The organism is Streptomyces sp. NPDC014864, from assembly GCF_043081525.1.
In the GTDB taxonomy this organism is placed as follows: domain Bacteria; phylum Actinomycetota; class Actinomycetes; order Streptomycetales; family Streptomycetaceae; genus Streptomyces.
This window is the reverse complement of the sequence record NZ_JBIBWT010000002.1, coordinates 1-452147: the sequence shown is the minus strand read 5'-3', so window position 1 is coordinate 452147 and position 452147 is coordinate 1. Positions and strand designations below refer to the sequence as shown.

The 452147-nt window shown below is 73.0% G+C and carries 413 protein-coding genes, 1 tRNA gene and 15 pseudogenes (1 of these 429 running past the window's edge); 230 read left to right on the top strand and 199 right to left on the bottom strand.

Annotated features, from left to right (window positions below; all coding sequences use genetic code 11):
• Positions 1–819 carry the 3' portion of an alpha/beta hydrolase family protein gene (locus ACF1A5_RS06035; protein ID WP_392191603.1) on the top strand. The gene continues 117 nt to the left of window position 1, outside the view, so only the last 819 of its 936 coding nucleotides appear in the window; its start codon lies beyond the left edge, outside the window; its stop codon occupies positions 817–819.
• A gap of 734 nt (positions 820–1553) precedes the next feature.
• On the opposite strand, the gene ACF1A5_RS06030 is transcribed toward ACF1A5_RS06035, so the two are convergent.
• The 6 genes from ACF1A5_RS06030 to ACF1A5_RS06005 all read right to left on the bottom strand — a co-directional run bounded on the left by ACF1A5_RS06030 (position 1554) and on the right by ACF1A5_RS06005 (position 6252).
• Positions 1554–3020 (bottom strand): membrane-associated oxidoreductase, encoded by a 1467-nt coding sequence (locus ACF1A5_RS06030; protein WP_392191602.1) that lies wholly within the window; start codon positions 3018–3020, stop codon positions 1554–1556.
• Positions 3021–3221: 201 nt separating this feature from the next.
• Positions 3222–3674, bottom strand: coding sequence for a transposase (locus tag ACF1A5_RS06025; protein ID WP_392191691.1), 453 nt, complete (start codon positions 3672–3674; stop codon positions 3222–3224).
• A 259-nt stretch (positions 3675–3933) separates the two neighbouring features.
• A complete protein-coding gene (locus tag ACF1A5_RS06020) occupies positions 3934–4416 on the bottom strand; it encodes a winged helix-turn-helix domain-containing protein (RefSeq protein WP_392191601.1) in 483 nt (160 codons plus the stop codon).
• A 154-nt stretch (positions 4417–4570) separates the two neighbouring features.
• On the bottom strand, positions 4571–4948 hold the full coding sequence (locus tag ACF1A5_RS06015) for a fic family toxin-antitoxin system, toxin component (protein WP_392191600.1): 378 nt from the start codon (positions 4946–4948) through the stop codon (positions 4571–4573).
• Positions 4948–5187 carry a hypothetical protein gene (locus ACF1A5_RS06010; RefSeq protein WP_392191599.1) on the bottom strand — a complete coding sequence of 80 codons (240 nt, stop codon included), beginning with the start codon at positions 5185–5187 and terminating at the stop codon, positions 4948–4950. The genes ACF1A5_RS06015 and ACF1A5_RS06010 overlap by 1 nt, the downstream gene beginning before the upstream one ends.
• A gap of 696 nt (positions 5188–5883) precedes the next feature.
• Positions 5884–6252: a VOC family protein gene (locus ACF1A5_RS06005; protein WP_392191598.1), complete on the bottom strand. Its 369-nt coding sequence runs from the start codon at positions 6250–6252 to the stop codon at positions 5884–5886.
• A 546-nt stretch (positions 6253–6798) separates the two neighbouring features.
• Here ACF1A5_RS06005 and ACF1A5_RS06000 point away from each other — a divergent pair.
• Positions 6799–6888 (top strand): annotated as a pseudogene (locus ACF1A5_RS06000) (IS5/IS1182 family transposase); the annotation flags it as partial.
• Positions 6889–7172: 284 nt separating this feature from the next.
• On the opposite strand, the gene ACF1A5_RS05995 reads toward ACF1A5_RS06000, so the two are convergent.
• From ACF1A5_RS05995 to ACF1A5_RS05940, 12 genes are all read right to left on the bottom strand, one after another.
• The gene (locus ACF1A5_RS05995; RefSeq protein WP_392191597.1) at positions 7173–7565 is read right to left on the bottom strand and encodes a DUF2267 domain-containing protein; all 393 of its coding nucleotides are present in this window, start codon (positions 7563–7565) and stop codon (positions 7173–7175) included.
• A 716-nt stretch (positions 7566–8281) separates the two neighbouring features.
• Positions 8282–8782: an Hsp20/alpha crystallin family protein gene (locus ACF1A5_RS05990; protein ID WP_392191596.1), complete on the bottom strand. Its 501-nt coding sequence runs from the start codon at positions 8780–8782 to the stop codon at positions 8282–8284.
• A 48-nt stretch (positions 8783–8830) separates the two neighbouring features.
• Complete coding sequence (locus ACF1A5_RS05985; RefSeq protein ID WP_392191595.1) at positions 8831–10645, bottom strand: FAD-dependent oxidoreductase; 1815 nt, start codon at positions 10643–10645, stop codon at positions 8831–8833.
• Complete coding sequence (locus ACF1A5_RS05980) at positions 10645–10908, bottom strand: UBP-type zinc finger domain-containing protein (protein ID WP_392191594.1); 264 nt, start codon at positions 10906–10908, stop codon at positions 10645–10647. The genes ACF1A5_RS05985 and ACF1A5_RS05980 overlap by 1 nt, the downstream gene beginning before the upstream one ends.
• Before the next feature lie 5 nt (positions 10909–10913).
• Positions 10914–11360 (bottom strand): thioredoxin, encoded by a 447-nt coding sequence (trxA, locus tag ACF1A5_RS05975; RefSeq protein ID WP_392191593.1) that lies wholly within the window; start codon positions 11358–11360, stop codon positions 10914–10916.
• Positions 11357–13996, bottom strand: coding sequence for an ATP-dependent chaperone ClpB (clpB, locus tag ACF1A5_RS05970; RefSeq protein ID WP_392191592.1), 2640 nt, complete (start codon positions 13994–13996; stop codon positions 11357–11359). Before clpB ends, trxA begins: the two co-directional genes overlap by 4 nt.
• Positions 13987–14361: a chaperone modulator CbpM gene (locus ACF1A5_RS05965; RefSeq protein ID WP_361002237.1), complete on the bottom strand. Its 375-nt coding sequence runs from the start codon at positions 14359–14361 to the stop codon at positions 13987–13989. Before ACF1A5_RS05965 ends, clpB begins: the two co-directional genes overlap by 10 nt.
• The gene (locus tag ACF1A5_RS05960) at positions 14354–15295 is read right to left on the bottom strand and encodes a DnaJ C-terminal domain-containing protein (RefSeq protein ID WP_392191591.1); all 942 of its coding nucleotides are present in this window, start codon (positions 15293–15295) and stop codon (positions 14354–14356) included. Before ACF1A5_RS05960 ends, ACF1A5_RS05965 begins: the two co-directional genes overlap by 8 nt.
• A 6-nt stretch (positions 15296–15301) precedes the next feature.
• The gene (locus ACF1A5_RS05955) at positions 15302–15886 is read right to left on the bottom strand and encodes a nucleotide exchange factor GrpE (RefSeq protein ID WP_392191590.1); all 585 of its coding nucleotides are present in this window, start codon (positions 15884–15886) and stop codon (positions 15302–15304) included.
• Between the two features lie 10 nt (positions 15887–15896).
• Entirely contained in the window at positions 15897–17801 is a 1905-nt protein-coding gene (gene dnaK, locus ACF1A5_RS05950) for a molecular chaperone DnaK (protein ID WP_392191589.1), read from the bottom strand.
• Positions 17802–17882: 81 nt separating this feature from the next.
• Positions 17883–18410, bottom strand: coding sequence for a general stress protein (locus tag ACF1A5_RS05945; protein ID WP_392191588.1), 528 nt, complete (start codon positions 18408–18410; stop codon positions 17883–17885).
• 244 nt (positions 18411–18654) lie between these two features.
• On the bottom strand, positions 18655–19152 hold the full coding sequence (locus ACF1A5_RS05940) for a type 1 glutamine amidotransferase domain-containing protein (RefSeq protein ID WP_392191690.1): 498 nt from the start codon (positions 19150–19152) through the stop codon (positions 18655–18657).
• Positions 19153–19346: 194 nt separating this feature from the next.
• Here ACF1A5_RS05940 and ACF1A5_RS05935 point away from each other — a divergent pair, with 194 nt between their 5' ends.
• Together ACF1A5_RS05935 and ACF1A5_RS05930 are read left to right on the top strand one after the other, a co-directional pair.
• Complete coding sequence (locus ACF1A5_RS05935; protein ID WP_392191587.1) at positions 19347–20009, top strand: SDR family oxidoreductase; 663 nt, start codon at positions 19347–19349, stop codon at positions 20007–20009.
• A 32-nt stretch (positions 20010–20041) separates the two neighbouring features.
• On the top strand, positions 20042–20611 hold the full coding sequence (locus ACF1A5_RS05930; RefSeq protein ID WP_392191696.1) for a hypothetical protein: 570 nt from the start codon (positions 20042–20044) through the stop codon (positions 20609–20611).
• 57 nt (positions 20612–20668) lie between these two features.
• Here the strand turns inward: ACF1A5_RS05930 and ACF1A5_RS05925 are convergent, their stop codons facing one another.
• The 5 genes from ACF1A5_RS05925 to ACF1A5_RS05905 all read right to left on the bottom strand — a co-directional run bounded on the left by ACF1A5_RS05925 (position 20669) and on the right by ACF1A5_RS05905 (position 25804).
• A complete protein-coding gene (locus tag ACF1A5_RS05925; RefSeq protein ID WP_392191586.1) occupies positions 20669–21064 on the bottom strand; it encodes a hypothetical protein in 396 nt (131 codons plus the stop codon).
• 1 nt (position 21065) lies between these two features.
• Positions 21066–21725 carry a hypothetical protein gene (locus tag ACF1A5_RS05920; protein WP_392191585.1) on the bottom strand — a complete coding sequence of 220 codons (660 nt, stop codon included), beginning with the start codon at positions 21723–21725 and terminating at the stop codon, positions 21066–21068.
• A gap of 28 nt (positions 21726–21753) precedes the next feature.
• A complete protein-coding gene (locus ACF1A5_RS05915; protein WP_392191584.1) occupies positions 21754–22347 on the bottom strand; it encodes an aromatic acid exporter family protein in 594 nt (197 codons plus the stop codon).
• A gap of 15 nt (positions 22348–22362) precedes the next feature.
• Entirely contained in the window at positions 22363–24297 is a 1935-nt protein-coding gene (locus ACF1A5_RS05910; protein WP_392191583.1) for an MFS transporter, read from the bottom strand.
• An 874-nt stretch (positions 24298–25171) separates the two neighbouring features.
• The gene (locus ACF1A5_RS05905) at positions 25172–25804 is read right to left on the bottom strand and encodes an MBL fold metallo-hydrolase (RefSeq protein ID WP_392191582.1); all 633 of its coding nucleotides are present in this window, start codon (positions 25802–25804) and stop codon (positions 25172–25174) included.
• Positions 25805–26088: 284 nt separating this feature from the next.
• On the opposite strand from ACF1A5_RS05905, the gene ACF1A5_RS05900 reads away from it, so the two are divergent.
• The gene (locus ACF1A5_RS05900) at positions 26089–26244 is read left to right on the top strand and encodes a hypothetical protein (protein WP_392191581.1); all 156 of its coding nucleotides are present in this window, start codon (positions 26089–26091) and stop codon (positions 26242–26244) included.
• A 683-nt stretch (positions 26245–26927) separates the two neighbouring features.
• Positions 26928–28940, top strand: coding sequence for an erythromycin esterase family protein (locus tag ACF1A5_RS05895; protein ID WP_392191580.1), 2013 nt, complete (start codon positions 26928–26930; stop codon positions 28938–28940).
• 14 nt (positions 28941–28954) lie between these two features.
• Here ACF1A5_RS05895 and ACF1A5_RS05890 read toward each other — a convergent pair whose 3' ends face one another.
• Positions 28955–29206 carry a hypothetical protein gene (locus tag ACF1A5_RS05890; protein ID WP_392191579.1) on the bottom strand — a complete coding sequence of 84 codons (252 nt, stop codon included), beginning with the start codon at positions 29204–29206 and terminating at the stop codon, positions 28955–28957.
• Between the two features lie 1007 nt (positions 29207–30213).
• On the opposite strand from ACF1A5_RS05890, the gene ACF1A5_RS05885 reads away from it, so the two are divergent.
• Together ACF1A5_RS05885 and ACF1A5_RS05880 are read left to right on the top strand one after the other, a co-directional pair.
• On the top strand, positions 30214–30429 hold the full coding sequence (locus tag ACF1A5_RS05885) for a hypothetical protein (protein ID WP_392191578.1): 216 nt from the start codon (positions 30214–30216) through the stop codon (positions 30427–30429).
• 17 nt (positions 30430–30446) lie between these two features.
• The gene (locus ACF1A5_RS05880; RefSeq protein ID WP_392191577.1) at positions 30447–31145 is read left to right on the top strand and encodes an HAD family hydrolase; all 699 of its coding nucleotides are present in this window, start codon (positions 30447–30449) and stop codon (positions 31143–31145) included.
• Between the two features lie 62 nt (positions 31146–31207).
• Here ACF1A5_RS05880 and ACF1A5_RS05875 read toward each other — a convergent pair whose 3' ends face one another.
• From ACF1A5_RS05875 to ACF1A5_RS05865, 3 genes are all read right to left on the bottom strand, one after another.
• Complete coding sequence (locus tag ACF1A5_RS05875; RefSeq protein ID WP_392191576.1) at positions 31208–31771, bottom strand: hypothetical protein; 564 nt, start codon at positions 31769–31771, stop codon at positions 31208–31210.
• Between the two features lie 106 nt (positions 31772–31877).
• Positions 31878–32363: an Hsp20/alpha crystallin family protein gene (locus ACF1A5_RS05870; RefSeq protein WP_392191575.1), complete on the bottom strand. Its 486-nt coding sequence runs from the start codon at positions 32361–32363 to the stop codon at positions 31878–31880.
• Between the two features lie 161 nt (positions 32364–32524).
• Positions 32525–32734 (bottom strand): hypothetical protein, encoded by a 210-nt coding sequence (locus ACF1A5_RS05865; protein ID WP_392191574.1) that lies wholly within the window; start codon positions 32732–32734, stop codon positions 32525–32527.
• Between the two features lie 246 nt (positions 32735–32980).
• Between ACF1A5_RS05865 and ACF1A5_RS05860 the strand changes: the two genes are divergently transcribed.
• The 3 genes from ACF1A5_RS05860 to ACF1A5_RS05850 all read left to right on the top strand — a co-directional run bounded on the left by ACF1A5_RS05860 (position 32981) and on the right by ACF1A5_RS05850 (position 36748).
• A complete protein-coding gene (locus ACF1A5_RS05860) occupies positions 32981–33202 on the top strand; it encodes a hypothetical protein (RefSeq protein ID WP_392191573.1) in 222 nt (73 codons plus the stop codon).
• A 104-nt stretch (positions 33203–33306) separates the two neighbouring features.
• Entirely contained in the window at positions 33307–33669 is a 363-nt protein-coding gene (locus ACF1A5_RS05855) for a DUF2267 domain-containing protein (RefSeq protein ID WP_392191572.1), read from the top strand.
• Positions 33670–34966: 1297 nt separating this feature from the next.
• The gene (locus ACF1A5_RS05850) at positions 34967–36748 is read left to right on the top strand and encodes a PucR family transcriptional regulator (protein WP_392191571.1); all 1782 of its coding nucleotides are present in this window, start codon (positions 34967–34969) and stop codon (positions 36746–36748) included.
• A gap of 30 nt (positions 36749–36778) precedes the next feature.
• Here ACF1A5_RS05850 and ACF1A5_RS05845 read toward each other — a convergent pair whose 3' ends face one another.
• Entirely contained in the window at positions 36779–36919 is a 141-nt protein-coding gene (locus ACF1A5_RS05845) for a hypothetical protein (RefSeq protein ID WP_392191570.1), read from the bottom strand.
• Between the two features lie 399 nt (positions 36920–37318).
• Entirely contained in the window at positions 37319–38743 is a 1425-nt protein-coding gene (locus tag ACF1A5_RS05840; RefSeq protein WP_392191569.1) for an NAD-dependent succinate-semialdehyde dehydrogenase, read from the bottom strand.
• A 362-nt stretch (positions 38744–39105) separates the two neighbouring features.
• Here ACF1A5_RS05840 and ACF1A5_RS05835 point away from each other — a divergent pair, with 362 nt between their 5' ends.
• Together ACF1A5_RS05835 and ACF1A5_RS05830 are read left to right on the top strand one after the other, a co-directional pair.
• Positions 39106–39474, top strand: coding sequence for a DUF2267 domain-containing protein (locus tag ACF1A5_RS05835; RefSeq protein WP_392191568.1), 369 nt, complete (start codon positions 39106–39108; stop codon positions 39472–39474).
• A gap of 155 nt (positions 39475–39629) precedes the next feature.
• Positions 39630–40778, top strand: a complete 1149-nt coding sequence (locus tag ACF1A5_RS05830; protein ID WP_392191567.1) for a hypothetical protein — start codon at positions 39630–39632, stop codon at positions 40776–40778.
• A 22-nt stretch (positions 40779–40800) separates the two neighbouring features.
• Here ACF1A5_RS05830 and ACF1A5_RS05825 read toward each other — a convergent pair whose 3' ends face one another.
• The gene (locus ACF1A5_RS05825) at positions 40801–41700 is read right to left on the bottom strand and encodes a LysR family transcriptional regulator (RefSeq protein ID WP_392191566.1); all 900 of its coding nucleotides are present in this window, start codon (positions 41698–41700) and stop codon (positions 40801–40803) included.
• Positions 41701–41966: 266 nt separating this feature from the next.
• Between ACF1A5_RS05825 and ACF1A5_RS05820 the strand changes: the two genes are divergently transcribed.
• The 3 genes from ACF1A5_RS05820 to ACF1A5_RS05810 all read left to right on the top strand — a co-directional run bounded on the left by ACF1A5_RS05820 (position 41967) and on the right by ACF1A5_RS05810 (position 44726).
• The gene (locus ACF1A5_RS05820; RefSeq protein ID WP_392191565.1) at positions 41967–43154 is read left to right on the top strand and encodes an MFS transporter; all 1188 of its coding nucleotides are present in this window, start codon (positions 41967–41969) and stop codon (positions 43152–43154) included.
• Positions 43155–43255: 101 nt separating this feature from the next.
• Positions 43256–44101 carry an aldo/keto reductase gene (locus tag ACF1A5_RS05815; protein WP_392191564.1) on the top strand — a complete coding sequence of 282 codons (846 nt, stop codon included), beginning with the start codon at positions 43256–43258 and terminating at the stop codon, positions 44099–44101.
• Between the two features lie 13 nt (positions 44102–44114).
• On the top strand, positions 44115–44726 hold the full coding sequence (locus ACF1A5_RS05810; RefSeq protein WP_392191563.1) for an NADPH-dependent FMN reductase: 612 nt from the start codon (positions 44115–44117) through the stop codon (positions 44724–44726).
• Positions 44727–44737: 11 nt separating this feature from the next.
• Here ACF1A5_RS05810 and ACF1A5_RS05805 read toward each other — a convergent pair whose 3' ends face one another.
• The 3 genes and pseudogenes from ACF1A5_RS05805 to ACF1A5_RS05795 form a co-directional block, all read right to left on the bottom strand.
• Positions 44738–45823, bottom strand: coding sequence for an LLM class oxidoreductase (locus tag ACF1A5_RS05805; RefSeq protein WP_392191562.1), 1086 nt, complete (start codon positions 45821–45823; stop codon positions 44738–44740).
• Between the two features lie 43 nt (positions 45824–45866).
• A pseudogene (locus tag ACF1A5_RS05800) lies at positions 45867–46223 on the bottom strand (glycogen debranching N-terminal domain-containing protein); the annotation flags it as partial.
• Between the two features lie 8 nt (positions 46224–46231).
• The gene (locus tag ACF1A5_RS05795) at positions 46232–46609 is read right to left on the bottom strand and encodes a DUF2267 domain-containing protein (protein WP_392191561.1); all 378 of its coding nucleotides are present in this window, start codon (positions 46607–46609) and stop codon (positions 46232–46234) included.
• Between the two features lie 378 nt (positions 46610–46987).
• Between ACF1A5_RS05795 and ACF1A5_RS05790 the strand changes: the two genes are divergently transcribed.
• From ACF1A5_RS05790 to ACF1A5_RS05780, 3 genes are all read left to right on the top strand, one after another.
• Positions 46988–47179, top strand: coding sequence for a hypothetical protein (locus tag ACF1A5_RS05790; protein ID WP_392191560.1), 192 nt, complete (start codon positions 46988–46990; stop codon positions 47177–47179).
• A gap of 362 nt (positions 47180–47541) precedes the next feature.
• The gene (locus ACF1A5_RS05785) at positions 47542–47991 is read left to right on the top strand and encodes a DUF1931 family protein (RefSeq protein ID WP_392191559.1); all 450 of its coding nucleotides are present in this window, start codon (positions 47542–47544) and stop codon (positions 47989–47991) included.
• Between the two features lie 321 nt (positions 47992–48312).
• Complete coding sequence (locus ACF1A5_RS05780; RefSeq protein WP_392191558.1) at positions 48313–48879, top strand: type 1 glutamine amidotransferase domain-containing protein; 567 nt, start codon at positions 48313–48315, stop codon at positions 48877–48879.
• A gap of 306 nt (positions 48880–49185) precedes the next feature.
• Here ACF1A5_RS05780 and uvrA read toward each other — a convergent pair whose 3' ends face one another.
• Positions 49186–51654, bottom strand: a complete 2469-nt coding sequence (gene uvrA, locus ACF1A5_RS05775; RefSeq protein ID WP_392191557.1) for an excinuclease ABC subunit UvrA — start codon at positions 51652–51654, stop codon at positions 49186–49188.
• Between the two features lie 257 nt (positions 51655–51911).
• On the opposite strand from uvrA, the gene ACF1A5_RS05770 reads away from it, so the two are divergent.
• The 3 genes from ACF1A5_RS05770 (at position 51912) to ACF1A5_RS05760 (ending at position 55858) form a co-directional block, all read left to right on the top strand.
• The gene (locus ACF1A5_RS05770) at positions 51912–53045 is read left to right on the top strand and encodes a hypothetical protein (protein ID WP_392191556.1); all 1134 of its coding nucleotides are present in this window, start codon (positions 51912–51914) and stop codon (positions 53043–53045) included.
• A gap of 473 nt (positions 53046–53518) precedes the next feature.
• On the top strand, positions 53519–54493 hold the full coding sequence (locus ACF1A5_RS05765; protein ID WP_392191555.1) for a tyrosine-type recombinase/integrase: 975 nt from the start codon (positions 53519–53521) through the stop codon (positions 54491–54493).
• 144 nt (positions 54494–54637) lie between these two features.
• A complete protein-coding gene (locus ACF1A5_RS05760; RefSeq protein ID WP_392191554.1) occupies positions 54638–55858 on the top strand; it encodes an MFS transporter in 1221 nt (406 codons plus the stop codon).
• Between the two features lie 55 nt (positions 55859–55913).
• Here the strand turns inward: ACF1A5_RS05760 and ACF1A5_RS05755 are convergent, their stop codons facing one another.
• Complete coding sequence (locus tag ACF1A5_RS05755; RefSeq protein ID WP_392191553.1) at positions 55914–58967, bottom strand: Tn3 family transposase; 3054 nt, start codon at positions 58965–58967, stop codon at positions 55914–55916.
• 172 nt (positions 58968–59139) lie between these two features.
• Between ACF1A5_RS05755 and ACF1A5_RS05750 the strand changes: the two genes are divergently transcribed.
• Together ACF1A5_RS05750 and ACF1A5_RS05745 are read left to right on the top strand one after the other, a co-directional pair.
• Positions 59140–60315 (top strand): glutathione-independent formaldehyde dehydrogenase, encoded by a 1176-nt coding sequence (locus ACF1A5_RS05750; RefSeq protein ID WP_392191552.1) that lies wholly within the window; start codon positions 59140–59142, stop codon positions 60313–60315.
• A gap of 309 nt (positions 60316–60624) precedes the next feature.
• On the top strand, positions 60625–62802 hold the full coding sequence (locus tag ACF1A5_RS05745; RefSeq protein ID WP_392191551.1) for an FUSC family protein: 2178 nt from the start codon (positions 60625–60627) through the stop codon (positions 62800–62802).
• Here ACF1A5_RS05745 and ACF1A5_RS05740 read toward each other — a convergent pair.
• Positions 62776–63312, bottom strand: a complete 537-nt coding sequence (locus ACF1A5_RS05740; RefSeq protein ID WP_392191550.1) for a phosphate-starvation-inducible PsiE family protein — start codon at positions 63310–63312, stop codon at positions 62776–62778. The genes ACF1A5_RS05745 and ACF1A5_RS05740 overlap by 27 nt on opposite strands.
• A 412-nt stretch (positions 63313–63724) precedes the next feature.
• Positions 63725–63856, bottom strand: coding sequence for a hypothetical protein (locus ACF1A5_RS05735; protein ID WP_392191549.1), 132 nt, complete (start codon positions 63854–63856; stop codon positions 63725–63727).
• A 320-nt stretch (positions 63857–64176) separates the two neighbouring features.
• On the opposite strand from ACF1A5_RS05735, the pseudogene ACF1A5_RS05730 reads away from it, so the two are divergent.
• The 3 genes and pseudogenes from ACF1A5_RS05730 to ACF1A5_RS05720 all read left to right on the top strand — a co-directional run.
• A pseudogene (locus ACF1A5_RS05730) lies at positions 64177–64340 on the top strand (IS256 family transposase); the annotation flags it as partial.
• The gene (locus ACF1A5_RS05725; protein WP_392191548.1) at positions 64337–64852 is read left to right on the top strand and encodes a GNAT family N-acetyltransferase; all 516 of its coding nucleotides are present in this window, start codon (positions 64337–64339) and stop codon (positions 64850–64852) included. The pseudogene ACF1A5_RS05730 and the gene ACF1A5_RS05725, both read left to right, overlap by 4 nt.
• A 238-nt stretch (positions 64853–65090) precedes the next feature.
• The gene (locus ACF1A5_RS05720; protein ID WP_392191547.1) at positions 65091–65867 is read left to right on the top strand and encodes an SAM-dependent methyltransferase; all 777 of its coding nucleotides are present in this window, start codon (positions 65091–65093) and stop codon (positions 65865–65867) included.
• A gap of 45 nt (positions 65868–65912) precedes the next feature.
• Here ACF1A5_RS05720 and ACF1A5_RS05715 read toward each other — a convergent pair whose 3' ends face one another.
• Complete coding sequence (locus tag ACF1A5_RS05715) at positions 65913–66239, bottom strand: transposase (protein WP_392191546.1); 327 nt, start codon at positions 66237–66239, stop codon at positions 65913–65915.
• Between the two features lie 191 nt (positions 66240–66430).
• Complete coding sequence (locus ACF1A5_RS05710; RefSeq protein ID WP_392191545.1) at positions 66431–68038, bottom strand: long-chain fatty acid--CoA ligase; 1608 nt, start codon at positions 68036–68038, stop codon at positions 66431–66433.
• Positions 68039–68281: 243 nt separating this feature from the next.
• Between ACF1A5_RS05710 and ACF1A5_RS05705 the strand changes: the two genes are divergently transcribed.
• The 6 genes from ACF1A5_RS05705 (at position 68282) to ACF1A5_RS05680 (ending at position 75031) form a co-directional block, all read left to right on the top strand.
• The gene (locus ACF1A5_RS05705) at positions 68282–69040 is read left to right on the top strand and encodes an ABC transporter ATP-binding protein (RefSeq protein ID WP_392191544.1); all 759 of its coding nucleotides are present in this window, start codon (positions 68282–68284) and stop codon (positions 69038–69040) included.
• Complete coding sequence (locus ACF1A5_RS05700; protein WP_392191543.1) at positions 69033–69725, top strand: ABC transporter ATP-binding protein; 693 nt, start codon at positions 69033–69035, stop codon at positions 69723–69725. Before ACF1A5_RS05705 ends, ACF1A5_RS05700 begins: the two co-directional genes overlap by 8 nt.
• A gap of 70 nt (positions 69726–69795) precedes the next feature.
• Positions 69796–71043: an ABC transporter substrate-binding protein gene (locus ACF1A5_RS05695; protein ID WP_392191542.1), complete on the top strand. Its 1248-nt coding sequence runs from the start codon at positions 69796–69798 to the stop codon at positions 71041–71043.
• A 64-nt stretch (positions 71044–71107) separates the two neighbouring features.
• Positions 71108–71974 carry a branched-chain amino acid ABC transporter permease gene (locus ACF1A5_RS05690; protein ID WP_392191541.1) on the top strand — a complete coding sequence of 289 codons (867 nt, stop codon included), beginning with the start codon at positions 71108–71110 and terminating at the stop codon, positions 71972–71974.
• Positions 71971–73002, top strand: coding sequence for a branched-chain amino acid ABC transporter permease (locus ACF1A5_RS05685; protein ID WP_392191540.1), 1032 nt, complete (start codon positions 71971–71973; stop codon positions 73000–73002). Before ACF1A5_RS05690 ends, ACF1A5_RS05685 begins: the two co-directional genes overlap by 4 nt.
• 70 nt (positions 73003–73072) lie before the next feature.
• Positions 73073–75031 carry a helix-turn-helix domain-containing protein gene (locus ACF1A5_RS05680; RefSeq protein WP_392191539.1) on the top strand — a complete coding sequence of 653 codons (1959 nt, stop codon included), beginning with the start codon at positions 73073–73075 and terminating at the stop codon, positions 75029–75031.
• Positions 75032–75150: 119 nt separating this feature from the next.
• On the opposite strand, the gene ACF1A5_RS05675 is transcribed toward ACF1A5_RS05680, so the two are convergent.
• Positions 75151–75411, bottom strand: coding sequence for a hypothetical protein (locus ACF1A5_RS05675; RefSeq protein ID WP_392191538.1), 261 nt, complete (start codon positions 75409–75411; stop codon positions 75151–75153).
• Positions 75412–75792: 381 nt separating this feature from the next.
• Here ACF1A5_RS05675 and ACF1A5_RS05670 point away from each other — a divergent pair, with 381 nt between their 5' ends.
• Positions 75793–76980: a lipid-transfer protein gene (locus ACF1A5_RS05670; protein ID WP_392191537.1), complete on the top strand. Its 1188-nt coding sequence runs from the start codon at positions 75793–75795 to the stop codon at positions 76978–76980.
• Positions 76981–77012: 32 nt separating this feature from the next.
• Positions 77013–77840, top strand: coding sequence for an SDR family NAD(P)-dependent oxidoreductase (locus ACF1A5_RS05665; RefSeq protein WP_392191536.1), 828 nt, complete (start codon positions 77013–77015; stop codon positions 77838–77840).
• Positions 77841–77859: 19 nt separating this feature from the next.
• On the opposite strand, the gene ACF1A5_RS05660 is transcribed toward ACF1A5_RS05665, so the two are convergent.
• The gene (locus tag ACF1A5_RS05660) at positions 77860–79338 is read right to left on the bottom strand and encodes a PHB depolymerase family esterase (protein WP_392191535.1); all 1479 of its coding nucleotides are present in this window, start codon (positions 79336–79338) and stop codon (positions 77860–77862) included.
• A 394-nt stretch (positions 79339–79732) separates the two neighbouring features.
• On the opposite strand from ACF1A5_RS05660, the gene ACF1A5_RS05655 reads away from it, so the two are divergent.
• On the top strand, positions 79733–80437 hold the full coding sequence (locus tag ACF1A5_RS05655) for an alpha/beta hydrolase (protein ID WP_392191534.1): 705 nt from the start codon (positions 79733–79735) through the stop codon (positions 80435–80437).
• On the opposite strand, the gene ACF1A5_RS05650 is transcribed toward ACF1A5_RS05655, so the two are convergent.
• Entirely contained in the window at positions 80403–81248 is an 846-nt protein-coding gene (locus ACF1A5_RS05650; RefSeq protein WP_392191533.1) for a hypothetical protein, read from the bottom strand. The genes ACF1A5_RS05655 and ACF1A5_RS05650 overlap by 35 nt on opposite strands.
• Positions 81249–81563: 315 nt before the next feature.
• Between ACF1A5_RS05650 and ACF1A5_RS05645 the strand changes: the two genes are divergently transcribed.
• On the top strand, positions 81564–82112 hold the full coding sequence (locus ACF1A5_RS05645; protein WP_392191532.1) for a GNAT family N-acetyltransferase: 549 nt from the start codon (positions 81564–81566) through the stop codon (positions 82110–82112).
• Here ACF1A5_RS05645 and ACF1A5_RS05640 read toward each other — a convergent pair.
• On the bottom strand, positions 82096–82251 hold the full coding sequence (locus tag ACF1A5_RS05640) for a hypothetical protein (protein ID WP_392191531.1): 156 nt from the start codon (positions 82249–82251) through the stop codon (positions 82096–82098). The genes ACF1A5_RS05645 and ACF1A5_RS05640 overlap by 17 nt on opposite strands.
• 293 nt (positions 82252–82544) lie before the next feature.
• On the opposite strand from ACF1A5_RS05640, the gene ACF1A5_RS05635 reads away from it, so the two are divergent.
• From ACF1A5_RS05635 to ACF1A5_RS05625, 3 genes are all read left to right on the top strand, one after another.
• Entirely contained in the window at positions 82545–82952 is a 408-nt protein-coding gene (locus ACF1A5_RS05635) for a hypothetical protein (RefSeq protein ID WP_392191530.1), read from the top strand.
• Positions 82949–84406, top strand: coding sequence for a caspase domain-containing protein (locus ACF1A5_RS05630; RefSeq protein ID WP_392191529.1), 1458 nt, complete (start codon positions 82949–82951; stop codon positions 84404–84406). Before ACF1A5_RS05635 ends, ACF1A5_RS05630 begins: the two co-directional genes overlap by 4 nt.
• Positions 84407–84529: 123 nt before the next feature.
• A complete protein-coding gene (locus ACF1A5_RS05625) occupies positions 84530–84871 on the top strand; it encodes a YciI family protein (protein ID WP_392191528.1) in 342 nt (113 codons plus the stop codon).
• A gap of 839 nt (positions 84872–85710) precedes the next feature.
• Here ACF1A5_RS05625 and ACF1A5_RS05620 read toward each other — a convergent pair.
• Complete coding sequence (locus tag ACF1A5_RS05620; RefSeq protein WP_392191527.1) at positions 85711–86556, bottom strand: SDR family oxidoreductase; 846 nt, start codon at positions 86554–86556, stop codon at positions 85711–85713.
• Between the two features lie 82 nt (positions 86557–86638).
• On the opposite strand from ACF1A5_RS05620, the gene ACF1A5_RS05615 reads away from it, so the two are divergent.
• The 4 genes from ACF1A5_RS05615 (at position 86639) to ACF1A5_RS05600 (ending at position 90657) form a co-directional block, all read left to right on the top strand.
• Positions 86639–87241 carry a TetR/AcrR family transcriptional regulator gene (locus ACF1A5_RS05615; RefSeq protein WP_392191526.1) on the top strand — a complete coding sequence of 201 codons (603 nt, stop codon included), beginning with the start codon at positions 86639–86641 and terminating at the stop codon, positions 87239–87241.
• Between the two features lie 372 nt (positions 87242–87613).
• A complete protein-coding gene (locus ACF1A5_RS05610) occupies positions 87614–88498 on the top strand; it encodes an alpha/beta hydrolase (RefSeq protein ID WP_392191525.1) in 885 nt (294 codons plus the stop codon).
• Positions 88499–88765: 267 nt separating this feature from the next.
• Entirely contained in the window at positions 88766–89323 is a 558-nt protein-coding gene (locus tag ACF1A5_RS05605; RefSeq protein ID WP_392191524.1) for a GNAT family N-acetyltransferase, read from the top strand.
• A gap of 311 nt (positions 89324–89634) precedes the next feature.
• Positions 89635–90657 carry a LacI family DNA-binding transcriptional regulator gene (locus tag ACF1A5_RS05600; protein ID WP_392191523.1) on the top strand — a complete coding sequence of 341 codons (1023 nt, stop codon included), beginning with the start codon at positions 89635–89637 and terminating at the stop codon, positions 90655–90657.
• 151 nt (positions 90658–90808) lie between these two features.
• Here ACF1A5_RS05600 and ACF1A5_RS05595 read toward each other — a convergent pair whose 3' ends face one another.
• Positions 90809–91582 (bottom strand): class I SAM-dependent methyltransferase, encoded by a 774-nt coding sequence (locus ACF1A5_RS05595; protein ID WP_392191522.1) that lies wholly within the window; start codon positions 91580–91582, stop codon positions 90809–90811.
• Positions 91583–91855: 273 nt separating this feature from the next.
• Here ACF1A5_RS05595 and ACF1A5_RS05590 point away from each other — a divergent pair, with 273 nt between their 5' ends.
• From ACF1A5_RS05590 to ACF1A5_RS05565, 6 genes and pseudogenes are all read left to right on the top strand, one after another.
• Positions 91856–92977 carry a cellulose binding domain-containing protein gene (locus ACF1A5_RS05590; protein ID WP_392191521.1) on the top strand — a complete coding sequence of 374 codons (1122 nt, stop codon included), beginning with the start codon at positions 91856–91858 and terminating at the stop codon, positions 92975–92977.
• Between the two features lie 410 nt (positions 92978–93387).
• Positions 93388–95118, top strand: a complete 1731-nt coding sequence (locus tag ACF1A5_RS05585) for a glycoside hydrolase family 6 protein (protein WP_392191520.1) — start codon at positions 93388–93390, stop codon at positions 95116–95118.
• A 10-nt stretch (positions 95119–95128) separates the two neighbouring features.
• A pseudogene (locus tag ACF1A5_RS05580) lies at positions 95129–96348 on the top strand (RNA-guided endonuclease InsQ/TnpB family protein).
• On the top strand, positions 96332–96733 hold the full coding sequence (locus ACF1A5_RS05575; RefSeq protein ID WP_392191519.1) for a cellulose binding domain-containing protein: 402 nt from the start codon (positions 96332–96334) through the stop codon (positions 96731–96733). The pseudogene ACF1A5_RS05580 and the gene ACF1A5_RS05575 overlap by 17 nt, the downstream one beginning before the upstream one ends.
• 523 nt (positions 96734–97256) lie before the next feature.
• Positions 97257–98090 carry an ANTAR domain-containing protein gene (locus ACF1A5_RS05570; protein WP_392191518.1) on the top strand — a complete coding sequence of 278 codons (834 nt, stop codon included), beginning with the start codon at positions 97257–97259 and terminating at the stop codon, positions 98088–98090.
• Between the two features lie 380 nt (positions 98091–98470).
• Positions 98471–98782: a hypothetical protein gene (locus ACF1A5_RS05565; RefSeq protein ID WP_392191517.1), complete on the top strand. Its 312-nt coding sequence runs from the start codon at positions 98471–98473 to the stop codon at positions 98780–98782.
• A gap of 261 nt (positions 98783–99043) precedes the next feature.
• Here the strand turns inward: ACF1A5_RS05565 and ACF1A5_RS05560 are convergent, their stop codons facing one another.
• Positions 99044–99616: a hypothetical protein gene (locus tag ACF1A5_RS05560; protein WP_392191516.1), complete on the bottom strand. Its 573-nt coding sequence runs from the start codon at positions 99614–99616 to the stop codon at positions 99044–99046.
• A 136-nt stretch (positions 99617–99752) separates the two neighbouring features.
• Between ACF1A5_RS05560 and ACF1A5_RS05555 the strand changes: the two genes are divergently transcribed.
• The 3 genes from ACF1A5_RS05555 to ACF1A5_RS05545 all read left to right on the top strand — a co-directional run bounded on the left by ACF1A5_RS05555 (position 99753) and on the right by ACF1A5_RS05545 (position 101650).
• A tRNA-Leu gene (locus tag ACF1A5_RS05555) sits at positions 99753–99823 on the top strand.
• Positions 99824–99901: 78 nt separating this feature from the next.
• Entirely contained in the window at positions 99902–100699 is a 798-nt protein-coding gene (locus ACF1A5_RS05550; RefSeq protein ID WP_392191515.1) for a class I SAM-dependent methyltransferase, read from the top strand.
• Positions 100700–100774: 75 nt separating this feature from the next.
• Positions 100775–101650, top strand: a complete 876-nt coding sequence (locus ACF1A5_RS05545; RefSeq protein WP_392191514.1) for a PhzF family phenazine biosynthesis protein — start codon at positions 100775–100777, stop codon at positions 101648–101650.
• A 227-nt stretch (positions 101651–101877) separates the two neighbouring features.
• Here the strand turns inward: ACF1A5_RS05545 and ACF1A5_RS05540 are convergent, their stop codons facing one another.
• A complete protein-coding gene (locus ACF1A5_RS05540; RefSeq protein ID WP_392191513.1) occupies positions 101878–103428 on the bottom strand; it encodes an FG-GAP and VCBS repeat-containing protein in 1551 nt (516 codons plus the stop codon).
• Positions 103429–103772: 344 nt separating this feature from the next.
• Here ACF1A5_RS05540 and ACF1A5_RS05535 point away from each other — a divergent pair, with 344 nt between their 5' ends.
• Positions 103773–104417: a dihydrofolate reductase family protein gene (locus tag ACF1A5_RS05535; RefSeq protein WP_392191512.1), complete on the top strand. Its 645-nt coding sequence runs from the start codon at positions 103773–103775 to the stop codon at positions 104415–104417.
• A gap of 526 nt (positions 104418–104943) precedes the next feature.
• Here ACF1A5_RS05535 and ACF1A5_RS05530 read toward each other — a convergent pair.
• Complete coding sequence (locus ACF1A5_RS05530) at positions 104944–105354, bottom strand: RidA family protein (protein WP_392191511.1); 411 nt, start codon at positions 105352–105354, stop codon at positions 104944–104946.
• Positions 105355–105614: 260 nt separating this feature from the next.
• Between ACF1A5_RS05530 and ACF1A5_RS05525 the strand changes: the two genes are divergently transcribed.
• Positions 105615–106298 carry a DUF899 domain-containing protein gene (locus ACF1A5_RS05525; protein WP_392191510.1) on the top strand — a complete coding sequence of 228 codons (684 nt, stop codon included), beginning with the start codon at positions 105615–105617 and terminating at the stop codon, positions 106296–106298.
• Positions 106299–107075: 777 nt separating this feature from the next.
• Positions 107076–107519 carry a cytidine deaminase family protein gene (locus ACF1A5_RS05520; protein WP_392191509.1) on the top strand — a complete coding sequence of 148 codons (444 nt, stop codon included), beginning with the start codon at positions 107076–107078 and terminating at the stop codon, positions 107517–107519.
• A gap of 105 nt (positions 107520–107624) precedes the next feature.
• On the opposite strand, the pseudogene ACF1A5_RS05515 reads toward ACF1A5_RS05520, so the two are convergent.
• From ACF1A5_RS05515 to ACF1A5_RS05495, 5 genes and pseudogenes are all read right to left on the bottom strand, one after another.
• Positions 107625–108393, bottom strand: a pseudogene (locus ACF1A5_RS05515) (transposase).
• 34 nt (positions 108394–108427) lie between these two features.
• Positions 108428–109159, bottom strand: coding sequence for a hypothetical protein (locus tag ACF1A5_RS05510; RefSeq protein WP_392191508.1), 732 nt, complete (start codon positions 109157–109159; stop codon positions 108428–108430).
• Positions 109160–109216: 57 nt separating this feature from the next.
• Positions 109217–109765 carry a GNAT family N-acetyltransferase gene (locus ACF1A5_RS05505; RefSeq protein ID WP_392191507.1) on the bottom strand — a complete coding sequence of 183 codons (549 nt, stop codon included), beginning with the start codon at positions 109763–109765 and terminating at the stop codon, positions 109217–109219.
• 127 nt (positions 109766–109892) lie between these two features.
• Positions 109893–111138, bottom strand: a pseudogene (locus tag ACF1A5_RS05500) (MFS transporter); the annotation flags it as partial.
• Positions 111129–111644, bottom strand: a complete 516-nt coding sequence (locus ACF1A5_RS05495; protein WP_392191506.1) for a MarR family winged helix-turn-helix transcriptional regulator — start codon at positions 111642–111644, stop codon at positions 111129–111131. The gene ACF1A5_RS05495 and the pseudogene ACF1A5_RS05500, both read right to left, overlap by 10 nt.
• Before the next feature lie 205 nt (positions 111645–111849).
• Here ACF1A5_RS05495 and ACF1A5_RS05490 point away from each other — a divergent pair, with 205 nt between their 5' ends.
• Both ACF1A5_RS05490 and ACF1A5_RS05485 read left to right on the top strand, forming a co-directional pair.
• The gene (locus ACF1A5_RS05490; protein ID WP_392191505.1) at positions 111850–112809 is read left to right on the top strand and encodes an ArsR family transcriptional regulator; all 960 of its coding nucleotides are present in this window, start codon (positions 111850–111852) and stop codon (positions 112807–112809) included.
• 134 nt (positions 112810–112943) lie between these two features.
• Positions 112944–113204 carry a hypothetical protein gene (locus tag ACF1A5_RS05485; protein ID WP_392191504.1) on the top strand — a complete coding sequence of 87 codons (261 nt, stop codon included), beginning with the start codon at positions 112944–112946 and terminating at the stop codon, positions 113202–113204.
• Between the two features lie 81 nt (positions 113205–113285).
• On the opposite strand, the gene arsM is transcribed toward ACF1A5_RS05485, so the two are convergent.
• Positions 113286–114179: an arsenite methyltransferase gene (gene arsM / locus ACF1A5_RS05480; protein WP_392191503.1), complete on the bottom strand. Its 894-nt coding sequence runs from the start codon at positions 114177–114179 to the stop codon at positions 113286–113288.
• Between the two features lie 312 nt (positions 114180–114491).
• Between arsM and ACF1A5_RS05475 the strand changes: the two genes are divergently transcribed.
• From ACF1A5_RS05475 to ACF1A5_RS05465, 3 genes are all read left to right on the top strand, one after another.
• Positions 114492–115418 carry a YcxB family protein gene (locus ACF1A5_RS05475; RefSeq protein ID WP_392191502.1) on the top strand — a complete coding sequence of 309 codons (927 nt, stop codon included), beginning with the start codon at positions 114492–114494 and terminating at the stop codon, positions 115416–115418.
• Between the two features lie 203 nt (positions 115419–115621).
• Positions 115622–116194, top strand: a complete 573-nt coding sequence (locus tag ACF1A5_RS05470) for a dihydrofolate reductase family protein (RefSeq protein ID WP_392191501.1) — start codon at positions 115622–115624, stop codon at positions 116192–116194.
• Positions 116195–116354: 160 nt separating this feature from the next.
• The gene (locus tag ACF1A5_RS05465; RefSeq protein WP_392191500.1) at positions 116355–116753 is read left to right on the top strand and encodes a VOC family protein; all 399 of its coding nucleotides are present in this window, start codon (positions 116355–116357) and stop codon (positions 116751–116753) included.
• 169 nt (positions 116754–116922) lie between these two features.
• Here ACF1A5_RS05465 and aac(6') read toward each other — a convergent pair whose 3' ends face one another.
• Positions 116923–117396 carry an aminoglycoside 6'-N-acetyltransferase gene (gene aac(6') / locus ACF1A5_RS05460; protein ID WP_392191499.1) on the bottom strand — a complete coding sequence of 158 codons (474 nt, stop codon included), beginning with the start codon at positions 117394–117396 and terminating at the stop codon, positions 116923–116925.
• A gap of 373 nt (positions 117397–117769) precedes the next feature.
• Here aac(6') and cpt point away from each other — a divergent pair, with 373 nt between their 5' ends.
• Positions 117770–118303 (top strand): chloramphenicol phosphotransferase CPT, encoded by a 534-nt coding sequence (gene cpt, locus ACF1A5_RS05455; RefSeq protein WP_392191498.1) that lies wholly within the window; start codon positions 117770–117772, stop codon positions 118301–118303.
• A gap of 579 nt (positions 118304–118882) precedes the next feature.
• Here the strand turns inward: cpt and ACF1A5_RS05450 are convergent.
• Positions 118883–119371 carry a hypothetical protein gene (locus ACF1A5_RS05450; RefSeq protein WP_392191497.1) on the bottom strand — a complete coding sequence of 163 codons (489 nt, stop codon included), beginning with the start codon at positions 119369–119371 and terminating at the stop codon, positions 118883–118885.
• Positions 119372–119836: 465 nt separating this feature from the next.
• On the opposite strand from ACF1A5_RS05450, the gene ACF1A5_RS05445 reads away from it, so the two are divergent.
• From ACF1A5_RS05445 to ACF1A5_RS05405, 9 genes and pseudogenes are all read left to right on the top strand, one after another.
• On the top strand, positions 119837–120319 hold the full coding sequence (locus ACF1A5_RS05445; protein WP_392191496.1) for a MarR family winged helix-turn-helix transcriptional regulator: 483 nt from the start codon (positions 119837–119839) through the stop codon (positions 120317–120319).
• Positions 120316–120762 carry a MarR family winged helix-turn-helix transcriptional regulator gene (locus ACF1A5_RS05440; RefSeq protein WP_392191495.1) on the top strand — a complete coding sequence of 149 codons (447 nt, stop codon included), beginning with the start codon at positions 120316–120318 and terminating at the stop codon, positions 120760–120762. Before ACF1A5_RS05445 ends, ACF1A5_RS05440 begins: the two co-directional genes overlap by 4 nt.
• Before the next feature lie 127 nt (positions 120763–120889).
• Positions 120890–121555, top strand: a complete 666-nt coding sequence (locus ACF1A5_RS05435; protein ID WP_392191494.1) for an ArsR/SmtB family transcription factor — start codon at positions 120890–120892, stop codon at positions 121553–121555.
• A complete protein-coding gene (locus tag ACF1A5_RS05430; protein ID WP_392191493.1) occupies positions 121552–122880 on the top strand; it encodes an MFS transporter in 1329 nt (442 codons plus the stop codon). Before ACF1A5_RS05435 ends, ACF1A5_RS05430 begins: the two co-directional genes overlap by 4 nt.
• A 251-nt stretch (positions 122881–123131) precedes the next feature.
• Entirely contained in the window at positions 123132–123605 is a 474-nt protein-coding gene (locus tag ACF1A5_RS05425; RefSeq protein ID WP_392191492.1) for a DUF6233 domain-containing protein, read from the top strand.
• A 215-nt stretch (positions 123606–123820) separates the two neighbouring features.
• Positions 123821–124675, top strand: coding sequence for an ABC transporter ATP-binding protein (locus ACF1A5_RS05420; protein ID WP_392191491.1), 855 nt, complete (start codon positions 123821–123823; stop codon positions 124673–124675).
• Entirely contained in the window at positions 124672–125505 is an 834-nt protein-coding gene (locus ACF1A5_RS05415; protein ID WP_392191490.1) for an ABC transporter permease, read from the top strand. The genes ACF1A5_RS05420 and ACF1A5_RS05415 overlap by 4 nt, the downstream gene beginning before the upstream one ends.
• Positions 125506–125609: 104 nt before the next feature.
• Positions 125610–125948: pseudogene (locus tag ACF1A5_RS05410) on the top strand (nucleotidyltransferase domain-containing protein); the annotation flags it as partial.
• A 278-nt stretch (positions 125949–126226) separates the two neighbouring features.
• Positions 126227–126406 carry a DUF6480 family protein gene (locus tag ACF1A5_RS05405; protein ID WP_392191489.1) on the top strand — a complete coding sequence of 60 codons (180 nt, stop codon included), beginning with the start codon at positions 126227–126229 and terminating at the stop codon, positions 126404–126406.
• A 73-nt stretch (positions 126407–126479) separates the two neighbouring features.
• Here the strand turns inward: ACF1A5_RS05405 and ACF1A5_RS05400 are convergent, their stop codons facing one another.
• A complete protein-coding gene (locus ACF1A5_RS05400; RefSeq protein ID WP_392191488.1) occupies positions 126480–126935 on the bottom strand; it encodes a hypothetical protein in 456 nt (151 codons plus the stop codon).
• A 264-nt stretch (positions 126936–127199) separates the two neighbouring features.
• Here ACF1A5_RS05400 and ACF1A5_RS05395 point away from each other — a divergent pair.
• Positions 127200–127358: pseudogene (locus ACF1A5_RS05395) on the top strand (LysR substrate-binding domain-containing protein); the annotation flags it as partial.
• Positions 127359–127453: 95 nt separating this feature from the next.
• Here ACF1A5_RS05395 and ACF1A5_RS05390 read toward each other — a convergent pair.
• The 3 genes from ACF1A5_RS05390 to ACF1A5_RS05380 all read right to left on the bottom strand — a co-directional run bounded on the left by ACF1A5_RS05390 (position 127454) and on the right by ACF1A5_RS05380 (position 130594).
• On the bottom strand, positions 127454–128077 hold the full coding sequence (locus ACF1A5_RS05390) for a hypothetical protein (RefSeq protein WP_392191689.1): 624 nt from the start codon (positions 128075–128077) through the stop codon (positions 127454–127456).
• 123 nt (positions 128078–128200) lie between these two features.
• Positions 128201–128716, bottom strand: coding sequence for a hypothetical protein (locus ACF1A5_RS05385; protein ID WP_392191487.1), 516 nt, complete (start codon positions 128714–128716; stop codon positions 128201–128203).
• A 600-nt stretch (positions 128717–129316) separates the two neighbouring features.
• Positions 129317–130594: a hypothetical protein gene (locus ACF1A5_RS05380; RefSeq protein WP_392191486.1), complete on the bottom strand. Its 1278-nt coding sequence runs from the start codon at positions 130592–130594 to the stop codon at positions 129317–129319.
• A 219-nt stretch (positions 130595–130813) separates the two neighbouring features.
• Here ACF1A5_RS05380 and ACF1A5_RS05375 point away from each other — a divergent pair, with 219 nt between their 5' ends.
• From ACF1A5_RS05375 to ACF1A5_RS05345, 7 genes are all read left to right on the top strand, one after another.
• Positions 130814–132223 carry a hypothetical protein gene (locus ACF1A5_RS05375; RefSeq protein WP_392191485.1) on the top strand — a complete coding sequence of 470 codons (1410 nt, stop codon included), beginning with the start codon at positions 130814–130816 and terminating at the stop codon, positions 132221–132223.
• Positions 132224–132591: 368 nt separating this feature from the next.
• Positions 132592–133425, top strand: a complete 834-nt coding sequence (locus ACF1A5_RS05370; protein WP_392191484.1) for a thioesterase family protein — start codon at positions 132592–132594, stop codon at positions 133423–133425.
• Between the two features lie 221 nt (positions 133426–133646).
• Positions 133647–134045 (top strand): DUF6234 family protein, encoded by a 399-nt coding sequence (locus ACF1A5_RS05365; RefSeq protein ID WP_392191483.1) that lies wholly within the window; start codon positions 133647–133649, stop codon positions 134043–134045.
• A 169-nt stretch (positions 134046–134214) separates the two neighbouring features.
• The gene (locus ACF1A5_RS05360) at positions 134215–134475 is read left to right on the top strand and encodes a hypothetical protein (protein ID WP_392191482.1); all 261 of its coding nucleotides are present in this window, start codon (positions 134215–134217) and stop codon (positions 134473–134475) included.
• Positions 134476–134720: 245 nt separating this feature from the next.
• Entirely contained in the window at positions 134721–135407 is a 687-nt protein-coding gene (locus tag ACF1A5_RS05355) for a FadR/GntR family transcriptional regulator (protein WP_392191481.1), read from the top strand.
• On the top strand, positions 135404–136789 hold the full coding sequence (locus ACF1A5_RS05350; RefSeq protein ID WP_392191480.1) for a hypothetical protein: 1386 nt from the start codon (positions 135404–135406) through the stop codon (positions 136787–136789). The genes ACF1A5_RS05355 and ACF1A5_RS05350 overlap by 4 nt, the downstream gene beginning before the upstream one ends.
• Positions 136786–138609, top strand: coding sequence for a GMC family oxidoreductase N-terminal domain-containing protein (locus ACF1A5_RS05345; protein WP_392191479.1), 1824 nt, complete (start codon positions 136786–136788; stop codon positions 138607–138609). Before ACF1A5_RS05350 ends, ACF1A5_RS05345 begins: the two co-directional genes overlap by 4 nt.
• A gap of 42 nt (positions 138610–138651) precedes the next feature.
• Here the strand turns inward: ACF1A5_RS05345 and ACF1A5_RS05340 are convergent, their stop codons facing one another.
• The 12 genes from ACF1A5_RS05340 to ACF1A5_RS05285 form a co-directional block, all read right to left on the bottom strand.
• Positions 138652–139305: a hypothetical protein gene (locus tag ACF1A5_RS05340; RefSeq protein WP_392191478.1), complete on the bottom strand. Its 654-nt coding sequence runs from the start codon at positions 139303–139305 to the stop codon at positions 138652–138654.
• Positions 139306–139341: 36 nt separating this feature from the next.
• On the bottom strand, positions 139342–139602 hold the full coding sequence (locus ACF1A5_RS05335) for a hypothetical protein (protein WP_392191477.1): 261 nt from the start codon (positions 139600–139602) through the stop codon (positions 139342–139344).
• Positions 139603–140411: 809 nt separating this feature from the next.
• Positions 140412–140777, bottom strand: a complete 366-nt coding sequence (locus ACF1A5_RS05330) for a hypothetical protein (RefSeq protein ID WP_392191476.1) — start codon at positions 140775–140777, stop codon at positions 140412–140414.
• Between the two features lie 101 nt (positions 140778–140878).
• A complete protein-coding gene (locus tag ACF1A5_RS05325; RefSeq protein ID WP_392191475.1) occupies positions 140879–141217 on the bottom strand; it encodes a hypothetical protein in 339 nt (112 codons plus the stop codon).
• A 335-nt stretch (positions 141218–141552) separates the two neighbouring features.
• Positions 141553–142248 (bottom strand): lysoplasmalogenase, encoded by a 696-nt coding sequence (locus ACF1A5_RS05320; protein ID WP_392191474.1) that lies wholly within the window; start codon positions 142246–142248, stop codon positions 141553–141555.
• A 1-nt stretch (position 142249) separates the two neighbouring features.
• A complete protein-coding gene (locus ACF1A5_RS05315) occupies positions 142250–143083 on the bottom strand; it encodes a sterol desaturase family protein (RefSeq protein WP_392191473.1) in 834 nt (277 codons plus the stop codon).
• Between the two features lies 1 nt (position 143084).
• Positions 143085–143798 (bottom strand): FadR/GntR family transcriptional regulator, encoded by a 714-nt coding sequence (locus tag ACF1A5_RS05310; RefSeq protein ID WP_392191472.1) that lies wholly within the window; start codon positions 143796–143798, stop codon positions 143085–143087.
• A 102-nt stretch (positions 143799–143900) separates the two neighbouring features.
• Positions 143901–144617, bottom strand: a complete 717-nt coding sequence (locus tag ACF1A5_RS05305; RefSeq protein WP_392191471.1) for a class F sortase — start codon at positions 144615–144617, stop codon at positions 143901–143903.
• Positions 144618–144746: 129 nt separating this feature from the next.
• Complete coding sequence (locus tag ACF1A5_RS05300; protein WP_392191470.1) at positions 144747–145649, bottom strand: hypothetical protein; 903 nt, start codon at positions 145647–145649, stop codon at positions 144747–144749.
• A 184-nt stretch (positions 145650–145833) separates the two neighbouring features.
• Entirely contained in the window at positions 145834–147420 is a 1587-nt protein-coding gene (locus tag ACF1A5_RS05295) for an MFS transporter (protein ID WP_392191469.1), read from the bottom strand.
• A gap of 358 nt (positions 147421–147778) precedes the next feature.
• Complete coding sequence (locus tag ACF1A5_RS05290; RefSeq protein WP_392191468.1) at positions 147779–148516, bottom strand: FAD binding domain-containing protein; 738 nt, start codon at positions 148514–148516, stop codon at positions 147779–147781.
• Between the two features lie 147 nt (positions 148517–148663).
• Entirely contained in the window at positions 148664–148888 is a 225-nt protein-coding gene (locus ACF1A5_RS05285) for a hypothetical protein (protein ID WP_392191467.1), read from the bottom strand.
• 418 nt (positions 148889–149306) lie between these two features.
• Here ACF1A5_RS05285 and ACF1A5_RS05280 point away from each other — a divergent pair, with 418 nt between their 5' ends.
• Positions 149307–150398 (top strand): N-acetylmuramoyl-L-alanine amidase, encoded by a 1092-nt coding sequence (locus tag ACF1A5_RS05280; protein ID WP_392191466.1) that lies wholly within the window; start codon positions 149307–149309, stop codon positions 150396–150398.
• 134 nt (positions 150399–150532) lie between these two features.
• Here ACF1A5_RS05280 and ACF1A5_RS05275 read toward each other — a convergent pair whose 3' ends face one another.
• Together ACF1A5_RS05275 and ACF1A5_RS05270 are read right to left on the bottom strand one after the other, a co-directional pair.
• Positions 150533–151192: a fasciclin domain-containing protein gene (locus tag ACF1A5_RS05275; protein ID WP_392191465.1), complete on the bottom strand. Its 660-nt coding sequence runs from the start codon at positions 151190–151192 to the stop codon at positions 150533–150535.
• Between the two features lie 120 nt (positions 151193–151312).
• A complete protein-coding gene (locus ACF1A5_RS05270; protein WP_392191464.1) occupies positions 151313–152944 on the bottom strand; it encodes a molybdopterin-dependent oxidoreductase in 1632 nt (543 codons plus the stop codon).
• Positions 152945–153163: 219 nt separating this feature from the next.
• Between ACF1A5_RS05270 and ACF1A5_RS05265 the strand changes: the two genes are divergently transcribed.
• The 4 genes from ACF1A5_RS05265 to ACF1A5_RS05250 all read left to right on the top strand — a co-directional run bounded on the left by ACF1A5_RS05265 (position 153164) and on the right by ACF1A5_RS05250 (position 157331).
• The gene (locus ACF1A5_RS05265; protein WP_392191463.1) at positions 153164–154081 is read left to right on the top strand and encodes an SGNH/GDSL hydrolase family protein; all 918 of its coding nucleotides are present in this window, start codon (positions 153164–153166) and stop codon (positions 154079–154081) included.
• Positions 154082–154360: 279 nt separating this feature from the next.
• Entirely contained in the window at positions 154361–154576 is a 216-nt protein-coding gene (locus tag ACF1A5_RS05260; protein ID WP_356192131.1) for a hypothetical protein, read from the top strand.
• A 235-nt stretch (positions 154577–154811) separates the two neighbouring features.
• A complete protein-coding gene (locus ACF1A5_RS05255; RefSeq protein WP_392191462.1) occupies positions 154812–156224 on the top strand; it encodes an amino acid permease in 1413 nt (470 codons plus the stop codon).
• A gap of 126 nt (positions 156225–156350) precedes the next feature.
• Positions 156351–157331, top strand: coding sequence for a hypothetical protein (locus ACF1A5_RS05250; RefSeq protein WP_392191461.1), 981 nt, complete (start codon positions 156351–156353; stop codon positions 157329–157331).
• A gap of 8 nt (positions 157332–157339) precedes the next feature.
• Here ACF1A5_RS05250 and ACF1A5_RS05245 read toward each other — a convergent pair whose 3' ends face one another.
• Positions 157340–157678, bottom strand: a complete 339-nt coding sequence (locus ACF1A5_RS05245) for a hypothetical protein (RefSeq protein WP_392191460.1) — start codon at positions 157676–157678, stop codon at positions 157340–157342.
• A gap of 324 nt (positions 157679–158002) precedes the next feature.
• On the opposite strand from ACF1A5_RS05245, the gene ACF1A5_RS05240 reads away from it, so the two are divergent.
• On the top strand, positions 158003–158791 hold the full coding sequence (locus tag ACF1A5_RS05240) for a polysaccharide deacetylase family protein (RefSeq protein WP_392191459.1): 789 nt from the start codon (positions 158003–158005) through the stop codon (positions 158789–158791).
• 87 nt (positions 158792–158878) lie between these two features.
• Here the strand turns inward: ACF1A5_RS05240 and ACF1A5_RS05235 are convergent, their stop codons facing one another.
• Positions 158879–162253, bottom strand: coding sequence for a pyruvate carboxylase (locus ACF1A5_RS05235; RefSeq protein ID WP_392191458.1), 3375 nt, complete (start codon positions 162251–162253; stop codon positions 158879–158881).
• Positions 162254–162516: 263 nt separating this feature from the next.
• Between ACF1A5_RS05235 and ACF1A5_RS05230 the strand changes: the two genes are divergently transcribed.
• Positions 162517–162738, top strand: coding sequence for a hypothetical protein (locus ACF1A5_RS05230; protein ID WP_392191457.1), 222 nt, complete (start codon positions 162517–162519; stop codon positions 162736–162738).
• A gap of 67 nt (positions 162739–162805) precedes the next feature.
• Here ACF1A5_RS05230 and nrfD read toward each other — a convergent pair whose 3' ends face one another.
• Genes nrfD through fdh form a run of 3 tightly spaced genes read right to left on the bottom strand, consistent with a single transcriptional unit; the run spans position 162806 to position 168170 of the window.
• Positions 162806–163861: an NrfD/PsrC family molybdoenzyme membrane anchor subunit gene (gene nrfD / locus ACF1A5_RS05225; protein ID WP_392191456.1), complete on the bottom strand. Its 1056-nt coding sequence runs from the start codon at positions 163859–163861 to the stop codon at positions 162806–162808.
• On the bottom strand, positions 163858–164877 hold the full coding sequence (locus ACF1A5_RS05220) for a 4Fe-4S dicluster domain-containing protein (protein WP_392191455.1): 1020 nt from the start codon (positions 164875–164877) through the stop codon (positions 163858–163860). Before ACF1A5_RS05220 ends, nrfD begins: the two co-directional genes overlap by 4 nt.
• Complete coding sequence (gene fdh / locus ACF1A5_RS05215; RefSeq protein WP_392191454.1) at positions 164874–168170, bottom strand: formate dehydrogenase; 3297 nt, start codon at positions 168168–168170, stop codon at positions 164874–164876. The genes ACF1A5_RS05220 and fdh overlap by 4 nt, the downstream gene beginning before the upstream one ends.
• Positions 168171–168508: 338 nt before the next feature.
• On the opposite strand from fdh, the gene ACF1A5_RS05210 reads away from it, so the two are divergent.
• The 6 genes from ACF1A5_RS05210 to ACF1A5_RS05185 all read left to right on the top strand — a co-directional run bounded on the left by ACF1A5_RS05210 (position 168509) and on the right by ACF1A5_RS05185 (position 174332).
• The gene (locus ACF1A5_RS05210; protein WP_392191453.1) at positions 168509–169135 is read left to right on the top strand and encodes an RNA polymerase sigma factor; all 627 of its coding nucleotides are present in this window, start codon (positions 168509–168511) and stop codon (positions 169133–169135) included.
• Positions 169136–169171: 36 nt separating this feature from the next.
• On the top strand, positions 169172–170386 hold the full coding sequence (locus ACF1A5_RS05205; RefSeq protein WP_392191452.1) for a MerR family transcriptional regulator: 1215 nt from the start codon (positions 169172–169174) through the stop codon (positions 170384–170386).
• Positions 170387–170476: 90 nt separating this feature from the next.
• Positions 170477–170965 carry a hypothetical protein gene (locus ACF1A5_RS05200; RefSeq protein ID WP_392191451.1) on the top strand — a complete coding sequence of 163 codons (489 nt, stop codon included), beginning with the start codon at positions 170477–170479 and terminating at the stop codon, positions 170963–170965.
• Between the two features lie 35 nt (positions 170966–171000).
• Positions 171001–171531 (top strand): hypothetical protein, encoded by a 531-nt coding sequence (locus ACF1A5_RS05195; RefSeq protein WP_392191450.1) that lies wholly within the window; start codon positions 171001–171003, stop codon positions 171529–171531.
• A gap of 15 nt (positions 171532–171546) precedes the next feature.
• On the top strand, positions 171547–172761 hold the full coding sequence (locus tag ACF1A5_RS05190) for an MAB_1171c family putative transporter (RefSeq protein WP_392191449.1): 1215 nt from the start codon (positions 171547–171549) through the stop codon (positions 172759–172761).
• The gene (locus ACF1A5_RS05185; RefSeq protein ID WP_392191448.1) at positions 172758–174332 is read left to right on the top strand and encodes an amidase family protein; all 1575 of its coding nucleotides are present in this window, start codon (positions 172758–172760) and stop codon (positions 174330–174332) included. Before ACF1A5_RS05190 ends, ACF1A5_RS05185 begins: the two co-directional genes overlap by 4 nt.
• Positions 174333–174670: 338 nt before the next feature.
• Here ACF1A5_RS05185 and ACF1A5_RS05180 read toward each other — a convergent pair whose 3' ends face one another.
• From ACF1A5_RS05180 to ACF1A5_RS05170, 3 genes are all read right to left on the bottom strand, one after another.
• Complete coding sequence (locus ACF1A5_RS05180) at positions 174671–175858, bottom strand: GDSL-type esterase/lipase family protein (protein WP_392191447.1); 1188 nt, start codon at positions 175856–175858, stop codon at positions 174671–174673.
• A 56-nt stretch (positions 175859–175914) separates the two neighbouring features.
• Positions 175915–176484 (bottom strand): TetR/AcrR family transcriptional regulator, encoded by a 570-nt coding sequence (locus tag ACF1A5_RS05175; protein ID WP_392191446.1) that lies wholly within the window; start codon positions 176482–176484, stop codon positions 175915–175917.
• A 104-nt stretch (positions 176485–176588) separates the two neighbouring features.
• Positions 176589–178115: a CHAD domain-containing protein gene (locus tag ACF1A5_RS05170; RefSeq protein ID WP_392191445.1), complete on the bottom strand. Its 1527-nt coding sequence runs from the start codon at positions 178113–178115 to the stop codon at positions 176589–176591.
• Positions 178116–178346: 231 nt separating this feature from the next.
• Between ACF1A5_RS05170 and ACF1A5_RS05165 the strand changes: the two genes are divergently transcribed.
• Positions 178347–179225, top strand: a complete 879-nt coding sequence (locus tag ACF1A5_RS05165) for a serine hydrolase (protein WP_392191688.1) — start codon at positions 178347–178349, stop codon at positions 179223–179225.
• A gap of 142 nt (positions 179226–179367) precedes the next feature.
• Positions 179368–180699: a serine/threonine-protein kinase gene (locus tag ACF1A5_RS05160; protein ID WP_392191444.1), complete on the top strand. Its 1332-nt coding sequence runs from the start codon at positions 179368–179370 to the stop codon at positions 180697–180699.
• A gap of 125 nt (positions 180700–180824) precedes the next feature.
• Here the strand turns inward: ACF1A5_RS05160 and ACF1A5_RS05155 are convergent, their stop codons facing one another.
• The 4 genes from ACF1A5_RS05155 to ACF1A5_RS05140 all read right to left on the bottom strand — a co-directional run bounded on the left by ACF1A5_RS05155 (position 180825) and on the right by ACF1A5_RS05140 (position 184964).
• Positions 180825–181274 carry a response regulator gene (locus ACF1A5_RS05155; protein WP_392191443.1) on the bottom strand — a complete coding sequence of 150 codons (450 nt, stop codon included), beginning with the start codon at positions 181272–181274 and terminating at the stop codon, positions 180825–180827.
• A complete protein-coding gene (locus ACF1A5_RS05150; RefSeq protein ID WP_392191687.1) occupies positions 181271–182815 on the bottom strand; it encodes an ATP-binding protein in 1545 nt (514 codons plus the stop codon). The genes ACF1A5_RS05155 and ACF1A5_RS05150 overlap by 4 nt, the downstream gene beginning before the upstream one ends.
• Before the next feature lie 112 nt (positions 182816–182927).
• Positions 182928–184202: a PP2C family protein-serine/threonine phosphatase gene (locus tag ACF1A5_RS05145; RefSeq protein ID WP_392191442.1), complete on the bottom strand. Its 1275-nt coding sequence runs from the start codon at positions 184200–184202 to the stop codon at positions 182928–182930.
• 276 nt (positions 184203–184478) lie between these two features.
• The gene (locus ACF1A5_RS05140; protein ID WP_392191441.1) at positions 184479–184964 is read right to left on the bottom strand and encodes a MarR family transcriptional regulator; all 486 of its coding nucleotides are present in this window, start codon (positions 184962–184964) and stop codon (positions 184479–184481) included.
• A 211-nt stretch (positions 184965–185175) separates the two neighbouring features.
• Between ACF1A5_RS05140 and ACF1A5_RS05135 the strand changes: the two genes are divergently transcribed.
• Entirely contained in the window at positions 185176–186372 is a 1197-nt protein-coding gene (locus tag ACF1A5_RS05135) for a PP2C family protein-serine/threonine phosphatase (protein ID WP_392191440.1), read from the top strand.
• Between the two features lie 40 nt (positions 186373–186412).
• Here the strand turns inward: ACF1A5_RS05135 and ACF1A5_RS05130 are convergent, their stop codons facing one another.
• Positions 186413–186919, bottom strand: a complete 507-nt coding sequence (locus tag ACF1A5_RS05130) for a MarR family winged helix-turn-helix transcriptional regulator (protein ID WP_392191439.1) — start codon at positions 186917–186919, stop codon at positions 186413–186415.
• 196 nt (positions 186920–187115) lie between these two features.
• Here ACF1A5_RS05130 and ACF1A5_RS05125 point away from each other — a divergent pair, with 196 nt between their 5' ends.
• Entirely contained in the window at positions 187116–187271 is a 156-nt protein-coding gene (locus ACF1A5_RS05125) for a DUF6131 family protein (protein ID WP_392191438.1), read from the top strand.
• 182 nt (positions 187272–187453) lie between these two features.
• Positions 187454–187882, top strand: coding sequence for a DUF6003 family protein (locus ACF1A5_RS05120; RefSeq protein ID WP_392191437.1), 429 nt, complete (start codon positions 187454–187456; stop codon positions 187880–187882).
• Positions 187883–187897: 15 nt separating this feature from the next.
• Here the strand turns inward: ACF1A5_RS05120 and ACF1A5_RS05115 are convergent, their stop codons facing one another.
• The 3 genes from ACF1A5_RS05115 to proP form a co-directional block, all read right to left on the bottom strand.
• Positions 187898–188245: a hypothetical protein gene (locus ACF1A5_RS05115; protein WP_392191436.1), complete on the bottom strand. Its 348-nt coding sequence runs from the start codon at positions 188243–188245 to the stop codon at positions 187898–187900.
• Positions 188242–188472, bottom strand: coding sequence for a hypothetical protein (locus ACF1A5_RS05110; RefSeq protein ID WP_392191435.1), 231 nt, complete (start codon positions 188470–188472; stop codon positions 188242–188244). Before ACF1A5_RS05110 ends, ACF1A5_RS05115 begins: the two co-directional genes overlap by 4 nt.
• Positions 188473–188683: 211 nt before the next feature.
• A complete protein-coding gene (proP, locus tag ACF1A5_RS05105) occupies positions 188684–190192 on the bottom strand; it encodes a glycine betaine/L-proline transporter ProP (RefSeq protein ID WP_392191434.1) in 1509 nt (502 codons plus the stop codon).
• 204 nt (positions 190193–190396) lie between these two features.
• Between proP and ACF1A5_RS05100 the strand changes: the two are divergent.
• Positions 190397–190789, top strand: a pseudogene (locus ACF1A5_RS05100) (cation:proton antiporter regulatory subunit); the annotation flags it as partial.
• Positions 190790–191009: 220 nt separating this feature from the next.
• Positions 191010–191645, top strand: coding sequence for a class I SAM-dependent methyltransferase (locus ACF1A5_RS05095; protein WP_392191433.1), 636 nt, complete (start codon positions 191010–191012; stop codon positions 191643–191645).
• 12 nt (positions 191646–191657) lie between these two features.
• On the opposite strand, the gene ACF1A5_RS05090 is transcribed toward ACF1A5_RS05095, so the two are convergent.
• On the bottom strand, positions 191658–192071 hold the full coding sequence (locus ACF1A5_RS05090; RefSeq protein ID WP_392191686.1) for a DUF4232 domain-containing protein: 414 nt from the start codon (positions 192069–192071) through the stop codon (positions 191658–191660).
• On the opposite strand from ACF1A5_RS05090, the gene ACF1A5_RS05085 reads away from it, so the two are divergent.
• The 5 genes from ACF1A5_RS05085 to ACF1A5_RS05065 all read left to right on the top strand — a co-directional run bounded on the left by ACF1A5_RS05085 (position 192004) and on the right by ACF1A5_RS05065 (position 195199).
• Entirely contained in the window at positions 192004–192336 is a 333-nt protein-coding gene (locus tag ACF1A5_RS05085; protein WP_392191695.1) for a hypothetical protein, read from the top strand. The two genes, ACF1A5_RS05090 and ACF1A5_RS05085, sit on opposite strands and share 68 nt — an antisense overlap.
• 412 nt (positions 192337–192748) lie before the next feature.
• A complete protein-coding gene (locus tag ACF1A5_RS05080; RefSeq protein WP_392191432.1) occupies positions 192749–193123 on the top strand; it encodes a hypothetical protein in 375 nt (124 codons plus the stop codon).
• Between the two features lie 199 nt (positions 193124–193322).
• Positions 193323–193688, top strand: coding sequence for an ArsR/SmtB family transcription factor (locus ACF1A5_RS05075; RefSeq protein ID WP_392191431.1), 366 nt, complete (start codon positions 193323–193325; stop codon positions 193686–193688).
• A gap of 157 nt (positions 193689–193845) precedes the next feature.
• Positions 193846–194433 (top strand): RNA polymerase sigma factor, encoded by a 588-nt coding sequence (locus ACF1A5_RS05070; RefSeq protein ID WP_392191685.1) that lies wholly within the window; start codon positions 193846–193848, stop codon positions 194431–194433.
• The gene (locus tag ACF1A5_RS05065) at positions 194423–195199 is read left to right on the top strand and encodes a hypothetical protein (RefSeq protein ID WP_392191430.1); all 777 of its coding nucleotides are present in this window, start codon (positions 194423–194425) and stop codon (positions 195197–195199) included. The genes ACF1A5_RS05070 and ACF1A5_RS05065 overlap by 11 nt, the downstream gene beginning before the upstream one ends.
• A 100-nt stretch (positions 195200–195299) precedes the next feature.
• Here ACF1A5_RS05065 and ACF1A5_RS05060 read toward each other — a convergent pair whose 3' ends face one another.
• From ACF1A5_RS05060 to ACF1A5_RS05050, 3 genes are all read right to left on the bottom strand, one after another.
• Positions 195300–196280 carry a serine/threonine-protein kinase gene (locus tag ACF1A5_RS05060; protein ID WP_392191429.1) on the bottom strand — a complete coding sequence of 327 codons (981 nt, stop codon included), beginning with the start codon at positions 196278–196280 and terminating at the stop codon, positions 195300–195302.
• Positions 196277–198139: an ABC transporter ATP-binding protein gene (locus tag ACF1A5_RS05055; RefSeq protein ID WP_392191428.1), complete on the bottom strand. Its 1863-nt coding sequence runs from the start codon at positions 198137–198139 to the stop codon at positions 196277–196279. The genes ACF1A5_RS05060 and ACF1A5_RS05055 overlap by 4 nt, the downstream gene beginning before the upstream one ends.
• A 67-nt stretch (positions 198140–198206) precedes the next feature.
• A complete protein-coding gene (locus tag ACF1A5_RS05050) occupies positions 198207–198362 on the bottom strand; it encodes a hypothetical protein (protein WP_392191427.1) in 156 nt (51 codons plus the stop codon).
• A gap of 193 nt (positions 198363–198555) precedes the next feature.
• Between ACF1A5_RS05050 and ACF1A5_RS05045 the strand changes: the two genes are divergently transcribed.
• Positions 198556–199035, top strand: a complete 480-nt coding sequence (locus ACF1A5_RS05045) for a copper-binding protein (RefSeq protein ID WP_392191426.1) — start codon at positions 198556–198558, stop codon at positions 199033–199035.
• A gap of 99 nt (positions 199036–199134) precedes the next feature.
• Here the strand turns inward: ACF1A5_RS05045 and ACF1A5_RS05040 are convergent, their stop codons facing one another.
• Positions 199135–199566, bottom strand: coding sequence for a hypothetical protein (locus tag ACF1A5_RS05040; RefSeq protein ID WP_392191425.1), 432 nt, complete (start codon positions 199564–199566; stop codon positions 199135–199137).
• A 330-nt stretch (positions 199567–199896) separates the two neighbouring features.
• On the opposite strand from ACF1A5_RS05040, the gene ACF1A5_RS05035 reads away from it, so the two are divergent.
• On the top strand, positions 199897–201102 hold the full coding sequence (locus ACF1A5_RS05035) for a globin domain-containing protein (protein WP_392191424.1): 1206 nt from the start codon (positions 199897–199899) through the stop codon (positions 201100–201102).
• A gap of 102 nt (positions 201103–201204) precedes the next feature.
• Here ACF1A5_RS05035 and pgm read toward each other — a convergent pair whose 3' ends face one another.
• Complete coding sequence (gene pgm / locus ACF1A5_RS05030) at positions 201205–202845, bottom strand: phosphoglucomutase (alpha-D-glucose-1,6-bisphosphate-dependent) (protein ID WP_392191423.1); 1641 nt, start codon at positions 202843–202845, stop codon at positions 201205–201207.
• Positions 202846–203039: 194 nt separating this feature from the next.
• Positions 203040–205643, bottom strand: coding sequence for a PA14 domain-containing protein (locus ACF1A5_RS05025; protein WP_392191422.1), 2604 nt, complete (start codon positions 205641–205643; stop codon positions 203040–203042).
• Between the two features lie 158 nt (positions 205644–205801).
• Between ACF1A5_RS05025 and ACF1A5_RS05020 the strand changes: the two genes are divergently transcribed.
• Positions 205802–206815 (top strand): LacI family DNA-binding transcriptional regulator, encoded by a 1014-nt coding sequence (locus ACF1A5_RS05020; RefSeq protein ID WP_392191421.1) that lies wholly within the window; start codon positions 205802–205804, stop codon positions 206813–206815.
• Between the two features lie 209 nt (positions 206816–207024).
• Here ACF1A5_RS05020 and ACF1A5_RS05015 read toward each other — a convergent pair.
• Positions 207025–207899, bottom strand: a protein-coding gene (locus tag ACF1A5_RS05015; protein WP_392191420.1) for an IS5 family transposase whose coding sequence is annotated in 2 segments (ribosomal slippage) — positions 207025–207506 and positions 207506–207899 — 876 coding nt in all. Because the reading frame shifts where the segments join, the coding sequence is not laid out codon by codon here.
• A gap of 44 nt (positions 207900–207943) precedes the next feature.
• Positions 207944–208207 (bottom strand): annotated as a pseudogene (locus ACF1A5_RS05010) (zinc ribbon domain-containing protein); the annotation flags it as partial.
• A 133-nt stretch (positions 208208–208340) separates the two neighbouring features.
• Between ACF1A5_RS05010 and ACF1A5_RS05005 the strand changes: the two are divergent.
• The 5 genes from ACF1A5_RS05005 to ACF1A5_RS04985 all read left to right on the top strand — a co-directional run bounded on the left by ACF1A5_RS05005 (position 208341) and on the right by ACF1A5_RS04985 (position 213699).
• A complete protein-coding gene (locus ACF1A5_RS05005) occupies positions 208341–209453 on the top strand; it encodes an ABC transporter substrate-binding protein (RefSeq protein WP_392191419.1) in 1113 nt (370 codons plus the stop codon).
• 1 nt (position 209454) lies between these two features.
• Complete coding sequence (locus ACF1A5_RS05000) at positions 209455–210972, top strand: sugar ABC transporter ATP-binding protein (RefSeq protein WP_392191418.1); 1518 nt, start codon at positions 209455–209457, stop codon at positions 210970–210972.
• Positions 210965–211927, top strand: a complete 963-nt coding sequence (locus ACF1A5_RS04995) for an ABC transporter permease (RefSeq protein WP_392191417.1) — start codon at positions 210965–210967, stop codon at positions 211925–211927. Before ACF1A5_RS05000 ends, ACF1A5_RS04995 begins: the two co-directional genes overlap by 8 nt.
• Positions 211924–212961 carry an ABC transporter permease gene (locus ACF1A5_RS04990; protein WP_392191416.1) on the top strand — a complete coding sequence of 346 codons (1038 nt, stop codon included), beginning with the start codon at positions 211924–211926 and terminating at the stop codon, positions 212959–212961. The genes ACF1A5_RS04995 and ACF1A5_RS04990 overlap by 4 nt, the downstream gene beginning before the upstream one ends.
• A gap of 111 nt (positions 212962–213072) precedes the next feature.
• On the top strand, positions 213073–213699 hold the full coding sequence (locus tag ACF1A5_RS04985) for a hypothetical protein (RefSeq protein ID WP_392191415.1): 627 nt from the start codon (positions 213073–213075) through the stop codon (positions 213697–213699).
• A 30-nt stretch (positions 213700–213729) separates the two neighbouring features.
• On the opposite strand, the gene ACF1A5_RS04980 is transcribed toward ACF1A5_RS04985, so the two are convergent.
• Positions 213730–214119 carry a TraR/DksA family transcriptional regulator gene (locus ACF1A5_RS04980; protein ID WP_392191414.1) on the bottom strand — a complete coding sequence of 130 codons (390 nt, stop codon included), beginning with the start codon at positions 214117–214119 and terminating at the stop codon, positions 213730–213732.
• 133 nt (positions 214120–214252) lie between these two features.
• Positions 214253–215188 (bottom strand): LysR family transcriptional regulator, encoded by a 936-nt coding sequence (locus ACF1A5_RS04975; protein WP_392191413.1) that lies wholly within the window; start codon positions 215186–215188, stop codon positions 214253–214255.
• A 94-nt stretch (positions 215189–215282) separates the two neighbouring features.
• On the opposite strand from ACF1A5_RS04975, the gene mdlC reads away from it, so the two are divergent.
• From mdlC to ACF1A5_RS04955, 4 genes are all read left to right on the top strand, one after another.
• Positions 215283–216863, top strand: a complete 1581-nt coding sequence (mdlC, locus tag ACF1A5_RS04970; RefSeq protein WP_392191412.1) for a benzoylformate decarboxylase — start codon at positions 215283–215285, stop codon at positions 216861–216863.
• A gap of 43 nt (positions 216864–216906) precedes the next feature.
• Positions 216907–218361, top strand: a complete 1455-nt coding sequence (locus ACF1A5_RS04965; protein ID WP_392191411.1) for a benzaldehyde dehydrogenase — start codon at positions 216907–216909, stop codon at positions 218359–218361.
• A gap of 182 nt (positions 218362–218543) precedes the next feature.
• Complete coding sequence (locus ACF1A5_RS04960) at positions 218544–219815, top strand: MFS transporter (RefSeq protein WP_392191410.1); 1272 nt, start codon at positions 218544–218546, stop codon at positions 219813–219815.
• Between the two features lie 326 nt (positions 219816–220141).
• Positions 220142–221326: a phosphatidylserine/phosphatidylglycerophosphate/cardiolipin synthase family protein gene (locus ACF1A5_RS04955; RefSeq protein WP_392191684.1), complete on the top strand. Its 1185-nt coding sequence runs from the start codon at positions 220142–220144 to the stop codon at positions 221324–221326.
• A 60-nt stretch (positions 221327–221386) separates the two neighbouring features.
• Here the strand turns inward: ACF1A5_RS04955 and ACF1A5_RS04950 are convergent, their stop codons facing one another.
• The 5 genes from ACF1A5_RS04950 to ACF1A5_RS04930 form a co-directional block, all read right to left on the bottom strand.
• A complete protein-coding gene (locus ACF1A5_RS04950) occupies positions 221387–224146 on the bottom strand; it encodes a SpoIIE family protein phosphatase (protein ID WP_392191409.1) in 2760 nt (919 codons plus the stop codon).
• Positions 224147–224354: 208 nt separating this feature from the next.
• Positions 224355–225233 carry an aldo/keto reductase gene (locus ACF1A5_RS04945; protein WP_392191408.1) on the bottom strand — a complete coding sequence of 293 codons (879 nt, stop codon included), beginning with the start codon at positions 225231–225233 and terminating at the stop codon, positions 224355–224357.
• 295 nt (positions 225234–225528) lie between these two features.
• Positions 225529–226104 carry a transcriptional regulator gene (locus ACF1A5_RS04940; protein ID WP_392191407.1) on the bottom strand — a complete coding sequence of 192 codons (576 nt, stop codon included), beginning with the start codon at positions 226102–226104 and terminating at the stop codon, positions 225529–225531.
• A 35-nt stretch (positions 226105–226139) separates the two neighbouring features.
• A complete protein-coding gene (locus tag ACF1A5_RS04935) occupies positions 226140–227774 on the bottom strand; it encodes a helix-turn-helix domain-containing protein (protein WP_392191406.1) in 1635 nt (544 codons plus the stop codon).
• Positions 227771–228085 carry a helix-turn-helix domain-containing protein gene (locus ACF1A5_RS04930; RefSeq protein ID WP_392191405.1) on the bottom strand — a complete coding sequence of 105 codons (315 nt, stop codon included), beginning with the start codon at positions 228083–228085 and terminating at the stop codon, positions 227771–227773. Before ACF1A5_RS04930 ends, ACF1A5_RS04935 begins: the two co-directional genes overlap by 4 nt.
• A gap of 175 nt (positions 228086–228260) precedes the next feature.
• Here ACF1A5_RS04930 and ACF1A5_RS04925 point away from each other — a divergent pair, with 175 nt between their 5' ends.
• Positions 228261–229133 (top strand): trypsin-like serine protease, encoded by an 873-nt coding sequence (locus ACF1A5_RS04925; protein ID WP_392191404.1) that lies wholly within the window; start codon positions 228261–228263, stop codon positions 229131–229133.
• A 196-nt stretch (positions 229134–229329) separates the two neighbouring features.
• Here ACF1A5_RS04925 and ACF1A5_RS04920 read toward each other — a convergent pair whose 3' ends face one another.
• On the bottom strand, positions 229330–229785 hold the full coding sequence (locus tag ACF1A5_RS04920; protein WP_392191403.1) for a hypothetical protein: 456 nt from the start codon (positions 229783–229785) through the stop codon (positions 229330–229332).
• Positions 229786–230001: 216 nt separating this feature from the next.
• Between ACF1A5_RS04920 and ACF1A5_RS04915 the strand changes: the two genes are divergently transcribed.
• The 6 genes from ACF1A5_RS04915 to ACF1A5_RS04890 all read left to right on the top strand — a co-directional run bounded on the left by ACF1A5_RS04915 (position 230002) and on the right by ACF1A5_RS04890 (position 235360).
• Positions 230002–230613, top strand: a complete 612-nt coding sequence (locus ACF1A5_RS04915) for an XRE family transcriptional regulator (protein ID WP_392191402.1) — start codon at positions 230002–230004, stop codon at positions 230611–230613.
• The gene (locus ACF1A5_RS04910) at positions 230610–231215 is read left to right on the top strand and encodes a hypothetical protein (RefSeq protein WP_392191401.1); all 606 of its coding nucleotides are present in this window, start codon (positions 230610–230612) and stop codon (positions 231213–231215) included. Before ACF1A5_RS04915 ends, ACF1A5_RS04910 begins: the two co-directional genes overlap by 4 nt.
• A gap of 55 nt (positions 231216–231270) precedes the next feature.
• Positions 231271–232455 carry an MAB_1171c family putative transporter gene (locus ACF1A5_RS04905; RefSeq protein ID WP_392191400.1) on the top strand — a complete coding sequence of 395 codons (1185 nt, stop codon included), beginning with the start codon at positions 231271–231273 and terminating at the stop codon, positions 232453–232455.
• 146 nt (positions 232456–232601) lie between these two features.
• Positions 232602–233963: an NAD(P)/FAD-dependent oxidoreductase gene (locus tag ACF1A5_RS04900; protein WP_392191683.1), complete on the top strand. Its 1362-nt coding sequence runs from the start codon at positions 232602–232604 to the stop codon at positions 233961–233963.
• Positions 233964–234043: 80 nt separating this feature from the next.
• Complete coding sequence (locus ACF1A5_RS04895; protein ID WP_392191399.1) at positions 234044–234520, top strand: GNAT family N-acetyltransferase; 477 nt, start codon at positions 234044–234046, stop codon at positions 234518–234520.
• Positions 234521–234622: 102 nt separating this feature from the next.
• The gene (locus ACF1A5_RS04890; protein ID WP_392191398.1) at positions 234623–235360 is read left to right on the top strand and encodes an NAD-dependent deacetylase; all 738 of its coding nucleotides are present in this window, start codon (positions 234623–234625) and stop codon (positions 235358–235360) included.
• 357 nt (positions 235361–235717) lie between these two features.
• Here ACF1A5_RS04890 and ACF1A5_RS04885 read toward each other — a convergent pair whose 3' ends face one another.
• Complete coding sequence (locus ACF1A5_RS04885; RefSeq protein WP_392191682.1) at positions 235718–237799, bottom strand: DUF1996 domain-containing protein; 2082 nt, start codon at positions 237797–237799, stop codon at positions 235718–235720.
• Positions 237800–238203: 404 nt separating this feature from the next.
• On the opposite strand from ACF1A5_RS04885, the gene ACF1A5_RS04880 reads away from it, so the two are divergent.
• The 6 genes from ACF1A5_RS04880 (at position 238204) to ACF1A5_RS04855 (ending at position 243924) form a co-directional block, all read left to right on the top strand.
• Positions 238204–239916: a multicopper oxidase family protein gene (locus ACF1A5_RS04880; RefSeq protein WP_392191397.1), complete on the top strand. Its 1713-nt coding sequence runs from the start codon at positions 238204–238206 to the stop codon at positions 239914–239916.
• Positions 239917–240071: 155 nt separating this feature from the next.
• Positions 240072–240317, top strand: coding sequence for a ferredoxin (locus ACF1A5_RS04875; protein ID WP_392191396.1), 246 nt, complete (start codon positions 240072–240074; stop codon positions 240315–240317).
• Positions 240307–241701, top strand: a complete 1395-nt coding sequence (locus ACF1A5_RS04870) for an NAD(P)/FAD-dependent oxidoreductase (protein WP_392191395.1) — start codon at positions 240307–240309, stop codon at positions 241699–241701. The genes ACF1A5_RS04875 and ACF1A5_RS04870 overlap by 11 nt, the downstream gene beginning before the upstream one ends.
• Before the next feature lie 68 nt (positions 241702–241769).
• Entirely contained in the window at positions 241770–243008 is a 1239-nt protein-coding gene (locus ACF1A5_RS04865) for a cytochrome P450 (protein ID WP_392191394.1), read from the top strand.
• Between the two features lie 121 nt (positions 243009–243129).
• A complete protein-coding gene (locus ACF1A5_RS04860; protein WP_392191393.1) occupies positions 243130–243420 on the top strand; it encodes a hypothetical protein in 291 nt (96 codons plus the stop codon).
• A 39-nt stretch (positions 243421–243459) separates the two neighbouring features.
• Entirely contained in the window at positions 243460–243924 is a 465-nt protein-coding gene (locus tag ACF1A5_RS04855; RefSeq protein WP_392191392.1) for a hypothetical protein, read from the top strand.
• Between the two features lie 68 nt (positions 243925–243992).
• Here ACF1A5_RS04855 and ACF1A5_RS04850 read toward each other — a convergent pair whose 3' ends face one another.
• The 10 genes from ACF1A5_RS04850 to acsA all read right to left on the bottom strand — a co-directional run bounded on the left by ACF1A5_RS04850 (position 243993) and on the right by acsA (position 255204).
• Entirely contained in the window at positions 243993–245102 is a 1110-nt protein-coding gene (locus ACF1A5_RS04850) for a DUF2235 domain-containing protein (RefSeq protein ID WP_392191391.1), read from the bottom strand.
• Between the two features lie 10 nt (positions 245103–245112).
• Positions 245113–246024 (bottom strand): DUF6424 family protein, encoded by a 912-nt coding sequence (locus ACF1A5_RS04845; RefSeq protein ID WP_392191390.1) that lies wholly within the window; start codon positions 246022–246024, stop codon positions 245113–245115.
• Between the two features lie 246 nt (positions 246025–246270).
• On the bottom strand, positions 246271–246477 hold the full coding sequence (locus tag ACF1A5_RS04840; RefSeq protein ID WP_392191389.1) for a hypothetical protein: 207 nt from the start codon (positions 246475–246477) through the stop codon (positions 246271–246273).
• Positions 246478–246512: 35 nt separating this feature from the next.
• The gene (locus tag ACF1A5_RS04835) at positions 246513–246803 is read right to left on the bottom strand and encodes a hypothetical protein (RefSeq protein WP_392191681.1); all 291 of its coding nucleotides are present in this window, start codon (positions 246801–246803) and stop codon (positions 246513–246515) included.
• Positions 246804–247032: 229 nt separating this feature from the next.
• Positions 247033–248712, bottom strand: coding sequence for a GAF domain-containing protein (locus ACF1A5_RS04830; protein ID WP_392191680.1), 1680 nt, complete (start codon positions 248710–248712; stop codon positions 247033–247035).
• Between the two features lie 209 nt (positions 248713–248921).
• Positions 248922–249176, bottom strand: coding sequence for an acyl carrier protein (locus ACF1A5_RS04825; RefSeq protein ID WP_392191388.1), 255 nt, complete (start codon positions 249174–249176; stop codon positions 248922–248924).
• Between the two features lie 5 nt (positions 249177–249181).
• A complete protein-coding gene (locus ACF1A5_RS04820; RefSeq protein ID WP_392191387.1) occupies positions 249182–251236 on the bottom strand; it encodes a 2-oxo acid dehydrogenase subunit E2 in 2055 nt (684 codons plus the stop codon).
• A gap of 1 nt (position 251237) precedes the next feature.
• Positions 251238–252383: an alpha-ketoacid dehydrogenase subunit beta gene (locus tag ACF1A5_RS04815; protein WP_392191386.1), complete on the bottom strand. Its 1146-nt coding sequence runs from the start codon at positions 252381–252383 to the stop codon at positions 251238–251240.
• Complete coding sequence (pdhA, locus tag ACF1A5_RS04810) at positions 252380–253405, bottom strand: pyruvate dehydrogenase (acetyl-transferring) E1 component subunit alpha (protein WP_392191385.1); 1026 nt, start codon at positions 253403–253405, stop codon at positions 252380–252382. Before pdhA ends, ACF1A5_RS04815 begins: the two co-directional genes overlap by 4 nt.
• Positions 253402–255204 (bottom strand): acetate--CoA ligase, encoded by a 1803-nt coding sequence (gene acsA / locus ACF1A5_RS04805; protein ID WP_392191384.1) that lies wholly within the window; start codon positions 255202–255204, stop codon positions 253402–253404. The genes pdhA and acsA overlap by 4 nt, the downstream gene beginning before the upstream one ends.
• A gap of 242 nt (positions 255205–255446) precedes the next feature.
• Between acsA and ACF1A5_RS04800 the strand changes: the two genes are divergently transcribed.
• The 4 genes from ACF1A5_RS04800 to ACF1A5_RS04785 all read left to right on the top strand — a co-directional run bounded on the left by ACF1A5_RS04800 (position 255447) and on the right by ACF1A5_RS04785 (position 258424).
• Positions 255447–255884 carry an Hsp20/alpha crystallin family protein gene (locus ACF1A5_RS04800; RefSeq protein ID WP_392191383.1) on the top strand — a complete coding sequence of 146 codons (438 nt, stop codon included), beginning with the start codon at positions 255447–255449 and terminating at the stop codon, positions 255882–255884.
• A 168-nt stretch (positions 255885–256052) separates the two neighbouring features.
• On the top strand, positions 256053–256649 hold the full coding sequence (locus ACF1A5_RS04795) for a cysteine hydrolase family protein (protein ID WP_392191382.1): 597 nt from the start codon (positions 256053–256055) through the stop codon (positions 256647–256649).
• A gap of 65 nt (positions 256650–256714) precedes the next feature.
• Positions 256715–257227, top strand: a complete 513-nt coding sequence (locus tag ACF1A5_RS04790) for an HPP family protein (RefSeq protein ID WP_392191381.1) — start codon at positions 256715–256717, stop codon at positions 257225–257227.
• 159 nt (positions 257228–257386) lie between these two features.
• On the top strand, positions 257387–258424 hold the full coding sequence (locus tag ACF1A5_RS04785; RefSeq protein ID WP_392191380.1) for an NAD-dependent epimerase/dehydratase family protein: 1038 nt from the start codon (positions 257387–257389) through the stop codon (positions 258422–258424).
• Between the two features lie 33 nt (positions 258425–258457).
• Here ACF1A5_RS04785 and ACF1A5_RS04780 read toward each other — a convergent pair whose 3' ends face one another.
• Together ACF1A5_RS04780 and ACF1A5_RS04775 are read right to left on the bottom strand one after the other, a co-directional pair.
• On the bottom strand, positions 258458–259570 hold the full coding sequence (locus tag ACF1A5_RS04780) for a sensor histidine kinase (RefSeq protein ID WP_392191379.1): 1113 nt from the start codon (positions 259568–259570) through the stop codon (positions 258458–258460).
• Positions 259552–260448, bottom strand: coding sequence for a response regulator transcription factor (locus ACF1A5_RS04775; RefSeq protein WP_392191378.1), 897 nt, complete (start codon positions 260446–260448; stop codon positions 259552–259554). Before ACF1A5_RS04775 ends, ACF1A5_RS04780 begins: the two co-directional genes overlap by 19 nt.
• A gap of 114 nt (positions 260449–260562) precedes the next feature.
• Here ACF1A5_RS04775 and ACF1A5_RS04770 point away from each other — a divergent pair, with 114 nt between their 5' ends.
• From ACF1A5_RS04770 to ACF1A5_RS04760, 3 genes and pseudogenes are all read left to right on the top strand, one after another.
• Complete coding sequence (locus tag ACF1A5_RS04770; RefSeq protein ID WP_392191377.1) at positions 260563–261276, top strand: glycosyltransferase family 2 protein; 714 nt, start codon at positions 260563–260565, stop codon at positions 261274–261276.
• Positions 261273–261890, top strand: a complete 618-nt coding sequence (locus tag ACF1A5_RS04765) for a DUF2064 domain-containing protein (RefSeq protein ID WP_392191376.1) — start codon at positions 261273–261275, stop codon at positions 261888–261890. The genes ACF1A5_RS04770 and ACF1A5_RS04765 overlap by 4 nt, the downstream gene beginning before the upstream one ends.
• Positions 261887–262285, top strand: a pseudogene (locus ACF1A5_RS04760) (class I SAM-dependent methyltransferase); the annotation flags it as partial. The gene ACF1A5_RS04765 and the pseudogene ACF1A5_RS04760, both read left to right, overlap by 4 nt.
• A gap of 650 nt (positions 262286–262935) precedes the next feature.
• On the opposite strand, the gene ACF1A5_RS04755 reads toward ACF1A5_RS04760, so the two are convergent.
• Both ACF1A5_RS04755 and ACF1A5_RS04750 read right to left on the bottom strand, forming a co-directional pair.
• Entirely contained in the window at positions 262936–263394 is a 459-nt protein-coding gene (locus ACF1A5_RS04755) for a hypothetical protein (RefSeq protein WP_392191375.1), read from the bottom strand.
• Positions 263394–264773: a molybdopterin-dependent oxidoreductase gene (locus ACF1A5_RS04750; RefSeq protein WP_392191374.1), complete on the bottom strand. Its 1380-nt coding sequence runs from the start codon at positions 264771–264773 to the stop codon at positions 263394–263396. Before ACF1A5_RS04750 ends, ACF1A5_RS04755 begins: the two co-directional genes overlap by 1 nt.
• A gap of 112 nt (positions 264774–264885) precedes the next feature.
• Between ACF1A5_RS04750 and ACF1A5_RS04745 the strand changes: the two genes are divergently transcribed.
• Positions 264886–266271: a hypothetical protein gene (locus ACF1A5_RS04745; protein ID WP_392191373.1), complete on the top strand. Its 1386-nt coding sequence runs from the start codon at positions 264886–264888 to the stop codon at positions 266269–266271.
• A 13-nt stretch (positions 266272–266284) separates the two neighbouring features.
• Here ACF1A5_RS04745 and ACF1A5_RS04740 read toward each other — a convergent pair whose 3' ends face one another.
• A complete protein-coding gene (locus ACF1A5_RS04740; RefSeq protein ID WP_392191372.1) occupies positions 266285–266761 on the bottom strand; it encodes an ATP-binding protein in 477 nt (158 codons plus the stop codon).
• 384 nt (positions 266762–267145) lie between these two features.
• Here ACF1A5_RS04740 and ACF1A5_RS04735 point away from each other — a divergent pair, with 384 nt between their 5' ends.
• From ACF1A5_RS04735 to ACF1A5_RS04700, 8 genes are all read left to right on the top strand, one after another.
• On the top strand, positions 267146–268888 hold the full coding sequence (locus tag ACF1A5_RS04735; protein ID WP_392191371.1) for a SpoIIE family protein phosphatase: 1743 nt from the start codon (positions 267146–267148) through the stop codon (positions 268886–268888).
• Between the two features lie 303 nt (positions 268889–269191).
• Positions 269192–269632 (top strand): general stress protein, encoded by a 441-nt coding sequence (locus ACF1A5_RS04730; RefSeq protein WP_392191679.1) that lies wholly within the window; start codon positions 269192–269194, stop codon positions 269630–269632.
• A 219-nt stretch (positions 269633–269851) separates the two neighbouring features.
• Positions 269852–271069 carry a YbdK family carboxylate-amine ligase gene (locus tag ACF1A5_RS04725; protein ID WP_392191370.1) on the top strand — a complete coding sequence of 406 codons (1218 nt, stop codon included), beginning with the start codon at positions 269852–269854 and terminating at the stop codon, positions 271067–271069.
• A gap of 66 nt (positions 271070–271135) precedes the next feature.
• Complete coding sequence (locus tag ACF1A5_RS04720; protein ID WP_392191369.1) at positions 271136–271327, top strand: hypothetical protein; 192 nt, start codon at positions 271136–271138, stop codon at positions 271325–271327.
• Positions 271327–273111, top strand: coding sequence for an N-acetylglutaminylglutamine amidotransferase (locus ACF1A5_RS04715; RefSeq protein ID WP_392191368.1), 1785 nt, complete (start codon positions 271327–271329; stop codon positions 273109–273111). The genes ACF1A5_RS04720 and ACF1A5_RS04715 overlap by 1 nt, the downstream gene beginning before the upstream one ends.
• Positions 273112–273479: 368 nt before the next feature.
• Positions 273480–275834: a prolyl oligopeptidase family serine peptidase gene (locus ACF1A5_RS04710; protein ID WP_392191678.1), complete on the top strand. Its 2355-nt coding sequence runs from the start codon at positions 273480–273482 to the stop codon at positions 275832–275834.
• A 598-nt stretch (positions 275835–276432) separates the two neighbouring features.
• Complete coding sequence (locus tag ACF1A5_RS04705; RefSeq protein ID WP_392191367.1) at positions 276433–276840, top strand: hypothetical protein; 408 nt, start codon at positions 276433–276435, stop codon at positions 276838–276840.
• Positions 276841–277027: 187 nt separating this feature from the next.
• Positions 277028–277651 (top strand): hypothetical protein, encoded by a 624-nt coding sequence (locus ACF1A5_RS04700; protein ID WP_392191366.1) that lies wholly within the window; start codon positions 277028–277030, stop codon positions 277649–277651.
• Between the two features lie 38 nt (positions 277652–277689).
• Here the strand turns inward: ACF1A5_RS04700 and ACF1A5_RS04695 are convergent, their stop codons facing one another.
• The 7 genes from ACF1A5_RS04695 to ACF1A5_RS04665 form a co-directional block, all read right to left on the bottom strand.
• Positions 277690–278862: an AI-2E family transporter gene (locus ACF1A5_RS04695; protein ID WP_392191677.1), complete on the bottom strand. Its 1173-nt coding sequence runs from the start codon at positions 278860–278862 to the stop codon at positions 277690–277692.
• Positions 278863–278897: 35 nt separating this feature from the next.
• Complete coding sequence (locus tag ACF1A5_RS04690; protein WP_392191365.1) at positions 278898–279185, bottom strand: alpha/beta fold hydrolase; 288 nt, start codon at positions 279183–279185, stop codon at positions 278898–278900.
• 121 nt (positions 279186–279306) lie between these two features.
• On the bottom strand, positions 279307–280047 hold the full coding sequence (locus ACF1A5_RS04685) for an SOS response-associated peptidase (RefSeq protein ID WP_392191364.1): 741 nt from the start codon (positions 280045–280047) through the stop codon (positions 279307–279309).
• Between the two features lie 100 nt (positions 280048–280147).
• Positions 280148–280894 carry a pyruvate formate-lyase-activating protein gene (gene pflA / locus ACF1A5_RS04680; RefSeq protein ID WP_392191363.1) on the bottom strand — a complete coding sequence of 249 codons (747 nt, stop codon included), beginning with the start codon at positions 280892–280894 and terminating at the stop codon, positions 280148–280150.
• On the bottom strand, positions 280891–283149 hold the full coding sequence (gene pflB, locus ACF1A5_RS04675; RefSeq protein WP_392191362.1) for a formate C-acetyltransferase: 2259 nt from the start codon (positions 283147–283149) through the stop codon (positions 280891–280893). The genes pflA and pflB overlap by 4 nt, the downstream gene beginning before the upstream one ends.
• 145 nt (positions 283150–283294) lie before the next feature.
• Positions 283295–284215, bottom strand: a complete 921-nt coding sequence (locus ACF1A5_RS04670; protein ID WP_392191361.1) for a carbamate kinase — start codon at positions 284213–284215, stop codon at positions 283295–283297.
• Between the two features lie 38 nt (positions 284216–284253).
• Entirely contained in the window at positions 284254–285171 is a 918-nt protein-coding gene (locus tag ACF1A5_RS04665) for a universal stress protein (RefSeq protein ID WP_392191360.1), read from the bottom strand.
• A 244-nt stretch (positions 285172–285415) separates the two neighbouring features.
• Here ACF1A5_RS04665 and ppdK point away from each other — a divergent pair, with 244 nt between their 5' ends.
• From ppdK to adhE, 4 genes are all read left to right on the top strand, one after another.
• Positions 285416–288112, top strand: coding sequence for a pyruvate, phosphate dikinase (gene ppdK, locus ACF1A5_RS04660; protein WP_392191359.1), 2697 nt, complete (start codon positions 285416–285418; stop codon positions 288110–288112).
• A 105-nt stretch (positions 288113–288217) separates the two neighbouring features.
• On the top strand, positions 288218–288601 hold the full coding sequence (locus ACF1A5_RS04655; RefSeq protein WP_392191358.1) for a hypothetical protein: 384 nt from the start codon (positions 288218–288220) through the stop codon (positions 288599–288601).
• A 77-nt stretch (positions 288602–288678) separates the two neighbouring features.
• Complete coding sequence (locus ACF1A5_RS04650) at positions 288679–289284, top strand: CBS domain-containing protein (protein ID WP_392191357.1); 606 nt, start codon at positions 288679–288681, stop codon at positions 289282–289284.
• A gap of 319 nt (positions 289285–289603) precedes the next feature.
• The gene (gene adhE / locus ACF1A5_RS04645; protein ID WP_392191356.1) at positions 289604–292288 is read left to right on the top strand and encodes a bifunctional acetaldehyde-CoA/alcohol dehydrogenase; all 2685 of its coding nucleotides are present in this window, start codon (positions 289604–289606) and stop codon (positions 292286–292288) included.
• A 225-nt stretch (positions 292289–292513) separates the two neighbouring features.
• On the opposite strand, the gene ACF1A5_RS04640 is transcribed toward adhE, so the two are convergent.
• Positions 292514–293428, bottom strand: coding sequence for a universal stress protein (locus tag ACF1A5_RS04640; protein WP_392191355.1), 915 nt, complete (start codon positions 293426–293428; stop codon positions 292514–292516).
• Positions 293429–293690: 262 nt separating this feature from the next.
• Between ACF1A5_RS04640 and ACF1A5_RS04635 the strand changes: the two genes are divergently transcribed.
• Entirely contained in the window at positions 293691–293978 is a 288-nt protein-coding gene (locus tag ACF1A5_RS04635; RefSeq protein ID WP_392191354.1) for a metal-sensitive transcriptional regulator, read from the top strand.
• A gap of 59 nt (positions 293979–294037) precedes the next feature.
• Here the strand turns inward: ACF1A5_RS04635 and ACF1A5_RS04630 are convergent, their stop codons facing one another.
• Positions 294038–294433 (bottom strand): rhodanese-like domain-containing protein, encoded by a 396-nt coding sequence (locus ACF1A5_RS04630; RefSeq protein ID WP_392191353.1) that lies wholly within the window; start codon positions 294431–294433, stop codon positions 294038–294040.
• Between the two features lie 134 nt (positions 294434–294567).
• A complete protein-coding gene (locus ACF1A5_RS04625; RefSeq protein ID WP_392191352.1) occupies positions 294568–295449 on the bottom strand; it encodes a universal stress protein in 882 nt (293 codons plus the stop codon).
• A 340-nt stretch (positions 295450–295789) separates the two neighbouring features.
• Between ACF1A5_RS04625 and ACF1A5_RS04620 the strand changes: the two genes are divergently transcribed.
• Positions 295790–298135: a heavy metal translocating P-type ATPase gene (locus tag ACF1A5_RS04620; RefSeq protein ID WP_392191351.1), complete on the top strand. Its 2346-nt coding sequence runs from the start codon at positions 295790–295792 to the stop codon at positions 298133–298135.
• A 206-nt stretch (positions 298136–298341) separates the two neighbouring features.
• Positions 298342–299376 (top strand): Gmad2 immunoglobulin-like domain-containing protein, encoded by a 1035-nt coding sequence (locus ACF1A5_RS04615; protein ID WP_392191350.1) that lies wholly within the window; start codon positions 298342–298344, stop codon positions 299374–299376.
• A 56-nt stretch (positions 299377–299432) separates the two neighbouring features.
• Here the strand turns inward: ACF1A5_RS04615 and ACF1A5_RS04610 are convergent, their stop codons facing one another.
• Complete coding sequence (locus ACF1A5_RS04610; protein ID WP_392191349.1) at positions 299433–300494, bottom strand: Acg family FMN-binding oxidoreductase; 1062 nt, start codon at positions 300492–300494, stop codon at positions 299433–299435.
• A 208-nt stretch (positions 300495–300702) separates the two neighbouring features.
• On the opposite strand from ACF1A5_RS04610, the gene ACF1A5_RS04605 reads away from it, so the two are divergent.
• Positions 300703–300975: a DUF1876 domain-containing protein gene (locus tag ACF1A5_RS04605; RefSeq protein WP_392191348.1), complete on the top strand. Its 273-nt coding sequence runs from the start codon at positions 300703–300705 to the stop codon at positions 300973–300975.
• A 110-nt stretch (positions 300976–301085) separates the two neighbouring features.
• On the opposite strand, the gene ACF1A5_RS04600 is transcribed toward ACF1A5_RS04605, so the two are convergent.
• The 4 genes from ACF1A5_RS04600 to ACF1A5_RS04585 all read right to left on the bottom strand — a co-directional run bounded on the left by ACF1A5_RS04600 (position 301086) and on the right by ACF1A5_RS04585 (position 306362).
• Positions 301086–301982, bottom strand: coding sequence for a universal stress protein (locus ACF1A5_RS04600; protein WP_392191347.1), 897 nt, complete (start codon positions 301980–301982; stop codon positions 301086–301088).
• 74 nt (positions 301983–302056) lie between these two features.
• On the bottom strand, positions 302057–302962 hold the full coding sequence (locus ACF1A5_RS04595; protein ID WP_392191346.1) for a universal stress protein: 906 nt from the start codon (positions 302960–302962) through the stop codon (positions 302057–302059).
• A gap of 117 nt (positions 302963–303079) precedes the next feature.
• Positions 303080–305455 carry a glycoside hydrolase family 65 protein gene (locus ACF1A5_RS04590; RefSeq protein WP_392191345.1) on the bottom strand — a complete coding sequence of 792 codons (2376 nt, stop codon included), beginning with the start codon at positions 305453–305455 and terminating at the stop codon, positions 303080–303082.
• Between the two features lie 37 nt (positions 305456–305492).
• Complete coding sequence (locus ACF1A5_RS04585) at positions 305493–306362, bottom strand: universal stress protein (RefSeq protein WP_392191344.1); 870 nt, start codon at positions 306360–306362, stop codon at positions 305493–305495.
• Positions 306363–306567: 205 nt separating this feature from the next.
• Between ACF1A5_RS04585 and ACF1A5_RS04580 the strand changes: the two genes are divergently transcribed.
• The 6 genes from ACF1A5_RS04580 (at position 306568) to ACF1A5_RS04555 (ending at position 313857) form a co-directional block, all read left to right on the top strand.
• A complete protein-coding gene (locus ACF1A5_RS04580; protein ID WP_392191343.1) occupies positions 306568–307119 on the top strand; it encodes a hydrogenase maturation protease in 552 nt (183 codons plus the stop codon).
• Positions 307116–309434 (top strand): carbamoyltransferase HypF, encoded by a 2319-nt coding sequence (hypF, locus tag ACF1A5_RS04575; protein WP_392191342.1) that lies wholly within the window; start codon positions 307116–307118, stop codon positions 309432–309434. Before ACF1A5_RS04580 ends, hypF begins: the two co-directional genes overlap by 4 nt.
• A 5-nt stretch (positions 309435–309439) precedes the next feature.
• Entirely contained in the window at positions 309440–309745 is a 306-nt protein-coding gene (locus ACF1A5_RS04570; RefSeq protein WP_392191341.1) for a HypC/HybG/HupF family hydrogenase formation chaperone, read from the top strand.
• Between the two features lie 101 nt (positions 309746–309846).
• Positions 309847–312534: a GNAT family N-acetyltransferase gene (locus tag ACF1A5_RS04565; protein ID WP_392191340.1), complete on the top strand. Its 2688-nt coding sequence runs from the start codon at positions 309847–309849 to the stop codon at positions 312532–312534.
• Between the two features lie 272 nt (positions 312535–312806).
• Complete coding sequence (locus tag ACF1A5_RS04560; protein WP_392191339.1) at positions 312807–313316, top strand: universal stress protein; 510 nt, start codon at positions 312807–312809, stop codon at positions 313314–313316.
• Between the two features lie 16 nt (positions 313317–313332).
• Positions 313333–313857 (top strand): flavodoxin domain-containing protein, encoded by a 525-nt coding sequence (locus tag ACF1A5_RS04555; RefSeq protein WP_392191338.1) that lies wholly within the window; start codon positions 313333–313335, stop codon positions 313855–313857.
• Between the two features lie 387 nt (positions 313858–314244).
• Here the strand turns inward: ACF1A5_RS04555 and ACF1A5_RS04550 are convergent.
• A pseudogene (locus tag ACF1A5_RS04550) lies at positions 314245–314517 on the bottom strand (hypothetical protein); the annotation flags it as partial.
• Between the two features lie 191 nt (positions 314518–314708).
• Positions 314709–315218 carry a hydrogenase maturation protease gene (locus ACF1A5_RS04545; RefSeq protein ID WP_392191337.1) on the bottom strand — a complete coding sequence of 170 codons (510 nt, stop codon included), beginning with the start codon at positions 315216–315218 and terminating at the stop codon, positions 314709–314711.
• 280 nt (positions 315219–315498) lie between these two features.
• Between ACF1A5_RS04545 and ACF1A5_RS04540 the strand changes: the two genes are divergently transcribed.
• From ACF1A5_RS04540 to hypE, 8 genes are read left to right on the top strand one after another with little or no spacing between them, the layout of a single operon-like run.
• Positions 315499–316665, top strand: a complete 1167-nt coding sequence (locus ACF1A5_RS04540; protein WP_392191336.1) for a 4Fe-4S dicluster domain-containing protein — start codon at positions 315499–315501, stop codon at positions 316663–316665.
• Positions 316662–317117 (top strand): cyclic nucleotide-binding domain-containing protein, encoded by a 456-nt coding sequence (locus ACF1A5_RS04535; RefSeq protein WP_392191335.1) that lies wholly within the window; start codon positions 316662–316664, stop codon positions 317115–317117. Before ACF1A5_RS04540 ends, ACF1A5_RS04535 begins: the two co-directional genes overlap by 4 nt.
• Positions 317117–317935: an FAD/NAD(P)-binding protein gene (locus ACF1A5_RS04530; RefSeq protein WP_392191334.1), complete on the top strand. Its 819-nt coding sequence runs from the start codon at positions 317117–317119 to the stop codon at positions 317933–317935. Before ACF1A5_RS04535 ends, ACF1A5_RS04530 begins: the two co-directional genes overlap by 1 nt.
• A gap of 1 nt (position 317936) precedes the next feature.
• Entirely contained in the window at positions 317937–318767 is an 831-nt protein-coding gene (locus ACF1A5_RS04525) for an oxidoreductase (RefSeq protein ID WP_392191333.1), read from the top strand.
• Entirely contained in the window at positions 318764–320095 is a 1332-nt protein-coding gene (locus ACF1A5_RS04520) for a Ni/Fe hydrogenase subunit alpha (RefSeq protein ID WP_392191332.1), read from the top strand. The genes ACF1A5_RS04525 and ACF1A5_RS04520 overlap by 4 nt, the downstream gene beginning before the upstream one ends.
• Before the next feature lie 18 nt (positions 320096–320113).
• Entirely contained in the window at positions 320114–320779 is a 666-nt protein-coding gene (locus ACF1A5_RS04515) for a CBS domain-containing protein (protein ID WP_392191331.1), read from the top strand.
• A 7-nt stretch (positions 320780–320786) separates the two neighbouring features.
• Positions 320787–321890, top strand: a complete 1104-nt coding sequence (gene hypD, locus ACF1A5_RS04510) for a hydrogenase formation protein HypD (protein ID WP_392191330.1) — start codon at positions 320787–320789, stop codon at positions 321888–321890.
• A complete protein-coding gene (gene hypE, locus ACF1A5_RS04505; RefSeq protein WP_392191329.1) occupies positions 321887–322921 on the top strand; it encodes a hydrogenase expression/formation protein HypE in 1035 nt (344 codons plus the stop codon). Before hypD ends, hypE begins: the two co-directional genes overlap by 4 nt.
• A gap of 277 nt (positions 322922–323198) precedes the next feature.
• Here hypE and ACF1A5_RS04500 read toward each other — a convergent pair whose 3' ends face one another.
• The 5 genes from ACF1A5_RS04500 to ACF1A5_RS04480 all read right to left on the bottom strand — a co-directional run bounded on the left by ACF1A5_RS04500 (position 323199) and on the right by ACF1A5_RS04480 (position 327733).
• Entirely contained in the window at positions 323199–323918 is a 720-nt protein-coding gene (locus ACF1A5_RS04500) for a CBS domain-containing protein (RefSeq protein WP_392191328.1), read from the bottom strand.
• A gap of 317 nt (positions 323919–324235) precedes the next feature.
• Positions 324236–325066 carry a universal stress protein gene (locus ACF1A5_RS04495; protein WP_392191327.1) on the bottom strand — a complete coding sequence of 277 codons (831 nt, stop codon included), beginning with the start codon at positions 325064–325066 and terminating at the stop codon, positions 324236–324238.
• A gap of 209 nt (positions 325067–325275) precedes the next feature.
• Positions 325276–325716: a pyridoxamine 5'-phosphate oxidase family protein gene (locus tag ACF1A5_RS04490; RefSeq protein ID WP_392191676.1), complete on the bottom strand. Its 441-nt coding sequence runs from the start codon at positions 325714–325716 to the stop codon at positions 325276–325278.
• Positions 325717–325963: 247 nt separating this feature from the next.
• Complete coding sequence (locus ACF1A5_RS04485; RefSeq protein ID WP_392191326.1) at positions 325964–326644, bottom strand: helix-turn-helix domain-containing protein; 681 nt, start codon at positions 326642–326644, stop codon at positions 325964–325966.
• A gap of 18 nt (positions 326645–326662) precedes the next feature.
• Positions 326663–327733, bottom strand: coding sequence for a zinc-dependent alcohol dehydrogenase family protein (locus ACF1A5_RS04480; protein WP_392191325.1), 1071 nt, complete (start codon positions 327731–327733; stop codon positions 326663–326665).
• A gap of 359 nt (positions 327734–328092) precedes the next feature.
• Here ACF1A5_RS04480 and ACF1A5_RS04475 point away from each other — a divergent pair, with 359 nt between their 5' ends.
• From ACF1A5_RS04475 to ACF1A5_RS04460, 4 genes are all read left to right on the top strand, one after another.
• Positions 328093–328494: an STAS domain-containing protein gene (locus tag ACF1A5_RS04475; RefSeq protein WP_392191324.1), complete on the top strand. Its 402-nt coding sequence runs from the start codon at positions 328093–328095 to the stop codon at positions 328492–328494.
• A gap of 121 nt (positions 328495–328615) precedes the next feature.
• Complete coding sequence (locus ACF1A5_RS04470; RefSeq protein ID WP_392191323.1) at positions 328616–329206, top strand: hypothetical protein; 591 nt, start codon at positions 328616–328618, stop codon at positions 329204–329206.
• 158 nt (positions 329207–329364) lie between these two features.
• Complete coding sequence (locus tag ACF1A5_RS04465; protein ID WP_392191322.1) at positions 329365–330699, top strand: phosphoribosyltransferase family protein; 1335 nt, start codon at positions 329365–329367, stop codon at positions 330697–330699.
• A gap of 50 nt (positions 330700–330749) precedes the next feature.
• Positions 330750–331889, top strand: a complete 1140-nt coding sequence (locus tag ACF1A5_RS04460) for a site-2 protease family protein (protein WP_392191321.1) — start codon at positions 330750–330752, stop codon at positions 331887–331889.
• Positions 331890–331986: 97 nt separating this feature from the next.
• Here ACF1A5_RS04460 and ACF1A5_RS04455 read toward each other — a convergent pair whose 3' ends face one another.
• Together ACF1A5_RS04455 and ACF1A5_RS04450 are read right to left on the bottom strand one after the other, a co-directional pair.
• Positions 331987–332493: a flavodoxin domain-containing protein gene (locus ACF1A5_RS04455; protein WP_392191675.1), complete on the bottom strand. Its 507-nt coding sequence runs from the start codon at positions 332491–332493 to the stop codon at positions 331987–331989.
• 55 nt (positions 332494–332548) lie between these two features.
• The gene (locus ACF1A5_RS04450; RefSeq protein WP_392191320.1) at positions 332549–333280 is read right to left on the bottom strand and encodes a CBS domain-containing protein; all 732 of its coding nucleotides are present in this window, start codon (positions 333278–333280) and stop codon (positions 332549–332551) included.
• 279 nt (positions 333281–333559) lie between these two features.
• Between ACF1A5_RS04450 and ppk2 the strand changes: the two genes are divergently transcribed.
• Complete coding sequence (gene ppk2, locus ACF1A5_RS04445; RefSeq protein WP_392191319.1) at positions 333560–334363, top strand: polyphosphate kinase 2; 804 nt, start codon at positions 333560–333562, stop codon at positions 334361–334363.
• A gap of 13 nt (positions 334364–334376) precedes the next feature.
• Here the strand turns inward: ppk2 and ACF1A5_RS04440 are convergent, their stop codons facing one another.
• The 3 genes from ACF1A5_RS04440 to ACF1A5_RS04430 are packed head-to-tail and all read right to left on the bottom strand — an operon-like array spanning position 334377 to position 337194.
• Positions 334377–335243, bottom strand: coding sequence for a universal stress protein (locus tag ACF1A5_RS04440; RefSeq protein ID WP_392191318.1), 867 nt, complete (start codon positions 335241–335243; stop codon positions 334377–334379).
• 5 nt (positions 335244–335248) lie between these two features.
• Positions 335249–336271, bottom strand: a complete 1023-nt coding sequence (locus ACF1A5_RS04435; RefSeq protein WP_392191317.1) for a zinc-dependent alcohol dehydrogenase — start codon at positions 336269–336271, stop codon at positions 335249–335251.
• 20 nt (positions 336272–336291) lie between these two features.
• Positions 336292–337194, bottom strand: a complete 903-nt coding sequence (locus tag ACF1A5_RS04430) for a universal stress protein (protein ID WP_392191316.1) — start codon at positions 337192–337194, stop codon at positions 336292–336294.
• Between the two features lie 305 nt (positions 337195–337499).
• Here ACF1A5_RS04430 and ACF1A5_RS04425 point away from each other — a divergent pair.
• From ACF1A5_RS04425 to ACF1A5_RS04405, 5 genes and pseudogenes are all read left to right on the top strand, one after another.
• A pseudogene (locus ACF1A5_RS04425) lies at positions 337500–337700 on the top strand (sodium-independent anion transporter); the annotation flags it as partial.
• 181 nt (positions 337701–337881) lie between these two features.
• Entirely contained in the window at positions 337882–338865 is a 984-nt protein-coding gene (locus tag ACF1A5_RS04420; protein WP_392191315.1) for an Acg family FMN-binding oxidoreductase, read from the top strand.
• A gap of 239 nt (positions 338866–339104) precedes the next feature.
• Complete coding sequence (locus tag ACF1A5_RS04415) at positions 339105–341057, top strand: PAS domain S-box protein (RefSeq protein ID WP_392191314.1); 1953 nt, start codon at positions 339105–339107, stop codon at positions 341055–341057.
• Between the two features lie 655 nt (positions 341058–341712).
• Positions 341713–343068 carry a nicotinate phosphoribosyltransferase gene (locus tag ACF1A5_RS04410; protein ID WP_392191313.1) on the top strand — a complete coding sequence of 452 codons (1356 nt, stop codon included), beginning with the start codon at positions 341713–341715 and terminating at the stop codon, positions 343066–343068.
• Between the two features lie 132 nt (positions 343069–343200).
• Complete coding sequence (locus ACF1A5_RS04405) at positions 343201–343653, top strand: universal stress protein (protein WP_392191312.1); 453 nt, start codon at positions 343201–343203, stop codon at positions 343651–343653.
• Between the two features lie 24 nt (positions 343654–343677).
• Here the strand turns inward: ACF1A5_RS04405 and ACF1A5_RS04400 are convergent, their stop codons facing one another.
• On the bottom strand, positions 343678–344334 hold the full coding sequence (locus ACF1A5_RS04400; RefSeq protein WP_392191311.1) for a potassium channel family protein: 657 nt from the start codon (positions 344332–344334) through the stop codon (positions 343678–343680).
• A gap of 161 nt (positions 344335–344495) precedes the next feature.
• Between ACF1A5_RS04400 and ACF1A5_RS04395 the strand changes: the two genes are divergently transcribed.
• The gene (locus ACF1A5_RS04395) at positions 344496–345704 is read left to right on the top strand and encodes an RNA-guided endonuclease InsQ/TnpB family protein (RefSeq protein WP_392191310.1); all 1209 of its coding nucleotides are present in this window, start codon (positions 344496–344498) and stop codon (positions 345702–345704) included.
• A 13-nt stretch (positions 345705–345717) separates the two neighbouring features.
• Here the strand turns inward: ACF1A5_RS04395 and ACF1A5_RS04390 are convergent, their stop codons facing one another.
• The 15 genes and pseudogenes from ACF1A5_RS04390 to ACF1A5_RS04320 all read right to left on the bottom strand — a co-directional run bounded on the left by ACF1A5_RS04390 (position 345718) and on the right by ACF1A5_RS04320 (position 359857).
• A complete protein-coding gene (locus ACF1A5_RS04390; RefSeq protein WP_392191309.1) occupies positions 345718–346377 on the bottom strand; it encodes a potassium channel family protein in 660 nt (219 codons plus the stop codon).
• A 67-nt stretch (positions 346378–346444) separates the two neighbouring features.
• Entirely contained in the window at positions 346445–349285 is a 2841-nt protein-coding gene (locus tag ACF1A5_RS04385) for a cation-translocating P-type ATPase (protein WP_392191308.1), read from the bottom strand.
• Entirely contained in the window at positions 349282–349944 is a 663-nt protein-coding gene (locus tag ACF1A5_RS04380) for a DUF4389 domain-containing protein (protein WP_392191307.1), read from the bottom strand. The genes ACF1A5_RS04385 and ACF1A5_RS04380 overlap by 4 nt, the downstream gene beginning before the upstream one ends.
• A complete protein-coding gene (locus ACF1A5_RS04375; RefSeq protein ID WP_392191674.1) occupies positions 349941–350600 on the bottom strand; it encodes an OsmC family protein in 660 nt (219 codons plus the stop codon). Before ACF1A5_RS04375 ends, ACF1A5_RS04380 begins: the two co-directional genes overlap by 4 nt.
• Positions 350597–351013 (bottom strand): BON domain-containing protein, encoded by a 417-nt coding sequence (locus ACF1A5_RS04370; protein ID WP_392191306.1) that lies wholly within the window; start codon positions 351011–351013, stop codon positions 350597–350599. Before ACF1A5_RS04370 ends, ACF1A5_RS04375 begins: the two co-directional genes overlap by 4 nt.
• 202 nt (positions 351014–351215) lie before the next feature.
• A pseudogene (locus ACF1A5_RS04365) lies at positions 351216–351305 on the bottom strand (CBS domain-containing protein); the annotation flags it as partial.
• 169 nt (positions 351306–351474) lie between these two features.
• On the bottom strand, positions 351475–352098 hold the full coding sequence (locus ACF1A5_RS04360; RefSeq protein WP_392191305.1) for a V-type ATP synthase subunit D: 624 nt from the start codon (positions 352096–352098) through the stop codon (positions 351475–351477).
• The gene (locus ACF1A5_RS04355) at positions 352095–353966 is read right to left on the bottom strand and encodes a V-type ATP synthase subunit B (RefSeq protein ID WP_392191304.1); all 1872 of its coding nucleotides are present in this window, start codon (positions 353964–353966) and stop codon (positions 352095–352097) included. The genes ACF1A5_RS04360 and ACF1A5_RS04355 overlap by 4 nt, the downstream gene beginning before the upstream one ends.
• A complete protein-coding gene (locus tag ACF1A5_RS04350) occupies positions 353963–355699 on the bottom strand; it encodes a V-type ATP synthase subunit A (protein ID WP_392191303.1) in 1737 nt (578 codons plus the stop codon). Before ACF1A5_RS04350 ends, ACF1A5_RS04355 begins: the two co-directional genes overlap by 4 nt.
• Positions 355696–356214, bottom strand: a complete 519-nt coding sequence (locus ACF1A5_RS04345) for a hypothetical protein (RefSeq protein ID WP_392191302.1) — start codon at positions 356212–356214, stop codon at positions 355696–355698. Before ACF1A5_RS04345 ends, ACF1A5_RS04350 begins: the two co-directional genes overlap by 4 nt.
• Entirely contained in the window at positions 356211–356429 is a 219-nt protein-coding gene (locus tag ACF1A5_RS04340; protein ID WP_392191301.1) for a V-type ATP synthase subunit F, read from the bottom strand. Before ACF1A5_RS04340 ends, ACF1A5_RS04345 begins: the two co-directional genes overlap by 4 nt.
• A 3-nt stretch (positions 356430–356432) precedes the next feature.
• Positions 356433–356843: an ATP synthase subunit C gene (locus ACF1A5_RS04335; protein ID WP_392191300.1), complete on the bottom strand. Its 411-nt coding sequence runs from the start codon at positions 356841–356843 to the stop codon at positions 356433–356435.
• On the bottom strand, positions 356828–358261 hold the full coding sequence (locus ACF1A5_RS04330; RefSeq protein WP_392191299.1) for a V-type ATPase 116kDa subunit family protein: 1434 nt from the start codon (positions 358259–358261) through the stop codon (positions 356828–356830). The genes ACF1A5_RS04335 and ACF1A5_RS04330 overlap by 16 nt, the downstream gene beginning before the upstream one ends.
• Positions 358248–359408, bottom strand: coding sequence for a hypothetical protein (locus tag ACF1A5_RS04325; RefSeq protein ID WP_392191298.1), 1161 nt, complete (start codon positions 359406–359408; stop codon positions 358248–358250). Before ACF1A5_RS04325 ends, ACF1A5_RS04330 begins: the two co-directional genes overlap by 14 nt.
• Positions 359405–359857, bottom strand: coding sequence for a hypothetical protein (locus tag ACF1A5_RS04320; RefSeq protein ID WP_392191297.1), 453 nt, complete (start codon positions 359855–359857; stop codon positions 359405–359407). The genes ACF1A5_RS04325 and ACF1A5_RS04320 overlap by 4 nt, the downstream gene beginning before the upstream one ends.
• A 234-nt stretch (positions 359858–360091) precedes the next feature.
• Here ACF1A5_RS04320 and ACF1A5_RS04315 point away from each other — a divergent pair, with 234 nt between their 5' ends.
• Positions 360092–361036, top strand: coding sequence for a CBS domain-containing protein (locus ACF1A5_RS04315; protein WP_392191296.1), 945 nt, complete (start codon positions 360092–360094; stop codon positions 361034–361036).
• Positions 361037–361187: 151 nt separating this feature from the next.
• On the opposite strand, the gene ACF1A5_RS04310 is transcribed toward ACF1A5_RS04315, so the two are convergent.
• Positions 361188–362108: a pyridoxamine 5'-phosphate oxidase family protein gene (locus ACF1A5_RS04310; protein ID WP_392191295.1), complete on the bottom strand. Its 921-nt coding sequence runs from the start codon at positions 362106–362108 to the stop codon at positions 361188–361190.
• Between the two features lie 240 nt (positions 362109–362348).
• On the opposite strand from ACF1A5_RS04310, the gene ACF1A5_RS04305 reads away from it, so the two are divergent.
• The 4 genes from ACF1A5_RS04305 to ACF1A5_RS04290 all read left to right on the top strand — a co-directional run bounded on the left by ACF1A5_RS04305 (position 362349) and on the right by ACF1A5_RS04290 (position 365848).
• Positions 362349–363023, top strand: a complete 675-nt coding sequence (locus tag ACF1A5_RS04305; protein WP_392191294.1) for a CBS domain-containing protein — start codon at positions 362349–362351, stop codon at positions 363021–363023.
• Positions 363024–363161: 138 nt separating this feature from the next.
• The gene (locus tag ACF1A5_RS04300) at positions 363162–363743 is read left to right on the top strand and encodes a hypothetical protein (protein ID WP_392191293.1); all 582 of its coding nucleotides are present in this window, start codon (positions 363162–363164) and stop codon (positions 363741–363743) included.
• Between the two features lie 180 nt (positions 363744–363923).
• The gene (locus tag ACF1A5_RS04295) at positions 363924–364796 is read left to right on the top strand and encodes a universal stress protein (RefSeq protein WP_392191292.1); all 873 of its coding nucleotides are present in this window, start codon (positions 363924–363926) and stop codon (positions 364794–364796) included.
• Between the two features lie 167 nt (positions 364797–364963).
• Complete coding sequence (locus ACF1A5_RS04290; protein ID WP_392191291.1) at positions 364964–365848, top strand: universal stress protein; 885 nt, start codon at positions 364964–364966, stop codon at positions 365846–365848.
• Positions 365849–365954: 106 nt separating this feature from the next.
• Here the strand turns inward: ACF1A5_RS04290 and ACF1A5_RS04285 are convergent, their stop codons facing one another.
• The 5 genes from ACF1A5_RS04285 to ACF1A5_RS04265 form a co-directional block, all read right to left on the bottom strand.
• Positions 365955–367697: a GAF domain-containing protein gene (locus ACF1A5_RS04285; protein ID WP_392191290.1), complete on the bottom strand. Its 1743-nt coding sequence runs from the start codon at positions 367695–367697 to the stop codon at positions 365955–365957.
• A 181-nt stretch (positions 367698–367878) separates the two neighbouring features.
• A complete protein-coding gene (locus ACF1A5_RS04280) occupies positions 367879–368571 on the bottom strand; it encodes a response regulator transcription factor (protein ID WP_356188811.1) in 693 nt (230 codons plus the stop codon).
• Positions 368572–368844: 273 nt separating this feature from the next.
• Positions 368845–369285 (bottom strand): pyridoxamine 5'-phosphate oxidase family protein, encoded by a 441-nt coding sequence (locus ACF1A5_RS04275; protein WP_392191289.1) that lies wholly within the window; start codon positions 369283–369285, stop codon positions 368845–368847.
• Positions 369286–369605: 320 nt separating this feature from the next.
• Complete coding sequence (locus tag ACF1A5_RS04270; protein WP_392191288.1) at positions 369606–370226, bottom strand: hypothetical protein; 621 nt, start codon at positions 370224–370226, stop codon at positions 369606–369608.
• 142 nt (positions 370227–370368) lie between these two features.
• Positions 370369–372753: a phosphoketolase gene (locus ACF1A5_RS04265; RefSeq protein WP_392191287.1), complete on the bottom strand. Its 2385-nt coding sequence runs from the start codon at positions 372751–372753 to the stop codon at positions 370369–370371.
• Between the two features lie 585 nt (positions 372754–373338).
• On the opposite strand from ACF1A5_RS04265, the gene ACF1A5_RS04260 reads away from it, so the two are divergent.
• On the top strand, positions 373339–375369 hold the full coding sequence (locus ACF1A5_RS04260; RefSeq protein ID WP_392191286.1) for an NlpC/P60 family protein: 2031 nt from the start codon (positions 373339–373341) through the stop codon (positions 375367–375369).
• Between the two features lie 49 nt (positions 375370–375418).
• On the opposite strand, the gene ACF1A5_RS04255 is transcribed toward ACF1A5_RS04260, so the two are convergent.
• Positions 375419–376231, bottom strand: a complete 813-nt coding sequence (locus ACF1A5_RS04255) for an SAM-dependent methyltransferase (RefSeq protein WP_392191285.1) — start codon at positions 376229–376231, stop codon at positions 375419–375421.
• Positions 376232–376464: 233 nt separating this feature from the next.
• Between ACF1A5_RS04255 and ACF1A5_RS04250 the strand changes: the two genes are divergently transcribed.
• From ACF1A5_RS04250 to ACF1A5_RS04235, 4 genes are all read left to right on the top strand, one after another.
• Positions 376465–377730: a PP2C family protein-serine/threonine phosphatase gene (locus tag ACF1A5_RS04250; protein ID WP_392191284.1), complete on the top strand. Its 1266-nt coding sequence runs from the start codon at positions 376465–376467 to the stop codon at positions 377728–377730.
• Positions 377731–378551: 821 nt separating this feature from the next.
• Positions 378552–378743, top strand: a complete 192-nt coding sequence (locus ACF1A5_RS04245) for a hypothetical protein (RefSeq protein WP_392191283.1) — start codon at positions 378552–378554, stop codon at positions 378741–378743.
• A gap of 157 nt (positions 378744–378900) precedes the next feature.
• Positions 378901–381090, top strand: a complete 2190-nt coding sequence (locus tag ACF1A5_RS04240) for a SpoIIE family protein phosphatase (RefSeq protein ID WP_392191282.1) — start codon at positions 378901–378903, stop codon at positions 381088–381090.
• 245 nt (positions 381091–381335) lie between these two features.
• The gene (locus ACF1A5_RS04235) at positions 381336–382250 is read left to right on the top strand and encodes a hypothetical protein (protein WP_392191281.1); all 915 of its coding nucleotides are present in this window, start codon (positions 381336–381338) and stop codon (positions 382248–382250) included.
• A 56-nt stretch (positions 382251–382306) separates the two neighbouring features.
• Here the strand turns inward: ACF1A5_RS04235 and ACF1A5_RS04230 are convergent, their stop codons facing one another.
• Positions 382307–382780, bottom strand: a complete 474-nt coding sequence (locus ACF1A5_RS04230) for an ATP-binding protein (protein ID WP_392191280.1) — start codon at positions 382778–382780, stop codon at positions 382307–382309.
• 164 nt (positions 382781–382944) lie between these two features.
• Between ACF1A5_RS04230 and ACF1A5_RS04225 the strand changes: the two genes are divergently transcribed.
• Positions 382945–383310 carry an STAS domain-containing protein gene (locus ACF1A5_RS04225; protein WP_392191279.1) on the top strand — a complete coding sequence of 122 codons (366 nt, stop codon included), beginning with the start codon at positions 382945–382947 and terminating at the stop codon, positions 383308–383310.
• Positions 383311–383325: 15 nt separating this feature from the next.
• Here the strand turns inward: ACF1A5_RS04225 and ACF1A5_RS04220 are convergent, their stop codons facing one another.
• Together ACF1A5_RS04220 and ACF1A5_RS04215 are read right to left on the bottom strand one after the other, a co-directional pair.
• Positions 383326–384894, bottom strand: a complete 1569-nt coding sequence (locus ACF1A5_RS04220) for a N,N-dimethylformamidase beta subunit family domain-containing protein (protein WP_392191278.1) — start codon at positions 384892–384894, stop codon at positions 383326–383328.
• A gap of 4 nt (positions 384895–384898) precedes the next feature.
• The gene (locus ACF1A5_RS04215; protein ID WP_392191277.1) at positions 384899–385462 is read right to left on the bottom strand and encodes a hemerythrin domain-containing protein; all 564 of its coding nucleotides are present in this window, start codon (positions 385460–385462) and stop codon (positions 384899–384901) included.
• A gap of 158 nt (positions 385463–385620) precedes the next feature.
• On the opposite strand from ACF1A5_RS04215, the gene ACF1A5_RS04210 reads away from it, so the two are divergent.
• On the top strand, positions 385621–386154 hold the full coding sequence (locus tag ACF1A5_RS04210; protein ID WP_392191276.1) for a DoxX family protein: 534 nt from the start codon (positions 385621–385623) through the stop codon (positions 386152–386154).
• Between the two features lie 56 nt (positions 386155–386210).
• Positions 386211–386747, top strand: a complete 537-nt coding sequence (locus tag ACF1A5_RS04205; protein WP_392191275.1) for a hypothetical protein — start codon at positions 386211–386213, stop codon at positions 386745–386747.
• 286 nt (positions 386748–387033) lie between these two features.
• Here the strand turns inward: ACF1A5_RS04205 and ACF1A5_RS04200 are convergent, their stop codons facing one another.
• Positions 387034–388545 carry an MFS transporter gene (locus tag ACF1A5_RS04200; RefSeq protein WP_392191274.1) on the bottom strand — a complete coding sequence of 504 codons (1512 nt, stop codon included), beginning with the start codon at positions 388543–388545 and terminating at the stop codon, positions 387034–387036.
• A 151-nt stretch (positions 388546–388696) separates the two neighbouring features.
• On the opposite strand from ACF1A5_RS04200, the gene ACF1A5_RS04195 reads away from it, so the two are divergent.
• From ACF1A5_RS04195 to ACF1A5_RS04170, 6 genes are all read left to right on the top strand, one after another.
• The gene (locus ACF1A5_RS04195; protein ID WP_392191273.1) at positions 388697–389161 is read left to right on the top strand and encodes an ATP-binding protein; all 465 of its coding nucleotides are present in this window, start codon (positions 388697–388699) and stop codon (positions 389159–389161) included.
• A 285-nt stretch (positions 389162–389446) separates the two neighbouring features.
• Positions 389447–390295, top strand: coding sequence for an RNA polymerase sigma factor SigF (locus tag ACF1A5_RS04190; protein WP_392191272.1), 849 nt, complete (start codon positions 389447–389449; stop codon positions 390293–390295).
• A 424-nt stretch (positions 390296–390719) separates the two neighbouring features.
• Positions 390720–392351 carry a SpoIIE family protein phosphatase gene (locus ACF1A5_RS04185; RefSeq protein WP_392191673.1) on the top strand — a complete coding sequence of 544 codons (1632 nt, stop codon included), beginning with the start codon at positions 390720–390722 and terminating at the stop codon, positions 392349–392351.
• A complete protein-coding gene (locus tag ACF1A5_RS04180; protein WP_392191271.1) occupies positions 392348–393466 on the top strand; it encodes a B12-binding domain-containing protein in 1119 nt (372 codons plus the stop codon). The genes ACF1A5_RS04185 and ACF1A5_RS04180 overlap by 4 nt, the downstream gene beginning before the upstream one ends.
• A complete protein-coding gene (locus ACF1A5_RS04175) occupies positions 393463–393852 on the top strand; it encodes an STAS domain-containing protein (protein ID WP_392191270.1) in 390 nt (129 codons plus the stop codon). Before ACF1A5_RS04180 ends, ACF1A5_RS04175 begins: the two co-directional genes overlap by 4 nt.
• Positions 393853–393984: 132 nt before the next feature.
• Positions 393985–394356 (top strand): ANTAR domain-containing protein, encoded by a 372-nt coding sequence (locus ACF1A5_RS04170; RefSeq protein WP_392191269.1) that lies wholly within the window; start codon positions 393985–393987, stop codon positions 394354–394356.
• A 54-nt stretch (positions 394357–394410) separates the two neighbouring features.
• Here the strand turns inward: ACF1A5_RS04170 and ACF1A5_RS04165 are convergent, their stop codons facing one another.
• From ACF1A5_RS04165 to ACF1A5_RS04155, 3 genes are all read right to left on the bottom strand, one after another.
• Positions 394411–395958: an FAD-dependent oxidoreductase gene (locus ACF1A5_RS04165; RefSeq protein ID WP_392191268.1), complete on the bottom strand. Its 1548-nt coding sequence runs from the start codon at positions 395956–395958 to the stop codon at positions 394411–394413.
• On the bottom strand, positions 395955–396722 hold the full coding sequence (locus tag ACF1A5_RS04160; RefSeq protein ID WP_392191267.1) for a class I SAM-dependent methyltransferase: 768 nt from the start codon (positions 396720–396722) through the stop codon (positions 395955–395957). Before ACF1A5_RS04160 ends, ACF1A5_RS04165 begins: the two co-directional genes overlap by 4 nt.
• Positions 396723–396815: 93 nt before the next feature.
• Entirely contained in the window at positions 396816–398012 is a 1197-nt protein-coding gene (locus ACF1A5_RS04155; protein ID WP_392191266.1) for a lycopene cyclase family protein, read from the bottom strand.
• 259 nt (positions 398013–398271) lie between these two features.
• On the opposite strand from ACF1A5_RS04155, the gene ACF1A5_RS04150 reads away from it, so the two are divergent.
• The 4 genes from ACF1A5_RS04150 to ACF1A5_RS04135 are packed head-to-tail and all read left to right on the top strand — an operon-like array spanning position 398272 to position 403380.
• On the top strand, positions 398272–399759 hold the full coding sequence (locus tag ACF1A5_RS04150) for a polyprenyl synthetase family protein (RefSeq protein WP_392191265.1): 1488 nt from the start codon (positions 398272–398274) through the stop codon (positions 399757–399759).
• Positions 399756–401297: a phytoene desaturase gene (locus ACF1A5_RS04145; protein WP_392191264.1), complete on the top strand. Its 1542-nt coding sequence runs from the start codon at positions 399756–399758 to the stop codon at positions 401295–401297. Before ACF1A5_RS04150 ends, ACF1A5_RS04145 begins: the two co-directional genes overlap by 4 nt.
• Positions 401294–402325, top strand: coding sequence for a phytoene/squalene synthase family protein (locus ACF1A5_RS04140; protein ID WP_392191263.1), 1032 nt, complete (start codon positions 401294–401296; stop codon positions 402323–402325). The genes ACF1A5_RS04145 and ACF1A5_RS04140 overlap by 4 nt, the downstream gene beginning before the upstream one ends.
• On the top strand, positions 402322–403380 hold the full coding sequence (locus tag ACF1A5_RS04135) for a DUF5914 domain-containing protein (RefSeq protein ID WP_392191262.1): 1059 nt from the start codon (positions 402322–402324) through the stop codon (positions 403378–403380). Before ACF1A5_RS04140 ends, ACF1A5_RS04135 begins: the two co-directional genes overlap by 4 nt.
• 45 nt (positions 403381–403425) lie before the next feature.
• On the opposite strand, the gene ACF1A5_RS04130 is transcribed toward ACF1A5_RS04135, so the two are convergent.
• Positions 403426–403680, bottom strand: coding sequence for a hypothetical protein (locus tag ACF1A5_RS04130; RefSeq protein ID WP_392191261.1), 255 nt, complete (start codon positions 403678–403680; stop codon positions 403426–403428).
• 363 nt (positions 403681–404043) lie between these two features.
• Here ACF1A5_RS04130 and ACF1A5_RS04125 point away from each other — a divergent pair, with 363 nt between their 5' ends.
• The gene (locus tag ACF1A5_RS04125) at positions 404044–405408 is read left to right on the top strand and encodes an FAD-dependent oxidoreductase (protein ID WP_392191260.1); all 1365 of its coding nucleotides are present in this window, start codon (positions 404044–404046) and stop codon (positions 405406–405408) included.
• Positions 405409–405769: 361 nt separating this feature from the next.
• On the top strand, positions 405770–406867 hold the full coding sequence (locus ACF1A5_RS04120; protein ID WP_392191259.1) for a YihY/virulence factor BrkB family protein: 1098 nt from the start codon (positions 405770–405772) through the stop codon (positions 406865–406867).
• A 170-nt stretch (positions 406868–407037) separates the two neighbouring features.
• On the opposite strand, the gene ACF1A5_RS04115 is transcribed toward ACF1A5_RS04120, so the two are convergent.
• Positions 407038–407271: a chaplin gene (locus ACF1A5_RS04115; protein WP_392191258.1), complete on the bottom strand. Its 234-nt coding sequence runs from the start codon at positions 407269–407271 to the stop codon at positions 407038–407040.
• A 400-nt stretch (positions 407272–407671) separates the two neighbouring features.
• Here ACF1A5_RS04115 and ACF1A5_RS04110 point away from each other — a divergent pair, with 400 nt between their 5' ends.
• Complete coding sequence (locus ACF1A5_RS04110) at positions 407672–408952, top strand: hypothetical protein (protein ID WP_392191257.1); 1281 nt, start codon at positions 407672–407674, stop codon at positions 408950–408952.
• Positions 408953–409032: 80 nt separating this feature from the next.
• Here the strand turns inward: ACF1A5_RS04110 and ACF1A5_RS04105 are convergent, their stop codons facing one another.
• Positions 409033–410541: a hypothetical protein gene (locus ACF1A5_RS04105; RefSeq protein ID WP_392191256.1), complete on the bottom strand. Its 1509-nt coding sequence runs from the start codon at positions 410539–410541 to the stop codon at positions 409033–409035.
• A gap of 243 nt (positions 410542–410784) precedes the next feature.
• On the opposite strand from ACF1A5_RS04105, the gene ACF1A5_RS04100 reads away from it, so the two are divergent.
• From ACF1A5_RS04100 to tgmB, 3 genes are all read left to right on the top strand, one after another.
• A complete protein-coding gene (locus ACF1A5_RS04100; protein WP_392191255.1) occupies positions 410785–411162 on the top strand; it encodes a YkvA family protein in 378 nt (125 codons plus the stop codon).
• A gap of 121 nt (positions 411163–411283) precedes the next feature.
• A complete protein-coding gene (gene tgmA, locus ACF1A5_RS04095; protein ID WP_356193500.1) occupies positions 411284–411475 on the top strand; it encodes a putative ATP-grasp-modified RiPP in 192 nt (63 codons plus the stop codon).
• Positions 411476–411490: 15 nt separating this feature from the next.
• Positions 411491–412474 carry an ATP-grasp ribosomal peptide maturase gene (gene tgmB, locus ACF1A5_RS04090; RefSeq protein ID WP_392191254.1) on the top strand — a complete coding sequence of 328 codons (984 nt, stop codon included), beginning with the start codon at positions 411491–411493 and terminating at the stop codon, positions 412472–412474.
• Between the two features lie 135 nt (positions 412475–412609).
• On the opposite strand, the gene ACF1A5_RS04085 is transcribed toward tgmB, so the two are convergent.
• A complete protein-coding gene (locus tag ACF1A5_RS04085; RefSeq protein ID WP_392191253.1) occupies positions 412610–412864 on the bottom strand; it encodes a DUF5133 domain-containing protein in 255 nt (84 codons plus the stop codon).
• 144 nt (positions 412865–413008) lie between these two features.
• On the bottom strand, positions 413009–413254 hold the full coding sequence (locus ACF1A5_RS04080; protein ID WP_356193508.1) for a WhiB family transcriptional regulator: 246 nt from the start codon (positions 413252–413254) through the stop codon (positions 413009–413011).
• 281 nt (positions 413255–413535) lie between these two features.
• Here ACF1A5_RS04080 and ACF1A5_RS04075 point away from each other — a divergent pair, with 281 nt between their 5' ends.
• Positions 413536–414408, top strand: coding sequence for an oxygenase MpaB family protein (locus ACF1A5_RS04075; RefSeq protein ID WP_392191252.1), 873 nt, complete (start codon positions 413536–413538; stop codon positions 414406–414408).
• A gap of 96 nt (positions 414409–414504) precedes the next feature.
• Here the strand turns inward: ACF1A5_RS04075 and ACF1A5_RS04070 are convergent, their stop codons facing one another.
• Positions 414505–415050 carry a hypothetical protein gene (locus ACF1A5_RS04070; RefSeq protein WP_392191251.1) on the bottom strand — a complete coding sequence of 182 codons (546 nt, stop codon included), beginning with the start codon at positions 415048–415050 and terminating at the stop codon, positions 414505–414507.
• A gap of 23 nt (positions 415051–415073) precedes the next feature.
• A complete protein-coding gene (locus tag ACF1A5_RS04065; protein WP_392191250.1) occupies positions 415074–415640 on the bottom strand; it encodes an ATP-binding protein in 567 nt (188 codons plus the stop codon).
• A 212-nt stretch (positions 415641–415852) separates the two neighbouring features.
• Here ACF1A5_RS04065 and ACF1A5_RS04060 point away from each other — a divergent pair, with 212 nt between their 5' ends.
• Both ACF1A5_RS04060 and ACF1A5_RS04055 read left to right on the top strand, forming a co-directional pair.
• The gene (locus ACF1A5_RS04060; RefSeq protein ID WP_356193584.1) at positions 415853–416083 is read left to right on the top strand and encodes a DUF397 domain-containing protein; all 231 of its coding nucleotides are present in this window, start codon (positions 415853–415855) and stop codon (positions 416081–416083) included.
• 96 nt (positions 416084–416179) lie between these two features.
• On the top strand, positions 416180–417100 hold the full coding sequence (locus ACF1A5_RS04055) for a helix-turn-helix domain-containing protein (protein ID WP_392191249.1): 921 nt from the start codon (positions 416180–416182) through the stop codon (positions 417098–417100).
• 96 nt (positions 417101–417196) lie between these two features.
• Here the strand turns inward: ACF1A5_RS04055 and ACF1A5_RS04050 are convergent, their stop codons facing one another.
• Entirely contained in the window at positions 417197–418015 is an 819-nt protein-coding gene (locus ACF1A5_RS04050; protein ID WP_392191248.1) for an SAM-dependent methyltransferase, read from the bottom strand.
• Positions 418016–418273: 258 nt separating this feature from the next.
• Between ACF1A5_RS04050 and ACF1A5_RS04045 the strand changes: the two genes are divergently transcribed.
• On the top strand, positions 418274–418507 hold the full coding sequence (locus tag ACF1A5_RS04045) for a hypothetical protein (RefSeq protein WP_392191247.1): 234 nt from the start codon (positions 418274–418276) through the stop codon (positions 418505–418507).
• 128 nt (positions 418508–418635) lie between these two features.
• A complete protein-coding gene (locus ACF1A5_RS04040) occupies positions 418636–419523 on the top strand; it encodes a Gfo/Idh/MocA family protein (RefSeq protein ID WP_392191246.1) in 888 nt (295 codons plus the stop codon).
• Positions 419524–419677: 154 nt separating this feature from the next.
• On the opposite strand, the gene ACF1A5_RS04035 is transcribed toward ACF1A5_RS04040, so the two are convergent.
• Positions 419678–419956, bottom strand: a complete 279-nt coding sequence (locus ACF1A5_RS04035; RefSeq protein ID WP_356193528.1) for a GlsB/YeaQ/YmgE family stress response membrane protein — start codon at positions 419954–419956, stop codon at positions 419678–419680.
• Between the two features lie 214 nt (positions 419957–420170).
• Here ACF1A5_RS04035 and ACF1A5_RS04030 point away from each other — a divergent pair, with 214 nt between their 5' ends.
• The gene (locus ACF1A5_RS04030) at positions 420171–421301 is read left to right on the top strand and encodes a PP2C family protein-serine/threonine phosphatase (RefSeq protein WP_392191245.1); all 1131 of its coding nucleotides are present in this window, start codon (positions 420171–420173) and stop codon (positions 421299–421301) included.
• A 49-nt stretch (positions 421302–421350) separates the two neighbouring features.
• On the opposite strand, the gene ACF1A5_RS04025 is transcribed toward ACF1A5_RS04030, so the two are convergent.
• The gene (locus ACF1A5_RS04025; protein WP_392191244.1) at positions 421351–421791 is read right to left on the bottom strand and encodes an Lrp/AsnC family transcriptional regulator; all 441 of its coding nucleotides are present in this window, start codon (positions 421789–421791) and stop codon (positions 421351–421353) included.
• 114 nt (positions 421792–421905) lie between these two features.
• Positions 421906–423255, bottom strand: coding sequence for a transaminase (locus ACF1A5_RS04020; protein ID WP_392191243.1), 1350 nt, complete (start codon positions 423253–423255; stop codon positions 421906–421908).
• A 392-nt stretch (positions 423256–423647) separates the two neighbouring features.
• On the opposite strand from ACF1A5_RS04020, the gene ACF1A5_RS04015 reads away from it, so the two are divergent.
• From ACF1A5_RS04015 to ACF1A5_RS03985, 7 genes are all read left to right on the top strand, one after another.
• Entirely contained in the window at positions 423648–424115 is a 468-nt protein-coding gene (locus tag ACF1A5_RS04015; protein ID WP_392191242.1) for a hypothetical protein, read from the top strand.
• A 241-nt stretch (positions 424116–424356) separates the two neighbouring features.
• A complete protein-coding gene (locus tag ACF1A5_RS04010) occupies positions 424357–425943 on the top strand; it encodes an ATP-binding protein (RefSeq protein ID WP_392191241.1) in 1587 nt (528 codons plus the stop codon).
• A complete protein-coding gene (locus ACF1A5_RS04005; protein WP_392191240.1) occupies positions 425940–426362 on the top strand; it encodes a roadblock/LC7 domain-containing protein in 423 nt (140 codons plus the stop codon). The genes ACF1A5_RS04010 and ACF1A5_RS04005 overlap by 4 nt, the downstream gene beginning before the upstream one ends.
• Positions 426359–426718, top strand: a complete 360-nt coding sequence (locus ACF1A5_RS04000; protein WP_392191239.1) for a DUF742 domain-containing protein — start codon at positions 426359–426361, stop codon at positions 426716–426718. The genes ACF1A5_RS04005 and ACF1A5_RS04000 overlap by 4 nt, the downstream gene beginning before the upstream one ends.
• Positions 426693–427298, top strand: coding sequence for an ATP/GTP-binding protein (locus ACF1A5_RS03995; RefSeq protein ID WP_392191238.1), 606 nt, complete (start codon positions 426693–426695; stop codon positions 427296–427298). Before ACF1A5_RS04000 ends, ACF1A5_RS03995 begins: the two co-directional genes overlap by 26 nt.
• A complete protein-coding gene (locus tag ACF1A5_RS03990; protein ID WP_392191237.1) occupies positions 427295–428533 on the top strand; it encodes a cytochrome P450 in 1239 nt (412 codons plus the stop codon). Before ACF1A5_RS03995 ends, ACF1A5_RS03990 begins: the two co-directional genes overlap by 4 nt.
• Positions 428530–429762 (top strand): cytochrome P450, encoded by a 1233-nt coding sequence (locus tag ACF1A5_RS03985; RefSeq protein ID WP_392191236.1) that lies wholly within the window; start codon positions 428530–428532, stop codon positions 429760–429762. Before ACF1A5_RS03990 ends, ACF1A5_RS03985 begins: the two co-directional genes overlap by 4 nt.
• 224 nt (positions 429763–429986) lie before the next feature.
• Here ACF1A5_RS03985 and ACF1A5_RS03980 read toward each other — a convergent pair.
• Positions 429987–431532 (bottom strand): annotated as a pseudogene (locus ACF1A5_RS03980) (helix-turn-helix domain-containing protein).
• A 402-nt stretch (positions 431533–431934) separates the two neighbouring features.
• On the opposite strand from ACF1A5_RS03980, the gene ACF1A5_RS03975 reads away from it, so the two are divergent.
• A complete protein-coding gene (locus ACF1A5_RS03975) occupies positions 431935–432555 on the top strand; it encodes an L-threonylcarbamoyladenylate synthase (RefSeq protein WP_392191235.1) in 621 nt (206 codons plus the stop codon).
• A gap of 147 nt (positions 432556–432702) precedes the next feature.
• A complete protein-coding gene (locus ACF1A5_RS03970) occupies positions 432703–433896 on the top strand; it encodes a glycoside hydrolase family 64 protein (protein ID WP_392191234.1) in 1194 nt (397 codons plus the stop codon).
• A 56-nt stretch (positions 433897–433952) separates the two neighbouring features.
• On the opposite strand, the gene ACF1A5_RS03965 is transcribed toward ACF1A5_RS03970, so the two are convergent.
• The gene (locus ACF1A5_RS03965) at positions 433953–436346 is read right to left on the bottom strand and encodes a M4 family metallopeptidase (protein ID WP_392191233.1); all 2394 of its coding nucleotides are present in this window, start codon (positions 436344–436346) and stop codon (positions 433953–433955) included.
• A gap of 342 nt (positions 436347–436688) precedes the next feature.
• On the opposite strand from ACF1A5_RS03965, the gene ACF1A5_RS03960 reads away from it, so the two are divergent.
• Positions 436689–438191: a metallophosphoesterase family protein gene (locus tag ACF1A5_RS03960; RefSeq protein ID WP_392191232.1), complete on the top strand. Its 1503-nt coding sequence runs from the start codon at positions 436689–436691 to the stop codon at positions 438189–438191.
• A gap of 188 nt (positions 438192–438379) precedes the next feature.
• Positions 438380–438988, top strand: coding sequence for a DNA polymerase ligase N-terminal domain-containing protein (locus tag ACF1A5_RS03955; RefSeq protein WP_392191231.1), 609 nt, complete (start codon positions 438380–438382; stop codon positions 438986–438988).
• Here the strand turns inward: ACF1A5_RS03955 and ACF1A5_RS03950 are convergent.
• Genes ACF1A5_RS03950 through ACF1A5_RS03940 form a run of 3 tightly spaced genes read right to left on the bottom strand, consistent with a single transcriptional unit; the run spans position 438985 to position 442256 of the window.
• On the bottom strand, positions 438985–441351 hold the full coding sequence (locus ACF1A5_RS03950) for a SpoIIE family protein phosphatase (RefSeq protein WP_392191230.1): 2367 nt from the start codon (positions 441349–441351) through the stop codon (positions 438985–438987). The genes ACF1A5_RS03955 and ACF1A5_RS03950 overlap by 4 nt on opposite strands.
• A 60-nt stretch (positions 441352–441411) precedes the next feature.
• Positions 441412–441879 carry a peroxiredoxin gene (locus ACF1A5_RS03945; protein ID WP_392191229.1) on the bottom strand — a complete coding sequence of 156 codons (468 nt, stop codon included), beginning with the start codon at positions 441877–441879 and terminating at the stop codon, positions 441412–441414.
• Positions 441876–442256, bottom strand: coding sequence for a DoxX family protein (locus ACF1A5_RS03940; RefSeq protein WP_392191228.1), 381 nt, complete (start codon positions 442254–442256; stop codon positions 441876–441878). The genes ACF1A5_RS03945 and ACF1A5_RS03940 overlap by 4 nt, the downstream gene beginning before the upstream one ends.
• A gap of 220 nt (positions 442257–442476) precedes the next feature.
• Here ACF1A5_RS03940 and ACF1A5_RS03935 point away from each other — a divergent pair, with 220 nt between their 5' ends.
• Complete coding sequence (locus ACF1A5_RS03935; RefSeq protein ID WP_392191227.1) at positions 442477–443475, top strand: ATP-dependent DNA ligase; 999 nt, start codon at positions 442477–442479, stop codon at positions 443473–443475.
• A 121-nt stretch (positions 443476–443596) separates the two neighbouring features.
• Positions 443597–444532 (top strand): hydroxymethylbilane synthase, encoded by a 936-nt coding sequence (gene hemC / locus ACF1A5_RS03930; RefSeq protein WP_392191226.1) that lies wholly within the window; start codon positions 443597–443599, stop codon positions 444530–444532.
• A gap of 63 nt (positions 444533–444595) precedes the next feature.
• Here the strand turns inward: hemC and ACF1A5_RS03925 are convergent, their stop codons facing one another.
• The gene (locus tag ACF1A5_RS03925; protein ID WP_392191225.1) at positions 444596–445126 is read right to left on the bottom strand and encodes a hypothetical protein; all 531 of its coding nucleotides are present in this window, start codon (positions 445124–445126) and stop codon (positions 444596–444598) included.
• 778 nt (positions 445127–445904) lie between these two features.
• On the opposite strand from ACF1A5_RS03925, the gene ACF1A5_RS03920 reads away from it, so the two are divergent.
• Positions 445905–446708 (top strand): SigB/SigF/SigG family RNA polymerase sigma factor, encoded by an 804-nt coding sequence (locus tag ACF1A5_RS03920; protein ID WP_392191224.1) that lies wholly within the window; start codon positions 445905–445907, stop codon positions 446706–446708.
• A gap of 132 nt (positions 446709–446840) precedes the next feature.
• Positions 446841–447647: a VOC family protein gene (locus tag ACF1A5_RS03915; protein WP_392191223.1), complete on the top strand. Its 807-nt coding sequence runs from the start codon at positions 446841–446843 to the stop codon at positions 447645–447647.
• Positions 447648–447746: 99 nt separating this feature from the next.
• On the opposite strand, the gene glgX is transcribed toward ACF1A5_RS03915, so the two are convergent.
• Both glgX and ACF1A5_RS03905 read right to left on the bottom strand, forming a co-directional pair.
• The gene (glgX, locus tag ACF1A5_RS03910) at positions 447747–449876 is read right to left on the bottom strand and encodes a glycogen debranching protein GlgX (RefSeq protein WP_392191672.1); all 2130 of its coding nucleotides are present in this window, start codon (positions 449874–449876) and stop codon (positions 447747–447749) included.
• Positions 449877–449899: 23 nt separating this feature from the next.
• A complete protein-coding gene (locus tag ACF1A5_RS03905) occupies positions 449900–450412 on the bottom strand; it encodes a pep a2 (protein ID WP_392191222.1) in 513 nt (170 codons plus the stop codon).
• 315 nt (positions 450413–450727) lie between these two features.
• Between ACF1A5_RS03905 and ACF1A5_RS03900 the strand changes: the two genes are divergently transcribed.
• Positions 450728–451030: a DUF5133 domain-containing protein gene (locus tag ACF1A5_RS03900; protein WP_392191221.1), complete on the top strand. Its 303-nt coding sequence runs from the start codon at positions 450728–450730 to the stop codon at positions 451028–451030.
• Between the two features lie 116 nt (positions 451031–451146).
• On the top strand, positions 451147–452147 hold a 1001-nt coding region (locus ACF1A5_RS03895; RefSeq protein ID WP_392191220.1), incomplete at its 3' end, for a maltotransferase domain-containing protein.

The following is a 452147-nucleotide window of genomic DNA, read 5'->3' as shown; positions in this document are numbered from 1 at the left end:
CCCTCCACCACGGGGCCGTTCCCCGCCGCCTACACCGACCTCACCGTCTCCGCCTCGGGCCGCTCCTTCAGCGCACGGGTCTGGTACCCCGGCACGACAACCGGGGCGAACGCGCCGGTCGCCGCCGGCTCCCACCCCGGCCTCGCCTTCGGACACGGCTTCTTCCAAGCCATCACCCGCTACGAGAGCCTGCTCAAGCACTACGCCTCCTGGGGCATCATCACCGTCGCACCCAAGTCCCAGAGCGGTCTCTTCCCCAGCCACTTGGCGTTCGCCGACGATCTGAACGCCGCACTCACCTGGCTCACCACCCAGAACAGCACCACCGGCTCACGGTTCGCAGGCGCGGTCAGCACCGACCGGCTCGCCGTCTCGGGACACTCCATGGGCGGTGGCGCGGCCCTGCTCGCCGCGAGCCGGAACGCGGCCGTCAAGTCCGTCTCCACCCTCGCGGCGGCGGAGACCAACCCCTCGGCCGTCGCTGCCTCCAGCGCGCTGAGCATCCCCGTCCAGTACGTCGGCGGCAGCGCCGACAGCATCGCCGGCGTCGCCGACAACCAGCAGAAGATGTACGACGCCAAGCCGCCCGCCACTCAACTGCGCGTCATCACCGGTGGGTTCCACTGCGGATTCGAGGACAGCTCCGGCATCGGCTGCGACAGCGGAACCATCACCCGCGCCGCCCAGCTGAAACTCACCTACGGCGTCACGACCGCGTGGCTGCTGAACACGCTCGGCGTCGACCCCTCCCTGTACGACCAAGTGTGGGGCCCGGCAGCCCAGAACCTGGCCGGAGTCGTGTACTCCGCCAAGCCCTGAACGGTCCGGCGCGCGACGGCGGCGAATTCAGCAGTGCCCCTGCCTGCTGAACGGAGCGAGCGGCCTGCACTTCGAGCTGCACCAGATCCGCTCTCAGCAACCCATCCGTGAGACCGACACCTACCCACTCGCCCCACAAGCCACAAAGAGCGACCTCTGCTCCCCCGCCCCACGGCAGCCGGCACGGCGCGACCGACTCCACGGCGCCTACCGGCCCGGTTCCGCGGGTGAACATCCCACCGCCTACGGTTGACTGGGACACCGAACACCAGCCCGTCCCAGACAACCGCAGGCACCGCAGATCAGGGCCTCACCAGTCGTCCGGGACAGGACACGCCCGGCAGGTCACCCACGACGTGGCAGAGCCCGTGCAGCGGATGTTCGACCCGGCCGGTCGGCTGCGGTCGCCCCCCTGCGGGCATCCCGCTGGCAGGGTAGGTGAAGCGACTGACGCAACCGTCCCGTGCAAAGCGGTGGCGGCCGCCCCTCAGGGCGACCGCCACCGCGACAAGTCGTCTGGCCCTCAGCGTAAAGGCCTCACAGAGGCCGGTCCACCAGGCCCTCCGCCGGCCCCGCCAACGGCAGCGACCGCCCAGCACTGCCATATCCGAGCAGACATAGGTGAACGGGCTTAAGGGTCCCCGCCCATTCACCAACAGACTTGGAAAGCATGCCAGTGTCCGGATGAACCCCAAGAGGGCGTTCTGCGAGGTTTTCGCGGTTTCTAGAAGGGGTCATTGGCGACTGACCGTACGGGTCACCCCCGCGACGATCGTCGTCGCCAGGATCCAGCCGGTGATGATCAGGGCGTACGACAGCCACTGGTGCCATCCGTCAGGGGCGAACGCTGGCTCCTGGCCGAAGTTGATGATCGGCAGGAGCAGGTCGAGAGTGTAGAAGACGGGGTTGAAGTGGGGGGCCTCGTCCGCCTTGATGGGGCGTGGGTGGTCCAAGCCGTATGCGATCGATCCGATGGTCATGAGGGACAGCAGCCAGACAGCCGCGCGCAACGGGCGGAAGCCGTAGCCGACGGTGACGTCCTGGACGTACCCCCACAGCCGTCCGTACCAGGCGAGCGTGGTGCGCCGGCGGCGCTGCTTGGCGAGCTGGACGAGCCGGGCCGCGTCGTCGTCACCGATGTGGCGGTAGGCCGCGGTCAACTGCTCGTAGGTGTATGGCTCATACCGGTCGCCGTCCCGCTCCAGCATGGGAAGGCGGCGCTCGGCGGGCTCGTGCGGAGTGAGTGCGGTGTACGTGAGATTGCTGAGATACACCTGGTCCGGCAACATCTCCGGTTCAAGGGTCAGGATCTCTATTTGAGAGCGGCGCAGATTCAGGGCACCGTCGATGCGGTCGCCCCCGCGCAGCCAGAGTTCACCGATGACACAACTGCTCGCCCGCAGTGCTGTGTCGCCCGGATGCGACAGGTGGGCGTGGAGCAGGTCGAGACGGCCCGATATGCGCGAGCCTCGGAGCTCGATCCGGCCCTGCGCACGTACGCATCGTGCCCGTATATGGGCTCCCACGTTGAGGTTCTGGGCGTCCAGCGCGGTGCCATCGGGCTTGTTGAACTCGGCGTCCTGAACGTTGATCCGTCCGGCGATGGAGGCGCCAGTGAGCCGTACCTGTCCGTGTGCGCGCACCTCTGGCGCCCACAAGTCGTCGCCGATCGCGGCCTGGTTGAGCTGCAGCACCGGCTCGGAGTCGTCCGGCGCCGTGAGCTCCGCCCGCTCCATGAACAGCGCCCCGGAGATCCGTGCCCCGCCGAGGCGCACCGGCCCCCGCATACGGCAGTCCGTCATCCGCAGCACCCCCTCGACCCGCAAGGTCGCCGAGGTCAGGCCCGGCAGAACGGACTTGCTCAGGTTGAGCTGGCGTAGCTGCGCACCGTACAGGTCGGGAGCGCCGTCGAAGTGGCAGTGACTCAGCCGGACGGCGGCGTCGATCGTGGCGTACTTCAGGTCCAGTACGCCGGTGATCCGCGCCCCCGTGATCTTCAGCGCGGCGATCTCCCCCTCCTCCTGCGGAGCCTTGAGCAGCAGCACCCGCAGGACACTCGCCCGTACGGTCCGCTCGGCACCCCAGGCGTTGCCCAGCGCCGGATCCTCGTTCTCGGCCGCGCGGAAGTCCACGGACTCGCCTCGCGGAAAGGCCTGCCATACCCGCACCTCGGCCGGCGAAAGATCGTTGGTCTCGCTCACGCCGGGACTCTGACGTGCTGGCTTCGAGCTGTCAACTGCCGTGCGGAGCACGCCATGCTGTCCGAGAACTTCGGTGCCGCCGCGCTCCGCCAGCCCTCGCCGAGCCCGACCCCTACCTCATCGACTGCGAGTCGCTGACTGTTAGGTTGAGGCGGGCTGTGGGGCGGGGCGAGCAAGCTGCGCCAGGGTGAAGAGGCCGGGTTAGGGTTCGGTGAGGATGTCACGGCTGACCAGGCGTTTCAGCTTGGCCCGGATACCTTCGACGTGACGGGGCTCCGTCCGTGTGCCCAGTGCCTGACAGACGTCCTTCGCCCGGAGCGCGCCGTCAGCCTTTTCGAAGGCGGCCAGGATGTCCCGGTATCCGGGCGGGAGCGGCTCGGGCAACGGGAGACCAGCCTTGCCGGCCAGTTCCAGGACGGTCTCGCGGGTGATCTCCAGACGTTCCAAGGTCTTCTCGGCCGTGGCGAGTTGCTCGGTGAGCTGGGCGATCTGCTCACGCAAGTGCCCGGCGGTCTCGCGGATCAGCCGCTGGGTGTCTGACCACACACCCTCGACGGGGTTGAGCTCGGGAGCGTACGGCGGCAACTCGTAGACGGTCAGCCATAATCGGGCGGCGATCAGCCCGGACATGGTGCGGCTGGCGTGCGTGTTCAGATTGTCCCAGCCCAGAACTATCGGCCCGCCGAGCTGCTGGTGCGCGGCATCCCGCAGGCGGGCGTAGTCGGTCCCGGTGAAGCCCTTGTGCCGCTCTTTGGCAGGGGCGGTCGAGGTGGATGCGGTAGATCAGCCGCGGCCGGTGGCCGGCTTCGGTACAGATCAGCGCTGCCATCGAGACACGTTTGGTGCCCTGGGCGGTGACGCGCACCACCGGAGTGCGGCCCTGGTGAACCCCAGGTGCGGCCCTTGGGCGGCCTCAGACCCTGGCCGGCTTCGTCCTCGAAGCAGAGCCAGGCACCCAAGTCCGCCGCCGTCTTCTTACGACAGGCCACTGCTCGTCCTTCCCAGCGGCGATCTTCGCCTCGTCCCGCTCGGTGACCTTGCGGGAGGGCACCTGCGCGCTCCAGCCGATGCGGTGCAGCAGAAGGTCCAGCCCGGCCAGGGTGTATTCCACACCCAACCGGCGACGCACGATCTCGGCGATCCCCGACCACGTCCAGCACTGGTCGGACCAGCCGGAAGCAGCAGGACCGGCGTCCAACACGGCTTCCAGGAGACGGAGTTGTCCCGCATCGAGCTTGCAGCGGGCCCCGCCGGGCGGCGACCGCGTACAGCGCCTGCGGGACCAGACGCCACGCCCGTCCCGCAGCTCCTCCGGGACCTCGTCTTCGATCTTCTCCGCGAGCCTGCCGATCTCGTCCCGGGCATCGTCCTCCGCGCCTGTGGTCGGCGCGGTCATCGCCTCCCACAGGAGCCGGCCCACCCCGGCCGTGCCGCCACCCGGCCTACGCCGCCGAGCACCGAGCTCACATCCATCTGCGCTTCCCCCCAGTGATTGGTGCCCTGCCGCAGCGGGGCCCGCCCCAGTGTGCAGGGCGGGCCACCGAGTCGATTCAGGTGGTGGTGGGCCAGGCCCGCAGCAGGGTGGCGATCTTCCCGGCGGTGCAGGCCGGGTCCAGGAGCAGGTCCTTAAGGGCGACGGCGTCCTCGCGGGCGGGTTTGACCGTGATTCCGGCGGCCTCGAGGTACATGACGCCGGACGCGGCGGCGACGGCGAGGTTGGAACGCTCCAGCCAGCGGCACCGGCCCAGCGTGTGCACCAGGGCGGCGGCCTTGGCGTAGGGACCGTCGTAGACGGACTGCTCGAACAGCTCGGCCCGGTGGCGGGCCACCGCCGAGATGGGAACGCCGTAATCGTCAGGTGCCGGATCGTTCGCTCCGGCCACCTCGGCGACCTGCAGGATCCAGGGCACATCGATGTTCAGATCCATCAGGCCGCGCGCGCTCCCCGAGGCGTGGGCTGGGCTTGTTCGGCCTCGTCGAAGACCACCTGGTGTTCGGCCAGGAAGCGGGCGGCCGCGTCCACTGCTCGGGCGCGCAGGCCGCTGGCATCGTCCTGCACCAGCCTGGCGAGATAGTCTCCGACGCTCAGTCCCAGGTCGGCGGCGCGCTTCTTGGCGAGTTCCGCGACGTCCTCATCCACGCGTGCGCCCAGTTGTGTTTTGGCCATACCAGCATGGTAACAGCCGTTACCATGTTGGAGGGGCGGCAGCCGCAGGAGCGACGCCCTCATCCGTCCAGTCCCCGTCGAGAGGGTTGGCGATCGGGTGTGCGTGTTCCGGGGGGGTACTGGCCGGAGCGGTGCTTGGTGCAGGTTTTGGCGAGCCAAGCGCCGATCTTGATGGTGTCGCCGTCGACGCGGCTGGTCTCGCGGGCGGCGGGGTGCGACCTTCGCGGGGGAGGAAGAGCACCGGGAGCTGCACAATCTGTTCGAGGTGCGGCGTGCGGGGGCGGCCCTGGTTGCTTGCGAGGGTGAGGCCGAGGGCGGTCGTGAGCTGCTGCTGGCCGAGGTGGAGGGTGTGCCGGGCGGCCAACGGCCTGGACGACGCCGGGGACGACCTCGTGGTCGTCCCCGGCTTGCCACCCGTGCCCGCCATCTCGCACCCGCCGGAGGGGAGGCCAACCTCCCCTGCGGAGCAGGTCGACGTTGCCGTCGTCCCAGCGCCCCGCCGCCGGACGCGCCCCGGTCGAACGAGGCTTCGCCCATCCGAAGAACTGGCGGACCCTCCCAAACTCCGCACTGACCCCGCTCACGCCACCCACCTACTTCGCTCACTGCTCGTACTGACGAACATCGAGGCCACTACAGGCAATTGATCTCTACCGCAGGCAGCCCACGAGCAGCACAAGCACCCGCGGAACAGCGTCACTGAGCCGGGATCGGCTGGGTGAGGTTCACCGGGTTGCCGTCGGGGTCCTGGATGTGGGCGACGCGCTGTCCCCACGGCATGTCCTTGGGGCCGCTGCGGACCGAGCCGCCCAGCGCCTCCACCCGGCCGAGCGTCTCGTCGACGTCGTCGACACCGATGCTGAGCAGGATCCGCGGTTCCACCCCGGTCCCCGGGTCCGTCTTGGCCACCAGCCCGAGGTCGGTGTCGCCTATGCGCAAGCCGACGTAGAAGGCCAGGCCTTGCGCCGGTACCCGGAAGATCTCCTCGGCGCCGAACAATTTCGTGTAGAAGCCGAGCAGAACGTCCTGGTCGGCAGTGATGATCACTGGCTGGATGGTGGACATGGCACTCCTGTCGAGAACGGTCGTGTCACTGGGCAGACCGTTCGAGGACGGTGAACTCATCGGCCAAACCACGCCGCCAGACGATCTACACCCCAGACTGCCGCCCGCGACCAGTACGAGCAGCCCGAAACGGGTCACACCACCCCTGCTGAACAGCCACTCCCAGATGGCGCAGCCTCATTGAGGTGGAGGTTGTTGCCTCCGGAGGTGCTGCATCATGGCGTCCGGCTGCGGTCTAAGGTCACGTGTATATCGAGGACAACACCACCACCTCCGCTGGATGTCGAGGCGCTGTTCCCCGAACTGTCGGCCCACTGTCGCACCACCATCCATCCGCGCCCGGGCCGACCGGACGTGGCGGACAGATCCGTGGCGGTCCGCTGCTGTGCCGACGGACGAACCCTGGCCGGTGCGCACGGAGCCCTACAGCCACGTGCGTGGCCGACGCCTGGCGGACATCCACCGGTGGAGGCAGATCCTGGCTGCCGCCCGGCTCCGCGAACCCAACCCCGGCCCCTCGGACGAGGAACGGCAGCTGTGCGCCTGTCCGAGCATCAAGTCATCCTCGATGCCGACACCCGGCTCGTGGCCGCGGTCGGCCGGCCCGTGCCCGGCAACCGCAACGACTCCAAGGTACAAACGGCCATCAAGGTCGTCGACGGCTCCGTCGAGGTGGTCTCCGAAGGGCAATGGACGAAGTTGCGGACATAGCCGCCCCGCAGGAGCTGCTGCTCGTGGCCGGGGAACTGCTGCTGCTTCACCCGTTGGTGCACCGGTCACTCCGTCGTTCAGCCGGGCATGGCGGTGTCCGAGGTTGGTGAGCTGATCAAGCAGTCCTACTGTCGATGCGACCCCAACCTTGACCACTCCGGCAGCAGAACCACGGTCATCACGCTCGGCAACCACCGCGCCTCACGGTCTCAGTCCGCGAGGTCGGCCTTGCCGAACAGGACCGCGTAACTGGAGGGGAGTTGGCTGATGATCTGATTCAGCTCTCCGCCGGTGACAGCGTCGGCAACGGTGGTCAGGACCGCGCTGGCGTCCCACTGCGCCGTACGCGGCCGGGCATGGGTACGCTCGGCGACCCGGCGGTAGAACTCTTCGATCCCGAAGCTTCGCGCCTGCTGCGGCGCGGCATGGTCCAGAACTTGTCGCAGCGGGCCGGGCAGCTGGGATGCGAGGTCCTTGACCTCTCCCGGGCTGATCCGTTGGGCCAGGACTTCCAGCACAGCGTTGGTGACGTCCGCGGCTTCGTCCTGGTCGTGGTATTCGCCTCGCTCGCGCACACGGGCGAGGAATCCGTCGTATTTCATAGCTGCCTTCCTTCTGCCCGCCCCGGTCACCGTTGATCGAGGGGGTCGTCAGGTGCGCCGTCGGGCCGGCGGGTCCGCCCGCCGGCGCGTAGCTGCCGTTCGCAAGGACTCCCGTACGGAGCCGTGGCGGACGTACGTCTTGCCGTGCCCGCGGTGCCGGCCACCCCCGGCGAGTACAGGGTGCTGCCCGGTCCGGTGCCCGGGCAGTAGCGGCGGGCTCCGGCGCGCTCCCACTCCCGGCGGCGGGCGGTGCGGCCGGCGACCGCAGTCCCGCTCGTGCGCGGCCTGCCGGATGTGCGCGGGCCGGAGGCAATCTCGCGCATCCTGTGGCGCGGGCTCGTTGCGCCAGGCTGCCTCGGTCTCCTCGGCGGTGAGCGGCCGGGCAATGTTCTCCAGGGGCCTGGACACAGGAATCAGCTCGACCACGGCAGCCGGTCAAGCCGGGCGGGGACCTTGGTCGTGACGACACCAAGCTCGGCGGCGGTGGTCATGCCATGCCTCCCCGTTCGAGACTTTCGAGACCATAGGCCGTTACCTGAAGAGGGTCAGAACACGCTCCGCACCCGCGCGCAGTGTCAGAGCATCGGGTGGCCCTCATGGAGAAGGCGATAACGGTGTCCCAGAAGGTGGCAGTGCAGCACGGAAGAGCACGCTACGCGACTTCGCCGGCCCGGCCGCAGTGCCGGATGGGTGCCCGGAACCGCGGCGCTCGCGTCTCAGCCGCTGCTCTCGGTGCTTTTACTCGTCTCGGTGATCTCGACGTGTCGCGGCTTTGCGACGTCGGCCTTGGGGACGGTGATGCTGAGCACTCCGTCCTGCATCTCAGCCTTGATCTTGTGGGTGTCCAGTTCGCCGGGCAGCCGCAAACGGTACTCGAAGGCTCCGACGCGGCGGGTGCTGCGGCGCAGGACACCCTTGCGCTCCCGCTCCTTGATCTCTCCGGTGACCACGAGTTCGGGACCGTTGGCCTCTACGTCAATGTCCTTGCTCTTCACTCCGGGGAGTTCGATCTCTATGTGGAACGCGTCCTCGGACTCCGACACGTCCGCGAGAGGCGTCCACGCAACCGCGGGTGCCGCGCCCACCGTCGACTCCAGCAGGCCGCTCATCTGGTTGAGCAGTTCGTCGAACTCGACCAGGGGATTGACAGCAGTGGGTGCCCAGACGGGCCTTTCCTGCAGGCCGCCACCGCGGTGGCGCCGGACGGGCATGGCCATCGCAATCGCCTCCTTCTTCCTTGTCGTGATCTCGTCGTCCGCCGTTCGTCATGCGAGCCACGCGGACTCCTTGTGACGTATGCGGGGGGAGACGTCCGAGCCGCCCGCGGCAGCGGACGTGCCCGTGGTGCCGGGTGCGGCCGAGTGCCCCAGGTGCCGGTGCACGAAATGGATGGCCATCGCGCCCTCACCGGCCGCCGAGGCCACCCGCTTCACCGAGCCGCTACGGACGTCCCCGGCCGCGAAGACCCCGGGCAGGCTGGTCTCCAGGGTCATGCACGAGCGCCCGCGGCCTTGCCACACCTCGGGGTGGACGCAGGCTTCCTGGGCCTCCGGCCCGGTGAGGATGAAGCCGCGGGAGTCGAGGGCGATGGTGCCGGCGAGCCACTCGGTGTGGGGGTCGGCGCCGGTGAAGACGAACAGGCTCCGTACCACGAGCCTGCGGTGCCCGCCCGTGCGGTTGTCGACCACGTCGAGCTCCTCCAGTATCTCCTGGCCGATGGCCTCGGTGACCTCGGTGTGCAGCATGACCTCCACCCGCGGATGTCCCGCTACCTGGTCGACCAGGTAGCGGGACATGTTGGCCTCGAGGCTGGATCCTCGGACCAGCAGGTACACCTTCGGCGCGTACTCGGCGAGGAACAGCACCGCCTGGCCCGCCGAGTTGCCTCCGCCGACGACGGCCACCGGGTCGGTGCGGCACTGCTGGGCCTCGTAGACCGTCGCCGAGTAGTGCACGCTCGTTCCCTCCAGGCGTTCGATACCGGGCACCTGGAGCCGACGGTAGTGGGCACCCGTGGCCAGGACCACGGCGCGGGCGGCGATCTCGCTGCCGTCGGCGAACGCCACCACGTAGTGGTCCTCGTCCTTGGGATGGAGACCGGTCGCCTCCACCGGAATGCTGATCCTGGCGCCGAACTTGTCGGCCTGGAGCACGGCGCGTTCGGCGAGTTCGGCGCCGGAGATGCCGGAGGGGAAGCCGAGCAGATTCTCGATGCGGGACGACGTGCCGGCCTGACCGCCGGTGGCCATCGCCTCCACCACCGTGGTGCTCAGCCCCTCGGAGGCGGCATACACCGCGGCAGCGAGGCCGGCGGGTCCGGAGCCGACGATGAGGACGTCGCCGTGACGGTCTCCGGCAGGCAGTGACGGCAGACCGATGAGCCGGGCCAGTTCCGCGTTGCTGGGGTTGCGCAACAGGGTGGTGTCCCGCCAGATGACGAGCGGTGTCTCCTCCGGGCTGACGTCGAAACGGCGCAGCAGCTCCTCGGCCTCCTCGTCGGTCTCCAGGTCGATCCAGCGGTGCGGCAGCCGGTTGCGGATGGCGAACTCGCGCAGCCGCCTGGTGTCGGGCGAGTAGCGCGAGCCGATGATGCGGAAGCCGGCGCCCTGTCCGACGAGCAGCGCGCGACGGCCCAGACAGGCGCGCAGCACGACGTCCCCGATGCTGGAGTCCTGGGACACCAGGTGGCGCAACCGGTCCAAGGGGACGACGAGGACCTCGCCCGGCTCCCTGGCGACAGCGGTGTAGAAGGCCACCTGTCCGTGCAGCAGCCCGAGTTCGCCGATGAAGCGACCGGGGCCGTGCACGCGCAGCAGGTGCTCCTCGGGAGTGCCGTAGTCCTCGAGGACGGCGACGGAACCGCTGAGGACGACGTAGAACGCCTCGCAGCGCTCCCCCTCCCGGATCAGCACGTCGTTCGGAGCCACGCTCCGGCGTTCCCCGTGCTCCGCCAGACGTGCTATCTGGTCCTCCGTAAGGCGCGGATACGCGCCGTAGACGTCCGGGGTCTCCCAGAAGGCGGCCTCGTCCGTTTCCTCCGGGACCGGTTCTTCGCCCGGCAGCGACTGGTCGCCGGACATCAGACGAACGCCTTGTGAACGTAGCACCAGCGCCAGTCCTCGCCGGGCTGGAACGACTGCACGATCGGGTGGGCGACGGCAGCTGCGTGCTTACGCGCGTGCTTGTTCGGCGAGGAGTCGCAGCAGCCGACGTGCCCGCAGGTCAGGCAGAGCCTCAGGTGGACCCACGGGGAGCCGAGCAGCAGACACTCCTGACACCCTTCTGGGGTCAGAGGCCGGACCGGCCGGACGAGCGCGAGGTGGGGGTCTGCGTGCAGGGTCATCCGGATCACCCTTCCCGGGCCGTGATCGACTGTTCCACCCACTGGCGCAGAGCGGGGGCGGGCGCCGCCCCCGCCTGCCGGGCGAGGGTCCTCCCCTTGTCGAGGACGAGCAGTGTCGGTACCGCCTGGACTTCGAAACGCTGCGACAGCCGCGGGTTCTTGTCGACGTCGACCTTGACGAGTTTGATTCGGCCGGCGAGGTCGGTGGCGACTTTCTCCAGCGCTGGGCTGACCATGCGGCAGGGGCCGCACCAGGTGGCCCACAGGTCGACCACGACGGGGATGTCGGCCCGCTCGGCCACCTCGGCGAAGTCGTCGTCGCCCGCGTCCACCATCCACGGCAGGGGCTGCTTGCAGTGGCCGCACTTGGGGCGGCCCTCCGCGGCCGCGGGCACCCGGTTGGTGCGCCCGCAGTTCGGACACTTGACGGTGGTCGCCTGCATCGTGCTCATGCCGCCCGCGCTCCCTTCACTCCCTCGGGCCGGTCGTAGGTGACCACCAGTTCCCCGGCCTCGGCGTCGACGCGGACCGTGGCGCCTTCCTGGACGTCGCCGCGCAGCAGGGCGCGCCCGATCATTGTCTCGACCTCGTGGGAGATGTAGCGGCGCAGCGGCCGGGCCCCGTATACCGGGTCGTAGCCCTCGTGGGCGATCAGCTCCCGGGCGGCGTCGGTGAGTTCGAGGGTGATGCGGCGTTCGGCGAGGCGGCGGCGCAGCTCGTCGAACTGCAGCTCCACGATGCGTTCGATCTGCCGCTCACCGAGTGGCTTGAACAGCACGATGTCGTCGACGCGGTTGAGGAACTCCGGGCGGAAGTGCCCGCGCAGCTCGCCCATCACCAGGGCGCGGGCGTCCGGCTTGATCTCACCCTCGGCGGTGACGCCGTCGAGGAGGTGCACGGAGCCGATGTTGGACGTCATGATGATGACGGTGTTGCGGAAGTCGACGGTGCGGCCCTGGGCATCGGTGATGCGGCCGTCGTCGAGGATCTGCAGCAGGGTGTTGAAGACATCGGTGTGCGCCTTCTCGATCTCGTCGAACAGCACCACCGAGTACGGCTTGCGGCGTACGGCCTCGGTGAGCTGACCGCCTTCCTCGTAGCCGACGTATCCGGGCGGTGCGCCCATGAGCCGGCTGACGGTGTGCCGCTCCTGGTACTCGCTCATGTCGAGGCGGACCATGTTCTCCTCGGAGTCGAACAGGGCCCGGGCGAGGGTCTTGGCCAGCTCGGTCTTCCCGACGCCGGTGGGGCCGAGGAAGATGAACGAGCCGATGGGGCGGCGTGGGTCGCGGATGCCGGAGCGGGCGCGGATGATGGCGTCGGCGACGAGTTTGACGGCCTCGTCCTGGCCGATGACGCGCTCGCGCAGGATCTCGTCGAGGCGCAGCAGTTTCTCGCGTTCGCCCTCCTGGAGACGGGCGACGGGGATGCCGGTCCAGGCGGCGACGATCTCGGCGATCTCCTCCTCGGTGACGACCTCGCGCAGCAGCCGGTTCTGCCCTTGCTTGGCGGCCAGTTGCTCCTCCTCGGCCTTCAGTCGGCGTTCCAGTTCCTGGAGGCGGCCGTAGCGGAGTTCGGCGGCGCGGTTGAGGTCGTAGGCGCGTTCGGCCTCCTCCGCTTCGTGGCGGACCTGCTCCAGTTCCTGGCGCAGTTCCTGCACGCGGCGGATCGCCTGCCGCTCGGCCTCCCACTGGGCGCGTTTGGCGTCGGCCTCGCCGCGCAGGTCGGCCAGTTCCCTGCGCAGCTCCTCCAGGCGAGCTTTGCTGGCTGGGTCGGTCTCCTTGGACAGGGCCGCCTCCTCGATCTCCAGACGGGTGACACGACGGGTGATCTCGTCCAGTTCGGCGGGCATCGAGTCGATCTCGGTACGCAGCCGGGCGCACGCCTCGTCGACGAGGTCGATGGCCTTGTCGGGCAGGAACCGGTCGGTGATGTAGCGGTGGCTGAGGGTGGCCGCGGAGACCAGCGCGGTGTCCTGGATCTTCACGCCGTGGAAGACCTCGAGTCGTTCGCGCAGTCCGCGCAGGATGGAGATGGTGTCCTCCACGCTCGGCTCGTCGACCAGGACCTGCTGGAAGCGGCGTTCGAGGGCGGCGTCCTTCTCGATGTGCTTGCGGTACTCGTCGAGGGTGGTGGCGCCGATCATGTGCAGTTCGCCGCGGGCGAGCATCGGCTTGAGCATGTTGCCCGCGTCCATGGCCCCTTCGGCGGCCCCGGCCCCGACGACGGTGTGCAGTTCGTCGACGAAGAGCAGGATGCGTCCTTGGGCGGCCTTGACCTCGCTGAGCACGGCCTTGAGGCGTTCCTCGAACTCGCCGCGGTACTTGGCGCCGGCGACCAGGGAGCCCATGTCGAGGGCGAACACCGTCTTGTCGCGCAGGCCCTCGGGTACGTCGCCGCGGACGATGCGCTGGGCGAGGCCCTCGACGATGGCGGTCTTGCCGACGCCGGGGTCGCCGATGAGGACGGGGTTGTTCTTGGTCTTGCGGCTGAGGATCTGGGTGACGCGGCGGATCTCGGCGTCCCGGCCGATGACCGGGTCCAGCCGCCCGGTCCGGGCCTCGAGGACCAGGTCGCGGCCGTACTTCTCCAGAGCCTCGTAGGCCACTTCGGGGTTGGCGGAGGTGACCCGCTGGTGGCCGCGGACCTGGGTGAGCGCGCTCAGGAACGACTCGCGGGTCACGCCGTGCTCCTTGAGCAGGCGTCCGGCGGCGGTGGACGAGCCCTCCTCGGCCAGGGCGAGCAGGAGGTGCTCCACGGACACGTACTCGTCCTTGAGGCGTTTGGCCTCCCGCTCGGCGGCATCGAGCAGGCGGGACAGGCGCTGAGTGACGAAGACCTGGCCGGGTGCCGCGCCGGGACCGGTGACCTTCGGGCGGCGGGAGAGTTCCTCGCGCACGGCAGCGCGCAGCTCCTTCGGCTCGGTGCCGGCCTGTTGCAGCAACCGTGGGATCAGACCGTCCTCCTGATCGAGAAGCGCGAGCAGCAGGTGTTCCCCGTCGACCTCGGTCTGCCCCATGCGGACGGCCGCGGTCTGGGCCTCCTGGAGGGCTTCCTGGGACTTCTGGGTGAGACGGTTCATGTCCATGGGGGTGTTTCACTCCTCGTACCGGCGCGGCGCAGGGCGGCTTCGAGCATGCTGATGCGGTCCAGCAGGTCGAGCACCAGGCCGATGGATGCGTAGTTGAGGCACAGCCCGGTGCGCAGCCGCTGGACGCGGGCAAGGGCGGCCGGTGCCGTGGGTTCGAACACCAGGCCTCCGGAGGCGTCGCGCTCGGCCTCGACCAGGCCCAGAGCGACGAACCGGCGGATGAGGTCGGGATGGACGCCGGAGCGGCGGGCCACGGTCTGCAGGGAGAGCCTGGGCACCGGCACGATCGCGTACCGGACGCGTGCCGGCGCGGGAGCTGTCAGCCGAGACGCCTGGCGCGCCCCGACGCGTGGGTCACTCATCGTGTCTCCTGGGGTCGAACGAGGAGACGGCGGCGAGCTCCTCGAAAAGTGCGCGCTCCCGGTCGCTGAGCCTGGACGGCACCATGATCCGGAGCTCGGCGTAGAGGTCGCCGTTCGTGCCGCGCGGGTTCGGCATGCCCTCACCGCGCAGCCGCAGCCGCCGGCCGCTGGACGAGCCCGCGGGCACGCTCACCTTCGCCGTCGCCCCGCTCGGCGTGGCCACCGGAACCGTGGCACCCAGCGCGGCCTCCCAGGGGGTGACCGGAAGCTGGACGTACACGTCCCGGCCGTCGAGGCGGAACTGGGGGTGCGGCTGGATCCGCACCCGCAGGTACAGGTCCCCTGCGGGGGCGTCACCGCTGCCCCGGCCGCCCTCGCCCGCCAGCCGGATACGCTGCCCGTCGGTGACACCCGGTGGCACGTCGACCTCGTACCGCCGCGGCTGCCCGGTGGGACCGGCGAGCGTGACGGTGCGACGGCCTCCGCGGTAGGCCTCCTCGACGGTGAGCGGAAGTTCGGCCTCCTGGTCGGCTCCGGGGACACGGACCCGTCCGGCGCCTCCGAAGAACGAGCCGAACAGGTCGTCGATGTCGACGCCCTCCGCGCCGAAGCCGCTGGTGGCATACCGGACCCGGGGGCCGCCCCCGGTGGACCAGCGGAAGCCGCCGCCGGGTCCCGCGCCGGCACCGACCCGCTCCTCCCAGTCCTCGGGGACCTTCCGGAAGTCCTCGCCGAAGCGGTCGTAACGGGCTCGCTGGTCGGGGTCGGACAGGACGCTGAAGGCCTCATTGATCTCCTTGAAGCGTTCCTCCGCCGAGGGGTCCCTGTTGACGTCGGGGTGGTACTTGCGGGCCAGCTTGCGATACGCCCGCTGGATCTCGTCCTTGTCGGCGTTGCGCGGGACCCCGAGAACCTCGTAGAAATCGCGTGCCATGGCCGCTCACTCCCGCTTCGCGACCGTCACGGCGGCCGGCCTCAGCTGCCGCTCGGCCTCGCCGTAGCCGGGGCGCAGCACCTGCGCCACGGTGTTCGGTTCGGCGTCGGGGTCCTGGACCACGCCGACGACCTCGTGCCGGGAGGGGTCGAAGGGGACGCCGGTCTCGGCGTGACGCTCGTAACCAAGGCGTTCAAGGGTGGACACGGCCTGGTCGCGCACGGCGCGAACCCCCTCGACGATCGCCCCGGGGTCGGAGCCCGCGTGGTTCAGGGCCAGTTCGAGGTTGTCGATGACGGGAAGAAAGGCCGCGGCCGTGCGGGCGCGTTCGGCCGCGCGCTCCCGGTCCAGTTCCCTGGCGTGTCGCTTGCGCAGGTTGTCCAGATCGGCGAGAGCACGCCGCCAGCGGTCCTCGACCTCTTTCAGCGCGGCCGCGTACTCGTCCTCGCCCCCGGCCGGACCGGTGGCCGCGTCGGGCCCCGGTTCGGCCTCCGTGGTCGGCGGCGCGGGCTCGGGCAGGTGGCCCTGCGGCGGTTGTGCGGCGCCTTCGGGTGGTAGGTCGGACGATCGGTCCTGGGGAGGGATCGGCATGGCGGGTACCTCAACCCTTGTCGAACTCGGCGTCGACCACGTCTTCGTCGGCGCCGGCACCGCCCTGCCCGGAGTCGTCCGGCCCGGTGGTGTCCGACGGACCACTCGCCGCCGCGGCTCCGGCCTGGTGGGCGGCGAGCCCGGCATGGACCTGCTGGAGTTCGGAGATCAGCGGCCTGACCTTGTCCACTCCGGCCTCGTTCTTGACCGCGTCGCGGGCCTCTGCCACCAGCATCTCGGCTCGAGCCTTTTCGTGCGCGGGCGCGGCGTCGCCCAGTTCGCTCAGGCGCTTTTCGACCTGGTAGGCGATCGCGTCGAGTTCGTTGCGGGCGTCGACGGCCTCGCGCAGGGCCTGGTCCTGGCCCTGGTTGCGCTCGGCCTCCTGGACCATGCGCTCGACCTCGCTCCGGTCGAGGTTGGAGCTCTCACTGATGGTGATGCCCTGTTCCTTGCCGGTGTCCTTGTCGCGCGCGCTGACGTTGAGGATGCCGTTGGCGTCGACGTCGAAAGTGACATCGATCTGGGGTTCGCCCCGCGGCGCCTGCCGGATGTCGGTGAGCTGGAACCGGCCGAGCGCCCGGTTGTCGGCGGCCCGCTCGCGCTCGCCCTGGAGGACCACCACATCGACGGCCGGCTGGTTGTCCTCGGCGGTGGAGAAGGTCTCGCTGCGGCGCACCGGGATGGTGGTGTTCCGCTCGACGATCTTCGTCATCACTCCGCCGCGCGTCTCCACTCCCAGGGACAGCGGGGTGACGTCGAGCAGCAGGACGTCCTTGACCTCGCCCTTGAGCACCCCGGCCTGGATCGCGGCGCCCAGGGCCACGACCTCATCGGGGTTGACGCTCATGTTGGGTTCCTTGCCGCCGGTCAGCCGGCGCACGAGGGCCTGGACGGCGGGGATGCGGGTGGAACCGCCGACGAGGATGACCTCGTCGATGTCGTTCTCACCGACCTTGGCGTCGGCCATGGCCTGCTGGACCGGTCCCAGGCAGCGCTCCACCAGGTCGGCGGTGATCTGCTCGAACGTGGACCGCATGATCGAGTCGGTCAGGTGCTTAGGCCCGGAGGCGTCGGCGGTGATGAACGGCAGGCTGACCTGGGTCTGGGTGACGGAGCTGAGTTCGGTCTTGGCCTTCTCCGCCGCCTCGAAGAGGCGTTGCAGCGCCTGCGGGTCCTTGCGCAGGTCGATGCCGTTCTCCTTCTGGAAGTCGTCCGCGAGGTAGTCGACCAGACGCCTGTCGAAGTCGTCGCCGCCCAGATGACTGTCACCCGCTGTGGAACGGACCTCGACCACGCCGTCGCCGACGTCGAGGATGCTCACGTCGAAGGTGCCGCCGCCGAGGTCGAAGACCAGGACGGTCTCGTGCTGCTTCTTGTCCATGCCGTACGCGAGGGCGGCCGCCGTCGGCTCGTTGATGATCCGCAGCACTTCCAGTCCCGCGATCCGTCCGGCGTCACGGGTGGCGGTGCGCTGGGCGTCGTTGAAGTAGGCGGGCACCGTGATGACCGCCTCCGTGACCCGCTCCCCGAGCTGCTTGGAGGCGTCGTCGGCGAGTTTGCGCAGCACCAGGGCGCTGATCTCCTCAGGCGCGTAGAGCTTGTCACGCACCTTGAAGCGGGCCTCGCCGTTCTCTCCCGCGACGACGTCGTAGGCGACGGCCTTGGCCTCGTCGGAGACCTCGTCGAAGTGCCGGCCGATGAACCGCTTGGCCGAGTAGATGGTGCCCTTGGGATTGAGGATCGCCTGGCGCCGGGCCAGCTGGCCCACCAGACGTTCCCCGGTGTCGGTGAAGGCCACCACGGAGGGTGTCGTGCGGCTGCCCTCGCTGTTGGGCACGACGGACGGCTCGCCGCCCTCCCACACGGCGATCACCGAGTTGGTGGTGCCCAGGTCGATGCCCACTGCCTTGGCCATGAGGAACTCCTTCCGCGGCGGTCGACGTCCGTCGGCGACCGTTCATCCTCCGGGCCCTGTCCGCCCGGCTTCGAAACTCGTTCAGCTGGGGGTGGGGTCGCTGCGCGGGCGCCGGCCCCCGGAGGAGGCGCTCTCCGTGTTCGCGCCGGCCCTGCTGTCCAGCCCGGCGACCAGCCGGACGGCCTCATCGGCGACGTCCTCGTCCGCCACGACGTCGTACTGGCTGGGCTCCATCGTGCGGACCGAGGCGAAGTCCCGTCGGCCGCCCTGGGCCGCGTGCAACAGCACGCCGAGCAGCGCACCGACGACCGCTCCGAAGATCAGCCCGTACAGGGCGAGGAGCAGACCGGAGACGACCGGATTCAGCCAGTTCAGCAACCCGAAGATCCAGCCGACGAGTACGCCGGGCAGCGCTCCGGTGGCTGCGCCATGGAGGGCGGCCTCGCCGTACCCCACTCGACCGATCACCTGTTCGACCATGCGCATGTCCCGACCGATGATCGCCACCTTCTGAACCGGAAAGCCCTGGTCGGCGAGGTGATCGACGGCACGTTCGGCTTCCTGGTACGTCGAGTACGAGGCAACGGCCCTGCGGGCCTGCTCGGTCATGGCCACTCCTTCCGCCGACGGACCGCCGAGCGGTCCCGACAGGCCCCAGAGTGGCTGTTCGCCCGGTCACCCCGCCTGCGCCCAGCGGGTCGAAAAGTGGCACCGGCGGTCGGTCTGCGAGGACAGGAGGGCGGGACGACGATTCGGGCTCGCGGCTCGCGGCTCGCGGCTCGCGGCTCGCGGCTCGCGGCGGGGTACCTCAGGGTTCGGCCCGGCATGCGGTAGCGGGGCTCACGGCCCCGGGTCAGCCGGGCATGGGGTGGTGCGCCCGGGCGAACTGCTCCACGACGGCGGCGCAGAAGGCGGGCAGGTCGGCCGGGCCGCGGCTGGTGACGAGCTGCCCGTCGACGACCACCTCCTGGTCGGCGACGACCTCCGCGCCGGCGTTGCGCAGGTCGGTGCGGATGCTGGGCCAGGACGTCAGGCGGCGGCCGCGCACGGCGTCGGCTTCCGCCAGGGTCCACGGGCCGTGGCAGATCGATGCGACCGGTTTTCCGCTGGCCATGAAGTCCTTGACGAACTGCACCGCGTCGCGGTCCATGCGCAGCTGGTCGGGGTTCATGGTGCCGCCGGGCAGGAGCAGGGCGTGGTAGTCGTTGACGGAGGCGTCGGCGACCAGGCGGTCCACGGGGAAGGTTCCTGCCGCGTTGAGGTCGAACTGGCGGGCCTGGATCTCGCCGTGGTGGAGCGAGACGATCTCGGTCTTCGCCCCTGCGCCCTGCAGCGCACCGCGGTCAGGCAGGCCCTTCGGCGACCAGCCGCGCTGAAACCGCGACCGCGAACCCCCGAGCACCTGCGGCGCGACCCGGTGGCCGGGTGGTCTCGCGCACCAGCGCGGTGCGCGAGTACGCCGACTTTACGGCAACCGCAGGACGCGACCTGCCGCGGCAGTCCCGCAGCCCGGCGTGAGCGGTCGCGTGTGGCAAGAATGACCCCATGCACATTGTGATCGCGGGTGGACACGGAAAGATCGCGCGCCGGCTGACCCGGCTGCTCTCGGCGCGCGGCGACAACGTCACAGGGCTGATCCGCAACCCGGACCACGCCGACGACCTGCGCGCGGACGGCGCGGAACCGGTGGTGTGCGATCTGGAGCACGCCTCGGTGGACGAGGTGGCCGGCCAACTTCGCGGCGCAGACGCGGCACTGTTCGCCGCGGGCGCCGGACCGGGCAGCGGCGCGGCCCGCAAGCAGACGGTGGACCGGAACGCGGCCATCCTCCTCGCCGACGCGGCCGAGCGCGCCGGGACGCGCCGCTTCCTGGTGATCTCCTCGATGGGCGTGGACAGCCCGCCGCCGCCCGGCACCGACCCGGTGTTCGCCGCGTACCTGAAGGCCAAGGGTGAGGCGGACGCCGACATCACCTCCCGTCCGGGACTGGACTGGACGATTCTGCGCCCGGGGATGCTGACCGACGACCCCGGTAGCGGCCGTGTCACGCTCGCCGAGCACACCGACCGCGGCCAGGTGCCGCGCGATGACGTGGCTGCGGTGCTCGCCGCCCTGCTCCACGAGCCCAGGACCGCCGGGCGCATTCTCGAGCTGATCAGCGGGTCCACCCCGGTCGAGGAGGCGGTGCGCGCCGTGGCCGGCGGCTGACGCCGCACTCCGCCCTCGCCCGGGTGCGGGTAATGACTCACGCCCGGGCGCTTCAAAAGGCGCTGCGCAGCGAGGCCGACACGGTGTTCCGCAAGCTGAGGGACATCGCCGCGCCGAGCGGTACACCCTTCGAGCACCAGTCGATCGGCTACGCCTTCGGGTACGTCGAGGCGATGTTGGAGAAGGGGCACGTCGAGGAGGCCCGGGACAAGCTGGACCGGCTGAAGAACGCCCTGGCGCGCACCGGGCACACGAGGCGCGGTGTCCCGTACCTGGGCGGCCCGTACGACGGCGAGATCGACGCCATCGACGTCCGCCGCGGCGGGAGCAACGAGTCGGGGCGGTACGTCCTCACCGAGGTTCGCACGGTGAGGTCGCAGACGTTCCACCACGGCCTGAGAGGGGAGGATGGACGTGAGCGACAAAGGAGGCCCGTCATGAAATCCCGAGCCCCTGATTACGACGCCTGGTACTCGCGCACACCCTCGCAGGCCGAGGGCGAGCGGGACGAGACGGGCGAGGGTACCGCAACGGAACAGCACCCGGACGTCCCCCGGAGCGAGCCATCCCAGGCGGAGGGCGAGCGGGGCGACGATACCTAGCGCCACTGGACGACCCGTCGCCGGGGACTGGGTGAGGGTGCACGTTTTCCGGCGCTGTCACCGGTTCCCGGCCCGCCTGCCGTCCAGCAGTCCGTGCAGGTGCGCGGCGGCGTTCTCGATGTCCGCGTATTTCTGCTGTCCGGCGCGGACCTCGGCAGAGAGCACTCCGCAGCGGTGGACGCGCTCGAAATCGCCGTAGGGGAACTTGTACCGGCCCTTGGTCTCCTCCCCCATCTCGTCATCGATGCCCAGGTACCACCTGGCGTACTCGTTGAATCCGTGCTCCTCGAGGTAGGCATTCTCGTCCGCTGCGGAAGGCCGGTGCTCGCTCCACTCGTCCCGGTCGTCCAAGACGATCCGGCCCTCTTCGGCCAGTTTCTTTGCGTGGTTGAACGCCCTCGCGTTCAGTTTCACCGTCATGCCGTTCACCGTCCCATCGACAGTCGTGTTCATTTCAGATGTCGGCTGCTGCCGCCCGGACATCCTGCCGAGCCTGCCCCATCAGGTCGTTCAAGTCGCCGACCTCAGGATTGAGTTCCCGCGCGCGCGGCGCGATCTGCTGCAGCCATGCCGCAGTGGCCAGGGCCAGTTCGACGGCCTCCCGGGTCCGCTCCTCGCCGAGCAGTTTCTCGACCTTGAAAGCAATGCTCGCGAGCGTGTCGTCATCGGTGGCGGGCACCAAGTAGGGCTCCAGGCCCGGCGGATACGGTGTCCGCTCCCGGTACTCCCGCATCGCGGTCACGACCGCGGGCACCGCGCTGTACGTGTCGAGGAGGCCCATGAAGACGTACAGGCGGGCCACCAGCCGTGGCAGGCCGGGGTGCCGATCCAGCCAGGCCATCAGCTCGCGCTGATCACCGATGTGGTCCATGATCTGCGACATCTCCTTCGCGACCCGGTGGGGCCAGGTCCAGTGGAAGGGCAGCAGCCGCGCCACCTGATGGGCGAGCGCCGCCTCGCCCTCCGCGTCCAGCGTGCCGGCGACGAATTCGGTGACCTGCCTGTGGTCCAGTCCGTAGTCGGCCGGCGCCGCCCGGTCCTGTGAGCTCTGTGACGAGTCGTGGCGCAGACGCAACAGCTGTGTGCCGATCTTGCTCAGGGTCCGGTTCCGCATTGTTCCTCCCAGCTCGCGATGTGTTCTTTCATCGTCCGGAGCGGCCGAACGACCGGCTCCTGCTCGATCCACGCGACAGGCCCACCAGCAGCCGCAGCCGTGCCGCGACGTCCCTGCTCGCCTCGCCGGCAGGCCCCCCGTAGAGGGGCGGGGCCACGACCGGGTTGAGCAGGACGCCCACGGTCACGCCCATCAGGGTTTCGATGACGCCCTCGTGCGCCTCGGTCCGCTGCCCGCCCACACCGAGGACGAGCGTGTCCGTGACGGCGACCTCTTCCCCCCAGGGGGCCAGATGCAGCAGGTGGCCGAGCGGGAGGCAGACCAGGACGAGCAGTCCGAGGCTCCACCAGGTCAGTCCCACGGCGTCCGCGAAGCCGACGGCGATCAGCACGCCGACGGCCACGCCGGCGATGAGCCGGATGCCGAGGGTCGAGGTCGCGTGCAGCGTGACCTGCACGACGAGCAAGGCCGTCAGCGGAGCCAGCAGGGGTCGCGCATTGCCGGACAGCCACAGACCGGCGAGGTAGGCGAGGACCGCGGCGGCGGTCGGCCGGCGTCCGGAGGACGACGGGTTCCTGCGCCGCCTGACCAGGTCCACCACCGGGGCCGGGGAAGTGAGCACGGTACCGGCCAGAGCTCATTCGCTGCGGTTCCGGTGGGGGCCGGATGCTCCGCCCGGCTTGCCGGGCCGGTTCGGCGGCGCGTAACGGTCGTCCGGCAGGTGGCGGACGCGGGACTCCCCGACGGCCTCCCGCAAGGCCCCTGCGAAGCGCCCGGGTCCCCACGACCGGCCATGGACGGCCTGCTCGAGCCCTTCGCGTGTGGCGGGCCCGCTCTCTTCGAGGGCCCGGACCAGTTCTTCGATCTCCTCGTCGAGGCGCTGCTCGGCCATGGCGGAGGTGCGGCTCGCGGCGCCTGTGGTTCCGACCATCCCCGGCGAGTAGAAGGAACTGCCCGCGGCGACGCCCGGACGGTACCGCCGCGCCCCGGTGCCTTCTCGCGCCCGGCGGCCGGCCGTGCGGGCGGCGATCCGCTGGTCCCGCTCGCGCGCGGCCTGCCGTATGTCCGCGGGGCGGAGGCGGTCCCGTTCGTCCTGGGGCGCCCGCTCGCCCCGCCAGGCCGCGTCGGCTTCCTCGGCGGTCAGCGGCCTGGCGATGTTCTCCAGGGACTGCTGTTCGGCCTTCACTCCGAAGGCGACCTCGGCCAGCCCACCGAGGGCCATGGCCGCCGCTCCGATGAAGAAGCCGGTGGCCACGAGGGTGGTGTCGCCGCTGTGAATGAAGTGTCCGAACAGCAGCGGCCCGGTGATGCCGCCCACGGCGGTGCCGACGGCGAAGAACAGGGAGATGGACAGGGCTCGGGTCTCCATGGGGAAGACCTCGCTGACGGTCAGGTAGGCGGAGCTCGCTCCGGCGGACGCGACGAAGAAGGTCAACGAGACCAGAAGGAAGAACGACCACGCCGTCAGCGAGCCGTTGACCAGCAGGACGGCGAGGACCACCGTCACGGCGGCCGAGCCGAAGTAGGTGCCCGTGATCATCGGCTTGCGGCCCACGGTGTCGAACAGTCGACCGAGCAACAGCGGGCCGAGGAAGTTGGCGATCGCGAAGACGGTGAGGAAGTACGGCACCGAGCTGGAGCCCACGCCGAAGAACCCGCTCAGGAGCGTGCCCAGGTCGAAGACGATCGCGTTGTACAGGAAGGCCTGGCCGACGAAGAGGGCAAGGCCGAGGAGGGCGCGTCGCGGGTACCGCTGCAGGGCCACTCGGGCGATCTCGGTGAACGGGATCACGTCACGTTGCCGGACGGTGACGGCCTCGGCCGGCTCGGGCAGGTCCTGACCGGTCTCCCGGCGTACCTCGTCCTCGATCTGGTCGACAATGCGTTCGGCCTCGTCCTCGTGACCGTGGATGAACAGCCAGCGCGGGCTCTCCGGTACATGGCGGCGGACCAACATGATGCCGAGACCGAGGATGCCGCCGAGGCCGAAGGCCAGTCGCCAGCCGAGGCCGGCCGGGAGCAGGTTCTCGTCGAGGAGCACCAGGGCGGCCAGGCTGCCGAGGGCGGCCCCCACCCAGTAGCTGCCGTTGATGGCCAGATCCACCTGCCCCCGGTTGCGGGCGGGGATCAGCTCGTCGATGGCCGAGTTGATCGCCGCGTACTCCCCGCCGATGCCCATGCCGGTGAAGAACCGGGCGAGATAGAGGTACCAGGCGTCGTGGGCGAAGGCGGTCGCGACCGTGGCGAGGATGTAGATGCCGAGCGTCAGCATGAACAGCTTCTTGCGCCCGTAGCGGTCGGTGAGCCGGCCGAAGAGCAGGGCACCGACGCATGCGCCCGCCACGTAGATCGCGGCGGCCGTGCCGATGTCGGCGCTGGTGAGGTGGATGCCGCTGTTCGGTTCGGTCATGCGTGAGGCGACCGCGCCGACGATGGTCACTTCGAGACCGTCGAGAATCCAGACGGTGCCGAGGCCGATGACGATCCGCCAGTGGAACCGGGACCACGGCAGCCGGTCGAGGCGGGCGGGGACCTTCGTGGTGACGATACGGAGTTCGGAGGTGGTGGTCATGCCGCCGCCCCTTCCGCCTCGGGACACGGCCGATCCGCCGTACGGGCGAGGGACCGGGCTCGCGCCCCGTGTCCGGCGTAACGTCCCTCCTTGTGCTGCGCTGCCGTCTTGTCGGACATCGGTTCCGCTTCCAGAGCGAGGGCGCCACCATGCGCTGGCGCTGCGAGCGCGATTGCGGGGCGCATGGCAGCAAGCGGTATCCGAGCGCCGAGGACGCGGAGCGTTATGCGCGGGCGTTCGACCACGAGGACGCCGAGGACCTCGGGCGACGGGCACCGTTGGTGGGGCTCTTCCCCGTGCGCCTGTGGCGTGGCGTGCGGCTGGCACGAGCCAGGAGAGCAGGTTCGGCCCCCGATAACAGACCCCCGGCGCCTTGAGACGTTGTCCTGCGCAAAGGCATTCATGGCGTCACCTGGATCTCTGGTCAAACGATGCACGGGGTGACGGGGATCTTCCATTTTATGGCATTTTGCGGGGCTCAGTGGACATTCCGCTGCCGATATGTCCCTTCGTCCGTCCAGTACAAGAGGCGAAGTCGCCATTTGATCCTGCAGGCGGAAGCGCCCTGACGAAGTGCTCGACACGGTGAACACGACGGCACAGCGCGTCCGCTGCTTCCGCACGTCGTCGGCACGGTGACGGCGACCGGTCCGTGCCCTGACGCACGGACCAACCGCTGACGACCGAAGGAATGCAAGCGCCCCCCGCGGCACGGGAACCGAGCCGCGCCACGGCGCCCGGCGCCTTTCCGGACAGTGGCGCTGCGCTCGGTCGGTCCGCAGATCTTTGCCGGTGGTCAGCAAACGAACGGAGGATCTGTTGCTCGGATACGAGCCAGCCCCCGGCGTTGCGGGAACTCCGGTGGCGCCCCGGTTCAAAGGCCCCGTTCCACCCACTCGTCGACGTGCTGCCCCGCTTGGCCGACGGTCGTGACATCGCCGTGCCCGGGGCAGACCACGGTGTCCGCCGGCAGGGAGATCAGCCGCTCACGGATCGAGTTGATCATCCTCGGGAAATCGGAGCCCTCCCGCCCGGCCATACCCGGACCGTCGGACAGCAGCGTGTCACCGGTGAAGACGGTGTGCAGCACCCGGTCGTACAGGCTGACGGAGCCCGGCGTGTGCCCGGGAGTGTGACGTACCCTCAGTTCCGTTCCCGCGACATCGATCTCCCGGCCGTCGGTCAGGTCGTCGTCAGGGGTGCGGTCCGGGTAGATGTCGTGCCACAGCCCGAGGTCGTCGCGGTGCAGCAGGATGGGTGCCCCGGTCAGGTCGGACAGCTCCACGGCCGCATCGACGTGGCCGCTGTGCGCGTGGGTGCACACGATCCCGACCAGGCGGCGGTCGCCGACCGCCTCGGCGATGAGATCGGGCTCGTGGGCGGCGTCGATCACGAGGACCTGTTCGTCGTCGCCGACGATCCACACGTTGTTCTCCAGTCGCACAGGGACGCCGTGTGCCCCGGTCACGTTGCTTACCGTCAGCAGGCGTTCGACGTGGGCGGTCATCGGGACGTCACCGCCGGAAGCCGGCCGCCATGGCGCACCATGCGGGTGATCGGATCGCGTACCTGCGGTTTCATGGGACGCCCCCTTCCCGGCGAAGCCCTCTACGCCAGTGGACCTCGCAGGGCGCGGCGCGGCAAGTCCGGCACGCCCTGGAGGGGCCGCTGGACGGCGACGGCTGACGCGGAACCCTTCGACCGGCAAGATCGACGTCCCCGTGGGACCGGGTCATCGCCTCCGATCCCGGGTTCATCCGGCTGCTGAACGCGCTGCGCATCGTCTTGAGCGTGCTGCTGTCCGTCGTCGTGATGAGCGCGCTGCACATCCCTCTTCCGCTCCTGGTCACCGGTGCGGCGGCGGAGGAGGTCTTCTCGTTCGCCGTCTCCGATCCGCACCGGCGCGATCAGCGGTCACGCCGGCCCTGGGACTGCCGACCGGTCTGACCGCACTGGCTTTGCCTCTCGACGCCGAGGCGGGAACCGCCACCGCGCAGAAGGACTTCGAAGCCCCTCACGCCCCCGGATCCGGAAGGCGGGCGGCGCCGGAGACGGAGCAGCAGCGAAACCGCTCACTCAGGTGGCACTGCGGCATCCGCAGCGGGTGGACGAAGACGTCCTGAGACTCGCCCGCCCGCTCGGCATGGGATTCAAGCAACAGCAGGCCGAGCCGGACACCCCGCCGGCGCAGACAACTGCCGCGGGCCGGTAGGACGCCGGGGCCCGCGGTGCGCGATCGCGGCGGTGGTTCGGCTGACGAGGCGTCATGGTCCTGGCGGCGCGACTATGCCGGCAGGTGGCCTGCGCTCACCAGATCGATCGGGGCCGGTGACCGGGTGGTGACAGACCCGCCCCGCATCCGGCCCCGGCGGGTGCTGCCTGACCGGCCCGGCCTGCGGCGCCGGACGTACAATTGGCACAGACTCGTCGTACACGAGCCGCTGTCGGTGAAACGGCGAAAAGGTTGAACCGCTGCATGGACTGAGGCCGGTTCGTGCGACCTGCCGGGCACGCGGGCATGACCTCGACAACGATGACGACGGAAGCCGTGCATCCCTCGCCGTGATCCCGGGAGCCGCCCATCGGAACCCGGCCTCGATCACGCAACGCACACCGCACGGAGCTTGCCCATGTCGAACCGCCTCTTCAGTGATCGCGCAGATGCCGGCCGGGTCCTCGGCAAGCTCCTGGAACGCTACCGCGGCGATCCCGACGTGATCGTGCTGGGCCTGCCGCGCGGCGGCGTTCCGGTGGCGTACGAGGTCGCCACGGTCCTGGGTGCCCCACTCGACGTTCTCCTGGTCCGCAAGCTCGGCGTGCCCGGTCAGGAGGAGGTGGCGATGGGAGCCATCGCGGCCGGCGGGCTGGTGGTGCTCAACGAGGACGTCGTCCGTGGCCTGGGTATCCTGCCGGGCACGCTGCGCAGCGCCGCCGAGCGGGAGGCCCGGCGGCTGCTGCGCCAGGAGCAGACCTACCGGGAGGGACGGCCCGCTCCCGAGCTGGAGGGCCGCACGGTGATCCTGGCCGACGACGGCCTTGCCACCGGGGTCAGCATGCGTGCCGCGATCCAGGCCCTGCGCCGCCACCGGCCGGCGAGGCTCGTCGCCGCGGTTCCTGCCGCCTCCGAGTCGACCTGCCGCGAGCTGGCCGACACGGCCGACGACGTGGTCTGCGCCACCACCCCGTCGCCGTTCTTCGCCGTCGGCGCGTCCTACTGGGACTTCCGCCAGATCACGGACGAGGAGGTGCGGAGGCTGCTGCGCCGGGCGGCGAGCAGGCCCGCGGAGCCGGCCGGGGAGGGGGCGAGCGAGGTCGCTCTCATCAGCGCCGAGGCATTCCCTGTCGAGGACGGCGTGCCCAGCGACGAGGCACTGTTCGACCTGGTGGGCAACGCGCACTTCGTGCTGATCGGCGAGGCCTCACACGGCTCGCACGAGTTCTACCAGGCGCGCGCCCGCATGACGCAGCGGCTGATCGAGGAGCAGGGCTTCTGCGCGGTCGCGGCCGAGGCCGACTGGCCCGACTCCTACCGGGTCAACCGCTACGTCCGGGACCGCAGCGACGACGTCACGGCCGAGGAGTCACTGCGCGGCTTTCGGCGGTTCCCCACCTGGATGTGGCGGAACACTGCGGTGCTGGACTTTGTGGGATGGCTGCGGGAACACAACGACCGGGTCTCCGGCGGCGAGCGGGCGAAAGCGGGCTTCTACGGTCTCGACCTGTACAGCCTGTACCGCTCGATCGAGGAAGTCATCAGCTACCTGGACCGCGTTGATCCCGAGGCGGCGAAGCAGGCCCGTGAGCGCTACGCCTGCTTCGATCACTACAACACCGACGGCGACGCCCGGGCCTGGGGGTTCGAGGCCGCCTTCGGAGCGGGCGAGACCTGCGAGCGGCAGGTCGTGGACCAACTCGTCGAGCTGGAGCGCCATGCGCTGCAATACGCACGACGGGACGGACTGCTCGCCGAGGACGACCAGTTCTATGCCCAACAGAACGCGCGCACGGTCAAGAACGCGGCCGAGTACTACCGGACGATGTTCGGCGGGCAGGTGTCGTCCTGGAATCTGCGTGAACGCCACATGGTCGAGACCCTGGAGGCGCTCGCCGAGCATCTCAGCCACCAGCGGAGCAGCCCCGCCAGGATCGTGGTGTGGGAGCACAACTCCCACCTCGGGGATGCCCGGGGCACGGAAGCCGCGCTCCGCGGCGAGCTCAACGTCGGCCAGTTGGTGCGGCAGGCACACCCTGATGACTGCTGCCTGCTGGGCTTCACCACCTACACCGGCACGGTGACAGCCGCGGACGACTGGGGAGGACCGGCCGTGCGCAAGGCGGTGCGCCCGGCACTCGTCGACAGCGTCGAGGATATGTTCCACCAGGTCGGCGAGAATGAGTTTCTGCTTCCGTTCAACCGGACGCCCCTGGCCGCCGACACGCTGCGCAAGGCGCGCCTTGAGCGGGCGATCGGCATCATCTACCGGCCGGAGACCGAGCGGCAGAGCCACTACTTCCGCGCGCGCATTTCGGACCAGTTCGACGGCGTCATCCACATCGATGGGACCCGGGCCGTCGAACCCCTGGAGCGCACGGCCGAGTGGCAGGGAGGCGAGGTCCCCGAGACCTACCCGTTCGCCGTTTGACAGCTGCCGCCGCCTTACGAGGCACCGGAGCCGTCCGCCCCGTGCCAGAGGCCCTGCACCCTGAACCACACTCCGGGACTGAACACGGACTCCACTGCCGCAGGCAGTCCGACCGGCACCCGGATGACCCTCAGAGCTCCGCTGGGGTGCAGGTCGTAGGCGTAACTGAGTTCGTTCACCACATCTTCGTAGGCGACGTCCCAGATGGTGCGGTTGGTGTAGCCGTTGGGATCACCAACCTCTACGAGCTTAATGAAGACGGACATATCACGACCATATGCACGAAACCGGCGATCGCGCGCGCTGGCCACACGCCCGGTTCCCACCGCCGTGCGTACCGCGAGGGCCACCGCCTTCCTGACGACGCCCCACACCAGCCGTTGCCGGTGCAACCGTGTCTCCTGACGCCCGATCACCCGGGCGGCTGACCTCCGCCGCCGCGGGCTCCCCCAGGCCGTCTCGTTTGGGTCACGGGATCGATGGATGGGGTGTGCCGTTGCCTGACGTCCGGCGGGTGCGGATCGATCGTCCCTTCGGGGGGGACATCCGCTCACGGCCCCGCAGTCACGGTGGCGCAGCGCGAACGCCCGGGTACTGCCCCCGCAGGACAGGTCAGCCTGCCGTCGCGGCCCTGCAGCGCCGGCACCCCGGCGGCCACGGCGCGGCCGTCCGGACGGGCCGGGTGGGCGGGGGAACCGCGCCTGCAGGGATCCGTCGCGCAGCAGATTTGCGGCAGCGGCCAGGCGCCCGCGGACAGCAGGCAGGATGCGCCGAGGGCGACGACATCGTCCTCCCCGGCGGACTCGAACATGGCGAGCGTCGACAGCGCGAACACCTCACCCAACTACTCCGGTGCCGTCTCGCGAGAGGCCGGATTCCTGACCCATGCGCCGTGCATTGCTGACCTTCCGAGAACCGCCCGCTCGTCCGCGGTGTCTCAGCCCGCCGGGTCGATTCCGACCGCGCGATTTGGTCACCGTGCACCGATGCCGATCGCATACCCGGCGCGCAGCATGGCGTTCGTCGACCGCCGAGTTGATGGCCGCGCACTCACACCGATGCCGGCCCCGGTGAGTTCATCCCGGCCCGCAACGGGTCGACCTGACCATCAACGGCAGCTACTGGGTCGGGGTCGCCGTTGGGAGCCTGGGTGATTCGTCCTGCTGAACACCGCCTGGTTCCCCGCGGACGTCGGCTGGCGGGTGGCCTTCGGCAACGGCGGCTTCCTCGGACTGGGGACCATGCTGGTCCGCCGCAACGTTCCGGAGAGATCATGACCGACCGGTCGCACAACGAGGAGATCGACGAGGTGGCGGCGACACTCGAACGGTACGGGCCACTAGGCCGGCAGGCGCTTGAACAGGCCGTCAGGGGGCGCGCCCGGGGCCCTGGCCGCTTCCGCACCGCCCTGAAGGACACGGTCGAGGAGTCCTGGGCACAGCGGCTGTGCTCCGGTGCCCATACCCCGCCGGCCCGGGCCGGCCGCTGACGGGAGGGATGTGGAAAATGTCCGACGGTACGGCCACCCGGCCCGCGGCTTTCGTCTTCGACCTGGACGGGACACTCGTCGACAGCGTCTACCAGCACGTCATCGCCTGGCAGCAGGCGTTGAGCGAGATGGGCATCGGCCTGGCGATCTGGCGGATCCACCGGAGGATCGGGATGAGCGGTGGCCTGCTCGTGCAGGCCATGATGCGCGAGACCGGCGTACGGCTGACGTCGAGGGAGGCCGATGAACTGCAGAACGCCCATCACCGCCACTTCGAAGGCTGGACGAACGCCATCCGGCCACTGCCCGGAGCCACGGAGCTTCTCCGGACGCTGACGGACTGCGGCGTCCCCTGGACGATCGCCACCAGCGCCCGCCGGGACGACGCCGCACCGATGTTCGCCAGACTCGCCGTGCCGCCTGACGTGCCGACGGTCACCCGCGAGGAAGTCAGCCACGCCAAACCCGACCCCGATCTGTTCCTGGCGGGCGCGGAGCGGCTCGGAATCCCCGCCCGCGACTGTGTCGTCGTCGGAGACAGTGTGTGGGATCTGCTGGCCGCGCGGCGGGCGGAGGCACTCGGAGTGGGGCTGCTGTCCGGAGGATACGGGCAGGACGAACTGGAGCGGGCCCAGGCGTTCCGGGTGTACGCCGACCCCCTCGACCTGCTGGGGCACATCGGCGAACTCGGCGTCCGGGACGCGCACGGCGCCTGAGCGCGACGCATCCGTCCCCGAGCGGTCCGGCGCCCGGGGACGGATGAGGATGACGGCACCGCTCAGGAGGACGGCACGGTTCCCCCGCCGGCCTCGCTGGTCTGGACACGGACCACCACGTCTGCCGCCTCTTCCAGGCTGTGGTCCAGGTTGTTGAGGAACCGCTCGTCGTCGGTGCGGATGCCCCGGAGCATGTCGGCGTCGAGGCTGTCGCCGATCTCATCGGCGACACGCTCTGCCGCGCGGGCGGCCGCCGCCGCCTTGGCCGCGACGGCGAACTCCTCCTCGATGTCCTTCAGGAGGCGTTTCGGAGTGTGGCCATCGTGCCCGGTCCGCACGGCCGACGGCAGCCCCGACATCAGCCGCCACAGCACGCGGCTGGTGCTCACGGCCTGACCGCCCAGGGTGATGAAGGCCTCGGACACCGGTCCTCGGGCGGTCAGCTGCTCCAGGCGGCGATTGAGCTCGTGGATGTGGTCATCGACCTCCTGGATGTGATCCTCCAGGGTCTGCCGGTGGTCCCTCGCGGGTTCGGCGGCCAGATCCGCCCGCAACTGGCCGGAGACCGCCTCCTCGGCATCGCGGACGTCGCGCAGCAGCGGGATGACCGCTTCGGTGACTGCCATCAGAACTCCTCACAGGGCGATGGACAAAGGCGGCCGGAGGGCTTGCCTGGGGCGCGGGAGCAGCGGGCTCACGCTCGCCGCCCCGCCCGGCCTGGGGGGCCGGAGGTCAGTCCCCCTTCTTGATCTCCACATGCCGGGCCTTCACCGGCTGGGCCTTGGGCACGGTCACCGAGAGCACGCCGTCGGACAGCGCGGCGTTCACGTCCTCGGCCCGCACGTCACCGGGCAGCACCACCCGGAACTCGAAGCGTCCGGTGCGCCGGGTCCGGTGCCGCATGACGCCTTCGCGCTCGCGCTCCTTGATCTCCCCGGAGATCGCCAGTTCCCGGTCGTTGATCTCTACGTCGATGTCCTCACTCCTGGCGCCGGGCAGGTCGAGTTCGATCACATACGCGTCGTCCGTCTCGGAGATGTCGGCCTGCGGGATCCAGGGCATCTCTGCCGGCGTGGCGCCGGGCCCCACGGTCGACTCCAGCAGCCGTCCCATCCGGCTGAACAGATCGTCAAACTCGGCGAGAGGGTTGCGTGTCCACGCGGTGACCCCGGGCTCCGCCAGGGCGCCGACTCGCTGTCGGCGTGCGGGTAGCGTCATCAGAACTCACCTCCACGAGTTACATATCCGGCATTTCGGATATTCGGTGTACCCGGCGGCAGGTTGCTTACACGCCTGCGGCCGGGAAGTCGGGCGGCGGCGCGTGTGTTCGATTCGCTGTCCATGGGGCGTTCCGGTGTCCGCATGCCGTGGGAGGCGGATCAGGACTGGTCGAGTTCGTCCTGGACCGGCGGCTTGGGGACCTCACGCAGGTGCCGCGAGTGGCCGGGGCGGCCGCCGTGCCGGGCCCGCTCCGCCCGCTGCGCCGTGCTCAGGTCCAGCTCGGATGCCGGGTCGACGCGCACCGACCTGGCCACCGCATCCCGGTTGCCGTACTCGTCCGGGGGAATGGCGCGCAGCGCCTTGACCACGTCCTCGGGCGCTTCGGCATTCTCGGCGGCCCGGACAGTTCCTCTTTGCCCGCAGGGAAGTCGACGTCCTGCAGCGCGTCCAGCACGTCCCGTACGCTTGAGGAAGAGATATCTCCTTCTCAGTTCTTGTCCCGGGGCACTTCGTACTCGTGCCCTACCTGTGCATTCCCGGCAAGACCGGCTGCTGGCGATGTCGAAGCATTCCGGGGAATCCTGTGCCCGACGCCCGAATCCAGGGGAGATCACATGCCCGGAGATATCGAACGTGCCGCCCTGCGCGCCGCGGCTCAGGCCGCCGAGCAGATCCTGGCGAACGCCGCCGAGCGGGCCAAGCAGGCAGAGCGGCAATACCCGCAGGACGCGTACGCCCAGCGCGTCGCCGAGGTCGGGATGCTCACCGGTGCGTTGAGGGTCCTGCTGGACGCGGTGCGCCCCTTTACCGAGGAAGGTGAACAGGGCGGGCAGTGACCGGCGCTTTCGGCACCGGCCGCGAGGTCCGCGTCGGCATTTCGATCGCCGTTTGGGGCGGTGCATGCACGGTACCTGGGATGGGTTGCAGGATTGGAGGCGCCATGGACAGCGACGAGTTCGTCCGGCTCGTCAGCCGGCGGGCCCACGTGCCCGAGGAGCAGGCCAGGGAGCTGACCCGGGCGACGATGCTGACGCTGGCCGAGCGGATCACCGGCGGCGAGGCCAGGCACTTGGCCGGCGTCCTGCCCGCCGAGATCGCCCCGCCCGTGGTCCCACCGGAGGATGTCGCCCAGAAATTCGGCGTTGCCGAGTTCGTCCGGCGAGTGAGTGAGCGTGCGGGCGCCGATGAGGCCGTGGCGCGCAGGGGCGTTGCGGCGGTTTTCATGACTCTGGGAGAGGCCGTCCCCGACACGGAGTTCCAGGATGTGATGTCGCAACTGCCGAACGAGTTCCAGAACATCTAGCGTCGGACATCCCGGCGCCCGAATACGGCTGCGGGCATTCCATGAGAATCGCTCGCAAGCGCTTGTCTGACGCCGACCTGGCCCGTGGGAGGCTGGAAGAAGCGGTTTGCGGCATGTGTGCTGTCCGGTGCCGCATTTGAGGGCCCGGCGGACTTGGCCGGCTTTTGGTCCGTGGCCGGCTTTTGGCCATGCTTGTCAGGTGTGATGACGGGGAGTCCATCGAATCCCAGCCAGTGCCTCGCCGACCGGGGAGCTCGTCCGGCACCAGCCGCTCAACGATCCTCACACCCGCAGACCACCGAACAAGCCAGATAAGTCAGCTTATTGGGCCCGGACTTCCGTGTCCGCACCGAGGTCATTGCCCCGGACGAGGATGTGGCCCCTGGACGCGTGGTTCGCAGGAACAGCGCCGCCTGCCCGGCGGAGTTCCCGCCGCCGACCACGGCCACCGGATCCGCCCGGCAGAGACTGGCCTCGTGGACCGTCGCCGCGTAGTAGACGCTGATGCCCTCCAGGCGGTCGATGCACCGTGAGCCTGCGGGTAGCACACGCCCGAGCCGAGCAATACGGTGCCCGCCCGGATCCGGGACCCGTCTGTGAAGGTGACCTCGTACTCGTCGTCCTGCGCGGTGAGCCCGCTGACCTGGGCCGGCACCATGAGGTGGGCACCGAACTTGTTCTCGTCGGCCTGCCCGCCTACCGGAGTCTCCAGCGGATTGCGGGCCCAACCGGGGCGCCGCTCCGTTGTTCCGCCACTACGCTGGCTCCGCAGGGGCATGGCCGTCACCCTTCATCTCCGTCTTCTCATGGGTTCGTGGCAGGCCGCCTTCTTCACCCGGCGCGGCGGACCGGCCGGGTGAAGGTGCCTGCTTCGGTAGAGGAGCTCACGGTTCGCACCTGGGAACATGCAGTTCTGTTCTGTGCTTCCGGGGGGCTTCCGCGGTGGTCCATCGTGTTCACCCTCCGGCAGTGGTTTGCCGGCCGCCATCGCCTGCTCGACCCACGAACGCAGGACGTGCGCGGGTGCCGCGCCGGCCTTGCCGGCGAGCGTCTCGCCCTGGTCCAAACGACGAGGAGGGTCGGCACGGCCTGCACCTCGAAGCCGCCGACCGACCCGTGGATTTGATCGACCTTGACGGGTTTGGTCCGTCCACGTCCGGTGAGTCAGGAATGCACAGGTCCGGTCGCCCCACGAGTACGAGAGAAAGGATGCACACATCTCGGGTAAGCCGGCTCGTGAGCGGGTACGCGATATGCCGCTCGGTTCTCTGAAGGCTTCGAGGGACGGAGTGGTCCCATGGTGGGCAGTCGGGCGCACAGCCTGTACCACCGCGGCTCCGACCGGGAAGGCCGCCTTCCGCAGGGGAGCGCCGGGCGGTCTCCCACGGCCGCGCGCAGAGGGTCCCGCCCACCCGCTCGCACCCCGGCCCATCATGCCCTCCGCGACCTGATGGTGCTCTCCCGCGCCCTGTTCGACTCCCCGGACGAAGGCGAAATCCTGCGCCTGGCCATGGACCACATAGACGCCGCGGGTCCATATCGCGCCGAGGCCGGATACCTCAAGGTGGACGGCGACCTGGTCCCCAGCCCGAGGAACGGGCAGACGCACGCCCTGGCCGTGGGCCGGAGGGTGCTGGAGCTGGCCGGGCAGGACGGCCCTGTGACCGTACCCGGAAGACCCTGGGGCCGGGCCCTGGGGTTGCGCGGGCTTGAGGGACTCCACGGCTACCTCGTGGTGACATCCCCCTCCCGGCCCACCGCGGTCGAGCGATCCCTGCTCGCCACGCTCGTCCGGCACACCGCCGCTGCACTGTCGGTCGCTTTCGCGCACCGCCGCCAACGCGAGGACGCGCTGGAGCTGCGCCGGCTGAGGGAGGAACGCACCGCCCTCCAGCGGCAGCTGATCTCCGTAAGGGCGGAGCTGGGGTACCAGCGAGCGGTTCACGCGCTCATGGCCGACGTCGCTGCCTCGGGCGGCGGCGAGGAAGCCATCACCCGCGCACTGCACGGGCTCACTGGACTTCCTGCGCTGGTCGAGGACCGCTTCGGTCGACTGAGGTCCTGGACCGGCCCCAGCCGCCCCATCCCCTATCCCGAACCGGACCCAGTGCGCCAGGACGAAATGCTGCACGCCATCGCCCGTCAGGCCGGGCCGGTACGGATAAGGGACCGGCTGATCACCCTGATCCGCCCGCACGGCGAGATCCTGGGCGTGCTGGCCCTGGTCGATACCCGGGACGAGGCCGACGAGCACACCGTGCTCGCGCTGGAACACGCTGCCGCCTCACTCGCCCCGGAGCTTACGCACCTGCGCAATCTGGCCGAAGTGGAGCTGAGGCTGCACCGCGAGCTGGTAGACGACCTCTTGGCGGGGACGGACGAGGCGAGCGCCTACGCCCGGTCCGAGGCAGTCGGACACGACCTGCACCGCAGCCACTACGTCGTCGTGGTGCAGTGGTCGAACCGGACCGCCGACGATTCCTTCGCACAGACCGTGGGGCGGGCGGCCTCTGCCGTGGGCATGCGCTCGCTGCTGACCCGACGCTCCGACCACGTCGTCCTGATCACCGACGACAGGCCGCACGCCCGCGCGCTGTACGAGGCGCTCGCCCGGGAGGCCGGGACACGGTCCGGAACGATCGGGGTGAGCGACCCTTGCAACTCCCTGGACGACATCCCCCACGGCTACCAGGAGGCGCAGCGCGCCCTGGAAGTGCGCCGCCACTCCCGCGAGCGCTACGGCACGGCGTTCTTCGACGAGCTCGGCCTCTACCGCATCCTGGGACCCGGCAACGACTACCGGGAACTGGAGACGTTCGTCCACGAGTGGCTCGGGCAGCTCATCGCCTACGACTCCCAACACCACGCGGCCATGGTGGAGACCCTGTCCCGGTACTTCGACTGCGGCGGCAACTACGACGAGACCGCAGAATCCCTCGCGATCCACCGCAGCACGCTGCGCTATCGGCTCCAGCGCATCCGCGACATCAGCGGCAACGACCTCGCGAACGTCGAGGACCGGCTCAACCTCCAGGTGGCGACCCGAGTGTGGAAGATCGTGCTGGGCGGGCCCGGCTGACGCCTCGCTGGAACTCCTGTGGGAGTGGTGTCAGCAGTGCTGCAGTGGGTGGGCCGGGCGGCGGAGGAGCATCTGGGCCGCCCTGCGGATGCCGGGACGGCCGGCGACGTGGGTTTCGAGCAGCCGGGTGCCGGCTGCGGAGTCCTGGATACCGGCCGCGGTGACCTGCACCGCCAGGAGGAGGCCGATAGGTCGGTCACGACGCGTCGCTTGCGGCCCACGATCTTCTTACCCGCATCTGTGCTCTGGCCGGCGGAGGAACGCTGGTGGAGGTCTCCAAGTCCGTGCTCGGGCGGTAGGCGGAGGTCCAGGCGTGGCCGCGGCGCTCGAAGCCCCAGGCTGCAAGAACCGGACGCCTCCAGCGCCGCCCACGCCGCGCGTACGGCCAGCCGGTCAGGTCGTCGCCTCGGTGGGCCAGGTCGAAGGCCACGAAGTGCGCCGGCCACTCCCGCGATGCCTGGGGGGAGTCGTCCCGCGTCCGGCGAGCCGCTGCCGTAGCCGCTCGAACGCAGCCTGTCCTGCTCCCACCCCCCAGCTCGCCATGGAGAGCGTGGTCGACCGGCTCGTAGGTCAGCCCAGCACTTCTTCGATCGGGGCGTCGGCGTCCACGTAGCGCACGAGCTTGCGGTTCGCGAATTCCACGATGCCCACGTCGCCGAGTTCGCGCCCGTAGCCGGAGCGCTTGATGCCGCCGAAGGGCAGCTCCGGTCGGGACGCGGTCGGGTGGTTGATCCATACCATGCCCGCCTCCAGCCGGTCCGCGACTCCGCGAGCACGTTCCGGGTCGGCGGCGAAGACCGCGCCACCCAGGCCGTAGGGGGAAGTGTTGGCCAGTGCCACGGCCTCGTCCTCGTCGGCGACCCGGTAGACCGTGGCGACGGGGCCGAAGAGCTCTTCCCGGTAGGCCCGCATGTCCGGTGTGACGTCGGTGAGGATGGTCGGCTCGACGAAGGCGCCCGGCAGGTCGGGCCGCCCCCCGCCCAGCACCACCGTGGCTCCCTTGTCCACCGCGTCACGGACCTGCTCCATCAGGAGTTCGGCGGCGGCCTCGGAGGACAGCGGGCCGAGCGTGGTGGCGGGGTCGGCCGGATCTCCCGGTCGGGCCTCGCTCATCCGGTCACGCAGCCCGGCGAGGAAGGCGTCGTAGACATCGGCGAGGGCGATGAAGCGCTTGGCCGCCACGCAGCACTGCCCGGTGTTGCCCATCCGGCCGAGGAACGCGGCGTACACGGTGCGCTCGAGGTTGTGATCGTCCAGCACGACGAAGGGATCACTGCCACCCAGCTCGAGGACGGACTTCTTGACATTGCGGCCGGCGATCTCGCCCAGGCTCATGCCAGCCCGCTCGCTTCCGGTCAGTGACGCTCCCTGCACGCGGGAGTCATCGATGATCTTCCCGACGTCCCTGCCCCGCACGAGAAGATTGGTGTAGACCCCTGTCGGCACACCCGCATCCGCGAACAGCTGTTCGATTGCCAGTGCGGACTGGGGGCAGCTACTCGCGTGCTTGAGCAGGATCGTGTTGCCGAGGACGAGGTTCGGACCCGCGAATCGGACCACCTGATACAGCGGGAAGTTCCAGGGCATCACACCGAGCAGGACGCCGAGCGGCTCGTTCACCAGCACGGCCGTGCCCTCGGGCACCGGCAGGGGTCGCTCTTCCAGCAGTTCGGGGCCGTGCTCGCCGTAGTAGGAGAGGATGTCGGACGCGAGGTCGACCTCCGCACGGCTCGAGTTGATCAGCTTGCCGACCTCAAGGGTCAGGAGGTGCGCCAGTTCCTCCTTGCGCTCCCTCATGAGCCGGCCGGCGCGTTGCACGATGGCCCCCCGGTCGGCCGTCGACCGGGCACGCCAGTCTGGAAAGCTACAGTGCGCCGCGTCGATCGCGCGCCCTACCTCCTCCGCGCTCAGCGCCGGGAACTCACGAACCCTTTCACCGGTGTACGGGTTGACCGTGGCGATGGGGCTTCCCTGGGCAGTGACATGGGCGTCCATGACGCCTCCCTGGAGTCGGGGTACCTCGGGTTTCCACGTCCCGACGCGCTCACACGTGCTGATTCGTGCCATACCACGGCAAGCTGTGGCACCCGGGTCCTCTGTGGTTCACGTCGAATGCGCAGAGTCGCCGCCCGAGTTCGGCTACGTCGGCGCTCTCATGACGTGGCTCTTCGCCTGTGTGCGATACGACGAGCTCGACCTGGCCGGCGAGGCCCCGCACACCACGGTGCTCGGAGGCGTCAAGCGGTGGGTGGTCGTGGTCACCGCCGTCCGTGGGCGGGCGCGGGCCGGGTGGGCGTGGCAGGCTTGCAGGGGATCCGCGCCGTTCGTCGCAACACAGCAGCGAAGGAGGACGACGCATGGATGAGCAGGAATTCGTCCGTACCGTGGCCGAGCGCACCGGACTGAGCCGGCAGGAGGCGGCGGACCTGACCTGGGCCACGCTCGAGACGCTGGCCCACAGGCTGAGCCCGGGCGAGGCCAGGGACCTGATCACCGAGCTCCCCGAGGGCCTCGCGGAGGCGGTGCGCCGGGGAACCACGGACCGCATCGAGCGCTTCGGCCACCACGACAGCGTGCGGCGCGTCGCCGAACGCACCATGCTCAAGGAGGAGGAAGCCGACCGGGGTGTGCGGACCGTACTGGCCGTGCTCCGCGAGGCGATCAGCGAGAAGGAGTTCAACGACCTGATGTCGCAGCTCGGAAAGGACTTCTCCCAGGCCCTCTAATCCTCCGGGTGACCCCGGGGCCTTCGACACGGCGCCCGTGTCACGGCGCCAGCGGCCCGGACGCTGCGTGTGTGTCGGGGCGCGGTGGGTGACACCCCGCGGATCGCCGGTCCCTCGCGGCCGCCATGGCGCGAGGCGCACAGGAAGGTGGGGTCATGACGGCTGACGTGCCCGAGACCTCCCCCGGCAGATCCGTGCGCGTCGTACTGGTGGCCGACCCCGGTCTGCCGTCGGAGATCGCCCGGGCTCTCGCCCCCCGGTTGCCCGACCATCTCCGCCGGGCAGTCCGTGCTCGGGTCGGATGGCAGGTCGACACGATGACCGCCCCGCTCAGCGTGGGCGAGCAGGCCGACGTCTCCGACATCGCCGAGGCCGTCAGAAACCACCTGGACGGTGCCGAATGGGACGTGGCGATCTTTCTCACCGACCTTCCGCGGCGGGCCCGGCTCTACCCGATCAGCGTCGAGGTCGACACCGCGCTCCGTGCCGCGCTCATCTCCCTTCCCGCCCTTGGGGTCCGCCGCCTTCGGCGCCGGGTGCGGCAGGCCGTCGTGGATGTCGTCCGGGAGCTGGTCGCGCACGAGGAGACGCCCCGGCACCCGGAGGTGATCGGCCGCCCGCCGCGCGAACCGGTACCGGACACCCGTCCCGGCCCCGAGCAGCCCCGGCGCTACATCGTGCCCGGCCTGCGCGGCCACGCCCGACTCGTCGCCGGCATGGTGTACGCCAACCGCCCCTGGCGGCTGTTCGGCTCCCTCTCCCGGGCCCTGGCGGGCGTGTTCGCCACGGCTACGGTCCTGTTCATCAACAGCGCCACCTGGAACCTCGCCACCGCACTCGGCGCCGTGCAGCATGCCGTCATCACCGCTGTGTCCGCCGTCGCTCTCACCCTGTGGATCATCGTCGACCACCAGCTCTGGGAGCGCGGCACCCACCTGCCTGCACAGCACCACCCCCTGTACCCCTACAACCTGGTCACCCTGGTCACCATCGCGCTCGCCGTGGTGGTGCTGGCCACGGCCCTGTTCGCGACTCTGGTCGCCGTCTCCTTCCTGCTGCTGGACGCGTCCGTCCTGCGCAAGTTCATCGGACGACAGGTCGACGTCGGCGACTACCTCTTCCTGGCCTGGTTCATCACTGCCATCGCGATGATCGGCGGGGCCTTCGGCACCAGCCTCGAAGGGGACGAGAAGGTGTCCGACGCCGCCTATGGACGACGGCAGCGTGAGCGTCAGCGGATGCTGCGGCAGATGTCGCGGCCGGCGCGAGGCGGACGCAGGGAGCCGGACACCACCGACGGATGACGTCCGGGCCGTGGCCCGGGCGTCACAGGGCGATGACGTGGAGGTCGACCAGGTCGAGCAGCGCCCGCAGGGCCGAGTTGGGCCGCCGGGTCGACGACGTGCCGAGATGCATGGTCCAGCGCAGCATGGTGCCGTGGACGTCCAGGACGTCCAGGACGTGCAGGCCGGGGGTGCGGGCAACGGCGAACGCGGGCAGGAAGGCGATGCCCAGACCGTGCCGGACCAGTGCCGCGCCCATGTCGATGTCGGGCACTTCCAGTGCCACGCGGCGTACGACGCCCGCCGCCGCGAACGCCCGGTCGACCACCTCGCGGTTGCCGTAGCCCGGCGGGAAGTCCACGAAGGGCTCTCCCGCGAGGTCCGCAAGTGCCACCTCCCCCCGCTGCGCGAGCGGATGGGCGGCGCTCGCCACCAGGACGAGCGGCACGGTGGCCAGCTCCCGTGCATCGATCCCGGCGGGCTTGCGCTCGGGCAGCGACAGGAAGGCCACGTCCAGGTCCCCGCTGAGCAGCGCGTGCGCCAGGCCCGCCGAGCCGGTCGTCGCCAGCCGCAGCCGGACGTCGATCGCCGGATGCCGCGCGTGCAACTGCCCGAGGAGCGCAGGCAGGTCCACCACCTCGACCGAGGCCATGGCGCCCACGTTCACCGTGCCGCGCAGCGTGTCCTGTGCGGCACGCACGGCGTCCTGGGCCGCCTGGGCGGCGTGCAGGGTGGCCCGAGCCTCCGGCAGCAGCGCCGCGCCCGCCCCGGTGAGCCGGACCTGCTGCGACGTGCGCTCGAACAGCGCGCAGCCGAGCTCACGCTCCAGGGAGCGGATCGCGGCGGACACCCCGGACTGCACCACGTGCAGCCGACGGGCGGCACGCGTGAAACTCAGCTCCTCGGCGACCGCGATGAAGTGCTCCAGCTGACGTAGCTCCACACGAGAAGTATCACTCGCATTGCTCGATCCCAGCAAAAACATTCGTTGGCATTGATCCTCGCTGGTGAGGAGGATGGAAAGCGCCACCCAATTCCACCCGAGGAGGGGTACCCCTGCCTGCCGTTCCGACGCCGCTGAGCCGTCCCACAGCCGACGCTCCCGGCGACCCGACCCACCGGATCCCAGCACCCGCTCCCGCCGACCTGCCAACCCTCTCCCCCGCCCGGCGCAGTGCACCGCACGCGACCGGCTTTTGGATCGTGGCGGTGGCCTTCACCGTGCTGATGGCCTTCGGCACCGCGCCGACCCCGCTGTGGCCGCTGTACGAGGCCCGGGACCACTTCGGCGCGACCACGGTCACGGTGGCGTACGCCTCGATGGTCGTCGGTGCAGCAGCCGCCTTCCTCGGACTGGGACACCTGTCGGACCGGCTCGGCCGGCGGCGCATCATCGTCCCGGCGCTGCTGGTCGGCATCGTCGCGTCGGTCGTACTGATCGCGTGGCGGGACCTGCCGGGGCTGATCGCGGGCAGGATCCTGAACGGTGTCGGACTGGGGCTGATGGCCTCGACCGCGACGACGTACCTGCACGACCTCCACCACGAGGCCCGTCCGGAACGGACGGGTTCGGCGCTGCCCGGCATCGTGGCCACCGCCGCCAACCTCGGCGGCCTGGCCTCGGGGCCCCTGGTCGCCGGAGCCGCCGCCGAGTGGCTTCCCGCGCCCCTGATCACCACCCAGGCGATCTTCACGCTCGCCATGGCAGTGTGCCTGGCGCTGGTACTGTCCACCCCGGAGACCGTGGACCTGGAGCTGCCCGTGGCCGAACCGCCCCGCAGGTTCGTCCTGCGCCCCGGCGGCCGGCGGACGTTCGGCGCGGCCGGCGCGCTGGGCGCCTTCGCCTTCGCGATCCTCGGCCTGATCTCCTCCCTGGGGGCGAGCGTGCTCCACGGCACCCTGCACACCGACTCGCACCTCGTGGTCGGCCTGGCGGCCTTCCTCATGTTCGGTTCCGCGGCGGCCGCCCAGCTGGTGCTGGGACGCCTCCCGCTGCCCCGGGTCCTGACCGTGGGAGCAGTGGTCTTCCCGGTCGGCCTGGTCCTGTGCGCCGCTGCCCTCTACCACCCGGCGCTCTGGCTCTACCTGGTCGCCGTGTCCCTGTCGGGAGCCGGCTCCGGGCTGCTGTTCAAGGGAGGCGTCGAACGTGCCGTTTCAGTGGCCGAGCCCGCCTCACGCGCGGGAGTCCTCGCCGTGTTCTTCGTCGTCGCCTACCTCGGAATGGGCCTGCCGTCCGTCCTGTTCAGCATCGCCCTGCGGCACTTCGCCGTGCAGACCGCGATGATCGGCTTCGCGGCGGTCCTCTCCTGCGGCGCCGTTGTGTCGGTCGCCGTCGCGTTGCGCGATCGCGCACCCCGTCCCGGCGAGCTCTCGGCGCAGTCCGCTGGCCCCTCCTGACCTCCCTGCGGCGCATGCGACACGGGTGTCTGGGAGGCGCGGACCTGGGCACTCGGTGCGGGTGCGCGTGACACGGATCCGCGGCAGACAGGAGGCTCGAGATGTCTGCGGAATCGGCCAGAACGATCGCGCTCCCCTCCGGTGAGGAGGTCGCGGCGCTCGGGCAGGGCACATGGTACCTGGGCGAGGACCCGACCCGGCGTGAACAGGAGATCGCCGCGCTGAGGCTGGGCGTGGACCTGGGCATGACCGTCGTCGACACGGCGGAGATGTACGGCGACGGCGCAGCCGAGGAGCTCGTCGGGGAGGCCCTCCGGGGACGCCGGGAGGAGGTCTTCCTCGTCAGCAAGGTGCTGCCCGGCCACGCCGACCGGAAAGGCACCGTCGCCGCCTGCGAGGGCAGCCTGCGGCGGCTCCGTGCGGAACGGCTGGACCTCTATCTGCTGCACTGGCGGGGACGGTGGCCACTCGAGGAGACCCTTGCGGGATTCACCGACCTGATGGAGGCGGAGAAGATCCGGTACTGGGGCGTGAGCAATCTGGACGTCGCCGACATGGTCGAGCTGACGACCCTCCCCGGCGGCGACGCCGTGGCCGTCGACCAGGTGCTGTACAACCTCTCCCGGCGCGGCATCGAGTGGGATCTGCTCCCCTGGTGCCGCGAGGCCGAGGTGACGGTCATGGCCTACTCCCCGATCGAGCAGGGGCGGCTCCTGAAGGTCGAGGCACTGGGTGCCGTGGCCCGGGCCCTCGGAGCCACGCCGACCCAGGTGGCACTCGCCTGGGTGCTGGAACAGGGGGTGGTCGCGATCCCGCGTTCCGGATCGCCCGACCACGTTCGGGAGAACCGCGGCGCGGTCGACCTCCACCTTCCCACCGAGGCGCTCGACGCCCTCGACGAGGCGTTCCCGCCGCCCAGCGGGCCCAGGCCCCTGGAGATGCTCTGAAGGAGTTGAGAGGATGGCGCGCCCCCCGCTCGTCGTCGGAATGGGGGGTTCGCTGCGCACCCCGTCGACCAGCCTCACCGCACTGTGTGCGGCGGTCGAGGGAGCCGCCGAGGCGGGCGCCGACACCCAGGTGATCGACCTCAAGCGGCTGGATCTTCCGTTCTACACGTCCGAGCAGGGGATCCCCCCGTCCGCCCGCCGGCTTGCGCACACCGTTCAGGCCGCCGACGCCCTGCTGTGGAGCAGCCCGACGTACCACGGGTCGGTCAGCGGCGCGTTCAAGAACGCGGTGGACTGGCTCGCCCTCCTGGGCGACCGCGACCCGCCCTACCTGAGCAACAAACCCGTGGGGATGCTGACGACCGCCGGTGGAGTGCAGGGCCTGCAGGCGATCAACGCGATGGAGTTCATCGTCCGGTCGCTGCGCGGCTGGGCCGTGCCGCTGGTGTTCGCGGTCCCGCGGTCCTCCCGGGTCTTCGACGGCGACGGACGCCTCACCGACCAGGCGGTCGCGGACCAATTGCGCGGCCTCGGCGCGGAGGTGACCAGGGCGGCCCTGCAGTTCCGCGCGGAGGGCACGTGCGACTACGCGCAGGAGCGGCCGTCCGGGGCCGTCCGGGACTGAGCCCGGCCCTGTCACGCAGGGGGCGCCGGGGTCGTGCTTCCTGAGGGCCCGGTCCGCTCCACGGGCCGCCGGTGCTCGCCGCGCGCCCCGGAGCGCCCGGGCGGGAAGTGCGGCAGCACGTGCTCGGCCAGTTCGTCGATCACTTCGGCGACCGGGCGGCGGCTGTGCTTGAAGTTGATCATCAGCTGGTCGATGCCGATGTCCTGCCAGGCCCGCATCATCGCCAGGAACGACACCCGGCCCACCGAGAAGCCCTGGTGGATGCGCCGGGGCAGGGCCAGCGGGTCCTCGGTCAGATCCAGATAGGTGGCCTGCGCGTACGGCTTGAACCCACCGCCGTCGCCGCGGGTCAGCTCCCGCCACCGCTCGATGTTCTCGGCCTGCTGCTGGATCGGCGGGGTGTAGTACAGCCAGCCGTCCGTGTTGTCGGCGATCCACCGGACGTCCTGCCTGCCGCGTCCCGTCATCAGTACGGGGATCCGCCGGTACACCGGCTTGGGCAGCAGATCGGTGCCGAGCATCCGGCCGAGCGGCGACTCCACGTGCGGGAAACGGTGCTCGAGGACGACACGGAAGTACTCCAGCGACTGCCGGAACCTCTCGGCCCGGCCTCCCAGGTCCTGACCGAAGGCAGGGAACTCCACGGGCCTGTCACCGGTGGCCACCCCGAGCAGGAGCCGTCCCCCTGACAGCTGGTCCACAGAGGCGGCCGCCTTGGCGGTGTGCAATGGATGCCGCAGCGGCATGACGATGCTGGCGGTCCCCAGTGTGATCGAGGTGGTGCGGGCGGTGAGCTGCCCCAGGTACACCCACGGGTCGAAGACCTGCCCGGCGTCCCCGAAGCTCGGGTCCAGCAGCGGCACGTCACGGACCCACACCGAGGCGAAGCCGGCCCGCTCGGCCTGCTGGATCCGCTCGATGTGCCCGGCCAGGGACGGTACGGGCCCGTCGAAGCCCTCCAGGGGCGTGATGGCGCCCACGGTCATCCTGCCGCCGGGGTACGCCCTGGCCATGGCCGCGTGCTCGGAGAACGGCCGCTGCGCCCCGCCTTCGACGTCCACGGGTGCGCCGGCTGAGGGAACTGTCGGTTGTGTCATGCGATCCTCCGATGATTTCACGCAGTGTCCGGGTCCGCATCGGACACGTGCTGAGGTTGCGCAACCGGAGGCCCTCGCGCATCCCCTCGCCGACGTAGCGCCGACGTTCCCACAGGAATTCGCTCTGTGCGCCGTGTGTCGGGACGAGGGAGACGAGCGTGGTGCTGCAGGGGTCCTGGGGAAGCACGGTGTGGGGGTGCGGCCGGTGGCCGTCCACCCGGATCTGCCAGTCGGAGATGACCCGCACGTCGCGGAAGAACAGCCCCTGCGGCACCTCGGCCTCCATGTCGCCCGAGGTGCCCGAGACGCAGAACGTCCGCCCCTCGACCGGTGTGACGGTGGCCGCCGTGAGTACGGCCGGTTCCGTCTCCTCGATGATGGCGCCGACCTCGTCGGTCATGGCTCCTTCTAGCCCGGGGCGCCGACGAGAGCCTCGAAGTCCCGGGGCAGCTGGGCCATTACGTGTCGGAACTCGCCATCACTGACCGCGTCCCTCAGGGTGCTCAGCTCCGCCCGTACGCCCTCGCGGGCCTCGTCCGGGGCCACCCCTGCTCGCCTGCTCACCCGATTGATGAACTCGTCGAGTCCGAAGGGCTCGGCCTCCGGAGTGGGAGAGACCAGCGGTTCCTTCAACGGCTTGGGCAGTTCGGACGCGAGGTCCTCCGCCTCGCCCCTGGTGAGCCGCTCGGCCAGGGTTTCCAGGGTGGCGCGGGTGAGGGGCTCCGCCTTCTCCGGGGGGACAGGGGCGCGCCGGGTGATGGTGTCGAGGAAGGTGCGGTAGTCCATGAGCCCTCCTTTTTCTGAAGCTTTGCAACTGCCCGGCGTGGGACCTGAGACAGCCACCGAAGGGTGCGTATGGGGGGTGTGGGTTGACGTGCGTCATGGTGCATGCGCCTCAGCAGAGGCCGAGTGCAGTCCGGCATTTCCATGCTCCGGATGTGGGCCACACCCTGCCTGCTCCCGGCGGGAGGAAAGGCGGCGGGCTCGATAGACCTCCGAGCACAAGTGCAGACGGCCTCCGCCGGGCAAAGGGGACTCCGGCGCCGGTCTGCAGGATGTGCGTCAGGGCGCCGTGCCTGTGGGCGCGGGCGGCTTTCCCGCCGTCGCGTTTCCGGCCGGCCCGTTCGGCGGCGAGAGCGTTCGACGGCGGCGAGTTGTCGGGCGATGTCCATCAGCCACACTTCCGGGGCGATGGACCGTGGAGGCACGGCCGGCGCGGCTCTCACCCACACCCACGAGATGGGCATGACCTCGTCAGACACCGTGCCGGCCGACCCAGCTTCCTCCAAGGCCCTCGAAGCCGTTCATGTGACGCTCGGGGTGATTGGCTGCTCTGGTGTGCTGCTGGTTTGTTGAGGGGTGGAGTGATGCCTACTCTCAGCCCGGCCCCTGCGCCGGGCCCGGCCTTGTTCCCGTCTCGTCGGGGCGCCCGGACACAGTCCCGCTTCCCCGATTTGGTCGGGTCGTCCGGTCGGCGGCTCTCGTTCGAGGCGCTGCAACGCCGCGCAGCTTCCTGCGGAGGGACGGCCGTACGGCCGGCCGGGGGATGCCTGCGCACTTCATGCTGCTCTGCCAGGGCAGGAGGGGGTGTTCTTTTTCGGCCTGGGGTGCGGAGGCGTTCAGCAGGCGGGCTCTGCGAATCTCGACCGGTAACAGCCGATGGGGGCGCTGGCGGGAGCGAACGACGCCGTCCGGTTCCCGGTGAGGAGGCGAGAGGCATGACCGTGATGGGTGTGTCGAAGTTCGAGAGGTTCTTCCGCGCCGCCGCAGGCCTCGACGTGGACAAGAACGACCTGAAGCGGTACGGCGACTTCGTCGACGCCAAGCTCTACGACCTCCTGGTCGTCGGCCAGGCGTCGGCCAAGGCCAACGGCCGGGATACCGTCGAACCGTGGGACCTACCGATCACCAAGGGCCTCCAGGAGAGCATCCACCGGTTCCGGCGGCTCGACGAGGAGGTCGAGGTGAAGCCGATCCTGGAACAGCTAGCCGCGCACCCTCCCCTCGACAGGACACCCACCGAGGAGACCGAAGAGCGCTACCCCGAGATCATCGGCGGTCTCAGCGTCGCCCTCGCCGAGACGCTCAAAATCATGTATCCGGATGTCAAGAATCCGCAGACCAGTCACTGGGAGGGCGTGACGGCGGTGTTCGACCGGCTGCTGTAGCACTCGCGCCCCGGTGCGTGTCGCCGGACTCGTCTCAGACCGGGAAGGCCGAGCCGCCCCGGATCGTCTCCCACGAACTCATCTGGAACAAGGCAGCAAACCGATACACGGATACCAGCATGTCGGCGCCCACGACGACGGCTGGACGGAGGTCGTCCTCGCCCGGACGGCAGCTGTCACTGACCCCGCGCACATACACGGTTGGGGCACCTTGGGCCGGGCCTTGCAGTCCCCGGTCCGGAGAAGGGATCCGGACGGGCCCTGCCGGGTGTCCCTGCCGCTCGCGTCCCACAACCAGCGACTCGTGAAGGGAGCCGGACCATGACACAGGAACTGCGGGGGATGCGGGTGGGGATTCTGGCCACCGACGGCGTCGAGCGCGTGGAACTCGACCAGCCGCGCGGTGCGCTGCAGGGCGCAGGGGCGAAGACCGAGATCGTCTCGCTCCACCACGGCGAGATCCAGGCCCGCCAGTTCGACCTCAACGCGGCAGGAACCTTCCCCGTGGACCGCCTGGTCGCCGACGCCTCCGTCAACGACTACCACGCCCTGCTCCTGCCCGGCGGCACCATGAACCCCGACCAGCTGCGCATGGACCGCGACGCGGTGCAGTTCGTCAAGGACTTCATGGCCAGCGGAAAACCGGTCGCAGCGATCTGCCACGGCCCGTGGACCCTGGCGGAAGCCGACGCCGTGCGCGGCCGCCGCCTGACGTCCTGGCCCAGCATCCGCACCGACCTGCGCAACGCCGGCGCGGAGGTCGTCGCCGACCAGGAGGTGGTCGTCGACGGGCAGCTCGTCACCAGCCGCGGCCCGGCCGACCTGCCCGCCTTCTGCGCCGCCGTCGTGGAGCAGTTCGCCCGGGCGCACCACCCCATGCCCGGCTGACCCGGGGGCCTGGTCGCAGGCGGTGCCCAGTGGGGGCCCGCTGGGCCCGCTCTCCACCCCACAGCCCAGTCAGCCGGGGCGGTCACCTCCGTACCGCCGCCGGTCCGTAGCATCGCGCAGCCGTCGAATGCCGGCACGCCCAAGTGAACATCAAGATGCGCCGCGTCACCGAACTCATCGTGGAACGGGCCCAGACGGGACACCTCGAGGGCAATATCCGCCACAAGCTGGAACGCAGCACGGCGACGCGTGCGACCCTGCGCCCCCCGAAGCCGGCTGACCGGTACTCAGCCGCTCGCTCTGTCGTCAGGAGCGCGCGAGCCGGGCCGCGAGATAGGGTGCGGTGGCGCTGCGGCGGGCCCTCGCCACCTTGGCCGGCGGGCCCGCCGCGACCACCCGCCCGCCCGCGTCGCCGCCGCCCGGACCGAGGTCGATGACCCAGTCGGCGGTGGCGATCGTGTCCAGGTCGTGCTCGACGAGGACGACCGTGTTACCGGCGTCGACGAGCCGGTGCAACTGTCGCAGCAGCAGCGCGATGTCCGAAGGGTGCAGCCCCGCCGTCGGCTCGTCGAGCAGGTAGAGCGCGTGCCCGCGGCGGGCTCGCTGCAGTTCGGTCGCCAGTTTGATGCGTTGCGCCTCACCGCCGCTGAGTTCCGTCGCGGGCTGGCCCAGCCGCAGGTACCCCAGCCCCACCTCGCGCAATGTCTCCAGACTGCGGGAGGCGGCCGGGACGGCGGACAGGAACTTGGCGGCGGCATCGACGGACAGCGCCAGTACTTCCGCGATGTTCTTGCCGCGGTAGGTGACTTCCAGCGTTTCGGCGTTGTACCGGGCGCCTTCGCAGGTCGGGCACGGCGCGTAGGTGCCGGGCAGGAACAGCAGTTCCACCGCGACGAATCCTTCGCCCTGGCAGGTCTCGCACCGCCCTTCGGGCACGTTGAAGGAGAACCGCCCGGCCGAGTAGCCGCGCACCCTGGCTTCGTCCGTCGCCGCGTACAGCTTGCGCACCGCGTCGAACATCCCGGTGTAGGTGGCCAGGTTGGACCGGGGAGTTCGGCCGATGGGCCGTTGGTCGACCCGGACCAGCCGGTCGAACGACTCGACCCCCGCCGCGTCCTGGACGTCGACCTCCAGCTGCGCCTCGTCGTGTTCCTCGGGTACGAGTCCGAGGTGGCCGCGGACGACCTCGGCGAGCACCTGCGTCACCAGCGTCGACTTTCCGGAACCGGACACGCCGGTCACCGCCGTCAGTACGCAGAGCGGTACGTCGACGGACACGTCGTGCAGATTGTGGCGGGAGACGCCGCGCAGGTGCAGCCAGCCGTGCGGTGTGCGCGGGCGGTGGTCGAGCGGCTGGGCGCGCCCGAACAGGTACTGGCTCGTAGCCGACTCCGCGACCCGCTCAAGACCGGCGACCGGGCCGCTGTACAGCACGCGTCCGCCGCCCTCGCCCGCGCCGGGGCCGATGTCGACCACCCAGTCCGCCCGCCGTACGACGTCCATGTCGTGCTCCACGACGAACAGCGAGTTGCCCGCCGCCTTGAGGCGGTCCAGCACGTCCAGCAGCGGTTCCGCGTCAGCCGGGTGCAGGCCCGCGGAGGGTTCGTCGAGGACGTAGACGACGCCGAACAGCCCCGAGCGCAGCTGGGTGGCGATCCGCAGGCGCTGCGCCTCGCCTGGCGACAGGGTCGTCGAGCGGCGCCCGAGGCTGAGATATCCGAGGCCCAGGTCGAGCAGTACGTCCATCCGCGCGACCAGGTCGCCGCAGATCCGGACCGCGACCTCGGTCGTCTCCCCGGATCGGGCGGTCGATGTGGTGGCGTCGGCCTCGGACCGCCCCGCGACGGGCCGCAGCAGCGCCACGACCTCGGTGAGCGGCATCGCGTTGATCTCGGCGATGGAACGTCCGGCGAAGGTCACGGCGAGCGCCTCGGGCCGCAGTCCGCTGCCGTGACACGCGGGGCAGGGCACACTCCTGACGAACCGGAGCGCCCGTTCGCGCATCTTCTCGCTCTTGGAGTCGGCGAGGACGTGCATGACGTGCTTGCGGGCGCTCCAGAACTTGCCCTGGTAGCCGTAGTCGACGCGGTCCTCCTCCGGCTCGATGTACACGGAGGGCTGCTCGTCCGTGTACAGCAGCCAGTCCCGGTCCTTCTTCCTGAGCCTGCGCCACGGTCGGTCGATGTCGATCCCCAGGCCGTTCACGACACTGCGCAGGTTGGCGCCCTGCCAGGCGCCCGGCCAGGCGGCGATCGCCCCCTCGCGGATGCTCAGCGAGGGGTCCGGGACGAGCAGGTCCTCGGCGACGTCGTGCACGACGCCCAGTCCGTGGCACTCCGGGCAGGCGCCGGCCGCGGTGTTGGGTGAGAACGACTCGGCTTCCAGCCGCGCGGCCCCGGGCGGATAGGTGCCGGCGCGGGAGTACAGCATGCGCAGCAGGTTGGACAGCGTGGTGAGGGTGCCGACCGTCGAGCGCGAGCTGGGCGACCCGCGTCGCTGCTGCAGGGCCACGGCCGGTGGCAGTCCGGTGATTTCCTGCACGTGCGGTGCGCCGACCTGTTGCAACAGCCTTCGGACGTACGGTGCCACGGACTCGAAGTAGCGCCGCTGGGCCTCCGCGTAGAGCGTGCCGAACGCGAGCGAGGACTTGCCCGAACCGGAGACGCCGGTGAAGGCGACCATCGCGTCCCGCGGAACGTCGACATCGATGTTCCGCAGGTTGTTCTCACTGGCGCCCCGGACATGCACGAAGGCGTCGGTCGCGTCCTTGTTCACCGTTCCTGATTACCTGATCGCGCCGGGAACCGCGCGACAGCACCGCCACCGGGCCCCGCTCACGAGCGTCCGGGTTCGCGGTGGCGCACGCAACCGTGGCCCCGTGGTGGAGCAGGCCCCGCACGGGGAGGACGAGGAGATCCGACCGTACCGCCCGCACCTGCTCGTGGGGGCCAGCGTGTCACGCGGCGTCGGCGTTACCACGGGGGCATCCTGTGGCCACGTGCGATCGCGGGGGCAGCCGACGAAAAGGAGCCATGCGGGTGTCGTCTCAGGCCGTTACGGTCGTGGTTCTCTTGGCGGATCCGGACTCGCCCACGGAGATCGCGCAGCGCATGGCCCGGATACTTCCTGCTCGGCTCGCCGACAAGTGGGGCCAGGGGCGACGGTTCGACGTCGAGGTGGTCAGTGAGCCCTTCACCGCAGGAACCGAGGACCTGCCCACCTTGATGCGCCGGATCATGGACCGCGGAAGTGCGGAGAGTTGGGACATCGTCGTGGCCCTCACCGACCTTCCGCTGCACTCACACGGGCGCAAGCTCGTGGTGGATCTGAGTCACGAACACGGCTTGGCGCTGCTGTCCCTTCCCCCGCTGGGGTGCTTGCGTCTGCAGACGAGGGCCCGGCGGGCCGTGGAAGAAGCCGTGCTCAGCTTGGCCGGCCCGCGGGCCACCGGGGCTGAAGGACCTCCGCAGAGTCAGCCGCTTCTGGCGCCCTTCGTCAGTCGTCTCGCGCCTATTCACCCGGGCCAGGTCGGTGAGGAGGAGACCGCTGATCTCCGGTACGTCATCAGCGGGCCGCGCGGTTACCTGAGGGTGCTCCTCGGAATGGTGCGCGCCAACCGGCCGTGGCGCTTGGTGCCGGGCTTGTCGAAAGCCCTGGCGGCCGCACTCGCCACGGGAGCAGTCGCCACCGTGAACTCCACCATCTGGAACCTGGCCGAGTCCCTGAGCACGCCACGCCTCGTGATCGCCACGGTCGGGTCCGTCGCGCTCATGATCGGCTGGCTGATCGTGGACGCGCAGCTGTGGCATCTATCAGCAGAGGTCTCGCGGGACGCGAGGCAGAGGGCGAGGCTCTACAACGCCTCGACGGTCATGACCGTGGGTATCGGGGTGCTCGTCTGCTACGCGGGTTTGATCGTCATCAACTTGCTGTGGGCCCTGTTCATCCTCAACGACCAAGTGTTCGCCTCCACGACACGAACCCCGCTGCACGCCGCGGAATACTGGACTCTGGCCTGGTTCGTCGCCTCGGTCGCCACGGTGGGCGGCGCGCTGGGATCAGGCCTGGAGAGCGACGAGGCGATCCGGGCAGCCGCCTACTCCAAGCGCGAACAGGAACGCCGCCGCATGCTCCAGGACGACGACGGTGACCAGTTGGTGACCTGAGTCGGAGATTCGTCGTTGGTGATTGGTGATTGGTGGTCGTCCGCGTACGAGGATTCCGCTGATCGATCGGTGCGTGGTCGTTTCGCGTCGGGGGCCGCCGGGGACTCGGACGGCACGCCGCCGGAGCGCCGAAACTCCGCCCGGCAAGCCGACGGCGGCACTGCCGTCCCGCCTGAACCGGGTGAGCGGCCCGCAGAGGCATGCCGGAGCCATGGACCCCGTCGCACCAACTCCCGGGAGTCAGGCTCTTTGCGCCGTCTCCATCACGGGGGCTGAGGAACATCCGTGTCAGATCGTGCGCTAAGCGTTCGTCGGCCCTGGTGGGCGGCTGACAGGGCGCCGGCGGTGGGACCGGTCTGAAGTTGTTCCACGGATAACGCCCTATTATCTGCGGGAGCTTGGTTCGTCACCTGCGGTGACGTTCTCCGGGCCGTACGTGAAGCGGCCCTGTTATCCGTGGCAAGGGGGAAGCGGTGCCCACCGTGGTGCAACTGCCGGCCGGGAAGGCGTTGACCGTCCGCGCGGCCGCAGACGCCTTCCTCGACTCGCTGCGCAATCCGAACACGGTCCGCAGCTACGGAGTCGGCGTCGGCAAGACCGCCGAGCGGATCGGGGAGGCCCGCCCGCTGGGGTCGGTCGCGGACGACGAGATCGGCGAGGCACTGGAACTGCTGTGGGGCACTGCGGCGGTCAACACCTGGAACGCCCGCCGAGCGGCAGTGCTCTCCTGGCTGGGCTGGTGCGAGTCGTATGGCTACGACGGCCCGGCGGTCCCGGCCTGGACGAAGCGGCTGGCGGTGCCGGACTCCGAGACCCCGGCCCGATCGAAGATGGCCGTGGACCGACTCATCGCCCGCCGCGAGGTCCACCTGCGGGAGAAGACGCTGTGGCGGATGCTCTACGAGACCGCCGCCCGCGCGGAGGAGATCCTCGGTGTGAACATCGAGGACCTGGACCTCTCCGCCCGCCGCTGCCCGGTGAAGGCCAAGGGCGCCCGCAGCAAGGCCCGCCGCCGCGGTCAGGCGCGCGAGGACTTCGTGCTGGAGACCGTCTACTGGGACGCTGGCACCGCCCGTCTCCTGCCCCGGCTGCTGCGCGGCCGTATCCGCGGGCCGGTGTTCGTCACCCATCGCCGCCCAGGCCCGGGGAAGGTGGTCAGCCCGCGCGACGTGTGCCCGGACACCGGCCTGGCCCGCCTCTCCTATGGCCAGGCCCGCGCCCTGCTCGACGAGCACACCGCCGTGCGTGGGCCGGGGACGGGCTGGGACCTGCACGAGTACCGTCATTCCGCCCTGACCCACCTGGGCGAGCAGGGTGCCTCCCTGCTGATGCTGATGGCGAAGTCGAGGCACAAGAAGCCGGAAAACGTCCGCCGCTACTTCAAGCCGTCCCCCGAGGCGATCTCGGAGTTGACCAGTCTGCTCGCACCTGGCGACAGCCGCCGGTGAATGTGCGGTGCTGCCGAGACGGGTGCGTATCCACGTCCGCGTCTCCCCCGGTCCGATGCGGGCCGTGGTGGGACTGGGGCACTTGCTATAATCCACAAGTCGGCCTTCGGCGCCCCAGGTTGGGTGCGCGCGAAGGCTTTTTTCATGCCTTCTGACACATCTGCCTCCGGCACACCTCCCACCACCTACCGTGACCTGCTCCGCAACCGTGAATTCGTCGGCCTGTACGCCAGCTTCACACTGACGGTCGCCGCGAGCACCTTGTCGGGCTTCGCGCTCGGCACGCTGGTCAACCAGCAGACCAAGTCCCCGTTCCTGACCGCTGTGAGCATGTACGGCGCCACCTTCGCGACGGTACTCGGTGCGCTGACGCTGATGTCGGTCGCGGACGGAAGCCGTCCTCGCCGGACCCTTGTCGCGCTCCAGTGCGTCTCGCTCGTAGGTGTTGCTGCACAGGCGATTCCAGGGCTGCCGCTCGCCGCCCGGTTCGGTCTGCTCCTTGTACTGGGGTTCTTCCAGTCCCTGGGAACGGGCACACGGATGGGGCTGCTCGCCGAGGTAGTGCCGACCTCCGCCTATGCACTGGCACGTTCGCTGATGAACATCACCTCGGGAGGCATGGCCATCCTCGGCTACGCCATCGGCGCCGTACTGCTGCGGTACCTGAGCCCGCAGGAGGTCTTCGCCGTCGCGACCGCCCTGACCGGCGGTGGATTGATCATTGTGGCGGTGACGGTCCGGGAACGCTCGATCCGTCTGACCCGGCGCCCTGGACTGCGCCAGACCTGGACGACGAACATCGAGCTCTTCTCCCACTCCGGCCAACGCGCACTGTTGCTGAACCTGTGGGTCCCCAATGGCCTGATCGTTGGCTGCGAGGCCCTGTTCATCTCCTACGCCCCCCATCACGCCGGCGTCTTCCTGGCCGCCGGATCGGCAGGCATGCTCCTCGGTGACCTTGCGGTCGGGCGGCTGTTCACCGCCGAGCAGCGGCGCCGCTACGCATTCGCCCTGCGACTGCTGCTCGCCGCCCCCTACCTGCTGTTCGCCGTCCACCCGCCCCTGCTGGTGGCGACCGCCGCGGTGTTCATCGCCAGTGCCGGATTCGCTGCCACCCTGCCGCTCCAGAAGCAGCTTCTGGAGCTGACCCCTGATCCAGTCCGTGGCCAGGTCCAGGGAGTTGAGTCCGCCGGCCGGATGACGTGGCAAGGTATCGGAGCCGCGATCGCTGGCGGCATTGCCCAGCACTTCACTGCTGGCACGGCCATCACCTTTGTGGCCGCCGTCTCCATCGCCATCACCGTTTTCTCCCGGCCCTTCGTGGTCCGCGCCCGAGCCGTCCGCGTCCAGGCAGCCAACGCATAGAGTTCCCAGGACGGTGCGAGCGGCGGGCGCGGCCAGACGCGCCCGCCGCGTCTCGCTACTCGTCGACAGCGTCCGGGGCACGGAGGGGCCGCATTCCGCCGGGCAGGTCGGGGAGCTGGAAGGAGTACCGGCCCAGCACGTTGATGTGGTGGCGCACGAACGGGGAGAGCCGGGCCACGTCCTCGTCGCGGACCTCGAAACCGTCCGCGCGCAGCTGGTTCACGGCGGCGTCCATGTAGCGGGTGTTGAACAGCACGAGCGCGTTCAGGACCAGGCCCAGGGCGCCGATCTGGTCCTCCATACCTTCCTGGTAGCGCTGGTAGAGCTGCCCGGCCCGGCCGTGGAAGATCTTCCGGGCCAGTGCGTGGCGGCCCTCCTGGAGGTTGGCCTGCACCTTGATCTGCCGCCGGTAGCCGGGCTCGTCGGCCAGGCGCAGGATGTGCAGGGTCTTCGCGATCCGCCCGTAGTGGGCGATCGCGTCGCCCAGCGGCGTGGGGCGTCCGTCGCGGGAGAGCATCCGGATGACGTCGTAGGCGCGGACGGCACCGGTGTGGATGGAGCCGATGATCCGCAGGATGTCCTCCCAGTGCCGCTCGATGCGGGCGAGGTCGATCCGGCCACGGGCCGCGTCCTGGAAGGCGCCGTAGTCGGCCGTACGATCGACGCGCCACATCTTCTGATCGGGCAGGTCCGCGAGCTGCGGGGCGTAGGCGAACCCAGCCAGGGTGAGCAGGCCGAAGACAATGTCGCTGTAGCTCGCGGTGTCTGTGACGATCATCTCCGGACGGCGGCCGCCATCGCGGTCGTAGAGGACGTCGAGCACATACAGGGAGTCGCGCGGGGTGCCGGCCACCACCTTCCCGCCCAGCCCCGCCGCCTGGTCGTTGATCATGTTGAGCCACGTCGCGCCGCCCCGGCGCCCGAAGTACTTCGGGTTCGGTCGTGCGTACACCGACGGCACGGGGACGACGAACCGCATCCCGTCCACCGAGGCGACCAGGCCCCCGCCCCACGTCTGGGCAAGCGGGATGGGCGCCTGGTGCTCAATGAGGGTCGCGTTCGCGGCCCGGTACGTTGCCAGCCGCAGGTACGTCTGGTCGACGTGGGACAGCCGCCCGTACTTCAGCGGGTCCGCGCCGCCCATCACCGGGGTATAGCCGACGTTGCAGCCGTGGGCGACCAGCAGCGCGGCGATCGTGACGTTCAGGTCCTTCAGACGGGCCTCGCCGCCGGTGACCGAGGTGAACGCCTGGTCGGCGCCGGTCCAGGAGAACACCTCCAGCAGCACCTCGGGCAGGTCCACCCTCGGCAACATTGCATTCACCGCGGCCCGCAGCTCCAGCAGGGAAGCCGGCTCGGGCTCCGGCTCCAGGGCCGCGAAGTGCAGACGGCCGTCGTCGTCGAAGACGATCTGCGCGTTGTCCGGGACCCGGGCGGCGACCTCCCGGTAGGTGCCGTCCAGCAGCGCGGCCCGCGCCGCCAAGTGCCCGCCCGCCTCCCCGGGCAGGTTCAGCGAGGCCAGCACGGTCGGCCGGGCCTGCTGCCACGCCTGCCCGGCCAGCAGCTTCGCCCGCGGGTCACCCCACTTCGAGGAGTTCTTCGCGAAGACCTGCTTGCTGCGAAGCATTCGGTGCAGGTGCTCCAGCACGCAGAACGTGTACGCCTTCCAGTCCACCGTGCCCGGCTCCAGGTGCGGTGCCGCCAGGACCAGGCGCCGCCAGGAGCCGATGAGCAGGCCAGCGTCGATCTCGGCCGGGCCGACCTTCTTGCGGCCCATCAGCTCCGGCAGGGACAGCAACGCGCCAAGTACTGCCTCACCTTCCGGGGTGGCGTCGAAGTCCACCACGGTGACCAGCAGCTTCAAGAACGGGCGGACGGTGCCGAACCGGTTGATCAGCATGGCCCGCCATGCCTCGTCGGCATCCGAGTCCAGCGGCGGGGTCAGCTCGAACAGCGCGGCGATCGCTGCGGCCAGCTCGTGCCGGGGCACCACCTGCTCGATGGCCGCCCACATCCCTTCCAGGCTCTCCACCTTCGGCGGGGCGATCTCCCCGGTGTCGGTGTCGACCTGCTCGCTCGTGGTGTCGAACACGACCTGGAACGCGGTCGCCAGCTTCGCCGACGCCCGCTCCACCTGCGGCAGGTTCTTCAGCTTCTCCTTCGCGCTCTCGCGCTCCGCCCTGGCCAGCAGCTTCGTCGCGATCAGCACCTCCAGCAGGTCCAGCGCGTCGTCCACCGCCCGCGACGTGAGGTACACGGTGGTGGCCAGCAGCGTCGCCAGGCGGCGAGCGTCGGAGTGCCGACGCAGCAGCGACGCCTTGCCGTCCACCCCGTACCGGGACAACTCCGCCAGCCGCCGCGGAGGTATCCGCGACACATCAACGGCGCCCATCCCGAAAGCGGCGATCTCCTCCGCCCGCTCCAGCGCCCGCTTCATCTGCGGACCCGACACCCGCACCGGCCCCCGGCGCAGCCGGTCCAGCTCCGAGACCCGCTCCCCGGGCGGCACCGTCAGCAAAGAGTCCAGCACCGCCCGCTGCCCGGTGCTCAGCATCCCGTACAGGGTGTCCCACAGCCGCTGGTTCGCCACCTCCCGCACCGTGCCCACCAGCCGGGCCAGACGGCTCGCCCCCGGCAGCAGCACCCGGCCCTCGCGTAGCCAGCCCGCCGCCGCGTCGAACAACGCCTTCGGCCCGTCCCCCGTCGTCCACGCCCGCGCGTCCAGCCAGGCCGCCAACTCCTCGCGGACCTCGGCGAAGTCCCGCCAGCCCTCGGCTTCTTGGATCTCCCCTGCGTGCGTACGGGCAGTGCCATCCCGCTCGCCGTACAGCTTCAGGCACGAGGCGTCCTCGATCTCCAACTGCCCGGCCAGGTACTCGGCCACCTCCACCGGCACCTGCCGCGGGTCCGGTATGAACCGGCCCAAAAACCGCACGCTCGTGAGCTGGACCGCGTACCCGAGCCGGTTGTGCGACCGCCGCTTGGCCTGCACCGCCTCCCGGTCCGCGTCGTCCAGGAAGAAGTACCGCTCCAGCTCCGCCCGTGAGGGCGCCTCGTGGAACGACCCGTACCGGGCCGCCTGCTCATCCGTCAGGAACTCGACCGCCACAACAGCTCTCCGAAGATCGACAACAACGACCCGCGAAGGCTCTGACGCTCAATCACCCCAGGTCAAAGCAACAAACAGCCCGGCGAATCCTTAGCGCACGATCTGACACGGATGTTCCTCAGCCCCCATCACCGCCGTGCCGCGGTCATGCCGCGGCGCCGAAGGAATCCTCATGAAAGCAGCGGTATACGAAGGTCCGCGAACGGTCGCAGTGAAGGACGTTCCGGACGCGAAGATCGAACACCCCTGCGACATCATCGTCAAGATCACCACTACCAACATCTGCGGTTCGGATCTGCACATGTACGAGGGCCGCACCTCGTTCGAGTCCGGCCGCACCCTGGGACACGAGAACATGGGCCAGGTCGTGGAGGTCGGCTCGGCCGTCCGCAAGGTCCGGGTCGGGGAGTATGTGGTCCTGCCCTTCAACATCGCCTGCGGCTTCTGCAAGCAGTGCGAACGGGGTCTGACCAACTACTGCCTGACCATGCAGCCGGAACCGGCCCTCGCCGGAGCCGCCTACGGATTCGCCGACATGGGCCCCTACCAGGGCGGCCAGGCGGAACTGCTGCGCGTGCCCTACGGCGACTTCAACGCGCTGCGCCTGGGCGAGGACGCCGTCGAGCGGCAGACCGACTACGTGATGCTCGCCGGCATCTTCCCCACCGGGTATCACGCCACCGAGATGGCCCACGTCAAACCGGGCGACCAGACCATCGTCTTCGGAGCCGGTCCCGTCGGGCTGATGGCGACCTACTCCGCCCTCATCAAGGGCGCCGGCCGCGTCTGGGTGGCCGACCACCAGCCCGACCGGCTGCGCAAGGCGGAGGAGATCGGAGCCATCCCGATCAACACCACCGAGCAGAACCCGGCGGAGGTCGTCAAGGAGGCCACCCTCGGTCTGGGCGCCGACAACGGCTGTGAGTGCGTCGGCTACCAGGCGCACGACCCCGACGGGCACGAGGACGCCAGCCTCACGCTCAACGGGCTGATCAACTCGGTCAGGTTCACGGGCGACATCGGCGTGGTGGGCGTGTTCCTGCCCCAGGACCCCGGAGGCCAGGAGGCCCAGGGCGAGCTGGAGGCGCAGGGCAAGGTCCCGATCGACTTCGGCTTGATGTGGTTCAAGGGCCAGCGCATGGGCACCGGGCAGGCGCCGGTGAAGAGGTACAACCGGGCGCTGCGGGATCTGATCGCCGGCGAGAAGGCGAAGCCGAGCTTCGTCGTCTCCCACGACCTCAACCTGGACGAGGCCCCCACCGCCTACGAGCACTTCGACGCCCGTGACGAGGGCTGGACCAAGGTGGTCCTGCATCCGAACGGACACGGGAACGGCCACAAGCGGTAAGAGACCCGGGGCCGTCCCGCCTGTTTCCCCCGGGCCGTCCGGGGGGCGGGTGGCTATCTGCCCGTCCTCCGGACGGGGCGGGGGCAATCGCCCGCGCTCCGGCCGGACTGAACCCCGGCGATCGCCCGCGCTCCGACCCGGAGGACGGACGGTGGACGCTCAACAGTGTCCACAGTGGCAGCACCCCGTCCAGCGGCTGCGGCCGCCGGCCAGTCCGCTGGCGGTGTGGGAGGCTTCCTCGCCCGACGGCTGCCGCACCTCAACCAGGCCGACGCGACCCGGCAGGCCGTTCCGGCTAGGCTCACACTCGTGACGTGGCTGCGGGCCTTCGGGGAGGTCGTGCGATCTGGGCTCACGATCGAGGAGACGCGGCTGGAGCCCCTGCTCGCGCTGCGCACGGCCGCGGGGGTGGCGATCGTCATCGGGCCGACGCTGTGGCTGGTCTCCCCTGCGTATGCCGCGTCCGCCGCCCTCGGCGCCTACTCCGCAGGTGGGGCCACCTTCCAGCGCACCTGGCGCCCACGCAAGGTGATCGCGCTCGGCGCGGGCGCGGGTCTGGCGCTCAGCACCTTCGTGGGCTACCTGGCGGCGGGGCGACTCGTGACATTCCTCCCCCTGCTGGCCGTATGGGCCTTTGCCGCGGGGATGGCGTGGGCCGTCGGATCGACCGCTGGGATCGTCGCAGCGACGACCGTGGGCAGCATGTTGGTGACCGTCACCCTGCCCACGAGCGTCGAGCGAGCCCTGGAGCACGCCGGGGTCATCGCGCTCGGGGGCGTGGTGCAGGCCGTGTTGATCTTGCTGTTCCCGATCCGGCGTTGGGGGGCGCATCGTGACGCGCTCGCCGACGCCCTGGCCGCCGTGGCGGACTACGCCCGCCGGCTGCGGCACGACCCGACCGCCCCGTTCGACCCGGAACCGTTGATGACGGCCCGGGACGCAGCCGCCGTGACGCCGTCACAGGCCCGCACCCGTCCCCACGTCCTCCACGGCCCCCGGGGGCTCGCCGAGCGCATTCGGCCGGTCGTCGCCGCGCTCGCCGACCCGGACGTCGGCGCCCCGGCGGAGGGACCCGGGCGGGACCGCGCGCGGGAGTTGCTCGACGCAGCCGCCGACGTCCTGGATGCGGCCGCCCGTTCGATCCGCCGCGGCACTCCCGCCGAGGTGCGGCCCCGGAGCACGGACGTCCTGCGCGTCGACGAGGAGCACGAGGTGCTGGAGGGCCCCGCGCGGCAAGCCGCCGAGCAGCTCGTGGAACTGCTCGGCGAGGCGTTGGAGATCGCCGGGAGCGGCGGCGCGCGCGGGAGGACGCCCACGCCGCCCGGCCCGGCCGGCGCCCCGTTCCTGGTGCGCCCGACAATGTTCCGGCTGGTCCCGGTCGTCGTCCGGGCGGTCCGCCGTGAGCTCCGCCGGGACTCGCCCGTGTTCCGGCACGCCGTCCGCCTGGCGGCGGTGGCCACGATCGGCTACCTGATCGCCGCCCGGCTCCCTCTGGGCCACGGCTACTGGGCGCCCATCGCCTCGGTGATGGTGATGCGGCCGGACTTCCACCGGACGTACGCGCGTGCGGTGGCCCGTCTCGCCGGGACCCTGGCGGGGGTCGCGCTCGCCACCGGGATGGTGCGGGCCCTGGGGCCGGACGCCCATGTGTTCGGCGCGCTGGCGGTGGTCTCGGCGGGCCTGTCGTACACGCTGATCCGTACCGGCTACGCCTACTCCCAGTGCTTCACCGCCGCGTACGTCGTCTTCCTGCTCGGCATGGGCGGCCAGGCATGGGAGCAGACGGTCCCGGAGCGGGTGGTGCTCACCCTGCTCGGCGGGGCCCTGGCCATGCTGGCGTACGTGGTGTACCCCGCATGGGAGACACCCCGGCTGCCCGCTCGGCTTGCGGACTGGCTCGCCGCCAACGGCCGCTACGCGGCCGCGGTGCTCCGCAACTACGCCGAACCGACCCGGGAGCATCACGCCGACATGCGCAGGGCACTGCTGGCGAGCAGGGAGGCACGTGCCGCCTGGCAGGAGGCATACGAACAGGCAAGGCGGGAACCGGTCCGCCCCAGAGGTCTGACGTCGCGCGAGGCGCGGGAGGCGCAGGAAGCGCTCAAGGGGTTCGGCCGGGCGGCGATGCTCATGGAGAGCCACGTCCCGCGGGCCGACAGCCGTTTCATCCCCGAGGCGGAGCGGTTCGCCGAGGCCCTGGAGGCGGACACCGCGAAGGCGGCAGTCGACGTGCGCGAGCACAGGAATCCGGACTGGGGGCGCGTGGAGGAGGCGCTCCACGCGTGGGAGGACGCCGCCGCCGGCAACGGGAGCCCGGTCGGGCGGCGCGAGGCGGAACTGCAAAAACGGGCCTTGGAAGACCTCGCGACGGCCGTGAGCCGCACACCCCTGGAACGGGACGTCGGCTCTGCTCGCGAGGACCAGCGGGTGCGGGCGACCCTGGCTGCGGAAGGTGACGGATCAGGACCCGCGCACCGAGGTGGGTGACGGCGGCGGCGACGGGGAGCGCGGCGCCTCCCGGAGCGGGAAAGAGTCTCCCGGCCGCGTCGAGCGCCGCCACACGTACGCCGCTGTCGCCATCACGAGGATCAGACCCGCCAGGATCAGCAGTTCGACGCCCTCGACGTTCCACCGGAAGGACTTCTCCGCCTCGGCCGTCACGATGAGCACCTTGCGGATGCCGGCAATCAGGCCCACGACGAGGAAGGGCTCCGCATCGAGGGTCTGGTTCCTGATGGTGAGGCGGACGGTGTGGAGCAGCTCAGCCACGATGAACAGCACAAGGCTGTTGTCCAGGGCGGAGAGAACGACCGTCTCCTCGTGGTACGGCCCCTGGACCGACCTGATGACGTCGTGGACGACCCCAACGCCCAGGAGCCCCGCGAGCAGTACGAGGAACGCCGCGACGACGAGGTGGATGCCGTCCTCGATGAGCTGCAGGAGGCCCTGTACCCGGCCGCCCTCAATCTTCGGGAGAATGGGTCGCACAATCAGCATGCTAGGGGTGCCCCGGCCCGCAGGCGCGGCGTGCTGCCGAACGGGTGGACCGGCGGACCCCTCTCTGTGGCAGGAGGGGCCTGCCCTCCGATATGGCCCGGAACCTCGTCCTGAAGCGACGCGGGAGACAGGTGACCTCCTACGCCGGAGCGGGCGCGGCACGCCCGGTCACTCCGCGTTTGCGGCGCGCACGTCAACAACCTCCCGGAATTCCTGGTCCTCCACGAAAGTCGGGTCCCGGTGACACGGCCCGAAGGCCCATTGGGACGTGAGCGGCGGAGGGGGGAAGGTGGGATGGCAACTGACCCGTGCTTCGGGTGCGGGCCCCTCCGCCCGGCCACTGGGCACTGCCGGACATTCCTCCGGCTCTACGCCGACGCGTTCCCCTGTGCGGGAGGGCGGACGAAGCCCCTCAGGCAGCGGCCGCCGTTGCTCGCCCGCTGCCGGCACGGGCATTCCAGAGCTGGACGAGCAAACGCATGACGAGCGCCTCGATCACGGCAAACGCCACCTTGGTGAGCAGCGAGGTCAACAGATGCGGCACGGGGTGACACCTTTCGCGTGAATGCCTTATGTACGTTCCCTTTGTCCGCTGTCGTGACGTCGCATGGACGGACCTAAGGTGACCGCAGGGTTAACTTCAGACGTCGTACCGGGGTGGGCGGTGCCCGACTGCACCGCACCTCGGGCTGCTTCCTTTCGGGGCGCGGTGGATGCCGTCGACCCAGACGTAGACGAAGTCGGTGCATGCGCCTGGAGGAGGCCAAGGCCGCCGGTCTGTCGGGGGCGGCAGGGAAGAGCTTGCGCGGGGCTTTTCAGAAGCCGAGCGTGCCGTCGCCGACGGCAAGCATCAGGGCATGCATGCCTGGCAGCCGGGCCGCTGACCTGGCTATGGTCTTCAAGCTGGTCGAGTCCGTCCACAGCCGGTGGCCCGCGGTGAACGCACCCATCTGGTTGCCCTAGTCCGGGCCGGCGCCCGCTTCGAACGAGGCACGCTCGTCGAACGTTCCCCTCCGGAGGCAGCGTGATCACTCTCAAGCCGCAAACCATCCGCACCGACCGGCTGACCCTACTCCCCTTGCAGGTCGGCCACGCCGACGAGATGGCCACCGTGCTGTCCGACCCCGACCTGCACGCCTTCATCGGAGGCGCTCCGGAGAGCGCCCAGGCCCTCCGCACCCGCTACGAACGCTGGGCCGACGGCTCGCCCGACCCCTCACAGTCCTGGTGCAACTGGGTGATCCAGCTCCGCGACACGGCCCGTCTGACCGGCACGCTCCAGGCGACGATCACAGCCGACGGTCACGGAGCCGCCGCGGAGATCGCCTGGGTGGTGGGAACTCCCTGGCAGCGGCGCGGCATCGCCACCGAGGCAGCCCAAGGCCTTGTCGCCTGGCTCCGGGAACACCCCGTGCGCACGGTCAACGCCCACATCCACCCGGACCACACGGCATCCGCCGCCGTCGCCACCGCAGCCGGGCTCACTCCCACCGACCAGTGGCACGACGGAGAGATCAAATGGCAGCTGACAACCAGCTGACCATGTGCCTCCACAGTTCTTGACGCTTACTCTTCCCGCAGTTCGAGCCGGTCCTGGAAGCGATCCAGGACCCCCGCATGGTCCTGGTCGGCCCCACATCTGATGTCTGACTCGTGATGTCGGCCGGCCCTCCGTGAGCAGGTCGGCTCGGCGGCGAGGCTGACCGTCCGCTCGCCTGCCACCGTCGCACGGAAAACCGGTGTCGCCGACTCCTGAGCCGTGCCTACTGTTCCGGCTCATGGATGACACCATCGCCCCACCGCGGCTGACTCGACTCACCTTCCACGGCCCCCTCTCCGAGGACCGGGCTGCCAGGATGATTCGCCGGCTCACGGACCGACCAGCCCACACCGCCCCGACTACCGTGCTCGACATCGGCTGCGGCTGGGGCGAGTTCATGCTCCGCCTCCTCGAGGGGACACCCGGCGCGACCGGTGTCGGCATCGACCTCAACGACGACGACCTCGCCCGCGGGCGCGCCAACGCCAAGGCTCGCGGGCTGGCCGAGCGCGTCCGCTTCGTCCAGGAGTCAGCTGTCGACACCGTCCAAGGCCCCGCCGACATCGTCCTGTGCTTCAGCGCCAGCCACGCTCTCAGCAACGCCCAGCCCCCAGACCACACCGCCGCCGCACTGCACGTCCTCCGCCGCCTGGTGACGCCGGGCGGCCGTGTCCTTCTCGGTGAGGGCTTCTGGCAGCGTCCACCCACTCCGAGCGAGTTGTCGGCCATGTGGCCCGAGGCCTCTGCTTCCGAGTTCCACGACCTCTCCGACCTCGTCGACCTCGCCATCGCTGCGGGCTTCCGTCCTGCCTGGATCGAGACCGCCAACGACGACGAATGGGAGCACTTCGAGTCTGCATACCAGTCCGACGTCGAGGAATGGCTCGCCGCCCACCCCGATCACCCTCTCGCGAGAGACACCCGCGACCGGGTAGACCGCCACCGCAGTATGTGGCTCCGGGGTTACAACCGCGTCATGGGCCTGGCCTACTTGACCCTCGTCCCCGTGAACTGAGCAGCGAGACCTGGGTTTTCCGGGGCGGTGATCAGCCGTCCAAGGTCAGCCCGGTGCCGGGAGGTAGCCGTCAACCGGGCCAGGGCGATACTGGATCGTCTTGAGCCGGCGTTCGACGGCCCGGGTGAGGTGGCCAAAGTCCGCTGCGGCGAAGTTGCCGATGTCGCACTTGACCAGCGAACAAACACCCTCAGTGGGGTCGAGGTCAGGTGCGGAGGCGGGCAGCTGGACGACGGTGAGCCAGCCGGCGTTCGCATCGATGAACTCCCGCACTCCGGCGGTGAGGTGGAGGCAGACGTTGTCCCGGACCAGTACGATCGGGCCGCCGAGCTGCCTTCCCCGCCAGACACGGGCGTGAGTCTGGGAACACACCTTGATGACTCATGTCATCGGCGCTTCATCGCGGGCAAGGCATACCTGCGCCCCAGCCCTGCTCGGGTCGCCTTCCCAGCTCCGAACCCACCACCTCGCGGGGTGACGGGGGCGCCACCGGCGCATGACGTGCGCCTCGGCCATCTCGACTGTACGGGTGCGGCCAGAGCCGGCGGGCCCGTGGCGCCGGTTCAGGAGCCGAAGTGGCGGCGCAGGGCCCGCTTGTCGAACTTGCCGACCCCGGTCCGGGGAATGGCGTCCACGACCTCGATGTGGTCGGGCAGTTGCCAGCGTGCGAAACCGCTGCGTTCGAGGTGGTCTCGGACTCTGTCGAGGGTGACCGTGCTGCCGGGGCGCGCGGTGACGCAGATCAGCGGACGTTCCTGCCACTTGTCGTCGGGTACGGCGATGACCGCGGCCTCGGCGACCTCGGGCAGGGCCATGACGGCCGACTCCATGTCCACCGACGAGATCCACTCGCCGCCGGACTTGATGAGGTCCTTGGCGCGGTCGGCGATGACCATGTATCCGTGCGGCGAGCCGACGGCGATGTCGCCGGTGCGGAACCAGCCGTCCTCGGTGAATGCGTCCGCACCATCACCGCCGAGATAGGAGCCCGCGATCCAGGGGCCGCGCACCAGCAGATCACCCATCGACTCCCCGTCCCACGGCACCGGGTTGCCGTCGTCGTCGCGGATCTCCATCTGCACGCCGGGCAGCGGCAGCCCGGCGCGGGTGCGCACGGCGTCGGTGACGCGCTGCTCGTCCCAGTCCCGCATCCTCTCCTTGGGCCAGGCCAGCGAGGCGAGCGGCGAGGTTTCGGTCATGCCCCACACCTGGACCAGGGGGATACCGAAGTCGCGCCGGTAGCGTTCGATCAGCGAGCGAGGGGGGCGGGCGCCGCCGCACAGCAGGTGCCGGAGCTCGGGCAGTCCGCCGCGGGCGGCCATCGCGTCGGCGACCGACATCCAGATGGTGGGCACGCCGGCGGCTATGGTGACCCGCTCGGCGGCCATCAGCTCGACCAGGGCCGTGGGGTCCAAAGAGCCGCTGGAGAAGACCTGCTTGGCGCCGTAGGAGGTGGCGGTGTAAGGCACGCCCCAGGCGTTGGCGTGGAACATGGGCACCACCGGCAGCACGCAGTCACCGGGACCGATGCGCATCGCGGCCTGGGAGGAGGCGGCGATGGCGTGCAGGACGGTCGAGCGGTGCGTGTAGACGACGCCCTTGGGGCGGCCGGTGGTGCCGGAGGTGTAGCACAGGCCGAGCGGGGCGTTCTCGTCGATGTCGACGGGCGCGTACTCCGTCGGCCGGGCGGCGATGATCTCCTCGTAGGCGACGACGTCCGGCAGTGTGGTCTCGGGGACGGTGTCGCCGAGGACGACCACGTGCCTGACGCCCCCCAGTCCGCCGCGCTCGTGCACCTTCTCCAGCAGGGGCAGCAGATCGGGGTCCACCAGGATCGCCCGGTCCTCGGCGTGCCCGATGATGTACGTCAGGTCCTCCGGCGAGAGCCGCAGGTTCAGGGTGTGCAGGACGCGGCCCGTGCAGGGAACGGCCCAGTAGGCCTCCAGGTGCCGGTAGTTGTTCCAGGCCAGGGTCGCCACCCGCTCCCCCGGCGCCAGGCCGAGCGAGTCCAGGGCGTGCATCAGCTGCTGCGCCCGGCGGCCGAAGTCGGCGTACGTGTAGCGGTGCACGCGGCCGTCGGGGAACCTCGTGATCACCTCGGTGTCGGGGAAGTAGCGCGGGGCGTGGCCGAAGAGCAGCCAGGTGTTCAGCGGGGTGTTCATCATCGCCATGGCGGACATCGTCGGTCCCGCCCAGTCGGCCCGGCCATGGAGGATGCCCACGGTCCGGATGCCCTCGGTATGTGGCGAAGCCCCACCCCGGGTCGGGGGCTGCGCGACCCGCGCCTGGGAGATTCCCACATGTGCCGGGTGCGCGCTGTGGAGCTTGCCTCCGTAGCAGCGCTGGGTGGCCGAATTTAACGTCTGCGTCACATCGGCAATCGCCGACGAGATCCCCGTGCAGCCGAGGCCGCCATGAGAGAAGCACGCGCCATTCTGGCCACGCACCGCCTGTCCAAGGAGTTCCAGGGCTTCCGCGCTGTGAACGAGGTGGACCTGAGCGTCGCCGAAGGCACCGTACACGCCCTGGTCGGCCCCAACGGAGCCGGCAAGACCACTCTGTTCAACCTGCTCACCGGATTCCTCAAACCGTCCGCAGGGCGTATCACCTTCGCCGGCGGCGAGGTCGCCGGTGAGCCGCCGGAGCGCATCGTCCGCCTGGGCATGGCCCGATCCTTCCAGGTCACCAGCCTGTTCCCGCGGATGACGGCCCGCGAGCACGTGGAGCTGGCCCTGCAGTCCGGCACCGGCCTCGGGCGCAGCTTCTGGCGCAGCGACAAGCTGATGCGCCGCTTCTCCGGGCGTGCCCGCGAGCTGCTCGACGAGGTCGGCCTGGCCGAGCTCGCGGAGCAGCCCGCGGACAGCCTGCCGTACGGCCGGAAACGGGCCCTGGAGCTGGCCCTCGCGCTCGCTCTCGACCCCAGGCTCCTGCTGCTGGACGAGCCGACGGCCGGGATGGGTCTGGAGGACGTCGACCGGACAGTGGCCCTGATCGCCCGCATCCGCGAGGGGCGCACCGTGGTCATGGTCGAGCACAACATGAGCGTCGTCGCCTCCCTCGCCGACACCGTCACCGTGCTCCAGCGCGGCGAGGTGCTCGCCGAGGGCCCCTACGAGCACGTCAAGGCGGACCCGCAGGTCATCGAGGCGTACTTGGGAGCCGACGTTGCTTGAGATCGAAGGGGTCAGCGCCCGCCACGGCGAGGCGGAGGTCCTGCACGACGTCTCCCTGCGCGTGGGTGAGGGCGAGGTCGTCACCCTCGTCGGACGCAACGGCGCCGGCAAGACCACGCTGCTGAACTGCGTCATGGGCCTGCACCGGTCGATGACCGGCCGGATACGGTTCACCGGCCGCGACGTCACCACCGCGCCCCCGCATCGCCGGGCCCGCCTGGGACTGGGCCTCGTCCCCGACGACCGGGGCATCTACGCGTCCCTGACCGTGGAGGAGAACCTCACCCTCCCCCCCGCTCAGGGCACCTCACCGTGGCCGTTGGAGCGGATCTACGACACCTTCCCCGCACTGGCGGCCCGCCGCCGCTTCTCGGGCGCCAAGCTCTCCGGCGGCGAGCAGCAGATGCTCTCTCTCGCGCGGGTACTTCGGGCGGGAGCGGGGCTGCTGCTGTGCGACGAACCGACCGAGGGGCTCGCCCCGGTCGTCGTCCAGCGCATCGGCCGGATCCTTCTGGAGGCCAAGGAACACGGAGTGGCCGTGCTCCTCGTGGAGCAGAACCTGCGCTTCGCCACCACGGTGGCCGACCGCCACTACCTCATCGCCCAGGGCCGCATCGTCGAGTCTCTGGACAACACCGGCGTGCGAGAACGCGAGACCGAACTCCTCGCCCACCTCGGTCTGTGACATCCCGTCACCCGCGCCCTCCCCCCACACCTCCGTTCTACGAAGACGTACCGATCAGGAGGCACCACACATGAAGCGCACACTGTCGGCCGGCGTGGCCCTGGCCGCGGCGGGGGCTCTGCTCGCCGGCTGCGGGGGCGGCGGCCCGAGCTCCGGCGGGGGAAGAGTGAGCGACGACAAGATCGTCCTCGGCGTACTCACCGACCTGTCCGGCGTCTACGCCGACATCGCGGGGCAGGGCTCGGTCGAGGCCGTGCAGATGGCCGTCGACGACTTCAAGAAGAAGTACGGCGACAAGGCGGTCACCGGCAACATCGAGGTCGTCAAGGCCGACCACCAGAACAAGCCGGAGGTCGCCAACACCCAGGCGCGGGAGATGTACGACCGCAAGAGGGCCGACGCCCTCTTCGACGTGCCCACCTCCTCGGCGGCGCTCGCGGTGGCGGACGTCGCCAAGCAGTCCAGGCGGCTGTACTTCAACACGGCCGCGGCCACCACCGAACTCGCCGGCGCGAGCTGCAACCCCTACACCTACGAGTGGGCGTACGACACGCACATGCTGGCGCACGGCACCGGCGCCAAGGTGACCGAACAGGTCGGCAAGAACTGGTACCTGCTCTACCCGGACTACGCCTTCGGCCAGGACATGCAGGCGAAGTTCACCACGGCGATCGAAGGCGCGGGCGGCAAGGTCGTCGCCAAGGACCCCACCCCCTTCCCGAGCGACAACTACTCCACGTTCCTGCTCAAGGCGCCCGGCCTGAAGCCCAGGCCGGACGTGCTGGGAGTCCTGCAGGCGGGCGGCGACCTGGCCAACGTGGTCAAGCAGTACGAGCAGTTCAAGCTCAAGGACAAGAACATCAAGCTCGCCATCGGCCTCCTCTTCGACAGCGACATCGAGGCGATCGGCGCGGACAGGCTCGCCGGGACGATGTTCACCACCGCCTGGTTCTGGAACCTCGACGGCAAGGCGCGCGCCTGGTCCGACCGCTACAAGGAGCGCACCGGCAAGCGGCCCACGTTCGACCAGGCCGCCGACTACTCGGCTGCCACCACCTACCTGGAGGCGGCGCAGAAGGCCGGGACCGACAAGGCCGAAGAGGTCTCCAAGCGTCTCGACGGCATGAAGTTCGACGACTTCTTCGCCCGCAACGGGGTGGTGCGCGCCGCGGACCACCGGCTCGTCCACGACGCGTACCTGGTCGAGGTCAAGGACCCGGCCAAGGCCGAGGAGAAGGGCGACTACACCAAGTTCATCGAGCAGATCCCGGCGGACGAGGCGTTCGACAGGGCATCGCCGCTCTGCCACATGAGCTGACCCCCAGACCGGCGGCCCTCACGCAACGGTGCGAGAGGGCCGCCACCGGACGACAGGACCACCCATGACCTCGCTCCTGCAACAGACCTTCAACGGACTGGTCAGCGGCAGCTTCTACGCCCTGCTCGCCCTCGGCCTCGCCGTCATCTTCGGCATGCTGCGCGTGGTGAACTTCGCCCACGGCGCCGTCTACATGCTCGGCGCGTTCGGCGCGGTCGTCCTCGCGGACCGCGCGGGCCTCGGCTTCTGGTGGGCGCTGCTGCTCGTACCGCCGGCGCTCGCCGCCGTCGGCACCCTGCTGGAGCGGCTGCTCATCCGCCGCCTGGCGGCCCTGGACCCGCTGTACAACTTCCTGCTGACGTTCGGCATCGCCCTGGTCTGCCAGGACCTGCTGCGCATGAAGTACGGCTCGCACTCCCAGCCGTACGAGCACATGCCGTTCACCGGCTCCGTCGACCTCGGCCTGTTCGACTTCCCCCGCTACCAGGTCCTCGTCCTGGCGGTGTCCGCGGCCGTGTGTGTCACCGTGTGGCTGCTGCTGACCCGCACCCGGATCGGCACCGTCGTGCGCGCCGCCACCGAACGCCCGGAGCTCACCCGGGCGTTCGGCATCGACACCGGGCGCTGGGTCACTCCCGTCTTCGGCTTCGGGATCGGCCTCGCCGCCCTGGCCGGGGTACTCGCCGCCCCCATGCGGGCCGTCAACACCACGATGGGCGGCGACCTGATCATCACCGTGTTCGCCGTCGTCGTGATCGGCGGCCTCGGTTCCGTCCTGGGGTCGGTCCTCACCGCATTCGTCATCGGCATGCTCCAGTCCCTGGGCAGCCTCTATCTCCCCGTCCTGTCCCAGACCTCCGTCTTCCTGCTGATGGCCGTCGTACTGCTGATCCGGCCGGCGGGCCTGTTCGGCAAGGAGGAGCACGCATGATCCTCTCCCTGATCGGGGCCCTGCACCGGTATCCCGCCGGTGTGCGCCGGGGCCTGCTCTCGGCGGGCCTCCTCGCCGCGCTCGCCCTGCCCTGGACGCTGTATCCGCCGGTCGCCGCGGACATCCTGTGCTGGGGCCTGTTCGCGGTCGCCTTCGACCTGCTGCTCGGGCACGCCGGGCTGCTCTCCTTCGGGCACGCCGCGTTCTGGGGCACCTCCGCCTACGCCACCGGGCTCATCGCCCTCCACAGCGGGCTGCCCTTCCCCGTCGCCGTCCTGGGCGGCGCCGTGGCGGCCGCGCTGCTCGCCGTGCCCATCGGTTTCCTGGCGGTGCGCCGCAGCGGGATCTACTTCGCCATGGTCACCCTTGCCTTCGCGCAGATGGTGTACTTCGTCGCCAACCAGTGGGACGACGTCACCGGCGGGGAGAACGGGCTGCAGGGCATCCCCCGGCAGCTGGCCGGCATCGATCTGTCCGACTCGTTCGTCCTCTACTACGCCCTGCTGCCCATGGTGCTGCTCGGGCTGACCGCGGCCTGGCGGTTCGTGCGCTCCCCCTTCGGGCGCGTGGTCGCCGGCGTGCGGGAGAACCCCGACCGGGTACGGGCGCTGGGCTACGCCGTCGACCGGTACAAGCTCGTCGTTTTCGTCGTCTCGGCGTTCCTGTCCGGCCTGGCCGGCGGTCTGTACGCCGTGAACCACGGCTTCGCCTCGCTCCAGGAGGTGTACTGGACGACCTCCGGCAAGGTCGTCGTGATGACCGTCCTGGGCGGCATCGGCACCCTGTGGGGCAGCCTCGTCGGCGCCGGGGCGATCGTACGCCTGGAGGACTGGCTGTCCACGGCCGGTTTCGAGGAGACCGGACTGATCACGGGCGGAGTCTTCATCGTCACCGTCCTCGTCTTCCGGCGCGGGGTGTGGGGCACCCTCTCCCAGCTGCTGCGCGACCGCGCCGCGCCAGGGGCCGCGGTCCTCGAGCCGCACCCGCGGCACGACCATGACGACACCGCGCAGCGCGTGCGATCGTAAGAGGGCGGTGGTCGCCGCCGTCCGAGCGCGGCACATGCGACCGAGCCCACCCGAGCCGCGAAGGAAGACCATGAGCATCGACCTGCCGCCGAGGAGTCTCGGCGCGGACAGCGCCCGCAGGCTGTTGCGCCTGCTGCGCGAGGGTGCGGCCCCCGAGGAGTACCGGGCGCTGCTGGAGCGCTGCCCGGCTGAGGAGGTGGCGTGGCTGCGCCCGCTCGTGGAGGACGCGCTCCATGTCAGAGCCCAGCTGGAGGAGCGCCGCCGCCGCGAGGACGAGCTCGCCGCTCTGTACGAGACCGCCGGAGACCTCTCCTCACTGCGCGAACTGGAGGCCGTGCTCCCGGCGATCGTGCGCCGGTCCCGAGGGCTGCTCGGCACCGACGTCGCCTACCTGATGCTGAACGACACCCAGCGCGGCGACACCTACGTGCGCACCACCGACGGCATCCGCACGGACGCCTTCAAACGCGCCCGGCTCGCGATGGGCGCGGGCCTGGGCGGACTGGTGGCCAAGACCGCCGTGCCCTACGACACGCCCGACTACTTCAACGATCCGCGCTTCGAGCACACCGTCGACGACGTCGTGCGGGGCGAGGGGCTCATCGCCATCCAGGGTGTGCCGCTCAAGCTCGGCGAGAAGGTCATCGGCGTGCTGTTCGCCGCCAACCGCAGCGCTCGCCCGTTCTCCGACCACGAAGTGGCCCTGCTGGTGTCCCTGGCCAACCACGCCGCCATCGCCATCGAGAACGCCACGCTCTTCCAGGAGGTCCAGCGCGCCGTCGACGACCTCACCGAGGCCAACGCCGTCATCCAGGCCCACAGCGCCTCCGTGGAGCAGGCCGCGTCTCTGCACGAGCGGCTGACCAGCATCGTTCTGCACGGCGGCGACATGGCGGACGTCGCGCAGAACCTCGCCGAGGTGCTGGGCGGGAGCATTCTCGTCCTCGATCCCGCCGGGCGCGTGAGCGCGGCCGTGGGCGCGGATCCTGTGGCGGAGCAGGCACGGCAGGACGGTGTCCTGCCGCCCGGGTCGCCGGCCGCTCGCGCCGTGCACGAGGCGTGCGGGCTCAGCGCCGAGTCACGCCGCACCCGGCGTATCACCGGGTCGGGGACCCATGCCTCGGCCTGCGCCACGCCGATCATGGCCGGCACCGAAGCGCTCGGCTCCCTGGCCCTGGTGCGCGACCGTCTCGACGCCTGCGACATACGCTCCCTGGAGCGGGCGGCCCAGGTCACCGCCCTGATGCTGCTCAGCGAGCGCAGCGTCGCCGAGGCGGAGCACCGGCTGCGCGGCGAGATTCTGGAGGACCTGCTCGGCGCCCCGCACCGGGACCTCGAAGGGCTGCGCCGCCGGGCCGCCCTGATGGGCCTGGACCTCGGCCGGCCGCACACCGTTCTCGCGGCCCGCTGCCGCGGGGGCGGGCACCGCCGGGTCGTCGCCGACGCGGCCACCGCGTTCGCCGGGCACGCCAAGGGGCTCGCGGGTGAGTACCGCGGCGACGTCATCGTGCTGCTCCCCGGCGAGCACGACCCGGCGGCGACCGCCCGCTCCCTGGCCGACCACCTGACGGCCGCCGTGGGCGCCCCTGTCACGGTCGGCGGCACCTCGGCCGATCCGGGGGCCGACTGCCTCGTCGAGGCCCACCGGGACGCCGTACAGTGCCTCGGCGTCCTGCTGGCCCTCGACCGGGACGGCGAAGGCGCCTCCCCCGACGAACTGGGCATCTACGGTCTGCTGTTCAACCAGGCCGGTCGCGAGGAGCTGCACCGGTTCGTGCGCCGCGCGATCGGTCCCCTCCTGGACTACGACGAGCGCCGCAGCGGCGAACTGGTCCGCACCCTCCTGGCCTACTTCGCCTGCGACGGAAGCCTCACCCGCACCGCGGCCGAACTGTTCGTCCACGTCAACACGCTCTACCAGCGCATCGACCGGGTCACCGCTCTGCTGGGCCCGCAGTGGCGCCACGGCGACCATGCCCTCCAGGTCCACCTCGCGCTCAAGGTGCACAGCGTGCTGTCGTCACCTTGATCGAACGACCGCCCGGCGCCACCGGTGGTGACCTTGGCCGCAGCCGACGCCGCCACCCCAGATCACCGGTAGGCCTCCGGTTGGCCTGCGCGACGTCATGAACGGCACGGCGCCACGTGTCAGAACGCCGGCAAGGAGCGGCGAGGCATCCGTGATCCGAGGCCGAGCAGCGTACAGGCGCTCTCCACCTCGCACCACGCCACGTCGAGTCCGAGGCCCCCGCGGGCGGCGCGTTCGGACTCGGCGTCGGCGAGAGCACGGGCCCTGGCGATCGCGGCGTCACCGTTCGGGGCATCTTTGATCTTGTAGCTGTAGGTGCGACTGGTCCCGCCGGTGTCGTCCCGTGCGCGGAAGGTCACCAGGTACAGATCCCCGTGCATGGCCCCTTTCCTTTCTCGTGCACCCCCGACCATAAGAAACCGATTGGCTCGGTATTTATTTCTCGGACTGTCGCTCGCCGGCTCGCGCCGCCACCCGCTCACGCTCGGATGACACCGACGCTAGGTTCCCCCGCCCCCGGGGGCCATGGAGGAACCATCCACCATCCGCCGCCCGGAATGTGTGATTCCTCCCCCGGTGCCGACCTCCGCTGCCAACGGTGGCCGGCGTACTGCCGCGCCGGAGCCGGCATGGAGGTCTCCTCCACACCGGGCCGTCAACGACCCAGCAGATCCCCATACCCCCGCCCTCCCCCGGGTGCCTAGCGTCGGAGAAGGCCGCACACGCCACCACACCTGGTCCGGGACACCTGGAGGAGACGAATGAAGGAGCGGGCACACGTCGCGGGGGCCGGCATGGTGCCGTTCACCAAGCCCGGCGCGAGCAAGCCGTACGACGTGATGGGCGAACGGGCCGCGCGCGCCGCCCTCGCGGACGCCGGGATCGACTACGACCTGGTGGAGCAGGCCTACGTCGGATACGTCTACGGCGACTCCACCGGCGGGCAGGCCGCGCTGTACGGACTCGGGCAGACCGGAATCCCGATCGTCAACGTCAACAACAACTGCGCCACCGGTTCCTCGGCCCTGTGGCTGGCCCGGCAGGCCGTGGAGAGCGGGGTCGCGGAGTGCGTGCTCGCGCTGGGCTTCGAGCAGATGAACAAGGGTGCGCTGCCCCTCGTATGGGGTGACCGGCCCCATCCGCTGCACCGCTCCTTCGCCACGATGGAGGCGGTTCAGGGCCGCAACGGGAACGCCCCGTGGGCGGCGGAGTTCTTCGGCGGCGCGGGCGCCCAATACGCTCGGCGGCACGGCACCGCGCCCGAGACGTTCGCGAGGATCTCCGTCAAGTCACGGCAGCACGCCGCGCACAACCCGTACGCCGTCTTCCGCACCCCGGTCACCGTGGACGAGGTGCTCGACTCCCCCCACATCCACGGCCCCCTCACCCGCCTCCAGTGCTGCCCGCCCACCTGCGGCGCCGCCGCAGCGGTCGTGTGCAGCCGCGACTTCGCCCGGCGGCACGGCCTGCGTACCGTGCGGATCCGCGCGCAGGCGCTCACCAGCGACACCATGAGCAGCTTCAACAGCGGGGACATGATGAAACTGGTCGGCTACGACATGACCCGGGCGGCCGCACACGACGTGTACGAGGCCGCGGGCGTCGGCCCGGAGGACATCCGCGTCGTCGAGCTGCACGACTGCTTCACCGCCAACGAACTCATCACCTACGAGGCGCTGGGACTGACCCCGGAGGGAACGGCGGAGAAGTTCGTCATCGACGGCGACAACACCTACGGCGGCCGAGTGGTGACCAACCCCTCGGGCGGGCTGCTGTCCAAGGGACACCCGCTCGGCGCGACCGGGCTTGCCCAATGCGCCGAGCTCGTATGGCAGTTGCGCGGCGAGGCGGGTGCGCGCCAGGTCGAGGACGTGAACCTCGCGCTCCAGCACAACATCGGACTCGGCGGCGCCTGCGTGGTGACCCTCTACGAACGCGCCGACGCCTGAACACCAGCCCGTCCCACGTCCAACACCTATGCGTGAAAGGGGAATCCGCCGTGGGCAACCTCGACGGCAGGACCGCCATCGTCACCGGCGCCGGGCGGGGCATCGGCCGCGCCATCGCCCTGAAGCTCGCCGCCGAGGGGGCAGTCGTCGTCGTCAACGACCTGGACCCCGGGCCGGCCTCCGAGACCGTCCTGGCCGTGAAGACGGCGGGCGGCGAGGCCGTCGCCTGCCCGGGCAGCGTCACCGAGGACGGCTTCGCCCAGCATGTCGTCTCCACCGCGGTCGACACGTTCGGCGGGCTGGACATCATCGTCAACAACGCCGGCTACACGTGGGACGGCGTCGTCCAGAAGACGACCGACGAGCAGTGGGACGCCATTCTCGACGTCCATCTCAAGGCGCCCTTCCGGATCCTGCGAGCCGCCCAGCCCTACTTCAGGGCCCACCCGGCCGAGTACCACCGCAAGGTCGTCAACGTGACATCGGTCGTGGGGCTTTCGGGCAACGCCGGGCAGGTCAACTACTCCTCCGCCAAGGCCGGCGTGGTCGGCCTGACCCGTACGCTCGCCAAGGAGTGGGGGCGTTACGCCGTGAACGTCAACGCTGTCGCCTTCGGTCTGATCCGCACCCGCCTGACGGAGGCGTCCGCCTCGGCCGGCGGCGCCGGCATCGAGGTGGCCGGCCGCGAGATCAAGGTGGGGATCAGCGACGAGTACCTCGCGGCGGCCGAGCGGTCCATCCCGCTCGGCCGCGCGGGCAGCCCCGAGGAGGCGGCCGGGGCGGTCTACCTGATGTGCACGCCCGAGGCCGACTACATCACGGGGCAGGTCGTGGTGTGCGGCGGCGGCTTCACGGGCTGACCCGGGGCCGCCGCGCGGGTCAGGACGGGCAGCCGGAATCGGAGACCACGTAGTAGCCCGGGGACGTCTCCTCCAGTGTGTGGGTCTCGTACACGTTGTACAGGCCCATGTACTGGTTGGAGCCGTTGGCGTACACGTAGCCCACGCTCTGGTGCGCGCGCCCGGCGGCGACCTGGTTGTAGTTGTTGTCGGTGTAGCACTGGTGGGTCGCGCCGCTGGTGGTGGCCTGTACGGCGGCGGAGGCCGCTCCGGCCGACCCGGGTCCGTCCACGGCGGCGACGGTGTAGCTGTACGTCGTGCCGGCCGACAGGCCCGTATCGGTGAACGACGTGCCGGTCGGGGCGCCGACCTGGGTGTTGCCGCGGTAGACGCGGTAGGAGGCCGCGCCACCGACCGCGTTCCAGGACAGGGAGACCGAGGTGTCGGTGGTGCCGGTGACGGTCAGGCCGGTGGGCGCGGGCAGGCTGCCGCTGCCACCGCCGTCCCCTGTCAGGCCCCAGAACTCCCCTATGTGGTAGGAGGCGCAAATGTTCACGTCCAGGATGTAGCTGCCGGCGACGCCGCACTGCGTGGCCCCGCCGCCCGGGTCGACGGGCTGGCCGTGTCCCATGCCGGTGATGGAGTACGACTCGACGACGTCGTTGCCGGAGCCGTCGCGGTACACCTTGTGCGGGTAGCCCTGCACCGTGTCACTGACGTCGGCGGTCGCGTCCGTGCCGTGCACATTGGTCCATTGCTCGACCAGTTCGGTCATGTTCATCGGCTTCACCGTGGTGTCGCTGGAGCCGTGCCAGACCGACATCGTGGGGTACGGGCCCGCGTAGGAGGGGTAGGCGGCGCGCACCTTGTCGCCCCACTGCTGGGGGGTGAGGTCCGAGCCCGGGCTCATGCAGTTCAGGCCTTGCGTCATGCTGCGGGCACAGTCGAACGGGATGCCGGCGACGACCGCCGCGCCGCGGAAGACGTCCGGGTAGGCGGCGGCCATGACCGCGGTCATCGCGCCTCCGGCGGACAGGCCGGTGACATAGACGCGCGAGGCGTCGGTGCCGTAGTCGGCCGCCATCCTGTCGACCATCTGCTTGATGGACAGCGCCTCGCCCTGACCGCGCGAGAAGTCGCTCGACTGGAACCAGTTGAAGCAGGAGTTGACGTTGTTTGCGGACTTCTGCTGCGGCAGCAGCAGGGCGAAGCCCCAGGTGTCGGCCCACTTCGTCCAGCCGGTCTCGTCGTCGAAGGCGGACGCGGACTGCGTACAGCCGTGCAGGGCGACGACCAGGGGGCGCCCGGCGGGCAGTCCGTCGGGAACGTAGCGGAACATCTGGAGGTTGCCGGGGTTGGAGCCGAAGCCCGTCACCTCGGTGAGGGTCGCCGCCTGGGCGGACACGGGGAACAGGCCCAGCAGCAGGCCGACCAGACACAGGATCAGGCCGACGACGGAAGCACGTCTGCCGCCTCTGCCGCCGGTTCCAAGGGGAGGGGTGTGGGGTCGCAGGCGCATCGATGTCTCCTTGTCCGCCCCGGGGCAGCCGACTGCCCGGGACGTCGGGGGGAAGGGACGGTGACGCCGCCACCGGCCGCCGCGCCGTGGGGTTGGCGAGGTAGTCCGGGGGCGTTTCTGTGACGGTACGGCCGCACCGCGTGCAGCGCTCATGGATGGATCGACCACTTCTGGGGTCGGCCGGGTGTGCGCCGGATCCACTGACGGCAGGTCAGCAGACTGGACGGAACCCGTCATTCCCGGCGCACGGTTCGTGGCGACCGGCTACGTGGCGGCCGTCAACGACCGGCTGGGAACGGCGTGCCGACCAGCGCGCGGGCTGCTTCGAAGCGAAGCGTTCTGCCGTCGGCCGATGTGGTCGCGTCTGCCCTGGCATGAGCGACAGGATCGTCACATGCAGCCGATCTTCGTTCTCGTGCACAGTCCGTCCGTGGGTCCCTCGACCTGGCACCCCGTGGCCGAACACCTGACAGCGGCGGGACATCAGGTAGTGGTGCCGTCCCTGCTGCACGTAGGCGCCGGCGCTCCGCCCTTCTGGCCCCGCGTCGTCAGCGCCGTCCGCGACCACCTCCGGCAGATCTCAGCCGACCGCCCTGTCACGTTGGTGGCGCACAGCAACGCAGGCCTCTTCCTCCCAACGATTCGCTCGGCCCTCGATCATCCGGTGACCGGCTCGATCTTCGTCGATGCCGCACTGCCGGCGCGGATCGGACCGACTCCTGTCGCCACACCCGAAGTCCTGGAGTTCCTCCGCCCGATGGCGGTGAACGGCAAGCTGCCGCGGTGGACCGACTGGTGGGACGAGGCTGACATCGCCCCGATGTTCTCTGAGCCGGTGATGCGGCAGAGGGTCGTCGAGGAGCAGCCCTCCCTGCCCCTGTCGTACTACGAGCAGCACATCCCGGTTCCCGACGGCTGGGACGACCATCCATGCTCCTACTTGCTGTTCGGCCCCCCGTATGACGACGTTGCCGCCGAAGCACGCGAACGCAGTTGGCGGGTGGCACACCTGCCTGGCGGTCACCTGCACCAGATCGTCGATCCTGCCGGAACAGCCCGGCACCTCATCGAACTCGCCGCCGGCCCCGGTGCCTCCTGACAAGCCACCTGCGCGCCGACGTCGCAAGGGCCAGAACTCCCGCGGCCACCGCCCAGTGCTGCCAGCGCCAGAGCGGATTCTGCCACCGCCAGAGCGGCGCGGGTGCGGCCTCGACGGGAATCGCCTCGAGGTCGTTGCCGGGCACGGGGTCGCTCGGACTGTAGACGGCGATGTTGCCCTTGGCGCCGGGGATCTGCTTGTCGATGCGGATGTGGAAGACGATGGTGCTCGAGGATCCGGGTAAAGGTGCACCCAGATACGAGAGGTCGCACAGGAAGAAGGGGTTGTCTCCGTCCTGCGGCGGCCGGCACGAGTATCTGCGATCGTCGTCGTCCCCCACCCAGGGGATGGACGTGACCGTGGTCCCGGGGGGCGGCACGACGGCGAAGGATCCGGTGTCGGGGGCGCCAGGGCCCAGGTTCGTCACACCGAGCCGCACCGCGATGGTGTCCCCCACCCTGCCCCTGACCGCGCCGCTGACAGGGGTGTAGTCGGCCGGCGACGACTGGAACACCCCGACAGGGGAGGCCGTGCCGGCATGCGCCATGCCGTGGGCCGCGGTCGCGGGCAACACGCGGGTGGCGGTCCACGGCTGTTGGGTCGGTCCACTCGGTTGGCTGGTGGGCAGCAGCGCGCCGGTTCCCCTCAGGGCGCCTGCCTTCAGGGGCGCCGTGGCGACCTCGGCATGCAAGGCGATCCGACCCCCCGGCGCCGGCTGGGGCTGCGCCCACACCGGTGTCACCACCGTCCCAAGGGCGGCAACGGACACGACGGCGGCGCCGACTTGGCGCACGAGGTCACGTTCAGCCATGGGGGCCGGAACCGTCTGCTCGCAACCCTGTCTCACATCCGTGTGGTCGGTGCGTCGTCCTGCCGCGGCAGTGCTGGGCAGGCACAACCGCAGCGCGTGGCAGGCGCAACCGTACCCTGCTCTGAAAGCCGCCCGACTGGAGCGGTTCACAGGCACCTTGGGCCTTCGTGTGCCCCATCCCGGCCGTGCGCGACGCGGCCGCCGTCAAGCGGCGCTCTCGGAGAGTGCCGGCAACGAGAGCGCGGAGACGGGCGGAGCAGGCACCCAGTGATCCCCTCGGCCGCACATGGACGGGCCTGCGATAGGTTGCCCGCCATGACTGGACTCGGGCCCGTCGCCTGGCCGCCTGCCCCGATAAGGACCGAACGGCTCGTCCTCCGCGAGTCCGAGGCCCGAGACCGTGGGGCGTTCGTCGAGCTGTTCGCATCGCCGGAGGTGCGCGCCCATCTCGGTGGCCCTCGACCGCGCGATGAGCTCGAACGCGCGATGCCCGAGGTACCCGGGCGGCGCCCTGGCCTCTTCGTGGTCGACCTCGACGGAGCGATCATCGGCACGGTCACGCTCGATCGGCGCGACGCAGCGCGTCCGGGGCACATCCGTCCGGAGGCCGGGGAGGCCGAGCTCGGTTACATGTTCCTGCCGGCAGCGTGGGGATGCGGGTACGCCACCGAGGCGTGCGCAGCGGCACTCGACTGGTTCGCCGACGCCCTCCCCGGCGAGCCGGTGGTGCTCTGCACCCAGACCGCCAACGACCGCTCGATGCGCCTCGCGGCGAAGCTGGGGTTCACCGAGGTGGAGCGGTTCGAGGAGTACGGCGCCGAGCAATGGTTCGGCGTGCGGTCCTCGGTCATGCCGTCCGCTTGAGCCAGGCCGCTTCTTCGGATCGCGACACTGACCAGATCATGACGCCCACGACGTGGAGTGCGGCGAGGTAGATGGAGACGGTCTTGTCGTAGCGGGTGACGTGCCGCGCCATCGCTGGCCATGCGGTGTTGTGTGCCACCCGCAGCCGGTTCCCTCTGTGGCGAACATTGTCGCCGCTCAGCCGCGATTCGCGCGCCGTGGCCGACAGCCCGCGCGAGACGTAGGACGCCTGGGGTCGTCGACCTACACTCGAAGCCCTATCACCTTGGCTGGGTCCAACTCACCGCTGAAACAAGCACGTTGGCCAGGATAGGTCGCATACTCTGTGCCTGGTGACAGGGGGGTGGCGAGATGAACAGGCCAACCACGCGAGCGTTTCATGCATGCTCGCCTTCTCTCTCGCAACCCTGGCAGGGACAGTAGGGAGCCGTCATGCACATCAAGATCGCAGTCGCAGCGGACGACAGTACGGTAATTCATGACTTGTACTACTGGTTCCGGCAAGACGAAGATATTCGGCGCCACGCAGAGATAAGGCTGCAGCCACCGCCGCAGGCGAGCGGCACCATGGGAGCGGTTGAGATCATTGACATGGTCTTCAACCACGGCTTCAACTTGGCGAATCTGGCGTTGGGCTACGCCACGTGGCGCGCCACACGCCCGGCGGCCCCTCCAGTGACTATCACCGTTGATGACGTGTCAGTGACGTTGCGGAACGGTTCGGAGGACGAGGTGCGCCGGATCGTGAATCTGCTGCGACCTGCATCGCCCGCCGGGTCTACGGAGGACAGCGGTGCCAGACAGCACCAAGGGCAAACCGCATCCGGGGATGACAGATGAGTCTGCCGGATCCCGCCAGATCTCGCGCAGTGCTGATCGGAGTGGACAGCTATCGTCATCTCGAAGATCTGCCAGCGGTAAGCAACAACCTCAAGAGACTTGCCGCGCTGTTGAGGAGTCCCGAGGTATGGGGGCTGCCAAAGGATCACTGCGTGCTACTTCACAATCCCGCCTCCCCCGAGAAGGTTCTCGACGCGGTCCATGAGGCAGCCTCGGAGGCCAGCGAGGCCTTTGTCGTGTACTTTGCGGGCCACGGGCTGCTGTCACCGAGCTTAGAGCTGCAGCTGGCCTTGTCAGGGTCCGAGTTGGGTAAGCGGATGTACCGGGGCGTGGCCTACGACGCGCTTCGCTCAGAGGTCCTGGAGTGCCTCGCGTGGAGCAAAGTCGTCATTTTGGATTGCTGCAACAGTGGAAACGCGCTGTCCGGCATGGGCGCTCAAGATCATGTCGCGGATCAGACGGCCGTCGACGGAACGTATGTGATTACCGCCTCCCCTAAGGGAAAGCCGGCGATGGCTCCAGCCGGGGAGAACTTGACGACCTTCACGGGCGAGTTGGTGAAGGCTATCGATGGTGGTGTCCCCAATGCGGCCGATCCGCTGGACATGGAGTCCCTCTTTCAGCATGTGCGCCGCGAACTGAATGCCAAAGGGCTGCCAAAGCCGCAGAAGCGTGCAGGGAACGATGGGCAGCAAATCGCCCTGTTCCGCAACCGCTGGATCGCTCGCCCACGTCCGAATCTGGATGCGGGGGCGGGAGCCGGATCACTGCGGACCATCCCGCAGTCCGGAGTCAGGGCCGGGTCGGGCACGCTTGTGGGTGGTAGCTTCTCCAGCAATAGCGACGGAATTTCTCGCCAGGACGATTCACGGCACGACCGAAAGTCAAAAGCATCATCGGACGCCTCTGAAGGATCCCCGCGTCGGCGGTTGGTGAGATGGATTGAAAGGCCTGTTGGCACGGCAGTGTTCGGAGGCGGGGTGGTGCTGCTTCTCATAGGCCTCCTAGTCGTGGCTATGATGCTCCCCCCGGGCAGGAGCTATGGGGACCTTCGATACCAGGGTGGCGACGAACCGAAAGGGGACGAGGGCGGGTGTCATGGCTTGAGCTATGGCGGCGGCACGGGAAACGATTGCCGTAAGGGCGCTTGGGCTTGGCAGTTGCCTGCCGGTGAATCAATAAAGACGACATTTCGATTTGAATCGCCGAAGTCCAGCCGAGACCTGCTGGGGAAGATTCAAGTAAAGGACAGCTGCGGGGCTGCCGTAGAGTGGTCTCTTACCGCTGATTCAACCCAGATAGCCGCGGGGAATCGGACCATTGAGGACACCCCGGTAGAACACGCTGCCCCTCTGCCGGAAAACACCAACCATGTGGTGCTCGTCGCGCGACGCACCGACGCCGACTCCTGCACCGCCACGCTTGAGTGGAAAGATGTTTATCTGGATTCGTAACGCCAAATCCGGGTCACGGGTCCGCCAGATCATGCACCCCACGACAGCGTGTCGGATCCGGAGCGAGGCGTCGTAGCAGAGGTGAGAAGCGGTCGTGAGGCCGCCGGGACAAGGAGTCATGGGATGACGCTGTACCTGATCTCGTTCAGTGAGGGCGCGATGACCTTCCCCGCGGAGGATCTGCCCGATGTGGCCGAGGCCGCGCACGCGGTGGCCCGGGAGGCCACGGACGCCGGCGTGTGGGTGTTCAGCGGCGGGCTGAAGGACCACGAGGAGGCGAGCGTAGTGGCTACCGACGGAACGGTCACCGACGGGCCGTACCCGGAGAGCAAGGAGTACCTCGGCGGATTCGCGGTCGTCGACGTGCCCTCACGCGAGGAGGCGCTGGAGTGGGCCGCCAAGATCGCCATCGCCTGCCGCTGTGCTCAAGAGGTCCGCGAGTTCGTGCCAGACCGAGGCGTCTGATCGAAGGCCCCGGCCACGGTCAGGAGGTCACGCCCACGCCGTACGACACACCAGTCCGTAGGCCTTGACTGTTCCTCTCACCAAGGTCGGGCGGGGCGCTGCGCGCGTCGAGGCAGTGGTGCGGCCGCGGCCCGTTGTCAGTGGCATGAGCGAGGATCTTCGACATCAGCGTCGAAGTCAGATGACAGCTCAGTCTCTCTACGCCAACCAGCCACGGGACGTGGGTGAATCGGCCCCCGGAGATGAGCCGATGCGAGTGCTTCGCCTCAGGTCCCAATCGTGACGAATCTGTTCCTCTGTCATGGTCGGCGGCTGCTGCGGGTACGGGCGGCGTCCAAGCCCTCGTTGGCCCCATGCACGATGAGTTCGCGGATGAGCTCCGCCAGCGAGGCGCAGACACGGGAATCCAGGCTCCCGCCGAGCATGACGGCGTCGAGCGCCACGTGCAGCGAGGTAGGGCCGATGCCACGCTTGCACAGAACGCCGACGACAGCGACGAGGTCCTGGAGCGAGCGGTCGAGCCGGCCGGTAATGGGACAACGCGGGTGTCGTCTTTGCGGAGGAAGTCGAGAGCCCTCCGTCTTTCCTCGCGGTCGGCGTTCTTGCCGGACTTCTTGTCCGCGAAGGTCCGGATGCAACCCACTTCGGTGAGAGCTGGACTTGCCGGTCGGGCACTGCCACTTCGCCGACACCCGGGCGTACCCGGCGTACCCGGCGTACCCGGCGTACCCGGCGTACCCGGCGTACCCGGCGTACCCGGCGTACCCGGCGTACCCGGCGTACCCGGCGTACCCGGCGAGAATGCCATACCCTCATGCCTTCCGGTCGCGACACGGCGTCTACTGGAACGCCGGCAGGTTGCGGGCGACCCACTCGCCGAAGGGGTTGGCCGGACGGTGCAGGACAGCCTCCACGTCCGGGCTGATCTTCTGCTCGGCCGGGAGCGGGATGCCGAGGACATCCAGAGTCCCAGTGACGACCTCCTCCGACATGAACTGCACCATCCGAGCACGAGCGTCCGCGCGAGAAAGATCCACGAAGGCCACTTCCTCGCCCAGGGCCTGAGAGATGGCCGCGGCCTGCTGGCGTGGACTGATCAACTCAGGACCGGTCAGCTCGTACGTACGACCGGCGTGCCCGTCCTCACCCAGCGCAGCCGCGGCGACCGCGGCGATGTCCGCCGGGTCGATCACGGGCAGCGCCACGTCACCGAACGGGGCGAAGACCGTGCGCTTGATGCGGACCGACTCGGCCCAGGCGAGGGCGTTGGAGGCGAAGCCGCTGGGACGCAGGATGGTGAAGTCCCGTCCAGATGCGCGCACCGCCGCCTCGAACTCCCGGAGCCGGGCATGCGAGAGCGCCGCCGGTCGGGTGGCGCTGACCTGCGAGGAGACCAGAACGACCCGCTCGATCCCGGCGTCTGCGGCCGCCTCCAGCAAAGCGTTCGGGCTTTCGCCACGGCTGTTGAGTTCGCCGCCCAGCAGGATGAACAAGGCGCGGGCTCCAGCCAGGGCGGCCCGCACGCTCTTGGTGTCCCCGACACCGGCCTGGGCCCACCTGACCCCGGCCGCGCGATGCGCGGGTTGGGGCCGCCGGGACATGGCCACGACTTCCTCGCCCGCCTCGGACAGCAACCCCACCAGGGTCCGCCCTATGTTGCCGGTTGCGCCCGTCACTGCGATCATCTCGACCCCTCCGAATTAGTTAGTTGACTGACTTAGTCGCAAGCTAGCACGCGCCCACTGAAGGCTGTCTATAGTCAGTTGGGTGACCAACTCAGCGAATCGGCGAGCACGGGCGTCGCAGAAGCGCCAACGGCTCACGGCCGCGGCGGCCCGGGTTCTGCACGAGCAGGGGGTCGAACGCACGACCCTCGCCGACATCGCACGTGAGGCCGACGTCCCCGTCGGGAACGTCTACTACTATTTCAAGACCAAGGACGAGCTGGTCCAGGCCGCACTGTCCGAACACACCGCGCGCCTGGACGAATTCACCGGCCGACTGGAGCAACTGGCCGACCCGCGCGACCGTCTCAAGGCCCTCGTCGAAGCCTGGGTCGACCAGCGCGACATCGCCGTCCGCCACGGCTGCCCCACCGGCACCCTGGCCGTCGAACTCGACAAGCGCGCCGAGGGGACCCTCGACGCGGAGGTCGGCGCAGTGATCCGGCGGCTACTGAACTGGGCTGAAGGTCAATTCCGCGAGCTGGGTCTATCCCACCCAGACGACCTGGCACTCACCCTCGTCTCCGCCTACCAGGGCATGTCACTCCTGGCCAACGCCCTGCGCGACCCAGACATCATGACCCGCGAAGGAGCCCGCCTCCTGCGCTGGCTCGACTCCCTCCATGCTCACGGTGGACACCTCTGACCCTCATGGGCGCACGCGGGACCAGAACATCGGCGTCAGGCCACGCCGGTTGGCAAACCGATCCACTCCGGCCCGTCCAGGACGTCCTGGAGCCCCAAGGTGTTCACACGGACCAGGGCCGACTGCAGGACTCTTGGAACCCGGTACCCCTCTGGTGCCCAGATCACCTACGGACGCTCGATGCCGGGCACGGTGGAGTTCGCCGGAGCGCGGCCGGGCTGGCGGTACGCGGCCTTGCGCATCGACGACAACCTCAGCTCCAAGCGCGGACCCGGCGTCCGGCCGCCCACTCGTTCTCGGCAGACTGTTCGCGACTACCGTTCATGTGGCCCCTGGGCGGCCTGGCCCACCGGGCAGAAGGAGGAAGTCCGCATGACCACGCGCACCCCACAGGAACTCTCCGTCCCCGTACACGGAGGCGACCTCGCCGTGACCCGGTGGCCGGGAGAGGGACCGGCGGTCATCGCCCTGCACGGCATCACAGCGAACGGACTGGCCTTCGGCGCTGCGGCCGAGCAACTCGGCGACGTCGATCTGTACGCCCCGGACCTGCGCGGCCGGGCCCACAGCGCCGGTCTCCCGGGGCCCTACGGCATTCCCGCCCACGTCGAGGACGTCGTCGCCCTGCTCGACCATCTGGGCCTTCGGCAGACGCTGCTCGTCGGTCACTCGCTGGGTGCCTTCATCGCCGCGGTGGCCGCCGCGCGGCATCCGGACCGCTTCCCGCGCGTGGTCCTCGTCGACGGGGGCCTCGGCTTCCCCGTCCCCGCGGGCGCCGACATCGACGAGGTCATCGAGTCCGTCATAGGCCCCGCCATGCGGCGACTGAAGACGACCTTCTCGGACCGCGAGGCCTACCTCACCCTTTTCCGGGAGCACCCCGCCCTCGCCTCTCACTGGGGCCCGCTCATCCAGGCCTACGTGGACCGCGATCTGACCGGCGAGCCCCCCGAGATGCGCAGCAGCTGTGTCCTGGACGCGGTCCGGGCCGACGGCGCGGGCCCCCTCGGCGACCCCGAGACACTCGAGGCCATCCACCAGCCGCGCGTGCGCGGCACCCTGCTGTGGGCGGAGCGCGGACTGATGAACGAGCCCCAGGGGCTCTACGACGAGGCGCGCCTGGCCGCCGGCGGCCTCGCCCCGGAACGGATGACCACCCGCCGGGTCGACGACACCAACCACTACACGATCCTGTTCGCGAAGAACGCGACGGCAGCGCTCGCGGAGACGGTGCACGCCGAGCTTGGACAGATGTAGCACCCCACGCCGCGGGTCGCCGGGCAGGGCCGTTCGTGCCTGCCCGGAGAGCGGGACGCACCGTATCCCCGAGGGGGGCACCAGGTGCCGTCGGATACAGGCGATGACCGGCGGCCCACGGCTCGGCGCTGCCGGCGGTGTGCGCCCGCCGGGCGTGGGCCTGTCGGCGTGTGGCAGCGCGGACCTGCAGGTACACCCGTTCACCAGGTCCTGCGAAGCCGCCCGTTATCCTGCCTTGTCCTGAACAGGCCAGGGAGGTTCCGCACCATGAGCAGCACCACGTCGTCGTTTCCCGAGCGGATCGAGCTCTCGGGCGAGGGGCTCGTACTCCGTGACTGGTCGGAGGCGGACCTGGCCGCGATGCCGGAGCTGTTCGACCACCCCGACATCGCCTACTGGACGCCGATCGTCTCCCCCTTCGACGAAGCGGCCGCCCGCACACGGCTGGACCGGGACCGGCAGCTGCGGGCGGAAGGTACGGCCATCCTGCTCGCCATCACCGCCGACGGCGGCACACCGCTCGGCGAGGTGATGCTGCGGCGCGCCCCCGAGGGCACGGAGCTCGGCTACGCGGTCGGCCCGGCGCACCGCGGCCAGGGCCTGGCGGCGCGGGCGGTGCGGGTGATGGCCACCTACGCCTTCGAGCAGCTGGGCTCGGAGCAGGTGATCCTGGAGCTGGAGGCCGAGAACGCCGCCAGCGTCGCGGTGGCCACCAAGGCGGGCTTCAGGCTGCTCGACGTGCCGCTGATCAGGGGTGAGGAGAAGGGGCGGCCCTACGCCCTGCAGACGTGGGGTCTGGACCGTACGTCCGGTGGCAGGGGCTGACCGGCCGTACGACGGTGTTTTCCTGCGGGGACTGTGGAACGGTCATGACGCTCCTGTTCACCGTGGCCGGCAACGACGAGACAGGTGCCGTAGTCGGTGGGGAGAGCTGCGCATCTTCACCTGCCCCGCCGACCACCACGCCTTCCAGGCGGACCTGCCCTGACCTTGGGCGCCCCGCCCGGCACCTCGATCCACCGGACAGGCCGGCAATCACATGTGCAGCCAGGCGGATTGGAGGTTCGGGAGCCGCGGGAACGGCTGTGCCGGAGTCGTCCGGATCGTAGGATCGGTGATCTCTGCGGGAGGTGGTCATGGGCAGGCGGCACCCGGGCACTCCGACGCTGGAGGAGGTGGCCGCCCGCGCCGGAGTGGGCAGGGGCACGGTCTCCCGAGTCATCAACAACGCGGCCGGCGTCAAGGAGTCGACGCGACAAGCCGTGCGGCGAGCCATCGCGGAACTGGGGTACGTGCCCAATCTGGCGGCCCGGTCCCTCGCCGGACGACGGGCCGACGCCGTCGCGCTCGTCATGACGGAGCCGGACTGGCGGTTGTTCGCCGAGCCGTTCTTCTCCGGGATCGTCCCGGCGATCGGTGACGCGCTGGCCGACACCGGGCCACAGCTGCTGCTGACCCTGGTCCGCTCGGGAGCCGACCGGCAGCGCTTTGTGGAGTACGCCCGTGGCGGCCGGGTCGACGGGGTGTTGCTGATGTCCGTCCACGCCGACGATCCGCTGCCCGACATGCTCGCCGAGGCCCGGCTGCCGACGGTTCTGCTGGGACGCCGCTCGGGCGACGAGCACCTCAGCTACGTCGACGCGGACAACGTCGGCGGGGCCCGCGGCGCGGTCGCCCACCTCCTGGCCACAGGACGGCGGTCGATCGCCACGATCACCGGGCCGCTCGACATGTACGTCGCCCAGTGCCGGCTGCGCGGCTACCGCGAGGCCCTGGCGCAGGCCGGCCTGGACGCTCGGCCGTCATGGGTCGCCGAGGGTGACTTCAGCGAGGAGAGTGGTCGCCGGGCCATGGCTCGGCTCCTGCGACGGCATCCTGAGATCGACGGCGTCCTCGCCGCGTCGGACACGACGGCCGCAGGTGCCCTGGTGACGCTGCGCGCGGCGGGCCGCCGGGTACCGGAGGACGTGGCCGTCATCGGTTTCGACGATTTTCCCCTGGCCCAGCGCACCGAGCCACGACTGGCCACGGTCCGGCAGCCCCTCGAGGACATGGGCAGGACCATGGTCCAACTGCTGCTCCAGGAGATCGAGGAGTCGTCGGTGGCCTGGCGTCACGTGATCCTGCGAACCGAACTGGTGCTGCGCGAATCGGCCTGAGCGCTCTCGGCGACGACAGGGACGTCCACGGCGGGCGCTCGCCACGGCCCACGAGTGGGCCCGGCCGAAGCCGAACCCACGGCGAGCGGACGGCAGGGCGTGCAGGATCCCCCGGCTGCGACGATGAACCGCAGTCCAGAACCTGGTCAACCTAGTCGTTCGAGCCGGTGGCCGACGGCGGTACCTCGACGACGAAGAACAGGAAGCAGGTCTTGGTCGAGAGGTCATGGAAGCCGTCGGGGAACAGTTCACGGGCGGCCGGGTCGGGCTGCGGCTCGCTGATGACGGCAGGGCCGAAGCCGGCGGCGGTGAAGGCGTCGGTCATCGCGTGCAACGGCCTGCGCCAGAACTGCATCGGGTAGGACTGCCCGTTGAACGTCCAGTCGAAGGTATAGCTGGTGGTCGCGAAATAGTCGGGCCGAGGGTCCTGGAGCGCGTAGGCCACGAAAGGGTGGTCCACCGACGCGATCAGCCGGCCGCCGGGCCTGAGCACTCGCCGTATCTCGGCCAGCGTCGGCCCCCAGTCCTCCAGGTAGTGCAGCACCAGCGACGCGACCACGTCGTCGAACGCAGCGTCGGCGAACGGCAGTCGGCCGCTCAGGTCGGCCAGGTGCAGGGCCGCGTCGTCACCGAGTCGCCGCCTGGCCAGTGCCAGCATCCCGGCGCTGGCGTCGATGCCGGTGACGACGGCACCGCGTTCGCGCAGCGCGGCGGAGAGGGGGCCCGAGCCGCAACCGGCGTCCAGGATCCGACGGCCCGCCACGTCTCCGGCGAGGGCCAGCATCGCCGGGCGCGCGTAGTACGCGTTCACGAGGTTGTTCTCGGTTTCCGCCGAGTACGCCTCGGCGAAGCTGTCGTAGTCGTTCACCGGGGCCGGGTCCACAGGCTGGGCGACGCTCTTGGGCACGTTGGTTGCGCGTTCCATCGTCGCAGCCTATTGGTCACATGATCCAACGGACGGAACTCAGCAACGAGTTCGGGAGCGCTCCCAACGCGGCCGTTTGTCACCGAAGTTGGAGACTCGGCTCTGACCTGCACCTTCGACAGAAACTCGACGCCTTCGCGTCCACCGCCTTGTCAAGGCCATGACCCTCTCCTACATTCCCCTCAAACGGAGGTGATGGGAGCGCTCCCATCCCAGTGCGCGGCGGCGCTCCCGCGATCACTCCCCCACCCCTCCGAGAGGACCCCCATGCACATGTCATGGCACCCCCTCCCCCGCAGAGCCCACGGCCTGTTCGGCGCACTCCTCTCCTCGCTCGCCATCCTGACGGCGCTGCTGTGCAGTGCTCCGGCGGCCCAGGCCGACACCTCGATCTGCGAACAGTTCGGATCGACCACGATCCAGGGCCGCTACATCGTCCAGAACAACCGCTGGGGCACCAGCCAGACCCAGTGCATCACCGCCACCGACTCGGGCTTCCGGATCACCCAGGCCGACGGCTCGGTGCCGACGAACGGCGCCCCGAAGTCGTACCCGTCCGTCTACAACGGCTGCCACTACACCAACTGCTCACCGGGCACCGCACTTCCGGCGCAGCTCAGCAGCATCGCCGCCGCGCCGACCGGCATCTCCTACGGCTACGTGAACGACGCGGTGTACGACGCCGCCTACGACATCTGGCTCGACCCCACCCCCCGCACCGACGGCGTCAACCGGACCGAGATCATGATCTGGTTCGACAAGGTGGGCCCCGTTCAGCCCGTCGGCTCGCAGGTCGGCACGAGCACCGTGGCCGGGCGCCAGTGGCAGGTGTGGTCCGGCAACAACGGCTCCAACGACGTCCTGTCCTTCGTCGCCCCGTCGGCGATCTCCAGCTGGAACTTCGACGTCATGGACTTCGTCCGGCAGGCCGTCTCGCGGGGGCTGGCACAGAACAGCTGGTACCTGACCAGCGTGCAGGCCGGTTTCGAACCCTGGCAGAACGGCACCGGACTCGCCGTGACCTCCTTCTCCTCGACGATCGACACCGGCGGGAGTCCCGGCGGGCCCGGCAACTCGTCGGCCTGCACCGTCTCGTACGGGACGACCGTCTGGCAGGGCGGCTTCACCGCCGACGTCGCCGTCACCAACAGCGGTTCCTCACCGGTCAGCGGCTGGAAGCTGGCGTTCGCACTGCCGGCCGGACAGCAGATCACCCATGCCTGGAACGCCGGTCTCACGCCGTCGTCGGGAGCGGTCACGGCGAGCAATGCCACCTACAACGCGGAGATCCCCGCCCACGGCAAGGCCTCCTTCGGCTTCCAGGGCACCTACGTCGGCGCCTTCGCCAAACCCACGGGCTTCAGCCTCAACGGCACCGCATGCACGGCCGTCTGACCTCTGGGGTGGCACTCACGTCGCAGGAGACGGCGGCTACGCCGTAAGTCACACGATCTGACGTCAGACCGCGCACCGCGCCCGCCGGTACCGCTCACCGACGCCGGGCGGTCCGCAACAAGCGCACAGGGCCTGACCGGCATCCACTGCCGGCTGCCGCCCCCAGCTCCCACGCCCCATCTCCGCACCCGGGCGAGCGCGGCGCGTCCAGCAGTTGCGCCGGGCCCCCGTCCTGACAGACGTGCGTCAGGACGGGGCCCGGTCACCAGCACCGGCTCTCCGCTTCCGGTCCCGACCGGCCCGCGCCGCAGCGGCAGCCGCCCAGACCGGTCCCCGCAGCGCGCGCACCGCCCCACGCGACACACCCCTGCCCCACCTTGCACCCCCCAGAGCAACCTGAAGGAGGACACGTGACACACGCCCCTGGACGAGTGCGAGCACCCGAGCCGGGCCGCCCGCGGCGCCGGAAGACCTCACTCACCGCGGCGCTCGCCGCCCTGGCCCTGCCCCTGAGCCTGGCGGGTCAGCTCACAGGGCATCCGGCGGCCGCCGCCGAGGCCCACGTCGACAACCCGTTCGCCGGAGCCACCTTCTACCTCAACCCCGACTACACCGACCTGGTCGGCACCTCCGCCGCCCAGACCACCGACGCCACGCTCAAGGCCCGTATGCAGAAAGTGGGGACGTATCCCACCGCGGTGTGGCTCGACCGGATCGCCGCCATCACAGGCGGCGACGCCAACGCCGGCCGCAAGAGCCTCGCCGACCATCTCGACCTGGCCCTGGCGCAGAAGAAGCCCGGACAACCGATCACCGCGACCTTCGTGATCTACGACCTGCCCGGCCGGGACTGTGCGGCCCTTGCCTCCAACGGCGAACTCCCCCTCACCCAGGCCGGACTCGACCGTTACGAGAGCGAGTACATCGACGCCATCGCGAACGTCTTCAAGAACCCGAAGTACCAGGACGTCCGCATCACGACCGTCATCGAGCCCGACGGGCTGCCCAACTTGGTGACGAACACCGCCGACCCGGAGTGCGCCCGGGCGAAGAGCACCGGCATCTACGTCAAGGGCATCCAGTACGCCCTGGACAAGCTGCACGCCGTCCCCAACGTCTACACCTACCTGGACTTCGCGCACTCGGGATGGCTGGGCTGGGACAACAACCTGTCGCAGACCGTGCAGCTCTACACGGACGTCGCCAAGGGCACCTCGGCGGGCTTCGCCGGCGTCGACGGACTGATCACCAACGTCGCCAACTACACCCCGCTCACGGAACCCTTCCTGACCGACCCGGACAAGAACGTCGGCGGGAGCCCGGTCAAGTCCGGCAAGTTCTACGAGTGGAACCCCAATTTCGACGAGACCGACTTCACCAGGAACGTGCACCGGGCGCTCCTCGCCGCGGGCTGGCCCGATGCGACCGGCATGCTGATCGACACCTCCCGCAACGGGTGGGGCGGCACCGGGCGCCCCACCGCGGAGAGCACCAGCACCAGCCTCGAGACCTACATCGGCGACTCCCGCGTCGACCGCCGGGCCCACCGGGGCCTGTGGTGCAACGTCAGCGGCGCAGGGCTCGGACAGCCCCCGCAGGCCGCACCCGCCGGCTACCCCGACTCCCACCTCGATGCGTTCCTGTGGGTCAAGCCGCCGGGCGAGTCGGACGGCGCCGCCACCGACATCCCCAACGACGAGGGCAAGCGCCTGGACCCCATGTGCGACCCCACGTACACGGCACCCAACGCGGGCAACAACAAGACCGGCGCCCTGCCGAACGCTCCCCTGGCCGGGCACTGGTTCCCCGACGCGTTCGCGATGCTGGTGCGGAACGCCCACCCGACGGTGCCCGCGGACGGCGGTGGCACCCCGGGCGGTGACTCCACCGCGCCCACCGCACCGACCGCGCTGAAGGCGACGGCGAGGACCGGTACCAGCGTCTCTCTCGCCTGGACCGCGTCCACCGACGACACCGGGGTGAGCGGTTACGACGTCTACCGCGACGCCACCAAGGTCAGCGTCACGCAGGTGACCGGCACCGCCTTCACCGACACCGAAGACCAAGTGAACGTGCATCACGAAAACACAGTGTCGGCCAGTCCTGCTGTTCTGCATCTCAGCCATCACTCGACTACGTAGGGTGCTCGGTATGCAGCTTCGGTACGGCTTCCGCCTGTACCCGACACCAGGCCAACGCAATGCGCTGGCAAAAGCGCTCGGGTGCGCCCGCGTCGTGTTCAACGACGCGGTGCGTGCCCGGGAGGCGCGACGGGCAGGCCGTTCCCGACGGCGGCCGAGCTGTCCCGCACGCTGATCACCCAGGCCAAGCGGACCGCCGAGCGTGCCTGCCTGGGTGAGGTGTCCGCGGTGGTGCTGCAGCAGGCGCTGCGCGATGCCGAGGCCGCCTACCGCAACTTCTTCGCCTCCCTCAAGGGGCAGCGCGCGGGGCCCACCAGGCTGGGCGCGCCGAGGTCCAAGTCACGCAAGCAGGCGCGGCAGTCGAGCCGGTTCACCGCGAACGCCCGCTGGTCCATCACCCCGGCCGGGCGGCTGAACCTGCCGAAGATCGGTGAGGTACGGGTGAATTGGTCCCGCACCCTGCCGTGTGTGCCGTCTTCGGTGACCGTCATCAAGGATGCGGCGGGTCGGTACTTCGCATCCTTCGTCGTCGACACCGACCCGGCCGCGGATCTGCAGCGGATGCCCGAGGCCGAGGCGAGCATCGGTATCGATCTCGGGCTGGCCCACTTCGCGGTGCTCTCCGACGGCACCAAAATCGACTCCCCACGGTTTCTGCGCCGCGCGGAGAAGAAGCTCAAGAAGGTCCAGCGGGAGCTGTCCCGCAAGCAGAAGGGATCGAAGAACCGGGAGAAGGCCCGCCGGAAGGTGGCCCGCGCGCACGCCCAGGTGGCCGACGCGCGCCGCGACTTCCACCACCAGCTCTCCACGAAGCTGATCCGCGAGAACCAAGCGGTCGCCGTGGAGGACCTGGCGGTGAACGGACTCGCGCGCACCCGGCTGGCCAAAAGCGTGCATGACGTGGGCTGGTCGACGTTCGTGAACATGCTGGAGTACAAGGCGAAGCGGTACGGGCGCACCTTCGTCAAGATCGGCCGGTTCGAACCCACCAGCCAGGTGTGCTCCACCTGCGGGCACCGCGACGGGCCCAAATCCCTCACCGTGCGGGAATGGACCTGCCCCGCCTGCGGCACCCGCCACGACCGGGACCACAACGCCGCGAAAAACGTGAAATCGGCCGCCGGACTGGCGGTGACAGCCTGTGGAGCGCCGGTAAGACCAGAACCCCATCTGGCACAGCGCAACGAAGCACGAAGCCACGGAAGCCCGCCCGATGCCCGTGCCGCCTAGGCACGGCACCGAGCGAGCAGGCCAGAACCTCCTTCCTTCAGGAGGGAGAGCAAGTCAATACTTCACCCGGGACGGCGGCTCCCCCGCCGTCTACGCCTGGTGCGACTACGCGGCCGTCGGCTGCTCCGACGTCACGCTGAGAGTCGTACCCCTGACCACGCCGGTGGCGGGAGCCGACGGCTATCTCGAGGTCGGCTTCACCGGCGGAACCCTGGCCGCCGGCCAGTCCACCGGTGAGCTGCAGCTACGGATGAGCAAATCCGACTGGTCCGACTTCGACGAGGTCGGTGACGCCAGCCGGTCCACGGCCACCACCTACACCGACGTCCCGGCGATCCCCGCCTATCTCGGCACCGCCCTCGCGTGGGGCACCCCGCCCGCCTGATCCACCCGCCCCCGGGCACACGCCCTCACGCCCTCGCCCTCCTGGAGAACGCCCTCCGGGAGGGCGAGGCACCCCTCATCCGCCGGCAACGGCCCCGCAGCGGAGGAGGGCGTCGCCCCGCCGGCACAGGCACAACCCGGAACCCGCCCGCTCGTGCACAGGCCCGCTGCCGCTCCCTCACAAGGGACCGGCAGCGGCCGTGGTCCTGATGTGAGTCGTCCGTTGCTGCGCCTCCTCACTCGAGAGGCACGGGACAGCGGGTGCCGGCCCCCGCGGCACGGCCTGCGCGTACCGTGCCGGAGCCGGGGAAGGCGCACGTTCGCAGACGGACCGGCGGACCTCGCGCGCCCGCTCCGTCGGGGCCCCCAGAGCGGCAGTCCGGCCCGTGGCAGGCCCGGGCCCGGGTGTGCGTACAGTGAAACGAGGAAGGTGTTTGGGCAAACAGGCACCGCAGTGCTGCCAGCAGCACGGACGTCGCCGTGTGGCGCCGAGCCGGATGCTGCCAGATCAGGAGGCCCCGCCCGTGACCGAGTACCCGCCACCGCCCACTACCCGCCCGACTACCGGACCCCTTGCTCAGGACGGCGAGCAGCAGGCGATCGACGAGCGGAACCGGCGACTGGCACGCGCCGGCGTCGCGCGCGCCGAACGGCTTCTTGTCCGCCGCTACCGGCTCTCGTCCACCAGGGAAGCATTCGACCTGCTGCGTCACAGCTCCCAGCAATTCAACATCAAAGTGCACACCCTCGCCGAGACGGCCGTCCGCGTGCCCCCTCCGGCGGCGGGCGCCGTGAACTGGGTGCCGACCCGTCCGCACGGAGCGGCGCCCCTGCTGCCCGCCCTGCGGACGAACGGGCAGGGGTTCGTCAGCCACAGTGCCGTCCTGAAGGCCGCGCTGACCCGTACTCTGCACATCACCGGTGCCGAGATGGGCAATGTGCAGCTGGTGGAGAACGGCATGCTCCGTATGGAGAAGCACAGCGGGCTTAACCGCCACTTCACCGACTACTTCGCCTTCGTCGAAACCTCCACCACCTCCTGTGCGCAGGCCGCGGAGGAGAGTCGTCAGGTCACCGTCAAAGATGTCGCCGCCTCCGACACCTTCGACGAAGGCTCCCGGCACGTGATCCTGCAGGCCAGCAGCCGCGCCTGCCACAGCGTCCCCCTGCGCAGCCCGAACGGCACCGTGATCGGCATGATCTCCTCCCATCACGAGCAGACCCTGCACGACCTCGCCCCTGCCCAACTGGCCGAGCTCGATCAGGTCGGCGTCCAGGTCGGCCGGTGGCTGCTCTGGCACCGCAACACGGCCGTCTTCACCGCCCTGAACCATCTGCACGCCAACGCCACCCGCTGACGCGTGACAGGTGTCGGCACACCGGCAGGGGGCACTCCGGCTGCAGGGCTCGCTTGGGGACGCAGGCGAGAGTCGCCGGCCCAGCGGCCGGCGCCTGTGTGCCCGCCGGTCCCCTCGCGAGGCGGCCGGCGGGCACACCCCAGTCCCCTGGCCGATGGAGCCGTCCGGCTCCGGCTCCGCACATGACCCGCCAGACCGCTTCCAGCCCTCCACCAGCGCGGACACCAAGCGCGTCATGGACAGCCGGGGGTCGGCTGTCTCCGGCCGGCTGGTCATCAGGAGGTGGGTGGGCAGTGCCGACGATGGCAAGGGCCACGGTGTCCGGGTCGACGGTCTCCGCCACCCGGCCGAGCCCTCTTTCGGCCTTCAGGTAGCCGGTGGTGGCCCCCTGGATCGCGGTGAGGCCCGGCGCCCCGCCTTCCAGGGCCTTCGTCTGCCCGGCTGGCCCCGCGCTCAACGGCTTTGTGGCGGCGATGGCGTCGCTGCGCGACATTCTGCCCGCCGGCGACTTCGGGCGGCCGGGCCCGCCCGGCATGTTCTCCCTGGCTGCGCCAGACCGCATCCACGACGTCCTCACCGCGTCCGGGTTCACCGAGATCAGCATCAACCGGGCGCAGACGTACGGGACATGGGGGCATGGAGCCGAGGATCCGGCGCGATTTCTGCTGGGCACCGGCCCCGCCGCCACCTGATGGAACAGGCTGACGCGGCCGCGCGGGCCCGAGCTTGCCGCACCCTGGCGGACCATCTACGCGCCCAGCGGGCGGCGCACGGCACGCTCCGGCTTCGCAGCACGTCGTGGCTGGTCACGGCGGACCGCCCGGCCGACCCGTTCGACCCGTCCGGCAGGCTCTAGCAGGGCGGCGGTCTGCCCGCTCATCGGGACTTCTGCTCGACAGCCGGCTGCGGCGCGCCCTCCTCAACGGGCAGCCCCCCAGCAGCCGCTCAGGGCGTCAGCGTCCCTGCCTGGAGCTTCGGCCCCGCGGCGGGCGCGGTGCCCGTCGCGGTCGGCGTGCAGTCTCAGGCGCGTTGTCGGCGGCACCTGCGGAGGAGAACCCGCCGGGAACACGGGGAACGTCCGGTGCCGGGACCGTCTCGGCCCGCTGCACCACCGGGGCGGGGCGGTGCTGGGCGCGGCCCACGACGGAGGCGTGCGGGATCAGCGGTGCGCAGGTCTCGCAGACCTCTTCGACCTGCCAGACGCGGCCTACGGTCGCGTCGTGGCGCAGGATGAGCAGCACGCCGCCCGTGCAGTGGTGCACCTTGGCGTGCGGGTGCGCCTCGCAGTGCTCGGCGCGGCAGTGGCAGGAGGCGTTGGCGCGGACGGTGGCGGCCCGGGCGTGGGCGGCCGCATGCCGCGCGGCGAAGGCCCGCAGTGCCGCCAGGTCCCTGGAGCGCGCCGGCATCCGGCAGGCGGCGGTGCTGCAGGTGACGGCAGCCGTACGGTCGGCGTGCCCGGTGAGCCGTACGGTCCAGGACCGTCCGGGCATGCGCTCGGTGGGCGCTTCGCTGGAGGCGGTAGTCAAACGGGGCCGTCCGATCGTCGTACTCGAAGTGATGGATGCGCGCGGGCGCGGTGCCAACCGTGTGGCCCCCGCAGGGCTTCTGCACCAGCAGCATTCTTCCCCCGCGGGACCGGTCCCAAGCCCTGCATACTGCAGACGCAGGTGTTTCACCTGCACGTGGGGCGGCCCGAGGAGCCGTGTGCGCAGGTTCGAGTCCTGCCGGGGCGCACTTACAAACCCTCCCCCGGGGGGGACTGGTAGGGGCGGTCAGGAAGCGGTGACGCTCCATGCCGGAGGATGATTCGCATGACATCCGAGGACGGCTACCTGCTGGACAATCGGCAACACGAGGCCGGTCGGCGCTTCGCCGCCCTGGCCGAGCTCTTCGATCCCTGGACGCTCGACCACCTCGACCGACTGGGGCCGGCAGCCGGGTGGCGCTGTTGGGAGGTGGGAGCGGGCGGGCTCTCGGTGCCCACCGCGCTCGCCGAGCGAGTCGGGCCCACCGGGCAGGTACTGGCAACGGACGTCGACACCTCCTGGCTGACCGGCCCGATCCCCACCCCGGTCGAGGTGCGGCGCCACGACGTGGCCCGGGACGAGCCGCCGGCCGGAGGCTTCGACCTGGTGCACGCGCGACTGGTGCTGGTGCACCTGCCTGACCGGGCCGAGGCGCTGCGCCGGATGGCCGCAGCGGTGCGACCCGGCGGCTGGCTGGTGGTGGAGGACGCCGACCCGGCGCTCCAGCCCCTCGCCTGCCCTCACGAACGTGGCCGGGCCGAAGAGCTGGCGAACCGGATCCGCCGCGGGTTTCGCGCGCTGCTCGCCCAGCGCGGTGTGGACCTCGCCTTCGGCCGCTCCCTGCCCGTCCTGCTGCGCGACGCCCGGCTGCGTGACGTCCGGGCCGAGGGCTACTTTCCCCTCGCCTCACCGGCCTGCCGGGAACTGGAGGCCGCAACCGTGCGTCAGCTGCGCGAGCGGCTGGTGGCGGGTGGGCTGGCCACAGACGCGGAGATCGACCAGCACTTGACCCACCTGCGTGAAGAGGAGCTGGACATCACCACCGCCCCGCTCGTCACCTGCTGGGGCCGCCGCCCCGCATAGGTTGACGCTGCGGAACGCCGCAAGGTCACCGTCTTCTCGAGAAATAGCCGCGGGCCACACCGCGTTGCCGCAACCATGACCACGAACGCGCCGCGGCCCGAGGTGCTGCGATACACCGCCTTCTCCAGCGCCCCCGACGGCGGGAACCCCGCCGGTGTCGTTCTCGATGCCACCGACCTGGACGACAGCGCCATGCTGGCCATCGCCGCCGGCCTCGGATACTCGGAGTCCGCTTTCCTGACCGCGCCCCCGGCGGATCTCGGCGGCCGGCCAGGAAGGGCCTACAGCATCCGTTACTTCAGTCCGAGGGCCGAGGTGCCGTTCTGCGGGCACGCCACTGTCGCGACCGCCGTCGCACTCGCCGAGCGGGTGGGCCCCGGGGAGCTGCTTTTCGCGACGCGCGCGGGCACCGTGCCGGTGCAGGTGGCCGAGGAAGGCGGGACCATCACGGCCACACTCACCAGTGTCGAGCCGTACGTCGAAAAGATCGCTGACGTCGACCTCGCGGAGGCGCTCGCCGCGCTCGGCTGGCCGGTCGCCGATCTCGACCCGGCCTTTCCGCCCCGTATCGCGTTCGCCGGTGCCCGCCATCTCGTTGTCGCGGCGGCGACTCGCGCGCGTCTGGCGGATCTCGCGTACGACTTCGCGCGCCTCGAAGCCCTGATGCACCGTCTGGACCTGACCACCGTCCAGTTGGTGTGGCGGGAGTCGGCCACCGTCTTCCATGTTCGCGACCCGTTCCCCGTCGGCGGCGTCGTCGAGGACCCCGCGACCGGCGCCGCGGCCGCCGCGTTCGGCGCATACGCCCGCGAGCTGGGCCTGGTCCCCGAGGACGCCGTCCTCAGCCTGCACCAGGGCGAGGACCTGGGCCGTCCTGGCGAACTCACGGTGACGCTGCGCGCGGGTGACTCACGCGTCCGTGTCAGCGGCACGGGAGTTCGCATCAGCTGAACCGGGTACGAACCGGGTACGACCGGATCATGCCGCTTCGCAGAGTCGACGCACGCCGTCCCGTCGTTGGCGTCGGACCGCCGCGGTGGGGCACCGCATGCCCCGGCCGTGAGGCCGCGGCATGCGGTGCTCCGACAAGGGTTCTCAGCCGGACGCATGGTGGCCCGTCGGCCCGCGGCCGAAGGCCGCGTGCGGGCCGCTCTCCGTACACCGCCCGGGCGGATCGTCTAGTCGTCGATCGCCGCACCGTAGCGCGCGTCCGTCGGCAGACCGCCGAACGCGCTCGCGCCGTAGTTCCAGGAGCCGTAGGTGGTCAGGCCCGAGCTGCCCGCGGAGAACACCCAGACGTAGCCGTCGTTGGTGTTCTCCCCGGGTGCCGAGGCGAGCAGGCCGAAACGGCCGTCGTCGTTCGGGTCGGTGAAGGAGACCTGGCCGCCGAACTTGTCGCCCTTCTCGACCGTGCCCGGGACGTTCGCGGTGCCCTGGGTCACGGACACTGCGCCGGTGGACGTCATGCCCTTGGCCGAGCCGCGCAGGACCGTGAAGGCGCCCGCGTCCGCGACGCTGCCGATGTCCTCCGCCGCGACGCCGATCGCCACGTCCGCGTAGCCGTCGCCGTTGCTGTCGCCGACGGAGAGGTCGGTGCCGAAACCGTCGCCCTGCTCGCTCGCGCCCGGCACGCCGGCCGAGTTCTGGGTCCACCACACGGGTGGGGTTCCCGGCCCCTCCTGGCCGGCGGGCCCGTCCGCACTGCCGTAGTAGACGCCGACCATGCCGCCGGTCATGCTCGCGCCGCCGTCGTCCGGGCTGTGCGGCTCTCCGGTGACCAGGTCGTCGTAGCCGTCGCCGTTGACGTCGCCGGACGCGACGACCGGGCCGCCGCGCACCGCGGTGACCGGGAGCGGCTCTTGGTTCGACGCGGTGCCGGGCAGGATGTACGACCATCCGTAGCCCGGCTCGTCGCCCACGCTGGTGCCGGAGACGACCAGGTCGGCGAAGCCGTTGTTGTCGTAGTCGCCCGTGGTCATCGACTTGGGCCGGATGCCCGGCGCGTCGTCGGCTGAGGCCCGGCTGAGCGTCTTCCGGGGAGGCGAAGTGAGCGTGGTGCGCGACTTCTGCACCGGTCGCCGCGCCTGCGTGTCCGTGCTCTTGACGCTGGGCTGTGGGGCGGGCTCGAAGGTGTAGACCGTCAGCCCGACCGAGTCCATGACGGCGAGGAGATCGCCCGGGGTGGTGTCATCGAAGCGGGCCGCGGCGAGCGAGGCGCCGAACCGGCCGCCCGTCGTGGGGCCGTCGGACTGGAGCCAGTCGCTGACCGATCCGGTGAGTCCGTTCGGCGTGCCCCAGAGGATGACGGCGCCGCCCGCGTTGGCGACGGTGCCGAGGTCCTCGCCGGGAATGCCGATGATCGCGTCGTCGTAGCCGTCGCCGTCGAGGTCGCCGGTGGCCAGCGACGTGCCGAAGCCGTCTCCGGTCTCGGCGGCGCCGGGGACACCCGTGGAGTTCTGGCTGAAGGCCTTGGCTCTGATCGTGCCGATGCCCTTGGGCCCGCCGTACTGCACGGTGACCATGCCGGCGCCCTTGTACCCGCCGACCGCCGCCCCGGGGCCGGCGACGAGCACGTCGTCGTATCCGTCTCCGTTGAAGTCGGTGTTGCGGTCGTTGGCTTGTGTTCCGCCGGGTGTTCCGGCGTAGGCGCTCGGAGCGGTCGCGATGACCGCGCCCGTCACGAGGAGGAACGATGCCGCCGCGACGGCGGCCGAGCGGTGCTTGCGCATGAGCGGCTCCTTGGCTCAGATACGACCGGCTTGCTCGGGGGCGCGGGGGGTGTCCGGACAGGTCCCGTTCCTGTGTCCGGTGCCGTGTTTGACGCGGGATGCGGAGGAAGGGTTGTACGGGAGGCGTATCTCCCATGCATTTCGGTGCCGCCCACTGGTGTCGATGAGGGGGGCGTCGGCGATGACGTGCAGGTGCACCTGCTCCCGGCGAGGAATACTGACACGGCGCCACCGAAGGCCGCGTCGTGTCGTTCTCCCCTGGGCGGTCCGCGGCACGGGCGCTGACCGATGAGTCCTGCCGGCCCGGGGAGTCATCACCGTCGTCGACAACGCAGGAGGAACACATGCCGCAGTTGCTGAGAGTCCAGAACTTCAGTGTCTCGAGCGACGGGATCGCCGCCGGTGAGGAGCAGAGTCTCGAGAGGCCGTTCGGTCACGTCGAGCCCGAGAGGCTGTTCGCATGGGCCGGCGCCACAGCGAGCTGGCCCATGCGCCGCGACCCCGGAGGCAGCCGGGGCCTGGACGACTACTTCACGCGGGACTTCGCGCACAACATCGGCGCCGAGATCATGGGCCGCAACAAGTTCGGGCCCCAGCGCGGGCCCTGGCACGACCACGAGTGGCGCGGCTGGTGGGGAGAGGAGCCCCCGTTCCACACCCCGGTGTTCGTCATGACCCACCACAAGCGTCCCTCGTTCACGCTCTCCGACACCACGTTCCACTTCGTCGACGGCGACCCGGCCACCGTCCTCGAGCAGGCGCGGGAGGCAGCGCGCGGCAAGGACGTGCGCCTCGGCGGCGGGGTCACCACCATCCGGAACTTCCTCGACGCCGACCTCGTCGACACCCTGCACGTGGCGGTCTCACCGGTGAAACTCGGTACCGGGCTACGTCTTTGGGAGTCCCCCGAGGAGCTGCTCGACCGGTTCCACCTCGACGTCGTACCCAGCCCGAGCGGCGTGACGCATCACCTGTTCTGGCGCAAGTGACACTGCGACCCGTCCGGGGCTGCCGGCACGGCCGATGCGGGCATGGCCCTGGATGACCCGGTGGTCGTGAGCCGGTGGTTCCGGGCGGTCGTCCGCAGGCAGCGAGGGACCCTGAGTCCCCCGTCCGCAACCTCCTGGACGAACCACCCGGCCCTACGGCGCGGTCGGTCCTCGTCCCGCAGCCGGTGCCAGTTGCGGGTGCGGTGCAGGACGCAGCCGGAGCCGAACAGGGCGGCCACTTGTCTACCACCCGCACTGATCGCCTCCGGCATCGACACCACCGTTTACGATCACCGCCGGTCCGGTGGCGGGCCTCCGGCGCAGACGTGACGCACAAGAGGATCGCCGGGACGGCACCCCAGGTGGGAACGCACCACCCGCCGCGCCGCCGCCAAGGCAGAACACCAGTTCATAGGCGGGCGGCGCCGGGTCTACGGGCGCGGGAGCGACCGAGCCGGAGCTATGGGGCGACGCAATACACATCCATCCGTGGCCGCGCTCGGGCGCCGCAGCGCGGCGCCGGGTCTCACGCATCGAGTACGGCGGCCACCGCCTCGATCTCGACGAGCTGGTCCTTGTAGCCGAGCACAGTGACGCCCATCAAAGTGCTGGGGACGTCATGGTCGGCGAACGAGTCCCGGACCACCTCCCAGGCAGCGACCAAGTCCTCCCGCCGGCCCGATGCGACAAGCACCCGCGTACTGATGACGTCCCGCAGTGACGCCCCCGCGGCAGTGAGAGCAGCCTGCATGTTCTCGACGGCTTTCGAGGCCTGGCCCGCGTAGTCCCCGATCGCCGCCGTCGAGCCGTCGTCGTTCAAGGGACACGCTCCGGCGAGGAAGATCAGGCGGGACTCGGCGGGCGCCGTGGCCGCGTAGGCGTACTCGGCGACGTCGGACAGGGAGTCCGAGCGGATAAGGGTGATAGCACGGGCCACGGTCGTCGAGTCCTTTCCCAGCGAATGCGGAGCGCGGCCATCCTGCCAACCAGGCACCGGCATCCGCCTTCTGTTTTCCCCCGGCAGCCTGGGAGTGCCGATCCGTCCGCCGTTCGGCGCGTCGCCCTCACGTGCGCGGCTGCCTACCCTCTCCGCCCGCAGCGAGGTGACCGGCTTCGCCGGCGACCGATGAGTTCCGGTGCCCGCCGGGGTCTGTCTCAACGGAAGCGAAAGCCACGCACCAGCTCTGTGAGGGGACCATGACCACCCACGCCCTACCACCCGTCGTCGACGCCGCGACCTGGGAGCACCGGCTCGAGGCACTGCGTGCCCGGGAGAAGGCCGCGACCCGGGAGCTTGACGCCATCGCCGCCGAGCGTCGGCGCCTGCCGATGGTCGAAATGCCCGACTACACCCTCGAAGGGGAGGACGGCCCGGTTCGGCTCGTGGACGTCTTCGAAGGCAAGAAGCAGGTGATCGTCTACCACCACATGTGGTTCCCGGGCAAGGAATGGCAGTGCCCCGGCTGCACCGGGTTCACCTCGCAGTACACCCGCCTGGAGTTCCTGGACGCCTACGATGCACGCTTCGTCGTCGTCACCCAGGGCCCGATCAAGGAGGCGCTCGCCTACAAGGAGCGGGTCGGCAATCGGATGGCGTGGTACTCGACCGCCAACAGCCCCTTCGGGGCCGACGTCGGCGCGCCGCCGGACGGAGGGTTCGCCGTCAACGTGTTCCTGCGCGACGGCGACACCGTCTACCGCACCTGGCACACCAACGGCCGGGGGACGGAGCAGCTCAGCCACACCTTCGGGCTGATCGACGTCCTGCCGTACGGACGGCAGGAGGAATGGCAGGACTCGCCCGAGGGCTGGCCCCAGTCGCCCACCTACAGCCGGTGGGCGACCTCGCAGGACATCGCGGCGCGCTACGGCACGGGGTGAGCATCAGGGCATCGGCGGCGCGCGGCTCGGCGTACCGCCGTCCCCGCATGCACCTGTGCCGTCCGAGGTGTCCCTGTTCTACCTGGCGGGTGCCACCGTGCCCTCCGAGGACACCCCGGCGCCGCCGCGGCTGCAGCCGGTGCGGGACAGCACCCTGCTGGCCCACGTCGGGGGGTTGCGACCGTGGATTACCGGCCGCTGGTCGTGCGGCGCAACGGCGACGTGCTGGCCCAGCCCGCCTGCTCGTCGACGGTCAGGTCGCCGGAGTGTGGCGCGCGGTCGACAGCGGACTGGAACTGACCGCCTTCCGGGCGACCACTTGACGGCGGCCGCATGTCGGCACGACAGCCCGATGCCGGCGGGAGCTCCGCATCCGGGCTGCCGGCCGCGTGAGCCCTTGCCGTGACGAGCGCCGGGAGTTCGCCGACCATCCCGAACCAGCCGATGCGGGGGGCTGCTGCGATCGCGGCTGTCAGGCCGTCACCCTCTCGCGGGCGGTGCGGGCGTCCGGGGTCAGGTCCAGGTTCAATGTCCGCCCGGGCCGGCAACGTGCGGCACTGCTTCCGCGTGCGCCCGGGCGAGGAACTGTCAGTGGCTGGAGCCACACTGACGGGATGAGCCTCCCCTCGTCCACCACGGCTGATGCGGCCCAGGCCTCCCCTGTCTGGGTGGAGTCGATGGGCGGCCCGTTGGTCGTCGTTCCCCTCGCGGCGCCGGTCCAGCGGCGGAACATGCCGATATTCACTTGCGGAGGTACGTCACTCAGGTCAACGTCGCTTGACACCTGACGAAGCCAGAGGAAACGAGACGACCGTGCAGAGCCACCCCATCGACCACGAACTGATCCGGGCTGCGGCTCACGTAGCCCGCACTCGTTGCCAGGGTGACAACCACACCATGGCCGCCGCGGGCCGCGCTCAGGACGGCCGGATCGTGACGGCGGTGAACGCCTATCACTTCACCGGAGGCCCCTGCGCCGAACTGGTCCTCATCGGCGCGGCGGCCGCCCAGGGGGCGCACGAATTGGACACGATCGTGGCCGTGGGCGACCGCGACCGGGGGGTCGTACCCCCGTGCGGGCGATGCCGTCAGGTCCTTCTCGACTACTTCCCCGCCCTCAAGGTCATCGTTGGCGAAGGCGACCTCGTCCGCACCGTCGGTATCGCCGACCTGCTCCCCGAAAGCTACGTCTGGGCCGACCACCAGCTCGACGCCGAGTGAACTCCCGAACGGTCCGTCACGTCGTAACAGCAGTGCCCTGAGGGGTGTCCCGTGAATGATCGTTCTCGCGGTCGGGATCGTCCTGCCGTTGCGACGACCGGGCGCTTACCCGGAGAGCATGAGGTCGTGCATGTGGGCGATGCCGGATATCGCGTGGTGGACGCCGTCACCACGTAGGCGGCAATCGCGCAGGATCTTCCAGGTCTTCATGCGGGCAAAAGCGTGCTCGACGCGGGCTCTCACCTGCTTGTGGCTCTTGTTGTGGGCCTGCTTCCAGGCCGGGAGTTCCTCGCCCTTGCGGCGGCGGTGCGGGATGACCAGTCCGGTGCCCGGGTAGCCGCCGTCGACGATTGTGGTGGTGTTCCCGACAGCGGCCTTGGCGCCGGACTCGGCCCAGGCCCGGCAGCCGTTTCGGTTCCCTGGCAGCGGTCGGCCGACCACGACCACCAGCCGGGTGTCAGCGTCGATGACCACCTGATGGTTGATGGAGTAGCGGTAATTCTTCGACTGCTCGGCCACCTTGTGGTCCCGGGTCGGAACCGGGGTGCCGTCCACGATCAGCACCGCGTCCTTCGCGAACCGCTTGCGCGGCTGGAGTGCGAGCTTCGGGCCGAGGTGGTCGATGACCCGGTCGGCCGCGGACTCCGACACCCCGAAGAGCAGGGTCAGTTGTCGCAGCGTCAGGTTCGTCCGCCAGTACGCTGCCACCAACAGCACACGGTCCTCCCACGACAGCTTCCCTGACCGTCCCCGGCCGGACGCATCGGCGCCCTCGCGCCGCAGTTGGGGCCACCAGCTTGCCGAAGACGCGTGGGCTCAGCCCGGTGTACGGGGCTGTCCAGGGCGGCTCCGACGCCGTAACCACACCAACCACGGCCCAGATCATCGCAGCCGTTGCTGCGAACCGATCAAGGAGCCAGCCCCACAGAAACGCCGGCCAGGCGGTCGGGAGGTAGAGCGAGCTTTGCGGGATTGCGAACCGAGTACTCGCCGTCGTTGACACGGACACCGCGTTCCGTGGTCGTCCAGCGCGCCGGACCCCACAGGCCCTGGGCTTCGAGGAGAGCGGCGGCCAGCGTGTCGGCGGCCTCGGCCTTGGTGCGGGCCCGCAAGGCAGCCGCCAGGCGATCCTTCGCATCGTCGGGTAGGGCATCGTCGCCGAGGGCGGGCAGCAGGAGCAGCAAGCGGGCGTGGGGGTCTGTGGTGGTGCCACCGGGCAAGGCGTTGCCCGCCGCCGCGACCAACTCCGGCCAGGCCAGTCCGGGGCCCATGAAGTGGCCTTCCTCCGTGGCGAGGAGCTCGACCCGGTCCCAGTCGGGGTGGTGCAGGAGATAGTCGACTCCCTCGTCCTCCTCGAACGTGCGGTAGACGATATGAACGCGGTGGCCGGCCCGTAGCGGGATGGTGAACGTGGGCCAGTCGGCCTGCTCGAACAACCGGCGCTGGAAGGCTCCGGCCGCCTCGTAGTCGGCTCCGTACAACAGCTCCTCCACGTCTGTACTGTCTGCCCAGTTGTGGAGGTGTGCCAGCCAGAACAATCGCTCGTTCAGCAGCTCAGGCCGGTGAGTGAACGGCTCATCGCCGTAACCCGGCAACCGGACAGGGTGCAGATCCGCGCTGTTCGTCACATAGGTCATCATGCCGCCCAGCGCTGCCGAGACGATAGTTCGGTACTTACGGGACAGCCCTTGGCAGCCCTATGCGCCGGGGTCGCGGAGGCCGACCGCATCGTGCCGCCAGAAGGGCTCTGCGTAGACCAGCGTCCCGTTCATCCACGTCTCGTACCCCGGCAGCCTGATGGCCTGGAAGGCGCCGTCCGGAATGCGCAAGGAGGGCTTTCGGAAGCCCTGGTCGCCGCCGGGCGCGAACCCGAAACGGGAGTAGTAGCCCGGATCGCCTTCCAGGAAGACGAGCGGGACGGCCCGCTCGGCGAGCACCTTCAGCCCGTGCCGGACCAGGGCCGAGCCGACACCGCGCTTCTGGTGCTCGGGTGTGACAGCCAGGGGGCTGAGCACCTGCACCTCGACCAGCCGCCGAGGGGCGTCGAGCAGACTGCGGGTGAACATGACGTGCCCGACGGACTGCCCGTCGTCCTCGGCGATTAGTGAGAGACCGTCCCCGGGAGTCACGGTGTCCCGCAGGGTGTCGACCAGGTCGGCCACGACACGGCCGTGGTCACCGAACGCCCGCAGGTGAAGGTTCCGCACGGTCTCTCTGTCACTGGGAAGTTCCTCGCGAAGACGCATGCCCGCAGGGTAGGGAGCCCTCCCGCACGCTCGCACCGGGTTTTGGAGCCCGGCCGACGCGGCGCCTCGACAGCTGCTCCAGCCAAGCGTCCTCCTTGTGCCGCCGGAGCCAAGCCCACGGGCCGGCCGCGGCCGTCTGTGGAGGGGGTGTGGCCGAGGAAGTGCGCAGGTCCGTCGTGGTGACGCCCACCAAGGCGACGGCGCCGAGACACAGCAGGCCGCCGCTGACGAGAGCCGCTGCTCCCGAGGTGGCGTCCGCGACCAGGCCGCCGCGCATGTTTGCCGATGTCGGGCCCGGCCTGCCCGACGATCTGCTCAGCGGCGCTGACGCGGCCCAGCAGTTCGCGCGGGGTGTGCGTCTGGACGACGGTGCCCCGGGACACGACGGAGACGGTGTCTGCGGCGCCGGCCATGATGAGGAAGGCCAATCCGGTCCACGGGTCGGGTGACATGCCGAACAGGGTCAACGCCGCGCCCCACACGGCGCTTCCGCCCAGCATGACCAGGCCGGGGCGGGGCAGCCCGGTGAAGGTCCCGGAGAAGAGGGACGCGGCCACGCCGCCGAGGGCGATGGCCGTGAGGAACAGTCCGAGCGTCCGCGGGTTGCCGCCGAACCGTTCCGCGTTGACCAGAGGGAACAGGCCGATGGGCATCGACAACACGGTGGTGGCCATGTCGGTGAGGAGGGCCCCGCGAACGGCGGGAGTGCGGCCGAGGAAGGCCAGACCGTCCAGCACCTCCCGCAGGCCCGGCCGTGCGCCCTCGCCGCCGGCTTCCATGCGCGGCAAGCCGAACGCGCCGTAGAGCGCGGCGACGAACGTCAAGGCGTCGATCAGGTAGCAGCCGCCGATGCTCCACCCGCCCACGATCAGTCCGCCCAGAGCGGGACCCACCAGCATGGCGCCCTGGAAGGAGAGTCGTCTCAGCGCCAGTCCCGCTGCCAACTGGTGCTGGGGCAGCAGGTGAGTAAGGAACGTGCGGGAAGCCGGGCCACCGCAGGCGACCAGGCAGGACTGGGCGGCGACCAGCCCCAGGACTCCGGCCACGGGAAGGTGTCCGAGGAAGCCCTGCAGCGCGAGGAGGAGCGAGCACACGGCTTGCCCGCCGGTCGTGAGCAGATACAACTTCCGCCGGTCCCCTCGGTCGACCAGCGATCCGGCGAAGAGCGCGAGCGCGACGAGAGGAATCGCCTGCGCCAGCCCGATGGCACCCGTCCACATGGCGCTCCTCGTCGTCTGCCAGACCTGGAACGCCACGGCGACGAGCGTCATCTGACTGTCGAAGCCGGACAGCGTCTGGCCGATCCACAACCGCCGGAACGCCGGTGACGACCGTAACGGAGTCACGTCGAGCAGCGTGCGTCTCAGCCCCATGCGGGGTCCTCCGCCAGCTTCTCGGCGATCCGGTCGTGGAAGGTCTTGCGCTCCAGAGCCTGCTCGATATCCGCGACGACCCGGGAGAGCGGGTAGGGAATCTCCGCTTCGAGGTCCGCGAGGGCGGCCTCGGTGGCACGCCATTCCGCCGCCAGGCGACCGACGACGCGGCGGGCTTGGTCGGTGAGCATCACCTTCTTGCTCCGCGCGTCGTCGCCCACGACGGTCTCGACCCAGCCCGCCGCGCGCATCGCGGCGACCTTCTGGCTGAGCGCCGAATGCGTGCGGTGAACCGAGTCGGCGAGTTCAGTGATGGTCATGGGGCCGCGGGCGTGCAGCCGGAGCAGTTCCATGACGAAGCTCGGCTTGAGCCCGTCGATCCGTTCTGCGGAGTAGATCCGGGCGATGTCGGCGTCCATCGAGGCCTGGAGGAGGCGCAGGGGCCGCCAGAGGCTCTGCTGCGTCGAGTCGAGTGCCTGGAGGTCGGGTGCCTGGGGGTCGGTCATCAGGCAACTGTAAGAGCGCTTATATAAGCACTATTGTTTTCCCGGTCCGCGCCGGCGTGACAGTCGCCCGGCCCTTCTCCACCGAGGCACCTGAAAGGGCTGCGAAACCAGGCACCGGGAGACGGCCTGCGCGCTGGAAGATCGCGCCGCCGTGCCTTTGGGCCCTGGCTGAAGGCGCCTGACTAGGCAAGGATCAACCGACATGATGCGCTTGCACTTCACCGAAGCCGACCTGCGGAAGATCACCCTCAAGGGGCCCGACGCCCTGGAGGAAGCAGCCTTCAGCGTGCGCTGCGGGCGCGCCGGAACAACCGGACTGCACCGCAGGCGGCCCGAACTTGCACGATGGCACCGCCGAAGTCGCTCCGCCACCGAGGCCGGGATCCTCTTCGATCTCGTCCCCCAGGACGGGTTCTTACCCGACTTCCTGGTCCAGTTGACGGACGACATCGATATCGGCGCTGCCATGGCGGCTCAGACACCTTCCGAGCAACTTGCTTCCGACATAGCGCAGTTGCGCGGCCCGGCGCGCCATGGGCATCGACTGCGGGAACTGGCCGAAGGCGCGTCGGAGGCGCGCGAGGAACTGGCCAAGGACCTGCGGCGCTACTTCCGCTCCAGTCTGGCCGACTTGTGGCCATGGGTGCGAGCCGGTGCCGGTGCGGACCGGGCACTACGGTCCGAGGCCCTGCTGCGTGGCGGCGTCGACGGACTGCTGGCCACGCTTGGTACCTGCTGGCGCTGGGAACCACCTGTGCTGCACATTCCCTGGCCGGACCGCGTCACCGTCGACGTACCGCTGTGCGGGCGGGGCCTCGTACTGGTCCCGTCGTATTTCGGCGGGCCCGCGCTGATGTACCGGCCCGGGGAGTCCACCGTGCTGATCTACCCGATGCATACGGGAGACTCCCCCGTCTGCGGCCCGGACGCGCTCGGCCCCCTGCTCGGGCGCACCCGGGCGGCCGTTCTGGCTTCGCTGCAGTATCCGGCCACCACCACGGCGCTCGCCGACCGCGTCGGCGTGTCACTGCCCTCTGCCAGTCAGCACACCACCGTGCTGCGCAACGCCGGCCTGATCACCACGACGCGCACCGGCGGCGCGGTCTTGCACGCCCTGAGTCCGTTGGGGGCACGTCTTCTCGGCGGCGACACCGCCGGCCGCTGACACCATCGGGCGCCGGCCCGGCCCGGCCGCCGCGCGGCACCGGCCGGCGCCGCCGAGGTCGTCGTGGGGCTGTGGCCGGGTGTCGTGCGGCGGGGGCCAGGTGTGGTCAGTGGTCGAGGAGGGCGCCCGCGCCCTTGGGGGTGAACCGGCTCAGCGCCTCGTCGATGCGGGCCGGACAGGGCGTCGTACTGATCGCCGAAGGCAACGTCGGCCTCTACCAGCGCCCGGACCTCGTCTACCGGCCCGTCCTCGGTCTGCCCGAAGCGGAGCTGGCCATCGCCTGGCACGTCACCGACCGCCGCCCCGAAGTCACCGAACTCGTCACCGCTCTCACCGGCCGCGCACGTCCGAGCACCGCATCCGAGGAAGAAGGACAGCACCGGACCGGCGCCTGAGCGGTCTCGGTCGCACGGCGATCGATACGTCGATGGCTCGATACGTCGATGGCTCGATACGTCGCCTGCGGGGCTCGTGGATCAGCTCTGGCAGCCGCAGCCCGACTCCGTCTCGGCCTCGGTGAGGGGCACGGCGGGGTCGGCGGACGTCTCCGCCGTGGTGCAGCAGGCGCTGACGCCGCAGCACGCGTCCGCGGACTCGGCCGTCACGGTGGGCGGGTCGGTGTTCAGGGGCTTGGCGGCGCGCACGATCGCGGAGTGCATGCCGTCGGCGACCGGGTGGGTGGGGATGATGTCAATGTCGGTGAACCCGGCGGCGGCGAGGCCTCGGCGGTACTCGGCGAAGGACAGGGCGCCCGCGATGCAGCCGGCGTAGTCGCCGCGTTCGGCTCGCTGTCCGATGGTGAGGGCGTCGTCGGCGACGACGTCGGAGACTCCGATCCGGCCGCCGGGCTTCAGGACGCGGAAGGTCTCGGCGAAGACGGCCGGCTTGTCGGTGGACAGGTTGATCACGCAGTTGGAGATGACCACGTCGACGGTGTTCGCGGGCAGCGGGATGGCCTCGATGGTGCCCTTGAGGAACTCCACGTTCGTCGCTCCCGCCTTCTCGGCGTTCGCCAGGGCGAGTTGGAGCATCTCGTCGGTCATGTCCAGCCCGTACGCCTTGCCGGTGGGGCCGACGCGGCGGGCGGAGAGCAGGACGTCGATGCCGCCGCCGGAGCCGAGGTCGAGGACGCGCTCACCGGCCCGGAGCGCGGCGACGGCGGTCGGGTTGCCGCACCCGAGCGAGGCGGCCACGGCCTCGGCGGGCAGGGTGTCGCGTTCGTCGGCGCCGTAGAGGGCGGAGCCGAAAGTCTCGTCGACCTCGACCGGCTGCGGCCCGCAACACGCGGTACCGCCCTCGGTGACCTTCACGGCCGCCGCCGCGTACCGCCTGCGGACGGTTTCCCGCAGGTCGGTGGGCTGTTCGCTCATGACGCACTCCTGGATCACGTGGTAGGGCGCTACCGGGGAACGGCCTGCATCGACGTTCGCTGATGCCACCTTGCGCCTTGAATCGAGAAACGTCAACATAGGGAAACATCGAAACAGCAGCCCTTTGTCGGCGTGCAGCTTGACCGGACGCAGGCGGCGCGGGCCGCGGAACCGGGACCAGCCCAGCTGTCCTCGGACGTCAGGTACGTAGAGGGTGACCGGTGGGGCCCTGGCTCACCGACCACCGCAGGTCGCCGGAGCGGCCGAGAAGGCGTCTACGATCCGGTTGATCACCGAGCCGGGGAAGGGGACATGGCCAAAGGCCGGAAAACGGAAACGGTCGCCGAGAGACCGGTGGAGCTGGCCTACCGGCCGACCGTCGGCGAATTGACCTCCGCGCTGCGGGCACGCGCGAGGAACACCGGCGCGGGACGCTTTCAGCGCCGGGCGCTGATCTGGACGTCGGCGGTCTCGGCCGTCGGCGCCCTGCTGTCCTCGGCCGGCTCCGGCCGCCGGGTGCCGCTGTATGTGGGGCTGGTGCTCTTCGCCGCCTTCATGACGGCGGTGCCGTGGTTGCAGGCGCGCCGCCTCCACCGGCTCGCCGAACGGCAGGGGGACATCTGCGGGACGGTCGACGACACCGGGGTCCGCCTCACCACCGCGCACAGCTCGGCCGGCCACGACTGGCACCTCTACTCGCGCTATGTCGAGACGCCGGAGCTGTTCGTACTGCTCAGCGCCGACAAGTCCGCCGTCGGCTTCGCTGTCCTGCCCAAGCGGGCCGTCGCGGACCCGGAGGAGGTGGACCGGTTGCGGGCAGTCCTCGACCGGCGGCTCGTGCGCGCGGACGCCGAGGCGCCCGGAAGCCCGCGGAGCCGGGGCCGGGCCGTAGGCCGGGGGGCCGGCTCCGTCGGACTGTTGCTGCTGGGGCTGCTGCTGTTCTTCTTCGCCTTCGCCGCCGTCCGGCACGCCACGCACCCGGACCGCTTTCCCGGGATCCAGAACAACACCGCCCCGATGTCGGCCGTCATGCTGGGGCTGGGGGCGCTTGCGGTCGCCGGGGCCTGGTGGCTCGTACGGCGGATGACGGCCATGCGGATCGTGACCGCAGTACTCGCGGTCCTTGTCCTGCTGGCCGGTGGCGCCGTCCTGTACCGCGTCGGGCCGATGCTCCACTGCTGGGGCTCGGACCGGATCGCCCGGGAGCCCGCGGGCGCCTACGTGTGCCACGACTTCTGAGCGGGCCACGGTCTCCGAGCGGGCCCGCCGACTCTCCGCGGTAAGTGGCCCCAGAAAATGCTGCGCACCCGCGGCACGTCCGATGAGTTTCTTCACGCTCGGCAGTCAGAGACCATGTTCGGTGCGCGTCAGCCGCGAGTGCGGCGGAAGACTGCGCCGACCGACTTCGCCGACAACCGCACACGAGACATCGAGGATCCAGCATGCGCACCCTGATCAGCACCGCTTTCGTATCCCTCGACGGAGTCGTGGAGGCCCCGGGCGGCGAGCCCGGGTACCGCAACGCCGGGTGGACCTTCAAGGACATCGAGTTCCTCCCCGAGGCCTTCGACATCAAGGGCCGTGAGCAGCGGGAAGCCACCGCGATGCTCATGGGCCGCACCAGCTACGAGGCGTTCAGCCCGGTGTGGCCCGACATGGAGGACTTCGCCGACTACAACGTGATGCCGAAGTACGTCGTCTCCACCACCCTCGGCAAGGACGACCTGGTGTCGAACTGGGGCGAGACGACGATCCTGCGCTCGCTCGACGAGGTCGCCGAACTGAAGGAGACCGAGGGCGGCCCGATCATCGTCCACGGCAGCGCCTCCCTGAACCAGGCCCTCTCCGACGCCGGCCTGATCGACCGCTATCACCTGCTCGTCTTCCCGCTTCTGCTCGGCGCGGGCAAGCGCCTCTTCAGCACCACGGACAAGGACACGCAGAAGCTGAAGCTGGTCGAGCACGAGGCCTATGCCAACGGCGTGCAGAAGAACGTGTTCGACGTGATCCGCTGACGGCGGCTCCGGCGCTCGTCACGGACACCGGCAGCCGGCCGGGTGGACGACCCGGTACGAACTCGTCCGCGCCCTGTGCCTGCCCACGACCGTGCAGCGCGTCACGCTTCAGCACGCGTCCGACGTTCGACTCCGGGGTCGGCTCCGTACACTGACGGGCATGGCATGCCGCATCAGTGAGCTGGTCCTCGACTGCGCCGACCCCGAGCGGCTCGCCGCGTTCTGGAGCAAGGTCCTCGGCTACGCCGAACTCGGCCGGGAGGACGACGGAAGCATCGAGATCGGGCCGCCCGACGACGGCTTCGGCGGTCCGCAGCCCACCCTCGTGCTCAGCCCCAGCAGCGCCCCGCGGATCGGGAAGCTCCGACTGCACATCGACGTCAACGCCACCGACCGGGACCAGGACGCGGAGTTGGAGCGGCTGCTCGCTCTCGGCGCCAAGCCCGTCGACGTCGGGCAGACCGGCGCCGAGAACTGGCACGTCCTGGCCGACCCGGAGGGCAACGAATTCTGCCTCCTGCGTGCCCGGCTCCAACCGCTCTCGTCACACGCGTCCTGAAGTCACGCTGGGCCGTTCCCCTGATGCCGGGGGGCTCGTCGGGGTCAGTGTCCGAGCTTGTGCTGAGGTTCCGCTTGTTCATCCTCGCTCGTCCTTGGCACGGCCGAGCGGCGGCGGACGGCCCCTGGGGCAGGAGGGCAGACGGGGCCCAACGCAGCATCCGCCCCCGTCAGTCCAGTTCGTGTGCGAGCAGGTCCATCAGCAGCCCGTCCTGCCAGGCGCCCGTTCGGTGATCGCGCCAGTATGCCCGCATGATCCCGACGGGCTTGAAACCGACCCGGCGATAGCAGCGGATGGCGGCGGTGTTGGCCGCGGCGGGATCGATGGTCAGCCGGTGGTGGCCGCGTTCCCGAACCAGCCACCGCGCCAACGTGCGCACCGTGTCCGTGCCCAGACCTTTGCCGTGCTGCCGCGCCGTCAGGAAGACGTCGATGCCGGCATGGCGGAACTCGGGGTCGGTCTCCTCCTCGAACTGGACGGCTCCGATGACTTCACCCTCGAGAACGACGGCGAGCATGCCCGCGTAGTCGTCGGGTGGCGACCACCACGCCGCGACCTCCGGCTCCCTCACGATCCTGTCGAGGCTCTCACCATCGCCGTCCGCCACGGACCGCAGAACGACCCTCTCCCCGCGCAGCTCCATGCCGCCCATCCTCGCAGGGAAGGTGAAGGCTTCCGTCGGAACAGCCCCAAGGACCGCACCCGCCCCCGCCCGCACACCCGCCGGTCGCCCCAGGGGCACCCGGTGACCGACGTGGAGGCCGAGGCCTCGGAGGAGCCGGACCGCGTTTCGTACCGGGTCGGCGGGCCGCCGGAGTTCGATCAGCAGGCACAGCCGTGGCTGCTGGAGGACGGCGCCCGGAAGTACGACGCCTGTCGGCCGCTGCACGGTACACGAGCCCTCGCCAATCCGTGGATCCGCGAGGCTTCCGTGCGTCCAGGCCCCGGGTCGGCTGCGGAGCGGTGTGTGCCGATATTCGTTTCGTGCCGTGGGGGAAGGGCCTTACCGTGGCGCGGTGACGACTCAGGTGATCATGCTCAACGGCGGCTCCAGCTCGGGGAAGTCCGGGATCGTACGGTGTCTGCAGGCCGTACTGCCGGATCCGTGGCTGGCGTTCGGCTGCGACTCGTTCGTCGACGCTCTGCCCGCGAGGATGCAGGCGTCGGACGAAGGAATCGCGTTCTCAGCGGATGGCGAAGTGAGCGTCGGGGCGGAGTTCCGGGCCCTGGAGGCGGCCTGGAGGGAGGGGATCGTGGCGATGGCCCGGGCGGGCGCCAGGGTCATCATCGACGAAGTCTTCCTCGGCGGAGCGGCGTCCCAGCAGCGGTGGCAGAAGGCTCTGGGCCCACTGGCCGTGCTGTGGGTCGGCGTCAGATGTGAGAGCGCGGTCGCCGCGGGCCGCGAGGTAGCACGCGGAGACCGCGTCCAGGGGATGGCCGCGTCGCAGGCGGATGCGGTCCACCAGGGGGTGTTCTACGACCTGGAGGTGGACACGACGCATTCCGAGTCCCTGGAGTGCGCGCGAAGCATCGCCGCCCACGTCGGCTGATCGCTGGACCGGCTCTCGGCTCCCACGCTCCACGGGATGCCGCCGCTGTTGCCCGTTGCCCCCCAGTCGGGGCCGCGACACATTCGACGCGCCGGCGGAGTCGCACGTTCACCGGAAGGGACTCCGACGACTCCCCCGCCGTCGCCCCGGCCCTCCCCCACCTCGGCCATCCCACGCCGTGCCACAGCCCCGGCGCACCCCCTCCCCCGCCAGGCACGATCCTGGCCCGGCTCCGGTTGCCGTCCCGGCCCGCTCCCGACCCCAGTCCCGGGCAAGAGCATCCGCACACGGCAGGAGATATCTGCTGCCGTCACCCGTTCGGCGGTACCCGGGCGGGCGGGAGGAAGCAGGCGGTCACCGCGCGGGGGCCAGCGCCGGCGGGCGGCGGTCCGGCGGGAACCGCACGGCTGTTGAGGTCGGCGAAACGAGGGAGGCGGCTCTCCGGACAGGGACGGCGGCGCCTGCTGTCCGGCACCAGTGGGGTGTGCCCGGGGCGCGGGTGTCGGACAATGGAGCAGGCCGAAGCCCCGGCCCGATTCCGGCGGGCCGGGGCTTCCGCATCATTCGGTCGGCGCGGGATCAGTCCTTGTAGTCGTGGTCGACCACGCGGAAGCTGCCCACGACACCGTCCTTGACCTTGACGCCCTTGGTGTGCCGCACGTGCACGCCGTCGCTGGAGCTGTGCGGGCCGACGGTGGCGACGGGAGCGCCGTTGTCACACACCACCCCGCGGAAGACCTCGACGGTCTTGCGGCTGTCGTTGCGGATGTTCAGGGTCTTGGCACCCAGGCCGCTGATCACGGTGATGCAGTCACCCGAGTGGGTGGAGTAGGAGCGCTCGTTGACGAGGATGCGGCCCTCGTCGTAGTCGCCGCCCTTCTGCGCACCGCCGTCCATGGGCCCCGCTGCGGGAGCCGCCGCGGGAGCGGCCGGAGCCGCCTGGACCGCCGGGGCCGCCGGTGCCGCCGCAGGCACCGAAGCGGCCGAGGCGTAGGTGATACCCGTCGCCACCAGAGCCGCGGCAGCCGCGACACCTGCGGTGACAACAGTGGAACGAGAGGTCTTCATGTCGCTTCTCCTGTCTCACGGACACCGGCTCGACAGCCGGTACGAGATTGAACGTAACGATCACCCCCACGTCTGTCATTTCGGGCGTTTCGGATAGCTGCTCTCGGAGCGCCGAACGGGGTATTTCCTGCGCCCTCGCACCTCTCCCCCGACCGGACAGCGCGACACAAACCCCAATGGAGATAAGCGTATTGACATACGATTAGCCCTTTAAGGTGATCTTCTGACGCTCGCTCACCCAATACACCGGCGTGTCGCTCCCTCGACAGCAAGGTGAGTCGCGCTAAGGGGGGTGCACACGTTCCACGGCACCACCGCGGCACCGTTGAGGATCAGCATGACGGCGTCCGCCGTGACGAGCATCAGGCTGTAGCCCGAGGGCGGCGGGCCGAGTGAGCAGGCAGCCCTGACGTGCATCCGGAAAAATAGAAGCCATGTACATAATAGCCATGTATAGTTATTGCTGTGGGTTCAGCGGCGGAGAGTGCGACGGCGGGGTTTCTGGTCTGGCGCTTGTCGATGAAGTGGCGGGTAGCCGTCGACCGGGCGGTCGGGCCGCTGGGCCTGACCCATGCCCAGTACGCGTTGATGGCATCGCTGTACGGCATGTCGCGCTCCGGGCTGCGACCCAGCCAGCGCGGGCTCGCCGATCACACCGGGCTCGAACCGTTGTACGTCTCCAAGCTCGCCCGCGCTCTGGAGGCCGCCGGACTCGTCACCCGCACCCGGGATCCGAACGACCCGCGCGCCATGCAGCTGTCGCTCACCGGTCAAGGACGCGACGTCACGCACCGTGCGATCACGGTGGTCCAGAGCCTGCTGGACCAGTGGCTGGAGCCGCTGGGGGGACAGGACAGCCCGCGCACAGGGCAGTTCATCCGCGAGCTGGCGACCCTCCTCGATGCGCCTCTTGACCCGCACATCGCGACGAACAAGGAGCAGACATGACCACCGCCGCACCCCCCGTCAACGGCCGGGTCATAGCCCTGGCGCACTACGCCGCGCGTGCCCTCCTGGAGGGCGTACTGGTCCGCCACGGCGCCACGTTCCACCAGAGTGTGACGCTCCGTGCCGTCGTGGTCGCGGGCGAGTCCACCGTCCGGGACGAGCTGGTGGGCGACGTCAGCGGCGCACTGAAGATTGACGAGTCGGTCGTGCGCGGCGTGATCGAGGAGCTGACAGCCCTGAAGCTGCTGGAAGAGGACCCGGCAGTGGCGTCCCGGATACGGCTCACGGCCGCCGGACGGAAGCTGTACGAGAGCACCACCGCGGAGACGGCCGAAATCTCCGCCCGCCTCTACGCCGGCATTCCGGCCGAGGACCTGGCAGTCGCGGGCCGCGTGCTGGCATTGATCACGGAGCGCGCGAACACCGAGTTGGCCGACGTCTGAGCGTCTGCCTGCTTCCCAACCTCCTTGCATACGAAGGATATCCGCGTACTCGCCGACACGGTCGCGCGTCGAGGTAAACCGCAAAGAGTTCTTTGCGAAGAACTCTTTGCGGACTACGGTGTGTCGCATGGCTGATGCAGTGGAGAGGCCGGATGGCCCGAGCGTTGAAGAGGACTCGGTTGTCCTGGATGCCAAGGGGCTACGTGCCCTGGCGCATCCGGTGCGTGTGCAGTTGGTCGGGCTGCTGCGGAAGTACGGCCCGTCGACGGCCACCCGCCTCGCGGAGCGGCTGGGGGTGAATTCCGGTACGGCCAGCTACCACCTCCGGCAGCTCGGCGCGGCCGGTTTCGTCGAGGAGGACACCAAACGCGGCAACGCGCGAGAGCGCTGGTGGCGTTCGGTGCACCGGACTACCTGGTTCAACGATCCGGAGCTGGCCGAGCGGGAGCCCGAGGCCGCGCTGGCCTACCAGCAGTCCGTCGCCGCCATCTACACCCTGCGCACGCAGCAGACCCTGAACGGGCTTCAGACGATGCCCCGCGCATGGCGGAACACCTTCGACATGAGCGACTGGGCCCTGCGGCTCACGCCCGAGGAAGCCGCCGCCCTGTACCGGGAGTTGGCGGAAGTCATCGCGCGCTACCGGCGAGACGCGCCGGAGACGGCGGCAAGTGCCCCCGAGGGAGCCGAACGGGTCGCCGTGATCACGCAGATCCTGCCCGAACTGGATGCGCCTGCCGCGCCGTCGCTCCCTTCCGGTCCTCAGGAAGAGGAAGGAAGCTCGACGTCATGACCGACGACGCCTCGGGGGCCGGCGGCATACCGGGCAAGAGGTCCTTACGGCCGCTGGGCGGGGTGCTGGCGGCCATGGCCGTGTCGCTGACCGGCACGCGGATCTCCGTTGTCGCACTGCCCTGGTTCGTCCTCGTCACCACCGGCAGCGCCACCCAGACCGGACTGGTCGCCTTCTGGGAGATGACTCCCTACGTGGTGGTCAAGGCGTTCACCGGCCCGCTGGTGGACCGGATCGGCCCGCGGGCCGTTTCCTGGACGACCGATCTGGCCAGCGCGACCGCCGCCGCCGCGGTTCCCCTGCTCCACGCCTTGGACCTGCTGTCCTTTCCCCTTCTGCTGGTTCTGGTCGCTCTGATCGGCGCGGCCCGGGGCCCGGGCGACCTGGCCAAGGAGGTGATGGTCCCGGAGGCGGCCGAGCGCGGCCGGGTGCCGCTGGAGCGGGCGACCGGTCTGGCCGGTGTGATCGAGCGGCTCGCCTCCACCGTCGGCCTGGCGGTCGGCGGATCCCTGGTGGCGCTGCTCGGTCCCCTGACGGGGCTCGCCGTCAACGCGGGCTGCTTCGCCCTCGGATCGGTGATCATCAAACTCGCACTGCCTCGCGGCACGGGGCACGCGGCCGAGGAAGCCCCCACGCCGGCCGGGGAGACGGGACCGGGCTACTGGCGGCGGTTCGGCGAGGGCTTCACCTTCCTGCGCAGCGATCCGCTGCTGCTCACCTTCATCGTCATGCTCGCCATCACCAACCTGCTGGACGCGGCGATCACCTCGGTGCTCGTACCCGTCTGGGCCAGGGAGTCCGGCAACGGGCCGACCGCGATCGGCCTGATGGGCAGCATGATGGGGGCCGCGGCGGTCGGCGGGAGCCTGATCGCCGCGGTGCTGGCGCACCGGCTGCGGCGGCAGATGGTGGTTTTCACTGGGTTCCTGCTGGCCGGGGCACCGAGGTTCCTGATCCTCGCCTTCGATGCCCCGTTGGGGGTGGTACTGGCCGTCTTCGCCCTCAGTGGGTTCGGTGCCGGCTTCGTCAACCCAGTGCTGGGGGCCGTCCTCGTCGAGCGGGTGCCGCGCCGGATGCTGGGCCGGGTCAACGCGCTCGGTGACTCACTGGCCTGGGCCGGTATCCCTCTCGGCGGGCTGCTCGCCGGGGCGGCGGTGACCGCTGCCGGACTCGTGCCGGTGCTGCTCACCTGCGGTGTCGCGTACTTCCTCACCACGAATCTGGCTGGACTGCGGCCGGAATGGCGCGAGATAGACCGTACGCGTGGGCGGGGCGTCGTGAAGCCGCATTCCAAGGAAGGCGTCCACAAGGCAGTGCGAATGTAGTGACATGACGTTTACGGGAGGGAGGTGGACCATCTGGCTTCCTTCTCCCTCCCACCGCTCCTTCTGACCTCGCCCACGCTTCACGGACGCTCATGGCCCATTCTGGTTCGCCGAGGATGTGACCTCCGCCGAGAGGGAGCCGCCGCCGGAGACCGAGGTGACCGCGTCCAGCTCGTGCGCAGGACGGCCTCCTTGAGCATGTCGATGAGTGGCACGACGCCCCACCGGCGCTGTACCTCGCCCTTGATCCTGTGCAGATTCTTCGGCTCGGGCTGGGCCTCGGCCGGGGTCGGCCGGGTCGCCCCGGACTTCCGCTCGCCGATGTCCAGCCATCCCATCTTCGGCATCCGGTCGTTCAGCAGGCCCAGTTCGGTGGTCATCTGCTCGCGCAGCTCGTCGACGAAGGCCTGCGGGTCGAGTGGCTTGCGCAGCTCGCGGTAGTTCTCCTCCGCCGCGGCGAGCAAGCCCGGCCGCCCGTCTGGGTCCTCGAACCCGGCCTCAGCCGCAACAACCTCCCCGTCGCCGTCCACGTCGGCGGCTGCCACATGGCAGGCGAACGCTGGAAGGGCGTGCCGCGGGACGTCGCACTGCGAGCTCTCGCCGAAGGCGTTGACGCGTGTGAACACTGCCGGCCCGGCACGGTACGAAGATCAAGCCAACATGCAGGCCAGTGCCAGGCGGAAAGTGGGGGCCTCGCGGCTGGTACTACCGTAGGCGGCAGGTGATCGGTGTCCCTGACCAGGCCACCGCGCGACACCCAGTCCATCAACGACCGACCGGCCCGCGCCCAGACACCGACGGGCCACCTCAGGGGGAATGAAACGTGCCACATCCACACCCGTTGCACCAAGAGGACCGGCGGCTTGGGGAGACGGCGCCGGCACGACCGCCGGCTCGCGGCACAACGCCGGACGCCGTCATCGAAACCAGCGGGCTGCGCATGCGCTACGGACAGCGCGATGTGGTCGACGGTCTCGACCTGCGCATTCATCGTGGAGAGCTCTTCGGCCTCCTGGGGCCCAACGGCGCGGGCAAGAGCACCACCATCGAGATCCTCGAGGGCTACCGCCGGCGCTCCGCGGGGCAGGTGACGGTCCTCGGCCAGGACCCGGAGGCCGGCGACGCGGCGTGGCGGGCCAGGATCGGCATCGTGCTGCAGTCCAGCCGCGACCACGGCCGCTGGCGTGTCGCCGAATTGCTGCACCACTTGGCCCGGTACTACCCCGATCCCTTGGACCCGGCGGAACTGCTGAGCACTGTCGGGCTCGCGCAGCAGGCCGACCAGCAGATGGCGAAGCTGTCGGGGGGTCAGCGGCGCAGGCTCGACGTGGCGCTCGGCATCATCGGCCGCCCGGAACTGCTGTTCCTCGACGAACCGACCACCGGCTTCGACCCCGAAGCCCGCCGTGACTTCCACATCCTGCTGCGCACGCTGCGAGACGAGCGCGGCATGACCATCGTCCTGACCACCCACGACATGGCCGAAGCCCAGCAACTCGCCGACCGGATCGGCATTCTCCAGCACGGCCGGCTCACCGCCTGCGGCAGCCTGCGCGAACTCGCCGACGCCGCCCAGGCCCGCTCCGAAGTCCGCTGGACCGACCCCACCGGCACCCCACAACGCGTGATGACAGCGGACCCCTCCCGGACCGCCTGGGAACTCCACCAGCACTACGGCGGCCCGATCCCCGATCTGGAGATACGCCGCCCCACTCTGGAAGACACCTACCTCGACATGGTCGCCACCGAACTCGCCGAACCCGCCTGCGCCGCTCCCCTCAAGGAGGCGTCGTGAGCCCCCTCCGACTCGGACTCGCCCGCGGTGCGCTCGAACTGCGCCAGGTGCTGCGCAACCGCAAGGACCTGTACACCTACCTGGCCACCCCCGTGATCTTCCTCGGCGTGGCGTCCTGGCGCTCCGACGGCGGCACCCCGGAAACCACCCAGCTGATGCTCGCCGGCGGCGTGGGAGCGACGATCTTCATGTTCGGGCTCATCACCGTTCCGCAATTCCTCTTCGGCGACCGCGAGGACGGCACCCTGCTGCGGCTTCGCGGCATCCCCGGCGCGATGCCCGCCTACCTCACCGCCAAGACCGTGTTCGTCCTGGTCAACATCCTCATCGCGGTCGCCCTGCTGCTTGCGGGAGGAAGCCTCGTCCTTGGGGCAAGCCTGCCCAGCTCACCCGCCAGGTGGCTGACCCTGGCCTGGGTCATCACTCTCGGCATCGCCGCGGTCGTGCCCGTCGGCGCGGCCATCGGCGCGCTGCTGCCCGCAGCCAGGGAGGCTCTGGGCCTGTACATGATGCCCGTCATGGCGCTGATGTTCGTCTCCGGAGCGTTCTCCCCGCTGCGGAACCAGCCGGCATGGGTGCAGCATCTCGCTTCGGCCTTCCCCTTGCGGTGGATCGCGCAGGGCGTACGTTCAGCGCTCCTGCCCGACAGCGCCGAGGCTCAGGAGCTCGCCGGAGACTGGCAGCACCTGACCGTCCTCGCGGTCCTCGCCGCATGGACCACGGCCGGATTCGTCCTGGCCCCGGCCCTGCTGCAGCGGATGACCCGACGGGAGTCCGGCAGCCGGATGTCCGAGCGCGAGACCAAGCGTCTGGCAAGGACCGCGTACTGAACGAACGTCGATGACGCCCGGCGGTCTGCGCGTCGGCGCAGGCCGCACGGCCCACTCGAGCACCTGTCAGGCGACCGGGTCCCATGCCGCAAGAGGGGCCCCTCGACGCGACTGGTCAAACCAAGTCGCCTGTAGAGACCGGCGACGTGTCGATGAAACGTGTGCTCACCGGCATCCACCTGATGCACAGCGGCGAGGTGCAGGCTCACCTGCCCTCCCTCATCGGCGAGTTGGACGCGGCTGGCTATCTGCCCGCGCCGGTGGCCGCCAAGGCGGAACACGAGCACGGCACGGCCGTCGTCGACCACACGCGCGTGGCGGCCGACGTGCAGCGGCTGCATGCCGTGCTCGACGAGGCGCAGGCCTCCTCAGCTCTGCCTGGGACGCCCACCGCGTACGACGCCCTGCACGACTTCGTGGTGCACGTCCGGCTGACCGGCTGAGGCGCGGCGCGCCCGCAACACAGGCACAGCCGCTGGTCAGCGCGTACACCACTGCCGTGAACACGGCCCGCTCGTCACACCGAGCGGTCCCCCCACCTTGCGGACGAGCAGCGAACGACGGGAGCAACGGGGTTCCGCTTCGGACGCCGCATCCAGCAGAATAAAAACAGGCGAAAAGGGATTAAAAGCGACAGAATGGATGGTGACCCACCAGCCGGCCGTCTCAGCCCGGCGACAGACGGCTGAACGGTCACCCCAGCACGGAAGTGGGATACGACATGACCGAACCACTGCGTCGGCCCGGTGAGACCCCTCCCGGGGAGGGCTGCACGGCGGAAGCCCATCAAGAACGGCCGGACGGCGGTATCTGGGAGCACCCCTACTTCTGGCTCGGCCTGATCGTCCTCGGGTCAGTAGTCGTCGCGGCTTACTTCCTGCTGCGCATCGTCAGCCTGTAAAAGGGCGACGGGCGCGACGCCGACGCCCTGGCCTGCCGCAAGGCCGACCAGGACGGCACCTCTCCGCGTCCGGTCACTGGCGTGCCGCGGCAGGCTGCAGCAGGAAGTCGCACAGGACTCCTGGCGAGCCGGAGGTGACACACAACCGCAGGCGGCCGTCGGCGCGGACGACTGCCAGGTCAGGACTCACACCACCCGACCGAGCCTGATCCGGGGTGAGGAGCACCGACCCGCCACGGTCGTCGAGCGACCACTTTCCGGCGCCGGTGTACCCGTCCGACGACGTGTCGACGGGCAGCCCCACTGCCGAGAACCGGCCGTCGGCGGCCAGTTCAACGTGCCCCGTATGGCCGTCCTGGATCTTCCAGGTCCCGACCACGGAGGACCGGGCGGAGACGACGGCCAGTCGGGGCTCGGTCTCATACACGTCGATGAGGCGCCACGCAGACCCGGCGAGGAGCGCAGCGGCCGACACCGCGAGCGCGGTACGCCTGCGCCACCGCGGGGCCCGCTCGTCTCTCTCCCTCACCGCGCAGCCTCCCCCACGCGCCTGATCATGGTTGAGGACTGTGTCGTAAAGAGGCTTGTCTGTCCACGGCGAACGGCCAAAAAAATGGAAAGGGCGTCATCCGCGCCATTCCATTTACACCGTATAGCGCACTGTCTTGCGGCAAGACCCCGGACCTGCCGCAGAATCGCCCGGCGAAGCCCGAAGGCCGAAGTCAAGAACAGCGCTCATGGATGACCCCCTCCACGTCGTCCTGCCCGCCGCGCACCGTCTGGCACGCCCGAGGTGCGCGGCACCACGACCGACTACTTCTTCGCGCGCTCGCTCGTCGCCGCGGGCATGGGCATCTCACTGGTCCCCTCCATCGCGCTGCCCCCGGAGGTACCGGATCTACGCACCGTCCCCATCAAGCCGCCGGCTCCGACCCGGCACATCGGCATCGCCACGATCCGCCGCCGCGACCACCCCCAACTCCGCACGCCGGTGCGCGCTCTGCAGAAACAGGTGACACAGCAGGCAGCGCACTCTGAAGCAGCCGCTCAGTGCTCCGGCTGTGGATCCTGGTCCACGCTCGACGCCAGGCCGTCTCGGGTGAAGGGCCCGTGCCGGACGGAACCCGCCTCGCGAGGAAGTCCGTCCTCGCTGCCCCACGTCACCACGTCCAGGTACTCGTCACCGTCCACGTACCGGACGGTGAAGCCGGTCGTCCATGTCGCCTCGGGCAGGCGCAGCAGGAGCGTGCACCGCGTGGACAGGCCCTTGGGTCCGCCCCAGTTGACGGTGACGTTGTGGCCCGGCTCGCCGTCGACCGGCGCCCAGCGGACGAACGACAGCAGGTCGGCATACCCGTCGGCGTCGAGATCGCCGCTGCGCAGGACACTGCCGTACCCCTGCACGGGCGACTCGGTGTACTCCTTCGAGGCATCCAGCACCTGCAGGCCCGGGGCGGCTGGACGTCCGGCCGGGCCGTACACGACCCGCACGCCGTCGGCGTTCGGTACTGCGGCGGACGTGGTCTGCGGCACGCCGATCGCAAGGTCGGGGTATCCGTCACCGTTGTAGTCGTCCCGCAGGCCGATGGCGCCCGGGACGACGGTCGTCGTGGTGGGGCCGACGGCGACGGCCGCGAGGGCCAGTGCGGTGCCTCCGCCCAGGGCGCCCACCAACGCAACAGCGTGCCGGCGTTGTCGGCGGCCGGAAGCACGCCGCCTCCCGTGCGCAACAGCTTCGGGCACGCCGACTCCGTTTGTCTGAGCGGTGATTGACGGTGAAGAGGACTCAGAGGGTCAAGCGGCACCCAGTTGCGCAGTGATCTTCGCAAGGGCCTTGTCGGCAGGGTGTTGTTTGATCAGCCCTTCGCGGCCCGCGGCGCGGAGTTCCAGCACCGCCGTGCCGTCGGGGGCCGCGGCCACAACGGCCGTCACGACGGCGGGGTTCATGCCGCCGAGCCCCACGCCGACGATCGCCCGCATGGTGACGCCCCCGTCGTCGCGCGCCTGTGTTCCTGTCAGGCTCCCCGCTCCGGTCAGGATGCCGTGGAGCAGCGAGGAAACGGCCTCGACCGTTCCAGGCAGCGGTATGCGAGTGGTGCTGACGTCCTTCTTCGTCCACTTGAAGCCCCGCGCGGCTCCGCGCGCACCGCCGCGCGCTCCCGCTCTGCCCAGCCCGCGGTGTCCGGTGATCGTCCCTCCGGCGGCGCCCCCCATCGCGCCACCCCGCGCGCCGAGTTGCATCATCGCCGCAAGCAGGAGCTCATCCTCGCCGGCCTCGTCGAACACGCCCGCCTCCTCGGTCATACGCATCAGAGAGCCGTACAGCCTCGCGGCCGGACAGGGGATCGCATGGCGGACCGGGCCGGCATCGCGACGCTGTACGGGGGCCTCAGTCCTACCACTGCCCGGGCCTTTGAGCCCACTGCCCCGACCTGTCCCGCGAAGGTCTCACCGCGGCGCGGGTCTCCGCTGGTCAGAGCGGGGCCCGTGGTGGCGGCCGCGCCGGCGCCCCTGCCGCACAGGCCGCCGCGCACGGCCCGGCCGGGGCCGCCCGGCACGCGGCATCCCATGCCTGGTACGCCGTGCCGCGGACGGGAGGCCGCCACCCCGGCTACATCAACGTCCATCTGAAGCCGGGCGACAACGACGTCCAGGAGACCATCGAGGGCCCGACGGCCCCTGGCGCTGGCATCGGACCACCAACTGCGGCCGCTACGTCACCGGCCCGGTTTACCGCTGCTGCTCCGGCGCCCGCACGTACCGGGACTGGCTCCCGGTCGCCCTGTCGACCGGCAACAGGGGGTACGCGGCGCGGCACTGCGTGATCGGAACCCACGAACAGGCCCCGGGGCCCGTCCGGTTCGGTCCGTCACGCCGCCCGTCACCGAACAGGGACTGAGGGCGAAGCGATCACGTCCCGTCGGCGTGGACGGCGTAGACGTACCGCTTGTTGACGTACTCGCTGGCGTTCCAGATCACGGACTCGCTGTAGGCCCAGCCGGACGCGCCGCTGCTGTGGTAGCTGAGGTCCTCGCAGCCGATGGCGAGGTCGCAGACGGTGGTCGCGGTCGAGTCGCCGGAGGTGAAGGTGCGCAGCGACCCCTTGGTGGACGGGCCGGCGCTCGTCGAGAGGTAGTGCTTGCTGTTGCGGGACACGACGCCCTGGATCTTCTGCTGGGCGATGGTCACGGCTTCGGAGGCGGTGAGCGAGCCCACCTGCCGGTCGGTGTAGTCGAGGTTCCAGCGGACGACCTTGGGGGTGGTCGTGCCGGGGCCGGTGCCGTTGAAGGTGCCGTCCGTGTAGTCGACGGTGCCCGACAGGGAGTACTCGCTCACCACCAGGCTGTCGGGGGTGCTGGCGCGGTCGAGCCCGATGGCGGTGTAGCGCAGGTACGTCCCCGCGTTGTCGTAGGCGTAGCTCTGCGGCAGGACGTACTGGTACCCGTAGCCGTAGTACAACCCGTCGGTGTGCAGGCCGCACACGTCCTTCTGGGCGGTGTCGACCGTGAAGAGGGTGTTCAGGTCGAACACCCTCAGCCCCTTGTACGTGTCGACGACGTAGAGCAGGTTGCCGTACCACATGATGCCGCCGGCGTGCTTGCGGATGGGGTTGAAGGAGTATTCCCCGGTGGCGGTGGTGACCGGCTCGACCAGGAGGACGTGGCGGTACGTCGGTGTGGAGGCGGTGTTGTAGTCGACGAACGTCAGCCGCAGGCCCTTGTCGAGCGTGTACTCGTCGACGCCGTCGCCGTCGGGGTCGGTCTCGAAGTACCAGGAGGCGAGCACGACTTTGTTGGTGCCGCCCGACGGGTAGACCCCGTTGCCGTAGGCGTCGGCGCTGGTGGTGACGCCCTGCGGGATCCAGTAGTCGACCGCCTGGTCGTCGCTGTCCCAGGCGAAGCCGGTGGCGAACGCCTCGACGGTGCTGGGGGCGCTGGTGAGGTGGGTGGCGCTGCGGTTGGTGTCGGCGATCACGGTCGTGGCGTCCACCGTGGTCAGCCTGGCTGCCAGGCCGGCGGTCAGAGCGGCGAACTCGCCGTACTTGTTCCCGGATCGGGCGGCGAGCGTGAACTGGCTCGCGTCGATGGTGGCCGCCTCGGCGACGGTGGGTGACAGCACGCTTCCCGCTGCCGCGACGAAGGGTGCGGCGGCCAGGCCCTTGAGGACCGTTCTCCGTGACATGGTCATGGGGAGGGAAGGTAAAGGAAGTTGATCAAGTGACACAACCCCGCTCGCGCAAAGACCGTCCGGCCGGCCGGCCCGCGTGTGGGCCCGGGCCGATCACAGAGAGTGAGGGTCCTTCCGCCGCGCTGCCGGCCGCGAGGCCGCGGGCCGTAATCCGGGGGCCCGAGCGGCGGCTGTGGCCATACGATCACTCGGAACGGCGGGTCGCGGGAAGGTCGGGCAGTGAACGAGGACGTCAAGGGCGGAGCAGTGGCCGCCGGGCAGTTGGCCCGTGGCGCGGCGTTGCGGGAGGTCGTCGACGTCGGTGATCCGGGCGCCTGGTTGGCGCTGGACGAAGGCGTGCGTGCGGATCCGTGGTACTTGCCGGCGCCTTACGGCCTCCCGCCCTGGGAGACGACGGAGGAAGGGGCCCGGCTGACCGCTGCTCTGCGGGGTGCGGGACGGTTCACCGCTGCTCTGCGGGGTGGGGCTCGGTTCGGGGCTGCTCTGCGGGGCGGGGGAGGGCTGACCGAGTCCCAGCTCGCGCTCGCCCTGTGCCATCGGGACGGCCGGGTCCGGCAGCGGGCTCTGCGGCAGGCCGTCGGGCATCGGGAGCTGTTGCCGCTGGTGGTCGTGCGGTGCGCGGACTGGGCGGAGCCGGTGCGGGAGCCGGCCCGCGGTCACCTGTCGCGGGCGCTGGACGCGGAGACCGCCGTCCGGCTCACCCCGCTGGTGCTGCGCGTCGGCCGGCGCAGCCGCGGCGACTTCGCCGTCGCCCTGGTGAGCGAGGTGCTGTGCCGGGCGCCCAGGGAACAGTTCGCGCCGCTGCTCGCGGACACGGACCGCGCCGTACGCCGTTTCGCGTACCGCCTTGCCGCCGGACAGGGGCTCCTCTCCCCTGCCGAGCTGGCACGTGCGGCCGCCCGCGACGAGGATGCCGTGGTCCAGAGTCTGTGCGCCGAGGCCGCGCTGACCGCTCTGGCGAAGGGGAACGTGGAGGACGGCGATGTCGACGACGTCGTCGGGCTCCTCGTCGGCGCCCGCAGTGCCCGCGCCCGGTCGGCCGGGGTCACGGCGCTGCGGGGGCTGGGGCGGACGGAGCGGGCCGTCGGCTTCCTGACGGACCGATCGGGGCTGGTACGGGCCTGTGCCCGGTATGTCGTACGCCAACTCGGTGGTGATCCGCTCGCCTGGTACCGGGAGCGGTGCGCCGACCCGACGGACGACGCGCTTCCGCCCGGTGCCGCTATGGGGCTGGCGGAGTGCGGGGAGCGCGCAGACGCCGCCCTGCTGTGGCCGCTGCTGGACCATCCGGCTGCACGGGTGCGGGCGCAGGCGGTGGCCGGGCTGCGGACGCTGGATGCGACGGACGTGGCGCGCATGCGTCTACTGCTCGACGACCCGGCGCCCGGGGTGGTGGGCGAGGCGACCCTCGCCCTGCTGCCCTCGGCCGAACTGCTGCCGGAGCACTGGCTGATGGAGCGGCTCGGCACGGAACGGCCCCGGTGGGTGCGCGTCTCGGCGTACCGGCTGCTGGACGCGCGTGGCGGGGCCGCAAGGCTACGGGCGGCGCGACGGCTGCTCGGGGACGCCGACGAACGGCTTCGGAGCCGGGCTGAGCTGACCGTAGGGCGCTCGCTCCCTTCTTCGTGACGTCCGGCCTGGGGGGATCAGGGGCCGGTCTGGCGGGCTGACGGACTGCCGGGCTGGCCCCCGGCGGAGTACTGCTGTGGATCAACCGGCTCGGCTCCGACGGACCCCTGTACCTTCCCGCGGCCACCGTCGCGGGCGCTCTGCCCGGCACCTGGCGGGCGACGGAGTCCGAGGCGGGCTGGGGCAGCCGGGCCGTTCTGCGCCGCACCGGCTGAATGGGCGGCCCTCCAAGCCTCCGCAGGATCGAACGCGCGGTGTGAGCGGCACCGGATCGCCCGCCTTGTCCTGTTGTGCGATGGCTCACGGTGACGAGGCGGAGGGCGCGTCCTACGATCATCAGCATCGGGATATGGAGCCGCCTGTTCCGCATGCCCCTGTTCTCGCCAGAGGAGAAGGATCCCGTGACCACCGGCACCGGCGCCCGTGAGAGCTACTACGAGCGCACGGCCGAGCGCCGCTACAAGCCCACGGCCCATGCGGGGGGCGCCTGGAACGCCGACGAGCAGCACTTCAGTCCACTCGCCGGCCTCGTCGTCCACGCCGTCGACCGCCACCTCGCCGAGCAGCCCGCACGGAACCTGAACCTGGCCAGGATCAGCTACGACATCCTCGGGCGCATCGCCCTGGACGAGTGCGAGATCATCGTGGAGACGGTGCGGCCCGGCCGGACCATAGAACTCCTCGAAGCCGCCGTGGTCATCGATGGGCGGACGGTCGTGCGTGCCCGGGCGTGGCTGCTCGCCTCCTACGACACTTCTGCCGTGGCCGACAGCCCGCACGAGCGGCTTCCCGATCCCGAGGCCCTCACGCCCTGGGCGATGAGCGGCGCGTGGGACGGCGGCTACATCTCGTCGATCGACGTCCGGCGGCTGCCGCCGGCCCGCAGGGGCCGCGCGACGGCCTGGATCTCGTCGCCCCTCGAGCTCGTCGCCGGCGAGCCCAGCAGCCCTCTCGCCTCCTACATCGGCCTCGTGGACACCGCCAACGGCATCGCGGTGCAGCAGGATCCCACCGAGTGGATGTTCCCCAACGTCGACCTGACGATCCACCTGCACCGCCAGCCGCAGGGGCCCTGGACGGGGCTGGACACCACCGTCACCTTCGGTCCGTCGGGGCAGGGGCTCACCAGTAGCGTCCTGCACGACATCCACGGCCCCATCGGCCAGGCCGAACAGATTCTCACCGTCCGCCGGCAGCCGTAGGAGAGAGTGGGGCCGGCCAGGCTCCGCCACGTGCGATTCAAGTCGCCATCGCACCGTCCGCGATTGAACAGAGGCATGAGCTGGGTGAGGTCGCGGCGGTTTCGGCTGGCCAGAGAGACGGCCGGCGGCGTCCCAGCCACCCATCACCTTGCCGCTCCACCGCACCAGAGTTGGGTACGGGTACTCATGCGGATCACCACCCGCCGCGGCATCCTGCACCCATGACCGATACCCTCCCAGCCCCGGAACGCCGGCGCCCCTGGTCGCACCGAACACGCCCGGGCGTGGACCTCGCCCTCGCGATCCCGCTGTTCCTGTTGGAGACCGCGTGGCTCGTGCTGGACTGGATATACGGCTACGGCCTGGAGGTATGGGCGGCGCAAGGCGACCATGCACGGATCGACACGGCCGGCCTCGCGCACATCGGGCGGGTACGGATGCTGCTGATCGCCGTACTCGTCCTGGCAGTTCTCGCGGCGATCTTCCGAGCCCGCTGGACGGTGACCGCACACCTGCTGGTGGCCCTCCTGGCAGGCGGATCGCTGACGGCCGCGCAGCACGAGTGGGACCACAGCCACACCCCGCCACCCGGATGCATCCGCTATGGGCCCAACTGCTGAGAGAGCTTCGCAGTCGACGACATGCACTCCGACGCCCGCCGGCGGGACAATCCTGCGCAGTCCACCAGACGGAGCAGAACGATGCAGTCCAATTCGACCGTTCAAGGTCCGGGTTGGGAGTCAATCTCTATGCGAAAATGTCGCAGAGTCGCCAACCACGAGGTGCGTCATGGCAGAGGAATCCGCCCCCACCCCGCCATGGAAGATCACCGATCGAGACCTTCGGCGCCTGATGAGGCGCGGTATTAGAGAAGTGGCCGACGATCCAACCGCGATGGAGCTATCCGCCCGCATTCAGCAAAGGGAGAACGTCGAAGAGGACCGCGAGCACAGGGAGCGGTCTGAGAGTTCCGCGGCCCTCGGGCTCCTGGCCGGAATGGCGCTGCTGCTTGTCTTCATTGTCGGCTCCGTCGCGACCTTCCACCCCTGAGGCACGGGATCAGCAGCATCAGGCAGGGACAAGCGCCAGCAGACGGCCCTCCGAGCACCATCGAGCCGGAGACACTCCGTTCGAAGACGGCAGCCGCCCGAGCCTGACTCTTCGCAACCATCGGTCCCAACGGCGTTAATGAATGCATAGGGGGTGGGAGGTGCAGCCGTAGGGGTTGACGGTCCCCGCGCGCGCTGGTTCAGTGGCTGAGCCACTCAGTCACTGTGCCGCCCTGAGGAGGGATCGTGGAGGCGTTGCCCCGCGAGACGATCGTGGACGTCCTGGAGAACCGGCTGCGCGAGGACATCCTGAACGGCAGCCGCCCGCCGGGGAGTTATCTGCCTCCCGAGCGTCAGCTCGCCGACGGGTACGGCGTCACGCGCACCACCCTCAAGCACGCCTTCGGTCGTCTGATGCAGGCCGGGCTGCTGGAGACCCGGCACGGTGTCGGCACCCGGGTAAGGGACTTCGCCCGTCTCGGTGGCGCGGATCTGCTGCCCATGCTGGTGCGTCACGACGCCCGGTGGATCCATGAGGTGTTCGAGGTGCGCCGCAGCGTCGGCGTCCTGATCGCCGAGCGCGCCGCCGAGCGGGCCACGGACGGACGGCGCAGGGAGTTGCGGGCGCTGCTCGACGCGGTGCGGGACGCGGAGAGCCCCGACGCCGTACAGCTGGCCGACGTCGAGGTGCACCGCGCACTCGCCCGCGCCACCGGCAACCGCGTCTACGTGCTGCTGACCAACACCCTGTTCAACGCCTACCTCCCCGTACGGGCCGCGCTGCGCGGGCCCTTCACCGACGCGGGCGCCGCTCACCGGCGGCTCGCTCCCGTGGTCGAGGCAGTGGCGGCGGCGGACACCGCCAGGGCGAGGACGTCCGCCGACACCTACCTGCGGGAGACCGAGCAGATCATGCTGGAGGGGCTGTCGTGAGGGGCACCTCGTTCGCGGAGACGCTGCTGGGCACGATCCGTCTCGACGGCGACGACCACCACCGGCGCATCCGTCTGGACCTGCGCGCGGAGGCCGACGAGGTGCTGCGTCCGCACCGCACCACCACGGCCCGGCTGAGCGGCCGGCTGCGCATCACCGGGCTCGCCGACGACCCGGGCACGCGGGGCGCCATGCAGATCTCACCGCTCGCCCGCCGCCGTATCCGCTACCAGTTGTCCTTCACCACCGCCGACCGCCGCACGCTCACCCTGGACGGGTGGAAGTCGGTGACGGCTCGTCACCCGGTGAAATCGATGACGGTTCTGCCGGTCACCCTCTACGAGGACGGAGCACCCATCGGCACAGGAACCCTCCGCTTCCCGGCCGCCACCGGACTGCTCCCCTTCCTGCTCAGTTTCCGCTTCCCCGAGCGGGAGGAGGCCTCCCGCTACACCGCGCCCCGGTGGGACGGCCGGCCCGGCCGCACCGAGGTCTGGTACACCACGGTCACCGACCCGGCCACCGGCACCGGAGTCTGGCTGCACCACGAACTCACCGTGCCCACCGACGGATCCCCACCCACGGCCCACGGCTGGGTCGCCACCTTCCCGCGGGAGGGAAAGGTGCGTCACGCCCGCTTCGGGCCCGCCCCCTGGCCCCGCCCCCAAGAGGGGTTCAGCGCCGCCGGTGTCACTGCGGCGGGCGGACAACTGAGCGGCAACGCGGATGACTTCGGCTGGGACCTGACCGAGAAGCCTCTGGACGCACCGCTGTTCACCTTTCCGCACTGGTCGTGGCGGCGCGCGCTCCTCCCGGCGACGCACCTGCTGCCGGCGTCCCGCGCCGCCTACAGCGGCACACTCCACGACGGAGAACGCACGCTCACGCTGCGGGACGCGCCGGGCGCCTCCGCCCGCATCTACGGCCATGGGAACGCACGTCGCTGGGCCTGGCTCCACGCCGATCTCGGCGACGGGGACGTGCTGGAGATCGTCGCAGCCGTGTCCACCAGGCCCGGGCTGCGCCGTCTGCCGCCCCTGGTCTTCCTGCGGCTCAAGCACCGGGGCCGCACCTGGCCGTCGCGGCCGGAGCGCTCGGCGGCCGGGCTGCTGGGGATCGGGCGGTTCCGGGCCCGGATCGGCCTGCCGGAGTGGACGGTGACCGGCCGCACCGCCCTGCGGCGCGTCCGCGTCACCGTCACCCAGCCCGCGGACCGGACCCTCGCCCTGGACTACCGCGATCCGGACGGCGCCCCGGCGGTGTGCCGCAACAGCGAGCGCGCCGACGCCGAAGTCGTGCTGGAACGCTGGTGGGGCCGCTGGCGCACCGAGGCGGCCTGGACCCTGGACGGCACCGCGCACGCCGAGGTGGGTGACCGGTGACCGCCGAGGGATTCGTGTCCGCCCTGATCGCCGACACCGGCAACGACCCGTGGGCCGCACGCGTGCCGCACCGCCTCGACACGCTGCTGGCCGCGCTGCCGCGACCGGTACGGGCCGCGGTGCGCACCGGTGCCGCCGCCGTCGACGCCTACGGCGTCCTCCGCACGGGCCGCCGGCTGGCCTCCCTGAGCCCCGAGGACCGTGAGGCGGTCCTCACCTCGCTGGCGGGCCGCCCCCGGCTGGTTCCCCTGCTCGACCTCCTCAAGGTGCCGGTCCTGCTCGCCGCGGCCACCGAGCGGACGGCACCGGCACCGTCTCCCGTTCCGCGCCTGGACCCGCCCCTCACCTGTGTGCCGGCCGGGGAGACGCCCGCTCGGTCCACCGCCGACGCCGTCGTGATCGGCTCGGGGGCGGGCGGCGCGATCGCCGCCCGTGTCCTGGCACGCGCCGGGGCCGACGTCGTGGTCCTCGAAGAGGGCGAGCACCATTCCACGGCATCCTTCCACCGCCGTACGCCCCTGGAGCGCTTCACCGACCTGTACCGGGACGGCGGCGCGACCGCCGCCCTCGGCAACCCGCCCTTGCTCCTGCCCGTGGGGCGCGCCGTCGGCGGCACCACCGTCGTGAACTCCGGGACCTGCTACCGCACTCCCCCGCACGTCCTCGCCCGCTGGAGCAGCCGCTTCGGTTTCGGCCTCGCCGACGGTCTCGACGCACACCTCGACGCGACGGAGTCACTCCTGCGCGTCCGGACACAGCCGCTGGACGTCCTCGGCACCAACGGGCTGCTCGCCCTGGCAGGCGCCGAGCGGCTCGGATGGCGGGCCGGCCCGCTGCGCCGCAACGCGCCCGGCTGCGCGGGTTCGTGCCAGTGCGTGGTCGGCTGCCCCACCGGCGCCAAGCAGAGCGTCCAGGTGTCCGTACTGCCCGACGCCTGCGCCGCGGGCGCCCGCATCGTCACCGGCGCGCGGGTGCGGCGCATCCTGGTCGACCACGACCGCCCCGGGGTTCCCCGCGCGGCGGGGGTTCACGTGCTGCGGGCCGACGGCAGCGCGTTCGAGATCCTCGCCCCGCTCGTGGTCACCGCCGCGGGCGCCCTGGAGACCCCGCCGCTGCTGCGCCGTTCCGGCCTCGGAGCCCACCCGCGGCTGGGCGGCAACCTCAGCGTGCATCCGGCGACCAGCCTGGCGGGCCGCTTCAGCGAACCCGTGACCTCCTGGCGCGGCGTGCTGCAGAGCGTCGGCGTCGAGGAACTCCACGAGCGCGGCGTCCTGATCGAGGCCACCGCGAGCCCGCCCGGAATGAGCAGCTTCATCCTTCCCGGCCTCGGGCGCAGCCTGCGCCGGGAACTCGACGGCGCCGACCACCTGGCGGTCCTGGGCGCCATGATCGCGGACCGCCCCTCCGGCCGGGTGAGCGGCCGGAACCGCGCCCTGGTCCGCTACGCCCTGGACCCGGCCGACGGCCGGCGCCTGCACATCGCCCTGGGCGCCATGGGACGCCTCCTCTTCGCCGCCGGTGCCCAGGAAGTCCTCACCGGCGTCTCAGGCGCTCCGTACGCCCGTACACCGGATGAACTGGACGCGATCCTCGCCGGCATCACCCCACGGCAGCTGCACCTGTCGGCCTTCCACCCCACCGGAACGGCCGCCGCGGGCGCCGACCCGGACCGCGCACCGGTCGACCCTCACGGCCGCCTGCGCGGCGTCACCGGCGTCCTGATCACCGACGCCTCCGTCCTGCCCTCGTGCCCGGAGGTCAACCCCCAACTCAGCATCATGGCAACGGCCTCCGCCATCATCGAGGCCAACCTGTCCTGAGACGAACGGTTTTCAAGATCCCAGGCGCCCCTGAGAGGCCCGTCACTCGGACTCGTTGGCGGGCTTTGCAGCCGGCGGGAAGCCCAGCGCGTCCAGCAGGGCATCGAAGAGGTCCTCCACGAACGTCTCGTGGGAACACAACAGTTGCTCGATCGTGGACTGCTCGGCGGTGCCTGCCCGGCCGGCCGCTGCGGCCCAGACGCGGGCGCCTCGGGCGGAGTCCGGCACCCCTGCGAGGAGTTCGGCACGCTTGCGTTCCACCGACTCGCGGAACCCGGGTGTGCTCACCCACACACTCACGTCTTCCATGTCTTCGGGTTCCTCGGCCCAGAGCGACGCGGCCGCCTCCATGTTCAGGCATGCCTGCCACTTCTGCCCATCAGGTGCTCGCCCGGTCAGCAGGGCGACGCCGCTGTCGTAGACGTCGGCGACGCAGGCGGGTGCGCGAGTCCATGCGACCAGCGCGGCCAGGTCCTCCTCTTCCCACAGGCCGTTGTCCAACCGAAGCGTCTGCCAGCCGCCCGAACGCGGCCACGACGTGTGCACGCTGTCCTTCGATTCCTGGTGCATGGCGTCGAAGACGGGGGACTGCAGCAGCGGCCGCTCACTGCAACCGAAGACCAAGTGGCCTGAAAAACCCACGGGAACCTCCTCCAAGACCCTGGCCGCACCATAGAGCCCGCCACCGACGGCCACACACTTCCTCCACTTGCGGGGAAGTTCGCCCGGTGCTCAGCCTGCCGCGCGCAGCCAGCGGCGGAGGGCCTCGTGCACGCTGTCCGGCAGTGCGCTCAGGCGTTCGATCGCCTCCCGGTCGCCCGGCGAGGGGGCGATGCCGGCCGCGGTCAGCGTCGCGTGCAGGTCCAGGCGTCGCATGTCCTCGGGGTGGACGTGGCAGGCGATGCGCTGGCCCGGGTTCGGGGGCGGCAGCAGGAAGTCCTCGTCCGCGGCACGGTCCCAGGACAGGTCGGCGATCGGCCTCAGTGTCTGCATGTCATGCTCCGTTCTCACCGCTGTGCGTGCTTGCGACGGTCTTGGTGAGGACAGAGGCCCACCGCGCGGACCGCGGTTGCAGTGCTCCGGGCGGATCACCTGGACGGTGCAATACGTCGCCTTGTCACACCGCCCGCCCGTCGGTGTGGCCGTGCGACCGGGAGGGCGCGCACGGAGCTGTCCGGCGCCCTGGTCGGGAGCGGGCCCCGGCCGAGGAGTTGCGTATGCCACTTTTCGGCCGGTCGCTGAGCACCTGCTCCGTCCGCTCCGTTGACCCCGGTAACCGGTGACCCACCTCGAGACCGGTGAATGAGGTTCGCACATGGCTAAGACTGCTCCGACGGCAACAACGCGGCGTGTCCCCCTCGCCGGCTCCCGCCCCGCCCGGGTGCCTGCCGGCCCCCGCCGGCTCGACTACTGAGCGGTCGCGTCATGGACTACTGCATCCCGTGCAGCCGCACGCTCAACGGCGCCGTGACCTGCCCCGAGTGCGGGGCCTACGACTCCCGGATGGCTCCGCCCGGCGAGCCGGGTGACGTCGCTCCGGCGACCGTCGGTACCGCGACAACGGAGATCCACTTCAACGAAGTGCCGGGTCCGGCCGACTCTTTCCACGTCGACGGCACCGAGGCCCCGGGGGCACCAACTCCCCCGCGGGAGCTGCCGACAGGCCGGCACAACCGTCCGCCGCGGATGAGGAGGTACGCCGTCAGGTCCCTTGCCGCGGCCGCCTTCACCGTCCTCGGCGGAGTGGCCGCAGCGTCGGTGCTTCCCCAGTCGACGACCCCACGCGCGGCGACGATCCCGGATCAGCCGCTTCCCGAGGAGTCCCAGCTCGACGTCACCGATTCGCCCACCTCGTCCACCCCGACCGGGCGTGCGACCACGCACCCGGCCCGAAAGGCTGTCGAGGACCGTGGTGGTGAGGGGTTCCGCCGTCCTCTGCCCACCGTGTCTCCCAGCGCGCCACCGACCTCCCGATCGCCCTCCGCCGCCTCCACCAGTGCGCCGCCCCCGGCCAAGACCAGGCCGGCCCCACGGCCGTCCAGCAGCCGACCCACCTCGCCCTCGCAGACGGCGTCCGCCTCGGCGAGGCCGTCCGCCAGTCCCTCCGCCAGCGTCAGCGTCTCCCCCAGCGGCAGTCGCTCACCGGGCGGTGGGCTGGGGGTCGGCAACTGACCCCGGCGGGTGCCGCGGCGCCGCGATGCCGCGGCCGGCTCCGAAACCGGCGCCGCTCCCCCGGGCTGCGGCGGGCCGACCCGCTGTCAGATGCCGCTCAGGCGGCGCGGGACCACCGCTGGGCCGCGCGCTGGGAGGCGGACGGAGTACGGACCGGCCGGACGCGGTAGGTCGTCTTTGCGGGGTCGACCACGGGCTCGCCCAGGGCGATCCGTCCGCTGGAGTGCAGGGCGTCGCACTCGGCGGTGGGGAGGGCGACGTAGCAGCTTCCCTGGCCGGTGGCGGCGTCGAACGGCTTCCAGTAGCTGTATCTGCGGCGTCCGCCCGCGTGCACGGTGAGGAAGACCGTGGTGCCGGGGTCGTTGATGATGCGCAGGAGGTCGGCGCCCTTGGGGCTGAGCGGGGCGCCGGAGCGGCCGCGGTGGGGCAGGAGCATCGTCAGGCCTCCCCGCGTGCGGTCCGCAGGATACGGGCGTGACGGGCGGCGCCGGGCAGCGGTGGCCGGTCTCCGCGCTCGGGGCCTGGCGGTGCCGCGTACCGGCCCCGTGCGGCGGGTATGACAGCGGCGGCGGTGCATGCGAATGCGCGTATGTCCTCGGCCTGCTGCCGTCGCGCGGTCGGGGGGACGGCAGGGGCCGGAGCCGCCGGGCCGGGGATGGGCTGCATCAGTGTGGGCCTTCCTCATGACAGGGACTTGAGACCGGTTACCCCGTACGGGCGATGTCGATCTCACTTGTTCCCGCCATTGTTCAGCACGGCACTGACAATCACTCAGCCGTTTTGCGGCGCGGCGCGCCGCGCTCGGTCGCCGGGCGGTACCCGCTCGGCTGCGGGGTGGTGCGTCGTACGCGGTGGCCGTGTGCGGGTGAAGGCGTCGACCAGCAGGAACTGGGCCAGGGTGTAGGTGGCCATGACGAGCACCGGCCGGCCGGCGAACTCCGCTCCGGCCGCGCCGAGTCCGATCAGCAGGTCCGAGGCGACGAACACCGCCCCGCCCCAGGCCGCCCCCGGCCCCCGGACCTGCGCGGTCGCCGCCATGGTCACCAGGGCCAGGCTGTAGGGAGCGACCGCCCAGGCGAGCATTCCGAGGTGGGGCAGCAGAGCAGCGTTCGCGGCCGCCCACACCGCGAGGCAGGCCGCGCACAGCACGGGCCGGGCACGCAGGTGGGCGACGGCGCCCTGCTGGACGAAGGCGGTGATGTAGCAGAGCTGGGTGACCAGGAAGCAGGCGATGCCCGCCACGAAGGCCCCGGCGCCCGGCAGGAGCAGGGCCACGTCACCGGCGGTCGCCAGCGCCAGGCCGGCGAGCACGGCGGGATGGTTCCGGCGCGTGCAGCGCCACAGGTACACGACCAGCAGCGGGGCGAGCAGCGGCTTGGTGCACCATTCCAGGAGCTCCTGGTGCAGTGCGACGCCTGCCAGGTTCAGCGCGGCAAGTCCCGCGTAGGCGAGGAGGATCGGCGGCATCTCAGAGCTCCGCTGGCGGCGACCATCCGGGCGGGCCGAAGAGGTGGCCCGCCTTGTCGCGCCAGCGCCGCGCACCGCGGACGTCGCGCCAGGCGGCGGCGTACTCATGGAAGGCGACCCGCAGCGGGTTGTAGGTGTCGATGTTCTTCGTCAGCCCGTACACGACCCGCTCCCCCTCCGGTTCGAAGGTGCCGAAGAGCCGGTCCCACAGAATGAGGATGCCGCCGTAATTGCGGTCCAGGTAGACGTCGTTGGAGGCGTGGTGGACCCGGTGGTGCGAGGGGGTGTTGAAGACCCATTCGACCGGACGCCACAGCTTGTCCACCCGCTCGGTGTGCAGGAAGAACTGGTAGAGGAGGCTGAACGACTGCTGCAGCAGGATCATCCACGGCGGCAGGCCCAGCAGGGCGAGGGGCAACCAGAAGGGCAGCGTGGTCATGGGCGTCCAGCTCTGGCGGAGCGCGGTGGAGAGGTTGAAGCGCACGCTGGAGTGGTGCACGACGTGGCTCGCCCACAGGACGCGGACGCGGTGGTGCGCGCGGTGGAAGGCGTAGTACGCCAAGTCGTCGGCGAAGAACAGCAGGATCCACGTCCACGGCGAGGCGACCGGCAGGTGCCAGGGGGCTACGCTCCAGACGGCGGCGTAGCCGAGGACCGCGACCACCTTCCACGGCAGTCCGATGACCTGGCTGCCCGCGCCCATGGACATGCTGGTGACCGTGTCGCGCAGCTCGTAGCCGCGCTCCTCGTCGTCGGGGAGGAAGCGGTACGACAGCGCCTCCACCGCGACCAGCAGGACGAAGAACGGTATCGCGTACACGATGGCGGGGATCATGTCAGCCCGCTCTCCTCTCCGGGACGGCGGGCACACTGCGGGAGAGGAGGTGGCGGGCCAGCCGCTCGGCGCCCTCCTCGTCGTGTGCGGCGATCAGTTCGGCGAGCCGCAGATGGGCCGCCACATCGAGCAGTTCCTCGGCCCGGCGGTCGGGCGGCACTTCGCCTGCGGCGAGCGTGCCGCCCACGAGGGTGTTGAAGGACAGCAGATAGGCCAGATTGCCGGAGCCCTCGACGATCAGCCGCCACCAGGCGACGTCCGCCGCGCCGAGAGCGGCGAGATCCGGGCCGACCTGCGCGTAGCGGGCCGCCGCGGCCTCGATGGCGGCCGCCTGTTCCGGCGAGCAGCGCGCCGCGCACAGCCGGGCCGCGTCCGCGCCGACGCACGCCCGCATCTCCAGGACGTCACGTCCCAGGTCGTGGGAGTCCAGCGGCGGGCCTGCCTCCGCCATCCGCACCGCCAGGTCCAGTCCGGCGGTGCGCCGCCAGTCCAGCACCATGGTGCGGCCGCCGTGGCTCACCTCGACCAGCCGCGCCTGCTGAAGGCGCTTCAGCGCCTCGCGCACCGCGTGCCGGTTGACGCCGAACTCGGCGGCCAGGTCCCGCTCCGCCGTCAGGGCGGTGCCCGCGGGCAGGGCACCGCTCAGGACACGGTCCCTGAGCAGCGCGAAAAGCTGGTCGGAGACCGCTTCCCGCCGGATGCGTTCCTCTGCCATGGCGGTCAGCGTGCACCCGCCGTGACGGCTGGTCAACTGATTGGACCAGATGAATCCCGGACGCCGTCGTCTCCGGCCGGGCCCGTGGCCACCGGGAGCGCGTCAGGCGGGGCCGGCCGAGTCGAGGTGGGCGAACACCACCACGTTGTCCATGTAGTCCCTGGCGGTGCGGTTGTAGACGCCGCCGCACGTGATCAGGCGCAGCTCGGGTGTGGGGGTGTCGGCGTAGACCTTGTCGTCGGGGAAGGCGGCCTTGCTGAAGCTCTGGACGGAGTCGACCTTGAAGCGCGCGGTGACACCGTCCGCACGCGTGATCTTCACCAGACTTCCGTGCTGGAGTGTGTCAAGGTCCGCGAAGACGGCACGGCCGATCTTCGTGTCGAGGTGGCCGACGACGATCGCCGCGCCGCGCTCGCCCGGGGAGACGCCGCCCTCGAACCAGCCGACGAGATTGGTGTTGTTCGGGGGCGGGGCCTGGAGCTGTCCCGACGCGCCGATGTTCAGCTTGGTGAACGGCGCGTTCACACCGATGGACGGGATCGACAGCCGTGTCGGCACCGATCGCGGCAGCGAGTCGTCGTCGGTGGGCGACGGGGACGTCGTCTCGACCTCGGGGACGTCCGGCGTGCTGCTGAAGACGGTGGTGGGCCGGACCTGCGTCGGGCTGCCGAGGCCCTGGACCGGCGTGTCCAGGGAGTTGTGGATGAGCAGAGCGCCCAGCGCCACTGCCGCCGCCGGCCACACGAGGTGATTCCGGCGAGGCCGTGCGGCGGGCTCGGTACCGGGCTGCTCCGTCCGGGGCGACTGCGGGGAGGCCATGCGAGATGCCTTTCGTGAACGGGTGACGGTGAGCCGGGCGAGCGGGGGGAAAGCCGCTGTCGCGGTCTTCGGTCACCCTCGGTGGGTGACGAAGACCGCGACAGCACAGCGGTCGGAAGAGGAATCGGCTCAGGCCGCGGAGGCGTTCGACCCGTTGCGCCGACGCAGCATGTACGCGCCGGCTCCCAGGCCGCCCAGCAGCAGCGCGGCCCCCAGACCCAGGGTGCTGGTGGTGTCCGCCAGACCGCCGCCACCCGCGTGGACGCCACCGCGCGGCTTGCTGCCACCGCCCTCGTCGCCCTTCGAGTAGCCGCCCTCGCTGCCGCCGCGCGACTTGGAGGAGCCGCCCTCGCCGCCGCCCGACTTGGACCAGCCGCCCTGGTCGCCGCCGCGACCACCCTCGTCGCCGCCGCGACCACCCTCGTCGCCGCCGCGGCCACCCTCGTCGCCGCCGCGGCCGCCCTCGTCGTCGCCGCCGCCCGACTTGGACCAGCCGCCCTCGTCGCCGCCGCGGCCACCCTCATTGGGCGCCATGGCCAGCGCGCCGCCACCGGCGTGGACGCCCCCGCGCGGCTTGTTGCCGCCGCTGCGGCCCTCTTCCTTCTTGGACGAGTCGCCGCCCTTCTTGGAAGATTCGTCGCCCTTCTTGGACCAGTCGCCGCCCTTCTTGGACGAGTCGTCGCCCTTCTTCGACGAGTCCCCGTCGTCGCCGTGCTCGTCGGACGAGCCCTTGTCGTAGCCGCCCTTCGAGCCTTCATCGCCCTTCGAGCCGCCGTCGTCGCCGCCGCGGCCGCCCTCGTCGTCGCCCTTCGAGCCGCCGTCGTCGCCGCCGCGGCCGCCCTCGTCGTCGCCCTTCGAGCCGCCGTTGTCGTCCGAGTCGTCGCCCCGGGAGCCGTGCGAGTCGCCGTGGTCGGAGCCCGCGGCCGGCGCCACCGCGAACGCGGACAGGGTCGCGGCGCCGGCCGCAGGCGCGGACAGAGCCACGGCGGCGGCGATCGCCGCCGAAGTGAACAGAGTACGGGTGATACGCATGGGTGTTCCTTCCGTCGCAACTGCGAGAGCCGGCAGGCTGCCCGCTCACTCGGAAACACAGGTGCGACGTGATCACTTTCGGCAGGATCGGGGCGGCCTACCACTGGGACGCCGCAGATGGGCTACCCGGACAGCACCGCATCCTGGGGCCATCCGGGCGGCCCGCGCGGATGTCGATGCCCCATCAGATGGAAGCCGATGGACCATCAGGAGGATCTGATTTTCTGCTTTCCTGCAACGGAGCCGCATACGGGTGGTCTCGTCTGAGGTTCCGTCGGCTGAGGGACGCCATGACCCGCGTGGGGCAACGCGATCGGCGACGTCCCACCGGGCCGGCCGGGTCGGTCGCGTCGACCGGGTCTGCCGCGCCCGAGGGGGACGGTACGAGGCCGCGAGCGGCGAGCCGGTGCCGGACGAACAGGACCGCGGCGCAGGCGCCGAGGACGGTCGCGCCGCCCGTGCGCAGGATGGCGTCGTAGGCGTGCGCGGGGCTGGTCTCGGGGGTGAGGGCGGTGAGGGCGGTTGCCGTGGCCGCGAGGGCGACGGCGCCGAAGGTGACCAGTGCGGTGAGCACGACGCCGGAGGCCTCGCCCGCGCGGGCGGGCGGGACGACCTGCTGGGTGGCGACGCTGGCGAAGGTCCAGCCGAGTCCGAGGCCGAGGGCGCACCAGGTGAACAGGGGGATGTAGAGCCACCAGGACCACACCAGGCTCAGGCCGGTCATACCGGTTCCGGCGATGACTCCGGCGAGGGCCATGACGGTGGTGGAGGACATCCGCAGCGAGAGCCAGGCGCCCAGCGGGCCGGTGCAGGCGACGGTGAGGGCCGGTACGAGGAAGACGGTGCCGGCGGCGAGAGCGGACAGGCCGCGTACCTGCTGGAGCTGAAGGGTGGCCAGGAAGACGGTGACGACGTAGCCCATGTTGCACACCGCGCCCATGACGGTGACGAGGTCGAAGGGCACGTTGCGGAAGAGGCGGAAGTCGACCAGGGGGTGCCGGCACGTGCGTTCCCGCACGACGAAGAGCGCGCCGGCCACCAGGGCGACGGCGAACAGGGCCAGGGTGCGCGGCTGGTCCCAGCCCCGGGCGCTGCCGCGTTCCAGAGCGAGCGTCAGGGCGGCCAGGGCGGTGACGACGGTCAGGCAGCCGGGCAGGTCGATCTGGCGTGAGGCGGTCTCGTCGCGGGAGTCGGGGGCGTGGCGCAGGGCGATGAGCAGGGCGAGGGCGCTCAGGCCGCCCAGCAGCCAGAAGATCCACCGCCAGCCGGGGCCGCCGGTGAAGCCTCCTCCGATGAACGGCCCCACCGCGGTGCCCACGTTGGCCACGGCGAACACCGCGCCCAGGGCCCGGGCCCGCGTTTCGTCGGAGAAGGCGTTGCTGACGACGGAGACCGAGACCGGGAATATCAGCGCCGCGCCGACACCCTGCGCGACGCGGGCGGCGACGAGTGCGACGAAGGTGGGGGCGAGAGCGCAGCCGGCGGAGGCGGCGGCGAACAGCGCGATGCCGGTCAGCAGCAGCGGCCGGCGTCCGAACAGGTCGCCCAGGCGGCCGCCGACGATGAAGAAGCAGCCGATGGCGAGCATGTAGGCGGAAAGGGTCCACTGGGCGGCGGAGACCGTCACGCGCAGGTCGGACGCGATGCCGGGGACGGCCAGGTTGAGCGCGAAGAAGTCGACCTGGATGCAGAACAGCGCGATCGACACCGCCGTGAACGCCCCGGCCCGCTGGGCGGAACTCACTGGTGGGGGCGCAGCTGTGGATCCCATCCCTCCACCTCACCCCTGGTGCGGGTGGGCTGCCAGTGGAGACGCCTGGTCGGGCGAGGGCGAGGGCCGTCGTGGTGCGGGCGGCCCGTGCGGGACCGCCCGCACCGGACGTGTTCGCTCTTCGGCTGTTCGGCCCATCGGTGATCGGAGCCCCGGTCAGGTCCCTGCGTGCCGGGAGTCTCGGCGCACCGTCACGCGGGCGGGCGCGGGGGTAGGGGGGCAGACGCTGCGAATGGTGCCGTCCCGGTGCCTTTGCGGGGCCGTAGGCGGGAACGTCCTTGCGTCGCGGTGACGCCCGCGGCGGCGCGAGGCTCACGGCGGGCGCTGTCAGGGCGGCGACGGCTTCGGGACCATCGCCTCACGGGTGGGAACGGGGCCTGTGGGCACGGCCGTCCAGAAGCGCGATGACCTGTTCGCCGACCACCTCCCATGATTGCGGCGGGAGTTCACCGATCACCGTGCGCCCCAGGTCGTGCAGCACCGTCCGGGTGTCGTTGTCGCGGGCGACGCTGCCGCTGAGTACCTCGTAGCCGTCGCGGACGGCGACGCGGAGGCGGTCGGGTCCCCCGTGGGTGGCGTGCAGGGCGGCGGCGACCACGAAGGGCGGCCCCCCACCCGCCTCCTGGGGCAGCTTGCGGTACGTACTGGCGATCGGCTCACGCCAGCGAAGGCCGAGCAGGAGCGGGCGCTTGGCGACGACTTCGCCGAGCTCGGCCTCGTGCAGTCCGTCGGCCTCCAGCACGGTCGCCCGGGCGTCCAGGACGAGCGCCGCGGGCAGCAGACAGCGCAGTGTGCTGCCCACGAGGTTGCCGCCGACCGTCGCCGTACGGCGCACCGCTCCGGTGCCCACGGAGGCGGCCGCCCGGTGCAGCACCAGCGGCACACGGTCGTCGATCCGGTTCAGCACCACGGCCGCCCCCAGCACGTTGGGACCCAGTTCGTTGGCCTCCGGGACGTGGCGCAGCGACAGGGCCTGTTCGGGGAACCCGTCCCGCTGCCACGTGGCCCACACCAGGGTCGCCCCGCCCACCGGTACGGCTTTCTGGGCCAGGTACCGCTGTGCCTCGGACACGGACGTGGGAAGACGCAACAGCACGGCAGCCGACCTGCTCTCCTGGACGGTGGGACGGTGAGGCGGACCAGAGCGCGGCGACGAGATCGCCGACGGGGAGCATTCTTCCGGCGCCCTCGGGGGCGCGTACAGGGCTCATCCCATCGCCCCACGCGCCCCCGGGAGAGGCGTTCAACTCCGCGACGGACGGCTGCGGATGGGGGACAGCGGACGCAGGTCCCGCACCAGGGGACGGCGGTGCGGCGACCGCAGTTCCTCGTCCGGCACCGCGAACAGGTCCCGCCCGCCGAGGCCGGGCAGGTCGCACACCTGTCGTCGGACGGCGCGCAGTGCCCGTCCCTTGCGCCGCCGGGGCAGTCGGGGTCGGTGGATTCGTCCGGCGTCGTCGAACCGCATGGCCTTCGCCTTCCTGTTCTTCTTCCGGATGTGCCGCCGCGGATGCGCCGCGACGGGCGGACACATCGTCAAGTGCCCCCAAGATCGGCCCCGAAAAGGCGTGACGGCGAGCGGCCGGTTGCGAACGTGACGTTTCTACGCGGACACCGGATCGCTCACCGTACGCACACACGGGCGCCCGTTCGCACGACTTCACGCGCCCATGCGTACGTCCCGGACAGGGGGGCATTACCGATGTGAACGCGCAGGCCGACGCCGGGCGCGACTCCGGGGACAGGTGCCGGCGGCTCGCCGGCCGGCCGGAGCACGCCCGCATCCGGGTACTCACCGAGAGTCACCGCGCGGCGACTGTCCCCAGTACGACGGCAAGGACGCTGATGATGAACAGGCACCATGGACATCGGCCGGGGGTGACGTGATGGCGTCTCCCCTGACCCCGGCCCGGTGGCGGGCGGCGTTACGCGCCGAGGGCGTCCGCTTCACGGAGTACGCGGGCTGGACGACACGCGGCCGTGACGGGGCGACGGGCCGGATATTCGGCCCGGTGCACGGTGTGCTGAACCACCACACGGCCGGCACCGACAGCCTCGCCATCATCGCGGTCAAGGGGCGGCCCGGACTGCCCGCTCCGCTCGCCCACGCCTACCTGTCCAAGTCCGGGGTCCTGGTCCTGGTGGCGAACGGCCGCGCCAACCATGCCGGTCTGGCCGCCCGGAACGCCTACGAGGCGATCCTGGCCGAGCGGCCGATCCCCCGCCCCGACGCCCGCTCGGGCACCGTCGACGGCAACGACGTGCTGTACGGGATCGAGGTCGAGAACCTCGGGAACGGCAAGGACACCTACACCCGCGCGCAGTACGACACCTGGGTCCGCTTCAACGCGGCCGTGTGCCGTGCGCACGGGTGGAGCGCGGCCAGTTGCGCCGGGCATCTGGAGACCTCGATCGAGGGCAAGCCGGACCCCGCCGGGCCCGTCGCCGGGTACGGCGGCCGCGGCCCCTTCAAGCTCACCATGGACAGGCTCCGCGCCGACGTCGCCGAGCGGCTGCGGCACAGCCCCGGTTGGAACCCCGCATCCCAGGAGGACGACGAGATGCCCGCCTACGTGAACCTCGGTGTCGCCAGGCCCTACGCGCTGCGGCCGGGCGCCTGGGACTCGATCGAGTTCACCGAGGAGTGGTCGGACGAGCCGGGCGGCCACGCCACCGACGGCGCGGTCTTCGCGCGCGGCGCCGCCCGCTTCACCGGCTCGGTCGGCCTGCGGTTCGAGGGCCTGCCCGTCGGCGGGGTCGTCCAGGTCCGGATGAGCGAGTACGAAGGCGGTGACATCAAGGCCGACCACCCCGTGCACGAGATCGTCGGGACCGGCGGTGACACCTTCGGCGTCGTCCCGCTGACCAAGCGGCTGGCCGCCGGCCGGGGGATGCGGGTGCGGCTGCTGAACCAGAGCGCCCAGCCCGTCACGGTGAGCAGCGCGGTGCTCACGGCCCTGGTGTGGCGGGAGAGTTGAGCCTTCCGGGCGAAGCCCTCGCATCACCGGCGCGGCGGTGGGACGGCCCCGCGGGTGAGGAGGACGGAGGCGGGGGTGACCGGACACCCCGGTCACCCCCTTCCGCTCCGCACCGCCCCCGCGGGGGCCGGTCGTCAGCTCTTCGGCATCAGGACGGTGTCGATGATGTAGACGTTGGCGTTGGCGGTCCTGACGTTGCCGCAGACCACCTTGGCGGAGTCGTCGACCATGTAGGACTCGCCCGAGCCGGAGATGCTGAGCCTGGACTTCTCCAGCGTGTCGAAGGAGCCGTTCTCCAGGTCCTCGGGGGCGAGCTTCTTGCCCACCACGTGGTAGGTGAGGATCTTCGTCAGCTGTGCCTTGTCGTTGAGGACCTTGTCGAGCGTCGCCTTGGGGATCTTGGCGAAGGCGTCGTTCGTCGGCGCGAACACGGTGATGTTCTGAGCGTTGTTGAGGGTGTCGACCAGGCCGGCCTTCTTCACCGCCGACACCAGGGTCGACAGCGCCGGGTTGTTGGAGGCCGCCGTCGCGACCGGGTCCTTGGCCATGCCGTCGAACGATCCGGCACCGCTCCTGGGCACCGACGAACAGGCCGGGCCGAACGGCTCGTTCGCGCTCGACGCGTCGCTGCCGGAGCCCGTCATGCTGTCGTCCGACGCGGTGGCCGAGGCCGACGCCCTGCCGGACGAGTCGGACTTGGCGGAGTCGCTGCTGTCGGAGCAGGCGCTCAGCGCGAGCGGCAGTACGGCGGCGGTGGCCACGGTCACGGCGACACGGCGGATACGGGTGTTCATGAGGTTTCTCCTATGGGCAGAGGCGGCGGTCGCCGCCGGTTCATGGGGTGGGGCAGGGGGTCGGCGAGACAGCGGATCAGGGGGCAGGGTCGGAGGGGCAGTTGGTCAGGGGGGAGGGAGTCAGTCGACGGTCACCACGACCGAGTGGTGGCCGCTTGCGCCGTCGGGTTCGGTGCGCGTGCGCCGGGCGGTCTGCACCGCGCCGGTGCGGTCGGTGGCGCGGACGGTGAGGGTGTGGCCGCCCTTGCCGGCCCGCCACGGGAAGGACCACTGGCGCCAGGTGTCGCGGGAGTCCTCGACCGCGAGGGTGGCCTCCTGCCAGGGGCCGTCGTCGACGCGGATCTCGACCCGGTCGATGCCCCGGTGCTGTGCCCAGGCGACACCGGCAACCATCACGGTGCCCGCCCTGGGCCGTGCGAACGGCTTCGGCGTGTCGATGCGGGACTGCGTCTTGACCGGCGCCTCGCGGGCCCACCCCCGCCGGACCCAGTACGGGTCGTACGCGTCGAAGGTGGTGAGCTCGATGTCCTTGATCCACTTGCAGGCGGACACATAGCCGTACAGGCCGGGGACCACCATGCGGACCGGGAAGCCGTGGGCGAAGGGCAGGGGCTCCCCGTTCATCCCGACGGCGAGCAGGGCGTCGCGGCCGTCCATGACGTCCTCGACCGGTGTGCCGATCGTCATGCCGTCCACCGAACGGGCCACGAGCTGCCCGGCCCGGCCGCCCCTGGACGGCGGCCGCACCCCGCACTCGGCCAACAGCTCCGCCAGACGCACGCCGATCCAGCGGGCGTTGCCGACGTACGGGCCGCCGACCTCGTTCGACACGCATGTCAGCGTGATGTCCCGCTCGACGAGTTCGCGTCGCAGCAGGTCGTCGAAGGTGAGCGTGACCGGCTCGCGGACACCCCGGCCGTGGACGCGCAGCCGCCAGGCCCGCGCGTCGACCTTGGGCACCACCAGGGCGGTGTCCACCCGGTAGAAGTCCCCGTTGGGCGTGAGGAACGGGCTGACGCCGTCCGCGCGTACCCGCGCGCCCCGGGGCACCGGCGGTGCCGACGAGGCGGGGCCCGGAAGGACGAGCCTGTTCCGGGAGCCGGCCGCGTCCCGGGCACCGGATCCGCCGAGCGCGCGGCCCAGTACGCCCACACCGGCGGACGCGGCGGCCGCGGCGGTGGCCGTGACGACGAACCCACGGCGGTCCCAGCCCTCGGGACCGCCCCGGCGAGAGCCCACCCGGTCGTCAACGTCCTCACTGGGCACGGAACTCGAGTCGTGCCGAGCAGGCAGCCGTCCCGCCAGCGCGTACAGCAGGAGCGCTCCGGCGGCCGAGCCCACGACGGAGGGCAACGCGTCGACGGGACCGGTGGAGTCCGGCCGGCTGGCCGCCGAGAGCGCCCCGACGGCGCCGAGGACGAGGACCGCGGCCGCGCCGAGCCGGCGGTGCCGTAGCGCCACCAGCCCCACCGCGAGGGCGAACAGGGCGAGCACGAGCAGAATTCCGAGCTGGAGCACCAGCTTGTCGTGGGTGCCGAAATTCCGGATCGCCCAGTCCTTCACCGCGGCGGGCGTACGGTCGACGGCGGCACCGCCCACCGCGACGACGGGACCCGCTTCGGGGCGTACCCACGCGGCCGCCAGTTCGGCGGTGGACAGCGCGGCGAATCCCGCCAGCACGCCGCTGAGCGTGCCCAACGCCGGCCGGGCCCAGGTCCTGGGATGTCGCTGCTGCTCCTGATCGCCTGTCACGTGGGGAATCCGGGCCTGCCGGGGCGGCGGATTGGTCGGCCGCCCGATCGGGCGAACCTTTCCTCCGGACCAATCCGGGCCGGCCGCGGCAACGGATCATTCGTTCCCCTCTATGGCCCTGGGTACCAACCGGACGGTATACAAGCCCCGTTGAACGTGTGACGACCGCGCCGCGGTGCCGGTCGTGCGCGAGGTCCCGGTCCCAGGGGGAGGCTTGGCATGGCGAGCGAGACGCGTGCGGGTGCGGAGGCGGGGGGTCGCCGGTGGCCGGCGGTCGTGGGGGCGGCACTGGGCGGTTGCGTCCTCGTCGCCGCGTCCACGGTGCCCGCCGCGGCGCACGGCACCGGATCCGGGCACGTCACGGAGTACGTGGCGCTCGGCGACTCCTACACCTCGGGTCCGCTCATCCCGCGCCAGGTGGACGCCAACTGTGCCCGCTCGGACCACAACTACCCCTCGCTCGTGGCGGCGGAGCGGGCCCGGACCACGCTCAAGGACGTGAGCTGCAGCGCGGCGAAGACCGACCAGATGTGGGCGTCGCAGGGCACCAACGGTCCCCAACTCGACGCGCTGGGGCGGGGCACCGACCTGGTGACCCTCCAGATCGGCGGCAACGACATGGGGTTCGGCTCCATCATCGCCACCTGCGCCGGCCTCAGTTCCACGGACCCGTCGGGGAATCCGTGCGAGCGCTACTACAACTCGTCCGGGACCGACCGGCTGACGGTCGCCATCGCGCAGACCGCGCCGAAGGTCGACCGTGTGCTGCGGGCCGTGCACTCCAGGGCTCCGCACGCCCGGGTGCTCGTCGTCGGCTATCCGGACCTGCTGCCCGACGACGGCAGCGGCTGCTACCCCTCGGTGCCGTTCGCGGCGAAGGACTTCCCCTATCTGCGGGACACCGGGAAGCGGCTGAACCTGATGCTCCGGCTGGTCGCCGCCTGGAACCACGTGGAGTACGTCGACACCTACGGGCCCACGGTCGGCCACGACATGTGCAAGGCCCCGGCCGACCGCTGGATCGAGCCCCTGGCGCCTGCCTCCCCCGCGGCCCCCGCGCACCCCAACGCCAAGGGCGAGGAGGCCATGGCGCGCGCCGTGACGGAGCGGCTGGCCGAGGGACACGGACGCGGCTGAGCGCACCGGACGACCCGGCGAACCGGCCGCGCCTCGGCCGAGCGGACCCGGACACGGCCGAGCGCACCGCACGCGGCGGACAGACCTGTGCCGGCCACGCCCGGCCGGGGGCCGGCTGCCTCCGGCCGGCGCGCGCGGCCCGGTGCCCGCTCGCAGCAGCGGGCCTCCTCCGATCGGGTGCGCGCGGGCCACGGCGCCGACGGCCGGGCCGCCGCTGCGATCACGCTGGGACGGTGCCGCCCGCCCGAGGCCGGCACCCCCGCGAGCGAGGAGAAGAGGATGCCCATCGACACCGTAGAGCGGTTCCTGGCGGCGCTCAGTCCGCACCACCGGGAGCACGTCGAGCGGTTGCCGCGCGAGGAGCAGGACAGACTCGCCGCCGCCTGGGAGGCGGAGCTGGAGCAGGACACCGATCTCGACACCCTGAGCGAGCTGTCGCCCGCCGCGGCGGAGAGCGAGGCGGCGGCCCGGGTGGCGAAGAAACTGTTCGAGTAGGTGGTGGCCGGCACCCGGGCGGGCGGCCGTTCCCGGGCCGGCCGCCCGGGTGCGCACGGCGAACAGAACGGCGGAAGAATTCCCTGTTCGGAGGGCGGCACGGCGCACCTTTTGCGGCGTCGAGCGGGGGCATACGGGACAAACGCGTGGGATTTGGAATCTGCTCGAACTGTGTCCGACCATGGGCTCGGCCCGGCGATCCCGGGCATCTGTTCGAAGAGAGGCGCACCACCCCATGCACGTCACCGGAACCGTCCCGCAGCCGGCTCCGGCCCCGCAGGAGATCCCCGCGGCCCCCACGCCCGCCACCGAGCCCGCCGGCTCCCCCGGCAGGCACGCCCGCCACTTCGGGCTGCCCGTCGCCACCGCCCTGGTCATGGGCAACATCATCGGCGGCGGCATCTTCCTGCTCCCGGCCTCCGTAGCCCCGTACGGCACGATCAGTCTGGTCGCCTTCGGCGTCCTGACCGTCGGCGCCATCGCCCTCGCACTGGTCTTCGGCCGGCTGGCCGAGCGCCATCCGGACACCGGCGGGCCGTACGTCTACGCCCGGGAGGCCTTCGGCGACTTCGCCGGCTTCCTCGCCGCCTGGGCATACTGGATCACCACCTGGGTGTCGAACGCGGCGCTCGCCGTCGCCGCCGTCGGCTACCTCGACGTACTGATCCCGGTCGGCGGCCACCGCTGGACCGCCTGTCTGGCCGCGCTCGCCCTGCAGTGGCTGCCCGCGCTGGCCAACTTCGCGGGCACCCGGTACGTCGGCGCCGTGCAACTCGTCTCCACCGTGCTCAAGTTCGCGCCGCTGCTGCTCGTCGCGGTGGGCGGGCTGTTCTTCTTCGACGCGGACAACCTCGGCCCGTTCCGGGCGAGCGGCGGCAGCGCGATCGGCGCGGTCTCCGCCTCCGCCGCGATCCTGCTCTTCTCCTACCTCGGGGTCGAGTCCGCCGCCGTCAGCGCGGGCGAGGTGAAGGACGCCCGGCGCAACGTGGGCCGGGCCTCGGTCATCGGCACCGTGGGCGCCGCGCTCGTCTATCTGCTGGGCACGCTGTCCGTCTTCGGCACGGTCGCCCACGACCGTCTGGTGAAGTCCACCGCGCCGTTCTCGGACGCCGTGAACGCCATGTTCGGCGGCAGCTGGGGTGGTTGGGCCGTGGCGCTCGCCGCGCTGGTGTCGATGACCGGCTGCCTCAACGGCTGGACGCTGCTGAGCGCGCAGACCCCGTACGCCGCGGCGCGCGACGGACTGTTCCCCGCCGCCTTCGCACGCCGCCGGCGGGGCGTCCCGACGGTCGGCGTCGGTGTCACCGTCGTCCTGGCCTCGCTGCTCACGGTCTACAACTACACGTCGGGCTCGGCCAGGGTGTTCGAGATCCTGGTCCTGGTCACCACGTTCACCGCGACCGTGCCGTATCTGCTGGCCACCGCCGCACAGCTCTTCCACCTGGTGTCCGGGCGCCGCGAGCGGGTGAACCGGGCGCGGCTGGTGCGCGACGCCGTGGTCGCCTCGGTCGCCGCCGCCTTCTCGATCTGGCTCGTCGCCGGCGCCGGATACGCGGCCGTGTACCAGGGGGTGCTGTTCCTGTTCGCGGGCATCCTCGTCTACGCCGTGCTGGCGGCCAGGCGGCAGAGGGCGCGGACCGCGGCCTGAGCACCGACCGACGAGACCGCACTTTTCGGCCAGGACTGAAAGGGGCGCGGTCCGGCACCCGCCTGGGCCAGGCTGGGGACACTGTCGCACGACAGGTCCTGTCCCCCTGTCCCCGGAGGTCGATCGATGCACGCCACCAGACGCCTGTTGTGCCTGGGAGCCTCGGTTCTGCTGGCACTGGCCGTCCAGACCGGTCACGCCGGCGCACACGCGCTGCCCGGCACCTACGTCGTGTCCCGGGACCCCGGTGTCCTGCCGGAGGGCATCGCCGTGGGGCGCGACGGCACGATGTACGTGTCCTCCGACGGCACCGGGCGGCTCTACCGCGGGAACGTGCACCGGCCCGGCCTGAGCCCGTTCCCCGCCCAGGACCTCGAGGGCCGTACGAGCACGCTGGGCGTCCACACCGATGCCCGCGGGCGCGTCTTCTCGGTGGGCGGCGCGACCCTCATGGTGCACGACCGGCGGGGCCGACTGCTGCAGACCCGGACGGCGCAGGGCGGGCCGCTCGGCCCCTCCGACCTCAACGACCTGGTCATCACCCAGGACGCCGTGTACGCCACCGACTGGGCCAACCCGGTGGTGTACCGGGCCGACCTGCGCGACGGCCGGCTGGGATCGCTGGTGCCGTGGCTGGACATCCGTTCCGCGTTCCCGCAGTTCCCGGCGCGGTACTGGCTGCTGAACGGCATCGTGGCCGACCGGACGGGCAGGACCCTGCTGGTGGCCTCCAACGGCACGGAGGCGGTGTGGCGGGTGGACACCACCACCCGTGCCGTCGAGCAGCTGCGGCTCGGCGGCCAGTCCTTCGGCGCCGACGGCATGGTGCTGCGCGACCGCACCCTGTACGCCGTCCTCAACTACGGCGCCCCGCACGGGGTCTACATCGCCGAGCTGAGCGAGGACCTGCGCAGCGGAGAGGTCGAGCACCGGATCACGGACGAGCGGTTCGACCTGCCGACCACGCTCGCCCGGCACGACTGCCGCCTCTACGTGGTCAACAGCCAGAACGACCACGCCCCTGGCACACCCCCGTACACGGTCACCGCGATCGACGACCCGACCTGCCCCGGGGCCGGTGAACCGGACGGCACCCCGGGCGGGTGACGAACGCGTCAGCGGCCGACGATCGTGAAGCTGCGCCAGGGGGCGCTCCCCGCGACGACGTTGTCGGAGGACTGCGTGGCCAGGTAGGTGGACTGCCCGTTCGCGGGCTCGGCGCAGTTGTCGCCCTGGTACAGGATGATGTCGTTCTGCGTGAAGTTGTCGACGTGGGTCGCGCCCCGGGCGAAGCGGTGGCATCCGCCGACCGCCGGGTTCGAGATGACCTGCCGGTAGGCGGCGGCCGCGTCCCGGGCGATGATCGTGCCGAGCGCATGGTCGGTGCAGCCCACCAGCGCGATGCCGAGCAGCGCCGTGCCGGTGGCCGCGGTCAGCGGCCGTGAGACGGGCATCGGGCCTCCTGTGCCGGGACGGGGAACGGGCTGGGACGTCGCCCGACACCACTGTCCGCCGGATTCGGCGGGCGCGCCCGGTACGTACGGCCGATGCGGTGACGCGGACGCGTCCGCGGAACCGCTGTGCCGGGGTCCGCCGGGGCGGCGCTCCCCCGGCGTCGTGCGCCCCCGCAGGTGATCGCGCGCCCCCTGCTCCGGCCCGCCCTGTCGCCGAATCCCCCCGGAATTGTCCGTGATCGGTAACGGGCGGATCCCGCGGCCGCCTTTCTCCGTCCTGACGAATGCACGGAGTTCACGGAGACGGCAGGAAACGGGGCGGACATGGTGCGGCATGGCGGACGGAGCTGGCACGGCCGGGTGCTCGCGGCGGCGATCGGGGTGACGGCGGTGGCCGCCGCCACCTCGGTGTGGACCGCGCAGGCCGATTCCGTCGCGGGGCGGGGCCGTCCCGCCGCCTCGGCCCGGCCCGCGGCGCCGGGCGGCGCCCAGGGCCGCGCGGGGGTGCCGGTGTCGGTGGACATCGCCCACGCCTCGGACCACGGCGCCCGGGGCGTCAACATCACCATCGACGACGGACCGGACCCCGTCTGGACGCCGCAGGTCCTGCGGGTGCTGAAGGAGAACGGGGTGAAGGCCACGTTCTGCATGGTGGGCACCCAGGCCCAGGCGCACCCGGACATGGTCCGGGCCGTGGTCGCGGCCGGGCACCGGCTGTGCGACCACACCGTGTCCCACGACACCACCATGGACACCAAGTCCGAGGCCTACCAGTCCCAGCAGATCGTGGACGCGGAACGGATGATCACCAAGGCGTCCGGGGGCGTCCGCCCCCTGTACTACCGCGCTCCCGGGGGCGCCTTCACCCCCTACAGCCGCCGGCTCGCCGCCTCCCGGGGGATGCGGCCGCTCGGCTGGAACGCCGACTCCAAGGACTTCGAGCGTCCCGGCACCGCCGTCATGGTCGCCACCGTGAAGAGGGAGATCTCCAACGGCCCGACCGTCCTCTTCCACGACGCGGGCGGCGACCGCTCCCAGACGGTGGCCGCGCTGCGCGAGCTGCTGCCGTGGCTGAAGCAGCAGGGATACTCCTTCGGGTTCCCGGTGCGCTGACCCACCGGGACGCACCGCGAGACGGTCCGGCCCCGCCTCCGGACGGTGCCGGGGACGGGGCCGGACCTCACGCGTCCGCGCGGCGGCTCAGGACACCTCGACGAGCAGGTCGCCGCCCTCCACCTGCTGGACGCGGTTGATGGCCAGCCTGTTCACCCGGCCCCCCTTCGGCGCGGTGATGGTCGCCTCCATCTTCATCGCCTCGATGGTGGCCACGGTCGCCCCGGCCTCCACCTCGTCGCCCTCCGCGACCGTGAGCGTGACCACGCCCGCGAACGGCGCCGCCACATGCCCGGGGTTGGACCGGTCGGCCTTCTCGGTCACCGGCACGTCGGAGGCGGCGGCCGCGTCGCGGACCTGGATCGGCCGCAGCTGGCCGTTCAGCGTGGACATCACGGTGCGCATACCGCGCTCGTCCGCCTCGCCCACGGCCTGGAGTTCGATGAGCAGCCGCACACCGGGTTCGAGGTCGACGCCGTACTCCTTCGCGGGACGCAGGCCGTAGAAGAAGGCCTTGCTGTCCAGCACGCTGGTGTCGCCGTAGGCCTGGCGATGGTTCTCGAACTCACGCGTCGGGCCGGGAAACAGCAGCCGGTTGAGCGTCGCACGGGGGGACTTCTCCAGACCCGCCCGGTCCTCGGCGCTCAGCTCCTGCACGGGCTTGGCCTCCGTGCGGCCCTGCAGGGCCTTGGTGCGGAACGGCTCCGGCCAGCCGCCCGGCGGGGTCCCCAGCTCGCCGCGCAGGAAGCCGATGACCGAGTCGGGGATGTCGAACCGGTCCGGCGTCGCCTCGAAGTCCTCCGGGGAGACCCCGGCGCCCACCAGGTGCAGGGCGAGGTCGCCGACCACCTTCGACGACGGGGTCACCTTGACCAGGTGGCCCAGGATGCGGTCGGCGGCGGCGTACATCGCCTCGATCTCCTCGAAGCGGTCGCCCAGGCCCAGCGCGACGGCCTGGGTGCGCAGGTTGGAGAGCTGACCGCCGGGGATCTCGTGGTGGTAGACGCGCCCGGTCGGCGAGGCCAGGCCCGCCTCGAACGGCGCGTAGATCTTGCGGACGCTCTCCCAGTACGGCTCCAGGTCGCCGACGGCCTGGAGGTCGAGGCCGGTCGGCCGCTCGGAGTGGTCGGTGGCGGCGACGATCGCCGACAGCGACGGCTGCGAGGTGGTGCCGGCCATCGACGCCACGGCGCCGTCCACCGCGTCGGCGCCCGCCTGGATCGCGGCGAGGTAGGTGGCGAGCTGACCGCCCGCGGTGTCGTGGGTGTGCAGGTGGACCGGGAGGTCGAACTCCCGGCGCAGCGCCGTCACCAGCTTCGCGGCGGCCGGGGCGCGCAGCAGCCCTGCCATGTCCTTGACGGCGAGGACGTGCGCGCCGGCCTCCACGATCTGCTCGGCCAGGCGGAGGTAGTAGTCCAGGGTGTACAGGCGTTCGGCGGGGTCGGACAGGTCGGCGGTGTAGCACAGGGCGACCTCGGCGATCGCGGTCCCGGTCTCCCGTACGGCGTCGATGGCGGGGCGCATCTGGCCGACGTCGTTGAGCGCGTCGAAGATGCGGAAGATGTCGATGCCGGTGGCCGCGGCCTCCTGGACGAAGGCGTCGGTGACCTCCGTCGGATACGGCGTGTAGCCCACGGTGTTGCGGCCCCGCAGCAGCATCTGCAGGCAGATGTTGGGCACGGCCGCGCGCAGGGCGGCCAGGCGCTCCCAGGGGTCCTCGGCGAGGAAGCGCAGAGCGACGTCGTAGGTGGCGCCGCCCCAGCACTCCAGGGAGAGCAGCTCGGGCAGGGTGTGCGCCACGACCGGGGCGACGGCGAGGAGGTCCTTGGTGCGCACCCGGGTGGCGAGCAGGGACTGGTGGGCGTCGCGGAAGGTGGTGTCGGTGACGCCGATGGTCGGCGACTCGCGCAGCCGGCGCGCGAAGCCCTCCGGGCCCAGTTCGACCAGGCGCTGCCGGGAGCCCGCGGGCGGTTCGCCGGTGGGCGGCGCGGGCAGCTTGCCGACCGGGTCGATCAGCTCGGGGCGCTCGCCGTGCGGCTTGTTGACCGTGACGTCGGCGAGGTAGGTGAGCAGCTTGGTTCCGCGGTCGGCGGAGGAGCGCGCGGTGAGCAGGTGCGGCCGCTGCTCGATGAAGCCCGTCGTGACCCGCCCGGCCTGGAAGTCCGGGTCGTCCAGGACGGCCTGCAGGAACGGGATGTTGGTGGCCACGCCGCGGATGCGGAACTCGGCCACGGCGCGCCGGGCCCGCCCGATCGCGGCCCGGAAGTCCCGTCCGCGGCAGGTGAGCTTGACGAGCATCGAGTCGAAGTGGGCGCTGATCTCCGTACCGGCGTGGGTGGTTCCGCCGTCCAGCCGGATGCCCGAGCCACCCGGCGAGCGGTAGGCGCTGATCCTGCCGGTGTCCGGGCGGAAGCCGTTGGCCGGGTCCTCGGTGGTGATACGGCACTGGAGCGCGGCGCCGCGCACCGTGATCGTGTCCTGGGAGAGCCCCAGGTCGGCGAGCGTCTCTCCGGCGGCGATGCGCAGCTGGGACTGGACCAGGTCGACGTCGGTGATCTCCTCGGTCACCGTGTGCTCGACCTGGATGCGCGGGTTCATCTCGATGAAGACGTGGTTGCCGTCGCGGTCGAGCAGGAACTCGACCGTGCCCGCGTTGCGGTAGCCGATCTCGCGGGCGAACCGCACCGCGTCGGCGCAGATCCGGTCGCGCAGTTCCGGGTCGAGGTTCGGCGCGGGCGCGAGCTCGATCACCTTCTGGTGGCGGCGCTGGAGCGAGCAGTCGCGCTCGAACAGGTGGATGACGCCGCCCTGCCCGTCGGCGAGGATCTGCACCTCGATGTGGCGCGGGTCGACGACGGCCTTCTCCAGGAAGACGGTCGGGTCGCCGAACGCGGACGCCGCCTCGCGGGACGCCGCCTCGATGGACTCGCGCAGCGCCGCCGGGTCCTCGACCCGGCGCATGCCGCGGCCGCCGCCGCCCGCGACCGCCTTCACGAACACCGGGAAGCCGACGTCCTCGGCGGCGCGGACGAGTTCGTCGACGTCGGTGGAGGGCGCGGACGAGCCGAGCACCGGCACGCCGGCCGCCCGGGCGGCCGCCACCGCGCGGGCCTTGTTCCCCGTCAGTTCCAGGGTGTCGGCGTCCGGCCCGACGAAGGTGATGCCAGCCTCCTCGCAGGCGCGGGCCAGTTCCGGGTTCTCGGACAGGAAGCCGTAGCCCGGGTAGACCGCGTCGGCTCCCGCGCTGCGTGCCGCGCGGACGACCTCCTCCACGGAGAGGTAGGCGCGCACGGGGTGCCCCGGCTCGCCGATCTCGTACGCCTCGTCGGCCTTCAGCCGGTGCAGCGAGTTGCGGTCCTCGTAGGGGAAGACGGCGACCGTTCTCGCGCCGAGTTCATAGCCGGCGCGGAACGCGCGAATCGCAATCTCGCCGCGGTTGGCGACGAGCACCTTGCGGAACATCCTGGATCCCTTCGGCCTGGCGGTGGGAGGACCATGGTGTCGGCGTCGCCCCGGTCACGCCATGTGAGTCGGGCCACTCGCCCGGGGGTGTCCACGCGGCGGGGCCGCGGCCGGCGGGCCGATGACCGCCGATGCTGTTGGATGGGACACGGGTGGGCGTTCGGGGGGAAGGGACGGTAAGGGTGGCCGACGTGCCGGCGCGTGACGGGGACGCCCGCCGGGAGCCGCGCCCGGGCCCGGGCGCCGCGGACGGGAGACGACGAGTGAGTGACCAGCAGGGCCGCGACTGGACGCGGATGACCCCGGGCGACTTCGACCGGGACGAGCCGCTGCGTCTGGCCGTGTCCGCCGGGCCCACCGCGATACCGGCCGAGCCGGACGAGTGCGGCACGGACCCGCTGTTCGGCGACGAGCAGCCCGCCCGGCGCACCGCCCCCCGTCCCTCCCGCCCCGCCGCGCCCGTGGAGCAGGACGGGCTGTTCTGAGCGGTCCGAGGTTCCGACGCACGCGACCGGGCGGGCGTCCGCAGCCGGGCGGGCGCCCGCGCCCGGCTCACCCGTCGGTGGCCTCGCCGGACCGGTCGCGCAGGCGTGCGCGTTGCGGTACGACGACATAGGCCGGGTCCTTGGTCGAGGCGACGCCCGCGTCGAAGACGCCGAAGCGTTGCAGGACGCTGCCGGCGAGGAGGGCCAGTCCGGCCGCCGCGGCCGCCGGGCGGCTGCGGCGTGCGACGGTGACGGCGGCGAGCGCCCCGCCGAGGGTGAGGAACTCCGAGGCCCGGCGCAGGCGGTGGGCCCGGCCGCGGGTGTAGGCCTTCGTCTCGAAGTCCGGGCGGTGGTCGACGAGCCGCGCTGCGGCGAGTTCGGCCGTCGCGCCGAGTGCGGCCAGGCGCCGGGCGGGGCCCGCCTCGCTCACCGGCGCCAGCAGCATCCCGAGCCCGGCGCCGCTCGCGGCGGCGGAGCCGGTGAACACGAAGGGCAGTTCGCGGCGGGCCTCGTGCCAGGCCGGCACGGCGGTCTGGGAGAGCAGGACGGCCGTGTAGGAGGCGAGGGCGGGGGCGAGGGCTGCCGCGGACAGGCCGCCGAGGCGGCCGGCCCCGCGCAGCAGCCTTCCGGCCGGGCCGGCGTGCCAGGAGGCGGGCAGCAGTTCGGTGACGGCGGCCAGGCCGCTGCCGGGGCCGTAGGCGACGAGGATCCAGGTGCCGACGGACATCGGTGAGCTGGGCTTGGCGACCCGCAGCATGTGGTGGAAGCGTTCGGGACGGCCGAGGTCGGCGACGAGCAGATAGGTGCTGGCCAGCAGGGCGCCGAAGCCGCCGAGGCGGCCGGTGCGGCGCAGCGCCGGGCGTCCGGTCAGGTCGGCGCCCGCGGCGAGCAGCGCGGCGCCGGCCGACAGGCCGCCGGTGAACAGGTAGGCCGGGACCTTCCACTCCCACACGGGCGGCTTCAGCACCGGCCGTCCGTAGTAGGAGCGGAACTCGGCCCTGGGCACGGTGGTCTGCTCGCCGCGCCCTCCGCGGTCGCGGCCCGAGCTGAAGGTGCGCGCCCGGACGTCGGCGGCGCCCTCGTCGCTGCGCGGCTCGCGCAGGAGTCCGTCGTCGTCGGTCATCGGCGGTCTCCCTTGACGAAGACGGCGGCGGCCGCCGCCAGCAGGGCCGAGGCGGCCACCCCGGCGTACTTCCACATGGCCGGCAGGTCGCGGGTGGGGACCACGGGGTCCGGGGGCAGGCCGTAGACCTCCGGTTCGTCGAGCAGCAGGAAGAAGGCGCCGTCGCCGCCGACACCGTCGTCGGGGTCGCGGCCGTACAGGCGTGCCTCGGGCACTCCGGCCTCGTGCAGCTGTTCCAGGCGCCGGTCGGCCCGTTCACGCAGCTCGTCGAGCGGCCCGAACTGGATGGAGTCGGTGGGGCAGGCCTTGGCGCAGGCCGGTTCCATGCCGCCGCGCAGCCGGTCGTAGCACAGGGTGCACTTCCAGGCGCGGCCGTCGTCGGGCCGCCGGTCGATGACGCCGTAGGGGCAGCCGGAGACGCAGTAGCCGCAGCCGTTGCAGATGTCGGGCTGCACCACGACGGAGCCGAACTCGGTGCGGAACAGCGCCCCGGTGGGGCAGACGTCGAGGCATCCGGCGTGGGTGCAGTGCTTGCACACGTCGGACGACATCAGCCAGCGGAAGTCGGTGCGGGTCTCGGGTCCGGTGCCGGCGCCGGGCAGGCCGAAGGAGGGGAACCCCAGGTCCACCGGTCCGGTGCCGAGTTCGCCGCCGCCGCGGGGGCTGTCCCGCAGGGCGTCCGCGACCACTTCGGTGGTGGCGGCGGTGCCGGAGGGGCCGGTGGGCAGGCCGGAGAGCCCCGCGTCCTGCCGGCCCAGCGGGCGTTCCTGCTCGATGAAGGCGACGTGCCGCCAGGAACTGGCGCCGAGCATGCCGGTGTTGTCGTACGACATGCCCAGCAGGTCCAGGCCGTCCTCGGGGACGTCGTTCCACTCCTTGCAGGCCACTTCGCACGCCTTGCAGCCGATGCACACGGAGGTGTCGGTGAAGAAGCCGACCCGGGGCGGGTGGTCGCGGTGGCCGGCGTCGGCGGCGGGGTCCTCCAGGGGCCCGTAGAAGCTGTGCTCGTCCGTCATGGGGTGTCCTCCGGCCCGTCGTCGGGTTCGATGTGGGCCGGCCTGTGGTGGTCGCCGGCCGTCACGATGCGGGTCCCGGTGTGCGGTGTGATCCCGGCCCGGCGTCGGTAGTCCTCGACGTACTCCAGCAGGGCGGGTCCCCGCGGCCTTCGCCCGGGGCGGATGTCGCAGGTCAGCACCTTGCTCTCCTGGATCAGGACGTTCGGGTCGACGACCACGCCGAGCAGGTCGTTGACGACGTCGCCGCGGGTGAGACCGGTCTGCCCCCAGTGGTAGGGCATCCAGACCTGGTGGACGGTCCGGTCCTCCACGCGCAGCGGCGCCAGCCGGTCGGTGACGACGACGCGGGCCTCCACCGCGGTGCGGCTGGTGATCACGTGGGCCCAGTCCAGGTGGCGCAGCCCGCGTTCGGCCGCCAGTTCCGGCGACACCTCCACGAACAGCTCCGGCTGCAGCTCCGACAGGTACGGCAGCTGCCGGCTCATGCCGCCGGCGGTGTGGTGCTCGGTCAGCCGGGAGGCGGTGAACACGAAGGGGAACACCTCGCCGTGCTCCTCGGGCCAGGCCGGGTTGGACGGGTTGTCGGGGCGGCCGTAGACCTTGCGGGCCGGATTGGCCTGCTGGCCGTAGAGGAGGTTGCGCACGGGCGACTCGTGCGGCTCGTAGTGGGTGGGCAGCGGGCCGTCCGACAGTCCGGCCGGGGCGAACAGCCACGCCTTGCCGTCGGCCATCATGACGAAGGCGTCCTCGCCGCTCAGTCCCTCCGGGCCCGACGCCCCCTCGGGCGGCCGGTAGTGCGGCGGCTTGTTCTTCTCGAAGTCCGGGATGTCGTGCCCGGTCCACTCGCCGCGCTCCTCGTCCCACCAGATGAGGGCCTTGCGTTCGCTCCAGGGCCGGCCGTCGGGGTCGGCGGAGGCGCGGTTGTAGAGCACGCGCCGGTTCATCGGCCAGGTCCAGCCCCATTCGGCGTCGTACGGGCCCTGCTCGAGGCGGGACTTGCGGCGGCGGGCCTGGTTGACCTCGTCGGCGTAGACGCCGCTGTAGATCCAGCAGCCGCAGGCGGTGGTGCCGTCGGCCCTGAGGTCGGCGTAGCCGCTGACGGCCCGCCCGGTGCGCAGGTCGACGCCGTTGATCCGGCGCAGCACGTCCGCCGCGTCCGGCTCGTCGCCCTCGGTGCGGTAGTCCCAGGCGAGGTCGAGCACGGGTCGGTCGCGGTGGTCGGAGGAGCCGGCCAGCTTCTCGCGCAGGCGCCTGCCCAGGTGGTAGAAGAACCACAGCTCGGACCGCTGGTCTCCGCTGGGCTCGACGGCCTTGTCCCGCCACTGGAGCATCCGCTGGGTCTGGGTGAACGTGCCCGACTTCTCCACGTGCGAGGCCGCGGGGAAGAAGAACACCTCGGTGCGGCAGCGCTCGGTGACGATCTCCCCGGTCTCGATCTCCGGGGCGTCCTTCCAGAACGTGGCGCTCTCGATCATGTTCAGGTCGCGGACGACCAGCCAGTCGAGATTGGCCATGGCCAGGCGTTGCAGACGTCCGTGGGCGGAGCCGACCGCGGGGTTCTGGCCGAGCAGGAAGTAGCCGAAGACCTTCCCGTCGATCATGTCCATGGTGGTGCGATAGGTGCCGTGGTCACCGTTGATGCGGGGCAGGTAGTCGAAGCAGTAGTCGTTCTCCTCGGTGGCGGCGTCGCCCCAGTACTCCTTCAGCATCGAGACGATGTACGCGTCCCCCTTGCTCCAGTAGCCCTTCTGGCCCGGGCGGCGGATCTTGTCCAGGTAGCCGGACAGGTTCTCGTGGGTGGTGTCCGGCATCGGCAGATAGCCGGGCAGCAGGTTGAACAGGGTCGGGATGTCCGTGGAGCCCTGGATGCTGGCGTGGCCGCGCAGCGCGTAGACACCGCCCCCGGGACGGCCGATGTTGCCGAGCAGCAGCTGGACGATCGACCCGGCGCGGATGTACTGCGCGCCGGTGGAGTGCTGCGTCCAGCCGACGCTGTAGACAAGCGCGGTGGTGCGCTCCCGGCCCGAGTTGGCCGTCCAGGCCCGGCACACCTCCAGGAACAGCTCCCGCGGGACCCCGCAGATCCGTTCCACCATCTCCGGGGTGTAGCGGGCGAAGTGCCGCTTGAGCACCTGGAAGACGCACCGCGGGTGCTGCAGGGTGGGGTCGGCCGCCATCTCGCCGGCCCCGCCCTCGACGACCGGGCCGCCGGCGCCGTGCTCGTAGGCTCCCGCCTGCTCCTTGACGCGGTGCCCCGGGCGCTCCTCCTCGGCCTCGACGCTCTCGTAGGCCCAGGTGGAGGAGTCGTAGGAGGCGGTGTGCGGGTCGTAGCCGCTGAACAGGCCGTCCAGGTCCTCGGTGTCCTGGTAGCGCTCGCTCAGCAGGAACGGCGCGTTGGTGTACGCCTGCACGTACTCCTTGAAGTACAGGTCGTGGGTCAGGATGTGGTTGATGACGCCGCCGAGGAAGGCGATGTCGGTGCCGACGCGCAGCGGGACGTGCTGGTCGGCCAGCGCGCTGGTCCGGGTGAACCGCGGGTCGATGTGGAAGACCCGGGCGCCGCGCGCCTTGGCCTCCATCACCCACTGGAACCCGACCGGATGGGCCTCGGCCATGTTCGAGCCCATGATGACGACGCAGTCGGCGTTGACCAGGTCCTGCTGGTAATCGGTGGCGCCGCCGCGTCCGAACGAGGCTCCCAGACCGGGAACCGTGGCGGAGTGTCAAATACGCGCCTGGTTCTCGATCTGCAACGCTCCGATGGCGGTGAACAACTTCTTGATCAGGTAGTTTTCCTCGTTGTCCAGCGTCGCCCCGCCCAGGCTGGCGATGCCCATGGTGCGGCGGAGCGCGTTCCCGTCCTCGTCGGCGTCCTCCCAGCCCCGCTGCCGCGCGTCCAGCACCCGGTCGGCGACCATGTCCATGGCCGTCTCCAGGTCCAGGTCCTGCCACTCGGTGGCGTACGGCGGCCGGTAGCGCACCTTCTGCTCACGCTGCGGGCCGGTGACGAGCTGTTTGCTGGCAGAGCCCTTCGGGCACAGCCGGCCGCGCGAGATGGGGCTGTCCGGGTTGCCCTCGATCTGGACGACCTTCTCGTCCTTGACGTAGACGCGCTGGGCGCAGCCCACCGCGCAGTAGGGGCAGACGGAGTCCGCGACCCGGTCCACGTCGTCCGTCCGGGGCCCCAGGGAGGCCGAGCGCCGGGACTCGGCGGCCTTGCCGCGCCCCAGCGGATCGGTTCCCGTGAGCTGCCGGTACACCGGCCACTCACCGATCCACCGCTTCAGGCCCATACGACCGCTCCTTCGTACGGCGTCACACGCCTCACACCACGGTACGCCGGGCTCGGCCGTCGGCACATCGGCGTCCTCCTCCGGCGACGATCTTGCGATGACGGCGGTCGTGTACCCGCCCGAGGGCGGGCCAGTCATGCCGATCCGCGTCCCGCCGCCCGAACCGAGTCGATGCAGAGTCGATGCGAGTTGAAGCGAAGCGTTCGTGCGGCGCACGGTGGTCGGGCCGAGTCGCCCGGTGCGACCCGGCAGGCGGATCCCCGGGACGTCCCCGGCCGGAGTCCGCCCCGGGCCCCCGACGACGGGGCGCATGCCGCTCGGCAGGAGGAGCAGTCGCCATGACCGCACACGAGACCGCCTCCGGCACCCCCACCAGCACGCCCCTGCGGGCTCCCACGGAGGAGTCCTGCGCCGACGAGGAGCTGGCCGCGCGGTTCGCCGACGGCGACGACTCCTGCCTCGCCGCCGCCTACCACCGGTGGGGATCCCTGGTGTACACGCTCGCCCGGCGGTCGCTGGGCGACGCGGGCGAGGCCGAGGACGTCACGCAGACGGTCTTCCTGGCCGCCTGGCGGGGACGCGCGGGGTTCCACCCCGACCGGGGCGCGCTGTCGGCGTGGCTGGTCGGCATCACCCGGCGGAAGATCGCCGACGCCCTGTCGGCCCGCACCCGGCGTACGGAGCTGGCGGTGGCCGCCGGTTCGACGGCCGTGCTGCGGGCCCCGGACCGGGCCGCGCAGCCGGACGGCGTCCTGGACCGCGTCCTGGTCGGCCACGAGCTGGCCCGCCTGCCGGCCCCCCAGCGCCGCGTGCTCCGCCTGGCGTTCTACGACGACCTGACGCAGCGGCAGATCGCACAGGTCACCGGCTGGCCCCTGGGCACCGTCAAGAGCCACGCCCGGCGCGGACTGCACCGCCTCGCACGCTGTCTGCGGGAGGACGGCGCCGTCGCCCGCACGGCGTGAAACGATGCGTGAACGATGCAGGGGAGAGTCATGGTCGTGTCGAGCCCTGCGAAGTCCACAGCGTCCCCCGACGTGGGCGTGACCACCGGACTCCTGGCGAGGAGACTCGGCGTCTCCCCCACCACACTGCGCTCCTGGGACCGCCGGTACGGGCTGGGCCCCGCGGCGCGCGCGGACGGCCGCCACCGCCGGTGGTCGCCGGACGACGTCGCCATGATGCAGGAGATGTGCCGGCTGACGGCGGCGGGCGTGCCCCCGGCCGAGGCGGCCCGCGCCGCACAGGAATTCGCCCGCGGCCGCACCGCCGCGGATCCGCCGGAGACCTCGTCGCCGCGGGAGGCCTCGCAGCAGGCGGTCCCGTCGGGGTCGGTCTCGGCGCCGGTGTCGTCGGCCCCGGTCCCGCAGTCCTCGATCTCGTCGCCGCCCCTCGCGCAGTCGGCGGGCCCGCGGTCTTCGGTCTCGCGGTCTGCGGATTCGCCGCCGTCGGTCTCGCCGCCGTCCGCGCCGCCGCCCCGGCGCGGGGCGGAGCCGGCCGCCACCGGGTCCTCGGCGCGGCGGGCCTCCCGGTCGGGCAGCGGGCTGCCGCTGGGCGACGTGCGCCAGGAGTGCCGCGGACTGGCGCGCGCCGCCGTGCGCCTGGACGGCGCGGCGGTGCAGGAGCAGGTGGCGGCGGCTGTCCGGGCGTACGGTCTGGTGACCGCCTGGGACGAGGTGCTCGCCCCGACGCTGCGCGCGGTCGGCCGCAAGTGGCAGTCCTCCGGCGACGGTTACGTGGAGGTCGAGCACCTGCTGTCCTGGCACGTCTCCGCGGCGGTGCGTGAGGTGTACGTCGGCTCCGTCCTGCACGGGCGGCGCACGGACTCCTCCCCCGTCGTGCTCGCCGGGCTGCCCGGCGAGCACCACACCCTGCCGATCGAGACGCTGTGCGCGGCGCTGGCGGAGCGGGGGGTGCCGGTCCTCATGCTCGGCGGAGCCGTTCCCGCCGAGGCGCTCGTCGCGGCGGTGCGGCGGGTCGGTCCCGCGGCTGTGGCGCTGTGGTCGCAGTCCCGTTCCACGGCGAGCCCGGCGCTGGCCGGGCACATCGCCGGCCTGCGCTGGGGAGTCCGCGGCGCCCGGCGGCAGAGCCGGGTGCTGCTCCTCGGCCCTGGATGGGGCAGGCGGACGGAACCCGGACTGCTGCGCCCCCACAGCCTGTTGGACACCGTGCGGGCGCTGTCCCCCGTGGAGTCCGGGGGCGAACGGCCGCAATAGACCCGCCTGTTGCCTGGGGGGCTTCCCTCAGGGCTTCCCTTCACGATAGCGTCAACTATAGTTTCAGCGGACCGGGAGGGAGCGGTGCAGGTGGCGGAGCCGGACGACAACTCCGATGCGGGGACGGCGGAGGAACAGAAGCCGACCCCCGTACCGGGGCCCAGGGCGCCGTTCGCCGACCGTCTCAACTTCCTCTTCGACCGGGTACGCCCGGCCGGGGCAAGGGAGTTCAGCAACCAGCACGTGGCGCGCACGATCTCCGCGTACGGCGACGAGAGCGTCACCGGCGCGTGGATCGGCAAACTCCGCAGGGGCGAGGGGAAGCCCACCATCACCCTCGTACCGCTCCTCGCGCGCTTCTTCGGGGTCGAGGCCGCCTACTTCGTGGAGGACGAGGTCACCCAGAAAGTGGCCACGCAGTTCGAACTCCTGCGCAAGATCAAGGAGAACGGCATCGAGCAGATCTTCCTGCGCTCCATGGGCGTCTCCGCGGCCGGTCAGCGCAAGGTGCTGGCCGCGCTCGACGCGGTCCGCGAGGAGGAGGGCCTGCCCCCCGAGCCGGAGGAGGAGTTGCCGTGACGGACCGACGGGCCGCGACGAGGAGGGGAATCCGCATGGGGCGCCGTGACCGCAAGGCCGACGAGGTCGAACGCCGCAGCCGCGCGTTCCTCGACACGCTCGACCTGCCCGCGGTGGACAGCGTGCTCGACCTGGTGCCGTTCATGGAGGACCGGCGCGGACGCTCCCTCCAGCTCGTGCCGTTCACCCCGGACCCCGCCGACCCGGACTCCCTGGACGCCTCCGCGCCGTGCGGGCTGTGGCTGGCCACGAAGACCACGGACTACGTCTTCTACGACGCCGGCATCAGCCGCTCCCACGCGGAGATCATCGTGGCGCACGAGTTCGCCCACATGCTCAGGCAACACCGCGGCAACGCCGCCAAGTCCCCGTTCGGCAACCTCGGCGGCCTGATCACGGACATCGATCCGGGCACGATCCAGCTCATCCTCGGCCGCACCCGCTACAACGACCCGGAGGAGTTCGAGGCCGAGATGCTCGGCTCCCTGCTGCAGGAGCGTGTGAGCACCTCCCGCCCCGCGCCCGCCCAGGACGCCGACCCCATCGCCCGCACTCTGCTGCGCTGACCCCCGCAAAGGCCCGTGAAAGACATACTTCACCCCCTGTGCCTGGCCATCGCGAGCACCGGGTTCGTCCTTCTGCTGCGCGACCTCGGCAGGAGCAGACGCGATCCCGCGCTCGTCGCGCTGGCCTTCACCTACGGCTTCTCCGCGGTGAGTTACGCCGTGTCGCTCACCTGGGTGTGGGTGCGCATCGACGGCGTCTTCGGGGTCACCAACATCTCCGTGCCGCTCGCGCAGAGCTGCGTCATCCTCGTCCTGGCGCTCCAGTCGACCGTGCTGGCGTACTGGTCGATGCCGCCCGAGCGGGCCCGCCGGCGCGGCCGCCTGCTGTTCGTCACGGCGGCCGCGGTCATCGTCGGCATGTCGGCGCTGTTCGCCCTACTGACCCCGGCGACGACCCGGCCGGTCGACTTCTCGCTCTACTACGCGCACGACCCCTTCTTCCAGGCGTACGTGCTGCTGTACTTCGGCACCTACAGTGCCGCCGAGATCTATCTGGCCGTCTCCTGCTGGACGTACGCCCGCACCGCGAGCACCGCGTCGATCGCCTGGGGTCTGCGCCTGATCACCGTGGGCGCCGTCGTCACCCTCGGCTACAGCGGCATCCGCATCGCCGCCGTCGTCGGTGCCGAAACCGGCTTCGGCGTCGACCGCTGGAACAACTTCGCCTGGGCCTGCGGCGACATCGGCGCCACCCTCACCCAGATCGGCTACTTCCTGCCCGTCCTCGCCCGCCGGGTCGACGCCGCCCGCGACTGGACCGCCGCGCACCTCACCTACCGGCGTCTGCGCCCGCTGTGGGCCGCCCTCGACCGGGCGGACCCCGGCATCACCCTGCGCCGCCCGGCGCGGCAGCGCGAGGAGGTCCTGCGCGGCCGCAGCGCCCACTTCCCCCTGCTGCGCCGCCGGGTGGAGATCCGTCAGGGCCAGAAACTGCTCCGCCGCTACCTCGACGCGGACACCCGCGCGCGGGCGGAGTCCCGCCGCCGCGCCGAGGGGCTGACCGGCGCCGAACTCGCCGCCGCCGTCACCGCCGACCAGATCCACCACGCGCTGCTCCTGCACCGCGCGGACACCCCCGCGGACCAGCCCGCCGAGTACGCCGACGCCGCACTCTCCCTGGCCACCACGGACGACGAGCTGCGCCATCTCCGGCGCGTCGCCGCCTACTTCACCCCGCCCGCCCACGGCGACACGCCCCGTTCCCGTACGTCGTCGGGAGCCGGCACGTGATCCTCCGCCGCACCCTGCTCCTGGCCTCGACCGCCCTCGCCACCGCGGGATCCGTACTCACCCCCGCGGCCGCCCGTTCCCGTCCCCCCACGCAGAAACCCGCGCGCATGCCCCTTCACCTCGATTCCGCCCGCCGGCAGCTCGCCGCCCTCCGCAGCGGCGAGACCAGCAGCCGTGACCTGCTGGAGCAGTACCTGCGGCACATCGACCGGACCAACCCCGGCCTGAACGCCGTGGTCACCCTTGACGCCGAGGGTGCCCGCGCCGCCGCCGACCGCGCCGACCGGCACCTGGCCCGGACCGGCGACCCCCTCGGCGCACTCCACGGGCTGCCCATGACGGTCAAGGACGCCCTGGAGACGAAGGGGATGCGCACCACGTGCGGCTCCCCCGACCTCGCCGACCACGTGCCCGACACCGACGCCGACGTGGTGGCGCTGCTGCGCGCGGCCGGCGCCGTCGTCATCGGCAAGACCAACGTCCCGACGCTCTGCCAGGACATCCAGACCGGCAACCCGGTCTTCGGCATCACGAAGAACCCCTACGCCGGCGACCGCACCGCCGGCGGCTCCTCCGGCGGGCCTGCCGCCGCCGTCGCCACCGGGCTGACCGCCCTCGAGGTCGGCTCCGACCTCGCCGGGTCGCTGCGCCTGCCGGCCGCCTACTGCGGCGTCTACGCCCTGCGCACCTCCCGCGGCGCCGCGCCGGTCGTCCCCACCCGCGGGCACATCCCGCGCCCGCCGGGCTGGCTCACCAGCTCCGACATGCTCGCCCTGGGGCCGATCGCGCGTTCGGCCGCCGACCTCGACCTGCTCCTGGACGTGATCGCCGCGCCCTCCCCCGCCGACGGCGCCGCCTGGAAGGTGTCCCTGCCCGCCCCGGCCGAGGCGGGGCTCGACCGGTACCGCATCGGCGTATGGGCCGACGACCCGTACTGCCGCGTGGACGCCACCGTCCGCGCGCTGCTCGACGAGGTCGTGGCGCGCGTGCGCAAGGCCGGCGCCACCGTCGACGAGACCACCCGGCCCATCGGCTTCGCGGCCGGCGACCGGCTGTTCCAGCGCCTGATGTACGCCACCAGCTCGGCCACCGCGACCGACGAGGCGTTCGCCGCGGAGGTGCGGGCAGCCGAGGGCCTCGCCGACGACGACCCCGGCGCCCTCTACCTCACCTCGCGCACCATGCGGCACCGGGACTGGGCCCGCGCCGACGAGGAGCGGCAGAAGCTGCGGGCGCGCTGGGCCGCCTACTTCGCCGACCACGACGTCCTGATCACGCCGGCCGCACCCACCGCGGCCGTCCCCGACCAGACGTCCGTCCCGACGCCTCAGCGGTACATCACCGTGGACGGCGTCCGGCGCTCGTACTTCGACCAGACGAGCTGGATCAACCTGGCCGGCCCGGTCGGGCTGCCCTCCCTCGTCGTGCCCGCCGGGCGGACCGAGGACGGCCTGCCGCTGTCGGTCCAGGTGATCGGCCCGTACCTGGCCGACCGGACGGTCGTCGCCGTGGGCGAACTGCTCGCCCGTGTACTGCCCGCCGCGCCGCGGCCGGAGGCCCTCACCGGCTGACGGCCGCCCGGGACCCGGGTGTGTCCAGCCCCCACGGGGGTGGGGCAGGGCATGCCCGAACGGCAGAGGGGCCCCAGCTCGCACCTGGGGCCCCTCTGCGCTGCCGCATCCGCCGCGGCCGCGGCCCCGCACGGGCGGCGCGGCAGGGCGGCGAACCCGTGAGCGAGGTGGCGTGTCTCCGCATCCCGGTGGGGGCGGTGACGTGTGGAACCCCGCTTTGGGGTTAGTCTGTTCACAGGCCCGGATGCTGCATCCCCCGTCGGCGTCCGGGCCGTTCACGTTCCCGAGGGCCTGGGTAGTGGCCCGACCGAGGTGGCGCCGTGCGCGCGGGCCCGGTATCAGGCGGTTTTCCGTGCGAAGGGGCCGCCGGCGGTGAAGGCCAGCTCGGCGAAGCGTTCCGCGATCCGGCGGTGGGTGGCCGCGTCCGGGTGGAGGCCGTCGGGCAGCGGCAGCTCGTCGTGGTCGTCGGGTCCGTAGAGTTCGCGCCCGTCGAGGAGACGCAGGTTCGGGTCCTCGGCCGCCCGCTGCCCGACGATCCGGGCCAGCTCCTCCCGTACGACCCCCAGAGTCAGCTTGCCGCTCGCGCGTTCCGACGGATCGCCCGCGGCCCGGAAGCGCAGACGCCCGGTGCTGAGCGCACCGAGGTCCGGGGCGCTCGGGCCGGGTGTGTCCTCGTGGATGGGGCACAGGAGGGGCGAGACGACGAGCAGCGGCGCGGTGGGGTGGCCCTCGCGGACGGTGTCGAGGAAGCCGTGGACGGCGGGGGTGAAGGCGCGCAGCCGCATCAGGTCGGTGTTGACGAGATTGATGCCGATCTTGACGCTGATCAGGTCGGCGGGGGTGTCGCGCAGGGTGCGGGCGGTGAACGGGTCGAGCAGGGCGCTGCCGCTCAGACCGAGGTTGATCAGTTCCACACCGGCCAGGGAGGCGGCCCGGGCGGGCCAGGTGGTGGTGGGGCTCGCGGCGTCGGAGCCGTGGCTGATCGAACTGCCGTGGTGCAGCCACACCGTGCGGCCGTGGGCCGGGGCGGGCTCGACGGGCGCGTCGGTGCGCAGGGCGACCAGTTCGGTGGTCTCGTTGTGCGGCAGCCAGATCTCGACGGTCTTCATCTCGCCGGGCAGGCCCGTGAAGCGGAGGGTGCCCACCGGGCCGGGCCGGTGCTCGGCGGCCCCGGTGGCCATGTCGATGGTCAGGGTGCTGCCGCCGCGCACGCTGCCCTGTCCGGCGAGGCGGCCGTCGACGAGGAGGTCGTACACGCCGTCCGGGCGGGGCGGGGCGCCCGCGTAGACCCGTTTGGTGGGGAGTGTGTCCAGTTCGACGGCGGTGGCCCGGGTGCGCAGGACCAGCCGTACGCCGGAGGGCTGGGACTCCGCCAGGGCGAGCTGCCCGTCGGGGCACTGGGCGCGGGCGCGGGCGGGCAGCCGGTGCGGCAGCACGCCGTGTGCCGTGCGTTCCAGGTCGAGGGCACCGCGCAGGAGGGCGGCGGTGACGGGCGTCGTGATCCACTCGTGTTCGGTGGTGTGCATGGTGCGGCCTGTGGGTCGAAGGGGTGGGGACGGCCCGGGGTCGCGGGTGCGGGCGGTCAGGGCGCGGGCCAGTTGCGCAGCAGGGCGTCGAGGGCGTCCAGGACCCGTGACCAGGTCTCCTCGGTGTCGGGGGCACCGTGGCTGAACCCTCCCCCGAGCTCCAGGCTGACGTAGCCGTGGAAGACGCTGCCCAGCAGGCGGACCGCGTGGGTCTGGTCCGGCTCGGTCAGGTCGTAGCCGCGCAGGAGCGCGCGTGTCATCTGGGCGTGCCGGGGCCCGGCACTGGCGGCCGCCGTCTCCGGGTCGAGCCTGAGCCGGGCCGCGGCGTAGCGGCCGGGGTGCTCCCGGGCGTAGTCGCGGTAGACGTCGGCGAACGCGGTCAGCGCGTCCTTGCCGGCCCGCCCGGCCAGGGCGTCGGCGGCCCGGTCGGCGAGTTCCTCCAGGGCGAGAAGGGCGATCCTGGTCCTGAGGTCCTGGGAGTTCCTCACGTGCGAGTAGAGGCTGGCGACCTTGACGTCGAAGTGCCGGGCGAGCGCCGAGACGGTCACCTGGTCGAACCCGACCTCGTCGGCCAGGTCCGCCCCGGCCCGCGCCAGGCGCTCCGCGGTCAGCCCCACACGTGCCATGACCTTCCTCCCACTCCGCCGAAAGTATTATGCAGTTTCCTAAAACCTTTAGGCAACCGCACGCACGGACAGCCGGGGGAGGACGGCCAGGCGCCTGGCGGTGACTACGAGAGCGACGACCTCGCCTTCCCGGCCCGCTCCCAGACCTCCGGCAGTTGCTCTTCGCGCGCGGCGGCCGTGGCGCGCTCCTGGCCGTGCAGCAGGCCCCAGGTGAAGCTGGGCTCTCCCGCCGCGTGTGCCGCGACGGCCAGGCGCCGCAGGGCGTCCTGGGTCACGACGCCGTCGTGGTGCGCTCCGCTCACCCGCTGGACGGCCTTGACGCGCTTGCCGAGCCGCCGGGCGGGACGGCCGAGGGCGGGGCGGGCCGCCTCGGCTGCGTAGCGCAGCCGCTTGGCCGCCTTGCGAGCCTGGTGGACCGCGGCGTTCCGGTCCGGGCCGGGCGGCAGCCCGAGCGCGCGGTCCATGCGCCGCTCCAGCCGGCCGTACTCCTTGACCAGCGACTTGACCATGACCTTCTCGGGCCTGCGGCGGGCCTTGGCGCGCAGGGGCGTGCGGGCGGCAAGTTCGCTCAGCCGGTCCAGCAGGGCCGTGTAGCGGGGCGAGTCGAGGGCCGCGAGGGTGCGCACGCGGGTCGCGGCCCGTTCCGCCGCGTCCCACGCCTGCAGGCGCGCGGCGACGGGTCCGAGGACCAGCTCGGCGGGCAGTTCTCGCACCCCCGCGTGCAGGCGTTCGCCCAGCACCTCCTGGTCGCGTTCCGGCCCGAGCTCCCCGGCCAGCCAGCGCAGTTCGCCGCGTATGGGGTCGGTGACGTCGCGGTCGAGGACGGAACGGTAGGAGCGCAGGGCGCCGCGCAGCCGGCGGCAGGCGACGCGCATCCGGTGCACCGAGTCGGGCGCGCCGCGCCGGACCGCCGGGTCCAGGTCGACCAGCGCGCGTATCTGTTCGCGCAGGTGGTCGCGGAGGTACGCGCCGGCCGAGCCCGGGACCACGTCCGTCTCCGGCTCCTCGGCGCCGAGCGCGCCCGGCGTCGTCTCCGTCAGCGCGCGGGCCAGCTTGGAGGGGCTCTGCGCACGGTCGACCCCCCTCTTGCGCAGGATCTTCTCGACGCCGTCCAGCAGTGCGGGGTCGCCGCCCTCGGCGAGCTCTACCTCCATCTCCGTCCACACGGCGTGGCCGCCCCCCTCGACCAGTGAGTCGGCACGCACTGTGTCCAGGCCCAGCTCGGCGAGGGCGGCGCCCCGGGCGTCGACGAGGTCCCGGACGGACCGGGTGGTGCGGATGCGCACCACCGGCCGCACCGGCGCGCCGCGGGTGCGGGAGTGGACAAGAGCACGCAGCTCGTCCGGTACGTCGTCGGTCAGCGGGGCCCGCACCTCCTCGCGGCTGTCCCCGGCCAGGGGCAGCTTGAGGTGCCAGCCGGCGTCCGCGCCGCCCGTCCTGCGCCGCAGGGTCGCCGCACCGCGGGCCAGCCGCAGGTCGGCGGTGTCGTAGTAGACGGCGTCCAGGTCCTGGATGCCCCGGTCGACCAGCGACGCACCGGGGTGCGCGCCGGCCAGGTCGGGCAGCCACGCGATGTCGTCGGCCGCAGGCGCCGCGTACTTGCGTTCGGTCTCTCGTTTCGACTGGGCCATACAGTGCCCGTTGACGGAAACGGGCGAATGAAACCCTTGGGCCCCCGGCGGCCCCGACCGGCGGCGGCGCGCTTCCGCTTATGGCGCTTTTCACAATCCGGCCGAAATGCGGCTCGCGGTGACGGCGGTCACCTCACGGAACCCGCGATTTGTCTATGTTTGCTGCTCTGTGCCCCTGTCCGACCACCCCCTGAGGCTCCTGTGATCCTGCCGTACCGACCCTGCCCCGTGCTGGCTTCGAGGACCGCGGGGAGGCGCCGCTGCGGACGTGCCGTCGCCGCCGCCGGCGTGCTCCTCGCCTCGCTGACCACGCTCCTGTCGACCACCGCCGCGCACCCGGCGGCGGCCGCCGGGGGCCCGCCGTCGGCGCGGAGCGGCTCCCCGACCGGGCAGCCCCTGCCGGTCCGGCCGCAGGGCAGGGCGCGGGTCACGGCCGCGGTGCTCGACCTCGACGGCCCGGCCCGGCAGCCCACCGTGTACGGCGACGACGCCCCGTACGACACCGCCAGCATCAGCAAGGTCGACATCCTCGCGGCGCTCCTGCTCAAGGCGCAGGACGCGCACCGGGGCCTCACCGCCCAGGAGCGCGCATACGCCGCACCGATGATCCAGCGCAGCGACAACGCCTCCGCGAACGCCCTGTGGCGGCGGATCGGCAGGGCGCCGGGTCTGGCGGCGGCGAACAAGCGCCTGGGGCTGACCGCCACGCACGGCGGCTCCGGCCCCCGGTGGGGGCTCACCCGGACCACCGCGAGCGACCAGGTACGGCTGCTGCGCGCGGTGTTCGGCACCCGGTCCGCGGCGCACGCGGGCTCCACGGCCCTCGACGGGGGGTCCCGGGCCTACATCCGCACCCTCATGACGCATGTGTCGAGCGACCAGACATGGGGCGTGCCGGCGGCCTCCGGCGCCGCGTCGGCCGTGAAGAACGGCTGGCTGCAGCGCGACACGTCCGGGCTGTGGGACGTCAACAGCGTCGGCCAGGTCGGGGCGCACGGCCACCGCTACCTCGTCGCGGTCCTGTCGGACGGCAGCGCGTCGATGAAGGACGGCGTCCGGCTGGTGGAGGCCGCGGCCCGGGCGAGCGTCTCCTCCGCCTCCGGTCGCTGACCGGCGCGCCGACGCGGCGGGCGAAAGCGCTCGACGGCGGCCCGACCGTCACCGATGGGGTGGACCGCGCGAAAGCGGGTACTTGCGACCAGGCACGGTTGGCCGTTGCGCACTGCTTGCGTCGACAGTAACGGAGAGACAGATGAAGGGCCCTCGACCGGGTTTTCCGTCGACACTTCTGGCGCGGCCTGCCGAAGTCGTCGGCGGCCGCTACCGGTTGGGGACGCGGATCGGGCAGGGCGGCGTGGCCGACGTCCATGAGGGCGTCGATCTCCGCCTGGGACGGCAGGTGGCCGTCAAGGTCTTCCGGCCGGGATCCGATCCGCAGATGGAGGAACGCTTCTCGGAGGAGGCGATCCTCCTCGCCCGTATGCAGCACCCGAGCCTGGTCACCGTCTACGACGTCGGCCGGCACAGGGACCTCGACTACCTGGTGATGCAGCTGGTGAAGGGCCCGACACTGCGCCAGTGCCTGTCGGCCGGGCCCCTGCGTCCCGGGCGCGTCGCCGAACTGGGCGCCGCGCTCGGCCGCGCGCTCGCCCATGTCCACGGAGCCGGTGTCGTCCACCGTGACGTGAAGCCGTCCAACGTCCTGCTGAGCTCCTCCGGCCATCCCCATCTGACGGACTTCGGCATCGCGCGGCTGGCCGACTCCACCCGCCACACCGCTTCCGACGTACTGATAGGGACTGCGGCCTATCTCTCCCCGGAGCAGGTCATGGGCCAAGCGGTGGGCTCGCCCGCCGACGTCTATGCGCTCGGCCTGGTCCTCCTGGAGTGCCTCAAAGGGGAACTCGAGTACGACGGCACTCCCTTGGAGGCCGCCGTCGCCCGGATGCACCGGCCGCCCGTGGTGCCGGACTGGGTCCCCGACGACCTGGCATCCCTGCTGCTTCTCATGACGGCCACGGACGCGGCGGCGCGCCCCGACGCCGAGCACTGTGCCGAGGCGCTGTCCGCCCTGGCCGCGCCCTCCGAAGCGACGGCGACCTCATCGTTCACCGCAACAAACATCGGGGCGCCGCTCCAGGCACCCACCGTCGCACCGCCCGTCCGGCCCCGGCGCACGAGCCGGGGCTCACAGGTCCGGCGGCTGGCGGTGGGCACGGCCCTCACGGCACTCTCGGCCGCGGCGCTGGGGGCCGGATTCACCACGGCCTCGGACGGCCCCCCGAACAGCGGTGAACGCGCCGCGCCCACGTCCCCGCTCACCCGGCAGCCCTCCGAGGGCACGCCGCGGGCGCCCCGGCCCACCGCTCCGGCGTCCCACTCCTCCACGCCCTCCTCCGCGCCCTCCGCCGCCGCCGCGGCCGACCCCGTACTGCAGACCTCGCGCCAGGAGGACCACGCCGGGAGTGGGGGCAGCGTGTCCGGGCCCGCCCCCGGGACGCACGGTGCCCGCAAGGCCACCGCTCCGGCGCACCAGCCCAAGAGCCATGGCCGAGCCCACGCGAAGCCCAAGGGCCACGGCTGAACGGCACATTGCCCAAGGCATGCATCGAACGGCACGTTGCCCCAGAGCCGTGGCCGAACGATGCGTACGGAGCGATGCCGCCACGTCGTTCGCCGGCAGTTTCGGGCAGTCCGTCCGTCCCGGGCTCAGCGGCTGTGCCTCGGCAGGCGGACGACCTGGACGAAGAAGTCGTCGATCTGGCGGACGGCGGCGATGAACTGGTCCAGGTCCACGGGCTTGGTGACGTAGGCGTTGGCGTGCAGCTTGTAGCTGCGCAGGATGTCCTCCTCGGCGGCGGAGGTGGTGAGCACCACGACCGGGATGTGGACGAGGTCCGGGTCGGACTTGATCCTCTCCAGAACCTGACGGCCGTCGTACTTGGGCAGGTTGAGGTCGAGCAGGATCAGGTCCGGCCGCGGCGCGGCGGCGTGCTCGCCGCGCCGGTAGAGGAAGTCGAGCGCCTCCTCGCCGTCCCGTACGACGTGGAGGGTGTTGCCTATCTTGTTGTCCTCGAAGGCCTCACGGGTCATCAACTCGTCACCGGGGTCGTCCTCCACGAGGAGGACGTCGATGGGGCTGGCAGCGGGGACGGTCATGTCAGGGCCTTCTCTTCGGTGCGGGAGTCGGTGCCCTCCGCCGTACCGGCGGCGGACGGAAGGGTGAAGCAGATGCGGGTGCCGCCGGTGTGTGCGGTGTCGATCCAGATCCGGCCGCCGTGATACTCGACGATCTTCTTGCACAGCGCCAGGCCGATGCCGGTGCCTCCGTAGACGTCGCGGCCGTGCAGCCGCTGGAAGATGACGAAGACCTTCTCGGCGAACTCCTCCGGGATGCCGATGCCGTTGTCGGTGACGCACAGCCGCCACATGCCGGGCTGGTCCGGGTCGGTCTCGCAGGTGACCCGGATGTGCGGCGCGAGGTCCGGGCGGCGGAACTTGACCGCGTTGCCGACCAGGTTCTGCCACAGCATGGCCAGCAGCATCGGATCACCGACGATCCCCGGCAGCCGCTCCGGCCGCTCGACGCGGGCGCCGGACTCCTCGACGGACGCCGCCAGGTTCGCCAGGGCCCTGGCGAACGCCTCGTCCAGCTCGACGGGAAGCCGGGAGTCGTTGACCCGTCCGACGCGGGAGAAGGTGAGCAGGTCGTTGATGAGGACCTGCATCCGCTTGGCTCCGTCGACCGCGAAGTCGATGTACTGCTGCCCGCGCTCGTCCAGGCTGTCGCCGTAGCGCTTCTCCAGCAGCTGGCAGAAGGAGGCGACCTTGCGCAGCGGTTCCTGCAGGTCGTGGGAGGCGACGTAGGCGAACTGCTCCAGTTCGGCGTTGGACCGGCGCAGCTCCACCGCCTGGTCGTCCAGGTCGGCGGCCTGCCGGACCAGAATGTCCTGGGCGCTGCGGGAGGCCTCCAGTTCGGCCACGATCCGCTGCCGCATGTCCTCGACGTCGCTCGCCACGGCGGTCAGGTCGGCGGGACCGTCACCGGTGATGACATGCGCGAAGTCGCCGCGTGCCACCTGCCGGGAGGCCGCGCGCAACGCCTCCAGGGGGCGGGCCACCAGCAGCTTGACCAGGAAAGCGAGTACCACCCCGGTGAGCAGGAACACCGCGACCATGCCGGTCAGGACCGCGTCGCGCACGGTACGGGCGTGTGCCAGCCGGGCCCGGCCGTCCTCGACCGCCCGGGCGAGGTCGCCGTTCTGCTTCGACCACAGCGTGCGCAGGTGGTCGAAGGCGGCCTTTCCGCGTTCGGCGTTCGTCCGGTCGATCGTCCGGGGCCGGCCCGGTGTGATGCCGGCCGCCAGCGGTTCGGCGTAGGTGCGCCGCCATGCGGCCGCTCCCCGTTCGACGGCGCGCAGATCCGCGACGAGCGCCGGCCGGTCACCGAGGAGGTCGCGCAGCCGGGCGGCCGAGTGCGCCTCGTCCTGCTTGCCCCGGCCGTACGGGGAGAGGAACTGGCGGTCGGCGGCGATGGCGTAGCCGCGGATGCCGGTCTCCTGGTTCACGAGCGCCGCCTGCAGCCGGTAGGCCTCCGCCTGGGCCGGCTGCACCCGCAGGAGCAACTCGTCGGTGACCTCCGCGGTGCTGTTGAGCAGGCTGGTGCCCACCGCGGTGCCGACCACCACCAGCAGCACCATCAGCGCCAGGACCAGGTGGAACCACCCCTGCACCGTCAGCCGGCGCCCGGCCGTCCGGGCCCTGCCCGCCGTCTTCCTCACCGTGTGCTCCGCCACCGTTCGTCCCGTCCGTTCAGTTCCATCGCAGGTGCAGCACGGCGACGTCGTCGGCCAGGCCGCCCTGCTCCTCGGCCAGGCCCTCGGCGCGCTCGATGAGGCCGTCGACGAACGGCTCCGGCGCCAGTGCGGCGACCTCCCGCGCGAGGTCGAGCAGCCCGTCCTCGCCCAGCCGCTCCGGTCCGCGTCCGACGTGCCCCTCGAACAGCCCGTCGGTGAACAGCACCAGGGACGCGCCCGCTGGCACCGTCAACTCCTCCTCCGGCCAGCGTGCCCCGCCGGGCACCACGCCCAGCGCCGGGCCCGCGGGCACCTCGACCCACTCCACGCCGTCCCGCGTGCGCCGCAGCAGGCCGGGGTGGCCCGCCCGCACCGTCCGGACCCGCCGGGCACCCGGCGCGGCGGTGAGACTGGTCAGGGTGGCGAACACATTGGGCCTGACCCGCTCCGCCACGAGGATCTCCTCGAGCCGGCCGATCTGCCGCGCGCCGGTGATCCCGCTGAGCACCAGCGTGCGCCAGGCGATCCGCAGGGCCACACCCAGGGCGGCCTCGTCCGGCCCGTGCCCGGACACGTCGCCGACCACCGCGTGCACGGTGCCGTCGTCGCTCTGCACGATGTCGTAGAAGTCGCCGCCCAGCAGCGCCTGGGCCCGGCCTGGACGGTAGCGGGCCACCGCCTCCACGCCGTCGCCGCGCAGCAGCGGGCGCGGCAGCAGTCCCCGTTCCAGGCGGGCGTTCTCCTGTGCCTGCATCTGGCTGGCCTGCAGGGCGACCGCCGCCTGCTCGGCCTGCTTGCGCTGGATGGCGTAGCGGACCGCCCGTCCGAACAGGTCGGGTTCGACCCTGCCCTTGACCAGGTAGTCCTGGGCTCCGGCGGCGACGGCCGCGAGTCCGGTGTGCTCCTCGGCCAGTCCGGTGAGCACCACCACCGCGACCTGGTCGGCGTGGGCCCGGATGCACGAGACGGCCTGGAGCCCCTGGACGTCGGGCAGGTGGAGGTCCAGCAGGACGCAGTCCGGCACCTCCGCGGCGAGCGCGTCGCTCGCCTCGGCCATCGAGCGGACCCACCGCAGGCGCATCGTCAGCTCGCTGTCGGCGACCAGTTCCTCCACCAGCAGCGCGTCGCCGGGATCGTCCTCGATCAGCAGGACCGAGGGCTTCCGGCCCGCCAGGTCCACGGGGAGGCCGTCCGGTGCCGGTGTACGCGCCTGCGGCGGCCGTGTCCGTGCCCGCGTCCGTGCTCGCGCCTGTGAGGACAGGTCGGCAGCCTCCGGCTGCGACGTCGCCATGGACCCGCCCCTCCCCGCCCCTCATCGTGCCCACCCGACCCTTGCCGACTGGCAACGGTCGAGAGCATACCCAGACCGCCCGCCCGCGGCTCCGGCGGTTCGCGCCTTTCACTGCCTGATCCGGCAACTATTGCAGGTTGACAACTATGGCCGTGAGGCAACAAAGTGGCCGCGTCACGTGAGCGGGGGAGGAACGGAGGATGGTCCGATGGGCACAGGCCGGTGCGTGCGCCGGTCCGGGGAACCGCTCGGCGGCCCCCGTGCCGTGGGGACCGCTCAGGCGGTCCGGCTGTCGGACACCTGCGGCTCGTCGTATATCCGCGTCGCGGCGGTGGCGCAGAAGGCTTCCAGCCCTCGCACCAGCGCGCCCCGGTCGGCGGCCGACATCTGGTCGAGCACGGCGCTCAGCGAGGCCTCCCTGCGGGCGCGCAGATCGGCGAGGAAGGCGTGGCCCCGGCGGCTGAGGTGCAGTCGCACCTCGCGCCGGTCGGCCGGGCTGACGACCCGTTCGACGAAGCCCGCGGCCTGCAGGCGGTCACACAGGCGGCTGGTGGACGGCGGGGTGGACGCGAGGGAGTCGGCCAGGGTGCGCAGGTTGATGCCCTCGTGGTGTTCGAGGACGAGCAGCACGCGCAGCTGGGACACGGAAGCGGGTGCGGTGGAGGCCCGGCCCCACAGGATTTCCAGCAACTCCGCGGCCGTGGAGGTCACTCGCGCGACCTCCTGGGGCTCATGACGGGGGCGGAAGGAAGTCACAGTCACACTCTCGCAGGCACCGGGGTGCCAGTCAGCGTACTAGCCGCTCCGCGCCGCCCCACCCGCGGGTGCTGGTGACGTGTCCGCGTGGTGCCGCGCGGACCCGGGCCGGACCGGCATGTGAGCCGGTGGTGCCGGGAAGTCCAACCATGAGCAGGCCGTACGGCCCCGAATTATGAGGGGCCGCGACGGCTCGGACCACTGAGACGGAGAGGGTGTGGACAGCGTGAAGGCCTCCGAACCGGCCCCTTGCGCCGAGAAGCTGCTCCGGGCTGCCCCGCCCCACGAACTGGTCGCCACCACGGCCGGGCTGCTGGCCGACCGCGTCGGTGCCCGGGATGTGACGCTTCTGGTGGCGGACTACGGGCTGAGCGTGCTGCAACCGGTCACCCATCTGCCGCACACCGGCGAGCCGGTCCCGGCCTCGGACGGCCCGGCCGGCCGGGCGTTCACCACCCAGGTCCCGGTCGTCGAGGTCACCGACGACCCCGTCACCGACCTGGTGCACCTGCCGATCACCGTCCGGGGCGACCGGCTGGGCGTGCTGTCCGTCCGGATGCCGACCGGCGGCACCGATCCGGCCACCGTGCTCCGGATCGCCGACGTCGCCACCGCCCTGGCCCACGAGATCGCCGCGGCCGGCCGTGACACCGACCTCTACCTCCAGGCCCGGCGGACCCGGCGGCTCACCCTCGCCGCCGAGATGCAGTGGCAGCTGTTGCCGGGCCGGGGCTGCGCCCGCCGGGAGTACGCCATCGGCGCGCACCTGGAGCCCGCCTACGCCATCGGCGGCGACAACTTCGACTGGTCGGCGGACGCGGACCACCTCACCGTCACCATGACCGACGGCATGGGGCAGGGCATCGACGCCTCCCTGCTCAGCACCCTGGCCGTCGGCGCCCTGCGCAACGCCCGCCGCGCCGACATCGGCCTGGCCGACCAGGCGTGCCTCGCCGACCAGGCCGTCTTCGCCCAGTACGGCGGCAAGGCCTACGCCTCCACGCTGCTGCTCCGGTTCGACCTGGACACCGGCATCGTGCAGGCCGTCGACGCGGGCTCACCGCAGTTGTTCCGGCAGCGCGGCAGCAGCATCGAGCGGATCGACCTGGAGGCCCAACTGCCGCTCGGGATGCTCGAGGAGACGCTGTACGAGGAGCAGACCTTCCAGGTCGAGCCGGGCGACCGGCTGATCGCGGTCAGCAAGGGCGTGCACGGGGCGCGCTCCGAGAAGGGCGCCCCGTTCGGCGAGCAGGCCCTGCGCCAGACGATCATCGCCGCGGCCGCCATGCCCCCGCACGAGGCCGCGCGGGCGGTGGTCTCCGGCGTGGTCGAGCACTTCGGCAGCCGGGAACTGGCGGCCGACGCCGCCGTCGTCTGCCTCGACTGGCGGGGACGCCCGGCCGCGGACCGCTGATCGCGGGCCGCCGCGCCGGGAGGCCCTGGCACCGCCGGCCCTACGTCCTGTCGGGGCCGTGCGGGTGCGGCGCTCCCGCGTCCCGTACGGCCCGGAACGCCCTCATCCCCCGCCGCAGCGCGGCACGGTCGGCCGCCTCCATCGCCTCCAGGACCTCCGCCAGGCCCTGCGCCCGCCGCCCCGCCACCTCGTCGAGGACCTGACGGCCCTGGGCGGAGAGGCTCAGCTGCACCTCCCGGCGCTTGCGCGGATGCAGCACCCGCTCCAGCAGCCCCGCCGCCTCCAGCCGGTCGCACAGCCTGCTCGCCGTCGGGAGCCCCATCTCCAGCCTCTCGGCCAGCGTGGTCAGATTCAGCCCCGGCTCGGCCGCCACCACCCGCAGGGCCCGCAGCTGCTGGAGGGACAGCCGCAGCCGCGCCTCCTGCGCGGCCAGCAGCCACAGGTCCGTCAGCCCGTCCACGGCGTCGGCGATCTCCAGCGCGGCGGCCTTCGCATCGCCGTCCGGCCGGTTGGCCGGGTCATCGCCGAAACCGCCGAGATGCGTCACGCGTAGGTCACTTTCAGTAAGTGGCAGACAAAACGTATGATGTTCCGCTCTTCCTCACGCAGTACCCGATGGGCCGACCGGCACGCACAGCGGTCGCGCTCATCAGCCGTTTCGCCTTTGTACCAAAACCGGAGGACGACTCCTCCCAACTCGGGGTACACGGTGAGAGACGCACCACCTGCAACAGGAGGCGGCCATGATCATCCTCGGCGTCATTCTGCTTGTCATCGGCTTCGTCACCGGCATCTCCATCCTGTGGACCATCGGCATCATCCTCGCCGTGGTCGGCGCCATCCTGTGGGTCCTGGGCGCCATGGGGCACGCGGTCGCGGGACGCCGGCACTACTGGTGAACGAAGCGGCTAGCAGACCGGGCCGACGCGTACCAGCACGCGACACCGCGCCCCCTGGTGCGCGCGGCCCTTCCTGACATTCCGGCGTCGACGCGTCGAGACCCCCCGGTCGGCGGACGATGATTCGGCCGTCGCGGGGTACGGGAACCGGGACCAGCCCCACCTTCCCGGGAGAACCGCGCATGACCGACGACGCTTATCTGTTCCTGCTGAAGGATCTCGACGATCCGGCCGCCTCGCTCGGCGTGCCGCCGGCCGCCGTCGGGCAGCTCGCGTGCATGGACACCCCCGCGGTACGGGCGTGGCTGGACGCGCAGGGCGTCTCGGCGACGTCGGCGAAGCTGCGGGTGCTGCCGCCGGACGAGACGGCGGCCATTCCGGAGCAGGCGGAACGCCTGCCGGTCCCGCTCAGCGAGGAGGAGCTGAGCCGGGTGCGTCAGCAGAGTGCACCGGAGAGGATCGCCCGCGTGGAGGAGGCTCTCCTCGCCTACCGCGACTGCACGGACGGCAGGGACGCCCTGCTGGGCCGGGCGCTCGCGGCCGGTGTGCCCGTCAACCGCATCGCGGAACTGACGGGCGAGGACCCGGCCGCGGTGGCGGCCGCCCGCTGACGGCTCGCCGACGCTTCAGCCACCGTCGGCCCAGCGCCCCAGGAGGTCCACCAGGACGGACTCGGGGTCCCGGCCGGCGGTGCGGAGCACGACCTGCTCGTACGTCTCGTCAGCGAGCAGGGCCCGCGCGGTGGCCTCGTAGCGGGCGCGCACCGGTTCCAGTTCCGGGGTCCCGCGCTGCGGGTGGCCGACCGCGCTCCAGAACGTCTCGCCCGCCCCGTACGCCGCGACCGCCGACTCCCCCGCCCCCTGGGCGGCGAGTGCCGAGGCCAGCAGGTCGAGCCCGAGGGCGAGACCGAAGCTGTCCCCGATGCGCCGCTTGCCCTCCAGCATGGACGTGGCGTGCGCGGCCGCGTCCTTCACCCGGTGCCCGCGTCCACCGCCCCGCGGAAGACGGACATCCGTGCCCACAGCAGCCGTTCCGCCGGTGCGCACAGCTCGTGGCTCCAGCCGATGGCGGTCCGCATCGCGCGATGGCGCTGGGGACCCGCCGGGACCGCGCGGGCCTGCACGTCCAGCCGTGAGCGCAGATCCCCCGCTCGACCTCCGTGACGGTTGCGCCGCGCGAGCTGTCCCGCGACCAGTTCCATGGCCAGCGGGATGCCCTCCAGCCACCGGCACCTCGCGCGGCGGCCAGGAGGTCGGCCGGGTCGGGCCCAACACGGCAACAGTCTCACCGCCCGGCGGCCCGCGCGGAGCCATGTTGCCCCATTCGAGTGATCAACGCACTACTACCGGCCACTCCTCACACGGGGGCGCGCCCGCGTGAGGAGCACACCGTGGAGGACGGAACCGCGCGGCTCAGAACCTGGGCGCCTGGGCCTGGCTCTCCACCAGCCGGGCGGCCTCCTCCGGCGTCGACACCGCCGGCGGCGAGCCCGCCAGCGGCCGGCGCGCCGTCTCCTTCATGCGGGCGACCGCGACGACGCCGACGAGCGCCGCGGCCATGGCGTAGTACGCGGGCATGAGCTCGCTCCCGGTGGCGGAGATCAGCGCGGTGATCACCAGGGGGGTGGTGCCGCCGAAGAGGGAGGTGGAGAGGTTGTAGCCGATGGACAGGGAGCCGTAGCGGACCTGGGTCGGGAACAGCGCGGGCAGCGCCGCCGACATCGTGCCCAGCATGCACACCAGCGACAGTCCGAGCATCAGCATCCCGGCGGAGACTGCGATCAGGCTGCCCTGCTTGACCAGCAGGAACGCGGGGATCGACAGGAAGAGGAAGCCGAGCATCCCGGCCATCAGGAGCGGCTTGCGGCCCACCCGGTCGGACAGGTTGCCCACCACGTTGATCAGCAGCATCAGCACCACCATGGTGCCGATCAGGATCAGCAGGCCGTGGGTCTCGGAGTACCCCATCTCGTCCGACAGGTAGGTCGGCATGTACGACAGGAGCATGTAGTCGGTGATGTTGTAGGCGGCGACCAGGCAGACGCACAGGACCAGGGTCGGCCAGTACTCGCGGAAGATCTTGGCCAGATCCCCCTTCGCCGACGTCTCCACGGTGGACGCCGCCTCGGACGCCCGGTGGACGGAGCCGTCCTCCAGTCGCTGGAACGCGGGCGTCTCGTCGAGCTTCAGCCGCAGGTACAGGCCGATCAGCCCGATGGGACCGGCCACCAGGAACGGCACCCGCCAGCCCCAGGACTCCATGCCCCCGTCGCCCAGGAGCGTGGTCAGCACGGTCACCAGGCCCGCCGCGCCGACGTAGCCGGCGAGCGTGCCCAGTTCCAGGAAGCTGCCGAAGAAACCGCGCCGCCGGTCGGGCGCGTACTCGGCGATGAAGGTGGACGCGCCGCCGTACTCACCGCCCGTGGAGAAGCCCTGGACCAGGCGGAACAGGATCAGCAGGACCGGGGCCCAGAAGCCGATGACGGCGTACGAGGGGATCAGGCCGATGGCGAAGGTGCCGACCGCCATCATGATCATGGTCAGGGCGAGCACCCGCTTGCGGCCGATCTTGTCCCCCATCGGTCCGAAGACCATGCCGCCGATCGGCCGCACCAGGAAGGACACCGCGAAGGTCGCGAACGAGGACAGCAGCTGGACGGTGCCGTTCCCGGACGGGAAGAACACGTGCCCGATGGTGACCGCGAGATAGCTGTAGATCCCGAAGTCGAACCACTCCATCGCGTTGCCGAGCGAGGCGGCCTTCACCGCGCGCTGCACGGCCTTCGCGTCGGTGACGGTGATGTCGGTCCGCCGCAGCGGCGGATTCCTGCGCCGCTTGACGGCCCTGAACAGGGTGCGGTGGCGCCGGAGCGCCTCGGGGTCGGCGTCGATCTCTAGCGGATCGGATGCGCTTTCCGCCACGGAGGACTCCCATCTTGCCGGTTCACGGGCGTGCACGGGTTCGGCTGCTCACTCGTGGCGTACGCAAACAGGCCACCCGGTCCGAAGCGACCTTCGTCACGTTTGCCCCGCCTGGACCCGCACGGGAATTCCAGGGACGCGGGCCAGGGTGTCGTCAACACTCGATCAAGAAAAGGTCAAGCGCGAGCCAGTGGGGAGGCAGCCGTGGGGGTCGCACGCACGAGCGGTACGCCGTTGCCGGGCCTCGGGGTCCGCTACGACCTCACCACGCGGGAGCGGCGCCGGGCGTCGGTCGTGGCCCACCGGGACGGCTCACGGACCCTGAGCGCCTACCGCAGGACGATCCGGACGCCTGCGCGCTCTCGGTGCGGCTGTCCCCGGGCGAGGCGGAGACCCTCGTCGACGCGCTGAGGCCGGAGCACCGCAGTCCGAGCCTGCTGTCGACGACCGAGCTCGGGCTGGTGGCCGGGCGGATCGAGCTGCCGGTGACGTCGCACTGGAACGGGCGGCTGCTGGGCGACACCGGGTGCGGACGGACACGGGGGTGTCGATCGTGGCCGTGCTCCGCCGGGCGGGGCGATCCCCTCTCCCGGTCCGCCGCGGGACGGGCGTGAGCGGCGGCCGGACCGATGGTCGTGCGGCCCGCCCCTCGCCGGGCGGGCTCCGAACCGATGGCCGAGCGGCCTTCGCGGGCCGGCTCCCTGGCCGCCGGCCCCGAGGGCGGACGTCGGGGGCCGCGCCCGTGTCACCCGTTGTCCGGGGCGGTCGTGGATGCGACGATGCCCGCACCGACGGCGGTCACGGAGGGGGAGGCTTCTTGAGGGACCAGGAGGAACGGGCCCGGGCGGCGGCGGTGTTCGACGCCCTGGGAGCCGACTACGAGAAGGCGTTCGCCCACTCCGAGGCGCACCGGGCGTCGTTGGCGTGGCTGCTGGAGCAACTCGCCCCCGGAAGCCGGGTGCTGGACGTCGGCAGCGGCACCGGCCGCCCCACCGCCGCCACGCTCGCCGCGGCGGGGCACCGCGTACTCGGCCTCGACGTCTCCCCCGTCATGGTCGACCTGGCCTCCCGTCAGGTGCCCGAGGCCGAGTTCCGCTGTGCCGACGTGCGCGAAGAGCCGCTCACGGAGGCCGGTTTCGACGCGGCCTGCGTGTACTTCTCCCTGCTGCAGATGTCTCGCGCCGACCAGACCTCGGTGGTGCGCCGGGTGGCGCGGGCCGTGGCGCCGGGCGGCAGCGTGGTCCTCGCCACCGTGCCCCTCGGTGTGGAGGACGTGGAGGGTGTCTTCATGGGCCAGGCCGTCCGGGTGACGAGTTTCGACGCACCGGACTTCACCGACATGGCCGCCGGAGCGGGGCTGACGGTGGTCTCCCAGGAGAGTCTGTCGTTCACCCCCGACCACCCCGAGGGCGCACCCGAGCCGCACCTGTTCCTCCACTGCCGGCGGCCATGACCGCGACGCGGATCAGGCCGGCTTCGCCGCCGACACCGCCGTGACCGTCACCTTGTTGTCGCACTCCGCGAACTGACCGTCGTCCAGGGCCACTTGATGCGAGCCGGAGCCCGGCAGACCGATCACCAGCGTCGGGTAGACGACCGGGTCGGCGCCGGACTCGCAGTAGCCGTCCGCCTCGCCCTGGACCTGGACGAAGGTCAGCTTCACCCAGGCCCTGCCGCCCGGCGCGACCCGGACCGGCGCCGCGGAGCCGACGCGGGTGACCGACAGGGGAACGCTGTGCTGCGGGGAACCGTTGGCCGCGCCGGCCACCGTGGGATGCCCCTGGAGCAGGCACGGCCGTGCGGAGACGTTGGTGAACCCGACGACGGCCGCTCCGGTGCCCGTCCCCGGCGGACGGTGCGCGGCCTGGCGGGCGGACACCTTCAGCGCCGTCGCCGCGCACGTCCGCACCGACGCGCCCGAGGACCCCGACACCGGGGAAGCGCCCGTACCCGGCGCCGTCGCACCGCCCTTACCGCCCGCACTGCCCGTGCCGGGGGACGTCCCGCCCGAGGACGGCGCCCCGGCCCCCGGCGTCCCGCCGGAGGGTGCCGTGGCCGCGGAACCCGGCGCACCCGAAGAGGAGGCCGCCGTGCCCGGCGCGGGCGCGGAGGCCCCGCTCGCCGGCCCGTCGCCACCCGGCTGACACGCGGCCACCGACAGTGCGGCCGTGACTGCCGCCATCGCCAGCGTGGCCTTGCGGATGCGGTTTCCGTACTGCATGACGCCCCCCGAAATCGGACTGCCCGGCCGGCCCGTCGCCGGCCTTCGCCGAGGGAGAGGTGGCCGGCGGACACCGGGTTCCTCCGGGGATCACCTGTGACACGGCGGTGACACAGCACGGCGGAAGACGGCGGGCCCGGCACACCCCTGTGACAACACCGGCACCAGGGCAGGCCAGTTCCGGTCGGCAGCCTCCCGCATATCGGCACGTTCCGATCATCGGGCGTCACTCCTGGAGACCCACCCCTGGCGCCGCCGTCATATGCCTACGGTGCGATCACCGGGTGGGGCGGCGATGGCCGGCCCGCCGCAGCAGACGATCAAGGGGAGGCGCCATGGCGAGTGTGGAAGTGTCGCTGAAGGAGATGATGGCCGGGGTCGAGGGTTCGCTGGGGGCGGCCGTCGTCGACTACACCAGCGGAATGGCCCTGGGAACGCTGGGCGGGGGCAAGGATCTCGATCTGACGATCGCGGCGGCCGGGAACACGGACGTCATCCGCGCCAAGGTGCGCACCATGGAGCAGTTGGGCCTCAAGAGCCAGATCGAGGACGTGCTGATCACGCTGGGCAGCCAGTACCACCTCATCCGGCTGGTCACCGGCCGGAACGGCAACGGGCTGTTCCTCTACCTCGTGCTCGACAAGGACCGCTCCAACCTGGCGATGGCCCGTCACCAGCTCAAGCGCGTGGAGGAACAGCTCGAGGTCTAGACCGTCCGACGTCCCGGGCCGACGTGCGCCCATGATGTGAAAACTTCTTCAAGTCAGCACATCAGCAAGATCCCAATACGTGGATGCACGCGGCCCCGGGCGACCAGGATCGGCTGTCACAGGGCACATCCGGCGGCGGCGCCCTCGGGGCGCCGCCGCTTCTTGAGACCATCCCCGACGCGGCTGGGAGCGAGCACTCATGCAGGTCCCCCTCTATCAGGCCAAGGCGGAGTTCTTCCGCATGCTCGGACACCCCGTGCGCATCAGGGTCCTGGAGCTGCTGCAGCACGGGCCCGTGCCGGTGCGGGACCTGCTCGCCGACATCGAGATCGAGCCGTCCAGCCTGTCGCAGCAGCTGGCCGTGCTGCGGCGCTCCGGCATCGTGGTGTCCATCCGGGAGGGGTCCACCGTCCGCTACGCGCTCGCGGGCGGCGACGTCGCGGAACTGCTGCGTGCCGCCCGCCGCATCCTCACCGAGCTGCTGGCCGGGCGGAACGAGCTCCTGGCCGAGCTCCGACAGACCGACGCGCCCCCGTCCCCCATGTCCACCAGCGGCCGGGGCTAGGACGACTGCGGCGGTACCGCCCGCGCGGGCGCGCTCGCCCCGCGCCGCGCCCCGGGCCGCTCGGTGAGCGCGGCGTCCGGGAACGGCGGCATGATGGAGGGGAAAGGGGCCGAATCCCTGGTCAATCCCTCGGCAGGGACGAACCGTACCTATGGATATGCAGAGGTTCCGGTTCCCCGTGGGCCGTCTCCCGGACGAGGCTCTGCTGTCCGGGCTGGCCACCGGTGACCCGGAGCTCGCCGTCACCTTCGTACGGCGATTCCAGCACACGGTCTTCGGGGTCGCCATCGCCGTGACCGGCGATCCGCAGCTCGCCGAGGACATCGCACAGCAGACCTTCGAGCGGGCCTGGCGGCACGCGCAGATGTACGATCCGCGCCGCGGCTCGGTGACGACCTGGCTGACGACCATCGCCCGCAACCTCGCCATCGACGCGGTCCGCGCACGGCGGCCGGAGCCGGTGGCGCCGGAGGACCTCGACGGGATCCTCGGCGTGATCAGTGAGACGCCGGAGCAGCACGCGCTGGCCGACGAGGCGTCGACCCGGCTGCGGGCCGCGGTGGCCCAGCTGCCGCGCGAGCAGGGCCGTGCGCTGGTGATGGCGGGCGTCTACGGCATGACGGCACGGGAGATCGCCGCGTGGGAGGCGATCCCGCTGGGCACCGCGAAAACGCGCATCAGGACGGCGATGGGGAAGCTGCGGACCACGCTCGCGTCTCCGAAGCGAGGCGACCATGACCAGTGACGTGACCTGCGAGCAGCTGCGGGAGATCGGCGCCGAGTTGGCTCTCGGGGTGCTGCCCGGCCTTGAGCGGTCCGGAGCGGTCGCCCATCTGGACCGGTGCGCGGAGTGCCGTGAGTACGTCGAGCAGCTCACCTTCGTGGGCGACCGGCTGATCGGGCTGCTGCCGGGCAGTGAGCCGCCGGTCGGCTTCGAGGCCCGGGTGGCGCAGGCGCTGACAGGTGAATCGTCGACGCACGAGGGACGCCGGAAGGGCCACGGCTTCGGCCCGAAGCGCAGGAGCCCGGGCGGCCGGACACGGGTGCGGTGGGCCGCCGCCGCGGCCGCCTTCGCGCTGTCCTTCGGGTTCGGCGGCTGGGCCGTCGGCACGGCGATCGAGGGCATGGTGGCGGGACCGGCCAAACCCGCGGAGCAGCAGACCGGCCTGGTAGAGGCCCAGTTGGTCTCCGCACACGCCGTCGGCCGGCCGACCGGAGAGGTCTACGTGCACCCCGGCTCGCCCAGCTGGATCTACATGTACGTCGACCTCGCCGACGCGGGCACGCCGTACACCGGCCGGGTCGACTGCCTCCTGGAGCGCGGCGACGGCGGCACGGTCCGGGCCGGCAGCTTCGCCCTGCGCCAGGGGTACGGCTACTGGGGCGGCCCCTCCCCCGTGGAGTCCTCGGCGCTCTCCAAGGTCCGGCTGGCATCGTCCGACGGCACCGTCCTCGCGACCGCCCGTTTCCCCGCGTCCGGCGGAACGCCGAACGCGTCGAGGGGGGCGTAGCGCCTGACGGGCGGGGCGGCCGCGGCGGGCGCCCCGCGGGCGGGACGCCTTCTTCCCGTCGAGGGCGCCGCGGGAGCCCAGGCACACCCGCCCCGGCCGGTCACCCTCCGGTAGCGCCGGCCGGATGGCGGTCGGGAGAAGCGCCGGGCGTCCGCCCCGGGAGCGCCGTCCCGAGCGTCGCGGCCAGGGCCTCGGCCAGGCCGGGAATCGTGGGGCGGGCGGACGGCTCCTCGCGCAGGCACGCGTCGACGGCCGCGGCGAGGGCGGAGGGCAGGCGGCGGCGTGTCGTGATCGGCGCGGCGCTCGCCTCCAACTGCGGGTACCACTCGTCCGCCTCCGGTTGCGGACACCGCTCGTCCGGGTCCACCGCGCCGCGGTCGCTGTCCTCGGCGGAGGTGCCCGTGCCGTACGTGCCGTCGACGGTCTCGTCGTAGTCGAACGGCAGTTCGCCACCGGCCACCTCGTAGAGCGTGATGCCGATGCCCCACACGTCCGCGGCGGCCGACAGCGGTCCGCCGCGCGCCTGTTCCGGCGACAGGTAGCGGTACGTGCCCACTCCGGGCGGCGCGGGCCCGGGCGGCCGGGCCACGCTCAGGTCCAGCACCTTCGCGTGGCCGCGGTCGACCACGACGTTGGACGGCTTGAGGTCCAGGTGCAGCAGTCGCTGCCCGTGCAGGTAGTGCGCGGCGGAGCACAACTGGACACCGAGGAGGGCCACGTCGGTGGCGGCCGGCCGGCGCCGCAGCCGGTGGATCAGGTGGGACAGCGTCTCCCCGGTCAGCGTCTCCAGCACCACCAGCGGCTCGGGCGCGTCGAAGGTCTCGTAGGCACGCACCAGATGGGGGTGGGTGAACCCCCGCAGCCAGCGGCCCTCGCGCAGCAGCCGCGCGCGCAGCGGCGCCTCGTCGCGACGGTCCGGCCGCACCACCTTGACGACGCAGCGGCAGGCCCGCTCCTCGCTCCACGCGTCGTACACGTCCAGCCATCCGGTGCGGGCCAGGTGGTCCAGGATCGCGTAGCCGGGGGCGGGGCGGGCGCCCGGGGCCAGGGTGGGTGGCGGTTCGGTCCGCGGGCCGGTCATGACAGCACCTTCCCCGGTGGCGTGACGCCCGTCCGTGCGGGGCCGTGCACGGCGTTGAGCCGGTGGAGCCGGGCATACGCGCCCGCGCGCAGGATCAGTTCGTCGTGCGTCCCGCACTCGACGACGCGGCCGTGGTCGAGCACCACGATCCGGGTGGCGTCGCGGACGGTGAGCAGGTTGTGCGAGATGACGATGGTGGTCCGCCCGGCCATGAGGCGGCGCAGCGGTTCCATGATCCGCAGGCCGGACTCGACGTCGAGGCCGGTGGTCGGTTCGTCCAGCAGCAGGACGGGGGCGTCCCGGATCATCGCGCGGGCGATCGCCAGCCGCTGGCGCTGGCCTCCGGACAGCGTCCGGCCGCGCTGACCGACCACGGTGTCGTAGCCCTCCGGCAGCCGCTCGACGAACGCGTCCGCGTCCGCCGCGCGGGCCGCCGCGACGATCTGCGCCTGGGTCGCTCCGGGCCGGCCGTAGGCGATGTTCTCCCGCACGGTGCCGTGCAGGACGAGGGTCTCCTGCAGCACCACCGCCACGTTCTCCCGCACGTCGGACAGTGCCAGGCCGCGCAGATCGGCCCCGTCCAGGCGGACCGCGCCCAGGTCGGGGTCGTAGAAGCGCAGCAGCAGTTTCGCGGCCGTGGACTTGCCGGCGCCGCTGGCGCCGACCAGGGCCAGGGTCTCGCCGGGGGCGACGTGGAAGGACACCTCCGACAGCGCCGGGTGGGGCTGGCCGGGGTAGTGGAAGGACACGCCGTCGAAGGCGACCTCGCCGCGGGCCCGGCCGATCCGCCGGGCGCCGGCGGTCTCGGCGACCTGGGGGCGCTGGTCGAGCAGTTCGGCGATCCGTTCCGCGGAGGCGGAGGCCGCGTAGAAGCTGGTGCCGAGGCGGGTCAGGTCGCGGATCGGGCTGTAGAGCTTGCCGATGAGCGCCAGGAACACCAGCAGCCCGCCGAGGGTGAGTTGGCCCTCGGCCAGCTTCCAGGTGCCGAGGCCCATGACGGCGAGGGCGCCGGAGACCTCGACGACCTCGACGAGCGATCCGTAGACGGCACGGATGCGGGTGGACGCCATCGCCGCGTGGAACTTGCCGAGGTTCTCACGCTCGAACCGGCGCTCCTCCCAGTCCTGCCGGTTGTACGCCTGGACCAGGGTGACGTTGCCGAGCGACTCCTCGGCGACCGCGCTGAGGGCGCCGCTACGGCGCCTGCGCTCGCGCGAGGCCTCCTTGATCAGCCGGGAGAAGTGCCGGGCGGCGGACCAGAACAGCGGCACGACGAGGAGCGCGAGGAGGGTGAGGTCCCAGCGGAGGTAGAAGAGCAGGCCGAGGAAGACGCCCAGCCGGACCACGTGGTAGAGCCCGTCCGCCACGCCCGACAGCAGGAACGTCTCGACGGCGTCCACGTCGCCCGTGACACGCGACAGCACGTCCCCGAGCCGGCGCCGCTCGAAGAAGCCGAGGGACAGACCCTGGACGTGCCGGAACACGTCGGAACGCAGATCCAGCAGAAAGCGCTCGCTCACCCAGGCGGAGGTCACGTCGTCGGCGAACCCCAGCAGGCCGGAGCCGACGACGAGGCCCAGGTAGGCCGGCGCGATCCAGAAGAAGGGTGCCAGGTCCCGCGGGACGAGCACCTCGTCGACCACGGTCTTGAAGAGCCACAGCTCGGCCGCGTCGATGAGGGGGCCGGCCAGGCTGAACAGGACCAGAGGAACGAGCCAGCCCCGGCGCCCGCGGGTGTAGGGCCAGAACCGCCCGAACACCTCGCGCGGCGACAACGGCGGGGCGGCCGCGACCACGGCATCACCGTCCCCGCGCACCGACAGCAGATGCCGCAGGCCGTGCCGCGGGCCACGCTCCATGGCGGACGTCCCTCATGGCTCGGCGGTGGGGCGGACCGGTCCCCCGGTCAACCGGTCCGCCTGGCCTTCAGTAGTGGTCGTAGAAGTCGTGGTGCCCGTCGCTGCGGTGGTGACGGCGGCGGCGGTGACGGCGCCTCCCGGTCGAGGTGTCGTCGTGCCTGGAGGTCCTTTCGTCGTGGTGGTCACGGTGTTTGGCGGGGAAGAGATCGCTGAAGATCGCCATCGTGTGCCTCCTGGAACATCTCTTGTATTCACATACGGCGCACGGCGCCGATCGGATGGCGTATCGCGGGAGAAGGGAGAAATCCCCGGTCGGCTCTCGGCCGTACAGCGTGCAGAGCGCTTCAGGTACGGAGCGCAGGCGGCGCGTCCCCGGACCTGGAGCGGGCGGGCCGCGGAAGGCTGGGAGGTGGACCATGGCAGGACGGTTGAGCCGCGGCGGTACGGCGGCCGGGGCGGGCGCGGTGGCCCTGGGCGCGGTGCTGGCGGCGTGCGGGGGCCCGGGAGCGGGCGGCGTCGGCGCGGGGTCGGCCCCGGCCCCGGCGGGCGGCGGAGCAGCGGCGGGCACGACGGTGACGGTGCGGATGACCGAGTACCGGCTGACGCTGTCGACGACGACGTTCAGGCCCGGTGCCCACACCTTCGTGGCCGAGAACGACGGGCACACCCTGCACTCCCTGGAGATCGAGGGCAGGGGCGGCGACGCGCACCTGACGCACGGGGTCGAACCCGGCCGGTCGGCGCGGCTCAGGATCACTCTGAAGGACGGCTCCTACGAGCTGTACTGTCCGGTGGACGGGCACAAGGGCTTCGGCATGAAGACGGAGATCACCGTCGGAGGCGGCGGCGTGGCCCAGGGCGACCGGTCCCGCGCAGGCCGAGAGGCCGGCCAGTGACGACTGGCCGGCCTCTGCTCGCCCTGCCTCTGCGGCCCCGGTGGCCCGCACGGGCCTTCGCGGTGTGCGACGGACCGGGTGGACCTCCCGTCCCGGACGTCAGATCCGTCCACCGGTGAGCCGGGTGATGGGGCCGTGCACGCGGCGCCCCGCGCGGTGGCCCACCGCGTAGGTCGCGGCGCCGAAGGCGGCCACACCGGCACCGACGCCCGCGGCGACCAGCTTGCGCTGGGCGATCACCGTCCAGGCCGTCTTCGCGGTGGCCGCGACCTGACCGGAGGTGGCGATGACCACCTGACGGCCCTTCTCGACGCCCTGGGCCGCGCTCTGCACGGCGCCGTTGGCCACCTCGGCCGCGCGTCCCGCGCCGTTCTTGGCGGCCGACGCGACGTCACCCGCCTTCCCCGCGGCGCTGTTCGCGGCCCGCGAGGCCGGGGCGGTCGCCTTGTCGGCGGTCTGCCGGGCCTTGGCCGCGGTCCGCTTGGCGCCGGTCTTCTCGTTCGTTCCGCTGTTCGGTTCACTCATGGACATCGCGTTGCCCTTCACCGCGTCCGCAAACACCCTTCACGGCGATGAGTTGGCGGCGCGCCCCGCGGACGGCGCGTGCCGCGAGCAACGGTCACTCCCCCCGGTGCCGTCCCGTCGGGCCGGGCGGGCGCGGGCGGCAGCTGCTGCTCGGCCCGGATCGTCTTGCCCGCCCGGCCCCCGCACCGGCCCGATGGGCCCCCCACCAAGGGGATGTCCGGCCCTATGGCACGTGCCGGTGCCGACGGGATGATCGTCGGGCTCGTCGGCCCCCAGCACTCGTCCCGTGGCGGTGCGGGCGCCGTCCCGCACCCGCCCGCACCACGAAGGAGTGCCATGCTTTCGCCCGAGTCGGCCGCCGTCATCCGCGCCACCCTGCCCGCCGTCGGCGGCGCCCTGGACGAGATCACCACACGGTTCTACGGCACCATGTTCGCCGATCAACCCCAGCTGCTGGACGGCCTGTTCAACCGCGGCAACCAGGCCAGCGGAGAGCAGCGCAAGGCGCTGGCCGGGTCCATCGCGTACTTCGCCCAGGCGCTGCTGGCCGATCCCGACGCGCGGCCGGACGCGCTGCTGGCGCGGATCGCGCACAAGCACGCCGCGCTCGGAGTGACCGAGGACCAGTACACGGTCGTCCACAAGTACCTGTTCCGGGCCATCGGGGACGTGCTCGGCGAGGCGGTCACGCCGGAGGTGGCGGCCGCGTGGGACGAGGTGTACTGGCTGATGGCCGGCGCGCTCATCGCCCAGGAGGCCCGGCTCTACCAGGAGGCGGGCGTCGACCCCCGCAGCCCGTGGCGGCAGTGGACGGTGGTGGAGCGGCGGGAGGAGACCCCCGACACCGCCTCGTTCCTGCTGCGCCCCGCCGACGACGCGCCGCTGCCGCCGGCCCGTGCCGGGCAGTACGTCAGTGTCCGGGTGGCCATGCCCGACGGTGTCCGCCAGACCCGCCAGTACAGCCTGTCCAACGCCCCCGGCGACCGGTTGCGCCGCATCACCGTGAAGCGGGTCGCGGGCGTGGCGGACGCGCCCGACGGCGAGGTGTCGAGCCGGCTGTACGACGCCGTCCGGACGGGGGACGAACTCACCCTGTCGGCGCCGTTCGGCGACGTGGTCCTCACCGACTCCGATCGCCCGCTCCTGCTCGTATCGGCGGGCATCGGCTGCACCCCGATGGTCGGCATGCTGGAGCAGCTCGCGGCGACCGGCTCCACCCGGCCGATCCGCGTCCTGCACGCCGACCGCTCCCCCGCCGACCACGCGCTGCGCGCGGACACACGCCGTCTCGTCGGCGAACTCCCGGACGCCGTCGCGTGGTTCTGGTACGAGCAGGACGCCGCCGGCGAGCCGGGGGCCCGTGACGGACTGATGGACGTCGCCGGCCTGGACCTGCCCACCGACGCCGATGTCTACCTCTGCGGTTCACTGCCCTTCATGCGCGCCGTGCGCACCCAGCTGCTGCACGCCGGCGTCCCCGCCCGGCGCGTCCGCTACGAGGTCTTCGGCCCCGACCTGTGGCTGGCCCACGGCGAGGGCTGACACCGGCTCCGGGCGGTCAGGCCCTCTCTTTCGGATCTTGCCGGGGTCGCGCACCTCGGAAGGCACCGTCGCCCGGAGCCGGCCCGATCCGAAAGAAAGGCCTTAGCCGCCCAGGGCCGTCATGACCACCGCCTTGGCCTCCTCCTGCACCCGGGCGAGGTGGTCGGGTCCGCGGAAGGACTCGGCGTAGATCTTGTAGACGTCCTCGGTGCCCGAGGGGCGGGCGGCGAACCAGGCGTCGGCGGTGGTCACCTTGATGCCGCCGATGGGGGCCCCGTTGCCCGGCGCCTCGGTGAGCACGGCGGTGACCTCGTCCCCGGCCAGTATCGTGGCGGTGACCTGGGCGGGAGAGAGCTTGCCGAGCAGGGCCTTCTCCTCGCGGGTGGCCGGGGCGTCGATACGGGCGTAGGCGGGGTCGCCGAAGCGGGCGGTGAGGTCGGCGTAGTGCTCCGACGGTGTCCTGCCGGTGACGGCCGTGATCTCGGAGGCGAGCAGGGCCAGCAGGATGCCGTCCTTGTCGGTCGTCCACACCGACCCGTCCCGGCGCAGGAAGGAGGCGCCGGCCGACTCCTCACCGCCGAAGCCGATGGTGCCGCCGGCCAGTCCGTCCACGAACCACTTGAATCCCACCGGGACCTCGACCAGTTCGCGGCCGAGGTCGGCGGCGACGCGGTCGATCATGCTGGACGACACCAGGGTCTTGCCGATGCCCGCGCCGGCGGGCCACTGGCCGCGGTGCGTGTAGAGGTAGGAGATGGCGACGGCCAGGTAGTGGTTGGGGTTCATCAGGCCCGCGTCGGGCGTCACGATGCCGTGCCGGTCGGCGTCGGCGTCGTTGCCCGTGGCGATGCGGAAGCGGTCGCGCTGCCCGATGAGCGAGGCCATCGCGTACGGCGACGAGCAGTCCATGCGGATCTGGCCGTCCCAGTCCAGGGTCATGAACCGCCAGGTCGGGTCGGTGTGCGGGTTGACCACCGTGAGGTCGATGCCGTGCTGCTCGGCGATACGGCCCCAGTAGGCGACGGACGCCCCACCCAGCGGGTCGGCGCCGATGCGCACGCCTGCCGTCCGGATCGCGTCGAGGTCCAGCACCTCCGGGAGGTCGGCGACGTAGGTGCCGAGGAAGTCGTACCGCTCGGTCGTGGCGGCGGCGAGGGCGCTCGCCCAGGGAACGCGCCGCACCTCCTTCAGGCCCCCCTCGATGATCTTGTTGGCGCGGTCCTGGATCCAGGAGGTCGCCTCGGAGGCCGCCGGGCCGCCGCTCGGCGGGTTGTACTTGAAGCCGCCGTCGGCGGGCGGATTGTGGGAGGGGGTCACCACGACCCCGTCCGCGAGACCGGTGGTGCGGCCCCGGTTGTGGGTGAGGATGGCGTGGGAGACCGCCGGGGTGGGGGTGTAGCCGTCCTCGCTGTCGATCAGCACCGTGACGCCGTTGGCCGCGAGGACCTCCAGGGCGGTGGCCTTCGCGGGCTCGGACAGGGCGTGGGTGTCGGCGCCCAGGAAGAGGGGGCCGTCGACGCCCTGACCTGCGCGGTACTCGCAGATGGCCTGGCTGGTGGCGGCGATGTGGTCCTCGTTGAACGCGCACGCCAATGAGGATCCGCGGTGTCCGGAGGTCCCGAACGCCACCCGCTGTCCCGGGTCGGCCGGGTCGGGGTGCAGCGTGTAGTACGCGGTGACCAGCCGGGCGACGTCCACCAGGTCCTCGGGTCCGGCCGGTTCGCCCGCTCGCTCGTGCGGCATGGGTCCGTTCCTCCGCTCGGTCGATCCTTCGCTCGCCGTGTCATTTTTCCTCCTCACCACGGCTGTATGCGAGCGGGAGGTGCGGCGCGCGTCACCCCGGGAGGGATCCGGCCGGGCGCGGACCGCCGGCTCCCTCCCGCGCCGGCCGGGGACAGCGCCCCGGCCGGCGCGGTGAACGCCGGTTCTTCCCGGTGCTACGCGCAGCCCGCCGGGGTGGCCCGGGACGCGTCGTCGATCAGCGCGTCCTGGGCCGCCTTCAGGCGCCGCACATCCGGCTTGACCACCGCGCGGTCGTACGTCATCAGGCCGTTGAGCTCCCCCTCCACGTCGGAGATCTGCGTGTACACCGCGCCGTTGCCGCCGCGGCAGGCCAGGGCGTGCACCTCGGCCAGCTTCTTCAGGTAGTCGTCGGTGTAGGCCGAGGGGTCGACGTCCACGTACGACTGCTGCACCGACCAGGCGTGGCCCGGCACCGCGAGGCCCAGTCCGCCGTACTCGCCGCTGACCAGGGCGCGCTCGCCGTCCGGGTGGGGCGGCAGGGCGGGGCTCGGGTAGCCGTGCTCGTCCATGATGTCGCCGGCTCCGCCGTCGGCACCGAGGTTGAGGCCGGACATGTTGTTCACCAGGCGGGTGGGGTCCCAGGACTTGGCCTGGCCGGCGACACGGCCGACGTCGTACTGGCCCCAGCCCTCGTTGAAGACGACCCACATCACGACCGACGGGCTGCTGATGTGCTCGTCGATCATCCGCTTCATCTCGCGCTCGTACTCGGCACGCGCCGCCGCGCCCGGATTCACGCCCGCCGTCATCGCCGGCATGTCCTGCCACACCATCAGGCCGAGCCGGTCGGCCCAGTAGAACCAGCGGTCGGGTTCGACCTTGATGTGCTTGCGGACCGCGTTGAAGCCCATCCGCTTGTGCATGCGCAGGTCGTACGCGAGCGCCTCGTCGCTGGGCGCGGTGTGCAGGCCGTCCGGCCAGAAGCCCTGGTCGAGGGTGGCCATCATGAACACGGGCTCGCCGTTGAGAACCGTGCGCGGGACCCCGTCCACCTTCCGCACCCCGATGGAGCGCATGCCGAAGTAGCTGCCGACCCGGTCGTCGCCGACACTCACCTTCAGGTCGTAGAGGAAGGGGTCGTCGGGTGACCACAGGCGGGCGTGCGGGATCCGCAGGGTGAGCGCGGCGCCGGTGCGGCCGGTGGCGGTGGCGACCCGGTGCCCGCCGGCGTACGCCGTCGCGGTGAGCGGTACGCCGTCCCGCACGCCCTGCGGTGCGACGGTGAGGGTGCCCGCCTCGACGTCGGGCGTCAGCTTCAGCCGGTCGACGTGGTCGGCGGCCACCGGCTCCATCCACACCGTCTGCCAGATACCGGAGGAGGGGGTGTACCAGATGCCGCTCGGGTCCAGGCGCTGCTTGCCGAGCGGCGGGTTCTCGCCGTTCGCGGCGTCGGTCGGGTCGTGGACGCCGACGATCAGCTCCTGGGTACGGCCGGGCCGGAGGGCGTCGGTGATGTCGGCGCTGAACTTGTCGTAGCCGCCCTTGTGTTCGGCGACCTCGGTGCCGTTGACGTAGACCTCGGCCTGCCAGTCGACGGCGCCGAAGTTCAGCCGCAGGCGCCTGCCGTCGCCGATACGCCAGCCGGGCGGGACGGTGAAGGTGCGCCGGTACCACATCCGGTCCTCGTGGCGTTCGATACCGGACAGCTGGGACTCGACCGGGTAGGGGACGAGGATGCGCTCCCCCAGGGTGCGTCCCACCGGCGGCCGCTCGCCGGCCCCGGCCGCGGCGAACTGCCAGCTGCCGTTGAGGTTCTGCCAGGCGCCGCGGGTGAGCTGGGGCCGCGGGTACTCGCGGTGCGCGTTGGCGGGGGTGACGCCGTCGGCCCACCGGGTGCGCAGCTCGTAGGCGGAGCGGTTGGGGCCGCTGCTCCAGAAGGCGTTGACAACGTTGCCGTCCTTGCCGCGCAGGCCGCCGTCGCCGTCGTAGCGGACGTCGGCGAGGCCGGGCGCGGTGCCGGTCCTGTTGCCCACGACGGGTTCCTTCAGGGAGACGAGCAGGGACCTGGGGTCGGCGGGGTCCAGCCGGGCGCCGCCCAGCGGCCAGGTGGCGCCGCCGATCACCGCGCCGAGGTGGTCGGTGATCCCTGCCGGGGGCGCGGCCAGGTCCTGCGCGAAGTCGAGCCGGAGGGTGCGGCCGTCGCGCTGGACGGTTGTGGCGATGGCGCCGTCGTAGGCGTAGCCCTCGGGCAGCAGGAAAGCCGACTGCGGGACCGCGGCCTTGGTGCCGCCGGGCGGGGTCCAGCGCAGGTGGAGGTTGGAGCCACCGTAGTGCTCGAAGTACTCGACCTTGATGTCGTAGGCCCGGCCCGCGGTCAACTCGACCGGCTCACCGGTCTGTTCGCGGTCCCAGTCGTCGACCCAGTGGTCGATCACCAGCTTGCCGCCGACCCAGAGGCGAAAGCCGTTGTCCCCGATGACCGAGAAGGTGGTGGGTCCGGTCTTCTCCGGCACGACGCGGCCGGTCCAGCGGACACTGACGTCGTCCGACCGGCCGGTGGCCGCGTTCAGCCGGGACTCCAGCGAGTCGAAATCGAGCTGCGGGTCGAAGCCGGTGGCCTTGAGCTGGGCGAAATCGAAGGCCCCGGGCGCGGACTGGGTGTAGTACTCGCCCTTGAGGCCGTGGACCTCGGCGGGTTCGTCCGCCGCCGACGCGGCCGGGACGGCGGCCAGTCCGGCGACGCCGAGCACGGCCGCGAGGAGCAGGGGCAGGCGGTTTCGGAAGGGTCTGATGCGCACGAATCCTCCTTGACTGAGGAAGGGTGGCGGCTCACTGCTTCAGTCTGTACAACGTTGGAAGCACGGGCAGTTGGCATGAGAGCACGCCTCCCGTCCTGTGTCCAGGGTCATGACAACGCTCCGGCTGCCGGAGCTCCCTTCGACGTCGAGGAGATCCCTTGCGGGTCAGCCTGAAGGACGTGGCCGAGCGGGCCGGCGTCTCGATCAAGACCGTGTCCAACGTCGTGAACAACTATCCGCACGTCACACCGGCGATGCGGGCCCGGGTGCAGGAGGCCATCGACGAGCTGGGCTACCGGCCCAACCTGACGGCGCGGCACCTGCGCAAGGGCCGCACCGGGATCATCGCGCTGGCGGTGCCCGAACTCGGCAACCCGTACTTCGCCGAGCTGGCGGGCGCGGTCGTCGACGCGGCCGCCGAGCACGAGTTCACGGTGCTGCTCGACCACACCCGCGGCAGACGCGAGCAGGAGATCCTGGTCAGCCAGGGCTTCCGGGCCCGTGTCATCGACGGACTCATCCTCAGCCCCCTGGAGCTGGAGGCCGAGGATCTGCGGGGCAGGCCCGACGACGTGCCGCTGGTCCTGCTCGGCGAGCGCGAGTACGACGCCCCGCACGACCACATCGCCATCGACAACGTGGCCGCGGCCCGCGCGGCGGTACGCCATCTGCTCGGCCGCGGGCGCACCCGCATCGCCTATCTCGGCGCCCGCACCGACTCCGCGAACCGCCCGGCCCACCTGCGGCTTCTGGGCTGGCGGGAGGAGCTGGCCGCGGCCGGGCTGCCGGCGCCGGACGAGCTGGTGGTGCCGGTGGGCGGCTGGGACCGCGACGACGGGGCACGGGCGATGGCCGAACTGCTCGACGCGGGGGTACGTCCCGACGCCGTGTTCGCGCTCAACGACCTGGTCGCGATCGGGGCGATGCGGGTGCTGCACGAGCGGGGACTGCGGGTGCCGTGGGACGTGGCCGTCGTCGGGTTCGACGACATCGCCGAGGGACGTTTCGGTGCCGTGTCGCTCACCACGATCTCCCCGGACAAGCAGGCCATCGCGCGGATGGCCGTGGCCTCCCTGCTGCGCAGTCTGTCGGGGCGCGGCGAGCCGGGCGGACGCGAACTCGTGGCGGAATTCCGGCTGGTGGAGCGGGAGAGCACGCTCGGACGGCGCTGACGGCGATCCGGACCAGGGGGACGCGATCTGGGACGAGAAGGGTTTACAGGCTTCTTCCAACGATGTAAAAACCTCCCCTGAACGACGTGCACGCCGAGTTGACCGCAAGAGCCGTCCTTCCCCGTGAGCGCTCCGAGCGCCGGGGCCCCCGCCGTTTGGGGACTCCCGTGACTTGCTCCCTCGCCTAGGGCCTGTTGTGAAAGTGCTGGTCACAGCCACTCGTTGATGGCTGCGACCAGCACTGTCGCTTCGTAGCGGACGGCGAGTTTGTCGTACCTCGTGGCGACGGCCCGGTGGCGCTTGAGGCGGTTGATCCCGCACTCGACCGCGTGCCGCTGTTTGTAGTCGTCCTTGTCGAACGTCGGCGGCCGCCCGCCGCGTGAGCCGCGCTTGAGGCGGTTGCGGACACGGTCCGCAGGGACCGGGATGGTGGCCTTGATCCCGCGTCTGCGCAGGTAGGAGCGGTTGCTGCGAGAGTCGTACGCCTTGTCGGCCCGGACCCGGTCCGGGCGCTTGCGCGGCCTGCCGAGCCCCAGCCTGGGAACCCGGATCGCTTCCAGAACCGGCTCGAACTGCGGGGAATCGCCTCGCTGCCCGGCCGTAATCACGACGGACAAGGGCTTCTGCCCCTGCTCGACCGCGAGGTGGATTTTGCTGGTCAGTCCGCCGCGGGATCGCCCGAGACCGTGGTCGGCCGGCTCGACGAAGATCCCGCCGGGCGGCTCCTTCTGGAGATCCCCTTTTTCGCCGCGCCGGCAGCGTGCTGGTGGGCCCGGCAGACGGTGGAGTCGACGTTTACGTCCCAGGTGATCAGGCCCTTCGCATCCGCCTCGGCCTGGAGCTGCGTGAAGATCCTCGCCCAGGTTCCGTCCCGCTGCCAGCGCCGAAACAGGTCATAGACCCGGTCCCACGGCCCGTAGCGTTCGGGCACGTCACGCCAAGGGGCACCGGTCCGGGTCCGCCACCGTATGCCGTCTATCAGCTGCCGCCGCGTCCACACCTGCGGCCGACCCGGCTTGATACCCCTCGGCAGCAGAGGCTCCAGCCGGGCCCACTGTCCGTTCGTCAGATCCCCACGTCCCACAGGACGTGATCATCAACGAACAAGATCCACTTTCGCAACAGACCCTAGAGGCGGGGGCTTCCAGCGGCTGCCCGCTGGGTTTCCTGCTTCACCGACGACTGCCCGGCCCGGGAGGACTCCCGTTGAGGTCTTACACCGTCTCCACAGGCAGACGCCGCCGGCCCGGCGGCCAGGATGTTGCGTGCCGCGTGCACGTCACGGTCGTGCACGGCGCCGCACTGGCACGTCCACTCGCGGACGTTCAGCGGCAGCTTCCCGCGGACCGTGCCGCACTTTCCGCACAGCTTCGAGCTGGGGAACCAGCGGTCGAATTCCCCGGTCCTCTTCCACTCCGTCAGCGCGGCCGACGACTGCACGTAGGAGACCCGGCGCTGCTCGCCGTACCAGGCCCGTCCATCTCCTGCCCGGCCTGAACGCCGGGACATCCACGGAGGAATCCCAATGAAGCCCATCGCAGCGCCGCACCGCGCCCCGGCGCCGAGCATCTCCGCACGGACCCTGCTCGCCGCCGGCCTCGTCGCCGGCCTGGCTCTCGTCACCGGATGCGCCAAGTCCGAGGACGGCGCGGGCGGCGACCAGGTCTCCGGACAGCAGAAGGACTCCGGCCAGGTCGTCGTCCCGCCGGGCACCGGATCCGGACCGACCTGCACCGTCGGCGCCTACGGCGGCCGGAAGCTGGACCTGGGGTCGGCCACCGTCGGCTTCTCCCAGTCCGAGAAGGAGGCCAACCCGTTCCGCATCGCGGAGACCGCCTCCCTCAAGGCCGAGGCCGGCCGACGGGGCGTCAAACTGCTCACCGCCAACGCCCAGTCGCAGTTCTCCAAGCAGATCAGCGATGTGCAGGACCTCATCGCCAAGGGCGCCGACCTGCTGGTCATCGCCCCGCTCAACTCGGACGGCTGGGAACCGGTGCTGCGTGCCGCGGCCGCCCGGCACATCCCCATCGTGACCATCGACCGCAAGATCAACGCCACCGCCTGCAAGGACTATGTGAGCTTCATCGGCTCCGACTTCGTGGAGCAGGGCAAGCGGGCCGCCGACCGGATGATCGAGGCGACCGGCGGCAAGGGCGAGATCGCCATCCTGCTCGGCGCGGCCGGCAACAACGTCACCACCGAACGCACCAGGGGCTTCGAGGACCGCATCAAGGAGAAGGCGCCGGGGCTGAGGATCGTCTTCCGGCAGACCGGCGACTTCGCCCGCGAGAAGGGCCAGTCGGTCACCGAGAACCTGATCCAGTCCAAGCCGGGGATCAAGGGCATCTACGCCGAGAACGACGAGATGGGACTCGGCGCGGTGGGCGCGTTGAAGGGCGCGGGCAAGAAGCCCGGCGAGGTGAAACTCGTGACCATCGACGGCACCCGCAACGCCGTGCAGGGCATCGTGGACGGCTGGATCGACGGCGTGATCGAGTCCAACCCGCGTTTCGGGCCACTGGCCTTCCAGACCCTCGACACCTTCACCCAGGGCGGGCCGGTGGCGCGGGACGTCGTCATCCAGGACGGCTCCTACACCAAGGACAACGCCGAGTCCGACCTGGGCAAGGCCTACTGAGATGCTCACGGTCACCGGACTGTGCAAGAGCTTCCCCGGCGTGCGCGCGCTGTCCGACGTGGACTTCACCGCGCGCGCCGGGGAGGTGCACGCCCTGGTCGGGGAGAACGGCGCGGGCAAGTCGACGCTGATCAAGGTGCTCACCGGCGTCCATCGGCCCGACGCGGGCGGGATCGCCCTCGACGGCGCTCCCGTCCGCTTCGCCACTCCCCTGCAGGCGCAGCAGGCGGGCATCTCCACCATCTACCAGGAGGTCAACCTCGTCCCGCTGATGAGCGTGGCCCGCAACCTCTTCCTCGGCCGCGAGCCGCGCGGCCGGCTGGGCCTGATCGACTTCCGGCGGATGCACCGAGCGGCGCGGGAGACCCTGCGCGACCTCGGCATCCGGGTCGACGTGCGCCGCCCCCTGCGTGAACTCGGTGTCGGCACTCAGCAGATGGTGGCACTCGCCCGGGCGGTGGCGATCGACGCCCGCGTCGTGGTGATGGACGAGCCCACCTCGTCGCTGGAGCCCCGCGAGGTGCGCACCCTCTTCGGGGTGATCCGCACCCTGCGCGAGCGCGGGATCGCGGTGGTCTACGTCAGTCACCGGATGGACGAGCTGTACGAGATCTGCGACGCGGTCACCGTGCTGCGGGACGGCCGGGTGGTGCACACCGGACCGCTCGCCGGCCTGGAGCGGCTGCGGCTGGTGGCCCTGATGCTCGGCCGCGAGGTCGGCGAGGTGCGCCGGGAGGGCCTGACCAGGTTCACCGGATCTCATGAGGCGGCGGTCGAACCCGTACTGCGCGCAGACGATTTGACGGTACGTCACCGGCTGTCCGGGGTCTCGCTGTCGCTGCGGCCCGGCGAGGTGGTCGGCCTCGGCGGGCTCCTCGGCTCGGGGCGCAGCGAGACCGCGAAGGCGATCGCGGGTGCCCTGCCCGTCGACGGCGGAAGCGTGGTGATGGCGGGGGTGCCGGTGCGCACCGGCTCGACGGCGGCGGCGATCCGGGCCGGGATCAGCCTGCTGCCCGAGGACCGCAAGGCCGAGGGGATCGTGCCGGGTCTGTCGGTGCGGGAGAACATCGCGCTCGCCGCGCTGCCGGGGCTGTCGCGTCTCGGCCTGGTCGACGACGCCCGGGTCGACCGGCTCGTCGAGACGTTCATGAAGCGGCTGCGCATCAAGGCCGTCGGCCCCCACCAGAAGGTCGGCGAGCTGTCGGGCGGCAACCAGCAGAAGGTGCTGCTCGCCCGCTGGCTGGCCCTGCATCCCAGGGTGCTGCTACTGGACGAGCCGACGCGCGGCATCGACGTGGGCGCCAAGGCGGAGGTGCAGGCCCTGGTCGACGAACTGGCCGGCGACGGACTCGCGGTCCTGCTGATCTCCTCCGACATCGAGGAACTGATCGAGGGCAGCGACCGCGTGGTGGTCCTCAAGGAGGGTGCCGTGGTGCGCGAGTTGACCGGCGGCGCGGTCACCGGGGACGAGTTGCTGCGGGCGATCGCCGCCGTGCCCGCCGGAGGAAGCGATGACTGAGGTCGGTCTCGTCCGCGCTCCGGTCGACCGGACCCGGCTGCTGCGGCTGTTGCAGGACTACGGCGTCTACGGCGGGGTCGTGGTCCTGCTGCTGTTCAACTTCCTGCTCACTCCGCACTTCGCGTCCGCCGAGAACTTCCGCACCCAGGCGGTGCAGGTCGCGCCGGTGCTGATCGTCGCCCTCGGCATGGCGCTGGCGATCGGTACCGAGGGGGTCGACCTGTCGGTCGGTTCGGTGATGGCCCTGTCCACCTCGCTGCTGTCGCTGTACCTGGGGTACGGCCCCTGGATCGCCGCGTTGGTCGCCGTGGCCGGGGGTGTCGCGGCCGGAGCCGCGAGCGGGGCGCTGATCGCGTTCGTGGGGGTCCAGCCCATCGTCGCCACACTCGCCCTGATGGTCGGCGCGCGGGGTCTGGCCCTGGTCCTGCTCCCGCAGCTGAAGGACGTCCACGACCCCGGCATGGCGGCCCTGGGCTCCGGTGACCTGCTGGGCCTGCCCTACCTGGTCCTCATCGCCGCCGCGCTCGCCCTGCTCGTCGCCTTCGTGGTGCGGCGCTCCACGTTCGGCCGGCAGTTGCTGGCCGTCGGCGACAGCAGGCCGGCCGCGCGCCTGGCCGGACTGCCCGTACGCCGGGTGCTCGTGGTGGTGTACGTGTGCTCCGGTGCGCTGGCCGCGATCGCGGGCGTGCTGGCCACCGCCCGGCTGACCGCGAGCGACCCCACGTCCCTGGGCACCCTGATGGAGCTGTCCGCGATCACCGCCGTGGTCGTCGGAGGCACCCCGCTCAGCGGCGGGCGGGTCCGCATCGGCGGCACGGTCGCCGGCGCCGTACTGATCCAGCTGCTCACCACCACGCTCGTCAAGCACGACCTGCCACCGTCGTGGACGCAGATCGCGCAGGCCGTGGTGATCGTCGGTGCCGTCTACGCGGCACGCGAACGGGGGAGGCGATGACCACGGACACCGGGGAAACCGTGACGCGGACCGACAGCGCCGCCGGCACCGCCGCCGGCGACGACCCGCCGGGCGCGCGCCGTCCGGAGCGGCTGAGCGCGCTCGCCCAGCAGCACGGCGCGCTGGTCACGCTCGTGATCGCCATGGTCGCCGCGTCGCTGAGCTTCGACACCTTCCTCACCGGCGACAACCTGGAGAACATGGCGCTGTCGTCGGCCTTTCTCGCCGTGGTCGCCCTCGGCATGACCTTCGTGATCGTGACCGGTGGCATCGACCTGTCGGTCGGCTCGCTGTTCGCGCTGGGCGGGGTGCTGGCCGCGTGGGGCTCGCAGTACGGCACCGCGGTGGCGTTGCTGCTGCCTCTGGCGGTGTGCGGCCTGGTCGGGCTGGTCAACGGCCTGCTGATCGCCCGCACCGGACTGGCCCCGTTCATCGTCACCCTGGCCGCCATGCTGGGGGCGCGGGGGGTCCTGCTCGCGCTCACCGACGAGGGGTCGCGTACGTACCTCGTCGACAAGGGCTCGTTCTTCGCGACCCTGGGGCAGGGGTCGCTGCTCGGTGTCGGGGTGCCGGTCTGGATCACCGTGGTCCTGTTCGTGCTGGGCGCCCTGGTGCTGCGGCGCACCCGCTTCGGCCAGTACGTGTACGCGGTCGGGGGCAACGAGGACGCGGCCGCCCTGATGGGCGCCCCGGTGGCGCGGACGAAGACCGCCGTCTACACCCTGTCGGGGCTGTGCGCGGGCCTGGCGGGCGCCCTGAACGCGGCATGGCTGGTCTCGGGCGTGACGATCCTCGGCTCCGGCATGGAGCTGGAGGCGATCTCGGCGGTCGTCATCGGCGGCACGCTGCTCACCGGCGGCTTCGGTTTCATCAGCGGCTCGCTGGTCGGGGTGGCCCTGCTGAAGGTGATCCAGAACGTCATCAATCAGATCGGCTCCCTGGACTCGGCCTACCAGCAGGTCGTCAGCGGGGCCTTCCTGGCCGTGGTGGTGGTCGCGCAGACCTGGCTGGGACGCCGGCAGCGGGTCCTGTGAGCCTGCCCGGCGCCGTCCGGTCCGGTTGACCCGGATGCCCGGGCCTGAGCGCGCCCCGGGGACGCCCGCTCGATGATGGGCGCAGGTGCTTCCGGATCAGAGGACGTCGCGATGCCCCGCTCCTTCCGTCCGCGCGGTCGCGGGCCGCTCTCCCGGCCGGCCGTGGCCGTCCTGCTCTGCGTCGTGGCGTGGGGGGCGCTGGCCGGATGCGGCGGCGGCTCGGACACCGGGACTCCGGCCCGCTCGACGCCGGCCTCCCCGGACACCGCCTCGTTCTCGGGCACGCCGCCGTCGGCGCTGGCCTCGTCCGCCGCGTCTGCCGCCGCGTCCGCGCGGGCCTCGGCCTCGGCCGCCGCCTCGTCGGCGTCGGCCCGGGCTTCGGAGTTCGAGGCGTCGGTGTCGGCGGAGACCGTCCGGGCGGCGGCGACGGCGCAGCGGGAGCTGAAGAACGTGCCGGGCCGAGGCAATGCGCTCTCCGAGGTGTCCATGCAGGGGCTGCCGAAGGAGCGCACGGGCGGCGTGCTCGCCGTGCTGGTCACCATCGCCAACAAGACCGGTCACAAGGCGTCGTACGCCGTGCAGGTCGATTTCAAGGACTCGTCCGGCCATGTCGTCGAGACCCGTTTCGTCGGCGCGGAGAACCTCGAGCCCGGGCGGAAGGAGCAGCCCATCGCGTTCAGCCGCGCACCGGCCGAGCCCAGGCTGACCGCCTACCTGGCCAAGGCCCAGCGCTACTGAGCCTCCGTCCCGCCGGGGCCCGGGCCCCCGTCAGCGGGGTGCCGCGGCCGCACAGCGCACGCAGGTGGTCGCCGCAGGGCGGACTTCGAGCCGTGCTGCCGGGATCGGCTCGCCGCACCCGGCGCACCGTCCGTACTCGCCCCGGTCCAGGCGCTCCACGGCGCGGTCCAGTTCGGTCAGGTGCTCACGGCTCTGCGCCAGCAGGGCGGCGACATGGGCTCGCTCGAAGGCGGTGCTCGAGCCCTCCGGGTCGTGCTCGTCGTCGATCGCCACGAGTGCGTTCGCCTCGACGATCCCGTCGAACTCCCGGGTCAGCGCGGCGATCCGGGCGAGCGTGTCGACACGTGCGGCCGCCAGCAGCTCCCGGGCCGGTTCCCGGTCGGGCGCGGAGCGCGGGCCGTCAGGGGATGAATCCGTCATGCCGGTAGAAACATCCGCGCCCGGGCCGGAATTCCGCACCCGCCGCGGCCCGGGCTCCGGGGCGGGTGGTCCCGGTCCGGGGCGCGCGCCCCGATCCGGGGGCACGAGGCGGTGCGCGGGCGCGGGTTTGCGGCTACTGCCGGGCATACGGCGGCAGTTGGGCCGGGCTGACCCGCTCGCCGAGCACCTCGGCCATGAACTGGACCAGCCACCGCTGCGAGGGGGTGCGCGAGGACTCGTGCCGGGCGTAGAGGGCCACCTCGATCGGCTCGGTCTCGAACGGCAGCCGCACCAGCCGGAGGCGGTGGGAGGCGGTGAAGACCTCGCCGACGAACTCGGGGACGATGGCGATCAGGTCCGTCCGCTCCAGCAGGTAGGGGAGCAGCGAGAAGCGGGTCGCGTCCAGCGCCACGCGGTCCAGGAGCCCGTGCGCGGCCAGCACGGCACGCGGCACCACGTGCCCGCTGGGGCCGAAGACGGTGGCGTGGTGCTCGGCCGCCAGCTCCGCCAGCGTGACCGCCTCGCCCCGCACGCGCGGGTGGTCGGCGGCGACCATGCCCACGTAGCGCTCGTTGAAGAGCGGGATCCGCACGGTGCGGTGGGAGGTCAGCACCGGGGTGGCCACGAACGCGTCGAGATCCCCGCGGCGCAGTTGCTGCTCGGCGTCGTCCACGTCGAGGGGACGGACCGTGAACGACACCAGCGGCGCCCGCTCGCGGGCCGCGGCCAGCAGGCGCGGCAGCAGGGTCGCCTCCCCCAGGTCGGACAGGGCGAGGGTGAATCGGCCCGGCACGGCGGCGGGATCGAAGGCGTCGGCCTGGCGAAAGGCTCCGTCGATGTCCGCCAGGGCCCGCTGCAGCGGCTCGTACAGCCGGCGGGCCCCGGCGGTCGGGGTCAGCCCGTGGCCGCTGCGCCGGAACAGCTCGTCGTCGAAGTGCCGCCGCAGCTTGGCCAGGCTGTAGCTGACGGTGGGCTGGGTGACGTGCAGCGTCTCGGCGGTGGCGGTGACGCTTCCGGTCTCGTAGAGCAGCACGAAGACGCGCGCGAGGTTGAGGTCGAAGTTCCTCATATAGACGCAGTCTATATCGCCAGGCCGGAACATCTATTGGTGTCCATGTGGCGGCCTGCCTAGCGTGTCCGGCGTCACAACGGAAAGGAACGCCGTGCCATCCGTGCGTCGTGTCTCCCACGAGTTCCTGGAGCGCCAGGGGCTCACCACCGTCTTCGGGAACCCCGGCTCCAACGAGCTGCCCTTCCTCGCCGACCTGCCCGACGGCTTCCGCTACGTCCTCGGTCTGCACGAGGGCGCGGTGCTCGGCATGGCGGACGGGTACGCCCAGGCGACCGGCCGGCCGGTCCTGGTCAACCTGCACGCCGCCTCCGGCTCCGGGAACGCGATGGGCGCGCTGACGAACGCCGTGGCCTCCCGCACCCCGCTCGTGGTGGTGGCGGGCCAGCAGGTGCGCTCCGCCGTGGGCCCGGAGGCGAACCTCGCCAACGTCGAGGCGCCGGCGCTGATGAAGCCCCTGGTCGGCTGGGCCGCGGAGCCGGCCTGTGCCGAGGACGTGCCGCGCGCCCTGGCGCAGGCCGTCTTCGAGGCGCGGCTGCAGCGGCGGCCCACGTACCTGTCGGTCCCCTACGACGACTGGGACGCCGAGGCCGGGGAGAACAGCCTCGCGGTGCTGGACCGGCGGGTGCGGCGCGCCGGTGCGCCCGGCGGGGAGCAGGCCCGGTGGCTGGTCGAGCAGGTCACCTCGGCCCGGCGGCCCGCGCTCGTGCTGGGCGGCGACATCGACTCCGACGGCCACTTCGACGAGGCCGTAGGGCTGGCGGAGCGGCTGGGCGCTCCGGTGTGGGCGGCGCCGTCGCTGTTCCGGCTGCCCTTCCCCAACCGCCACCCGCAGTTCCGCGGGGTGCTGCCCGCCGGGATCGCGCCCGTCAGTGCCGCCTTCGAGGGCCACGACCTCGTTCTCGTCCTCGGCGCGCCGGTGTTCCGCTACCACGAGCACCTCCCCGGCCGGTACCTGCCGGAGGGCACCCGGCTGATCCAGGTGACCGAGGACGCCTCCGCCGCCGCGCGGGCTCCCATGGGCGAGGCGCTGGTCGCCGATCCCGGAGCGGTCGTCGAACTGCTGGTGAAGGTGCTCGGCGAACCCGAGGCGCCCCGGGACCCGTACCGGGCCGTGCCCGAGCCGCCCACCGCGGACGGGCCGCGCCTGCACCCCGAGCAGGTCTTCGCCGCGCTGCGCGACGAGCTGCCCGGGGACACCGCGTACGTGGTCGAGTCGACCTCGACCAACGCATCGTGGTGGCGCCAGATGGACCTGCGCCGGCCCGGCTCCTACTACTTCCCGGCGGCGGGCGGGCTCGGCTTCGGCCTGCCCGGCGCGGTCGGGGTCGCGATGGCCCAGCCCGGCCGGCCGGTCGTCGGCGTGATCGGGGACGGCTCGGCCAACTACGGCATCACCGCCCTGTGGACGGCCGCCCAGCAGCGCGTCCCGCTCACCGTCGTACTGCTGCGCAACGGTACGTACGGGGCGCTGCGCTGGTTCGGCGGCCTGCTCGGCGTGCCGGACACGCCCGGGCTGGACATCCCCGGCCTGGACTTCACCCGCATCGCGGAGGGCTACGGCGTCCGGGCCCAGCACGTCACCGGCGCCGAGGAGCTGCGGGCCGTCCTCTCCGACAGCCCCGGTCACCCGCGGCTGATCCAGGTGGACACGGCGCTCACGACACCCTCCTGAACCCCCGGCGCACCCGCTCCCGCAACCGCAGAAAGGCGATCCGATGACACTCCTGGACAACGAGGTCTGGGGCAGGAAGTTCTACAGCGACGGCTGGACGGACTCCGCCCTGGAGCACCCGGTGGTCGAGCCCGCGACCGGTGACCGGCTCGCCACCGTGGGCCTGGCCTCGGCCGAGGACGTGCGTCGCGCCGCCGCCCGCGCCGCCGAGGCCCAGCGCGCGTGGGCCGCCACCGCCCCGCAGCGGCGGGCCGCCGTACTGCGGCGCGCGGGCGAGCTCCTCACCGAGCACAGCGACGCGACGGCCGACTGGCTGGTTCGCGAGGCCGGCTCGGTGCGGGCCAAGGCGGGCTTCGAGGTGCAGCTCGCCGTGGGCGAGTGCTTCGAGTGCGCGGCGCTGCCCACCCATCCCCAGGGCGAGGTGCTGGCCTCGGAGGAGGCCCGCTGGTCGTTCGCCCGCCGCCGCCCCGCCGGGGTCGTGAGCGTGATCGCGCCCTTCAACTTCCCGCTGCTCCTCGGCCTGCGCTCGGTGGCGCCCGCGCTCGCCCTGGGCAACGCGGTGCTGCTCAAACCGGACCCGCGGACCGCCGTGAGCGGCGGTGTCGTCATCGCGCGCGTCTTCGAGGAGGCCGGGCTGCCGGCCGGTGTCCTCCACGTGCTGCCGGGCGACGGCTCGGTGGGCCGGGAGGTGATCGAGGCGCCCGAGGTCCGGGTCGTCTCCTTCACCGGCTCCACCCCGGTCGGGCGGGCGATCGGCGAGCAGGCGGGACGTCTGCTCAAGCGGGCGCACCTCGAACTGGGCGGCAACAACGCCCTGGTGGTGCTGCCGGGTGCCGACGTGGCCAAGGCGGCCTCGGCCGGCGCGTTCGGGTCCTATCTGCACCAGGGCCAGATCTGCATGACGACCGGGCGGCACATCGTCCACGAGTCGCTGCTGGAGGAGTACACGGCCGCGCTCGCCGCGAAGGCCGAGGCGCTGCCAGTGGGCGACCCCGCCCGCGAGGACGTGGCGCTGGGCCCGCTCATCGACCGGCGTCAGCTGGAGCGGGTGCACGGCATCGTCACGGAGAGCGTCGCCGCGGGCGCGAGGGTCGCCGCGGGCGGCGAGGCCGTCGGCGCCGGCTACCGCGCCACCGTGCTGGCCGGGCTGACGACGGACATGCCGGCCTGGCGCGAGGAGATCTTCGGCCCGGTGGCGCCCGTCATCGGCTTCTCGACGCTGGAGGAGGCCGCACGGATCGTCAACGACTGCGAGTACGGCCTGTCCGTGGGCATCCTCGGGGACGTCGGTACGGCGATGAAGCTCGCCGACCGGATCGACTCCGGCAAGGTCCACATCAACGAGCAGACCGTCGCGGACGAGCCGAACGCGCCCTTCGGCGGGGTCAAGGCGTCCGGCACCGGGTCCCGTTTCGGCGGCGCCGCGGCCAACGCCGAGGCCTTCACCGAGACCCAGTGGGTCACGGTCCGCCCGGACATCGCCGACTACCCCTTCTGACCCCCGCACCCCGCGTCCGGCGCATCCGCCGCCCCCACGCTCCGGCGCGCCGCCCGCTGCCCGCAGCCGGCCCGCGCACCCATCAGTTCCGGGGTGGACTCCACCCCGGTTCCTCCGCACCCCGTCGCACCCGTCCCCGGGGGTGATGTCACCCCCGCTCTCCCGTCCCTGGGGGGAATCTCATGGCACCCGCTGTCCCGTCCACCACCCCGGCGCAGACCGGCACCGCCGGCCGCAACGGCTGGACGGTGGTCCTGTGCTGGATCACCGTCCTGCTGGAGGGCTACGACCTCGTCGTCCTCGGCGCCATCATCCCGACCCTGCTCAAGACCCACCATCTGGGCATGACCGCCGCCGACGCCACCACCGTCGCGACGCTCTCGCTCGTCGGCGTGGCCATCGGCGCGGTCTGCGTCGGCCCGCTGGCCGACCGGCTGGGCCGGCGGATCCTGCTCATCGGGTCGGTGGTGCTGTTCTCGCTCTTCACCCTTCTGGTGCCGCTGGCCGGCTCCGTCACGATGTTCGCCGTGCTCCGCCTCATCGCGGGCGTGGGTCTCGGCGCCTGCATGCCGGTGTCGCTCACGATGATGGCCGAGCACATGCCGGCCGCCAGACGGGCACGGGCCAGCACGCTGACGATGACCGGCTACCACACCGGCGCCGTCATCACCTCGCTCCTGGCGCTGCAGGTGACCGACAACTGGCAGATCCTCTTCTACGTCCTGGGCGTCGTCGGCCTGGTCGTCGCCGCCGTCCAGTGGTTCCGGCTGCCCGAGTCCGAGGCGTTCGTCAGCGCCAAGGGCGCGGCCGACTCGCCGCGCGTCCCGTTCACCGAGCTGCTCAAGCCGGCCTACCTGCGCGCGGGCATCGGGATCTGGGTCGCCTCCTTCATGGGGCTGCTGCTGGTGTACGGCCTCAACACCTGGCTGCCCAAGCTGATGAACGACGCCGGCTACCCCGTCCCGACCGCGGTCACCCAGCTCCTCGTGCTCAACTTCGGCGGCGTCGTCGGCCTGATCCTCGGCGGGTTCGTCGCCGACCGGCGCGGCATCAAGGGCACCACGCTCTGCTGGTTCGCGGTCGCGGTGGCGATGCTGGCGGCCCTGAGCATCAAGATGGACAGCGACCTCCTGCTCGACGTGGTCGTCTTCCTCACCGGCGTGTTCGTCTTCTCGGCCCAGGTGCTCGTGTACGCCTACGTCACCCACTACTACCCGGCCTCCGTCCGCGGCACCGCCCTCGGGTCGGCCTCGGGCATCGGCCGGATCGGCTCGATCGTCGGCCCGACGATCACCGGCGCCCTGGTCGCCGCCGGGATCGGCCACCCGTGGGGCTTCTACTTCTTCGCCACGGTCGCGGTCCTCGGCTTCCTGGCCGTGCTGACCCTGCCGCGCGGGGCGGAGCACACGCGGGTGGAGAGCGCGCCGGCGCAGGCCGCCGAGCCCGCCGTCTGATTCGGCGCATCGCACGGCACCGTTCGGCGGCGGTACGGGTCTCTCCCCGGGGGCTCGTGCCGCCGTCGCACGTGCAGTGGCCGGGGCAGTGGCGGCGCGCCGCGCACGGAAGCCGGATTCGTGAGGATTGCGGCGGGGGTCTGCCTGGTATACGTACGCGAGCCAGCGCCACAGGCACGTACACCAGGAGGCGGAACATGCGACCGGCGGCCGAAGACACGAAGACCGTGGACGACCCGAGGACCGTGCAGTCCCCGCGTCCCACGGATCTCACGGGTGCCGGGGAGGCCGGCGGACACATCGGGCTCGTCGAGCGCGCCGCCCCCATGCCCGGCGGCGAGGCGCGGGCCGACGCCGACGCCCGCAAGCAGCGCCTGCGAAGACGGCTGGAACGGCTCCTCGGCATAGCCGCCACCGAGGGCAACGAGCTCGTCCCGCTGCGCAACGGCGACGCGATCTTCCCGGCGATGCTCGAGGCGATCCGCTCGGCCCGGCACACCGTGGACATGATGACCTTCGTCTACTGGCGCGGCGAGGTCGCCCGGGAGTTCGCCGCGGCCCTCGCCGAGCGGGCCAGGGCGGGAGTGCGGGTCCGCCTGCTGCTCGACGGGTTCGGCGCGAAGGAGATCGAGCAGGATCTGCTGGACGACATGGACGCGGCCGGGGTGCAGGTCGCCTGGTTCCGCAAGCCGGTGCGGCTGTCCCCGTTGAAGCAGAACCACCGATGCCATCGCAAGGCCCTGATCGTCGACGAGTCCGTGGCCTTCACCGGCGGGGTCGGCATCGCCGAGGAGTGGTCCGGGGACGCCCGCGGTCCCGGCGAGTGGCGCGACACCCACGTCCAGGTCCGCGGCCCGGCCGTCGACGGCATCGCCGCCGCGTTCGCGCAGAACTGGGCCGAGTGCCACGACACGCTCTACGACGAGCACGACCGGTTCACCGACCACGCGCAGCCGGGGCGCGCCACCGTCCAGGTGGTCCGCGGATCGGCCAGCTTCGGCTGGCAGGACATGCAGACGCTGATCCGCGTGATGCTGACCTCCGCCGAGGAACGGTTCCGCCTGTCCACGGCCTACTTCGCCCCGGACGTCTACTTCGTGGACCTGCTGGCGGCCACGGCCCGGCGGGGGGTGACGGTGGAGATCCTGCTGCCCGGCCCGTACACCGATCAGCGGGCGTGCCAGCTGGCGGGCCAGCACCATTACCAGACGCTGCTCGACGCGGGCGTCGTCATCCGCCAGTACCAGCCCACCATGCTGCACACGAAGATCATGACGGTGGACGGGGTGGCGTCGCTGATCGGCTCCACCAACTTCAACCGGCGGTCCATGGAGCACGACGAGGAGGTCATGCTCGCGGTCCTGGACGAGGACTTCACCGCGACCCTCGACCGGGACTTCGACCACGACCTCGAACGGAGCGAGGCGGTCGATCCCACGCGCTGGCGGCGCCGTCCGCTGGGCCAGCGGGTGCGGGAGGCCGCGGTGCTGCCGATCCGCCGCTTCCTCTGAATCCCGCGGCCGTCGCGGATTCCTCGGATCCTCTCGTCGGGCCGTCGGGCCGTCGGGCCGTCAGGCCGTCAGGGAGTCCGCGTCGGGGGCGTCCGGGTCGGCGAGGACGGAGGCGAGCAGGCTCGGCTCCTCGTCGCCCGTGGGCAGGGCCTGCTCCGCCCAGATCACCTTGCCCTGCGGGGTGTACCGGGTGCCCCAGCGCTCGGTCATCTGCGACACCAGGAACAGGCCCCGGCCGCCCTCGTCGGTCGTGGCGGCGTAGCGCAGGTGCGGCGAGGTGCTGCTGCCGTCGGACACCTCGCAGATCAGGGAACGGTCGTAGATCAGACGCACATGGATCGGCGCGCAGCCGTACCGGATGGCGTTGGTCACCAGTTCGCTCAGCACCAGTTCCATGGTGAAGCCGAGCGTGGTCAGGCCCCACTCGTCGAGCTTGGCGACCGCCTCGGCGCGTATCCCGGCGACGGCGGCCGCCTCCGGCGCCACGTCCCAGTCGGCGATCCGGTCGGTCGGCAGCCCGCGGGTGCGGGCGATCAGCAGGGCCACGTCGTCCTGGGGCCGCTCGGGCAGCAGCTCCTCCAGCACGGCGCGGCAGCTCTCCTCCGGCGGCCGGTCCGGGTGGCCGGCCAGGGCCCGCCGCAGCATCTCCATGCCCACGTCCAGATCGCGCCTGCGGTCCTCGATGAGACCGTCGGTGTAGAGGACGAGCTGGGCGCCCTCGGCGAGCTCCAGTTCGGCGGTCTGGAACGGCATGCCGCCGAGGCCGAGCGGCGGGCCGGCCGGCAGTTCGGGGAAGGTGACCTCTCCGTCCGGGCCGACCAGCGCGGGCGCCAGGTGTCCCGCGCGCGCCATGGCGCAGCGCCGGGTCACGGGGTCGTAGACGGCGTACAGGCAGGTGGCGCCCACGACGGCCGCGGCGATCTGGGTGCTGTCCTCGTCCTGGTCGATGCGTCCGACCAGGTCGTCCAGGTGCTGAAGCAGTTCGTCGGGCGGCAGGTCGAGGGTGGAGAAGTTGTGCACCGCGGTCCGCAGCCGGCCCATGGTGGCGGCGGCGTGCAGGCCGTGGCCGACCACGTCGCCGACGACGAGCGCCACCCGGCTGCCCGGCAGGGGAATCACGTCGAACCAGTCCCCGCTCACGCCCGACTGGGCGGGCAGGTAGCGGTAGCCGACCTCCAGTGCGGTCTGCTCCGGCAGGGCCCGCGGCAGCAGGCTGCGCTGGAGGGTGACCGCCAGGGCGTGCTCGCGGGTGTACCGGCGGGCGTTGTCGATGCTGACTGCGGCGCGGGCGACCAGTTCCTCCGCCAGTGACAGTTCCTCCGCCTCGAAGGGGCCGTGCTCCTTGGAGCGGTAGAAGTTGGCCATGCCCAGGACGACGCCGCGGGCCTGGATCGGCGCCACGATCAGGGAGTGGATCCCGTAGTTGATGATCTCCGCGGTGCGCTTGGGGTCCTGGGCGTGCCAGCCCATGGCGCCCGACAGGTCGCCGACCAGCACCGCGCGGCCAGCGCGGAAGCCGCGGGCCTGGGGCGTGGACGGCAGGAAGTCGATCAGCCGGCCCTTCTCGTAGAGCGGGTGGTCGTCCCGTATCCCGTACACCGTGATGCGCCGCATCCCGGTGGCGGTCCCGGTGGCGGTCGGCTCCTCTCCGTGCAGCACGGCGTCGGCCAGGTCCACGGTGACGAAGTCGGCGAACCGGGGCACCGCGACCAGGGCCAGCTCGTCGGCGGTTCTGGCCACGTCGAGGGTGGTGCCGATGCCCAGTCCGGCGTCGTAGAGCAGTTTGAGGCGTTCGCGGGCCACCTCGGCGCGGCCGGACACCGCTTCCAGTTCGGTGGAGTCGCGCAGGGTGACGACCCATCCGCGGGGGCCGCCCCCGTCGCCGCCGGTGGGGCGCTGGTTGACGGCCAGCAGCCGGGGTCCGGCGACGTGTACCTCGTCGGTGGCCTCGCGTCCGGAGGTGAGCAGAGCGGCCGTCTCCGGTTCCAGGACCGTGAGGTCACCGACGTTCCTGCCCTCGGCGTCCTCGGGGAGCTGGAGGAGTCGTTTGGCCTCGTCGTTCGCCAGCAGCAGCCGTCCGTCGCAGCCGATGATGAGCACACCCTCACGGACCGAGTGCAGGACCGCGTCGTGATGCTCGTACATACGGGACATCTCGAGCGGGGCGAGACTGTGGGTCTGCCGGCGCAGCCGCCTGCCGACCAGGGCCGTCACACCGGTCGCCACCCCGAGCGCGCCCGCACCCGCGGCGAGGATGATCGGGATCTGGCGGTCCACCTGATTGGTCACGTTCTTGACCTTCAGACCGGCCGAGACGAGCGCCACCACCTTGCCGGAGCCGTCGCGGATGGGCACGGTGGCCTGCACTTCCTGTCCGAGCGGACCGTGCACGCTCTCCGTGTAGACCCGCCCCGCCAGTGACGGCCCGATCGTGCCCACGAACCGCTTGCCGATCCGGTCGGGCAGCGGGTGGGTGTAGCGGATGCCGTGGGTGTCCATGACGACGATGAAGTCCACGCCCGCGGCCCTGCGCCCGGCCTCGGTCAGCGGTTGCAGCGCTTTCGTGGGATGCGGGGTGCGCAGTGCGGCGTTCACGCCCGGGGAGTGCGCGAAGGTCTGGGCGACGGCGATGGAGCGGCGCTTGGCCTCGGAGTCGGTGTCCCGCTGGGACTGCAGAACGAGAGCGAAGACGGCGAAGGCCACGAGCAGCACGACCAACGCCACCTGCAAGATGAAGACCTGCCCGGCAACACTCCGCGGACTCTTCCCCACCAACGAGCGCAGCGATATACGTCGAAGCCGGGCAAAACGCTCTGCCATCTCGCCTTTCTAACACCCCCCCACCCAAACCGTCACCCCCCATGCCCCCTGGGGCCCCGCCCGCCGGAGCTGCCCCGGCCCCCTGGGAGGCGCTCGTCAGGGGGCCGGGGCACCGCGTGGCGATCATCGATGGCACGTCGCGGACACCGGGTGGCGGGCCCGTCCACCGGCGCTGCGGCGCGGGACCGCGGCGGGCCGGGCGGCGAGGTCAGGCGCCGACGCTCTCGGCGAGCGCGGTGTACTCCTCGTCGCTCAGGGTGATCTCGGCTGCCGCGACGTTCTCCTCCAGGTGCGCCACCCGGGAGGTGCCCGGGATGGGGAGCATGACCGGGGAGCGGCGCAGCAACCAGGCCAGGGCGAGCTGCGAGGGGCTCGCGCCGTGCTGCTTGGCCGCGCTGTCGAGCGGGCCGCCGGGGCGGGCGAGCTCACCGGTGGCCATGGGGAACCACGGGATGAACCCCAGGTTCTCGCGCTCGGCGTGGTCGAGGACGTCCTCGGCGTCACGGTTGGCGAGGTTGTACAGGTTCTGCACGGACACGATCTCCGCGATCTCGCGCGCCTGCCCGATCTGCTCGACGGTCACCTCGGACAGGCCGATGTGCCGGATCTTCCCCTCCTGCTGCAGGAGCACCAGTTCGCCGAGCTGGTCGGCCAGCGGCACCTTGGGGTCGATGCGGTGGAGCTGGTAGAGGTCGATGCGCTCCAGGCCCAGGTGGCGCAGGCTCAGCTCGGTCTGCTGCCGCAGGTACTCCGGCCGGCCGACCGGTCGCCAGTCGTCCGGGCCGGAGCGCGTCAGGCCGCCCTTGGTGGCGATGACGAGATCGTCGGGGTAGGGGTGCAGCGCCTTGTGGATCAGCTGTTCGCTGACGAAGGGGCCGTAGGAGTCGGCGGTGTCGATGAAGTTCACCCCCAGCTCCACGGCGCGCCGCAGCACCCGTACGGCCTCGTCGGGGTCCTTGGGCTCGCCCCAGATGCCGGGACCGGTCAGTTGCATGGCGCCGTAGCCGAGGCGGCGGACCGGTAGGTCGCCGCCCAGGGAGAAGGTGCCGGAGGCCTCGGCGGGGCGGGTGTGGGAGGGGGTGCTCATGGTGTGCCTTCGTGGAAGAGGGAGCTGCTTCGCAGGTTTCTCGGGTGCCCTTCCGGGGCGCGGGCCAAGCGGGTAGTGGAGGAACGTTGTCGGCCCATGGGCCGCCACCCGCTCCCCTCACCGGTCACCGGTCACCGGTCACCGGTCACCGGTCACCGACGGTGCCCACCGGGGCCCGCCTCGGTTCCTGGCCGCCCATAGGAAAGGGACAAGCTCCGGCGCTCAGGAAAGGGAGCGGGCTCAGGTGCGCAGGAACGGGAGCGGCGCGTAGGAACCCGTAGGAAAGGGTGCGGGCTCAGGCGGCGAAGCCGATGCTCGTGACGTACTCGTACTGGCCCCACTCAGAGCCGAGGTCCACGACGGCGTCGCTGACCCAGGCGTCTTCCAGCGCCGCCTCGTCGTCCTCGGCCCATGCCCGGACGATGCGGTCCCAGTGGCGGACGTTGAGCGTGCGGTACTCCAGCACGCGCTGACGCGGGCGCGGGACCTGCGACTGGTTGAGGGGGTGGAACTCCACCCGGGTGCCGCGGCCCTCGCGGTTGAGGCGGGCCAGCAGATAGCGGGCGACGTTGTGCCGGCGCACGGTCCGGTACGCCGTTTCGATCCGGTGCAGGTTCGCCGGCGACGGGAGGCGCCTGCCGTCGAGCCACGCCCTGAGCGTACGGTCGGTGACCGTCAGGCCCGCCTCGCGCGCCGCCCGGCGGGAGTGCTCGGTGCGGGTGAGGTAGTGCAGCCGGGCGAGCAACCCTCGGCGCACCGTGATCGGCGTGGCGACGTAGCCCGCGAGGGCGTCGAGCCGGCGCGCCACGGCCTCGTGGCCCTTGACGCCCCGGGCGCCGTACAGACCGAACTCGATGTTGCGCTCAGGCACCTGAGGCCTCCTTCCTCCGCGCGCAATCTACCGGGTCACCGGGCCGGACCGGGGTCCTCGCCGACGGTGTACGTGTCCTTGATCTTCACCTCGGCCACTCCCCGGCCCTCCGGGAAGACATTCCGCCAGTCACCGATCACGTGCAGCTCGTCGGTGCCCATCACGCGGACAGGCGTGAGGCCCTCCTCGTGCGCCTTGTACGCCTTCATCCAGAGGTTGGCGAAGGCCTGGGAGCGGATGAGGTGCATCCAGTCGGGGCGGTACAGCTCCCGGTTGTAGTTCGACTCCCCCATCGTGGAGACGAACTTGGAGTACATCGCCTTCACGTACTCCAGCGTCACCTCGTCGTCCTCGGCGATCGCCCGGTCGCGGGCGTCCTTGAGCGCGACCCGGAACTTCTCCAGGAGGTTCTCGGTCGCGCCCGAGGTGAACGACTCGTGGATCCGCGGCGGCTCGCACAGACCGTACTTCGGCCCGGACAGGCGCAGCAGCAGCCGCAGCGTCGGCTCCGTGACCCACAGCGGGCCCGGTTCGTCGCGGTTGCCGATCGGGTTCGGGAGGTGGGCGCCGTGGTCCCAGTCCGGCGGGGTGATCAGGTGGACCCCGGCCCGGCGGCGGTCGTGACCGAAGCCCGTGGAGTGCTCCAGCTGACCGATGGGAAGGTGGGTCTTGAGCGCGGAGAGATAGGCGCCGTTGACGTCCAGCGCCGTCACCTCGTGGGCGCCGGGCGGGAGCTCGCGGCGGGCCCACTTGGGGCGGGCCTCCCAGATCTGGTCGGCGCCGCGGGCGCTCTGCTTGCGCAGGACGTCCGGGATCCAGGGGTGCGCGACGACGTCGTAGCGTCCGCCCTTGCGTGTCTCGTCCAGCAGGGCCATGGCGTCCGGGATGGCCCGCTTGACCAGCGCCGCGGTGGCCTCCGCCAGGTCGCCCCCGTGCTGGGCCAGCGCGGCCGCGACAGCGCGGCCGATCAGGTCGGGGGCGTCGGAGGCCGCCCGGACGCGGCGGCCCACGGGGACGACCGGGACGGGCTCGTGCGCACCGGGACCACGCCTCGGGCGGCCCGGTCGCGCGGGAGATGCGGGCCGCGGCTCCGGCGCGACCTGGTCCGTCACGGGGGTCGCGGGCCGCGGCGGCCGCGGCGCGGGGGCCGGTGCGCCGCACTCGGCGGGGTCCAGGTGCTGCGGGAAGCCCGCGACCTGATGGCGGGCCGGGGCTCCGCACAGGACGCAGGGCTCGGGCGCCGCGAGGGTTTCCACCTCGTCGGCGCCACCCTCGTGGGCACCGGCCGAGATTCCGGCTCCGGCCTCGGTCCCGGAGCCGATTCCGGTCACGGTGTCGATACCGATCCCGGTCGCAGTGGCGGTGGCCGGCGCGGTCTCGGCATCGGCGGCATGGGTATCGGCGGTCCCGGCGGCCTCGTCCTGCGGGACCTCCAGCTTGGTGCGGGCCCCTTCGAGGAAGTAGGCGTACTTCTCCCGGACCTCGCCCGACGGGTCCCGTCCCGACTCCCAGCCGCCCACCGTGGACGGACCCACTCCGAGGGCCTGGGCGAGCTGGGCGCGCGAGAGGTTCAGCCCCTCCCGCAGCGCTCGGCGTTCGGTCGCCGGCGGCAGGGGGACCTCCGGCCCGGCCGCGGCGAGCAGCGCGTCGATCGCCTCGAAGTCCGTCATCGCGGCAGCTCCTCCCGTGTCCCCGGAGCAGCGGCGGGCAGGACCCGCCGTCCGGCCGGGCGCCGGCGGGCGTCCGGCAGGGACTCCGACGCCCGGGTGGGCCCGGCCAGCAGGTCCAGTACGTCGATGCCGAAGTGCGCGGCGACCGCCTCGCAGTCGTCCAGACTCCAGGCCGCGCTGCCCGACTGACGGCGGCTCACCTGGGCCTGGCTCACCCCCAGCGCGGCCGCGAGGCCGGTCTGCGACTCGCCGGTGGCGTGCAGCAGAGCCGCCACCGCCGACCGGACCCGGTCCGCCAGAGTCATCCGCATGGCGCCGAACCTACCACCCGTATCCCATGAACCATGCGAGAGACGCATACCCGGTGATCGACCGGAACCGGAGGAGAAGCCCGATCGCGCTCTTGTACTTGACCACCCCAGGCGCTTCAATACCCCTCACCCCCACAGGAGAACACCCGTCCCACACCCGTCGAAGGGGTTCTTCTTGACCGCCGTACGCGCCACCGCCGTCACCGCAGCGGCCTGCGCCACCGTGCTCGCCACCGCTCTGCCCTCGTCCGCGATCAACAGCTACAACGCGACGCCCGCGCCTGAACGCACCGAGGTCGGGGCACTCGTGGCCACCTGGGACAACGACGACGACCCGGCGACCCCGGACCGCGTCGACTGGGTCTGCTCCGGCACGATGATCGACGCGGACACGTTCCTCACCGCGGCCCACTGCACCACCGACTGGCCGGACAACGTCAAGTTCTACGTCTCCCTCGACCAGGACGTGCAGGCCGGTCTGGACGCCGCCGCGAAGCGGTTCCCGGGGGACCCGGCCGCCCAGGCGAACGCCGTCGCCGTCCAGGGCACGGCTCACAGCCACCCCGCCTACCCGGGCCCCGCCTCGGACCCGCACGACATCTCCGTCGTCGAACTGCCCGCCGCGAAGATGAAGGCCCGCTGGTCCTTCACCCCGGCCACCCTGCCGACCGCGAACCAGTTCGGTGCCCTCGGCCCCCGGCAACTGAACGCCACGGACTGGTTCGTGGCCGGATACGGCACCCAGGAGGCCGTGAACGGGCCGGGCGGCCAGACCCATCCGGGCGGCGGCGTGCGCATGAAGGCGCCCGTGACCTTCGACGCGCTCAACGACGCCTGGGTGCGCCTCGCCATGACCGCGCCCCAGGGCAACGGCGGTGCCTGCTACGGCGATTCCGGCGGCCCCAACTTCGCGGTCATCGGCGGCAGGAACATCCTCGCGGCCACGACCATCACCGGCGACGGCCCCTGCTACGCCACCAACGTCTCGTACCGGCTGGACACGCCCGGGGCGCGGGCCTTCCTGTCGCCGTTCGCGAAACTGCCTTAGCGGATCGCGGTAGTGGGTCGCGGTGGCGGATTCCCGTAGCGGGTCCCGCCGGCGAGCGACGGTCCCCCGGGCCCGGCCCGGGGACGAGCCCTGCCGTGCCGACGGCGACGGCCGTCGGCACGGCGGAACACTGCGGGTGCGGCGGCACAGACACACGCCGTAGCGCCGAGAGGCCGTACCGTACCGAGGGACCGGATCAGCCGGCGTGGATCCGGCCGTCCTCGACGACGAGGCGCTGCGGCTCGGAGCAGCCGATCGAGGGCGTGATCAGCAGGCTCACCTCGACGGGCGCCGGTTCGCTGCCGGAGGTGGAGAACCGGCACACGGCGCCCTTGCCGGTGAGCGGATACCAGAACCAGCCGTCCACCGCGCCCACGGTCGCCCGGTCGGACTCCTTCCAGGCGCCGCCGCTCAGCGTGTCCACCCGCAGCCGCACGGAGGCGGCGTACTCGTCGTCGGTGGAGCGGATCGCGGTCAGGGTGATCCTGTAGTCGCTGCCGAGCACCGAGGACGCGATCTGCCGCGTCTGCGGCGGGACGGACCGGGCACCGGTCTGGGCGGCCGAGGCACCGGCGGCGGTCAGACCGGTCGCCAGCAGCGCCGTCAGGGCCGCGGCCGTGCCACGGCGGGTCAGGGTACGGGTCGTGCTCATGGGTGATCCCCCCGTCGGTTGGAGCGGTAATACGCGAGAACGTCCGATTGATCCCGCACACCGGATGAGACTCCCGGACCGGCCAGGAGGTTGTACGGCACGGCAAAACGGCTTGTCCTCGGGCTCAACTTGTCTTGTGGTGCTCTGGTTCGGAGGCTTCCGGGCCGGTTATGGTCCTGAAACGCAGCGCCCGTCCGAGACGAGGGAGACCCCTGGGTGAGACCCCCGCACGCAGCCCTCACCGAGACCCTGCGCCGGGTCGACGCGCTCCTCGTGAAGTCCGGCCGGACGCGGGCGGACGTGCTCGACGCGGACCGGCTGTCGTGGGAGACGGGGATCCCGGCACCGGTCGTCGCCGCGCTGCTCGGCGGCCAGGACGGTCCGGAGGAGGAGTTCGGCGACCGGATCCGGACCCGCATCCTGCATCTGCGGCAGACGCGCCGCCGGCCGGACGGCTCCCGCTACTCCTACAGCGAGATCGGCGCGTCGTTCGGCGCGTCCGGCGCGGCGATCTCCGCGATCGTCAACGGCCGGAGCAAGTGCGGTCCGCTCGCGGCCACCCAGGCCGGCATCGAGAAGTTCTTCTTCGGCCAGGCCAACGGGTTCCTGTCGGCGGAGGCGGTACCGGCGCTCAACGCCGCCCTGCAGCCGGTCCTCGGCCGGCTGGAGCACGAGATGGACCCCCTGGCCGAGGCGCTGTCCCGGTACGACGACGTCCGCGGCGTCGCCCTCCGGCAGGCGCGCGATCTGCCGGAGGAGCGGTGGAACGTGCTCAACGCGACCCTGAAGGCCCTGCTGGAGCTGGACGTGAAGGAAGGGACGCGGTGACTTCGCCGGCTCGGGCCATGCGGCGGCTCACCGCCCGGCTGCTGGCCGTCCTCGAACTGCCCGACGGCGACGAGGGCCTCTTACCGGCCGTCGCCAGGGCCGTCGAGCAGGTGCGCGGGCGTCCGGTCCGGCTGCACGCGGTGCCGTTCCCGCCGGACATCGCCAGCGGGCTGTGGATCCAGCGCCCCTCCCACGACGTGATCGCCTACGAGGCGCACACGGACCTGGAGCACCAGTTGGTGATCATCGGCCACGAGGTCTGGCACATGTTCGAAGGGCACTGCCGCTCGCTCACCGCCCACGGACCGGCCGCCTCCCGCGCCGGTGACGGTGGCGCGCCGGACGCGGTGCGGGACGTGGTGGCGGCGGTCTGCGCGGCGGACGGCACCGGGGCCCCGCCGGAGCGGCCCCTGGACGTCAGCCTCCACGTCGCCCTGCGGGCCGACGCCAGCACCGTGCACCAGGAGGAGGAGGCCGAGTTCTTCGGCGTGCGGTTCGCCACCGCGGTGGGGGCCGCCCGGACGGAGGCCCGGTCCGGCGTGGACCTCAGGAACCTCGCCGGACGCATCCGGTTCTCCCTCGCGCACCGCATCCGGTCCTGACCCGGTTCACGAACCGCCGCCCCGCGAGGGCCGCCCCGAGGAGACGCACCGCACCGTGAGCCACGGTCCCGGCAACACCGCCTTCTACCTCTGCGGGAGCCTGCTCCTGCTGGTCTGCCTGCTCAAGCTCCCGGCACTCTTCCGCAGGCCCCACGACATGCTGCTGCGTGCCGTGTGCCTGCTGCTGTTCGCCGGGGCGCTGGTCTTCTTCTTCGCCGCCCCGGACTCCATCGCCGCGATCAACCGGCTCACCGGGATACCCAACTTCGCCGCCCCGATGGCGTATTCGGCGCTGATCGCGTTCTCCGGGGCCAGCCTGCTGCTGATCATCAACTGGCGCCCGGCGCCACCGGAGCAGACCCGGCGGGCGTCCCGGATGTGCGTCACCGCCTACGGTCTCGTGATCGTCGCGATCAACGTGCTGTTCTGGTGGGGCGACGCCCCGGTGGAGCAACTCACCCTCTTCGACGGCTACTACGCCGGCACCCCGTTCATCAGGGAGATGATCCTCACCTACCTGGTGGCCCACGGCGTGGCGACCATGGCGACGAGCGTGCTGTGCTGGTGCTGGTCGACAGAGGTCCACGGCTCCCTGCGGGCCGGGCTGCGCATCCTGGCCCCCGCCTATCTGCTGCACGTGTGCTACGACGTCCTCAAACTGGTGGCGATCGGCGCCCGTTGGACCGGGCACGACCTGGACTTCCTCATCGACCGGGTGGCCCCGCAGACCGCGGCTCCCTCCGCCCTGCTCGCCTGCACCGGGTTCGCGCTCCCCCTGGCGGGGCCGCGCATCGCCCATGTCGCCCATGACATACGGCAGTTGCGCCAACTGCGCCCACTGTGGCGGGAATTGCGGCAGGTGCCCACTCCGGGTGCCGTCCGCACCTCGCTGCCGTGGTGGTCCCCGCCCGCGGTGCGCCTGACCGGCCGGCGGACCGCGATCCACGACGCGCTGCTCGCCCTCGCCCCGTACTGCGACCTCGGCGGGCGCGAGCGGGCCCACGCCGCCGCCCTGGACCGGGGCGAGGACGCGCGGTCCGCCGCCGCCACGGCCGACGCCGTGATGATCGTCCTCGCCGGCGCCCGCCGGCGGCGCACCGGCGCCGGGCCGTCACCGGACGCCCAGGTGCCCCCGTGGCGCCCACGCGATCTGGTCCTCCTGTCCCGGGCGCTCGCCTCGCCCGTACTGTCGGACCTCCGCGCGCACCACCGTGCCACCGCAGAAAGCAGCCCGTCATGAACGACGTCACGAGAGCCGTCACACGAGCCGTCGCCCAAGCCCTCACGGAGGTCGCACCCACGGCCGTCACCAGGGCCGCCGTGCGGCAAGCGGCACCTCGTCGCGCGCACACGCGGGCCGTCGTCGTCGGGGGCAGCATCGCCGGGATGCTCGCCGCGGCCGCCGTCCGCGACCGGTTCGACACCGTGGAGATCGTCGAGGCCCACGACCTGCCCCTCGGTCCCGAGCCCCGTCCGGGCGTGCCGCAGGCCGCGCACTTCCACACCCTCGTCTCCGGCGGGGCGGACGCGATCGACGACCTGCTGCCCGGCACGATCGACCAGCTCCTGGCGTGCGGCGCCCACCGGGTGCCGATGACGACGAACATGGTCTACTGCTCCCCCGAGGGCTGGTACCGCCGCTGGCGGCGCGACACCCACTTCCTCGTCTCCGCCGGCCGGGACCTGACCGACTCCGCCGTCCGCCGGCAGGTCCTGAAGGACCCCCGGGTGAGCGTGCGCCCGCGCACCCGGGTCACCGCGCTCCTCGGGGACCATCGCGCGGTCACCGGCGTGCGCCTGCGCGCCGCGGACGGCACCGGGACGGACCTGGCCGCCGACCTCGTCGTGGACGCCTCCGGCCGGTCCTCCCGCACACCGCAGTGGCTGGCCGAACTGGGCATCACCGGCCTCGCCGAGGACCGCGTCGACTCCCGCCTGGCCTACGCCAGCCGCGTCTACCGCGCCCCCGTGCCCACACGCGACTGGCCGGTGATCAACGTGTCGGCCGACCCCCGCCGGCCCGGGCCGGCCACGGCGGGCGGCATCCTGCCGATCGAGGGCGACCGGTGGCACGTCAGCCTGTGGGGCCCGCCGGGCGCGCACCCCACCCGCGACCCGGACGCCTTCGAGGCGTACGCCCGCACGCTGCGCCACCCCGTGGTGGCCGAGCTGCTGGCCCACGCCGAACCGCTGACCGGCGTGACGGTCACCCGAAGCACGGCCAACAGGCGCCGCTACTACGAGCGCCTGCCCGGCTGGCCGGAGGGACTGGTCGCGCTGGGCGACTCGGTCGCCGCCTTCAACCCCGTCTACGGCCACGGCATGTCGGTGGCCGCGCGGGGCGCCCTGGCGTTGCGCGCCTCGCTGGCCTCCGGTCCGCGCGCCGGACTGGCCCGCAGGGCCCAGCGCGCCGTCGCCCGCCCCGTCGAGGTGGCGTGGGCCCTCGCCACCGGGCAGGACATCCACTACCCGGCCACCGTGGGCCGCGCCCCGAACCCGGCGGACCGGCTCCTCGACCGCTATGTGAGCCGTCTCTCCCGCACGGCGACCGGCTCCTACCGTGCCGCCACGGCCCTGACCGACGTCCTCACCCTCCAGGCCTCCCCCGCCTCCCTCCTGCGGCCCGGAGTGCTGCTGTCCACCGCGGCCGGCCCCCTGCGCCCGCCGCTCGCCCACCCGCAGTTCACCCCGGCGGAACGCAGCCTGCTGCGCGAGGCGGGGATCACGCTGTCCTGCCTGCGCCGGTAGGCGGCAGGTCCGCCGTGCCCGGCCGTCCTCCGGCCGGGGCCGGGGGCCGCGGCCTCCCCCGCCTGTGTGACACTGCGGGCATGATCCGCACCGCGACTCCAGCAGACGTCCCCGTCATCCACGCCCTGGTCCGTGAGCTCGCCGAGTACGAGAAGGCGCTCGACGAGGCACGGGCGACGCCGGAACAGCTCATGGAGGCGCTGTTCGGCGAGCGCCCGGCCGCGTTCGCGCACGTGGCGCAGGAGGCCGACGGCGAGGTCGTGGGCTTCGCGCTGTGGTTCCTCAACTTCTCCACCTGGCGGGGCGTGCACGGCATCTACCTGGAGGACCTGTACGTCCGCCCGCAGTCCCGCGGCGGCGGTCACGGCAAGGCCCTGCTCACGGAGCTGGCCCGCATCTGCGTGGAGCGCGGCTACGAGCGCCTGGAGTGGTCGGTCCTGAACTGGAACAGCCCGGCGATCGACTTCTACCAGGCCATGGGCGCCCGCCCGCAGGACGAGTGGACGGTGTACCGGCTGACGGACGGGGCGCTGAAGGACCTGGGCGGGCGGGCGTAACCGCGCGACGCCGGCGCCGGCCTCTCCCACAACGGACGGGGGCGGACGGGAGCGGGGAAACGCGGGTGCGACGGCCTCGGGCCCGGAGCTACCCTCGGTGCCATGGCCAAGCCTCTCGTCGCGATCCTCAGCGGAGCCGGCATCAGCACGGACTCCGGGATTCCCGACTACCGCGGCCCCAACGGGCTGTGGCGGCGGGAGCCGGGGGCCGAGAAGCTCGTGACGTACGAGTACTACATGGGCGATCCCGAGATCCGGCGCCGCTCCTGGCAGATGCGGCGCCGGAACCGCACCCTGCGGGCCGAGCCGAACGCCGCGCACCACGCGGTGGCCGATCTGGAGCGGTCCGGGGTACCGGTCCGGGTCATCACACAGAACGTGGACGGGTTGCACCAGCTCGCCGGGCTGCCCGCGCGCAAGGTGCTCGAACTGCACGGCACCGCGCGGAGCGTGGTGTGCACCCGGTGCCAGGCCCGCGGGCCGATGGAGGACGCCCTGGCGCGGGTGGAGGCGGGCGAGGGGGACCCGCCGTGCCGCGCGTGCGGCGGGATCCTGAAGTCCGCGACGGTCATGTTCGGCGAGCGGCTCGACCCGGTGGTGCTGGGCGAGGCCGTGGCCATCACCAAGGCGTGCGAGGTGTTCATCGCCGTGGGCACCAGCCTCCAGGTGCAGCCCGCCGCCGGGCTCGCGGGCCTCGCCGCCGACCACGGCGCCCGCCTCGTCATCGTCAACGCCGAGCCGACGCCGTACGACGAACGGGCCGACGAGGTCGTGCGGGAGCCGATCGGCACCGCTCTGCCGCTGCTGCTGCACCGTCTGGCGGACGGCGCGGCCGCCTGATCGGGCGGTCTCACGACCAGGGCGGAATGCTGTCGTCCGCCCGCTTCCCTGTACCGCGAGTAACATGATCAACTCTCGTGACTGGGTGCTCCCTACAGCCGAGTTGAGCGCTCCGTGTGCCTTCCAACACTCCCAGTGCGAGGTTTCCGATGCCGCCTCAAGACAACGCCCTGCCGCAAGCGCGTGCCGACTACGAGGAGCACCTGCGCACGTGCCGTCAGTGCAACGCGGACACCGTTCCGTGCGCAGTGGCCAAGCACTTGCTCCGCCTCTACAACAATGCCCGGAGATCGGCGATGCGTTGAGACACGCGACGGCGGCGGAACCCGTCCCCCGGGTCCCGCCGCCGTCGCGAGGTCACCTGCCGGTGCGTCTGATCCGGCGCAGCAGCACGAAGCCCGCGATCACGAGCAGCGCTCCGGCCGCGGCCGGCCACAGCTGGGCGCCGGTCTCGGCGAGGCTTCCGCCGACCGTCTGCGGCGCGGCCTGCGCTCCGGGGGGCGGCGCCTGCGTGGCGCCGCCGACGTCGCCGCCCGAGCCGCCCTGCGCGCCGGCCCCCTCGGCCGTCCGTGACGCCGAGGGTGTCGTGTAGGCCTTGGGCCGGACCGTGGCGGGCGGGGAGGACGCGTCGCCGCCCGCGGTCTCCGCGGCCGACGGCTGCGTGGTCTGCTCGTCCCCGGTGCCGCCGCCGTTGCCGCCCTTGTCCCCGGTGTCGCCCTTGCCGCCGTCGTCACCGCCGCCGGCCGTATCTCCGTTGCCCTCACCGGCCGTTGCGCCCGGAGTCGACGTGGGCTGGTCCGGCGGGTTCTGCGACTGCTGGGGGTCCTGGGGCTGCTGCGACTGCTGCGGGTCCTCGCTGGGCGGCGGCGAGTCCTGGCCGGCCCCGGCGCCGCACTTCCGGCCGCCGTTGATGCAGTCGACCATCTCCCGCATGAGGCTCTCGTCGAAGACGTTGATGAAGTCGCCGTGGTCCGTGACCGGCTTGTGCAGCTGCTCGGGGAAGGAGTCCACGGCGAACAACGGGGTAGTCCGGCCGCCGTCCTGGAGGCTCGGGGCGTCGACGTCGTAGACGATGCGCTGCACCAGCTGCGGGATCGCCTGGAATCCGGCCGGGCAGTTGCCGTCGGCGTCGGCGAACGCCACGTGGGTACGGTGGTTGGCGCTGTCGATGTTCCGGCCGTCCCAGCAGCTCTGGAACCTGAAGGTGCGCACGACGTCGCTGCCCTGGGGGCAGAGCGGGTACTTGTCCTTCAACTGCCGGTCCTCGAAGCCGGTGCAGCTCCAGGACGCGTTGGCGTTGGCGGGCCCGTTGACGAAGGCCTTGGCGTCGCCGGTGATGATGCGCAGCAGCCGCGGCATGGCCGTCACCTTGCCGCGCGGGCTGCCCACGAAGGTGAGCGTCACCTGCTTGGGCGTGACGATCCGCCCCGCGTTGCCCTCGGTGCCGCCGCCCGGCGCGTCGGCGTCCCGCTCCCGCGTTCCGTTCTGCAGCCGCAGTACGGGCCAGTAGTAGGTGGACCGGTCGCCCTTGTCCTCGCAGGTCGTGTCGCCCTTGGCGAGGTCGTCGTCGCTCGCGAAGGCGTTGTTGGCCTGGTTGCCGACGTAGTCGTGGAAGTGGTGGGCGCCGTTGGTGACACCGGGCGCGACGATGACGTTGTCCGAGTTGAACAGGCCGTTCGCGTTCACCCCGCAGGCGGAGGAGAAGGTGCCGGTGGAGGCGTCCGCTTGGTCGCGGGGGCTGGGCACGTTGGGCTGCACGGTGGTGATGTCCGCGTAGTCCGCGGCGACGGGGCCGTTGCCGGCCTGTCCGCCGTTCCCTCCCTGCTGCTGCCCGCCTCCCTGGTTCTGCCCCTGGCCCGGGCTGGGATCCTGGCTCTGCCCCTGGTTCGGGTCCTGTCCCTGGTTCTGGCCGTCGCCGCTCTGGTTCTGGCCGTCGCCGCTCTGGTTCTGGCCGTCGCCGCTCTGGTTCTGGCCGTCGCCGCTCTGGTCCTGGCCGGGCGTCGCGCCGTCGCCCTGGCCGGAGGACGTGCGCAGGGTGCAGGCCGCGAGGTCCTCCAGCCCCTCGGGCCGGTCCCCGGATCCGGCGATGGCGTCCACGATGCGCGCGATGGTCGCCGCGCGCTCCTCCTTCAGCGGGTCCATGATCGCGCTCTGCACGGCGCTCTCGTCCTGCTGCCCGGCCTGGGCGGAGGCCTGCACCTGCTGGTACGCCTTGGCGATCTGCCCGTCGAGAGCGGCGAGTTGCTCGTCGACCGCCTCCCGCGCGCCCTCGGGCACGTCGGTGAGGCGGGTGCCGACGTCGGGGCAGTCGATCGTGGCGCCCCCCGAGGCCCAGCCCTGCCCGGATTGGTCGGTCCGGACCGTGGACTGTCCCGGCCAGGCGCCCTCGGTGGCCGAGGCGTAGACGTTGGCCGCGACGAGCCCGCCTCCGCCCAGCATGAGCGCGACCGCCGCGAAGGTGGCACGTCTTGGGCCTGTGGGTCGTCTGCGCGTGTTGCGTCTCAAGGCACTACTCCTACGCGGTCAGGGCCGGCCGGGCATGGGTTCCCCTCGGTCCCATACGGAGCGGGGCCCCGCCGTGTTCAAGCGCCTCACGAATTCATGGCAATCTCATGGGTGCTGACGCCCCGGCAGGGCGGGTGCCTCTTGCCTCGCGCATGTCACCGCCGGGGCGACCGGAGCCGCCGGAGCCGGGCGTCCGTCGCTGGCGAGGGGGCGCGGTCCGGCTCCCGGAAGTCGTGCGCCCGTCCAGCTTCAGGAACACGCAAAATTGCGGACCCGCATCATCGGACGCGCCGCATCAGATCTCGGACATTGCGCCCTAAAACGTGTGTTATTCGGTCATGCACAAGTATTCGCGGCGTACCTTGCTCAGTGCCTCGCTCATGGCCGCCGGCTCGGGGGCCCTGGCCGCCTGCACCGGTGCCGAGCCCGACGCGGACTCCGCTCCGCGCCCGGGCCCCCCCGCGCGTCCGAGCACCTCCGCGCGCGCCAGCACCTCCGCGCGCCCGGGCTCCTCCGCGCGGCCGACAGCCGCCCCGGCGCCCGGGTCCACGGGCGACAGCAACCGCCGCTTCGTGCCCGACGGGCCGAGGGGCTACGTGAACCCGTCGGATCCCGAGGTGCTGGCCGTGGAGAGGGAGCGCGGGGGCGGCGCGGTGCGCCGGTTCCGGCTCACCGCCACCCAGACGCTGCTCGACCTGGGCGGACGGACCGTCAGGTCATGGGCGTACGGCGACTCGGTGCCCGGCCCGGAGGTCCGCGTCACCGCGGGCGACATCCTCGACCTCACGCTCGCCAACCACCTGCCCGTGGGGACGACCCTGCACTCGCACGGGGTGCGCCTGCGCTGCGACATGGACGGCGTGCCGGGCCTCACCCAGGCGGCCGTCCGGCCCGGTGAGGACTTCCGCTACCGCTTCACCGTCTCCCACCCGGGCACGTACTGGCTGCACTCGCACCAAGGGATGCAGCTCGACCGCGGACTGTACGCCCCGCTGATCGTGGACGATCCGAGGGAGCGCCTGTCCTACGACAAGGAGTGGGTCGTCATCCTCGACGACTGGGTGGACGGTGTGGACGGCTCCACCCCGGACGCCGTGCTCAGGTCGCTGGGCGGCGGCATGCCGGGGATGGACATGGGCGAGGCCGATGGCTCGGGCGAGGACGGCGGGGCCGGTCGGCACGGGCACGCGTCGTTCGACGGCGCCGACGGGCCCTCGCGCATCCTGCGGTACTCCCACAGCCGCCTGCTGGGCGGACCGGGGGGCCATGTGAACTTTCCCTACTACCTGATCAACGGCCGGCTGCCGCACGCTCCGTCGGTGTTCCGGGCCCGCCCCGGCGACCGCATCCGGCTGCGGATCATCAACGCCGGCGCCGAGACCGCGTTCCGGGTGGCGCTGGGCGGTCACCCGATGACGGTGACACACACCGACGGCTACCCCGTCGAGCACCAGCGGACGGACGCGCTGCTGATCGGCATGGCCGAGCGCTACGACGTGCTGGTCACCGCCGGGGACGGGGTCTTCCCCCTCGTCGCGCTCGCCGAGGGCAAGGAGGCCAGGGCACTGGCCCTGCTGCGCACCGGCAAGGGGGGCGATGTCCCCTCGGCGTCCGTGTATCCCGGGGAGCTGGACGGGCGCCTGGTGGCCGCCCGGCGTCTCGTCCCGCACGAGTCCGTGGCCTTCAGCGACCGGAAGCCCGACCGCGAGATCCGGATCAGGCTGCACGGGAGCATGAAGAGGTTCGACTGGAACTTCGACCACCGGCCCTACTCCCTGGAGCAGCGCCATCCCATCCGGGAGAACGAACGGGTGCGGCTCACCCTGATCAACGCCACGAACATGTGGCACCCCCTGCATCTGCACGGCCACACCTTCGCGATGACCGGCATCGACGCCGCCGGCGCCCGCAAGGACACGGCCGCGGTGCTGCCGCACCGCAAGCTGGTGGTCGACTTCTACGCCGACAACCCCGGCCTGTGGATGCTCCACTGCCACAACCAGTACCACTCCGAGTCCGGGATGATGACCATCCTCGGCTACCGGAAGTGACGGTTCGGTCCCGTCCCGTCACTCCTTCGGCGTGCCCCGGCGCGCGGGAGGGCGGCGGGGGCTCCGATGCTGGCGTGGGGGAGGTGACCGCCGTCCCGAGGGTGCGCGAGCGGGTGGGGGCCCACGGGCCTGGCCGCCGGAAGGGCGGAGTGTTGATGAGGCTTGTCGTCGATCTCAACAAGTGCCAGGGGTACGCGCAGTGCGCGTTCCTCGCGCCGGACGTCTTCACCCTGCACGGCGAGGAGGCGCTGGTCTACAGCCCGCGGGCCGAGGCGGCACAGCGGGAGGGCGTGGCGCGTGCCGTCGCGGCCTGCCCGGTCCAGGCGATCACCGTCGAGGGGCTGGACGGCGCGGGCGGCTCGCCCGCCGAGTCCGCCCGGGGCGTGTCCGATGGCCGCTGAGGAGTTCCACGAGTGGCTCCGGCGGGAGGGCCGGATCGTGATCGTGGGCGCCTCGCTGGCGGGTCTGCGGGCCGCGGAGACGCTGCGCGCCGAGGGGTTCACCGGCTCGCTCACCATGATCGGCGACGAGCCGTACGAGCCGTACGACCGGCCGCCGCTGTCCAAGGCGGTGCTGCTGGGCAGGGCGTCCCCGGACCGCACCGAGCTGCCGCGGCGCCGCGACGTGGGGGCGGCCTGGCGTCTGGGGGTGGCGGCGACCGGGCTGGACATGGCGGCCAAGCGGGTGCGGCTGGCCGACGGGGACGAGGTGCCCTACGACCGGCTGCTGATCGCGACCGGGGTCCGTGCCCGTCCCTGGCCGAAGGAGTCGGAGGGCCGGCTGGACGGGGTCCTCGTGCTGCGCACCCGCGACGACGCGGTCCGGCTGCACCGGCGGATGGGGGCCGGCCCGCGCCGGGTGTTCGTCATCGGCGCGGGGTTCACCGGCTCGGAGATCGCCTCGGCCTGCCGGGACCGGGGCATCGCGGTCACGGTGGCGGAGCGGGCGGGCGCGCCGCTGGTGGGCGCCCTGGGCGGGGTGATCGGGGCGGTGGCCGCGGACCTGCACCGGGACAACGGGGTGGACCTGCGCACGGGGGTGATGGTGACCGGTCTGGAGGGCGACTCGGCGGGCCGGGTGCGGGCCGCCCACCTCTCCGACGGCAGTGTCGTCGAGACGGATGTCGTGGTGGTCTCGCTCGGCGCGACCCGCAATACCGACTGGCTGGCGGGCTCCGGGCTCGGGGCCGGTCCGCGCGGCATCGCCTGCGACGCCGGCTGCCGGGCCTTCGACATCCGGGGCATCGTCACCGACGACGTCTACGCCGCCGGTGACGTCGCCCGCTCCCCGAATCCGCTGTTCGGCTACCAGTTCCTGTCCCTGGAGCACTGGGGCAACGCCGTGGCACAGGCCGAGGTCGCCGCCCACAACATGATCAGCACCAGCGCGGAGCGGCGCCCGCACATGTGGGTGCCCGCATTCTGGTCCTCGCAGTTCGGGGTGAACATCAAGTCCGTGGGCGTACCCTCCATGGGCGACCAGGTCATGATCACGCAGGGGTCGCTCGCCGAGCGCCGGTTCATCGGGGTGTACGGCTACCAGGGCCGCGTCATCGCCGCGGTGAGCTTCGACAACACACGGTGGCTGCACTTCTACCAGCGGCTGATCGAGACGGGTGCGCCGTTCCCGCTGGAGTTCCCGACCGTGGACCGACGGCCGGAGGGCCGGCAGCCGGTCCCGGCCGACTTCCCCGATCCGTCGCTGCCGACCCACGGCCCGACCGTCACCCTCAGCGGTTACTCGCCGGCCGACCGCCACCTGGTGTTCACCCCGGGCCGCCACTGACCGGCGCCGACCGCGCCCCCGCCTCCGCCCGCCCACCGCCACGGGCCTTCACGCCCCAAGGACTCCCGATGACGCAAGCCTCGCTTCTGGGCCGGATCACCGACTTCGCGAACCGCGCCGACCCCTACCCGCTGTACGCGGAGCTCCGCAGGACGCCGGTGTTGCACGAGGAGGAGGGCGGCCCGTACGTCGTCAGCTCGTACTACGACATCCTGGGCCTGCTCCACGATCCGCGGATCAGCTCCGACGCGGCCAATCTGATCGCCGCCGGGGACGACGAGCTGTCGGGGCCGGAGGCGACGGGACTGCCGCCGAGCTTCATCCGGCTCGACCCGCCCGAGCACGACCGGCTGCGGCGGATCGCCAACAGCTCCTTCGGGCCGCCGCACTGCCCGCGACGGATCGACGCCATGCGCGGGGAACTCACCCGGATCGTCACGGAGTTGATCGACGGCTTCGGCGAGGACCGGCGGATCGACCTCGTCGACCGGTTCGCCTACCCGTTCCCGGTGACCGTGATCTGCAGGCTGCTCGGGGTGCCGCGCGAGGACGAGCCGCGCTTCCGGGCCTGGGTCGACCCGATGGTGGCGAGCCTCGACCCGGACACCCGCAGGAACGCCGACGCCGATTTCCGGCGCACCGCGCAGGAGGCACGGATGCAGCTGGGCATGTACCTGACGGGGCTGGTGGAGCAGCGCACCAAGGAGCCGCGGGACGACATGCTGTCCGACCTCGCGACCGGTCACGGCTCGGACGGCACGCTGTCGATGATGGAGGTGCTCAGCACCGCCGTGCTGCTGCTGATCGCCGGCCACGAGACCACCGTCAACCTCATCACCAACGGGATGCTCACCCTGCTGCGCCACCCGGAGGTCCTGGGACGGCTGCGCAAGGACCCCGGGCTGTCCGTCCGGATCGTCGAGGAGCTGCTGCGGTACGAGCCGCCCGTGCAGCTCGTACCGCAGCGCACCTGCGTCGCGGACGTCGAACTGCGCGGGGTCACCATCCCCAAGGGCTCGCGGATCTGGCTCGTCCTCGGCGCGGGCAACCGGGACCCCGAGCGCTTCCAGGACCCGGACCGGTTCGACCCCGACCGCCCGGACATCCAGCACCTCGGCTTCGGCAGCGGCATCCACAGCTGCTTCGGCGCTCCCCTGGCCCGTCTGGAGACGCAGATCGCCCTGGCCGAGCTGGCCCGCCGACTGGACGGTGCCCGCCTGGTGGAGGACCCCCCGCCCTACCGCCGGAACGCGGTGCTACGGGGCCCGCGCCACCTGCAGATCGCCGTCGACGGAGTGCGTTCCTAGCCCATTTCGGAAGCGCTGCGGAGAGTCCGCCTTCACAAAGAAGGACAACCCTCTAGACATCTGCGAAAAATCCGACAAAATAGTGTGTATCCCCACCGCGACTTCGAGGAGCCGCTCCCGCATGGCGTACGGAGCCCACCACAGCCCCACCCCGCCTCACCCCGACCTGAGCCTGGCCCGCGACTGCCAGCGCTGCCTGGGCTGGGGAACCGTCATCACCCGCGACGGTCACCACGAACTGTGCTGCACCTGCCAGCCGGCCACCGACGAGGAGGACCCCCCGCTCGATCCGCACGCGCCACTGCCCGAGCGGGACGCCCTCTCCGAGCGCCGCCCCGGCTCAGACGACACGGCCCGCCCCGTACGAGTGGAAGGCTCCGTACGAGTGGAAGGTCGGCCGCAACGGCCGTAGCGTCGTTACTGAGCGAGCCGTCGGCGACCGGGAGCTTCCATGCGCAGACACACAGTCAGGACGGCGATCACCCTCTGTGCCGCCACCGCTCTCGCGGCCGGCCTGGGAACGGCCTCGGCCGCCCCGAAGGCTCCGCCCGGCGGCGCACAGGAAGTGCGCCGGCCCGAGCGGCCCGTGCTCGTCGACTGTCTCTGGCATCCGAAGACGCGTCCGAACGCGTTCGTCCTCGCCTGCGGCGACGGCAACAGCCGTCTGTACTCGCTGCGCTGGTCGCAGTGGGGGTCCAGGGCCGCGACGGCCCGGGGCCTCAACGCCGTCAACGACTGCAAGCCGTACTGTGCGGCCGGCCGGTTCCACTCGTACCGCGTGCTCGTGCGCCTCGACCACCCGCAGCCGTGGAAGAAGCATCCGCAGCGGCAGCACTACACCCTGATGACCCTCGTCTTCCCGGCCGGCCGCCCGGACGGGTACGACCGGGTGGTGAGCTACCCCCTGTGGAACTGACGCGGCTGTGCAACTGACGCAGCAGCCGGGCGGATCGCGTCCCGTGCCCGCCGGGGCCCGGTTCCCTACTAACCCGGTTTCGTCCAGTCGGGATCGGTCCAGCGGCCGGGCTCCCCGGGCTCCGGCAGGTCCGGACGGTATCCGGGATCGCGCTCCCGCCTCAGCCGCACGCTCGCGTGCAGCGTCGCGTCCTCGGGGACGGGCCGGGAGCGGCGGCCCGCCAGCATCCACAGCCGGCCGTTGGCGTGGACGGGGGCGTCGGCGAACTCCTCGGTCACCGCGCAGGTCTCGGCGTAGGCGTCCGGGCGGAAGTCCAGCTCCCGCAGCACACCGTCGACGATCCACTTCAGGGGGATCGTCGAGAGCAGCGGCGCGTTCTCGGCGTGCGCGAAGGTGCCGCCGACATCGGAGTGCACGCCGCAGAACCAGACCTCCTGCGCCGTCTCCTTCAGGTGGCCGGGCCGGGGCGTCACCAGGAACTCGCGGTAGGGACGGCGGGTCTCGTCGAGGGAGACGGCGTGCCGGATGCGGGCGGCGTTGGGCAGTTGGTGGGTGTAGGGCCAGCGCAGATTTCCCAGCCGCAGGATGCCCGCCGCCTTGACGGTGTCCCAGATGCCGAGGTAGGCGACCGGCACGGCGTGATGCGAGACCTGGCGGGGGTTGTTCTGCTTCACCACGGCCCACAGCGGCTCGTTCTCGGTGCGCCGGCAGAAGGCGTGGGAGAACCGGGCGACTTCCCGCTCGCTCGTGTCGATGTCGTGGTTGAAGGCGTACTTGGCCACGGCGTACGGCACGAGGTTCTCCGAGCCCGGCCGCATGAGCCCGGGCTTGTTCAGCATGCCCACGAGGGCGCGCGCGGTGTAGGCGCCGCGGCTGAATCCGAAGACGTGGACCGCGTCCCCCGGCTGCCAGTTCCGCATCAGATAGGTGTACGCCTCGGCGAGGTTGGTCTTCAGGCCGGTGCCGAGGGCGAGACCTGACAGCCGGGAGAGCCGGCGTCCGAGGGGTCCGCGGGCGGTGGCCGACGACATGGTCCCGACCCCGGGGTCGTAGTAGACGAGCTGCCGTGCGGGATCGTCCGCCTCCAGCATCTCCAACAGCCTCACCACGTTGGTGGGGTGGTCGGCGCCCACCTGGTTGCCTGTTCCGTCCAGGCACATGACGATCCTGCGTGACATGGTCGCCCCCTCACCGAGCGGGGTTCCGGCGGCCGTTCCCCCTCGCGCCGTCCGGTCGCGCGGCGCGACCGGCGAGCGGGCCGGAGGCGGTGCGCCGGCCGGATTCTATCTGCAGGCTGAACGCCTGGAGCGCCACGGGGCTGTTGGGCGGCAGGACCGCCATCTTCCCGGCCTCCTGCGCCTCGGCCAGCGTGTCCGCGGCCGTACTGCCCTCCGCGACGTGCAGCAGACGTACGTGTCCGTCGCCGGAGCCCCGCCGGTCCACGGGGGCGACGGCGCCGTGGGTTCCGTCCGGCAGGTCCACCCACAGGTGGAAGTCCTCGTACCGGAAGAAGTCCGCGCCCTTGATGGGCCACGGGTAGTGGTGCTCACCGGGCACCTTCGGCAGGATTCCCTGGTGGTTGCCGTGGCTCATGGGGACGCAGGCGTTGAAGAGCGAATCGGTCCACCGCTCCACGCCGTCGGCGTCCGTGACCGGGGTGCGCAGCAACTCCTCCGCCTCCTCGTAGCCCAGCGCCGTCAGGGCGGGCAGGGTGAGCGGGAAGGCCTCGACGAGTTCGGCCGCGTCCCGGCGCAGGCGGTCCACCTTCCCGGGCTCGGCGCAGAACTGCATGCTCCACTCGATGCCGACCCGGGCCCGGAACATCCGCCAGCCACCACGCCCCTTGACCCACAGACTTCCGCCGTGGTGCATCTCCCACCGTTCGGCGCCGACGGGGCGGGGCCCGTAGGGCAGGTCGGCGTCGTCCGCCTCGGCGAGGATCTTCTTCGCCGTGGCCTTGGCTGCCCGGAAGTACGACGACTCGTAGCGTTTGGGATGGTCGACGAGACGGATCCGCCAGGGATGGCTCTCGGATTCCGTCCCGCCGGGCTGGGGCGCGGTCGCCGTCCGGGACGCTTTTGTGGAACCGGCAACGGTCATGGCTGGCCTCCTCGCCGACCGTGCGGGCCGGTTCCCGGCCCGCAGTGCCGAGCCCCCTGTCTCCATCGTGCGCCCCGGAACGGGCCGTGGCGAATCGGCGGCGGCCGGCGGCGCCAGCTCTCGCGGCGGTGACGGGCGGGGCGTCGACCGTGCCTGGACCGCGGTGTCCTGACACCTCGTCAACCAGCTTGTTCACATAGCGGGTTGCGGGGCCGTTCAGCAGGTGCGCTCCGGATGCGTCCGGCCTCACACGAGGAGTCTGCGCACCCGGATCGTCTCGACGCGCCGCCACTCGGTCCTGGACACCCGCAGCCACTCGGCCGTCGTGTCCCGGCCGCGCTTCCCGCGCTCGGGCGGCGCGGATCCGCCGGGCGCCGGCCGGCGCGACGGCAGGCGGGCGCCGCCCGGGGCCGCCCGTCCGGCCCGGTCTCCGAATCCCGCGGGTGGAGTCACCGTTCCCGTCCTCCCGGTCGTCCAGGGGGTGGTGCTCAGTGGTACGTCTCAGTGGTGCTGAGGACCGTGGTCCCGCCTCCCGCCCGTACGGCCTCCACCACCTCTTGGTGCAAGGTGCGGCTCTCCTGTTCGGTGGGGCAGGAGACCGGGCTGCCGGTGAGGGTGAACCACTGGGAGGTCCCGCTGTACTGGACCGTCACATCGGCCTCCCTGCCGTCCCAGGTGGTGTGCACGGTCAGATCACCGGTCACGATGCCGGCCTCCTCCGTACGGACGCCTCCGCGTCCCGCGAAAACCCCCGTAGTGGTCCACGATGCCCAGGCCATCGCCATCAGCCGTCCTTTCGGGCGCTCGAGCGGGGCGCGGAGGCGTCGAGGTCGCCTCGTCCCCGGCTCCGGAGTCCTGCTCCGATGGTCTCTCTGCGCGGCCCCGCGGGCCTGGGCCCAGCGGGCCCGAGGCCCAGGGTCCGTTGGTCCCGGCTCATGACGCCCCGGATCACGAAGTCCCGGGGCACGACCGCCCGGATCATGACGGCCCGGGTGACGAGGGCCCGGATCACGACGTCCCGGCGGGCAGGGGCACGGTCCAGCGCAGGACCGTGCCGGAGGGCTCGCGCGGGCCGATCTCCAGCCCCCCGCCGAGCTCCTCCGCGCGGCTTCGCAGGTTGGCCAGGCCGCTGCGGCGGGTGACGGCCGGGTCGATGCCCCGCCCGTTGTCGGCCACGGACAGCCGGAGCGTCCCGTCCGTCGCCTCCGCGGTGACCTCCACCGCGGAGGCGTGGGCGTGGCGGGCGGCGTTGGAGAGCGCCTCGCGCAGTACGGCCAGCAGGTGCTCGGCGTGCCCGGCGGGCACGTCGGTGTCCAGCAGGCCCGTCATGCGCAGCGACGGGCCGAAGCCCAGGATCGTGGTGGCCTCGTCGGTGAGGGTGAGCAGCCGGGCGCGCAGCCCGGTGCCCCGGCCGGGCCGGTCGCGGTGCTGGAGGCCGAAGATGGTGGTGCGGATGACCTTGATGGTGTCGTCGAGGTCGTCCACGACGCGCTGGATCCGGTCCGCGGCCTGGGGCTGGTCACCGACGCGGCCGAGCACGGCCTGGAGGGTCAGCCCGTCGGCGAACAGGCGCTGGATGACCAGGTCGTGCAGGTCGCGGGCGATACGGTCGCGGTCGCCGAGCAGGGTCAGCTGTTCGGCGTCCCGGCGGTGCTCGGCGATCTCCAGCGCCAGGGCGGTCTGGTCGGCGAAGGCGCGCACCATGTCCAGCACCGCGTCGGTGAACGGCGCGGCACCGGGGCCGTTGGCCACCTGGAGCACACCGCGGGTCCGCTCCCGGCCGCCGACCGGGACGAAGAACGCGGGCCCCAGGGGGACGACGGAGGCGCTGCCGCCCGAGGAACGGGGATCGCTGCTGATCGACTCGCTGCTGATGCACTCCCCCGTCGCGAACACCTTCCCGGCGAGGGTGGTGGCGGGCAGCGCCAGGCCGCGGACCCGGTCGCCGGCCATCCCGGCGGCCGCCTCCACGACCAGGTTGTCGCCGTCGTCCACGGGCAGGGCCAGGGTCACCAGATCCGCGTCGGTCATCTCCCGCACGGTGTCGGCCAGCGAGCGCAGGATCTCCGTCGGGGGCTCTCCGGAAAGCAGGGCCCGGGTGAGGTCGGCGCCCGCCTCCAGCCGCCGTTCGCGGTGGCGGCTCTCGTCGTACAGCCGGGCGTTGTCGATGGCCACGCCGGCCGCGGCGGCGAGGCTGCGCAGGACCGTCTCGTCGTCCTCGTCGAACTGCTGTCCGCCCCGCTTGTCGGTCAGGTAGAGGTTGCCGAAGATCTGGTCCCGTACCTGCACCGGAGTGCCGAGGAAGCTGCGCATGGGCGGGTGCCCGGCGGGGAAGCCCACCGCCTCCGGGTGGGCCCGGAGATCGTCCAGGCGCAGCGAGTGCGGCTCGCGGATCAGCAGGCCCAGGATGCCGAGGCCTTCCGGATAGTGCCCGATCCGCCGGATGGTCCGCTCGTCCATGCCGACGGTGACGAACTGCTTGATCCGGCCTTCCTCCCCGACCACCCCCAGCGCCCCGTACTCGGCGTCGACCAGTTCGACCGCGGACTGCACGATGCGGTGCAGCAGGTCCTCCAGGTCCAGGTCCCCGCCCACGGCCACGACCGCGTCCAGCAGCGTCTGCATCCGGTCCCGGCTGCCACGCACCCGCCGCACGTGCTCCTGCAACTCGCTGAGCAGCGCGTCCATCCTCAGGTGCGGCACAGAGCCCTCGCCGTCCGTGCCCGGTCGGTCGTTCACCGCAGCCACCTTCTTCGTGGTCGCCGTGTCACAGGCCGTCGGCACTCTCGAACGGCCTCATCACTAGACAACACCACTGGAAGGCGACTGCGGCAACCTGTCGCCCGCCGGCCCGGGCCGGAACCGGCTCGGACCCGGCCGGCGGCCGGACGGCACAGCTAGCGCGTGCGGTCGACGAGGAACCGCGCGGCGTCGGCGAGGGTGGTGAGTTCGGGGTAGTCGTCCTCGTCGATGGGCAGTCCCGTCCGCTGGGACAGGAGCTCCACCAGGCTGAGGAAGTCCAGCGAGTCGAGTTCCAGCACGTCGCGCAGCTTGTCGTGCGGTCCGACCCGGGTGAAGTCGGCGTCCGGGACGATCCGGGTGATCGACTCCTGCACCAGGGTCAGTGCTTCCGCGCTGTCCAGTGGCTTCATACGGTTCACAACTCCTCCGGTCGCTGCAGCAGTCGGTCGACCGCCGTGAGGTAGCGGGCGCCGGCGGCACCGTCGGTGGCCCGGTGGTCGGCGGACAGGGTCGCGGTCACCACGGGACGTACGCCGAGCAGACCGCCCGTGGCCCAGGGGCGTTCGACGACCGTGCCGAAGCCGACGAGGGCCACCTGCGGCGGGTGGATGACGCCGAACACGGCCTCCACGCCCTGGTCGCCGAGGCTGGTGACGGTGAGCGTGGCGCCGGACATCTCGCTGCCGCGCAGGCGCCCGAGCCGGGCCCGCTGGACGAGGTCCCTGAGGGTGGTCATGAGGTCGGCGGGCGGCAGGGTGTCGGCGTCGTGGATCACCGGCGCGAGCAGACCCCCGTCCCGGAGCGACACCGCGACGCCCAGGTGGACTCCGGCGCCGGGGACGAAGCCGCCGTCCCGCCAGAAGCCGTTCAGGCGGGGGCAGTCGTGTGCCGCGAGGGCCGCCGCCTTCAGCAGCAGGGCCGCGGAGACGAGCCGCTCGGACGGGGGGCGGCCGCGGTTGCGGTGGCGCAGCCACTCCTCCGCCGCGGCCATGTCGACGGTGGTGGACAGGTAGTAGTGCGGGATCTCCCGCTTGGAGCGGCTCATCAGGTCGCCGATGGCCCGGCGCATCGTCTCGGCGCGCTTGTCCCCGCGTCCCTCCGGGGGTGCGGCGACCGGCTCCCGCGCGGGCCGGGGCTCCGTGGCCACCCGCGCGGCCCGGCCCGTCGCCGGTCCGCGCCGGGCGGCCACGGCCTCGTGCACGTCCGCCGCGCGTACGGCCCCGGCGTCGCCCGTGCCGTGCAGACCCGCCAGATCCACGCCGAGGTCGCGCGCGAGCCGCCGGGCGTACGGTGTGGCCCGCACCCGCGTCCGGTCCCCCGCAACGGCGTGCTCGACGTCGGCCCGCGTGATCCGCCCGCCCCGTCCGGTCCCGTGCACGGACGTGAGATCGACGCCGCGGTCCTCGGCCAGATGCCGTACCAGGGGCCCGGGCCCCACCACGGTCTCCTCCGGCTCCGGTTCCCGGAGGGGCGGGACGGCCTCCGGCGGGAGCGGCTCGGCCTCTGGCGGGAGCGGCGTGGCCTCCGGCGGGGACGGAACCGCCTCCGCCTCGAGCGGCTCGGCCTCCGGCACGGAAGGGGTGACCCCCGGCGGGAGCGGCGCGGGCTCCGGCGGGAGCGGTGCGGGCTCCGCCTCCGACGGAGGCGGCGCGGCCTCCGGTGGCAGCGGGGCAGACTCCCGGGGGCCTGGAGCCTCGCGGGAAGGCTTCTGGGCGGTCGGCAGTGGCGCGGCGGGCCGATGCGGGGCAGGGCGGCGCGCGGCGGCCGGCCGGCGGGCGGTCGGCCCGGCTGCGGGTTCCGCGGCCGTCCCGTACGCGGCCGCGGCCGGGGCCGGTTCTCCGAGCGGCGCCGGAGCGGGCTCCCGGACGGGGCCGGCCGCGGCAGGGCCCGCGGGGGGCCGCGCCGACTTCCTGCCTGCGGCGGGTGCCGCGGCGCGCCGCTCGGGCCTCTTTCCCGGGGCGGGCGCGGGGGCGGCGCGCTCGGGCCTCTTTCCCGTGGCACGTTCAGCGACCGGCTCGTACGCGGCCACGGCCGGGGCCGGCTCCCCGAGCCGCGCCGGAGCGGGCTCACGGGCCGGTTCGGCCGCGGCGGGCCGCTCGGGCTGTTTGCCCGCGGCGGGCGCGGGGGCGGCCCGCCGTGGTCGCTTGCGGTGGGGCGCCGCCTTGGCGGGTTCGGCCTCCGCCGCGGCCGGTTCGGGCCGGGCGGCAGCCCGTTCGGACGGGGCCGGCGTCGGGGCCTCCGACTCGATCAGGGCGAGCGGGGTGCCCACCGGGACGCGGGTGCCGGGCTCGACGAGGAGCCGCCCCACGGTGCCCGAGGCGAAGCACTCGACCTCGATGGCCGCCTTGTCGGTCTCCACGACCGCCACCACGTCGCCCTTGGTCACCTGGTCCCCCGGACCGACGAACCACTCCTGCAGCACCCCCTCCTCCATGTCGGCGCCGAGCGAGGGCATGGTGAACTCGGCCATGTCAGTCCGCCCTCCCGGTGACCGGCCGTCCCGCCCCGTCGGCTCCGGCCGCCGCGGGGCCGATCGTCCGGAGCGCTGCCGCGACGATCCCGGCGGGCTGCGGCAGCGCCGCCTCCTCCATCCGGTGCGCGTACGGCATGGGCACCTCGGCGCTGCACACCCGCTCGACGGGCGCGTCGAGGTCGTAGAAGTGCTGCTCGGTCAGACGCGCGGAGATCTCGGCGGCGAGGCTCCCGGTGCGCCAGCCCTCGTCGACGATCACGGCCCGGTGGGTGCGCGCGACCGAGCCGCCGATGGTGGCGTCGTCCAGGGGCCGCAGCGTGCGCAGGTCGACGACCTCCGCGCTGACGCCGCCACGCGCCAGTTCGTCGGCGGCGGCCAGCGCCTTGGGCAGCGAACCGCCGTAGGTGATCAGGGTGACGTCCGTCCCGGGCCGCCGGACGGCGGCGTGGTCCAGGTCGACCGGGCCGGCGTCGGCCGGCAGGTCGCCGGAGGTGTTGTAGAGCACGCCGTGCTCGAAGATGATCACCGGGTCGGGGTCGGCGAGCGCGGGGGCCAGCATGTGGCGGGCGTCGGCGATGGTCGCGGGGGCCAGCACCCGCAGCCCTGGGATGTGCGCGTACCAGCCCTCCAGGCTGTGGGAGTGCTGGGCGGCGAGCTGCCGCCCGGCCCCCGTGGTCATCCGGATGACGACGGGCACCGGCAGCTGTCCGCCCGACATGTGCAGCAGGGTCGCCGCGTTGTTCAGGATCTGGTCCAGGGCCAGCAGGCTGAAGTTGACGGTCATGATCTCGACCACGGGCCGCATCCCGGCCAGGGCCGCGCCGATGCCCGCGCCGACGAACGCGGACTCCGACAACGGGGCGTCACGGATCCGCTCGGGCCCGAACTCCTCCAGCAGGCCGAGGCTGACGCCGAAGCAGCCGCCGTACCGGCCCACGTCCTCCCCCATCAGGAACACGCGCTCGTCGGCGCGCAGGGCCTCGCGCAGGGCCTCGCGCATCGCCTCCCGGTAGGTGGTCCTCCGCTCGGTGGGACGCGCGGGGGGACGCTCGGGACCGGCGCCCGATGCCGTGCCGGAGGTTGGGACCGGGGCCGTGCCCGCGTGCTTGCCCGGGGCGGTGCCCGGGGTCCGGGTCGTGGTCATGGACGGCTCACCTCCACGGGGCTGGTGACGTACTTCAGCAGGTCCTCGACCGGCTCCTCGGGCGCCTGTTCCGCGGCCTCGACGGCGTCCTGGATCCCGGCCGACACCCGGTGCTCCAGGTCCGCGAGCGTCCTGTCGGTCAGCTCCTCGTCCTCCCGCATCCGCCGTACGAGGGCGTCCACCGGGTCTCGTTCCTTCCAGCGCTCGACCTCGGCCTTGTCGCGGTAGCGGTCGGAGTCGTACATCGAGTGGGCGCGGAAGCGGTAGGTGCGCATCTCCAGGAAGTGCGGTCCGGTGCCGGCGCGGATGCCCTCGGCCGCCCGCCGGGCCGCCTCCTCGACGGCGAGGACGTCCATGCCGTCGACCGCCCAGGAGACCATGCCGTAGGCGGCGGCCCGCATCGCGAGGTCGGTCTGGGCCTGGTGGCGGGCCAGCGCGGTGCCCATCGCGTACAGGTTGTTCTCGCAGACGAAGAGCACTGGCAGCCGCCACAGCGCGGCGAGGTTGGCGCTCTCGTGGAACTCGCCCTCGGCGAAGGCGCCGTCGCCGAAGAAGCAGCAGGTGACCCGGGTGCGACCGGTCATGCGGTCGGCGAGGGCGAGCCCGGCGGCCAGCGGCAGCCCCCCGGCGACGATGGCGTTGCCGCCGTAGAAGCGGCGGCCGGCGTCGAACAGGTGCATGGAGCCGCCGCGGCCCCGGCTGCAGCCGGTCGCCTTCCCGAACATCTCCGCCATGATCGCGTCGGCGGGGACCCCTCGGGCGAGCGCGTGCCCGTGCTCGCGGTACGTCGACACGACCGCGTCCTCGTCGGTGAGCGCCTCGTTGACGCCGACGGCGACGGCCTCCTCGCCGATGTAGAGGTGCATGAACCCCCGGATGCGGGCGGCGCTGTAGAGCTCCACGCAGCGTTCCTCGAACCGGCGGACCCGGAGCATCGACTCCAGCAGCGCCAGCCGGTGGGCCGCCCGCTCGGTCGGCCGGGACGCGGACCGGGGCCCGCGCTGGGCTCGGGTGGTACTCACGCGGACCCCTCCGTCCTCTCCAGGGTGGAGGTGTCGCCTTCCGGCAGGCCGAGTTCGCGCGCCCGCAGCAGGCGGCGCATCACCTTGCCGCTGCGGGTGTGCGGCAGGTGCTGGTCGAAGGCGATCTCGCGGGGGGCGACGGCCGGGCCGAGCCGGCGCCGGGCGAAGGCCAGCAGCTCCTGCCGGGTCTCGGGGGTCGCCTCGTGGCCGGGCCGCAGGGTGACGAAGGCCTTGACGATGTTCCCGGCGACGGGATCGGGGCGCCCGATCACTCCGGCCTCGGCGACCGCCGGATGCTCCATCAGGGCGCTCTCCACCTCGAACGGCCCGATGAGGTGGCCGGCGGACTTGATGACGTCGTCGGCGCGGCCGACGAACCAGTACCAGCCGTCCGCGTCGCGGCGCACGAGGTCGCCGGTGAGGTACCAGCCGCCCGCGAACGCCGCCGCGGTGCGCCGCTCGTCGTGCAGGTAGCCGCGGAACATGGACGGCCAGCCGGGCCGCAGCGCCAGCTCGCCTTCCACACCGGGTTCCGTCACCACGGTGACGCGTCCGCCGTCGATCTCGGCGCGGCCGTCCTCGCCGCGCCGCAGCACCGCCGCCTCCACCCCGGGCAACGGGCGGCCCATGGAGCCGGGACGGATGTCGCAGGCCGCGAAGTTGGCGATCATGATGGCGCCGGTCTCGGTCTGCCACCAGTTGTCGTGCACGGGAAGGCCCAGGACGTCCCTCCCCCACAGCACGGCCTCCGGGTTGAGCGGCTCGCCCACCGACGCGATGAAGCGCAGCGCGCTCAGGTCGTAGGAGGCGGGCAGGTCGTGGGGCCCGGTGCGCGGTGTGGTCCGCATCAGCATGCGCAGCGCGGTGGGCGCGGTGTACCAGACGCCGACCCGCCGGCCGGCGAGGATCCGGTACCAGCGCCGGGCGTCGTAGTCGCCCTCGTCCACCACGACCGTGACGCCGTGCATCAGGGGCGCGACGATCCCGTACGACATGCCGGTGACCCAGCCCGGGTCGGCCGTGCACCAGAACACGTCGCCCTCGTGGAGGTCGAGCGCGTACCGCGCGGTCGCGTAGTGGGCGACGGCCGCCTCGTGGACGTGGACGGCGCCCTTGGGGGTGCCCGTGGTGCCGCTGGTGAAGTGCAGCAGGGCCATGTCGTCGGGGGACGTCGGCGGGACGGTGAAATCCTCGTCCGCGTCGGCCATGAGCGCGTCGTAGGGGAGCGTGTCCGGCAGGTCGTCCGCGCCGGCGCCGACGATCAGCACATGGCGCAGCCCGGGGAGCCCGTCGCGCCGCCCGGCGACCTTCCTGCGGTACAGCTCCGCCGTGGTGACCAGCACCCGGGCGTCGCTGAGCCGCATCCGCTGCGCCACGGGGTCGGGACCGAAGGCGGAGAACAGCGGGCAGAGCACGCTGGTGTTCTTCAGCGTGCCGAGGACCACGGTGTACAGCTCGGGGCACCGGCCGAGCAGCGTCACGACCCGGTCGCCGCGGCCGACGCCGAGCGTGCGCAGCACGTTGGCGAACCGGGCCGTGGAGCGGGCCAGTTCGGCGTACGTGACGGTGGTGACGGAGTCGTCGCGGCCCACGCAGCTCAGGGCGACGTCGGTGGCGCGGCTGGAGGCGGCGTGCCGGTCCACGGCCTCGTGGGCGATGTTCAGCCCCCGGCCGCCGGGCAGTCCCTGGAGCCTGTCGCGCGCGGCGGACCAGGAGAAGGTCGCGCACTCCTTGTCGTAGTCGTCCAGGTTGGGCGGCACCCGGGGCGGGGTGTCCTTGCGGATCGTCTCGAAGGGCATGGCGGCCCCCTTCGTACGGCTCTCTTCGACCATCCGCCGGAGCCCCGCGGCCCGCACTGGGCCGAACGTCCCCGGGCCCGTGCCGGACGGCTCCGCCGGCCGCGCCCGGCACGAGCGCGGCCGGCGTCGCTTCCTTGGGGTCCACCAGCGTCGGTTCAGGGACGTACGGCCCTATGGCGGGCGCGAGCCCGCGTCGAGCGTGGAAGGAGCGGGAGGCAAGACAAGAACGGAAGGATTCGGCCATGCCTGCTTTGCCCACTCGTCGTCACCGTCCCCTTCCGGACATCTTCGACTGGATCGACGAATCGTGGATCCCCACCTGGCTGACCGGGCGCGTCGGAACCGGACCCCATGCCATCCGTATCGAGGAGTTCGAGCAGAGCGGCGAGCACCTGGTGCGTGCCGAACTGCCGGGGATGGATCCCGAGCAGGACATCGAGGTCTCCGTGTCGGAGGGCGTCCTGACCATTCGCGCGGAACACAGTGAGAAGATCGAGGACAAGCAGCGCTCGGAGTTCCGTTACGGGTCGTTCGCGCGCTCGCTGGCGCTGCCGAAGGGAACCTCGGAGGCCGACATCCGCGCCGCCTACAAGGACGGCATCCTCACCGTCGCGTTTCCCCTGCCGAAGGAGACGGAGGCGGTCGAGCACAAGGTTCCGATCGGGCGCGGCGAGGACTGAGCGCGCCCGGCCGACGCCGGACGGGCGGACCGCCTCCGGGGCCCGCGCCAGGGCACCACGGCGGCGGTGCACCCGCCCCGGCCCCGTGACCGCCGCGATCACGGCCCGCTGACCGGCCGTGGCCGGGAGGTCGCGGCCACCCACCCCACCCCACCCGGGGAGGCGGACATGCACCACGCGACGCTGCGAAAGCTGATGGGCCTCGGTGACGCCCCGGCTCCGCTGCGCGACTCGACACTGCTCATGATCGAGTGCCAGAACACCTACCGCACCGGGACGCTGGAGCTGCCCGGGGCGGAACCGGCACTCTCCCACGCGGCGCGCCTGCTCAGCTGGGCCCGGGAGACGGCCGTGCCCGTCGTGCACATCCTCCAGGACGGGGGCCCGGGGAGCCTGTACGACGTGCGGACGGAGACCGGGCGGATCAGCAAGGAGGTCGCGCCCATCGAGGGCGAGGAAGTCGTCGTCAAGAGTCTGGCGAGCGCCTTCTCCGGAACCGGTCTGGACGACCTGCTCCGCCGGGGCTCCTGCCGCGACCTGATCATGGTCGGGTTCATGACCCACCTGGCGGTGAGCTCGACGGCCCGTAATGCCTTCCGGCTCGGCTACCGGTCCACCGTGGTGGCGGACGCGACCGCCACCCGTGACCTGACCGGGCCCGACGGAACCGTGATACCGGCCCGGACGGTGCACGACGCGAGCCTGGCGGCGCTCGGGGACCTCTTCTCGATCATCGTCCTCGCCCCGGACGACATCCCCGTCTGACCATCCGGTCACGGCCCCGCCGGCGCTCCCCCGTCGTCCCCGAACTCCCGTCCCAGGAGGCAGTCATGGGCGAACCGCCGCACCAAGTCCTCGTCGGCCGGCTGTCCGTGGGAGAGCTGATGCAGCCCGCACCGTACTCGGTGGGCGAGGCCGAGTCGGTGCTGCTGGCCTGGGAGGTCCTGGAGCGGTCCGGGCAGCGGCATCTCCCGGTGGTCCGCGCCGACGGGTGCTGCGCAGGGATGCTGGACCGCGCCGAACTGGCCGTGGCCTGTGCGGCTCCGGCGTCGGCGCTGTCCCGCCGGACCGTGGGCGAGCTGACCCGCGGCCGCCGGACCGTGACCGTGCACGGCGAGGAGCCGGTGCGGCGGGCCGCGGCCGCGATGTGGGAGGGCGGCACCGACGCCCTGCCGGTCACCGACGCGCACGGGCACCTGGTCGGCCTGCTCACGGCCCGGGACGTCGCCGCCGCCGTCGCGGGCCTGCCGCGCCGCGAGGAGTCGGCGGCGCCCCGGTCCGTCCGCCTCCCCGGCCTCCCGCCGCGGCCGGGCCGGCCGGATCACGGCATCACGATCCCCTGAGACGCCCGGCCGCTCCCTCGCCGTCCCGCCGTCCCGCCTCCCCGCCGTCCCGCCGTCGTCGTCGCGTCGCCGCCCGCCGTCGTCGCGTCGTCTTACGGAGGTGTGACGGGCCGGGCGCGTACGGACGTCGCGGCGGTGCCGCGGGCCTAGCGTGGCCGTATGCGTGTACTGGTCACCGGCGGTGCCGGGTTCATCGGGTCCCATGTCGTCGAGGCGCTGACGGAGCGCGGGCACGAGCCCGTGGTGTTCGACGTGCGCGCGGACGCCGGCGCGGACGTGCGGGACCGCGAAGCGGTGGCCCGCGCGCTGCGCGGCGTGGAGGCGGTGTGCCACCAGGCGGCGATGGTCGGTCTCGGCGACGGGGTCGCCGACGCGGCGGAGTACGTCTCCCGCAACGACCTCGGCACCGCCGTCCTGCTCTCGGCGATGGCGGAAGCAGGCGTGCGGCACCTCGTCCTGGCCGGCTCGATGGTCGTCTACGGGGAGGGACGCTACGAGTGCCCGGCGCACGCGGTGGTCCGTCCCGGTCCCCGGGCCGTCCAGGACCTGGAGGCGGGCCGGTTCGAGCCGCGGTGCCCCGAGTGCGGCCGCCCGCTGACCCCCGGTCTGGTCGGCGAGGACGCCCCGGCCGACCCACGCAACGTGTACGCCGCCACCAAGCTCACCCAGGAGCACCTGGCGGCCGCGTGGGCCCGCTCGACGGGAGGGTCGGCGGTGTCCCTGCGCTACCACAACGTGTACGGGCCGCGGATGCCCCGCGACACCCCGTACGCCGGGGTGGCCTCATTCTTCCGCTCCGCGCTCGCCCGCGGGGAGGCCCCGCGCGTCTTCGAGGACGGCCGGCAGCGGCGCGACTTCGTGCATGTGCGGGACGTGGCCGCCGCCGATGTGGCGGCCCTGGAGGCCGACGCGCGCGGGGGCGTGCTGACGGCGTACAACACCGGCAGCGGCGAGCCGCACACCGTGGGCGAGATGGCCCGGGCGCTGGCCGCCGCGTACGGCGGCCCGGAGCCCGTCGTCACCGGCGGGTACCGGCTGGGGGACGTGCGCCACATCACCGCCGACTCCGGACGGCTGCGGGCCGAGCTGGGCTGGCGGCCACGGGTCGGTTTCGCGGACGGGATGCGCGAGTTCGCCCGGGCGGGGCTGCGCGAGGAGGAGTGGGCCGCGACGGCGAGGAAGCCGAGCGGGCGCTGACCCGGCGGCTCCCCGGGCCCCTTCCCCCGGCGGTCACCCCTCGGCCGCGGGCAACGTCACCTCGAAGCGGCAGCCGCCGGGGATGTTGCGTACGGCGGCACGCCCCTGGTGGGCCTCCACGATGCCGCGCACGATGGCGAGACCCAGGCCCGCGCCCGCCGGGGGCGTACGGGCGTGCGTGCCGCGCCAGCCGGTGTCGAAGACACGGGGCAGGTCCTCCTCGGGGATGCCGCCGCAGCCGTCGCTGACGGAGAGGACGACGCCTTCGGCCGCGCGTTCGGCGGTGACGGCGACCGTGCCGTCCGCGGGGGTACGGCGGATCGCGTTGACCAGCAGGTTCCCTAGCACCCGGCTCATCTCCTTGCCGTCGACCTCGACCGGTACCGACGCGACGCGGTCGCCGACCAGGCGCACGCCGAGCTCCCGGGCCAGGGGGTCGGCGCCGGCGAGGGCGTCGCCGACGAGGTCGTAGAGGGAGATCCGGGAGCGGGTGAGGGCGAGGGCACCGGCGTGGATACGGGAGAGCTCGAACAGGTCGCCGACCATGTCGTTCAGCCGCTCGACCTCGGTGCGGATCTGCCTCAGGTACCGGGCCGGGTCGGCGGCCACGCCGTCCTCCAGTGCCTCGGACATCGCGCGCAGTCCGGCGAGCGGGGTGCGCAGGTCGTGGGAGATCCAGGCGACCAGTTCGCGGCGGGAGGACTCCAGGGCGCGCTCGCGTTCCCGGGAGGCGGCGAGCCTGGCGCTGGTGGCCGCCAGTTCCCGGCTCAGCGAATCCAGTTCGGCGGTGGCCGGACCCTCGGGGGCGGCGAAGTCGCCGCCGTCCCCGAACGAGCGTGCGGCGCGGGCGAGTTCGCGGCTGCGGGCGACGACCCAGCGGCCCAGCAGCAGCGCGGTGGCCAGGGACACCACGGCCGCCATCGCCACGACCGTGGTGACGACCGACAGGTCGTGCGCGGACAGGAACATCGCCTCCGCCACGGCCAGGGTTCCGGCGAGCATCGCGAGCACGGCCACGGCGGCCACCACGGCCAGGGACGCGATGAGCGAGCGGCGCCGGATCAGCCGCAGCACGCCCGCCCCGGCGAGGCCGGTCGCGGCGGCGCCGAGAAAGGCGTACAGGGCGATCAGGAGGGCGTCGCGCACGGCCGGCTCCCCTCGGAGCGGGCGGGGTCGAAGCGGTACCCGACGCCCCAGACGGTCTGGATCAGGCGGGGCCGGGCGGGGTCGTCCTCGACCTTGCCGCGCAGCCGTCGCACGTGCACGGTGACGGTCGACAGGTCACCGAAGTCCCAGCCCCAGACCTCCCGCATCAGGTCCTCGCGGCTGAACGCGCGCCCCGGGTGCCGGAGGAAGAAGGCGAGCAGGTCGAACTCGCGCAGGGTGAGGGCGAGTTCGGTGCCGTTCTTGGTGGCGCGGCGGGCGGCCGGGTCCACGGTGACTCCGGCCGCGGCCAGCGGGCCCGCCGTACCCGTCGGGTGGGCCGTCCCCGTCGGGTGGGCCGCGGTCGGGGGGCGTGTACGGCGCAGCACCGACTCCACGCGCAGGACGAGTTCGCGTGGGCTGAAGGGCTTGGTGACGTAGTCGTCGGCGCCGACCTCCAGGCCGAGGATGCGGTCGTCCTCGTCGCCGCGGGCGGTGAGCATGATGACGGCGACCGGTCCGCGGGCGCGCATCCGGCGGCACACCTCCAGGCCGTCCATGCCCGGCAGCATCAGGTCGAGCACCACCAGGTCGGGCCGCCGCGCGGCGGCCCGGGCGAGCGCGGTCGGCCCGTCGCCGGCGCGGTCCACGACGTGGCCGGCGCGGTCCAGGTAGCCGGAGACGACCTCGGCGACGGTGGGATCGTCCTCCACGACCAGGACCCGGGCGGCCCCGGCCGCGGTCCCGGGCGTCACGGGGGCGGCGTGCACGGGAGCGGCCTGCGCGGCCTCGGCCGGCGTGGGGCCGTCCCTCACGGCGTCGGCCGGAGCGGGGTCGGTCCTCAGGGCGTCGGCCCCCGGGGGCTCGTAGGGCTGCTGCATGCGTCCAGCCTCGCACCGCGCGCAGCACCCGTGCCGCCGAAGGGGCTCTCCGCCCTGCGACGTCCGCGTTTCGTAAGGAGCGGGGGCCCGATATGTCCGGTTCGTATTCGTAGGGTGAACACCGTGACGACCTCTCCCCCGTCCCCGGACGTCGACGTGGTGCTCCCCTGCCTGGACGAGGCCAGGGCCCTTCCCTGGGTCCTCGCCCGCATCCCCCGCGGCTGGCGCGCCCTCGTCGTGGACAACGGATCCACCGACGGCTCGGCCGAGTTGGCGCGCGCCCTCGGCGCGACCGTCGTGCCCGAGCCGTGCCGCGGGTTCGGCGCCGCCTGCCACGCCGGACTGACCGCGGCCACCGCGGACGTCGTGTGCTTCTGCGACTGCGACGCCTCCCTCGACCCGGCGCTGCTGGTCCCCTTCGTCCACGAGGTGCGTGCCGGGAAGGCCGACCTGGTGCTCGGCCGGCGCCGCCCTCAGGGCCGGGGCGCGTGGCCCGCGCATGCCCGCGCCGGGAACCTCGCCCTGACGCGGATGCTGCGCCGCCGCACGGGACTGCGCCTGCACGACCTCGGCCCACTGCGCGCCGCCCGCCGCGAGGCGCTGCTCGCCCTCGGTCTGACCGACCGCCGCAGCGGCTACCCGTTGCAGATGGTGGTCCGCGCCGCCGACGCGGGTTGGCGGGTCGCCGAGCACGACGTGCCGTACCTGCCGCGCACCGGCGCCTCCAAGGTCACCGGCACCTGGCGCGGGACCTGGCAGACGGTGCGGGACATGAGCCGCGTACTGGCCGAACCGGCCCCGTCCGGCGCCGCGGGGGTGCCCCGGTGACCACCCTCCTCGTCATCGCCAAGGAACCCCGGCCGGGGAGGGTGAAGACCCGGCTGACGCCTCCGTTCACCCCGCGGGAGGCGGCGGAACTCGCCGAGGCGGCCCTCGCCGACACACTGCACGCCGTCGCCGCCGCGCCCGCCTCCCGGCGGGTCCTGGTGCTCGACGGCACGCCCGGCCCCTGGCTTCCGCCCGGATTCGACGTCGTGCCCCAGTGTGGGGGCGGCCTGGACGAACGACTGGCGGCGGCCTTCGCGGGCTGCGCCGGTCCTGCGCTGCTCATCGGGATGGACACGCCGCAGGTGACACCGGCGCTGCTGACCGTGGACTTCGCCGACTGCGACGCCTGCCTGGGACCGGCCGAGGACGGGGGTTTCTGGGCGCTGGGGATGGCCGTCCCCGACCCTCGGCTGCTGCGTGGCGTGCCCATGTCGACGGCGAGCACGGGCGCCGTGCAGCGGGATCGGCTCGTCGGCGCGGGGCTGCGCCTGCGCGACCTGCCACGCCTGCGCGACGTCGACACGGCCGCCGACGCACGGGCGGTCGCCGCCCGCGCCCCCCACGGCCGGTTCGCCGCGCGGCTCGCCCGGCTCACGGCGGTCGGTGGCCGATGAGCACCGCACACGAGCTCGCGCCGTCGGACGCACACGAGCTCGCGCCGTCGGACGCACACGAGCTCGCGCCGTCGGCCGCGCCCGGGCGGCGGGCGCGGCCGGCGGCGCCCGCGTGGGCCGCGGACGAGCCCTACTCCGCCGCCCTGCGCACCGGCCACGGCCCGCTCTTTCTGCGCCGGACCGACGGTTGGCTGCTGCCGCTGGAGGTGGAGCGGTGGTGCGCCGACCCGGATCCGGCGGACCTGGCGGTCCTGGCCCGCTGCGAGGGCGCCGTGCTCGACGTGGGCTGCGGACCGGGCCGCCTGGTAGCGGCCCTCGCGGCCGCGGGAGGCCACGTGCTGGGCATCGACGTCAGCGAGGCGGCGGTCGCCCACACGCGACGGCGGGTGGGCCGTCCGCCGCGCGGGCCGGGCATGGAACGCCGGGACGCAACGGCAGCCCTCTCGCGGAGGGCAGGGGGCGGCAGCCGATCGGCAACGGGCGAGCCGAGGGGAGCCACCGGGGAGGGGTACGCGTTGTACGCCCCGGGGCCAGGAACAGGGGACGAGTCCGCGCCGCACGGCCCGGGGGCGGATACCGGGGGCGGGTCGGCGCCGCACGGCCGACCGGCTGAGGCCGGGGGCCGGTCCGCGCCGCCCGCCCCGGACGCGGAGGCTGACGGCGCGTCCCCGCCGTACGCCACGGGAGACGATGCGTCCCCGCCGTACCCTCCGGGGACGGAGGCCGGGCACGGGTGCGTGTTGCGCCGGTCGGTCTTCGAGGCGGTTCCCGGGACGGGGTGCTGGGGCACCGCACTGCTCATGGACGGCAACGTCGGCATCGGCGGTGATCCGGGCGCCCTGCTGCGCCGTCTGGCCCGCCTGGTGCGCGCGGGCGGACTGCTGATCGCCGAGACCTCGCCGATGGACGTCGACGAACGCGTCCACGTGCAGGTCGTGGGCGTCACCGGCGCCCGCGACGTCACGGGCGCCCCGTTCCCCTGGGCGCGGCTCGGCGCCGCGGCCCTGCTCCGCCACGCGGACCGGGCCGGCTGGCGGCCCGTCGATCAGTGGACGGCCGGCGGGCGGTGCTTCGTCGCCCTGCGCAACCGCAGGACGAGCAGCAGCGCCGAGCCGCCGAAGAGCACTGCCGTGATCAGCAGCCAGCGAGCGAGGAAGCCCTCCACCGGCAGCCCGGCGGCCGACTGGTAACGCCCGGCCACCTGACCGCTGATCAGCGGGAACCACATCAGGAGCAGCAACCCGGACAGAGCCGCCGGGACCCGGACGTACAGGACCCGCTCCCGGCGCCCCGCCGCGCCCGCCGCCCGGACGACGGCGCGGTCGGCCGCCGTGTACAGCGGCAGCAGCACCAGGTCGTGCAGCAGCGCGGCGCCCACGAACCACACCGCCACCGCGAACCAGTCGTCGGCGAGGAGCCGTACCCCCGCGTACGCGGCGAGCGCGAACGAGCAGGCCAGGAGCAGCAATTGCAGGGGGCTGCCCACCACAGGACGGCGTGGCATCACAGGTCTCCGAAGGTCATCCGGGCCACCCACTTGGTGTTGAGCACACCGGGTGCCGCGGGCACGATGACGCGGGCGGGGTAGCCGTGGTCGGGGGTCAGGTCCTCGCCGTTGACGTACAGGGCGAGCAGGGATCGCGGGTCGGCGACCTGGTTGGCGCGCAGGGCGGCGTGGCGGAAGGCGCCGTGCCGCTGGAGCGACTCCACGAGCACGTCGGGCGGATCGTCGTGTCCGACGAGGGCGGCCAGGTCGCGCAGCCGCACGCCGCGCCACCACTGGTCCGAGGTGGACCATCCCTCCACGCAGGCGATGGGCAGCGCCGAGCTGTGCAGCGGGAGCCGCTCCAGGTCGGCCCGGGAGAGCCGGACGGTGCCGGCGCGGCCGGCCACGGTCAACCGCCACGCCTGAGCGTTCGTGTCCGCGTCGCGGATCCCCGCGTACGCGGCGGTCTTGTTGATCTGGAAGCCGCCCGGACCGCTGCCCGGCTCGGCCCAGCCGTGCGGCGCAAGCAGGGCGGTCCGCCGCAGCGGCCCGTCGAAGCTGCGGCCCACGGTCGTGCCGAACAGCAGCAGCGAGCCGCCGCCGACCAGCCAGAGCGCCCCGCGCCGCGAGACGGTGGGCGCGTCGGGCCGCGGCGCCACCAGACCCTCTTCCGGCGCCACCGGACCGTCCCCCGCCGCCGTCGCCACCGGACCGTCCCCCGGCACCTTCGCCCCGTCCCCGCGCGCCTGGCCCGTGCCCCGCGCACGGCCCGCCTCGCGCGCCCGACCCGCTCCCCGCTCCTGACCCGCGTCCCCCTCGTGGCCCGCCTCCCGCGCACGGCGTACGTTCCGCAGGGCCACGGGCAGCTTCAGAACCGCGTGGGCGACGAAGGCGGCGAAGAAGACCCAGGCGCCGTAGAAGTGCAGCGGGTAGAACGAGCCGGGGAAGACGTAGTCGAGCTGGACGTTGAGCACCCCGGTGGTGAACTCGAACAAGCCCCCGCCGACGAGGAGCAGGAGCGAGAGCCGCTCCAGTGCGTGGGCGAGCGACCGGGCGGGCGGCAGGGCGAACAGCCGGGGCACCACCGACCACAGCTTGGCCAGGAGGACGGGGATCAGCGTGATGCCGAGGGTGACGTGGACGCCCTGGCTCACCCGGTACAGCCAGTACGGGTGGGTCGGCCAGGCGAACAGGTAGAAACCGAGGATCCCCTTGCCGGGGGTCTGGTCGTTCACCGGCGACAGGTCCGGGTTGTAGGCGGCGTAGGAGACCAGGCCGGTCACGAACAGCACGGTGATGCCGGCGAGCAGGACGAGGCCGAGCACCGAGGTGAACCAGGGGCCGCGCAGCGGACTGCGCCAGAAGCCGGGCGAGGAGGGGAGCCGTGGATCGCTCATGACCCGACGGTAGGCCGGGAACACCCAGGAAAAGGTCCGCGAGCCATGACGAAACGCTGACGTCCGGCCCGTGCGCCGTCACCGGGCCCGTTCGGCGCCCTAGCGTGCCGGTGTGACCCGCCCTCTCCTGCGCGACCTGTGCGCCGCCGTGGCCGCGACCCTGCTGGTGGTGGCGGCCGTCCTGGTCGGCCGCCACATCCAGTCCACCCGCCACACGCTGTTCCTCCACTGGCCTCCGCTGTTCGCCGACTGGGACCCCCACGTCGGGCCGGGCACACCGGCCGCCGGGCTGGTGGCGGTCGCCGTGGTGGCGTACGGGCCCGCGCTCGCGGCACGGCTGCCGTGGCGGGCACTGCTCGCCGCCACCTGGGTCACCGCCATGGCCTGGACCTGGTCGCTCGCCCTGGTCGACGGATGGCACCGGGGCGTGGCCGCCCGGCTGACCACTCCCAACGAGTACCTGCGGGTCGTCGGCCGCTTCCAGGACATCCCGGCCACTCTGCGGGACTTCACCCACCACATCGTGGCCGGGTCGCCGTCCCCCTGGCCCGCCCACATCGCCGGCCATCCGCCGGGGGCGACGCTCACCTTCGTGCTGCTCGACCGGATCGGCCTGCGCGGCGGCGGCTGGGCGGGTGCCTGGTGCATCACCGTGGGGGCAACGGCGAGCGTGGCCGTGCTGGTGGCGGTGCGGGCGCTGGCCGGGGGCGGACTGGCGCGCCGGGCGGCGCCGTTCCTGGCGCTCGCGCCGGCCGCGGTGTGGGTGGGCGCCTCCGCGGACGGCTACTTCGCCGCCGTGGCCGCGTGGTCCGTGGCGCTGCTCGCCCTGGCGGTGACGGCCGGGCCGGCGCCCGGCCGACGGGCCGCCGCCTTCGGCGCGGGGCTGCTGTTCGGCCTGACCTGCTACCTCTCCTACGGCCTCACCCTGTTCGCGCTGATCGCGGCCGGTGCGCTGCTGCTCGGCGGCCGCCGTCCCGGCACCCGCACGGACGTCCTTCCGTTCCTGCTCGCCGGCCTCGCCGTGGTGCCCGCGCTGTTCACCGTCGCCGGGTTCGACTGGTGGGAGGCGTACCGGCTGCTGGTCACGCGCTACTACCAGGGGGTGGGCGGGACGCGGCCCTACGGCTACTGGGTGTGGGCCAATCTCGCGTGCACCGTCTTCGTCGTCGGCCTCGCCACCGTGGCCGGACTGGGCCGGGCCGGTACCGCGCTGTTCCGCCGGCAGGCCGGGGTGCTGGCCCGTCCGGCGCCGGAGGCAGCGGACGGCGGGGGCGGGGCGGCCGAGGCGCGCCTGGCCCTGCTCGTCCTCTGCGCGCTGCTCGCCCTGCTGGTCGCGGACCTGTCCGGCATGAGCAAGGCGGAGACGGAGCGCATCTGGCTGCCGTTCGCGATGTGGCTGCTTCCGGCCTGCGCGCTGCTGCCCCGCCCCCGTGTCTGGCTGACCGTACAGGCCCTGGTCGCCCTGCTCGTCAATCATCTGCTGCTGACGGGCTGGTGACCGGGCGCGGCGCTCATGCGGAGCGCCGTCCGGCCGGGTGGGCGTGCGGGTCCTCGCGGAGGGCGACCCTGGCCGAGATGCGCTTGCCGGTGCTCCCGCGCCGCACGGCGAATCCCTCGCTGACGGCGCGCACGATCTCCAGCCCGTGCCGGCCGATCCGCTCCGGATCCGCGGCACAGGCCACCGGCAGCCGCGGGTCACTGTCCGCGACCGCCACCTCGACGTCGTCCCCCGCGATCCGCAACTCCAGCATGACGGGACCGGCCGCGTACTTGCGGGCATTGGTGACCAGCTCGCTGACCACAAGCTGGGTGACCTCCTCGGCCCGCGTCGAGACCCGCAGACCGTGACCCACGCGTGCGTCGCTCAGGAACTCCGCCGCGAGATGACGTGCTTCGGCGATGCATGCCCCACCGCCCCCGAGGGCGGCCGAAGTCCGCAGGCCCTCGAGGTCCGGCGGCGTGCAGCCGTCCGACGAAAAGGGTTCCATACGCACCGCCTTCACTGCCGCGAACACAGACTTCGCAGGTACCCGCAGCAACGGCGGGTACGCACTCGCGTCGGCCGATCGGCCATCCGGCCGATCGGCCGGCGCGGGTCCCCGAGGCCGCCTACACAGGCGAAGGCCGGTCGTCCCCGTCCGGACGTCGCCCGGAAAATGACCGCGGAAAAGCCGGACGAGACTCCCCGGGGGAAGCCAGAAGGCGCCCGCCGGGAAAGTCGGCGGGGATCTGCCGGGAAGTCGGAGGAGAATGGAATCCCCGTTCGCGGGACACTCCTAGGAGGCCCAGTAGTGTCGCACAGACGTGCGGAACGCAGGGTTCCGACATCGACGGCGGCCAGGGAGCCTCCATCCAGGACGAGGAGGCGCGAAGTGACGGGTGCGAAGGCCACCGGGGCGGTCGACCAGCCCCATCCGGCCTCGACCGGGACCGCGGCCGGGCCTGCCGGTCTCTCGGGGTCGCTGAACGCGATCGGCGCCGGGGCTTACGTGGTCGACGAGCAGGGATGCATCGTCGCCGTGAACGCCCGGGCCCAGGAGCTGCTGGGGCGCCCGCCCGCCGAGTTCCTCGGCCAGGACGCGCACGACCTGCTGCACCGCAGCCGGTTCGGGGAGCAGCTGCCGCGGTCCCAGTGCGCGATGCGCCCGGCGTTTCTGACCGGCCGCACCGCGCAGGCCAGGCAGGACTGGTTCGAGCGGGGCAACGGTTCCCTGCTGACGATCTCCTGGCTGATCACTCCGTACCAGTTCGGGGACGGGCGTGCGGGCACGCTGGTGATCTTCCATCCGGTGCTGGAGGAGGACGTGTTCGGGGCGGTCCCGGAGACCGGGCCGGCCACGGAGACGCTCTCGGAGCTGGAGCGGCTGGCCCTGCTCGCGGAGACCACCACGCAGCTCACCTCGACCCTGGACGTGGACGAGGCCCTGCACCGGCTGGTGCGGCTGGTGGTGCCCCGGCTGGCGGACTGGGCGATCATCGACCTGCTCACCGAGAGCGACGAGGTGTGGCGTTCCCTGGTGGTCCAGGCGGACGAGAGCGGCCTGGTGACCCGGGAGGACCTCCAGGGGCCGATGCCGCCGCTGCCGGAGCAGTCGTCGATGCCGCTGTCGCGGGCGCTGCGCGGGGCGGCGTCCACCGTGGTGGGCCCGGAAACCTACCAGGGCGAAGCGGACTCCGGCATCGCGGTCGAACAGCGCCGGCTGTTCGACACCACCGGTATGCACTCGGCGGTGATGGCGCCGATCAGCAGCCTGCGCGAGGTCCTCGGCGCGCTGACGCTGGGCCGGTCGCGGCGGCGCGAGCCGTTCACCGTCGCGGATCTGCCGCTGCTGGAGGACATCACGCGCCGGGCCGGTCTCGCCCTGGAGAACGCCCGCCTCTACCAGCGTCAGCGCAAGGTCGCCGAGACGATGCAGCGCCACCTGCTGCCCCAGCTGCCGCCCGTGGAACATCTGGAGATGGCCGCCCGGTACCTGCCGGCACCGGACGCCTCGCAGGTCGGCGGGGACTGGTACGACGCGTTCGCCCTGAGCGACGGCGCCACGGCCCTCGCCATCGGCGATGTCGTCGGACACGATCTGGACGCGGCGGCCGGCATGGCCCAGCTGCGTAACATGCTGCGCGCCTACGCCTGGTCGGAGCAGCGGCTGCCGAGCATGATCGTGGAGTGGCTGGACCACGCGACCCAGCACCTCAGCGAGGTCACCATGGCCACCATGATCTTCGCGCGGATAAGCCCGCTCACCGGCGGGCAGTGGGAACTGTCCTGGACGAACGCCGGGCACCCGCCGCCCCTGCTGATCACTCAGGACGGCCGGAGCCGCTTTCTCACCCAGGGTCACGGACTGCTCCTCGGCACCCGGGTGAGCCGGGCCCGCGTGGACGCGTCGACGGTCCTGCCGCCCGGCTCCACCCTGGTGCTCTACACGGACGGTCTGGTCGAGGCGCCGCGCCGGCTCATCGACGACGGACTCGACCAGCTGCGCCGGCACGCCGCCTCCCTCAGCCACCATCCGCTGGAGTCCTTCACCGACCAGTTGCTCGTGCGGGTGCGCCCGGAGGACAACGACGACGACGTCGCGATACTCGCGCTGCGGACCCCCGCTCAGGAGTGACCGCTCCCCTCCCCGGCGGGGCCGCCTCCGTTTCCCGCGGGCCCCAGGGGAAACCCGGAGGTCCGTAGGGCACCAGCACGCCGGCGCGCCGGCCCGGTGCACTCGTCTCGATCACGGAGCGTGCCGATGAGCGAGCAACCGTCCCCGAGCAGCGACCAGCCGTCGCCGGTGGGTGGGCAGCCGCCCCCGGGAAGCGGGCAGCCGCCCCCGGCCGGTGGTGACCAGCCCTCCCCGACGACCGAGCCCCTCCCAGCGACGGGGCCCTCCGCGGCCGGGCGGCCGCCCCCGTCCTCCGACCGCCCGGTGGTCGGCTCCTATCCGACCTACGAAGGGGCCCAGCGGGCGGTGGACTTCCTGTCGGACAACGGCTTCCCCGTGGAACACACCGCGATCATCGGCTCCGACCTGCGGATGGTCGAGACCGTGCTCGGCCGCCTCACCCGCGGCCGCGCCGCCCTGGCCGGAGCGGGGTCCGGAGCCTGGTTCGGGCTCCTGATCGGCCTGTTGCTCTCCCTGTTCGCCGCGGGCACCCACAACGCCGTCGTGCTGCTGCTCAGCGGCCTCGCCTACGGCGCCGTCTTCGGCGCGGTCTTCGGCTTCATCGGCCACGCGTTCACCGGAGGCCGGCGCGACTTCGCCTCCCGCAGCCAGATCGTGGCCTCCCGCTACGACGTCGTGGCCGATCCCGAGGTGGCCGCAGACGCCAGGAACCTGCTCGTCAAACTCGCCTGGCGCGAGTCCTGAGGGTGCCACGCAGGCCGGTCCCGGGCCCGGCGGCGCCGCCCACCCGGCGTCGCTCATCTGATGCCAGTGAGTCGTCGGATGTGAGCCCGAGGCTTGTGATCGTGGCAGAAGGGCACTCGGACACTCCGGACGCCGCGCACGTGGCCGCACCGGTCCGCTGACGCGGCCGGCCCGCTTCGCGCGCGGCGTCCGGGCAGATCAAAAGGGCTAGGGGAGATCGTGACGTTGCGCATCGGGGCAGAGGAAGAGTTCCACGTACTGGATGTGGAGAGCGGCCGACTGGTCCCGCGGGCACCGGCCGTACTCGACCGCCTGAACGGGCCGGAATTCACCACCGAGCTGCAGCAGTCGGTGGTGGAGAGCAACAGCGGGGTGCACGGCACGCTGGACGACCTGTACACGGACCTGGCCGGGGCACGGCGGCGGCTCGACGCCGCGGCCTCCTCGCTGGGCCTGGCGGTGGTGGCGGCGGGCACCGTCCCGCTGGCCCGGGTGACCTCCCGGGAGATCACCGCCGATCCACGCTACCGGCACATGGTCGAGGAGTACCGCCGGGTCGCCGACGAACAGCTCATCTGCAGCGCGCAGGTGCACGTCGACGTGCCCGACCGGGACACCGCCGTACGGGCCATGTGCCTGGTCTCGCCGTGGCTGCCGCCGCTGCTGGCGCTGTCGGCCAGTTCGCCGTTCTGGCTCGGCTCCGACACCGGGTACGCGAGCTGGCGGACCATGCTGTGGCAGCGCTGGCCCACCGCCGGCCCGGTCGGCTGCCACGCCGACGCGGGCAGCTACGACGCGGCGCTGGAGGAACTGATCCGCTCGGGCGTGATCAGCGACGCCGGGATGGTCTACCACGACGTGCGCCCCTCGGCGCATCAGCACACGCTGGAGCTGCGGATCTGCGACGCCTGCCCGCGGGTGGAGACGGTCGTGCTGGTCGCCGGGCTGTTCCGCGCCCTGGTGCGCGACGCCTGCGAGCGGCTGGCCCGCACGGACGGCCCCGCGTGCGACGGGCGCCACGACTGGCTGCGCGCCGCCTCCTGGCGCGCCGCGCGCTCCGGCCTGGAGGGGCCCCTCGTGGACCCGGCCACGCGCCGCGCCGTACCGGCCCGGGTCGCCCTGCTCGGAATGCTGGCCCGGCTGCGGCCCGCGCTGGAGGCGTCCGGCGACTGGGAGACCGTGCACGAGCTGCTGGACCGGGCCCTGGCCGAGGGCAGCGCGGCGCACCGGCTGCGGCGCGCCGCCGAGGCCGACGACCTGCTCGCCAGCGTGGACCTGATGGTCGCCGAGACGCGCGGCGCGGCCACCCCGCGAGCGGGCGCGCCGGCCCGCCGACCGGGTCCCGCACCGGCACGCATCCGGGCACGGGCCCAGGCAAAGCCGCAAGGACAGACACAGGCACGGACACGCCCGGTCGGCTGGGGCACGGGCGCCTGACCCTTCGCCGCCTCGCACGGGGTGCCCAGGGCACCCGAAGCAGATCCAAGGAGAGTCGTCGACACCATGTCCTACCTCACCGCTCCCGCCCCCTCCGCCACTCCCGCCTCGTCCACCGCATCCGCCTCCGAGGCCTCCCCCGGGCCCGAGCCCTCGGCAGACGCACGGGCCACCGTCCCCGGCCGCAGACGCGCGGCCCGGGGCGGAACCGTGCCGCCGACGGCGTACGAGGAGTTCTCGGAAGGGAGGTCCGCCTGATGTGCGGGCTCAGCGGCGAGGTCCGCTTCGACGGCGACACGCCCGACCTGGCAGCGGTCGAGCGGATGACCGACCGGCTCGCTCCCCGCGGGCCCGACGGGCGCGGGCTGTGGTCACAGGGCCCCGTCGCCCTCGGCCACCGCCGACTGAAGATCATCGATCTCTCGGACAGCGGCGCGCAGCCCATGGCCGACCCGCGGGCGCGGATCGCCGGCGTCTTCAACGGCTGCGTCTACAACTACCGCGAGCTGCGCGACGAACTGACCGCCCTCGGCCACCGCTTCTTCTCCGGCTCGGACACCGAGGTGGTGCTCAAGGCGTACCAGGAGTGGGGCACGTCCTTCGTCGAGCGCTTCTACGGCATGTTCGCCATCGCGATCGTCGAGCAGGACAGCGGGCGGGTGGTCCTGGCCCGGGACCGGCTCGGCGTCAAGCCGCTCTACCTGGCCGAGACGCCGGGACGGCTGCGGTTCGCCTCGTCGCTGCCCGCGCTGCTGGCCGGCGGCGGTGTGGACACCTCGCTCGACCCGGTCGCGCTGCACCAGTACCTCAGCTGGCACGCCACCGTGGCGGCCCCGCACACCATCCTCAACGGCGTGCGCAAACTGCCGCCCGCCACGGTCCGCGTCATCGAGCCGGACGGCTCCCGCACCGACCACTGCTACTGGCAGCCCGAGTACACCCGGCGTGCGGAGTACGCCGGCCTCGGCGCGCAGGACTGGACGGACGCGGTGCTGGACGCCCTGCGCACGGCCGTCCGCCGCCGGATGGTCGCCGACGTGCCGGTGGGGGTGCTGCTCTCGGGCGGTCTGGACTCCAGCCTGATCGTGGCGCTGCTGGCCGACGGGGGGCAGACCGACCTGGCCACCTTCAGCGTGGGCTTCGAGTCCGAAGGAGGCGAGGAGGGCGACGAGTTCCACTACTCGGACCTGGTGGCGCGGCACTTCGACACCGACCACCACCAGCTGATGGTCCCCTCCGACCGGGTGTCCCGGGCGCTGGACGGGGCGGTCCTGGCGATGAGCGAACCCATGATCAGCCACGACGTGGTGGCCTTCCACCTGCTGTCCGAGCAGGTGGCCAAGGAGGTCAAGGTCGTGCAGAGCGGTCAGGGCGCCGACGAGGTCTTCGCGGGCTACCACTGGTATCCGGCCATGGCGGGGGTGTCCCGGGAGCGGGCGGCCGAGGCGTACGTCGACACCTACTTCGACCGGCCGCACGCCGACCTCGCCCACATGCTCGAACCCGCCGTGCTGCCGGGCCAGGACGTCTCCGGCGACTTCGTCCGCGCGCACATGGCGGCGCCGGGCGCGGAGACCGCCCTGGACGCGGATCTGCGGCTGGACACGCATGTGATGATGGTGGACGACCCGGTGAAGCGGGTCGACAACATGACGATGGACTGGGGCCTGGAGGCCCGGGTGCCGTTCCTCGACCACGAGCTCGTCGAGCTGGCCGCGGCCTGCCCGCCCGAGCTCAAGCTCGCCGACGGCGGCAAGGGCGTGCTGAAGGCCGCAGGCCGCAAGATCCTGCCGCGCGAGGTCGTCGACCGGCCCAAGGGCTACTTCCCGGTCCCGGCGATCAAGCACATGGCCGGGCCGGTGCTGCACCGGGTCCGCGAGGCCCTCACCGCCCCCGAGGCCACGACACGGGGCGTCTTCCGCCAGGACTACGTCGCCGAACTCCTCGCCGCCCCCAACGCACACCGCACCAAGCGCGGGGCGAACACCCTGTGGCAGGTAGCTTTGCTGGAGATATGGCTGCAGACGCACGGAATCCGCTGACCGGCGCGCCGACGCCGCACCCGTCCCCGCCCGGCCCGGAACCGACCGACACGGGAGGCCCCGCGGTCGACCCCCGGATCACCGAGGAGGGCGGCGCGACGGGCGCGCGTGTCGCGGGCGCCCGCGACACCGACAGCAACGGCCACGACCACGGCCTGGACCGCGACGCGAAGGCCACCGCGCCGGGTGCGGCGCGGGACGCCGAGGGCGCGGACCCGCCCGGGTCGGCGCCGGCCGCCGCCGTCGAGGACGCGCCGAGAACGACGCACGCCCGCACCGGGTCGCCGGCCCGCGCCGCACGGAGCGCGGCCACGCCGGGAGCGGCGCGGACGGGCCCGGACGCCGACACGCTGGGGCCGACGCGGGACATGTGGGCCACGGAGCTGTCCGGTGGTGCGGCGGCGGGGGTCGCGCGGGCCGCGCCGGTGGCCGTACCGCTGCCGGACACGGCGGCGCCGCACGAGGTGCCCACGGTCCTCACTGCGCATGGCTGCTGGTATCCGTCGGTGGACCCCGGCGGCCGGCACGTCGCGTTCATCTGCGACCGGGGCGGTGTGCCGCAGCTGTGGTCCGGGCCGGTCGACGGCGACGAGGTGCATCTGCTGGACGCCACCCCGGACCCGGTGACCGAGGTCTCCTGGTCCCCCGACGGCCGCTGGATTGCCTACACCACGGCCCCGGGCGGCGGAGAGCTCACCCGGGTGCTGTGCGTACGCCCCGACGGCACCGGGCGGCGCCTCCTGGGCGGCGGTGAGCCGGGAAGCTCGGCGCACCTGGGCTGCTGGCAGCACGACGGCTCGGCCGTCGCCGTGACCGTGGCCGAGTCCCACGTTCCCGGCGAGCCGGCGGGCGAGCGGGACACCTCCGGCACGGCCCACCACGGCGCCACCGGCCCCGGCGCCCCGCACCCCGGCATCGCCCACCCCGGCACCACCCCTCACCCCACGCACCCCGGCATCGCGCACCCCGGCGGCACCCACCCCGGGATCGCCCACCCCCGCACCGCCCATCTCTCCGCGGGCCCCCCTGTCCCCACCCGCCGGGGCGATCCGCAGGCTCCCGCGTCCAACGAGGCGCCGACCCCGGGCCTTCTCGTCGGTGCCCTCGCCACGCCGCGCGGTCCGGCCGTCGACGGGCTCGTCTCCCCGGGGGGCGAGCGGATCGTCTCCCCCGAGACGGCGCCGCCCAAGACGCTGTCGGCCTACCTGATCGACCCGGAGAGCCTGTCCGCCCCGGTGCTGCTGGCCAGCGAACGCGGCGCCGCCACCCTGCGCGTGTGCGACCTGAGCCGGGACGGCCGGCTCGCACTGGTGCGCCGGGGCCCCCGAGGCAACCGCGAGGCCCTCGTCGTCCGGGTCCGCGACCTGCGGGTGACCTGCACACAGCGGGTCGCCGACGGCGATCCCTGGATCGGCGGCTTCTCGCCGGACGGCCGTACCCTCTGGCTGCGCAGCGACCACCGCAGGGAGTACGCGGCCCTCTACGCGGTCCGGCTGGACGCGCGGGGCCGGCGGGAGGACCTGGCCGTGGTGGCGCAACGCGACCACTGTGATCTGGAGTTGCTCGAGCTGGACCGCAACGGCCGGGGCGCCGTGCTCTGCTGGAACGTACGGGGCGTCAGCGAACTGGAGGTCGTCGCGCTGCGCTCCCCCGGAGCTCAGGACGGGCGTACCGGGGCCTCCGGGGACACCGCGGTGGAGGCGCCCCCCTCACCGCCGCGTCCCGGCGGGATCGCGGTCCCCGGCGCGACGGTGGGCCCGCCGCGCGCCGTGACGCTGCCGCACGAGGTGGTCACCCGGGTGGCCGCCCTGGCCGACCCGGACGCCCCGGTCGTGGCCCTGTCCGGTTCGCAGCGCCGTCCCGGCGTGTGGTGGCTGCCCCAGGGCGCCGCGCTGCGCACCCCCTGGTCGGCCGCCGACCGGGACACGGTCCCCGGGCCCCGGCCGCCGGTGCGGCCGGTGCCGATGCATCCGCTTGCCCGGGACGGGCTGACGCTCGGCGGCTGGTACTACCGGGCGCCGGGCCGCTCCCCCGGCGAGCCGGCGCCGTGCGTGGTGCATCTGCACGGCGGCCCCGAGGAGCAGGAGCGGCCGGAGTTCCACCCGCTCTACCACGAGTTGCTGGGCCGGGGGCTGGACGTCTTCGCCCCGGACGTGCGCGGCTCCTCGGGGCACGGCCGCTCCTTCGTCGACGCGGACCTCGGCACGGGGCGGTTCGCCGCCATCGACGACGTGGCCGACTGCGCGGCCCACGTGGTCCTTGCGGGCCTCGCCGATCCGCGCCGGCTGGCCGTGATGGGACGCTCGTACGGGGGCTACCTCACGATGGCGTCGCTGGTGTGGCATCCGGACCTGTTCCGCACCGGTGTCGCGGTCTGCGGGATCTCGGACTTCGCGACCTTCTTCGCGGGCACCGAGCCGTGGATCGCCGAGTCGGCCGCCCACAAGTACGGGCATCCGGACCGCGACCGCGACCTGCTGCGCGCCCTGTCGCCGATGAGCCGGGTGGACGCGCTGCGCGTCCCGGTGCTCGCCGTGCACGGCGAGCACGACACCAACGTGCCGCCGGGCGAGTCCGAACAGTTCGTCCGGGCGGCCCGGGAGCGCGGGCTGGAGGCGGAGATTTTGGTCCTGCGCGAGGAGGGCCACGACTTCCGGCGCGCGGACAACCGCCGTCTGTTCCGCAGGACCGCCGCCGACTGGATGGAGCGGCACCTCGGCTAGCGCCCCCTCAGGCGGCCGCATCCGGGCCGCCGGTGGCATCCGGGTGGTCGGCGGGAGGGGACGGCGACGGGGGCCTGCCTTCTGCTCCGTCCGGGTGGCGCACGGGGCTCCGGGCCGGTCCCACGATCGGCATTCGTTCCCCGCGCGATGCCCGTCGAGGGCGTCACGGACACGCTGCGGGTCGACCCCACCACGCCGAGTCACCAGCCTCGCCCGATTGCCGAACTGCCCGGCGCCCGCCCGGGAATTGACCGCAGGGGGGCGATTCCGGCCGGACGATTCCGGTCGGGGGCGCGGGCGTTGTGCGGGTCGCACGCTCGAGATGCCGACTCGTCGACGGGCGGCTAGCGTCTGTAAGTGAGAGCCGCAACGGGGGCACGCCCCGTCCGGCAGGTCCTCCAACGGGGGCCGTGGTCGCAGCGTCCGCCCACGGATCCGTCCGTGGCTGGCACGGCGGCGTCGGAAGCCGAGACGTGCTTCTTCACAACAGACATGCGGCGACGCCTACGACCGCGCCGCGCCTTTCCCCAGAGGGCGGTGGCGGCCATCCACCTCGCGCCCGCACCTCGCGCGAGACGATGGACAGAAAGGTATTCCCATGCGAGCACAGCGCGTGAAGCGTCTCTTCGCGGTCTCGGCGGCCGGCGTTCTGATGGCCGGTGGCGCCGCCATCGGCACGGCCGGGACCGCTTCGGCCACCACCCAGAGCCACAGCATCCACCACTCCAGCCACTACAACCACCACTACCGCTACTGCGGTTACTGGAACAACTGGTGGTGGGACGACGACGACTGCTACTACTACCGCCACCACCGTCACCACCGTCACCACTACTACGACTACTGGTGGTACGGGTACGGCAACCACGGGTACGGCAACCACGGGTACGGCAACCACGGGTACGGCGACCACGGTGGCGGCTACGGTGGCGGCTACGGTGGCGGCGACCACGGCGGCGGCTACGGAGGCGGCGGGGGCTACGGAGGCGGCCATGGAGGTCGCTGACCCCGGCACCCACTGACATCACGGTGTGCGGCTCCTTCCCCGGAGTCGCACACCGTGCCACGTCAGGCACCGTGGCGCCCCGCGGCACATGGTGACAAGGTGTCAAAATCTGCCAGGCATACAGCTTGCGCCACCGGGCGGCAGTGCACCCTCCGTCGCCCGACACGCTCGGGTCCGGAGGCAGGCCATGGAACATCAGGCCGCGGCTGAGGAGGCGTCACCGAGGACCGTGGGCACGAGCGGCGTCTTCTACTCGTTCGCTCCCTGGCTCATCTTCGGCGTCGTCGCCAGTCCCAGCACCTGGGAGTACGCGGCTCTGGCCGCGCTGGTCGCCGCGCTCGGCCTGTCCGGCCGGGATTTCGCCAGTGGCCGGTTCTACCTGCTCGACATGACGGGCATCGCCTTCTTCGCCGTGCTGGCGGTGCTCGCGCTCGCCCTCGACCGGCGACAGCTCTACGGGCTGGAGGACTACGCGCAGGTCATCGCCAATGGTGTGGTGGCGCTGGTGGCCTTCGCCTCGCTGTTCTTCGACCCGTTCACCGCGCAGTACGCCCGGCAGAGCACACCGCCTCATCTGTGGCACTCCCCCATCTTCCGGCACGTCAACATCGTCCTCACCGCGACCTGGGGAGCGGTGTTCGCCGCCATGGCCGTCCTGAGCTGGCTGGCTCTGCTTGTCCCGTCCGCGGACGACTGGCTCAACTGGGTCCTCCCCGTGGTCCTGCTGATCTGGGCGATCAAGTTCACCCAGCGCTATCCGGGCGCCTACCGTGCCCGGGCCCTCGCGAACCAGTCCGTCACCCCGTCCTGAGCCGCCCCGCGCGCCGCGGCCGACAGGGCGGGGAAGGCTCACGGTGGCACGGAGCGCAGGGCGCGCAGCACGGCCCAGACGACCGAGACGAACGGGACGGCGACGACGGCACCGATGACGCCCGCGACGATACTGCCCGCGATGACGGCGACGGCGACGACGAGCGGATGGAGCCGGACCGCCCAGCTCATCACCAGCGGATGCAGCACGTGCCCCTCCAGCTGGCCGATGACCACGATGAGCACGAGCACCGCCGCGGCCGTGAGCGGGCCGCGCCCGGCGAGGGCGACCACCGTGGCCACCCCGAGCGCCACCGGGGAGCCGACCAGCGGGACGAACGTGGCGAAGAACTCCAGCAGCGTCAGCGGCAGCGCGAGCGGCACCCGCAGCACGAACAGCCCGATGCCGACGAGTACGGCGTTGGTGGCGGCCACGATGATGATGCCGCGCGTGTACCCGGCGAACGTCCCCCAGGCCGCGCGCCCGGCCCGGTCCCAGGCCGCGCGGGCGGGGGCGGGCAGCAGCTGGTCGCGCCCCCAGGCCCACAGGCCCTCGCCGGAGTGGATGAAGAAGACGGAGGCGAAGAGGGCGAGCGCGCCTCCGGTGATCACTTCGATGATCCGGCCGAATCCGCTGACGGCGCTGCTGAGCAGTCTGCCCCGGTGGGTGGAGAGGTAGGACAGGAGCTGGCGCTGGAGCTCGGAGAGCGTGCCGGGGCCGAGCCGGAACGGCGGGCGCTGGAGCCACCGGTCGATCTGGCGCACGCCGCCGCGGAACTCTCCGGCCAGCCGGGCCGACTCGCCCGCCACCGCGTTGCCGACCAGGGCGAGCACGGCGAACAGGACCAGCATGCTGCCGACGAGGGCGACGGCGACGCTCAGCGATCTCGGCAGCCGGCGGTTCAGCAGGTCGGCCAGGGGGCGCAGGACCGAGGTGATGACGAGGGCGAGGAACAGGGCCACGGCGACGAGCTGGAAGCGGCCGAGGACGGTGAAGACGCCGTAGACGACGACACCGACGAGGATGAGCCGCCAGGCGTAGGCGGCGGCGATCCGCAGCCAGGGCACCGTGAACTCGGCCGCCGAGGGAACCGCGCGGGTGCGGGGGCGCGGTCCGATCCGCACGGCGTGCGGGGGCCGGCTGCCCAGCACCTCTCCACCGGGCCGGCGTGCCCGGCCCCGCCCGGCCGCCGGGCCGCCCGCATCCACCACCACGCCTCCCGTTGCCGACCGGCAGTCACCTCACGTCACGTCACTTCTAGAGCACGGTAAGCACAAGCCGGGTGGGCTGCGCGGCGCGGCGCGTCCGGGTGGGCGAGCGCCGGACGGTCAGCGGGCGGCTCGGGTGTGGTGTGCCGCAGGTGGGCGTCGACCAGGGCGAAGGTGGCGTCGGGCCGCTCGACCTGCGGCAGGTGCCCGGCCTCCGGAACGACCTCCAGCCGGCCGTCCTGGAAGGCGCGGGTGCTCGCCTCGTGCTTCGCCGCGCTGTCCGGGCGGGAGCGCGCCGATCTGCTCGGTCTGCTGCGGCGCCTCACGGCCGACGTGGAGGGGTGAGCGCCACTTCGCCGTCCATTCCGGCGGGACGAGCGCCGCTACGGCGTCCGCTGCGGAGGGCCGGGCAGCGTCCCGGCGTCCGCTGCGGAGGGCCGGACGGCGCTACGGCGTCTGCTCCGCCACGAGTTCCGGGCCGTTGTTGCGCACGTTGTTGACGGCCGTGGAGACGGGCCGGGCGTCCAGGTGCCCGCCCGCCGGCGGGCCGAGCAGTTCGCGCAGTCCGGCGACGTCCTCGTGCCGCGGGTCGAGCCAGGCGTCGTAGTGGTCCGGGCTGAGGGCGAGCGGCATCCGGGGATGGACGCGGCCGGCCGCGTCGGTGGCCTCGGTGGTGATGATGGTGCAGGTCACCAGCCAGGCGGCGGGGTCGTCGTCCCGCGCGACCGCCGGGTCGCGCCAGTACTCGTACAGCCCGGCGAACGCCATGAGCCCCCCGTCCTCGGGGTGGATGTAGTACGGCTGCTTGCGCACCCTGCCGGTGTCCGGCGCCTCGATCCGCTCCCATTCGTAGAAGCCGTCGGCGGGCAGCAGGCAGCGGTGCCGGCGGAAGGCGCGGCGGAAGGCGGGCTTCTCGTGCACGGTCTCCACCCGCGCGTTGATCATCCGTGCGCCGGTCTTCACGTCCTTCGCCCAGGAGGGCACCAGCCCCCAGCGCAGCGGACGCAGCTCCCGGCGGGGCCGCCCGTCGCCGTCCCCGCGCGGGGCACGCTCCAGGACGGCCCAGACGTCGTCCGTCGGGGCCACGTTCCAGCTCGGCGCGAGCGTCTCCTCGGGGCGCCACTCGGTGACCCCGAAGTGCTGGACCAGGTCCTCGGGACGGCGGGTGGAAGCGTAGCGGCCGCACATGCCGCCAGGGTGCCACGGGAGGGCGGCCGCCGTGCGGGACGCCCCGCCGGGCGGGCGTACCGGGGGGGGGCGGCGACGTCCCGCCGGGCGGGCGGACCGGTCAGTGGGCGGCGACGCCCCGCTCGTGGAACTGACGCCGGACCCGCTCGGTCAGCGCCGGGTCCGGGACCGGGTTGTGGCGCAGCGGGAAGGGGATGCCGAGGGCCTCGTACTTGGCCGCCCCGAGCTTGTGGAAGGGCAGTACGTCGACCCGTTCGACGCTGTCCAGGCCGGCCACGAAGCGGGCGAGGCCGTCGACCGCCTCCGGGTCGTCCGTCCAGCCGGGGACCAGGACGTAGCGGATCCAGGTGCGGACGCCAAGCCGGTCCAGGCGGGTGGCGAAGTCGAGGGTCGGGGACAGCGCGCCGCCGGTGAGTCTGCGGTAGGTGGCCACGTCGAAGGACTTGACGTCCAGCAGCACCAGATCGGTGTCGGCGAGCATCCCGTCCGTGGCCCGCGCCCCGAGGAGTCCGGAGGTGTCGAGGGCCGTGTGCAGTCCCTCCTCCTTGCAGCGGCGCAGGACCGCCCCGGTGAAGGCCGGCTGGAGCAGCGGTTCCCCACCGGTGAGGGTGACCCCTCCGCCCGCGGTGGTGACGAAGTCGCGGTACCCGCCGATCTCGGCCATCACCTCGTCCACCGTGGCCCGGCGTCCGTCCCGCATGTGCCAGGTGTCGGGGTTGGCGCAGTACAGGCAGCGCAGCGGGCAGCCGCTGACGAAGAGCACGAACCGGGTCCCGGGACCGTCCACGCCGGTGGACAGGTCCCAGGAGTGGATCCGGCCGGTGAGCGCGCCGGGCACGGCGGTCACAGCGATCCGTGGAAGGTGCGGCTGATCACGTCGAGCTGCTGCTCCCGGGTCAGGCGGACGAAGTTGACGGCGTAGCCGGAGACCCGGATGGTCAGCTCGGGGTACTTCTCCGGGTGCTCCATCGCGTCCTCCAGGGTGCCCCGGTCCAGCACGTTGACGTTCATGTGGAAGCCGCCCGCCGACATGTAGGCGTCGAGGATGCCGGCCAGATGGCCCGCGCGCTCGGCGGGCACGTGTCCCAGTCCCTCGGGGGTGATCGTCGTGGTCAGCGAGATCCCGTCCCGGGCCTGCTCGTACGGCAGCTTCGCCACCGACAGCGCCGAGGCGGCGACCCCGTGCCGGTCGCGGCCGTTCATCGGGTTGGCGCCGGGCGCGAAGGGCTGTCCGGCGCGGCGGCCGTCGGGGGTGTTGCCGGTGTGCCTGCCGTAGACCACGTTGGAGGTGATGGTCAGCACGGACTGGGTGTGCTCGGCGTCCCGGTAGGTGGGGTGCCGGCGCACCTTCGCCATGAACGACTCCACCAGGCCGACGGCGAGCCGGTCGGCGCGGTCGTCGTTGTTGCCGTACGCCGGGTACTCCCCCTCGACGGCGTAGTCGACGGCGAGCCCGGTCTCGTCCCGGATCACCCTGACCCGGGCGTGCCGGACGGCGGACAGGCTGTCCGCGGCGACCGACAGGCCGGCGATGCCGCAGGCCATGAAGCGGTGCACGGGGTGGTCGTGCAGGGCCATCTCGACGCGCTCGTAGGCGTACTTGTCGTGCATGTAGTGGATGACGTTGAGCGCGTCGACGTAGGTCTCGGCCAGCCAGTCCAGCACGCGGTCGTACGCCGCCGAGAGCTCCTCGTAGTCCAGGTACTCCCCCTGCAACGGCTGCATGACAGGGGCGACCTGATCTCCCGTCATCTCGTCACGGCCGCCGTTGACCGCGTAGAGCAGGGCCTTGGCGAGGTTGACCCGGGCGCCGAAGAACTGCATCTGCCGGCCGACCGCCATGGCCGAGACACAGCAGGCTATCGCGGTGTCGTCGCCGGTCCGCGGGCGCGTCAGGTCGTCCGACTCGTACTGGACGGCGCTGGTGTCGATGGAGACCCGCGCGCAGAACTCCTTGAACCCGGCGGGCAGTCGGGGCGACCACAGCACGGTCAGATTGGGCTCGGGGGCCGGTCCCAGGTTGTACAGGGTCTGCAGGAAGCGGAAGGAGGTGCGGGTGACCAGGGTGCGGCCGTCGGCGCCGATGCCGCCGACGGACTCCGTCACCCAGGTGGGGTCGCCGGAGAACAGGGCGTCGTACTCGGGCGTGCGCAGGAACCGCACGATGCGCAGCTTGATGACGAAGTCGTCGATCAGTTCCTGGGCGCGGCTCTCGTCGATGACGCCCTCCGCCAGGTCGCGCTGGAGGTAGACGTCGAGGAACGTCGAGGTGCGGCCCAGCGACATGGCGGCGCCGTTCTGCTCCTTCACGGCGGCGAGGTAGCCGAGGTACAGCCACTGCACCGCCTCGCGCGCGGTGGCGGCGGGGCGCGTGACGTCGCAGCCGTAGGAGGCCGCCATCCGCGTGAGCTCGCCCAACGCCCTGATCTGCTCGGCGAGCTCCTCGCGGTCGCGGATGACGTGCTCGGTGGAGGGGCGGGCGTCCAGCAGCGCACGCTCCGCACGCTTGGCCTCGATCAGCCGGTCGGTGCCGTACAGCGCGACACGCCGGTAGTCGCCGATGATCCGGCCGCGGCCGTAGGCGTCCGGCAGGCCGGTGACGATCCCCGCCTTGCGGGCGGCCCGCATCGCCGGGGTGTAGGCGTCGAAGACGCCGTCGTTGTGGGTCTTGCGGTACGTGCCGAAGACCTCGGTGACGAAGGGGGCGGGCTCGTACCCGTACGCCTTCAGGCTGTTCTCCACCATGCGCAGACCGCCGTTGGGCATGATCGCCCGCTTCAGCGGCGCGTCGGTCTGCAGGCCGACGATCAGCTCCCGGTCCCGGTCGATCCAGCCGGGGGCGTGCGAGGTGATGGTCGACGGGGTGGCGGCGTCGACGTCGAGGACGCCCTTGCGGCGCTCCTCGGGGAACAGCGCGCTGACCTTCCCCCACACGGCCAGGGTGCGCTCGGTGGGGCCGGCCAGGAACTCCGGACCGCCCTCGTACGGCGTGTAGTTGGCCTGGACGAAGTCACGGACGTCGACGCGTGCGCGCCACTCGGTCCCGGCGAAGCGCCGCCAGGCCTCGGCGGTACGGGGGCCGGCTGTCACCGTCGCGGTCATCACGGGGTCCTCTCCCTGAGCGCTTGTCTCACCGTCGATCCTCGTCGTCCGCGCCGATCACGTGGAGTGCCCAACAGCGCCGCGTGCCACCCCCAACGGCCCCTGCCGCGGGGGACCTTCGGCCCGTGCGGGACCCGCCCGCCGGTCAGCCGACGGCCAGGTCGGGGCGGACCAGCGTGCCCGACCTGCCGTGCACGATCTCGTAGGCGGCGTCGAGGGCGCCGATCGCGGCGAGGGCTCCGGTGCCCGCCACGAAGCGGGCGGCCGCCTCGGCCTTGGGCCCCATCGTGTCGTCGGCGTAGTGGCCGGCCCGCAGCTGCCCGGGCGTGGCATCGAGGAGGGGCCGCTGGCCGGGCGTGCCGAAGTCCGCGTAGACGTTCGGGACGTCGGTCAGGATCAGCAGGAAGTCGGCCTTGAGGTCCTGGGCGAGCCGCGCGGCGGCGAGGTCCTTGTCGACGACGGCGTCGGTGCCGCCCAGGACGCCCCGGTCGCCGGTCACGCAGACGCCTCCGCCGCCCGAGCAGACGACCAGGGTGCCGCTGCCGAGCAGCTCCTGGACGGTCTCCGTCTCCAGGATCCGCTCGGGGGACGGTGAGGGGACGACCCGGTGCCAGCCGCCGCGGCCGTCCTCGGCGATGTGCCAGCCGCGGAACCGGGCGAAGGCATGGGCCAGTTCGCGGGGGTAGGAGGGGCCGATGGGCGTGCTCGGACGGGCGAACGCCCGGTCGTCACCGCGCACCACGGTGTGCGTGACGAGCGCGGCGACCCGCTGTCCGGGCAGCGCGTCGTGCAGGGCGCGGGCCAGCAGGGAGCCGATCATGCCCTGGGTCTGGGCGGTGAGCAGATCCAGCGGATACGGGGCGGACAGCTCGGGGTCGACCGTGGTCTCCTCGGCGAGCAGGCCGAGCTGCGGCCCGTTGCCGTGGGTGACCACGAGGTCGTGCTCGTGGGCCAGGGGGGCGATCGCGGTGGCCACCCGGATGACGTTCGTCCGCTGGACGTCCCCGTCCGGGCGGTCGCCGCTCAGCAGCAGGGCGTTGCCGCCGAGGGCGATGACGATGCGCATGGATCTCGGTCCTTCTGGTGCTCGGAGGTGCGGGTGGCTCAGGCGTGCGGGACCACGGCCACCGGGGCGGTCACGTGGTGCAGTACCGCGTGCGCGACGGGCCCGGTGTGGGCGCCGATGCGGCCGCCGTCGGTGCGGCGGCCCACCACCACCAGACCGGCGCCGGTGGCGGCGCGCACCAGTTCCGCTCCGGGTCGTCCTTCGACGACGGTCCGGGTCACCGGGACGCCGGGGTACTTCTCGCACCAGGGACGCAGCACCGCGGTGACGGCACGCTCCTCGGCCGCGAGCACCTCGGGCCCGGCCGCCGGGCCCGGCGCTGCGCCGGGGCCCGGGCCGGGACCGGCGGGCGGCGCCCTGAAGGCGTGCACGACGCGCAGGCCGGTGTCGCGCCGCCGGGCGGCGTCGAAGGCGAACTGGAGCAGTTCGTCGCAGGGGTGGGCGGTGTCCAGGCCGAGGACGACCGCGCGGAACGGGGTCTGCGGTATCTCCTCCGGGGCCACCCCGTCGACGGCCGGCAGGTGCTCGGCGGCGGTGCTCTGCCCGGCCCGTACCAGCACCACCGGGCAGGGGGCGCGGCCCACCACGCGATGGGAGACCGAGCCGGTCACGAAGCCCGTCACGCTGCCGAGTCCGAGCGAGCCGAGCACCAGCAGCTCCGCCTCGCCGGCCGCCTCGAGCAGCGCGGAGACCGGGGTGTCGCGCACCAGGCGCCGGGTGATCTCCAACCCGGGATGCGCGGCGTGCACGCTGTGCACGGCCTCCTTCAGCACCACCTCGGCCCATCCGCGTTCGCTGGTGCCCAGGGGCACGTACGGCGCCGGGCGGGGGTGCGGGAACCAGGCGTGCACGAGGGTGAACCCGGCGCCCCGGCGCAGTGCCTCCTGGCCCGCCCAGTGCGCGGCCGCCAGACTTTCGGGGGATCCGTCGATCCCCGCCGTGACGTTCCGAAGCATGACCTGCCCCTCCCGGGTCCGGGCCCGTGGGCCCTCCTGTGTACCGAGCCTGCGGCGCGAGACGGCTCGCGCCCAAGGGCCGCACAGTCCTCCCCTGGGTCCTTTGGTCCCGGCCGGCGGGCGGCCCGTGCCCCGGGCCGGGGCCGACCGGCCCCCCGCCCGGGACACCCGGCACCTCCCCGGCCCCGGCGGCCCGGCAGACGCTGGAACGGACGGGGCCCGCAGAGCTGAGGAGCGCAGCGTCATGGTCCGTTACGTGTACGACTTCACGGAGGGCGGCCGTGACCAGGCCGGCCTGCTCGGCGGCAAGGGCTCGAACCTGGCCGAGATGACCCGGCTGGGGCTGCCCGTCCCCCCGGGGTTCACCCTCACCACCGACGCGTGCCGGGTCTTCCTCGCCACCGGGGCCGAGCCCGACGGCATGGCGCGCGAGGTCTCCGAGCACCTGGCGGCCGTGGAGAGCGCGGCCGGACGACGGCTCGGGCAGCCGGACGACCCGCTGCTGCTGTCGGTGCGCTCGGGAGCACGGTTCTCCATGCCGGGCATGATGGAGACCATCCTCGACATCGGCCTCAACGACGACTCGGTGCTGGGCCTGGCCAAGGTCTCCGGGAACGAGCGCTTCGCCTGGGACTCATACCGCCGTCTCGTGCAGATGTTCGGCAGCACGGTCATGGGCGTGGACGGTGCCCTCTTCGAGCAGGCCCTCGCCCTGCTCAAGGACCTGCGCGGCGCTCCCGACGACGTGCACCTCGACGCCGCCGACCTGGCCCAGCTGGTGGAGACGTACAAGAACCTGATCCACCTGGAGACGGGCGAGTACTTCCCGCAGTCCCCCGCCGAGCAGCTGCGCCGGGCGATCCTCGCCGTCTTCCGGTCCTGGAACGCCGAGCGGGCCCGGCTGTACCGGCGGCGCGAGCACATCCCCGACGACCTCGGCACCGCGGTGAACGTGCAGCGCATGGTCTTCGGCAACCTCGGCCCCGACTCCGGCAGCGGCGTCGCCTTCACCCGCGACCCGGCCACCGGACGCCCCGGTCTGTACGGCGACTACCTGCAGAACGCCCAGGGCGAGGACGTCGTCTCGGGCATCCGCAACACCGTCTCCCTGACCGACCTGGAACGCCTGGACCCGCGGTCGTACGCACAGCTGCGCGAGCACATGGAGACGCTGGAGCGGCACTACCGGGACCTGTGCGACATCGAGTTCACCATCGAACGCGGCACGCTGTGGATGCTGCAGACCCGGGTGGGCAAGCGCACCGCCGAGGCCGCCTTCGCCATCGCCGCCGAGCTGACCGACGAGGGGCTCGTCACCGCCGACGAGGCCCTGGCCCGGGTGAGCGGCGAGGAACTGGCCCGGCTGATGTTCCCGCGCTTCGACTCCACCGCGACCGGTGAGCCGCTCGCCCACGGCATCGCGGCCTCACCCGGCGCGGCGGTCGGCGCGGCCGTCTTCGACTCCGCCGAGGCGGTACGGCGGGCCGCGGCCGGTGACAAGGTGGTCCTGGTACGGCAGGAGACCACCCCGGACGACCTGCCCGGCATGGTCGCCGCGCAGGCGGTGCTCACCAGCCGGGGCGGCAAGACCAGTCACGCGGCGGTCGTCGCCCGCGGCATGGGCAAGGTGTGCGTGTGCGGGGCGGAGGAACTCGCCGTCGACACCGGGGCCCGGCGTCTGACCACCCGGGACGGCACCGTCGTCGAGGAGGGCACGGTGCTCTCGGTGGACGGCTCCGCCGGCGCGGTCTACCTGGGCACGGTGCCCCTGGCCGACTCCGCGGTCATCCGGTACCTGGAGGACGGTGCCGTGGACGAGGCCTCGGCGCCGGTGGTCGACGCGGTCGCCCGCGCCCTGGACCGGGCGGACACCGTCAGCCGGCTGGAGGTGCGGGCCAACGCCGACACCCCCGAGGACGCCGCCCGGGCGCGGCGGTTCGGGGCCCGCGGCATCGGCCTGTGCCGCACCGAGCACATGTTCCTGGGCGAGCGCCGCAAGCTGGTCGAGGAGATGATCCTGGCCGTCTCGGACGCCGAGCGGGACCGCGCGCTTCAGGCTCTGCTGCCGCTCCAGCGGCAGGACTTCGCCGGGATCCTGGAGGCGATGGACGGCCTGCCGGTCACCATCCGGCTGCTGGACCCGCCGCTGCACGAGTTCCTGCCCGACCGCACCGAGCTGGCCACCCGTATCGCGGCGACCGAGGCGCGCGGCGACCGGCCCGACCCGCACGACGCCGAACTGCTCGACGCCGTGAACCGGATGCACGAGGAGAACCCGATGCTGGGCCTGCGGGGCGTGCGCCTGGGCCTGGTGGTGCCCGGACTGGTCGCCATGCAGGTGCGCGCCGTCGCGGAGGCCGTGGTGGCCCGCACCCGGGCCGGCGGCGCGCCCCGGGCCGAGATCATGGTCCCGCTGGTCGGGGACGTCACGGAGCTGCGGCTGGTGCGCGAGGACGTGGCGCGGGTGCTGGCCGAGGTCTCCGAGGAGTCCGGTGCGGCGGTCGGCTGCCCGGTCGGCACCATGATCGAACTGCCCCGGGCGGCGCTCACGGCGGGCAGGATCGCCGAGGAGGCTGAGTTCTTCTCCTTCGGCACCAACGACCTGACCCAGACCACCTGGGGGTTCTCCCGCGACGACGTGGAGGCCGCGTTCTTCTCGGCCTACCTCGACAAGGGCGTCTTCCCCGCCTCGCCGTTCGAGACGATCGACCGCGACGGCGTGGGCCGCCTGGTCCGGATCGCCGTCGAGGAGGGCCGCGCCACCCGCCCGGACCTGAAGATCGGCGTCTGCGGCGAGCACGGCGGCGACCCCGAGTCCGTGCACTTCTTCCACACCGCCGGTCTGGACTACGTCTCCTGCTCGCCGTTCCGGGTGCCGGTGGCGCGCCTGGAGGCCGGGCGGGCCGCGCTGGAGGGAACCGACGTGAGCGACACCAGGTGAGCGGGACCCCCGGCCCCGGCCCCCGGGTCGGCCGGCCCTGGGGCCGGGGCGGGGACACGCGGCAGTCTTGAGCCGCTGCCCGAACGATCAGAAGGAGTGGAGCACATGACTGCCAGGGACTTCGGCACCGGCGACGACACCGGCGCCGTACGGGTGCGGGCCGAGGGCGACGTCGACGAGCAGGCACTCGCGTACGTCCGGGAGAAGGTCGGCGCCGCGCTCGACCGTCCCGGACTGCCGCCCGTCAGCGGCGAGGTGCGTATCGCGCGGGCGGCCGCGCCCCACACCGAGCAGCCCTGGTCGGCCGGGGCCGAGATCCGGGTGGGAAGCGACCTGGTGGTCGTCCGCGCCCGCGAGGGGAGCGCCCGGGAGCTGGCCGACCGGCTGCAGGACCGGCTGCGCAACCGGACGGACCGGGCCGCCCACCGCTCGGACACCGCCCGCAGGGCGGCCACGCCGCCGCCGTGGCGCGGCGGTCCGGAGCGCTAGGCCGTGACCGCGACTCGGCAGGGCGGGGAGGGGCGGGTGCCCCTCCCTCTCTGCCTTCCGTTCGAGGAGAACCTGCCGTGACTTCCCAGACCGTCGGCGAAGTGATGACCAGTGAGGTGGTCCACGCCGACCGCAGAACGCCGTTCAAGGAAGTGGTCCGGCTGCTGGACGACCACCGCATCAGCGGGCTGCCCGTGGTCGACCACGACGACAAGGTGCTCGGGGTGATCTCAGGGACCGACCTCATGCGCGAGGCGGCCCGGACAGGCCGGGCGCCGGGCGCGGTCACGGCGCAGGACCTGATGTCGACGCCCGCGATCACCGTGCACCCCGAGCAGCCGGTCCCGGACGCCGCCCGGGCGATGGAGCGGCACGGCATCGAGCGGCTGCCCGTGGTGGACGAGGAGGACCGCCTCATCGGCATCGCCACCCGGCGCGACCTGCTGCGGGTGTTCCTGCGGACGGACGACGACATCCGCCGGCAGGTCGCCGACGACGTGGTGACCGGGGAACTGGGACTGGCGCCGGAGGAGGTCGCGGTCTCCGTCCGGGACGGCGTCGTCACCCTCGACGGGCGGGTGGAGCTGCGCAGCGACATCCCGCTGGCCCTGCACCTGTCGTGGCGGGTGGACGGCGTCATCGGCGTGGTCAACGACCTGTCGTACCGGGTCGACGACTGCTGACCGGCGGCCCGCACGCCCGTCTCCGGGACCGTCACGCGGGGGCACGCCCGCCCCGGGCCCGGCCGTACGCCCGGCTCCAGGACCGTCACGCGGGGGCACGCCCTTCCCCGGGCCCGGCCCGCGCGCACGCCTCCGGGGCCGGGCCGGACGGCCCCCCGGAACCGGGACGGACGGGCTCGGGAGGGGACCTTCGGTGTCTGGGGCCGGGGGGCGTCCGGCGGGACGGTGGAGTCAGGGAGTGGTACCGGTCCCCCGCGTGCCGCTCCCTTCCGTATGCCGCCGCGGATCCACGGCGACCCGAGAGTGGAGGCACACCCCCATGACCCGACACGACGCCGGGACCGAGGCCGCGATCGCCGCCGAGGCGCGCTCCGACACCGCGGTCGCCGCCGAGGCGCCCTCCGACACCGCGGTCGCCGTCGACCGACTGGTCACGGCCGGTCTCAAGGCGCTCGCCGACTACGACGCCCTCACCCAGGAGCAGGTCGACCACATCGTCAGGAAGGCCTCGGTCGCCGCGCTCGACCGGCACACCGCGCTGGCGCGCCTCGCGGTGGAGGAGACCGGCCGCGGGGTGTTCGAGGACAAGGCCGCGAAGAACATGTTCGCCTGCGAGCACGTCACGCACAGCATGGGCCCCATGAGGACCGTCGGGGTCATAGCGCGGGACGACATCGAGGACATGGTCGAGATCGCGGAACCGGTCGGGGTGGTCTGCGCGGTCACACCGGTCACCAACCCGACCTCCACCACGATCTTCAAGGCGCTGCTGGCGCTGAAGACCCGCAACCCGATCGTCTTCGCCTTCCACCCCTCCGCGCAGCGGTGCAGCGCCGAGGCGGCCCGGACGGTGCGCGACGCCGCCGTCGCCGCGGGCGCTCCCGAGCACTGCGTGCAGTGGATCGAGTCCCCGTCCGTGGAGGCCACGCGCACCCTCATGCACCACCCGGGGGTCTCGCTGATCCTGGCCACCGGCGGCAACGCGATGGTCAAGGCCGCCTACTCCGCGGGCAAGCCGGCCCTCGGCGTCGGCGCCGGGAACGTGCCGGCGTACGTCCACCGCGACGCCAGGCTCCGCCGGGCCGTCAACGACCTGGTCCTGTCCAAGTCCTTCGACAACGGCATGATCTGCGCCTCCGAACAGGCCGTCATCCTCGACTCCGCCATCTACGACGCGGCGCTGGCCGAGTTCCGGACCCTGCACGCCCATCTGGCCACCGCCGAGGAGAAGGCGAAGCTGGAGGGCTTCCTCTTCCCCGCCGCCGGTGCCGTCGGCGGCGGCTGCGAGCCCCGGGTCAACTCCGCCGCCGTGGGCCGCAGTCCGGCCTGGATCGCCGAAAAGGCCGGATTCTCCGTGCCTCAGGACACCTCGGTGATCCTGGTCGAGGCCGAACGGGTCGGTCCGGACGAGCCGTTGACCCGGGAGAAGCTCTGCCCCGTGCTGGCGGTGCTGCGGGCCGAGGACGAGCGGCGGGGCTTCGACCTGGCCGCCGACATGGTCGCCTTCCACGGCCAGGGCCACAGCGCCGTCATCCACACCGAGGATCCGGAGCTGGCGGAGGCGTACGGCCAGCGGATGAAGACGGTGCGGGTCATCGTCAACGCGCCGTCCTCGCAGGGCGCGATCGGCGGCATCTACAACAGCCTGCTGCCGTCGCTGACCCTGGGCTGCGGCTCCTGGGGCAGCACCTCGGTGTCCAACAACGTCTCGGCCGCCCAACTGCTGAACGTCAAGCGGGTCGGCACCCGCCGCAACAACCTGCAGTGGTTCAAGGTGCCGCCGAAGATCTACTTCGAACCGCAGTCCCTGCGGTACCTGGCCTCCATGCCCGACGTGCACCGCGTCACGATCGTCACCGACGCGACCATGACCCGCCTCGGCTTCGTGGACCGCGTCAACCGCGTGCTGCAACGACGGCACGAGCCGGTCACCGTCCAGGTGATCGACAACGTGGAGCCGGAGCCCAGCATCGACTCCGTACGGCGGGGCGCGCGGCTGATGGGCGACTTCCGGCCGGACACGATCATCGCGCTGGGCGGCGGCTCGCCCATGGACGCGGCGAAGGTGATGTGGCTGCTGTACGAGCAGCAGGCGGCGGGCCGCGACATCGACTTCGCGGACATGCGGCACAAGTTCTCCGACATCCGCAAGCGAGCCTTCCGCTTCCCGGCGCCGGGTGCGCTGGCCCAGCTGGTGTGCGTGCCCACCACCTCAGGCACCGGCGCGGAGGTCACCCCGTTCGCCGTCATCTCCGACCCGGCCAGCGGCAAGAAGTACCCGCTGGCCGACTACGCGCTCACCCCGAGCGTGGCGATCGTCGACCCGCTGCTCGCCACCGCGCTGCCCCCCGCGCTGGCCGCGGACAGCGGCTTCGACGCGCTCACGCACGCCATCGAGGCGTACGTCTCCGTCTACGCCAGCGACTTCACCGACGGGCTCGCCCTGCACGCGATCCGCCTGATCTTCGGCAACATCGAGGCTGCGGTGACCGACCGGGCCGGCCGGCCCGAGGCCCGGGAGAAGATGCACAACGCGGGCACCATCGCGGGCATGGCCTTCGGCAACGCCTTCCTCGGCATCGTCCACGCCATGTCGCACACCCTCGGTGCCACCTTCCACGTCGCGCACGGCCGCACCAACGCGATCCTGCTGCCGCACGTCATCCGCTACAACGGCACGGTCCCGACGAAGCTGACGGGCTGGCCCAAGTACGAGGACTACCGCGCCCCGCAACGCTTCCAGGAAATCGCCGGAGCCCTGGGTCTGCCCGCCGCGACCCCGGAGGAGGGCGTGGAGTCCCTGGCCCGCGCGGTGGAGGAGCTGCGGGACGCCGTCGGGATCGAGCCGGCGTTCCGGGACCTCGGCATCGACGAGCGGTCCTTCCTGGAGGCACTCCCTCAGCAGGCGCTCAACGCCTACGAGGACCAGTGCGCGCCCGCCAACCCGCGGATGCCGATGCTCGCCGACATGGAGGTGCTGATGCGCGCGGCCTACTACGGCTGAGCGGCGGCCGGGCGGCGGCGCCGTCCCGCTGCGGCGGCGATCTCCCGGTGCTCCCGGGTGTCCCTCGAAGCGGCGTTCTCCTCGAAGCGAGGAAGCCGAGCCAGGTCCTTCCGGCCACGGCTCGGCTTCCTCGTGTTCTTCGCGTTCTTCGTGCGACGCGGCGCGGGACGGACGCCCCGGAGGACCGCCGCCGGCTGTCCGTGGCCGCGGCGGCGGTCGTAGGGATCAGTCGTGCGGGACGACCGCGACCGGGGCAGCGGCATGGTGGAGGACCGCGTCGGTGACGGGCCCGATGTGCGCGCCGAGCGCGGCCTGGCGCCCGGCCCGCCCGACGACGAGCAGGGCGGCGTGCCGGGAAGCGTCCACCAGGTGCGAGCCCGCCCGGCCGACGACCGCCTGCGCGGTCACCGGCACGCCGGGGAACTTCCGCTGCCAGGGGCGCAGCACGTCGGCCGGCGCCCCTTCCAGGGGTGCGGGGGCGGTGGCGAGGTCGTCCGCCCGCGGGAAGCCCGCGGCGGAGTCCTCCGCCGCCGGGGTCCGCCCGTGGATCACCCGCAGACCGGCGCCGCGCCGCGCGGCAGCCTCGAAGGCGAACGCGAGGACGGTGTCGTCGGGCCGGTCCGGGTCCACCCCGACCACCACGTCGCCGTCCGTCACCGGTTCGCCGGTTGCGGCGGGGAAGTCGTCCTCGGCCGGACCGGCGGAGGCGTCGGACCGGACCAGGACGACCGGGTGCTCGGTCCGGGCGACCACGGCGCGGCTGACGGAGCCGAGCAGGAGACCGGTGGTCCTGCCCAGGCCGCGCGATCCGAGCACGAGCAGTGCGGCCTCGGAGGCGGCGGCCACCAGCGCCGTCGCGGGGTCCCCGGAGACGCGGGCGGTGTCGATCCGCAGCTCCGGGTGACGGCGCGCGAGGGACGCCCGGGCCTCGGCCATCAGCCGCTCGGACCACTCCGGGTCCGGCGGCACGGCCACGCCGGCCAGGGTGGCGTACGGAGTGGGGACGTGGTCCCAGGCGTGCACGAGACGCAGGGGGACACCGCGCAACAGGGCTTCGCGGGCGGCCCAGTCGGCCGCCGCGGAGCCGGCCCGGCTGCCGTCCAGGCCGGCGACGACGGGCAGGGCAGAGGTGGGGGACATGGAAGCTGACCTCCTTCAGGGGCTGGCTCCACTGTGGTGATCGGCGGCCTGTGACAGCAGGGACCAGAGGTCCTTCCCGGGGCACCGACCGGCCGTCGAAAGGGTGTTCGCCGTCGCCGGATACGCTCCAGGGGTACCCTCGGGGGTCGGCACCGGCCCGGGACGTTCCCGGTCACCGCGGCCCCGCGCGAGCCGGAGATGGTCGACGCGGGCCCGAAAGGGGACGTACAGTACCCCTCGGGGTATTTTGCGAGGAGTGGACGTGGACCTGGAACTCGAGGGCGCCGACCTGAAGGCCGTACTGAATCGGCTGCGTCGGGCGCAGGGCCAGATCTCCGGGGTGATCCGGATGATCGAGGAAGGCCGGGACTGCGAAGAGGTCGTGACACAACTCGCCGCCGCCTCGCGCGCGCTGGACCGCGCCGGTTTCGCGATCATCGCGACCGGCCTGCAGAAGTGTGTGGCGGACATCGAGGCCGGGCGGACGAACGGCGCCGACGCCACGCAGATGCGCGCCCGGATGGAGAAGCTCTTCCTGTCGCTGGCCTGAGCCCGGGCGGCGCGCGCACTGCCGCGCCGACCGCCCGTGACACGGTCACGGGTCACGGGTCACGCGATCGTGCCGTCCTCGCCACGCTGGTCCACCACGGGCAGTCCGGCCCGCACCCAGTCCCGCATCCCGCCGACGACGTCGACGGCGGCGGCGCCGCGGGCGGTGAGCAGCGCGGCGGCCTTCCGGGAGCGCTGGCCGGAGCGGCAGATGACCACCAGCGGGCGGTCACCCGTCTCGGGCGGCAGGGGCGCGCCCGCGGTGAGCGCGGACAGCGGCAGGTGCGTCGCTCCGGGGGCGTGGCCGGAGCGCCACTCGTGCCCTTCCCGCACGTCCAGGAGCACGGACCCGCCCGGCGCCGCGGGCGCGCCGCCGCGGCCGGCCGGTGTGTGACCGGTGCGCTCGGCGGCCTCGCGCGCGGTGACCCTGCCGGGGCCCCGACGGAACAGGCGCATCGGCACGTGCCTTCCCCCTTCTCCCATGCCTTCCGGCCCGGCACTGTACCCCCAGGGGTATTCTGATGCAGCGGGCCGCCCCCTGGGAAGGCCGCCCCGTGAGACATTTCGGCCGTCCCGCGGAGGCCGGGGGGTCACCTCCCGCCGGAGCGGACCACGGCGACGGGACGGTGGGCGTGGTGCAGGACGGCCTGGCTGACCGATCCCAGCAGCAGGCCCGCGAAGCCGCCCCGGCCACGGGCACCGACCACGACGAGCCGGGCATCGGCGCTCGCGTCGACCAGGGTGGCGCGGATCCGGCCCCGGACCAGCCGGCGGTGCACGGTGACCTCCGGGTACCGCTCCTGGTGGCCGGAGACCGCCTCGGCCAGGACGCGCTCCTCCTCCGCGCGCAGGCGTTCCTCGTCGTACGTCACGAAGGGCGGGTCGCCGGGCCCGTCGTAGGCCCGCTCGGTCCAAGTGTTCCAGACGTGCAGGGCCACCAGCTCGGCACCGTGCAGGGACGCCTCGGCGAAGGCGAACTCCACGGCGCCCTCGGCCGCCGGGGAGCCGTCGACCGCCAGCAGGACGGGACCCGTGGCGTCCGGCAGGCCCCGCACCACGAGGACCGGGCAGTGGCCGTGAGCGGCCAGGTGCACGGCGGTGGAGCCGAGCAGCAGGCTGCCGAAGGCGTTCAGGCCGCGGCTGCCGACCACCGCGAGCGAGGCCGTGCGCGACTCCAGTTCCAGGACCATCAGCGGCTCGCCGACGGTCACCTCCCGCGTCAGCTCCACCCCCGGCGCCGCCCGGCGGGCCCGCTCCTCGGCGGCGCCGAGCGTGCCGTCCACCAGGGCGCGCACCCCCGCCCCGGCCCGGTTCCAGGGCGTGCCGCCCGGCGGCACATGGAGCGACGGCCAGCCGAAGGCGTGGACCACGCGCAGCGCCACACCGCGCAGCGCGGCCTCCCGCGCCGCCACCTCCACCGCGTCCAGGCTCGACGGCGAACCGTCCACGCCGACCACCACCGGGTCCGCCATGACGGCACCTCCTTCCCGCCCAGCGTCCGTCAACGCGCGGGGGCCCGCACGGGGAGCGGGCGCTCTCCGCCACGGTCGACGGGATGCGGCCCGGGATGCCCTTCACAGGGGCCGGACGGGGACCCGGCGCGTGCCATCCGGCCCTGGCTCCGGCCCGCGGGCCGCCGGGACCCTGGAGGAGAGACCGCCGCGAGGCCCCGCACCAGAACGCCGGGCCGCCCGGTCCCCGCCGCTGCCCACAGGAGGTGCGCGCCATGACCGGACCCGTCGCCGCCGCAGCCGACGGCGTTGCCGCGCGGGTGACGGCCGTCCCCCGTGCCCGGGCCGGACGGCGGCTCCGATGAGAACCGCCCGGCGCCGCACCGAGCCGGAGCAGCAGGTCCCCCGCCCCGCCTCGGTGCCGACCCCGTCCTCCTGGCTCGAACCGGTCCTCCTGGCCGTCACGACCGCGGCCCTGGCGGCCGGCGGCGTCTTCTGGCTGCTCGGCCAGGGCAGCCGGGCCGACCTGTGCTGGGCGCTCGGCACGATCGCCGCAGTCGGACCCGCCGTGGGGTGGGTGCTGGGAGCGCTGCGGCAGGGCCGCGCCGGAGTGGACCTCATCGCCGTACTGGCGCTCGGCGGCACCCTCGCGGTCGGCGAGTACCTGGCCGGTGCCCTGATCGCCCTGATGCTCGCCACCGGCCGCGCCCTGGAGGCCGCGGCCCAGCAGCGGGCCTCCCACGACCTGCGGGCCCTGCTCGAGCACGCGCCGCGCACCGCCCGGCGGCGCACCGACGGCGAGGTCCGCACGGTGCCCCTCGCCGAGGTCGCGGTCGGCGACCTCCTCGTCGTCGGCCCCGGAGAGGTCGTCCCGGTCGACGGCCTGGTGGTGGGCGCCACCGCGGTGCTCGACGAGTCGGTGCTCACCGGGGAGTCCGCGCCCGTGGAGCGGGTGCACGGCCAGACGGTGCGCAGCGGCGTGGTCAACGCGGGCAGCGCCTTCGAGCTGCGCGCCACGGCGACCGAGCAGGACAGCACGTACGCCGAGATCGTACGGCTCGCCCAGCAGGCGGGCGCCGAGTCGGCGCCCGTGGTGCGGCTGGCCGACCGCTACGCGGCCTGGTTCCTGCCGCTGTCCGTGGCGACCGCCGGCCTGGCCTGGCTGCTCAGCGGCTCCGCGGTGCGGGCGGTCGCGGTGCTCGTGGTCGCCACGCCCTGCCCGCTGCTGCTCGCCGCGCCGGTGGCCATCGTCTCCGGACTGTCCCGGGCGTCCCGCCTCGGCGTGGTGGTCCGCGACGGCGGCGCCCTGGAGAACCTCGGCCGGGCCCGGACCCTGCTGCTCGACAAGACCGGCACGCTCACCGGTGGCCGCCCGCGCGTGCTCGACGTTTCCGCGGCGCCCGGCTGGAAGCCCGCCGACGTGCTGCGCCTGGCGGCGACGGTCGACCAGTACTCGCCCCACGTCCTGGCGCACGCCGTCGTCGACGCGGCCCGGGAGCGCGGGCTGGAGCCGGCCGAGGTGACGGACGTGGCGGAGGAGCCCGGCCGGGGGGCCCGCGGAGTCGTCGAGGGCCGGCGGGCCACCGTGGGCCGTCTGGAACCCGGCGTCCAGCCTCCGGCGTGGGCCCGGAGCGTCGAGAACCGGGCGCTGCTCGACGGCGCCGCCGTCGCCTGGCTCACCATGGACGGCGTGCCCGTGGGCGCCGTCCTCCTGCGCGACCCGATCCGCCCCGACGCGCCCCGGACCCTGCGCCGTCTGCGGACCGCGGGCATGGAGCGGATCGTGATGCTCACCGGCGACCGGACCGAGCCCGCCCGCGAGGTCGCCGCCGTCCTCGGTCTGGACGACGTACGCGCCGAACTCGCCCCGGCCGGCAAGGTGGCCGCCGTCCGCGCCGAGCGGGAGCGCGCGGTCACGGTGATGGTGGGCGACGGCGTGAACGACGCGCCCGCCCTGGCCGCGGCGACCGTGGGGGTGGCGATGGGAGCACGCGGTTCCACCGCCTCCTCCGAGGCCGCCGACGTCGTCCTGACCACGGACCGGGTGGACCCGCTGGCCGACGCCGTCGCCATCGCCGTCCGCGCCCGGCGCATCGCCGTGCAGAGCGCCCTCGGCGGCATGGTGATGTCCCTGGCGGCGATGGCCGCGGCGGCCGTGGGACTCCTGCCGCCCGCCGTGGGCGCCCTGCTGCAGGAGGGCATCGACGTGGCCGTCATCCTCAACGCGCTGCGGGCCCTGCGGGTCGACCAGGCGAGCCGGCCCACCCTGGAACCCGCGACGGAGGCCCTGATCCGGCGCTTCGCCGCCGAACACGACGACCTGCAGGACGTCCTGGAGGCCGTACGCGGCGCCGCGGCGCACCTCGCCGACGGCGGCGGCGCGCAGGCGCTCGCCTCGGTCCGCGAGGTGCACCGGCTGCTCACCGAGCGGCTGCTGCCCCACGAGTACGCCGAGGAGCACCAGTTGTACCCGGCGCTGATGCCCACCCTCGGCGGGCCCGAGGCGACGGCCACCATGAGCCGCGCCCACGCGGAGATCGAACGGCTGGCCCGGCGCATCGCCACCCATCTCACGCTCGCGGACGCGGACGGCGGGCTCGCACCGGAGCAGCTGGAGGACCTGCGGGCCTGCCTGTACGGCCTGCACACCGTGCTCCGGCTGCACTTCACCCAGGAGGAGGAGAACTACTTCTCCCTCGCTCCCTGAGAGGTGGGTGGCGTCCGGCCGGTTCGGCCGGGGTGACACCCGGTCAACTCCCGCCGCGGTACCGCCTGTCGGATCCGCCACAGGTCCCTCGCGGGGGGTGGGCCGGTCGGTCGGCACTGCCGCCGGACGGCCCGGCGGCAGTGCCGACCGGTCCCTGGAGGGCCGCCTCGCCCCGCGCTTTGCTGGAGGTGTCGGAGGAGGATGCGATGAACAGCGTGACTTCGGCTCCGCGCGCTCGCGGGCGGCGTCCATGGGTGTGCACCGCGGCGCTGACGCTGCCGCTTGTCGTCGTCGGCGCGTGCGGTACGGGCACGGGCCCCGCCGGGCAGGACGGCGGCCGGGCGGCCGGCTCGGCCACCGGGACGCCGGGAGGGACCTCCGGGGGGACCTCGACGGACCCGTCGGGGAGCGCCTCCGGAGCGCCCGGACCGTCCGTCGGCGGCGCCCCCGGAAGCACGGGCCCCGGAACCGGAACAGGGAAGGGAACCGCCCGGCCCCCGGCCGGCGGTGGGTCGGCGAGCGGGGCCCGCGGCGTCCGCACCGGCGTGTACTTCCTGCACGGCGAGCAGGTCTCGCCCGCCCCGCGCACCGTGACCGCCCCGGCCACCGCCGCCGGTGCCGTCCGGGCCCTGCTGGCCGGCCCCGGCCGGTACGAACGGGCACACGGCCGCACCACGGCCATCCCGTCCGGGACCGTGCTGCGCTCCGTCGTGATCCGCGACCGCGTCGCCACCGTCGACCTGTCCGGCCGGTACGACGACGGCGGCGGCAGCCTGTCCCTGCGGGCACGGCTCGCGCAGGTCGTCTTCACGGTGACCCGCTTCCCCGGCGTGCGGAAGGTGGGGTTCGCGCTCGACGGCACGCCGGTCAGGCACTTCGGCGGGAAGGGCGTCGTGCTCAACGGGCCCGTGGGCCGGACCGACTTCGAGGATCTCGCCCCGGCCGTCCTGGTGGAGTCGCCGATGATCGGCGACACCGTCGGAAGTCCGCTCCGGGTGCGTGGCAGCGCCGACACCTTCGAGGCCGTCTTCCGCCTTAGGGTCACCGACGCCACCGGCCGTACCGCCGCCGACGTCATGGTGCGCGCCACGTCGGGCACCGGCACCCGCGGCACCTTCGACGTGACGTTCCCCTACAAGGCCGCCCACACCGGACCCGGCCTGCTGAGGGCGTACTTCCTCTCGCCCGTGGACGGCAGGCCGGTGACGGTCGACACCGTGCCGCTGACCGTGCGGCGCTGACCGCCGGAGCCGTGGCGGAGCCGTCCTTGCGGTGCCGCCACGGCTCCGGCGCCTCGCTAGCGCAGCACCTCCGTGAGCGGGCGCCGGGGCAGCGGCCGGGCGCCGGGCGCGTAGCCGAGGCGGAGGATCATCTGCGGGAACTCGCCCGCGCTGAGCGTCTGCCGCACCTGCTCGCGCAGCCAGGGAAGTTCGAGGGGCTGGGTGTGGAAGGCCGCCATGACGTCCCGGGCGGCCGCGAAGAGCATGATCCGTTCGAGTGCCTGACCGGCTCTCAGCCAGGCCGACCGGTCGTCCCGGTCCGTGCCCAGGACGGCGACCAGCCCGGTGCGGGCGGGCCACCTGCGGGGCGGGGTGGGGAACATGCGCGTGAGGCCCGCGTAGTCCCGTCCCGCGGGGCCGCCGCTGCCGGGTGTCTCGGCGCCGCTGTCGCTGCCGGTGGGCCGGCCGCCGCTGTCGCCCTCGGGGGGCCGGACGCCGGCGCCGCTGCCGGGGGGCCCGCCGGTCGCGGCGGCCGGCATCCCCTCGCGCCGCGGGTGCCCCAGGCGCCAGGTCCACAGCGCCTGTTCGGGGTGGTGCGCGGGGTCGGTGCGGTGCACGTCCTGGCCGGCCCGCACCAGCTCGGCCAGGTGCCGCCGGCTCGTGCTGTCGTCGACGAGGTGCAGCCCGGCGCTCTCTCCGTGGGCCTGCACGCTCAGCGCGTCGACCAGGTGGGAGGGCAGCGGGTCGGTGAGGAACGGCCCGGGCACGGTGTGGCGCCGGCGCAGTGCGGCGTACATGCCCTGCTCCTCGGAGGTGGCCTCGGCGTAGGCCCCCCAGGTGACCCGGGCCAGGAAGGCGGGGTCCCGGGGGTCGGGGAAGGGCTGAACGACCGGCTTGAAGCCCAGGTGCCGCATGGCGAGCCGGACGTTGAACAGCGCCGCGCCGCAGCTGATCACCATCTCCCGGCCGAAGGGGTCGGTGAGCAGCAGCCGCCGGTCGACGTCGGCGTGCAGCTCGATGGCCCGGTCCCCGTCCGCCACGAAGAGCCAGGGCTGGGTGTCGTGGACCGAGGGTGCGGTGACGGCCGCGCGGACGAGGTACGTGCTGGCGTGGCTGGGGCGTGCGCTGGCGACGGACATGAGCGAGCCGCCCTTCTGGTGCGTCCTCCTTTCATGGTCGGCCCGCGCCGGGCCCGGTGGCATGGGCCGCTCGACCCCCTCCCGGGCCGAGGGGCCTCTCGGCCCGGGGCCCCGGCGCGGTCCGGAGGGGCCGTTCGGCTCTGGTGCCGCCGGGTGCGGGGGCGCAGGGTGAGGAGCAGGGAGCGAAGCTCGTACGGGAGTGATCATCATGGAAGCCAAGCAGTGGACCGTGCAGATCTTCATCACCGAGGACGGCGACGACACGCACGCGCGAGCCGTGCTCACCACCCGCGACACCGCGGCCCTCACCGGGCGCGGGGCGGCGCGGCGCAATCCGATCGACCGGCCGATCCCCGAGATCGGCGACGAACTGGCGGTCAGCAGGGCTCTGGAGGACCTCTCCCTCCGGCTGCACGACGTGGCCGCCGACGACATCGTGGAGCTGGCCGGACCCGTGGACGCGGGCCCCGTGCAGGCATGACGGTCCCCGCCGGTCCGGGCGGGAAGCGCACTCGTGCACCTGGGCACAGGACGGCACGTCACCCTGTGAGGTGACGTGCCGTCCTGTGCCCGCGCCGCGCGCCGGGGCCGTCAGTCGTGCGGCACCAGCGCGACCGGGCGGGTGACGTGGTGGATCATGGCGTGGGCGACCGGGCCGGTGTGCGAGCCGACCGCGGCGTGCCTCCTGCGCCGGCCCACGACCAGCAGCCCCGCCCCGGCGACGGCCCGTACGAGCACGTGGGCCGGGCGTCCCTCGAGGAGGGTCTCCTCGACGAACACGGACGGGAACTTCCGGCGCCACGGCTCGACCAGGGCGGTGAGCTCCCGCTCCGCCTCCTGCCGGATCCGGGCCCGGTGCCCGGCGTCCGGGAGGCCCTCGGTGAGCGGGACGTGCCAGGCGTGCACGACGCGCAGCGGTGCCCGGCGCAGCTCGGCGGCGCGGAAGGCGAACTCCAGGACGTCGTCGCACGGTACGCCGACGTCGACGGCGACCGCGACGTCCCGCGGGGAGGTGCGCGCCGAGGGCTTGCCGGTGCCGTCGGGCAGGTGTTCGGACTCCGCGGTCTCCTCGGCGCGGACCAGGACGACCGGCCGGTCGGCGTGCGCCGCGGTGGACATCGCGACCGACCCCGCGACGAAGCCGCCGACCGAGCCGAGTCCCTGACTGCCGAGGACCAGCAGCTCGGCGTGCTCCGCCTCGTCGAGGAGCGCGGGACCGGGCTGCTTGCGCACCTGCTCGGCCGCGATGGAGAGCTGCGGGTACAGCTCGCTCAGCCGGTCGGCGGCGGCGCGCAGCACCCGGTGTGCCTGGAACTGCGGCACCCGCACCTCGGGCAGGCCCGCGGCGGCGTCCCGGTCGGGCAGTCCCTCCCAGGCGTGCACCAGCCGGAGCGGCAGTCCCCGGCGCAGCGCCTCCCTGGCCGCCCAGTGGGCCGCGGCGAGGCTCTCGCGGGAACCGTCCAGACCGGCCACGACCGGCTTCGGCATGACGGTCACCTCCCATGGTCCCTTTGGCGGCACGGGGTCCGGCGGGCGCCCGCCGCGGCCCGTGCGGATGCGGCTCAGAAGTGCGGTACGACGGCGACGGGGCAGCCGACGTGGTGGATCGCGGCGTGGGTGACCGGGCCGGTGCGCGGGCCCACGGGCCGCTCGACGAGGCGGTGGCCGACGACCAGGAGCCCGGCTCCGGTGGCCGCCCGCATGAGGGCGCCGGCCGGCCGGTCCTCCACCACGGTCTGCCGGACCTCCACGTCCGGGTACTTCTCCCGCCACACCTGCAGGACGGCGGTGAGGAACCCCAGCCACTCCTCGGCCTGCTGCGGGTCGCTCATCAGACCGACGTCGCCGGGGCCGAGGGCGATGGGGCTGGGCGCCTGCCATGCGTACAGGGCCCTGAGCGGCGCGCGGCGCAGCCGGGCCTGCTCGAAGGCGAACTCCACGACCTCGTCGCAGGGGTCGCCGACGTCGACGCCGAGCACCACGTCCCGGTATCCGGTGCTGACGGAGGCGCTGCCGTCGTCCGCCGGAAGGTGTTCGTCCGCCGCCTCCTCCCCGGCCCGTACGAGGACGACGGGGCGTACCGACCTGGCCACCACGCCGAGGGCCACCGAGCCCACGACGAATCCGGTGAAGCCGCTCAGCCCGCGGGAGCCGAGCACCAGCAGCTCGGCCTGCTCGGCCGCCTTCAGCAGGGCCGCGGTGGCCGGACCCTCGGCCTGCTCGGCGTACACGTGCGGCGGGCCGGGGCGGGCCCGGTGGACCTGCCGTTCGGCCTCGCGCAGGACGCGGGCCGCCAGATGCCGCTGGGCCGCGTCGGCGGTCGCCCCCTCCCCCTCGCGGGGGTGCCAGCTGCGGGCGTGGAACAGCAGCAGCGGCCGGTCGCGCCGCACGGCCTCGCGGGCCGCCCATTCCGCGGCGGACAGGCTCTCCGCGGAACCGTCGACTCCGGCGACAACGGGCGGAAGCATGACGCCCACCTCCTGAGCTCAGGTCAACTCCCGGTGTCAGCGTCCCGCCGATCCCGCCGGGCGGGCAGGGGCTGTCAGGTCCCCGCCGGGGCCCGACCGGCCCCTCCCGGTCGCCTCTCATTCCGGGAGCACCAGGTGGGAGGTCTCCCCCGGCTGGACGCAGACGTCGCGGTCGGCCAGCCGGACCTCGATCGGCGAGCGGTCCGACGGGGGCACGGCGATCTCCATGCCGCCGTGCTCCATCCGCAGCCGTACGCCCCAGTGGCCCTGGTAGCGGATGGCGAAACCGTAGGACGACAGTTCGGGCAGCGGCACCGGGTCGAGCCACAGGGCGCCCTCGCGGGTCTCCAGTCCGGTCAGCCCCCGCTGGACGAGGTCGAGCGTGCCGGCCATGGCGCCGAGGTGGATTCCCTCGCCGGTGGTGCCGCCCTGCACGTCGGCGATGTCGGCGCGCAGCGCCTCCTGGCAGTAGGCCCACGCGCCGGAGCGCCGGACCCGGCTGAGGATCCAGCCGTGCACCAGGCCGCTGAGGGTGGAGCCGTGGCTGGTGCGGCCGAGGTAGTAGTCGACGGTGTGCAGCCAGACGTCGTCGTCGACGCGGTAGCCCAGCCGGGCGAGGACGGAACGGAGTTCGCAGGGGGAGAACAGGTAGCCGAGCATGAGCACGTCGGCCTGTTTGGAGGCCTTGTAGCGGTTGACGCTGTCGCCCTCCGCCTCCAGGATCCGGTCCAGGCGGCGGATGTCGTCGTAACGCTTGCGGTAGTCGTCCCAGTCGAGTTCGGCGAGGTCGCCGTAGCCCTCGAACTGGCTGACGACGCCGTCGTGGAAGGGGACGTACAGGGTGCGGGAGACGTCCTCCCACTGCTCCAGCTCGCCGCCGTCCAGGCCGATGCGCTCGACCAGCTCGCGCCGGCGCGGTTCGGGCAGGATCCGCATCGTCTCCAGCGCGCGGGTGAGCACCCAGGCGGCGGTGACGTTGGTGTAGGCGTTGTCGTCGAGGCCGGGCCGGACGGCGCCCGGATAGGCGTCGTGGTACTCGTCGGGGCCCATCACGCCCAGGATCCGGTGCCGTCGCATGCCGTCGTCCCAGGTGGCCGAGTCCGCCCAGAAGCGGGCGATCTGCAGCAGCATCTCGGCGCCCTTGGTGTGCAGGAACTCCGCGTCCCCGCTGGCCTCGCAGTACTGCCACACGTTGTACGCCACCGCCGAGCCGACGTGGTGCTGGAGCCGCGAGTTGTCCGGCAGCCAGCGCCCGGAGCGGGGGTTGAGGTGCAGCCGCTGCGTCTCCTCCCGTCCGTCGCTGCCGCTCTGCCACGGGTACATCGCGCCGCGCCGGCCGAGCGCGCGCGCCGCCGAGCAGGCCGCCTCCAGGCGCCGGTGGCGGTAGCGCAGCAGTGCGCGGGAGACCTCGGGGAAGTGCAGGTTCAGGTACGGCAGCACGAACAGCTCGTCCCAGAACACATGGCCGCGGTAGGCCTCTCCGTGCAGGCCCCGGGCGGGCACGCCCACGTCGAGGTCGGCGGTGTGCGGGGAGAGGGTCTGCAGGACGTGGAAGAGGTGCAGGCGCAGGATGCGGCCGGGTTCCCCGGGGACGTCGAGGCCGGCGCGGCGCCACATCAGGTCCCAGGCGGTGAGGTGGGCCTCCAGCAGCTCCTCGAAGCCCGCGGCCGCGGCCACCCGGTCGATCGCGGCGCGCAGCGGGTCGCTGATGGCGGGGTCGCGCGAGGTGTGCACGGCGACGGTCTTGTCGACGGTGACCGTGCGTCCGGGCGTCAGGCGCAGCGTCACGTCCTGCAGGGCCCGCGGGGGCTCGTGCCGGGTCGCGACGGGCGCGACGGCGGTGAGGCGGGTGGCCATGGCGATGCGGATGTCGGAGGTGCGGGTCCGGCACCGCAGCCACACGGTGCCGGGGGCGGACGTACCGGTGTGCACATGGGTCAGGTGGCGGCCCTCCAGGTCCCGGTAGCGCCGCACGCCGGCGTTGACGACGCCGCCGTCGAGGGCCGCCTCGACGTCGAGGCCGACGTCCTCCGTGCCGCCCTCGAGCGTGAACTCGGTGCGCAGCGCCGCCAGATGGGCGTCGGCCAGGCACACCAGGCGCTGCTGGCGCACGGACAGCGCCCGGCCCCCGTCGAGCGCGAACCGGGTCCGCCGCTCCAGCAGCCCCGACTCCAGGTGCAGCACCTGCCGGTGCTCCAGCACCGCTGCCGTGTCCGGGGTGAGCCAGAAGCCGCCGGCGGTCCGGAAGCGCAGCGGCAGCCAGTTGGGCAGGTTGACCAGGTCCTCGTTCTCGACGCGGCGGCCCGCGACGTGCGAGGTGAGGCGGTTGTAGCAGCCGGCCACGTAGGTGCCCGGATAGTGCACGTCGTCCGCGGCGCACTCGGGGAGCGCCCCGCGGGTGGCGAAGTAGCCGTTGCCGAGCGCGCACAGCGACTCCCTGAGCCGCTCCTGAGCGGGGCGGTAGCCGTCGTACTCCCAGGTCCGGCCCGTCACTGCGGTGGCCCCCCTTCGGGCAGGGCGGGTGCGCGGGTCACACCCGTTGCGGCACGACCGCCACGGGGCACAGCGCGTGGTGCAGCAGCGTGTGGCTCACCCGGCCGAGCTGGAGGCCGAAGTGGCCCACCCGGCGCCGGGCTCCGACGATCACGAGGTCGGCGGCGGCCGAGCGGTCCACCAGGACCCGGCGGGCCGGACCCTCGACCGTGGCGCGGCGCACCCGGACCGCCGGGTGGTCGGCCATCGGCTCGCGCAGCAGTTCGTCGAGCAGGGCCAGGGCCCGCTCCTCGTGGACGCGCGCCGGTTCCTCGGCCGCCCGGTCGGACGCCTCCTGCGCGGGGCAGCGCCAGGCGCGGACGACGTCGAGGACGCCGCCGCGGGCCTCGGCCTCGCGGAAGGCGAACCGTACGGCCTCGGTGGCCGTGTCGGGGTCTCCCAGGCCGAGCAGAATCCGCTCGTGGGTGCCGGCCAGGCCGGCCGGGTCGCCGCGGACCACGATCACCGGGCAGTGTGCCCGGCCCGCGACGGCCAGGCTCACCGAGCCGAGGAGCAGCCCCTTCAGCTCGCCGCGGCCGCGGGAGCCGGTCACCAGGGCGGAGGCGTTGTTGGCCTCGCGCAGCAGGGCGGAGACGGCTTCCTCGGGGACGATCTCGGTGGACACCTTCACGTCCGCGTCGCGCCGCTGGGCCCGCTCCGCCGCGGAGGCGACGATGTGCTCGGCCATGACCTGCTCGGAGGGCCGGTCCCGGCTGCCCGTCGGGTAGGTGCCTTCGTAGCGTTCCCAGAGGGAGGCGTACACCAGCCGCAGCGGCAGACCGTGCCGGGCGGCCTCGTCCACCGCCCAGTCGATCGCCGTCAGACTCGGATCCGATCCGTCGACGCCGACGACCAAGGGCAGATCCATCGTGCCCACCGCCTTTCGTCGGGCTGCCACGCACTGCGGCAAAAATCCCACTGTCGACCGTCGCATCCGCCCCCGTCGGCCACGAGGGGCGGTTCGGCCCCTTCCCGGGACGTTCGGCCCATGCCGTCGCGCACCCCGGCGGGACCACGCTGTTCGCGTGGCCCGTGGTGAGGGATCGCGCGGCCCGGAGCGAGGGAGCGGCAGGATGCCCGTGACGCCCCGGATCGTGGTCGTCGGGGTCGGAAACTCCTTCCGCCACGACGACGGTGTCGGGTGGGCCGTGGTCGACCGCCTGGCGGAGCGTGCCGCCGGCCGTTCGCTGCCGCCGGGGACCGCCCTGGAGACCTGTGACGGCGAGCCGGCCCGGCTGCTCGGCCTGTGGGAGAACGCCGGGCTCGCCGTCGTCCTCGACGCCGCGCACGCGCACCCCCCGCGTCCGGGCCGGGTCCACCGGCTGGTGCTGGACGCGGCGCGGCTGCCGCGGACCGGGTCGACCAGCTCGCACGGCCTGGGCCTGGGCGAGGCGGTCGAACTGTCCCGGGCCCTGGACCGGCTGCCCGACCGCCTGGTGGTGTACGCCGTCGAGGGCTCCGACCAGTCGCTGGGGACCGGTCTGTCGGCCCCGGTCGCGGCACGGGTGGACGAGCTGGCGCGCAGCGTGGAGGAGGAGATCCTCCGGTACCGCGCGCGGGAAGCCCCCGACGACCCCGAGGACGACGGCTGCGAGGACGTGCCGGGCGCGGAGGACGGGCCGTGACCGGGCGGATCATCCGGCGCGTCGAGGTGTTCGGGCGGGTCCAGGGAGTCGGCTTCCGGCCCTACGTCCACCGGTCGGCGACCGCGCTCGGTCTGGACGGCTGGGTCCGCAATGTGGACGGTCACGTCGAGCTGGTCGCCGCCGGCGGACCCGCGGCGGTGCGCGCGCTGGTGGCGGGCATCCGCGCGCATCCGCCGCCGCTGTCCGCGGTCCGCCGCGTGGAGGTCGGGGAGAGTCCCGGCGGCGAGGTTCCGGCCCGCGGCAGCGGGTTCACCGTGCGGGCGAGCCGGACGGACCCGGCCGCGGCGCCGCGCGAGGTGCCGCCGGACGCCGCCGTCTGCGCGGCCTGTCTGCGGGAGATGTCCGACCCGGCGGACCGGCGCTACCGCTACCCCTTCGTCAACTGCGCCGACTGCGGCCCCCGCGCCACCGTGATCGAGGACCTGCCGTACGACCGCGCGCGCACCGCCATGCGCCGCTTCGGCCTGTGTCCGGCGTGCGCGGCCGAGTACGCGGACCCGGCGGACCGGCGTTTCCACGCCGAGCCGCTGGCGTGTCCCCGCTGCGGCCCGAGGCTCGCCTGGCAGGACAGGCGGGGTGAGGACGCGCTGCGGGCGGCGGTCGGGGCGGTGGCCGACGGCCGGATCGTCGCCGTGAAGGGGCTCGGCGGCTATCAGCTGGTGTGCGACGCCGGCGACCCGGCCGCGGTGGCCGAGCTGCGGCGCCGCAAGCGGCGGCCGGCCAAGCCGTTCGCGGTCATGGTGCGCGACCTCGCCGCCGCACGGCGGCTGGCGCGGGTGGGCCGCGCGGAGGAGGAGGTGCTGAGCTCGCCGCAGCGGCCCGTGGTGCTGCTCGCCGCCCGCTCCCCGCGCCGGGCCGGTCCGGGCCGCGGCCTCGCCCCGCAGGTGCACCCGGGCACCTGCCGGGTCGGTCTCTTCCTGCCCACCACCGGACTGCACCACCTGCTGCTGCGTGAGCTGGACCGGCCGCTGGTCGTCACCAGCGGCAACCTGTCCGACGAACCCATCGCCACGGACGAGCGGGCGGCACGGCGGGCGCTGGCAGGGGTGGCGGACGGCTTCCTCACGCACGACCGGCCGATCCGCGCCCGCTACGACGACTCCGTCGTCCACGTGGTGCGCGGCCGCACGCTGGTGCTGCGACGGGCCCGCGGCTACGCGCCCGCCCCCCTGCCCCTCCCGGTTCCGGCCGCGCCGCCCCTGGTGGCCACCGGCGCCCAGCTCAAGCACACGCTCACCCTGGCCGAGCACGGGCGGGCGCACCTCGGGCCGCACACCGGGGACCTGGCGGACGCGGCGACGTACGAAGCGTTCGAGACGTCGTACGCCGATCTCGCGCGCCTCACCCGGATCACTCCCGCCGTCGTCGCGCACGACCCGCACCCGGGCTATCTGTCCACCCGGTGGGCCCGCGAGCTGCCCGTGGAGCGCCGCGTTGCCGTGCAGCACCATCACGCGCACGTGGCGGCGGTGGCGGCCGAGCACGGGCTGACCGGGCCCTTCGTCGGCGTGGCCTACGACGGGCTCGGCCTCGGCGACGACGGCACCCTGTGGGGCGGCGAGGTCCTGGTCGCGGACCTGACCGGCTACCGCCGGGTGGGACGCTTCGCGCGGGCGCCGCTGCCCGGTGGCGAGGCCGCGGTCCGCCATCCGGCCCGGATGGCGCTCGGCTATCTGCACGGGTCGGAGCCGCTCGGCGTGCCCCGGCCGGGGCACGCGCTGGTCCGGCCGTTCACGGACCGCCTCGACCCACGGACGGTGCGCGCGGTCCGGACCATGGTGGAGCGGGACGTGCGCTGCCCCCGGGCCTCCAGCGCCGGCCGGCTGTTCGACGCCGTGGCGAGCCTGCTCGGCCTCGGGGACACGGTGTCCTACGAGGGGCAGGCGGCCGTGGCGCTGGAGAGCGCCGCGGGTGCCCTGCGCGCGGGCGCGCTGCCGTGGCGGCTGGTGCGGGCGGACCCGCTGTGGGTGTACGACCCCTCCCCCACGCTGGCCGCCCTCCTCGAAGGGCGGGCGGCCGGCGTTCCCGTGGCGCGTCTGGCCGCCGCCTTCCACGGCACCGTCGCGGAGGTCACCGACGCGCTCGTCGGGCACGCCGTCGCCGCGGGCGGCCCGCGCACGGTGTGCCTGGGCGGCGGCTGTTTCCAGAACCGGCGGCTGCTGGCCGACGTGAGCCGGCTGCTGCGCGCCCGGGGCCTTCGGGTCCTGACCGGTCACGCCGTCCCGGTCAACGACGGCGGCATCAGCTACGGGCAGGCGGCGGTGGCGTCCGCCCTGCTCGCGCGGGAGGAGTGAACGCGATGTGCCTGGGCATCCCCGGCCGGATCACCGACGTCCGCGAGGAGGCGGGCGTGCGGATGGGCACGGCCGACTTCGGCGGGGTGCGCCGCGAGGTGTGCCTCGCCTACACCCCGGAGGCGGGCGTGGGCGCGTACGTCGTCGTGCACGTCGGCTTCGCCATCACCCGGATCGACGAGGCCGAGGCCGAACGCACCCTGGAGGTGCTGCGCGCGATGGCCGACGCCGTGGAGAACGAACTGGGAGAGCCCCTGCCGACCCGGACGCCCGAACCGCCGGGCCCCCGGCGCCCGGGCCCGCCTGGGTGATTCCGGGGGGCCGGTCGGCCCGGTGCCGTGCCCGGTCAGCCCCTGGGGGGCCGGGGACGCCCGCACGAGGCTGAAGTCGACGGCCCCGGAGGGAGAGCGCGATGACCGGCACCCAGGAACCACCCGTCCACGCCCTGCTGACCGACGGCACCACCGTCGGGATCCGGCGGGCGGTCCCGGGCGACCACGACCAAGTGCTGCGCCTGTACGAGGAGATGTCCGACACGAACCTGCGGCTGCGGTTCTTCTCCCTCAGCCGCGCCTCCGCCCGGCAGGCGGCCGAGCGTGCCGCCGCGCCGCGACGCCCCGGCCACGAGGCCCTGGTGGCCGAGCACGCCGGCCGTGTGGTGGGCCTCGCCGAGTACGAGGCCGACCCGAAGGGCACGGCCGCGGAGATCGCGCTCGCCGTCGCCGACGACTGGCACCACCGCGGTGTGGCCACCCTACTGCTCGAACACCTCGCGGACACCGCCCGCACCGCGGGCATCTCCGCCTTCACCGCCGACGCCCTGGCGGAGAACCACGCCATGCTGAAGGTGTTCCACGACCTCGGACTGCGCGTCACCCGCCGCTACGACGGGCCCGAGGTGCACTGCCTGGTCGAACTGACCGAGGACGAGACCTACTTGACGGCGGTGGACACCCGCGGACGCGCAGCCGACCTCGTGAGCCTGCGGCCCCTGCTGCGGCCCCGGTCCGTCGCGGTGATCGGCGCGGGCCGCCGCCCCGGCTCGGTCGGCCGGGCGATCCTGCGCAACATCCGCACGGGCTCCTACACCGGCCGGCTGTTCGCCGTGCACCCCGAGGCCCGGTCCGTCGCCGGGGTGCACGCGTACCCGTCCGTCGCCGCGCTGCCGCAGGTGCCCGAACTCGCCGTCGTGGCCGTCCCCGCGGCGGCCGTGCCGCAGGTCGCCGAGGAGTGCGGCGCGGCCGGCGTGGCCGCGCTGCTCGTCGTCACGGCCGGTCTCGACCTCCACCAGTCGGGCGCCCTGCTGGGGGCCTGCCGCCGGTACGGGATGCGGCTGGTGGGCCCCAACTGCCTGGGCCTGGCCGACACCGAGCAGGACGTCCGCCTGGACGCCACCTTCGCCGCCCGCCATCCCGGACCGGGCACCGCCGGGGTCGCCGTGCAGTCCGGCGGAGTCGGCATCGCCCTGCTCGCCGGGCTGGCCCGGCTCGGCATCGGCGTGTCCACCTTCGTCTCGCTCGGCGACAAGTACGACGTCAGCGGCAACGACATGCTCCAGTGGTGGGAGGCCGACGGGCACACCGATCTGGCGCTGCTGCACCTGGAGTCCTTCGGCAACCCGCGCGCCTTCTCCCGCACCGCCCGCCGGGTGGCCCGCGCCATGCCGGTGCTCACCGTGGACGCCGGACGCTCGGAGGCGGGGCGCCGGGCCGCCGCGTCGCACACGGCGGCGGCCGCCACCCGGACCATGACCCGCCGGGCCCTGTTCACCCAGGCCGGAGTCACGGCCACCCGGTCGATCGGAGAACTCCTCGACGCCGCGGCCCTGTTGCACTCCCAACCGCTGCCTGCCGGCACCCGGGTCGCCGTGGTCAGCAACGCGGGCGGGGCGGGCGTGCTCGCCGCCGACGCCTGCGCGGACGCGGGGCTCGTCGTGCCGCCGCTCACCACGGGGCTCGTGGACGAGCTCCTCGCGCTGCTGCCCGGGGGCGCCACCGCCACCAACCCCGTCGACGCCACCGCGACCGTCGGCGAGGAGCAGCTCCGCGCCTGTGTGGACCGCCTGGCCCGGCACGGGGCCGTGGACGCCGTGCTGGTGGCCCTGGTCCCCACGGCGCTCGCCGCGGCCACCGGGGAGGACCTGGTGCGGTCCCTCACCCACCGCCCCGGCCCGCCGCCCCGTCCGGTGCTCGCGGTGCTGCCCGCGCAGGCGGCCCGGGTCGAGCTCCTCCCGGCGCACGACGACGGGACGGTACCCGCGTACAGCGACGCCGAGGACGCCGCGCGGGCCCTGGCCCACGCGGCCGCCCGAGCCCGCTGGCTCGACCAACTCCCCGGCTTAATACCGGAACTGACGGAGGTGGAGAGCGACCGGGCGCGCGAGCTGGTCGCCGCGTTCCTGGACGAGCACCCCGAGGGCGACTGGCTGGACCCGCCGGCCACGGCCGCCCTGCTGGGCTGCTACGGCATCCGGCAGATCCCGTGGGCCTGGGCCCGGGACGAGGACGAGGCGGTCGACGCCGCGGAGCGGCTGGCCGGGCCCGACGGGCGCGTCGTGATGAAGGCCCACTGGCCGGGGCTGCTGCACAAGAGCGAGCAGCACGCCCTCCATCTGGACCTGCGCAACGCCCCGCAGGTCAGGGCCGCCCACCGGGACCTGGTCACCCGGTTCGGCGACCGGCTGACCGGTGTGGTGGTCCAGCCGCTCGCCGAGCGCGGCACGGAGCTGTTCGCCGGAGTCGTGCAGGACGAGGTGTTCGGGCCGCTGGTGGTCTTCGGGCTCGGCGGCACGGCCACCGAACTGCTCGCCGACCACGCGGGGCGGCTCGCCCCGCTCACCGACCGGGACGTGCGCGAGCTGATCACGTCCCCCCGGTGCTCCGCGTTGCTCTTCGGCTACGCCGGCAGCCCGGCCGCCGACCTCGAAGGGCTGGAGCAGCTGCTGCACCGCCTGTCCCGGATGGCCTGCGACCTGCCGCAGCTCGCCGAGGCCGACCTCAACCCGGTGCTGGCCGGACCGCACGGCGTCACGGCGCTCGACGTCCGTGTGCGGCTCGTGCCGCGGCACCCGCACGACCCGTACCTGCGTCGCCTGCGCTGACCGGGTGCGCGTCTGCGCCCGGCGGAACGGGCCCTGCGCGGCGTGGCCGACGCCTGGCTGCCCGGGCTGTGAGCCACGGCGCACCGTCCCCCGCGGGCCGGTGCGCCACGGACCGCCGCGGCGGCGGGATCCCGCCCGGCGGGCCGCGGGGACACGGCCCGCCGCGGCTGAGTCCAGGGACCCTCGGACGCCGGGAGGAGCCTGTCGGCCCACGCGCCCGGGGTCCGGTTCGGGGCACGGTGGAAGCTGGACGTCCAGAAGGGAGGCCGACCATGACCGCATTCGCCACCGGCAGGGACATCGTCGTGGGCGTCGACGGTTCCGAGGCGTCCGCGGCCGCCCTGCGCTGGGCCGCCGAACAGGCCCGCGCCGTGCACGCGGAGGTCGTCGCCGTACACGCCTGGGAGCCCACGGGGCCGCACATCGCTCCGTACGCCCCGGTGTCGGCCCGCCCGACGGCCGAGGCCGAACGCGACGCGGCCGCGCGGCTGCTCGCCGACACCGTGCGCTCCGCCCTCGGCTCGCGGAAGAGCCCGGGCATACGCGCCGAACTGGTCGAAGGGCCCGCCGCACGCGTCCTCCTGGACCGGGCGCGCGGCGCGCTGCTGCTCGCCCTGGGGCACACCCTGCACGGGCCGGGCGACCAGGGCGCCATCGGCGCGGTCGGCCGTGAGTGCCTGCGGCACGCCATGGTCCCGGTGGTCGAGGTGCCCGCCACCGGCCGGCCCACCGGCCCGGCCCGGGGCAGCCGAACCCGCCAGATCGCCTGCGCCGCCGTCTGAGGCACGAGGAGGCGTCGTGGACGTCCTGGTCGGTTACGCGTCCGCGCACGGCTCCACCCGGGAGATCGCCGAACGGGCCGCCGCCGTGCTCGGCCGCGCCGGGCTGACGGCGCAGGCCCGGCCCCTGGCGGAGGTCGACGACGCCGACGCCTACCGGGCGTTCGTCCTCGGCAGCGCCGTCCACAACCAGAGCTGGCTCGCCCCGGCCCGGGACTTCGTCCGCGACCATCACGAACTGCTCGGCTCCCGGCCCCTGTGGATCTTCAGCGTCGGGATGCCGGCCGCGCTGCGCGGGCCGATGAGGCGCTGGGTGGCGAAGGAGCTCCCGGCGATCGAGGCGGGCCTGCCCGCGGTGCCGGCGTTCCGGAGCCACCGCCTGTTCTCGGGTGTCGTCACGCCGGCCCAGCTGCCGCGCACGGGACGCTTCCTGTTCCGGCTGTTCGGCGGGCAGTACGGCGACCACCGCGACTGGGACGCCGTCGAGCGGTGGGCCGCGGGCATCGCCGCCGAGCTGGCACACGAACGCCGGCCCGGGTCCTGACCGTCCACGGCGGCGTCCCGCCCTCCCCCCGTCCGCCGAGCCGAGGATGTGGCCGGCCGGGTGCAGGGTGAGCCGGGTACCGGCCGCCGCGTCGCTCGTCGTGCCGGCCCGTACCGGGCGCAGCAGCCGGACCGTGCGGTCCACGTCGGCTTCGTCGTAGAGCGGCTGGGCGGGCCGGTGCCGGGACCAGCCGTGCTCGTTGGCGTGCCGGGCGGCCTCGGTCTGCAGCCGGGGGCTGTCCCGCAGCACGATCTCGACGAGCCGGGCGCTGAACTCGGTGGTCACGACGGGGCCCCGGAATCCCTGCCGCACCGGCCGGGGGAGGTAGCCGCAGTGGTCCAGATGGGCGTGGGTGACGACCACCGCCTCGATGTCCCCGGCGTCGCAGGGCAGCCGGCGCCAGTTGCGCCGCCTCAGGTCGGCGAGGCCCTGGAAGAGGCCGCAGTCGACCAGGAAGCGGGCGTGGTCGCTCTCGACGAGGAACTTGCTGCCGGTGACCGTGCCCACGCCACCCAGGAAGGTCAGCAGGGCCGGCCGTGAACGGGCGGCCGGCGCCCGGCCGGTCCCCGCGACGGCGGTCTCCACGGCGGCGGAATCCGCGGTAGCAGTCTCCACGGCGGCGGAATCCGCCGGTGCGAGGGGCTCCCCTGCGACGGTCATTTCGTGCTCCTCGGCGTTCGGGGCCGAACGGCCCTGGCGTACGGGCGCCGGAAGTGGTGTCCTGTAGGTGACGGGAAGGACCTGAGACAGACGCGGAGAAGCGGCCGGCGAAACCGCGCACCGCGCAATCAGGATCCGCGAGAAGCGGGTGGTCCTTCCCGTCGACACGTGCCGTCAGTCGACACGTGCCGTCAAAGGGACTGGTTTCGGCGGGCCGCCGCCACCCGGTGCCGGACGATCTCCTCCTCCACCCGTTCGGCGAGGAGGCCGACCGCCGACGCGACGGGCGCGGACAGTCCCTCGCCGAGCGAGGTGTCGGCCGCCGCGACGGCGTACGCCACCAGGTGGCCCGGCAGACGGTCCAGCGCCCGGCCCAGTTCGACGGCCTCGCCCAGACCGTGGGCGCCCATCGCGCCCGGCCGACGCAGCTCGGCGCCCGGCACGTCGAGCCGGTAGACCCGCCCCGGGTCGCCGTCACGGGCGGGGGCGGACTCCAGCACGACGGCGAGTCCGGCGTGGTCCCACAGCCTGACGAGCCGCCCCGGGTCCGGGTCGGCGCACTCCGCGAGAACCGTGCCCGGCGGCAGCGGCCGGCCGGCGGCCCTCTCCCGCAACCGCGCCAGCACCGACCGGCCGAGACCCTCGTCGTGCCGCGCGGGGTCCCCGACGGCGACGACCGCGATACGTGTGGGGACGGTCATGGTTCCTCTCCCTCCACCCCCTCCGCCTGCCGCTCCCCCGGCGCGCGGACGCCCGGCCGGTCCCTCCAGCGTGCGGGGCGGCGGGCGCCCTGCCATGGGCCGAAGGGCCCCGGCGGACGGCTGCGCCGCCCTCAGCCCCCGAGGGGTCCCCGCCCGGGACCGGCCCGCGCCCGCTCCTTGGGCCGAAGGACCCACGTTCGGGCCCGGGTGGCCCGTGGTGTGCCGTGGCGCCCGGGCAGACGCTGAAGTCAGCAGGCCCACGGCAGCCCGGAGGGCGACGATGACCGACAGCCGCACGACCGCCGTACTGGACAGGAACGGTCTGGACGCTCTGGTGCGGACCCTGCGCGCGCGAGGCCGGACGGTCGTGGGGCCGACCGTCCGGGACGGTGCCGTGGTGCTCGCCGAGCTGTCCTCGGCGGACGAGCTGCCCTTCGGCTGGGGGACCGAGGTCGAGGCGGGCCGCTACCGTCTGGTGCCCCGCGCCGACGGAGCCGCGTTCGCGCACACCACCGGTCCGCACTCCTGGAAGGCGTTCCTGCATCCGGAGCGGGAGAAGCTCTGGAGCGTGGACCGCGCGCCCGACGGCGGCCTGACCGTCACCGAGGAGCGTCCCGCGCGGCCGTCGTACGCCTTCCTCGGCGTGCGCTCCTGCGACCTGCGGGCCATCGCGATCCAGGACCGGGTGCTGACCGGCGGCCGCTACGAGGACCCGGGCTACCGGGAGCGGCGGACCGGGGCGTTCCTGGTCGCCGCCGAGTGCACCGAACCGGGCGGCACCTGCTTCTGCGCCTCCATGGGCAGCGGCCCGGCGGCCGACGCGGGCTTCGACCTGGCGCTGACCGAGCTCGTCGACGGGCGCGGACACCGCTTCGTCGTCCGGGTCGGCAGCGAGGCCGGTGACGAGGTCCTCTCCGCCCTTCCGCACCGCCCGGCCGATCCCGGCGCCGACACCGCGGCGGCCCGCACGGCGGTGGACGGCGCCCGGGAGCGGATGGGCCGGTCGATGCCGCCGGTGGACCTGCGCGCCCTGATGGCCGAGAGCCTGGAGGCCGACCGCTGGGACGACGTGGCCGCCCGCTGCCTGACCTGCGGCAACTGCACCATGGTCTGCCCCACGTGCTTCTGCACCACCACCGAGGAGGTCACCGACCTCACCGGTGACCACGCCGAGCGCTGGACGCGCTGGGACTCCTGCTTCGACCTGGACTTCTCCCGCCTGCACGGCGGCCCGGTCCGGGCCTCGCCGCGCGGCCGCTACCGCCAGTGGCTCACCCACAAACTCTCCACCTGGTACGAGCAGTTCGGCAGCTCCGGCTGCGTGGGCTGCGGACGCTGCATCACGTGGTGCCCGGTCGCCATCGACATCACCGAGGAAGCGACGGCACTGCACGACGAACTCGCCGACCGGCTGCGGCGGCAGGAACGAGAGGAGCGGGAGCGATGACCTCCACCACCACCCTGGGGGCGGCCCTGCCGGCCGAGCACCGCGAGCGGCTGATGCGGGTCGCCCACGAGGTCTCCTTCGACATGGGCGCCAGGCTGTTCGAGGAGGGCCGGCACGCCGACCGTTTCTGGATCATCAAGACCGGCACCGTCGCCCTCGACCTGCACGTCCCCGGCCGGCGCGCCGCCTTGATCGAGTCCCTGGGCCACGGCGAACTGGTCGGCTGGTCCTGGCACTTCTCGCCCTACGTCTGGCAGCTGGGCGCCGAGACCATGAGCCCGGTGCGGGCCTGGGAGTTCGACGCCGCCACGGTGCGCAGGATGTGCGAGGAGGACCCGGAGTTCGGCCGGGCCGTCGCGATCTGGGTCGGCCGGGTGGTCGCCCACCGGCTGCACTCCTCCCGGATCCGGCTGCTCGACCTCTACGCCCCCTACGGCAGCGGGAGCAGGTGATGACCGAGGTCCCGGTGCCGTACCGGGTGACCCGGACGCGCCGCGAGACGGCGGACACGGTCAGTCTCGTGCTGGCGCCGGCCGGCCCGGCGGTGCTGCGCCCCTTCGAGCCCGGGCAGTTCGCCATGGTGTACGCCTTCGGGGTGGGGGAGATCCCGGTCTCGGTGTCACGCATCGACGGCCGGGAGCTGGGGCACACCATCCGCGCGGTGGGTGCCGTGTCCGCGGCCCTGACGGCCGTCGAGCCCGGCACCCAGGTCGGGCTGCGCGGCCCCTTCGGCGCCGGCTGGGACCTCGAACAGGCGGTCGGGCAGGACCTGCTGCTCGTGGCGGGCGGCATCGGTCTCGCGCCGCTGCGCCCGGTGGTCCAGGCCGTCCGGGCCGACCCGCGGGCCTACGGGCGGCTGAACCTCCTCGTGGGCGCGCGGACCCCCGCGGACCTGATCTACGCCCACCGGCTGCGCGCCTGGACGACGTCCCCGGGACCTCCGCACTGCCAGGTCACCGTCGACCGCCCCCTGCCCGGCTGGCGCGGCCACGTCGGTGTGGTCACCACCCTGCTCAACGGCGCCCGGTTCGACCCCCGCAACACCACGGCCTTCGTGTGCGGTCCCGAGGTGATGATCCGCGCCACCGCCCGCGACCTGCTGCACCGCGGCCTTCCACCCCAGCGGATCCGGGTCTCGCTGGAGCGCAACATGCGGTGCGCCACCGGGCACTGCGGCCACTGCCAGCTCGGCAGCGTGCTGCTGTGCCGCGACGGCCCGGTGATCGGCTGGGACCGGGCCGCGTCCCTCCTCTCGGTGCGGGAGTTGTGACATGACCGACGCAAGCGGCGGCACGACGTACGGCGGCGGTGACGCGACCGCTCCCCCGGCGCCGCGCCCGCCCACGCTCGCGGTGTTCAAGCTGGCCTCCTGCGACGGCTGCCAGCTCACGCTCCTGGACTGCGAGGACGAACTCCTCGCGCTCACCGGCCGGGTGCGCATCGCGCACTTCCTCGAGGCGTCCAGCGCCGTGGAGCCGGGACCGTACGACCTGGCGCTCGTCGAGGGATCGGTCACCACGCCCGCCGACGCGGCCCGGGTCCGGGAGATCCGCGCCCAGTCCCGCTTCCTGGTCACCATCGGCGCGTGCGCCACCGCCGGCGGCATCCAGGCGCTGCGCGACTTCGCCGACGTGGAGGAGTTCACCCGGGCCGTCTACGCGCGCCCCGACTACATCGACACCCTCGCCACCTCCACGCCGGTCGCGGCCCATGTGGACGTCGACTTCGAGCTGCGCGGCTGCCCCATCGACCGGGGCCAGCTGATCGAGGTGATCACCGCGTTCCTGGCCGGGCGCGGGCCCGACGTGCCCAACCACAGCGTGTGCTTCGAGTGCAAGCGCCGTGGCACGGTCTGCGTCACGGTGGCCCACGGCACCCCCTGTCTCGGCCCGGTCACGCACGCCGGGTGCGGCGCGCTGTGCCCGGCGTACGGCCGTGGCTGCTACGGCTGCTTCGGCCCCTCGGGGTCGCCGAACCTGCGCGCGATGATCCCGCTGCTGCACCGCGACGGTCTGGACGACCGGGCCGTCGAACGGCTGCTGCGCACCTTCAACGCGACCGCCTTCGCCGAGGTGCTGCCCGGCGCCGAGGAGGAGACATGACCCACCGAGGCTCCCGCGTCCTGCGGGTCGGCGCGCTCGCCCGGGTGGAGGGCGAGGGCGCGCTGCACCTGCGTCTGGCCGGCGACCGGGTCGAGGAGGCGCGGCTGCGGATCTACGAGCCGCCCCGGTTCTTCGAGGCGTTCCTGCGCGGCCGGGCGTACACCGAGCCGCCCGACATCACCGCCCGGGTGTGCGGGATCTGCCCGGTGGCCTACCAGACCAGCGCCTGCCGGGCGGTCGAGGACGCCTGCGGCGTCACCGTCGACGGGCCGATCGGCGCCCTGCGCCGGCTGCTGTACTGCGGCGAGTGGATCGAGAGCCACGCCCTGCACATCCATCTGCTGCACGCGCCCGACTTCCTCGGCTGCGCCGACGCCGTCGAACTCGCCCGCACCCAGCGCGCCGCGGTGGAGCGGGGGCTGCGCCTGAAGCAGGCGGGAAACGCGCTCATGGAACTCCTCGGGGGCCGCGCCATCCACCCGGTCAACGTCCGTGTCGGCGGCTTCCACCGGGCGCCCACGCGGGCCGAACTGCGCCCGCTGGCCGAGCGGTTGCGGCGGGCCGCCGACGACGCCTGGGAGACGACGCGCTGGGCGGCGTCCTTCGACTTCCCCGACGCCGCCGTCGACGCCGACCTGCTGGCCCTGGCGCTGCCGGACACCTACGCCATCGACGCGGGCACCCCCACCGCGCTGCGCACCGACGGCACCCTGACCGCCTTCTCCGTACGGGAGTTCCCCGACCACGTCCGCGAGGAGCAGGTGCCGCACTCCACCGCGCTGCACTCGCGGCTGGACGGGCGGCGCCATCTGACCGGCCCGCTGGCGCGGTTCGCGGTCGGCGGGGCCGGGCTGTCCGCCACCGCCCGGCAGGCCGCGGTCGAGGCGGGGCTGGGGGATCCCGGCGAGGGGGCCGTGTGCCGCAACCCCTACCGCTCGATCCTGGTACGGGCCGTGGAGGTGGTGTACGCGGTCGGCGAGGCCCTGCGCCTGATCGACGCCTACGAGCCGCCGGCCCGCCCGTACGTCGACGTCCCCCCCGCGGCCGGCACCGGGCACGGAGCCTCGGAGGCGCCGCGCGGCCTGCTCTACCACCGCTACCGGCTGGACGCGGAAGGCACCGTCACCGACGCCCGCATCGTGCCGCCCACCGCGCAGAACCAGGGCGCCATCGAGGACGACCTGGTGCGGGCCGCGCAGGCGGCCCTCACCGGGCGCGAGGTGGACGACGAGGAGCTGACGCACCTGTGCGAGCGGACCATCCGCAACCACGACCCGTGCATCTCCTGCTCCACCCACTTCCTCGACCTCACCGTCGACCGCACCTGACACCCCGAGGAGAAGACCATGCACGGCAGCCCGCACATCGTCAGCGACGTCATGACGCACACCGTCGTGGCCGTGGGCCGTGACGCCCCGTTCAAGGACGTCGTGCAGCTCATGGGCCAGTGGAAGGTCAGCGCCCTTCCCGTGCTGGAGGGCGAGGGCCGCGTGGTCGGCGTCGTCTCCGAGGCCGACATGCTGCCCAAGGAGGAGTTCCGCGACAGCGATCCCGACCGGTTCACGCAGCTGCGCCGCCTGTCCGACCTCGCCAAGGCGGGGGCGCTGACCGCCGGTGAGCTGATGAGCGCCCCGGCCGTGACCGTCCATCCCGACGCCACCCTCGCCGAGGCCGCCCGCATCATGGCCCAGCGCAGGGTCAAGCGGCTGCCCGTCGTCAACGACGAGGGGATGCTCGAAGGCGTGGTCAGCCGGGGGGACCTGCTGAAGGTCTTCCTGCGCACCGACGACGACATCGCCGAGGAGATCCGGCGGGAGGTCGTCTCCGTCCTCTTCCCCGCCCCCGTCGAGCCGATCGGGGTGCAGGTGGCCGACGGCGTGGTCACCCTCAGCGGCCGCATCCGGGACACCTCGCTGGTGCCCGTCGCCGCGCGCCTGGTGCGCGCCGTGGAGGGCGTCGTCGACGTCGAGTGCCACCTCACGACCGGGTCGGCGCTGACCGAACCAAGGTGACCCGACGGTGAAGTACCTCGACGAGTACCGCGATCCGGCCCTGGCCCGGCAGCTCCTCGACGAGCTGGGCCGCATCGCGACACGGCCCTGGCGGATCATGGAGGTCTGCGGCGGGCAGACCCACACCCTGGTCCGACAGGGCATCGACGCGCTGCTGCCCGCCGGGATGCGCATGATCCACGGCCCCGGCTGCCCGGTGTGCGTCACCCCGCTGGAGACCCTGGACCGGGCGATGGCCGTCGCCGCCCGGCCCGAGGTGGTCTTCACCAGCTTCGGCGACATGCTGCGGGTGCCCGGCACGGACACGGACCTGCTGTCACTGCGGGCCCGCGGCGCGGACGTACGGGTCGTCTACACGCCGATGGACGCGGTCCGCATCGCCCGGGAGCGCCCCGACCGTGAGGTGGTCTTCCTCGCGGTCGGGTTCGAGACGACCGCGCCGGCCAACGCGATGGCCGTGCTGCACGCCGCCCGGCTCGGACTGACGAACTTCTCCCTGCTGGTCAGCCATGTGCTGGTGCCGCCCGCGATGACCGCGCTGCTCGAGGACCCGGACTGCGAGGTGCAGGCCTTCCTCGCCGCCGGGCACGTCTGCGCGGTCATGGGCTGGCGCGAGTACGAGCCGATCGCCGCCCGTCACCGGGTGCCCGTCGTGGTCACCGGCTTCGAGCCGCTCGACCTGCTGGAGGGCATCCTCATGGCGGTGCGCCAACTGGAGGAGGGCCGGTACGGCGTGGAGAACCAGTACGTGCGGGCCGTGCGCCGCTCGGGCAACACCGAGGCGCAGGACGCCGTCCGCACGGTGTTCCAGGTCACCGACCGGTCCTGGCGCGGCATCGGCACCCTGCCCGGCAGCGGACTCGAACTGCGGCCCGCCTACGCCCGGTTCGACGCCGCCCGCCGCTTCGCGGTCGCCGGGCTGAGCCCCGCCGAGGACCCCGAGTGCATCGCGGGCGCCGTCCTCACCGGGGCCCGGCTGCCCACCGACTGCCCCGCCTACGGCACCCGGTGCACCCCCCGCCGTCCACTCGGCGCGCCGATGGTCTCCGCCGAGGGGACCTGCGCCGCCTTCCACGCCGCCGGCCGTACGAAGGAAGTGCCCCTGCCATGACCGCCGCGTGCCCCACTCCCCATCACGAGGACGACGTTGTCCTGCTCGGACACGGCGCCGGCGGCCGCCTGTCCGCCGAGCTGCTCGACGCTCTGGTGCTGCCCGCGCTCGACGGCCCGGGCGGGCCGCTGGAGGACGCCGCGCTGCTGCCCGGCCACCCGGGCCTGGTGGTGAGCACGGACAGTTTCGTGGTCAGCCCGCTGTTCTTCCCCGGTGGCGACATCGGCTCCCTCGCGGTGCACGGCACGGTCAACGACCTGGCGATGCGGGGCGCGTGGCCGCTCGCCCTGTCCGTCGCCCTGATCGTGGAGGAGGGGCTGCCGCTGGCCGAGCTGCGCCTGGTGCTCCAGTCGCTCGGCAAGGCGGCACGGGACGCCGAGGTCCCGGTCGTCACGGGCGACACCAAGGTCGTGGGCCGGGGCGCGGTGGACAAGGTCTTCGTCACCACCACCGGGGTCGGGCGGCGGCATCCGGCGCTGCGCCCCTCGGCCGGGCTCGCCCGTCCCGGCGACGCCGTGCTGCTGTCCGCCCCGATCGGGCTGCACGGCACCACGGTGCTGTCGACCCGCGAGGGCCTGGGCTTCGAGAGCGACATCGCCTCGGACAGCCGGCCCCTGCACCGCCTGGTCCGCGCCCTGGCGCCGCTCGGCGCGCAGGTGCACACCCTGCGCGACCCGACCCGCGGCGGGCTCGCCGCCGCCCTCAACGAGATCGCCCGGGACTCGCTGGTGGCCGTCGAGATCGAGGAGGCCGCCGTGCCGGTGCCGGAGGGGGTCGCCGCCGCCTGCGACCTGCTCGGCCTCGACCCGCTCGTGGTCGCGAACGAGGGCTGCCTGGTCGCGTTCGTGGCGGCGGCCGCGGCCGACGAGGCGCTGGTGGCCCTCCGTTCGCTCCCGGAAGGGCGGGCCGCGGTCCGCGTCGGCGAGGTGCTCGCGGACGGCCCGGCCGGCCGGGTGACACTGCGCACGCTGGTGGGCGCCCGGCGCGTGCTGGACCTGCCGCTCGGCGAGCTGCTGCCGCGCATCTGCTGAACGGCGCGCGCACGGGGTGCGCGGGCGGACGCGGGCACGTGAGCGCGGCCGGTGGGGTCCACCGGCCGCGCTCAGCGGGTGCGGCGCAGGGCGCCCTCACGCGCTCAGCCGTGCCGCACCGGGATGGTCCTGGTGCCCGGCTTCTCCTCCGGGACCGGGACCGCGATGGTCAGCACACCGTCCTCGGCGGTCGCCTCGTCGCCCGCCCGGGGGACGCGCGTGGGCCGGCCGGTCCGGCCCTGGGCCCGCTCGGGCCCCGGTGTGCCCGCGGCCGGCGTCAGGCGGTCGCGGCGCCCGGCGGCCGCGGGGGCGTCCGGTCACCGGCCAGGTCCGGTTCGAGGACGGGCCGCCGGCGCGGCCCCGCGAGCGCGCTGTGCACGTCCACCACGCCCTCCACCGAGCGCACCAGGCGTACGGCGAGCGGGACCAGGGACGTGTCGGGGACGCGGCCGGTGAGCGTGACCACTCCGTCGCGCACCTCCACCCGGACCGCGTCGAGCGGGACCGGGAAGCGTCCGGCGACGATCTCCCGGCGGATCTCCTCGGCGATGTCCTCGTCGCTCCGCAGGAAGATCTTGAGCAGGTCCGCGCGGCTGACGATGCCCTTGAGCACGCCGTCGTCCGCGACGACCGGCAGCCGCTTCACCTGGTGACGGGCCATGACGCGGGCGGCCTGGGTGAGGGTGATGCCGGGCCGCACGGTCACGGCCGGGGTGCTCATCAGCTCCTCGGCGGTCACCGCCTCCGCCTTCGCCAGCTCGGACAGGCGGCGCAGTTCCGCGCGACCGTCCGGGTCGCTGTCGCGGAACTCCTCCTTGCGCAGCAGGTCGGCCTCGGAGACGACGCCGATCACGCGGCCGTCGCCGTCCAGCACGGGCATCGCGCTGACGCCCCACTCCTCCATGGTCCGGACGATCTCCTTGAACATCGCCCCGCCGGCGAGGGCGACGACGGTGCGCGTCATCACGTCGTTCACGGTGTACCGGGCGCCCTGCATGGCGGCCTCCCGCGTGCTCGATTACCTCTGCCGACATCTTCAGGGTGGTCCACGCGGCCGCCCGCGACATGGGCCGAAGGGCCCCGGGCGGGGCGCCGGCGGACTCTCACCCGCGCCGGCCGACGGGCTCCGACCCGCGTCGGGCGGCGGCCTCCCACCCGCGCCGACCGACGGGCCCCTCCCGCGCCGACCGGTGACCTCCCACCCGCGCCGACCGACGGGCCTCGCCCGCGTCGACCGACGGGTTCGCGTCGGCCGGTGGCCGCCACCGCCCGCGGGTCCCGTGGCCGGCACCGGCACCGGTCTGCCGGCGGCGGTCACCGGGCCGGGATCACCGCCACGGGGCAGTGCGAGCGGTGCAGGAGGGTGTGGGTGAGCGAGTGGGGGTGCGGGCGGAGCCGGCCGTCGCGACGCTGGGCGGGGACCACGACGACGGCGGCCTCCCGGGTGGCCTCCAGCAGCGCCAGGGCCGGTGCGGTGCGGGCCCCGGCGTCCCCGTCGGCCGCCGGGTGGCGGGGCCCGCGTGGACCGGCGGGGCCGGGGCGCGGCACGGCCTGCGCGGCACGCTCCCGTCGCCCGGACCGCTCCCGGACGGGGGCGGACGCCGGGACGGGCGCAGGCGGCTCGGGCGTGCCGTGTTGGTGGGCCGCGACGTGCAGCACCCGCAGCCGGGCGCCCCGCCGCTCCGCCTCCTGGAAGGCGAACGCGGCGGCGTCCGTACCCGGATCGTCCTCGAGGCCCAGCAGGACGTCTCCGCGGCGGTCGCACGGCCGGTCCCCGCGGACGACGACCAGCGGGCCGCACGCGTGCGCGGCCAGCCGCAGACTCACCGAGCCCAGCACCCGGCCGGCGATCCCGCCGAGCCCCCGGTTGCCCACGACCGTCAGGGCCGCGGCCCTGCTCGCGCCCGCCAATACCCGTACGGCGTCGCCCTCCGCGGCGACGGTGAGCAGGGGCAGCCGGGCACGGCGCGCGCGCACCCGTGCCGCGGCGGAGGCCAGGACCGGCCCGGCCTCGTCCCGGTCGGGCACGGCGTACACCACGTGCAGGGCGAGGCCGCGGCGGGCCGCCTCGTCCGCGGCCCAGTCCAGCGCCCGCACCGAGACCACCGAGCCGTCAACGCCGACGACCACATGACGGTGAGTCATGTCTTCCTCCCCTTCCCGGCGCCGCCCGCCCGTCCCGGGGCACCGCGGCGGCTGCCCGGACGATGCTCGTCCGGTCCCGGCGTCCCGGGCAGGGGCCGCGGGCACCCGGCGGCACGCCGAACGGCCCCTTGCGGCAGCGCCGTTCGGCTCCCTCCCGGCAGGGGGCACTGGGGTGCGTGTCACGTGTGCGTGCGGTGTGGGGCGGGGTCTCAGAAGGTCGGGTCCAGGCCGTAGAGGCTGCGGCCGCCGACGAGCGCGCGGCCGGTGACCAGTTCGGGCTCGATGCGGACGAAGACCTCCTGGGGCGAGGGCACCCAGGAGCGCGGGCCGCTGCGGGCGAGCCGCTCGTGCTCGGCCGCGTCCCTGATCACGGAGGCGGAGCCGGTGACGACGACGCTCCACCCCGCGTGGGTGGCGGCGTCCACCTCGTCGGCCTCGAAGGCGACGATCGCACCGTCGATCGCGCGTACCAGCTCGGAGGCCGCCGACGTGCGCAGCAGGACCGCACCGTCGCTGTCGAGGCAGAAGTTGACCGGAAGCACCGCGGGCAGGGCGTGACGCGTGTGGACGATGCGCCCCACCGGCACCGTCCCCAGCAGCTGCAGGCACTCCTGACGCTGCAGTTCGCGGAATCCGTCGTTGAAGTACATCAGCGGGATCGTCTTTCGCCTGGTCATGCGGTACTGAATGACTCCATGCTCGGTCGCGGCGGGGGCCGGGGACGAGGGCCGTCGGTCCCGGCCCGGCCGGAGAAGGACCCGGTTTCGGCCGGTCCGGCCGGAGAAAGACCCCCTCCGGCCGGGCCGGGGCCGGAAGCCGGCCCGTGGGATGCACGACGAAACCGGCGCGGCCCGGAAGCGGAGGCCGCGGCCCGATCCGGACGGAGACCGGTCCGACTCAGACGGTGATGCGGCGGCCTGTGACGACGAGCGGGTCGATGCGCACCCACACGTCGCGCCGCCCGCCCGCCCAGGGCTCGCTGTGCGCGCTCCCCGTGAGCCGGCGGATGTCCTCGGGATCGTCCACGACGCGGGCGTGCCCGCGCACCAGGACGCTCCAGCCCTGGCTGAAGATGTCGTCGATGCGGTCCACCTCGAAGGCCACCTGGCAGCCCGCGGCCTCGAACAGGGTCGTGCCGGGGGCGGTGCGGAACACGACGGCGCCCCCGACGACGCTGTAGTTGACGGGCACGATGACCGGCCCCGACAGGGTCGGCACGGCCACCCGGCCCACCCCGTGACTAGCGAGCAGGTCCCGGCACTCCCGCGCGCTCAGCCTGCTGAACACGGGAGCCCGGCCGGCCCGGCCCGGACCCGGCGGCAGATCCGCGCTGCCCCCGGACAGGTCGGCCACGGTGGTCTCCAGGGCCGCCGCCAGTCTGCTGAGGACGCCGGGGCCCGGGGCGGCGCCCGGGTTCTCCTCCAGGTACTGGAAGTAGCTGGGCGCCATGCCCGCCCGGACGGCCGCCTCCTTGCGGGTCAGGCCGACCTCGGTGCGCCGCCGCGCGAGACGGCGCCCGAGGTCGCCCAGGGGCGGGCCCTCGACCGGGTGGGACTTCGGCACTGCCTGTTCGGCCATGGCCCGTCACTTCCTCCGTCAGGCCGCGTGCACGGCGACGACCTCGCGCTGCGGGCCGCCCAGGACGACCTTGAGGGCGCCGGTGTCGGAGGCGCTGCCGAAGACCTCGTACGCCTCCTCCATGCGGTCGAGCGGGAAGGTGTGGGTGACCAGCTGGGAGGTGGGCAAGCGCCCGGCGGCCGCCATCCTGAGCAGGGTGGGCGTGGAGCGGGTGTCGACCAGTCCCGTGGTGATGGTCACGTTCTTGATCCACAGCTCTTCCAGGTGCAGCGTGGCGGGCGCGCCGTGCACCCCGACGTTGGCCACGTGCCCTCCGGGCCGCACCATGCGGGTGCACAGCTCGAAGGTCTCCGGCACGCCCACCGCCTCGATCACCACGTCCGCGCCGAGTCCCGCGGTGAGGTCGGCGATCAGCTGCTCGGGGGCCTCGCGGGCGTCCGCCACGGCCTCGGCGCCGAGCTTGCGGGCGGCCTCCAGGCGGGTGGCGGCCACGTCCACGGCGACCACCCGCTCGGGCGCGAACAGCCGGGCGGTGGCGATCGCCGCGAGTCCGATGGGCCCGGCCCCGACCACGGCGACGGTGTCCCCGGGCCGCACCCTCCCGTTCAGCACGCCCACCTCGTAGGCGGTCGGGAAGATGTCGGCCAGCAGGACGCCGTCCTCGTTGGTGACGGTCGCGGGCAGCGGATGGACCGAGAGGTCGGCGTAGGGCACCCGCACGTACTCGGCCTGGGTGCCGTCGATCCGGTGGCCGAGGATCCAGCCCCCGCCGCCGAGGCACTGCCCGTACATGGCCTCCCGGCAGTACCGGCAGCGCCCGCACGCGCTGATGCAGGAGACCAGGACCCGGTCCCCCGGCCGCACGCTGCGCACGTCGCCGCCGATCTCGACGATCTCGCCGACGGCCTCGTGCCCCAGCACCGTACCGGGACGCACCTCGGGCACGTCGCCCTTGAGGATGTGCAGGTCCGTACCGCAGATGGTGACGGCTTCGACGCGCACGATCGCGTCGGTGGGCTCCTTGAGGTCCGGGTCGGGGACCTCTTCCCAGGCGGACTGTCCGGGGCCGTGGAAGACGTAGCCTTTCATGCCGCTCCTCACCCTCTTGCTCTCCGGCCATCGCGCACCGGCTGTTGCTCTCCGGCTCTCGCACACCGGCCGTTGCTCTACGGCTTGCTCTGCGCTGTCGCTCTCCGGCGGGCCCCGGTCCCGCGGGCCGCCGTCGGCGGACACGCGGCCGGGCACCGGCTCGATGCCGGGATTGCCCCGCAGGTCCAGCTTGTCCGGCGGTCCGGGGATCCGCATGGGCCGGTCGGCCCCATGGCCCGGCCGACCGGGGCGGCTCCCCCGTGCACGGCGCGTGCGCCCCCTCGGGGCGCCGGGCAGCGGGCCGGATGGGGCCGACCGGCCCTTCCGCCCGTCCGGCCGCCGCCGCTTGGCTCGTGACCATGCCCGACAGTTCCCTCCACTCCCCCACGCCGCACACGCGACGCACGGCCGGCGGTACGACCGTCGTGACCCTGAGCGGGGAGATGGACCTCGCCACGACGGTGTTCCTGCGCACGCACCTCGACGCGCTCACCGCCGCGCCCCGGCCGGACCTCGTCCTGGACCTGCGTTCCGTGCCCTTCATCGACTGCGCCGGGCTGGGCCTGCTGTGCCGGGTGCGGAACCGGGTCGCGGCCCGCGGCGGGCGGCTGCGGCTGATCACCGGCAGCGCCGCGTTCCGGCGGCTGCTGCGGCACGCCGGACTGTCGGGCGTCTTCGAGGTGCTCCCGGACCGGGCGGCGGAACGGATCATCGTACCGGCGTCCCCGCAGCGTCCCATGGTCCCCACCGGGCAGGGCTGACCGGCCCGTTCGCGCGGACCAGGTGGGTCCGGTCGGACACCGGACGTCACCTGGTCGGCCCATGTCGCCGCCCGCGCCCCGCTGCCACCTTCGAAGCATGAGGACGAGGAGGTGGCGACCGATGAGCGGCACGAGGGGCACACGGCGAACCGGCAGGCGGCTGTGGCGGTGGCGGCGCAATCCGCTGCGACGCCACGACGACGTGGTGGAGGCCTGGGTCCTGCTGGTGATGTGGGTCGTCATCGTGGTGGGCGGCGCGATCGCCGGCGCGGTGACGGCGCTCGCCGCCGACCAGGAGTTCGCCCGGCAGCGCGCCGACCGGCAGGCCGTCCGGGCGGTCCTGCTCACCGACGTCCCGCTGGGCACGTCCTCGGCGGGGAGCGAGAGCTACCGCGCTCCGGGGCAGGTCCGCTGGACCGCCCCCGACGGCACCACCCGCACGGGTCGGACCCTGGTGAGCACCGGGCTGCGGTCCGGGTCCACGGTCACGGTCTGGCAGGACCGGCACGGCGTCCTCACCACCGAGCCGCCCGGTGCGACCGAGGCGGCTGTCGAGGCCGGTCTCTTCGGCACGGCGGCCGCGCTGGGCTTCGCCGGCCTGGCGTTCGGCACCGGCGCGCTCGCGCGGTGGCGCCTGGACCGGCACCGCTACGCGCAGTGGGACGCCGAGTGGGACCTCGTGGGTCCGCGGTGGGACCAGAAGACCGGGTGAGGCGCCACACCTCCCGGTGACCTCGCCGCCCTCCGCGCACAGGCCGAACGGCCCCTTTCCAGGGTCGGTCGCCCCTGCCCCCGCCGCTGCCGGAGCGCTGCAATGGCATGAGGTGGCCTGCCACCCCGCGCCGCCGGAGCACCACGAGGAGGTGGCGCATGCGTTTCGAGAACCGTGCGGACGCCGGACGTCGCCTGGCCCGGCGCCTTGACTACCTGCGCGGCACCGGGGCGGTGGTGCTCGGAGTGCCCCGGGGCGGGGTCCCGGTGGCGTTCGAGGTCGCCCGGTGTCTCGGCGCGCCGCTGGACGTGGTCGTGGTGCGCAAGCTGCGGGTGCCGTGGCAGCCGGAGCTGGGGTTCGGGGCGATCGGAGAGCACGGGGTGCGCGCCCTCGACGCGGACGTGCTCCGCGAGAGCGGACTGAGCCGGGCCGAGCGGGAGACCGTGGAGCAGGCCGAACGGGCCGAGCTGGAGCGCCGTACCGTCCGCTGCCGCGCCGGTCTCGCCCCCGCCTCCCTGGAGGCCGGCACCGCGGTGGTCGTGGACGACGGGCTGGCGACGGGCGCCGCCGTCGAGGCCGCCTGCCGGGTGGCCCGGACCCGCGGCGCCGTCCGGGTCGTGCTGGCCGTCCCGGTCGCCCCCGAGCGGGCGCTGCCGCATCTGCGCACGGTGGCGGACCAGATCGTCTGCCTGCAGGCGCTGCGCCACGTCGGTTCGCTCGGCGCCTGGTACCGGGACTTCCCCCGGGTCACGGACGAGGACGTGGCCGCGCTGCTGAGCGAGGCCGACCGGTCCGTTCCGGCCACCCGGGTGCCGGCCGCCCCGGCGCGGCCCTCGCCCGACCGGGAGGTGGCGGTGCCGGCCGGCCGGGCGCGGCTCGCGGCACGGCTCACGCTGCCCACCTCGGCCCGCGCGGTGGTGACCTTCGCGCAGGGCAGCGGCAGCAGCCGGCACAGCCCGGCGAACCGGTACATCGCCGACGCCCTCCAGCGGGCGGGCCTGGGCACGCTGCTGCTCGACCTGCTCACCGAGGACGAGGAACGCAACCGGCACAACGTCTTCGACATCCTTCTGCTGGCCCGCCGCCTGGACGCCGCGGCCCGCTGGCTCCGGCGCGAGACCGCCCTGCCGGTGAGCTACCTCGGCGTGAGCACGGGCGCCGGCGCGGCCCTGGAGGCCGCCGCCTCGGACGACGACATCCGCGCCGTGGTCTCCCGCGGCGGCAGGCCCGACCTGGCCAGTCCGGCGGCCCTGGCCCGGGTGCGCGCGCCGACCCTGTTCGTCGTCGGCGGCCTCGACACCCGGGTGCTCAGCCTGAACCGGCTCGCGGCGGACTGGATGCACTGCGACCACCGCGTCGCCGTCGTCCCGGACGCCACGCACCACTTCACCGAGCCCGGGGCCCTGGAGGCGGTGGCGGAGCTGGCCCGGGACTGGTTCACCGCCCATCCCGTACGGCCGTACGCGCAGGCCCCGCCGCTGAAGCCCGCGTGACGGGGGCGCGGCGGGAGAGCACAGGACACAGTCCGGGAGTGAGGGGTGCGGTGAACGAGACACTGTCCTTGGGGCGGATCGCCGGTGTCCGCGTGGGACTGCACTGGAGCGTGCTGGTCATCGTCGTCCTGGTGGCCCTGATGCTGGCGCGCGGCCGCTTCCCCTACGCCCATCCCGGTCACTCCGCGCTGGCGTACTGGGCGCTCGCCCTGCTGACCTCCGTTGTGTTCATGGCGTCGCTGCTGGCGCACGAGCTCGCGCACGCGGTCGTCGCCCGCCACAACGGGGTCCAGGTCGACGGCATCACGCTGTGGATGCTCGGCGGTGCCGCCCGGCTTCGCACCGAGGCCCCGAGCCCCGGAGCCGAGCTGCGCATCGCCGGCGTCGGCCCGCTGACCAGCGTGGTGGCCGGCGGGGTCTTCGCCGGCCTGGCCGCATGGCTTGAAGCGCTGCACGTGTCGGGCCTGGTGGTGGAGGCGGTCGCCTGGCTCGCCGCGATCAACATCCTGCTGGCCGTCTTCAACGCGCTGCCGGCCGCCCCGCTGGACGGCGGCCGGCTGCTGCGGGCGTTCCTGTGGCACCGTACGGGAGACCGCCTGCGCGCGACCCGCGGGGCCACGGCGGCGGGGCGCGCGCTGGGCTGGTTCATGGTGGTCAGCGGTTTCGCCGCGGTGCTGTTCGCGAGCAGTCTGTCCGGGCTGTGGGCCGCGCTGATCGGCTGGTTCCTGATCGCCACCGCGACCGCGGAGGCCCGCCAGGCCGAGCTGCACACGATGCTGGACGACGTCCCGGTCCGCCGGGTCATGACGCGCGATCCGGTGACCGTGCCCGCGGCGGCGACCGTGGAGCAGTTCCTCTCGGCGGGCCCCTTCGGCGCCTACCGTCACTCCACCTTCCCGGTGCTGGCCGAGGACGGCACGGTGGTGGGGCTGATCACCGTGCACCTGGTCAACCGGGCGCCGGCGCAGGACCGTGCCACGACGACGGTCGCGCAGCTGATGCGCCCGCTGCCGGAGGTCCCGACGGCGGGCCCGGACGAGCCGGTCCTCGACCTGTTGCAGCGCCTGGAGTCGAGCCGGGACCGCCGGGCGCTCGTGCTGGAGGAGGACCGTCTCGTCGGGATCGTCTCGCTCGCCGACATCAGCCGGGCCCTGACCTGGCTGACCACGGCCAGCGGGAGCCGTTCCTGACGGTCCCGTCGCACACGTACGCCAAGTCGAAGACGTATGGAAAACGCCCTGGTGGGTGGACGGACCGTCCACCCACCAGGGGCCCGCCCGCGGTCCGCTACCGCCGCCCGGCCGCCGCCAGCTCCTGGCCCACCCGGTCCGCCCAGGCCTCGATGGCGGTGAAGTCGCGGAAGTCGCCACCCTTGCCGGAGCGGACGATCATCCGTGCCATGCGGCCCTTCGCCCCCTCCTCCAGCCGGCCCCCGAAGGTCGCGTGCCCGATGACGTCCAGCTCCGTCATCGCGCGGCGCACGCCCGGCACGGGCGGGATGTCCCGCTCCGACGCCGAGGCGTCGAGCGGCCCGCTGCTGAAGAACCACAGCGGCCGGCCGGCCAGGGACCGCCGGTGGCGCCGCACGAAGCGGCGGGCGTCCTTCTGCCAGCGTCCGGCGTAGAGTCCGCCGCCGACCAGCACGGCGTCGTACGGCTCCACCGCGGTCACCGACCGGGCGGGCAGCGCCTCCGCGTCGAGCCCGTCCCTGCGCAGGACCTCGGCGACCGCTTCGGCGATCTGCGCCGTCGACCCGTTCTTCGTCCCGTAGGCGACCAGCACCCTGTTCGGCATCACGCTCGCCCTCCTTCCACCGTCCGTGCCGTGCCCGCCCCGCGTCCGCCGGCTCTCACCGGCCGCGCAGCCAGTCGTCCGCCACGCCGTGCAGGGCCTGGTCCTCCGGCTGGATCCGCGAGTCGTCGAATCGGTAGGTCAGCTTGTCGATGACGTCGACCACTCCGTCGATCTGCCGGGTCATCGACACGGCGATCTCGGCCTCGCTGCGGCGCTCCAGGTGGCCCATCAGCGTGACGACGCCGTCCGCCACCGAGACCGCGACGCTGCGCGGCGCCAGCCACAGGGCCCGCACCAGCACCTCGTCCACGACCTCCGCGCGGATCTCCGCGTCGGGACGCAGGAAAACCTGCAGCAGGTCGCGACGGGTGACGATGCCGACCAGCCGGTCCTCCTCGTCGAGCACCGGCAGCCGCTCGACATGCCGCTGGGCCATGGTCCGGGCGGCCTCCGCGATGCTGTCGTCGGCGTGCACGGTGACCGGCGGCTCGGTCATCAGCCGGCCGGCCGTGCGGGCCCCGGACTTCGCCGCCCGCCGCCGGCCCGCGGCCGTCAGCGCGCCGATCCGCAGGCGCCGGCGGGGCCCGTGCGGTCCGGGGGCCCCGGTCTGCCGCATCATCAGGTCCGTCTCGGAGATGACGCCGAGGACCCGGTCGTCCTCGTCCACCACCGGCAGTCCGCTGATCCGGTGATCGGCGAGCAGCCGCGTGACCTCCTTGAACGGAGTGGCGTACTCGGCCCGCACGACCTCGTCGGTCATCACGGACCCGACCTTGTTCTGCTTCATGTCCGTTCCCTCCTCGGCGGAGCCGGCGGGGCCGGAAGCCCTCCGTCCCGCGGGCCCGCCGCCGGACGGACACCTCCGTCGATACGAGCATCCAGCGGCCGGGGCCCGTAACCCATGGGCTGACCGGGGGCGATCCGGGGGCCGGTCGGCCCCGGGCCCGGGCCGGTCGCCGCGACGCGGGTGCGCGGCACGCCGCCGGAAAGTACGGTGGCGTCCTGGTGTGCGACCTTGGGCACGGGTGGCTCCGTCCGCGGCGGCGGGGCGCCGGGTGGAGGCGGCATGGCCGAGAGGAACGCGGCGGCGCTGCCGCGCAAGAAGTACGAGAAGGAACTGCTGCGCCTGCAGATCGAGTTGGCGAAGCTGCAGGAGTGGGTGCGGGCGGCCGGCGTCCGGCTGGTCGTCGTCTTCGAGGGGCGGGACGCGGCCGGGAAGGGCGGCACCATCAAGCGGGTGACCGAGAACCTCAATCCGCGCATCGCGCGGATCGTGGCGCTGCCCAAGCCGACGGAGCGCGAACGCACCCAGTGGTACTTCCAGCGGTACGTCGAGCAGTTGCCGGCCGCCGGGGAGATCGTGCTGTTCGACCGGTCCTGGTACAACCGCGCCGGCGTGGAGCACGTGATGGGCTTCTGCACCAAGGAGGAGCACCGGCGCTTCCTGCACCAGTGCCCGATCTTCGAGCGGATGCTGGTGGAGGACGGCATCCTGCTGCGCAAGTACTGGTTCTCGGTGAGCGACGCCGTGCAGCAGGAGCGCTTCCGGCGCCGTCTGGAGGACCCGCTGCGGCGCTGGAAGCTGTCCCCGATGGACCTGGAGTCCATCACCCGCTGGGAGGCGTACTCACGGGCGAAGGACGAGATGCTGGTGCACACCGACATCCCCGAGGCGCCGTGGTACGTCGTCGAGAGCGACGACAAGCGCCGCGCCCGGCTGAACATGATCGCCCATCTGCTGGACTCCGTCCCCTACCAGGAGGTGACGCCGCCGGTCCTGGAGCTGCCGCGGCGCCCGCGGCGGACCGGGTACGAGCGCCCGCCGCGCGATCTGCAGACCTACGTCCCCGATCACGCGGCGCGCCTGTGACCCGGGGCGCCGCTCAGGCCCGTTCGGGCACCACGGCGACCGGGCAGGCCGAGTGGTGCAGCACGGTGTGGGCGACCCGCCCGAGCTGGAACCCGAGGTGGCCGGGACGGCGCCGGACGCCGACGACCAGCAGGTCGGCCTCGTGCGAGGCGGCCAGCAGCACCTTGCGGGCCGGCCCCTCCACGGTGCGGCGCTGGACCTTCGCCTCCGGCGGCACCTCCCGCAGCGCCTCCTCCAGCGCCTCGGCGGCCCGCTCCTCGTAGACCCGCTCCGGTTCCCCGGCGATCAGCGGGTGGTCGACGGTCTCGTGCGCGGGGCAGCGCCAGGCCCGTACGGCCTCCAGCGGGACTCCGCGCCGCTCGGCCTCCTGCAGGGCGAAGCGCACCGCCGCCGAGGGCGTGTCGCCGACACCGACGACGATCCGGCCGTGCATCCCCGCCCCGGCCTGGTTGTCGTTGTTGCCGCGCAGCACGATCACCGGGCAGTCCGCGTGGGCGGCCACGAACAGGCTGACCGAGCCGAGCAGCAGGTCGGCGATGCCGCTGCGGCCCCGGGTGCCGAGGACGAGGGCGGAGGCGTTGTGGCCCTCCTTCACCAGCGCGTACTCCGGTTCCTCGGGCAGCGCCGCGGTGGTGACCGGCAGCTCGGGGTGGCGGCCGCGGGCGCGCCGGGCCGCGGCCTCGACGATGTCCTGGGCGCGCACCTCCTCGGACGGCTTGCCGAGGTCCCGGGCCAGCGCGGCGCCCTCGTACCGCTCCCAGAGGGAGGCGTAGACCAGGCGCAGCGCGACACCGCGCAGGGCGGCCTCGTCGGCCGCCCAGTCGACGGCCCGCAGGCTCGGCTCGGAGCCGTCGACACCGACGACCAGCGGAAGTTCCATCGTGCTCAGCCTCCCAAGCCGAGGTCGAAGACGATCCGGGCCTTGACCTCGCCGCGCAGCACCTCGTCCATGGCCTCGTTGACGGCGGTGAGCGGACGGGTCTCGTGGATGACCCTGGTGCGGCCCGAGGCGTGCAGCTGGAGGACCTCGGCGAGGTCCTGCCGGGTGCCGACGATGGACCCGATCACCGAGGTGCCGTTGAGGACGGTGTCGAAGATCGGGACCCGGATCGTGCCGTGGGCCGGCAGAGCCACCATGACCAGCTTCCCGCCGCGCCGCAACCCGGAGTTGACCGCCGCGAAGGCCGTCTCGTCCACCGCGAGCGCGATCGCGGCGTGGGCGCCCCCGTGCCGCTTCAGCTCCTGGGCGACGTCCTGGGTGCGGGCGTCGATCACGAGGTCGGCGCCGAGTTCCGCCGCGACTTGCAGCTTGTCGTCGGTGACGTCGATCGCGGCGACCCGGGCTCCGGCGATCTTCGCGTACTGGACCGCCAGGTGGCCGAGCCCGCCCACGCCCGAGACCGCCACCAGCTGGGCCGGCGCGATGCCCGCGACCTTCAGGGCCTTGTACGTGGTGACGCCGGCGCAGGTCAGCGGGGCGGCGTCGAGGGCCGGGACGCCCTTGGGTACGGGCTGGGCGAAGTCGGCCCAGGCCAGCATCTTCTCCGCGTACCCCCCGTCGCAGCCGTAGCCGGTGTTGACCTGTTCCTCGCACAGCGTCTCCCAGCCGGCCAGGCAGTGCTCGCAGCGTCCGCAGGCCCGGCCGAGCCAGGGCACGGCCACGCGCTGCCCGACCGACAGACGGGTGACGCCCTGGCCGAGCTTCTCGACGAGGCCGACGCCCTCATGGCCGGGCACGAAGGGCGGGTTCGGCTTCACCGGCCAGTCGCCGCGGGCGGCGTGGATGTCGGTGTGGCACAGCCCGGAGGCCTCCACGCGGATGCGGACCTGGCCGGGACCGGGCTCGGGGTCCGGCCGTTCCTCGATGACCAGGGGGGCACCGAAGGTCCGTACGACCGCTGCCTTCATGGTTGCTGCTCCTCGGGAGGTCAGTGGTGTGCGACGACCGCGACGGGCGCGACGGCGTGGTGCAGGACGGCGTGGGTGATGTGGCCGATGTGGGTGCCGACCGGGCTGCGGCGTACGCGCCGGCCCACGACGACCAGCGAGGCGTCCCGGGAGGCGCCGATCAGCTGCTCCACGGCGCTGCCGAGGTGGGACTCCTCGGTGACCTCGACGTCCGGGAACTTCGTGCGCCAGGGAGCGACCAGGTCGGTCACGGCGGCGGCCTCGGTCCGCTCCAGGGTCCGCACGTCGGGCTCGGGGGCCAGACTGACGCCGTAGTACGGGGGCAGGCTCCAGCCGTGCACGATCCGCAGGGACGTGCCGCGGCGCGCGGCCGCGTCGAAGGCGAAGGCGAGCAGGGCCTCGCTGGTGTTCGCGGGGTCCAGGCCGAGCACGACGGGCCGGAAGGGGGCCGCCGCGGACGGTATCCCGGCGGGGTCCGGCCGGTGCTCGTCGGCCGCCTGCTCCCCGGCGCGGACCAGGACCACGGGACGCTCGACGTGCGCCACGACGGCCAGGCCGACGGAGCCGACCATGAAGCCGCCGAAGCCGCTCAGGCCGCGCGAGCCGAGGACGAGCAGTTCGGCGTCGCCGGCCGCGGCGCACAGCGCCTCGGCGGGACGGCCGGACATCTGCTCGGTGAGCACCTCGACTCCGGGGTGCCGCAGCCGCAGCCCTTCGGCGGCCTCGCGGGGCACCCGCTCGGTCCAGTGCTGGAGCGTCTCCGCGCCGAGCAGCGGCGCCTGCGCCATGGGGTCGGGGACCGGTTCCCAGACGTGGACGAGCTTCACGGGCAGTCCCCGCAGCTTCGCCTCGCGGGCCGCCCATTCGGCGGCGGCCCGGCTCTCGGCGGAGCCGTCGAGACCTACGGTGACGGTGGACGGCATGGTCTGCACCTCCTGGCAGCGAGTGATCCACCAAGAGCATCGTGGGCGGCGGTCGCGGTGGGGAGGGGCCGCTGGTCCCGCCTCCGGGCCGACCGACCCCATCGCCGGGCCGCGCGGCGGGGCCGGGGGACCCTCGGGCGGACGGCCGCTCCCCGCCGGGCCGCGGGGCGGTCGGCCGCAGGGGCCGAACGGCCCCTGCGGCAGGGCCCGTTCGGGGGGTGCGCGGACCGCGGCGGACGGGTCAAGGTGCGGCTCTCGCGGTCCGTCGGACCGGGAGGATGCCGAGACCGGAGGGTGGGGGCGGCGCGGTCGACGCGCTGCGCCGCGAACTCGCCGAGCGCGGCATCGTCTTCGCCCTGGCCCGGGTCGAGCAGCACCTGCTCGACGACCTGGCGGCCTACGGGCTGACCGACTCGGTCGGTACGGACCTGATCTTCCCGACCCTGCCCACCGCCGTCGCCGCCTACCACCGCTGGGCCGCCGGCCGGACGGACGGGCCGGCGTGAGCCGGGTCCGCCGGCACGGCGCCGGCAGGGCCGGGCGGGACCGATGGGGACCGGTGGGGACCACCGGTTGGGACCGGTTGGGGCCGCACGGCCCCTCGTGGGGCGGTTCCGGTCGCTGCCAGGCTGACACGGTCACCGACCGGCCGCGCGGACGGCAGGTCCGAGGCGGGAGGAGTTCCCGATGAGCACCGCCATTCTCGACGTGCCCACCCTGGAGCGGCTGATCGCCGCCGCCGTGGCCGCGCCCTCCGTCCACAACACCCAGCCCTGGCGCTTCCGGCTCGATCCGGACACCGGCACGCTGGAGATCCGCGCCGCAGCCGAGCGGGGTCTGCGCCACACCGACCCGACCGGGCGGGCGCTGCACCTGTCCGTGGGCTGCGCCGTCCTCAACCTGCGGGTCGCGGTCGCCCACTTCGGCCGGGAGCCGGTCACCCGGCTGCTGCCGCGCCCCGACCGGCCCGACCTCCTCGCCACCGTACGACTGGCCGGCCCCGCCCGGACAGCTGCCGTGCCGGGCCTGTACGAGGCTCTGTGGCGCCGGCACAGCAGCCGCTTCCCCTTCTCCGGCCGGCCGCTGCCGCCGGCCCTGCGCGCCGAGCTGGCGGAGGCCGCCCTGGCGGAGGGGGCGGTCCTGGACCTGCTCGAGCCGGACGACACCGAGCGGGTGCTGCGGGTCACCCGGGAGGCGGAGCACCGCAACACCGCCGACGCGGACCGGGCGGCCGAGAGCCGCCACTGGGTGCGCGAGCCGCGGCCCGCGGCCCTCGGTGTGCCGCCGGCGGCCCTGGGCCCGCAGGACTTCCGCGACCGGGTCCCGATGCGGGACTTCGGCGTCCACCGGCATCCGGCCGTGCTCGCGGCCCGCCCGTACGAGACCCGGCCGCTGATCGCCCTGCTGTCCACCGCGCACGACCGTCGCACCGACTGGCTGCGGGCCGGCCAGGCGCTGGAGCGCGTCCTGCTGGTGGCCACCGCCCACGGCGTACGGACCTCGCTGCTGCACCAGGCGCTGGAATGGCCCGACCTGCGCGAGCGGCTGGAGTGGTCCCGCACGGGCGGCGGGCGCGGCCACGCGCAGATGGTGCTCCGGCTGGGCTACGGCCCCGACGGCCCCCCGTCGCCGCGCCGCACGGCCCGGGAGGTGCTCGCGCAGGAGGAGTGAGCCGCCCCCGCCGCCGCCCTCTCGCTCCCCCTCCTCCTCCCGCCGGCGTCCTCCCGCCCACGTGCCGTGCCGCCCCCCGCGGCCGCCGAGTGATCGCAGCGGTCCGCGGCCGGTCGCGCCCGGTCCCGGTTGCATAAGGCAACTGCCACCGCGCGGACAGTAGGAGACATGTCGGTGCGGGCCTCACAGGGGTGCGTTGAGATGGCCGGAATTCACCTCAAGAGGCAGGCGGGACGGACTTGAGCGCATTTGTTGACGGGACGACACGGCCGACGCACTCCGCGGCCGTCGACGGATGCCCCTGCGGCACGCAACTCCCGGACGTCGGACCGTCGGCCGCCGAGAAAAGGTTCCGCGGGCTGCTGGAGGCGGCGCCGGACGCGATGGTCATCGTCGACGACACCGGCACCATCCGGCTCGTCAACGCCCAGACCGAGGCCCTGTTCGGCTACCGCCGCGAGGAACTGCTCGGCCGTCCCGTCGAGTTGCTCGTACCCCACCGCTTCCGCGGCCAGCACACCCGCCACCGCGACGGGTACGCCGCCAACCGGCAGGTGCGCCCCATGGGAGCCGGCCTGGAACTGCACGGACTGCGCAAGAACGGCACGGAGTTCCCCGTCGAGATCAGTCTCAGCCCCATGGAGACCACCGACGGACTGCTGGTGTCCGCAGCGGTCCGGGACGTCAGCGACCGCAAGGCGGCCGAGGCCCGCATCAACGAACTCGCCGCGCTGGTCGAGTCGTCGCAGGACGCCATCCTCGCCAAGACGCTCGACGGGTTCATCACGTACTGGAACGCCGCCGCCGCGCGGCTGTACGGATACACCGCCGAGGAGGCGATCGGCCGGCACGTGTCGCTGCTCGCACCGACCGACCTGGAGGACGAGGTCAACGCGTTGTTGCAACGGCTGCGGCACGGCGAGAAGGTGGAGCACTTCGAGACCCTGCGGGTGCGCAAGAACGGCGTCCTCCTGGACGTCGACGTCACCCTGTGGCCGACCCGGGACACCCGCGGCCGGGTCGTCGGCGCGTGCGCCATCGTCCGGGACATCAGCGACCGCAAGCGCGCGGAGGCCGAGCTCACGGCCCTGCTGGAGCAGCAGCGCCACATCGCGCTCACCCTGCAGCGCAGCCTGATGGGGACACCGCCCGCGCTGCCCGGCCTGGCCACCGCCAGCCGCTACCGGCCCGCCACCCAGGGCGCGGGCGTCGGCGGCGACTGGTTCGACCTGATCCCGCTGGGCGCCGGACGGGTCGGCGTCCTCATAGGAGACGTGATGGGCCGCGGCCTGGAAGCGGCCGCCGTCATGGGCCAGTTGCGCTCGGCCGCGCACGCGCTCGCCAAGACCGGGATGCAGCCCCGTCAGCTGATGCAGGCGCTGGACACGGTGGTCGCGGACCTGGACGTGCCGGACCAGCTCGTCACGTGCTGCTACCTGGTCATCGCCCCGGACGCCGGGAACGTGACCGTCTGTTCGGCCGGCCACCTGCCGACCCTGGTCGTCGGTCCGCACCAGGGCGTCCGCACGCTGCCCGCGCCGGTCAACGCCCCACTCGGGGTGGGCAACGTCCTCTACGAGCAGTCCTGCACGGACATCGTGCCCGGTGCCACGCTCGTGCTGTACACCGACGGCCTGATCGAGACCCCGGGCAGCGACATCGAGGGTCGGCTCGACGAACTCACCGCCGTCCTGGAGAAGTTCTTCACCGGGTCCACCGAGCTGGAGGCCGCGGCCGACCACGTCCTCGGCACCCTGCTGCCGGACAGCGAGAGCCACAACGACGACGTGACCCTCCTGCTGGCCCAGCTCCCGGCCGCTCCGCTGGCCGCCCTCACCACGGACCTGACCGCCACCCCGGCTTCCGTGCGACAAGGGCGGGCCTTCCTCGACCGGGCGCTCACCTCCTGGGACTGCACCGCTACCGCCGACGACGCCCGGCTGCTGCTCTCGGAGACGCTCACCAACGCCGTCCAGCACGCCGAGGGGCCCATCGGCCTGCGCCTGTGCCGGACCGCGACGGACCTGACGGTCGAGGTCAGCGACCACAGCCCGCACCTGCCCCAGCCCCGCCTCGCAGCCGAGGACGAGGAGTCCGGCCGCGGGCTGCTCCTGGTGCGCACCCTGGCCGAGAGCTGGGGCGTGCGGCCGACCGACGAGGGCAAGACCACGTGGTTCACGCTGAAGCTGTGAGCAGGGCCCGGGAGCGCCTGCGGCACCCGTGAACGGCTCCGTACTGTCGCCGTGTTGACGAATCGTCACGCCACAGGGACTCCCGCACGCGGCGGCGGGACGCCGCCGGCGCCCGTCCACGCGCCGGGCCCGCGGGGCCGGACACCCCCTGCGACGCCCGCCGCGTCGCCACCGGCCGTGCGCGGGCCCGGCACCGGGGGCGGGTGTGACCGCACCTCCGCCCCTTCCCGAGGAGCCGCCGTGGCGGCGGGTGCCGGCCCCCACACCGGCACCCGCCCGTGGGACGCCCCCTGCCGCCGCCGGGCCCCGCCGCCTCCTCCGGGTCCGGGCGGCAGCGGGCCCGGGCGGCAGCGGCGACGGCGGCACGGCGCGACCGCCCGCAGGCGGACCGCGTCGCCCGGCGCCTCTCACGAGCTCGGCTCCCATGCTCGTGCCGCACACCGGCGAGAAGCAGGGGCCGAACGGCTCCCCCCGGACCGACCGTCCCGCACCCCGACCACCTCCCCCGCGGGCCCGCGCACACCACGCCTGACTACGCCCCCCACTCACCGCCGTGGACCGATCGGCCCTTCCCCCGCGGGAGCGGGGCCGTGAGGCTGGGAGGGATCCGGGAGCACGGTGCGCCCCTCCGGACGGGCACGGGCAGGTGAGCGGCATGTCGGACGTGACGACCACGGACCTGTACGAGGTGACGATGGCCCTGTCCTACCTGCGCGAGGGCATGGACCGGCCCGCCACCTTCAGCCTCTTCGCCCGTGCCCTCCCGCCCGAGCGCGGCTTCCTGGTCAGCGCGGGCCTGGAACCGGCCCTGGACTACCTGTCGGCCTTCCGCGTCACCGACGACGACGTCCGCGACTTCGCGACCGCCCTGCACCGCCCGCAGAGCGACCTGGCCGCCCTGCGCGACCTGCGCTTCTCCGGGCAGGTACGTGCCGTGCCCGAGGGCCGGGCGGTGTTCGCGGGCGAGCCGCTGCTGGAGGTCACGGCCCCGATCGCCGAAGCGCAACTGGTGGAGACGTTCCTGCTCAACCAGGTCAGCCACCAGACGAGCATCGCCTCCAAGGCCGTGCGCTGCGTCCGGGCCGCCGCCGGACACCCTGTCATCGACTTCTCCCTGCGCCGCACGCACGGCACCTCCGCCGGAATGCAGGCCGCCCGGGTCGGCGCCCTCACCGGGTTCGCGGGCACCAGCAACGTCGCCGCCGCGGTCCGCTGGGGCCTGCGCGCCTCCGGCACGATGGCCCACTCCTACATAGAGGCCTTCCCGGACGAGGAGAGCGCCTTCCGCGCCTTCGCCCGCGCCCACCCGGGCCCCGTCACCTTCCTGGTCGACACCTACGACACGGTGCACGGCGTCCGGACGGCGGCGCGGGTGCTGCGGGACCTCGCCCGGGGGCCCGGCTGCGCCATCCGCCTGGACAGCGGCGACCTCGGGGACCTCGCCCGGCGCTCCCGCCGGGTGCTGGACGACGCGGGACTGCCGGATGTGCGCGTCATCGCCAGCGGCGGCCTGGACGAGTACGCCGTGGACGACCTGGTGCGCTCCAGGGCACCCATCGACGTGTACGCGGTCGGCACCCGCGTCGGCACCTCGGCGGACGCGCCCTACCTGGACTCCGCGTACAAGCTCGTGGAGTACGACGGGCACCCGGTGATGAAGCTGTCCTCGGCCAAGGTCACCGCGCCCGGCCGCAAGCAGATCCACCGCCGCCCCGGGCGGCCCGATGTGATCGCCCTGCTGGACGAGCCGGCTCCCGAGGGTGCGGAGGCCCTGCTGCGCACGGTGATGCGGGACGGACGCCGCACCGGCCCGCCCGACACCCTCGACGCGGCGCACGGGCGGCTGGTGGCCGACCTGGCCGCGCTGCCCGGGGACGCGCTGAGGATCCGCGCCCCCCGCGCGCCCCGGCCGGAGGTCTCCGCCCGGCTGGCCCGCACCACCGCGGAACTCCGCGCGCGCCTGGCGGCCGGGCACGGCGTCTCCCCTCCGCTGGCCGGATCCGCCCGCTGACCGGGCGGCGGCGGGACGTCCCGGCTGGCACAGTCCGGCGCGGCCGGGCAGCGTGGACGTAGCGACGCGGACGTGGAGACGTGGACGTGAAGACGTGGACGTAGCGACAGGGACCTGCTGAGTGAGGTGGCCATGGAACCCTCTGAACCGCGACCGCGGGTGATCGTGGGTGTGGACGGCTCGCCGTCGTCGTACGCGGCACTGCGCTGGGCGGCCCGGTACGCGGGCATGGTCGGCGGTCTCGTCGAGGCGATCCATGTCTGGGACACGCCGTCGTCGGTCGGCTGGAGCGGACCGGCGATCGACCCCGACTTCGACCTGGAGCAGGCACGGGAGCGCTTCACGGAGGAGATCCGCAGCGTCTTCCCCGACGAGCACCCGGCCGGGTTGAAGGAGCACCTCGTCGAGGGCGACCCGTCGGAGGTGCTGGTCCGGGCCTCGGAGGGGGCGGAGCTCCTGGTGGTGGGCAACCGCGGGCACGGGCGGTTCCACCGCGCGATGCTGGGCTCGGTCAGCCAGCGCTGCGCGCAGCACGCGGCCTGCCCGGTCGTCGTGGTCCACCGGGAGCACGAGAAGAAGCGCTGACCCGGCGGCCACCCGGACGGCGGATCACTGGAAGGCCGCGTGGATCTCGTGCTCGTCGGCGCTGTGCGAGACGAGCAGGAGCTCGTCGCCCGGCTCCAGCCGCATCGACGGGCTGGGCGCGGTCGGGTTGCCGCCGCGCACGACGGTCGCCACCAGCGTGCCCTCCGGCAGGGCGATGTCGCCCAGGGTGCGGCCTGCCGCCTTCGACCGGGTGGTGATCGCGGTCTCGATGATGCCGACGCCCGCGGTGCTCAGCCGCAGCAGGGCGACGGTGTCCGCGGTACCCGTCGCCTCCTCGATCAGGGAGACGAGCGGCGTGGCCGCCGGGACGGCGATGTCCACGCCCCAGCGGTGGTCGAACAGCCAGGCGTTCTCGTCGTCGTTGACCCGCGCGACCACCCGCGGCGCGGCGAACCGCCGCTTGGCGAGCAGGCTGATGACGAGGTTGTCCTCGTCGCGTCCGGTGGCGACGACCACCAGGTCGGCGCGCGCCACGCCGGCCCGCTCCTGGACGGCCGCCTCCCCGGCGTCGCCCACGAGGAGGTGGGCGTCGCACTGCCCGCGCAGCGCCTCGACGCGGTCCTCGTCGGCGTCGACGATGGTCACGTGGTTGCCCGCGGCCGAGAGAACCTGGGCGACCCGGGTGCCCAGCCGGCCTGCGCCGGCGATGAGTACGTTCATCGAGATTCCTCCGTGGATGTCCCGGCGTTCAGGCCGGGCAGGAGATGGACTCCTGTGGACCAGGGCAGGGAAGGCCGAATTGCCGCTGAGGGGATTCGGGTTGCACCAGCCACTGGACGACAACAGCCATGCCGAACAAGGGTGCTGATAGTTTGTGAGGCGTGGCGCGGCAGGTTAAGCGGGCTTTCAAGTATCGCTTTTATCCCTCGGGCGTGCAGGCGGCTGAGCTGTCCCGCACGTTCGGCTGCGTCCGCCTGGTGTACAACAAGGCGCTGGAGGAGCGGACGCGGGCCTGGTACGGCGAGCAGCGACGGATCTCCTACGTGCAGTCGTCCGCTGCGCTGACGCAGTGGAAGAAAACTGGGGAACTGGCTTTTCTGGCGGAGGTGTCCTCGGTCCCGCTCCAGCAGGCTCTTCGGCATCTTCAGACGGCGTTCGGGAACTTCTTCGCCAAGCCTGCGAAGTACCCGCGCTTCAAGAGCCGGAAGAGGTCCCGGGCGTCGGCCGAGTACACCCGCAGTGCCTTCATGTGGCGCGACGGGCGCCTGACGCTGGCGAAGATGACCGAGCCCTTGGACATCCGCTGGTCGCGCCCCCTGCCGGAGGATGTCGAGCCGACGACGGTGACCGTGTCCCGCGACAGGGCGGGGCGCTGGTTCGTGTCCCTGCTCGTCGAGGACACCATCGCCCCCGCTCCGGCCACGGACTCGGCAGTCGGCCTGGATGCCGGGATCACCTCCCTGGTGACCCTGTCGACCGGGGAGAAGATCGCCAACCCGAGGCACGAGCGCCGTGACCGGACCCGACTCGCCAGGGCTCAGCGGGAGCTGTGCCGTAAGGCCAAGGGCTCGAACAACCGGGCCAAGGCCCGCCGGAAGGTCGCCCGCGTGCACGCGCGGATCGCCGACCGGCGCCGGGACTTCCTCCACAAGCTGTCGACTCGGCTCGTCCGTGAGAACCAAACGGTCGTGATCGAGGACCTCACCGTCCGCAACCTGCTGAAGAACGGCAAGCTCGCACGCGCCATCTCCGACGCATCGTGGACGGACCTGCGCTCCATGCTGGAGTACAAGTGCGCCTGGTACGGGCGTGAACTCGTCTTGGTCGACCGCTGGTTCCCCAGCTCGAAGCTGTGCGGGAACTGCGGCACGGTCCGCGAGAAGCTGCCGCTGAATGTCCGCGAGTGGACGTGCGAGTGCGGCGCCGCGCACGACCGCGACGTGAGCGCGGCACGCAACATCCTGGCCGCCGGGCCGGCGGCGTCTGCCTGTGGAGACGGTGTAAGGCCTCAACGGGAGTCCTCCCGGACGGGGCGGTCGTCGGTGAAGCAGGAAACCCAGCGGGCGACCGCTGGAACCCCCCGCCTCTAGGCAGGGGAGCAAGTCAAGTGCCGAGCTCCTTGTCCAGGAAGCCGCGCAGCCGGCGCAGCGCCCGCGCGGCGACGGCGAAGGTGACCACGTCCCGGGGGGCGGCGGTGGTGACCAGGTGGGGGATGTGGGACCGCCCGTCGCGGGTCACCTCCACCACCCGGATCTCCCCGTCGACCTCGAACTCCGTGAGCTTCCGCCCGGCGAGGTAGCCGGGGAGGGTGGAGCGGACGAGGAGGGTCTCGCCGTTGCCGAAGGTGATGTCGGGGACGAGGTGGCGGTGGAGCAGCATCTGGTGGATGCGGTTGACCGACCAGGTGACGTCGCAGACGGTCGGGATGCCGAAGCCGTCGTAGAGACCGGCGTGTCGGGGGTCGTGCACCCGGGCGAGGACGATGGGGACGCGGAAGGTCTCCTTGGCGGTGCGGGCGACGACCAGGTTGCTGTAGTCCCCGGAGGTGACGGCCACGAGCGCGTCGCTGTGGCCGATGCCCGCCTCCTCCAGCACGCTGCGGCTGAAGCCGTTGCCGACGTGGAACCGGCCCGGGAAGCCGGGCGGGAGACGGCGCCCGGCGGTCCGGTCGCGGTCGATCACGCGGATGTCGTGGTTCTCCCTGACCAGCTGGGCGGCCAGGACGGATCCCACGCGGCCGCATCCGGCGACGACGATTCTCATCGCGGGTCTCCTTCCGGTCTCGTCGCGCGTTCATCCCCCGCCTCGTCGCGCACGTCACCTTTCCGTCTCATCGCGGGTCTCCTTCCGGTCGCGGCGCGCGCCTGCGCAGCCGCGCCTTGCGCACCTCGTCGGCGAGCAGGGGCAGGACACCGACGGCGGCGAGGAGGGCCCAGTCGCCGGCCGTCAGCGCGGCGGTGTGGAACACGGCCTGCAGCAGGGGCAGATAGCTGATCGCGGCCATGATCCCGAGCCCGAGGAGGCCGGCGGCGATCAGCCACGGGTTGCCGAACACGCCCGCGCGGAAGACGCTCTCGCGCTCGGTGCGAACGGCCAGCGCGTTGAAGAACTGGCTGACGACGATGCCCGCCTGGACCATGGTGATCGCTTCGCGGTAGACGGGGTTGTCGGCGGTGAAGTCGGCGTAGGGGATGCCGGAGTCGTGGATGTGCCAGAAGAACACCGCGCAGACGCCGAGCGCCTGGATGCCGCCGAGGAACAGGATGCGGCGCACGACGGCCCGGGAGAACAGCGGTTCGGTCCGCGGCCGCGGCGGCTGGTCCATCACGTCGGACTCGGGCGGTTCGGCGCCGAGGGCGAGGGCGGGCATCACGTCCGAGCCCAGGTCGATCGCGAGGACCTGCACCGCGGTGATCGGCACCAGCGGGAAGCCGGCGAAGGTGGCGGCGAGGATGGGCGCCAGCTCGCCGATGTTGTGGCTGAAGAGGTAGACGAGGAACTTCCGGATGTTCTGGTAGACGGAGCGGCCCAGGCGCACGGCGACGGCGATGGAGCCGAAGGAGTCGTCCAGGAGCACCATCTCCGCGGCCTCGCGGGCGACGTCGGTGCCGGAGGCGCCCATCGCCACGCCGATGTCGGCGTGCTTGAGGGCCGGGGCGTCGTTGGCGCCGTCGCCGGTGACGGCGACGACGTCGCCGCGCCGCTGGAAGGCGGTGACCACCCGCATCTTGTGCTCGGGGCTCACCCGACACAGCAGCAGTTCGCCGGCGTCCGCCAGCAGCCGGTCCAGCGCCGTGTCGTCCAGGGCGTCCAGTTCCGCGCCGGTGGCCACGGTGGGCGCGGCGGACCGGACGATGCCGACGCGGCGGGCCACCGCTTCGGCCGTCAGGGGGTGGTCGCCGGTGACCATCACGATTCGGATGCCCGCCCGGTGACAGGCCTCGACGGCCTCGTACACCTCCGGCCGGGGCGGGTCCTGCATTCCGGCCAGGCCGAGCAGGGTGAGGTCCGACTCGTCCTGGTCGCGGGTCCCGGGCGGGCCGGTGGCCTCGCGTGCGGCGACGGCGAGGACCCGCAGGCCCTGCGCGGCCAGTGCGTCCGCCTCGGCCGTGACGCGCCGGCGCTCGGCGTCGGTGAGGGCCACGGCCGTACCGGAGCGGTCCAGCCGGGTGCAGCGGGTGAGGACCTCCGACGGGGCGCCCTTGACCCGCACCCGCCGGGTGCCGTTCTCGTCGTGCACGGTGCTCATCAGCTTGCGCACGGAGTCGAAAGGGTGTTCGGCGATGCGCGGTGCGTTCGCCTCCTCGGCCGCCGTGTCCAGTCCGGCCTTGGCGGCGGCCACCAGCAGCGCGCCCTCGGTGGTGTCGCCGAGGACCCGCCAGTGGCCACCGCCGGTGGGCGCCACGAGGCGGGCGTCGCAGCACAGGGCGGCCGAGCGGAGCAGTTCCCGGACCGCGTCCGGGTCGTCGACCCGCCCGTTCGGCTCGTAGCCCACCCCGGTGACGGTGTGCTCGCCGTCCGCGGCCCAGATCCGTACGACGGTCATCTCCGCCTGGGTGAGCGTGCCGGTCTTGTCGGTGCACACCACGGTGGTCGAGCCCAGCGCCTCCACGGCGAGCAGTTTCTTGACCAGGGCGTGGTGGCGGGCCATGCGCCGCACGCCGAGGGCCAGGGAGACCGAGAGGGTCGCGGGCAGGCCCTCCGGCACCAGCGCGACCATCACACCGAGCGCGAACACGAACGAGGGCACCAGTCCCTGGCCGGTGGGCAGCCGGATGGCGAACAGGGCGGCGCCGACCGCGAGGGCGGTGCCCGCGACGCGGCGGGCCATGACCGCCACCTGCCGCTGGAGCGGGGTCTTCTGCCGGGGTGCCGCCGCGGTGAGCCGGAAGATCCGGCCGAACTCGGTGGCCTGGCCGGTGGCGAAGACGACCGCGCGTGCGGTGCCGGTGATGACGTCGGTGCCCATGAACACGCAGTCGCGGGCCCGCAGGACCTCCTCGGCCGTGTCGGGTCCCGCCGTGCGGCGTACGGGGTCGCTCTCGCCGGTGATGGCGGCGTTGCTGACCGTGAGGTCGTGGGCCTCGACCACTCGGCAGTCGGCGGACACGGTGTCCCCCGCCTCCAGCACCACCAGGTCGCCCGGTACGAGGTCGCGGACCGGCACCTCCTCCAGGGCGCCGTCCCGCACCACCCGGCACCGGTGCGGCACCATCGCCTGCAGTGTCTGGGCGGTGCGCTCCGCGGAGTACTCCTGGGCGAACCCGATCGCGGCGTTGAGGACCACCACGCACAGGATCGCCACGGCGAGCTGCAGGGTGCCCGACTCGCGCGGGTCCTGCAGGGCGTAGGCGAGGAAGGTGATCCCGGAGGCGACGATCAGCACGACCGCGAACAGGTCGGTGAACTGGGCCGCCAGCTGCCGCCACACGGCGGGGCCGCGGGCGGCGGGCAGTTCGTTGGGTCCCTGGTCCAGCAGCCGTTGCCGCGCCGTCGCCGAGGCCAGTCCGCGGGGTGAGGCGTCCAGCGCGGCGAAGACGTCGGCGACGGCGAGGGTGTGGACCGGCCGCCCGGGGGACGGCGGCGGGGCGGTGGGAGCCGGGGTCGCGCCGGCCGGTCCGCCCTCCCCGGTGGGTGCCGTCCGGTCGGCGCGGGCGCGCAGCGCCTTCACGGGGTCTCGCCGGGTTCGGCACCGCCCTGGTCGAGCCGGAACGGCGGGTACGTGTCGGTCATCAGGCCGGCGTAGACGGCGACGCGCAGCACCCACCGGTTCATGCCGACGACGAGGTCGAACAGGCCGCGTGGGTAGATTCCGGTGAACAGCAGGCAGAAGCCCGCGAACACGGCGAGCAGGGCGATCAGCCCGCCGTCCCACCAGCCCAGGCGCAGGCCGCCGAGGAAGAAGGCGACGACCAGGTAGTGGGGCAGCGCCAGCAGCCACCACTTCACCAGCACCAGGCCGCGCGAGAGGCGTTCCGGGTACGTGATGGTCAGGCGGGCCGGGTAGGAGGGCTCCTCGCCGAGGCTGAACGGCGGATAGAGGTCGGTGGCCAGGGCGCCGTAGGAGTAGTACGTCACCCGCCACGACCAGCGCAGCACACCGGCGTTGAAGTCGAACAGCGGCCGGGGGTAGCGCTCGGTGAACAGGATGGCCAAGCCGGCGACGACGCTGACGAGGACGAAGGCGGTCCACAGGAAGGCCAGCACGATGTAGTGCGGAAGGGCCAGCAGCCACTTCACCAGCCACAGCCAGCGCGACAGCGGCTCGTCGAGTTCCGCGTGCACGCGCACCGGGGGCCCCGCCGGGGAAGCCGCCGGGGGGCCGCTCACGCCCGGCTCCGCTCCGGGGCCGGGGCCGTCGCGGTCTCGGCCGCGGCGCGTGCGATTTCCAGGCTGGTCTCCGGGACCTGCGCGAGCGTGTTGCTCACCGTGCAGTGGGAGACCACCGCGCGGAACGCGGGCAGCCGGTCCTCGGGCAGGGCCGGGGCGTGCACGGTCAGGGTGAGGCCGGCGACGCGGGCCGGCCGGTCGTCGGCCATGCGGAAGCGGGCGTCGACGCGCAGCCCCTCGCGGCTGATGCCGTGCCGGTCCAGGAAGCGCCCGGCGTAGTGGGCGACGCAGGAGGCGACGGACGCCACGAACAGTTCGACGGGGGTGGGCGCGGTGTCCTTGCCGCCGTCGGGCTGCGGCTGGTCGACCGTGAGGACGTGGCCGCGTACGCCGATCTCGTACGCGTCGCCCGCGACGGGCCGCACCTCGACCTGCCCGGGCGGGCCGCTGGGCGCGGGCTCCACGGCGGCGGCCTGGTAGAGCAGCATGCCCGCCAGGCGCCTGGCCTCCTCCGGCGTCAGCGACGCCCACAGCTCGCCCTTGTCCTGCGGGGTGCAGGAGGTCTCCAGGACGACCCGGTCCATGGAGGCGGGCAGTCCGGGCGGGACGAACCGGGTCACGTCGATGGTGCGGCCGCAGCGCGTTCGGATGGTCATCTCGGCTCCCTGCCGGTCGAGCCGGCCGTCGTGGCCGGCTGGTGCCGCCGGGCGCCCCCGTCGGGGGTGGCCCGTGCGGTACGGGAACGGGGTGGCTCGACGTCGAGGTCGGCGCCGCCGTAGGCGAAGGTGAGGGCCGGGTGGACCGCCACCACTCCGGGGACCGACCGGCACAGGCGCACGACGACGGGCAGGTCGGTGGCGGCGTCGAGCCGGCCGGTCAGGGTGACGACGCCCTCGTCGACCCGGACCCGGACCCGTCCGGCGTCGAGGCGCAGGGTGTGTTGCAGGACGTCGTGGCGGATCTCGTCGGCGAGGGCGGCGTCGCCGCGCAGGTAGGGCCGTAGCAGGTCGCGGCCGCTGACGAGGCCGGCCAGCCGCCCGTCGGGCCCGACGACGGGCAGCCGTCGCACCCCGTGGCGCTCCATCGTCCGGGCCGCCTCGGCGATGCTCCACCCGGGGGCGTGCCGTGACGGCGGGCGAGGTCATGAGGGCGGCGGCGGTCTCGGCGCCCACCCGCTCCGAGTCGGGCACCACGAGGCCGCGGCCCGCCTCGTGGCGCAGCAGGTCCGCCGCGGAGACCACGCCGAGGGGGCGTCCCTCGGCGTCGACGACGGGCAGCGCCGTGATCCGGTGGCGGTCCAGGGTCCGCGCGACCTCCTTGAAGGTGCAGCCGGGCCGCACGCTGACCACCTCACGGGTCATGACGTCTCCGACCGTGGAGTACCGCATGAAGTCCTCGGTTTCGCCGGTGGCAGGACCTGACGCCCCACCACCCCAAGTCGACCGCCGGCCGCCGGGCGCCGTCTGGGGCCGAACAGTCCACCCGCGCCCGCGAAGGTCCCTCGGGTCCGGCCCGGGGTGCCCGTGAGGCTCACCGCCGGTGCGGGGACTCCGTGGCGGCCCAGCGGCGGCGGACCGACTCCTCGTGCTCGGCCTGCTCCAGCGCCTGGTCGGCGGCGGCCAGTTCGGCGGTGAGCCGGGGGATCCAGTGGCGGCGCAGGGCGCGCACCCGCTGCCGGGTCCGGGTGGCCTCCTCGGTCAGCAGCGCGGCCGCGGTACGGGCCACGGCGTACTCCGCTCCGGCGCCGACGGCGTCACGGTAGGCGGCCTCGGCGTGCACCAGTGCGGTGGTGCGTGCCAGTGTCTCGCCGGGATCCCTGGCCGGGGGTGTCCAGTCACTGCCGTCGGGGTGGCGGACGCCCATCAGGGCCGCCCACCGGACGTCGAGCGTCCCCGGTGCGGCCGGCGCCGCCTCGGCCACGGCCCCCTCCCCGGCGATCACCACTCCCTTCAGCAGCCACTCCTCCGCCTCGGTGGTCAGCGCGTGCCACCGTTCCTCGGCGGCCCGCGCCGTGTCCTCCAGGGCGCGCAGGCGGTCCAGGAGCAGGCGCAGCTTCCGCTCCAGCAGGTCCGCGCCGCGCTGAGCGGCGTCCAGCCGCCTGCGCAGCCGCAGCCGCCCGGCCCGCCCGGGAGGCTGCCGCGACCGGGCGCTCACGACCCGGCCTCCGCGCCACTCGAACGGTCTTCTCCCGAGCAGGTCCCGGGGCCGTCCGAACGGCCCGGCTGCCGCCCGGTCTCCGCCCCGCCCCGACGGTCCTCTCGCGGCCCGGTCTCCACCCCGTCCGAACGGCCCGCCCGCCGCCCGGCGTCCGTGCCGCCCGGACGGTCCGCGCGTGGCTCGGCCGCCGCCCGGCCCGAACGGCCCGCCCGCGACCGGGCATCCGTGCCCTCCGCACCTCCCGCCCCCGGTCCCGCCGAGCCCGTCGCCGTGCCGCCCGCGACCGCGTCCCCGGGCGCGGGCGTGTCCGTCGCGTCGGATTGCGGGGCCGTCCCCGCCGGATGCTGGGCCGTCGCGGCGGGAGGCGGGTCCGTCGCGGCCGATGGTGGAGTCGTACCGGCCGGAGGCGGGTCCGTCGCGGCCGGAGGCGGGTCCGTCGCGGCGGGAGGCGGGTCCGTCGCGGCCGATGGTGGAGCCGTACCGGCCGGAGGCGGGGCCGTGGCGTGCAGGCGCTGGTGGAGCAGGTCCGCGGGGAGCATGGCGAGCTGGCCCGGGGGGAGGCGGAGCAGGACCTGCCAGGCACGTTCGAGTGCTTCGGTGAGCGGGCGGTTCTCGTCGGAGCGCTGGGCGACGAAGTCCCGCAGGAAGGCGTCCTCCATGTCGAGGTGACGGCGGTCCGTCGCGCTGAGCGCGGACTGCCCGATCAGGTCGGCCAGTTCGCGGACCTGCCGGGCGCGCGCCAGCGCGGCGATCAGCTGGGCGGCGACCGCCGGGTGGTCCGCCCGGGTGCGGCCCGCCCCGGCACCCGAGCGCAGCAGCCGGGAGAGCGACGACAGGGGGTCCACGGGCGGGAACACCCCGCGGGCGTGGACGGCGGGCGACAGCACGATCTGGCCCTCCGTGATGTAGCCCGTGAGGTCGGGCACCGGGTGGGTGATGTCCCCGGCCGGCATGGTCAGCACCGGCAGCACGGTCACCGATCCGGGGCGGCCGCGGATCCTGCCGCAGCGCTCGTAGAGGGAGGCGAAGTCGCTGTAGAGGTAGCCCGGGTAGGCGCGCCGGGCGGGGATCTCACCGCGGGAGGCGGAGACCTCGCGCAGCGCCTCCGCGTAGGCGGTCATGTCGCCCATCACCACCAGGACGTGACGGCCCTCGCCGAAGGCCAGGTGCTCGGCCACCGTCAGCGCGATCCGGGGGGTCAGCAGCCGCTCGATCACCGGGTCGTCCGCGGTGTTGAGGAACAGCGCCAGCTCACCCGCCGCGGCGCGCTCGCCGAGTCCCTCGCGCACCGCCAGGGCCTCGGCGTGGGTGAGCCCCATGCCGGCGAAGACGACGCTGAACGGCTCGCCCGCGCACGAGGCCTGCGCGGCGATCTGCACGGCCAGGTCCAGATGCGGCAGCCCCGCCGACGAGAACACCGGGAGCTTCTGGCCGCGCACCAGCGTGGTGAGTACGTCGATGGCGCCGATCCCGGTCAGTACGGGCTCGGCGGGCGGCTCGCGCCGTACCGGGTTGATCGGCGCGCCCGCGACCTCGGCGGTGCGCGGGCCGAAGACGGGCGGCCCGCCGTCGACCGGCTCCCCGCGCCCGTTGCACGTCCGCCCGAGCCAGCCGGGCCCGACGGGGACGCGCAGCGGAGCGCCGGTGAACGCCACCCGGGTGCGGCGGGGGTCCATCCCGGCGGTGCCCTCCAGGGCCTGTACGACGGCCAGGTCCCGGTCGACCTCCAGCACGAGCCCGTGGCGCAGCTCGCCGTCCGCGAGGCGGATCAGGGCGAACTCGTCCCAGCCGACGCCCGCCACGCCGTCGACCAGGACCAGCGGCCCGCGCAGCTCGCGTACGGCGGTGTACTCGACCTCGGTCACGGCACCTCCTCCAGCCGGGCCAGCACGGTGTCCCGGGCGGCGCCGATGCCCGCGGTGTCCGTCGGGCCGGCCTCCTCGCGCACCCGCAGCAGCGGCGTGAAGTCGACCTCCTCCACGGCGTCGGCGCGGGCCGCGGTGTCCGCCGTCCGCGCGCAGCTCTCGGCCACCGCCAGCACCGCGTCGGCGAGGGCGGCCGTCCGGGCGGGCGAGCAGTAGGCGTCCGCCGGGGACAGCGCGCTCTGCTGGAGCAGCCCCTCGCGCACCAGGCGCCCGGCGAGCACGCTCATCCGCTCGGCCGGGGGCAGGGCCGTGATGCCGACGAGTTCGACGAGGTCGGCGAGCCGGTCCGCCTCCGCCAGCAGGCGGGCCACGCGTTCGCGGCGCTCGGCCCAGTCGGGGTCGGCCTGGCCGGCGGGGCCGCGGGCGAGGGTGGCCGTGTCCCGGGAGAAGGAGTCCGCCCAGGAGACCGCGGGGTAGTGCCGGGCGTAGGCGAGGTCGCGGTCCAGGGCCCACAGGCAGCGCACGAAGCGCTCGGTGTGGGCGGTGACGGGCTCGGTGAAGTCCCCGCCGGGCGGCGAGACGGCGCCGAACAGGGTGACCGACCCGGTGCTGCCGCCGAGGGTCCGCACCGCCGCTGCCCGCTCGTAGAAGGCCGCCAGCCGGGAGGCGAGACCGGCCGGGTAGCCCTCCTCGGCCGGGAGCTCCCCCATGCGGGCGGCGAACTCGCGCAGCGCCTCGGCCCAGCGGGAGGTGGAGTCGGCGATCACCACCACGTCGAGTCCCATGTCGCGGAAGTACTCGGCGACCGTGGCGGCGGTGTGCACGCCGGCCTCGCGGGCCATCATCGGCATGTCGGAGGTGTTGGCGAGGACGACGGTGCGGTCGGCCAGCAGGCCGCCGGTGCGCGGGTCCTCCAGCCGGGACAGCTCGGCGATCACCTCGGCCATCTCGTTGCCGCGTTCGCCGCATCCGACGTAGACGATCACGTCCGCGTCGCACCACTTGGCGATCTGCTGGAGCAGCATCGTCTTGCCGGTGCCGAAGCCGCCGGGGACGGCGACGGTGCTGCCGCGCGCCACGGGGAAGAGCAGGTCGATGACGCGCTGGCCGGTGATCAGCGCGGTGGTCGCCGCGAGGCGCTCCCGCACGGGCCGCGGCGCGCGCACGCCGCAGGGTTCGGCGAGCCGTACGGGGGTGCCGCCGACGACGGCCAGCACGTCCTCCTCGCCGTACCGCCCGGCGGGCGCGAGGTCCGCGACGGTGCCGGAGGAGCCCGCGGGGACCAGGATCCGCAGGCCGGGGCCGGGACCGCCCGGCACGTCGCCGAGGACGTCGCCGGGAGCCACCCGCTGTCCTTCGGCGGCGCGGGGGGTGAAGGGCCAGGTGCGTCCGGCGTCGGCGGACCGGGCGGCCGGGGCGGCGAGCAGCCGGTCGCCGGCGGCGGAGAGCGGGCGCAGCAGGCCGTCGAAGACACCGCCGAGCAGGCCGGGCCCGAGCCGTACGGTGAGCGGGCGGCCCTGCGGCCGGGCGGGGTGGCCGGGGGCCAGTCCGCCGGTGTAGGCGTAGGCCTGGGCGGTGGCGAGGTCTTCCTTGATGGCGACGACCTCGGCGGGCAGCCGGGCCTCGCCCAGGAGCACCAGGTCGTGCATGGCGATTCCGGGGACGTAGCCGAACTGGACCAGCGGTCCGGCCACCCGGACCACCGAGGACGCCGGGGCGGGGGCCTCCGTCACGGCGTCCACAGCTCCTGGACCCGGGAGCCGAAGCGGTCGAGCGCGCGTTCGGCGAGGGCGGCCGGGGTCAGGTCGAGCCGGCGTCCGGGCGCCTCGGCGACGATCCCGCCGTCCGCGCCGGGGCGGACGACGGCGTCGGCGCCGAGCGTGTCGCGGGCCCGCCGGGTGAGCGCGTCGAGCAGGCCGTCGCGGTCCCCCGCCGCCGTCCGCACGCCGTCGGCGACCTGCCGGCGGAACTCCTCGTACGCCTCGCGGCGGGCGGCCAGCCGGGCCCGCGCGGCGTCTTGACGGGCGTGGACGAGTTCCCGGGCCGCGGCGGCGACGCCGTCCCGGCGACCGGCCGCGCGGGCCCGGGTCAGGATCGCGTCGGCCCGCGCGCCGGCGGCCTCCAGGGTGGCCCGCGCCTCGGTCCGGGCGCGGGCCACCGCGACCGCGCGGGCCTCGCAGGCCTCGGCGAGGAGGGCCTCGCGGACCGGCTCCAGGCCGTCGTCGGCGCGGACGCGCGGCGCCGTCATACCGGCAGCACCACCGTCAGCGGGGTCTGTGTGTCGAGCCGGGCGCCCAGCGCCTCGGCCGCCCGGGGGGTGAGAACGACCAGGGCGACCTCCGGGGGCAGGGCCTGCCAGGCCTCTCTCGCCGCCTCGGGGCCCTCGGCCGCGTGCACGACCACTCCGGCGAGGGCCAGCCCGCAGACGCGGTCCCGCTCCCCGATGGCGGCCACCGTCGACATCGTTCAGGCCTTTCCGATGAGCAGGATCGCGACGACCAGTCCGTAGACGGCGATCCCCTCGGCCAGGCCGACGATCACCATGGCCCGGCCGAACAGCTCGGGCCGCTCGCTGAGGGCCGCGAGGGCCGCGGCCCCGGTGTAGGCGACGGCGGCGGCCGCCCCGATCGACGCTCCGCCCACCGCGATGGCGGCCGCGATCAGGGCGGTGCCGTTGGAGCCGTCCGCGCCCGCGGTGCCGGCGGCCTGGGCGGCCGAGGACAGCGTCGTCAGCACCAGCAGGAGGGCGCCGCCGAGGAGCACCGCGTCGGCGGCGAGGATCCACCTCAGGGCCTGCCGGGGCCGCCGTCGCGCGAGGGTGCGCACGGCGGCCAGCACCGCGCCGACGAGGGGCAGGACGATCATCCAGGTGAGCATGCGGCCACCTCCGGATCGGTGCCGGCCGGCACCGGGCCGGCCGGCTGGACGTACCAGGGACGGAACGGCCGGCCCTGGAACTCGAAGAGCCGGGAGAAGAGTTCGTAGTACTCCAGCCTCAGCGCCTGCACGCCGGCCACCAGGGCCTCCAGCGCGAAGGTGACGGCGGTTCCCACCACGAGGACGGCGGCGGCGCCGGCGAGCGCGGCGCCGCCGTGCCGGGCCAGTCCGGCGGTGCCCCCCCAGACGACGTCGGCGAGGGCGGCGTGCGTGAGCCCGAAGGCGGCCAGCCGGGCGAAGGAGAGCGTGTTGGTGCCGACGCGGACGACCACGTCGAGCAGGCGTACGGCCGTCTCGGTGCCGCCCTCCAGGCCGCCCGCCGTGGTGCGGAAGATGCCGACCGCGGTGAGTCCGAGCCCCAGCACGGCGACCGACGCGCCCGCGGTGGCGGGCGCCGTGCGGTGCGTGGCGAGCGCCAGTACGGCGAGCGCGAGTCCGAGGTGGACGGCGAGCCCGGCACAGCCCGTCGACGCGTACACGGCCCGGCCCGGCCCCTGTTCGCGCCACCGGTTGACGGCGCCCGCCCCGTGGGCCAGTGCCAGCAGCAGGGCGCCGAACCCCACGGCGGCGATCAGCAGCCGCTCCGGGTCCTCCAGCGGGTTCAGCCACAGCACCGGCAGGAGGTGGGTGGGGCCGAAGAACTCCCCGTAGGCGAAGCCCGCCAGGATGCCGCACACCCCGGCGCCCACGAGGAACGGCCAGGCCGCGCGGACGCCGGCCAGGCGGCGGGGCGCCCGGCGCCACAGCAGCAGGCCCGTCAGCACCAGCAGGGCCCCGTGGCCGACGTCACCGAACATGATCCCGAACATCACCACGTACGCGATCCCGGCCGGCCAGGACGGGTCGAGGTCGGCGTACGGCACGGTGCCGTAGGCCGACACCAGCGGGGTGAAGGACGCGCGGCGGGGCGCTCGCGCGCCGCGCAGCAGGGTGGGCGGCTCCACTCCCCGGGGGCGGCGCAGACGTACGAGCGCGGCGCCGGTGCCCCGCAGCCGGTCGGCCGTCCCCGCCACGGCGCCGGACGGGCACCAGCCGGGCAGCGCCGTGACCTCGCCCTGCCGGACGGCGCTGCGGGCACGTTCCTCCAGTTCGGCCTCGCCCTTGAGCAGAGCCCGGGCGGTCACCGATACGGGCTCGTCCGGGCCGGGAGGTTCCGGGGCCAGCAGCGGCGGACCGGGATGGCCGCCGGCCGCCTGGAGGCGGCGCGCGGCCGGCCCGGGCTCCAGCCCCTCCGCCACGTCCAGTTCCACGCAGCCCGCCTCGGCCACCCGCAGCAGGGCGTCGCGCAGCCCGGTGCGCGGGACCACGAGGGCCACGCGGCGCATCCTGACCGGCAGCAGGGTCTCAGACCAGGGCATCGAGCACCTCCGGCCGAGCGCCGCCGCGCGCCGCCAGCGCGAGGGCGGCCCGTACCGCCCAGGCGTCCGCGGAGAGCACGGCGACCGCGCCGACAACGGCCGTGGCGTCGTGCCGCACCGTGTGCGCCATGCTCCGGCCGTCCGCCTCCAGCGTGTGCCACCAGCGCAGTTCGGCCCGCCAGAGGTCCGCCGGGGCGTCGACGCCGGCCACGACCCAGGCGGCCGCGGGCGGCAGGGCGCGGCGGAAGTCGGCCCAGGAGGCCGCGTTCACGGCCCGTGCGCCCAGGACGGCCGTGGCGCCGCGGCGGGCGCCGGCGGCGGGGGCACGCCCGTGCACGAAACGTTCCCGGGCGGTGAGCAGGGCGGCCCGGCCGGCCGCCCAGCGGCGGGCGCCGGGGACGGCCGCGGCGGTGTGCAGCGCGGCCGTGAGCCGCATCGAGGTCAGGATCGCGGCGGGTGTCTCGTCCCCGGGGTCGCCCCAGGAGGAGGCCGTGAGTGCGGCCCGCAGCGCGCCCCGCGTGCCCGCCCGGGACAGGCCGCGCCACGCGGTGGCCAGGGCGCCCAGGTCGTAGGGCGGCACGACGGGGGTCACCGCGTACGCCGGCGGGGTGGTCCCCCGCTCCTGGGGCGCGGTGCCCGCGCCGTCGGCCGGTGCCGCGTACGGGGGTTCCGTGGAGGCCGGTTCGCCGGTCGCCGGACGGCGTCTCGCCTGGTGGCCGGTCGCCGGTTCGCCGTCGGCCGCTTCTCCGGGGGCCGGACCCGCGCGCGGCGCTTCCGCGTGCGGTGGCTCGGTGGGAGGTGACTCGGTGGGCGCCGGAGCGGGGGCCGCCGGAGACGGGCGCAGGCGGGCCGCGACGTTGGCGATCTCGAAGCCCGCGGCGAGCGGGCGCAGTATCGTCACTCCGCCGCGGGGCAGCCACCCGGCGAGGACCCGCAGATGCCACAGCAGGGTGGCCGCCACGGCCCGCTGGGCCGCGGGCAGCGAGGCGGCGGCCCGCACCCGGGAGTGGTAGGGAGTGCCCGCCAGCAGTCGCAGCGCCTCGTCGAGGCCGGACGTACGGGCCAGTTCCCGGGCGCCGTCCGGGCCGGTGCAGCGGGAGGCGAGGGCGCGGGCCCTGATCGCTCCCGCCACCCACCCGGCGCTCATCCGGGTCCCCCGCCGTCGTCCGGTACGCGCAGGGCGTCCCGGACGACCCGTGCCACCAGAGCGGGCATCCTGTCCTCGGCCCGGCGCCGCAGCGCGCGTGCCGCCGCGCCGCCGTCCCGGCGGATGCGGTCCGCCTCCTCGGCGACGGCGCCGCGTCCGGCGGCGAACCCGGCCGCGCGGGCCCCGGCCCGTCCGGCGAGGGCACCGGTCACGATCTCCTCGGCCCGCTCCCGGGCCTCCCGGCGCACCGCGTCGGCGTCCCGCCGTCCCGCGCGGCGGATCTCGTCGGCCTCCTCCTGGGCGGCGGCGAGCAGAGCGAACAGCGGCCGCACCTCCGTCGCACGTTCCGCCGCGCGGTCGGCGGGCACGCCGACGGCCGCTGCTCCGGCGGTGCCGACGCGACGGAAGCGGGCGAGGAAGTCGAGGAAGTCACGGAATCGCAGCACCATGTTCTCCGGGTCCTCTCCGGACCCTCTCCGGATCCTCTCCGGCTTCTCCGGATCCTCTCCGGGGGGCTTCATGCTTCAGTCTCAGCCTCCACCCGCACCGTGTCCTGCGTTGAGGGGCTGGCGTGCCTCCATCGGTGGACCGTCCGGCCCTAGGCGGCCGGCACCCGGCGGCCGGAGTTTGGTGAGGGGGACACGACGAGTGCGGGGGGACGGAGAAGACTGCGGGAGGCCGGAGTGAACGAGCACGAGGCGTACTCCACCGGATCCGAGGCGCGTCACGGTGTGCCCGGCAGGCCGCCCGGGCCGGCGGAGGCCGTGCACGAGGAGATGCTGCTGCGCTATCTGGGCGCGATGGCGGCCGTGTCGTCGAAGCAGGCCGCCCACCACGGCCCGCCGGGATACGGACGGGCGGAACGACCCGAGCCCCCCGCGGCCCCCGGGACGGCCGCCGCGGCTCCCGCCCGGGAGGCGGCCGGAACCGGGACCGCCGCCCCGCCACCGGTCACGGCCGGGGCCGGACCCACGGGCGCCGCGACGACCGCGCCGTTGCAGGTGCGCGACGTGATGCAGGTGCCCGCCCCGTCCGTGCCCTGGGACCTGCCGTTCTCGGACGTCGCGCGGATCCTCGCGCGCGAGGGCGTCGGATCCGTGGCCGTCGTGGACGCGCACGACCGGGTCGTCGGAGTGGTGTCCGAGTCCGATCTGCTGGCGAAGGTCGCCGTCGAGGCCCAGGAGCACCGTCCCGGGCCGCTGCGCCGCATCAGGGAGCGCAGGCTCCTGGAGAAGGCCCGCGGCGACACGGCCGAGGTGCTGATGACGAGCCCGGCGATCACGGTCCTGCCGGGTGCGTCCGTCGCGGAGGCGGCGTGGCTGGCGGCACTGTCGCGGCTGAAGCGGGTGCCCGTCACCGACCACGAGGGGCGCCTGGTGGGGACGGTCCACCGCAACGCCCTGCTGCACGCCCTCATCCGGGACGACGCGGGCATTCAGAAGGACGTCCGGCATCTGGTGACCGTGGTGGCCGGGCCGGGCGCGGCCGACGCCGTGCAGGTGGGCGTCCGCGGCGGTGTGGTCGACCTCCAGGGCCGGATGCCCGAGTCCGCCGCGGAGCGGCTGGTCGCGGAGGTCGAGGACATGGACGACGTGGTGGAGGTCCGCAACCATCTGGCCCCGGCCTGAATCCGACGGGACTTGACGGGACTTGACGGACGGGGTCTGGCGGGTGGGGTCGGAACGAACCGTTCCGACCCACCCGCCAGACCCCCTGGCGCTCAGGTCCCTTGGACTCAGCCCCCTTGGATCCAGGCCTCTTGAGCCGGCGCGCCGGTGCTCACCGGTCGGCCGGCGTGATCCGTCGTCCCGTCAGCCGCGTGGGGCGGATCTCCACCCACAGGGTGCGCCCGCCGCCGGCCCAGGGGTCGGAGTGGGCCCGCTGCTCCAGCCGCCGTACCGCCTCGGGGTCCGTGACGGCCTCGGCCGGACCGACGGCCAGCACGCTCCAGCCCTGGCTCATGGTGTCGTCGACGTGGTCGACCTCGAAGGCGACCTCCGTGCCGACCACCGAGGCGGGGGCCGTGCCGGGGGCGGTGCGGAACACGACACCGTCGTCGACCACGTCGTAGTTGACCGGGACCACGACGGGTCCCTCCAGGGTGGTGAACGCGACGCGGCCGACCCCGTGCGACGACAGCAGCGCCCGGCACTCCCCCTCGTCGAGGTCGCGCAGGCTGGGGTGGAGCAGGGCGTGTCCCTGGCCCGGTGGCCGTTCCTGGTCGCCGCCCTGGAGTTCGATCAGTGTGGTGCCCAGGGCGTCGGCCAGGCGGATGAGGGTCGCCACGTTCGGGTCCGACGGATGTGCCTCCAGGTACGCCAGGTACTGGGGCGACATCCGCGCCCGCCGGGCGGTCTCCTCCAGGCTGAGCCCCTGCCGCCGTCGGGCCGCCGCCACCCGGCGGCCCACGTCCCCCGGTTGCAGGGCGTGGCCCGCGGGCCGCTCGGCGGGCGCGGCGCCCGTGTCCGGGCGGGCCGCCCCGCCCGGTTCCGGCTGTGGCGCCGGCGCCTCCTGCCCGAGGTGCTGGACGCGGGCGTCCGGACCGGGGAACACCAGCGTGACCTCTCCGGTGTCCGACCAGCGCACGTCGTACGGCGGTGTCCCGTCGTCGTGGTGGAGGCCGACGATCTCGCCGTCGCGCCGGGCGGAGCCGGTGACCGCGCTTTCGACGACGAGCCGGTCGCCTAGCCGAGCATGCATGACCGGGCCTTTCTCGAGGGGTCCGCTCCCCAGGATCGCGCCTGGCCACCTCCGGCACCAACAGGGCTCGAGGTCCCGCGCGGCGGGGACGAACGGCCCGTCCCCGGGTGCGCAGGTCCCCAGGCGGCGGGGGTCCGGGGCTGCCACGCTGGAGGGAGGCGGGTCGCGGTCGAACCGCCGCCTCGGCACGCCGTGCCGGTCCGAGGACCGGACGACCGCAGGACCGGAGGGAGAGGCTCGATGCAACACCGTATGGTCGAGGATCTGATGACCCGCGGCGTGGTCCGGGTGCGCCGGGACACGCCGTTCAAGAAGATCGCCCAGCTTCTGTCCGACAACGGCGTGGCCGCCGTGCCGGTGGTGGACGACCTGGGACGGCCCGTCGGCATCGTGTCGGAGGCCGACCTGCTGAGCAAGGTCGCCGCGCAGCCCGACCCGGCCGGTCTGCTTCCGCTGGCCGACCTCACGGGCCGGGAGCCTGCCAGGACCGACGCCGCCACCGCCGAGGAGTTGATGACCGCTCCCCCGGTGACCGCGCGTCCGGAGTGGACCGTCGTCGAGGCCGCGCGCCTGATGGACGCCCACCGGATCAAGCGCCTGCCCGTGGTCGACGAGGCGGGTGTCCTCGTGGGCATCGTCAGCCGCAGCGACCTGCTGCGGATCTTCCTGCGCCGGGACGAGGCGATCCACGAGGAGGTCGTCGGCGAGGTGCTGAACCGGACCCTCGGCCTGACCCCGGCCGACGTGACGGTCACGGTGACCGACGGCCGCGTCGTGCTCAAGGGGTCCGTCGCGGCCAGGAGCCTGATCCCGGTGGTCGAGCGCCTGTGCCGCGGCGTCGACGGCGTGGTCGCCGTGGCGGCGGACCTCATCTACCGATCGGACGACACCAGCGGTGCTCCCGGCACCCGGTGAGGTCGCGGCGCGAAGGCGGCCCGGGCGGCCGCACTGGGGCCGGATGGCCTTCCGCCCACGCGCAGCAATGACCCGGAAGGCCCTGCCACGCGGCGGGCCGCGGCGTGAGCCTGGAGGGGACAGCCGGAGGTGAGCACGATGGCGGCGAACACACACGACCGGCGGTCGCTGTGGCGCTGGCGGCGCAACCCGCTGCGCCGCCGCGAAGACCTGGTCGAAGCCTGGATCCTGCTGGCCGCCTGGACGGCCGTCGCGGTGGGCGGGCCGCTCGCCGGCGTGATGAGCGCTCAGGCGACCTCGGACACCCTCGCGCGGCAGCGCGCGGAGCGGCATCCGGCCACCGCCACCCTCGTCACCGACGCGGAGCGCGGCGGCGGCCGCTTCAACACGTCGGGCGACCGCGTCCTCGCCACGGTCCGCTGGACGGACCCGGACGGTACCCGGCACTCCGACAGGACGCTGGTCGACAGCGGGCTGAAGGCGGGCGACCGGATCGTCGTCTGGACCGACAACCACAGCCGCGTCACGATCCGGCCCACCACGCCGGCGCAGGCCACCACCCAGGCGGCGGCCACGGGCGTGACAGCGGCGCTCGCCGTCAGCGGGGCCGCGGCCGGCACCTACTACGCGATCCACGCCGCCCTGGACCGGCGCCGCGGCCGCGCCTGGGACGCGGAGTGGGAGAAGTTCGGCCCGCAGTGGGGGCGTACGGCGTCCTGACCCGAGCGGGCGGCCCCCCTGCCGGGTGAGTCCGGCGGCGGGCGCGGTCCGTGCCCGCGGGGAGAACCCCGGGTCGGCCCGCGGCGGGAACGCCGAACGCCGGGGCGGCCCGCAGACGCCGAACGCCGGGACAGCCCGCGCAAACCCCGAACGCCGGGACAGCCTGTGGGAGGAGAAGTCATGAGCGACGTGGTGGTCGTCGGGGTGGACGGTTCCGACTCGGCCCTGGACGCCGTCGTGTGGGCGGCGCTCGAAGCCGAGTCGCGCAAGGCCTCCCTGCGGGTGGTGCACGCCTTCTCCTGGCCGGTGGCGCACGCGTCCCTGGACAAGGTGCTCTCCCAGCCGATGCGGGCCCGGCTGCGGGACGCGGCGGACCGGCTGGTGAACGAGGGCATGGAGCGGGCGCGCGCGGCCGCGCCGGACGCGGACGTCTCCGGGTCGGTCCTGCCGGGTGATCCGTCGACGGTGCTGGAGGCCCGGTCGCGGGAGGCGGCTCTGGTGGTGGTGGGGAGCCGGGGGCTGGGCGGTTTCGGCGGGCTGCTGCTCGGCTCCACCGCCGCCGCCCTCGCCGCCCACGGGGGGTGCCCCGTCCTGGTGGTACGGCAGCTCGCCGATCCCACCGGTCCGGTCCTGGTCGGCGTGGACGGGTCCCCGGCGGGCGCCGAGGCCCTCCGCTTCGCCCTGGCGGAGGCCGCCCGGCGCCGCGTCCCGGTCGTGGCGCTGCACGCCTGGACCACCTGGAACGCGCCGATGCCGCCTCCCCCCGACGCCGCCGAGCCCTACGCGAACGAGCCCGGTGTGCTGGCCGCCGCCGAGGAACGGCTGCTGGCCGAGGCGATCGCGGGGCACCGCGAGCGGTACCCGGACGTGAAGGTGGAGCCACGACTGGTGCACGGCCCCACCCGTCAGGCGCTGATCGAGGCGAGCCGCACCGCTCAGCTCACCGTCCTCGGCTCGCGCGGGCGCGGCGGGTTCTCGGGGCTGCTGCTGGGCTCGGTCAGCCAGGCCCTGCTGCACCACGCGTACGGCCCGGTGGCGGTCGTACGGGCCTGAAAGGGCCGAACGACCCATGCGCCACCCCCGGCACGCCGCCACCATGGAAGACGGACGCCGGGAAGGCGCCGCACGTTCCGCCGCACGGGCCGGGACCGGGCCCGCAGCGCGCCCCGCAGCGTGGTTCCGTACGCCGGTGACCGCGTGCTCGACTTCGGGAGGCGTGGATGACGCACACCGATGGCCGCAGGCCGATCGTGGTCGGTGTCGACCCGGATCCGCACAAGCGCATGGCGCTCGCCTGGGCCGCCGACGAGGCGGACCGGCACGGGCTGCCGCTGCTGCTGGTGCACGCGCAGGGCGTGCCGACCCCCGGCTACCGGCCGCAGGGCGGGCACCCGTCCTGGGAGAGCTGGAAGGGCGAGTTGCACGCGGCAGGCGATGCCACGCTCAAGGAGGCGGTGGCCTTCGTCGAGGCCCGGCACCCGCGGCTGGAGGCGTCGGCGCTGCTGGCGGAGGGGCAGCCGGCCTACGTGCTCGCCGAGCAGGCCCGCGGGGCCGCGCAGGTCGTGGTGGGGTCCTGGCATCTGAGCGCCACCCAGGAGCGGTTCGGCTCGGCCGCGGTCGCCCTTCCGCTCGTCGCCCACGCCGGCTGCCCGGTCGTGGTGGTGCCCGAGCCCGAGCACACCACCCAGGAGCCGCCCTACTTCGTGGTGGGCGTGGACGGCAGCCCGCACTCCGCGGCGGCGGTGGACTTCGCCTTCGAGGAGGCCTCCCTGCGCGGCGCGGTGGTGCGCGCCCTGTACGTCTGGCGTCCTCCGTTGCTGGGCGCCTACGACGAGTACGCGGCCCTCCAGGAGTGCCGCCGGATGCTGTCGGAGATCGTGGCGGGGCGCGGCGCCGCCCGTCCCGAGGTCGAACTGCACCACGAGGTCGTCAAGGGACACCCGGTCCAGGTGCTCACCGAGGCCGCCGAGCACGCCCTGGGCCTGGTGGTGGGCACCCGGGGGCTGGGCGGCTTCAGCGGGATGGTGCTGGGGTCGGTCAGTCAGGGCGTGCTGCTCCACGCGCGGTGCCCGGTCGTCGCGATACCGCACCGGCACGCCGAGTGACCACCCCGGGGGCGCCCGCGGTACGGCCTTCCACGCGGACGCGCCGACGCCGGGGCGACCTTCCGGGGCGGCAGTGGCGATGCGGCCGCCCGGGCGGCCGCATCGCTCAAGTCGCCTTCTGTTCCTGGGGACCGCCGACCGGCGCGTACCACACCAGGCGGGTGCCGCCGCCGTCCGGGCTGCCGAGTTCCATGTCCCCGCCGAGCTTGCGGGCCCGCTCCGCCATGTTGCCGAGGCCGCTGCGGCGGCCACCGGCCGGTATGCCGACGCCGTTGTCGGTGACGGAGAGCCGGACCTCCCGGCCGTCGGTCTCCAGCACCACCTCGGCCCGGTCGGCACGCGCGTGCCGGGCGATGTTGGTGAGGGACTCGGAGAGCACGGCCACCACGTCGTCGGCGATCTCCTTCGGCACGTGCGTGTCGAGCAGGCCCTCCATGCGCACGCCGGGCGCGAAGCCGAGGACGGGCGCCGCCTCGCCGACCACGCGGACCGCGCGGGTGCGCAGCCCGGGTGCGGCCTCGTCGCTGCGGGTGCGCAGGCCGAAGATGGTCGACCGGATGATCTTGATGGTCTCGTCGAGGTCGTCCACCGCGCGCAGGACGCGTTCCTTCGCCTCGGTGTGCTCGACGAAGCGGCCGGCGCTCTGCAGCGTCATCCCGGTCGCGAACAGCCGCTGGATGGCGAGGTCGTGCAGGTCCCGGGCGATCCGGTCGCGGTCCTCCAGCAGGATGATCTGCTCGGCGTCCTGCCGGCGCTCGGCGAGCTCCATGGCGACGGCGGCCTGCGCGGCGAAGACCTGCAACTGGTCCATCTCCGCCTCGGAGAACTCGTTCGCGCCCGTCTCGCGGACCAGCAGCACGACACCGCGCACCCGGTCCCCGGACCCGATGGGCACGGCTCCGGCCGGTCCCAGACCGGTGAAGCGCTGGAGGCCGCCCGAGACGCGTTCGTCCTGCGCGACGTCCGGGGTGGTCACCGCCACGCCACCGTCGTAGGCCTGCCCGAGCAGCGTGCCGGTCACCGGCATCACCAGGCCGCGCAGCACCTCGGCCTCCTGGCCGATGGCCAGTTCGACGGTGAGGGCGTCGGTGTCGGACATGGGCACCGCCACCACGGCGAGGGCGGCGCCGGTGATGTCCCGGGCGCGCTCGGCGATCAGTCCGAGGACCCCGCCCTGGGCGGTGCCGGACATGAGGCTGTGGGTGATCTCCGCGTTCGCCTGCAGCCAGCGCTCGCGCAGCCGGGACTCCTCGTACAGGCGGGCGTTGTCGATCGCCACGCCGGCCGCCACGGCCAGGGTGGACAGGACCGACTCGTCGTCCTCGTCGAACTGGAGGCCGCCGCGCTTCTCGGTGAGGTACAGATTGCCGAAGACCTGGTCCCGGACCCGGATGGGGACGCCGAGGAAGGTGTTCATCGGCGGGTGGTGCTCCGGGAACCCGTACGACGCCTCGTGTTCGGAGAGCTTGGCCAGCCGCAGCGGGGCGGGGTGGCGGATCAGCTCGCCGAGAATGCCGTGGCCCTCCGGGTAGGGGCCGATGCGGGCGATCTGCTCCCCGGTCACCCCGATCGTGTGGAAGGCCGACAGCCGCCTGCCGTCGGGGCCGATCACGCCGAGTGCGGCGTACTCGGCGTCGACCAGCGTGGCCGCGGCCTCCACGATGCTGAAAAGAGCCTGCTCCAGATCGAGTTCCCGCCCGACCGAGAGCACCGCCTCCAGCAGGCTGTGCACCCGGTCCCGGGTGCCGCGCGCCGCGTCGAGGCGGGCCTGCAGCTCCTCCAGCAGCTCGTCGAGCCTGAGCTGCGGCAGCCGTACGCGGGCCTCCTGAGCGTCCCCGGAGCTTCCCACGCTGTTCCTCCAAGCCCCACAAAGTACCGACGCCGTTCCGCTCCCGTGACACATTAGCGGTTCCGGCACGGCGACGATACGTGATCACCCGGGGGTGGGCGGCAAGCGGGGCACCGCGGCGGCCAGTTGCGCGGCAGCCGGCCGGCGGGACCTGCGTGCGGGGCAGGGCCGGCGGCCGGCGTCAGTGCCCTTCGCCGCGCAGCCGGTCCTGTGCCTGGGTGGCGATGACGGCGGCCTGGATGCGCCGCTCCACACCGAGTTTGGCGAGCAGCCGGGAGATGTGGTTCTTCACCGTCTTCTCGGCGAGGTACAGCCGCTGGCCGATCTGACGGTTGGTCAGGCCCTCTCCGATGAGGGCCAGGATCTCCCGCTCCCGCTCGGTGAGTCCGGGAAGCGCGTCCGGTTCGGGCTCCTGCTGCTGGCCGCCCCGCAGCCGGGCCATCAGCTTGGTGGTGGCGCTCGGGTCGAGCAGCGACTGGCCGCGGGCCACGGTGCGCACGGCCGAGACCAGGTCCGAGCCCTGGATCTGCTTCAGGACGTACCCGGAGGCACCGGCCATGATGGAGTCGAGGAGCGCCTCCTCGTCGTCGAACGAGGTCAGCATCAGGCAGGCCAGGTCGGGCAGGCGGGAACGCAGTTCGCGGCAGACGGTCACGCCGTCGCCGTCGGGCAGGCGGACGTCGAGGACCGCCACGTCCGGACGCAGCGCGGGGACGCGCACCAGCGCCTGTTCCACGGTGGCCGCCTCCCCTACCACGGTGATGTCCGGTTCGTCGTCCAGCAGGTCGTGCACCCCACGCCGTACCACCTCGTGGTCGTCCAGGAGAAAGACCCGGATCGGGGTGCCGGGGCCGGCCTGCTCACGCTCCGCCATCGGTTGCTCCTCGCGATGTGTTCGTTTTTCCACTGGGAACCATCCCCCAAGCCGGGACCAGAGGCCAGGGCCGGTCGGCCCTCTTTCCCGGGCCGCGGGCTCAGCCTTTCACGCGTCCGGACGTGCCGCGCCGGACCTCCGCGGGCGCGGGCACGTCGCGGCGGCGCCGCGCGGATCACGGGATTCAGGGTACGAACGGCCGCCGTGGACGCGCCGGCGGGTCGTGCCGGGTCCCGGCAGGTCGTGCCGGGCGAGCGTGCCGGGCGGCCGTGTTCAGGACGGTTCCGCCTCCAGCCGGTAGCCGCTGACGAGTTCCGGCACGATGCGGACCACGTGCGCCATCTCCGTACCGACCCAGGGGTGCAGCAGGCCCTGGTAGCGGGCCAGGTCGTCGGGGTCGGTGACGCGGGTGGCCAGTCCGGTCACCACGACGCTCCATCCGGTGTGCGTGCACGGGTCGATCTCGTCCGCCTCGTACGCCACCACCTCGGCACTCAGCGAGTGTTTGAGCAGGGCGGATCCCGTGTGGGTGCGGATCACGACGTCCCCGTCGTGCACGAGGTGGTTGACCGGCCGGATCGCGGGCAGCGCCTGCTGGGTGAAGCCGACCCGGCCCAGGGGCACGCTCGCCAGCAGCCGCAGCGCCTCCTCGCGGCCCAGTTCGACCATGCGCCGGGTGGCGACCCGGGCGGCCGGGGCCGGGTCGGCCGTCATGCCGCCTCCTCGCACGGCACCGCGCACCTCGGCGCGGTGAGGCCTGGACACCTCACGACAGCGTTCACCTTGGGCCGTCCTCTCTCCCTCGCGCGGTCCGTGTGCAGGGTGCTGCGGACGGCCCGTACGAGGGAGGGGCACGGGTCGCCCGCGAACTGTTCCGGCAAGGGATCGTCTCTCCCCGGGTGTGCCGGGCCCCAGGGCCGTTGGCCCCCGGCGCAGGGCCGAACGGCCCTTGTCGCGGGGCCGGGGCACCGCCGCTGCGCTGCGGCGGTGCCCCGGCCCCGCGGTGCGGTCCGGCCGGCCCGGACCCCGTCCGGCTACCGGAGCCAGCGGTTGCGGCCGACGAACGGCAGCCCGGCCCAGAGGCGGCCGAGGCCCCAGGTGGCGCCGGCGCCCGTGGCCGCGAGGGCGATCAGGGCGAGGGCGTACACCAGGTGGTAGTCGGCGAACGGGTTCGTCGACATGCTCGGCGAGCCGTCGGAGAGGTGCTGGGCCGGCGGCCACTCCGCCATCCACATCAGCGCCATCATCACGGTGCCGGCCACCGCGGCGAGCCGCAGCCCGATCCCCGCGATCAGCGCGACACCGATGCCGAGCAGGCCGAGCATGAACAGCCAGTCGGCCCAGGCGGCGCCTGCCCAGTCGTGGAAGGTGGACTCCATCGGTCCGGCGGCCACCGAGCCGAGGAAGCCCTTCGTCGGCGATCCGCCGTCGATCCAGCCCTTGCCGGAGGGGGTCGCGTAGCCGAAGCCGAACGTCTTGTCCAGGAACGCCCACAGGAAGACGAACCCGAGCAGCACCCGCAGCCCCGCCAGGGCGTACGCGCCGGTCGCGGTGGCCGCGGAGGTCGCTGTGTCGGACCCGGTGGCCGCCGCGTTGCTGCGCCGGAGCGACAGGTGAAGGCCCATGTGCCGGTGGCCGTGGTCGTGCACTGCCATGATGTCCATCCCCTTCAGGGAGTACCGCGGGATATCGGTCGTTCGCGTTGTTGCGCTCTCAATGTCCCGCCGCCGCGGCCGGGTTCGCAGGGGCTGCGCGGCCCGGTCACCCGGGCCGAACGTCCTTGTCCTGCGGGCCCGTTCAGCCGTCCCAGGCCCAGTCCGCGACCTCGGGAAGGTCGGTGCCGTGCTCCCGGCTCCAGGTGTGGTGCCGCAGCCGGGCGTCCTCCATGCGCTGGCGCATGGCGGCGCCGCGCACCGACAGCCCGGGGACGCGGTCGACGACGTCCATGACCAGCCGGTAGCGGTCCATGTCGTTGCTGACGACCATGTCGAACGGCGTGGTGGTGGTGCCGATCTCCTTGTAGCCGCGCACGTGCAGGTGCGGGTGGCCGGTGCGCCGGTAGGCGAGGCGGTGGATCAGCCACGGGTAGCCGTGGTAGGCGAAGATGACCGGCCGGTCCGTGGTGAACAGCCCGTCGTACTCGAAGTCGCTCATGCCGTGCGGGTGTTCCTCGCTGGGCAGCAGCCGGGCGATGTCCACGACGTTCACCACCCGCACGGCGAGCTCGGGCATGTGCCGGCGCAGCAACTGGGCGGCGGCCAGCACCTCCTGGGTGGGCACGTCGCCCGCGCAGGCGAGCACGACGTCCGGGTCGCGCGTGCCGTCCTCGGTGCCGGCCCAGTCCCAGATGCCGGCGCCGCGGGCGCAGTGCACCTTCGCCTGCTCCATGGAGAGCCAGTCGAAGCAGGGCTGCTTCCCGGCGACGACCACGTTCACGTAGTCGCGGCTGCGCAGCACGTGGTCGGCGACCGACAGCAGGGTGTTGGCGTCCGGCGGCAGGTAGACGCGCACCGCCTCCGGGCTCTTGTTGAGGATGTGGTCGACGAAGCCGGGGTCCTGGTGGGAGAAGCCGTTGTGGTCCTGCCGCCACACGTGCGAGGTCAGCAGGTAGTTGAGGGAGGCGATGGGGGCGCGCCAGGGCAGCCGCCGGGTGGTGCGCAGCCACTTGATGTGCTGGTTGACCATCGAGTCGACGATGTGCACGAAGGCCTCGTAGCAGGAGAACAGCCCGTGCCGGCCGGTGAGGAGGTAGCCCTCCAGCCAGCCCTGGCAGGTGTGTTCGGACAGGATCTCCATCACCCGGCCGTGCCGGTCCAGGTGTTCGTCCACGTCGAGGGTCGCGGCCTGCCAGGCCTTGCCGCTGGCCGCGTAGACGGCCTGGAGGCGGTTGGAGGCGGTCTCGTCGGGTCCCACGAGGCGGAAGTCGCGCCGGGAGGCGGTGGCGCGCATGACGTCCTGGAGCAGGTCGCCGAGGACGCGGGTGGGTTCGTGCAGGGTGGCGCCGGGCTTGTCGACGGCGACCGCGTAACGCTCCAGCGGCGGCAGGGGCAGTGTGCGCAGCAGGAGCCCGCCGTTGGCGTGCGGGGTCGCGCCGAGCCTGCGGGAGCCCTGCGGGACGCACGCCAGCACGTCCGCGCGGGGCGCGCCGTGCTCGTCGAACAGCTCCTCGGGCCGGTACGAGCGCAGCCACCGCTCCAGCTGCCGCAGATGCTCGGGGTTGTCCCGTACGGCGGACAGCGGGACCTGGTGGGAGCGCCAGGTGCCCTCCACGGGCAGGCCGTCGACCTCGGCCGGGCCGGTCCAGCCCTTGGGGGTGCGCAGCACGATCACGGGCCAGCGCGGCCGGTCGGTGACGCCCTCCGCGCGGGCGGCGCGCTGGATCGCGGCGATGCGGTCCAGGGCGGTGTCCATGGCCTCGGCCATCGCCCGGTGGACGGCCGCCGGGTCGTCGCCGGTGACGTGGACCGGGTCGTGGCCGTAGCCCTTCAGGAGGTCGTCGAGTTCCTCCTCGGGGAGCCGGGCGAGCACCGTCGGGTTGGCGATCTTGTAGCCGTTGAGGTGCAGGATCGGCAGCACGGCGCCGTCCTCGACCGGGTCGAGGAACTTGTTGGAGTGCCAGGAGGCGGCCAGCGGGCCGGTCTCCGCCTCGCCGTCGCCGATCACGCAGGCGACCAGCAGCCCCGGGTTGTCGAGGGCGGCGCCGTAGGCGTGCGACAGGGAGTAGCCGAGCTCACCGCCCTCGTGGATCGAGCCGGGCGTCTCCGGGGCGACATGGCTCGGTACGCCGCCGGGGAAGGAGAACTGCCGGAACAGCCGGGCCATGCCGGCCGCGTCCCGGGTGACGTCCGGATAGGTCTCGCTGTAGGTGCCTTCCAGCCAGGAGTTGGCCAGCACTGCGGGTCCGCCGTGGCCGGGGCCCCAGATGCACAGCGCGTCCAGACCGCGGGCGGAGACGACGCGGTTGAGGTGGGTGTGGACGAGGTTGAGGCCGGGTGAGGTGCCCCAGTGGCCGAGCAGGCGGGGTTTGACGTGCTCGGGGCGCAGCGGTTCGGTCAGCAGGGGGTTGGCCATCAGGTAGATCTGGCCCACGGAGAGGTAGTTCGCGGCGCGCCAGTGGGCGTCCAGCCCGGCGAGCTCCTCCTCCGTGAGCCCGGCGGGCGCCTGCTGCGGATCGACGGACATGGGGGTCCTTTCCGGTTCGGGGCGGCGGTCGGGCGGTGCCGCGTGCCGGGGCACACGTCCTCACCCTCCGGCGCGGCGCCGGGTACCCGACAGGGCCGTTCGGGCCACCTCCGTCGCGCGTGCTGTTCCGGCCACGCCGACGGGGGCGGAGTCCGGCCACCGCGCCTCGGGTCCACTCCGTCATCCTGGCGCCGGCGGGGTTCGCGCGCCCGCAGGCCGGGCCGGGCGGGGATCTCCCGGACTCTCAGGTCACGAAAAGGTATCGGACATTTCGCACTTCAATCTTCACACGAGGCACACACGTTCGCTAAGTTGACGCCCGGGCCGCATGACCAGCTCCGGCGAACCCCGCCGGATCGTACGGCCTCCGCCCGGCCCGGGAGACTGACCGGCAGGGGGTGAATCGGCCCGACCGCCCGCCAGGGCAGGGCCGTGGGGCACGCCTTCCGGGCCTCCGCCCGCCCCTGGCAGCCGCCCCGGGGGGCGGCCTGCGGAAGGAGCGCGTCTTCCTTGGCGCCGGAACGACCCTCGCGCGCGGAAGGCCCCGGCCTCCCCGACCCGCGCGACTCCGCCCCGGAGGCGGCCATGAGCGACTACGCACCCAGCCGCGCCGAGGTCCGGCGGCGGATCAGCAGCCTCTACGACCGGGCCGAGACGGCCACCGGCAACTACAACGCCACGCGGGCGATGAGCAAGGGCGGACGCACCCGCGCGGGCTCCGCGCCCGGCAGGTCCGGCGCGGCCGCCGACCCGAGCCTCGAAAGCATCGCCAGGCAGTGGTTCGACGCCGCCCGCGCGGAGGTGGGCCCCACGGTCCCCGCCGTCCTGCCCGCGGACCGGCTGCCGAACCCGGCCGGCTCCCGCCGCACCCCGCCGTCGAGGCGGCCTGCGGAAGGCAGTCTCGGCGGCCCGGCACGTGAACTGACCGCCCGCTCCTTGCCGGAACTGCCCCCCGGCCCGTCCGCCACGGCCACACCCGTCCCGGAACTGCCCGCGGGCCCCACCGCCAGGACACCCGCCACCGGTCGGGTGGCGGAGCTGCCCGCCGGGCCCTCGGGCAGGCTCACCGCCGCGGCTGCGGGCGAGTTGACCGCCGGGGCTGGGAGCGGCCTGACCGCCGGGACTGTGAGCGACTCGACCGTCGGCGCCGGGGGGCGGCCGCCTTCCGGCCGAGCGGGCGACACGAACGCCGGGGCCACGGACGGGCTGACCGCAGGACCTGTGGGCGCGCTGGGTGCCGGATCCACCGGGCCCTCGAGCTGGCTCGGCGCGGGACCTGGGGGCGGGTCGACCACCGGAACCGGGGGCGACTTGGCCACCGCCCCCATGGGCGGACTCGGCGCCGGGCCGCTGGACGGCCTGACCGCCGGACCCATGGGCGGCCCAACTGCCGGGCCCGTGGGCAACTTGACAGCGGCACCCACGGACGGATTCGGCGCCCGGCTTGTGGGCGGGCTGACCACCGGACCCATGGACGGGCTCGGCGCCGGGACCCTGGGCGGGCTCGCCGCCGGGCCCGTGGACGGGCTCACCGCCGGAACCAACGGCGGCCAAAGGACCGGATCCGTGGGCAACTTGACCGCCACGCCCATGGAGGGACTCGACACAAGGCCGCTGGGCGGACTCGGAGCCGGACCCGCGGGCGCGCTTGGCGCTGGGCCGCTGGACGGCCTGACCGCCGGACCCACGGGCGGCCCAAGTGCCGGGCCCGTGGGCAACTTGACCCCGGCACCCACGGACGGATTCGGCGCCCGGCTTGTGGGCGGACTGACCACCGGACCCATGGACGGGCTCACCGCCGGGCCCATGGACGGGCTCACCGCCGGGCCCGGGGGCGGAGTCGCCGGTGGGCTCGCCGGGATGCCGGACGGTGTGCCCTTCGGCCGGCCGGTCGCCGGGTCCCTGAGCGGGACGGCCGTGCGGCCGTCGGGGGCGTCCGCCGGGGACCTGACCGCCGTACCGGCGACCGGGTCACCCACCGCGCCCGCGCCCTTCACCGCGTCGCCGGCCGCGGCGCCGCACACGTGGTCGGGGGCGGCGGACGCCAGGGACACCATGGGTGCCCTCGGCCGCTCCCCCGCGTCGGTCGCGCGGCCCGGGCAGCTGGCGATGCGGTCCTCCAAGGACCGGCTCCGCCGCCAACTCGCGCAGGCACAGGAGATGTTGGTCCGCCGATCCACACCGGGCGGCGCGGTGCCCCCGGCCGCCGCGGAGACCCCCGGCACACGCCCGGCCGACGCGCCGGCCCCGGCGTCCGACCGGCGCGCCGACCGAGCGCTCGCCTTCGCCCGTGCGCAGATCGGCAAGCCGTGCGTCTGGGGCGCCACCGGACCGGACTCCTACGACGGCGCGGGCCTCACACAGGCCGCCTGGCGGGTCGCCGGAGTCGCCCTGCCGCGGACCGCGTCCGAGCAGTCCGGGTCCGGCACGCCGATCCCCCTCGCCGACCTCCAGCCCGGTGACCTGGTCTTCTTCTACGCCGAGGTCAGCCACGTGGGCCTCTACGCGGGCAACGGCACGATGGTGCACGCCCCGACCCCGGGAGCGCCCTTGCGGGAGGAGTCGGTCTTCTTCGCCGGCGCGCAGGCCATCCACAGCGCGGTGCGCCCGGCCTGACCGGCAAGCCGGGCGCCCGGACACGTCCGACAAGGGACCGCGGGCCGCGCTACGCGCCCTTGCGGCCCACCCCGGCATACACCCAGTACCGCTCCGGGTCCTCCGGGATCTCCTCCGCGGACTCCGGGCGCCACAGGGGCACGTGCACCAGTCCGGGCTCCACCAACTCGTAGCCGTCGAAGAGGGAGTTGATCTCCTGATACGAGCGAGGGGTGACCGGCGAGGTGGCCCGGGAGCGGTACAGCCGGCCCACGGCGGCGGCGGTGTCCGGGCGGTCCTCGTCCGTGGCGTGGGTCAGCGCCAGCCAGCTCCCGGCGGGCACCGCGTCCCGGAAGGCGGCCACGATCCCGGCCGGGTCCTCCTCCGGCGCCACGAAGTGCAGGATCGTGATCATGAGGACGGCGACGGGCCGCTCGAAGTCGATGAGCTCGGCGACCTGCGGTGAGGACAGCACCACCTCCGGGTCCCGGATGTCCCCGGCCACGATCGCGGCATTCGGGTTGCCGGCGAGGAGGGCCTCGCTGTGCGCCACCGCCACCGGATCGTTGTCGACGTACACCACACGGGCCCCCGGGCTGGCGGCCTGGGCGACCTCGTGGACGTTGCCCTGGGTGGGAATGCCGGAGCCGAGGTCGATGAACTGGCGCACCCCGGCGTCCACCAGGAACCGCACCGCACGGCCCAGGAAGGCCCGGTTGGCGCGGGCCAGCGTACGCACCTGGGGATCGATGGCCGTGAAGGCGGCCACCGCCTCCCGGTCTATGGCGAAATTGTGCTCGCCGCCCAGCATGACGTCGTACATCCGCGCCACGCTCGCCTTGTCCGGGTCCACCCCATCCGGCAGACCGCCCTCGTCCGGCATGACCAACTCCCCTGCTTCCCAGTCACCTTGACGGTGCATCATATAGTTGCCCCTGGCATTAGCCGACGGTCCGCCCGACCCCCCGCGCCGCTACCGGCCCCACCCGGAAGGCCACGACCCTGCGGAACACAGAACGCAGTGATCCCGACGACGCTCCCCCCTCGGCGCCGCTCCGCCGTCGTGCCCGCTTCTCCCCCGCGGCCGACGCCATCGGGTCCGAACTCGACCTCCACGTGACCGGCCGCCATGTGGTCCACGCCCTCGCCCCCGGCTTCTGCGACGCGGCCTCGGTCTACCTGCTCCAGCGCTGGCTCCTCGAGGAGCAGGGCCGGGTCACGGCCGACCCGCCGCAGATCGAGGCCCGCCGGCTGGCCCTGCGCATAGGCGCGGACACCGCGGAGGACTGGGAGCACCTGCTGCCGGTGGGCGAGGTCCTGGTCTTCCCGCGCGAGACCCCGTACGCGCGCGCCGTCGCCACCGGGCAGACCCAGCTGCTCGACGGCGTCGACCGGCACACCGCCGACCGGCTCCGCAAGGCCGGCCCGGGCGACGCCGGAGTGGACGCCCTGCTGCGCGCCGGCTCCTTCCTCATCGTCCCGCTCCGGCTGCGCGGCCGGGCGGTCGGCTTCGTCGCCTGCACCCGCGGACCGGACAAGGAGCCCTTCACCCGCGGCGAGGCGGTGGCGGTGGAGTCGTTGGGCGGGCGGGCCTGCGTCGCGCTCGACAACGCCCGGCGCTACGAACGGGAGCGCCGCACCGCGCTGGCGATCCGCCGCAGCCTGCTCCCGGACACCGGGCAGGCCTTCCCCAGCTGCCGGGTCGCGCACGGCTACCGGCCCGCCGGGCAGGACAACGTCATCGGCGGGGACTGGTACGACGTGCTGCCGCGGGAAGGCCGCCGGCTGGCCATGGTCGTCGGTGACGCGATGGGGCACGGCCCGGAGTCCGCCGTCGCGATGATCCAGCTGCGCACCGCGGTCCGCACCCTGGCGGCGCTCGACATCGCTCCGGCCGAGCTCATGGGCCGGCTCGACACCGTCGCCAGCGACACCCCCGGCGCCTCCTTCGCCACGTGCATGTACGTGGAGTGGGACGCGAACCTCCACACCTGCACCTTCGTCGGGGCCGGACACCCGCCGCCGCTGATCCGGGGGCCGGGCGGTCCGGCGGTGCGGGTCACCCTCACCTCCGCCGGTCTGCCCCTCGGGCTGGGCTCGGGCCGCTACGAGCCGACCGTGCTGCGGCTGTCCGAGCCGACGCTGCTGCTGCTCTACAGCGACGGGCTGGTCGAGTCGCGCACCGCCGACATCGACCAGGGCATCAGCCGCCTCGCCCACGCGTTCGACGCCGGGTCCGCGGCGGCGGACACCGACCGTCCGGACGCCCTGCCGTCGGTGTGCCGGCGACTGCTCGACGGTTCCCCGTCCGGCCGGGCGACCACCGATGCCGACGACGACCGGACCCTGCTGCTGGCCGAGCTGACCCCGGGCAAGAACTGAGCGGGAACCGGGACCCGGGCAGCCGCCCCGCCGTCCGGGCCGCTTGTCGCATGAGCTGACACGCCCGTTCGAGGGAGCAGCTCACCTGATGCGGTGACCGGCCGGGACCGACACGTACGGACGGCGCGGGAACGCCGTTGCTCCGGCATGGACAGCACTTCTCGGGCCGTGCCACGCCCACCGGGCCACCGGCCCGCGGACCGGCCCTACGCGGAACTGACCAGCGGGACCTGGAGCCGGCCGGCGGTTCACGAGCCCCGGCCGGACGTTCACGAACCCGCGCAGCCGGTGCAGGCACTCAGGCCGCCGGCACACGAACTCCGACCGCCCGCGCGCGGGCCGTGGAACCCGGAGCGGCAGGCCGCCGGACGGGGCGTGCCCGAACCGTCCTCCGTCCAGTGGGCGTCGTTCGCCGACACCGGCTCACCCCGGCCCCCGGTCTCCGTACAGCGGACGCCCCCGCCCGCGACCCCGCCGGCCGTCCTGCCGCGGAGCCTCGGGACGGACGGGGGCGCAAGGGGGCTGTGCGGCCTCGACCTACCGGACGTCCGGGACGAACGAGACGGACTGAACGAACGCGACGAACGAGATGCACTGGCCGTAGGAGAGGTGTTCAGGGTGCCCGCGGTGCCCGTGCCGCGTGGGATCCCGGGCCTGTGATCCGCGCCGAGGAAGCGGCCGGGCCGTTCCGCGTGGGCCCCGGGGGCCGGCTCGAGTGGTGGGTCCGGTCGTGGGCACTGCTCGCTCACGACCTGGTGACGGAGGCATCACGATGGCTGGCGGAGGCGTTGCCCCGCCCCGGACATGTCGTTGAGCGCGACATGGACGCGTGGGAGGACGGCGACTGCCCCTGGTGCCGGTCGCTGCTCGGCACCGGCCGGGCGGCCGCCGAGCCGGACGCCGGCCACCGGGACGAGGGCCCTCGTGCCCCCTGGGTGGCGCGGGCCCGTCTGGTCATGGTCCCCGTGGCCGCCCTCACCGTGGTGGCCGCCCTCGTGGTGGCGCTGGCCTGAGCCGGCCGGGCGGCGCGGGCCGCGCCGGATCGCGGTCGCCCCGTATCACGCGCAGGGTCGGGGTAGGAGTGACATATGCCCCACACGGCACGGTCACCGCGCCCGTGCCCCGTCTGGCGGGCCGCCAGCCCGTCGTGACGCCGGAGCGGAGGATGCCATGTCCGGGACGACCCCACCACCGGACCCCACCGGACCACCGGGCCCCGTCGGCTCGCCGGACCCCGTCGGCTCGCCGGGCCGCATCGGGTCGCTGGAGGACGATCTGTGCGCGGCCCTGGCCGAGACCGTGCGCGGCACCGGCGCCTCGATCGGCGGTCTGTTCCTGATCGACCGGCCCGTCCGGGCGCAGCCGCTGATGAGGTTGTTCGCCGAGTGCGGTATGCCGGTCGAATTCACCGCCCCTTGGCGAAGGCTGCCGTTGAGCGCGCCGGTACCGCTGACCGACGCGATCGCCGAGGACCGGCTCGTCTGGATCGGCGGCCAGGCCGAGATGGCCCGCCGCTACCCCCGGGTGGCCGCCGTCCTGCCCTACCGGGTCGCGCTGGCCGCCGTCCCGCTCAGCGGGGTGCGACGCTGCTGGGGCGGGCTCGTCCTGATGTGGCCCGCCGACCCGCTCCGGGAGGCATCGGCGCGCGAGCGCGCCCATCTGACCTCCAGTGCCCGGCGGCTGACCCGTCTGCTGGAGGAGGCCCCCCGGCCACCCGAACTCTCCGACGAGCCCCGGGTCGTCCCCGTCGAGACCCCGCGGGTCGCCGCGCGGACCGGGCCGGCCGCCGCCGACTGGGCCGAGCGCCTGCCCGAGGGCGCGGTGGGGCTCGACCTCGAAGGCCGGATCACCTTCCTCAGCTCCACGGCCGCCCGTCTGCTCGGCCGCGACGCCGAGCGCCTGCTGGGCACCCGCCCCTGGCATTCGCTGAGCTGGCTGGACGATCCGGTCTACGAGGACCACTACCGTACGGCGGTGGTCGGCCGCGCCCCCGTGTCCTTCACCGCGCTGCGCCCGCCCGACCACTGGCTGACCTTCGAGCTCCATCCCGATGCCAGCGGCATCAGCGTCCGCGTCCTGCCCCGGCCTGAGCAGCGCCCCGCGGTCCCGGCCCGCCCCGCGGGACGGCGTCCTGCAGTCGCGCCGACCGGCCGTCTCTACCAGTTGGTGCATCTGGCGACCGCGCTCACCGAGGCGGTGGGCGTGACCGATCTGGTCGGCCTGATCGCCGACCAGATCCTGCCCGCGTTCGGCGCCCAGGGCCTGGTTCTCTCCGCCGCCGACGCCGGCCGTCTGAAGATCATCGGCCACCACGGGTATCCGGCCGACGTGGTCGAGCGTCTCGACGGGCTGCGGCTGGACACCGATCTCACCCCGGCCGGCCACGTGATCGCCGCCGGCACCCCGTCCTTCTTCGGCACCCCCGCCGAGCTGGCCCGAAGCTACCCGGACGCCCCCCGGATCAGCGGCAAACAGGCCTGGGCCTACCTGCCCCTGGTCGTCAGCGGCCGCCCGGTGGGCTGCTGCGTCCTCTCCTACGACGATCCCCACACCTTCACGGCCGACGAGCGGGCCGTCCTCACCTCGCTGGCCGGCCTGATCGCCCAGGCCCTGGACCGGGCGCGGCTCTACGACAGCAAGCACGACCTTGCCCACCAGCTCCAGCAGGCGCTGCTGCCGCACACCCTGCCTTCCCTGACCGGCCTGGACGTCGTCGCCCGCTACCTTCCCGCCAGCCACGGGCTCCAGGTCGGCGGGGACTTCTACGACCTGCTGCGACTCGACGACACCACCGCCGGCGCGGTCATCGGCGACGTCGAGGGCCACAACATCGCCGCGGCCGCTCTCATGGGCCAGGTGCGCACCGCCATCCACGCGCACGCGACCGCGGGGGCCTCCCCCGACAAGGTGCTGGCCTGCACCAACCGGCTGCTGGGCGATCTGAACACCGACCTGCTCGTGTCCTGCCTGTACGTCCAGCTCGACCTCGCGCGCCACCGCCTCGCCCTCGCGAGCGCCGGTCACGTGCCGCCGCTGCTGCGCGGCGGCCCCGGCAGCGCCCGCGTGCTGGGCCTGGAACCGGGTCCGCTGCTCGGCGTCGACACCCGCGCCCGCTACCCCGTCACCCGCGCCGACCTGACCCCGGGCGCGACCCTGGCCCTGTACACCGACGGCCTGGTGGAGGTGCCGGGCATCGATGTCGGGATGACGATCGCAGCTCTCGCCCGGCAGCTGGCCGACGCCGGCGAACAGGATCTGGAGAAGCAGATCGACGGTCTCGTCCACCGCGTCTGGCCCGCGGGCGGGCACACCGACGACATCGCCGTCCTCCTGCTGCGCGCGAGCGGCACGCCCGCGTGACCCGACCGACCGCGCACCGGCAGGTCCGGCCTCCCCTCGGTCCCGGCGGCTCGGAAGGTCCGGGGCGCCGCCTGGGGTGGGCGCCGCGGTGTGAGGCGGGCCACGCGGCGGTGAACGGGGTTGTTATGACAGCCGTCATGGAACATGCTGCTGCTCGACCGCCGCCACGGCCGTCGTCACCGCCCGGAACGGGGCCGGACGAGGCCGGGCGGGCGGACTTGGGCGATCGGCTGGGAGGTTCCGACGTGGGTGACGGCCTTGCACGGGCGCTGTGGGAACGGTACGAACCGGTCCACGACCTGGTCTATTTCGCGCCCGAGGCGCGACGGGCGGCGGACGGGCTCGGGATGCGCGGCTTCTGGATGGGCTACTTCGCGCTGCGCGCGGCCCCGCTGGGCCCGGTGCCCGCGCCGGTGGTCACGAGTTGCTTCTACGTCTTCCATCCGGACCGGGTGGCCCGGGCCGTGCCGGACGCCTGGGCGTACGCCGACCCGGCGGATGTGCTCGCGGCCCGTGAGGAGGCGATGGACGCCGCGCTGACCCGGGTGCTCGGCCCGGACGCCGTCTCGGGTGGCCTGATGGCCGAGGCGGCGGACCTGGCCTGGGAGGCGGCGGCCGCCGCCGACACCGCGGGCCGCGTGCTCGGCGCCGCCAACCAGGCCCTGGGCCGCCCCCGGCAGGCGCATGTGCGGCTCTGGCAGGCGCTGACCACGCTGCGCGAGCACCGGGGCGACGGGCATGTGGCGGTCCTCGTCGCGCACGGTCTGGGACCGGTGGCCGCGATGGTGCTGAAGTCCGCCGCCAAGGAGTCGGACGCCACGCTGCTGCGGGAGACCCGCAAGTGGGACGAGACGGCGTGGCGGGCGGCCGAGGACCGCCTGCGCACCCGTGGCTGGCTGGAGGAGGACGGCACCCTCACCGCCGCCGGAGCGGCGGGGCACGCGGAGGTGGAGGCGCTGACCGACGCGGCCGCCGAGCAGCCGTGGGCCGCTCTGGGCGCCGACCGAACCGCGCGCCTGGCCGATCTGCTGGAACCGCTGGTCGCCGCCGTCGTGGGCTCCGGACTGCTGCCGCCCGGCAATCCGGTGGGACTGTCCGGCACCCGGCGGCCCTCCTCTCCCGCGGGCACGGCGGGCGGCACCGGCACGGGCCGGGAGTGAGCGGAGTCACCGCGACCGGCGGCACCGGCCCGGGCCAGGAGTGAGCGGGGCCACCGCTACGGGCGGAGCCCGGGGCCCGGGCGGCGGTCGTCCAGGAGCGCGATCCTGGCGGTGACGCGTTTGCCGGCCGGCTCGGGATGCACGTCGAAGCTCCGGGCCACGGCCATGACGATCTCCAGGCCGTGCTGGCCCACCCTGCCGGGGTCGGCGCGGCGCGCCACCGGCAGCAGGGGCCCACCGTCCCGCACCGTGACCGACACGGCGTCGTCGTCGACCCCCAGGTCCAGCAGGACCGGGCCGGGCGCGTACTTCAGGGAGTTGGTGACCAGTTCGCTGACCACGAGCTGGGTGAGGTCCAGCGCGCGGGCGGAGACGGGCAGGCCCCGCTCGGCCCGCAGCCGCTCCAGGAACAGGACCGCGGCATGACGGGCCGTGGCGATGGAGCCCGGCTCCGCGCCCAGGGTCACCCTCGTGTGCGGCACGGCGGCATCGAGCCCCGACCGCTCTCCCCCCTCGGGAGCACCTTCCATCCGGTCCGCCTTCACTGCCTGCTCACACGCCTGCGTCTACCCGTGTATACGCCCGTGAAGCCCTCCGCACTCGACAAGCGGCCACTCTCGGCTTCACCAAGCCCTAACATCATGGCCAACAAACCACTGGCCATGGCCAGACGTTCACGAGAAGTGAGGGAAGTGTGGCAGAGACCGAGGGAGCGGCGGTGCCCGACCGGCTGCTGATCAACCGAACCACGGCCGGCGACGGCGCGTGTGTCGTCACCCTCGCGGGAGAGGTCGACCTCGACGGGAGCGCGCACCTGCGCGAGACGCTGCTGTCCTGCCTGCACACCGCGCGGGTCACGGTCGTCGACTTCGGCGGCGTGACCTTCATGGACTCCAGCGGCATCAACGCCCTCATCACCGCCCACCAGACCGCGGAGGAACGCGGCTGCCGGCTGAGTGTCGCCGCACCCCAGGACGCGGTCCTCAGGGTGCTGGAACTGGTGGGGGTCGACACGCTCATCCCCTGCTACCCGACCCTGGAGCAGGCCCTGACCGGCTGACGGCCGACGGCCGCCTCACCCCGCGCCGTACAGTTCGGCCGCGTTGGGGCGGGGCGCCGGACGGTGCCGGGCCGCGGGGCCCTCGGCGAAGGCGCGCAACAGGTTCTCCGTGGTCCGGGTCACGAAGGCGCGGGTGCGGACGTCCATGCCGTGGTCGCGCCCCCGCTCCCCGGTCCCGGCCGTCAGGGCCTCGACCCAGCGCAGGGTGCCCGTGGCGTAGACGCCCGCCCCGCCGGCCACCGTGTAGTACGCCGAGTCGGCGTGGCTGCGGGTGCCGGCGCGGACCAGCGGCGAGTGCGCGGTGATCTCCAGCGGGTCGGGGACCGGCGCGCCCGGGGTGACCCGGTCGTACTCCACTCCGACCAGGTGGTCGAAGCTCTCGCCGGGACGGACTCCGGTCCCCCGGTGGAGCCAGTGGTCCGCCGCGTGCACGACGTACGGCGCGTCCACCGGATAGCCCTCGTAGAGCACTCCGGTGAGCGACGACTCCGGGTCGGCGCCCGGGCCCCGCCGGAAGTCGGTGGTCACCAGCGCCGGGCGGGACGGGTAGCAGGGGTCGCTCCGGTAGGCGGACTTGTAGCAGACCACCGTGCGGTCCGGGCCCGTCGCACCCGGCTGCAGGCGGATCCGGCGGAAGCAGGTGTTGGCGCCGAGGAAGGCCACGTTGGCTCCTGCGTCGCGGGCGCCGGTGACGTGGTGCCGCTGCTCGGGCGTCCAGTACTCGTCGTGGCCCAGGCACACCACGGCGGCGGCGCCGCTCAGCACCGCGGGGTCGCGGTGCACGTCGATGCCGGTGCTGTACGCCAGGGGCACGCCCAGGCGCTCCGCCAGGACGACGGCCGCCCACTCGTACACCAGGAACTTCTCGGCACCGTTGCCGTCGTAGGGCCGGTCGAAGCTGACGGCGAGGGAGCGGTCGGCGTACGCGCCGAGGGCACCGCCGTAGAGGCTGTGGCCGCCCCACCGGTTGTACGCCTGCCAGGTGGCCGGGGCGTGCACGAGGACGGTGCGGCCCGTGCCCTCGGCCGAGCGCACCACGAGCGGGACGTAGTGCCGGTGGCCGCTGTCGGCGTCGAGGCGCAGGAGGTAGGCCCCCTCCGGCCAGCCGTCCGTGTCGAGGGTGAGGGTGCGGGGCCAGTCGGCGCGGACGGTGCGGGTCGCGGGCAGCAGGCGCGGGGCCGGCCGGACGCGCCCCGGCACCGGTCCGGACCGCCAGACCAGCCGGGCGTGCGTCCCGCCGTACCAGCCGACCCGGAAGGCCGAGACGCGGATCGAGACGGCCGTGGTCGCCACGTGCAGACCGCACTCCTCGCCCGGCCTCACGCTGACGTGGTCGGCGTAGCCGGTCACCGCGTCCGGCGGTCCGGTCGAGCCGAGCCGCCAGTCCGGGGTTCCCGGCCGGCCCCGTTCCGTCTCGGCCCGGTGGAGCTCCGGCGCCACGGGCGGGCGGCCGAGCGTGGGCGCGGACGCGGCCGCCGCCGCGCCCAGACCGGCCCCGGCGCACAACCTCAGGAACCGCCGGCGCGCGATGACGTGCCGGTCACCGCGTCCGGCCCGCGGCTCGTTCCCCGGCGCCGGCGGCACGCTCTCAGTCGGTCCTGCCGCGGCCCGTCAGCACGTCCCGGACCCGGTCGACCAGTCCGGCGCCGGGTGCCAGGAGCTTGTTGGCGGGCGGCGTCTGCGGGGCGGACGGGTGGGGCCGGGTCGGCGCCGTCTTCTTCGCGGAGCGCACCTTCTCCCCGAGCTTTTCCAGCTCCTCGGGGGCGGCGGCCTCCCGCAGCCGCGGGAAGAGGTTCTGCTCCTCGTCCGTCACATGCTCGCGGATCTCCCGCATCAGCCGGCCGATGAACTCGTCGAACCGCGCGTCGTCGGCCGAGCATCCCTCCAGTTCCTTCATCGTGCGTTCGGCCTCCGCGTGGTCCTGGATCTCCCGGTCGGCGATCTCGTCGCCGTCCGGGAGGAACCGCCGCACCGCCGGGTACAGGTGCATCTCCTCGGCCACGGAATGACGGACCAGTTCGATGACGGCCTGGTCGGCCAGGTCCTTGCGGCGCTTGTCCCCCATCGGAAGGGCCTCGATCTGCGCGAAGATCTCGTCCACCTCGCGGTGGTCGGTGGTCAGTTCCTGGATGACGTCTCCGCCGTGTCCCATGGCAGGGCTCCTTGTTCCTCGTCCGTCGCGGCTGGTCGTACGGTTCGACCGCCCGCCGGGTTCCCGCGGCGGGCCGAGGCACACCGCGGACCCGAATGCATTCGTCCTGGCCGGGAACCCGGCGACAGCCGGAGTCACCCACACCCCTGGAGAGGACCATGAGTCTGCTGCGCGTGGTCGGCCGTCCCCTGCTGGCTTCGATGTTCGTCGTCGGAGGCTGGAACTCCGTCCGCAACCCCAGGGCCGTGGCCCCGGCCGCCGAGCCCGTCGTACGGCCGATCACGGAGCGCGTGGCGGCCCTGCCCGACGGGACCGAGCAGCTCGTACGCCTGAGCGGCGGCGTCCAGATGACGGCGGGCGTCCTCCTGGCGACGGGCCGGCTGCCCCGGCTCTCCGCCCTGGCCCTCGCCGCCACCCTCGTGCCGACCACGGTGGCCGGCCACCGCTTCTGGGAGGCGGAGGACCCCTCCGACCGCGCCCAGCAGCGCATCCACTTCCTCAAGAACCTCTCCATGCTGGGCGGCCTGCTGATCACGGCCGACGACACCGCCGGCGCGCCGTCGGTGCTCTGGCGAAGCCGTCACGCCGCCCGTGAGCTGCGCCGCGAGGGACGCCTGGTGCGCCGCTCGGTCCGCGCCACGGCGCGTCCTGCCGCCGCCGTCGGCGGCGTCAGGGCCAAGCTGCACGCCTGACCCACGGACCCGCCCGGCTCGTTCCCCTGTCCGCCCCGGACGACGAAGGACCTGCGATGAACCACCACGCACGCTCCGGACCCTTCCTGCCGGGGTTCACCGGACAGAGCGGTCACGATCTGCTGGGCATCTATCTGAACGACCATCTGGCGGGCGCGACCGCGGGGACCGAGCGCGCCCATCACCTCGCCGTGACCTGCCGGGGTTCCGGGATCGGCGACGCGATGGGCCGGATCGCCTCCGAGATCGGCGAGGACCGCAGGACCCTGCTGGAGATCATGCGCAAGCTGGAGGTGCCGATCCGGCGGTACAAGGTGTACGCGGGGCGGCTGGGCGAGCGGGCGGGGCGGCTGAAGAGCAACGGCAGCCTGGTACGGCGCTCTCCCCTCAGCACCCTGCTGGAGCTGGAACTGCTGCACATCGGGGTGGAGGGCAAGATCTGCGGCTGGCGCGCGCTGCGGCAGCTCGCCGACCGCGACGACCGCCTGGACCCGGAGCAGCTCGACCGGCTGCTCGAGCGGGCCGCGAGTCAGCTCCGCACGATCGAGGACCTGCGCAGTCGCCAGGTCCTGGACACCTTCCCCGAGATCTGAGGCCGGGGCGTGAACCGGCGCTCTTCGCCCGACCCGGCCGGTCGTGGACTGCGACCTGTCCGGTCGTGACCCGGTTCCGCCGGTCGTGACCTGCGACCTGGCCCGTCTGGTGACCCGTGAGGGCCCCGCCGTCCGTCCGGCGGGATCCACGTCCGGGTCTTCCCGCGTCATCCGGTGCCCGGGCACGCCGATGTCCTTCGTGTCCGGGCCGCCCGGCGTCACCCGTGCCCGCCCCGCGTCACCCGTGCCCGCCCGGCCTCGTCACCCGAGACCGGGTCCGGCGGCGTCAGCCATGGCCGACGCGGGTGCGGCGGCGGCACGAGTCCGGCGGGCACCGTCCGCTCCCGCCCGCCCGGTCGCGGCGCCAGTCGAGGACCGACACCGCCAAAGCGCCCAGCAGGGCCACGATCGCGGAGCCGACGGAGACCGCGACGGCGGTGCGGAAGTCGTGCCGGGTCGCACCGAGCACCAGGTAGAACAGCCCCGGCAGCGCCGCCGTACCCACGGCACCGCCCAGCCGCTGCCCGGTCTGCAGGGCGCCCCCGGCGGCTCCCGCCATCCGCACCGGCACCTCACGCAGCGTCATGGTGACGTTCGGGGAGATCACGCAGCCGCTGCCCACTCCCCCGAGCAACAGCGCCGGCGCCGCGAACCAGGCCGCGCCGCCCCGCGGGCCGAACCCGAGCAGAAGCGCCGCCGCGCCCAGCCCGGCGATCACCGCCAGCAGTCCCCACACGGTCAGCAGCCGTCCCAGCCGCTCCACCAGCCGCCCCGCCACCACCGCGGCGGCGGCCGACCCGATCGCGAACGGCGTCACCGCCAGCCCGGACCGCAACGGCGTGTACCCGAGGCCGTTCTGGAAGAACAGGGCGAACACCAGCCACACCCCGCTGAACCCCACGAAGTACAGGGTGGCCAGGGCCGCGCCCGGGGCGTAGCCGCGCGTGCTCGTCACCAGGCGCGGATCCAGCAGCGGCTGCCCCTCGCGCGCCGCGACGCGCCGCTCCCAGCGGGCGAAGCTGGCCAGCAGCGCGAGGCCGGCGAGGAACAGCCACCACAGCCGGCCCAGTCCTCCGGCCTCGGCGAACACCAGGGGCAGCATCAGGGACAGCACCCCGGCCCCCAGCAGCGCCACGCCCGGAAGGTCGAGCCGTTCCCGCCGGCCGGGGGCGACCCGGGGCAGCAGCCGCAGCCCGAGCAGGAGCGCCAGCGCGCCGACCGGCACATTGACGTAGAAGATCCAGCGCCAGCCCTGCGCACCGTGCGCCAGGGCGAGGATCACACCGCCGGTGATGGGCCCCACGGCGCTGGAGACACCGACGGTGGCGCCGAACAGACCGAAGGCGCGGCCGCGCTCGGCGCCCCGGAACATCTGCTGGATGAGGGCGGAGTTCTGCGGGGCGAGGCATCCGGCGCAGACGCCCTGCGCGATCCGGGCCACGACGAGCCAGGCGACCGTGGGCGCGGCGCCCGCTGCGGCGCTGCAGACCACGAAGCCGCCCAGCGCCCACAGGAAGATCCGTCGCCTGCCCAGGGCGTCGCCCAGCCGGCCGGCCGGCACCAGGGCGAGCGCGAACGCCAGGGCGTATCCCGACACGACCCACTGCACGGAGGCCGCGGAGGCGCCCAGGCCGCGCTGCATGGAGGGCAGGGCGACGGCCACGATGGTGACGTCGAGCAGGCTCATGAAGCCGGTCACCAGCGTGACCCACAGGGCCTTCCAGCGCCGGGGGTCGGGTCCGGCCGCCGCGCGCGCCGGGTCGCCGCCGCTCGCGCCCGCCGGCGTGTCCAGTTCCACGAAGGCTCCCTCCGGTCGCCGCCGGCTCACGGCGGGCGTAGCTCACACGGGCTCTCGCGTCCCATCTGCTTCAGCGCGCGGACAGCGGGTAGCCGTACCCACGGCAAAGAGCACACAAAGTCACCACCGAGCAGCACAGACGGTACTTCTCATGGTCATTCCGCTTAGGAAGCAGGCGGTACGTGAGCAGGAACCGGACCCGCGTGCCGCGGCGCTGCGCTACGGGGCCACCTATGACACCGGTGCGGCCCGTATCGCCGACGCGCGCCGCGCGGTCCGTGTCCTGCTCGCCCGGGCGTCCCCGACCGCCGACACTCCGGTGCCCACGCGCGCCGAAGGGGACGCACAGCTCGTCGTGAGTGAGCTGGTCACCAACGCCCTACGACACGCGCCGGGCCCGTGCGGCCTGGTGCTGGAGTTGTCCGCCGGTCACGAACGGCTGGCCATCACGGTCTGGGACACCTCCTCCACACTGCCGCGGATCCACGAACGTGACCAGTCACGGGTCGGCGGCCACGGCCTGTACCTGGTCCGCGCGTGCAGCAGCGCGCTGACCGTGACCGCCCTGCCCGGCGGCAAACGCGTCACCGCCGAGATCGATCTGCGGGAGAGGTGATCCGCTTCCGCGCTCCGCCGTCGCCGTACTCCTTCCGGGCGCCTCCGCGCGCCGGGTCCCACCCTGCTGGCCGCCGCGGCGATCCGTACGTGGGCCGGTGACAGGGCCGGTCCGAAGGCCGGTCGGAACACCGGTCGGAAAACCCGAAAGGAAGCCGGTCGGGAAACAGTCGAAAATGATGGGTGTGGAAGGCACGGACCGGGGTACACGCGGGGGAAGCCGCTCATGATCAGCAGGGCGGTGGCCGCACGACCGGGCAACACCGCAGAGAGGGAGGGACGCGCCATGGCGCCGACCACGGAGATCCAGGCAGCAGTTCCGACACGGACGGAGCTGCCCGTGGTGACCGACCCCTCGCAGGTGGCGCCGGCGGACGCACGCGCCCTGTCGAAGCTGTTCTTCGACCGGCTCGCGCACCTGGAGGAGGGCACGCCCGAGCACCAGTACGCGCGGAACACCCTGATCGAGATGAACATGTCCCTGGTGCGCTACGCGGCCGGCCGCTTCCGCAGCCGGGGCCCCCAGGAGATGGAGGACATCGTCCAGGTCGGCATGATCGGACTGATCAAGGCGATCGACCGGTTCGAGCTGGCCCGCGAGGTGGAGTTCACCTCCTTCGCCGTGCCGTACATCGTCGGCGAGATCAAGCGGTTCTTCCGCGACACCTCCTGGGCGGTGCACGTGCCGCGGCGTTTGCAGGAGGCCCGGGTGGAGCTGGCCAAGGCGACCGAGGAGCTGAGCAGCCGCCTGGGGCGCAAGCCCACCACCAAGGAGCTGGCGGAGCTGATGAACCTCCCCGAGCAGGAGGTCGTCAACGCGATGGTGGCCTCCAACGGCTACACCTCCTCCTCGCTGGACGCCGCGGTGGGCGGCAGCGAGGACGGGGAGAGCGTGCTCGCCGACTTCATCGGCGCCGAGGACACCGACCTGGAGCTGGTGGAGGACCTGCACAGCCTGGCGCCCCTGCTCGCCGGGCTCGACGAGCGGGACCGCCGGATCATCCATCTGCGGTTCGTGGAGGAGCTCACCCAGGGCCAGATCGGAGAGCAGCTCGGGATCTCCCAGATGCATGTCTCCCGGCTGCTGCAGCGGGTGCTGACCCGACTGCGTCAGGGCATGCTCACCGCACACTGAGCGATGCGTGGCCGGCCGCGGGAATGATCGCGTCCGCGGCGGGCACACGGACGCTTGCATGACACGGAAGGGCCGGGCGCCGTCGTCCTGGGGAGGTGGACGGCGTCCGGCCCTTCCGTCGTGCCCGGGGCAGGCGGCGCGCGGGACGCGCCGGTGCCGCAGGCCCGTCGAATTCGCCCGCCCCGGCGGGACGCCGCTTCCCACGCCAGGAGGATCCGTCGAACACACTTGGCCCGTCGGGCGGCAGAGCGTACGCCGGTACCGTCGCAGCCAGGGCGCTTGCATTGACCGGCCGGGTACGAGACGGTTGTCATCAGACAACCTTTTCCCCAGCAGAGAGGTGGTGGGGTACGCGGCTCGCGTTCCCCCTCTCGTGGCTCCTTCCTCCAGTTCTCCCGTCGGCCCACCCAGCGCAGGCTCCAGCATCGGCGCCGTGTGGGACGCCGCGCCGTATCCCGTCCTGGTCGTCGACCGGGACGGCGGCGTCGTCGACCTCAATGACGCCGCGAGGACACTCCTGCCCGATCTCGCGCGCGGCGACTGGCTGCACGCCGCGGCGCCGGCCTGGCTGGCCGAGGCACACCGCCTCATGACCCTCGCTCCCGGCGAATCCGCCGCCGAGCTGCGGTCGGGTAGCATCGGGGGGCGCCTCTTCGACGCCCACCCCACGCCGAGCGGCGACGGCGACGTGGTGTGGTGGCTGGTCGACGACACCGACCGCCGGCTGGCCCAGGAGGCGCTGCGCAGCGAACAGGAGCGCACCGGCATCCTGGCCGAGGTTTCCAGCGCGCTGCTGTCCTCGCTCAACGTGTCCCGGTGCATGGAGCTGACCGCGCGCATGGCGGCCGACCACCTGGCGGACGCCGCCGTGGTCATCGCGCCCGCCCAGGGGCGCCGCCACCCGCTCACCCACGCCCGGGCCGACGGGCCCGTCACGCAGACCGCGCAGGTGATCGACCCGGCGACAGTGCCCGGTCTAGCCGAGGCCCTGCGGGGCTTCCCGCCGGTGCCGACGCGCTGGATCAACCCCGACGAAATTCCGCAGTGGGCGATTCCGGACGGCTTCGACGGCCCGCTGGGGTCGGTCATCGTCACTCCCCTGCCGGGCCACGGCGTACCGGCGGGCGCCCTGATGCTGCTGCGCTCCACCACCGAGAGCGCCTTCAGCGAGGGCGAGGAGGTCTTCGCGCGGCTGTTCGCCGCCCGTGCGGGCGCGGCGCTGTCGGCGGCCCGCATGTACGCCGAGCAGTCGGACATCACGGCGACGCTGATGCGGGAGCTGCTCCCGCCGACGCTGACCCAGATGCACGGCATCGAGTACGCGGGCAGCTACCGGCCCGCCAAGGACTCCGAGCGCGTCGGCGGCGACTTCTACGACGTCCACCCGGGCACGGACTCCACGCACGAGTCCCTGGTGGTGCTCGGGGACGTGGCCGGCAAGGGCCTGGAGGCGGCCGTCCTCACCGGCAAGATCCGCAACACCCTGCACGCGCTGCTGCCGCTGGCCGGCGACCACCAGCAGATGCTGAACCTGCTGAACAGCGCCCTGCTGACGTCGCACCACACCCGCTTCGCCACCCTCGTACTGGCCTCCGCCCGGCGCCGCGCCGGACGGGTGAGTCTCCGCATGACCAGCGCCGGCCACCCGCCGCCCCTGGTCATCCGCAGGAACGGTACGGTCGAGGTGACGGCCACGCACGGGACGCTGGTCGGAGCGATGCCGACGGTGGTGGCCGAGACCGTCGAGACGGTCCTCGCCCCGGGCGAGACCTGTCTGCTGTACACGGACGGCATCACCGAGGCGCGCGGAGGACCGCTGGGCGGCGAGCTCTTCGGTGAGCGGCGGCTCAGGCAGGTCCTGTCGGAGTGCGGGGGCCTGCCGGCCGAAGCGATCGTGGAGCGGGTGCAGATGGTGGCCGCCCAGTGGCTCGGCTCGGGCCGGCACGACGACATGGCGGTCGTCGCCGTCAGTGCTCCGAAGTCGGGACCACTGCACGTCGTCAACGGCCGTGTTCCCGCGGACGGGACGGAGACACGGCACAGGAGGAAGGGATGACCGCAGCCCCACCGGCACCGCAGACCCAGCCGGAGGACGGGCGGCAGCTCACTTCCGTGCGGGAGCGACTGTGGGCGGCAGTGATCGACGGCGACGAGTACGCGGCCGTGGAGGTGATCCGGGCCGGCCTCGACAGCGGACTCGACGAGGAGACCGTGCTGCTCGACGTGATCGGCGGCGTGCAGCGGCGCGTCGGCGTGGAGTGGGCCGCCGACCGGATCTCCGTCGCCCAGGAGCACGCCGCCACCGCGATCAACGAACGAGCCGTCGCCGCCCTGATCGGCCACGACCGCCCGCGCGCCTCCCGGCCCGTGGGGCGGGTGACCGTCACCTGCGTCGACGGCGAGTGGCACGCGCTGCCCGCACGGCTCGTCGCCGAGGTTCTGCGGCTGCGCGGCTGGCAGGTCGACTATCTCGGCGCCCAGACGCCGACCCCGCACCTGATCGCGCACGTGCACCGCACCAACCCGGCGGCGGTGCTGCTGTCGTCCTCGCTTCCCACCCGCCTGCCGACCGCGCATGCGGCCATCACCGCGTGCCAGGCCGTCGGCGTCCCCGTCATGGTCGGCGGGGCGGCCTTCGGCCCCGGCGGCCGCTACGCCCGCCTGCTCGGCGCGGACAGCTGGGCACCCGACGCCCGCGCCGCCGCGGCCGACCTGGAGGCCGGCGCGTCCCACCCGCAGCCCTCGGCCGCGCGGCAGGCCGTCGACGACCTGCCGCACCTGGCCGACCAGGAGTACACGCTGGTCGTCCGGTCCCGCCCCCAACTGGTCAAGCAGACCCTGGTGGACCTGGAGGAGCGGTTCCCCGCGATGGCGTCGTACGACGACGCCCAGCGGGAACGGACGGCGGAGGATCTCGCCCACATCGTCGACTTCTTGGCCACGGCCCTGTACGTCGACGACGCGGCTCTGTTCGCGAACTTCCTCACCTGGACCGCGGACATACTCACCGCGCGGACGGTCCCGGCGCACTCGCTCACCCTGGGGCTGGACGTCCTGGGCCGGCAACTGCGCGACTTCCCGCGGTCCTCGTCCCTGCTTCAGCGGGGCGCCGCCGCACTCGCCGGTCACCGCCCCACCGCCCCCGCCCCGGCGCCCGGGAGCGACGCATGACCGCTCTGCAGCCCGGCCCGTTCGACATCGCGGTCATGGCGGCCGCACCCACCGTCCTGACCGTCCGGGTGGTGGGCGACCTGGACTACGAGACCAGCGACGAACTGGTCGACACCGTCACCGAGGAACTGGCGCGGTCCGGCCCGGGGGGCGCCCCCTGGCAGGATCTGCGGCTCGACTTCGCGCAGCTGACCTGGGTGGACTCCATGGGTCTGTCCGCGCTGCTGATGATCCGCAGACGCACCGGGGCCGCCGGCGTGACTCTCCACCTGGACAACCGGCCCGAGTTCCTGGACCGGATGCTCGACGTCACGAACACCTACGACCACCTCACCGAGGAGGTCCGGGAGCAGGACGAGGACGTCTCCGAGGCGGGCGCCAACTAGGACCGGCCGGCCTGGACTCCCCGGGCCGCGACGGACCCCCTCGTGCGGAGAACGTGTGCGCAGGTCGTGGGCGTGCGACGCGACGGCGGGGGAAGCAGTATGTGCGATCCGTCGACGCGCTGAGGGGAGTCCATGGCGTTCTTCGTGATATCCAAACTCCGGCCGCTGCGCCTGCTGTCCGCGACCGACCTGGCCGTCGAGTACGACCGGCTGCGGGAGGAGAACCAGCAGCTGCACCGCGCCGTGACCTCGCACGCGGTCATCGACCAGGCCATCGGTGCCGTGGTGGCCCTGGGCCGGGTCACGCCCGAGCAGGCGTGGCTGGCCCTGCGGGACGTCTCCCAGCACCTCAACATCAAGCTGCGGACCGTCGCCGAGCGCGTCCTGGCGTTCGCCCAGGGCGAGGAGTTGCCGGAGGCGCAACTGGACGAGCTGAAACGGGCACTCGACCGCCACCGCGAGTGTTCCGGCGGGCGGCCGGCCGGCAGCCCGCCGACGGTCTGAGGCCCGGACGATCACGCCCCCACTCCCTACGTCTCCACCACGCCCCCTCCCTCGTCACCACCGCGCCGCCCCGCGCAGCGGGGCGCGTCCGCGGTCCGGCACGGTCCACAGGGTCTGGCCGCGCACCCCCCAGCGTTCCAGCAGGGCATTGGCCGCCAGGAAGCCGCTGGTGGCGGCCCGCTCCATCAGCGCCACCGGCAGCCCGGTGCGCACCAGGTCACCGGCCACGACCAGCCCCGGATCGTCGGTGCTCACGGTGGGCCGGTCGGCGTAGCCGCCCACCGGGAAGAGGGGGCAGTCGGCCCGCCACTCGTGGCGCGCGTCGACGATCCGCGCCCGCCGGGTCTCGGGATACACGAGGTGCAGTTGCTCGATCAGACGCTTCTGCTCCACGTCCCGGACCGCGTCGTCGGCACACGCGTACGCGTGCAGCTCCACCACCGAGCCACCAGTGCGCGCCGCCCAGCGGGCCGCTTCCCCCTCCCAGCGCTCGAGCACGCTGACGTTGTCGAGGGAGCCGTATCCGCTGGTGCCGAGGAATCCGGGGCGGTCGGGGGCCACGGGACGGTCCAGCCACAGGCGGGAGACCAGGAACGGCGGCGCCGTGCGCAACCGCTGGATCCGCTCGCGCCAGCGGCTGCCTCCCAGCCAGGGGGACCGGCGGGCCAGCGACCGCAGTCCGGCGGTGTCCAGCGCGAGGACGACCGTGTCGTGCCGTCGCTCGCCGTCGGCGACGGCCACCGTGAAGCCGCCGTCGCGGGTCGGGGTGACGCTCTCGACCGGTGTCGACGTGCGCAGCCGGACGCCGTGCCCGCGCAGGTAGGCGGCCAGCGGCTCCCACAGCGCCGCGGGAAACGGCTCGTCGGGCACGTCGAACAGCAGGCCCTCGGCGGAGCCCAGGAAGTAGATGTGGAACATCAGGACCATCTCGGCGGCCGACAGCCGCCGGGGGTCGGCGAAGAAGCTGCGTGAGAAGACCTCGAAGGCCAGATGGCGGGCGGCCTCGGGGAAACGGATCGAGTCCAGGAAGTCGTGAGCGCTGACGTGGTCCAGGCGCGTGTAGACCTCGGGGACTCGTACGTCCAGCAGCGGCAGCGCGGCGGCGGGGCGCACCCGGGCCAGGTCGCGGATCCCGAAGGACGGGCTGAGGGCCACGAAGCCGAGCGCGCTCCACGGCGGCGTCCGGGGGACGTGCCGGAAGCCGTCGCGCAGGCCGCTGCCGTGCCACAGCGGGTAGTCGGGCAGGCCGGTGAGGCGCTCCAGGCCCGGATCGGTACGGCGGAGCAGCCCGCGCAGGTTGTAGTACTGGCGGAAGAAGGCGTGGAAGCCCCGGCTCATCGTCACGGAGGTGCCGTCGCTCAGGGTGGTGGGCCACCCGGCCAGGCGCCCGCCGAGGGACGGCTCCCGCTCGTACAGGGTGACCCGTACGCCGCGTTCGGCGAGGGCGGTCGCCGCGGCCAGCCCCGCGATGCCGCCCCCGACGACGGCGGTGCTCGGCCGGTCGGTCCCGCGCAGCCGCGGGGCTCCCGGGGCCGGGAGCAGGACGCGGGCGCGCCGGTCACGGCCGCGGCGGGCCGCGCCCCTCCGCCGGTGCCCGCTCATCGCGCCTCCTCCGTACGGCCGTCCGCGGGGGTGTCCGTGCCGCCGTGCGTGACGCCGTCCGCGCGGGCCGCGACGACGGTGTGCGTGATGCCCGTCTGCCAGCCCGGCAGCGGCAGCACCCGGACCCGGGCGAAACCCGCCGCGCGGAGCCGGGCCGCGAACCGGTCGGCGGTGTCGAACTCGACCACGCTGCGGTACAGGTGGCGGTAGAGGGGGCCGTCGCCGAGGACGGTCGCCGCGGGGAGCACGATGCCGCGGCAGACCGCCGCCCACACCGCGCGGTCCACCGGCCGGCCGCTGAGGGTGTACTCGTGCACCGCCAGCCGGCCGCCCGGTCTCAGCAGGTCGCGCACGGCGGCGAGCACCCGGTCGGGGTCGGCCGCGTTGCGCAGGAGGTAGGCGGCGAAGACCGCGTCGTACGGGCCGCGCACCCCGGCCTCCGTCAGACGTTCCGCCGGCGCGTGCACGAACTCCACTCCCTTCGGCCAGGGCTTCGCCGCGGCTCGGCGCAACATGCCCGCGGAGGCGTCCACCGCGGTGATCTCGGCGTGGGGCAGCACGGCGGCCAGCGCGGCCGTGGAGGCGCCCGTGCCGCAGCCGAGGTCCAGCACACGCAGTCCGGCGCCGCCGCGCGAGAGCCCGAGGCGGCGGGCCGAGCGCCGCAGATGGGCGTGGTACCCGGGGTTGGCCGCCACGAGTGTGTCGTAGCTGCGGGCGGCGTGGTCGAAGGCGACGGCCAGGTCCTGGTCGCGCAGCAGGGTCATACGGTCTCCTCGTGCGGGTGCCGGGCGGTGCCGGTGGCGGCGGTGGGGCCTCGGGAAGCGCGGCGGTCGCGCCGGGGGGATGGGGGGCGGCGGTCAGGCCTCGAAGGGGCGGCGGGGCAGACGGGGCAGTTCGAGGGCGGTGCGCAGCATGGGCAGCACCGGGGTGCGCAGGCCGATGGACAGTTCCTCGTGCAGGTGCGTCCGTCCGTCGAGGAAGCGCAGCAGCCGCCGGGCCGGGACCCGGGCGAAGAGCCGGGTGAAGAAGGCGGCCCCGTCGACCCGGTCACTGGCGAGGGCGCGCAGCAGCACGGCGTCCATGGCGAGGGAGCGGGCCCGGTGGGCGGGCGGCGGCAGCGGGCGGCGGCCCGCTCGCAGGGCGGCGGCGACGGCCCGCGTCTGACGCTGGACGGCGGCGAAGGTGTAGCCCGTCGACGGCCGGGTGGCGCCCGAGGCGGCGCCGATGCGGAAGACCGACGGCGCGGTCTGCCGGGCGAAGGGGGCGTCGGTCATCGGGATCACCCCCGTCTCGGTGGCGGTGACCTCGAAGTCGCCCAGGCCGAGCACGTCCCGGGTGTAGTGCCGCAGCGCGGCCTCGTAGCGCTGCCGCGACAGGGGCCGGGCCGAGAACTCGGTGTACTCGACCAGGGCCTGCCGGAGCCCGGTCGGCAGCACGTATCCGAAGGACAGCCCGTGCGCCGGCTGGGGGGTGCGGAAGTCCATGAGCTCCACGGTGCCGGTGTCGAAGACGGGCCGGTCGTGGCGGACGAACCAGCCGTGGAAGTGCTGCAGCAAAGTGGTGCGCGCGGCGGGCAGGCCGGCCAGGGGCAGGGGCCGGGAGTCGAACACCCAGCGCGCCCGCACTTGTACGGGGCGCCCGTCGGCGGCGCGGCCCCGTACCTCGGCGCCGTCCGCCAGGCCCTCGACCGTGTCGACGGAGGCTTCCAGCCGTGTCGTCCCGGGGCTGCGGGCGATGACGCCGTCGACGAGGGACTCGAAGTCGCCGGACCGCAGCATCTTGTAGCGCAGCGGGCTGATGTCGTCCTCCATGCGGGCGCCGTGCGGCGCGTGGACGCGCAGCCGGTGCCAGGACGCGGTGAGGGCCGCGTCGTACGGGCCGGGGCCGGCCTCCCAGTAGCACCAGGTGCGGTCCGGCGGGCGCAGGGGGCCCGGCGGGGCCGTCACGAGGACCACCGAAAGCCGGCGGGTGCCGGGCGGCCGCAGGGCCAGCCGGTGGGCCAGGGACAGGCCGGCGGCCCCCGCCCCGACGATGGCCACGTCGGCCTCGATCACGATGTGCCGCCTCCCTCCGCGCCGCCGGTACCGCGCCGCGGGTACCGCCCCGGACCTCACCCGAAGCATTCCGGGTACCTGGCCCGTCCGGATGCAGCCCACCGGGGCGTGTCGGCCGCCGTCCGTCCGTCGGTGCGTCAGGAACCGCTCACGGGGGCCGAATCGGCTCCGTCTGTCGCACGTTCGGCGCATCCGTGACCTCGACGGGCGCGGAATGACTGGAGATGACGATGTCGCGAGCACGCGGGAGGAACCGGACATGCGCTCCATTCGGGCGGACGATCACCTGGCGGGCGAACCGTCCCCGGCGCACCGCGTCGTCCGGCTGCTGCCGGCCGCGTCCTCGCCTCGGGAGGGCCGGGCGGGGAACCTGGCGGAGGACCCTGCCGGGGACCGGCGGCGTCCCGGCGCCGGGGGGCCGACACCGTCGTACGACGACGCACCCGGTGCCGGAGCGCCGTACGCCGGTGCGCCATGCGCCGGCGCGGGCGGTCGGCGTGCCGTGGACGACGACGTCGCGGGCGCCGTCGGCCGTCTGCTCGGGACGCTGACCGCCGAGCGGGCGGCGCAGGCGGCCGGCCTCGATCCGGGGTTCGGCGAGGATCTGGCCGGGAGGGTGGCCCGGTTCACGCTCGGGGGCGGCCGGCGCATCCGCCCCCGGTTCCTCTGGTGGGCCCTGCGCGGCTGCGGCGCCGGTGACGGCTCGCAGGTGGAAGCGGCGCTCCGGCTCGGGGCCGCCCTCGAACTCGTGCAGACCTGCGCGCTGGTGCACGACGACGTGATGGACGGCGCCCGGATGCGCCGGGGCCGGCCGGCGCTGCACGTCGACGTCGCCACCGATCTCCTCGCCGCGGATCCCGTTCCGATCGGGCGCGCCGGGACCGGCCAGGTGAGTCCCGAACGGCGGGAGCGGGCCCACGACTTCGGCACCGCCGTCGCGATCCTCGCCGGTGACCTGGCGCTGGCCTGGGCGGACGACCTGGTCGCCGACACGGTGCTCCCGCCGGCCGTCGCCGGCCGGGTACGCGGCATCTGGCGGGCCATGCGGACGGAGATGGTCGCCGGTCAGTACCTGGAGCTGCGCGGCCAGGCCGACGTCTCGCGTTCGCCGGACCGGGCGATCCGCGCGGCGTGCCTGAAGAGCGCCCTGTACTCGGTGGAGCGCCCGCTCGCGCTCGGCGCGGCGCTGGCCGGCGCGGACGAGGCCACGACCCGGGCAGTGTGCTCGGCCGGCCGCTCAGTCGGCATGGCCTTCCAGCTCCGCGACGACCTCGAGGACCTGTTCGCCGACCCGGACCGGACCGGCAAGCCGCTCGGCGGCGACATCCGCGAGGGCAAGCCCACCTACCTGGTCGCCGTCGCGCACGCGAGGGCCGAGGCGGCCGGTGACCACCACGCCCTGGACGTCCTCGACACGTGCGTCGGCCGCGCCGACCTGTCCGGCGCCGACCTCGCCCGGGTGCGGAAGGTCATGGTCGCCACCGGTGCCAAGGACACGGTCGAGGCGAAGATCGACCAGTTGACGTCGCAGGGGCTGCGCCATCTGGACTCCGCCGCGCTGGAGCCGTACGCGGCAGGGCGCCTGCGCGAGCTCATGCGCGCGGTGACCGGGACGCGTTCGGGACCCGGAAGCGGAGCCGGCACCGGCCCGGCACGCGCCGACGGCACGGGCCCCGCACGCTCCGAAGGCACCGGCCCGGCCCGTGCCCTGCGGCTCGCCGACGGCTGTGGGGTGACGGGCCGATGACGCGCATCATCCCCGGGCGCACCGACCACGTGGTGGTCGTCGGCGCCGGACTCGCCGGTCTGTCTGCCGCGCTCCATCTGCTCGGCGCGGGCCGCCGGGTCACCGTCGTGGAACGGGACCCGCTGCCCGGGGGCCGCGCGGGCCGGCTGGTCCGCGGCGGCTACCGCATCGACACCGGGCCGACCGTGCTGACCATGCCCGACATCGCCGACGAGGCCTTCGCGGCGGTCGGCGAACGCCTCGCGGACCGGGTAGAGCTGATCCCGCTGCATCCGGCGTACCGCGCCCGGTTCGCCGACGGCTCCGCGCTGGACGTGCACACCGGGGCCGAGGCGATGGAGGCGGAGGTCGGCCGTTTCGCCGGGCCCGCGGAAGCCGCCGGCTACCGGCGGCTGCGGACCTGGCTGGAACAGCTCTACCGGGCACAGATGCGGCGCTTCGTCGACACCAACTTCGACTCACCGCTGGCCCTGCTCCATCCGGATCTGGCCCGGCTGGCCGCACTGGGCGGCTTCGGGCGCCTGGACGCGCGCATCGGCCGATTCCTGAAGGACGAGCGGCTGCGCCGGGTGTTCTCGTTCCAGGCCCTGTACGCGGGGGTCCCGCCGGAGCGGGCGCTGGCTGCCTACGCGGTGATCGCCTACATGGACACCGTCGCCGGCGTGTACTTCCCGCGCGGAGGGATGCACGCGCTGCCGCAGGCCATGGCGGACGCCGCCGCGAAGGCGGGCGCCGAGCTGCGGTTCGGGCAGCGCGTCACCCGGCTGGAGCGGACGGGCGAGCGCGTCACCGCGGTCGTGACCGACGACGACCGCATCCCCTGCGACGCCGTCGTCCTCACGCCCGACCTGCCCCTCGCCTACCGCCTGCTGGGCCGCACCCCGCGCCGCCCGGTACGGCTCACCCACGCGCCGTCCGCGGTGATCCTGCACGCGGGCTGCGACCGCACCTGGCCGGAACTCGGCCACCACACCCTGTCCTTCGGGCGGGCGTGGCAGCGCACCTTCCGCGAACTCACCCGGACCGGCGAGCTGATGAGCGATCCCTCCCTTCTGATCACCAGGCCCACGGCCACCGACCCCGGCCTGGCTCCCCCGGGCCGCCATCTGCACTACATCCTGGCCCCCTGCCCCAACACCGACATCGGACCGAGCGCAGCCGACTGGGGCGACCTGGCACCGCGCTACCGGGACTCACTGCTGCGGGAGCTGGAGCGGCGGGGCCTGGCGGGCATCGGCTCCGCCGTCGAACAGCAGTGCCTGGTCACGCCCGCGGACTGGCAGGCCCTCGGACACGCGGCGGGCACCCCGTTCTCCGCGGCGCACACCTTCCCGCAGACGGGCCCCTTCCGGCCGCGCAACCTGGTGCGGGGCACCGTGAACGCGGTCCTGGCCGGCTGCGGCACCACCCCCGGGGTGGGCGTGCCGACCGTGCTGCTGTCGGGGAAGCTGGCCGCGGCCCGGATCACCGGCGGCGCGGACCGCCCCGGCCCGCGCCGCCGGTCGCCGGGCCGTACGACGGAAGGAGCGGCGTCGTGACCGCGCGCGAACTGGACGCGGCGGGCGTCACCGATCCGTCGCTGCGCGAGGCGTACACGCGGTGCCGCGGGCTGAACGCCCGGCACGGCAGGACGTACTTCCTCGCCACCCGGCTGCTGACCGTGGAGCGCCGCCCCGCCGTGCACGCCCTGTACGGCTTCGCCCGCCGGGCCGACGACATCGTCGACTCGCTCGACGCCTCGGAGGCCCCCGACCTGCGGGCGCGGGCGCTCGACCGGCTCCAGGAGGAGCTCGCCACCGGGCTGCGCGAGGGCCGCAGCGGCGAGCCTACGGTCCGGGCCCTCGCCGACACCGCGCGCCGCTACGCGATCGACCACCGCCACTTCCACGACTTCATGGCCTCCATGCGCAGCGACCTGGAGGTCACCGACTACGCCACCTACGCCGACCTCGACGCGTACATGCACGGGTCGGCCGCGGTGATCGGCCTGCAGATGCTGCCCGTGCTCGGGACGGTCGTACCGCGCGAGGAGGCCGCCCCGCACGCGGCCGCCCTGGGAGTGGCCTTCCAGCTCACCAACTTCCTGCGGGACGTGGGCGAGGACCTGGACCGCGGCCGCGTCTACCTGCCCGCCGACCTGCTCGCGGCGCACGGCGTCGACCGGGAGCTGCTGCGCCGGAGCCGGGACACCGGCCGCCCCGACCCGCGCATCACGCGGGCGCTGCGCGCCTTCGAGGACCTCACCCGGGACGTCTACCGCCGGGCGGCCCCCGGCATCGCGATGCTCGACCCGGTGTCCCGCCCCTGCATCCGCACCGCCTGCGTGCTGTACGGCGGCATCCTCGACGCCGTCGCCGACTCCGGGTACGCCGTGGTGCGCAGGCGGGCCGTGGTTCCGCGCAGGCGCCGCGCCGCCGTCGCCCTGGACGGGCTGGTCCGGGTGACCATGGCCCGACTGGCCGCCGGGCGCGGCTCCGGGCGGCCCACGGCGCCCGCGGCGGCGGTCCGGCCGGCCGCGACGACGGCGGTTCCCACGTCCGCCCCGGTCGGCCAGGAGGTCGCGTGAAGCCCGAACCGTCCGCCCGGCGGGGGCGCTACCCGCTGCGGCTGCGCAGGCGCCCAGTGCCCTGGGACCGCCAGCGGCCCAGTTGGCGCGAGGCGCGGCCCGCCATGATCACCGCGGCCCTGAAGCGGGCCCAGGCCCGACCGTCGGGCAACTGGTACGTCGTCGGCGCCACCCGTGACACCGGCGGCGGCCGGCCCCTCGCCCGGACCGTGGCCGGTCGGGAGGTCGTGGTCTGGCGGAACGCCGAGGGAGGGCTGGTCGCCGGGCCCGGCGTCTGCCCGCACCTGGGGGCACCACTCGCGGACAGCCCGGTGCGGTGCGGCACGCTGGTCTGCCACTGGCACGGACTCGCCCTGAACGGCGCGCCGTTCGCCGGGTGGGAGCCGCTGCCGGTGCACGACGACGGGGTGCTCGTCTGGGTGCGTCTGGACGACGTCGGCGGCGAGGAGCCCACGCCCGCTCCGCTGGTCCCCCCGCGACCGGCCGTGTCCGACGCGGTGTCGGCCGTGTACGTCGGCGTCGGTGTCTGCGAGCCCGAGGACGTGGTCGCCAACCGGCTCGACCCGTGGCACGGCGCGTGGTTCCACCCGTACTCGTTCGTGGACCTGACGGTCGTCGGCGCGCCGGCGCGGGCCGGCGCGGACGGGGACGGGCGCGCCTCGGGGCCGGGCGGGGACGACGGCGGGCCGGACGACGGCTTCGCCGTGGACGTCTCCTTCAAGGTCGCGGGGCGTCTGGTCGTGCCGGTGCGGGCCGTGTTCACCGCACCGGAGCCGCGCACGGTGGTCATGCACATCACCGAGGGGGAAGGGCGGGGCTCCGTGGTCGAGACCCATGCCACGCCCCTCGGCCCGGACGAGCTGGGCCGGCCACGGACGGCGGTCGTCGAAGCGGTCGTGGCCGCGTCCGACCGCCCGGGTTTCGCCGTGGCACGCCGGGTGGCGCCGCTGCTCCGGCCGCTGATGCGCGCCGCGGCGGGCAGGCTCTGGCGGGACGATCTGGCCTACGCCGAACGGCGCTGGGCGTTGCGTTCCACGGGTCGCTTCCCGGGCTGAGACCGCCCGGGCACCGGGGTCCGGCGCGGGGCCCGGCCTCGGGTCTCAGCTCTCGGGCCGGGCCGCCTCGGGCTCCGCGCCCGTCCACAGCTGCCAGGCCGACCACAGCCACATCAGCGCGAAGGCGGCGAGCAGGGCGAGCAGGACGAGGATCTGCCGGACGTCGGCGTCGTGGCCGAGGAGGGCCACGAACAGGGAGAGGGTCCACAGCGCCGTGCCCGCCGCGTAGACGCCGTGCATCCGCCGAAGTTGCCGCACCCCGGGCGAGCGGGGCGCGGAGGAAACCGCCTCAGGAGTCATGGCCATGCGGTACCCCGCCATGCCGAGGGTATGACCCCGGATTCCGGCCCTTTCCCGTACGGCCGGTTCCCGGCTCAAAGCCTGGCGCGCCGGGGCCCGTTCGGCTTTCGGGCCGGTTCGGCCGAGCGGTGCGCCGCCGATGGTCGGGGCGGGGCCGTCGACGGGCCGGCCCTCGAAGCAGACGGCCACCAGGAGCACAGGTCCCGCCATGCCCCACCGGGGCCCGCCCCGCACTCCCTGGCCTCGGCCCAGCCATAAGGTGTGCTTATGACCTCATAGACCGGACCCGGATACCAACTTAGGTTTGCCTCAGTTTAGGGTTGCCGTCGAGTCGCCTGTCCTCGCTCGAAGGGAACCTCGCACATGTCCCGCCCCCTGCGGGTAGCCATCGTCGGAGCCGGCCCCGCCGGGATCTACGCCGCCGACGCCCTGCTCAAGTCCGACGTCGCCGCCGAGCCGGGCGTGTCCATCGACCTCTTCGAGCGGATGCCCGCCCCGTTCGGGCTGATCCGGTACGGCGTGGCGCCCGACCACCCCCGGATCAAGGGCATCGTCACGGCGCTGCACCAGGTGCTCGACAAGCCGCAGATCCGCCTCTTCGGCAACGTCGACTACCCGGCCGACATCAGCCTGGACGACCTGCGCGCCTTCTACGACGCGGTGATCTTCTCCACCGGCGCCACGGCCGACCGCGCGCTGCCGATACCCGGCATCGACCTCGACGGCTCCTACGGCGCCGCCGACTTCGTCTCCTGGTACGACGGGCACCCGGACGTGCCCCGGACCTGGCCGCTGGCGGCCGAGAAGGTCGCCGTCCTCGGCGTCGGCAACGTCGCCCTCGACGTGGCGCGCATCCTGGCCAAGACCGCGGACGAGCTGCTGCCGACCGAGATCCCGCCGAACGTGTACGACGGCCTGAAGGCGAACAAGGCGCTGGAGATCCACGTCTTCGGCCGCCGCGGCCCGGCGCAGGCGAAGTTCAGCCCCATGGAGCTGCGGGAGCTGGACCACTCCCCCAGCATCGAGGTCGTCGTCGACCCCGAGGACATCGACTACGACGCGGGCTCCGTCGAGACCCGGCGCGGCAACAAGCAGACCGACATGGTCGCCAAGACCCTGGAGAAATGGGCCATCCGCGACGTCGGCGACCGGCCCCACAAGCTGTTCCTGCACTTCTTCGAGTCGCCCACCGAGATCCTGGGCAAGGACGGGAAGGTGGTCGGGCTGCGCACCGAGCGCACCGCGCTCGACGGCACCGGCAACGTCAAGGGCACCGGCACCTTCAAGGACTGGGACGTCTCCGCGGTGTACCGCGCGGTGGGCTACCTGTCCGACGAGCTGCCCAAGCTGCCTTGGGACGCCGAGTCGGGCACGGTCCCGGACCGCGGCGGCCGGGTGGTCGAGGAGAGCGGGGAGCACCTGCGGTCCACGTACGTGACCGGCTGGATCCGGCGCGGTCCGGTGGGGCTGATCGGCCACACCAAGGGCGACGCCAACGAGACGGTCGCCAACCTCCTGGACGACTTCGCGGGCGGGCGTCTCCACACGCCCGCCTCGCCCGCGCCCGAGGCGGTCGACGCCTTTCTCGCCGAGCGCGGCGTCCGCTTCACCACCTGGGAGGGCTGGTACCGACTCGACGGCGCGGAGAAGGCGCTGGGCGAGCCGCAGGGCCGGGAGCGCGTGAAGATCGTCGAGCGCGAGGACATGCTCCGCGCGAGCGGCGCGTAGCCGCGAGCCCGGGCACAGCATCGCGGCCGGCGTACAAGGGTGCGTCCGGCGCACATGTTCCGTGGCGCCCGGCTGGGTCGGCGCGGCGGTGCCCGGCTGGGTCGGTGCGGCGGTGCGGCGGTGCGGCGGTGCGGGCGAACGGGGCGCACCCCGGTGCGGATGGTGGGCGGCCCCGTTCGGCGACCATTGTGGAAGCCGCGGCCGGAACGCGACACGTGTGCGCGGGCCCGGGCTCGGGCACCGGCCGCACACCCCGTGTGCGCTCCGCGCGCGACGTGCGGGCGCGCCCGGCGGGCACCGGGGAGGAAACCCGCGCCCGCCCGCCACGCGTGTTCGCGTGCTGCCGGGACACCCGCACTCCATGGGACTGCACCTTCCCGGACACCGGGACCACCTCAACGGCAAGGACACCGCACCCCGGGGCGAGACCGACGGGCGAGAGAGCGGCGAGGAGCGGGAGACGGAGCCAGCCGAGTTCGGGCCGGACGCCTCCGCGGAGCGCGACGCCCCCGACTCGCCGGTGGAGCTGCCCGGCCGCTCCTGGATGGCGGTGCTGCGCCGCGTGGTGCGGGAGTTCCAGGACGACGAGCTGAGCGACCGCGCCGCGGCCCTGACCTACTACGGGGTGCTGTCCCTGTTCCCGGCCCTGCTCGTGTTGGTCTCCCTGCTCGGCGTCGCCGGCAAGTCGGCCACCCATCAGGTGCTCGACAACCTGCAGAAACTCGCGCCGGGCTCGGCACGGGACATCATCGCGCGCGCGGTGGAGCAGCTGCAGAGCAACGCCGGCGTCGGCTCCGTGCTGGCGGTGGTGGGTCTGCTGGGCGCGCTGTGGTCGGCCTCCGGGTACGTCGCGGCGTTCATCCGCGCCGCGAACGTGGTCTACGACGTCCCGGAGGGGCGGCCGGTGTGGAAGGTGCTGCCGCTGCGGGTGGCCCTGACGGTGACCCTGATGGTGCTCGCCGTGGCCAGTTCCCTGATCGTCGTCTTCACGGGCACCCTCGCCCGGCAGGTCGGCTCGGCGCTCGGCATGGGGGACGCGGCGCTGACCGCGTGGTCCATCGCGAAGTGGCCGGTCCTGGTCGTCCTGGTCACGGTCATGATCGCGCTCCTGTACTGGGCCACGCCCAACGCCAAGGTCCGCGGCCTGAAGTGGATCACGCCGGGCAGCCTGCTCGCCCTGCTGATCTGGCTGGTCGCCTCGGCGGGCTTCGCCTTCTACGTGGCCAACTTCAGCTCGTACAACAAGACCTACGGCACCCTGGCCGGTGTCATCGTCTTCCTGGTGTGGCTGTGGGTCACCAACCTCGCCGTCCTGCTCGGCCTGGAGTTCGATGCGGAGATGGCGCGTCAGCGCGTGATCGACGGGGGCCACCCGGCCGACAGCGAGCCCTACGTGGAGCCGCGCGACACCCGCGCCTGGGACGAGCAGGACCAGCGGCGCATGGACGAGGACTGCTGAGCCCGCCCGTCCCGGCCCCGGGCCCGTCGACGGGACGGGGCGCGGTCCCCGCGCGGCGCGCCGACCCGGGTACGCGAACGAGCCGTGCCTCCTCCGGACGGAGGGTGCACGGCTCGTTCCTGTGCGCGGCGGTCCGGTGCCGGCGCGCACCGGACCGCCGCGGTCGGCCCTCAGGCGTTCATGCAGGCGTTGGCCCCGGCGGGGTTGAGCAGGCCGATCACGTCGATGGTGTTGCCGCACAGGTTCAGGCCGAGGTCGATGGGGACCTGGATGACGTTGCCGGACAGGATCCCGGGGCTGTCGGTGGCGGTCCCCGTCGCGCCGGCGTCCGCCGCCGCGGTGCCCGCGCAGGTCATCAGGGCCGCGCCCGCCAGAACCGCGGCGGCCGTCATTCTGATCCTCATGGAGAACTCCTGTCGTTCGAAGGGACACGTGGTTTCACCCTGTGGGCGTCCGGCGCGCTGCGACATCGCTGAGGGCCGAACGGAGTAGCGCCGTCAGCCGCGCCTGGCGCGGCCCACGCCGTTCGGAAATCCAGATAGGGCAAAATACGGTCAAATCAACCGGTTTCGAGAACCGCACCGTATCGCGACCGCCGTTGGCTGCGGCCCGCGCCACGCGGCCCGTGTCACCGGGTCGGCCGAGCGGCCGCGGACGCGCGCCCGGGGGAGGCCGTCCGGACCGGCCCGGCGGGAGCGGCCGTACCGGCCACGAACGTGTGGCGTGCCCGCCCCGCCCGACTCGCACCGACGTGTCTTCGCAATACTGGACACCCGCACTCCGCCCCCGTCCGCAGATTGACTCATGCCGAACTCTCCCTCCCCCCGTCCCGCCGCCCCCTCCACGGTCTGGCTGGCCCGCGGCCGTCATGCCGGACCGGCCGCGGAGGACGCCGTAGGACGGCGTCTGGAGAAGCTGAAGGCCGACGCGGTCCTCCAGGACCGCCTCGTACCCGAGGACGCCGGGGTCTCCGGCGAACTGGTCTTCGAGGCCCGCTGGCAGGCGCCACCGCGGGTGACCGTGCGGGCCCGGCTCACCCTCGCGCCCCCGGCCGTCCCGGACGGGGACCGGGAGTGGGTGCTCGTCGCGGAGGCCGAGCGGCCCTGGGACCCGCGCTGGCCGTCCCCCGCGGCCATGTTCTGGCCGCAGGACGACGACGCGGGGTGGAACCACGAGACCGTCGTCACGGGACTGCGGCTCGGGACCGTCAATCCCCTCCCGGACGACGACAAGGAACTGCGGCGCCTCCTGCGGCACGCCGTGCGGGACACCTGGAGCATCCACGTCGTCGTCCACGAGGCCATGACCCCCGACGAGCGCGGGCGTCTTCCCCTGGTGCGGCTGCTGCCCGAGGGCCTGCGCCACCGGGTCGTGGAGCACCGCGCCGCCCCGCACCGGCTCAGGGCGGTCAACTGGGCGCTGGAGGAGTTCGGGATCGAGGTGCCGCGCGGCGGTGCCCTCGTCCTGCCCGGCAGCCCGGCGGCATCCGGCTACGACCCGAGGGAGTTCTCCGTGCGCAGCGTCTTCCTGGACGGCACGGAGCAGGCGGAGCTGCTCAACGCGGTGACGCGGTTCGCCGCGCTGCCGCGGCCGCTGCCGGACGGCGGCGAGGCGGCGCTCACCGCGCTGCGGGAGCAGTGGCGCCTGACGACCGTCGAGGAGGAGCTCGCCCGGGCGCGCGAGCTCGTGGCCATGTACGAGGAGGCCCTGGAGGCCATGACGCGGTCCCGGGACCTGTACCGGGAGGCCGCCGAGCGTGCCAACGAGGCGCTCGCCGTCTACCGCGAGGCCGAGTCCGAGGGCGTCCTGTCACCGGCGCGGAAGCAGGCCCGCCCGCCCTTGGCCTCGCCCTTCCAGCAGCTGGCGCGCGGCTTCGAGCGTCTCAAGGACACCGCCCTGTCCCTGCGCCCGGCCGGCACCACACCGGCTCCGGACACGGAATCGGGCGGAGCCGGTCCGGCCGGGGCCGACTCCCCCGGGGCCTCCTCCGACGTGCCCGGCTCCCCCGCCCCCTCCGCGCCGGAGGGCTCGGGCTCCCCCGAGGCAGCCTCCCCGGCCGCCACCGCCCGGCGCGCGGCGGACTGAGCCGGCGGGCCACGCTCGGGGCGCGCCGGCTCAGTCGGCCGCCCCGCAGGGCGGCCCCGCCGCCGGACGGGCCGGCGGGGTCAGTCCGTGGGCCGGGGCGTGGGATGTCGCTCCGCCAGCTGCACCATCAGCAGCAGGGAGAGGGCGGCCAGGGAGGCGAGACAGGCGCACACCGCGGTGAGGCCCGCGCTCCAGGGCGGCGCCACCGTGATCGCCAGGGCCCGGCTCAACTCCGCCGAAGCGAAACGGCCTTCGAAGTACCCGGCCCCCGCCAGCACCGCCGGGACCACCGCCCCCGCCACCAGCGCGGTCACCCCGGCGCGCAGCGCCAGCAGCACCGCCAGGCACCCGCACAGGCCCGACGCGGCGAGGGTGACGCCGTAGACGAGGAGGGGCGCGCCCTCCCGGTGCAGCGGGAAGTAGGCGGCGCCGCAGACCACCAGGGCCGCCGCGGCCAGCCAACTGGGCCAGAAGACCAGCCGCCCCACCCGTCCGCCGGGACGGCCTTCCTCCGCTCCCCCGACACCGCCCACGGAGCAGGCGTCCTCAGCGGGGACCCGCAGGGCACCGGACCCCGGCGTCACCCGGCCGCCGGGATCCGGGCGCTCGGGGACGGGGGGCGGCGACTCCGGCATCGCGGGGACGGCGACGTACGACGGCGTACACGTCCGCATGGCGCCGGTGACCGGCATCATCCGGACGTCGAGCTCCGGGCTCTCCGGAACGGGGGGCGGCGTCTGCGGCATCGCGGGGACGTCTGCATACGACGTCCACGTCCGCAAGGCGCCGGGCCCCGGCATCACCGGGGCGTGCGGATCCGGGCTCCACGGGACAGGAGGGCTCGGCGTCTCCGGGGCGCAGAGGGCCGACGTCTCCGCTGTCGCGGCGCTGCCGGGAGCCGGCGTCCACGTCCGCAGGGTGCCGGGCCCCGGCATCACCGGGGCGTGCGGATCCGGGCTCCACGGGACGAGAGGGCTCGGCATCCCCGGGGCACAGGAAGGCGGCGCCTCCGGCGTCGCGGCCATGCCGGGATCCGGCACCGCCGGGGCTTCGGCGTGCCGCGTGCGCTCGTGCCGGTCCCGGGTCAGCCGGCCGATCAGGGCGACCAGTTCTTCGACGGGCCGGCCGGTGGCGGCCGCCCGGACCGCTTCCCGGCCGCAGTGCGGCCGCAGGGGCGCCCGGTGCAGCAGGGCCATCAGCCGGCTCACGTCCTCGACGCCCCGCCCCGCGACCGCCGCGTGGATCGCGTCGTCCGCGCTGTCGGCCGAGCGCGGCGGCCGGGTCAGCTCGGCGACCAGCCGGGCGACGTCCTCCACCGGCCGGTCCACCGCGGCCGCCCGCAGGACGTGGACGGCGGCGTCCGCGTACTCGGGGGACTCCTCCAGCAGAGTGACGAGCCGGACGACCTCCTCGACGGGGCGGTCGCCGACGGCGGCCCGCACCAGACCGAGGACCGGGTCGCCGTCGGCGGCCTCCGCCCCGGCCTCGCCGCAGCCGACGCTGCCGGAGGGCGACAGGGCCGGGTGGATCTCGTCGGTGAAGGCGATGACGGAAGGGTTCGCCTGGGGTGGGGAAGAACGGGTGGTCATCCTGGTCTCCATGGCAGGGGTGCGGCCGCCCCTGCGCCCCCGAAGGCGACACGCGTTCTACCCTGACCATTACTAAGGCCCCTCCGGACACCGCGCCACCCGGGTGTGGCGCGTGAGTGACCGCCCGGCCGGCGCACGGGTCGCACGGCTGTTCCCCCGTCAGGCGGTCATGGAGACGCGGCGGGCGGGAATCAGGAGAAGGACAGGGGTCGTCCCACCGCGCGGAAGGAGAGGGAGCGAACTGTGGACTCCACCACGAAGGTGCTCCTCGTCGCAGCGGTCCTCGCGGCGGCCGTGCTCGCCGTTGCCGTGATCCTCTTCGTCCGGCTGGTCCGCGCCCGGCGCGACCTGCGGCGCGCCGGGCTTCCCACGGGACCGCGCTGGGTGTTCTGGGGCGCCGTCCTCTACTTCCTGCTGCCGACCGACCTGTTGCCCGACCCGGTCTACCTGGACGACATCGGCGTCCTGCTGCTCGCCCTGCGCACGCTGCGCGGCCCGGCCGGCGAGCGGATGCCCGTACCGCTGCCCCGGCCGTGGCGCCGGACCGGGCATCGCGCGGGGCGCCGACCGGGGCTTTCGGGCCGTCAGAAAGGTCCGGACGCCGCCGATTACGCTCCGTAAGGAAACCAATCACCCGTTCGATTCGTATAAGTCTGGGAAAGCCGAATCGAAGTCAGCGGGCCAAGCGACGCCGCAAGGGTGACCACCGCTTGATCGCGGCTGCACCGACCAGGGAGAGACGATGCAACCGTTCGCGCTCAACTACGCACGTCCGGCAGTGGAATCGGAGACGAGCACTCCGTACGTCTACGACTCCGGACTGCAGTTGAACGTGCTCGCCGACGGCCGGATCGCCGCGTCCGACCACGCCCTCCTGAGGGAACTGGGCACCACCACGTCCACGGCGGGCTCCAAGACGCACTTCGACGACTGAACACGGCCGGCGACCATGACCGTACTGATCCTCACCGACGAGGAGGACGTGACGGCCGACATGGTGGTGGTGCACCTGAACTCCGCCTCGGTTCCGGTGGTCCGGCTCGATCCGGCCGATCTGACCGCGGGCGTCGCCCTCTCGGGCGAGTTCGTGCACGGCTCCTTCCGCGGCCATCTGTCGTCCGGGGGACGGCTGGTGAGCGTGAACGGCCTGCGCTCCGTCTGGATCCGCAGACCCGGAACGCCCGCCGCGCGGGCGGCCCAGCCCTCCGCCTGGCTCACCGAGGAGTCCGCGCAGGCCCTCTACGGCCTGCTCCGCGGCTGCGGCGCGCGCTGGATGAACCATCCCGACGCCGCCCAGCGGGCCCGCCACAAGCCGTGGCAGCTGCGGCACGCCCAGCACAGCGGTCTGCCCGTGCCCGCGACCCTCATCACGACCTTCCCACAGGCCGCGCGGGCCTTCGCGGAGCGCTTCCCTGACCTGGTGGTCAAGCCGGTCTCCGGCGCGCATCCGCAGGAGCCGCCCCGGGCGGTGCCGACCAGCCGGGTGGCGCCGGACACGGACTTCGGCGCCGTGGCCTACGGCCCCACCCTGCTGCAACGGCGGATCGCCAAGCGCGCCGACATCCGTTTGACCGTCGTCGGCGACAAGCTGATGGCGGCCCGTAAGGCGATGCCGGCTGACGCGGACCCCGACGAGGTGGACGTCCGTTTCGCCTCGTCGGCCACGCCGTGGCAGCCGGCCGAGGTCCCGCCCCGGCTGGCCCCGGCCGTTCACGCCTACATGCGTGGCGCCGAACTGGCCTACGGCGCCTTCGACTTCGCCGAGGACGCGGACGGGACCTGGTGGTTCCTGGAGTGCAACCAGTCCGGCCAGTTCGGCTTCGTCGAGGTGGAGACGGGCCAGCCGATCGCCCGCACCATCGCCGAGTGGCTGGCCTGCCCCGCCCCCCAGGAGCCCGAACACGTCAACGGCAGGCGGACCGTTGCTCCTTGACGTGACCGCCCCCGGCTCCCGAAGGTGCCCGGGGGACCGCGACCGGGGGGGCCGTGGCCGGTTCGCGACCGGCGCCCGTCGGCCGGGTCGGCACGCCGTGCCACGGAGAAGCCCCCGTCCCTCTCCCTCAGGGGGTCACACGGCCAGCGAAAGGCCGTCCCCGTCCGCGTCCGTCACGACGTCCGCGATGTCCCGCGGGGCGAGCAGCAGGGCGTCCGCCCTGCTGATGGCCTCGTCGATGCCGGTGGTGCCCATCATGACGCACAGGGTGTAACTGACGTCCTCCAGCTCCCGGGCCGTCTCGGCCCGCTCCCTCTCCGCCTGCGCGATCTTCAGCGATGCGTACCGAGTCAGCAACGTCCTGACGACCTTCGGGTCCGGAACCAGCACGGAGCGCCCCTCTCTCGATTTTTGCTCCGTATGCCCCAGGCACGCCGTGCCATGCACGGTGGCGGCCTCGCGGCACACGATTGACCAAATTCAGTCGTTTTCCGGTCGATCAGTCACCGATCGACCCCAGGGGCCCGTCGGTTCTCACCGACCGCGGTCCTCGGCCCTCCGTCGCGCCACCGCGCGGCGCTCCCCCGCGGTCATGCCGCCCCAGACACCGTCGTACTCGCTGTTGCGCAGGGCCCACGCCCTGCACTCGCGCAGCACGGGGCACCGGTGGCACACCGCGCGGGCGCGTTCTATCTGCCGTAGTGACAAACCGTTTTCCCCGAGCGGGAAGAACAGTTCGGGGTCCTCGAAGCGGCAGGCTCCGCGGTCCCGCCAGTTCATGGCCGGATCCCGGTCATGCCGGGGCCGGCCGTCAGCCGGATCCCGGTCATGCGGGGTCTGGCGTTCACCGCACGACGGGCCCGCCCGCCGTGCTCGCTCCATCGGGTCACACTCACCGGGTCCTCCGCAGAAAATTCGGCCCGTGTCCGGGCAGCTCCCGTCCGCGGCGGCAGGCCGCCGCACGACCCGGCAGAGGTATCCGCAATATAGGTGGTTTTCGGGCGATGAGCCAAGATTGGGGTGAGCGGCACGCAAGACGAGCACGGGAGGACAGAGCACGCATGAGACTCATCCCGACCGAAGACCTCACGCTGCGGGAGCGGCTCGGCAATAAGATCTTCGCGCGGGTGGCGGGTCCGGAGGGCCCCGCCCGGCGGGCCCGCGTCCACGGCAGCCCCGGCCCTCGCTGGTTCGGGACCGAGCGGCCCGTACGGAGGGTGCACGGCGACGCCTCGATGTTCATCGGGGGCCTGTCGGCGCTGCTGCTCCAGTCCCTGCACCCGCTCGCCATGGCGGCCGTGGCCGCGCACTCCGGCTACCGGGGCGACCCCTGGGGCCGGCTGCAGCGCACCAGCGCCTTCCTGGCGGAGACCACCTACGGCCCCGCCGACCGCGCCCGGGAGGCCTGTGGGCGGGTCCGCGCCGCACACGACTCGGTGCGGGGCACCACCGCGGAGGGACGGCCCTACCACGCCGCCGACCCCCACCTGCTGTGCTGGGTGCACATCGCGGAGGTCGACAGCTTCCTCCGGGCCCACCAGCGCTACGGGGCCCACCCGCTGGACGACGTGGGCTGCGACGCGTACGTGGCGGACATGGCGCGCATCGCCGCCGCGCTCGGCGTGCCCGACCCTCCCACGGACCGCGCGGAGCTGGCCGGGCGGATGGCGGCCTACCGGGGCGAACTGCGGGCGACCGCCGAGGCCCGCGGCGCGGCACGCTTCCTGCTGCTGAACCCGCCCGTGCCGCTCCTGGCCCGCGTGCCGTACGGGGTGATCGCCGCCAACGCCGTCTCGCTCCTGCCCGTCTGGGCCTCGCGCGCGCTGTGGCTGCCCCGGGTGCCGCCTGCCGAGAGCCTGTGCGTCCGGCCGCTCGGCACCGCCGTGACCCGCGGCCTCCGCTGGGCCCTGACGCCCCCGGCGCCGACGGCCTAGCCCCGGGGGCCGTGGAGCACACCGGGCGGCCTGCCCGGCGTGCACGGTGCGACGGCCGCCCCGGCCGGAACGATCGCCGCGGGCCGGGCCCGGGGTTCACTCCGCGAGGGCGTCGGCCAGCTCCGTCGTGGCCCGGGCGATCTCCGCGTCCTCCTCGGCCCGCAGGACCGTCAGCGCACCGCTGCGGGCCCGAACGGCCTGGCGCGCCCGCCGCTCCCACACCACGGGGTTCTCCGAGTGGTTGAGCAGCTTGGGGTAGACGGCGGCGACGCTCTCCCACTGCCGGGCGCCGGCGATGCTCCGGAGCAGCCGGATGATCTGCGCCCGGCAGGTCACACGGGGCAGCTGGGCCAGCTCCCACAGGAACGGCACCGTGGCGGCGGTGGCCTGTTCCACGACGAAGCCGTACTGGCAGATGCGTTTTTTCAGATCGTCCAGCGCGGCCCGGGCGGTCTCCGCGTCGCCCCAGGCCATGCTGGTGAGCAGCAGGGGTACGGCGGCGGCGGACCCGGTGGAGTCCTTGATGTCGCGCCAGGGCACCTGGCCCAGCGCCGCGAGGGGGGCCGTCCTGGCCACCCCGCCGGCCGGCGTGGCGTGGTCGGTGCGCTGTGTACTCGGCTGCTCCGTCGGTGCGGTGCGCATGGCGTGGGGCCTTTCCGCGGCGGTCATGAGGGGGCGGGGAGGGTGGGCAGCTTCGCCCAGACGGTCTTGCCGGTCGGAGGGTGCGGGGCCCAGCCCCATTCCTCCGCCAGGGCGTCGACTATGCACAGGCCCCGCCCGTGTTCCGCGAGGTCGGAGCCGGACACGGGAGCGGGGACGGCACGGCTGTCGCAGGGGTCGTGGACGCTGAGCACCAGGTGAGCGTCTTCGAGGACGAGACGGAGCCACACGTCCGCCGCCCCCGCGGGGGTCCAGGGCACCGCGTGGGTCGCGGCGTTGGCGGCGAGTTCGGTCACGACGAGGGTGGCGTCGTCCGCGCGGTGCTCGAGCGACCAGCTCCGCAGCGTGGCCCGGGTGAACTCCCGAACCCGGGCGAACCCCTCCCGGCCGCACTCGATCCGCAGCGTGGCGGACTCGAGTGCGACCTCGACGCCGTTCGACTCCCCCGACGACGTCGCGCTCAGGATGGCGGCCGCCCCGCCCCGGGCGCGGCGGTCGGGGACGGCCGGCTCGCCCGTCCACGACGCGACTGCGCTCCACGTTCCGAGCTCTTGGCTCGCAGGTGAGGGCACGGCATCTCCCTGATGCGACGTCACCGAACGGCGCCAGCACGGGGGTTGACGCCACGGCTATTATCCACGCTGACAGCGCTCGCGTGCAATTGCACGAGAAATTTCTCGCGAAAGTGCGCGGGAGGAGAGGGTCCGCCGAGTGGCGGCCGCGCCCCTCCCGATGCGGCGGGCACGTCGCACGAACGAACGGGAACAGCAAGGAGACTGCGGTGGTGCCACCAGTGCGGAACGGAGTGCGGGCCAGTTCGCTGGACGCCCGCTGGATCAAGAGCCGGCACAGCAACGCCGAGGGCAACTGCGTGGAGGTGGCCACTCTGGTCGACGGAGGCATCGCCGTGCGCAATTCCCGTGACCCGGACGGCCCCGCGCTGGTCTACACCCCGGCGGAGGTGCGCGCCTTCCTGGCGGGTGCCAAGGAGGGCGAGTTCGACCATCTGCTGTGAAGCGGAGGGCGGATGCCGACTTGCGAGCGGATGCGTTCCGTGGCGGACCGGTGCGATAGTGTAACCCTCAAGTCTGCCGGTCTACTGGGAGCCAGGATGTCCGCCGAGTCGCATCGCCTCTCCCGTCTCGAACCCTATCTGGACCGGTCCGAGCCGGCTCCGACTCTGCTGAAGCTGCTGGTCGGAGTCCAGCTGGCGGGCTTTCGCGAGGATGCCGCCCTGTCCCAGGACCAGGCGGCGCGCGCCCTGGGGTTCAGCGCGGCGAAGCTCTCGCGCATCGAATCGGGCAAGGGCCGCCGGCCGCCGGTGGAGACCGACGTCCGCGCGCTGTTGGAGCTGTACGGCACGGACGAGTACGAGTCCTCCGTCCTCCTCAAGCTGCTGCAGCGGGCCGGCGAGCCCGGCTGGTGGCAGCGCTACGACAAGCGGCTGATGCCCGAGTGGTTCGACCGTCTGGTCGGCCTGCAGGAAGCGGCCGCGGCGATCCGTACCTTCGAGATCCAGTACGTTCCCGGCCTGCTGCAGACCGCCGACTACACCCGGGCGGTGGTGGAGCGCGGTCTGCCGACGGCGTCCGCAGGCGAGGTGCAGCGCCGGGTCGAACTGCGCATGCGCCGGGCGCAGTTGCTGATGCGCTCCGACGCCCCGCAGCTGTGGGCGGTCATCGACGAGTCCGTCCTGCTGCGGGTCCTGGGCAGTCGTGACGTGATGCGGGGGCAGCTCGCGCACCTCGTCGAGATGGCACAGCGGCCCAACGTGACCGTGCAGATCATCCCCTTGGACGTGACCAACGCCTCCGCGCCAGCCATCCCGATCACGTATCTCCGCTTCGGCGGTCTCGATCTCCCGGACGTCGTCTACCTGGAGCACATCAGGAGCGCCAACTTCCTGGAGGACCGCGACGAGACGGAGGAGTACCGGATCGCGCTGGACCGGCTGGCCGACGAGGCGCTGACGCCGCAGGAGTCGGTGGCGTTGCTGCGCAGGACGATCGAGGAGCGCTACTCCGTTTCGTGAGCGCCAGACGTCCCCCGGCACGGAGCCGCCCCTCGCGGCAGCACCGTCGGTGGCCCGGAGGGACGTTCCGCTGTCGCCGTACCGCTGTCCGGTGCGCTAGCGGATCACGCCGATGCCACCGAACTCGACCCACTCATAGGTGAGCTGACGGGGCGCCACCTCGGTGTCGGGCCGCCAGGTGGACACCTCCACCAGCCCTGGTTCGAGGAGTTCGAGGCCCTCGAACCACTCGGCGACGTCCTTCTCCTGCCGCACCCTGCCCCAGTGGCCCTGGGTGGCCTGGTCCATGAAGTTGGTGACGAACTCGCGCACCTCGGGGTCGTCGCTGACCAGTTGGCACATCAGCATCACGCTGCCGGGCACGAGTCGTTCGCGGACGCGCTCGACGACCGCGAGGGGCCCGTCGGTGTCGCTGTCCGGGATGCAGTGGAAGACCGAGTTGAACAGGACGGCCACCGGCTGGTCGAAGTCGATCAGGCGCTCGGTGTCGGGGTGCGAGAAGATCTCGTCGGTCTGCCGCAGGTCGGCGTGGATGACGGCGGTGCGCTCGTCCTGCTGAAGCAGGGCGCGGCCGTGCACCAGCACCATCGGGTCGTTGTCCACGTAGACCACATGGGTCGTGGGGTCGATGCGCTGGGCGACCTGATGGACGTTGTCCTGGGTGGGCAGCCCCGACCCGTGGTCGAGGAACTGCCGGATCCCGAACTCCTGCGACAGGGTGCGCACGGCCCGCTGCAGGAAGCGCCGGTTGTTCAGGGCGAGCCGGCGGGTGCTGGGGACCACCTTGTCGAGCTGCTCGCACGCCGCGCGGTCGGCGGCGTAGTTGTCCCTCCCACCCAAGTAGTGGTCGTACATGCGCGCGGCCGTCGGCACGCTCTCGTCGATCTTCGTGGACAGCCGGTTCTCCGCGTGCATCGATCCCCCAGAATCGCCGATTCCAGCGCGCCAACTGGGCTGGCACGACTGAGAGTACATCCTAGGGAACCCTCATTCGGCCGAACCGGCCCACGAACGAAGGACACTTCGACGAGGGACGCCCGGGCCCTCACGGCAGCCGGAACAGCACCACAACCCCCACACCGCCACCCCTGTCATCACAGTTTCTTCACGCTCGGGGCCCCATCAACGGCGCCGCACGGAGCACCCGATTCTTGTTCCGGCCGAGGGGATGTCGTGCTCGTCTGTATCGCTTGTCTGCTGCTTCCGTTCCTGTCCGTTCTGCTGCTGGTCATGGACCGCATCGAGGAGCGCGTGTTCGCTTCCGCCCCGGTGCGTCGCCGTCATGCCGCCCACCGCAGGCATCTGCGTCTGATCCCGGGCGGCCGCGGGAGCGACGGGGCCGACGAGGCCCCGGCCGCCACCGGGACGGAGGACGCCTCCGCGGCGCGGGGGCCCCGCGCCGCCTGAGCCCGGGCCGCCGGCCGTCGCCCTCGGCGGCGGCCCTGCCCGTCGCCCCCGGGGTGTGCCACGCTCGGTCACGACCGGCCCGCGGGGCCCGGTCGTGACCTTGTTCGACACAGCGGAGAGGCAGCGGCATGCGCATCGGACTGCTCGGCACCGGCCCCTGGGCACGGATGGTCCACGCCCCGGCCCTGAGCGGGCACGGCGAAGTGGAGTTCGCCGGTGTATGGGGGCGCCGCACGGCCGCCGCCAAGGAACTCGCCGGACAGCACGGCACTCGGGCCTACGACGACGTCGACGCGCTGCTGGCAGAGGTGGACGCCGTCGCCGTCGCGCTCCCGCCCGACGTTCAGGCCGACCTGGCGGTGCGGGCCGCCCGGGCCGGGCGCCATCTGCTGCTCGACAAGCCCCTGGCCGCGACCGTGCCGAAGGCACGCGCCGTCGTCGAGGCCGTCCGCGAGGCCGCAGTCGCGTCGGTGGTCTTCTTCACCGCCCGCTTCCAGCCCGGGCCGGAGGCCTGGATCGCCGAACAGGCGGACCGCGACGGCTGGTTCACGGCGCGGGCGCAGTGGCTCGGCGCGGTGTTCACCGGGGACAGCCCGTTCGCGGAGTCACCGTGGCGGCGGGAGAAGGGCGCCCTGTGGGACGTGGGTCCGCACGCCCTGTCGGTGCTGCTGCCGGTGCTGGGCGACGTGCGGCGCGTGACGGCGGCCGCCCACGGCCCCGGGGACACGGTGCATGTGGTGCTCGACCACGTCGGCGACGCGTCGAGCACCCTGACCCTGAGCCTCACCGCTCCCCCGGCGGCGGCCGGCGCCACCGTGGAACTGCGGGGCGAGGCCGGGGTGGCACTCCTTCCGGAGAGCTCCACGGGCGCGCTCCCCGCCTTCCGGCGGGCGACGGACGCCCTGCTGGCCGCCGCCCGTACCGGGCGTCCCCACCCGTGCGACGCGGCGTTCGGCCTGCGGGTCACCGAGATACTCGCGGCGGCCGAGGCCCTGCTGACGGACCGCACCGACTGAGGACGTCCGCCGCCGCGCGGGCCGGCGGCGGTCCCGCCGGCGGCCGGGGCGGGTGGCGGACACGCGTGTGGCCGGGCTGACGAGTGCAGCCCGGCCACAGGAGCCCGTTCGCCCGGTGCCCGATGGATGCGGGCGGCGGGCGCGGTCACGCACCTCAGGCGTGCCGGTGGGAGCGCCGGTTGCCCGTGAGCATCCGGTACAGCACGAGGAGGATCAGCGAGCCGACGATCGCAGCGATCCAGGTCGACAGGTCGAAGAATCCGTCGATCGAGTCGACGCCGAAGATGACCTTGCCGAGCCAACCGCCGAGCAGACCGCCCGCGATGCCGATCAGCATGGTGATGATGATGCCGCCCGGGTCCTTGCCCGGGAGGAGCAGCTTGGCGATGGCACCGGCCAGCAGGCCGATCAGTATCCAGGCGATGATGCCCACTTCTCCTCCATGGTTCGTCGAAAGTGCGTGCGCTTTTCGTTGCGCGCCTTTATCGGATGCACACAGCGGGCGAAGACAAACCTGCAAGACGGATTTACGCCGACCGACGCCGATGCCGAGCCGGTGGCCCGGGGCCCCGGCCGCCCGGGCCCGGGACGGGAGGCCGAGCGGGGCTCGGCGTGCGGGAGGCGTTCCGGCGTAGCAGCGTGGTGGTGTGCGAAAGGCTTCCGGGGTGCTGCCCCGCCGGGACCCCGACCCCGCCCGGCGGGGCTGGTTGCGGGGCGCGCCGCCCCCGCGGTGGGTCCGGGCGCTGCCCGTCGCACTGGCCGTGACGGTGTGCGCGGTCACGCTCGTCAGTCCCGATCCGCTCGACATCGGCTTCGTGCTGGGCGCGATCCCGCCCCTGGCGGTGCTGTCGTACGGGCCGCTGGGCACCGCGCTGCTGGGCGGCCTGGTGATCGTCGTGTTCAATGTGCCGGCGCTCCATCTGAACCACCCCGGCAACACCGACCTGGAGACCATCGGTTTCGTCGCCGTACTGAGCATCTTCGTGTCGTACGTCCGCAGTCGCCGGGACGCACAGCTGGACCTGGAGCGCGCGGTGGCCGAGGCGGCGCAGCGCGCCGTGGTCCCACCGGTGCCGGAGCTGGTCGGACCGGTGCGCTGCGCGGGTCTGTACCGGGCCGCGCAGCGCGGGACGCTGGTGGGCGGCGACTTCTTCGACGTGCGCCGCGGTTCCCAGGGGGTGCGGGCGGTCATGGGCGACGTGCAGGGGCACGGCCTGGTGGCGGTGTCCACCGTCGCCTCGCTGCTGGGGGCCTTCCGGGAGGCGGTCCTCGACCGGCCGGACCTGTCGGCGGTCGCGGCGGCCCTGGACCGCCGGCTGGTGGCGGACGTGGAGGAGAACCGGCACCCGGAGCTGTTCGCGACCGCCGTACTGCTGGAGTTCTCCGGAGACGGGCAGGCGGTGCGGGTGGTGAGCTGCGGGCATCCGCCGCCCGTGCTGCTGCGCGACGGGAAGGCCACCGAGGTCGAGGTCGCGCCGTGGACCCCGCTCGGTCTCGGACTGTCCGACGGCGTGCCGCGGCAGGACGGCCACAGCGTGCTGCTGCGTCCGGGGGACGTCCTGTTCCTGTCGTCGGACGGGGTCACCGAGGCGCGGGACGCGAGGGGCGCGTTCTATCCCCTGCTCGACAGGCTGCCCCGGCTGGCGGACGCCGATCCGGCCGTGCTGGCCGACCGTGTGCTGGCCGACCTTCTCGCGCACTCCGGCACGGTCCGCGACGACGTGACGATGCTCGTCCTCGCACCCCGGCCGCCGGACGGCGGCGAACCGGGGCCGTGACGGCCTGCGGACCGCCCGGGGCCGCAGCCCCCCTGAGGACGGCGGCGGGTCAGCCGACGTCCCAGAGGAACCGGTGGGTGTGGATGCCGAAGTAGGGGAACGACTGGACGTGCCGGACGCCCTCGACGGGGCGCACCACGTCGTTGACGAAGTCCAGGAGGTCCCGCGGTCCCGGGGTGACCACCTCGACGAACAGGTCGAAGCCGCCGGAGGTCAGGACCGAGTAGACGACCTCGGCGCGCCGGGCGAGTTCGTCGGCGACCTCGCGCGGGTCGCCGTCCACGGCGATGCCGAGCAGCGCCATCGCCTGCCCGCCCATGGCCATCGGATCCGTCACCCCGACCACCTGCACGGTCCTGCTGTCGAGCAGGCGCTGGAGCCGCTGGCGGGCCGCGGACGCGGACAGGCCGACCTTGGGTCCGAGGTCCGCGTAGGCGATGCGCCCGTCGGTCTGCAGTTCGCGCAGGATGGCCCGGTCGATCTCGTCCACGTGTGTCGTTCTCCCTCTGCGGCGGCTGCCCGTCAGCCTAGGTCCTGTCGTCGGACTCCCGTCGTCCGCCCGCACGGCAGGCGGGAGTTCGGCGACGGGGCCCGACGGCTCCGCTCAGCCGTTCAGTTCGGCCAGGGCATCGGCGAAGAGCCCGGTGTGCGCGTCGACGTCCTGCTCGGTGGTGTCGGGGCACATCAGGGCCATGTTGTGGAACGGGGTGAGCAGGATGCCCCGGTTGGCCAGGTAGAGGTGGAGGAAGTCCTCCAGTTCGGCGTCCGCGGCGGCCTCCGACTCGGTGCCGGTGCGCGGCGCCGGGTCGGCGAAGCGGTACTCGGTCCGGGCGCCGAGCCGGCTCACCGACCACGGCAGCGCGTGGGCGTCGATGCCCGCCCGCACTCCGGCCTCGAACCGCTCGGACAGCTTCGCCATGCGGGCGAACGCCTCATCGGTGAGCACGTGCTCCAGCGTGGCCCGCATCGCGGCCACCGAGAGCGCGTTGCCCGCCAGGGTGCCGCCGACACCGCCCATGTCGACCAGGTCCAGGTCGGCGCGGCCGAGGAGGCGGTCCGCGAGGTCGGCGGACAGGCCGTAGGCGCCCGCCGGGATGCCGCCGCCGATCGCCTTCCCGATGGTCAGCAGATCCGGCTCCAGGTCCCAGGCCGCGGTGCAGCCGCCCGGTCCGGCGGAGAACGTGTGCGTCTCGTCGTTGATGAGGAGGGTCCCGTACTGCCGCGTCAGCTCGCGCACGCCGGCCAGGTAGCCCGGCTCGGGCAGCACGATGCCGATGTTGGTCAGCGCCGGCTCCATCAGTACGGCGGCGACGTCCCCGTGGGCGAGTTCGCGCTCCAGCCGCTCCAGGTCGTTGAACTCCGCGACCCGGCTGGTCAGGGTGACGTCGCAGGGTGCGCCGACGTTGCCGGGACGGGCGGTGCCGTGACCGTCCGGGCCGACGACGATGAGCGACTCGTCGACGCTGCCGTGGTAGCAGTAGCTGTTGACCAGGATCTTCGGGCGGCCGGTGACCGCGCGGGCGAGGCGGATCGCCCAGCGGTTGGCGTCCGTCGCCGTGAGCGAGAAGCTCCAGCGCGCGAGCCCGAAGCGCCGGGTCAGTTCGGCGCCGACCCACTCGGCGTCCTCGGTGGGCAGCATCGCGGTCGCTCCCCCGGCCTCGGCGTACCGGTGCCGTACGGCGTCGGCCACGGCCGCGGGCGAGTGGCCCGCCATGGCGGCGGTGTCCCCGAGGCAGAAGTCGATGTACTCGTGCCCGTCGATGTCGGTGATCCGGGCTCCCCGGGCGCTGTCCAGGTAGCGCGGGAAGGCGCCGGCGGACTTGTTCATCCAGGTCATGGGCACCCGGCCGAAGAGGTGCTCGGCCCGGTCATATGCGGCCTTCGACCGGGGGTTGCGCCGCTCGGCCTCGGCGGCCTCGCGGGCGAGCAGCTGGTGCAGGCGGGTGCGGTCCATGGGGTGTCCCGGAAGGGTCGGCAGCAGGGAGATGCCACTGATCGTACGATCGAAATCGTCGATAGAGCAAGGATCTGCTTCAGATTCAATCGTCGCAACAATCGATTCACGCGTTGCTGCTCGATGGGACGGTCGCGCCCCTCCCCCCGGGTCGTCGAACGCGGCGCCGGATCTCGAACGCCCTGGACGGAAGCGCCAGGCCGCGCCACCCCTTCCGACGCATAGAAATATCTACCAACATGCATATGCCGGTTCGGCGTGCGGCCGAGAGGCGCACGCCCGCCCGGCCTATTCCTGCCCTCACCGAACGCCGGGCCGACGAACCGACTGACGGACTGACGGACGGACCGACAGACGGCCCGACGGAACCGACGGGCCACATAGGAGCGGACATGACCCGTGCGGGGTGGACGGACGGCGTGGAGTGGCTGGCGGCGGCAGCACTGGATCCCCGGGCGTGCAAACGGGCGTGGGACCAGGGAGACGGCATCGCGCTGCTGGAGGCCGGCCGCTTCTGGGATGTGCTGAGCGTGCCGGACCGGCTGGGACTGCTGACCCTGGACCTCCTCTGGCGTTTCACACTGCCGGCCCCCGGGCCGACGCTGGTGGACACGGCCGCCCACCGGGTCGGCTTCCTGCTGCCTCCGGACCCGGCGGACCGGTGGATCGGGTCCGGGGTGCGCCATGCGACCAGGGGCTCCTGGGTCGCCATGCCCCCGCCCTACCGGCCCGCCCGCTCCCTGGAGTGGCTGATCCCGCCCGACGGCAGCGGCTCCCTGCATCAGCCCCTGGCCCTGGAGATGGCACTGCGCCAGGCGAGCGGAACCCTCTCCACCCTGACGCCCCTGCGCGGCGAGTGAGGCGACGGCCGCCCGGGGTCGGGACGGCGGGCCGGTCGACCTTCCTGCCGGGACATCAACTCTGCCTGTTCGCATGGCAATTCAGACACTCGGCACAGAAGGAAAGGTCAACCAGCGCCTTGCACATAGAAGTTCGCGTCGACCGCGCGAGAGCGGCCAACGGCTGCGTGTACTGTGCTGCGAGCGCCTCACCCGAAGAGCCGCGGACTCAGCCCGACCGATGCCTTGTGGGACCTATTCCATGATCCAGTTACCGGACCTGGTGGCCGGTGGTCTCGCCGCCGGAACGCTGTCCGCGTTCGCGCTCGGCGCCGCCCTGCTGCGCTCCCGCCGCCGGCAGGCGTCCCACCGGGAGCAGCTCGGCGTACTGCGCGCCCAACTCGACGACATCGAGGGGGCGTTGACCGCCGAGGTCGCGCACCTCGCCGCCCAGCGGATCCCGGCCGCCGCCCGGCAGTCGGCCCATCCGCACGTCACCGTGCCCGGACCGCTGCGGCCGCAGCTCGCCGGAACGCCGTTCGGCACCGCACTGGCCGACGCGCTGGGCGCGCTGGACGCCGAGCTGGGCGCCCAGCGCATCCGGATCGACGCCGCGGCACAGGCGGGGATGCGGGGCGCGACCCGGGAGATCCAGGCCGCCCTGTACCGGCTGCAGGACGCCCTTCGCGGGCTGCAACAGCGCTACGACGAACCGGAGTTGGCACAGACCCTGTTCGCGCTGGACCACGAGAACGAGCAGTCGCTGCGTCGGGCGCAGGTCGCGGCGGTGGTGTGCGGGGCGTGGGTCGGCCTGGCCCGGGAGGAGTCGCACCTGGTGGACGCGGTGACCGGTGGCCAGGCACGGCTGGCCGGTTACCACCGGGTGCGGGTCAACAACCACCTCGCGGCGGGCACCGCCCTCGTCTCCCACGCCGTCGAGCCCGTCGCCATCATCGTCGCCGAACTCCTGGACAACGCCCTGCGGCACTCGTCGCCGGACACCGACGTCGTCGTCGATCTCGAACACGTCCACCACGGCGTCTGCGTCACGGTCGACGACGCCGGGCTCGGCATGACGCAGGAGGAACGGGCCCGTGCCCAGCGGCTGGTGGCCGGGACCGACCCGATCCTGCTGACCGAGCTGGGCGATCCGCCCCGCATGGGGTTCGCCGCGATCGGTCAGCTGACCCGGCAGTTCGACCTCGGCGTCGACGTCTCCTCGCCCTCTCCCTACGGAGGTGTGCGGGCGGTCCTGCGGATCGACAGCCATCTGCTCAGCCGTATCGACCCGGAGCAGCGGCCACCGGCGGCGAGCGCACCGCGTTCCACCCGCCGGACCGGGGCACCGGACGGTACCACCACCGCGGGCGCCGCCGGAACGGTGCACTCCCGCGGCACGGAGCGGGAGGACGGGGCGCGTTCCGGCACGCCGGAACAGCACACGCCGCCCGAGGGCGCGGGCGGCCTGCCGCAACGGCGCCGCCGGACCCGGACCGCCTCCCCGGCGGCCGGGACCAAGCGGCCCGCCGCCCCGGCGACCGGCTCCGCCGCTCCGCGGCCCGCCGCGCGCCGCCCGGAGGTGGCCGCGGCCGCGCTCGGCGCCCTGCAGTCGGGTACCGCCGCCGCGCGCTCCGGCGACGCCGTCGCCGAACCCGGGCCCCGCACCGGGCCCCGGCCCGGTCCCGTACCGGAGCGCGGACAGGACGGCGAAGCGGCGCCCGCCACCGGTCCGGCCGGCCGGAACCCTCGCACCGAGCGGCCCGACCGTACCGATCACACCGAAGACGCCGACCACGCCGATCGGACGATCGGGCACACGACCGACCACGAAGGGGGAGCGGCTCGATGACCAGTCGCGAGGCAGGCGACACGGCATGGGTGCTGGACCCGATCCTGCAGGTGCCGCATGTCGTGGCCGCCGTTCTGCTCACCCGGGACGGACTCGCCACCGGGTACACCGACGCGCTCTCCCAGCCCTCGGCCGAGCGGGTGGCCGCCATCACCAGCACCGTGCAGGGCGCGTGCCGTACGGCCGCCGCCGCTTTCGCCGACCGGGACCGGTCCGAGGTGCGGCAGGTGGTGATCGAGTCGGACCACGGCTACGTCCTGATCGTCCCGACCGACCACGGCACCTGTGTCGCCGCGTACGGGGACCCGGAGGTGCGCCTGGACCTGCTGGCGCACCGCGTCCACTCCCAGGTGGCGCGGCTGGGCGAGAAGGCGATGGCGGCCGCGCCCCGAGAGGCCGACGGCGGCGCGCCGGCATGACCGGCCGTCGCGGCGGCCGTCCTCTCGTCCCCGCGTACCTGTCCACCGGGGGTGTGGCCCGGCCCAGCCGGCCGCACCTGGAACGGCTGTCGGTGCTCACCCGGGCCGGCGGGCCCCCGCCCGCAGGTCTGCCGGCCGCCCAACTCGCCCTGCTCGACGTCCTGGACGGCGGCTCGCTGACGGTGGTGGAGGCGGCGGCCCTGCTCGAGTTGCCGGTCTGTGCCGTCCGTGTCCTGGCCGGCGACCTGATCGACCGTGACCTGGTGCTGGCCCGCGAGCCGGTCCCGCCCGCCGAACGGTTCGCCCCCGACCTGCTGAAGAGAGTCGCCGATGGCCTCCGCGCCCTCAAGCACTAGCGGCATCCACCTGCCCGACACCGCCCGCGACCTGGTGAAGATCCTCGTCACGGGCCCCTTCGGGGTGGGCAAGACGACGCTCATCGACTCGGTCTCCGAGATCCGCCCGCTGCACACCGAGGAGCAGCTCTCCGAGGCGTCCGCCGGGGTGGACGACCTCGCCGGGGTGCGGGAGAAGTCGACGACGACGGTGGCGATCGACTTCGGGCGGATCAGTCTGCCGGGCGGGATCGTCCTCTATCTGTTCGGCACGCCCGGGCAGGAGCGGTTCCGCTCCCTGTGGGACGACATCGCCCACGGGGCGCTCGGCGCCCTCGTCCTGGTCGACGGCCGGCGCGTCGACGCGTCGTTCGACGTGCTCGGCCTGGTGGAGGAGAGCGGTCTGCCGTACGCGGTGGCCTTCAACGCCTTCCCCGACGCGCCGCGCCACCACACCGAGGCGCAGTTGCGGGCGGCCCTGGACCTGGAGCCGGGCACCCCCCTGGTGACCTGCGACGCCCGGGACACCAACTCCTCGGTCGAGGCGCTGCTCGCCCTCGTCCAGCACCTGATCGAACGCCACCCCGGGGAGCGCCGGTGACCACCTCCTCCCCCGCCGAGCGGGCCTTCTCCCTCTCCGCACCGGTGCGGCTGTGGGAGGACGGCTTCGCGCTGGACCCGTACCGCTACTACGCGGCGCTGCGCGCCCAGGGCCCCATCGGCTGGGGCGAGTTGGCGCCGGGTGTGCCCGCGTACGTGGTCACCGACCGGCGGGCCGCGCTGGACCTGCTGCACGACACGGAGACGTTCTCGCACGATTCCCGGCCGTGGGAGGCCACCGTCGCGGACGACTCCCCGATCCTCGGCATGATGCGCTGGCGGCCCAACACCCTGTGGGCCGACGGGGCCGCCCACGTCCGCTACCGCACCTCGCTGATCGACACCTTCGACCGGGTCGAGCCGCACGACCTGCGGGCCCGGGTGCACCGGGCGGTGCACCTGCTGGTGGGGCGGATCGGTCCGCGGGGCGAGGCCGATCTGGTGACCGACTTCGCCCGGCCGCTGATGGCGCTGGTGTTCAACAGTCTGTTCGGGCTGCCGGACAGCCAGAGCGAGCGGCTGAACGCGGCGCTGGGCAAGATGATGGAGGGCGGCGCCCAGGCGGCCGAGGGCGAGGAGGAGTTCGGCGGATACGTGCTGGGGCTGATCGCCGCCAAGGCGGAGCGGCGCGGGGACGACCTGCCGAGCTGGCTGCTGGACCACCCGGCGCGGCTCAGCCCCGAGGAGGTGACCTGGCAGGTGTTCCTCACCCTCGGCGCGGGCCACGAGCCCACCGCCAACCTGGTGTCCAACGCGCTGTCCCGCGTCCTCGGCAACCCGGAGTACTACTCCACCCTCACCAGCGGCGCCCGCCCGGTGATGGACGCCGTGGTGGAGGTGCTGCGCCACGAGACACCGCTGGCGAACTACGGCGTCCACTTCGCGCGCCGGGCGCTGACCTTCCACGGCGTGTGGATCAGGGCCGCGGTCCCGATGGTCGTCTCCTACGGGGCCCTCGGCCACTTCGCCGAGGAGGAGGTCACCGGGGCCCGCCACCCGAACGACGCCTCGCACCTGTCCTGGTCCGCGGGCCCGCACGCCTGCCCGGTCAAGCAGCACACGCTGCTCATCGCCACGGAGGCCGTCGAGCGGCTCACCCAGTGGCTGCCCGACCTGGAGCCGGTGCTGCCCCGCGAGCGGCTGACGTGGCGCCCGGGCCCCTTCCACCGCTCCCTAACGTCCCTGCCCGTCCGGTTCAGCCCCCGCTCCCCCGACCAGCCAGGAGAGTCGCCGTGACCGTGACCGACCGAATCGCCCTCGACCCGTTCGGCGCCGACATCCCCGCCGAGTGCGCCCGGCTGCGCGCCCTCGGCCCGGTGGTGCCCGTGGAGCTGCCCGGCGGCATTCCGGCCTGGGCGCCCACCGACCACGCCACCCTCAAGGGCCTGATCCTCGACCCGCGGGTCAGCAGGGACCCGCGGCGGCACTGGAAGCTCTGGCCGGAGGTCGGCGCGCACCCGTCGTGGGGCTGGATCCTCGGCTGGGTGGGTGTGTTGAACATGCTCTCCACCTACGGATCCGACCACGCGCGGCTGCGCAAGCTGGTCGCGCCGAGCTTCACCCACCGGCGCACCGAGGCGATGCGGCCCCGGGTGGAGGCGATCACGGCGGAGCTGCTGGACGCCGTGGCGGCCGCCGGCGCCGGCGGGCAGGTGGTGGACCTGCGGGCGCGTTTCGCGCATCCGCTGCCGATGCGGATGATCTGCGAACTGTTCGGGGTGCCGGACGCGCTGCGGGAGGACACCGCGCGGCTGGTCGCCGCCATCATGGACACCTCCGACCCGACCCCGGAGCACGCCGCGTTCGTGCAGCGGCAGATCGGCACCGTGCTGGGCGCGCTCATGGCCCACAAGCGGGAGCACCCCGGCGACGACATGACGACCGAGCTGATCCGGGTGCGGGACGAGGACGGCGACCGGCTCAGCGACGAGGAGCTGCTCTACACGCTGCTTCTGGTGATCGGCGCCGGCTTCGAGACCACGGTCAACCTCATCGGCAACGCGATCGTCGCCCTGCTGCGCGACCCGGAGCAGCTGGCGAGGGTACGCGGCGGGGAGACCGGCTGGGACGCCGTCGTGGAGGAGACGCTGCGCGTGCACCCCTCGCTCGCCTCCCTGCCGCTGCGGTTCGCGGTGAGCGACCTGACCGTCGGGGACGTGACGATCCCGGCGGGCGACGCGATCATCACGACCTACGCGGCGGCGGGCCTCGATCCCGCGCACTACGGGCCGGACGCCGACGTGTTCGACGCCGGGCGGGGGGCCGACGACCATCTCGCGTTCGGGATCGGCGTGCACCGGTGCATCGGCTCCCCGCTCGCCCGGATGGAGGCCCTGACCGCGCTGCCCGCCCTCTTCGACCGCTTCCCTGACCTCCGGCTGGCCGTCGGGGCGGACGAGTTGCGGCAGGTGCCGTCCTTCATCGCCTTCGGCTGGCAGGAGGTGCCGGTGCGGCCGGCGGGCTGAGCACCGCGCCGGACCACGGGCGCCGGGCGCGGCGCCGCACCGCCCGGTGGGCCGTCGGCCCCGGGCGGCGACGCCCCGTCGCTCCGGCGGAGGCCGGACCGGTCCCCCGTTCCGGTCCTGCCTCCGCTCGCGCGCGCCGCGCTCGGCGCGGCGGCGCGTCGAACCTACGGGGCCCCTCCGGCCGTTGGGTACCGCGCCGGTGCCCTTTCGGACGCGCGGAGGGCTCACCCGTGCACAAGTGAGTCCGGATTGCCCTCATTCGGGCCGGTCGAGGGCGGGGGGATCCAGGTCACCCACCGTCAGATGGGCCAGGACGACCTCGTACAGATCGCTGCCGGCGGCGAGGAGCTGGCGTTCGAGGACGGGTTCGGCGCCTCGCACGTGCTCGCGGACGGTCTGGGCGTGGACGCCGAGCAGCTGTGCGGCGCGCTCGGCGTTGCCTCCGGCGGCGATCCAGGCGCGCAGCGTGCCGCGCAGGTCGCGGGCGTCCGCCGTCAGACGGCCGAGGAGGTCGTCCGCCCAGGAGCGCAGTGCCGTCCCGGCCAGCAGGTCCCCGAAGCGGACCGCGCCCGGCCGCGGTGCCGGGTCTCCCGCGGGGTGGGTCCCGAGGGCGGCCCGGGTGTTCAGGGCGAGGTGCACGGCGGCCCGCGCGGTGAGGTGGGAGAAGTCCGTGCCGAGCAGTCCCTCCACCCGCTCCATCCGGGCCCGGACGGTGTTGCGGCTCACGCCGAGCACCTTGGCCGTGTTGACGGCGGTGAACTCCAGGCCCAGGCGGGTGGTGGCGAGCAGTTCGGCGCGGGTGTGGTGGGGCAGGGCGTCCAGCGGACGCAGCAGCCGCACCGACCAGGCGTGCAGCGCCGCCGGGTCCATCAGGCGCTCGGGGTGGGTGCGTTCGGCGTAGACGGCCGCGCCGTCCGGACGGAACCGGGCGACCGCGAGCGCGCTGACGGCCTGCCCGTACGCCGTGGCGGTCCGGGCGAGGCCGTGCCGGGCGCTGCCGCCGAGGTACGTGCGCGGGCGTTCGCCGGCCAGGGAGCGCAATTCCCCTCCGACGGTCTCGACCGGCGCGACCACGATCACGTGCTCGTCGACCGCCGGGCAGAGCACGACCAGGGCCCGGCCGTCCGTCGCGTCCAGGCAGTCGGCGGCGAGCCGGTCGCGTTCGTCGCGGTGGGTCTCCATCACGTAGACGCAGGCGGTGTCCGTGTCGAGGAGGCCGGGCCACAGGCCCGCGGCGACCCGGCGGGCGGAGACGGTGTCCTCCACCATGAGCAGTTGCAGGATCGCCAGCCGCAGGGCGGCCGTCGCCTGTGCGAGCCGGCGCCCCGCCACGGCCGTCTCGTGTGCCCGCAGCAGCAGTTCGACCACAGCGGCCGTGTGGGTGACCATCTCGGCGCTCCGGCGGTCGAACGGGACCGGACGCGAGACGGCCAGCACACTCGCCGCGGACGGCTGCGGGGGGCCGGTCCGCACCAGGCGCACATGACGGCCGCCGTCCTCCAGCGCGGCGGAGGCGATGCGGCCGGCGACGACGTCCGCGAGCAGGCTCTCGTCCAGGCCGTGGCCCAGGGGCACCGGCTGTCCGGCGAGGAGGGCGCCCGTGCCGTCCAGCAGGCAGGCGGTCCCGTGCACGGCCCCGGCGAGCCAGGCCACGACCTTGCGCACGTCGCGCCCGGTCGGCCGCAACTGGTCGAGGAGCTCCTGCGCCCATGGCGTGTCGTGGCTCTCCCGACCGGATGCCCCGACGGCTCCGTCCCCTCCGCCGGCCATGTCGGCCCTCTCCTCCTCCGTCGCCTCGACCTCGGCTGATCCGGTCGGGGACGTTACCAGGGGACCCCGCGGGGCGCCGGTCGTGGGCGCGCCGGGCACGCGGGCACAACAGGTGCGTACGGCGGCTTCGCCGGCGGGTCACGGGGGGAGGTGACGGCCGGCGAAGCCGCACGCCCGGGGATCGGGGGGCGAGGCCCCGGGCGGTACAGAGGTCTGATGCCCCGAAGTCCGCCGCATACGCACATGTGGGCGAAGGTCATGTGCGTCGACTTGGCCGAAGGCCGTTCCGGGCCGGGTGCGCCCCGCGGAACCGGCGCCGCGCGGCGGCGGCCGCGGAGGGCGCGGTGGCCGCTCGGCACCCTCCTGCGCGGCAACCGCCGCCCTACGGCATAAGCTCGGTGAATGGCGAAGTACTTCGACGTGCACCCCGACAATCCCCAGCCCCGCGCGATCGGCCAGGTGGCCGACAGTGTGCGGGAGGGGGCGCTGATCGCATACCCGACCGACTCCTGCTACGCCCTCGGCTGCCGCCTGGGCAGCCGGGACGGCATCGATCGGATCCGCGCCATCCGCCACCTGGACGACCGTCACCACTTCACTCTGGTGTGCCAGGACTTCGCGCAGCTCGGCCAGTTCGTACGGATCGACAACGACGTCTTCCGCGCCATCAAGGCGTGCACACCCGGCAGTTACACGTTCATCCTGCCGGCGACCCGGGAGGTGCCGCGGAAAATGCTGCACCCGAAGAAGAAGACGGTCGGGGTGCGCATCCCCGACCACGTCGTCACGCAGGCCCTGCTCGCCGAACTCGGGGAGCCGCTGCTGTCGAGCACGCTGCTGCTGCCGGACGAGGACGAGCCGATGACCCAGGGCTGGGAGATCAAGGACCGGCTCGATCATGTGCTGGACGCGGTGGTCGACTGCGGCGAGTGCGGCACCGAGCCGACGACGGTCATCGACTTCTCCGGCGGTGAGGCCGAGATCGTACGGCGGGGTGCGGGCGACACCTCGCTGTTCGAGTAAGGGCCCGCCCGCGCAACGGACTTGGGCGGACGCGCTCGCGCACCGCCGCGCTTTCCGTTGACATGTGCGCGTCCTGCCGGGACGCTGAGAGCGCTCTCACTTCAGGTACGGACCAACTCCGTACCCCAACCCCCACGGAGGTGGAGCGTGCTCAACGGACTCAAGGCTCTGGCGGCGACCGGGGCGGCCGTGCTGCTCGGCGCCCTGACGGGCCTCGCGGCACCGGCCCCGGCGGACGCCGCGGTGCCGGCCACCATCCCCCTGACGATCACCAACGATTCCGGCCGCGGCGACCCGCTCTTCCTCTACGACCTGGGCACGTCCCTGACGACGGGTCAGCAGGGCTGGGCGGACGAGGGCGGCGTGTTCCACGCGTGGCCGGCCGGCGGGAACCCGCCGACGCCCGCTCCCGACGCGTCGATCCCGGGGCCTGCCGCCGGGCAGTCCCGGACCGTCCGGATCCCCAGGTTCTCCGGCCGGATCTACTTCTCCTACGGGCAGAAGCTCGTGTTCAGACTGACGACCGGCGGTCTGGTGCAGCCGGCCGTGCAGAACCCGAGCGACCCCAACCGCGACATCCTCTTCAACTGGTCCGAGTACACGCTCGACGATTCCGGGCTGTGGCTCAACAGCACCCAGGTCAACATGTTCTCCGCGCCGTACGCGGTGGGCGTCCGGCGTGCCGACGGAACCACCGTGAGCACCGGCCGTCTGAAGGCGGGCGGCTACCACGCCGTGTTCGACTCCCTGCGCGCGCAGGGGGGCGGCTGGGGCGGCCTGATCCAGACGAGGTCCGACGGCACGGTGCTGCGCGCGCTCTCCCCGGGGCACGGCCTGGAGACCGGGGCCCTGCCGGCCGGCGTGATGGACGACTACGTCAACCGCGTCTGGCGGAAGTACGCCAGTACCACGCTCACCGTCACCCCCTTCGCCGACCGGCCGGGCACGCGCTACTTCGGGCGCGTCTCGGGCGACGTCATGAACTTCACCGACGGCTCCGGCGCCGTCGTCACCAGCTTCCGCAAGCCGGACGCTGACAGCGTCTTCGGCTGTCACAAGCTGCTGGACGCCCCCAACGACGCGGTGCGGGGCCCCATTTCGCGCACCCTGTGCGCGGGCTTCAACCGCTCCACGCTCCTGGTGAACGCGAACCAGCCGGACGGCTCGGCCACGAACTTCTACCGAGACGCGGTGACCAACCACTACGCCCGACTCATCCACGGGCAGATGGCCGACGGGAAGGCCTATGCCTTCGCCTTCGACGACGTCGGCAACCAGGAGTCGCTGGTCCACGACGGCGCCCCGCAGCAGGCGTATCTGACCCTGGATCCGCTGAGCTGACATACGGAGGTCCCGCACCCGGACGGCTTCCGGGTGCGGGACCTCCGCGCGTTCGATCAGCCGGTCGTCAGGGCGGTGTCGTCCACGACGAAGCTGGTCTGCAGGGAGGAGTCCTCGACTCCGTTGAACTTCAGCGTGACCGTCGAGCCCGCCAGCGAGGACAGGTCGAAGGACTTCTGGACGTAGCCGGAGGCCGCGTTGAGGTTCGAGTAGCTGGCCAGGGTCGTCGAACCGGCGGTCACCGTCAGCTTGTCGTACTGGCTGCTGGTGGTGGTCTCCGCGGTGTCGATGTGCAGGTAGAAGGTGAACGTCGCCTTGCAGCCGGCGGGGATCGTCACCGACTGGGACAGGGTGTCGGTGTGCGAGGAGCCGTAGCCGTCGAGCCAGGCCTTGTAGGAGCCGCTGTGGGCGGCCTCACCGGTGTCGGTGGTGATGACCCCGCTGGTCGACGTCCAGCCGGTGGCGCCGGACTCGAAGCCCGGGTTGCTGAGCAGCTGGGTGCTGGTGCAGCCGCCTCCGCTGGTGGCGACCGTCCAGCTGAAGCTCGTGGTGCCGGTGGCGCCGGTGGAGTCCTTCGCCGTGACCGTGGTGCTGGAGGTGCCCGCCGTGGTGGGCGTGCCGGAGATCAGACCGGTCGAGCTGTTGATCGACAAACCGGCCGGCAGACCGGAGGCGCTGTAGGTGAGCGCACCGCCGTTGGTGCTGCTCGCCTGTATCTGCAGGCTGACCGGCGTTCCGACGGTCGAGGACTGGTTGCCCGGGTTGGTGACCGTCACACCGCTGCTCGGCGGGGTGATGTGGCCCCCGACGTTGATGCCGGCGAAGGCGTTGCCCACGCCCGCGTACTGGGTGGAGTTGGTGCCGTAGAGCGCGGCGGCCGCGTTGAGCGCGGCGGTGCGAGCACCGGCGTAGTTGGTGCTCGACGTCATGTACGTCGTCAGCGCCTTGTACCAGATCTGCAGGGCAGCGGCGCGGCCGATGCCGGTGACGGCGACGCCGTCCGACGTCGGGCTGTTGTAGGTGACGCCGTTGATGGTCTTGGTGCCGCTGCCCTCGGAGAGCAGGTAGAACATGTGGTTCGCCGGACCCGAGGAGTAGTGCACGTCCAGGTTGCCGACACCGGAGTACCAGCTGTCGGCGGATCCGCCGTCCTTGCTGGGCTTGTCCATGTAGCGCAGCGGGGTGCCGTTGCCGTTGATGTCGATCTTCTCGCCGATGAGGTAGTCGCCGACGTCGCTGCTGTTGTTGGCGTAGAACTCCACGCCGGTGCCGAAGATGTCGGAGGTGGCCTCGTTCAGGCCGCCGGACTCGCCGGAGTAGTTCAGGCCGGCGGTGTTGGAGGTGACGCCGTGGCTCATCTCGTGGCCGGCCACGTCCATCGACGTCAGCGGGTCGGCGTTGTTCGTGCCGTCGCCGTAGGTCATGCAGAAGCAGGTGTCGTCCCAGAACGCGTTGACGTACGCGTTGCCGTAGTGGACCCGCGAGTAGGCGGCCACGCCGTCGTTGCGGATGCCGCTGCGGCCGAAGGTGTTCTTGTAGAAGTCCCAGGTGACCGCCGCGCCGTAGTGCGCGTCCGCGCCCGCGGTCGCCGCGTTCGACGTGGTGCCGTCGCCCCAGGTGTCGGTGGACTGCGAGAACAACGTGCCGGTGCCCGAGGTGCCGTGGTTCAGGTTGTACGTCTTGTGGCCGCCGCGCGCGCCGTCGTTCAGCGTGTACGTCGAACCCGACAGCGTCGTCGTCAGGTTCACCTGGCCGCTGTAGTGAGTCTTGCCGATACCGGTGTTGACCGCCTGGTACCGGTACAGCTCCTTGCCCGTGGTGGCGTCGGTGATGACGTGCAGGTCGCTGGGCGTTCCGTCGTCCTGGAGACCGCCGACCACCGTCTCCCAGGCGAGCTTCGGGGTGCCGCTGCCGGCCCAGATCACCTTGCGCGCGCCGTCGGTGGCGGCCTTCTTCGCGTCGAGGGCCTTCGCGGCCTTCAGCGCCTTGGACTCCGCAGCGGACTTGGCGAAGACGGCCGTGGTGGAGGCGACCTTGATGGCGCGCTTGTTGGCGAAGGTCGTGCTCACCGTGCCCTTGGCGACGGAGGCGGGCGGGGTGTGCACGACGAGGTCCCCGCCGAGGACGGGCAGGCCCGCGTAGGTGCGCTCGTAACGGGTGTGCAGGGTGCCGTCGTTGTCCTTGACGACGTCCTTGACGACCAGCTTCTCCTTGGCACCGAGACCGAGGGTGCGGGCGGTGGCGGCGGTCTTGCCCTTGGCGCTCTTCACGAGCGCGGCGTGCTGGGCCGGGCTGAGCTCGGCCTCCAGGCCGCCGGTGCGGAGGGCACTGGGGTGCGAGCCGGCGGGCTGGGCAGCCGCGGGGAACGACTGGATTCCGACGGCGAGGAAGGCGGCGGTGGAGACCAGTGCGGCTCCGACCGTGACCCGTCTGTGGGGAAGACGTCTCACTCATACTCCTACTGCTGCGGCCGCGGGGAGAGCGGCCGATGACAGACCGGACAGACGGATGTGCCGTCCGGGAAGAGCTCGCGGTGCGGGGACGTGACCACGTGGAGCACCTCTCGGGACCACGTGCGGAGGGAGGATTTCAGCCTTGACCAGCGCATGTCAGCCAGGCCACGAGCATTCGAGGGTTTTCCCTATGCCCCCGGCCCACCGGGCAGGGTGCCCTCGCCGCGAGCGCGTGACCTGGCTCGACGGCCCGTCAACTCGTCTGTGGCGCGGTGCTCGTGGGCCGGGCGCGCGCCCCGCGGGCCGGCCGGTGGGGGGCTCGTTGTTACGGTGCTCCACGTGGCTGAATCCTCGCGCGACACCGTCGAAGGCGCCGGCTGGGGAACCGCCGAGCGCGGTACCTACCGGCAACTGATGCCCCCGAAGACGCAGAAGCTCTCGTGGCTCGACCCGCGGACGCTCTGGGCCGCGCGCAACGGGGTGCTCGCGTCCTGGTTCGGGGACCCCACCGGCTGTACCCGCGGCCGCTGGGTGGCGCAGCGGGCGGCGGCCGGGGCGCCCGCGGACAAGGTGATCCGGCGGGACGATCCGGACCGCTTCTCCTTCATGGTCCTCGGGGACACCGGCGAGGGCGACGAGCCCCAGTACGCCGTGGTGCCGGGGTTCCTGGAGACGGCGCGGGGCACCGCGTTCTCCGTCATCGCCAGCGACGTGATCTACCCGGTCGGCAGCACGGACGACTACGGCACGAAGTTCTTCCGCCCGTACCGGGACTACCCGGCGCCGATCTACGCGATCCCCGGCAACCACGACTGGTACGAGGGTCTCGGCGGCTTCATGCGCGTGTTCTGCGGCGACGCCCCGCCCCTGCCGCCGGAGCCGGCGCCCCGCCCGCTGAGCCGCGCCTGGTGGCGGGCGCTGCTGTGGCACCGGCCGCGCCCGACGGACGGGCAACAGCTGCGAGCAGTACAGGAGTTGCGTGCCGCTCCGTCCCAGCAGGCCGTTCAGCCGGGGCCGTACTGGGCGATCGACGCCGGGCCGGTGCGGATCATCGGCATCGACACGGGCCTGCTCGGCACCCTGGACGCCGAGCAGGGCGCCTGGCTGCGCGAGGCGGCGCGCGGGCCGCGCCCGAAGATCCTCGTCACCGGCTCGCCCCTGTACGTGGACGGCGAGCACCACCCTTGCGTCATCGAGGGCGGCGGCACCGTCGACGACATCGTCCGCGACCCGGCCCACCACTTCGTGGCGGCGATAGGCGGGGACATCCACAACTACCAGCGCTACCCGGTGGACGTGGACGGCCGGACCATCCAGTACGTCGTCTCCGGCGGCGGCGGTGCCTTCATGCACGCCACCCACACCATCCCGCGCGTGTCGATCGCGAACGTCACCGAGCGGGACTTCCGCTGCTACCCGCTGCGCGGCGACTCCCTCGCCTTCTACAGCAGGCTCTACGGACGCCGGCTGCGGCTGCCCCGCTTCTTCGCGCTCACCGAGGCCGAGGCGACGGCCGTCGTCGCCGAGCGGCTCGGCGTGCCGCCCGTGCGCACCCAGGGCCCGCCGCCCCCGATCACCCGGCGGATCCGCCTGGTCGCGAGTCTCCTGGGCGCCGGGCGCCGCCCGGACCGCGCCGCCCGGCTGCGCCTGCCGGTGCGCAAGCTCTACACCCGGCTGTTCTCCCCCGGTTCGGCCACCTACAGCCCGCCATTCTTCAAGTCCTTCCTGCGCCTGGACGTGACCCCCGGGGCGGTCCGGCTGCGCTGCTTCGCCGCGACCGGCAACCGCGCCCAGGAGGCCGATCCGCCGGTCGAGGACGAGGTGACGATTCCCCTGGGCTGACCGTCCGGCGGGGCGGCGACCGTGGGCGGGGTACTCGTACCGGCCGTACCGGTCGGCGGGTCCCCGGCCCCCGGTCCACGGATCCCCGGTCAGCGGGTCTCCGGACCGCGTGGGTCGCGGTGGCCCGGGTACCCGGGCGGTCCGGTCGGGTACCGCGGACGCGTGCGGCCCGTGGGAAGGAGACTCGTGTGGGTGGTGACGAGCGGCTGCGGGAGTACCGCGGCAAGCGTGACTTCGCCCGGACCCGGGAGCCGTCGGGACACTCGGCGGCCGTTGGCCCGGAGCCCCGGTTCGTGGTGCAGATCCACGACGCGCGCCGGATGCACTTCGACTTCCGGTTGCAGGTGGACGACGTGCTGAAGTCCTGGTCGGTCCCCAAGGGCCCCTCCGACGACCCGCACGACAAGCGGCTCGCCGTGCCCACGGAGGACCACCCGCTGGAGTACGAGGACTTCGAGGGCGTGATCGCCAAGGGCGAGTACGGCGGCGGCACCGTGATCGTCTGGGACCGCGGCACGTACGAGCCGCTGAGCCACGACCGGAAGGGGCGTCCCGTGGACTTCGCGACGTCGCTGGAGCACGGGCACGCCACGTTCCGGCTGCACGGCACCAAGCTGCGGGGCGAGTACGCCCTCACCCGCTTCCGCGGCGGCCGGGACGGCGGCGAGGAGGAGGCCTGGCTGCTGGTGCGGAAGAGCGGCGGGCGGTCGAAGGGACACGGCACCCCCGATCCGCGCCGGGCCCGTTCGGTCCGCACCGGCCGCACCCTCGCCCAGGTGGCCGCGGAGGACCGCTAGTAGCCGGGCTGTTCCCGCCCTCGCGTGCGCGTGGGCAGCGGCTGCTCCGCCCAGATCGTCTTGCCGGTGCCCGTCGGCCGGCTCCCCCAGCGCCGGGTGAGCTGGGCGACGAGCAGCAGACCGCGGCCGCCCTCGTCGAAGGCGTGGGCCCGGCGCAGGTGCGGCGAGGTGGAACTGGCGTCGGACACCTCGCAGATGAGCGCCCGGTCTCGGATCAGCCGTAGCTGAATGGGGGGTTCGCCGTACCGGATGGCGTTCGTGACCAGTTCGCTGACGACCAGTTCGGTGACGAACGCCATCTCCTGCAGGCCCCACGCGGCCAGTTGCTCGGTGGCGGCCTGCCGGGCCGCGCCCACCTGCGCGGGATCCGGGACGACGTCCCAGGCCGCGACGCGGTCCGCGCCCAGCGCGCGGGTGCGGGCCAGCAGCAGGGCCACGTCGTCGTCGGCCTGTTCGGGCAGCACGGACTTCAGCACGGTGTCGCAGACGGCCTCCAGAGAGGCCTCGGGCGAACTCAGGGCCCGGCACAGCGCGGCGGTGCCCCGGTCGGCGTCCTGTTCCTGGCCCTCCAGCAGCCCGTCGGTGTAGAGGGCGATCAGGGTGCCCGGCGGCAACGGGAACTCGGTCGCCTCGAAGGGGAACCCGCCGACCCCGAGGGGCGGCCCCACGGTCATGTCGACCAGCCGGGCCGGACTGCCGGGGGGCACGACGACCGGGGGCAGATGGCCGGCGGCGGCCACACCGAGGCAGCACGAGACGGGGTCGTAGACGGCGTACAGGCAGGTCGCGCCCAGCTCCGGTACGTCCTCCCCACCGTGACTGGGTGTCAGGTGGGTGACCAGGTCGTCGAGGTGGGTGAGGAGTTCGTCCGGCGGCAGATCCACGTCGGCCAGGGTCCGCACCGCCGTGCACAGCCGTCCCATGGTGGCCGAGGACCGGATGCCGTGTCCGGCGACGTCCCCGACGACCAGGGCGATCCGGCTGCCGGCGAGCGGGATCACGTCGAACCAGTCCCCGCCGACGCCCGCCAGCGATCCGGACGGCAGATAGCGATGGGCCACCTCGACGGCCGCCTGACCGCGCGGCCGGCGCGGCAGCAGGCTGCGCTGCAGGGCCATCGCGGTCTCGCGCTCCCGGGCGAAGCAGCGGGCGTTGTCCACGCACACGGCGGCCCGGCTGGTCAGTTCCTCGGCGAGGACCGCGTCGTCGTCGGTGTACGGGGCGGGATGGGCGGCGCGGACGAAGACCACGACACCCAGCGTGGCGCCGCGGGCACGCATCGGCACCGCGAGCATGGAATGCGCGCCCCGGCGGTGGAGGCTTCCCGCCGGGGCCTTCACGTTGCGGTCCTCGGCCCATCGCTCGAAGTCCGGCTCGCCCACCCGGCTGAGCACCGCCCGGCCCAGGCCGAGGGCGCGGGCGGGCGGTGAGGAGGAGGGGTAGACGTCCCGCGCTCCCAGCGCGACGGAGGCTTCCGGTGTGTGCTCGAAGACCGAGCCGTGCGCCACCCGGCGCAGCACGACGTCGCCCGCCGGCCCCGGGGGCGGTTCCTCCGTGCCCAGGACCCAGTCGAGGAGGTCCACGGCCACGAAGTCGGCGAACCGGGGTACCGCGAGTTCCACCAGCTCCTCGGCGGTGCGGGTGACGTCCAGGGTGGTGCCGATGGCGGTCGCGGCCTCGTTCAGCAGGGCGAGGCGCCGGCGGACCCAGTGCTCCTGGCTGCTGTCGAACGCCGCCATGGCCACCGCGACCACCTCGCGGCGGTGATCGCGCACCGGCCACATCTCGACGGTCCAGGCGTGCTCGCGGCCCTCGGAGGGTGCCCGGCCGTAGGTCTCGTAGCGCACGGGGTTCCCGGTGTCCGCCACCTGGCGCAGCTTCTCGGCGAAGCCCCGGACGGGCTCGTCGTCCGGCAGGGTGTCCAGGACCCGCCGGCCGACCAGGTCGCCCGCCCGGGCGCCGAGCACCTCGCAGGCCACGTCGTTCGCGCGCAGATAGCGCAGCTGGGTGTCGAACGTGCACAGCACGACCGGCGCCTGCTCGAACACGCGTCCGGAGAGCGTGGGCTCCGACTCCGCCGGCCGCCCGGCCGTGAGGACGTAGGCGTCGGGGTCGCCGTCCGGGCCCAGGACGGGCGCGGCCGTGAGGCCGAGGGGGACGAGGTGCCCGTCGCGGTGGCGCACGACGACGGTGCCGGTCAGCGCCCGCGGCACGGCGGCCGGCAGCTCCCCGGCGAGCAGGTCGGCCGCCGCACGGCCCACGGTCTCCTCGGCCGGGTATCCGGTCAGGCGCCGGGCACCCTCGGTCCAGGCCGTCACGATGCCTCGGGCGTCGACGATCGCCGCGGCGGCGACATGCTCCATACGCCCCAGGATGATCCCTGGACGGCACCCCCTCAACCGCGCGGCGGTGACGGGGGGCGGTCAGCCGCGGTGCGTGCGCAGGACCGCCAGGGCCCGGTCGGCGTGGGTGTTCATGCGCAGCTCGCTCCGGACGACCTCGAGAACCGTGCGGTCCCGCCCGATCACGAAGGTGACCCGTCGGGTGGGCGCGAGCGAGAAGCCGCGCTGCACGCCGAACCGCTCGCGGACGGTGCCGTCGGCGTCGGACAGCAGCGGCATCCCGAGCCCATGCCGTCCGGCGAACTCCTGCTGCCGGTCGACCGAGTCGCCGCTGATCCCGACGGGGCGTGCCCCGACGGCGGCGAACTCGGCCGCCAGGTCGCGGAAATGGCACGCCTCCGCGGTGCAGCCGGGGGTGAGGGCGGCGGGGTAGAAGAAGAGCACGACGGGTCCCTGGGCGAGCAGCTCGGACAGGGTCCGGACGGTGCCGGTCCCGTCGGGCAGCTCGAAGTCCTCGACCTTGTCGCCGACCTGCGGGAGTCCCGTCACGACCGGCCCTCCGCGTTCCTCGCGACGCCGCGCGCCCACAGCACCAGGGGCACCTGCAGGGGCAGCCGCCCGAGGGCCGCCGCCTTCTGCGGGGTGGGGCGGTGCCGCCAGTCCACGGCCATCTTCACATTGGCGGGGAAGACGCCCACGAAGAAGGCCGCCGCGGCCAGCGCGGCGGTCCGCCGGGTCCGGGGCAGCGCGAGACCGGCGGCCAGCGCCAGCTCGGCGACACCGCTGGCCTGGGTCCACGTGCGGGGCGAGCCCGGCAGGGAGCGCGGCACCAGGGCGTCGAACTGCCGCGGCGAGACGAAGTGGGCGACGCCCGCCGTGGCCAGCAGGCCGGCGAGCAGCAGGGGTGAGCGTTCGGACCGTGACACGGTTCCTCCTCCGATGACCTGCCGCGCGATATTACTCGACGGTAGGGACCGTGGAGCGCGGACCCCCGCCTTGCCCGGACTCGAAACGCGGCCTCGGCCGAGCCCGACCGCCGTCACATGGCGCGCCCGATCAGCGGGAGCCCGACGAGGCGGGGGCCCGATCAGGGGAAACCGCGCCCGCGGGCGCGTGGCGGCCCGCCGGCCCGTCGAGAACTGAGCCGTGACCCTGCCGCTGATCCCGCCCATGCTCGCCACGCCCGGCACCCTGCCGCCCGCCGCGCAGGACGCGCGCTGGGCGTACGAGACGAAGCAGGACGGGCAGCGCGCGGTGGCCTACCTGCCCGGCGACGGCAGTCTGGTCCTGCGGGCCCGCTCCGGCGAGGACATCACCGCCGCCTATCCCGAGCTGCGTGCGCTCGGCGGCGTCCTCGGCGGCACACCCGCGGTCCTGGACGGGGAGATCCTGGCGCTGGACGCTCAGGGGCGGGCGGACTTCCAGCTCCTGCAGGGCCGCATGGGCCTGGCCCACGCCCCGGCGCGCGCGGCGCGCAGGGCCGCGCAGGTCCCCGTCCATCTGGTGCTGTTCGACGTGATGCACCTGGGCGGACGCTCCCTGGTGCCGCTCGCGTACATGCGGCGGCGGGCACGGTTGGAGGAACTCGGGCTGGAGGGGCCGTACTGGTCGACGCCCGCGGCCGTCGTAGGCCACGGCGCGCGGGCGCTGGCCGCCACCCGCGAGCACGGACTGGAGGGCCTGGTCTGCAAGCGGCTGGACTCGGTGTACGAGCCCGGAGTGCGCTCCCGGGCCTGGATCAAGATCCGCAACACACTCAGTGAGGACGTCCTCGTGGGCGGCTGGCTGCCGGGCAGGGGACGGCTCGCGGGCCTGCCGGGCGCGCTGCTTGTCGGCCAGCGCGCGGCCGGGCGGCTGCGCTACGTCGGCAGCGTGGGCACCGGCTGGAGCGAGGCGGAGCGGGCCGGCCTGGCCGGGCTGCTGCGCGCCCTGGCGACCGACGTGTGCCCCTTCGACCCGCGGCCGGCGGTCCCCGGGGCGCACTGGGTGCTGCCCCGGCTGGTCGGCGAGGTCCGCTACAGCGTTCGCACCCGGGCCGGGATGCTGCGTCAGCCGTCCTGGCTGCGGCTGCGCCCCGACCTCGCGCCCGAGGAGGCGGCGGCGGACCTGCCGGACCTGCCGGACGGGACCGGCAACGGCGGTTGACGCCGCGTCAAGTCGGGTGGAACGCCTGCCCGGGGGACGCGGACGCGCGGCGCCCGCGGTCCCGGGGCACGGATGCGGGTTACGGCCCGGACAACCCCGGCGACGGTCTATCGTGTCCCGCATGTCCGTTCCCGAACTCATCCGTGTCGTCTCCCGCGACTCGCCCATGGCTCTCGCCCAAGTGGAGCGGGTCCGCGCCGAGTTGGCCGCCGCGCACCCGGGTGTGCGCACCGAGGTGGTGCCGGTGCGCACCACCGGCGACAAGTGGCTGGGCGACCTGTCCAAGGTCGAGGGCAAGGGCGCCTTCACCAAGGAGGTCGACGCGGCGCTGCTGGCGGGTGAGGCGGACCTCGCGGTGCACTGCCTGAAGGACGTGCCCGCCGACCGGCCGCTGCCCGCGGGCACGACGTTCGCCGCGTTCCTGAAGCGGGACGACATCCGCGACGCCCTCGTGCATCCCGGCGGACTGCCCCTCGACGAGCTCCCGGCCGGCACCAGGATCGGCACGTCCTCGGTGCGCCGGGTCGCCCAGCTGGCCGCGACCCATCCGCAGCTGCGGTGCGTGCCGTTCCGGGGCAACGCCAACCGCCGGCTGGAGAAGCTGGCGGCGGGCGAGGCGGACGCCCTGCTGCTCGCCGTGTCCGGGCTGGAGCGCATCGGCCGGCAGGACGTGATCAGCGAGATCCTCTCCCCCGACGCGATGATGCCGCCGATCGGCGCGGGCGTCCTCGCGCTGCAGTGCCGCGAGGGGGACGCCGAGCTCATCGAGGCGGTCGGCGTGCTCGGCGACCGCGCCACCCACCGCGCGGCCACCGCGGAGCGCATGTTCCTGCACGTCCTGCAGGGCCACTGCAACAGCCCGATCGCGGGCTACGCGCAGGTCGACCGCAGCGGTGAACTCTCACTCCGCGCCTGTGTGTTCACCCCGGACGGCAAGACGCGGCTGAACGCGCACGAGTGGGCGGGCCCGCTGGACGCGGCCACGCTCGGCACCTCGGTCGCCGTGGCACTGCTGCGTCAGGGCGCCCGCGAGATCATCGACGGCATCGCCCACTGACGTGCATGCCCGGGCGCGACCGCCCAGGCGCGCGGGCCGGGCGCGCGGCACGTGCGGGCGCCGTCAGCCGGTGGCGCCCGGCTCCGCCTGGTCGCGCAAGAAGTTGCTCACCTGGTGCGCCAGCCCGCCCGGTCCGCAGGCGGCGGGGGCGCCCGCCTGGACGGCCTCCTCGTGCACGCCGATGCCGCCGGCCCACAGCCGGCGGTCGGCCCACTCCTCGTCGACCCGCAGCTGGATCTGGACGTCCACCTGGGACAGTGCGGCCTCGGGTCCGGCGGCGTACAGCACCGCGGTGACCCGGCGCAGCGGATAGACGTCGTAGCCCTCGATGAACTGCGAGTTGCGCCAGTCGACGAAGGCGCCCTCCCCGTCGGGGCCGATCCGCACGTCGATCTGCCCGTCCTCCAGGTGGACGCCGAAGGTCCGGTCGCCGCGGTTCTCGACGGTGACCCGGAGGCGGAAGTACGTCAGTCCCTCGGCGGCGTCGTCGCGTCCGCGAGGCGGCTCGGCCTGCTCCAGGCGGTGGACGCGGACCCGCAGACCGGCATGCCCGTCGTACTCCTGCCAGTCCCCGACCACGTTCGGCTCGTACACAGTGCACCTTTCGACTTCCAGAAGCAGCTTCCTATCTGTGCGTCCGAGCCACTGTCAAATGCGCGGAAAGCGCTGTGGCCAGGGAATTCGCCCTCATTGATCGACGATCAAGCCGTGCGCAGGAAGAATCCGCTCCGGGGCGGCGCCGACGGCCGCCGGGCGCGTGCCGCACATCACGTCCACCGGCGCCCGGGACGAGTCGGCGGACCGGTTCCGCCGGCGGGCCGGACGCCGGGCGGTCGCACGTCGTGATCGCCCGGCGCGCCCCGGCGGACGGTGTCGTCCACGCATCCCCTGCCGGTGATTCCAAGGAAGATCACGAGACGCATCGCGGATTGCGCGACCCCGCCGTACGATATGCAGGCGATGTACGGGAGACCGTCGGCGGGAACGCCCCGGGTCGGGTGAGGATCTGATTGGAGATCAGCGGCCACGGGGAGGGTCTCGCGGCGCCCGCACGCGGCTCGGCGCAGGTCAAGGCAGGACTCCGCACCGGAGTCCCGCGAAATGCGCCGGAGTAATTGAAATGCGCAGCATTGCCGACGTGATTCCACGACAAAGAATTGCGTGACCCCTGTTCGACAATTCAGAAGCGGCCGGTCGCACACCGTCACCGCATTCCCGAAACCGTTTCGAATTCGCCGGAATCGGGAATCCCCCTTTCAGTGCTTCGGACAGGAGGCACGTCCGTGGGAGCCGGCGCGCCGGGCCCCGGTGTCTCTCCGCCCGGGCCGAGCCGCGTCTCCCGTGATGTCCCTGCTGAGGGAGGCGCAGCGCCATGCGTACCACCGGCAGCACGAGAACCCATCCGCACGACGACGCTCCCGACACCGCCGAGGACTTCGAACGGCTCGCGCGCCTGCCCGACGGGCCGGACCGCAAGGCCCTCAGGGACGAGCTGGTCCACCTCTGGCTGCCGATGGCGGAGCGGATCGCCGTCCGGTTCCGCGGCCGTGGGGAGTCCCTGGAGGATCTGTACCAGGTGGCCGCTCTGGGCCTGGTCAAGGCCGTGGACCACTACGATCCTGCGCGCGGCTACGCGTTCGAGGCGTACGCCGTGCCGACCATCACCGGCGAGATCAAGCGGCACTTCCGCGACCACATGTGGACGCTGCACGTCCCGCGCCGGGTCCAGGACCTGCGCAACCGCGTCCGGCGGGCCGTGAAGGAGCTGGCCCAGACGACACCGGGCCGGGCGCCGACCGTGGCCGAGATCGCCGAGCACGCCCAGCTGAGCGTCGACGACGTGCGCACCGGCATGGAGGCCCTGGACTGCTTCGCCGCGCTGTCCCTGGAGGCGGAGGTCCCCGGTACCGAGGGCTACGCGCTCGGTGACGCGCTCGGCGAGGCCGACGCGCGCTACGACCTCGTGGTGGACCGGGTCGCCGTGAGGCCCTGTCTGGAGGCGCTCCCCGAGCGCGAGCGGACCATCCTCTACCTGAGGTTCTTCCGGGGCATGACGCAGAGCCGGATCGCCCAGCAGCTCGGCATCTCGCAGATGCACGTCTCGCGTCTGCTGAGCGGCTGCTTCGCACAACTGCGTGAGGAACTGCTGACCGAGACCGTGCGCGAGAGCGGCTGAGCACCCCGGCCGCGAGGACCGTGGACGCCGTTTCGCGGCGGCCGGACGGGTACTCGGCAGGCGCCCCGCAAGGGCCGGCCGGACACTGGTGGGAGACCGGCGGTCCGCCGGTCGACGAGCCCAGGACGTGTGATGAACGACGATGCGACACCCTCCGGTCCCACGGACGTCGTGGACACCCACTCGCTGTGCGGCGCCCCCTGCTGGGTCAGTCTGACCAGCCGCGACCTGGAGGCCACGGAGGACTTCTACCGGGCGGTGCTGGGCTGGGAGTGGCGCTCGGCGAAGCTCGGTGACCGCTTCCGGATCGCGCTGGCGGACGGGGCGCCCGTCGCCGGGATAGCGGCGGTGGCCACCATGTGGCAGATGCCGGTCGCCTGGACCCCGTACTTCGCGGTGCCCAGCGCCGACGACGCGGTGTCCCGGGTGCAGGAGCGCGGAGGGACGGCCGCGGTCGGCCCGATCTCCTTCCCGCCCGGACGCGCCGCCCTGCTGGCGGACCGGGACGGGGCCACCTTCGGGATCTGGGAGGGCGACCTGTTCACCGACTGGGAGACCTGGCGCAAGGCCGCGCCCGCCTTCATCCGGCTGCACACGCGGGACGCCTTCGACTCCGCCATCTTCTACGGCGAGGTCCTGGACTGGGCCTCGGCGCGGCCCGGCTGCTGCGAGGTCCGCTACGAGGGCAACGAGGTGGTGCTGCGCAGCCACGGCGAGGTGGTGGCGCGGATCGAGTCCGGGGCGCTGGAGGCGGCACCCGACCCGACGATCCGGCCGCACTGGCAGATCCACTTCAAGGTGGCCGATGTGGCCGCCTGTGTCCGGGCGGCGGAGAAGCACGGTGGCAGCGTGCTGCGGGAGGGGGCCGACGAGGCGGTGCTGCGCGACCCGGACGGCGCCCAGTTCACGGTGACGTCACGCCGCGAGCGCGAGCGCTGAGGCCCCGGCCATCCGCCCGACGAGCGGACGAGCCGACGAACGAACCCGGCACGGTGCCGGTGCCCGGCCCCTCAGAGGGCCGGCACCGGCACTTCCGCGTCAGCGGCGGGTCGCGCGGGGCGCTGCGGGCGGCCGGGTCAGCAGCACCAGGCTGCGCGACTCCAGGCGTAGGTGCCCGCCCGGCTTGTGCTCCGCCTCGTCCGGTGGGCCCTGCGGCTCGGCGGTGTCGATGAGCGTCGTCCAGCGGTCGCCGTAGGCGGACCCCGGCAGGCGGAAGTCGACCGGCTCCCAGAAGCCGTTGAGCAGCAGCAGGAACGAGTCGTCGACCACGGGCCGCCCCTGCGGGTCGGGTTCGGCGATCGCGTCCCCGTTGAGGAACACGGTGACCGAGTGCGCGTCGGCGCGCTGCCAGTCCTCCTCGGCCATCTTCCGTCCGTCCGGCCGCAGCCACACCAGGTCGGGCAGCGGCCGGCCGCTCCGGGCGGGCGCCTCGCCCTGGAAGAAGCGGCGGCGGCGCAGCACGGGGTGGGCGGCGCGCAGACCGATCACCCGGCGGGTGAAGTCGGCGAGTTCGCGCTGCTCCTCGGTCAGGTGCCAGTCGACCCAGGACAGTTCGCCGTCCTGGCAGTAGGCGTTGTTGTTGCCCCCCTGGGTGCGGCCGAGTTCGTCGCCGTGGCAGAGCATCGGGATGCCCTGCGACAGCAGGAGCGTGGCCAGGAAGTTGCGTTGCTGACGGGCGCGCAGGTCCAGGACGGCCGGGTCGTCGGTGTCCCCCTCGACCCCGCAGTTCCAGGACCGGTTGTCGCTCTCACCGTCCCGGTTCCCCTCGCCGTTGGCCTCGTTGTGCTTGTCGTTGTACGAGACGAGGTCGCGCAGGGTGAAACCGTCGTGCGCGGTCACGAAGTTGACGCTGGCGCGCGGGCGGCGCCGGTTGTGCGCGTACAGGTCCGCCGAACCGGTCAGCCGGGAGGCGAAGTCGCCGAGCGTGTGGTCCTCCCCGCGCCAGAAGTCCCGTACCGCGTCGCGGTACAGGCCGTTCCACTCCGACCACAGCGGCGGGAAGTTGCCGACCTGGTAACCGCCCTCGCCGACGTCCCACGGCTCGGCGATCAGCTTGACCCGGCTGATCACCGGGTCCTGCTGGATCAGGTCGAAGAAGGCCGACAGCCGGTCCACCTCGTGGAACTGGCGTGCCAGGGTGGCCGCAAGGTCGAAGCGGAAACCGTCCACGTGCATCTCGGTGACCCAGTACCGCAGCGAGTCCATGATCAGCTGGAGCACGTAGGGGTGCCTCATCAGCAGGCTGTTGCCGGTGCCGGTGGTGTCGTAGTAGTGGGCCCAGTCGCCGTCGACCAGGCGGTAGTACGAGGCGTTGTCGATGCCACGGAAGGACAGCGTCGGGCCCTTCTCGTTCCCCTCGGCGGTGTGGTTGTAGACCACGTCCAGGATGACCTCGAGCCCGGCCGCGTGCAGCGCCTTGACCATGGTCCTGAACTCGTCGACCTGCTGCCCGCGGGTGCCGTGGGCGGCGTAGCCGTTGTGCGGCGCGAAGAAGCCGATGGTGTTGTAGCCCCAGTAGTTGGCCAGGCCGCGGCCCTGCAGGACGCCGTCGTGCACGAACTGGTGGACCGGCATCAGCTCGACGGCCGTCACCCCCAGGGAGGTGAGGTGCCCGATCACCGCGGGGTGGCCCAGCCCCGCGTAGGTGCCGCGCAGTTCGGGCGGGACGTCGGGGTGGGTGCGGGTCAGGCCGCGGACGTGGGCCTCGTAGATCACGGTCTCCGCGTACGAGCGTCTCGGGGGACGGTCGTCGCCCCAGTCGAAGGCCGGGTCGGTGACCACGCCGAGCATGGTGTGCCCGGCGCTGTCGGAGGGGTCCGGACCGTGTGCGGCACGCTCGTAGAGCGAGGGGTGGTCGTCGGTCTGCCCGTCCACCGCCCTGGCGTAGGGGTCGAGGAGCAGCTTCTTCGGGTTGCACCGGTGGCCGGCGGCCGGGTGCCACGGGCCGTGCACCCGGTAGCCGTAGCGCTGGCCCGGCCCGATGCCGGGCAGGTAGCCGTGCCACACGAAGCCGTCGGCCTCCGCGAGCGGCACCGCGCGATGGGCGCCGCGGTCGTCCACGAGGACCAGCTCGACGTGTTCGGCGACCTCGCTGAACAGCGCGAAGTTGGTGCCTTGCCCGTCGTACGCGGCGCCCAGCGGATAGGGGTACCCGCTCCACACGGGCACCCCTTTCCGGCGCGGGCGCGCGGTCACCGGGCGGCCTCCAGGACGCCCTCCGGCGCACTCGCCGGGGAGGCGAGAGCGGCGACCGGCAGTTCGCGGGGCGGCGTCAGGCCCTCGCGCAGGCTCGGGGTCGGCGGCTTGGGGACCAGCGGGGCGCGCACACCGGCGCGGGCGCGCTGCGAGAACCAGATCACCTTGCTGCCGGTCTGGGAGGCGCAGCAGCCCCAGCCGTCGCTCGTGGCCGCGATCCGGGCCAGGCAGGCGCGCAGGTCCTGGTCGGGGCGCAGGTCGTGGTTGTTCTCCGCCACGGCGGTGATCAGGTGCTGGCCGGTCCACCACATCTCGATGGACGTGTGCTTGTCCCTGGCGTGTTCGTCGATGGCCTTCAGCAGCAGCTCGGCGCCGCCGCAGACGGGCTCGACGAGGTCCTCCAGATCCCAGAACCGGAGGTGGGCGGCCAGGATGCGCCTGACCTGCCCGACGCGTTCCGGACTGACTTCCACGTCGAGGTGGTAGTAGCAGGGCACTGCGGTCTTCATCGTCGTTGGCTCCTCACCGGCGAGGCTCGCGCTCCCTCCCGCCCTACGCGGGCCCGGCCCCGAGAGCGGAGCGTGAGCACTGATTGCCTCTGAGTCATCTCCACCCTGAGCGCGCTACGCCATTCGTGCAACACGAGCAGGTGGGAGCGGGTCGGCGTGCTGGTTGAAGATCCAACAGGACGCTGAGTCGTTGAACGTGCACCATGAGTGAAAGTCTCGAGCGCCGTAAACGGGACCGTGCCTCTGCGTGCGCGGTCACCGCCCCGACCGTCGGGGAGACGTGCCCATCGAGCGCTCCGAAAGGTGAACGGCGCCATGCTGCTACCCGCCAAAGCCGAAGTCGCCCGGCATCTGCGGCGCTACCGGGCGTGGGAACGCGCGATGCTCGCATCGCCCGACGACCGCAACGTGCGGGCCACCTTCGAGGATTCGGGCTACACCCTGTGCGTGCTGATGGGGAAGCGCTGCGCACGGGAGGCCGCGGACGCCGCGGAGCGGTATCTGCGCAGCAGTCTCGTGGTCTACCTGCGCGAGCAGGGCGGCCGCCCACACGTGGGCGCGGTCGCCGGGCGGCGCCGCCGGAAGGCGAAGGGCCGGCCGTCTCCCGCCGGGAGATAGCGCCCCGGGCGGGAGCCGGGCCTCCCCGGGGAAGTCGGGGCTCCCGCCCTCCGTATCAGAACCGCGGTTCCCGGCCGGGCGAGAGCCCGGCCTCGAGCACGATGGAGGTGACACCCATGAGTTCGACCCCGGTCATCGGCCGCATTCCGGTGCGGGACGTCCGTCCGGCCGTGGAGTGCGGCAGGCGCCCGGCCAAGGCGGTCGTGGGCGAGACGTTCCAGGTCACCGCCACCGTGTTCCGGGAAGGCCACGACGCCGTGGCGGCGAACGTCGTGCTCACGGATCCCCGGGGCCGCCCGGGCCCGTGGACCCCGATGCGCGAACTGGCGCCCGGCAGCGACCGCTGGGGCGCCGAGGTGACGCCCGGCTCGCCGGGGCGCTGGACGTACCACGTGGAGGCCTGGGGCGACGCGGTCGCCACCTGGCGGCACACCGCGTGCATCAAGGTCCCGGCCGGACTGGACACCGGACTGGTCCTGGAGGAGGGCGTCGAACTCCACACCAGGGCGGCGGCCGGGGCACCCGAGGGGCCGGAGCGCGAGACCCTGCGCGCGGCGGCGGAGGTGATGTGCGACGACTCGCTGCCGGTCATGACCCGGCTGTCGGCGGGGTTGACGCCGGAGGTGGACGCGGCGCTGGCCCGGTATCCGCTGCGGGAGCTGGTCACCGTCTCCGACACCCGCGAGCTGCTGGTGGAGCGGGAGCGGGCGCTGTTCGGGTCGTGGTACGAGTTCTTCCCCCGCTCCGAGGGCACCCCGCAGCAGCCGCACGGCACGTTCCGCACCGCCGCCCGCCGGCTGCCCGCGATCGCCGCGATGGGCTTCGACGTGGTCTACCTGCCCCCGATCCACCCCATCGGCACCACCTTCCGCAAGGGCCGCAACAACACCCTCACCCCCGGCCCCGACGACGTCGGCGTGCCCTGGGCGATCGGCTCCCCCGAGGGCGGCCACGACGCGATCCACCCCGCCCTGGGCACGCTGGAGGACTTCGACCATTTCGTGGCCCGGGCCCGTGAGGTAGGCCTGGAGGTCGCCCTGGACTTCGCCCTGCAGTGCTCCCCCGACCACCCCTGGGTGCTCAAGCACCCGGAGTGGTTCCACCACCGGCCCGACGG

Coding starts and splice junctions, on each gene's coding strand:
- ACF1A5_RS06020 (WP_392191601.1), bottom strand. CDS start 4,416: ATGACCGCGCCGACCACAGGCGCGGAGGACGATGCCCGGGACGAGATC.
- ACF1A5_RS06015 (WP_392191600.1), bottom strand. CDS start 4,948: ATGGATCTGAACATCGATGTGCCCTGGATCCTGCAGGTCGCCGAGGTG.
- ACF1A5_RS06010 (WP_392191599.1), bottom strand. CDS start 5,187: ATGGCCAAAACACAACTGGGCGCACGCGTGGATGAGGACGTCGCGGAA.
- ACF1A5_RS06005 (WP_392191598.1), bottom strand. CDS start 6,252: ATGTCCACCATCCAGCCAGTGATCATCACTGCCGACCAGGACGTTCTG.
- ACF1A5_RS05995 (WP_392191597.1), bottom strand. CDS start 7,565: ATGAAATACGACGGATTCCTCGCCCGTGTGCGCGAGCGAGGCGAATAC.
- ACF1A5_RS05990 (WP_392191596.1), bottom strand. CDS start 8,782: ATGGCCATGCCCGTCCGGCGCCACCGCGGTGGCGGCCTGCAGGAAAGG.
- ACF1A5_RS05985 (WP_392191595.1), bottom strand. CDS start 10,645: ATGTCCGGCGACCAGTCGCTGCCGGGCGAAGAACCGGTCCCGGAGGAA.
- ACF1A5_RS05980 (WP_392191594.1), bottom strand. CDS start 10,908: ATGACCCTGCACGCAGACCCCCACCTCGCGCTCGTCCGGCCGGTCCGG.
- trxA (WP_392191593.1), bottom strand. CDS start 11,360: ATGAGCACGATGCAGGCGACCACCGTCAAGTGTCCGAACTGCGGGCGC.
- clpB (WP_392191592.1), bottom strand. CDS start 13,996: ATGGACATGAACCGTCTCACCCAGAAGTCCCAGGAAGCCCTCCAGGAG.
- ACF1A5_RS05965 (WP_361002237.1), bottom strand. CDS start 14,361: ATGAGTGACCCACGCGTCGGGGCGCGCCAGGCGTCTCGGCTGACAGCT.
- ACF1A5_RS05960 (WP_392191591.1), bottom strand. CDS start 15,295: ATGGCACGCGATTTCTACGAGGTTCTCGGGGTCCCGCGCAACGCCGAC.
- ACF1A5_RS05955 (WP_392191590.1), bottom strand. CDS start 15,886: ATGCCGATCCCTCCCCAGGACCGATCGTCCGACCTACCACCCGAAGGC.
- dnaK (WP_392191589.1), bottom strand. CDS start 17,801: ATGGCCAAGGCAGTGGGCATCGACCTGGGCACCACCAACTCGGTGATC.
- ACF1A5_RS05945 (WP_392191588.1), bottom strand. CDS start 18,410: ATGACCGAGCAGGCCCGCAGGGCCGTTGCCTCGTACTCGACGTACCAG.
- ACF1A5_RS05935 (WP_392191587.1), top strand. CDS start 19,347: ATGCACATTGTGATCGCGGGTGGACACGGAAAGATCGCGCGCCGGCTG.
- ACF1A5_RS05930 (WP_392191696.1), top strand. CDS start 20,042: ATGACTCACGCCCGGGCGCTTCAAAAGGCGCTGCGCAGCGAGGCCGAC.
- ACF1A5_RS05925 (WP_392191586.1), bottom strand. CDS start 21,064: ATGAACACGACTGTCGATGGGACGGTGAACGGCATGACGGTGAAACTG.
- ACF1A5_RS05920 (WP_392191585.1), bottom strand. CDS start 21,725: ATGCGGAACCGGACCCTGAGCAAGATCGGCACACAGCTGTTGCGTCTG.
- ACF1A5_RS05910 (WP_392191583.1), bottom strand. CDS start 24,297: ATGACCACCACCTCCGAACTCCGTATCGTCACCACGAAGGTCCCCGCC.
- ACF1A5_RS05905 (WP_392191582.1), bottom strand. CDS start 25,804: ATGACCGCCCACGTCGAACGCCTGCTGACGGTAAGCAACGTGACCGGG.
- ACF1A5_RS05895 (WP_392191580.1), top strand. CDS start 26,928: ATGTCGAACCGCCTCTTCAGTGATCGCGCAGATGCCGGCCGGGTCCTC.
- ACF1A5_RS05890 (WP_392191579.1), bottom strand. CDS start 29,206: ATGTCCGTCTTCATTAAGCTCGTAGAGGTTGGTGATCCCAACGGCTAC.
- ACF1A5_RS05885 (WP_392191578.1), top strand. CDS start 30,214: ATGACCGACCGGTCGCACAACGAGGAGATCGACGAGGTGGCGGCGACA.
- ACF1A5_RS05880 (WP_392191577.1), top strand. CDS start 30,447: ATGTCCGACGGTACGGCCACCCGGCCCGCGGCTTTCGTCTTCGACCTG.
- ACF1A5_RS05875 (WP_392191576.1), bottom strand. CDS start 31,771: ATGGCAGTCACCGAAGCGGTCATCCCGCTGCTGCGCGACGTCCGCGAT.
- ACF1A5_RS05870 (WP_392191575.1), bottom strand. CDS start 32,363: ATGACGCTACCCGCACGCCGACAGCGAGTCGGCGCCCTGGCGGAGCCC.
- ACF1A5_RS05860 (WP_392191573.1), top strand. CDS start 32,981: ATGCCCGGAGATATCGAACGTGCCGCCCTGCGCGCCGCGGCTCAGGCC.
- ACF1A5_RS05855 (WP_392191572.1), top strand. CDS start 33,307: ATGGACAGCGACGAGTTCGTCCGGCTCGTCAGCCGGCGGGCCCACGTG.
- ACF1A5_RS05850 (WP_392191571.1), top strand. CDS start 34,967: ATGGTGGGCAGTCGGGCGCACAGCCTGTACCACCGCGGCTCCGACCGG.
- ACF1A5_RS05840 (WP_392191569.1), bottom strand. CDS start 38,743: ATGGACGCCCATGTCACTGCCCAGGGAAGCCCCATCGCCACGGTCAAC.
- ACF1A5_RS05835 (WP_392191568.1), top strand. CDS start 39,106: ATGGATGAGCAGGAATTCGTCCGTACCGTGGCCGAGCGCACCGGACTG.
- ACF1A5_RS05830 (WP_392191567.1), top strand. CDS start 39,630: ATGACGGCTGACGTGCCCGAGACCTCCCCCGGCAGATCCGTGCGCGTC.
- ACF1A5_RS05815 (WP_392191564.1), top strand. CDS start 43,256: ATGTCTGCGGAATCGGCCAGAACGATCGCGCTCCCCTCCGGTGAGGAG.
- ACF1A5_RS05810 (WP_392191563.1), top strand. CDS start 44,115: ATGGCGCGCCCCCCGCTCGTCGTCGGAATGGGGGGTTCGCTGCGCACC.
- ACF1A5_RS05805 (WP_392191562.1), bottom strand. CDS start 45,823: ATGACACAACCGACAGTTCCCTCAGCCGGCGCACCCGTGGACGTCGAA.
- ACF1A5_RS05795 (WP_392191561.1), bottom strand. CDS start 46,609: ATGGACTACCGCACCTTCCTCGACACCATCACCCGGCGCGCCCCTGTC.
- ACF1A5_RS05790 (WP_392191560.1), top strand. CDS start 46,988: ATGTCCATCAGCCACACTTCCGGGGCGATGGACCGTGGAGGCACGGCC.
- ACF1A5_RS05785 (WP_392191559.1), top strand. CDS start 47,542: ATGACCGTGATGGGTGTGTCGAAGTTCGAGAGGTTCTTCCGCGCCGCC.
- ACF1A5_RS05780 (WP_392191558.1), top strand. CDS start 48,313: ATGACACAGGAACTGCGGGGGATGCGGGTGGGGATTCTGGCCACCGAC.
- ACF1A5_RS05770 (WP_392191556.1), top strand. CDS start 51,912: ATGCGGGTGTCGTCTCAGGCCGTTACGGTCGTGGTTCTCTTGGCGGAT.
- ACF1A5_RS05760 (WP_392191554.1), top strand. CDS start 54,638: ATGCCTTCTGACACATCTGCCTCCGGCACACCTCCCACCACCTACCGT.
- ACF1A5_RS05750 (WP_392191552.1), top strand. CDS start 59,140: ATGAAAGCAGCGGTATACGAAGGTCCGCGAACGGTCGCAGTGAAGGAC.
- ACF1A5_RS05740 (WP_392191550.1), bottom strand. CDS start 63,312: ATGCTGATTGTGCGACCCATTCTCCCGAAGATTGAGGGCGGCCGGGTA.
- ACF1A5_RS05720 (WP_392191547.1), top strand. CDS start 65,091: ATGGATGACACCATCGCCCCACCGCGGCTGACTCGACTCACCTTCCAC.
- ACF1A5_RS05710 (WP_392191545.1), bottom strand. CDS start 68,038: ATGGCGATGATGAACACCCCGCTGAACACCTGGCTGCTCTTCGGCCAC.
- ACF1A5_RS05705 (WP_392191544.1), top strand. CDS start 68,282: ATGAGAGAAGCACGCGCCATTCTGGCCACGCACCGCCTGTCCAAGGAG.
- ACF1A5_RS05695 (WP_392191542.1), top strand. CDS start 69,796: ATGAAGCGCACACTGTCGGCCGGCGTGGCCCTGGCCGCGGCGGGGGCT.
- ACF1A5_RS05690 (WP_392191541.1), top strand. CDS start 71,108: ATGACCTCGCTCCTGCAACAGACCTTCAACGGACTGGTCAGCGGCAGC.
- ACF1A5_RS05685 (WP_392191540.1), top strand. CDS start 71,971: ATGATCCTCTCCCTGATCGGGGCCCTGCACCGGTATCCCGCCGGTGTG.
- ACF1A5_RS05680 (WP_392191539.1), top strand. CDS start 73,073: ATGAGCATCGACCTGCCGCCGAGGAGTCTCGGCGCGGACAGCGCCCGC.
- ACF1A5_RS05675 (WP_392191538.1), bottom strand. CDS start 75,411: ATGCACGGGGATCTGTACCTGGTGACCTTCCGCGCACGGGACGACACC.
- ACF1A5_RS05670 (WP_392191537.1), top strand. CDS start 75,793: ATGAAGGAGCGGGCACACGTCGCGGGGGCCGGCATGGTGCCGTTCACC.
- ACF1A5_RS05660 (WP_392191535.1), bottom strand. CDS start 79,338: ATGCGCCTGCGACCCCACACCCCTCCCCTTGGAACCGGCGGCAGAGGC.
- ACF1A5_RS05655 (WP_392191534.1), top strand. CDS start 79,733: ATGCAGCCGATCTTCGTTCTCGTGCACAGTCCGTCCGTGGGTCCCTCG.
- ACF1A5_RS05650 (WP_392191533.1), bottom strand. CDS start 81,248: ATGGCTGAACGTGACCTCGTGCGCCAAGTCGGCGCCGCCGTCGTGTCC.
- ACF1A5_RS05645 (WP_392191532.1), top strand. CDS start 81,564: ATGACTGGACTCGGGCCCGTCGCCTGGCCGCCTGCCCCGATAAGGACC.
- ACF1A5_RS05635 (WP_392191530.1), top strand. CDS start 82,545: ATGCACATCAAGATCGCAGTCGCAGCGGACGACAGTACGGTAATTCAT.
- ACF1A5_RS05630 (WP_392191529.1), top strand. CDS start 82,949: ATGAGTCTGCCGGATCCCGCCAGATCTCGCGCAGTGCTGATCGGAGTG.
- ACF1A5_RS05625 (WP_392191528.1), top strand. CDS start 84,530: ATGACGCTGTACCTGATCTCGTTCAGTGAGGGCGCGATGACCTTCCCC.
- ACF1A5_RS05620 (WP_392191527.1), bottom strand. CDS start 86,556: ATGATCGCAGTGACGGGCGCAACCGGCAACATAGGGCGGACCCTGGTG.
- ACF1A5_RS05610 (WP_392191525.1), top strand. CDS start 87,614: ATGACCACGCGCACCCCACAGGAACTCTCCGTCCCCGTACACGGAGGC.
- ACF1A5_RS05605 (WP_392191524.1), top strand. CDS start 88,766: ATGAGCAGCACCACGTCGTCGTTTCCCGAGCGGATCGAGCTCTCGGGC.
- ACF1A5_RS05600 (WP_392191523.1), top strand. CDS start 89,635: ATGGGCAGGCGGCACCCGGGCACTCCGACGCTGGAGGAGGTGGCCGCC.
- ACF1A5_RS05595 (WP_392191522.1), bottom strand. CDS start 91,582: ATGGAACGCGCAACCAACGTGCCCAAGAGCGTCGCCCAGCCTGTGGAC.
- ACF1A5_RS05590 (WP_392191521.1), top strand. CDS start 91,856: ATGTCATGGCACCCCCTCCCCCGCAGAGCCCACGGCCTGTTCGGCGCA.
- ACF1A5_RS05575 (WP_392191519.1), top strand. CDS start 96,332: ATGCCCGTGCCGCCTAGGCACGGCACCGAGCGAGCAGGCCAGAACCTC.
- ACF1A5_RS05550 (WP_392191515.1), top strand. CDS start 99,902: ATGACATCCGAGGACGGCTACCTGCTGGACAATCGGCAACACGAGGCC.
- ACF1A5_RS05545 (WP_392191514.1), top strand. CDS start 100,775: ATGACCACGAACGCGCCGCGGCCCGAGGTGCTGCGATACACCGCCTTC.
- ACF1A5_RS05540 (WP_392191513.1), bottom strand. CDS start 103,428: ATGCGCAAGCACCGCTCGGCCGCCGTCGCGGCGGCATCGTTCCTCCTC.
- ACF1A5_RS05535 (WP_392191512.1), top strand. CDS start 103,773: ATGCCGCAGTTGCTGAGAGTCCAGAACTTCAGTGTCTCGAGCGACGGG.
- ACF1A5_RS05525 (WP_392191510.1), top strand. CDS start 105,615: ATGACCACCCACGCCCTACCACCCGTCGTCGACGCCGCGACCTGGGAG.
- ACF1A5_RS05510 (WP_392191508.1), bottom strand. CDS start 109,159: ATGATGACCTATGTGACGAACAGCGCGGATCTGCACCCTGTCCGGTTG.
- ACF1A5_RS05505 (WP_392191507.1), bottom strand. CDS start 109,765: ATGCGTCTTCGCGAGGAACTTCCCAGTGACAGAGAGACCGTGCGGAAC.
- ACF1A5_RS05495 (WP_392191506.1), bottom strand. CDS start 111,644: ATGACCGACCCCCAGGCACCCGACCTCCAGGCACTCGACTCGACGCAG.
- ACF1A5_RS05490 (WP_392191505.1), top strand. CDS start 111,850: ATGCGCTTGCACTTCACCGAAGCCGACCTGCGGAAGATCACCCTCAAG.
- arsM (WP_392191503.1), bottom strand. CDS start 114,179: ATGAGCGAACAGCCCACCGACCTGCGGGAAACCGTCCGCAGGCGGTAC.
- ACF1A5_RS05475 (WP_392191502.1), top strand. CDS start 114,492: ATGGCCAAAGGCCGGAAAACGGAAACGGTCGCCGAGAGACCGGTGGAG.
- ACF1A5_RS05470 (WP_392191501.1), top strand. CDS start 115,622: ATGCGCACCCTGATCAGCACCGCTTTCGTATCCCTCGACGGAGTCGTG.
- ACF1A5_RS05465 (WP_392191500.1), top strand. CDS start 116,355: ATGGCATGCCGCATCAGTGAGCTGGTCCTCGACTGCGCCGACCCCGAG.
- ACF1A5_RS05450 (WP_392191497.1), bottom strand. CDS start 119,371: ATGAAGACCTCTCGTTCCACTGTTGTCACCGCAGGTGTCGCGGCTGCC.
- ACF1A5_RS05440 (WP_392191495.1), top strand. CDS start 120,316: ATGACCACCGCCGCACCCCCCGTCAACGGCCGGGTCATAGCCCTGGCG.
- ACF1A5_RS05435 (WP_392191494.1), top strand. CDS start 120,890: ATGGCTGATGCAGTGGAGAGGCCGGATGGCCCGAGCGTTGAAGAGGAC.
- ACF1A5_RS05430 (WP_392191493.1), top strand. CDS start 121,552: ATGACCGACGACGCCTCGGGGGCCGGCGGCATACCGGGCAAGAGGTCC.
- ACF1A5_RS05420 (WP_392191491.1), top strand. CDS start 123,821: ATGCGCTACGGACAGCGCGATGTGGTCGACGGTCTCGACCTGCGCATT.
- ACF1A5_RS05405 (WP_392191489.1), top strand. CDS start 126,227: ATGACCGAACCACTGCGTCGGCCCGGTGAGACCCCTCCCGGGGAGGGC.
- ACF1A5_RS05385 (WP_392191487.1), bottom strand. CDS start 128,716: ATGCGTATGACCGAGGAGGCGGGCGTGTTCGACGAGGCCGGCGAGGAT.
- ACF1A5_RS05380 (WP_392191486.1), bottom strand. CDS start 130,594: ATGACCATGTCACGGAGAACGGTCCTCAAGGGCCTGGCCGCCGCACCC.
- ACF1A5_RS05370 (WP_392191484.1), top strand. CDS start 132,592: ATGCCCCTGTTCTCGCCAGAGGAGAAGGATCCCGTGACCACCGGCACC.
- ACF1A5_RS05365 (WP_392191483.1), top strand. CDS start 133,647: ATGACCGATACCCTCCCAGCCCCGGAACGCCGGCGCCCCTGGTCGCAC.
- ACF1A5_RS05360 (WP_392191482.1), top strand. CDS start 134,215: ATGGCAGAGGAATCCGCCCCCACCCCGCCATGGAAGATCACCGATCGA.
- ACF1A5_RS05335 (WP_392191477.1), bottom strand. CDS start 139,602: ATGCAGACACTGAGGCCGATCGCCGACCTGTCCTGGGACCGTGCCGCG.
- ACF1A5_RS05325 (WP_392191475.1), bottom strand. CDS start 141,217: ATGCTCCTGCCCCACCGCGGCCGCTCCGGCGCCCCGCTCAGCCCCAAG.
- ACF1A5_RS05320 (WP_392191474.1), bottom strand. CDS start 142,248: ATGCCGCCGATCCTCCTCGCCTACGCGGGACTTGCCGCGCTGAACCTG.
- ACF1A5_RS05315 (WP_392191473.1), bottom strand. CDS start 143,083: ATGATCCCCGCCATCGTGTACGCGATACCGTTCTTCGTCCTGCTGGTC.
- ACF1A5_RS05310 (WP_392191472.1), bottom strand. CDS start 143,798: ATGGCAGAGGAACGCATCCGGCGGGAAGCGGTCTCCGACCAGCTTTTC.
- ACF1A5_RS05305 (WP_392191471.1), bottom strand. CDS start 144,617: ATGGCCTCCCCGCAGTCGCCCCGGACGGAGCAGCCCGGTACCGAGCCC.
- ACF1A5_RS05300 (WP_392191470.1), bottom strand. CDS start 145,649: ATGCGTATCACCCGTACTCTGTTCACTTCGGCGGCGATCGCCGCCGCC.
- ACF1A5_RS05295 (WP_392191469.1), bottom strand. CDS start 147,420: ATGGGATCCACAGCTGCGCCCCCACCAGTGAGTTCCGCCCAGCGGGCC.
- ACF1A5_RS05285 (WP_392191467.1), bottom strand. CDS start 148,888: ATGCGGTTCGACGACGCCGGACGAATCCACCGACCCCGACTGCCCCGG.
- ACF1A5_RS05280 (WP_392191466.1), top strand. CDS start 149,307: ATGGCGTCTCCCCTGACCCCGGCCCGGTGGCGGGCGGCGTTACGCGCC.
- ACF1A5_RS05275 (WP_392191465.1), bottom strand. CDS start 151,192: ATGAACACCCGTATCCGCCGTGTCGCCGTGACCGTGGCCACCGCCGCC.
- ACF1A5_RS05265 (WP_392191463.1), top strand. CDS start 153,164: ATGGCGAGCGAGACGCGTGCGGGTGCGGAGGCGGGGGGTCGCCGGTGG.
- ACF1A5_RS05260 (WP_356192131.1), top strand. CDS start 154,361: ATGCCCATCGACACCGTAGAGCGGTTCCTGGCGGCGCTCAGTCCGCAC.
- ACF1A5_RS05255 (WP_392191462.1), top strand. CDS start 154,812: ATGCACGTCACCGGAACCGTCCCGCAGCCGGCTCCGGCCCCGCAGGAG.
- ACF1A5_RS05250 (WP_392191461.1), top strand. CDS start 156,351: ATGCACGCCACCAGACGCCTGTTGTGCCTGGGAGCCTCGGTTCTGCTG.
- ACF1A5_RS05245 (WP_392191460.1), bottom strand. CDS start 157,678: ATGCCCGTCTCACGGCCGCTGACCGCGGCCACCGGCACGGCGCTGCTC.
- ACF1A5_RS05240 (WP_392191459.1), top strand. CDS start 158,003: ATGGTGCGGCATGGCGGACGGAGCTGGCACGGCCGGGTGCTCGCGGCG.
- ACF1A5_RS05235 (WP_392191458.1), bottom strand. CDS start 162,253: ATGTTCCGCAAGGTGCTCGTCGCCAACCGCGGCGAGATTGCGATTCGC.
- nrfD (WP_392191456.1), bottom strand. CDS start 163,861: ATGACCGACGACGACGGACTCCTGCGCGAGCCGCGCAGCGACGAGGGC.
- ACF1A5_RS05220 (WP_392191455.1), bottom strand. CDS start 164,877: ATGACGGACGAGCACAGCTTCTACGGGCCCCTGGAGGACCCCGCCGCC.
- ACF1A5_RS05210 (WP_392191453.1), top strand. CDS start 168,509: ATGACCGCACACGAGACCGCCTCCGGCACCCCCACCAGCACGCCCCTG.
- ACF1A5_RS05195 (WP_392191450.1), top strand. CDS start 171,001: ATGGGGCGCCGTGACCGCAAGGCCGACGAGGTCGAACGCCGCAGCCGC.
- ACF1A5_RS05180 (WP_392191447.1), bottom strand. CDS start 175,858: ATGCACACCACCGAACACGAGTGGATCACGACGCCCGTCACCGCCGCC.
- ACF1A5_RS05175 (WP_392191446.1), bottom strand. CDS start 176,484: ATGGCACGTGTGGGGCTGACCGCGGAGCGCCTGGCGCGGGCCGGGGCG.
- ACF1A5_RS05170 (WP_392191445.1), bottom strand. CDS start 178,115: ATGGCCCAGTCGAAACGAGAGACCGAACGCAAGTACGCGGCGCCTGCG.
- ACF1A5_RS05160 (WP_392191444.1), top strand. CDS start 179,368: ATGAAGGGCCCTCGACCGGGTTTTCCGTCGACACTTCTGGCGCGGCCT.
- ACF1A5_RS05155 (WP_392191443.1), bottom strand. CDS start 181,274: ATGACCGTCCCCGCTGCCAGCCCCATCGACGTCCTCCTCGTGGAGGAC.
- ACF1A5_RS05150 (WP_392191687.1), bottom strand. CDS start 182,815: ATGGTGCTGCTGGTGGTGGTCGGCACCGCGGTGGGCACCAGCCTGCTC.
- ACF1A5_RS05145 (WP_392191442.1), bottom strand. CDS start 184,202: ATGGCGACGTCGCAGCCGGAGGCTGCCGACCTGTCCTCACAGGCGCGA.
- ACF1A5_RS05125 (WP_392191438.1), top strand. CDS start 187,116: ATGATCATCCTCGGCGTCATTCTGCTTGTCATCGGCTTCGTCACCGGC.
- ACF1A5_RS05120 (WP_392191437.1), top strand. CDS start 187,454: ATGACCGACGACGCTTATCTGTTCCTGCTGAAGGATCTCGACGATCCG.
- ACF1A5_RS05110 (WP_392191435.1), bottom strand. CDS start 188,472: ATGGAACTGGTCGCGGGACAGCTCGCGCGGCGCAACCGTCACGGAGGT.
- ACF1A5_RS05080 (WP_392191432.1), top strand. CDS start 192,749: ATGGCGAGTGTGGAAGTGTCGCTGAAGGAGATGATGGCCGGGGTCGAG.
- ACF1A5_RS05075 (WP_392191431.1), top strand. CDS start 193,323: ATGCAGGTCCCCCTCTATCAGGCCAAGGCGGAGTTCTTCCGCATGCTC.
- ACF1A5_RS05070 (WP_392191685.1), top strand. CDS start 193,846: ATGCAGAGGTTCCGGTTCCCCGTGGGCCGTCTCCCGGACGAGGCTCTG.
- ACF1A5_RS05065 (WP_392191430.1), top strand. CDS start 194,423: ATGACCAGTGACGTGACCTGCGAGCAGCTGCGGGAGATCGGCGCCGAG.
- ACF1A5_RS05060 (WP_392191429.1), bottom strand. CDS start 196,280: ATGACCGGCCCGCGGACCGAACCGCCACCCACCCTGGCCCCGGGCGCC.
- ACF1A5_RS05055 (WP_392191428.1), bottom strand. CDS start 198,139: ATGGAGCGTGGCCCGCGGCACGGCCTGCGGCATCTGCTGTCGGTGCGC.
- ACF1A5_RS05050 (WP_392191427.1), bottom strand. CDS start 198,362: ATGGCGATCTTCAGCGATCTCTTCCCCGCCAAACACCGTGACCACCAC.
- ACF1A5_RS05045 (WP_392191426.1), top strand. CDS start 198,556: ATGGCAGGACGGTTGAGCCGCGGCGGTACGGCGGCCGGGGCGGGCGCG.
- ACF1A5_RS05040 (WP_392191425.1), bottom strand. CDS start 199,566: ATGTCCATGAGTGAACCGAACAGCGGAACGAACGAGAAGACCGGCGCC.
- ACF1A5_RS05035 (WP_392191424.1), top strand. CDS start 199,897: ATGCTTTCGCCCGAGTCGGCCGCCGTCATCCGCGCCACCCTGCCCGCC.
- pgm (WP_392191423.1), bottom strand. CDS start 202,845: ATGCCGCACGAGCGAGCGGGCGAACCGGCCGGACCCGAGGACCTGGTG.
- ACF1A5_RS05005 (WP_392191419.1), top strand. CDS start 208,341: ATGAAGCCCATCGCAGCGCCGCACCGCGCCCCGGCGCCGAGCATCTCC.
- ACF1A5_RS05000 (WP_392191418.1), top strand. CDS start 209,455: ATGCTCACGGTCACCGGACTGTGCAAGAGCTTCCCCGGCGTGCGCGCG.
- ACF1A5_RS04995 (WP_392191417.1), top strand. CDS start 210,965: ATGACTGAGGTCGGTCTCGTCCGCGCTCCGGTCGACCGGACCCGGCTG.
- ACF1A5_RS04990 (WP_392191416.1), top strand. CDS start 211,924: ATGACCACGGACACCGGGGAAACCGTGACGCGGACCGACAGCGCCGCC.
- ACF1A5_RS04985 (WP_392191415.1), top strand. CDS start 213,073: ATGCCCCGCTCCTTCCGTCCGCGCGGTCGCGGGCCGCTCTCCCGGCCG.
- ACF1A5_RS04980 (WP_392191414.1), bottom strand. CDS start 214,119: ATGACGGATTCATCCCCTGACGGCCCGCGCTCCGCGCCCGACCGGGAA.
- ACF1A5_RS04975 (WP_392191413.1), bottom strand. CDS start 215,188: ATGAGGAACTTCGACCTCAACCTCGCGCGCGTCTTCGTGCTGCTCTAC.
- ACF1A5_RS04965 (WP_392191411.1), top strand. CDS start 216,907: ATGACACTCCTGGACAACGAGGTCTGGGGCAGGAAGTTCTACAGCGAC.
- ACF1A5_RS04960 (WP_392191410.1), top strand. CDS start 218,544: ATGGCACCCGCTGTCCCGTCCACCACCCCGGCGCAGACCGGCACCGCC.
- ACF1A5_RS04955 (WP_392191684.1), top strand. CDS start 220,142: ATGCCCGGCGGCGAGGCGCGGGCCGACGCCGACGCCCGCAAGCAGCGC.
- ACF1A5_RS04950 (WP_392191409.1), bottom strand. CDS start 224,146: ATGGCAGAGCGTTTTGCCCGGCTTCGACGTATATCGCTGCGCTCGTTG.
- ACF1A5_RS04945 (WP_392191408.1), bottom strand. CDS start 225,233: ATGAGCACCCCCTCCCACACCCGCCCCGCCGAGGCCTCCGGCACCTTC.
- ACF1A5_RS04935 (WP_392191406.1), bottom strand. CDS start 227,774: ATGACGGACTTCGAGGCGATCGACGCGCTGCTCGCCGCGGCCGGGCCG.
- ACF1A5_RS04930 (WP_392191405.1), bottom strand. CDS start 228,085: ATGCGGATGACTCTGGCGGACCGGGTCCGGTCGGCGGTGGCGGCTCTG.
- ACF1A5_RS04920 (WP_392191403.1), bottom strand. CDS start 229,785: ATGAGCACGACCCGTACCCTGACCCGCCGTGGCACGGCCGCGGCCCTG.
- ACF1A5_RS04900 (WP_392191683.1), top strand. CDS start 232,602: ATGCTCGCCGCGGCCGCCGTCCGCGACCGGTTCGACACCGTGGAGATC.
- ACF1A5_RS04895 (WP_392191399.1), top strand. CDS start 234,044: ATGATCCGCACCGCGACTCCAGCAGACGTCCCCGTCATCCACGCCCTG.
- ACF1A5_RS04890 (WP_392191398.1), top strand. CDS start 234,623: ATGGCCAAGCCTCTCGTCGCGATCCTCAGCGGAGCCGGCATCAGCACG.
- ACF1A5_RS04885 (WP_392191682.1), bottom strand. CDS start 237,799: ATGCTGGGCGGAGGCGGGCTCGTCGCGGCCAACGTCTACGCCTCGGCC.
- ACF1A5_RS04880 (WP_392191397.1), top strand. CDS start 238,204: ATGCACAAGTATTCGCGGCGTACCTTGCTCAGTGCCTCGCTCATGGCC.
- ACF1A5_RS04875 (WP_392191396.1), top strand. CDS start 240,072: ATGAGGCTTGTCGTCGATCTCAACAAGTGCCAGGGGTACGCGCAGTGC.
- ACF1A5_RS04870 (WP_392191395.1), top strand. CDS start 240,307: ATGGCCGCTGAGGAGTTCCACGAGTGGCTCCGGCGGGAGGGCCGGATC.
- ACF1A5_RS04865 (WP_392191394.1), top strand. CDS start 241,770: ATGACGCAAGCCTCGCTTCTGGGCCGGATCACCGACTTCGCGAACCGC.
- ACF1A5_RS04860 (WP_392191393.1), top strand. CDS start 243,130: ATGGCGTACGGAGCCCACCACAGCCCCACCCCGCCTCACCCCGACCTG.
- ACF1A5_RS04855 (WP_392191392.1), top strand. CDS start 243,460: ATGCGCAGACACACAGTCAGGACGGCGATCACCCTCTGTGCCGCCACC.
- ACF1A5_RS04850 (WP_392191391.1), bottom strand. CDS start 245,102: ATGTCACGCAGGATCGTCATGTGCCTGGACGGAACAGGCAACCAGGTG.
- ACF1A5_RS04845 (WP_392191390.1), bottom strand. CDS start 246,024: ATGACCGTTGCCGGTTCCACAAAAGCGTCCCGGACGGCGACCGCGCCC.
- ACF1A5_RS04835 (WP_392191681.1), bottom strand. CDS start 246,803: ATGGCCTGGGCATCGTGGACCACTACGGGGGTTTTCGCGGGACGCGGA.
- ACF1A5_RS04830 (WP_392191680.1), bottom strand. CDS start 248,712: ATGGACGCGCTGCTCAGCGAGTTGCAGGAGCACGTGCGGCGGGTGCGT.
- ACF1A5_RS04825 (WP_392191388.1), bottom strand. CDS start 249,176: ATGAAGCCACTGGACAGCGCGGAAGCACTGACCCTGGTGCAGGAGTCG.
- ACF1A5_RS04820 (WP_392191387.1), bottom strand. CDS start 251,236: ATGGCCGAGTTCACCATGCCCTCGCTCGGCGCCGACATGGAGGAGGGG.
- ACF1A5_RS04815 (WP_392191386.1), bottom strand. CDS start 252,383: ATGACCACGACCCGGACCCCGGGCACCGCCCCGGGCAAGCACGCGGGC.
- acsA (WP_392191384.1), bottom strand. CDS start 255,204: ATGCCCTTCGAGACGATCCGCAAGGACACCCCGCCCCGGGTGCCGCCC.
- ACF1A5_RS04800 (WP_392191383.1), top strand. CDS start 255,447: ATGCCTGCTTTGCCCACTCGTCGTCACCGTCCCCTTCCGGACATCTTC.
- ACF1A5_RS04795 (WP_392191382.1), top strand. CDS start 256,053: ATGCACCACGCGACGCTGCGAAAGCTGATGGGCCTCGGTGACGCCCCG.
- ACF1A5_RS04790 (WP_392191381.1), top strand. CDS start 256,715: ATGGGCGAACCGCCGCACCAAGTCCTCGTCGGCCGGCTGTCCGTGGGA.
- ACF1A5_RS04785 (WP_392191380.1), top strand. CDS start 257,387: ATGCGTGTACTGGTCACCGGCGGTGCCGGGTTCATCGGGTCCCATGTC.
- ACF1A5_RS04775 (WP_392191378.1), bottom strand. CDS start 260,448: ATGCAGCAGCCCTACGAGCCCCCGGGGGCCGACGCCCTGAGGACCGAC.
- ACF1A5_RS04755 (WP_392191375.1), bottom strand. CDS start 263,394: ATGCCACGCCGTCCTGTGGTGGGCAGCCCCCTGCAATTGCTGCTCCTG.
- ACF1A5_RS04750 (WP_392191374.1), bottom strand. CDS start 264,773: ATGAGCGATCCACGGCTCCCCTCCTCGCCCGGCTTCTGGCGCAGTCCG.
- ACF1A5_RS04740 (WP_392191372.1), bottom strand. CDS start 266,761: ATGGAACCCTTTTCGTCGGACGGCTGCACGCCGCCGGACCTCGAGGGC.
- ACF1A5_RS04720 (WP_392191369.1), top strand. CDS start 271,136: ATGTCCTACCTCACCGCTCCCGCCCCCTCCGCCACTCCCGCCTCGTCC.
- ACF1A5_RS04715 (WP_392191368.1), top strand. CDS start 271,327: ATGTGCGGGCTCAGCGGCGAGGTCCGCTTCGACGGCGACACGCCCGAC.
- ACF1A5_RS04710 (WP_392191678.1), top strand. CDS start 273,480: ATGTGGGCCACGGAGCTGTCCGGTGGTGCGGCGGCGGGGGTCGCGCGG.
- ACF1A5_RS04705 (WP_392191367.1), top strand. CDS start 276,433: ATGCGAGCACAGCGCGTGAAGCGTCTCTTCGCGGTCTCGGCGGCCGGC.
- ACF1A5_RS04700 (WP_392191366.1), top strand. CDS start 277,028: ATGGAACATCAGGCCGCGGCTGAGGAGGCGTCACCGAGGACCGTGGGC.
- ACF1A5_RS04685 (WP_392191364.1), bottom strand. CDS start 280,047: ATGTGCGGCCGCTACGCTTCCACCCGCCGTCCCGAGGACCTGGTCCAG.
- pflB (WP_392191362.1), bottom strand. CDS start 283,149: ATGACCGCGACGGTGACAGCCGGCCCCCGTACCGCCGAGGCCTGGCGG.
- ACF1A5_RS04670 (WP_392191361.1), bottom strand. CDS start 284,215: ATGCGCATCGTCATCGCCCTCGGCGGCAACGCCCTGCTGCTGAGCGGC.
- ACF1A5_RS04665 (WP_392191360.1), bottom strand. CDS start 285,171: ATGCTTCGGAACGTCACGGCGGGGATCGACGGATCCCCCGAAAGTCTG.
- ppdK (WP_392191359.1), top strand. CDS start 285,416: ATGGTCCGTTACGTGTACGACTTCACGGAGGGCGGCCGTGACCAGGCC.
- ACF1A5_RS04655 (WP_392191358.1), top strand. CDS start 288,218: ATGACTGCCAGGGACTTCGGCACCGGCGACGACACCGGCGCCGTACGG.
- adhE (WP_392191356.1), top strand. CDS start 289,604: ATGACCCGACACGACGCCGGGACCGAGGCCGCGATCGCCGCCGAGGCG.
- ACF1A5_RS04640 (WP_392191355.1), bottom strand. CDS start 293,428: ATGTCCCCCACCTCTGCCCTGCCCGTCGTCGCCGGCCTGGACGGCAGC.
- ACF1A5_RS04630 (WP_392191353.1), bottom strand. CDS start 294,433: ATGCGCCTGTTCCGTCGGGGCCCCGGCAGGGTCACCGCGCGCGAGGCC.
- ACF1A5_RS04625 (WP_392191352.1), bottom strand. CDS start 295,449: ATGGCGGACCCGGTGGTGGTCGGCGTGGACGGTTCGCCGTCGAGCCTG.
- ACF1A5_RS04620 (WP_392191351.1), top strand. CDS start 295,790: ATGAGAACCGCCCGGCGCCGCACCGAGCCGGAGCAGCAGGTCCCCCGC.
- ACF1A5_RS04615 (WP_392191350.1), top strand. CDS start 298,342: ATGAACAGCGTGACTTCGGCTCCGCGCGCTCGCGGGCGGCGTCCATGG.
- ACF1A5_RS04610 (WP_392191349.1), bottom strand. CDS start 300,494: ATGTCCGTCGCCAGCGCACGCCCCAGCCACGCCAGCACGTACCTCGTC.
- ACF1A5_RS04605 (WP_392191348.1), top strand. CDS start 300,703: ATGGAAGCCAAGCAGTGGACCGTGCAGATCTTCATCACCGAGGACGGC.
- ACF1A5_RS04600 (WP_392191347.1), bottom strand. CDS start 301,982: ATGCCGAAGCCGGTCGTGGCCGGTCTGGACGGTTCCCGCGAGAGCCTC.
- ACF1A5_RS04595 (WP_392191346.1), bottom strand. CDS start 302,962: ATGCTTCCGCCCGTTGTCGCCGGAGTCGACGGTTCCGCGGAGAGCCTG.
- ACF1A5_RS04585 (WP_392191344.1), bottom strand. CDS start 306,362: ATGGATCTGCCCTTGGTCGTCGGCGTCGACGGATCGGATCCGAGTCTG.
- ACF1A5_RS04580 (WP_392191343.1), top strand. CDS start 306,568: ATGCCCGTGACGCCCCGGATCGTGGTCGTCGGGGTCGGAAACTCCTTC.
- ACF1A5_RS04570 (WP_392191341.1), top strand. CDS start 309,440: ATGTGCCTGGGCATCCCCGGCCGGATCACCGACGTCCGCGAGGAGGCG.
- ACF1A5_RS04565 (WP_392191340.1), top strand. CDS start 309,847: ATGACCGGCACCCAGGAACCACCCGTCCACGCCCTGCTGACCGACGGC.
- ACF1A5_RS04560 (WP_392191339.1), top strand. CDS start 312,807: ATGACCGCATTCGCCACCGGCAGGGACATCGTCGTGGGCGTCGACGGT.
- ACF1A5_RS04545 (WP_392191337.1), bottom strand. CDS start 315,218: ATGACCGTCCCCACACGTATCGCGGTCGTCGCCGTCGGGGACCCCGCG.
- ACF1A5_RS04540 (WP_392191336.1), top strand. CDS start 315,499: ATGACCGACAGCCGCACGACCGCCGTACTGGACAGGAACGGTCTGGAC.
- ACF1A5_RS04535 (WP_392191335.1), top strand. CDS start 316,662: ATGACCTCCACCACCACCCTGGGGGCGGCCCTGCCGGCCGAGCACCGC.
- ACF1A5_RS04530 (WP_392191334.1), top strand. CDS start 317,117: ATGACCGAGGTCCCGGTGCCGTACCGGGTGACCCGGACGCGCCGCGAG.
- ACF1A5_RS04525 (WP_392191333.1), top strand. CDS start 317,937: ATGACCGACGCAAGCGGCGGCACGACGTACGGCGGCGGTGACGCGACC.
- ACF1A5_RS04520 (WP_392191332.1), top strand. CDS start 318,764: ATGACCCACCGAGGCTCCCGCGTCCTGCGGGTCGGCGCGCTCGCCCGG.
- ACF1A5_RS04515 (WP_392191331.1), top strand. CDS start 320,114: ATGCACGGCAGCCCGCACATCGTCAGCGACGTCATGACGCACACCGTC.
- hypE (WP_392191329.1), top strand. CDS start 321,887: ATGACCGCCGCGTGCCCCACTCCCCATCACGAGGACGACGTTGTCCTG.
- ACF1A5_RS04500 (WP_392191328.1), bottom strand. CDS start 323,918: ATGCAGGGCGCCCGGTACACCGTGAACGACGTGATGACGCGCACCGTC.
- ACF1A5_RS04495 (WP_392191327.1), bottom strand. CDS start 325,066: ATGACTCACCGTCATGTGGTCGTCGGCGTTGACGGCTCGGTGGTCTCG.
- ACF1A5_RS04490 (WP_392191676.1), bottom strand. CDS start 325,716: ATGTACTTCAACGACGGATTCCGCGAACTGCAGCGTCAGGAGTGCCTG.
- ACF1A5_RS04485 (WP_392191326.1), bottom strand. CDS start 326,644: ATGGCCGAACAGGCAGTGCCGAAGTCCCACCCGGTCGAGGGCCCGCCC.
- ACF1A5_RS04480 (WP_392191325.1), bottom strand. CDS start 327,733: ATGAAAGGCTACGTCTTCCACGGCCCCGGACAGTCCGCCTGGGAAGAG.
- ACF1A5_RS04475 (WP_392191324.1), top strand. CDS start 328,093: ATGCCCGACAGTTCCCTCCACTCCCCCACGCCGCACACGCGACGCACG.
- ACF1A5_RS04470 (WP_392191323.1), top strand. CDS start 328,616: ATGAGCGGCACGAGGGGCACACGGCGAACCGGCAGGCGGCTGTGGCGG.
- ACF1A5_RS04465 (WP_392191322.1), top strand. CDS start 329,365: ATGCGTTTCGAGAACCGTGCGGACGCCGGACGTCGCCTGGCCCGGCGC.
- ACF1A5_RS04455 (WP_392191675.1), bottom strand. CDS start 332,493: ATGCCGAACAGGGTGCTGGTCGCCTACGGGACGAAGAACGGGTCGACG.
- ACF1A5_RS04450 (WP_392191320.1), bottom strand. CDS start 333,280: ATGAAGCAGAACAAGGTCGGGTCCGTGATGACCGACGAGGTCGTGCGG.
- ppk2 (WP_392191319.1), top strand. CDS start 333,560: ATGGCCGAGAGGAACGCGGCGGCGCTGCCGCGCAAGAAGTACGAGAAG.
- ACF1A5_RS04440 (WP_392191318.1), bottom strand. CDS start 335,243: ATGGAACTTCCGCTGGTCGTCGGTGTCGACGGCTCCGAGCCGAGCCTG.
- ACF1A5_RS04435 (WP_392191317.1), bottom strand. CDS start 336,271: ATGAAGGCAGCGGTCGTACGGACCTTCGGTGCCCCCCTGGTCATCGAG.
- ACF1A5_RS04430 (WP_392191316.1), bottom strand. CDS start 337,194: ATGCCGTCCACCGTCACCGTAGGTCTCGACGGCTCCGCCGAGAGCCGG.
- ACF1A5_RS04420 (WP_392191315.1), top strand. CDS start 337,882: ATGAGCACCGCCATTCTCGACGTGCCCACCCTGGAGCGGCTGATCGCC.
- ACF1A5_RS04410 (WP_392191313.1), top strand. CDS start 341,713: ATGTCGGACGTGACGACCACGGACCTGTACGAGGTGACGATGGCCCTG.
- ACF1A5_RS04405 (WP_392191312.1), top strand. CDS start 343,201: ATGGAACCCTCTGAACCGCGACCGCGGGTGATCGTGGGTGTGGACGGC.
- ACF1A5_RS04400 (WP_392191311.1), bottom strand. CDS start 344,334: ATGAACGTACTCATCGCCGGCGCAGGCCGGCTGGGCACCCGGGTCGCC.
- ACF1A5_RS04390 (WP_392191309.1), bottom strand. CDS start 346,377: ATGAGAATCGTCGTCGCCGGATGCGGCCGCGTGGGATCCGTCCTGGCC.
- ACF1A5_RS04375 (WP_392191674.1), bottom strand. CDS start 350,600: ATGACCATCCGAACGCGCTGCGGCCGCACCATCGACGTGACCCGGTTC.
- ACF1A5_RS04345 (WP_392191302.1), bottom strand. CDS start 356,214: ATGACGGCGCCGCGCGTCCGCGCCGACGACGGCCTGGAGCCGGTCCGC.
- ACF1A5_RS04340 (WP_392191301.1), bottom strand. CDS start 356,429: ATGTCGACGGTGGCCGCCATCGGGGAGCGGGACCGCGTCTGCGGGCTG.
- ACF1A5_RS04335 (WP_392191300.1), bottom strand. CDS start 356,843: ATGCTCACCTGGATGATCGTCCTGCCCCTCGTCGGCGCGGTGCTGGCC.
- ACF1A5_RS04330 (WP_392191299.1), bottom strand. CDS start 358,261: ATGCCCTGGTCTGAGACCCTGCTGCCGGTCAGGATGCGCCGCGTGGCC.
- ACF1A5_RS04325 (WP_392191298.1), bottom strand. CDS start 359,408: ATGAGCGCCGGGTGGGTGGCGGGAGCGATCAGGGCCCGCGCCCTCGCC.
- ACF1A5_RS04320 (WP_392191297.1), bottom strand. CDS start 359,857: ATGGTGCTGCGATTCCGTGACTTCCTCGACTTCCTCGCCCGCTTCCGT.
- ACF1A5_RS04310 (WP_392191295.1), bottom strand. CDS start 362,108: ATGCATGCTCGGCTAGGCGACCGGCTCGTCGTCGAAAGCGCGGTCACC.
- ACF1A5_RS04305 (WP_392191294.1), top strand. CDS start 362,349: ATGCAACACCGTATGGTCGAGGATCTGATGACCCGCGGCGTGGTCCGG.
- ACF1A5_RS04300 (WP_392191293.1), top strand. CDS start 363,162: ATGGCGGCGAACACACACGACCGGCGGTCGCTGTGGCGCTGGCGGCGC.
- ACF1A5_RS04295 (WP_392191292.1), top strand. CDS start 363,924: ATGAGCGACGTGGTGGTCGTCGGGGTGGACGGTTCCGACTCGGCCCTG.
- ACF1A5_RS04290 (WP_392191291.1), top strand. CDS start 364,964: ATGACGCACACCGATGGCCGCAGGCCGATCGTGGTCGGTGTCGACCCG.
- ACF1A5_RS04280 (WP_356188811.1), bottom strand. CDS start 368,571: ATGGCGGAGCGTGAGCAGGCCGGCCCCGGCACCCCGATCCGGGTCTTT.
- ACF1A5_RS04275 (WP_392191289.1), bottom strand. CDS start 369,285: ATGACGGCCGACCCGGCCCCGGCCGCCCGGGTCGCCACCCGGCGCATG.
- ACF1A5_RS04270 (WP_392191288.1), bottom strand. CDS start 370,226: ATGGCAGTGCACGACCACGGCCACCGGCACATGGGCCTTCACCTGTCG.
- ACF1A5_RS04265 (WP_392191287.1), bottom strand. CDS start 372,753: ATGTCCGTCGATCCGCAGCAGGCGCCCGCCGGGCTCACGGAGGAGGAG.
- ACF1A5_RS04260 (WP_392191286.1), top strand. CDS start 373,339: ATGAGCGACTACGCACCCAGCCGCGCCGAGGTCCGGCGGCGGATCAGC.
- ACF1A5_RS04255 (WP_392191285.1), bottom strand. CDS start 376,231: ATGCCGGACGAGGGCGGTCTGCCGGATGGGGTGGACCCGGACAAGGCG.
- ACF1A5_RS04245 (WP_392191283.1), top strand. CDS start 378,552: ATGGACGCGTGGGAGGACGGCGACTGCCCCTGGTGCCGGTCGCTGCTC.
- ACF1A5_RS04240 (WP_392191282.1), top strand. CDS start 378,901: ATGTCCGGGACGACCCCACCACCGGACCCCACCGGACCACCGGGCCCC.
- ACF1A5_RS04230 (WP_392191280.1), bottom strand. CDS start 382,780: ATGGAAGGTGCTCCCGAGGGGGGAGAGCGGTCGGGGCTCGATGCCGCC.
- ACF1A5_RS04215 (WP_392191277.1), bottom strand. CDS start 385,462: ATGGGACACGGCGGAGACGTCATCCAGGAACTGACCACCGACCACCGC.
- ACF1A5_RS04210 (WP_392191276.1), top strand. CDS start 385,621: ATGAGTCTGCTGCGCGTGGTCGGCCGTCCCCTGCTGGCTTCGATGTTC.
- ACF1A5_RS04205 (WP_392191275.1), top strand. CDS start 386,211: ATGAACCACCACGCACGCTCCGGACCCTTCCTGCCGGGGTTCACCGGA.
- ACF1A5_RS04195 (WP_392191273.1), top strand. CDS start 388,697: ATGGTCATTCCGCTTAGGAAGCAGGCGGTACGTGAGCAGGAACCGGAC.
- ACF1A5_RS04190 (WP_392191272.1), top strand. CDS start 389,447: ATGGCGCCGACCACGGAGATCCAGGCAGCAGTTCCGACACGGACGGAG.
- ACF1A5_RS04180 (WP_392191271.1), top strand. CDS start 392,348: ATGACCGCAGCCCCACCGGCACCGCAGACCCAGCCGGAGGACGGGCGG.
- ACF1A5_RS04175 (WP_392191270.1), top strand. CDS start 393,463: ATGACCGCTCTGCAGCCCGGCCCGTTCGACATCGCGGTCATGGCGGCC.
- ACF1A5_RS04170 (WP_392191269.1), top strand. CDS start 393,985: ATGGCGTTCTTCGTGATATCCAAACTCCGGCCGCTGCGCCTGCTGTCC.
- ACF1A5_RS04165 (WP_392191268.1), bottom strand. CDS start 395,958: ATGAGCGGGCACCGGCGGAGGGGCGCGGCCCGCCGCGGCCGTGACCGG.
- ACF1A5_RS04160 (WP_392191267.1), bottom strand. CDS start 396,722: ATGACCCTGCTGCGCGACCAGGACCTGGCCGTCGCCTTCGACCACGCC.
- ACF1A5_RS04150 (WP_392191265.1), top strand. CDS start 398,272: ATGCGCTCCATTCGGGCGGACGATCACCTGGCGGGCGAACCGTCCCCG.
- ACF1A5_RS04145 (WP_392191264.1), top strand. CDS start 399,756: ATGACGCGCATCATCCCCGGGCGCACCGACCACGTGGTGGTCGTCGGC.
- ACF1A5_RS04130 (WP_392191261.1), bottom strand. CDS start 403,680: ATGACTCCTGAGGCGGTTTCCTCCGCGCCCCGCTCGCCCGGGGTGCGG.
- ACF1A5_RS04125 (WP_392191260.1), top strand. CDS start 404,044: ATGTCCCGCCCCCTGCGGGTAGCCATCGTCGGAGCCGGCCCCGCCGGG.
- ACF1A5_RS04120 (WP_392191259.1), top strand. CDS start 405,770: ATGGGACTGCACCTTCCCGGACACCGGGACCACCTCAACGGCAAGGAC.
- ACF1A5_RS04115 (WP_392191258.1), bottom strand. CDS start 407,271: ATGAGGATCAGAATGACGGCCGCCGCGGTTCTGGCGGGCGCGGCCCTG.
- ACF1A5_RS04110 (WP_392191257.1), top strand. CDS start 407,672: ATGCCGAACTCTCCCTCCCCCCGTCCCGCCGCCCCCTCCACGGTCTGG.
- ACF1A5_RS04105 (WP_392191256.1), bottom strand. CDS start 410,541: ATGACCACCCGTTCTTCCCCACCCCAGGCGAACCCTTCCGTCATCGCC.
- tgmA (WP_356193500.1), top strand. CDS start 411,284: ATGCAACCGTTCGCGCTCAACTACGCACGTCCGGCAGTGGAATCGGAG.
- tgmB (WP_392191254.1), top strand. CDS start 411,491: ATGACCGTACTGATCCTCACCGACGAGGAGGACGTGACGGCCGACATG.
- ACF1A5_RS04080 (WP_356193508.1), bottom strand. CDS start 413,254: ATGAACTGGCGGGACCGCGGAGCCTGCCGCTTCGAGGACCCCGAACTG.
- ACF1A5_RS04075 (WP_392191252.1), top strand. CDS start 413,536: ATGAGACTCATCCCGACCGAAGACCTCACGCTGCGGGAGCGGCTCGGC.
- ACF1A5_RS04070 (WP_392191251.1), bottom strand. CDS start 415,050: ATGCGCACCGCACCGACGGAGCAGCCGAGTACACAGCGCACCGACCAC.
- ACF1A5_RS04055 (WP_392191249.1), top strand. CDS start 416,180: ATGTCCGCCGAGTCGCATCGCCTCTCCCGTCTCGAACCCTATCTGGAC.
- ACF1A5_RS04050 (WP_392191248.1), bottom strand. CDS start 418,015: ATGCACGCGGAGAACCGGCTGTCCACGAAGATCGACGAGAGCGTGCCG.
- ACF1A5_RS04040 (WP_392191246.1), top strand. CDS start 418,636: ATGCGCATCGGACTGCTCGGCACCGGCCCCTGGGCACGGATGGTCCAC.
- ACF1A5_RS04020 (WP_392191243.1), bottom strand. CDS start 423,255: ATGGACCGCACCCGCCTGCACCAGCTGCTCGCCCGCGAGGCCGCCGAG.
- ACF1A5_RS04015 (WP_392191242.1), top strand. CDS start 423,648: ATGACCCGTGCGGGGTGGACGGACGGCGTGGAGTGGCTGGCGGCGGCA.
- ACF1A5_RS04010 (WP_392191241.1), top strand. CDS start 424,357: ATGATCCAGTTACCGGACCTGGTGGCCGGTGGTCTCGCCGCCGGAACG.
- ACF1A5_RS04005 (WP_392191240.1), top strand. CDS start 425,940: ATGACCAGTCGCGAGGCAGGCGACACGGCATGGGTGCTGGACCCGATC.
- ACF1A5_RS04000 (WP_392191239.1), top strand. CDS start 426,359: ATGACCGGCCGTCGCGGCGGCCGTCCTCTCGTCCCCGCGTACCTGTCC.
- ACF1A5_RS03995 (WP_392191238.1), top strand. CDS start 426,693: ATGGCCTCCGCGCCCTCAAGCACTAGCGGCATCCACCTGCCCGACACC.
- ACF1A5_RS03975 (WP_392191235.1), top strand. CDS start 431,935: ATGGCGAAGTACTTCGACGTGCACCCCGACAATCCCCAGCCCCGCGCG.
- ACF1A5_RS03950 (WP_392191230.1), bottom strand. CDS start 441,351: ATGGAGCATGTCGCCGCCGCGGCGATCGTCGACGCCCGAGGCATCGTG.
- hemC (WP_392191226.1), top strand. CDS start 443,597: ATGTCCGTTCCCGAACTCATCCGTGTCGTCTCCCGCGACTCGCCCATG.
- ACF1A5_RS03920 (WP_392191224.1), top strand. CDS start 445,905: ATGCGTACCACCGGCAGCACGAGAACCCATCCGCACGACGACGCTCCC.
- ACF1A5_RS03915 (WP_392191223.1), top strand. CDS start 446,841: ATGAACGACGATGCGACACCCTCCGGTCCCACGGACGTCGTGGACACC.
- ACF1A5_RS03905 (WP_392191222.1), bottom strand. CDS start 450,412: ATGAAGACCGCAGTGCCCTGCTACTACCACCTCGACGTGGAAGTCAGT.
- ACF1A5_RS03900 (WP_392191221.1), top strand. CDS start 450,728: ATGCTGCTACCCGCCAAAGCCGAAGTCGCCCGGCATCTGCGGCGCTAC.